At 50.2% G+C, this 461,373-nt stretch carries 438 protein-coding genes, 3 tRNA genes, 18 pseudogenes and 2 riboswitches (2 of these 461 running past the window's edge); of the genes and pseudogenes, 261 read left to right on the top strand and 198 right to left on the bottom strand.

The features are described 5' to 3' along the window. A protein-coding gene (locus tag HCR03_RS07645) for a DUF3160 domain-containing protein (protein WP_187037461.1) crosses the window boundary here: on the bottom strand, nucleotides 1–1,042 show its 5' portion. It extends 1,190 nt beyond the left edge of the window; the window shows 1,042 of its 2,232 coding nt (coding positions 1–1,042); the start codon lies at nucleotides 1,040–1,042; its stop codon lies beyond the left edge, outside the window. A 4-nt stretch (nucleotides 1,043–1,046) separates the two neighbouring features. Beyond that, the gene (locus HCR03_RS07650) at nucleotides 1,047–2,078 is read right to left on the bottom strand and encodes an FG-GAP repeat domain-containing protein (protein WP_187037463.1); all 1,032 of its coding nucleotides are present in this window, start codon (nucleotides 2,076–2,078) and stop codon (nucleotides 1,047–1,049) included. Nucleotides 2,079–2,447: 369 nt separating this feature from the next. Between HCR03_RS07650 and HCR03_RS07655 the strand changes: the two genes are divergently transcribed. From HCR03_RS07655 to HCR03_RS07670, 4 genes are all read left to right on the top strand, one after another. After that, nucleotides 2,448–3,146, top strand: coding sequence for a response regulator transcription factor (locus HCR03_RS07655; RefSeq protein WP_187037466.1), 699 nt, complete (start codon nucleotides 2,448–2,450; stop codon nucleotides 3,144–3,146). Further along, nucleotides 3,143–4,372 carry a sensor histidine kinase gene (locus HCR03_RS07660; protein ID WP_187037468.1) on the top strand — a complete coding sequence of 410 codons (1,230 nt, stop codon included), beginning with the start codon at nucleotides 3,143–3,145 and terminating at the stop codon, nucleotides 4,370–4,372. The genes HCR03_RS07655 and HCR03_RS07660 overlap by 4 nt, the downstream gene beginning before the upstream one ends. Before the next feature lie 62 nt (nucleotides 4,373–4,434). Then, nucleotides 4,435–5,118: an ABC transporter ATP-binding protein gene (locus HCR03_RS07665; protein WP_187037470.1), complete on the top strand. Its 684-nt coding sequence runs from the start codon at nucleotides 4,435–4,437 to the stop codon at nucleotides 5,116–5,118. Then, on the top strand, nucleotides 5,115–7,451 hold the full coding sequence (locus tag HCR03_RS07670) for an ABC transporter permease (RefSeq protein ID WP_187037472.1): 2,337 nt from the start codon (nucleotides 5,115–5,117) through the stop codon (nucleotides 7,449–7,451). The genes HCR03_RS07665 and HCR03_RS07670 overlap by 4 nt, the downstream gene beginning before the upstream one ends. Before the next feature lie 450 nt (nucleotides 7,452–7,901). Here the strand turns inward: HCR03_RS07670 and HCR03_RS07675 are convergent, their stop codons facing one another. From HCR03_RS07675 to HCR03_RS07685, 3 genes are all read right to left on the bottom strand, one after another. Further along, nucleotides 7,902–8,903, bottom strand: a complete 1,002-nt coding sequence (locus HCR03_RS07675) for an MBL fold metallo-hydrolase (RefSeq protein WP_407926843.1) — start codon at nucleotides 8,901–8,903, stop codon at nucleotides 7,902–7,904. A 255-nt stretch (nucleotides 8,904–9,158) separates the two neighbouring features. After that, nucleotides 9,159–9,560, bottom strand: coding sequence for a hypothetical protein (locus tag HCR03_RS07680; protein WP_066649376.1), 402 nt, complete (start codon nucleotides 9,558–9,560; stop codon nucleotides 9,159–9,161). A 147-nt stretch (nucleotides 9,561–9,707) separates the two neighbouring features. Further along, nucleotides 9,708–9,784 (bottom strand) — tRNA-Val (locus HCR03_RS07685). 148 nt (nucleotides 9,785–9,932) lie between these two features. On the opposite strand from HCR03_RS07685, the gene HCR03_RS07690 reads away from it, so the two are divergent. From HCR03_RS07690 to HCR03_RS07700, 3 genes are all read left to right on the top strand, one after another. Then, nucleotides 9,933–10,790 (top strand): patatin-like phospholipase family protein, encoded by an 858-nt coding sequence (locus HCR03_RS07690; RefSeq protein ID WP_066649378.1) that lies wholly within the window; start codon nucleotides 9,933–9,935, stop codon nucleotides 10,788–10,790. A gap of 67 nt (nucleotides 10,791–10,857) precedes the next feature. Next, complete coding sequence (locus tag HCR03_RS07695) at nucleotides 10,858–11,037, top strand: hypothetical protein (protein ID WP_066649381.1); 180 nt, start codon at nucleotides 10,858–10,860, stop codon at nucleotides 11,035–11,037. A 24-nt stretch (nucleotides 11,038–11,061) separates the two neighbouring features. After that, on the top strand, nucleotides 11,062–11,220 hold the full coding sequence (locus tag HCR03_RS07700; RefSeq protein WP_175391788.1) for a hypothetical protein: 159 nt from the start codon (nucleotides 11,062–11,064) through the stop codon (nucleotides 11,218–11,220). A gap of 46 nt (nucleotides 11,221–11,266) precedes the next feature. Here the strand turns inward: HCR03_RS07700 and HCR03_RS07705 are convergent, their stop codons facing one another. Both HCR03_RS07705 and HCR03_RS07710 read right to left on the bottom strand, forming a co-directional pair. Continuing rightward, a complete protein-coding gene (locus HCR03_RS07705) occupies nucleotides 11,267–11,524 on the bottom strand; it encodes a zinc ribbon domain-containing protein (protein ID WP_066649386.1) in 258 nt (85 codons plus the stop codon). A gap of 63 nt (nucleotides 11,525–11,587) precedes the next feature. Beyond that, on the bottom strand, nucleotides 11,588–12,493 hold the full coding sequence (locus tag HCR03_RS07710) for a helix-turn-helix transcriptional regulator (RefSeq protein ID WP_066649389.1): 906 nt from the start codon (nucleotides 12,491–12,493) through the stop codon (nucleotides 11,588–11,590). A gap of 45 nt (nucleotides 12,494–12,538) precedes the next feature. On the opposite strand from HCR03_RS07710, the gene HCR03_RS07715 reads away from it, so the two are divergent. Beyond that, nucleotides 12,539–13,474, top strand: coding sequence for a DUF1848 domain-containing protein (locus tag HCR03_RS07715; protein WP_066649392.1), 936 nt, complete (start codon nucleotides 12,539–12,541; stop codon nucleotides 13,472–13,474). Here the strand turns inward: HCR03_RS07715 and HCR03_RS07720 are convergent. Continuing rightward, nucleotides 13,461–13,877: a secondary thiamine-phosphate synthase enzyme YjbQ gene (locus tag HCR03_RS07720; RefSeq protein ID WP_156989756.1), complete on the bottom strand. Its 417-nt coding sequence runs from the start codon at nucleotides 13,875–13,877 to the stop codon at nucleotides 13,461–13,463. The two genes, HCR03_RS07715 and HCR03_RS07720, sit on opposite strands and share 14 nt — an antisense overlap. A 292-nt stretch (nucleotides 13,878–14,169) precedes the next feature. Between HCR03_RS07720 and plsY the strand changes: the two genes are divergently transcribed. Then, nucleotides 14,170–14,868, top strand: a complete 699-nt coding sequence (gene plsY / locus HCR03_RS07725) for a glycerol-3-phosphate 1-O-acyltransferase PlsY (RefSeq protein ID WP_066649396.1) — start codon at nucleotides 14,170–14,172, stop codon at nucleotides 14,866–14,868. Here the strand turns inward: plsY and HCR03_RS07730 are convergent. The 10 genes from HCR03_RS07730 to HCR03_RS07770 form a co-directional block, all read right to left on the bottom strand. Next, entirely contained in the window at nucleotides 14,852–15,673 is an 822-nt protein-coding gene (locus tag HCR03_RS07730) for a TIGR03915 family putative DNA repair protein (protein ID WP_187037474.1), read from the bottom strand. The two genes, plsY and HCR03_RS07730, sit on opposite strands and share 17 nt — an antisense overlap. Continuing rightward, entirely contained in the window at nucleotides 15,658–16,974 is a 1,317-nt protein-coding gene (locus tag HCR03_RS07735) for a putative DNA modification/repair radical SAM protein (RefSeq protein ID WP_187037476.1), read from the bottom strand. Before HCR03_RS07735 ends, HCR03_RS07730 begins: the two co-directional genes overlap by 16 nt. A 293-nt stretch (nucleotides 16,975–17,267) precedes the next feature. Next, entirely contained in the window at nucleotides 17,268–18,152 is an 885-nt protein-coding gene (metF, locus tag HCR03_RS07740; protein WP_066649405.1) for a methylenetetrahydrofolate reductase [NAD(P)H], read from the bottom strand. Between the two features lie 196 nt (nucleotides 18,153–18,348). Continuing rightward, a complete protein-coding gene (locus HCR03_RS07745) occupies nucleotides 18,349–19,179 on the bottom strand; it encodes an MBL fold metallo-hydrolase (protein ID WP_187037478.1) in 831 nt (276 codons plus the stop codon). Nucleotides 19,180–19,246: 67 nt separating this feature from the next. Beyond that, entirely contained in the window at nucleotides 19,247–20,671 is a 1,425-nt protein-coding gene (locus tag HCR03_RS07750; RefSeq protein ID WP_187037480.1) for a putative bifunctional diguanylate cyclase/phosphodiesterase, read from the bottom strand. A 301-nt stretch (nucleotides 20,672–20,972) separates the two neighbouring features. Continuing rightward, nucleotides 20,973–21,599, bottom strand: coding sequence for a glycerol-3-phosphate acyltransferase (locus HCR03_RS07755; protein WP_187037483.1), 627 nt, complete (start codon nucleotides 21,597–21,599; stop codon nucleotides 20,973–20,975). After that, nucleotides 21,596–22,267 carry a hypothetical protein gene (locus HCR03_RS19535; protein ID WP_207727270.1) on the bottom strand — a complete coding sequence of 224 codons (672 nt, stop codon included), beginning with the start codon at nucleotides 22,265–22,267 and terminating at the stop codon, nucleotides 21,596–21,598. The genes HCR03_RS07755 and HCR03_RS19535 overlap by 4 nt, the downstream gene beginning before the upstream one ends. Beyond that, nucleotides 22,224–22,691: a glycosyltransferase family 2 protein gene (locus tag HCR03_RS19540; RefSeq protein WP_207727271.1), complete on the bottom strand. Its 468-nt coding sequence runs from the start codon at nucleotides 22,689–22,691 to the stop codon at nucleotides 22,224–22,226. Before HCR03_RS19540 ends, HCR03_RS19535 begins: the two co-directional genes overlap by 44 nt. Before the next feature lie 152 nt (nucleotides 22,692–22,843). Next, nucleotides 22,844–23,629 carry a zinc dependent phospholipase C family protein gene (locus HCR03_RS07765; protein ID WP_066649420.1) on the bottom strand — a complete coding sequence of 262 codons (786 nt, stop codon included), beginning with the start codon at nucleotides 23,627–23,629 and terminating at the stop codon, nucleotides 22,844–22,846. 85 nt (nucleotides 23,630–23,714) lie between these two features. Next, entirely contained in the window at nucleotides 23,715–25,469 is a 1,755-nt protein-coding gene (locus HCR03_RS07770; RefSeq protein WP_228725148.1) for a GGDEF domain-containing protein, read from the bottom strand. A gap of 201 nt (nucleotides 25,470–25,670) precedes the next feature. Here HCR03_RS07770 and HCR03_RS07775 point away from each other — a divergent pair, with 201 nt between their 5' ends. The 5 genes from HCR03_RS07775 to HCR03_RS07795 all read left to right on the top strand — a co-directional run bounded on the left by HCR03_RS07775 (nucleotide 25,671) and on the right by HCR03_RS07795 (nucleotide 30,506). After that, nucleotides 25,671–27,386 carry a methyl-accepting chemotaxis protein gene (locus tag HCR03_RS07775; protein WP_187037485.1) on the top strand — a complete coding sequence of 572 codons (1,716 nt, stop codon included), beginning with the start codon at nucleotides 25,671–25,673 and terminating at the stop codon, nucleotides 27,384–27,386. 100 nt (nucleotides 27,387–27,486) lie between these two features. Further along, complete coding sequence (locus HCR03_RS07780; protein ID WP_066649653.1) at nucleotides 27,487–27,963, top strand: metal-dependent transcriptional regulator; 477 nt, start codon at nucleotides 27,487–27,489, stop codon at nucleotides 27,961–27,963. An 89-nt stretch (nucleotides 27,964–28,052) separates the two neighbouring features. Then, nucleotides 28,053–28,856, top strand: coding sequence for a MerR family transcriptional regulator (locus HCR03_RS07785; RefSeq protein ID WP_187037486.1), 804 nt, complete (start codon nucleotides 28,053–28,055; stop codon nucleotides 28,854–28,856). Further along, a complete protein-coding gene (locus HCR03_RS07790; RefSeq protein ID WP_228725149.1) occupies nucleotides 28,849–29,754 on the top strand; it encodes an ABC transporter ATP-binding protein in 906 nt (301 codons plus the stop codon). The genes HCR03_RS07785 and HCR03_RS07790 overlap by 8 nt, the downstream gene beginning before the upstream one ends. A 5-nt stretch (nucleotides 29,755–29,759) precedes the next feature. Then, nucleotides 29,760–30,506 (top strand): ABC transporter permease, encoded by a 747-nt coding sequence (locus tag HCR03_RS07795; RefSeq protein WP_187037488.1) that lies wholly within the window; start codon nucleotides 29,760–29,762, stop codon nucleotides 30,504–30,506. A gap of 49 nt (nucleotides 30,507–30,555) precedes the next feature. On the opposite strand, the gene HCR03_RS07800 is transcribed toward HCR03_RS07795, so the two are convergent. From HCR03_RS07800 to HCR03_RS19760, 16 genes are all read right to left on the bottom strand, one after another. Beyond that, nucleotides 30,556–30,930, bottom strand: coding sequence for a DUF134 domain-containing protein (locus HCR03_RS07800; protein WP_066649438.1), 375 nt, complete (start codon nucleotides 30,928–30,930; stop codon nucleotides 30,556–30,558). 91 nt (nucleotides 30,931–31,021) lie between these two features. Continuing rightward, complete coding sequence (locus HCR03_RS07805; protein WP_187037490.1) at nucleotides 31,022–31,744, bottom strand: glycosyltransferase; 723 nt, start codon at nucleotides 31,742–31,744, stop codon at nucleotides 31,022–31,024. Nucleotides 31,745–31,797: 53 nt separating this feature from the next. Beyond that, nucleotides 31,798–32,670 (bottom strand): glycosyltransferase, encoded by an 873-nt coding sequence (locus HCR03_RS07810; protein WP_187037492.1) that lies wholly within the window; start codon nucleotides 32,668–32,670, stop codon nucleotides 31,798–31,800. 4 nt (nucleotides 32,671–32,674) lie between these two features. After that, the gene (locus tag HCR03_RS07815) at nucleotides 32,675–33,811 is read right to left on the bottom strand and encodes an FAD-dependent oxidoreductase (protein ID WP_156989743.1); all 1,137 of its coding nucleotides are present in this window, start codon (nucleotides 33,809–33,811) and stop codon (nucleotides 32,675–32,677) included. A gap of 19 nt (nucleotides 33,812–33,830) precedes the next feature. Next, entirely contained in the window at nucleotides 33,831–34,619 is a 789-nt protein-coding gene (locus HCR03_RS07820; protein WP_187037494.1) for a sugar phosphate isomerase/epimerase family protein, read from the bottom strand. Continuing rightward, nucleotides 34,616–35,548 (bottom strand): Rossmann-fold NAD(P)-binding domain-containing protein, encoded by a 933-nt coding sequence (locus HCR03_RS07825; RefSeq protein WP_187037496.1) that lies wholly within the window; start codon nucleotides 35,546–35,548, stop codon nucleotides 34,616–34,618. Before HCR03_RS07825 ends, HCR03_RS07820 begins: the two co-directional genes overlap by 4 nt. After that, nucleotides 35,545–36,879 (bottom strand): sugar phosphate nucleotidyltransferase, encoded by a 1,335-nt coding sequence (locus tag HCR03_RS07830; RefSeq protein WP_187037499.1) that lies wholly within the window; start codon nucleotides 36,877–36,879, stop codon nucleotides 35,545–35,547. Before HCR03_RS07830 ends, HCR03_RS07825 begins: the two co-directional genes overlap by 4 nt. Nucleotides 36,880–36,920: 41 nt before the next feature. Then, a complete protein-coding gene (locus tag HCR03_RS07835) occupies nucleotides 36,921–39,386 on the bottom strand; it encodes a cellulose biosynthesis cyclic di-GMP-binding regulatory protein BcsB (RefSeq protein ID WP_187037501.1) in 2,466 nt (821 codons plus the stop codon). A 69-nt stretch (nucleotides 39,387–39,455) separates the two neighbouring features. Continuing rightward, a complete protein-coding gene (locus HCR03_RS07840) occupies nucleotides 39,456–41,696 on the bottom strand; it encodes a glycosyltransferase family 2 protein (protein ID WP_187037503.1) in 2,241 nt (746 codons plus the stop codon). A 15-nt stretch (nucleotides 41,697–41,711) separates the two neighbouring features. Further along, nucleotides 41,712–43,334, bottom strand: a complete 1,623-nt coding sequence (locus HCR03_RS07845; protein ID WP_187037505.1) for a hypothetical protein — start codon at nucleotides 43,332–43,334, stop codon at nucleotides 41,712–41,714. Nucleotides 43,335–43,781: 447 nt separating this feature from the next. After that, nucleotides 43,782–45,086: an MATE family efflux transporter gene (locus HCR03_RS07850; protein ID WP_228725150.1), complete on the bottom strand. Its 1,305-nt coding sequence runs from the start codon at nucleotides 45,084–45,086 to the stop codon at nucleotides 43,782–43,784. A gap of 179 nt (nucleotides 45,087–45,265) precedes the next feature. Then, a complete protein-coding gene (locus HCR03_RS07855) occupies nucleotides 45,266–46,402 on the bottom strand; it encodes a M20/M25/M40 family metallo-hydrolase (RefSeq protein ID WP_407926844.1) in 1,137 nt (378 codons plus the stop codon). 70 nt (nucleotides 46,403–46,472) lie between these two features. Beyond that, a complete protein-coding gene (locus HCR03_RS07860; protein WP_187037509.1) occupies nucleotides 46,473–47,657 on the bottom strand; it encodes an iron-containing alcohol dehydrogenase in 1,185 nt (394 codons plus the stop codon). 124 nt (nucleotides 47,658–47,781) lie between these two features. Next, the gene (locus HCR03_RS07865; RefSeq protein WP_207727272.1) at nucleotides 47,782–48,714 is read right to left on the bottom strand and encodes a pseudouridine-5'-phosphate glycosidase; all 933 of its coding nucleotides are present in this window, start codon (nucleotides 48,712–48,714) and stop codon (nucleotides 47,782–47,784) included. 32 nt (nucleotides 48,715–48,746) lie between these two features. Then, complete coding sequence (locus HCR03_RS07870; protein WP_228725151.1) at nucleotides 48,747–49,580, bottom strand: carbohydrate kinase family protein; 834 nt, start codon at nucleotides 49,578–49,580, stop codon at nucleotides 48,747–48,749. Further along, on the bottom strand, nucleotides 49,471–49,866 hold the full coding sequence (locus HCR03_RS19760; protein ID WP_228725152.1) for a winged helix-turn-helix transcriptional regulator: 396 nt from the start codon (nucleotides 49,864–49,866) through the stop codon (nucleotides 49,471–49,473). The genes HCR03_RS07870 and HCR03_RS19760 overlap by 110 nt, the downstream gene beginning before the upstream one ends. 188 nt (nucleotides 49,867–50,054) lie before the next feature. Here HCR03_RS19760 and HCR03_RS07875 point away from each other — a divergent pair, with 188 nt between their 5' ends. The 12 genes and pseudogenes from HCR03_RS07875 to HCR03_RS07935 all read left to right on the top strand — a co-directional run bounded on the left by HCR03_RS07875 (nucleotide 50,055) and on the right by HCR03_RS07935 (nucleotide 63,673). Then, nucleotides 50,055–50,756 (top strand): Crp/Fnr family transcriptional regulator, encoded by a 702-nt coding sequence (locus HCR03_RS07875; RefSeq protein ID WP_187037511.1) that lies wholly within the window; start codon nucleotides 50,055–50,057, stop codon nucleotides 50,754–50,756. Between the two features lie 50 nt (nucleotides 50,757–50,806). After that, on the top strand, nucleotides 50,807–53,146 hold the full coding sequence (locus tag HCR03_RS20525; protein ID WP_407926845.1) for a YjjI family glycine radical enzyme: 2,340 nt from the start codon (nucleotides 50,807–50,809) through the stop codon (nucleotides 53,144–53,146). Between the two features lie 107 nt (nucleotides 53,147–53,253). Further along, nucleotides 53,254–54,246 (top strand): LacI family DNA-binding transcriptional regulator, encoded by a 993-nt coding sequence (locus tag HCR03_RS07890; RefSeq protein WP_187037516.1) that lies wholly within the window; start codon nucleotides 53,254–53,256, stop codon nucleotides 54,244–54,246. Nucleotides 54,247–54,262: 16 nt separating this feature from the next. Next, nucleotides 54,263–55,432 carry a phosphopentomutase gene (locus tag HCR03_RS07895; RefSeq protein WP_187037518.1) on the top strand — a complete coding sequence of 390 codons (1,170 nt, stop codon included), beginning with the start codon at nucleotides 54,263–54,265 and terminating at the stop codon, nucleotides 55,430–55,432. Nucleotides 55,433–55,492: 60 nt separating this feature from the next. After that, nucleotides 55,493–56,203, top strand: coding sequence for a purine-nucleoside phosphorylase (gene deoD, locus HCR03_RS07900; RefSeq protein ID WP_066649499.1), 711 nt, complete (start codon nucleotides 55,493–55,495; stop codon nucleotides 56,201–56,203). Between the two features lie 140 nt (nucleotides 56,204–56,343). Next, nucleotides 56,344–57,438, top strand: a complete 1,095-nt coding sequence (locus HCR03_RS07905) for a BMP family ABC transporter substrate-binding protein (RefSeq protein WP_066649502.1) — start codon at nucleotides 56,344–56,346, stop codon at nucleotides 57,436–57,438. Between the two features lie 97 nt (nucleotides 57,439–57,535). After that, nucleotides 57,536–59,086 (top strand): ABC transporter ATP-binding protein, encoded by a 1,551-nt coding sequence (locus HCR03_RS07910; protein WP_156989731.1) that lies wholly within the window; start codon nucleotides 57,536–57,538, stop codon nucleotides 59,084–59,086. Continuing rightward, nucleotides 59,061–60,188: an ABC transporter permease gene (locus HCR03_RS07915; RefSeq protein ID WP_156989730.1), complete on the top strand. Its 1,128-nt coding sequence runs from the start codon at nucleotides 59,061–59,063 to the stop codon at nucleotides 60,186–60,188. Before HCR03_RS07910 ends, HCR03_RS07915 begins: the two co-directional genes overlap by 26 nt. Next, a pseudogene (locus HCR03_RS07920) lies at nucleotides 60,178–61,106 on the top strand (ABC transporter permease). Before HCR03_RS07915 ends, HCR03_RS07920 begins: the two are co-directional and overlap by 11 nt. Before the next feature lie 16 nt (nucleotides 61,107–61,122). Next, on the top strand, nucleotides 61,123–61,788 hold the full coding sequence (gene deoC / locus HCR03_RS07925) for a deoxyribose-phosphate aldolase (RefSeq protein ID WP_066649514.1): 666 nt from the start codon (nucleotides 61,123–61,125) through the stop codon (nucleotides 61,786–61,788). Between the two features lie 168 nt (nucleotides 61,789–61,956). Next, a pseudogene (locus HCR03_RS20280) lies at nucleotides 61,957–62,156 on the top strand (cytidine deaminase); the annotation flags it as partial. Between the two features lie 188 nt (nucleotides 62,157–62,344). Then, nucleotides 62,345–63,673: a pyrimidine-nucleoside phosphorylase gene (locus HCR03_RS07935; RefSeq protein ID WP_066649520.1), complete on the top strand. Its 1,329-nt coding sequence runs from the start codon at nucleotides 62,345–62,347 to the stop codon at nucleotides 63,671–63,673. Between the two features lie 73 nt (nucleotides 63,674–63,746). On the opposite strand, the gene HCR03_RS07940 is transcribed toward HCR03_RS07935, so the two are convergent. Further along, complete coding sequence (locus HCR03_RS07940; protein WP_066649523.1) at nucleotides 63,747–64,034, bottom strand: hypothetical protein; 288 nt, start codon at nucleotides 64,032–64,034, stop codon at nucleotides 63,747–63,749. Nucleotides 64,035–64,052: 18 nt separating this feature from the next. Continuing rightward, nucleotides 64,053–64,763, bottom strand: a complete 711-nt coding sequence (locus HCR03_RS07945) for a hypothetical protein (RefSeq protein ID WP_066649526.1) — start codon at nucleotides 64,761–64,763, stop codon at nucleotides 64,053–64,055. A gap of 654 nt (nucleotides 64,764–65,417) precedes the next feature. Between HCR03_RS07945 and HCR03_RS07950 the strand changes: the two genes are divergently transcribed. The 9 genes from HCR03_RS07950 (at nucleotide 65,418) to HCR03_RS07990 (ending at nucleotide 73,348) form a co-directional block, all read left to right on the top strand. Continuing rightward, complete coding sequence (locus tag HCR03_RS07950) at nucleotides 65,418–65,933, top strand: RNA polymerase sigma factor (protein ID WP_187037520.1); 516 nt, start codon at nucleotides 65,418–65,420, stop codon at nucleotides 65,931–65,933. Continuing rightward, nucleotides 65,930–66,382: an anti-sigma factor family protein gene (locus HCR03_RS07955; protein WP_066649533.1), complete on the top strand. Its 453-nt coding sequence runs from the start codon at nucleotides 65,930–65,932 to the stop codon at nucleotides 66,380–66,382. The genes HCR03_RS07950 and HCR03_RS07955 overlap by 4 nt, the downstream gene beginning before the upstream one ends. Next, entirely contained in the window at nucleotides 66,363–66,887 is a 525-nt protein-coding gene (locus HCR03_RS07960) for a hypothetical protein (protein WP_066649534.1), read from the top strand. The genes HCR03_RS07955 and HCR03_RS07960 overlap by 20 nt, the downstream gene beginning before the upstream one ends. Beyond that, complete coding sequence (locus tag HCR03_RS07965) at nucleotides 66,880–67,182, top strand: LiaF transmembrane domain-containing protein (protein ID WP_066649536.1); 303 nt, start codon at nucleotides 66,880–66,882, stop codon at nucleotides 67,180–67,182. The genes HCR03_RS07960 and HCR03_RS07965 overlap by 8 nt, the downstream gene beginning before the upstream one ends. 230 nt (nucleotides 67,183–67,412) lie before the next feature. After that, entirely contained in the window at nucleotides 67,413–67,910 is a 498-nt protein-coding gene (locus HCR03_RS07970) for a phosphatase PAP2 family protein (RefSeq protein ID WP_066649538.1), read from the top strand. Nucleotides 67,911–68,225: 315 nt separating this feature from the next. Further along, entirely contained in the window at nucleotides 68,226–69,791 is a 1,566-nt protein-coding gene (gene hcp, locus HCR03_RS07975; RefSeq protein ID WP_187037522.1) for a hydroxylamine reductase, read from the top strand. Between the two features lie 109 nt (nucleotides 69,792–69,900). Beyond that, the gene (locus tag HCR03_RS07980; RefSeq protein WP_066649542.1) at nucleotides 69,901–71,124 is read left to right on the top strand and encodes an anaerobic nitric oxide reductase flavorubredoxin; all 1,224 of its coding nucleotides are present in this window, start codon (nucleotides 69,901–69,903) and stop codon (nucleotides 71,122–71,124) included. Nucleotides 71,125–71,140: 16 nt separating this feature from the next. Next, entirely contained in the window at nucleotides 71,141–72,346 is a 1,206-nt protein-coding gene (locus HCR03_RS07985; RefSeq protein WP_187037524.1) for a DUF438 domain-containing protein, read from the top strand. Between the two features lie 81 nt (nucleotides 72,347–72,427). Further along, nucleotides 72,428–73,348: an N-acetylmuramoyl-L-alanine amidase gene (locus tag HCR03_RS07990; protein WP_066649554.1), complete on the top strand. Its 921-nt coding sequence runs from the start codon at nucleotides 72,428–72,430 to the stop codon at nucleotides 73,346–73,348. An 11-nt stretch (nucleotides 73,349–73,359) separates the two neighbouring features. Here the strand turns inward: HCR03_RS07990 and HCR03_RS20285 are convergent, their stop codons facing one another. The 7 genes from HCR03_RS20285 to HCR03_RS08015 form a co-directional block, all read right to left on the bottom strand. Continuing rightward, nucleotides 73,360–73,704 carry a hypothetical protein gene (locus tag HCR03_RS20285; protein WP_330601152.1) on the bottom strand — a complete coding sequence of 115 codons (345 nt, stop codon included), beginning with the start codon at nucleotides 73,702–73,704 and terminating at the stop codon, nucleotides 73,360–73,362. After that, complete coding sequence (locus HCR03_RS20290) at nucleotides 73,697–73,969, bottom strand: hypothetical protein (protein WP_330601153.1); 273 nt, start codon at nucleotides 73,967–73,969, stop codon at nucleotides 73,697–73,699. The genes HCR03_RS20285 and HCR03_RS20290 overlap by 8 nt, the downstream gene beginning before the upstream one ends. Further along, complete coding sequence (locus HCR03_RS20060; protein WP_267459224.1) at nucleotides 73,966–74,091, bottom strand: CPC_1213 family protein; 126 nt, start codon at nucleotides 74,089–74,091, stop codon at nucleotides 73,966–73,968. The genes HCR03_RS20290 and HCR03_RS20060 overlap by 4 nt, the downstream gene beginning before the upstream one ends. Nucleotides 74,092–74,368: 277 nt before the next feature. Further along, nucleotides 74,369–74,545: a FeoB-associated Cys-rich membrane protein gene (locus tag HCR03_RS08000; RefSeq protein WP_083210255.1), complete on the bottom strand. Its 177-nt coding sequence runs from the start codon at nucleotides 74,543–74,545 to the stop codon at nucleotides 74,369–74,371. 26 nt (nucleotides 74,546–74,571) lie between these two features. Beyond that, complete coding sequence (feoB, locus tag HCR03_RS08005; protein WP_187037525.1) at nucleotides 74,572–76,728, bottom strand: ferrous iron transport protein B; 2,157 nt, start codon at nucleotides 76,726–76,728, stop codon at nucleotides 74,572–74,574. A gap of 62 nt (nucleotides 76,729–76,790) precedes the next feature. Next, nucleotides 76,791–77,015 carry a FeoA family protein gene (locus tag HCR03_RS08010; RefSeq protein WP_066649558.1) on the bottom strand — a complete coding sequence of 75 codons (225 nt, stop codon included), beginning with the start codon at nucleotides 77,013–77,015 and terminating at the stop codon, nucleotides 76,791–76,793. 27 nt (nucleotides 77,016–77,042) lie between these two features. Then, nucleotides 77,043–77,321, bottom strand: coding sequence for a FeoA family protein (locus HCR03_RS08015; RefSeq protein WP_228725153.1), 279 nt, complete (start codon nucleotides 77,319–77,321; stop codon nucleotides 77,043–77,045). Between the two features lie 322 nt (nucleotides 77,322–77,643). Here HCR03_RS08015 and HCR03_RS08020 point away from each other — a divergent pair, with 322 nt between their 5' ends. Then, nucleotides 77,644–78,663, top strand: coding sequence for a hypothetical protein (locus HCR03_RS08020; RefSeq protein ID WP_187037527.1), 1,020 nt, complete (start codon nucleotides 77,644–77,646; stop codon nucleotides 78,661–78,663). A gap of 27 nt (nucleotides 78,664–78,690) precedes the next feature. Here HCR03_RS08020 and HCR03_RS08025 read toward each other — a convergent pair whose 3' ends face one another. Further along, on the bottom strand, nucleotides 78,691–79,230 hold the full coding sequence (locus HCR03_RS08025) for a GNAT family N-acetyltransferase (protein WP_228725154.1): 540 nt from the start codon (nucleotides 79,228–79,230) through the stop codon (nucleotides 78,691–78,693). A gap of 132 nt (nucleotides 79,231–79,362) precedes the next feature. Between HCR03_RS08025 and HCR03_RS08030 the strand changes: the two genes are divergently transcribed. Next, nucleotides 79,363–79,983 carry an HAD family hydrolase gene (locus HCR03_RS08030; protein ID WP_187037529.1) on the top strand — a complete coding sequence of 207 codons (621 nt, stop codon included), beginning with the start codon at nucleotides 79,363–79,365 and terminating at the stop codon, nucleotides 79,981–79,983. Between the two features lie 148 nt (nucleotides 79,984–80,131). Here the strand turns inward: HCR03_RS08030 and HCR03_RS08035 are convergent, their stop codons facing one another. From HCR03_RS08035 to HCR03_RS08045, 3 genes are all read right to left on the bottom strand, one after another. After that, nucleotides 80,132–80,473, bottom strand: a complete 342-nt coding sequence (locus HCR03_RS08035; protein WP_187037531.1) for a P-II family nitrogen regulator — start codon at nucleotides 80,471–80,473, stop codon at nucleotides 80,132–80,134. A 16-nt stretch (nucleotides 80,474–80,489) separates the two neighbouring features. Beyond that, on the bottom strand, nucleotides 80,490–81,722 hold the full coding sequence (locus tag HCR03_RS08040) for an ammonium transporter (protein WP_187037533.1): 1,233 nt from the start codon (nucleotides 81,720–81,722) through the stop codon (nucleotides 80,490–80,492). 282 nt (nucleotides 81,723–82,004) lie between these two features. Continuing rightward, on the bottom strand, nucleotides 82,005–84,179 hold the full coding sequence (locus HCR03_RS08045) for a glycoside hydrolase family 3 C-terminal domain-containing protein (RefSeq protein WP_187037535.1): 2,175 nt from the start codon (nucleotides 84,177–84,179) through the stop codon (nucleotides 82,005–82,007). A gap of 385 nt (nucleotides 84,180–84,564) precedes the next feature. Here HCR03_RS08045 and HCR03_RS08050 point away from each other — a divergent pair, with 385 nt between their 5' ends. The 3 genes from HCR03_RS08050 (at nucleotide 84,565) to HCR03_RS08060 (ending at nucleotide 87,770) form a co-directional block, all read left to right on the top strand. Then, nucleotides 84,565–85,890, top strand: coding sequence for an extracellular solute-binding protein (locus HCR03_RS08050; RefSeq protein WP_187037536.1), 1,326 nt, complete (start codon nucleotides 84,565–84,567; stop codon nucleotides 85,888–85,890). 113 nt (nucleotides 85,891–86,003) lie between these two features. Further along, nucleotides 86,004–86,891 (top strand): carbohydrate ABC transporter permease, encoded by an 888-nt coding sequence (locus tag HCR03_RS08055; protein WP_187037538.1) that lies wholly within the window; start codon nucleotides 86,004–86,006, stop codon nucleotides 86,889–86,891. 12 nt (nucleotides 86,892–86,903) lie between these two features. After that, the gene (locus tag HCR03_RS08060) at nucleotides 86,904–87,770 is read left to right on the top strand and encodes a carbohydrate ABC transporter permease (protein WP_187037540.1); all 867 of its coding nucleotides are present in this window, start codon (nucleotides 86,904–86,906) and stop codon (nucleotides 87,768–87,770) included. 68 nt (nucleotides 87,771–87,838) lie between these two features. On the opposite strand, the gene HCR03_RS08065 is transcribed toward HCR03_RS08060, so the two are convergent. The 3 genes and pseudogenes from HCR03_RS08065 to HCR03_RS20295 all read right to left on the bottom strand — a co-directional run. Continuing rightward, the gene (locus HCR03_RS08065) at nucleotides 87,839–88,696 is read right to left on the bottom strand and encodes a helix-turn-helix domain-containing protein (RefSeq protein ID WP_066649584.1); all 858 of its coding nucleotides are present in this window, start codon (nucleotides 88,694–88,696) and stop codon (nucleotides 87,839–87,841) included. A gap of 312 nt (nucleotides 88,697–89,008) precedes the next feature. After that, nucleotides 89,009–89,398, bottom strand: a pseudogene (locus HCR03_RS20065) (substrate-binding domain-containing protein); the annotation flags it as partial. A gap of 95 nt (nucleotides 89,399–89,493) precedes the next feature. Beyond that, a pseudogene (locus tag HCR03_RS20295) lies at nucleotides 89,494–90,075 on the bottom strand (LacI family DNA-binding transcriptional regulator); the annotation flags it as partial. Nucleotides 90,076–90,523: 448 nt separating this feature from the next. Between HCR03_RS20295 and HCR03_RS08080 the strand changes: the two are divergent. The 7 genes from HCR03_RS08080 to HCR03_RS08110 all read left to right on the top strand — a co-directional run bounded on the left by HCR03_RS08080 (nucleotide 90,524) and on the right by HCR03_RS08110 (nucleotide 99,185). Beyond that, complete coding sequence (locus HCR03_RS08080; RefSeq protein WP_166525050.1) at nucleotides 90,524–91,630, top strand: ABC transporter substrate-binding protein; 1,107 nt, start codon at nucleotides 90,524–90,526, stop codon at nucleotides 91,628–91,630. 72 nt (nucleotides 91,631–91,702) lie between these two features. After that, on the top strand, nucleotides 91,703–93,217 hold the full coding sequence (locus HCR03_RS08085) for a sugar ABC transporter ATP-binding protein (RefSeq protein ID WP_066649592.1): 1,515 nt from the start codon (nucleotides 91,703–91,705) through the stop codon (nucleotides 93,215–93,217). Next, on the top strand, nucleotides 93,214–94,302 hold the full coding sequence (locus HCR03_RS08090; RefSeq protein WP_066649595.1) for an ABC transporter permease: 1,089 nt from the start codon (nucleotides 93,214–93,216) through the stop codon (nucleotides 94,300–94,302). Before HCR03_RS08085 ends, HCR03_RS08090 begins: the two co-directional genes overlap by 4 nt. A 1-nt stretch (nucleotide 94,303) precedes the next feature. Further along, a complete protein-coding gene (locus HCR03_RS08095) occupies nucleotides 94,304–95,353 on the top strand; it encodes an ABC transporter permease subunit (protein ID WP_156989720.1) in 1,050 nt (349 codons plus the stop codon). 16 nt (nucleotides 95,354–95,369) lie between these two features. Next, a complete protein-coding gene (locus tag HCR03_RS08100) occupies nucleotides 95,370–96,965 on the top strand; it encodes a xylulokinase (protein ID WP_187037546.1) in 1,596 nt (531 codons plus the stop codon). Nucleotides 96,966–96,982: 17 nt separating this feature from the next. Further along, nucleotides 96,983–98,455 (top strand): L-arabinose isomerase, encoded by a 1,473-nt coding sequence (araA, locus tag HCR03_RS08105; protein WP_407926859.1) that lies wholly within the window; start codon nucleotides 96,983–96,985, stop codon nucleotides 98,453–98,455. A 10-nt stretch (nucleotides 98,456–98,465) separates the two neighbouring features. Next, nucleotides 98,466–99,185 carry an L-ribulose-5-phosphate 4-epimerase gene (locus HCR03_RS08110; RefSeq protein ID WP_066649612.1) on the top strand — a complete coding sequence of 240 codons (720 nt, stop codon included), beginning with the start codon at nucleotides 98,466–98,468 and terminating at the stop codon, nucleotides 99,183–99,185. 187 nt (nucleotides 99,186–99,372) lie between these two features. Here HCR03_RS08110 and HCR03_RS08115 read toward each other — a convergent pair whose 3' ends face one another. The 5 genes from HCR03_RS08115 to HCR03_RS08135 all read right to left on the bottom strand — a co-directional run bounded on the left by HCR03_RS08115 (nucleotide 99,373) and on the right by HCR03_RS08135 (nucleotide 104,628). After that, on the bottom strand, nucleotides 99,373–101,055 hold the full coding sequence (locus HCR03_RS08115) for an SWIM zinc finger family protein (RefSeq protein WP_187037550.1): 1,683 nt from the start codon (nucleotides 101,053–101,055) through the stop codon (nucleotides 99,373–99,375). A 94-nt stretch (nucleotides 101,056–101,149) separates the two neighbouring features. Beyond that, on the bottom strand, nucleotides 101,150–103,300 hold the full coding sequence (gene recQ / locus HCR03_RS08120; protein WP_187037552.1) for a DNA helicase RecQ: 2,151 nt from the start codon (nucleotides 103,298–103,300) through the stop codon (nucleotides 101,150–101,152). A gap of 587 nt (nucleotides 103,301–103,887) precedes the next feature. Further along, a tRNA-Ser gene (locus tag HCR03_RS08125) sits at nucleotides 103,888–103,977 on the bottom strand. A 30-nt stretch (nucleotides 103,978–104,007) separates the two neighbouring features. After that, nucleotides 104,008–104,096, bottom strand: a tRNA-Ser gene (locus HCR03_RS08130). Nucleotides 104,097–104,226: 130 nt separating this feature from the next. Continuing rightward, on the bottom strand, nucleotides 104,227–104,628 hold the full coding sequence (locus HCR03_RS08135) for a putative ABC transporter permease (protein ID WP_156989715.1): 402 nt from the start codon (nucleotides 104,626–104,628) through the stop codon (nucleotides 104,227–104,229). A gap of 199 nt (nucleotides 104,629–104,827) precedes the next feature. On the opposite strand from HCR03_RS08135, the gene HCR03_RS08140 reads away from it, so the two are divergent. From HCR03_RS08140 to HCR03_RS08150, 3 genes are all read left to right on the top strand, one after another. Further along, the gene (locus tag HCR03_RS08140; RefSeq protein WP_066649620.1) at nucleotides 104,828–106,432 is read left to right on the top strand and encodes a putative bifunctional diguanylate cyclase/phosphodiesterase; all 1,605 of its coding nucleotides are present in this window, start codon (nucleotides 104,828–104,830) and stop codon (nucleotides 106,430–106,432) included. 144 nt (nucleotides 106,433–106,576) lie between these two features. Continuing rightward, on the top strand, nucleotides 106,577–107,956 hold the full coding sequence (locus HCR03_RS08145; RefSeq protein WP_187037554.1) for a Sapep family Mn(2+)-dependent dipeptidase: 1,380 nt from the start codon (nucleotides 106,577–106,579) through the stop codon (nucleotides 107,954–107,956). Between the two features lie 8 nt (nucleotides 107,957–107,964). Continuing rightward, complete coding sequence (locus HCR03_RS08150; protein ID WP_407926846.1) at nucleotides 107,965–108,642, top strand: HD domain-containing protein; 678 nt, start codon at nucleotides 107,965–107,967, stop codon at nucleotides 108,640–108,642. Nucleotides 108,643–108,650: 8 nt separating this feature from the next. On the opposite strand, the gene HCR03_RS08155 is transcribed toward HCR03_RS08150, so the two are convergent. The 3 genes from HCR03_RS08155 to HCR03_RS08165 all read right to left on the bottom strand — a co-directional run bounded on the left by HCR03_RS08155 (nucleotide 108,651) and on the right by HCR03_RS08165 (nucleotide 113,849). Then, nucleotides 108,651–109,388: a C39 family peptidase gene (locus tag HCR03_RS08155; RefSeq protein ID WP_187037556.1), complete on the bottom strand. Its 738-nt coding sequence runs from the start codon at nucleotides 109,386–109,388 to the stop codon at nucleotides 108,651–108,653. Nucleotides 109,389–109,537: 149 nt separating this feature from the next. After that, complete coding sequence (locus HCR03_RS08160; protein WP_187037558.1) at nucleotides 109,538–111,946, bottom strand: GH36-type glycosyl hydrolase domain-containing protein; 2,409 nt, start codon at nucleotides 111,944–111,946, stop codon at nucleotides 109,538–109,540. Between the two features lie 103 nt (nucleotides 111,947–112,049). Continuing rightward, nucleotides 112,050–113,849, bottom strand: a complete 1,800-nt coding sequence (locus tag HCR03_RS08165) for an aminopeptidase P family protein (RefSeq protein ID WP_066649628.1) — start codon at nucleotides 113,847–113,849, stop codon at nucleotides 112,050–112,052. Nucleotides 113,850–113,996: 147 nt separating this feature from the next. Between HCR03_RS08165 and HCR03_RS08170 the strand changes: the two genes are divergently transcribed. Then, a complete protein-coding gene (locus HCR03_RS08170; RefSeq protein ID WP_066649631.1) occupies nucleotides 113,997–114,377 on the top strand; it encodes a metal-dependent transcriptional regulator in 381 nt (126 codons plus the stop codon). Nucleotides 114,378–114,534: 157 nt separating this feature from the next. Here HCR03_RS08170 and HCR03_RS08175 read toward each other — a convergent pair whose 3' ends face one another. Continuing rightward, nucleotides 114,535–115,767 (bottom strand): IS110 family RNA-guided transposase, encoded by a 1,233-nt coding sequence (locus tag HCR03_RS08175; RefSeq protein ID WP_187034258.1) that lies wholly within the window; start codon nucleotides 115,765–115,767, stop codon nucleotides 114,535–114,537. Between the two features lie 353 nt (nucleotides 115,768–116,120). Here HCR03_RS08175 and HCR03_RS08180 point away from each other — a divergent pair, with 353 nt between their 5' ends. Continuing rightward, on the top strand, nucleotides 116,121–117,005 hold the full coding sequence (locus tag HCR03_RS08180) for a CFI-box-CTERM domain-containing protein (RefSeq protein ID WP_187037559.1): 885 nt from the start codon (nucleotides 116,121–116,123) through the stop codon (nucleotides 117,003–117,005). Nucleotides 117,006–117,160: 155 nt separating this feature from the next. On the opposite strand, the gene HCR03_RS08185 is transcribed toward HCR03_RS08180, so the two are convergent. Further along, nucleotides 117,161–117,628, bottom strand: coding sequence for a hypothetical protein (locus HCR03_RS08185; protein WP_156989714.1), 468 nt, complete (start codon nucleotides 117,626–117,628; stop codon nucleotides 117,161–117,163). 173 nt (nucleotides 117,629–117,801) lie between these two features. Next, on the bottom strand, nucleotides 117,802–119,157 hold the full coding sequence (locus tag HCR03_RS08190) for an MATE family efflux transporter (RefSeq protein ID WP_156989713.1): 1,356 nt from the start codon (nucleotides 119,155–119,157) through the stop codon (nucleotides 117,802–117,804). Between the two features lie 216 nt (nucleotides 119,158–119,373). Between HCR03_RS08190 and sigK the strand changes: the two genes are divergently transcribed. After that, nucleotides 119,374–120,021, top strand: a complete 648-nt coding sequence (sigK, locus tag HCR03_RS08195; protein WP_156989712.1) for an RNA polymerase sporulation sigma factor SigK — start codon at nucleotides 119,374–119,376, stop codon at nucleotides 120,019–120,021. A gap of 249 nt (nucleotides 120,022–120,270) precedes the next feature. Here the strand turns inward: sigK and HCR03_RS08200 are convergent, their stop codons facing one another. Beyond that, complete coding sequence (locus HCR03_RS08200) at nucleotides 120,271–120,447, bottom strand: helix-turn-helix transcriptional regulator (protein ID WP_175391693.1); 177 nt, start codon at nucleotides 120,445–120,447, stop codon at nucleotides 120,271–120,273. Between the two features lie 81 nt (nucleotides 120,448–120,528). Further along, nucleotides 120,529–120,628, top strand: a riboswitch (TPP riboswitch). A gap of 230 nt (nucleotides 120,629–120,858) precedes the next feature. On the opposite strand from HCR03_RS08200, the gene HCR03_RS08205 reads away from it, so the two are divergent. From HCR03_RS08205 to HCR03_RS19765, 5 genes and pseudogenes are all read left to right on the top strand, one after another. Continuing rightward, the gene (locus HCR03_RS08205) at nucleotides 120,859–121,104 is read left to right on the top strand and encodes a phosphomethylpyrimidine synthase ThiC (RefSeq protein WP_228725155.1); all 246 of its coding nucleotides are present in this window, start codon (nucleotides 120,859–120,861) and stop codon (nucleotides 121,102–121,104) included. Nucleotides 121,105–121,282: 178 nt separating this feature from the next. After that, on the top strand, nucleotides 121,283–122,119 hold the full coding sequence (thiM, locus tag HCR03_RS08210; RefSeq protein WP_187037560.1) for a hydroxyethylthiazole kinase: 837 nt from the start codon (nucleotides 121,283–121,285) through the stop codon (nucleotides 122,117–122,119). A gap of 3 nt (nucleotides 122,120–122,122) precedes the next feature. Then, on the top strand, nucleotides 122,123–122,440 hold the full coding sequence (locus HCR03_RS08215) for a thiamine-binding protein (RefSeq protein WP_066644908.1): 318 nt from the start codon (nucleotides 122,123–122,125) through the stop codon (nucleotides 122,438–122,440). Further along, nucleotides 122,424–123,134: a thiamine phosphate synthase gene (locus HCR03_RS08220; RefSeq protein WP_066644910.1), complete on the top strand. Its 711-nt coding sequence runs from the start codon at nucleotides 122,424–122,426 to the stop codon at nucleotides 123,132–123,134. The genes HCR03_RS08215 and HCR03_RS08220 overlap by 17 nt, the downstream gene beginning before the upstream one ends. A gap of 16 nt (nucleotides 123,135–123,150) precedes the next feature. Beyond that, nucleotides 123,151–123,276 (top strand): annotated as a pseudogene (locus HCR03_RS19765) (hydroxyethylthiazole kinase); the annotation flags it as partial. Between the two features lie 296 nt (nucleotides 123,277–123,572). Here HCR03_RS19765 and HCR03_RS08230 read toward each other — a convergent pair. The 6 genes from HCR03_RS08230 to def all read right to left on the bottom strand — a co-directional run bounded on the left by HCR03_RS08230 (nucleotide 123,573) and on the right by def (nucleotide 127,591). Beyond that, the gene (locus HCR03_RS08230; protein ID WP_066644912.1) at nucleotides 123,573–124,064 is read right to left on the bottom strand and encodes a flavin reductase family protein; all 492 of its coding nucleotides are present in this window, start codon (nucleotides 124,062–124,064) and stop codon (nucleotides 123,573–123,575) included. Between the two features lie 503 nt (nucleotides 124,065–124,567). Continuing rightward, on the bottom strand, nucleotides 124,568–125,041 hold the full coding sequence (locus HCR03_RS08235; RefSeq protein ID WP_066644913.1) for a DUF134 domain-containing protein: 474 nt from the start codon (nucleotides 125,039–125,041) through the stop codon (nucleotides 124,568–124,570). Nucleotides 125,042–125,070: 29 nt separating this feature from the next. Further along, the gene (locus HCR03_RS08240; RefSeq protein WP_066644915.1) at nucleotides 125,071–125,922 is read right to left on the bottom strand and encodes a damage-control phosphatase ARMT1 family protein; all 852 of its coding nucleotides are present in this window, start codon (nucleotides 125,920–125,922) and stop codon (nucleotides 125,071–125,073) included. Nucleotides 125,923–125,936: 14 nt separating this feature from the next. Beyond that, nucleotides 125,937–126,554, bottom strand: a complete 618-nt coding sequence (locus tag HCR03_RS08245) for a DUF1847 domain-containing protein (RefSeq protein WP_187037561.1) — start codon at nucleotides 126,552–126,554, stop codon at nucleotides 125,937–125,939. Nucleotides 126,555–126,720: 166 nt separating this feature from the next. Beyond that, nucleotides 126,721–126,924, bottom strand: a complete 204-nt coding sequence (locus HCR03_RS08250; RefSeq protein WP_066644921.1) for a hypothetical protein — start codon at nucleotides 126,922–126,924, stop codon at nucleotides 126,721–126,723. 187 nt (nucleotides 126,925–127,111) lie between these two features. Then, the gene (def, locus tag HCR03_RS08255) at nucleotides 127,112–127,591 is read right to left on the bottom strand and encodes a peptide deformylase (RefSeq protein ID WP_187037562.1); all 480 of its coding nucleotides are present in this window, start codon (nucleotides 127,589–127,591) and stop codon (nucleotides 127,112–127,114) included. 248 nt (nucleotides 127,592–127,839) lie between these two features. On the opposite strand from def, the gene HCR03_RS08260 reads away from it, so the two are divergent. The 6 genes from HCR03_RS08260 to HCR03_RS08285 all read left to right on the top strand — a co-directional run bounded on the left by HCR03_RS08260 (nucleotide 127,840) and on the right by HCR03_RS08285 (nucleotide 132,198). Next, nucleotides 127,840–128,238, top strand: a complete 399-nt coding sequence (locus HCR03_RS08260) for a metal ABC transporter solute-binding protein, Zn/Mn family (RefSeq protein WP_228725189.1) — start codon at nucleotides 127,840–127,842, stop codon at nucleotides 128,236–128,238. A gap of 71 nt (nucleotides 128,239–128,309) precedes the next feature. Beyond that, nucleotides 128,310–128,558, top strand: coding sequence for a transcriptional repressor (locus tag HCR03_RS20530; protein ID WP_139104053.1), 249 nt, complete (start codon nucleotides 128,310–128,312; stop codon nucleotides 128,556–128,558). A 267-nt stretch (nucleotides 128,559–128,825) separates the two neighbouring features. Further along, nucleotides 128,826–128,990: a 4Fe-4S binding protein gene (locus HCR03_RS08270; RefSeq protein WP_066644927.1), complete on the top strand. Its 165-nt coding sequence runs from the start codon at nucleotides 128,826–128,828 to the stop codon at nucleotides 128,988–128,990. Between the two features lie 97 nt (nucleotides 128,991–129,087). Further along, nucleotides 129,088–129,417 carry a DUF5320 domain-containing protein gene (locus HCR03_RS08275; RefSeq protein ID WP_187037567.1) on the top strand — a complete coding sequence of 110 codons (330 nt, stop codon included), beginning with the start codon at nucleotides 129,088–129,090 and terminating at the stop codon, nucleotides 129,415–129,417. 687 nt (nucleotides 129,418–130,104) lie between these two features. Next, complete coding sequence (locus HCR03_RS08280; RefSeq protein ID WP_228725156.1) at nucleotides 130,105–131,172, top strand: AAA family ATPase; 1,068 nt, start codon at nucleotides 130,105–130,107, stop codon at nucleotides 131,170–131,172. 3 nt (nucleotides 131,173–131,175) lie between these two features. Next, nucleotides 131,176–132,198: a ParB N-terminal domain-containing protein gene (locus tag HCR03_RS08285; RefSeq protein WP_187037569.1), complete on the top strand. Its 1,023-nt coding sequence runs from the start codon at nucleotides 131,176–131,178 to the stop codon at nucleotides 132,196–132,198. On the opposite strand, the gene HCR03_RS08290 is transcribed toward HCR03_RS08285, so the two are convergent. Next, a complete protein-coding gene (locus HCR03_RS08290) occupies nucleotides 132,174–132,920 on the bottom strand; it encodes a hypothetical protein (RefSeq protein WP_187037572.1) in 747 nt (248 codons plus the stop codon). The two genes, HCR03_RS08285 and HCR03_RS08290, sit on opposite strands and share 25 nt — an antisense overlap. 40 nt (nucleotides 132,921–132,960) lie before the next feature. Here HCR03_RS08290 and HCR03_RS08295 point away from each other — a divergent pair, with 40 nt between their 5' ends. The 8 genes and pseudogenes from HCR03_RS08295 to HCR03_RS08330 form a co-directional block, all read left to right on the top strand. Next, on the top strand, nucleotides 132,961–133,338 hold the full coding sequence (locus tag HCR03_RS08295; RefSeq protein ID WP_187037574.1) for a TnpV protein: 378 nt from the start codon (nucleotides 132,961–132,963) through the stop codon (nucleotides 133,336–133,338). Nucleotides 133,339–133,463: 125 nt separating this feature from the next. Further along, nucleotides 133,464–140,138 (top strand): DUF6908 domain-containing protein, encoded by a 6,675-nt coding sequence (locus HCR03_RS08300; RefSeq protein ID WP_187037575.1) that lies wholly within the window; start codon nucleotides 133,464–133,466, stop codon nucleotides 140,136–140,138. Further along, complete coding sequence (locus HCR03_RS08305; protein ID WP_187037578.1) at nucleotides 140,135–140,572, top strand: hypothetical protein; 438 nt, start codon at nucleotides 140,135–140,137, stop codon at nucleotides 140,570–140,572. Before HCR03_RS08300 ends, HCR03_RS08305 begins: the two co-directional genes overlap by 4 nt. A gap of 11 nt (nucleotides 140,573–140,583) precedes the next feature. Continuing rightward, nucleotides 140,584–141,255, top strand: a complete 672-nt coding sequence (locus HCR03_RS08310; protein WP_187037579.1) for a hypothetical protein — start codon at nucleotides 140,584–140,586, stop codon at nucleotides 141,253–141,255. Beyond that, nucleotides 141,239–142,621 carry a hypothetical protein gene (locus HCR03_RS08315; RefSeq protein ID WP_187037582.1) on the top strand — a complete coding sequence of 461 codons (1,383 nt, stop codon included), beginning with the start codon at nucleotides 141,239–141,241 and terminating at the stop codon, nucleotides 142,619–142,621. The genes HCR03_RS08310 and HCR03_RS08315 overlap by 17 nt, the downstream gene beginning before the upstream one ends. Nucleotides 142,622–142,623: 2 nt before the next feature. Continuing rightward, on the top strand, nucleotides 142,624–143,604 hold the full coding sequence (locus HCR03_RS08320) for a hypothetical protein (protein ID WP_187037584.1): 981 nt from the start codon (nucleotides 142,624–142,626) through the stop codon (nucleotides 143,602–143,604). Then, a complete protein-coding gene (locus HCR03_RS08325) occupies nucleotides 143,561–144,787 on the top strand; it encodes a hypothetical protein (protein WP_187037586.1) in 1,227 nt (408 codons plus the stop codon). The genes HCR03_RS08320 and HCR03_RS08325 overlap by 44 nt, the downstream gene beginning before the upstream one ends. A gap of 371 nt (nucleotides 144,788–145,158) precedes the next feature. Further along, nucleotides 145,159–145,998, top strand: a pseudogene (locus HCR03_RS08330) (S-layer homology domain-containing protein); the annotation flags it as partial. A gap of 119 nt (nucleotides 145,999–146,117) precedes the next feature. Here HCR03_RS08330 and tnpA read toward each other — a convergent pair. After that, nucleotides 146,118–146,564 carry an IS200/IS605 family transposase gene (gene tnpA / locus HCR03_RS08335; protein ID WP_187037591.1) on the bottom strand — a complete coding sequence of 149 codons (447 nt, stop codon included), beginning with the start codon at nucleotides 146,562–146,564 and terminating at the stop codon, nucleotides 146,118–146,120. A gap of 311 nt (nucleotides 146,565–146,875) precedes the next feature. Between tnpA and HCR03_RS08340 the strand changes: the two genes are divergently transcribed. The 4 genes from HCR03_RS08340 (at nucleotide 146,876) to HCR03_RS08355 (ending at nucleotide 152,683) form a co-directional block, all read left to right on the top strand. Further along, nucleotides 146,876–147,373, top strand: a complete 498-nt coding sequence (locus HCR03_RS08340; protein ID WP_187037593.1) for a DUF3846 domain-containing protein — start codon at nucleotides 146,876–146,878, stop codon at nucleotides 147,371–147,373. A gap of 1 nt (nucleotide 147,374) precedes the next feature. Next, nucleotides 147,375–147,938, top strand: a complete 564-nt coding sequence (locus HCR03_RS08345; protein WP_187037595.1) for a hypothetical protein — start codon at nucleotides 147,375–147,377, stop codon at nucleotides 147,936–147,938. A 40-nt stretch (nucleotides 147,939–147,978) separates the two neighbouring features. Beyond that, nucleotides 147,979–149,034: a DUF3991 and TOPRIM domain-containing protein gene (locus HCR03_RS08350; RefSeq protein WP_187037597.1), complete on the top strand. Its 1,056-nt coding sequence runs from the start codon at nucleotides 147,979–147,981 to the stop codon at nucleotides 149,032–149,034. A 235-nt stretch (nucleotides 149,035–149,269) separates the two neighbouring features. Continuing rightward, nucleotides 149,270–152,683, top strand: a complete 3,414-nt coding sequence (locus HCR03_RS08355) for a C39 family peptidase (RefSeq protein ID WP_187037599.1) — start codon at nucleotides 149,270–149,272, stop codon at nucleotides 152,681–152,683. A gap of 28 nt (nucleotides 152,684–152,711) precedes the next feature. On the opposite strand, the gene HCR03_RS08360 is transcribed toward HCR03_RS08355, so the two are convergent. Then, nucleotides 152,712–153,413 (bottom strand): hypothetical protein, encoded by a 702-nt coding sequence (locus HCR03_RS08360; protein WP_187037601.1) that lies wholly within the window; start codon nucleotides 153,411–153,413, stop codon nucleotides 152,712–152,714. A gap of 345 nt (nucleotides 153,414–153,758) precedes the next feature. On the opposite strand from HCR03_RS08360, the gene HCR03_RS08365 reads away from it, so the two are divergent. The 3 genes from HCR03_RS08365 (at nucleotide 153,759) to HCR03_RS19770 (ending at nucleotide 155,355) form a co-directional block, all read left to right on the top strand. Further along, entirely contained in the window at nucleotides 153,759–153,965 is a 207-nt protein-coding gene (locus HCR03_RS08365; RefSeq protein WP_187037604.1) for a hypothetical protein, read from the top strand. A 126-nt stretch (nucleotides 153,966–154,091) separates the two neighbouring features. Beyond that, a complete protein-coding gene (locus tag HCR03_RS08370) occupies nucleotides 154,092–155,072 on the top strand; it encodes a HipA domain-containing protein (RefSeq protein WP_228725157.1) in 981 nt (326 codons plus the stop codon). 22 nt (nucleotides 155,073–155,094) lie between these two features. Continuing rightward, nucleotides 155,095–155,355, top strand: a complete 261-nt coding sequence (locus HCR03_RS19770) for a hypothetical protein (protein WP_228725158.1) — start codon at nucleotides 155,095–155,097, stop codon at nucleotides 155,353–155,355. Nucleotides 155,356–155,421: 66 nt separating this feature from the next. Here the strand turns inward: HCR03_RS19770 and HCR03_RS08375 are convergent, their stop codons facing one another. After that, complete coding sequence (locus HCR03_RS08375) at nucleotides 155,422–155,859, bottom strand: hypothetical protein (protein WP_407926847.1); 438 nt, start codon at nucleotides 155,857–155,859, stop codon at nucleotides 155,422–155,424. Further along, nucleotides 155,859–157,382, bottom strand: a complete 1,524-nt coding sequence (locus HCR03_RS08380) for a Y-family DNA polymerase (RefSeq protein WP_187037605.1) — start codon at nucleotides 157,380–157,382, stop codon at nucleotides 155,859–155,861. Before HCR03_RS08380 ends, HCR03_RS08375 begins: the two co-directional genes overlap by 1 nt. Nucleotides 157,383–157,669: 287 nt before the next feature. Between HCR03_RS08380 and HCR03_RS08385 the strand changes: the two genes are divergently transcribed. The 7 genes from HCR03_RS08385 (at nucleotide 157,670) to HCR03_RS08415 (ending at nucleotide 162,788) form a co-directional block, all read left to right on the top strand. Then, the gene (locus HCR03_RS08385; RefSeq protein ID WP_187037607.1) at nucleotides 157,670–158,140 is read left to right on the top strand and encodes a ribbon-helix-helix domain-containing protein; all 471 of its coding nucleotides are present in this window, start codon (nucleotides 157,670–157,672) and stop codon (nucleotides 158,138–158,140) included. Between the two features lie 31 nt (nucleotides 158,141–158,171). After that, complete coding sequence (locus HCR03_RS08390) at nucleotides 158,172–159,149, top strand: hypothetical protein (RefSeq protein WP_187037609.1); 978 nt, start codon at nucleotides 158,172–158,174, stop codon at nucleotides 159,147–159,149. Then, nucleotides 159,150–159,662, top strand: a complete 513-nt coding sequence (locus HCR03_RS08395) for a hypothetical protein (RefSeq protein WP_187037611.1) — start codon at nucleotides 159,150–159,152, stop codon at nucleotides 159,660–159,662. Beyond that, entirely contained in the window at nucleotides 159,659–160,162 is a 504-nt protein-coding gene (locus HCR03_RS08400) for a hypothetical protein (RefSeq protein WP_187037613.1), read from the top strand. The genes HCR03_RS08395 and HCR03_RS08400 overlap by 4 nt, the downstream gene beginning before the upstream one ends. 98 nt (nucleotides 160,163–160,260) lie before the next feature. Then, nucleotides 160,261–161,406: a MobP3 family relaxase gene (mobP3, locus tag HCR03_RS08405; RefSeq protein WP_228725159.1), complete on the top strand. Its 1,146-nt coding sequence runs from the start codon at nucleotides 160,261–160,263 to the stop codon at nucleotides 161,404–161,406. Nucleotides 161,407–161,421: 15 nt separating this feature from the next. Continuing rightward, on the top strand, nucleotides 161,422–162,108 hold the full coding sequence (locus HCR03_RS08410) for a hypothetical protein (RefSeq protein WP_187037615.1): 687 nt from the start codon (nucleotides 161,422–161,424) through the stop codon (nucleotides 162,106–162,108). Then, the gene (locus HCR03_RS08415; protein ID WP_187037617.1) at nucleotides 162,105–162,788 is read left to right on the top strand and encodes a hypothetical protein; all 684 of its coding nucleotides are present in this window, start codon (nucleotides 162,105–162,107) and stop codon (nucleotides 162,786–162,788) included. The genes HCR03_RS08410 and HCR03_RS08415 overlap by 4 nt, the downstream gene beginning before the upstream one ends. A gap of 29 nt (nucleotides 162,789–162,817) precedes the next feature. Here HCR03_RS08415 and HCR03_RS08420 read toward each other — a convergent pair whose 3' ends face one another. Beyond that, on the bottom strand, nucleotides 162,818–163,126 hold the full coding sequence (locus tag HCR03_RS08420) for a helix-turn-helix domain-containing protein (protein WP_187037619.1): 309 nt from the start codon (nucleotides 163,124–163,126) through the stop codon (nucleotides 162,818–162,820). Nucleotides 163,127–163,271: 145 nt separating this feature from the next. Here HCR03_RS08420 and HCR03_RS08425 point away from each other — a divergent pair, with 145 nt between their 5' ends. From HCR03_RS08425 to HCR03_RS08570, 30 genes and pseudogenes are all read left to right on the top strand, one after another. Next, complete coding sequence (locus HCR03_RS08425) at nucleotides 163,272–164,072, top strand: hypothetical protein (protein ID WP_187037621.1); 801 nt, start codon at nucleotides 163,272–163,274, stop codon at nucleotides 164,070–164,072. Nucleotides 164,073–164,229: 157 nt separating this feature from the next. Continuing rightward, a complete protein-coding gene (locus tag HCR03_RS08430; RefSeq protein WP_187037623.1) occupies nucleotides 164,230–164,913 on the top strand; it encodes a DUF7768 domain-containing protein in 684 nt (227 codons plus the stop codon). Further along, the gene (locus HCR03_RS08435) at nucleotides 164,910–167,204 is read left to right on the top strand and encodes a VirD4-like conjugal transfer protein, CD1115 family (RefSeq protein WP_187037625.1); all 2,295 of its coding nucleotides are present in this window, start codon (nucleotides 164,910–164,912) and stop codon (nucleotides 167,202–167,204) included. The genes HCR03_RS08430 and HCR03_RS08435 overlap by 4 nt, the downstream gene beginning before the upstream one ends. Before the next feature lie 43 nt (nucleotides 167,205–167,247). Next, nucleotides 167,248–167,553 carry an Mbov_0395 family pilin-like conjugal transfer protein gene (locus HCR03_RS08440; protein ID WP_407926860.1) on the top strand — a complete coding sequence of 102 codons (306 nt, stop codon included), beginning with the start codon at nucleotides 167,248–167,250 and terminating at the stop codon, nucleotides 167,551–167,553. Between the two features lie 84 nt (nucleotides 167,554–167,637). Next, nucleotides 167,638–167,901: a DUF6133 family protein gene (locus HCR03_RS08445; RefSeq protein ID WP_187037630.1), complete on the top strand. Its 264-nt coding sequence runs from the start codon at nucleotides 167,638–167,640 to the stop codon at nucleotides 167,899–167,901. A gap of 76 nt (nucleotides 167,902–167,977) precedes the next feature. Further along, nucleotides 167,978–168,253, top strand: a complete 276-nt coding sequence (locus HCR03_RS08450) for a SpoVG family protein (RefSeq protein ID WP_187037632.1) — start codon at nucleotides 167,978–167,980, stop codon at nucleotides 168,251–168,253. Between the two features lie 57 nt (nucleotides 168,254–168,310). Then, nucleotides 168,311–169,156 (top strand): conjugal transfer protein TrbL family protein, encoded by an 846-nt coding sequence (locus HCR03_RS08455; RefSeq protein WP_187037634.1) that lies wholly within the window; start codon nucleotides 168,311–168,313, stop codon nucleotides 169,154–169,156. 13 nt (nucleotides 169,157–169,169) lie between these two features. Next, nucleotides 169,170–169,382 (top strand): mercury transporter, encoded by a 213-nt coding sequence (locus HCR03_RS08460; RefSeq protein WP_187037636.1) that lies wholly within the window; start codon nucleotides 169,170–169,172, stop codon nucleotides 169,380–169,382. 12 nt (nucleotides 169,383–169,394) lie between these two features. Next, nucleotides 169,395–169,718 (top strand): hypothetical protein, encoded by a 324-nt coding sequence (locus HCR03_RS08465; protein WP_187037639.1) that lies wholly within the window; start codon nucleotides 169,395–169,397, stop codon nucleotides 169,716–169,718. After that, nucleotides 169,703–170,188: a DNA cytosine methyltransferase gene (locus HCR03_RS20535; RefSeq protein WP_187037641.1), complete on the top strand. Its 486-nt coding sequence runs from the start codon at nucleotides 169,703–169,705 to the stop codon at nucleotides 170,186–170,188. The genes HCR03_RS08465 and HCR03_RS20535 overlap by 16 nt, the downstream gene beginning before the upstream one ends. 40 nt (nucleotides 170,189–170,228) lie before the next feature. Then, on the top strand, nucleotides 170,229–170,438 hold the full coding sequence (locus tag HCR03_RS08475; RefSeq protein WP_187037643.1) for a hypothetical protein: 210 nt from the start codon (nucleotides 170,229–170,231) through the stop codon (nucleotides 170,436–170,438). A gap of 168 nt (nucleotides 170,439–170,606) precedes the next feature. Next, nucleotides 170,607–170,774, top strand: a complete 168-nt coding sequence (locus tag HCR03_RS08480) for a DNA cytosine methyltransferase (RefSeq protein WP_187038068.1) — start codon at nucleotides 170,607–170,609, stop codon at nucleotides 170,772–170,774. Further along, on the top strand, nucleotides 170,771–171,346 hold the full coding sequence (locus HCR03_RS08485; RefSeq protein ID WP_187037645.1) for an MT-A70 family methyltransferase: 576 nt from the start codon (nucleotides 170,771–170,773) through the stop codon (nucleotides 171,344–171,346). Before HCR03_RS08480 ends, HCR03_RS08485 begins: the two co-directional genes overlap by 4 nt. Before the next feature lies 1 nt (nucleotide 171,347). Beyond that, nucleotides 171,348–171,914: a prepilin peptidase gene (locus HCR03_RS08490; protein WP_187037647.1), complete on the top strand. Its 567-nt coding sequence runs from the start codon at nucleotides 171,348–171,350 to the stop codon at nucleotides 171,912–171,914. 26 nt (nucleotides 171,915–171,940) lie between these two features. Next, a complete protein-coding gene (gene cpaB / locus HCR03_RS08495) occupies nucleotides 171,941–172,801 on the top strand; it encodes a Flp pilus assembly protein CpaB (protein ID WP_187037649.1) in 861 nt (286 codons plus the stop codon). A 17-nt stretch (nucleotides 172,802–172,818) separates the two neighbouring features. Beyond that, nucleotides 172,819–173,712 (top strand): zeta toxin family protein, encoded by an 894-nt coding sequence (locus tag HCR03_RS08500; protein WP_187037651.1) that lies wholly within the window; start codon nucleotides 172,819–172,821, stop codon nucleotides 173,710–173,712. Beyond that, on the top strand, nucleotides 173,712–174,185 hold the full coding sequence (locus tag HCR03_RS08505) for an XF1762 family protein (RefSeq protein WP_187037653.1): 474 nt from the start codon (nucleotides 173,712–173,714) through the stop codon (nucleotides 174,183–174,185). The genes HCR03_RS08500 and HCR03_RS08505 overlap by 1 nt, the downstream gene beginning before the upstream one ends. Next, nucleotides 174,170–175,525 carry an ATPase, T2SS/T4P/T4SS family gene (locus HCR03_RS08510; RefSeq protein ID WP_187037655.1) on the top strand — a complete coding sequence of 452 codons (1,356 nt, stop codon included), beginning with the start codon at nucleotides 174,170–174,172 and terminating at the stop codon, nucleotides 175,523–175,525. The genes HCR03_RS08505 and HCR03_RS08510 overlap by 16 nt, the downstream gene beginning before the upstream one ends. 14 nt (nucleotides 175,526–175,539) lie before the next feature. Beyond that, nucleotides 175,540–176,409, top strand: a complete 870-nt coding sequence (locus tag HCR03_RS08515) for a hypothetical protein (RefSeq protein WP_187037657.1) — start codon at nucleotides 175,540–175,542, stop codon at nucleotides 176,407–176,409. A gap of 4 nt (nucleotides 176,410–176,413) precedes the next feature. Continuing rightward, nucleotides 176,414–177,346 carry a type II secretion system F family protein gene (locus HCR03_RS08520; protein WP_187037659.1) on the top strand — a complete coding sequence of 311 codons (933 nt, stop codon included), beginning with the start codon at nucleotides 176,414–176,416 and terminating at the stop codon, nucleotides 177,344–177,346. A 14-nt stretch (nucleotides 177,347–177,360) separates the two neighbouring features. Continuing rightward, nucleotides 177,361–178,236 (top strand): secretion protein F, encoded by an 876-nt coding sequence (locus HCR03_RS08525; protein WP_187037662.1) that lies wholly within the window; start codon nucleotides 177,361–177,363, stop codon nucleotides 178,234–178,236. Nucleotides 178,237–178,251: 15 nt separating this feature from the next. Continuing rightward, complete coding sequence (locus HCR03_RS08530) at nucleotides 178,252–178,650, top strand: DUF4320 family protein (RefSeq protein WP_407926861.1); 399 nt, start codon at nucleotides 178,252–178,254, stop codon at nucleotides 178,648–178,650. 9 nt (nucleotides 178,651–178,659) lie between these two features. After that, nucleotides 178,660–179,199: a hypothetical protein gene (locus HCR03_RS08535; protein WP_228725160.1), complete on the top strand. Its 540-nt coding sequence runs from the start codon at nucleotides 178,660–178,662 to the stop codon at nucleotides 179,197–179,199. Nucleotides 179,200–179,338: 139 nt separating this feature from the next. Continuing rightward, on the top strand, nucleotides 179,339–179,863 hold the full coding sequence (locus HCR03_RS08540; RefSeq protein ID WP_187037667.1) for a DUF6550 family protein: 525 nt from the start codon (nucleotides 179,339–179,341) through the stop codon (nucleotides 179,861–179,863). Nucleotides 179,864–179,930: 67 nt separating this feature from the next. Next, on the top strand, nucleotides 179,931–181,646 hold the full coding sequence (locus HCR03_RS08545; protein WP_187037669.1) for a hypothetical protein: 1,716 nt from the start codon (nucleotides 179,931–179,933) through the stop codon (nucleotides 181,644–181,646). Nucleotides 181,647–182,184: 538 nt separating this feature from the next. After that, complete coding sequence (locus HCR03_RS08550) at nucleotides 182,185–184,002, top strand: reverse transcriptase/maturase family protein (protein WP_187037670.1); 1,818 nt, start codon at nucleotides 182,185–182,187, stop codon at nucleotides 184,000–184,002. 143 nt (nucleotides 184,003–184,145) lie between these two features. Continuing rightward, nucleotides 184,146–184,928, top strand: a complete 783-nt coding sequence (locus HCR03_RS08555; protein ID WP_187037672.1) for a hypothetical protein — start codon at nucleotides 184,146–184,148, stop codon at nucleotides 184,926–184,928. A gap of 15 nt (nucleotides 184,929–184,943) precedes the next feature. Continuing rightward, a complete protein-coding gene (locus tag HCR03_RS08560) occupies nucleotides 184,944–185,579 on the top strand; it encodes a hypothetical protein (protein WP_187037674.1) in 636 nt (211 codons plus the stop codon). Continuing rightward, on the top strand, nucleotides 185,580–186,269 hold the full coding sequence (locus tag HCR03_RS08565; protein WP_187037676.1) for a hypothetical protein: 690 nt from the start codon (nucleotides 185,580–185,582) through the stop codon (nucleotides 186,267–186,269). A 45-nt stretch (nucleotides 186,270–186,314) separates the two neighbouring features. Beyond that, nucleotides 186,315–188,148 (top strand): annotated as a pseudogene (locus tag HCR03_RS08570) (VirB4 family type IV secretion system protein). A gap of 45 nt (nucleotides 188,149–188,193) precedes the next feature. Here HCR03_RS08570 and HCR03_RS08575 read toward each other — a convergent pair. After that, a complete protein-coding gene (locus HCR03_RS08575; RefSeq protein WP_187037678.1) occupies nucleotides 188,194–188,397 on the bottom strand; it encodes a helix-turn-helix domain-containing protein in 204 nt (67 codons plus the stop codon). 121 nt (nucleotides 188,398–188,518) lie between these two features. Here HCR03_RS08575 and HCR03_RS08580 point away from each other — a divergent pair, with 121 nt between their 5' ends. From HCR03_RS08580 to dltD, 8 genes are all read left to right on the top strand, one after another. Next, on the top strand, nucleotides 188,519–188,788 hold the full coding sequence (locus tag HCR03_RS08580; RefSeq protein ID WP_187037681.1) for an AbrB/MazE/SpoVT family DNA-binding domain-containing protein: 270 nt from the start codon (nucleotides 188,519–188,521) through the stop codon (nucleotides 188,786–188,788). 293 nt (nucleotides 188,789–189,081) lie between these two features. Then, on the top strand, nucleotides 189,082–189,879 hold the full coding sequence (locus tag HCR03_RS08585; protein ID WP_187037683.1) for a GGDEF domain-containing protein: 798 nt from the start codon (nucleotides 189,082–189,084) through the stop codon (nucleotides 189,877–189,879). A gap of 89 nt (nucleotides 189,880–189,968) precedes the next feature. Continuing rightward, complete coding sequence (locus HCR03_RS08590; RefSeq protein ID WP_187037685.1) at nucleotides 189,969–190,793, top strand: C39 family peptidase; 825 nt, start codon at nucleotides 189,969–189,971, stop codon at nucleotides 190,791–190,793. A gap of 12 nt (nucleotides 190,794–190,805) precedes the next feature. Further along, nucleotides 190,806–191,810 (top strand): hypothetical protein, encoded by a 1,005-nt coding sequence (locus tag HCR03_RS08595; RefSeq protein WP_187037687.1) that lies wholly within the window; start codon nucleotides 190,806–190,808, stop codon nucleotides 191,808–191,810. Nucleotides 191,811–192,069: 259 nt separating this feature from the next. Beyond that, nucleotides 192,070–193,575: a D-alanine--poly(phosphoribitol) ligase subunit DltA gene (gene dltA / locus HCR03_RS08600; protein ID WP_187037689.1), complete on the top strand. Its 1,506-nt coding sequence runs from the start codon at nucleotides 192,070–192,072 to the stop codon at nucleotides 193,573–193,575. Next, a complete protein-coding gene (gene dltB, locus HCR03_RS08605) occupies nucleotides 193,575–194,741 on the top strand; it encodes a D-alanyl-lipoteichoic acid biosynthesis protein DltB (protein WP_187037691.1) in 1,167 nt (388 codons plus the stop codon). The genes dltA and dltB overlap by 1 nt, the downstream gene beginning before the upstream one ends. Nucleotides 194,742–194,849: 108 nt before the next feature. Further along, on the top strand, nucleotides 194,850–195,107 hold the full coding sequence (locus HCR03_RS08610) for a phosphopantetheine-binding protein (protein ID WP_187037693.1): 258 nt from the start codon (nucleotides 194,850–194,852) through the stop codon (nucleotides 195,105–195,107). Next, the gene (gene dltD / locus HCR03_RS08615) at nucleotides 195,104–196,306 is read left to right on the top strand and encodes a D-alanyl-lipoteichoic acid biosynthesis protein DltD (protein ID WP_187037695.1); all 1,203 of its coding nucleotides are present in this window, start codon (nucleotides 195,104–195,106) and stop codon (nucleotides 196,304–196,306) included. The genes HCR03_RS08610 and dltD overlap by 4 nt, the downstream gene beginning before the upstream one ends. A gap of 504 nt (nucleotides 196,307–196,810) precedes the next feature. Here dltD and HCR03_RS08620 read toward each other — a convergent pair. The 10 genes and pseudogenes from HCR03_RS08620 to HCR03_RS08665 form a co-directional block, all read right to left on the bottom strand. After that, nucleotides 196,811–197,102 (bottom strand): annotated as a pseudogene (locus HCR03_RS08620) (transposase); the annotation flags it as partial. Between the two features lie 150 nt (nucleotides 197,103–197,252). Next, nucleotides 197,253–197,897 (bottom strand): ATP-binding cassette domain-containing protein, encoded by a 645-nt coding sequence (locus tag HCR03_RS08625; protein WP_187037696.1) that lies wholly within the window; start codon nucleotides 197,895–197,897, stop codon nucleotides 197,253–197,255. A 12-nt stretch (nucleotides 197,898–197,909) separates the two neighbouring features. Then, nucleotides 197,910–198,782, bottom strand: a complete 873-nt coding sequence (locus tag HCR03_RS08630) for a hypothetical protein (RefSeq protein WP_187037698.1) — start codon at nucleotides 198,780–198,782, stop codon at nucleotides 197,910–197,912. Next, nucleotides 198,775–199,563 carry a hypothetical protein gene (locus tag HCR03_RS08635; RefSeq protein WP_187037700.1) on the bottom strand — a complete coding sequence of 263 codons (789 nt, stop codon included), beginning with the start codon at nucleotides 199,561–199,563 and terminating at the stop codon, nucleotides 198,775–198,777. The genes HCR03_RS08630 and HCR03_RS08635 overlap by 8 nt, the downstream gene beginning before the upstream one ends. A gap of 13 nt (nucleotides 199,564–199,576) precedes the next feature. Further along, entirely contained in the window at nucleotides 199,577–200,719 is a 1,143-nt protein-coding gene (locus HCR03_RS08640) for a hypothetical protein (protein ID WP_187037702.1), read from the bottom strand. A gap of 62 nt (nucleotides 200,720–200,781) precedes the next feature. Then, complete coding sequence (locus HCR03_RS08645) at nucleotides 200,782–201,201, bottom strand: hypothetical protein (RefSeq protein WP_187037705.1); 420 nt, start codon at nucleotides 201,199–201,201, stop codon at nucleotides 200,782–200,784. Nucleotides 201,202–201,412: 211 nt separating this feature from the next. After that, entirely contained in the window at nucleotides 201,413–201,934 is a 522-nt protein-coding gene (locus tag HCR03_RS08650) for a hypothetical protein (protein WP_187037707.1), read from the bottom strand. Between the two features lie 22 nt (nucleotides 201,935–201,956). After that, nucleotides 201,957–202,703, bottom strand: a complete 747-nt coding sequence (locus HCR03_RS08655; protein WP_187037709.1) for a DUF4367 domain-containing protein — start codon at nucleotides 202,701–202,703, stop codon at nucleotides 201,957–201,959. Between the two features lie 255 nt (nucleotides 202,704–202,958). Then, nucleotides 202,959–203,522, bottom strand: coding sequence for an RNA polymerase sigma factor (locus tag HCR03_RS08660; RefSeq protein WP_187037711.1), 564 nt, complete (start codon nucleotides 203,520–203,522; stop codon nucleotides 202,959–202,961). A gap of 389 nt (nucleotides 203,523–203,911) precedes the next feature. After that, a complete protein-coding gene (locus tag HCR03_RS08665) occupies nucleotides 203,912–204,070 on the bottom strand; it encodes a hypothetical protein (protein WP_187037713.1) in 159 nt (52 codons plus the stop codon). 447 nt (nucleotides 204,071–204,517) lie between these two features. Here HCR03_RS08665 and HCR03_RS08670 point away from each other — a divergent pair, with 447 nt between their 5' ends. Together HCR03_RS08670 and HCR03_RS08675 are read left to right on the top strand one after the other, a co-directional pair. Next, nucleotides 204,518–204,868: a helix-turn-helix domain-containing protein gene (locus HCR03_RS08670; protein ID WP_187037714.1), complete on the top strand. Its 351-nt coding sequence runs from the start codon at nucleotides 204,518–204,520 to the stop codon at nucleotides 204,866–204,868. Nucleotides 204,869–204,896: 28 nt separating this feature from the next. Further along, a complete protein-coding gene (locus tag HCR03_RS08675) occupies nucleotides 204,897–205,469 on the top strand; it encodes an RNA polymerase sigma factor (protein WP_187037716.1) in 573 nt (190 codons plus the stop codon). A 76-nt stretch (nucleotides 205,470–205,545) separates the two neighbouring features. Here HCR03_RS08675 and HCR03_RS08680 read toward each other — a convergent pair whose 3' ends face one another. Then, nucleotides 205,546–206,532 (bottom strand): IS5 family transposase, encoded by a 987-nt coding sequence (locus HCR03_RS08680; protein ID WP_187035694.1) that lies wholly within the window; start codon nucleotides 206,530–206,532, stop codon nucleotides 205,546–205,548. 290 nt (nucleotides 206,533–206,822) lie between these two features. Beyond that, a complete protein-coding gene (locus HCR03_RS08685; RefSeq protein ID WP_187034258.1) occupies nucleotides 206,823–208,055 on the bottom strand; it encodes an IS110 family RNA-guided transposase in 1,233 nt (410 codons plus the stop codon). A gap of 353 nt (nucleotides 208,056–208,408) precedes the next feature. On the opposite strand from HCR03_RS08685, the gene HCR03_RS08690 reads away from it, so the two are divergent. The 19 genes from HCR03_RS08690 (at nucleotide 208,409) to HCR03_RS08780 (ending at nucleotide 226,914) form a co-directional block, all read left to right on the top strand. Next, nucleotides 208,409–209,314 (top strand): DUF4367 domain-containing protein, encoded by a 906-nt coding sequence (locus tag HCR03_RS08690; protein ID WP_187037718.1) that lies wholly within the window; start codon nucleotides 208,409–208,411, stop codon nucleotides 209,312–209,314. A 12-nt stretch (nucleotides 209,315–209,326) separates the two neighbouring features. After that, complete coding sequence (locus HCR03_RS08695; RefSeq protein ID WP_187037720.1) at nucleotides 209,327–209,749, top strand: hypothetical protein; 423 nt, start codon at nucleotides 209,327–209,329, stop codon at nucleotides 209,747–209,749. Between the two features lie 24 nt (nucleotides 209,750–209,773). Beyond that, a riboswitch (cyclic di-GMP riboswitch) is annotated at nucleotides 209,774–209,864 on the top strand. Between the two features lie 356 nt (nucleotides 209,865–210,220). Next, nucleotides 210,221–210,712 (top strand): RNA polymerase sigma factor sigma-70 region 4 domain-containing protein, encoded by a 492-nt coding sequence (locus HCR03_RS08700; protein ID WP_187037723.1) that lies wholly within the window; start codon nucleotides 210,221–210,223, stop codon nucleotides 210,710–210,712. Between the two features lie 517 nt (nucleotides 210,713–211,229). After that, nucleotides 211,230–213,494 carry an ATP-dependent DNA helicase gene (locus HCR03_RS08705; RefSeq protein ID WP_228725161.1) on the top strand — a complete coding sequence of 755 codons (2,265 nt, stop codon included), beginning with the start codon at nucleotides 211,230–211,232 and terminating at the stop codon, nucleotides 213,492–213,494. A gap of 59 nt (nucleotides 213,495–213,553) precedes the next feature. After that, on the top strand, nucleotides 213,554–213,817 hold the full coding sequence (locus HCR03_RS08710; protein ID WP_187037725.1) for a DUF6870 family protein: 264 nt from the start codon (nucleotides 213,554–213,556) through the stop codon (nucleotides 213,815–213,817). A gap of 151 nt (nucleotides 213,818–213,968) precedes the next feature. Then, on the top strand, nucleotides 213,969–214,181 hold the full coding sequence (locus HCR03_RS20075; RefSeq protein WP_187037727.1) for a recombinase family protein: 213 nt from the start codon (nucleotides 213,969–213,971) through the stop codon (nucleotides 214,179–214,181). Further along, a complete protein-coding gene (locus tag HCR03_RS08720) occupies nucleotides 214,181–214,645 on the top strand; it encodes a recombinase family protein (protein WP_267459237.1) in 465 nt (154 codons plus the stop codon). Before HCR03_RS20075 ends, HCR03_RS08720 begins: the two co-directional genes overlap by 1 nt. Beyond that, nucleotides 214,545–215,627: a recombinase zinc beta ribbon domain-containing protein gene (locus HCR03_RS08725; protein WP_187037731.1), complete on the top strand. Its 1,083-nt coding sequence runs from the start codon at nucleotides 214,545–214,547 to the stop codon at nucleotides 215,625–215,627. Before HCR03_RS08720 ends, HCR03_RS08725 begins: the two co-directional genes overlap by 101 nt. A gap of 1 nt (nucleotide 215,628) precedes the next feature. Continuing rightward, nucleotides 215,629–217,338 carry a recombinase family protein gene (locus HCR03_RS08730; protein ID WP_187037733.1) on the top strand — a complete coding sequence of 570 codons (1,710 nt, stop codon included), beginning with the start codon at nucleotides 215,629–215,631 and terminating at the stop codon, nucleotides 217,336–217,338. Further along, complete coding sequence (locus HCR03_RS08735; RefSeq protein ID WP_187037736.1) at nucleotides 217,331–219,022, top strand: recombinase family protein; 1,692 nt, start codon at nucleotides 217,331–217,333, stop codon at nucleotides 219,020–219,022. Before HCR03_RS08730 ends, HCR03_RS08735 begins: the two co-directional genes overlap by 8 nt. Next, the gene (locus tag HCR03_RS08740; RefSeq protein WP_187037738.1) at nucleotides 218,964–219,302 is read left to right on the top strand and encodes a recombinase family protein; all 339 of its coding nucleotides are present in this window, start codon (nucleotides 218,964–218,966) and stop codon (nucleotides 219,300–219,302) included. Before HCR03_RS08735 ends, HCR03_RS08740 begins: the two co-directional genes overlap by 59 nt. Nucleotides 219,303–219,486: 184 nt before the next feature. After that, on the top strand, nucleotides 219,487–220,848 hold the full coding sequence (locus HCR03_RS08745) for a recombinase family protein (RefSeq protein ID WP_267459226.1): 1,362 nt from the start codon (nucleotides 219,487–219,489) through the stop codon (nucleotides 220,846–220,848). A 536-nt stretch (nucleotides 220,849–221,384) separates the two neighbouring features. Further along, entirely contained in the window at nucleotides 221,385–222,317 is a 933-nt protein-coding gene (locus tag HCR03_RS08750) for a MalY/PatB family protein (RefSeq protein WP_407926862.1), read from the top strand. Nucleotides 222,318–222,412: 95 nt separating this feature from the next. Continuing rightward, nucleotides 222,413–223,633, top strand: a complete 1,221-nt coding sequence (dinB, locus tag HCR03_RS08755; RefSeq protein ID WP_187037740.1) for a DNA polymerase IV — start codon at nucleotides 222,413–222,415, stop codon at nucleotides 223,631–223,633. Nucleotides 223,634–223,645: 12 nt separating this feature from the next. Further along, nucleotides 223,646–224,065 carry a PPC domain-containing DNA-binding protein gene (locus HCR03_RS08760; RefSeq protein WP_066644936.1) on the top strand — a complete coding sequence of 140 codons (420 nt, stop codon included), beginning with the start codon at nucleotides 223,646–223,648 and terminating at the stop codon, nucleotides 224,063–224,065. A 12-nt stretch (nucleotides 224,066–224,077) separates the two neighbouring features. Beyond that, a complete protein-coding gene (locus HCR03_RS08765) occupies nucleotides 224,078–224,371 on the top strand; it encodes a Dabb family protein (RefSeq protein WP_066644940.1) in 294 nt (97 codons plus the stop codon). 187 nt (nucleotides 224,372–224,558) lie between these two features. Next, nucleotides 224,559–225,443: an amino acid ABC transporter substrate-binding protein gene (locus tag HCR03_RS08770; RefSeq protein WP_187037742.1), complete on the top strand. Its 885-nt coding sequence runs from the start codon at nucleotides 224,559–224,561 to the stop codon at nucleotides 225,441–225,443. A 53-nt stretch (nucleotides 225,444–225,496) separates the two neighbouring features. Continuing rightward, a complete protein-coding gene (locus tag HCR03_RS08775; RefSeq protein WP_156989701.1) occupies nucleotides 225,497–226,138 on the top strand; it encodes an amino acid ABC transporter permease in 642 nt (213 codons plus the stop codon). Between the two features lie 11 nt (nucleotides 226,139–226,149). Further along, complete coding sequence (locus HCR03_RS08780; protein WP_066644944.1) at nucleotides 226,150–226,914, top strand: amino acid ABC transporter ATP-binding protein; 765 nt, start codon at nucleotides 226,150–226,152, stop codon at nucleotides 226,912–226,914. A 9-nt stretch (nucleotides 226,915–226,923) separates the two neighbouring features. Here HCR03_RS08780 and HCR03_RS08785 read toward each other — a convergent pair whose 3' ends face one another. From HCR03_RS08785 to HCR03_RS08805, 5 genes are all read right to left on the bottom strand, one after another. Beyond that, a complete protein-coding gene (locus HCR03_RS08785) occupies nucleotides 226,924–227,532 on the bottom strand; it encodes an HAD family hydrolase (protein ID WP_187037744.1) in 609 nt (202 codons plus the stop codon). A 112-nt stretch (nucleotides 227,533–227,644) separates the two neighbouring features. Further along, on the bottom strand, nucleotides 227,645–227,797 hold the full coding sequence (locus tag HCR03_RS08790) for a FeoB-associated Cys-rich membrane protein (protein ID WP_083210045.1): 153 nt from the start codon (nucleotides 227,795–227,797) through the stop codon (nucleotides 227,645–227,647). A gap of 18 nt (nucleotides 227,798–227,815) precedes the next feature. Next, on the bottom strand, nucleotides 227,816–229,822 hold the full coding sequence (gene feoB, locus HCR03_RS08795) for a ferrous iron transport protein B (RefSeq protein ID WP_156989700.1): 2,007 nt from the start codon (nucleotides 229,820–229,822) through the stop codon (nucleotides 227,816–227,818). A gap of 4 nt (nucleotides 229,823–229,826) precedes the next feature. After that, entirely contained in the window at nucleotides 229,827–230,051 is a 225-nt protein-coding gene (locus HCR03_RS08800) for a FeoA family protein (RefSeq protein ID WP_066644948.1), read from the bottom strand. A gap of 208 nt (nucleotides 230,052–230,259) precedes the next feature. Beyond that, the gene (locus HCR03_RS08805; RefSeq protein WP_066644949.1) at nucleotides 230,260–231,207 is read right to left on the bottom strand and encodes an L-lactate dehydrogenase; all 948 of its coding nucleotides are present in this window, start codon (nucleotides 231,205–231,207) and stop codon (nucleotides 230,260–230,262) included. Between the two features lie 279 nt (nucleotides 231,208–231,486). Here HCR03_RS08805 and HCR03_RS08810 point away from each other — a divergent pair, with 279 nt between their 5' ends. Continuing rightward, complete coding sequence (locus tag HCR03_RS08810) at nucleotides 231,487–232,182, top strand: SGNH/GDSL hydrolase family protein (RefSeq protein WP_187037746.1); 696 nt, start codon at nucleotides 231,487–231,489, stop codon at nucleotides 232,180–232,182. 187 nt (nucleotides 232,183–232,369) lie between these two features. On the opposite strand, the gene ptsP (HCR03_RS08815) is transcribed toward HCR03_RS08810, so the two are convergent. The 6 genes from ptsP (HCR03_RS08815) to HCR03_RS08840 form a co-directional block, all read right to left on the bottom strand. Further along, nucleotides 232,370–234,109: a phosphoenolpyruvate--protein phosphotransferase gene (ptsP, locus tag HCR03_RS08815; RefSeq protein ID WP_187037748.1), complete on the bottom strand. Its 1,740-nt coding sequence runs from the start codon at nucleotides 234,107–234,109 to the stop codon at nucleotides 232,370–232,372. A gap of 62 nt (nucleotides 234,110–234,171) precedes the next feature. Next, the gene (locus tag HCR03_RS08820) at nucleotides 234,172–234,438 is read right to left on the bottom strand and encodes an HPr family phosphocarrier protein (RefSeq protein WP_066644955.1); all 267 of its coding nucleotides are present in this window, start codon (nucleotides 234,436–234,438) and stop codon (nucleotides 234,172–234,174) included. 40 nt (nucleotides 234,439–234,478) lie between these two features. Further along, nucleotides 234,479–234,937, bottom strand: a complete 459-nt coding sequence (locus tag HCR03_RS08825) for a PTS sugar transporter subunit IIA (protein ID WP_187037750.1) — start codon at nucleotides 234,935–234,937, stop codon at nucleotides 234,479–234,481. Nucleotides 234,938–235,010: 73 nt separating this feature from the next. Continuing rightward, nucleotides 235,011–236,417, bottom strand: a complete 1,407-nt coding sequence (locus HCR03_RS08830) for a PTS fructose transporter subunit IIC (RefSeq protein WP_156989698.1) — start codon at nucleotides 236,415–236,417, stop codon at nucleotides 235,011–235,013. 39 nt (nucleotides 236,418–236,456) lie between these two features. Beyond that, entirely contained in the window at nucleotides 236,457–237,395 is a 939-nt protein-coding gene (gene pfkB / locus HCR03_RS08835; protein ID WP_187037752.1) for a 1-phosphofructokinase, read from the bottom strand. Nucleotides 237,396–237,440: 45 nt separating this feature from the next. Next, complete coding sequence (locus tag HCR03_RS08840) at nucleotides 237,441–238,214, bottom strand: DeoR/GlpR family DNA-binding transcription regulator (RefSeq protein WP_066644966.1); 774 nt, start codon at nucleotides 238,212–238,214, stop codon at nucleotides 237,441–237,443. 623 nt (nucleotides 238,215–238,837) lie between these two features. On the opposite strand from HCR03_RS08840, the gene HCR03_RS08845 reads away from it, so the two are divergent. Next, complete coding sequence (locus HCR03_RS08845; protein ID WP_228725164.1) at nucleotides 238,838–240,424, top strand: PTS transporter subunit EIIC; 1,587 nt, start codon at nucleotides 238,838–238,840, stop codon at nucleotides 240,422–240,424. Nucleotides 240,425–240,451: 27 nt separating this feature from the next. After that, nucleotides 240,452–241,420, top strand: coding sequence for a Gfo/Idh/MocA family protein (locus HCR03_RS08850; protein WP_187037754.1), 969 nt, complete (start codon nucleotides 240,452–240,454; stop codon nucleotides 241,418–241,420). Here the strand turns inward: HCR03_RS08850 and HCR03_RS08855 are convergent. Further along, entirely contained in the window at nucleotides 241,417–242,238 is an 822-nt protein-coding gene (locus HCR03_RS08855; protein WP_066644975.1) for a MurR/RpiR family transcriptional regulator, read from the bottom strand. The genes HCR03_RS08850 and HCR03_RS08855 overlap by 4 nt on opposite strands. A 186-nt stretch (nucleotides 242,239–242,424) precedes the next feature. On the opposite strand from HCR03_RS08855, the gene HCR03_RS08860 reads away from it, so the two are divergent. The 6 genes from HCR03_RS08860 (at nucleotide 242,425) to ptsP (HCR03_RS08885) (ending at nucleotide 249,899) form a co-directional block, all read left to right on the top strand. Continuing rightward, nucleotides 242,425–243,756 carry a 6-phospho-alpha-glucosidase gene (locus HCR03_RS08860; protein ID WP_187037756.1) on the top strand — a complete coding sequence of 444 codons (1,332 nt, stop codon included), beginning with the start codon at nucleotides 242,425–242,427 and terminating at the stop codon, nucleotides 243,754–243,756. A 49-nt stretch (nucleotides 243,757–243,805) separates the two neighbouring features. Then, nucleotides 243,806–244,297 carry a PTS sugar transporter subunit IIA gene (locus HCR03_RS08865; RefSeq protein ID WP_187037758.1) on the top strand — a complete coding sequence of 164 codons (492 nt, stop codon included), beginning with the start codon at nucleotides 243,806–243,808 and terminating at the stop codon, nucleotides 244,295–244,297. 405 nt (nucleotides 244,298–244,702) lie between these two features. Next, nucleotides 244,703–245,581 (top strand): BglG family transcription antiterminator LicT, encoded by an 879-nt coding sequence (gene licT / locus HCR03_RS08870; protein ID WP_187037760.1) that lies wholly within the window; start codon nucleotides 244,703–244,705, stop codon nucleotides 245,579–245,581. Between the two features lie 162 nt (nucleotides 245,582–245,743). Next, nucleotides 245,744–247,888: a PTS transporter subunit IIABC gene (locus HCR03_RS08875; protein WP_066644982.1), complete on the top strand. Its 2,145-nt coding sequence runs from the start codon at nucleotides 245,744–245,746 to the stop codon at nucleotides 247,886–247,888. 103 nt (nucleotides 247,889–247,991) lie between these two features. Continuing rightward, nucleotides 247,992–248,249 (top strand): HPr family phosphocarrier protein, encoded by a 258-nt coding sequence (locus HCR03_RS08880; RefSeq protein WP_066644984.1) that lies wholly within the window; start codon nucleotides 247,992–247,994, stop codon nucleotides 248,247–248,249. A gap of 21 nt (nucleotides 248,250–248,270) precedes the next feature. Continuing rightward, the gene (ptsP, locus tag HCR03_RS08885) at nucleotides 248,271–249,899 is read left to right on the top strand and encodes a phosphoenolpyruvate--protein phosphotransferase (RefSeq protein ID WP_187037762.1); all 1,629 of its coding nucleotides are present in this window, start codon (nucleotides 248,271–248,273) and stop codon (nucleotides 249,897–249,899) included. A gap of 100 nt (nucleotides 249,900–249,999) precedes the next feature. Here ptsP (HCR03_RS08885) and HCR03_RS08890 read toward each other — a convergent pair whose 3' ends face one another. After that, complete coding sequence (locus HCR03_RS08890) at nucleotides 250,000–250,941, bottom strand: helix-turn-helix transcriptional regulator (RefSeq protein ID WP_187037764.1); 942 nt, start codon at nucleotides 250,939–250,941, stop codon at nucleotides 250,000–250,002. Nucleotides 250,942–251,057: 116 nt separating this feature from the next. Between HCR03_RS08890 and HCR03_RS08895 the strand changes: the two genes are divergently transcribed. Further along, entirely contained in the window at nucleotides 251,058–251,390 is a 333-nt protein-coding gene (locus HCR03_RS08895) for an LPS biosynthesis protein (RefSeq protein WP_187037765.1), read from the top strand. 55 nt (nucleotides 251,391–251,445) lie between these two features. Here HCR03_RS08895 and HCR03_RS08900 read toward each other — a convergent pair whose 3' ends face one another. From HCR03_RS08900 to HCR03_RS08915, 4 genes are all read right to left on the bottom strand, one after another. After that, on the bottom strand, nucleotides 251,446–251,778 hold the full coding sequence (locus HCR03_RS08900; RefSeq protein ID WP_066644992.1) for a DUF1048 domain-containing protein: 333 nt from the start codon (nucleotides 251,776–251,778) through the stop codon (nucleotides 251,446–251,448). A gap of 9 nt (nucleotides 251,779–251,787) precedes the next feature. After that, entirely contained in the window at nucleotides 251,788–252,135 is a 348-nt protein-coding gene (locus tag HCR03_RS08905) for a DUF1048 domain-containing protein (RefSeq protein WP_066644994.1), read from the bottom strand. Then, nucleotides 252,132–252,440, bottom strand: coding sequence for a PadR family transcriptional regulator (locus HCR03_RS08910; RefSeq protein WP_066645021.1), 309 nt, complete (start codon nucleotides 252,438–252,440; stop codon nucleotides 252,132–252,134). Before HCR03_RS08910 ends, HCR03_RS08905 begins: the two co-directional genes overlap by 4 nt. Before the next feature lie 465 nt (nucleotides 252,441–252,905). After that, on the bottom strand, nucleotides 252,906–253,883 hold the full coding sequence (locus HCR03_RS08915) for a LacI family DNA-binding transcriptional regulator (protein WP_187037767.1): 978 nt from the start codon (nucleotides 253,881–253,883) through the stop codon (nucleotides 252,906–252,908). 313 nt (nucleotides 253,884–254,196) lie between these two features. Between HCR03_RS08915 and HCR03_RS08920 the strand changes: the two genes are divergently transcribed. The 7 genes from HCR03_RS08920 to HCR03_RS08950 all read left to right on the top strand — a co-directional run bounded on the left by HCR03_RS08920 (nucleotide 254,197) and on the right by HCR03_RS08950 (nucleotide 261,719). Continuing rightward, entirely contained in the window at nucleotides 254,197–255,537 is a 1,341-nt protein-coding gene (locus HCR03_RS08920; protein WP_066645000.1) for an ABC transporter substrate-binding protein, read from the top strand. Nucleotides 255,538–255,621: 84 nt separating this feature from the next. Further along, nucleotides 255,622–256,500: a carbohydrate ABC transporter permease gene (locus tag HCR03_RS08925; RefSeq protein ID WP_187037769.1), complete on the top strand. Its 879-nt coding sequence runs from the start codon at nucleotides 255,622–255,624 to the stop codon at nucleotides 256,498–256,500. Continuing rightward, entirely contained in the window at nucleotides 256,501–257,325 is an 825-nt protein-coding gene (locus HCR03_RS08930) for a carbohydrate ABC transporter permease (RefSeq protein ID WP_066645004.1), read from the top strand. Nucleotides 257,326–257,365: 40 nt separating this feature from the next. Next, nucleotides 257,366–258,157 carry an alpha/beta hydrolase gene (locus HCR03_RS08935; RefSeq protein ID WP_066645006.1) on the top strand — a complete coding sequence of 264 codons (792 nt, stop codon included), beginning with the start codon at nucleotides 257,366–257,368 and terminating at the stop codon, nucleotides 258,155–258,157. 47 nt (nucleotides 258,158–258,204) lie between these two features. Next, on the top strand, nucleotides 258,205–259,155 hold the full coding sequence (locus HCR03_RS08940) for an alpha/beta hydrolase (RefSeq protein WP_066645010.1): 951 nt from the start codon (nucleotides 258,205–258,207) through the stop codon (nucleotides 259,153–259,155). A 49-nt stretch (nucleotides 259,156–259,204) separates the two neighbouring features. After that, entirely contained in the window at nucleotides 259,205–260,656 is a 1,452-nt protein-coding gene (gene gtfA / locus HCR03_RS08945; RefSeq protein WP_187037771.1) for a sucrose phosphorylase, read from the top strand. 88 nt (nucleotides 260,657–260,744) lie between these two features. Further along, the gene (locus HCR03_RS08950; RefSeq protein ID WP_187037773.1) at nucleotides 260,745–261,719 is read left to right on the top strand and encodes a PfkB family carbohydrate kinase; all 975 of its coding nucleotides are present in this window, start codon (nucleotides 260,745–260,747) and stop codon (nucleotides 261,717–261,719) included. Nucleotides 261,720–261,980: 261 nt separating this feature from the next. Here the strand turns inward: HCR03_RS08950 and HCR03_RS20080 are convergent, their stop codons facing one another. Next, nucleotides 261,981–262,112: a hypothetical protein gene (locus tag HCR03_RS20080; RefSeq protein WP_267459227.1), complete on the bottom strand. Its 132-nt coding sequence runs from the start codon at nucleotides 262,110–262,112 to the stop codon at nucleotides 261,981–261,983. Nucleotides 262,113–262,207: 95 nt separating this feature from the next. On the opposite strand from HCR03_RS20080, the gene HCR03_RS08955 reads away from it, so the two are divergent. The 6 genes from HCR03_RS08955 (at nucleotide 262,208) to HCR03_RS08980 (ending at nucleotide 267,348) form a co-directional block, all read left to right on the top strand. Beyond that, on the top strand, nucleotides 262,208–262,765 hold the full coding sequence (locus HCR03_RS08955; RefSeq protein WP_187037775.1) for an RNA polymerase sigma factor: 558 nt from the start codon (nucleotides 262,208–262,210) through the stop codon (nucleotides 262,763–262,765). A 525-nt stretch (nucleotides 262,766–263,290) separates the two neighbouring features. Next, nucleotides 263,291–263,443, top strand: coding sequence for a hypothetical protein (locus HCR03_RS20540; RefSeq protein WP_407926863.1), 153 nt, complete (start codon nucleotides 263,291–263,293; stop codon nucleotides 263,441–263,443). A 488-nt stretch (nucleotides 263,444–263,931) separates the two neighbouring features. Next, the gene (locus tag HCR03_RS08965; RefSeq protein WP_187037777.1) at nucleotides 263,932–264,393 is read left to right on the top strand and encodes a hypothetical protein; all 462 of its coding nucleotides are present in this window, start codon (nucleotides 263,932–263,934) and stop codon (nucleotides 264,391–264,393) included. Between the two features lie 82 nt (nucleotides 264,394–264,475). Next, nucleotides 264,476–265,489, top strand: coding sequence for an ABC transporter permease (locus tag HCR03_RS08970; RefSeq protein WP_187037779.1), 1,014 nt, complete (start codon nucleotides 264,476–264,478; stop codon nucleotides 265,487–265,489). 139 nt (nucleotides 265,490–265,628) lie between these two features. Then, nucleotides 265,629–266,729, top strand: coding sequence for an ABC transporter permease (locus HCR03_RS08975; RefSeq protein WP_187037781.1), 1,101 nt, complete (start codon nucleotides 265,629–265,631; stop codon nucleotides 266,727–266,729). Further along, complete coding sequence (locus HCR03_RS08980; protein ID WP_187037784.1) at nucleotides 266,722–267,348, top strand: ABC transporter ATP-binding protein; 627 nt, start codon at nucleotides 266,722–266,724, stop codon at nucleotides 267,346–267,348. Before HCR03_RS08975 ends, HCR03_RS08980 begins: the two co-directional genes overlap by 8 nt. A 419-nt stretch (nucleotides 267,349–267,767) precedes the next feature. Here the strand turns inward: HCR03_RS08980 and HCR03_RS08985 are convergent, their stop codons facing one another. Genes HCR03_RS08985 through HCR03_RS09025 form a run of 9 tightly spaced genes read right to left on the bottom strand, consistent with a single transcriptional unit; the run spans nucleotide 267,768 to nucleotide 276,402 of the window. Next, entirely contained in the window at nucleotides 267,768–268,445 is a 678-nt protein-coding gene (locus HCR03_RS08985; RefSeq protein ID WP_066642971.1) for a V-type ATP synthase subunit D, read from the bottom strand. Nucleotides 268,446–268,460: 15 nt separating this feature from the next. Further along, nucleotides 268,461–269,834: a V-type ATP synthase subunit B gene (locus tag HCR03_RS08990; protein ID WP_066642969.1), complete on the bottom strand. Its 1,374-nt coding sequence runs from the start codon at nucleotides 269,832–269,834 to the stop codon at nucleotides 268,461–268,463. Further along, nucleotides 269,834–271,606 (bottom strand): V-type ATP synthase subunit A, encoded by a 1,773-nt coding sequence (locus HCR03_RS08995; protein WP_156989686.1) that lies wholly within the window; start codon nucleotides 271,604–271,606, stop codon nucleotides 269,834–269,836. Before HCR03_RS08995 ends, HCR03_RS08990 begins: the two co-directional genes overlap by 1 nt. 8 nt (nucleotides 271,607–271,614) lie before the next feature. After that, nucleotides 271,615–271,950, bottom strand: coding sequence for a V-type ATP synthase subunit F (locus tag HCR03_RS09000; protein WP_066642965.1), 336 nt, complete (start codon nucleotides 271,948–271,950; stop codon nucleotides 271,615–271,617). Beyond that, nucleotides 271,943–272,917, bottom strand: a complete 975-nt coding sequence (locus HCR03_RS09005; protein WP_187037786.1) for a V-type ATPase subunit — start codon at nucleotides 272,915–272,917, stop codon at nucleotides 271,943–271,945. The genes HCR03_RS09000 and HCR03_RS09005 overlap by 8 nt, the downstream gene beginning before the upstream one ends. A gap of 2 nt (nucleotides 272,918–272,919) precedes the next feature. Next, on the bottom strand, nucleotides 272,920–273,519 hold the full coding sequence (locus tag HCR03_RS09010) for a V-type ATP synthase subunit E (protein ID WP_187037788.1): 600 nt from the start codon (nucleotides 273,517–273,519) through the stop codon (nucleotides 272,920–272,922). Nucleotides 273,520–273,537: 18 nt separating this feature from the next. Next, complete coding sequence (locus tag HCR03_RS09015; protein WP_066642959.1) at nucleotides 273,538–274,032, bottom strand: V-type ATP synthase subunit K; 495 nt, start codon at nucleotides 274,030–274,032, stop codon at nucleotides 273,538–273,540. Beyond that, nucleotides 274,029–276,050, bottom strand: coding sequence for a V-type ATP synthase subunit I (locus HCR03_RS09020; RefSeq protein ID WP_228725190.1), 2,022 nt, complete (start codon nucleotides 276,048–276,050; stop codon nucleotides 274,029–274,031). The genes HCR03_RS09015 and HCR03_RS09020 overlap by 4 nt, the downstream gene beginning before the upstream one ends. A gap of 43 nt (nucleotides 276,051–276,093) precedes the next feature. Beyond that, nucleotides 276,094–276,402 (bottom strand): hypothetical protein, encoded by a 309-nt coding sequence (locus HCR03_RS09025; RefSeq protein WP_187037790.1) that lies wholly within the window; start codon nucleotides 276,400–276,402, stop codon nucleotides 276,094–276,096. Nucleotides 276,403–276,651: 249 nt separating this feature from the next. Between HCR03_RS09025 and HCR03_RS09030 the strand changes: the two genes are divergently transcribed. The 4 genes from HCR03_RS09030 to HCR03_RS09035 are packed head-to-tail and all read left to right on the top strand — an operon-like array spanning nucleotide 276,652 to nucleotide 278,865. Further along, nucleotides 276,652–277,623 (top strand): class III extradiol dioxygenase subunit B-like domain-containing protein, encoded by a 972-nt coding sequence (locus tag HCR03_RS09030; RefSeq protein WP_330601173.1) that lies wholly within the window; start codon nucleotides 276,652–276,654, stop codon nucleotides 277,621–277,623. 17 nt (nucleotides 277,624–277,640) lie between these two features. Then, entirely contained in the window at nucleotides 277,641–278,036 is a 396-nt protein-coding gene (amrA, locus tag HCR03_RS20300; RefSeq protein ID WP_330601174.1) for an AmmeMemoRadiSam system protein A, read from the top strand. Further along, on the top strand, nucleotides 278,033–278,359 hold the full coding sequence (locus tag HCR03_RS20545) for a hypothetical protein (protein WP_407926888.1): 327 nt from the start codon (nucleotides 278,033–278,035) through the stop codon (nucleotides 278,357–278,359). Before amrA ends, HCR03_RS20545 begins: the two co-directional genes overlap by 4 nt. Beyond that, nucleotides 278,248–278,865, top strand: a complete 618-nt coding sequence (locus HCR03_RS09035; RefSeq protein ID WP_407926864.1) for a radical SAM protein — start codon at nucleotides 278,248–278,250, stop codon at nucleotides 278,863–278,865. The genes HCR03_RS20545 and HCR03_RS09035 overlap by 112 nt, the downstream gene beginning before the upstream one ends. A 52-nt stretch (nucleotides 278,866–278,917) precedes the next feature. Here the strand turns inward: HCR03_RS09035 and HCR03_RS09040 are convergent, their stop codons facing one another. After that, the gene (locus tag HCR03_RS09040) at nucleotides 278,918–279,586 is read right to left on the bottom strand and encodes a hypothetical protein (RefSeq protein ID WP_066642953.1); all 669 of its coding nucleotides are present in this window, start codon (nucleotides 279,584–279,586) and stop codon (nucleotides 278,918–278,920) included. A gap of 216 nt (nucleotides 279,587–279,802) precedes the next feature. On the opposite strand from HCR03_RS09040, the gene HCR03_RS09045 reads away from it, so the two are divergent. From HCR03_RS09045 to HCR03_RS09070, 6 genes are all read left to right on the top strand, one after another. Beyond that, nucleotides 279,803–280,027, top strand: coding sequence for a TMEM199/VMA12 family protein (locus tag HCR03_RS09045; RefSeq protein ID WP_066642951.1), 225 nt, complete (start codon nucleotides 279,803–279,805; stop codon nucleotides 280,025–280,027). Further along, nucleotides 280,008–280,319, top strand: coding sequence for a YbjQ family protein (locus tag HCR03_RS09050; protein WP_066642949.1), 312 nt, complete (start codon nucleotides 280,008–280,010; stop codon nucleotides 280,317–280,319). Before HCR03_RS09045 ends, HCR03_RS09050 begins: the two co-directional genes overlap by 20 nt. 75 nt (nucleotides 280,320–280,394) lie before the next feature. Further along, nucleotides 280,395–281,624 carry a class I SAM-dependent rRNA methyltransferase gene (locus tag HCR03_RS09055; protein ID WP_187037792.1) on the top strand — a complete coding sequence of 410 codons (1,230 nt, stop codon included), beginning with the start codon at nucleotides 280,395–280,397 and terminating at the stop codon, nucleotides 281,622–281,624. Between the two features lie 137 nt (nucleotides 281,625–281,761). Next, a complete protein-coding gene (gene mltG, locus HCR03_RS09060; protein ID WP_187037793.1) occupies nucleotides 281,762–282,724 on the top strand; it encodes an endolytic transglycosylase MltG in 963 nt (320 codons plus the stop codon). Between the two features lie 70 nt (nucleotides 282,725–282,794). Beyond that, nucleotides 282,795–284,234, top strand: a complete 1,440-nt coding sequence (locus HCR03_RS09065) for an MATE family efflux transporter (RefSeq protein ID WP_187037796.1) — start codon at nucleotides 282,795–282,797, stop codon at nucleotides 284,232–284,234. Between the two features lie 44 nt (nucleotides 284,235–284,278). Next, entirely contained in the window at nucleotides 284,279–284,977 is a 699-nt protein-coding gene (locus HCR03_RS09070) for a Crp/Fnr family transcriptional regulator (RefSeq protein ID WP_228725165.1), read from the top strand. Nucleotides 284,978–285,076: 99 nt separating this feature from the next. On the opposite strand, the gene HCR03_RS09075 is transcribed toward HCR03_RS09070, so the two are convergent. Continuing rightward, nucleotides 285,077–285,523, bottom strand: a complete 447-nt coding sequence (locus tag HCR03_RS09075) for an RrF2 family transcriptional regulator (RefSeq protein ID WP_066642938.1) — start codon at nucleotides 285,521–285,523, stop codon at nucleotides 285,077–285,079. A 240-nt stretch (nucleotides 285,524–285,763) separates the two neighbouring features. Between HCR03_RS09075 and cysK the strand changes: the two genes are divergently transcribed. Beyond that, entirely contained in the window at nucleotides 285,764–286,648 is an 885-nt protein-coding gene (gene cysK / locus HCR03_RS09080) for a cysteine synthase A (RefSeq protein ID WP_267459238.1), read from the top strand. Nucleotides 286,649–286,661: 13 nt separating this feature from the next. After that, nucleotides 286,662–287,429 (top strand): tRNA threonylcarbamoyladenosine dehydratase, encoded by a 768-nt coding sequence (locus HCR03_RS09085; protein WP_187037802.1) that lies wholly within the window; start codon nucleotides 286,662–286,664, stop codon nucleotides 287,427–287,429. Nucleotides 287,430–287,439: 10 nt separating this feature from the next. Here HCR03_RS09085 and HCR03_RS09090 read toward each other — a convergent pair whose 3' ends face one another. Both HCR03_RS09090 and HCR03_RS09095 read right to left on the bottom strand, forming a co-directional pair. Then, nucleotides 287,440–288,687 (bottom strand): M56 family metallopeptidase, encoded by a 1,248-nt coding sequence (locus HCR03_RS09090; protein ID WP_187037804.1) that lies wholly within the window; start codon nucleotides 288,685–288,687, stop codon nucleotides 287,440–287,442. A gap of 1 nt (nucleotide 288,688) precedes the next feature. After that, nucleotides 288,689–289,066 (bottom strand): BlaI/MecI/CopY family transcriptional regulator, encoded by a 378-nt coding sequence (locus HCR03_RS09095; protein ID WP_187037806.1) that lies wholly within the window; start codon nucleotides 289,064–289,066, stop codon nucleotides 288,689–288,691. Between the two features lie 167 nt (nucleotides 289,067–289,233). On the opposite strand from HCR03_RS09095, the gene HCR03_RS09100 reads away from it, so the two are divergent. The 3 genes from HCR03_RS09100 to HCR03_RS09110 are packed head-to-tail and all read left to right on the top strand — an operon-like array spanning nucleotide 289,234 to nucleotide 293,895. After that, entirely contained in the window at nucleotides 289,234–289,596 is a 363-nt protein-coding gene (locus HCR03_RS09100; protein WP_066642924.1) for a VOC family protein, read from the top strand. 4 nt (nucleotides 289,597–289,600) lie between these two features. Continuing rightward, on the top strand, nucleotides 289,601–290,752 hold the full coding sequence (locus tag HCR03_RS09105; protein ID WP_187037808.1) for an exonuclease SbcCD subunit D: 1,152 nt from the start codon (nucleotides 289,601–289,603) through the stop codon (nucleotides 290,750–290,752). Next, a complete protein-coding gene (locus HCR03_RS09110) occupies nucleotides 290,749–293,895 on the top strand; it encodes an AAA family ATPase (RefSeq protein ID WP_187037810.1) in 3,147 nt (1,048 codons plus the stop codon). The genes HCR03_RS09105 and HCR03_RS09110 overlap by 4 nt, the downstream gene beginning before the upstream one ends. 226 nt (nucleotides 293,896–294,121) lie before the next feature. Here HCR03_RS09110 and HCR03_RS09115 read toward each other — a convergent pair whose 3' ends face one another. Continuing rightward, nucleotides 294,122–295,045, bottom strand: coding sequence for an AEC family transporter (locus tag HCR03_RS09115; protein WP_187037812.1), 924 nt, complete (start codon nucleotides 295,043–295,045; stop codon nucleotides 294,122–294,124). A gap of 437 nt (nucleotides 295,046–295,482) precedes the next feature. Here HCR03_RS09115 and HCR03_RS09120 point away from each other — a divergent pair, with 437 nt between their 5' ends. Continuing rightward, complete coding sequence (locus HCR03_RS09120; RefSeq protein ID WP_330593846.1) at nucleotides 295,483–298,074, top strand: cation-translocating P-type ATPase; 2,592 nt, start codon at nucleotides 295,483–295,485, stop codon at nucleotides 298,072–298,074. 57 nt (nucleotides 298,075–298,131) lie between these two features. Beyond that, nucleotides 298,132–298,848, top strand: coding sequence for an MBL fold metallo-hydrolase (locus tag HCR03_RS09125; protein WP_083209922.1), 717 nt, complete (start codon nucleotides 298,132–298,134; stop codon nucleotides 298,846–298,848). Nucleotides 298,849–299,030: 182 nt separating this feature from the next. On the opposite strand, the gene HCR03_RS09130 is transcribed toward HCR03_RS09125, so the two are convergent. From HCR03_RS09130 to HCR03_RS09145, 4 genes are read right to left on the bottom strand one after another with little or no spacing between them, the layout of a single operon-like run. Further along, the gene (locus HCR03_RS09130) at nucleotides 299,031–301,094 is read right to left on the bottom strand and encodes a methyl-accepting chemotaxis protein (protein ID WP_228725191.1); all 2,064 of its coding nucleotides are present in this window, start codon (nucleotides 301,092–301,094) and stop codon (nucleotides 299,031–299,033) included. Nucleotides 301,095–301,120: 26 nt separating this feature from the next. Then, on the bottom strand, nucleotides 301,121–302,116 hold the full coding sequence (locus HCR03_RS09135; protein WP_066642903.1) for a chemotaxis protein CheB: 996 nt from the start codon (nucleotides 302,114–302,116) through the stop codon (nucleotides 301,121–301,123). A gap of 5 nt (nucleotides 302,117–302,121) precedes the next feature. Beyond that, nucleotides 302,122–302,922, bottom strand: a complete 801-nt coding sequence (locus HCR03_RS09140; RefSeq protein ID WP_066642900.1) for a CheR family methyltransferase — start codon at nucleotides 302,920–302,922, stop codon at nucleotides 302,122–302,124. Nucleotides 302,923–302,942: 20 nt separating this feature from the next. After that, nucleotides 302,943–304,997: a chemotaxis protein CheA gene (locus tag HCR03_RS09145; protein WP_066642897.1), complete on the bottom strand. Its 2,055-nt coding sequence runs from the start codon at nucleotides 304,995–304,997 to the stop codon at nucleotides 302,943–302,945. Between the two features lie 146 nt (nucleotides 304,998–305,143). Between HCR03_RS09145 and HCR03_RS09150 the strand changes: the two genes are divergently transcribed. The 9 genes from HCR03_RS09150 (at nucleotide 305,144) to HCR03_RS09190 (ending at nucleotide 314,481) form a co-directional block, all read left to right on the top strand. Then, nucleotides 305,144–306,310 carry a hypothetical protein gene (locus tag HCR03_RS09150; protein WP_187037814.1) on the top strand — a complete coding sequence of 389 codons (1,167 nt, stop codon included), beginning with the start codon at nucleotides 305,144–305,146 and terminating at the stop codon, nucleotides 306,308–306,310. Between the two features lie 243 nt (nucleotides 306,311–306,553). Then, entirely contained in the window at nucleotides 306,554–306,877 is a 324-nt protein-coding gene (locus HCR03_RS09155; RefSeq protein WP_187037816.1) for an EscU/YscU/HrcU family type III secretion system export apparatus switch protein, read from the top strand. A 109-nt stretch (nucleotides 306,878–306,986) separates the two neighbouring features. After that, entirely contained in the window at nucleotides 306,987–307,523 is a 537-nt protein-coding gene (locus HCR03_RS09160) for a chemotaxis protein CheW (protein ID WP_083209921.1), read from the top strand. Nucleotides 307,524–307,571: 48 nt separating this feature from the next. Then, nucleotides 307,572–308,219, top strand: coding sequence for a PilZ domain-containing protein (locus tag HCR03_RS09165; RefSeq protein ID WP_066642888.1), 648 nt, complete (start codon nucleotides 307,572–307,574; stop codon nucleotides 308,217–308,219). 71 nt (nucleotides 308,220–308,290) lie between these two features. Continuing rightward, a complete protein-coding gene (locus tag HCR03_RS09170) occupies nucleotides 308,291–308,887 on the top strand; it encodes a chemotaxis protein CheW (RefSeq protein WP_066642882.1) in 597 nt (198 codons plus the stop codon). A gap of 6 nt (nucleotides 308,888–308,893) precedes the next feature. Then, entirely contained in the window at nucleotides 308,894–310,354 is a 1,461-nt protein-coding gene (locus HCR03_RS09175; RefSeq protein ID WP_156989671.1) for a methyl-accepting chemotaxis protein, read from the top strand. A 180-nt stretch (nucleotides 310,355–310,534) separates the two neighbouring features. Further along, complete coding sequence (gene fliD, locus HCR03_RS09180) at nucleotides 310,535–313,555, top strand: flagellar filament capping protein FliD (protein WP_187037818.1); 3,021 nt, start codon at nucleotides 310,535–310,537, stop codon at nucleotides 313,553–313,555. Nucleotides 313,556–313,589: 34 nt separating this feature from the next. Continuing rightward, nucleotides 313,590–313,994: a flagellar export chaperone FliS gene (gene fliS / locus HCR03_RS09185; RefSeq protein WP_066642874.1), complete on the top strand. Its 405-nt coding sequence runs from the start codon at nucleotides 313,590–313,592 to the stop codon at nucleotides 313,992–313,994. Nucleotides 313,995–314,028: 34 nt separating this feature from the next. Continuing rightward, nucleotides 314,029–314,481, top strand: a complete 453-nt coding sequence (locus tag HCR03_RS09190) for a hypothetical protein (RefSeq protein ID WP_066642872.1) — start codon at nucleotides 314,029–314,031, stop codon at nucleotides 314,479–314,481. Here the strand turns inward: HCR03_RS09190 and HCR03_RS09195 are convergent. The 30 genes and pseudogenes from HCR03_RS09195 to flgB all read right to left on the bottom strand — a co-directional run bounded on the left by HCR03_RS09195 (nucleotide 314,478) and on the right by flgB (nucleotide 339,249). Then, a complete protein-coding gene (locus HCR03_RS09195; RefSeq protein WP_066642870.1) occupies nucleotides 314,478–314,963 on the bottom strand; it encodes a chemotaxis protein CheD in 486 nt (161 codons plus the stop codon). The genes HCR03_RS09190 and HCR03_RS09195 overlap by 4 nt on opposite strands. Continuing rightward, a complete protein-coding gene (locus HCR03_RS09200) occupies nucleotides 314,960–315,583 on the bottom strand; it encodes a chemotaxis protein CheC (RefSeq protein WP_066642868.1) in 624 nt (207 codons plus the stop codon). Before HCR03_RS09200 ends, HCR03_RS09195 begins: the two co-directional genes overlap by 4 nt. 21 nt (nucleotides 315,584–315,604) lie before the next feature. After that, on the bottom strand, nucleotides 315,605–317,080 hold the full coding sequence (locus tag HCR03_RS09205; protein ID WP_066642865.1) for a DUF342 domain-containing protein: 1,476 nt from the start codon (nucleotides 317,078–317,080) through the stop codon (nucleotides 315,605–315,607). Nucleotides 317,081–317,120: 40 nt separating this feature from the next. Next, nucleotides 317,121–317,825, bottom strand: a complete 705-nt coding sequence (locus tag HCR03_RS09210; RefSeq protein ID WP_156989668.1) for a flagellar hook-basal body protein — start codon at nucleotides 317,823–317,825, stop codon at nucleotides 317,121–317,123. Nucleotides 317,826–317,846: 21 nt separating this feature from the next. Then, on the bottom strand, nucleotides 317,847–318,578 hold the full coding sequence (locus HCR03_RS09215) for a flagellar hook-basal body protein (protein WP_066642856.1): 732 nt from the start codon (nucleotides 318,576–318,578) through the stop codon (nucleotides 317,847–317,849). A 15-nt stretch (nucleotides 318,579–318,593) separates the two neighbouring features. Then, nucleotides 318,594–319,367 (bottom strand): sigma-70 family RNA polymerase sigma factor, encoded by a 774-nt coding sequence (locus HCR03_RS09220; RefSeq protein ID WP_066642855.1) that lies wholly within the window; start codon nucleotides 319,365–319,367, stop codon nucleotides 318,594–318,596. A 29-nt stretch (nucleotides 319,368–319,396) separates the two neighbouring features. Further along, nucleotides 319,397–321,457, bottom strand: coding sequence for a flagellar biosynthesis protein FlhA (flhA, locus tag HCR03_RS09225; protein ID WP_187037820.1), 2,061 nt, complete (start codon nucleotides 321,455–321,457; stop codon nucleotides 319,397–319,399). Beyond that, a complete protein-coding gene (flhB, locus tag HCR03_RS09230) occupies nucleotides 321,454–322,530 on the bottom strand; it encodes a flagellar biosynthesis protein FlhB (protein WP_187037822.1) in 1,077 nt (358 codons plus the stop codon). The genes flhA and flhB overlap by 4 nt, the downstream gene beginning before the upstream one ends. A 19-nt stretch (nucleotides 322,531–322,549) precedes the next feature. After that, the gene (locus tag HCR03_RS09235) at nucleotides 322,550–323,317 is read right to left on the bottom strand and encodes a flagellar biosynthetic protein FliR (RefSeq protein ID WP_066642847.1); all 768 of its coding nucleotides are present in this window, start codon (nucleotides 323,315–323,317) and stop codon (nucleotides 322,550–322,552) included. Between the two features lie 16 nt (nucleotides 323,318–323,333). Then, nucleotides 323,334–323,600: a flagellar biosynthesis protein FliQ gene (gene fliQ, locus HCR03_RS09240; RefSeq protein WP_066642845.1), complete on the bottom strand. Its 267-nt coding sequence runs from the start codon at nucleotides 323,598–323,600 to the stop codon at nucleotides 323,334–323,336. 21 nt (nucleotides 323,601–323,621) lie between these two features. After that, on the bottom strand, nucleotides 323,622–324,407 hold the full coding sequence (gene fliP, locus HCR03_RS09245) for a flagellar type III secretion system pore protein FliP (RefSeq protein WP_407926866.1): 786 nt from the start codon (nucleotides 324,405–324,407) through the stop codon (nucleotides 323,622–323,624). Further along, nucleotides 324,373–324,768: a flagellar biosynthetic protein FliO gene (locus tag HCR03_RS09250; protein WP_187037824.1), complete on the bottom strand. Its 396-nt coding sequence runs from the start codon at nucleotides 324,766–324,768 to the stop codon at nucleotides 324,373–324,375. The genes fliP and HCR03_RS09250 overlap by 35 nt, the downstream gene beginning before the upstream one ends. A 21-nt stretch (nucleotides 324,769–324,789) precedes the next feature. Further along, on the bottom strand, nucleotides 324,790–325,152 hold the full coding sequence (locus HCR03_RS09255; protein WP_066642835.1) for a response regulator: 363 nt from the start codon (nucleotides 325,150–325,152) through the stop codon (nucleotides 324,790–324,792). 34 nt (nucleotides 325,153–325,186) lie between these two features. Continuing rightward, complete coding sequence (gene fliY, locus HCR03_RS09260) at nucleotides 325,187–326,311, bottom strand: flagellar motor switch phosphatase FliY (RefSeq protein ID WP_228725167.1); 1,125 nt, start codon at nucleotides 326,309–326,311, stop codon at nucleotides 325,187–325,189. Between the two features lie 27 nt (nucleotides 326,312–326,338). Further along, nucleotides 326,339–327,337, bottom strand: a complete 999-nt coding sequence (gene fliM / locus HCR03_RS09265) for a flagellar motor switch protein FliM (protein WP_066642833.1) — start codon at nucleotides 327,335–327,337, stop codon at nucleotides 326,339–326,341. A gap of 73 nt (nucleotides 327,338–327,410) precedes the next feature. Then, a complete protein-coding gene (locus HCR03_RS09270; RefSeq protein WP_066642830.1) occupies nucleotides 327,411–328,247 on the bottom strand; it encodes an OmpA/MotB family protein in 837 nt (278 codons plus the stop codon). A 37-nt stretch (nucleotides 328,248–328,284) separates the two neighbouring features. Beyond that, complete coding sequence (locus tag HCR03_RS09275; protein WP_066642828.1) at nucleotides 328,285–329,118, bottom strand: motility protein A; 834 nt, start codon at nucleotides 329,116–329,118, stop codon at nucleotides 328,285–328,287. A 27-nt stretch (nucleotides 329,119–329,145) separates the two neighbouring features. Next, nucleotides 329,146–329,364, bottom strand: a complete 219-nt coding sequence (locus HCR03_RS09280; RefSeq protein ID WP_187037826.1) for a flagellar FlbD family protein — start codon at nucleotides 329,362–329,364, stop codon at nucleotides 329,146–329,148. A gap of 73 nt (nucleotides 329,365–329,437) precedes the next feature. Beyond that, complete coding sequence (locus tag HCR03_RS09285) at nucleotides 329,438–330,382, bottom strand: flagellar hook-basal body complex protein (protein WP_187037828.1); 945 nt, start codon at nucleotides 330,380–330,382, stop codon at nucleotides 329,438–329,440. Between the two features lie 78 nt (nucleotides 330,383–330,460). Then, nucleotides 330,461–330,862: a TIGR02530 family flagellar biosynthesis protein gene (locus HCR03_RS09290; protein ID WP_066642825.1), complete on the bottom strand. Its 402-nt coding sequence runs from the start codon at nucleotides 330,860–330,862 to the stop codon at nucleotides 330,461–330,463. A 67-nt stretch (nucleotides 330,863–330,929) separates the two neighbouring features. Further along, the gene (locus HCR03_RS09295) at nucleotides 330,930–331,433 is read right to left on the bottom strand and encodes a flagellar hook assembly protein FlgD (protein ID WP_066642823.1); all 504 of its coding nucleotides are present in this window, start codon (nucleotides 331,431–331,433) and stop codon (nucleotides 330,930–330,932) included. Between the two features lie 18 nt (nucleotides 331,434–331,451). Continuing rightward, nucleotides 331,452–332,840 carry a flagellar hook-length control protein FliK gene (locus HCR03_RS09300; RefSeq protein ID WP_187037830.1) on the bottom strand — a complete coding sequence of 463 codons (1,389 nt, stop codon included), beginning with the start codon at nucleotides 332,838–332,840 and terminating at the stop codon, nucleotides 331,452–331,454. Nucleotides 332,841–332,902: 62 nt separating this feature from the next. After that, entirely contained in the window at nucleotides 332,903–333,358 is a 456-nt protein-coding gene (locus tag HCR03_RS09305; RefSeq protein WP_187037832.1) for a flagellar FliJ family protein, read from the bottom strand. Nucleotides 333,359–333,361: 3 nt separating this feature from the next. Continuing rightward, nucleotides 333,362–334,663, bottom strand: a complete 1,302-nt coding sequence (fliI, locus tag HCR03_RS09310) for a flagellar protein export ATPase FliI (RefSeq protein ID WP_187037834.1) — start codon at nucleotides 334,661–334,663, stop codon at nucleotides 333,362–333,364. Nucleotides 334,664–334,686: 23 nt separating this feature from the next. Next, a complete protein-coding gene (locus tag HCR03_RS09315; RefSeq protein ID WP_187037837.1) occupies nucleotides 334,687–335,460 on the bottom strand; it encodes a FliH/SctL family protein in 774 nt (257 codons plus the stop codon). After that, nucleotides 335,453–336,460: a flagellar motor switch protein FliG gene (gene fliG / locus HCR03_RS09320; protein WP_066642810.1), complete on the bottom strand. Its 1,008-nt coding sequence runs from the start codon at nucleotides 336,458–336,460 to the stop codon at nucleotides 335,453–335,455. The genes HCR03_RS09315 and fliG overlap by 8 nt, the downstream gene beginning before the upstream one ends. 440 nt (nucleotides 336,461–336,900) lie before the next feature. Then, a pseudogene (gene fliF / locus HCR03_RS09325) lies at nucleotides 336,901–338,052 on the bottom strand (flagellar basal-body MS-ring/collar protein FliF); the annotation flags it as partial. Nucleotides 338,053–338,083: 31 nt separating this feature from the next. Further along, nucleotides 338,084–338,389, bottom strand: coding sequence for a flagellar hook-basal body complex protein FliE (fliE, locus tag HCR03_RS09330; RefSeq protein WP_066642804.1), 306 nt, complete (start codon nucleotides 338,387–338,389; stop codon nucleotides 338,084–338,086). Nucleotides 338,390–338,396: 7 nt separating this feature from the next. After that, the gene (gene flgC, locus HCR03_RS09335; protein ID WP_066642800.1) at nucleotides 338,397–338,846 is read right to left on the bottom strand and encodes a flagellar basal body rod protein FlgC; all 450 of its coding nucleotides are present in this window, start codon (nucleotides 338,844–338,846) and stop codon (nucleotides 338,397–338,399) included. Nucleotides 338,847–338,868: 22 nt separating this feature from the next. Further along, on the bottom strand, nucleotides 338,869–339,249 hold the full coding sequence (gene flgB / locus HCR03_RS09340; protein WP_187037840.1) for a flagellar basal body rod protein FlgB: 381 nt from the start codon (nucleotides 339,247–339,249) through the stop codon (nucleotides 338,869–338,871). 442 nt (nucleotides 339,250–339,691) lie between these two features. Between flgB and HCR03_RS09345 the strand changes: the two genes are divergently transcribed. The 8 genes from HCR03_RS09345 (at nucleotide 339,692) to HCR03_RS09380 (ending at nucleotide 346,048) form a co-directional block, all read left to right on the top strand. Next, a complete protein-coding gene (locus HCR03_RS09345) occupies nucleotides 339,692–340,018 on the top strand; it encodes a flagellar biosynthesis anti-sigma factor FlgM (protein WP_066642793.1) in 327 nt (108 codons plus the stop codon). Nucleotides 340,019–340,052: 34 nt separating this feature from the next. Further along, the gene (gene flgN / locus HCR03_RS09350; RefSeq protein WP_187037842.1) at nucleotides 340,053–340,535 is read left to right on the top strand and encodes a flagellar export chaperone FlgN; all 483 of its coding nucleotides are present in this window, start codon (nucleotides 340,053–340,055) and stop codon (nucleotides 340,533–340,535) included. A gap of 17 nt (nucleotides 340,536–340,552) precedes the next feature. After that, nucleotides 340,553–342,196 (top strand): flagellar hook-associated protein FlgK, encoded by a 1,644-nt coding sequence (gene flgK, locus HCR03_RS09355; protein ID WP_187037843.1) that lies wholly within the window; start codon nucleotides 340,553–340,555, stop codon nucleotides 342,194–342,196. Nucleotides 342,197–342,202: 6 nt separating this feature from the next. Then, entirely contained in the window at nucleotides 342,203–343,606 is a 1,404-nt protein-coding gene (gene flgL / locus HCR03_RS09360) for a flagellar hook-associated protein FlgL (protein ID WP_066642765.1), read from the top strand. 53 nt (nucleotides 343,607–343,659) lie between these two features. Next, nucleotides 343,660–343,953, top strand: a complete 294-nt coding sequence (locus tag HCR03_RS09365; protein ID WP_066642763.1) for a hypothetical protein — start codon at nucleotides 343,660–343,662, stop codon at nucleotides 343,951–343,953. Nucleotides 343,954–344,002: 49 nt separating this feature from the next. Further along, on the top strand, nucleotides 344,003–344,437 hold the full coding sequence (gene fliW, locus HCR03_RS09370; protein ID WP_156989662.1) for a flagellar assembly protein FliW: 435 nt from the start codon (nucleotides 344,003–344,005) through the stop codon (nucleotides 344,435–344,437). Nucleotide 344,438: 1 nt separating this feature from the next. Next, nucleotides 344,439–344,708, top strand: a complete 270-nt coding sequence (locus HCR03_RS09375) for a carbon storage regulator (RefSeq protein WP_156989661.1) — start codon at nucleotides 344,439–344,441, stop codon at nucleotides 344,706–344,708. Nucleotides 344,709–344,914: 206 nt separating this feature from the next. Beyond that, nucleotides 344,915–346,048: a flagellin N-terminal helical domain-containing protein gene (locus HCR03_RS09380; RefSeq protein ID WP_156989660.1), complete on the top strand. Its 1,134-nt coding sequence runs from the start codon at nucleotides 344,915–344,917 to the stop codon at nucleotides 346,046–346,048. A 93-nt stretch (nucleotides 346,049–346,141) separates the two neighbouring features. Here the strand turns inward: HCR03_RS09380 and HCR03_RS09385 are convergent, their stop codons facing one another. Beyond that, nucleotides 346,142–348,271 carry a glycosyltransferase gene (locus HCR03_RS09385; RefSeq protein ID WP_187037845.1) on the bottom strand — a complete coding sequence of 710 codons (2,130 nt, stop codon included), beginning with the start codon at nucleotides 348,269–348,271 and terminating at the stop codon, nucleotides 346,142–346,144. A gap of 270 nt (nucleotides 348,272–348,541) precedes the next feature. Between HCR03_RS09385 and HCR03_RS09390 the strand changes: the two genes are divergently transcribed. Together HCR03_RS09390 and eno are read left to right on the top strand one after the other, a co-directional pair. Further along, a complete protein-coding gene (locus tag HCR03_RS09390) occupies nucleotides 348,542–349,585 on the top strand; it encodes a tetratricopeptide repeat-containing glycosyltransferase family 2 protein (RefSeq protein ID WP_187037847.1) in 1,044 nt (347 codons plus the stop codon). A gap of 97 nt (nucleotides 349,586–349,682) precedes the next feature. Further along, nucleotides 349,683–350,960, top strand: coding sequence for a phosphopyruvate hydratase (gene eno, locus HCR03_RS09395; RefSeq protein WP_187037849.1), 1,278 nt, complete (start codon nucleotides 349,683–349,685; stop codon nucleotides 350,958–350,960). Between the two features lie 65 nt (nucleotides 350,961–351,025). On the opposite strand, the gene HCR03_RS09400 is transcribed toward eno, so the two are convergent. The 4 genes and pseudogenes from HCR03_RS09400 to HCR03_RS20750 form a co-directional block, all read right to left on the bottom strand. Then, a complete protein-coding gene (locus HCR03_RS09400; RefSeq protein ID WP_066642731.1) occupies nucleotides 351,026–352,291 on the bottom strand; it encodes a methyl-accepting chemotaxis protein in 1,266 nt (421 codons plus the stop codon). 237 nt (nucleotides 352,292–352,528) lie between these two features. Beyond that, the gene (locus HCR03_RS20085; RefSeq protein WP_267459228.1) at nucleotides 352,529–352,651 is read right to left on the bottom strand and encodes a hypothetical protein; all 123 of its coding nucleotides are present in this window, start codon (nucleotides 352,649–352,651) and stop codon (nucleotides 352,529–352,531) included. Nucleotides 352,652–352,711: 60 nt separating this feature from the next. Beyond that, nucleotides 352,712–353,293: pseudogene (locus HCR03_RS20745) on the bottom strand (methyl-accepting chemotaxis protein); the annotation flags it as partial. A gap of 213 nt (nucleotides 353,294–353,506) precedes the next feature. Next, nucleotides 353,507–353,920: pseudogene (locus HCR03_RS20750) on the bottom strand (HAMP domain-containing protein); the annotation flags it as partial. Between the two features lie 309 nt (nucleotides 353,921–354,229). On the opposite strand from HCR03_RS20750, the gene HCR03_RS09410 reads away from it, so the two are divergent. After that, a complete protein-coding gene (locus HCR03_RS09410; RefSeq protein WP_066642721.1) occupies nucleotides 354,230–354,835 on the top strand; it encodes an XRE family transcriptional regulator in 606 nt (201 codons plus the stop codon). A gap of 47 nt (nucleotides 354,836–354,882) precedes the next feature. Here HCR03_RS09410 and ptsP (HCR03_RS09415) read toward each other — a convergent pair whose 3' ends face one another. Both ptsP (HCR03_RS09415) and HCR03_RS09420 read right to left on the bottom strand, forming a co-directional pair. Further along, entirely contained in the window at nucleotides 354,883–356,631 is a 1,749-nt protein-coding gene (gene ptsP, locus HCR03_RS09415; RefSeq protein ID WP_187037853.1) for a phosphoenolpyruvate--protein phosphotransferase, read from the bottom strand. Nucleotides 356,632–356,636: 5 nt separating this feature from the next. Continuing rightward, entirely contained in the window at nucleotides 356,637–356,897 is a 261-nt protein-coding gene (locus HCR03_RS09420; protein ID WP_066642697.1) for an HPr family phosphocarrier protein, read from the bottom strand. Nucleotides 356,898–357,344: 447 nt separating this feature from the next. Between HCR03_RS09420 and HCR03_RS09425 the strand changes: the two genes are divergently transcribed. The 5 genes and pseudogenes from HCR03_RS09425 to HCR03_RS09440 all read left to right on the top strand — a co-directional run bounded on the left by HCR03_RS09425 (nucleotide 357,345) and on the right by HCR03_RS09440 (nucleotide 361,895). Further along, nucleotides 357,345–357,812, top strand: a complete 468-nt coding sequence (locus HCR03_RS09425; RefSeq protein ID WP_066642973.1) for a PTS sugar transporter subunit IIA — start codon at nucleotides 357,345–357,347, stop codon at nucleotides 357,810–357,812. Between the two features lie 68 nt (nucleotides 357,813–357,880). Then, the gene (locus tag HCR03_RS09430) at nucleotides 357,881–358,180 is read left to right on the top strand and encodes a PTS sugar transporter subunit IIB (protein WP_156989656.1); all 300 of its coding nucleotides are present in this window, start codon (nucleotides 357,881–357,883) and stop codon (nucleotides 358,178–358,180) included. Between the two features lie 91 nt (nucleotides 358,181–358,271). After that, nucleotides 358,272–358,682 (top strand): annotated as a pseudogene (locus HCR03_RS20090) (PTS transporter subunit IIC); the annotation flags it as partial. A gap of 67 nt (nucleotides 358,683–358,749) precedes the next feature. Beyond that, nucleotides 358,750–359,574, top strand: coding sequence for a PTS ascorbate transporter subunit IIC (locus HCR03_RS20095; RefSeq protein ID WP_267459229.1), 825 nt, complete (start codon nucleotides 358,750–358,752; stop codon nucleotides 359,572–359,574). Between the two features lie 251 nt (nucleotides 359,575–359,825). Further along, on the top strand, nucleotides 359,826–361,895 hold the full coding sequence (locus tag HCR03_RS09440) for a BglG family transcription antiterminator (protein WP_187037856.1): 2,070 nt from the start codon (nucleotides 359,826–359,828) through the stop codon (nucleotides 361,893–361,895). A 116-nt stretch (nucleotides 361,896–362,011) separates the two neighbouring features. Here the strand turns inward: HCR03_RS09440 and HCR03_RS09445 are convergent, their stop codons facing one another. The 6 genes from HCR03_RS09445 to HCR03_RS09470 form a co-directional block, all read right to left on the bottom strand. Next, nucleotides 362,012–364,489 (bottom strand): M56 family metallopeptidase, encoded by a 2,478-nt coding sequence (locus HCR03_RS09445; RefSeq protein WP_187037858.1) that lies wholly within the window; start codon nucleotides 364,487–364,489, stop codon nucleotides 362,012–362,014. Further along, nucleotides 364,486–364,872: a BlaI/MecI/CopY family transcriptional regulator gene (locus tag HCR03_RS09450; protein WP_066642686.1), complete on the bottom strand. Its 387-nt coding sequence runs from the start codon at nucleotides 364,870–364,872 to the stop codon at nucleotides 364,486–364,488. Before HCR03_RS09450 ends, HCR03_RS09445 begins: the two co-directional genes overlap by 4 nt. 82 nt (nucleotides 364,873–364,954) lie before the next feature. Further along, entirely contained in the window at nucleotides 364,955–365,716 is a 762-nt protein-coding gene (locus HCR03_RS09455; RefSeq protein WP_066642684.1) for an SDR family NAD(P)-dependent oxidoreductase, read from the bottom strand. After that, nucleotides 365,713–366,198, bottom strand: coding sequence for an RNA 2',3'-cyclic phosphodiesterase (gene thpR / locus HCR03_RS09460; RefSeq protein ID WP_267459230.1), 486 nt, complete (start codon nucleotides 366,196–366,198; stop codon nucleotides 365,713–365,715). Before thpR ends, HCR03_RS09455 begins: the two co-directional genes overlap by 4 nt. 220 nt (nucleotides 366,199–366,418) lie before the next feature. Further along, a complete protein-coding gene (locus HCR03_RS09465; RefSeq protein WP_175391617.1) occupies nucleotides 366,419–366,592 on the bottom strand; it encodes a hypothetical protein in 174 nt (57 codons plus the stop codon). A 10-nt stretch (nucleotides 366,593–366,602) separates the two neighbouring features. Continuing rightward, nucleotides 366,603–368,018 carry an aspartate ammonia-lyase gene (locus tag HCR03_RS09470; protein ID WP_187037860.1) on the bottom strand — a complete coding sequence of 472 codons (1,416 nt, stop codon included), beginning with the start codon at nucleotides 368,016–368,018 and terminating at the stop codon, nucleotides 366,603–366,605. Nucleotides 368,019–368,700: 682 nt separating this feature from the next. Here HCR03_RS09470 and HCR03_RS09475 point away from each other — a divergent pair. Beyond that, nucleotides 368,701–369,150, top strand: coding sequence for an Lrp/AsnC family transcriptional regulator (locus HCR03_RS09475; RefSeq protein WP_066642669.1), 450 nt, complete (start codon nucleotides 368,701–368,703; stop codon nucleotides 369,148–369,150). Nucleotides 369,151–369,478: 328 nt separating this feature from the next. Here HCR03_RS09475 and spoIIID read toward each other — a convergent pair whose 3' ends face one another. After that, nucleotides 369,479–369,730 carry a sporulation transcriptional regulator SpoIIID gene (gene spoIIID, locus HCR03_RS09480; RefSeq protein ID WP_066642663.1) on the bottom strand — a complete coding sequence of 84 codons (252 nt, stop codon included), beginning with the start codon at nucleotides 369,728–369,730 and terminating at the stop codon, nucleotides 369,479–369,481. 622 nt (nucleotides 369,731–370,352) lie between these two features. Between spoIIID and HCR03_RS09485 the strand changes: the two genes are divergently transcribed. The 4 genes from HCR03_RS09485 to HCR03_RS09500 all read left to right on the top strand — a co-directional run bounded on the left by HCR03_RS09485 (nucleotide 370,353) and on the right by HCR03_RS09500 (nucleotide 374,763). Beyond that, nucleotides 370,353–371,873: an IS1182 family transposase gene (locus tag HCR03_RS09485; RefSeq protein WP_187037862.1), complete on the top strand. Its 1,521-nt coding sequence runs from the start codon at nucleotides 370,353–370,355 to the stop codon at nucleotides 371,871–371,873. A gap of 424 nt (nucleotides 371,874–372,297) precedes the next feature. Continuing rightward, on the top strand, nucleotides 372,298–373,335 hold the full coding sequence (locus tag HCR03_RS09490; protein ID WP_187037863.1) for a hypothetical protein: 1,038 nt from the start codon (nucleotides 372,298–372,300) through the stop codon (nucleotides 373,333–373,335). Nucleotides 373,336–373,428: 93 nt separating this feature from the next. Then, a complete protein-coding gene (locus HCR03_RS09495) occupies nucleotides 373,429–374,211 on the top strand; it encodes a Fic family protein (RefSeq protein ID WP_187037865.1) in 783 nt (260 codons plus the stop codon). A gap of 120 nt (nucleotides 374,212–374,331) precedes the next feature. Further along, entirely contained in the window at nucleotides 374,332–374,763 is a 432-nt protein-coding gene (locus tag HCR03_RS09500) for a hypothetical protein (RefSeq protein WP_066648578.1), read from the top strand. A gap of 457 nt (nucleotides 374,764–375,220) precedes the next feature. Here the strand turns inward: HCR03_RS09500 and HCR03_RS09505 are convergent, their stop codons facing one another. After that, nucleotides 375,221–376,429, bottom strand: coding sequence for a hypothetical protein (locus HCR03_RS09505; RefSeq protein ID WP_187037867.1), 1,209 nt, complete (start codon nucleotides 376,427–376,429; stop codon nucleotides 375,221–375,223). Nucleotides 376,430–376,945: 516 nt separating this feature from the next. Here HCR03_RS09505 and rfbA point away from each other — a divergent pair. The 20 genes and pseudogenes from rfbA (at nucleotide 376,946) to HCR03_RS09605 (ending at nucleotide 401,534) form a co-directional block, all read left to right on the top strand. Continuing rightward, nucleotides 376,946–377,825 (top strand): annotated as a pseudogene (gene rfbA, locus HCR03_RS09510) (glucose-1-phosphate thymidylyltransferase RfbA). Between the two features lie 10 nt (nucleotides 377,826–377,835). After that, nucleotides 377,836–378,399, top strand: a complete 564-nt coding sequence (gene rfbC, locus HCR03_RS09515) for a dTDP-4-dehydrorhamnose 3,5-epimerase (RefSeq protein WP_187037869.1) — start codon at nucleotides 377,836–377,838, stop codon at nucleotides 378,397–378,399. Next, complete coding sequence (gene rfbB, locus HCR03_RS09520; RefSeq protein ID WP_187037871.1) at nucleotides 378,396–379,415, top strand: dTDP-glucose 4,6-dehydratase; 1,020 nt, start codon at nucleotides 378,396–378,398, stop codon at nucleotides 379,413–379,415. The genes rfbC and rfbB overlap by 4 nt, the downstream gene beginning before the upstream one ends. Further along, nucleotides 379,390–380,364 (top strand): glycosyltransferase, encoded by a 975-nt coding sequence (locus tag HCR03_RS09525; RefSeq protein WP_187037873.1) that lies wholly within the window; start codon nucleotides 379,390–379,392, stop codon nucleotides 380,362–380,364. Before rfbB ends, HCR03_RS09525 begins: the two co-directional genes overlap by 26 nt. Nucleotides 380,365–380,460: 96 nt before the next feature. Further along, a pseudogene (locus HCR03_RS09530) lies at nucleotides 380,461–380,958 on the top strand (transposase); the annotation flags it as partial. 235 nt (nucleotides 380,959–381,193) lie between these two features. Next, nucleotides 381,194–382,039, top strand: a complete 846-nt coding sequence (rfbD, locus tag HCR03_RS09535; RefSeq protein WP_187038080.1) for a dTDP-4-dehydrorhamnose reductase — start codon at nucleotides 381,194–381,196, stop codon at nucleotides 382,037–382,039. Nucleotide 382,040: 1 nt separating this feature from the next. Next, nucleotides 382,041–382,844, top strand: coding sequence for an ABC transporter permease (locus tag HCR03_RS09540; protein ID WP_187037875.1), 804 nt, complete (start codon nucleotides 382,041–382,043; stop codon nucleotides 382,842–382,844). Between the two features lie 12 nt (nucleotides 382,845–382,856). Further along, entirely contained in the window at nucleotides 382,857–384,098 is a 1,242-nt protein-coding gene (locus HCR03_RS09545; protein ID WP_187037877.1) for an ABC transporter ATP-binding protein, read from the top strand. 122 nt (nucleotides 384,099–384,220) lie between these two features. Beyond that, nucleotides 384,221–388,165, top strand: a complete 3,945-nt coding sequence (locus tag HCR03_RS09550; protein ID WP_267459240.1) for a glycosyltransferase — start codon at nucleotides 384,221–384,223, stop codon at nucleotides 388,163–388,165. 34 nt (nucleotides 388,166–388,199) lie between these two features. Then, nucleotides 388,200–389,159, top strand: a complete 960-nt coding sequence (locus HCR03_RS09555; protein ID WP_187037881.1) for an NAD-dependent epimerase/dehydratase family protein — start codon at nucleotides 388,200–388,202, stop codon at nucleotides 389,157–389,159. Between the two features lie 17 nt (nucleotides 389,160–389,176). Beyond that, nucleotides 389,177–392,446 carry a hypothetical protein gene (locus HCR03_RS09560; protein ID WP_187037883.1) on the top strand — a complete coding sequence of 1,090 codons (3,270 nt, stop codon included), beginning with the start codon at nucleotides 389,177–389,179 and terminating at the stop codon, nucleotides 392,444–392,446. A 33-nt stretch (nucleotides 392,447–392,479) separates the two neighbouring features. Further along, nucleotides 392,480–393,283, top strand: coding sequence for a glycosyltransferase family 2 protein (locus HCR03_RS09565; RefSeq protein ID WP_187037885.1), 804 nt, complete (start codon nucleotides 392,480–392,482; stop codon nucleotides 393,281–393,283). Nucleotides 393,284–393,302: 19 nt separating this feature from the next. Then, a complete protein-coding gene (locus HCR03_RS09570) occupies nucleotides 393,303–394,187 on the top strand; it encodes an NAD-dependent epimerase/dehydratase family protein (RefSeq protein ID WP_187037887.1) in 885 nt (294 codons plus the stop codon). Nucleotides 394,188–394,201: 14 nt separating this feature from the next. Beyond that, nucleotides 394,202–395,470, top strand: a complete 1,269-nt coding sequence (locus HCR03_RS09575) for an HAD-IIIA family hydrolase (RefSeq protein ID WP_187037889.1) — start codon at nucleotides 394,202–394,204, stop codon at nucleotides 395,468–395,470. Nucleotides 395,471–395,540: 70 nt separating this feature from the next. Then, entirely contained in the window at nucleotides 395,541–396,542 is a 1,002-nt protein-coding gene (locus HCR03_RS09580) for a GHMP family kinase ATP-binding protein (RefSeq protein ID WP_407926848.1), read from the top strand. Nucleotides 396,543–396,565: 23 nt separating this feature from the next. Then, complete coding sequence (locus HCR03_RS09585; RefSeq protein ID WP_187037891.1) at nucleotides 396,566–397,576, top strand: GDP-mannose 4,6-dehydratase; 1,011 nt, start codon at nucleotides 396,566–396,568, stop codon at nucleotides 397,574–397,576. 17 nt (nucleotides 397,577–397,593) lie between these two features. Beyond that, complete coding sequence (locus tag HCR03_RS09590; RefSeq protein ID WP_187037893.1) at nucleotides 397,594–398,238, top strand: D-sedoheptulose-7-phosphate isomerase; 645 nt, start codon at nucleotides 397,594–397,596, stop codon at nucleotides 398,236–398,238. 56 nt (nucleotides 398,239–398,294) lie between these two features. Beyond that, on the top strand, nucleotides 398,295–398,651 hold the full coding sequence (locus HCR03_RS09595) for a cupin domain-containing protein (RefSeq protein ID WP_187037895.1): 357 nt from the start codon (nucleotides 398,295–398,297) through the stop codon (nucleotides 398,649–398,651). Between the two features lie 216 nt (nucleotides 398,652–398,867). Beyond that, entirely contained in the window at nucleotides 398,868–401,183 is a 2,316-nt protein-coding gene (locus HCR03_RS09600; RefSeq protein ID WP_187037896.1) for a hypothetical protein, read from the top strand. 93 nt (nucleotides 401,184–401,276) lie between these two features. Continuing rightward, the gene (locus tag HCR03_RS09605) at nucleotides 401,277–401,534 is read left to right on the top strand and encodes a cupin domain-containing protein (RefSeq protein WP_187037898.1); all 258 of its coding nucleotides are present in this window, start codon (nucleotides 401,277–401,279) and stop codon (nucleotides 401,532–401,534) included. Between the two features lie 312 nt (nucleotides 401,535–401,846). Here the strand turns inward: HCR03_RS09605 and HCR03_RS09610 are convergent, their stop codons facing one another. The 8 genes and pseudogenes from HCR03_RS09610 to HCR03_RS09645 form a co-directional block, all read right to left on the bottom strand. Next, nucleotides 401,847–402,077, bottom strand: a complete 231-nt coding sequence (locus tag HCR03_RS09610; protein WP_228725170.1) for a hypothetical protein — start codon at nucleotides 402,075–402,077, stop codon at nucleotides 401,847–401,849. Between the two features lie 54 nt (nucleotides 402,078–402,131). Then, nucleotides 402,132–402,560, bottom strand: a complete 429-nt coding sequence (locus HCR03_RS09615) for a DDE-type integrase/transposase/recombinase (RefSeq protein ID WP_187037902.1) — start codon at nucleotides 402,558–402,560, stop codon at nucleotides 402,132–402,134. Between the two features lie 597 nt (nucleotides 402,561–403,157). Then, a pseudogene (locus tag HCR03_RS09620) lies at nucleotides 403,158–404,115 on the bottom strand (transketolase family protein). After that, the gene (locus tag HCR03_RS09625) at nucleotides 404,108–404,959 is read right to left on the bottom strand and encodes a transketolase (RefSeq protein WP_187037904.1); all 852 of its coding nucleotides are present in this window, start codon (nucleotides 404,957–404,959) and stop codon (nucleotides 404,108–404,110) included. Before HCR03_RS09625 ends, HCR03_RS09620 begins: the two are co-directional and overlap by 8 nt. A gap of 50 nt (nucleotides 404,960–405,009) precedes the next feature. Beyond that, nucleotides 405,010–405,990: an ABC transporter permease gene (locus HCR03_RS09630; RefSeq protein WP_187037906.1), complete on the bottom strand. Its 981-nt coding sequence runs from the start codon at nucleotides 405,988–405,990 to the stop codon at nucleotides 405,010–405,012. Continuing rightward, the gene (locus HCR03_RS09635; protein WP_187037907.1) at nucleotides 405,987–407,483 is read right to left on the bottom strand and encodes a sugar ABC transporter ATP-binding protein; all 1,497 of its coding nucleotides are present in this window, start codon (nucleotides 407,481–407,483) and stop codon (nucleotides 405,987–405,989) included. Before HCR03_RS09635 ends, HCR03_RS09630 begins: the two co-directional genes overlap by 4 nt. A gap of 93 nt (nucleotides 407,484–407,576) precedes the next feature. After that, nucleotides 407,577–408,626, bottom strand: a complete 1,050-nt coding sequence (locus HCR03_RS09640; RefSeq protein ID WP_228725171.1) for a substrate-binding domain-containing protein — start codon at nucleotides 408,624–408,626, stop codon at nucleotides 407,577–407,579. A 90-nt stretch (nucleotides 408,627–408,716) separates the two neighbouring features. Beyond that, on the bottom strand, nucleotides 408,717–409,952 hold the full coding sequence (locus HCR03_RS09645) for an ROK family transcriptional regulator (RefSeq protein WP_187037911.1): 1,236 nt from the start codon (nucleotides 409,950–409,952) through the stop codon (nucleotides 408,717–408,719). A 605-nt stretch (nucleotides 409,953–410,557) separates the two neighbouring features. Here HCR03_RS09645 and HCR03_RS09650 point away from each other — a divergent pair. The 5 genes from HCR03_RS09650 (at nucleotide 410,558) to HCR03_RS09670 (ending at nucleotide 416,378) form a co-directional block, all read left to right on the top strand. After that, nucleotides 410,558–412,279: a sensor histidine kinase gene (locus HCR03_RS09650; protein ID WP_228725194.1), complete on the top strand. Its 1,722-nt coding sequence runs from the start codon at nucleotides 410,558–410,560 to the stop codon at nucleotides 412,277–412,279. Then, nucleotides 412,276–413,043: a response regulator transcription factor gene (locus HCR03_RS09655; protein ID WP_187037915.1), complete on the top strand. Its 768-nt coding sequence runs from the start codon at nucleotides 412,276–412,278 to the stop codon at nucleotides 413,041–413,043. Before HCR03_RS09650 ends, HCR03_RS09655 begins: the two co-directional genes overlap by 4 nt. Before the next feature lie 156 nt (nucleotides 413,044–413,199). Next, nucleotides 413,200–414,489, top strand: coding sequence for an ABC transporter substrate-binding protein (locus HCR03_RS09660; RefSeq protein ID WP_187037918.1), 1,290 nt, complete (start codon nucleotides 413,200–413,202; stop codon nucleotides 414,487–414,489). 142 nt (nucleotides 414,490–414,631) lie between these two features. Further along, nucleotides 414,632–415,540, top strand: coding sequence for a carbohydrate ABC transporter permease (locus tag HCR03_RS09665; RefSeq protein WP_187037920.1), 909 nt, complete (start codon nucleotides 414,632–414,634; stop codon nucleotides 415,538–415,540). Between the two features lies 1 nt (nucleotide 415,541). Next, on the top strand, nucleotides 415,542–416,378 hold the full coding sequence (locus tag HCR03_RS09670) for a carbohydrate ABC transporter permease (protein WP_187037922.1): 837 nt from the start codon (nucleotides 415,542–415,544) through the stop codon (nucleotides 416,376–416,378). Nucleotides 416,379–416,811: 433 nt separating this feature from the next. Here the strand turns inward: HCR03_RS09670 and HCR03_RS09675 are convergent, their stop codons facing one another. Beyond that, nucleotides 416,812–417,798: an IS5 family transposase gene (locus HCR03_RS09675; RefSeq protein WP_187037924.1), complete on the bottom strand. Its 987-nt coding sequence runs from the start codon at nucleotides 417,796–417,798 to the stop codon at nucleotides 416,812–416,814. A 155-nt stretch (nucleotides 417,799–417,953) separates the two neighbouring features. Between HCR03_RS09675 and HCR03_RS09680 the strand changes: the two genes are divergently transcribed. From HCR03_RS09680 to HCR03_RS09720, 9 genes are all read left to right on the top strand, one after another. Then, nucleotides 417,954–419,954, top strand: coding sequence for a glycoside hydrolase family 31 protein (locus tag HCR03_RS09680; protein ID WP_187037927.1), 2,001 nt, complete (start codon nucleotides 417,954–417,956; stop codon nucleotides 419,952–419,954). An 878-nt stretch (nucleotides 419,955–420,832) separates the two neighbouring features. Further along, the gene (locus HCR03_RS09685; RefSeq protein WP_187037929.1) at nucleotides 420,833–422,329 is read left to right on the top strand and encodes a hypothetical protein; all 1,497 of its coding nucleotides are present in this window, start codon (nucleotides 420,833–420,835) and stop codon (nucleotides 422,327–422,329) included. A gap of 290 nt (nucleotides 422,330–422,619) precedes the next feature. Next, a complete protein-coding gene (locus HCR03_RS20550) occupies nucleotides 422,620–422,748 on the top strand; it encodes a hypothetical protein (RefSeq protein ID WP_407926867.1) in 129 nt (42 codons plus the stop codon). A 51-nt stretch (nucleotides 422,749–422,799) separates the two neighbouring features. Next, complete coding sequence (locus tag HCR03_RS09695) at nucleotides 422,800–423,708, top strand: carbohydrate ABC transporter permease (RefSeq protein ID WP_228725172.1); 909 nt, start codon at nucleotides 422,800–422,802, stop codon at nucleotides 423,706–423,708. Further along, nucleotides 423,705–424,529, top strand: coding sequence for a carbohydrate ABC transporter permease (locus tag HCR03_RS09700; RefSeq protein ID WP_228725173.1), 825 nt, complete (start codon nucleotides 423,705–423,707; stop codon nucleotides 424,527–424,529). The genes HCR03_RS09695 and HCR03_RS09700 overlap by 4 nt, the downstream gene beginning before the upstream one ends. 247 nt (nucleotides 424,530–424,776) lie before the next feature. Then, complete coding sequence (locus tag HCR03_RS09705; RefSeq protein ID WP_187037932.1) at nucleotides 424,777–425,970, top strand: extracellular solute-binding protein; 1,194 nt, start codon at nucleotides 424,777–424,779, stop codon at nucleotides 425,968–425,970. Nucleotides 425,971–426,023: 53 nt separating this feature from the next. After that, nucleotides 426,024–426,212, top strand: a complete 189-nt coding sequence (locus tag HCR03_RS20100) for a hypothetical protein (RefSeq protein WP_267459242.1) — start codon at nucleotides 426,024–426,026, stop codon at nucleotides 426,210–426,212. A gap of 77 nt (nucleotides 426,213–426,289) precedes the next feature. Continuing rightward, complete coding sequence (locus HCR03_RS20105) at nucleotides 426,290–426,883, top strand: nucleoside hydrolase (protein WP_267459243.1); 594 nt, start codon at nucleotides 426,290–426,292, stop codon at nucleotides 426,881–426,883. Beyond that, complete coding sequence (locus HCR03_RS09720) at nucleotides 426,880–427,833, top strand: sugar phosphate isomerase/epimerase family protein (protein WP_187037934.1); 954 nt, start codon at nucleotides 426,880–426,882, stop codon at nucleotides 427,831–427,833. The genes HCR03_RS20105 and HCR03_RS09720 overlap by 4 nt, the downstream gene beginning before the upstream one ends. Here the strand turns inward: HCR03_RS09720 and HCR03_RS09725 are convergent. Both HCR03_RS09725 and HCR03_RS09730 read right to left on the bottom strand, forming a co-directional pair. After that, nucleotides 427,785–428,375 (bottom strand): hypothetical protein, encoded by a 591-nt coding sequence (locus HCR03_RS09725; RefSeq protein WP_187034114.1) that lies wholly within the window; start codon nucleotides 428,373–428,375, stop codon nucleotides 427,785–427,787. The two genes, HCR03_RS09720 and HCR03_RS09725, sit on opposite strands and share 49 nt — an antisense overlap. A gap of 130 nt (nucleotides 428,376–428,505) precedes the next feature. Continuing rightward, a complete protein-coding gene (locus HCR03_RS09730; RefSeq protein ID WP_187034115.1) occupies nucleotides 428,506–428,721 on the bottom strand; it encodes a hypothetical protein in 216 nt (71 codons plus the stop codon). A 7-nt stretch (nucleotides 428,722–428,728) separates the two neighbouring features. Here HCR03_RS09730 and HCR03_RS09735 point away from each other — a divergent pair. The 3 genes and pseudogenes from HCR03_RS09735 to HCR03_RS09745 all read left to right on the top strand — a co-directional run. After that, a pseudogene (locus HCR03_RS09735) lies at nucleotides 428,729–429,271 on the top strand (glycoside hydrolase family 130 protein); the annotation flags it as partial. Between the two features lie 36 nt (nucleotides 429,272–429,307). Next, complete coding sequence (locus HCR03_RS20305) at nucleotides 429,308–429,703, top strand: AGE family epimerase/isomerase (RefSeq protein WP_330600994.1); 396 nt, start codon at nucleotides 429,308–429,310, stop codon at nucleotides 429,701–429,703. A gap of 556 nt (nucleotides 429,704–430,259) precedes the next feature. Then, nucleotides 430,260–431,432: pseudogene (locus HCR03_RS09745) on the top strand (glycoside hydrolase family 130 protein). A gap of 103 nt (nucleotides 431,433–431,535) precedes the next feature. Here the strand turns inward: HCR03_RS09745 and HCR03_RS09750 are convergent. From HCR03_RS09750 to HCR03_RS09760, 3 genes are all read right to left on the bottom strand, one after another. After that, the gene (locus tag HCR03_RS09750) at nucleotides 431,536–432,663 is read right to left on the bottom strand and encodes an MFS transporter (protein ID WP_267459173.1); all 1,128 of its coding nucleotides are present in this window, start codon (nucleotides 432,661–432,663) and stop codon (nucleotides 431,536–431,538) included. Nucleotides 432,664–432,838: 175 nt separating this feature from the next. Continuing rightward, a complete protein-coding gene (locus HCR03_RS09755; RefSeq protein ID WP_187034116.1) occupies nucleotides 432,839–435,025 on the bottom strand; it encodes an alpha-galactosidase in 2,187 nt (728 codons plus the stop codon). Between the two features lie 52 nt (nucleotides 435,026–435,077). Continuing rightward, nucleotides 435,078–435,896, bottom strand: a complete 819-nt coding sequence (locus tag HCR03_RS09760; RefSeq protein WP_187034117.1) for an MBL fold metallo-hydrolase — start codon at nucleotides 435,894–435,896, stop codon at nucleotides 435,078–435,080. A gap of 310 nt (nucleotides 435,897–436,206) precedes the next feature. Between HCR03_RS09760 and HCR03_RS09765 the strand changes: the two genes are divergently transcribed. After that, a complete protein-coding gene (locus HCR03_RS09765; RefSeq protein ID WP_187034118.1) occupies nucleotides 436,207–437,454 on the top strand; it encodes an IS110 family RNA-guided transposase in 1,248 nt (415 codons plus the stop codon). A gap of 71 nt (nucleotides 437,455–437,525) precedes the next feature. Here the strand turns inward: HCR03_RS09765 and HCR03_RS09770 are convergent, their stop codons facing one another. The 6 genes from HCR03_RS09770 to HCR03_RS09795 all read right to left on the bottom strand — a co-directional run bounded on the left by HCR03_RS09770 (nucleotide 437,526) and on the right by HCR03_RS09795 (nucleotide 446,728). Beyond that, nucleotides 437,526–439,934: a glycoside hydrolase family 31 protein gene (locus HCR03_RS09770; protein WP_187034119.1), complete on the bottom strand. Its 2,409-nt coding sequence runs from the start codon at nucleotides 439,932–439,934 to the stop codon at nucleotides 437,526–437,528. Between the two features lie 19 nt (nucleotides 439,935–439,953). After that, a complete protein-coding gene (locus HCR03_RS09775) occupies nucleotides 439,954–441,546 on the bottom strand; it encodes a response regulator (protein ID WP_187034120.1) in 1,593 nt (530 codons plus the stop codon). Between the two features lie 35 nt (nucleotides 441,547–441,581). Beyond that, nucleotides 441,582–443,168 (bottom strand): sensor histidine kinase, encoded by a 1,587-nt coding sequence (locus tag HCR03_RS09780; protein WP_267459174.1) that lies wholly within the window; start codon nucleotides 443,166–443,168, stop codon nucleotides 441,582–441,584. 319 nt (nucleotides 443,169–443,487) lie between these two features. Further along, nucleotides 443,488–444,327, bottom strand: coding sequence for a carbohydrate ABC transporter permease (locus HCR03_RS09785; RefSeq protein ID WP_187034122.1), 840 nt, complete (start codon nucleotides 444,325–444,327; stop codon nucleotides 443,488–443,490). 13 nt (nucleotides 444,328–444,340) lie between these two features. After that, nucleotides 444,341–445,219, bottom strand: coding sequence for a carbohydrate ABC transporter permease (locus HCR03_RS09790; RefSeq protein ID WP_187034123.1), 879 nt, complete (start codon nucleotides 445,217–445,219; stop codon nucleotides 444,341–444,343). A gap of 210 nt (nucleotides 445,220–445,429) precedes the next feature. Continuing rightward, nucleotides 445,430–446,728 carry an ABC transporter substrate-binding protein gene (locus HCR03_RS09795; protein ID WP_187034124.1) on the bottom strand — a complete coding sequence of 433 codons (1,299 nt, stop codon included), beginning with the start codon at nucleotides 446,726–446,728 and terminating at the stop codon, nucleotides 445,430–445,432. Between the two features lie 688 nt (nucleotides 446,729–447,416). Between HCR03_RS09795 and HCR03_RS09800 the strand changes: the two genes are divergently transcribed. After that, nucleotides 447,417–448,709 carry an MFS transporter gene (locus HCR03_RS09800; protein WP_187034125.1) on the top strand — a complete coding sequence of 431 codons (1,293 nt, stop codon included), beginning with the start codon at nucleotides 447,417–447,419 and terminating at the stop codon, nucleotides 448,707–448,709. A 224-nt stretch (nucleotides 448,710–448,933) separates the two neighbouring features. Here the strand turns inward: HCR03_RS09800 and HCR03_RS09805 are convergent. After that, nucleotides 448,934–449,017, bottom strand: a pseudogene (locus tag HCR03_RS09805) (hypothetical protein); the annotation flags it as partial. A 222-nt stretch (nucleotides 449,018–449,239) separates the two neighbouring features. On the opposite strand from HCR03_RS09805, the gene HCR03_RS09810 reads away from it, so the two are divergent. After that, nucleotides 449,240–450,025, top strand: coding sequence for a glycoside hydrolase family 78 protein (locus tag HCR03_RS09810; protein WP_187034126.1), 786 nt, complete (start codon nucleotides 449,240–449,242; stop codon nucleotides 450,023–450,025). Between the two features lie 29 nt (nucleotides 450,026–450,054). Here HCR03_RS09810 and HCR03_RS09815 read toward each other — a convergent pair whose 3' ends face one another. From HCR03_RS09815 to HCR03_RS09855, 9 genes are all read right to left on the bottom strand, one after another. Next, nucleotides 450,055–450,489 carry a hypothetical protein gene (locus HCR03_RS09815; RefSeq protein ID WP_187034127.1) on the bottom strand — a complete coding sequence of 145 codons (435 nt, stop codon included), beginning with the start codon at nucleotides 450,487–450,489 and terminating at the stop codon, nucleotides 450,055–450,057. 16 nt (nucleotides 450,490–450,505) lie between these two features. Continuing rightward, the gene (locus HCR03_RS09820) at nucleotides 450,506–451,354 is read right to left on the bottom strand and encodes an HAD hydrolase family protein (RefSeq protein ID WP_187034128.1); all 849 of its coding nucleotides are present in this window, start codon (nucleotides 451,352–451,354) and stop codon (nucleotides 450,506–450,508) included. A gap of 1 nt (nucleotide 451,355) precedes the next feature. Then, complete coding sequence (locus HCR03_RS09825; protein ID WP_187034129.1) at nucleotides 451,356–451,763, bottom strand: PTS sugar transporter subunit IIA; 408 nt, start codon at nucleotides 451,761–451,763, stop codon at nucleotides 451,356–451,358. Then, a complete protein-coding gene (locus HCR03_RS09830; RefSeq protein ID WP_187034130.1) occupies nucleotides 451,760–453,025 on the bottom strand; it encodes a hypothetical protein in 1,266 nt (421 codons plus the stop codon). The genes HCR03_RS09825 and HCR03_RS09830 overlap by 4 nt, the downstream gene beginning before the upstream one ends. Before the next feature lie 83 nt (nucleotides 453,026–453,108). Continuing rightward, nucleotides 453,109–453,912 carry a PTS system mannose/fructose/sorbose family transporter subunit IID gene (locus tag HCR03_RS09835; protein WP_187034131.1) on the bottom strand — a complete coding sequence of 268 codons (804 nt, stop codon included), beginning with the start codon at nucleotides 453,910–453,912 and terminating at the stop codon, nucleotides 453,109–453,111. Next, on the bottom strand, nucleotides 453,905–454,702 hold the full coding sequence (locus tag HCR03_RS09840; protein ID WP_187034132.1) for a PTS mannose/fructose/sorbose/N-acetylgalactosamine transporter subunit IIC: 798 nt from the start codon (nucleotides 454,700–454,702) through the stop codon (nucleotides 453,905–453,907). Before HCR03_RS09840 ends, HCR03_RS09835 begins: the two co-directional genes overlap by 8 nt. 30 nt (nucleotides 454,703–454,732) lie before the next feature. Then, a complete protein-coding gene (locus HCR03_RS09845) occupies nucleotides 454,733–455,218 on the bottom strand; it encodes a PTS sugar transporter subunit IIB (RefSeq protein ID WP_187034133.1) in 486 nt (161 codons plus the stop codon). Nucleotides 455,219–455,265: 47 nt separating this feature from the next. Further along, on the bottom strand, nucleotides 455,266–455,757 hold the full coding sequence (locus HCR03_RS09850; RefSeq protein WP_330601182.1) for an MBL fold metallo-hydrolase: 492 nt from the start codon (nucleotides 455,755–455,757) through the stop codon (nucleotides 455,266–455,268). Continuing rightward, nucleotides 455,747–456,091 carry an MBL fold metallo-hydrolase gene (locus tag HCR03_RS09855; protein ID WP_187034135.1) on the bottom strand — a complete coding sequence of 115 codons (345 nt, stop codon included), beginning with the start codon at nucleotides 456,089–456,091 and terminating at the stop codon, nucleotides 455,747–455,749. The genes HCR03_RS09850 and HCR03_RS09855 overlap by 11 nt, the downstream gene beginning before the upstream one ends. Before the next feature lie 294 nt (nucleotides 456,092–456,385). Between HCR03_RS09855 and HCR03_RS09860 the strand changes: the two genes are divergently transcribed. The 6 genes from HCR03_RS09860 to HCR03_RS09885 all read left to right on the top strand — a co-directional run. Continuing rightward, on the top strand, nucleotides 456,386–457,165 hold the full coding sequence (locus HCR03_RS09860; RefSeq protein WP_187034136.1) for a MurR/RpiR family transcriptional regulator: 780 nt from the start codon (nucleotides 456,386–456,388) through the stop codon (nucleotides 457,163–457,165). Nucleotides 457,166–457,223: 58 nt separating this feature from the next. Further along, nucleotides 457,224–457,481 carry an HPr family phosphocarrier protein gene (locus tag HCR03_RS09865; protein WP_187034137.1) on the top strand — a complete coding sequence of 86 codons (258 nt, stop codon included), beginning with the start codon at nucleotides 457,224–457,226 and terminating at the stop codon, nucleotides 457,479–457,481. A gap of 346 nt (nucleotides 457,482–457,827) precedes the next feature. Continuing rightward, nucleotides 457,828–458,685, top strand: a complete 858-nt coding sequence (locus HCR03_RS09870; RefSeq protein ID WP_187034138.1) for an AraC family transcriptional regulator — start codon at nucleotides 457,828–457,830, stop codon at nucleotides 458,683–458,685. A 134-nt stretch (nucleotides 458,686–458,819) separates the two neighbouring features. Beyond that, nucleotides 458,820–460,136 (top strand): ABC transporter substrate-binding protein, encoded by a 1,317-nt coding sequence (locus HCR03_RS09875; RefSeq protein ID WP_187034139.1) that lies wholly within the window; start codon nucleotides 458,820–458,822, stop codon nucleotides 460,134–460,136. Between the two features lie 59 nt (nucleotides 460,137–460,195). Further along, on the top strand, nucleotides 460,196–461,116 hold the full coding sequence (locus tag HCR03_RS09880; RefSeq protein WP_187034140.1) for a carbohydrate ABC transporter permease: 921 nt from the start codon (nucleotides 460,196–460,198) through the stop codon (nucleotides 461,114–461,116). A 16-nt stretch (nucleotides 461,117–461,132) separates the two neighbouring features. Further along, on the top strand, nucleotides 461,133–461,373 hold the start of the coding sequence (locus HCR03_RS09885) for a carbohydrate ABC transporter permease (RefSeq protein WP_187038090.1). Its footprint extends 590 nt past the window's final position; the window shows 241 of its 831 coding nt (coding positions 1–241); the start codon lies at nucleotides 461,133–461,135; the stop codon falls past the right edge of the window.

Consider the following 461,373-nt stretch of genomic DNA (forward strand, 5'->3'; position numbering starts at 1 on the left):
GATCCCCGTAAACTTTCCGCAGCAAATTCCTGTAATCATAAATCGTGAGATCGTCGGACGCCCCCACGTAAAACGATGTGGGTTCATAGATTTTCTCCCAGTTCGTGATGTCCTGCGTGCCGTCCTTTTCCATAAAAAGCGCGTAGGTGACAAGAAGCGCCTGAAGCGTCTGTTCCACATCCCTCACCTTCTGGTCTTTATCCTTGTAGAGCGGGAAAGGCGCCTGACCGTACCACATCATGGCGGTAAAATACCGTTTGAAATCGTCGCTTCTGGTATAATGCCCTCTCGGCTCAAACTGGCTGTAATCCAGTTCAAACGGAAAAATTGCGGACTGAGAGTAGCCGGATTTTGCCTGAATCAGGGAATATTCCTTTTCCGCCAGATTCTTCGCTTCATCCGGCGTATTCTGCGGCAGAGCATTCCCCATGCTCAGCTCCGCCGCGGCAAAATAAGCGATATTCTTGAGCGCGGCGGCTTTTACTTCCGGGTTCTGAACACCCTTGCAAATTTGAATGGATTTTTTCAGCATGCTGCCCGTTAAGTCGTCAACCGCTTTGAACAGACTGTTCTTCTCCAGGTTTCGCAGGGAAAAATCGTAAAAGATGTGATAAAGCTGCAATACCGAATCCGCCGTGACAAAGCTCGGTATTTCAAGGTAACTGTTTTTTTCGTAAAGATAGAAGAGCTGCTCCTCGGCTGTCGGAGACACGACAAAAGCGTTCTGAGACAACAGCTTTTTCTCCCCGTCCGAAAAGCTTCCGAACTGCTTCAGGTTTTCTATGTTGGACAAATCGGAATTTACTTTATAAGGCTTCACTTTAGCCTTAAATCCGGATGGACTGTACGGCACGGCGACGTTTTTGTTCACCGCAGATTCCAGTGACACCAGTCGGTAAGCGGTGCTCTTTGCCGTTTTACTTTCCGTTCCGTCGACGGAATCCGCGGGTTCTGAGGTACCCGTGCCCTTCGCGCCGCATCCCGTCGCCGCCAGCAGAAAAGCGCAGCACAGTACCGACGCTATGGTTCGCCTGAATAACATAGGATCATCCCTCCGTTTCAATTTCACCCATGCTGTAACGAAATGCCGCCGGTGTTCCCGTATTTCTGTTCCCGCAGACGGCGGAAACCGCTTTCCCGTCCGATTTGAGTGCGGTCATTTGATCGAACGCGTCCGAAACACCGATAGATTCAAAGCCAAACCCCGTCCATTTGTATGCGTTCAATTCCTTTTTTCCGTCCCTTGTGGATTCCACGGAAATCAGCTCATCCAAGCCGTCTCCATCCAAATCGCAGAATACATAATCGTCAAAAGGCCTCGAAAGTCTTGAACCGAGCCATTTCGGGTAGAGCTTGTTATTGTGAAAATAATAAAGGAACGGCCTTTTTGCGTAGACAGGATGATATTTTGCCACGGTATACACCCCAAGCGAAACCTCGTTCTTTCCGTCGCCGTCCACATCGCAGACCTGGACCTTCCACGGGTTGAGCTTTTGAAACGACGCGTCATAAGTCTTTTCCGTTTTTACACCATTAAAATTTAAGATCATCAGCCGGTCCCCATACACGGCCCCCCTCTTTTTCAGCAGAAGGAAAACGTCATCGTTTCCGTCCCCGTCATAATCCGTGACAAAGCTGCTGATCGGCGCCGTTGAACCGTCAATTTTATATTCGGTTACTTCCATGCCGCCGTCGAATATTTTAATTCCTGTTCCAAAGACCAGAACCGCATAACTTTTTTCGCCCGCCGTCAGTTTCCCCATTTTAAAATAATCGTCATTTCCGGAATCAGCCCAATGAAATATGGGAGTTCCCCACACGTTCCCGTGAAAAAGCAGATAGAATCCCGAAAGGCCGACCAGTTGATACTCATCGCCGGAGGTAACCCCTAACCTTTCCGTTTTAACCATGGTATGCGCAAGAAAGGCCGCGCACAGTAAAAACGCAGCCAGCAAAGCCGCCGCAATCAGGAGTCTCTGCTTTCCAGAAATGGGCATGGTTCCGTCCGGTTCGGTCAAAATTCGCTTTTCGACGGTTTTTCTGAACCGGGTTTCCTCGTGCCCGCCTCTGCTCTCCATATGATTCTCTTCTTCCATTTTTCCGGAATAGTGGGAAAAAATGTATTTTGATTATTATAGCATAGAACCCATAAAAATCCAAGCCAGGAGGATTTCAGATGTTTGTAAAAGGCATAAAATCAAGGCTGTATTCCGGGATCGGGTTTGCAGCCTTGACATGAATTGAGCGCTTGACTCTATTCGGTTGCGTGTATATACTGAAAAAAAACTAAGTAAAACAAATTACGCTTGCTCACAGATCCGGATAACAGGGATGACGAGGATTTTTTTAACACAAAAACCAAAACCCTAAGTTCGCTCTGGTCATGCGCGGGCAAATCCTAAAGATGTAAAGAAGACCGTAAATCAATAAAGAGTAAGGAAATGAGCATGAAAAATAAAATTTTGCTTGTAGAGGACGATTCAAGTCTGATAGATGGTTTGCAGTATTCATTGACGAAAAATGGATTTGTGCTTGAAATCGCACGCACGGTCAGTGAAGCCATGACATTACTCGAAAAGAAACAGTATGACTTATTGCTGCTTGACGTCACTCTGCCTGATGGAACAGGTTTTTCAGTATGCGAACAGGTCAGGAAGAACGGAAATCAAGTCCCGATCATTTTTTTGACGGCGCTTGATGAGGAAGTCAATGTAATCCGCGGCTTAGATAGCGGCGGGGACGACTATATTACCAAACCTTTTAAGTTGGGAGAACTCTGTTCCCGCATCAGGGCATTGCTGCGGAGGGCGGGGATTTCTAAACCCGCTTCTTCATCCGCCATTGAGTGCGGAGATATATTCATTGACACGCTTCATGGTCGTGTCCTGCTAAATGGAAAGACTATGGAATTAACGAATACTGAATATCGGCTTCTTTGCTTATTAATTCGCAATGCCGGCCAGATCGTCACACGAAATGTAGTTCTGGATGAAATGTGGGACGGGAGCGGAACTTTCGTAGACGATAACACACTTTCCGTTTATGTCCGCCGTCTGCGCGAAAAAGTTGAAATAGATCCGTCGCATCCTGAACATCTTATTACAGTGCGCGGCTTCGGCTACCAATGGAACGAGGTGTCGAAATGAATTTTTTGAAAGAAAAGTTGTCACGCCACTTTTTTGTTGAAATCATCATTTTTTCGGCCCTCTTGCTTGGATTCGGTGTCCTGCTTTGTTTTCGGCAAACAGAAGCCGTAAAAGAGATGATGCTCGCCCATGATGGTGTTATGGTAAGTTCTCTTTTGAAGCAAAAGATATCCCCTGATGTAATTGCTTCCGCTGTTTCAAATACTCAGGATGGTGGACAAGGGAAAGAACTGCTGGCGCAGCTTGGCTATACAGAAAAGACCGCAATCCGCTTTCTTCCGGCCGTATCAGGTTTCGAGGCAACTTCTTTTCAATCCGTTCTTCTTGGCACACTGGCCTTTATTACCATTCTGCTCGTCTTATGCTGCATTTTTCTTACCAAAAGGGAACGGCTATATGGTCAGGCTTCAAAAAGGATTTCTGCATTTTCAGAAGGTGATTTTTCGGAACATTTGCCGCGTTCCGAAGAAGGAACTTTATATCAGTTATTTGCTTCCGTCGATAATCTGGCATCTGCATTACAGGCAAAGGGAGAGGCGGAATATAAGGCGAAAGAATTTTTGAAAAATACAATCTCCGACATTTCCCATCAGTTGAAAACGCCTCTGGCCGCGCTCAGCATGTATAACGAGATTATTTTGGAAGAACCGGATAACCCCGAAACAATTACTGAATTTTCAAAAAAAACGACGGCAGCTCTTGAACGAATGGAACAGTTGATTCAATCGCTTCTGAAAATCACGCGCCTCGATGCTGGAAGTATTATGTTTGAAAAAGTGCCTCATCAAGTATCAGAAGTCGTAGAGAAGGCGATTGAAAATCTGACTACTCGGGCCGTTCGTGAAGAAAAACAGATAATCGTTAACGGACAGCCAAGCGAACAGCTCACTTGCGATCTACAGTGGACCAGTGAAGCGGTAGGAAACATTGTCAAAAATGCTTTAGATCACACAAATTCCGGTGGCCATATCCGCATTTCGTGGGAAAGGTCCCCGATCATGATTCGGCTCAAAATTACAGATAACGGCACGGGAATCGCGCCGGAAGATATTCATCATATTTTCAAGCGGTTCTACCGCAGTAAAAATTCAAAGGATACACAAGGCGTCGGCTTGGGTCTATCCTTAGCGAAGTCCATTGTCGAAGGACAAGGAGGGACTTTATCCGTCCAAAGCGTTTTGAACCGAGGGACTACCTTTACTCTGTGTTTCCTTACGGAACTGTAAGCTGAAACTCATCTGAAAGTAAGCCTCGTCTGTTAGCCTTTGAGGAAAGGAGGCTTAGAGCCATGGAAATCTTAAAAGTTGAAAATCTTTGCAAGACATATGGAAAAGGGGAAACACAGGTCAACGCCTTGAATGATGTTTCCTTTACGATGGAAAAAGGTGAATTTGCGGCGGTAGTTGGCGAATCCGGTTCCGGTAAAACCACTTTGCTCAATTGTATCGGCGGTTTGGATGATCCGACGTCCGGCAAAGTACTTCTGGAAGGAAAAGACCTTTTCTCTATGCAGGAAGAAGAACGGACTGTTTTTCGGCGCAGGAATATCGGGTTCGTATTTCAGTTCTTTCAACTGATTCCGGAATTAACGGTGGAACAGAATATTATTTTTCCTATTCTTCTGGACTATCAAAAGCCTGATCCGGATTCGGTCAATGAAATTTTGCAAGTGTTGGGGCTTACGGAACGCCGCCATCATTTGCCCAGCCAGCTTTCCGGCGGGCAACAGCAGAGGGTCGCAATCGGCCGTGCATTGATAACCAGACCCATGCTGATTCTGGCTGATGAACCCACGGGCAATCTGGACAGCAAAAACAGTCAGGATGTAATAGACTTGCTAGTCAACGCATCCCGGCATTATCAACAGACCATCTTAATGATAACTCATAATGTGGGCCTGACTTCTTCGGCAGACCGTGTCCTGCGGGTATCAGACGGCGTTCTTACCGTCCGGGGAGGAATCCGGGAATGAAAAGCTATTTGGAACTGATCCCTATTTCCGCTAAGATTCATAAAAAGCAGAGCAGAATGACGCGAATCTGTATCATCCTCGCCGTGTTTCTGGTCACGGCCATCTTCGGTATGGCCGATATGGAAGTGCGCAGTCAACAACTGCAGGAAATCAAAAGCAATGGAAACTGGCATGTATTATTTTCCGATATTGACCAGAAAACCGCATCCATGATTGCCGCCCGTCCGGAAGTAACGGCTTCCGGATGGTATGCTTATTTGGGAACGGAGGCCCAATATACTGTTTCGGGAAAATCTGTCATTGCAGCAGGAATGGATAAAAAAGTATCGGATGATATTTTCCCAATAAAAGTGACTGAGGGCGATTCCCCAACGAAAAAGAATGAGGTTGCTTTAACCCAAAATGCAAAACTCGGCTTGGGGGTTCACGTGGGCGATACAATCACTTTGAAGCATCCAATTTCTGAACCGGTAGAGCTTTCCGTCGTTGGTTTTGTCGAGGGTACTTCAAAGTTACTGAAGCAGGATTCTTATGCTTTGCTTTTTACAAAAGAAGGCTTCCAGTCTTCGATTCCTGAAGGACAATATACAGATCAGTACGTTGTTCAGCTTTGCCGATACTGCAATATGCAAAAAGTGATTGCCGATATTACGGAACAATATAAACTTACTGATAAGCAGGTATTGCAAAACGGCAATCTGCTTGCAGTGCTCGGCCAAAGCGATAACAGTTATGTGCTTGGACTCTACGGGACCGCCGCTGTTTTATTCGCCATCGTAATGCTGGCGGGAGTACTGATGCTTGCAAGCAGCCTGAACAGCAATGTAATGCAAAGAACGGAATTTTTCGGTATGATGCGCTGCTTGGGAGCAACGAAAAAACAGATCATGCGCTTTGTACGGAAAGAAGGGCTGCAGTGGTGTAAAACGGCGATTCCCGTGGGGGTTGGCATTGGAACCGTGGTTATATGGGTGCTATGCGCGATTTTGAAGGCTTTAGCTCCCGGTTATTTCTCCGAAATGCCGACTTTTGCAATCAGTTGGATCGGTATCCTGTCCGGTATCGCTGTGGGAATATTCACGGTACTTTTGGCCACCAGATCCCCCGCCAAAAGAGCTGCGTGTGTTTCGCCACTGGCTGCGGTTTCGGGGAATGCAAACTCTATTCAACCAAGCCGCACAGCGGCAAACACCACTTTTTTCAAGATAGATACTGCTGTTGGTATTCATCATGCTACGTCAAGTAAAAAAAATTTTTTGCTGATGGTAGGTTCATTTTCTCTCAGTATTATTTTGTTTCTCTGCTTTTCAGCGACGGTCGATTTTATGCACCATGCTGTTGTGCCGTTGCGGCCATGGACGCCGGATATTTCCCTTGCAAGCGCAGATCAGACTTGTTCTCTGTCAAACAGTCTCTTAAAGCAGCTGAAGAACGATCCGAAAGTCGCACGCGCCTATGGACGGATGTTTGCTTATAACATCCCGGTCAAATCAGGCGGACAGAATCAGAAAATCGACCTTGTTTCTTATGAGAATTATCAATTTTCGTGGGCGGAGGACAGCCTGTTGAACGGTTCTATCGATGCTGTAAGGCAGAAAGAGAATCAGGTACTGATCGTTCACAATTCCGACAGTTCCCTATACGTTGGGGACAAGATTCAACTGAACTTCGGAAAAAAGCAGCAAGAAATCACTGTGGCAGGACTGCTTTCCTCCAGCCCCTTTGACAGCGTAAGGGGGGTAACGACAGTTATCTGCTCGGAGAAAACATTCCGGGAATTGACTGGTGAGACGAATTATACGATTATCGACGTTCAACTCACGGAAAAGGCAGTCGATCGTGATGCGGATTCCATACGCTCTCTGGCAGGTTCAAATATTCAGTTTTCCGATCGACGTGCAAGTAACCGAGAAGGAAAGGGAGCTTTTTATTCAATGGCGCTGTTCATTTATGGCTTCTTGGTGGTGATCGTACTAATCACCATATTTAATATAGCAAACAGCATCGCCATGAGTGTTTCGGCGCGTATCAAACAATACGGTGCTATGCGCGCCATCGGCATGAGCGGTCATCAGCTCATAAAGATGATTACTGCCGAAGCCGTCACATATTCCGTCGCCGGGAGCATTGTGGGATGCTTCATAGGCTTGCCGCTGCATAAAATCCTGTTTGAAAAAATGGTAACTGCGCACTGGGGAGATCCGTGGCAGCTTCCATTGGGAATGCTCGCACTTATAGTAGCAGCAGTCATGATCTCGTCTATTCTTGCGGTCCATGGTCCGGCCAAGCGAATCCATAAGATGTCCATCGTTGATACAATCAGTGCACAATAAACGAATTGTTTCAAAAACAGATTTATCCTGGCGAAGCATCTTTTCCTTCCTGGCGCGGGAACCATACGGTTTCTGCGCTATTTTTTTTCGGACGCTTTAGGTGATCCGCTCACGGATTTTATTCGACATAAATAAATTCACGGGGCAGTTTCGAGGCCAGCTCCGGTATCCCGTGTACCACTGACATTATGATCCAAAAGACGTAACGATCCATCCAAAGGAAAACATGGGAACTGCGCTATCATTCAGCACGAAAACGGCATCCAAACTTTGTACGGTCACAACAGCGGTCGCAGAAAATGAACCGTAATGCGGATCTTTGTATCTCATGGGACAGGCGGCAAAGACCGCTATATTTTGATTTCCCAACGAAATCTCAAGATTCTCCGGGAGTACAGAAAACAATACCGGCCTCACCATCCGGAAGGGTACCTGTCTCGGTTCTCTGTATTACTTTACGCGGTTAGCCCTTTTTAATCGAATCGTCCTTGTCTTCTCTTCCGTATCATCACTCTCGTCATACCCATCATATGGTGCATCCGGATCATGCGGCTTCTGTTTTTTCATACTGTTGCATACCTCATCACGATGGGCAAAAGAAAAATTGATATCATCCGAATATCCGGTATGTCCTGTGATGATGATCGGGTTCAAATGCCTTTCCCTCAACTTTTTCTCAAGTATCGCCAGAGATCTCTTTTCCAATGCGATATCCTCAGCAAGAGCATTAATAAAGCTATATCCTCCGTCTGCACCGAACCAGATGGTATCGCCGGTAAAAAGATATGTATCATCGATGAGATAGACCATGTGCCCCCATGTATGTCCCGGGACCAGAAAAGCTTCTACCTTAATGTTTCCGATGGTGAATCCCTGCCCGTCCTTAAGAAGAATTTTCTTGTTATTTATTGTTACCTGCGGAAGCTTAAACAAGTGGAAAATCACTTTGCGGCGCACTTCACCGGTCAAATATTTATTTTCGATTTCTCCGATATAAATTGTTGCATTCTTAAACAACTGATTACTGTCAGCTTCGATCGCGCCAACATGATCGGTGTCCTGGTGGGTCACCAGAATATCTTTAATATTCTCCGGATCCAGATCAAGCCATTCCATCTTCTCTTTCAGGCGTTCATAATTATATCCGGCATCAATCATGATCGTCTGTCCGTTCTTTGTATAGAAGAAGATGTTGGCGACAAACTCTCTGACACACTTCACGTGTTCATCAATCACACCGGTATTAAGGGGTTTGAAAATTTCCTTACCCCGATAAATCATAGCCATATATTTTTCCTGAAATTTTGAAGCCTTCTTAGACATTTCTTGATTCTCCCTTTCTTGGTTTTCAAGCAAAGCCAATGGCGGTTTTTGCGTCGCCGCTGTTTGAATATCCGTAAATCCCGCGCTTTTCAAAAGCTGCTCTGCGTTGTAAATGGTCATTCCTTCCATCTTACTCGTCCACTTCTCGCCGGCAGTGTTCTAGCCGTACTGATCGCCGCCGTATTGTTTTTACGCGACGCTTTCCACGCTGACGGGCGAATCACCCACTCCAGTCACATGTCCTTCCGGGCAAAGCGCCAGCAGCCGCGTAATATTCATTCCGCCGCTTAAAATCACAGAATAAACATCATTATGTGAAGCTCAAATTCTTTGCCGGACCGTTCAGTATGCTCATTAAGCAAAGTCAATTAAAACAAAGCTTTCTTACTGTTTTTTTAAGCAGTGAGATTTAATAAGGGAAGCAATTCCGGCTCCTCCGCCTATAAAAAGCACCTCAATTGCTCCCATCCAATGCAGGGTGGTATTGCCGCTAGTTGTCGCCAGTGCATAAATAAGGTGGTGTCCTCCCAATAAAATGCAAAGTACAACCGAAACAAGCGTGAGTATTTCTGCATATTCAAAGTTACGCTTAACCAGTGTAATTATAATGCCCGCGTCAATCCCAACATTCCATAAAGCAATTTCGGCTTGCCATCCCCGGCTCATCCTCCATACCGAAAATGTTTCTGCAACATTGGGAAAAAACATTTGCCATATAAATGCGCCTACTGTCATCAATAAAAAAAGGAGCAAATAGAAATACAAATATTTTTCTTTTCTCACCATTATCACAACCTCCATGATACTCGTAGAATATAAATAATCAGATTGTGCTCTCAAGAAAGGGTCAATTAAAGGGTCAAACCTAAACAATAGGCAAAGAGAAATCCCCTGAAATCCGCATTCCTGCTGGATTTTCCGGGGATTTCTTTATGGTGGACGTTATAGGACTCGAACCTATGACCTTTCGCACGTCAAGCGAACGCTCTAGCCAGCTGAGCTAAACATCCATATTAAATCGTTCTTAAAGCGCTTGATTATTATAACGTATATGCTGTCGAAAATCAAGTAAAAAATCAAAAATTTCTAAATTATTTGAAACTCTTGTTTTCGACTCTCATTTATCTTATAATAATGAAAACAGGAGGATGATCCATCATGTCGATTGGTCTTGTGCTGGAAGGCGGCGGCATGCGGGGCTGGTACACCGCCGGCGTTTTAACTGTTCTGACGGAAACCGGAATTGAATTTCCAAGCGTTTACGGAATTTCCGCCGGGGCTTCCAATGCGCTCAATTATATCAGCAAGCAAAACACCAGGGATTTCGCGCGAGAGATGATTCGGTACTCCACAGATGAACGCTATATCAGCGTCAGCAATCTGCAAAGAACCGGTTCCCTGTTCGGCTTTGATTTTATGTTCGGAGAACTGTTCCATTCTCTTCTGCCCTTTGACTATGAAACATTTTTCAATTCTCCGACCGACCTGAAAGTCGGTGCAACAGACCTGAAAACGGGTCAGACTGTCTTCTTTGACAAATCTCAGCTGGACGAAACTATGACGGCGGTCCGGGCGTCCTGCTCGCTGCCTTTTATCTCCAACATTGTGTCTTATCTCGGTCATGAGCTTTTGGATGGCGGCTGCAGTATGCCGATCCCGATTGAGCGCTCCATTTTTGACGGAAACGATCGCAATGTTATCGTACTGACACGCGACAGAACCTATCGAAAAGGCCCTCACCCCGAATTTCCGCGCTCGGTGCTTCGGGTTAAATACGGCGACTATCCCCTTTTTGTCGAAGCGATGATGAAGCGGCCTGAAACCTATAACAACGAACTCGACGTTTGCCGCAGACAGGAAAAAACCGAAAAGGCGTTTGTTATTCGCCCAAGCGTTCCGATTATCACAAGCAGGTATGAAAAGGACCCTGAAAAATTAATTCAGATTTATGAAATGGGAATTCACGACTGTGAAAGCTCTTTGAACAGCCTTCGTGAGTTTATGAAGAAAGATTAGTATCTGTAAAAAATTAACTTGAAAGAATCCGGTTAAGCAGCGAATAATAAGTTCGGGGTGAAAATATATGGCGGATCAACTCGGGCGCTTGCTGGATTCGGACCCAAAAGCAAAAGAATACTTTGAAACGCTTCCTCAATACGCGAGGGAAGCGGTCAGAAAGCACGCCGAACAGATTGACGGAGTGAAGTCTATGAGGCTGCTTGCTGAAAGCTATATGAAGGACGATTCCTATCGAGGCGCCTGAATCCGCATCAACACGGAGGCGCAAATGGGAACTTATTATGAAAACAATCCGGACCTCAGGGAATATTTCGAGTCCCTGCCGATTGAGATTAAGGACAGAATCATTGAATCCGGAGTCGAGATTTCGACGCTCGGAGAATTGAAAAAAGCTGCCGAGCATTTTGAATTAATGAATAAAATTTGAAAGTCGACTGCCCCGGGCTTTGTCCGGGGCAGTCGTCTTTTATTGGTTATTCTGCCGCCCAGCGTTTCAGCTTTGGAAACGACTGCCGCATTTCTTTCTTCGCCTGTTCCTTATCCTGAAACAATCCCGGAACAGACGCGCAGAAATCGATCATTTCCTCCATCGTGCAGTCCGCGGTAAACGCTCCGTTTTTAAAACAGTAGCAGCAGAACTCTTCATTTTTACTGCCGCCTGCATTCGTGCCAAACTCCTCGTCCCTCGTCATCGGCATCCCGCAGCTTTGGCAGATTTTTTGATTTTCCATTGTAAAAACATCCTCTCTTCTTTGATGTTTCAAGAATACCAGATATAATCTGACAGCAGTATGTCATGTTTTTTCCTTGAAATAATTTCCTTGGATCCCCTCAGCTTCTTTTTGTACCTGCTCACGGATTGCGTCCGGCGCAAGCACCGTGACGCCGCTCCCGAAGGACAGCAGATATCCGATAATCCAGTCGCCGGCGGGATAACTCGTCGTCACGGCAAAGGAACCGTCCGGCCGGGCGCTGATGCAGGATGGATGAAATTCATCATGGACGCGGTAAGCAAGCCGAGGAGAAAACAGCAGGCTGAGCTCCACCATCGCAATGCCTTTCTCGTCGAGGTCAGGGAGCGGCGCCTCGCGTTTTTCGAAACTTTGCTCCGTAAGCCGGACCTGTTCCATTCTGCTGATTTTAAACGTACGGTAATCCTGCCGGCTCAGGCAGAACGCCTGAAGATACCAGCTGTTTTTAAAAATAAGCTTGACGGGTTCGGCCAGACGTTCCCTGCTTTCGCCTTTTGCGTTATAATAAGTAAAGCCGATTACCCGGCGCTGCAAAACAGCGCTTTTCAGCAGGGCGAACCTGTCTTTCTCCTCTTTCCCACTTCCCCAGTCTGTAAAATCCGCTTCAATCCAGTCCGGGCTTTCCCTCTTAAAGACGCTGCTGAGCCGTGAAAGAAGCTCCCCATCGCGGCCGGTTCTCGCGGCCCGAACACTCTGCAGGGCGAAAAGAATCTCGTCCTGCTCCTGCTCCGAAAGAAGCGACCGGTCCAAAACGAAGCGGTCGATTAAAGAAATTCCGCCGTTTCTGCCCCTGCTGGCATAAACCGGTATGCCGGCCTCGCTGAGGGCCTCAATATCGCGATAGACGGTTCGCGTTGAAACCTCAAACCGCTCCGCAAGGTCGGCGGCGGTCACGCTGCCGTGCAGAAGCAGCTGATAGACAATATCAAACAGACGGCCCACCTGCATCGTTTCACCCTCTTTCAAAGCAAATTGATATCCCGGAGGTGCAAAATGATTCTTTCCGCAAGCAGAAGAACGGACCTTCCCGCGTTCTATTCCGAATGGTTCCTTCATCGCCTGAAACAGGGTTATGTTCTGGTTCGCAACCCGATGAGCCCGTCTCAGGTCTCCCGTGTCGTCCTTTCCCCGGAAACAATCGACTGCATCGTATTCTGGACCAAAAACCCGGCCCCCATGCTGGACATACTGGAAGAAATCCGGCAAATGGGGTATGAATTTTACTTTCAGTTCACGCTGAATCCCTACGGCAATGCGATCGAGCGGTATCTGCCCGGCAGAGACGCCCGTATCGAAGCCTTTCGCCGCCTCAGCCGGGCAGTCGGGCGCAGCCGCGTCGTCTGGCGCTACGACCCCGTGATTTTGAACGACAAGCTGACTCCCGACTGGCACATGCGGTCCTTTCGCGAGCTTTGCGAACGGATCGGCGGCCTGACGGAGGAATGTGTGTTCAGTTTTGTGGACCGTTACAGTAAAATGTCCCGCCGAACCGCGGGCCTCGTCCGTGAAATCCGGCCGGAGGAAATGCGCCGGATTGCGTCGGGTTTCGCCGAAACCGCGCAAAAGAACGGGATTGCGCTGAAAACCTGTTCAGAAGCGATCGACCTTTCAAGCTTTGGGATAGAACACGCGAGCTGCATCGACCGAAGCAGAATTGAGCGGCTGGCCGGCTGCCCGATCGACGGTGCAAAAGACCCGAACCAACGACCCGAGTGCGGCTGTTTGCAGAGCGTTGACATCGGCGCTTACGACACCTGCCGGCACGGCTGCGTCTACTGCTACGCCTGCGGCGGCGAGGAAACCCTCCGCAGAAAAACCCGGAGCCACGACCCGCATTCTCCGCTGCTCGCAGGGCATTTATCGGAATCCGATCGGGTGACCGAACGAAAAGCGGCTTCGCTGAAAAAGTCTCAGCTCACTCTCCTATGATTTTCACAAGCGCATGCTTGTCCCGTTTTCCGTCGAATTCGAAATAAAAAATCTGCTCCCAGGTGCCGAAATCCAGTTTTCCCTCCGTGACCGCCACAACGACCTCCCGCCCCATAACCGTGCGCTTCAAATGCGCGTCGGCGTTGTCCTCGTAGCCGTTGTGCCGGTAGCGGCTGTACGGCTTTTCCGGCGCGAGCTTTTCCAGCCAGTCCTCAAAATCCTGATGGAGCCCGCTTTCCTCGTCGTTGATAAACACACTCGCCGTGATATTCATGGCGTTAACCAATACAAGCCCTTCTTTTACGCCGCTTTCCTTCAGGGCGGCCTCCACCTGCCGAGTGATGTTGACAATTCCACGCCGGGTCGGCAGATGGAAGAAGAGTTCCTTTCGGTACGATTTCATTTGACTTACTCCTTTCAGACCGTTTACCATGGATTTTATTTCTCAGCTAAGTTTATCCCGATTCTATTTTAGCAGCCGTACGGTCGGACTGCAATCGTTTTAAATGAGCATCGGCCGCAGCCCTAACGGCCTCCGGGCGATGTAATTGAGCCATCGCAAAGTATCTCCTTGAAAAAACGGAATGTCGGTGTTATGATATTGCCATGGCGCCCCGGCCGCATGATTGTTCGGCGGCAATGCGGAGGATGGATCCGCCTGCGGGGAAGGCTTTTAAACGGGGGGAGAAACGATTATGCCGGACTTTTCGATTGCCGTGCCCGCGCTGATTGTCGCGGTCCTGTCCTATCTTCTGGGAAGTATCAGCTTTTCCATTATTTTTACGAAAAGGCTCTGTCACAACACGGATATCCGCACGCTCGGCAGCGGAAACGCGGGATTAACCAATGTGCTTCGTTCCGTCGGGGTAAAGGCAGGAATCCTGACATTGGTCTTTGACTTTTCAAAGGGCGCCGTTTCCGTCTACGCCGGAAGGGCCGTTTTTCAATATTTCGGCTCGCTTTCCGGAATCCCGCCTTACTTTGCCCAGTACGGTGCTTATTTAGCCGGGCTTTTCTGCATGATCGGCCATATTTACCCGGTCTATTTCGGTTTCCGCGGCGGCAAGGGCGTCCTTTCATCCGCGGCAATGCTATTACTGCTGGATTGGCGCCTTTTCAGCGTTGCTATTGTCATCTTCGCTCTTGTTTTTGCTTTTTCCAGAATCGTATCCCTCGGGTCGGTTCTGGCGGCCATTTCCTTTCCCATCTCGAATTTCCTGTTTTTATATTTTCAGGACTACCACGCGGGCGCAAATGGCGCCATACCGCTTTCATTCGTCTGGATTACCACGCTGTTCGCGCTCGTAATCTCTTCTCTGCTGATTTGGAAGCACCGGGAAAATATCCGAAGGCTGAAAAACGGCACGGAAAAAAAGCTCACGATCCACAAATAAAGGGCAGCTGATTCTGATCCCCGCTCCGGTTGGTTCGGGGCGGATTTTTTTGCCCTTCTTTTCGTTCGCAGAATTCCGTCATACAGCTCCAGTACCGCATCGGCATGTGGCTTCTGCGGCAGGCCGGGTTATGCCTTCCCTCCACCTCCACAGTCTTATAATAAAGCCGCCACAGGGCACGCGCCTCCCGTTCCCGTTCGTCCGGTTCCGGCAGCTCCACGCGGTCAGCCGGAATAATCGCCGTTTGATAGGGGCGGTAAACCAGCGCGGCGCCATGGTTTCTGTCATAGATCAGGAATCGTTCCTCCGGGTAGCGCGCGCAAAAGTGAGGCGCCAGCAGCGGAAGCACAAAATTTTTTGGCTCGATTTCCGCCGCGAGGGCCCCGTCAAATTCTGAAAATCTGAGGAACCCCTTCAAAAGATGCGTTTCACGATCCAGAAAATTGACCGCCTGAAACAGCACGTGGACCGTGTCATTCGCAAGCATCCCCATGACCTGCGGGCCTTGCCGGTACCCAAGGCGCAAAAACAGGAGAATATGACGTTCTTTCCCCGGCAGGCAGGTCAGAAACGCACGCTTGACAAAACCGGCTGCCTCCGGCCCGATTTTTTTCGGGATGGAGGCGGCGACCCGCGCCGCTTTTTCCGGGTCGGCGGCGATTTCCCGTTCCGGCGCCAGCATGGTCTGGCCGTCGTCCGGCGGGAGCACGGCAAAGGGAATTTCCTTTCGCTCGTAACTTTCGAACACGCAGCACAAAAGCCCTTCAAAGCTGCCGTCATACCGGTAAATTATATTGCCAGCCATCTTTGCACCTCCTCCCGTTCCGGCCCGGCGCCCCCGAAAAACGAAAGCTGCTGCGGAGCCTCTCCCCAGTCAAGGTCGCGGCTGTACAAATTCAGCTCTTTTGAAGACAAAAGAGCCCTGAGAATCGAATCCCGCGTCAGTTTCAGCCCGGGAACGGATTTCCCCCGGCAGGTAACAAAATACTGCGCCCGTTTGAGCACGACGCCCAGCTTTTTCAAATCTTCAAAATCAAGAGAGGCGGTCCGGCGCGCCGTCAGAATCCGCTTCACCCCGGTCACGCCGATTCCCGGAACGCGCAGCAGCAATTCTTTCGGCGCGCGGTTGACTTCCATCGGAAAAACCTCCATATGGTTCAGCGCCCAGTTGCATTTCGGATCCACATACGGATTAAAGTTCTGATGCTCGGGGTCGAGCAGTTCCTCCGCGGAAAAGCCGTAAAACCGAAGGAGCCAGTCCGCCTGATACAGCCGGTGCTCCCGCAGAAGCGGCGGGCGGGTACCCAAGGCCGGCAGCAGGCTGTTTTCCACAACCGGAAGGTACGCGGAGTAAAAGACACGCTTCAGGCCGTAATTCCGGTAAAGCCCCTGCGCCAGATTCAGAATGCGGTAATCGGTGTCTGGCGTCGCTCCGATCATCATCTGCGTGCTCTGCCCCGCCGGAACAAACCTCGGCGTATGCCGGTACCGCACCAGATCCGTTTTATTCTGCCGGATTCCGTCCCGAATCTCACCCATCGGCTTCAAAATGGAGGCTTTGCTTTTATCCGGCGCAAGCAGGGAAAGACTTTGGCGGGAGGGAAGCTCAATGTTGACGCTCATCCGGTCGGCAAGCACGCCAAGCCGCGCAATCAGCGAGCGGTCCGCCCCCGGTATCGCCTTTGCATGGATATATCCTCCGAAACGGTACTCCTCCCGTAAAATTCTCAGCGTCTCAATCATGCGCTCACAGGTATAATCCGGGTTTTTCAGAACGCCGGAGCTTAAGAACAGCCCTTCGATATAATTCCGCCGATAGAAGCCGATGGTCAGGTCCGCCAGCTCCCGGGGGGTGAATTCGGCGCGCGGCGTCTGGTGGGAACGCCGGTTGACACAATACCGGCAGTCGTAGGCGCATCGATTGGTCATCAGAACCTTTAAAAGTGACACGCAGCGCCCATCGGGGGCAAAGGTATGGCAGATTCCGCATGCCTCCGCGCTGCCGATCCCGCCGCGGGCGGCGCTCCGATCAACTCCGCTGGACGTGCAGGCGACGTCATATTTTGCCGCGTCGGTCAGGATTTTCAGTTTGTCAAACAAGTCCATTTCATTTTCCCTCCGCTGTTCTCTTTCCTAATGATACCACAGAACATACGTTCCTGTAAAGAGCAAAAATAAAAGAACCGTCAAAATACCGGTTTAAATAAATCCTCACCGCCTGCCCCTCCCCGCTCGCAAGAAGAGCAAAAATCGAAAGCAATCCAATACTTTCGGTAAAAAAATAAAGGCGATTTCAGAATAAATTTCTGAAACGCCTTTGTTTTATGTGGGTAAATTCCACTTCCATAGCGCTATGCATCAACCAAACTATAGTAAGGATTATAACATAATCTTCCAGATCAGTCAAGACCTTTTTGACCGTCGGATAAAATATCGGAAATATTCTCCATAATCTTCCGCGCCACATCCGGTTTGTTCATGGCGTAAACGTGAATCGCCTTTACGCCGTTCGCCACCAGATCGATGATCTGTTCCGTGGCATAGGCAATGCCGGCCTGCTTCATCGCTTTGGAGTTATCGGAAAATTTATCCACAATGGCAAGAAAACGCGGCGGAAGCGCCGTCCCCGACAAGGCGCAGATCCTGCGGATCTGTTTGCTGCTGGTCACAGGCATGATACCCGCCGCAACCGGAACCCGAATCCCCTTTGCAAGAACGCGGTAAAGAAAATTATAAAAAATGTTGTTGTCGAAAAACATCTGCGTCGTCAAAAAATCACACCCGCAGTCGACCTTTTCCTTCAGGTGATCGATGTCGTCCTCCTTATGCTCGCATTCCACATGCCCTTCCGGATAGCAGGCGGCGCCGATGCAGAAATCTCCCGACGACTTAATCTGGCGAACCAGCTCCTTCGCGTACCGGTACTGACGCGGGGAGGGAAATTCCATTCCGGGAGGAATATCCCCGCGCAGCGCGAGAACGTTTTGTATGCCGCGGGATTTCAGGTCCTCCAAAACGCCGGAAACCTCATCCCTGGTGGAAGAAACGCAGGTTAAGTGCGCAAGGGCCGGTACGCCGCACCGCTGAATCAATTCGGCAATCTGAGCGGTGGATTTGGAGGTGCCCCCTCCCGCGCCGAACGTCACGCTCAAAAACGAGGGTGACAGCGATGCGATTTCCGTCACGACCTGCCGCGCCTGCGAAAAATCCGAGTCCTTTTTGGGCGGGAAAACCTCAAAGGAAACGGAAACGCCCTGACGATTGAGAATATCGACAATTTTCATATAGCTCCTCCCTGCTCTGACCCTGAAAAAGAAAAACCGTCTTCCCCACCGGGAGGACGGAATTCGCGATGCCTCTTCCTCGTCCCGGCGCCTCGCGGCGCCGGGCCTTACCGGAAACGGGAAAAGGTTATTTTTTGATTAGTTTATTATACAATGCCGACGTTCCCCCGTCAAGAGTGAAACGCAGGCAACCGTTTCAGGACAGATCGATTTTATCCCCGGCCGCGCCCAGAACGCACCGGCTTCCCAGAGCCTCTTTCAGCTGTGCGGAGGCGGTGATACCGGTACAGTGAAGCGGAATCACCTTTTGGAGGTCGGACTGCGAAAAATACTCCAAAGCTTTTTGAATCCGTTCCGGCCCTTCTCCGTTCAGATGCATTCCCGCGACCAGCGAACGAATTTTCCTGCCCGGAAAACACGCCCGCACATGTTCCACGCAGTTGACGACACCCCGATGGCTGCATCCGGAAAAGACGGCAAGGCCGTCCCCGTCTTTCACCACGAGAATCTGCTCGTCCTCCATATGGTCCGGAACCCTTTTCGCGCCTTCTTCCGTGAAAAAGCAGTCCTGTACGGATTCGAAAGAATTATAGCTTCCGATATTCCCAAGCGTCCAGACTCCCGGCAGAATTTCCGTCTTGCCCTCCGTGCTTGCGACCCGGCCTTCGGACTCCGGCGAGTCGCCCAGCCTCCACGGCATTCCGATATCCCGATACGCGCCGTTCGCGTCCAGGGTCAGCTTTTTCTGAAAAGCCTGGGGGGTGACATAGACCATCGCGCCGCTCTCCCGAAACGGGAAATACTCAAGCCCCCCGCAGTGGTCGTAATGCCCGTGGCTTAAAACGACCGCGTTGGCGGATTCCGGTTTCAGTCCGAGCGTATGGGCGTTTCGCAGCCATACGTCCGTCTGCCCGGCGTCAAATAAAATGCTCGTCCCGTTCCGCTCAATCCAGAGAGAGAGACCGTGTTCCGCAAGCAGGCGGCCGCGGGAGACATAATTGTTGCAGAGGATTCGGAATTGCAGCATGCCGTATCTCCTTTCCCTTGTTTCGATAAATTTCCTACGTTTCTATTATACCGCGGAATTTTCACGGTTACCATAGAAATCGGCGTGGGCCGCCCGCTTTTCCGCGGCCGGCAGCAAAGCCGCGTACTGCTCCTCCGGCACGGGGGAGAGAAAAATAATAGCCCTGCGCCGCCGCACACCGGATTTTTTTTAAAAATTCAAGCTGCTCCTCCGTCTCCACGCCTTCGGCGACCACCGTCATATGCAGCTTTTTCGCAAGCCCCGTCACCGCGGAAACAACCGCTCTGCCGCGCTCGCCGGAATTCAGTCCGTTTAAAAATTCCCGGTCCAGTTTCAAGGTCTGTGCCGGAACGTCATAAAGCATTTTCAACGAAGAGTAGTCCGAACCGAAATCGTCGATCGACAGGGAAAAACCCGCGTCGGTCAGCTTTTTCATTGCCGCTTCCAAAGCAGGGCCGTCCTGCGCAAACGCGCTTTCCGTCACCTCGAGCTCCAGCAGACCGGCCGGCACGCCGAATTTTGCCGCCTGAGCGCGGTATTCCTCCGCAATAGAGAAATCAAGCAGATTCACGCGCGACAAGTTGACGGAAACCGGAGCAGGCTCCCTCCCCTCGTCCATCCACTTCCGGATGTCGCTGCAAACCTGCCGGAATACATAGCGGTCCAGCTCCGCGATTTTCCCGGTTCGTTCAAATTCAGGGATAAACTCACCCGGCGGAACAAGGGTCTGCGGGTTCGTCCGCCACCGCACCAAGGCCTCCGCGCCGAAGAGCGTTTCCTCCGCGACGGAATACTTCGGCTGATAATAAACAACAAATTCCCGGTTCTGCATCGCGGGCGACAGACGGTCCGCCATATTTTTCAGCGTAATCTGCCTTGTTCGTATCTGTTCGTCATAAAAGGCGCAGGGAAGTTTCTCGTAAGTTCGACCGGTTTTCAATGCAATTACGGCGCGGTTGACAAGCTCCCTGACATCCGCCGTGCCCGCCTCAGGGCACTCGCAGACTCCGAAAGCCGGAGAAAGCTCGTAATGAATCCCATAAAACTCAATGGTATTTTTGAGGTCGGCGCAAATATTTTTAATTCGCAAGCACAGTTCTTCTCTGTCTTGAAAAGACAACAGAAGCAGGAAACGGTCGGCGTAAACGTGAGCGCTCAGCTCGCCTTCTTCCGTATGTCTCATAAAAACCCAATGAATTCCGTGGAGCACCCTCGTGCCGTTGCGATAGCCGAACACTTCGTTGATTCCCCGGAATCCCCGCACATGAAAAGCGATTACCGCGTAATTTTTATTTTCGGCGGACCTGAGCAGACTGCCTGCCTCCGCCAGAAATTTCCGTTCGTTCGCACCGCCTGTGACGGGGTCTTCATTTGACGCTGCTTCCAACCTGTGGTTCAGGCCTTTTCTGCTCTTTTGCGCCGTAAACAAAGCAAAAATCCCCGCCGCCGTAAGCACCGGGCTCAAAACGTTCAGGCTTCGATTGAATTTCACCGCCCTGCACCATCCTTTCCCTGTTAATTTTTACCGGAGAAAGGATTTTATTCATTTTGAATTCGTGAAAAGCCCGCCCCGCGGGGTTCCTCCGTCATCGATTCAGCACAATTTTTTCCATGCAAATACTGTCGGGCTGGCCGATATAACGTCCGAACCCCGGAAAATCAAGACACCACCGTCTCCAGACCGTTCGATCGATGAAACGGTGCCTTTTTGCTCTGAATCTCCTCCGAATACCGTTCCAAGGGTTCTCTCCTGCCCCGGGCGAAGAGGCCGCGGGAGCCTCTTTTGGGGTAAGTCAGATTTGCTTTTCCCGCCATTCGTCCGAAAAGGTCTTATAAAGGCGAAACAGCTTCACGCGGTTCAGAACGAGGAAGAGCGCCAGATTTATCCCCCAAAGCTGAAAGTATAAAAGTGGAAACTCTTTCAGGTACAGGTATCCCCCCGTCAATAAAAGCCCGAACACCACCATAAAGCCGTCCGCTTCCGAAGACGGTGGACGGCCATGGGCAATCAGCCTCGCGAGAATCGCCAAAATGGCCAGAATGACCGCGTAGACAAAAGAAACCTCAAACCCGGTCGCCGCGCTCCAGACGCCGAACGTCACCGCGATGGACTTTCCGCCCCTGAATTTTAAAAACGGGGAAAACGCGTGACCCAGTATCGGAGCAAACAGAAGCAGCACAAAATACGGGTTTTCCCGGGCAGTCGAATGAATGAGAAAAAGGACAGGCAAATATCCCTTCATAAAATCCAGCAGAATCCCCAGCAACCCAAGCCGGTACCCGGCGGCGTTCCACAGATTAAACGCTCCCGGGTTCCCGTCGCCGGTTTTCTGAATGTTTTTTCCCGCCAGAAGCCCCAGCCAATAGGAAAACATCAGGGAACCGCAGCCGAAAGCGGCGGCGAAACAGAAAAACGTCATCCGTCCCGCCCCCTCCCGACCGGGATATCCCGTCCCTTCCAGGTAAAGCTGCCCTTTGCTTTCAGCCTGTATAGGGAATACAAAACCGAGACCAGGAAGAAAAGTGTGGAAATAAAATGCAGAAGCGGCATCAGCAAGCCATATCGGCCCGTATCTTTTCGAAAGTACAGAAACTGAACCGCGTAAAGCAGATAACCCGCGGCGAACGGAACCGCCAGCGGGTTTTTCAGAAGAATCAGAACGGGCGCCGCTCCGGAACAGATCAATCCGACCAGCCAGCACACAATCAGCGCAATCGTCTCAGGTTTCAGCGTCGCAGCCCCCGGCATCGCGCCCTTCGCAAAACCCTGCAGCTCACTGAAAATTCCGTTCGGATACATGCGAAACGAAACCAAACGGTTGGAGAGATAGGTGCACACTGGAACACCGGCTTCGCAGAATCGCTTTCCAAGATTGATATCCTCCAGCAGCTCGGCCTTTACGCCGCTGTGACCATGGATTTTTTGGTAATCCTTTCTTGCAGCCACAATGCAGGAGCCGTACAGTCCTTTTGTCTGGCTTTTTCGTTCAAACGGGGAAGTGAACGCAAAGATCCCAAGCAGACACAGAACAAGCGATAATTTTTCATAGAATTTTTCCGCAGTATGATAAGGAACGACGGAAATCACCCCCGCCCGACCTTTCCCGCTGTGCCAGAAGAGACTTTAGTGCGTCCGGCGCAAGGCGAACGTCGGCGTCCAGAAAGACAAGGATCTCGCCGGTGGATTTCAGGTACCCGTTCCAAACAGCCCAGTTTTTTCCCGTCCAATGCTCGGGCAGCGGGGCGCTGTGGACCACGGTCGCACCGAACCGCTCGGCGACATCAGCGGTCCGGTCGGAGGAAAAATCGTCAATGACAAGGACTTCGTCCGCCCGCCGGGTCTGCCGCTGTAGAGATTCCAGCAAAAGCGGTAGATTCCGTTCTTCGTTACGTGCCGGAATGATCACCGAGACCGTACGGTCAAAGGGACTGCTGCTGATCGGCAGCCGCATTCGCGCGTATAAAACAAATCCCGTAAAGCATTCCAGGAAAAGAAGCAAAAAAACCGGCATGTACCTCTTCCTTTCCAACCAAGTATCTTTCTATGTATAACCTTATTTCCATTATATGATTCTTTACCAAATATTACAACAGACAAAATCACAGATTTGTCCCTAAAAAAGTAAAATCCCCGGCATCTCCCGCCGGGGGTTCAAGCAGACTCCTATTCAAAATTCCTTTCGAACCGCTCGTTCAGCGGCACGTCTCCTTCAACAGCGCTGAGAAAATTTTCGATCTGCTCCAATGCCGTCGCCGGAGCGTCAGAAAAAACAAAAAGCAGATGGTCCACCGCCTGCGAGCATTCCGGGTCCGGAGCACTCCCCGCGACCAGCCCCTTTCCCTTTTTGGAAAATCCCGTGATAAAAATCAGAATTTTCAATGCCTTCTTCAGTGTTTTTCTGGGTGAATACAGAACGGAAAGGCAGCACCTCATAAAAAACAGGCTGCGGTCAAGCTGTTTATGTACCGCATCCGGATAAAACGGTACGGCGCAGGCTGTCGCGCCGCTGCCCTTTGGAATCAGCGGTTTCGGGGAAAACAGGTTGGGGTCCACGCGCTGCCGACGCATCAGCAGGCGGTCGAATTCCGTCTCGATCGCCGCATGCGACAGTCCGTCCTGCTTCATAAATTCCCGGATCACCGGATGACAGCCGCTGTCCAGTGTAAAATGACAGATAAAGCCGATGATATATGCCAGCCGGCCGGCATCACCGCTGTTTTCCCGCAGCACGCTGGCCGCATTTTCCATGAAACCGGAGGCCGGCTCCCAATGAATTTTCACACCCGTGACCGGCTTTCTGCGCAGCGGATGATAATAGAACAAAAGGTCGGGGCCCTGAAGTCCCAAAAGATATTCTTCCCGATGGTCCTCGACCACACGCAGTAAATCTTCCGGCAGCAAGTCCTTCACTTTCAATCCGAATAAAAAATGCGCGTAAAGTCCCGGCAAACAATTCCTCTCCTTTTCAAGGCGTTAATACAAATTATACATGAGCTTTATTAACAACTTGTTAATTTTTTGAAAAGGAATGGATTTACAGCCAGCAAATACTGTCTCCTTTTTGCTGTTTACTTTTCTTTTTCAGTCTTGCCAGCTCTTCCGTCAGCTCAAGCCGGTCGTGAAACCGGGCGTTCCGGTCCAGAATTCCCGCGGCGGAAATGGAAATCAGAGGAAATTTTTCCCTTCTGCCCTTTCTGTTCTCCGCTATGATGTACCCGTTCCGAACATCCTGCGGATTGTAAAATTTCAGGATTCTTTGCCGAAAATCCCCGATAACCCGCTCACAGTATTCCCGGCCCGCTTCGCACTGCATTACGGCGACAAAATCATCACCGCCCACATGGCCGACAAACTGGTCGTTCGGAAGGTGTTCCTGAAGAACATCCGCAAGCAGTTTGATCACGGAATCCCCGTTTTCAAACCCATACACATCGTTATATGCCTTGAAATTATCTATATCAAAATAAATCACACAGTAAGGCTTTTCACACGCCAGGCATTGGCTGATCTTATGCTCGATCAGCACGTTCCCCGGCAGCCCCGTCAAAGGATTCTGATATTTTGCGTTGACCACTTCGATTTCCGTAGTTTTCTGCAAAAGGTCTTTGATGGTGACGGTCCCCAGATATTTCCCGTCGCGCGTGACCACGATAAAGTCGTAGAGCTTTTCCGGCGGGCGCGACATGGCCGCGTTGGAAACCGCGTTGATCGGCGTGGTGGATTCCACGGATAAAAAATCGGTATCCATTAAAAAGGAAACCGGCTTATTCTGGTGCAGGCTGAAGCCGTACCGCCCGCTGAGCTGCAGAACAAAATGGGATTTTGTCACGACTCCCAGAACCGCCCCGTCCTTCACCACACAGCATCCGAAGGCGTCCGGGTCGTTTTTCAGCTTGTCAAATACCGTCTCCACTTTCATTTCCGGAGGGATCGTTTGGGTGGGCGTGCAGATATTCGAGATGTAAATATTGCTGGCCTGGGTCCCAAGCACATGCTTTTTTCTGCGGTTCAGCTCGAGAATCAGGTCTTTCACAGCCGGGTCTGCGTCCCGTATCTCCTCATCCGGCCTGCAAAGAAAATATCCCTGCGCGTACTGAACGCCAAGGTCCACCAGCGTAACCAGCTCCCGCCGGGTCTCGACCCCCTCCGCGATCAGGCAGATACCGGCCGTCTGGGAAAGTTCCACCATGCTTTTCACCAGAGCGTAGCGGATGTTGTCGCGGTCGATTCCGCGGATCAGGTTCATATCGAGTTTGATATAATGCGGACGGATGTCGCCGATCAGATTCAGCCCGGAATAACCCGCGCCGGCATCGTCCACCGCGATATGGTAATTCTGACCCTTGTAATGCTCCACCGTACCGACGAATCCCTGCATGTCGGCAACCGCGTTGCGTTCCGTAATCTCAAAAATAATATTTTCAGGCCGGATGCCGTATTGCTTTAAGTACTGGCACGTAAAGCCCTGGCGGAACTTATCGTCGTGCATAATGTTCGGATTCACGTTCAGGAACAGCTTTTTCTCATAAGCCGCGTGTTCCGAGTTCAAAAAAGCGGTTTTCAGGGCGGTCGTGCGGCAGAGCAGTTCCAGGTCCCACAGCCGGTCGCTTTCGCCCGCCGCCTGAAACAGCTGCTCTGGATTGCGAATGCTCGTGTCACAGGTCATTCGGCTGAGGGCCTCGTGCCCCAAAGAGGAACCGTCCCGCAGCGAAACGATCGGCTGAAAAACGGTTTTGATGCATTCCCCGTCAATAATCCTGTTAAGGTCTTCGGTGAGCTTTTCGTCCACTTTGATCCCTTTCTTTCCGCTTCTTTTCGATCCGATTCGTGCCTATTATAATTCATCGGGATATTTTTCCTGTTAACAGCACGTAAAAAGAAGGTTAAAACTTTTCTCATTTTCTAACAATTCCTGAACGCAATCTTAACTGACTCTTCCATTTATCACGGTATACTGATTGCAGAAAAGGGATAAGGAGAAATTGTAAATATGATAAAAAAAACAGTGCGGAAAAGACAAGAAAAGCGCCGCGGCATCACCTTAAAGCTGGTGTTCGCGTTCTGCGCGGTCTCGGCTGCCTCCGCGGTTGTGGCCGCCATGGGAATTTACGGAACGAGCGCGGCAAATTCGGCGGTCTCCGACTCCAACCGGATGGCGCAGCGCCTGCCGGTCGCCGCCCGCGCAATGACAAGCCTTTCAAGAATCGAGTCGGCGGCGCGGGACGCCGTAATCAATTTTCACAATTCCGAGCTGTTCGAAGCGGATCAAAAGTCCATTGAGAAGAATCTGGCCGCGTACCGCTCTTACGAAGCGAAGCTGCTGCAAGCGGAACAGGAGGAAAGCGCCGCAGCGGAACTGACGGCGGCTTCAAAGCTGTTTCAGCAGGAATTCGAGCCGGATATCACCGGTTCCCTGAAAGCGGCCGACAGCAACCAGTTGGCCCAGGCGGACAGCCTTTTGCAGAACTCCGTCGCTCCGGAAGATACCATTTTGCAGCATTACCAGAATTTCATGGAGATTCAAAACCGTGCCGCCGCCGGCGCGGAGGACGGCGCCCGGCGAAAGACCCGGGCTCTGTTTCTGATTCAGGGTGTCTTCTCACTGTGCGTGGTGGCCGCCTCCCTGTGCTTCGGCATTCGATTTTCCCGTTCCATCGGCCAGCCTCTCGCGGCTATTTCAAAAACCGCACGGCAGTTTTCAAACGGCGACCTGGGCCAGGTGATTTCCTACGCGGAACGGGACGAAATCGGCGATCTTGCCGATTCTCTGAACGCATCTTTCCGCCGGCTTCAGCTTTCTGTTTCGCAGATTGCCGCCGCCCTCAAAAGCCTTTCGGAAGGGGATTTTACCGCAGAGGATCTGCCGGACTTTCCGGGCGATTTCGCCCCGCTGACCCGTTCCGTCAACCTTCTGCGCAATACGATCGGCGGCTCCTTCTCACAGATCAGTTGCTCGGCAGGCCAAATTGAAATCGGCGCGGCGCAGGTTTCGGAAAGCGCGCAGGCGGTCGCCCGGGGCGCCGACGATCAAAGCAACGGCGTTGCGCGCCTGACGGACGCCGTCAGCGCGATTCACCAAGAGGCAAGAGAAAACGCGGATGATATTGCCAGAATTTCAAAAGACACAGGCGCCGCCCTGATGAGCGTTACGGAGAGCGACCGTCAAATGAAGCAGCTTCTTGAGATCATGGAGGGAATCCGAAGCTCCGCCGAACAGATGCGGCTGGTTCTGTCGCAGATCGATTCCATCGCGTTCCAAACCAATCTTCTCGCGCTGAATGCATCCGTAGAAGCGGCAAGGGTCGGCAGCGCGGGCCGCGGTTTCACGGTTGTCGCCGCGGAGGTGCGTTCGCTCGCGGAGCGAACGGCAGCCGCCGCAAAACAGACAAACCTTCTGATCGGAGACTCCGTGCAGAGAATCGGAGAGGGCTGCGAAAAAGCGAAAGCAACGGCCTTTGAACTGGAAAAAGCCACAGACAGATTCGTAAGAATCAACGGAAGCATCGGGAAAATAACCGCCGCTTTCAAAGATCAGGCGGAAGAATCCAAGCAGGCGGCGCTGGCCGCAAGACAGGTCGGCGCGGTGGTCAGGGCAAACGCGGATTTGTCGTCTCAAAGCGCCGCGGCCGGAGAAGAGCTTTCCGGGCAGTCGGAACTGCTCCGGCAGCTGCTGAGTCAGCTTCGCCTGAAAGCGGACGAGGTCTGAGGGAAAAAAGGCAAAATGTTTTCATTCGGCTAAATCATGTGTTCTGAATCCAAACGTGTTTGGAATATATTGTATTGACTACACGGAAGGATCTGATTTGATGAACCATGAACAGAAAGCCGAATTTCGCACCTTCCGGGGATACCAGTTGATCAGCCAGAAGGAGGGGCAGCTGACGCCCGCGATGGAGGATTATTTGGAAATGATTTTCCGTCTGTGCAGCAAAGACGGCTATACGCGGGTCGGCAGGCTGTCGGAGCTGCTGCATGTGAAGCCGTCTTCCGCCTCAAAAATGATGATGAAGCTCGCAGAAATGGGTTATTTAAAATACGACCGGTATGAAATTATACTTTTGACGGAAGCGGGGCTCAATGCGGGTGAATACCTGCTGGAACGCCATAATACCGTCGAACAGTTTCTGCTGCTGGCGGGGAGCAGCGATTCTCTGGAAGAAACCGAATTGATTGAGCATTCGCTCAGTGAAAAAACAGTTGCGTGCCTTAAAACCATGCTGGAGTTCTTTCAGTCCGACCCAGAATCGCGGAAAAGATTTACCGAATTTAAAAGCCGCCTTTAACGGCGCCCGAAAAGGGCGTCTTTTTTTAAGCTCTTGCACATGACGTTACGTAATGTAGTAAACTTGAATTTGTCAGGAGACGATGCAATATGAATGAACCAAAAAAGCAGTATTTTACAATTGGAGAACTTTCCGAACTTGTGGGAGTAACCGTGAGAACGCTCCAGTACTACGACAGAACGGGGCTGCTGAAAGCGATGTTAAGCGAGGGCGGGCGCAGAATGTATACCCGCGACGACGTCATCAAACTACAACAGATTCTGTTTTTAAAATCGTTCGGTTTTTCTCTGGAAGAGATCGAAAGGAAGCTCCTGCGGAACAAAGGCGCAGAAAATTTGAAGGCCATGTTTACCGAACAGCGCGAGATTCTCACCCGGCAGGTGGAGAATCTGCGGAAAATGATCGCCGCGCTTGACGCCGTGATCTGTGAAATCGGGGAACAGCAGGACGTCGGAATCGATCGGCTGATGATTTTAATGAAACTGATGAAACAGGGGAATCCCTACGCCTTTGTTCTGCGATATTTCAACGGAGAAGAGGTGAAAAAGATCCAGGACCGGTTCGGACAGTCGGAACAGAGTCAGGAATTTGTAGAAAAGGCTGAGGAACGTTTCAATGAGTTGAAAACGCTGCATCAAAAAGGGGCTGATCCAAGAGGCAGGGAAGGGCAGGCCCTTGCCGCGCGCTGGTGGGAAATGGTAACGGAGTTTACACAGGGAGACGCGGACCTGCTGAAATCGCTGATGTCCGCCGGCAGCGACACGAAAAACTGGCCTGCCGATACGGAAGATTTCCGTGACGCAATCCATCATTTCCTCGCGGACGCGCTCACCTTTTATTTTCAAAGCAATCATATTCATTTGCCTGAACAGGAGGAAAACCATCATGAGTGAATCCATAGTCAGTATTCAAAACCTTGTGAAAAGGTACGGCGCGTTCACCGCGGTAAACGGCGCCGACCTTGAAGTCCGCCGGGGCGAAGTATTCGGCCTTCTGGGACCAAACGGGGCCGGCAAGACGACCACTCTGGAATGTCTGGAGGGAATGCGCCGCGCGGACGCGGGACACATCCGGATTGCCGGCTGCGACCCGTTCCGGGAAGCCTCGGTTCTGCGAAAAAAACTGGGCGTGCAGCTTCAGTCCTCTTCCCTGCCGGAGTACATTCTGGTCGGCGAAGCACTGGAGCTGACCGAAGCCTGGTCGTCCGGTTCCGCGCCGGAGGGCCTGATTGAGGAGTTCGGCCTGCAGGATCTGATGAAAAAGCAATACCGGCAGCTTTCCACCGGACAGAAACGCCGGCTGAACCTAGCGCTTGCGCTGGTAAAAAATCCGGAAGTGGTGGTTCTGGATGAGCCGACCGCCGGATTGGATGTACAAAGCCGGGCATTGCTCCATGATAAAATCAGAAAGATTCGGGCACAGGGTGTTACAGTCCTGCTGGCCACGCACGATATGGCGGAAGCGGAAGACCTGTGTGACAGAATCGCGATTTTATTAAACGGGAAAATTGCCGTCTGCGGCACGCCCGAAGAAGTGACGGCAGCCGGTAATCAAGAAACCAGGATCCGGCTGAGAACTGCAAGGGGCTCCCTGCTGCCCGGTTCCGACCTGAGCGGCGCCGCGTTTGTCCGCGAAAAAGACGGTTACCTGGAATGGAAATGCCGCGACCTTGTTCTCACCATCACCGAGCTGTTCCGGCAAATCTCCGATCGGGAGGATTCCGTGGATGACCTTCGTGTGGAACGCCCCAGCCTTGAAGAACGATTTCTGGAGCTTGTGAAAGGAGCCTGACGGATATGAACGCTTTTTTTCGCTACCTGATGATTCAGTTTAAAATGGATCTGCGTGACAGAGGATTTCTTCTCAGTTTTTATATGATGCCCCTGATCTTTTTTGCCGTGATGGGTGCGGTGTTTTCCTCCATCAATCCGCAGATGAAAACAACCCTCGCCGCCACCATGACCATCTTTGCCGCGACAATGGGCGCAGTGATGGGTTCCCCGACGCCGCTTGTCCACCTGAGAGAATCCGGGACGCTGCGTGCCTTCCGAGTCAATGGAATTCCGACATCGGCAGTGCTGTCCGTTCACTCCGTCAGCACATTCTTGCACCTGTTTCTTGTTTCATGCGTCATTTATGTTCTTTCTCCGGTTCTGTTTCACTCACAGGTCCCTCAGTCTCCGCCGCTGTACTTTGCCGCGGCCGCGGCTTTCCTGTTTGCCAGCATCGGGGTCGGTATGCTGATCGGGTCCTGTGCACGCGGACAGTCGCAGGCCACCGTAATTTCCATGCTGGTCTTTATGCCCTCCATTCTGTTCAGCGGGATCATGTTTCCTTCCTCCATGCTTCCCGAACCGTTTTTATGGCTGGGGCGCATCTTCCCCGCAACCTATGCGCTGCAATCGTTTTACGGGCTGGCCTATCGGATGCAAACCGATTTGGACGGACTCCTGTCCCTGGCGGCGGTTTTGGGATTTGGCATTCTGACGTTCTTGCTCGCGACCTGGCGGTTCCGGCAAATAGGGGAAACCGAACAAATTTAAATTATGGTACGGAAAAAGGCCCCCGGTTGGCATCGGAGGCCTTTCAAAGTTATGTTTTGTGTTGCGCATCCGGCGAATGCTCCGGAAGAGACGGGCAGCAATGCCTGCGCCGGGCGCAAAGCTCGCCGCCGGAACACAGGCGGTAGCTTCCTCCGCCGATTTTCAGCGGCCTTCCGTTTACCAGGCAGTCCGCCAGCTTTTTGCGGGCTTCCCCGTAAATTCTCTGCACCGTGGAACGCGCGACTCCCATTTCTCCGGCAGCCTGTTCCTGGCTGAGGCCCTCCCAGTCGATCAGGCGGATAATTTCGTATTCCTCCACCGTCATCAGAAGCGGTTCCCCCGCTTGGGTTTCTGTTCCATCCGGACGAAACTCGCTGACCGGCGGCATACAGCAGACTCGTCTGCACTTTCTGGGTCTCGGCATCGTCTCACCTCCAAACCGGACAGCAAAATCATATTATGTATCATTATATCAGGTATTCGCCGTTTGTCAAAAAATCCGGCCGCCGCCGTGATCATCGGCGGTAAAAATGAAACTCCGCATACAGGCGGGCCATCTGAGCAAGGTACGTGCGAACGAGCCTGCCCACATGGACCGTCGTATCGTAATCATCCTGCCAAGTCACGGGAATCTCGCGGATGACGATTCCCGCGCGTTCCGCACGCAGCAAAAGCTCGGCGCAGTAGAACCACCCCGGGGTATCGCTGCAGTGCGGCATCAGGCTCTCAATCGTTTCTCTTCGAAAGAATTTAAAACCGCAGAGGGCATCGTCTATCTTCATGCCGAAAAGCAGCTTCATCATCAGCCGGAATCCATGAGAAGTCAGGTTTCTCAGTGGTTTGCGCCCCGTCACGACGGAGTCCCGGCTCAGACGCGAGCCGTTGACTATCTGAACCGCCGGATCGTGAAACGCGCGGTCCACCTCTTTCAGGTGGTCAAGGCTTGTGGAAAGGTCGATATCCATGTACCCTACAATGTCGCAGGTATTCTCCCGAACGCCCGCCCTGAGGGCCAGACCGACACCCTTTTCCGCCAGTCTCAGATAAGAAACACGGTCGTAAATTTGCGTCAGTTCCCCGGCGATTTCCGCGGTGCCATCCTCGGAACCGTTGTCGACAATCATCAACCGGTACCTTCCCGCAAAATTCTGTTCCATGTATTCGACCGTCTTCATAATTCCCTTTTTCAACCGCCGTTCTTCGTTCAGCACGGGAAACACAATCTGGATTGTCCTCATCGCAGTTCCCTCATTTCAGTTTCTCAATCGATGAAATCAGGTATTTCTGCTTTTTAAACACAAGGGAAAGGATCAGCTCCAGATACTTGATAATGATAGTCTGAATGCCGAATACGCCGAAAAACCCGGCGGAAATCATACCCATCAGGGGCGCCCACCCCCTCGACGGGACGTTTTTGCCCGAAATAAACGGCGACCGTATAAGCCCCGGTTCCCAACATGAACAGGGCCATTAAAATACAGAAAACAAAAGAAATTTTGTAGGCGAGATCCGTAAAAAGGACCAGAGAATCCATCGCCATGTTTCGCCTATTTTTTCGCTGTTTGGAATTAGATTTACGAGATGGGAGCATTCGATTTTCATAGAAAATATTTGCCATTTTCAAACCGCAGGAGGAATAAACAGCTTTCCGGTAGAATACGGTCTGACCTATGGCGTCAACGCGGTTAATCGTTCTTCTTGATAAAAGCCGAAAATATTCGGTTCCCAGTTTTTGGCCGCTGATGGAAAACAGGTTGAAAATCCGATAAAAAAGCATCGATTTTCTTCCTCGCATGTTGCGGGGCCGCGCATTGACAATATCGTAGCCGGACAGTGCCTTTTCAAAAATATCCGTCATCAAGGACAGGTCAAAGTCCACCGGGATCCTGTCGAATTCAAAGACAAAATCTCCGATGGAAAGGTCGACTCCCGCTTTCATCGCGGCCTCCATTCCGTGGTAATATCCCATATTGATCAAACTGACCGGGCAATCATTTACTTTTGCCGCGAAATCTCTGATCTGTTTCAGGCTTTCATCCGTCGAATCGTCGTTCACGCAGATCAATTCATATTTCACGAACTTTTCGCTCAGCAGTTCATGGATTCCTCCAAGCTCGTCCTGTATGATGTCCGCGTCATTGTAGATATAGATCACCACAGACACAAAATTATTCTCCCTCGCCGCCATGAAATAACACCTCGTCCAAATCGTATATTGTATTGACTTTACCGGAAAGAACGCTGATAAAAGTGGGATTGACGGAAAAAGTGCGGATTACAGTGGGTCGTGAATCGTCAATTTCGGAATCCATTAACACCGGCTTCATGGAGTAAAGGCTTTTCCGGTACTGAAAGCCGTATTCGCTTCGCAGATATTTATGTGCAAGGCCCGACATATAGCTCCAGGCGCTTGGCGGACTGGCCGGGCAGGTATTGCAGTTTCCAAGCTGCTGTGGGGAACATGTGCCGCGGCTGGCCTGCTGACAGGGAAACGTCGGCACGGAATCATAATTTGTCATATGTGGGGTAAACGTGACCGACGTCAGAGAATGATACCCGGTTCTGCCAAACGGCATAATGGAAAAGAACGGGCCGTCCATAACCGTTATTCCCACGTTTTTCAGTTTTTCATCCGCTCTGCACAAAATGATTTCGCACAATTCATATTTTGCCTTAAACGGCTCATAATTCAGCTTTGCCAGAATTTGATTGACCGAAGCATAGGTCGTATTCAGCACAAACGCGCTTTCCAGGTTGCTTCCATCGGCAAGAGTCATCCGGTAACAGTCGTTTTCCTTTCTGAGTTCCTGAATCCGGGCGTGATAAATCACGCTCACACTATCTGTTTGCCCGATTTCATGAAGAAAATAATCTCTCAGCATCGCGGCATCAAACGTATACTCTTTTGTCAGAAAGGCTCCCTCACAAAGGTTTGGTTTAAAAAATTTTTCAGGTTCCACCCGCTCGCAACGAATACCGGCACTGTGACAGAATTTTTGAAACTGCTCGGCGCTTGTCCACGAAAACGAGGCGGATATCGCATAAATTTGGTCAAAGGTTTTCAACAGACAAAACGAATAGTCGCGGCAGAACCGCTCAAAATAGGCTGCCGATTTGGCGGCTGTGGAAAACGAACGCGGATAATGATACCCCATATGCACCCGCGCCTGATTGATGAAAGTGGCTCTTTGAAATGCCGCATCCTCATATTCCAGCACAACCACCCGTTCGCCCCTGCTTCCGCATTGCAGGGCCGCGTAGAGTCCGTAGATTCCCCCTCCGATAATGATGCGGTCATAAACCATGCTCCCTCTCCCTCCCTATTTACCCGAAAACGTTTTGCAGCAGATTCATCGATTGAAACACGGTCTGCAGATCTCCGGGGTTTTTCATTTCCAGTGAAACATAACCGGCATACCCGTTCCGCCGAAGCAGGCGCATCAGTTCCGCGTGTTCCGGGCGTGAATGAACCGGCCCCAGCCCAGGCTCGCTGATGTGAACATGATGGACCAGCGGCAGAACGTACGCAACCGCTTCCGGTTCTTCGTGATTTTCCAGCATTGTTCCGAAATCCAGGTTAAGACGGAATCCCGGCGAGTTCACGCGTTCCACCAGCTCCGCCGCCTCAAGGGTCGTATTGATAAAATTGGTTCCGTAAACGGCGGGATTTGCTTCCAGCGAGATCACCGTACCGTTTTTCAGGGCATAGTCTGCCGTCTCTTGAAAAAAAGCCACTGCGAGCGGGTATTGACCGGCGCTTTGCATCACACGGTTGCGGGGGCAGCCGAATACCAGATTCATGCAGCCGCATGCCGAAGCAAAATCGATTGCGCCGCGCGTATAATCCATCAGGGTTTCCCGTTCCTGCCGCGGCCCAAACAGATTCTCCGTTCTGCCGAACCAGATGGACTGCATGGAAACAATCCGGAGTCCCCGGCGTGTTTGCAAATTTTGAGCAAACAGCGCCGCTTCGCCGGCTTTTTCATAAACAGGCATTGTCAGAATCCGTGTTGGAGCAATTTCCAAACCGGTAAATCCAAGCCGGCTCATTTCCGAATAAACCTCTTCATCCTGCTCCGCCTTCCAGGCGATGTTGGAAACAGACAATTTCATTGCGGCCGATACCTTTCAACAAAATTTTTAATATCGCGCATGACGTACTCGCGGTCAAAAAGATAGCCGTTTTTACCGCCCCATTGATTTGCGTAAATTGTTTTGAACCCATAATCCGGAACTGCCTTTGCAAGCTCGTTATGAAACTCCCTTCCCGTCACAAACCGATACAGGTCGGAAATGCGCACCGGTTCCGTTGCAAGATGAATCAGCGGCAGCCGCTCCTCAAGCGCGCGCATGAGATGTCCCCACAGACAGGAAAGCGGATAAAACTGAAACATTGCCCGGCTGTCCGTAAAATTGACCGCACTGAATTCCAGCCGCTCAAACATGGCTTTCAACATTTTCCGATCCTCCGCGTTCATTGCTCCGCACCGGTAAAAGCCGTTTCCCTGATCCTGATAAAAATCACGCAGCCGGGGTTCGCGGGCGGACAGCTCCGTGAATTTGCGGTCCGTCAGCAAAGACGGGATCACATGAATCAGGTCAAAAATAAAGTTCTTCTTCAAATGAACACCGTACAAGCCGGGCAGGCGTACAATCAGGCAATCCCTTCCGCTTCCCCTGACCAGCTGCTCCAGGTGGAATCGGTTTGATCCGTAAGGGGACAGCCCGGACAGGCTCACCGCGCTTTTTTCATCCACTCCCCTGGGTTCCGAAAAAACGTCGATTGTGGAAATCAGGACCAACCGTTTCGGGTCAATCCGTTCAATGTTGGAAAACGCTTCTTCAACGTCGGCGAGGTCGCGGTCCGGGAACCGGTCCGCAAGAAACTTTTCCGCACGTACGCCCGCGTAAACCAGCAGGTCCGGTTTCGTTCCGTATGCCTCCCCAATATTACCGGAGTGATAAAGCCCGCCGAAAAAGCCCCGTGACTCCGCAAGCAGGTTGGAGCCGACAAACCCCGTATCGCCCACCAGACTGTTCATTTCGGCGTTTCCCCCTTTCCCCTGCGATCTTCATTCGGCATGCCGGAACCTCTCTGAACTTCAAGAATCACCAATTCCTCCGCCGCGCTGACGGAATGCGTGGTACCCCGCGGCACCTGAACGCAGTCGCCGGTCTTCAGCGCCCGCTCCCGGTCCCCGATTGCGGCCCGGCCGCTGCCGGAAAGAACGGTCCACAGCTTGTCCTGGTTCTGCCTGCAGACCGGGCCGAACGCGCCCCCCGCCCGAACCCGTACTTTGCGGATCATGGTATAATCCCGGCTATCTCTTGAAAAATCAAGGACGGATGCCGTGCCCCAGCTTCTTTCCTCAAAAACGGGCCTCGGCTCCAGCCGGGTGACAAATTCTTTCAGGTGCTGACTTCTGTTTTTATCCGTCACCAGAATCCCGTCGCTGCTTGCGACAACCATCAGGTCTCTGATTCCCATGGCGACAACCGGGATATTGGTTTCGTTCAGGATATTGGACCCGATACACTCCGGATCCATCATACAGTTTCCCCAGCTTGTGCGATCCATAATCTCCGAAACCGCGCCCCAGGTTCCAAGATCCTTCCACATGCCGTCAAAAGGGACGACAACCAATGAACTTGATTTTTCCAGCACCGCGTAATCAAAACTGACGGCGGGCAGCTTTCCGTACCGGGCGCACAGGGCGTCATACTCCTTCGGCAGGCGCAGCTCGGACAACTTTTCCAGAACACTGCCCACCCTGAGGCAAAACACGCCGCAGTTCCACAGGGCTCCCTGCCCAAGCAGTCTTTTTGCCTCTTTTTCATCCGGTTTTTCATGAAACGAATCAATCGGCAGGAAATCTCCGGCCTTGCCCTTTGGAAGAATATAACCGTATTTTACGGACGGGCCGGTCGGTTTAACACCCATCAGAGCAATTTCGGCTCCGCTCTCGGAAAGCGCCGCGGGCAAACGGCGCACCGTATCAAAAAAGGACTGCTCGGTATACGGGTCCACCGGCATAACGCAGACAATGTCGTCGTTTTTTGCATGCAGTCTGCTTTTTAAATACGCGCACGAAAGGGCCACCGCCGCGAACGTGTCGCGGCCCTCCGGCTCCAGGGCAATCCGTACCTTTCCCAACTGGCCGGAAAGAAGCTCGGCCTGCGTTTCGTCGGTGCAAATAACACAGCAGCCGTCCAACTCCGCCCTGCGGATCTGCTTCCAAACGCGCTGCGCCATGGAACAGGGCAATCCGGTTTCTTCATCCGTCAGGATTTTCAGGTACTGTTTTGAACGCATCGGTCCGGAAAGCGGCCAAAGGCGTTTTCCGGAACCGCCGGAAAGAAGAACGGTATACACTTGTTTTTCATCCTTCCCCAGGAAAATTTCAGTAAAAGGAGTCAGCGGTGATCGTCTTTGAAATGAGCGGGTCCATTTTTCTTTATTGGGCTTTCCGGAGTTTCGGCAGCGGAGGGCAGTTCCGCGGCAGCGCCATCTTCGCGGCTGTCCTGGTCTGGTCCGCCGTATGACGCGCCAAAGTCGGATTCATCCGGTTCTTCGGCGGCACGGGAATTTCCTTCCATGCTGAGTCTGATTTTCTCGGCGTTCTGCTCGAACCGTTTTTTGTTCCGTTTTGCCTGAATCAGCAGATACAGGCAAAGAAGGATCAGAACGAGAATCAACCCCGCCGCCCACACCGGTATGCCCGTGTACTTTTCGATCAGATATTTGATCCGTTCCCAGGACAGAGGCACCTTTTTCTGGGATTCCCCGGCGCCTGCCCCTATCGTATACCCCGTGACATGATTCTGCGCGTCAACGACGCTGAGCTCATCAGACAATTTGTTAATTCTGGAGCTGTCGCTCAGAAAATCCTGCAGATTCTTTTCCATTCCCTTATCATAGGTAATCACATAGATTTTTTTATAAAAGTTCCATGGTGACCGGATGACCTGAAACACGATTTTATTCTGAAGCGTCTCGGCGGTCAGCGTCAGCCCATTCGCAATGTGAAACGCGCCGTCCTGTGCCGGCACGACGCCCAGCGCGGCGGAAACCTCCTCCGGCAGGCTGACTTTATCGTTGGAACCGATAAAAATCATGTTCTTTTTTTTGTCCTCCTCCGTAATCTTCGCCGCGGAGGAACAGAGGGAATAGTCAAACGTCTGTCCGGTTTTCTGGCCGACCCTGACGGACAAAAGGCTCATCACGGTGAGGTTATCCGGGCTGGAGTCGTCCGGCATGGAGACCATCACGTCTGCGGTATTGTCCGCGGAAAACGTGGGGAACGACGGAAAATTCAAAAGCGTCGGAGTCACGCCGGCGCTTCCGGGCTCAAAATAAAGTTCGGAATCCTTGTTGATCACGGTCCATGCGGTATCGTACCAGTCCTTGGAGCAATCGATTTTCCCAAGATAGTTGTATACGTCTATTTTTACGCTGATTGTTTCCTGTTTCAGCGCTTCGGCGGGAATTCCAACCTTGATGTTGCCCGAATCCGCGTTGGAGGAATTCAGTTTCACGCTGCCGCAGGCCGTGTCGTTAATATAAACGGAAAGGAGAGAGCTGTCGGGCATTAACGCTTTGGAATGCCGGAATTTTATATTGACGTAGGAAGCGGCGCCGCTGCTGACATCGCTCGGCTGCATGAAATTCATGGTTGTGGTCTGATGAAACGCCCCGGCCAGGTTGACATCGTCATAGCCAAAATCCTGAAATGTATAATAACCGGAGTCGTTCGGCTTTATCCCGGCGGAGATGTCCGAAACGGCGGATTTGACCGTCAGGCTTTTTCCCCCAATTTGATTCAGGTACGCGGGAGCCGAAAAAAAGTCCACCGCCTTTTTAAGCCCTGCTTCGTCCCTCCCGGTAATCAGGGCGTTTTCGCCCTTAACCGACAGAAAACCTTCGTTTTCCGCAAGGGCTCCCGGCAGGGTCAGATTCGCGTTCCCAGACCAGTTCTGCAAAATTCCCAGATAAATTTTATTTTTGATGTTCGGGTCGGCGGGTTCGGATTTTGAAACTTTAAAATCAAGAAGATTTTTCCATCGGCTGCTGCATCCGATGGCGGACGCCGCTTTCAGCATATATGTAATGTCAGTTGTTTTCGGATTCGACGGCAGGACGAATTCGTTTTTTAAGCTGAATCCGTCATCCAGGTTATCATAATAATAGGAATAAAGATTTCCAAGATTCGGTTCGGCATACCGAGAGATTGCAAGGTGCAAAAAAGAATCCGGGTCAAACCGCACCCAGTTGGAAGGGTTATCAATATCCGCGCAGTCGCCTTCAATAGACCGCTGCGCGGTGGTAATCGTCAAGGTGTTGTAGCTGCCGTCTGTTTTTAAAAGGGAAACAGGAACGGGAATTTTCCACCACGATGCCTGATTTTTGACGACACTGAGGATCCACTTCGTATCGAGGTTTGTTCCGTTGACCGCAATCGTGATGCTGGAACGGTTTTCAAGCAGGGTGCTGGAAATATGCAGATCAAGGTTCAGATAGCATCCATCCTGCAGCACGGTCCCGTTCGGTATCCGGAATGTGTAGGACGCGGTATTCCTCGGCATGCTCAGGTGGACCGTCTGGGAAAACAGCTGAATATCCGCCGAATCGCTGTTCAGGCGGTTCAGTTTCCCCTCCAGGACAAGTTCGTCCGCTTTCTGTTTTGCCGCGTCGGCCTCGGCGGTAAGGCGGTCGCCCTCTTCCTTCTGCTGCCTTTGCGTTTCATTGAGCGCCGCGGAGGAAGTTGTTTGTCCCGCCCCGGCCGCAAAGCAGGTCACCGGCAGCTCCGTATACAATAAAGACACCAGCAGGGATAAAATGACAAGCAGTTGAGCAGGATATGGTTTTTTGACCTTGTGCATTTTTCATTCCTCCAGACATTTTTGACTTTCGAACAAATAAGCTCCGCCTTTGCCTCATTACTACAGAGATCAACCTGTGTTTTCCCCTTCGTTTTCCGCTGCCGGTTCATCCAGACCATGAATCGTCTTTTCCCAGTAAAACGGCTTTCGAAGCAGTTGGAACAGGGCTTTATAGGCGGCCACACTCATTAAGGCCCAATAAGCCGGAGTCAGCAAGGCGTATTTGATTAAAGAATAAGAAAAGGACTGCTGCTTTTTTAAATTACAGTCTCGAATGACGGAATACATGCCGACCATATTGATGTAGGTAAACATAAAATTCCCGAAAATCAACTGGATCATGGAAATATAGTAAAGGAAACCCGGGAACAAATACTGGATCCACCAGGCCTTAGTTGCAAACCAGAGAATCATCATCAGCCAGAGGAACGGATTGATCAGCGGAAGCACGGGCGTGCCGAAAACCATCGCCTGATAGCCGATAAAGCCGCGCAGCCCCAGTTCACGAAACAGCTGCACCGGATGCCTCATGTGAACAAACCAGGTCTGCATGTAGCCCTTGATCCAGCGCGAACGCTGCCGCGTCCAGTTTTTCAGATTCGAATTTGCCTCTTCCCAGGTTCTGGAGTCCAGCACCGCGGTTTTATACCGGAACTTGAACAGCCTTACGCCCAGATCGGCGTCCTCCGTCACGTTAAAGGGGTCCCAGCCGCCGACTTCCCGCAGAAAGCTCATTTTAAAGTGATTGGAGGTACCCCCCAGCGGAACCGGGATATCCATCTGCATCACGCCGACCAGAAGATTTTCAAACCACATGCTGTATTCCTGCGTAAAGAGCTTCGTCAGAAAATTCTGATCGCTGTTGTAATAATTCAGCTTTGCCTGAATGCAAACAAATTCCTCCGGCAGCATCTGAAAAGAAAGATATGCTTTTTTCAGCTGGTCCGGTTCCGGCCGGTCCTCCGCGTCATAAATCACCACATATTCTCCGCGCGCCTGCAAAAGCCCGTAATTGCAGGCTTTCGGCTTTGTCTGCGGCTGTGATTTTGGAACGATGATCGGAGAAAACTCAAACGGAATGTCTCCCGATTTCTGAATCGCCCTTACCGCCTCAATCGTCTGCAGGTCGTCCTCTTCCAGCAAAACGCGCACGTCCAGCTTATAACTGGGGTAGTCCATTGAGGCGATGTGCCGCAGCAGCGTTCTGATCACCTCGGTTTCATGATAAACCGGGATCAGAACCGTATACACCGGAAGGTCTTTTTCGTCGATCTGTTCCAATTCTTCCCGTGTAAATCGCAGCTGGCTGTTTTCGTCCTCTCCCCGCAGAACCAAATAGAGTTTCAGAATCGTCATAAGCGCATAAACGATCTGTATCGCCATGTTAACCACAAAAAGAGTCGCGAACCAGTCCACAAGAATCCCGACCAGTATCGCTATCCCCAGCACGATCAGCGTAATCAGCTGCGGAGTACTGAATGTAACAATCGCGGAATTCTGCGGCTGGTTGTCGTACAGGTCGAAAACGCTTTTGTGCCGCTCAATCTTCTTATAACACCGATCCCATAAATCGCTCATTTCCTCCGGTGTGGCCAGAACCTGTTCGACCGGTTTTCTGAGGAAGGAGGCGATTTCGCCGACCGCCGCATCGTCCAGGCGATTCGGCACAGCCAGCAAAAAAGCATCCTTCCATTCGGATACAACGATCGCTTTGTGCTTATCCGCCAACCGATACGGCAGCTTACGCACTTTCGCAAGATCGACCTCGTCCCCGAGGCGCCCCAGCTCAAATTGGTTTGCAAGCTCCCGACAAAGGGTTTCCTGATCCACATACCGCAGGAAAAGCAAAATATCGCCCAGCCGGCCGCCGCTCCTCCGCTGCATATTAAGCGCGTTATTAAGCTGCTCCTGCGTCAGAATTCCGTCGCGAAGAAGAATGTCGCCCAATCTGCCCTTATCGCGGCTGTGCTTCTGAAGCGTCTGTTCCAGGGAATCCTGAGACAAAAAGCCGAGATGGACGCAGATGCTGCCGATTCGGCCGCCGTTCTGCTTTTGGTAGTCCAGCGCTTTTTCCAGCTGATCCCGTGTAATTTTCCGGTCCTGGATCAGCAGTTCGCCTAACCTGGAAAACTGATTCTGATAGATAAAATCGGAAAGCTGGTATGCTGTAAGGTACCCGTACCGGATCAGGCAGTCTCCCAGCAGGCCGCCGTCCCGCTTTTGGAGCTCAACGGCGGTATCCAGCTGCTCATCCGTAATATATCCGGCCTGTACCAGTCTGTCTCCCAATCTGATTTCCGGTTTGTTCATCCTTTAGCACCGCCTTTAACCGGTTACTTGAAACAGTTTATAATCCCCGAAATCGTATACTTCTCTGCACCAGTCGGCGCCTTGGGCATACAGATTCGGGTAGGCAACGTTAATCGCATCGTAGTTGCTGACTCCCTTCGGGTCCGGCACCAGTAAATACTCAATGCCGCTGCCCACCGGGTCCGCCACACATTTTTCAAAATCCGGGCTGCTGCTTACCACCAGATTCTGAAAATTGTTCACATTGAGAGCAACGTTATAGGTGGTGAATACATCCGTCAGGACTCTTTTGTCCGGCAGCTTGTCATTGATGTAATCGGCGATTTCCAGATTTTCCTGATAAACGTGCGTCCCTATTTCCTGATCGACGATACTGCTGTCTTTCAGCACGTTATTCAGCAGCAGAACGGACAGAACAAGGGAACAAGGGAGCAGTATTTTGAAAAGCAGTCTGCCCTTTTTCTTAACCTGTTCGGCCTGCCGTCCCCGCCGCGCGGGCAGTCCATAAGGCTCAGGCACGGTTTCATTTTGGAAAGTCGACATCTCGTAAGGCATCCAGGCGACGCAGGTCGGAAGGCTGTAGCAGAAATAGCGAAGCCATCCGTAAGAAGTTCCTTTCCAGTACATTAAAATATGAAAAGAAAGAAGAGACATGACAAGGAAAAAAAGGCACAAAAAATCGTAGCGAAAAAGAGTTCCCCGAAACACGCGGACAAAAACGATCGTAAGAAAGAAGACCAAAAACGGCATGGCTCTGAACAGCACATACTGCGTCAGGGCCGAAAATGTCGTAACCCCCGAAGCGAAGGCGCTCTGCCCCGCGTTGGAATAGCCGGAATTTAAAAAGTAGAGAGGATTTCCGGTAATAACAAGACATAACAGAATCCACACGATGCCGGCGTAAGCCGCAGGAGTATAAAGGGTTACCAGCGTACCTTCAATATAATGAAAACGCTCTCTTTTGGCGTTACCGACCAACCAGTACGGTTTTTCGCGGGGGTTATACAGAATGTTCAGAATGATGCAAACGCCGATTCCGACCGCAAACGGAATCGCTTCATACCGGATTAGAAAGCCGCCCACCAAGCCAAACGCCATTTTAATGATATAGCTGCCGGTCCCGTAGGTAAACCATAAAGTCAGATTACAGATACAGTAAACCAGAAAAAAAATAAACATGCCCTCGCTCATTCCGTTCGACCCATAATAAAAAATATAGGGGTGCAACGCGTAACAAAGTGTGATGAGCAGGGAATATCCAAATGAAATGCGGAATTTTTGAAATGTCTGAAGGAGGATCATGGCGGTAAGGGCCGCAAATGCCGCGGATACAATGTCCCCCGCCACCGCGCGGGAAGCCATCGGCTTCCAGACGGTTGAAAGGGCAACCAGCGGAATTTCCAAGAGACTGGGCAACGGATTCCAAATCAACCCCATAGAACTCAGGCGCGGGGGGGTTACAAACAGAACATAGTAAGCGTTCGCCACCCGGCTCATGGCATCGCCGGGCAGAATCTGCTCATAGATCCCGCGGTATGCCCCGTAAGCGGCCTCCGTAACAAAAATCATTACAGTGACCGCCGCGATCCACAGCCGTTCAGAAAGGATTTTTCTTTTTTTATTATCCGTCATCAACATTTTAAATCTCCCAGGGCGTTGGTAAAAATTGTTATCTTTTTTTATTTTACTCTATAATTACAAATATTTCCATATAAACAATCGCTTATTTTCCAGTATTTGAATTATAGCAAAAGAATCAATTTTTGTCACGAATTTTTTCTATCATCATCCATCAATCTTATCATGACAAAGGATTCCCTTTGTTTTGCTTCCCCGGTGACAAGCCATCTTGAACCACCAAAAGGCCCGCGCCAGATATTTTACTGTTTCCCGTCAAGAGGACAATAAAAAACTATTTTCTTTTATATTCTCTCTGGTAACTTTAACCTTTTCCTCAATCGTTGCTTTCGACTTGTTCGGCATAGAAATACTCCCTTCATGATGTACAGTGTTTTTCCTTTTCACTGTCTCTCATAAAGGGAGCATATCAATATCACGGGCGCGGGGCCTCGCAATTTTCCATTTTTATATGACCTTGAGCCGCTTCCATTTCCCTTTTGCAAAGCGAATGAGAAAGACGATCGAGCGGACGATCCAGTCGATAAACATGGCCAGCCACGTTCCTAAAAGCCCGAGGCCCAGATACAGGCTGAGCACATAGCTGAAGCCGATCCGGAAAACCCACATGGAAATCATCGAGGTCGCCATCGTAAACCTGGCGTCTCCCGCCGCGCGAAGCGCGTTGGGAAGCGTAAAGGAAACCGGCCAGATTACCGCGTTGAAAACCGCAAAATAGACAAGGATCTGAGCCGCGCTGCCCGTTGCATCGGCGCTTAGATTGAACACTCCGACAATCGGTCCCGCGAAGAAGAACAGGAGTACATTCAAAACGCCCATGGACAGGTACGCGGCCTTCATCAGCCGCTTGGTGTACGAAACGGCGTGGTCATAATCCTTCGCCCCGACGCACTGCCCGACCACCGTGATCAGCCCAAGCCCGATTGCCGCGCCCGGAATGTTGGAAAAACTCGAAACGCTGTTCGCGATCGCGTTGGCGGCGATCGCGGAGGTTCCGAATGAAGTGATCAGATTCTGAACAAACAGCTTGCCGACCTGAAACATCCCGTTTTCCAGCCCGTTCGGAACTCCGATCCCAAGAATCCGGCGGATCATATCCGGATGAAATTCAAATTGAAAGATTTTTTCAATGAAAATTAAATTGTCCCTGCCGCGAATCAGCACAAGCATGAGCACCGCCGCGGCAATTCTGGAAAGCAGGGTCGCCGTGCCGGCCCCCGCGACGCTCCAGTTGAATCCGTAAATCAGAATGGCGTTCCCAACAATATTGATCAGGTTCATTAAGATGGAAACCATCATGGAGATGCGGCTGTTGCCCATCGAACGGTATAACGCCGCCCCGGCGTTATAAATCGCCAGAAAGGGATAGGATAACGCGGTAAGGTAATAGTATACCTGCGCGTTTGACATGACATCCGCTTCAATTCCGCCGAACACAAACCGTAAAATCTGCTGGCAGAAGATGACGGAAACCACCGTGATGCCGATTGCCAGAACCGTGATGGTATATAAAAGCTGTTTTGCGGACCGGCAGGCGTCCTCCCGTTTCTGACTTCCAAGATACTGCGACGCCACCACGGCCCCCCCGGTTGCCAGAGCCGCGAAAATCTGAATCAGCAGCGTGTTGATCGCGTCGACAAGCGAAATTCCCGAAACCGCGGCCTCCCCCGCGGTCGCAACCATGACGGTGTCGGCCATGCCGATGGTTACCGCCAGAAACTGTTCAATGACCAGCGGCCAGATCAGCCGCACGAGTTCCTTCTTCGAAAAGGGTTCCCTTTCTATGTAATCGCTTTGCGTAATACCGTTCCCTTCGCTTCTTCATAATTATTTAACCTGTTCTTAACATTTGAATTATACCATAGATATCCGCGATTTCAAACAGGCAAAGACCCGAATCGGCCATGATGCGAAAGTTTTTCGGCAACGGCTCAATCAAATGTGCCAAGAATCAGGTCAAGCGCAAGGTTCAGACCGCTGTGCAAACTGGAAATCTCTACCCATTCCGAACGGGTATGCGCCCCGTCCCCCGCATAACAACCGACGCACACGCTCGGGATTCCCATTGATAACGGTATATTGCAGTCGGTGGAGCCGGAATGGAACAGCGGCTCGCTTTGATAATAGGTTCTGACCGCTTGGGCGGCTTTTTCGGACAGCGCCCTCTGCTTTTCCGCATCGACATCCCCCATGCAGGGCCGTTCGCCGATCCGTTCGACATTGACGGCAATCCCCTTCGCACGGTAGGCCTCGATCACCGCGCGGAAGTGCCGTTCCATCGCCTCCAGCCCCTCCTGCCGGTCGGAGCGGAATTCATAGAGCATCTCCGCCTGCTGGGCGATCGTGTTGACGGAGGTTCCGCCCCGGATTGTCCCCACATTGTAGGTGGTTTTTCCTCCCTTCGGAGGAACCATAGTGTACAGCGTTGAGATCATGGAAGAGAGGTATGCAATGGCATTGCGGTTCCCGAATTTCGCATAGGAATGCCCTCCTTCGGTCAGGACCTCCACACGGTAACGCCGCGACCCGACCGAACGGTTGACAACGGTGCTGTTTGAACCGTCAAAGGAATAAAACTCCTTAATTCTGCTTCCGTAGGTTTCCATGATTTTGCGCGAGCCCTTCAGGTTGCCAAGGCCCTCCTCCCCGGAATTCATCACCAGCAAAACCCCATGCTCTTTCGGCGAAAGGCCGTGCTGCGCAACATATTTCGCCGCCATCAGCAGAGCCGTCAGGTTCGCCGTGTCGTCCCCGATGCCCGGCGCCTTGATTTTACCATCCTCCACCACAACCGGCAGTTCATCCGTATCCGGAAAAACGACGTCGGTATGGGCCATAAAAACAACCAGCGGATTGTTTTCCTTGCAGCCGATGGGATAAACGACATTGAGGGCGTCGTCGATAAAAACTCCCTTCGCGCCCTGCTGTTCCAGCCAGCTTCTGCAAAACTCCGCGCGCTTTTCCTCGTGATTGGACGGGGCGGGGATTTTTGCGATGGTTTTCAGAAGTTCCAGCGCCTCTTCCCGGTTCCGCGACACTTCGTCCAGAATTTCCCGATTCAGTTTCAAACTCATCTCTCCTGACTTTTCTCTTATTCCAAAGGCCCGCGGGCAGTCTCGCCTGCGGGCCTTTGCCTTGTCAATGATTCGCCATCCTGTAAATCCGGTACACGTCCTCGCGGTCCAGTTCACGGAAATGTCCTATTTTCCTCTCGCCGCGGAACACACAGCGGTCGGCAAGCTCGCGCAGCGTCTCTTTGCTCTGCACCCCGATGCCGAGGCTGGAAAAATCGACGGGCATATCCAGGGATTTAAAATAGGCGACCGTTTTTTCAATTCCTTTCAGCGCCGCCTCTTCGGTCCCCTCTCCGCCGCTCACGCCCCAGACATTGCGGGCATACCGGGCAAAGCGCTCCGGCTTGGTTTCATAGCAGTATTTCGCCCACGACCCCCAGACGGTGGAAAGGCTTGCGCCGTGCGCCGCGTCAAACATCGCGCTGAGCTCGTGCCCCAGCTGGTGCGTCGCGAAATCCGTCAGGGCACCAAGGCCGGTCAGGCCGTTGTGGGAAACGCTGCCCGCCCACATCAGTTCGCTCATCGCCTGATACCCGTCGGGCTTTTCCAAAGCCTTCGGGCCGTTGCGGATCACCACGCGCAGCAGCGCCTCCGCAAGCTCATCCGTCAGCTCGTTCCCCTCCGTCGGGGTAAAATAGCGGTCCAGCGTGTGCATCATAATATCGACAACGCCGCAGGCAATCTGATATTTCGGAAGCGTAAACGTCAGCTCCGGATCAAGAAACGCAAAGCGGGGGCGGTTGTAAGCCGTACTCAGTCCGCGCTTCTCGCCGGTTTCCTGATTGGTCAGCACGGCGGAATCGCTTGTCTCGCTCCCCGCTGCGGAAATTGTCAGAATCACGCCGACGGGCAGGCTCCCTTTCGGTTCCGCCTTTCTCAGCCAGAAATCCCAGAGCCGGGTTTCGGGGTGAGCGGCGCCGAGGGCAATCGCCTTCGCCGTGTCAATCACGCTCCCTCCGCCAACTGCAAGAAGAAAATCCGCCCCGTATTCCAGCGCCAGCTTCACGCCCTGCTCCGCCAGATCCAGACGCGGATTCGGCTTCACGCCGCCAATGCTACGGTACTGCAGTCCGCCTTCTTCCAGCGTGCGGCAAACTCTGGAAAGCAGTCCGCTCTTTTCCGCACTGTGTCCCCCGTAAACCAGAAGCACCTTACTGCCGCCGAACGCGCGGATTTCAGCCGCCGCATCCCGCTCGCTGCCGCCCCCGAACACTACTTTGGTCGGTGAATAATAAGTAAAACCGTTCATGTCTGTCTCCTTTCCGTGATCCGGATTCCGGTTCATCTTAAGTTAGTATAACACCTTTTCCGCCGCCTGATAAGCCAGACAAAAAGAAAAGGCCCTCTGTCCGCAGACAGAGGGCCGCATGCCTTTATTCTGATTCGAGCTCGCACAGCTCGCAGGCAACCTTCGCGCCCAGCGCCGCGTTGTTGTAAACCAGTTTAATGTTGGCTTCCAGGCTTTTTCCGCCCGTGATTTTCTGGATTTTGTCCAGCAGGTACGGGGTGATCTCCTTCCCCTTGATTCCCAGCCGTTTGGCTTCTTCGCAGGCTTCGTCAATCGAACGGTTAATGTAGTCCGGATCCATGGCGTATTCCTCCGGAATCGGGTTAGTCACCAGCAGGCCGCCGCCCAGATTCAAATCCTGTTTTGCGCTGTAAATACGGGCCAGTTCGTTCGGCGTATCCACACGGTAATCCACATGAAAGCCGCTCGTGCGGGTGAAGAATGCCGGAAGCTCCTCCGTCTGATACCCTAAAACGGAAACGCCCTTGGTTTCCAGATACTCCAGCGTCAAGCCAAGGTCGAGAATCGATTTTGCTCCCGCGCAGACAACCATTACCGGGGTTTCGGCCAATTCTTCCAGATCGGCGGAAATATCCATCGTGACTTCCGCTCCGCGGTGAACCCCGCCGATTCCGCCGGTCGCGAAGACCGGGATACCGGCCAGAGCCGCAATAATCATGGTAGCGGCGACGGTCGTCGCCCCGTCCTCCCCGCGGGCCGCCAGGACCGGCAGGTCCCTGCGGCTCGCCTTGGTAACCGCAAGGCCCTTTTTGCCGAGGTAGGTGATTTCTTCCTCTGTCAGACCCGCGCGAAGCCTGCCGCCGATGACCGCAATCGTCGCGGGAACCGCGCCGTTGTCGCGGATGATTTTTTCCACGTTCATCGCCGTTTCCACGTTCTTCGGGTACGGCATTCCGTGGGAAATGATGGTGGATTCCAGCGCCACAACCGGTTTTCCGTTTGCAAGCGCCTCTTTGACTTCCGGCGATACAGTCAGATATTTTTCAAGTGATTTCATTTTACTAATCTCCTTTTCTTTCAGTCATACAGTCATAATTCGGAATGGTACTCACAGCCGGTATTCTTCGACGCGTTCAGCCGGTTCAGGAGGGATTCCCGATTCAGCTCCGGACTGACGGTCTGCGGGCTTTCAATGCAGACGGAGGCGGCGGCCAGACCGGCTTCAGCGCATTCGCGCAGTGAAAGTCCCTGAATCCAGCCCCATGCCACGGCGGCAAGGAAGCTGTCGCCGACGCCCGTCGCGTTGACCACAGACGACGGAAAGCACGGCAGCCGAAAGCGTTCGCTGTGGTCCGCACAGTAAACGCCCCGGGTTCCCAGCGAGAGGAACACCCGCTCGAGGCCCGTCTCCAGCAGGATCTCCGCGGCCTGTTCCAGGGATCGGTCGTCCGTGATTTTCACGCCGCTGAGCAGCTCTGCCTCCAGCAGGTTCGGCTTGAGCGTGTGCAGATGCCCGAGCAGCCCGGAAAGCTTGCCGGCCTTCGCGGCGGACACCGGGTCGCAGAACAGCGGGCAGTGAATATTTTCCGCCAGGTAGCGCACCGTTTCCGCCGTCAGGTTGGTGTCCAGAATACATAGTGCCGCGTTTTCAATCAGATCCGCCTTTGTCTTTAAATATTCAGGCGTGAGCTTCTCATAAATTTCCATGTCGTTAACGGCCAGCTCCATATCCCCCGCATCATCCGTGAGATAAAGGTAAGTGGAGGTCGCTCCGCCCGGAACAGTCAGGGATTCCGAAAGGTCAAGCCCTGACTTACGGCATCCGTCCGCAAGCTGCGCCGCGTACGCGTCGTCCCCCAGCGCAGTGATAAACTTTACTCCAACGCCCAGCTGCGACAGATTGACGGCGATATTCCTGCCCACCCCCGCCGGACGAAAGGGTCACGCGCCCCGGGTTGGAGTCTTTGGGGATCAGAGCCCGGAACGGCTTGCCGCCGATGTCGATATTTGCCCCGCCGACAACAACGGCGTAGGGGTCCCGCTGCAAAATGTAGCCCTTGCCGCGGATCAATCCCTTTTTCATCAGGTTGGAGATGTGAACCGCGACGGAGGAACGGGTAATTCCCGCTTTTTCCGCCAGCTCCTGCTGCGAAATCAGCGGATTGTTTTCAATCCAGTGCAGAATCTGCCGTTCCCGCTGTGTAATCATTCTTCTGCCCCCAACAAATGTTTATATATGTAATCTTATGCTTACACGTTCATCTTAACAGGAGGCAGAAGAAAAGTCAAGATCCCGATTGAATTTTTTAAAACAGGACAAATGTCCTTTTATTATGTTCCCGGTTTGATATAATAAAACCAGAAGAAAATTATATTTAAAGGAAAAGGGGCACCGGTATGAATCTTTCCGAAACCCTCGGATCGGAGGGCAAAGCGCTGCGGGAAAAACTGGAACCGATGATAAAATCCTTTCCTTCCGCCGCTTCCGTTCTTCCTGTTTCGCTGACCTCCGGAGAAGCGTTGATCCGCGAGGGGGATCCCTGCGAGCGGGTTTATCTGCTGCTGAGCGGCCGTGTTTCCGTCATCATCAGCCTGCCCCGGCTTTCCAGCTATACGGTGACGGAATTCAGGCCCTTTGAGTTTTTCGGGGAATACGAGCTTCTGGCGGGGAAAAACCAGTATCTGGCCGAAGTCAGGGCCGTCTCTCCCTGCCGCCTTCTCTCCTTTTCGGCGCGAACCTATTTGCAGTGGATGAAAAGCGACCCCGAATTCTATTCCGAACGGGTCCGCAGCATTGTGGGCGCACTGCTGGATCAGGCGGTCAACGAAAGAACCCGCCATTTTCTGGACGCGCCCGGGAGGGTCATGCAGGTGCTTCTGCGCGCTTATGAAGCGTGCCGGGACCCGCAGGAAAGCGTCAGGCTGACTGTGACCCGTGCGGAAATCGCGGAGCGGACCGGGTGCAGCGTCCGCACCGTCAACCGGGTGATCCGCAGCCTTGCGCAGGCAAAGCTGCTGGACGTGACGCACGGCAAGATCAGACTGGACGCCGCGCAGCGGCAGGCGCTTCTGCGTGAATTCGATCTTCGCCTTCAATAGGTTTGTGAAAAGTTTTATCAATAAAAATGTGACAGAATGGAGGAAACACAATGTTTGACCGGGAAGGCACCTACCAAACACTGACATCCCGCGAACTGACTCATGAGCAGAAGCTGATGGGTCTGGCAAAGTGCGCGGAAAACGCGCTGGAGGTTCTGAAGATTCCCCCGCGCACAAAGCACTATTTTGAATCCGGGGCAATCAACGACCTGTTTGAGGGAGGCGCGCCGTACCGCCCGCGTTATATTCTGCCCGACTACGACCGGTTTGTGCGGCAGGGAAGCAAATTTTTAAAGCTTGACCCGCCGAAGACGCTGGACGAGCTGCTGTTTTCGCTGATGATTCTTTACCGCCATGTTCCGTCCATTACCAATTTTCCGGTCTACCTCGGCAGCGTCGACAAGCTGATCGACCCGTTCCTGGACGGTCACACCGACGCTGAAATCTGTGAAAAACTGCGCCTGTTTCTGACCTATCTGGACCGGACGATTACCGATTCCTTCTGCCACGCGAATCTGGGGCCGGACGAAACGCGCGCCGGCCGCCTGATTTTAAAGGTGGAGCGGGAAATTCAGAACACGGTCCCCAACCTGACGATAAAATACGACCCTGCCGTAACGCCGGATTCCTTTATGGAAGAGGCCATCAACTGCTCTTTGGCCTGTTCCAATCCGGCCGTCTGCAACGATCCGGCGAACCGCGCGCCGTTCGGCGAACGCTACGGCGTGGCAAGCTGCTACAACATTCTGCCGGTCTGCGGCGGAGCGTACACGCTCACCCGCGTCACGCTGACCGAACTGGTCAAGGAAGCGGAAAGCGAGGGACATTTCCTGAACACACTGCTCCCGGAATGCCTCGGTCTGATCGCGGACTACATGAACGAGCGCATCCGGTTCATTGTGGAGCAGTCCGGGTTCTTTGAGTCGAATTTCCTTGTGAAAGAAGGACTGATTTCCAAAGACCGCTTTCTGCCGATGTTCGGCGTAACCGGGATGGCGGAATGTGTCAACACGCTGATGAAGGAAAAAGGCAAGATTTACGGACGCGACAAAGAAGCCGACGACCTCGGTCAAAGAATTATGGACCGAATTCAGGAGCTTGTAAACGGTTACGAAGCGGCTTACTCCCCGCTGACCGGCGGAAAATTTCTGCTTCACGCGCAGGTCGGGCTGGACAGCGACCTCGGTATCACCTCCGGCGTGCGCATCGCCATCGGCGACGAGCCGGACTCCTTCTCCGACCACCTGCGCCACTGCGCGCGGTTCCACCGCTATTTTCCGGCCGGCGTCGGCGACATCTTCCCGATCGCGGGCAATGTTGAACAGAACCCCGCCGCGCTTCTCGACGTTGTGAAAGGCGCGTTCTCCCTCGGCGTGCAGTATATGAGCTTCTATTCCGCCGACACCGATCTGGTGCGCATCACCGGGTACCTGGTCAAGCGCAGCGAAATGGAAAAAATACCGCAAACATCAGCCCGTGCTGCAAAACACCACCCAGCTTGGTTCGGCGAGCTACGCGACGAACCATCTGGAAAAGCGAAAGGTGCGCATGGGATGACGAAAGCCCCCGTTAACAAAATCATCCCATTCAGCACGGTGGACGGCCCCGGCAGCCGAACCTCCGTTTTTCTGCAGGGCTGCAATCTTGCGTGCGGCTACTGCCACAACCCCGAAACACAGCGGCTCTGCAATTCCTGCGGAGCCTGTGTTTCCAAGTGCCCGGCGGGAGCGCTTTCCCTGCGGGACAACCGTGTTTTCTGGGACGATGCAAAATGTGTTTCCTGCGACACCTGCATCGCCGTCTGCCCAAACCACGCTTCGCCGAAGGTCCGTGAAATGGACGCGCGGCAGGTCATGGCGGAAGTGGAAAAAAACATTCCGTTCATCCGCGGCGTCACGGTTTCCGGCGGGGAATGCTCCCTGTACCCGCAGTTCCTGACCGAGTTTTTCACCCTGGCAAAGCCGCGCGGCCTTTCCTGCCTTCTGGACAGCAACGGAACCGTTTCGTTCTCCGCTTTTCCTGAACTGATGAAGCTCTGCGACGGCGTGATGTTGGACGTGAAAGCCTGGTCGGCTCAGACTTTTCAAAGCCTGACGGGCGGCGACAACGCGGTCGTAAAGGAAAACCTCCGCTATCTTTCGTCGATTGGAAAACTGGAGGAGGTCCGCATCGTCTGCCTGGACGAAAAGGTTGACGCCGAAGCGGCGGTTCGCGGAACCGCGCAGACACTGGGTCCCGAAACGCCGCGCGCCCCCCTTGTTTTGATTTCTTTCCGGCCGTTCGGCGTAAAAGGGGATTTTTCCTCTCTCCTCTCCCCCTCCTCACAGCGAATGCGGGAATTGCGCGAACTGGCCGCCGCCGCGGGTTTTCGCCGAATCATTGTCAAATAAGGAACAAAAATCATTTTACAAAATTCATAAAAATATTGACAAGGTCTTTCCAATGCTGTACAATGTGATCATGAAACCGATTTCAAACAGCAAACAAGAAAGTCCTGGTGGTTTTTTTGGCCCATATCAGTGACGTCGCCAGATTGGCCGGAGTTTCCTCGGCCACCGTATCGCGCGTGATCAACGGGACGGCGAAGGTTTCCGAAGAAAAAGCGCGGCGAGTGCGGAAAGCTATTGCTGAAACGGGTTTCAATCCAAATGAGATTGCCCGTTCCCTCTATAAAAAGTCCTCCCGCATGATCGGGTATATCGTCCCGAGCATTCTCAACATCTTCCTCAGTGAAATCGGCCGCGCGATTGAAGATGAGGCCTTCCGCAACGGTTACAAGGTCATCCTCTGCAACACCGACCAGAATCCGGAAAAGGAAGCCGCTTATATTAAAATGCTTTCCTCTATGAACGCCGACGGAATCATCATCACGGCAAACAACGAGCATCTTGACGAGGAACTGGAATCCTGCCGTCTGCCGATCGTGGTTCTGGATAAGAGCGCCGGGGCGCGCTACAGCGCCTCCGTTCAATCGGACAGCTACGAAGGCGGAAAAATCGCCACCGAACACCTGATTCGCTGCGGATGCCGAAAAATCGTCCTGATGCGCGGCCCTCAGCAGTATTCCAGCAGCCAGCAGCGGTTTCTCGGGTATGTGGACGCCTGCAACGAACACGGCATCCAGCCGCTTTTCGTTGAAAGCGGATTCGACTACCGGGAGGGTCGGGACGGCGCGCGGGAGCTGTTCCGGCGTTTTCCGGACGCGGAGGGAATCCTCGCCGTCAGCGATATGGCCGCGCTGTCTCTTTACCGGCTTTTGCACGAACAGGGCCGCAGCGTGCCGGACGACGTCATGATCGTCGGCTACGACGGGGTGGAGCTCAGCGAACTGATGACGCCCGCGCTGACCACCGTGGCGCAGCCGATCGAGGCAATCGGGCGCCGGGCGGTCGGACTGATCCTGGAACAGGTGGAAAAGGGGAAAATCGAACAGCGGGAAATCATTTTCCCCGTTACGCTGAAACTACGTGAGACAACCAAACAAATCTGATAAAAGGAAGCGGATTATGGGAAAACGAATCTTTTTAATCGTACTGGACAGCGTCGGCATCGGGGCCGAGCCGGACGCGGCGGAATACGGCGACGAGGGCAGCAACACGCTTGCCGCCTGCGCCACCAGTGAAAACTTCTCCATGCCGAATATGCAAAAGCTGGGGCTTTTCAATCTCGACGGCGTAACCTGCCGCCCAGGCGAGCCGGAACCTCAGGCCGCGTTCGCGCGCCTGAGGGAAGTATCGAAGGGAAAGGATACGACCATCGGGCATTGGGAAATTGCGGGAATCAACTCCCCGAAGCCGCTGCCGACTTACCCGAATGGTTTCCCGCCGGAGGTGATTCGGGAATTTGAGGAAAAAACCGGCCGCCGCGTTCTTTGCAACAAACCATATTCCGGAACCGACGTTATCCGCGACTACGGAAAAGAGCATGTGGAAACCGGCGCACTGATCGTTTACACCTCGGCGGACAGCGTGTTCCAGATTGCGGCGCACGAATCGGTCGTTCCGCTTGAGGAGCTGTACCGCGACTGCCGCATCGCCCGTGAAATCCTCACGGGAAAGCACGGGGTCGGCCGCGTGATTGCACGGCCGTTTGTAGGAGAATCCCCCGATTTCACGCGAACCTCGAACCGGCACGATTTTTCGATTCAGCCACCGAAGGTCACCATGCTCGACCAGCTCTCGGAAAACGGGCTCAGCGTCATCGCGGTCGGCAAAATCAACGATATTTTTGCCGGGAAGGGTATCGGCGAGGCGATTCATACAAAAGATAACCCGGACGGCATTGAGCGGACCATCGAGCTGACCGGTCGTGATTTTGAGGGTCTGTGCTTTGTCAATCTGGTGGATTTCGACATGCTGTACGGTCACCGCAACGACGTGGAAGGCTATGCGAAGGCTCTGTCGTATTTCGACCGGAAGCTGCCTGAAATCATCCAAGGGCTTCGCCCGGACGATCTTCTGATGATTACCGCGGACCACGGCTGCGACCCGATTACCCCTAGCACCGACCACTCGCGGGAATACATTCCCTGGGTTATCTACGGGAATGCGGTTCGCCGGGGGACGAATCTGGGGACGCTGCCGACTTTTGCGGACATCGGCGCGACCATTCTCGACTATTTCGGAATTGCTCCTAAGATCACGGGCCGTTCCAGACTGGATCAAATCATAAAATAACCTGCTCTTCACCGCATTTACTTTTTGGGGCATATGCTCCGCGAAAACAGGAGGTAAACAATGCCAAACGTACCGACGCCGCACAACGGCGCAAAAGACGGGGAAATCGCAAAAACGGTTTTGATGCCCGGGGACCCTCTCCGCGCGAAGTACATCGCGGAAAAATACCTGAAAAACGCAGTCTGCTTTAACACCGTGCGCAACATGCTCGGGTTCACCGGAACTTATCAGGGCAGGCCGGTTTCCGTCATGGGCGGCGGAATGGGGATGCCGTCCGTCGGAATCTACACCTATGAGCTTTTCAACTTCTACGGGGTCGACAACATTATCCGCGTCGGTTCCGCCGGAGGAATCGCGGACGGGGTCCACGTTAAGGACGTCGTTGCTGCGGTCGGGGCCTGCACCGACTCCAATTATGCCGCCCAGTACCGTCTGCCGGGCACGTTCGCGCCCACCGCGGATTATGGTCTTTTGTCCCGCGCGGTTGAAAACGCGAAGAAACTCGGCATTTCCGCAAAGGTGGGGAACGTGCTTTCCAGCGACGCTTTTTACAGCGATCAGGAAGACGCTCTGAAATTATGGAGAAAAATGGGCGTTCTCGCGGTCGAAATGGAAGCCGCCGCCCTTTATATGAACGCGGCGAGAGCGGGAAAGCACGCGCTTTGCCTTCTTACCATCTCCGACTGCCCGTTTACCGGCGAATCCCTGTCCGCAGCGGAGCGCGAAACAGGGTTTACTCAGATGATGGAGCTGGCTCTTTCTCTGGCTTAATTTCTAATGTTTTTTACAGTTTTTTTTCTAAATAATTAAGGATTTTCCGATGGAATCAGTCAAAGTCTTGTTTTATGCAGATAAAAAGTGTAATATCACTAATTGTGGTATTTCATATCAAAACTTTAGGAGGAAATCAAATGAAAAAGTTGGCAGCGTTCCTGCTCGCAGCTCTCATGGCTGTCTCCGCTACGGCCTGCAGCTCGGGGGCGGCATCGTCCAGTGAAGCGTCCAGCGAAGCATCCGGTCAGGCGGCGTCCGCAGCGGGTAGCTCATCCGCGGCCGCGACAAACTACAAGGTTCTGATGGTAACGGACACCGGCGGGGTCAACGACCAGTCCTTCAACCAGCTTTCGTGGAAAGGCCTGCAGCAGCTTGAGAAGGATGTGCCCGGCGCAAAGGCCAATTATTCCGAATCCAAACAGGAATCCGACTACGCCACCAACCTTGACAAAGCGGCCGACGACGGCAACCAGCTGATCTGGGGCGTCGGCTATGCGATGGCGGGAGCGCTGCAGAACGCGGCGCAGCAGAATCCCGACATCGGCTACGCCATTATCGACAACGCCTATGAAACCGTGCCGAGCAATGTCACCTGCGTGGTATTCCGTGCTCAGGAGCCTTCCTTCCTGGTTGGCTACATCGCGGGCAAAACCACAAAGACCAACAAGGTCGGCTTTGTCGGCGGACAGAAAAGCGACGTCATCGATCAGTTTGAGTACGGTTACAAAGCCGGTGTTGCTTATGCAGCAAAGGAACTGAATAAAAATATCGATGTGGTTTCTCAGTACGCCGAAAGCTTCGTTGATTCCGCAAAGGGCAAGGCGATCGCGAAATCCATGTACTCCGGCGGGTGCGACATTGTCTTCCACGCGGCGGGCGGCGTAGGCGTAGGTGTCATCGAGGCGGCGAAGGAAGCAAACAAATACGCGATCGGCGTCGATATGGACCAAGCTTTTCTGGCGCCCGACAACGTTCTGACTTCCGCCCTGAAGCGTGTTGACAAGGCGGTCGAGCAGGTTTCCAAGGATGCGATCGACGGCAAGGAAATCGGCGGTAAAACCTACAGCCTGGGCCTGACGGAAGACGGCGTCGGCATTCCGGAAGAGCATAAACTGATGGGCGACGACACTTATAACGCGGCAATGGCTCTGGAGCAGAAGATCAAGGATAAAGAGATCGTTCCTCCGGCCAGCAAAGACGACTACGACGCGTTTGTTAAAACACTGAAATAATTTCACAAACCCGGTTATCCTTTCCTTTTGGGCGGGGCGTTCCTTTGGGCGCCCCGTTCCTTGTGGGAGGAAGAATGGAAGGCAAGGGGGATCTGCCATGGAAGTCAGCACGGAATACGCGGTGCAGATGCACGGTATCACCAAACTGTTCGGCTCCTTTTGTGCCCTTGATCATGTGGATTTGGACGTAAAAAAAGGTTCCATCCACGCTGTTTTGGGGGAAAACGGCGCCGGAAAAAGCACGCTGATGAACATCCTGTACGGCCTGTACCAGGCCGACTCGGGCGAAATCTATATCAATGGCAAAAAAGCAGAGATTAAAAATCCAAATACTGCAATCGGGCATGGAATCGGCATGGTACACCAGCACTTTATGCTGGTCGACAATTTCACCGTAACACAGAATATTATCCTCGGTAACGAGGTTACCGGCAAATTCGGAATCATAGATACGAAAAAGGCGCGCGAAGAGATCATCGGAATCGTAAAAAAATACGGTCTGGAGGTTGACCCGGACGCCAAAATCGAAGATATTTCCGTCGGAATGCAGCAGCGCGTCGAAATTCTGAAGGCACTCTACCGCGGGGCGGACCTTCTCATCCTGGACGAACCGACCGCGGTGCTGACGCCGCAGGAGATCGAGGAACTGATCGAAATTATGCGCAGTCTGATCAGCGGCGGGAAAACCATCATCATCATTACGCACAAGCTCAAGGAAATCAAGGCTTCCTCGGACGTATGCACCATCATCCGGCGCGGGCATTCTATCGACACGGTACCGGTCGCGGATGTGGATGAGGAACAGCTGGCTACCATGATGGTCGGGCACGCGGTGAAGCTGGTCGTCGAGAAAGCGCCGGCAAAACCGGGCGACGTGATCTTTGAAATCGAAAACCTGACCGTCAAAAACGAACGCGGGCTGGAAGCTGTTCGGAATCTTTCCCTGAAAATCCGGCGCGGCGAAATTCTGGGGATCGCAGGCATCGACGGCAACGGCCAGAAAGAACTGGTGGAGGCGATCACATGCCTGACGCGCGCGCAGAGCGGCACGATCAAGATCAACGGCGTTGAAATCCAGAACACCACGCCGCGCAACGTGATCGACCACAAGGTCTCCACCATCCACGAGGACCGGCAGAGACGCGGGCTGGTGCTCCCCTTTACGGTCGCGGAAAACGCGGTGATCGAAAAATACCGAACCCCCGAATTCACCCGCCGCGGAATGATCGACCGCTCCAGAATGACCGGTTTTGCCCGGAGGCTGATCGAGGATTACGACATTCGGCCCGCCGGCTGTGAAAGCCAGCCGGTGCGCGGGCTTTCCGGAGGCAACCAGCAAAAGGTCATCATCGCGCGCGAAATTTCGAACGAACCGGAGCTTCTCATCGCGGTGCAGCCGACGCGCGGACTTGACGTCGGCGCGGTCGAATACGTGCATAAGATGCTGGTTCGCGAACGCGACGCAGGCAGGGCCGTTCTGCTGATTTCGCTGGAACTGGACGAAATCATGAACGTCGCCGACACGATCGGCGTGATTTACGCGGGAAGCATCGTCGCTTCGTTCCCGCAGGGAAAAGTTGACGAAAATACCATCGGACTTTTAATGGCGGGAGGCAGGCTGAATGAAACTGGCAGCGAAAGTACTTAAAAAACCGATCGCCTCGACTCTGATTGCCGTTTTATTCGGGTTTATCGTTGCCGCGGTCGTGCTTGTCGCCGCAGGCTATAATCCCGGGCAATCCTTCGGCGCTCTGTTTCACGGAATCTTTGCAAAGCCCAAATACATTTCCAATGTCATCATCAAGGCGACGCCGATCATTCTGACCGGTCTGAGCGTTGCCTTCGCGTTCCAGACCGGCCTGTTCAACATCGGGGCGGAAGGTCAGTACATCGCGGGAGCCGTGGCGGCTGTTTTGGTCGGGGTCAAGCTGGACCTCCCCCCCGTTCTTCAGATCCCGGTGGTTGTCATGGCGGGCGTGCTGGGCGGCACGCTGTTCGGCTGGATCGTGGGGTACCTGAAGGCGAGATTCGGCATTCATGAGGTTATCACCAGCATCATGCTGAACTGGATCGGGCTGTATCTGTCCAATTTTGTCGTTGCTTCCGGCACTTACCACATGCCGAACTCCACCAGCACCTATCCGGTCAATCCCTCCAGCTACACCATGCTTCTGCCCAACTGGAAAACCTCCAAGGCGGGGATGGCGGCGTTAAAGCCGCACCAGTGGCTGTACGAGGTCATGCTGAAAACCGACGTGAATTTCGGGTTTCTCGTTGCGGTGCTGATGGCCGCGATTATCTGGTACCTGCTGTACCGCTCGGCAAAGGGCTATGAGCTGCGCGCCGTCGGATTTAACCGTGACGCCGCGGAATTCGCGGGCATCAATGTGAACAAAAACATCACCGACGCGATGGTCATCGCGGGCGCCCTGGCCGGCCTAGCGGGAGCCCTTGCCATCACCGGAACCGCGCCGCATAAAATCTCCACTCTGGCGGCATTTGAAAACAACGGCTTCAACGGCTTGTCCGTAGCGCTGATCGCGGGCTCATCCCCCATCGGCTGTATTTTCGCCGGGCTGCTGTTCGGCGGACTGCTCTACGGCGGGCAGAGCGTCCAGCAGGATGTCGGCGCCCCAACCGAAATCATCAATATCATGATCGGCACGATCGTATTTTTCGTCGCGCTGACAAAGATCGTTCCCGTGCTTGCGGAAAAGCTGGAAAAGAGAGGTGCCGGCCATGTTCAGTAAGCTTCTTTTACTCATCGGTATCACCATGATGTACTCCACCCCCGCTGGTTTTCGGCGCGCTGGGCGGCGTTGTATCGGAACGCTCGGGCGTCGTCAACATCGGGATTGAGGGCATGATGACCATGGGCGCGTTTACCGGCGCCTCCGTCAGCTACTTTACCGGCAACCCGTGGCTGGGCTTCCTTGCGGCGGGCGTCGCCGGGGGGCTTGTCGCCCTGCTGCACGCGATCGCCTCGGTGACCTTCAACGCGGACCAGACAATCTCCGGCATCGCGATCAATCTGATTGGCCCGGGCTTCGCGCTGTTCTTCTGCCGTCTTCTGTTCAAGGACGCCACCATGACCCCGCCGGTTGCCACGCTGCCCAGACTGTTCGGGGAAGACGCCTTCGCCGGAACCCCGGCGGCAAACCTGAACGTCGACGTGACGGTGGTGCTCGGCCTGATTGCCACGGTGTTTATCTGGTTTATCCTGTATAAAACCAAATGGGGCCTGCGCATCCGCTCCGTCGGTGAGCACCCCGCGGCCTCCGACACGCTCGGCATCAACGTCGGCCGCACGCGTTATTCCTGCGTTCTGGCCTCCGGCGTGCTTTCCGGATTCGGCGGTGCTTCGATGACGCTCGCGATCATCTCCCAGTTCAACCCCGACCGCGATCAGCGGCCAGGGATTCATCGCACTGGCCGCCGTTATTTTCGGCAAATGGACTCCTTACGGGGCCTACGGGGCCTGCCTGCTGTTCGGTCTGGCGCAGGCTTTGACCGTGGTTCTCGGCGGCAGCGACAGTGGGGTGTCGATTCCGAGTCAGATTCTTGCCATGCTGCCCTATTTTCTCACCATCGTGGTGCTGATTCTGTTCGTCGGCCGCTCCGTCGCGCCGAAAGCGGACGGCCTGCCCTATGAAAAGGGAGAGAGATAAAAACGGGAGGATAACAATGGATCTTCAGAAAATACTGAGCGCCGTGGACCACACCCTGCTGACCCAGACCGCGACGTGGGACGAAATCCGGGTCATCTGTGACGACGCCGTCAAATATCGGACCGCCTCCGTCTGCATCCCCGCGTCTTATGTCAAACGCGCAAAAGAATACCTTGGGGACAAAATGGCCGTCTGCACGGTCATTGGATTTCCGAACGGGTACTCGACCTCCGCCGTCAAAGCATTCGAGGCAAAGAACGCCATCCAAAACGGCGCGGATGAAATCGATATGGTCATCAACATCGGCTGGATCAAAGACGGATTGTATGAGCAAGAGCTCGATGAAATCCGGAAGCTCAAGGAGGTCTGCGGCGAGCGGATTCTCAAGGTGATCGTCGAGACCTGCCTGCTGACCCGGGAGGAAAAAATCCGCATGTGTGAAATCGTGACCGAGTCCGGCGCGGATTTCATCAAGACTTCCACTGGATTTTCCACGGCCGGCGCGACGTTTGAGGACGTCGCCCTGTTCCGCGGGCACGTCGGCCCGAACGTCAGGATCAAGGCGGCCGGCGGCATCAAAACGCTGGACGACGCGGAGCGTTTTCTTTCCCTAGGCGCTTCCCGCCTGGGAACCAGCCGCATCATCAAGCTTTTGAAAAACGAGGAAGCTCACGGTTATTGACCGTATAAAAAACCGCAAACCGCTCACAGGACATGTCTGCGGTTTCAACCGGGCGGGCGGGTCTTCCCGCCGCCCGGATTTTTTTGGCACGGGGCGCTTTCGCTCCGTGGGGAAGGAGTTTTTATGGACGAAAAAGAACTGGTCGCGGCAGCAATCGAAGCGCGTAAAATGGCTTATACGCCGTATTCCGGCTTTCAGGTCGGCGCGGCGCTTCTGACGAAAAGCGGAAGGGTCTATCAGGGGTGCAATATCGAAAACGCCGCGTACACCCCTCCAACTGCGCGGAACGGACCGCGTTTTTCAAAGCGGTGAGCGAGGGCGAGCGCGAGTTCGCAGCCATTGCGATTGTCGGCGGAAAAGCGGGACAGGGCCTTACCGATTTCTGCCCGCCCTGCGGCGTCTGCCGTCAGGTCATGATGGAATTCTGCGACCCGGACGAATTTAAAGTTATCCTCGCAAAATCGCCGGAAGAAAGAAAAACGCTTTCCCTGCGCGAGCTGCTTCCGCTTGGATTCAGCGGCAGGAATCTGGAAGAAGGGGGAAAATCCCAGTGAGAATGTACGATATTATCTCGAAAAAACGCGGCGGCGGAGAACTGTCGCAGGAGGAAATTCAGTTTTTCATCGACGGGTACGTCGGGGGTGATATTCCGGACTATCAGGCCTCCGCGCTGATGATGGCGATTTATTTTCAGGGCATGACGGAGCGGGAAACGGCGAACCTGACCATGAGCATGGCGCGTTCCGGCGAAATGGTAGACCTCTCCTCCATCGACGGGGTCAAGGTGGACAAGCACAGCACGGGCGGGGTCGGAGACAAAACGACCCTGATCATCGCTCCGATGGTGGCTTCGCTCGGGGTCCGCGTCGCAAAAATGAGCGGACGCGGCCTGGGGCACACCGGCGGCACGGTGGACAAAATGGAGTCCATCCCCGGCATGAAAACCGCCCTGGACCGCGAGACCTTCTTCGATATCGTGCGAAAAGTCGGCGTCAGCGTCATCGGGCAGTCGGGGAATCTGGTCCCGGCGGACAAAAAGCTGTACGCGCTGCGGGATGTGACCGCGACCATCGAGAGCATTCCGCTGATTGCATCGAGCATCATGAGCAAAAAAATCGCGGCGGGCTCCGACTGCATCCTGTTGGACGTAAAAACCGGCAGCGGCGCGTTCATGAAAACGGTTGACGACTCCGTGCGCCTCGCGGAAGCGATGGTTTCCATCGGCGAGCACGTCGGCCGCCGAACCGTCGCGCTGATTACGGATATGGACCGCCCGCTCGGCAACGCGATCGGCAACAGCCTGGAAATCTGCGAGGTTTGCGAGACGCTGAGGGGACGCGGCCCGAAGGACCTGACCGCCATCTGCGTCGAACTCGCGGCGAACATGCTGTATCTGGCCGGGCACGGCAGCGTCGAGGAGTGCCGCGGCCTTGCGAAGGGGCAAATCGAAAACGGCGGGGCGTTCCAAAAGCTGCGCGAAATGGTCGCGGCTCAGGGCGGGGACGTTTCCGTACTGGACGACAATTCAAAGTTTACACAGGCGGCTGTCCGGCGCGAAATTCCCGCGCGGAAGGACGGGTTTCTCCACGCGATGAACACGGAGGAATGCGGCATCGCTTCCGTCGAGCTCGGCGCGGGGCGGGAAAAGAAAGAGGACCCCATCGATTTCAGCGCCGGAATCGTGCTGCATAAAAAGGTCGGCGACCGGGTAGCCGCCGGCGAATCGCTCGCGACTTTTTTCACGTCTTCGCAGGAAAAATGCGACGAGGCCGAAAAACTGTTCCGGGCCACCGTGCAGATCAGCGCGGAGCCGCCCGCGGAAATTCCGCTGGTGCACGCCCGCGTGACAAAAGACGGAGTGGAGTATTCCGTACCCAAGGGTTAATCCGCTTTCAAAAATCAAAAAGCCGCCGCAAGTCAGACTTTGCGGCGGCTTTTCTTTGGAACAGCGGAAAAGTTCATTTCTGCTGTTCTTCCTGAAAGCTCTGGCAAACCGACAGCAGCCGGTAAAGAACGTCACAGCCATGCCAGACGAGGAAAAAGCCGATGATGGCCCAAACGACTACCCGTATTCTGTAATAAAGAGCGCGCGCGTACGCGATCAGCCGTGCAAAATCCTGGTTCCCCTGAACCATGCCGCTCCAATTCGCATTGACTGCGGCACCAAGCAAAAAGAATATCAGTCCCGCGCACAGCCAAACCATGATTCTGGTTGAAAGCGTTTTATTGGAAAGTTTTCCAAGCAACTTTGCATCCCCCTTTCTTTAAGCCTGATTGGACGGGCTTAGATCGTTCCAGCTCCAGCGAAAGCGCTCGTTTCTCACCAGATACCGATACTTCGTCCCCGCATCGGTACCGGCGGAAATCTGACTGTAATTTTCGCCGAACACAGGCACTGTATTATCCGCTTCAAAGCTCACAACACCGTTAAAATCCATTTCCGGCCCGTCCTTCCCGTTGGTCAGCTCTCCGGCACCGGTAAAACGGCTGCCGGCTGCGTTTCCACCCATGGAAAGATAGGGCGCCGCAATTTCCACAATCTTTTGTACCCTGCCGTCTTTGTCCGCAAGCGCATGGACATAAGCCTGAAAATCAAGCGCGAACTTGTAGTCCAGCAGAATTTTTTCCTCAACAAAATAGTATTTGCTGTTCCATGAATCATTTGACTCTGCATCCGATTCGGACAGGTCCTGTGTCTGCGGGAGATTTTTCCCGTCAATCCATAAATGGATCCGCTGTGTATTCGCTCCGTAGCTTCCGCCGCGATACGCGTCTTTCATCGCGGCATAATCTTCCCGCGTACATTCCTGAACCTTGTACGGGCGATTGCTCCCATATTCCGCTTCACCGGCCGAATAATCAATTTTACCCCAGCTTTTCATATTCGCGCAGGTAACGGAAAGATAGACGGCAAACCCAACCATCACAAGGAGAAAGACGCTCATGGATAAATCATGTGAAAAGTATTTTTTCATCTTCTCCCTCCTTCCCGATTATTTTTACTTATTATAAAATTAGCAGCCATTCTTGTCAAATAATTCCTATCAACAGACTTAGGAAAAAGTAAAGTCGAATCAATTATGTATTTTTATATTGCAATATAACTATTTGTATCAAAATTCTCCCTTGAAACTTGAATGCTAAGAATAATAAGGACCGCGGGAACGGAGAGGACGGTGGTGCATCCGGCCCGCTCGCGGCCCGCAGGGCACAAAAAAACGCCGTACACGGATTTTTCATCCATATACAACGTTACCGAACGCACGCGCAGTCCCCCATTTTCCCCCTGTACAAAAGGATAAAACAGAGTTATAATAATGGACGCAGTGTGCTGATGATTCAGTTGCGTATGGAGGTCTGTTCTCCGTATACAGGGGGTCGGTGCTGGTTACACCTTCCCCTGCACTGCACTTTTTGTGCCTTACAGGTAAATTATACCCCTTTTTGCCGTGAAGTCAAGAAAAAATCCCTGATTTTTCCTTTTTGCTGTAAAATTAACGGGCTTTGAGGACAGGGCCGGACGCATTTGCGTTCGGCTTTTTTTTCTTTAGGAAGAAATTAAAAAAGATTCTGCTTTTTGAAGTGTTTTCTGCCCAAGACTCGTTTATAATGGTGGCAGACAAAAAAGGATGGTGATGCGTATTAATGTGCGACAATTTGAATGCACCCTAGTACGGTATCAGTCTCTTATTTTCACCATCTGCCTGACCATGACCAAAAATTATTTCGACGCCGAAGATCTGGCGCAGGAAACCTTTTTATCCGCGTACCGGAACTGGAACCGATTCGACGGAGAGAATCCCAAAGCATGGCTGACCGCCATCGCCGTGAACAAATGCAGGGACTTTCTGAAAAGCCCGGCCAGAAAAAGCCTGCCGCTTCCCGAAGAGGACGCCGCCCTGCTCCGCGATCCGGGCGGCCTGCCGGAGGAACAGGCGGAAGACCGGATGTCGAAGGAACATATCCGCGGACTGTGCGGCCGACTGAAGGAACCGTACCGCAGTGTGGCGGAAAGTTATTTTTGTGACGAGAAGAAGCTTTCAGAGCTGGCACGGGAAAGCGGTCAAAACATAAGAACTTTGGAAACGCGGCTGTACCGCGCGAAAAAACTGCTGAAAGCCCTGTGGGAGGAGGAACAACAATGAACGGACTTTTTTTGCCCGACGGTCACGTGGAAAACCAGGTTCTTCTGGATTTTTCCGAAGGAAAGCTGGGGCCGGAAGAAATGCTTGGGGTCGCGGAGCACCTTGGCTCCTGCGAAATCTGCGCCGAACGCCTTGCGGAAGCGTTCGATTCCGGTAAGCCCTCGGCCCCGCCTGCCGGGTTTGCGGAAGAGGTCCGCCGCCGCCTTCCCCAAAGGGAAACGGGCGCGGAGCTGTTCTTGTACTCCGCCCGGGTAGTCCTCGCGGCCTGCGCGGCGCTGTTCCTCGTTTTTTCCGGCACGCTCAGAACGCTTGCCGGAACGCAGAATTCCTATCTGGATATTACGGCGCCGGGATTCAGCGCTGTGGAACAAATCAGCTCACGTCTGAACGGTTTTTCACAACAAATTCTTCACTGGGAGGTCTTTCAACATGCCGAAAAAAAGAAGTAAGGGACTGACCGTACTATTCGCGATTCTGCCCGGCGCGGGGCATATGTTTCTGGGTTTCATGAAACGGGGGCTTTCCCTGATGTCCATGTTTTTTCTCATTATTTTCCTGTCCTCCTGGCTCGGCATCGGGCCGCTGCTCTATCTTCTTCCCGTGCTGTGGTTCTACTCCTTTTTTGACTGCATCAACCTTGCCTGGGCGGATGATCAGGAATTCGGCGCGGCGCAAGACCGGTACCTTTTCCATTTGGACGGACTTTCGGAGCTGAACAAAAAGTTCTCCGGCAAAGGGGGACTTTACGCCGGGATCGCGCTCATCTTTTTCGGGATTTACCTGATCGGTTTAAAGCTGCTTTCGCAGTTCCGGTTCGGGCTTCTGCCGCTGGCGGCAAGATATTTTCAGGCGCTGCTTTCCGTATTCCCGCAGGTATTTCTGGGCGTTGTGATTATCCTGATCGGCATCCGGCTGATCAAGGGAAAAAAGGAGGAGCTGGATCACCGTGATTAAAAACAGAAGAGTCGGCACCCTGACCGCCGGCGTCTCAATGGTCGTTTTCGGGGTTCTGTTCCTGCTCAGGCTGGCGGTCCCCGCGGTGACAATCCGCCTGATCACTTCGCTCTGGCCCCTGATCCTCGTGTTTCTCGGCATCGAAACCCTGCTGGCCTACGCCACGAACCGGGAAGAAAAAATGCGGTATGACGCGGGCTCCGTCTTCATTATCATGGTTCTGGCTTTCTTTACCGTTTTTATGGCGGCGGCACAGCTCGCGGCGGAAAATTGCAATTACCTGCGCTGGCCGTAACTTCCATCGGGCCATGCGCCTTCGTCGGAACTCAACTGAAAAAGCCCCGCCTGCAAAATCTGCAAACAGGACTTTTACGAAGATTGCCGCTTTTTTCTCCCTGCCGCGGCGTGATATGCTAAACATGAGACTGATCATCGTAAGCCACTGCTTACCTGCAGCCGATATCAAGCTTCTTGACACCGCTGCCTTTAGACCTGATAGGATGAATGCGTTGACGGAGGACGAGAATGGACACAAAAGTAATTGAATACGTTCAGCTCCACTGCCACAACCGGATCACTGATTTCATTTTCCCCCTGATTTCCAGAATCGGCAACGCCGGGGCGGTCTGGCTGATTTACGCCGCAGTTTGGATGTTAGAGGGAAAAAGCAGAAGATTTGTCTACATTCTGATTTTTTCGCTCGCGCTCTCTCACCTGACCGGCCAGCTTCTGAAATTGCTGGTCGGGCGGCCCAGACCTTTCGCCGCCGATCATGATTCCTCCCTGCTGATCAAAGCCCCGGGCGGCTACTCGTTCCCCTCCGGGCACTCCTCCTCTTCTTTTGCGGCAGCCACCGTCTTTTTCCTGCTGAACAGCCCGCTCTGCGCGGCCGCGATCATTCTTGCCTTTTTGATTGCTTTTTCGCGCATTTTCCTAAACGTTCATTATCCGTCCGACACGCTGGCCGGCTCCCTGCTCGGCGTGCTCTGCGCAATCCTGGTCTCATCCGCATACGGTCTGTAAAAATGATCAACAGGAGGAATCCGAATTGTTGAAATACGATTCTACGATCAGCAAAGCCGGCGCCCTCACTCGGCGCCGGCTTTGTCTTTGTCTCCGCATTGGTTACGGCTGCATGATGCGGGAGAGATCTCCGCAGCCGTAACCCGCAAACGAGTATTATTTCGGCAAGCAAAATATGCCACAAGCCGCCCCATAATTTTTTCTCTATTCGTTGTAATTCCAACGGAAATTTATCGGAATCCGTTTTATAATACAAGCATAGAACTCGTACTAAATATTCCGATATTGAATAAAAGTTGGAAGGAGATAGAAAAAATGGGAAATATGTTTTGTTTTCAATGCGAGCAGACGGCGGGGTGCAGCGGCTGCACCGGCGCGCAGGGCGTCTGCGGCAAAAAAGAGGACACCGCGCTTTTGCAGGATGAGCTGACCGGCGCCCTGATCGGGCTCGCCAGGGACTTTTACGGACGCGATCACGGTGCGTCGGCAGACCGCGTGATCATTGAGGGACTCTTCACCACCATTACAAACGTCAATTTCGACAACGAAGATATCCGGCGCCGGATCGACGCGGTCCGCGCGGAGCGGAGCAGGCTTACTGCGGCGGTCGCCGGAGAATATGACATGAACCGCCTGTGGCGGGACGATGAAGACATCCGTTCGCTCAAATCCCTGATTCTGTTCGGTCTGCGCGGCATGGCCGCTTACGCGTACCACGCTCTGGTGCTCGGCTATACGGACGGGGAAGTAAACGACTTTTTCTACAAGGGCCTTGCCGTGGTCGGCGGAACGTTCGGCATGGATGAGCTTCTGCCGGTCGTCATGGAAACCGGCAAAGTAAATTTGAAGTGCATGGAGCTGCTTGACCGGGCCAACACGGAAACCTACGGCTCCCCCGTGCCCGTCACCGTGCCGCTGACGATTGAAAAAGGCCCGTTCATCGTCATTTCGGGTCATGATCTGCGCGACCTTCAGCTGTTGCTGGAACAAACCAAAGGCAGGGGAATCAACGTGTACACGCACGGAGAAATGCTGCCCGCCCATGCCTACCCCAAGCTGAAGGAGTACCCGCAGCTCAAGGGCAATTTCGGCACCGCCTGGCAGAATCAGCAGAAGGAATTCAAAGACATTCCCGCGCCGGTCCTGTTTACCACGAACTGCCTGATGCCCGTAAAGGACAGTTACCGCGACCGCGTTTTCACGACCGAAGTCGTGGCCTACCCCGATATGGTTCACATCGACGAGGAAAAGGATTTTACCCCGGTGATTGAAAAGGCTCTGGAGCTTGGCGGTTACGCGGAAGACCGCGTCATGACCGGCATCAACGGAGGCACTCAGGTGACGACCGGCTTTGCCCACGGCGCCGTGCTCGGCGCGGCGGATAAAGTTGTGGAAGCGGTAAAGTCCGGCGCAATCAGTCATTTCTTTCTGGTCGGCGGCTGCGACGGAGCAAAGCCGGGGCGCAACTACTACACGGAATTTGTCAAGCAGGCGCCGAAGGACAGCATGATTCTGACCCTGGCCTGCGGAAAATACCGCTTCAACGACCTGGACCTCGGTTCTATCGGCGGTCTGCCGCGCATCATGGATATGGGGCAGTGCAACGACGCTTACAGCGCGGTTCGCGTCGCTTCCGCCCTGGCGGAAGCGTTCGGGTGCGGCGTAAACGACCTGCCGCTCTCCATCGTTCTGTCGTGGTACGAGCAAAAGGCGGTCTGCGTCCTGCTTTCGCTTTTGTCCCTCGGAATCAAGAACATCTACATCGGGCCGACGCTGCCCGCGTTCCTCTCCCAAAATGTCCTGAATGTTCTGGTGGAACAGTTCGGCATTTCCCCGATCAGCACGCCGGAAGAAGACCTGAAAAAAATCCTGAACCGATGATCCCTTTCATTCCCCCGCATCCGCGGGGGAATTTCTATCTTCTGCCAATTTTAATGACTAAAACCCGCTCCCGTGAGGAAAGCTAAAACAAAAACACGGAGGCGCATCCATGGGGAAACAGATAACGGAGAAAGTCACTTGGGTTGGCAAAATTGACTGGGAGCTGACAAAATTCCACGGCAATGAATACTCGACACACCGGGGGTCTTCCTACAACTCCTATCTTATCCGGGACCAGAAGACGGCGCTGATCGACACGGTATGGCAGCCGTTCGGCAAAGAATTTGTCGCCGGGCTGAAAAGGGAAACCGATCTGAACCGGATCGATTACATCATTGCGAACCACAGCGAAATCGACCACAGCGGCGCTCTGCCGGAGCTGATGCGCGAAATTCCGGAAACGCCGATCTACTGCACGGCCAACGGAGCGAAAATCCTGAAAGCACATTACCACCGCGACTGGAATTTTAAAGTGGTCAAAACCGGCGATAGGCTGCAGCTTGGGGAAAACACGCTTATCTTTGTGGAAGCCCCCATGCTTCACTGGCCGGACTCCATGTTTACCTATCTGACGGGTGAGAACATCCTGTTCAGCAACGACGCGTTCGGCGAACACTTCGCGACGGAATCGCTTTACAATGATACGGTGGATCAGGCGGAGCTGTGGGCGGAAGCGCTGAAATACTACGCGAACATCCTCACGCCGTTCAGCCGGTTTGTAACCAGGAAGATCAACGAAGTTCTTACGCTGAAACTCCCCGTTTCAATGATCTGTCCCAGCCACGGCGTCATCTGGAAGGACAACCCCGTTCAGATTGTCGGCAAATATCTGGAATGGGCCGACCGGTACCGGGAGAACCAGATCACCCTGGTTTACGACACCATGTGGAATTCGACCCGGAGAATGGCCGAAGCGATCGCCCAAGGCATCCGGAAAGAGGACCCGACGGTCACCGTCAAGCTGATGAATTCCTCCAAAAAAGATAAAAACGACGTGATCACCGAGGTTTTCCGCTCCAAGGCAGTTCTTCTCGGTTCCCCTACCATCAACAACGGATACCTGTATTCCGTCGGCGGGATTCTGGAAATGATGAAAGGCCTGAAATTTCAGGCAAAAAGCGCCGCGGCTTTCGGCAGTTACGGCTGGAGCGGAGAAGCGGTGAAGCAGATGACGGGGGAGCTTGCCGCCTGCGGTTTTCAGATTCTGAACGACGGCTGCCGCAGCCTTTGGGTGCCGGACCGTGCCGAGCGTTCGGCGTGCGAGGAATACGGCAGGCAGTTTGCCGCCCTGCTGCAAAAACAGGCGCGGGAGTCGGAAGACAGACCGCAATAGACTAGGAGGAAATCGAATGAGCGAAGAAATCAACAACCGGGAATACCGTCAGAAAGTGATCAAAGACCTGATCGCACAGCTGCAGTCGGGTAAAAGCGTGGAAGAGGTCAAAGGACAGTTTGCAAAAACCTTTGAGGGAGTCTCCGCGGAGGAGATCGCTCAGGCGGAGCAGGCTCTGGTCGCGGACGGCCTGCCGATCTCCGAAGTCCAACGCCTCTGCGACGTTCACGCAGCCGTTTTCAAGGGATCGATCGAAGAGATCCACCGGCCGGCGGATCCCTCGAAAATACCGGGCCATCCTGCAAATGTTCTGAAAGCTGAAAACAGAGCGGTGGATCAGCTGCTCGGTGAAATCCGAAGTTATCTGCCCCGGCTTCCGGAGGAAGACGCGGAAAAGGCCATCAAGACCCGATTTACAAAGCTGGCGGAAATCGACCGGCATTATCTGAAAAAGGAAAATCTCCTGTTTCCCTATTTGGAGCATTACGGCATTACGGCCCCGCCGAAAGTCATGTGGGGCGTCGACGACGAGATCAGAGCGCAGATTAAGGAAATCAGCCGAAATCTAAATCTGCGGGAATCCGGGCAGCTGAAAGAAGCGATCGAAGCCCTTTTGAATCAAATAGCCGAAATGATTTTCAAAGAAGAAAACATCATGCTGCCCATGCTTCTGGAAAACCTGACGGAGGACGAGTGGGAAAAAGTCGCCGAGGAAAGCGGAGATTTCGGATTCTGCCTGATAGAAAAAGCGCCTGTCTGGAAGCCCAACCAGCAAAAAGGCGCAGCGGACCGGATCCAGGAAGAAAGCAGCCTGCCGGGAACCGTGGCGCTTCCCACGGGCACCCTGAAAATCGAGGAGCTGATCCGGATTCTTGACACCCTTCCGGTAGACCTGACCTTTGTGGATCGGGATGACACGGTCAAATACTTTTCACAGGGAGCGGAGCGGGTATTGCCCAGAACCAAGGCAATCATCGGCCGCAAGGTGGCAAACTGCCATCCACCGGCGAGCGTGCATATCGTGGAAAAAATCGTGGAGGATCTGAAAGCCGGCAGAAAAGAGCACGAGGATTTCTGGATCAAGATGGGCGGCAGATACATCTACATCCGGTATTTCGCCGTCAGAAACGAAAAAAAGGAATACCTCGGAGTTCTGGAGGTAACGCAGGATATTCAGCCGATTCAGCAAATTACGGGGGAAAAGCGACTGATGTCCGATTAAAAAAGCAGGCGCATCCTGTAGAATTTTCCGGAAAAATGTTCTATAATAAAGATATAAAAAACGGAAGGTTTGTGACTCGCGATGCGTCTGAAAAAACTGAAAATAACGCTTTGCCTTGCCCTGACGGCGGCCGCGGCACTGGGCTCCGCCGGCGAGCGGGCCTCGGCCGCCGGACGGAACGGAATCTTTACAACGCGCCCGACTTATTCCGTTCCTACATACCGTGTCTATTTAAGCCCCTCCTGCCAGACCTGGAATCCCTACTGCGACGGTTCCGGCAGCGAGGAGCTCCATATGCGGGAGGTCGCCTTTGCCATGATCCCTTATCTCCGGCAGTATGGAATCGGTTACGCCCTTGCAAGCGCCCAGACCGGCAGCCGTGAAAATCAGCGAAACACGATTGTCGGCCGGGTCAGGCAGGCGGAGGAAAACCGCTGCGACCTTTATCTGGCGATTCACTCCAACGCGCGGGACGACGGTCCCAAAACGAACGGCACCACGATTTTTTATCCGTCGGACAGCGCTCAAAGCCTGCGTTTTGCCAACCTGCTGAAGGAGAATTTTATTTATCCGGATAAAAGCGCCGTCAGCCTTGACACCAACGACGCGCTGTGGGAAATGTACATGCCGAAAATGACGCACTGTCTGATCGAAACGGCGTATCACGACAATCCGCAGGATGTCGCCTGGATCGAGAGCAACACCGACGCCATCGCAAAAAGTCTCGCCCGGTGCGTCGCTCTGAACGAATACATCCCTGTTTCCGTCAAAATGGACAAGACCGCCGTCAGTATCAAGGCGGGCAAAACCTGTGAACTGAATTCCGCGGTTACGCTGATCAACGGCAATGTGTATGACAACCGCACGTCCTGGAGCTCGTGCAATTCCAGGGTCGCGGTCGTTCAGAACGGGACGGTCCTGGGCGTTTCAAAGGGCTGCACGACGATTCAGGCAAGAACCGGCAACGGCCTGACGGCCCAATGCCTGGTTACGGTCACCTGAAAAGACGGTTCTCACCGCTGCCCGCACTGCTTATAAAACAGTCTCAGATTCTTCTTTTCCTTTTCACTGTCGGCATTCAGCCGGCCCAGCCGGTCGCAAAAGCCAAGCAAACCAACCTCATGAAAATCGGCCTCTCTCTTCATTCCCTCAAGATCCGCGAACGGAAGGCTCTTGACAACAAACAGAATCTGCATATGCCAGCGGACCAGTGCCGCCACCGCGCGGATAGAGTCTTCGTCATCCGTAAAACAACTGAGGAATTCAACGGCAAGCCTTTCTCCGATTATTTCATGGTTGTAAGAGGTTATTTTCCCTTTCCGGATTGTTGTAGCATCGGGTTTTCCAATATCATGCAAAAGCGCCGCCCACAGAAACACCGCGGGGCGGGCGCTTTTTTCTTTTTTGTCCTGCCGCCTCGTCCACCACCAGCATGGTATGGTTCCAGACGCTGCCTTCGGGATGATAGATCGGGGACTGCGCGGTTTGCCTGAGCCGGTCGAGCATATCAAACGGAACCTGCCGGAAAAGCGGGTCGCCGCAAATCCGGTTCAGATACCGGGACGGCTCCGCGTCCCGCAGCAAATGCCGGTTCAACTCAAGATACAGCTCCCTGCCGTTCATTTTTTATTTTTATCTTCCGCCGGAAATACCGCTTTCGCGCTTTCCGTACGCGGGTCGTGATTCACATGTTTGGACGGAAATTTTCCGTCATGCTTCTTCTCGTTTTTCGTGCGATTCCCCATTCCGTCTCCTCCTTCAGCGTTTTGTGTTGGGTCCCAGGGCGACCTTGCGCGTATTGTGGTTTGGATTAAATTCAGTTTGATTGCCGGCGTCGTTCAAAACGGCGTCCTTTATTTTTTTCTGGGGGTTTTGCGTTTTCTTTTTCTTTTGATCCGCCATAAGATTCACCTCGAAGGGTAGTGTGTCTCTCCCCGCCGCGTTTATTCCGGAGCCGGGCCTCGTGCAGGCATGAAAAAGGACCGCCGCTCAACTTGAACGGCAGCCCTTTCCAGAATGATTTTATCGCTTTGGACTCTGCGCCGCCTGGGAGCAGTGACTGCACATGCCGCCGCCGCAGCCCGCGCAGCCCCCGCTTTTCCGGGCTTTGCGCATATTCCTGACAGCCAGAACGAACAAAGACGCCAATGCGATACTAATTAAAATTGTAGCCGCGTTTGCGGCAAGCCACTGTAACATACTGTCAAACCTCTTTTCGCTTTGCCTTATAAAGCCGCGCTCGCCGCGGAACCTTGCCTGACCTTGTCCTGTGGGTTCGGCCGGAACAAAAAGTAAAGCAGGACGGCCAAAACAGTCAGCGCGGCGACGGTTCCTCCGCCAAAGGAAACGCCCCCGAAGATCAGGCCGCCGAACTGGTGGATCATCAGTGCGATAGAGTATGCAAACACCGTCTGATACCCAAGCGCGAACCAAGTCCACTTTGAGCTGGCCATTTCCCGCTTCATGGCGCCGATGGCAGCGAAGCACGGGGCGCACAGCAAGTTGAAAACCAGGAAGGCAAGCGCCGCCGAACCGTAGGGGAACATGACCGCAATCTGGCTCAGCAGACCTGGGTCGTCTTCCGCCACATCTCCGCCGATCCCGAACAGCACGCCGAAGGTTCCCACAACGTTTTCCTTTGCCACCAACCCGGAAACCGTCGCGACCGCGGCCTGCCAGTTGCCAAAACCCAGAGGGGCAAAAACAGGGGCGATCACGCGCCCGAGGGCGGCGAGGATACTCGCGTTTTCATCCACCATGCCGAAGCCGCCGTTAGCGAATCCAAAGCTGGAAAGGAACCAGATCGCCCCGCACGCGACAAAGATTACCGTACCGGCCTTCACGATAAACGCCTTGCCGCGCTCCCACATATGAATCAGAACGCCTTTCGGGGCCGGAATATGATACTGCGGCAGCTCCATGACAAACGGAGCTGGATCTCCCGCGAACAGCTTTGTCTTTTTCAGCATAATTCCCGAAATAACGATGGCAAGAACCCCCATAAAGTACATTGCCGGAGCCATCCATACAATATTCGGGAACATGGCTCCCCCGATTAACGCAATGATCGGAAGCTTCGCACCGCACGGAATGGAAGTCGTCGTCATAATGGTCATCCTGCGGTCTTTTTCGTTTTCAATCGTCTTGGTTGCCATAATCCCGGGCACGCCGCATCCGGAAGAGATCAGCATCGGGATAAAGCTTTTGCCCGAGAGGCCGAATTTTCGAAAAATGCGGTCCATAATGAAGGCAACGCGCGCCATATAGCCGCAGTCCTCCAGAATAGAAAGAAAAAAGAACAGAATGAACATCTGCGGAACAAATCCCAGCACGGCGCCGACCCCGCCGATGACACCGTCGACCACCAGCCCGCTGATCCAGTCGGCGGCGCCGACGCCGGTCATCCAGTCGGCAACCGCCGGTTGAATCCACCCGCCGAACAAAGTGTCGTTCGTCCAATCCGTTACGACGGTACCCAGAGAAGAAATGGAAACATAATAAACGACAAACATGACGACCGCGAAGATCGGAAGCGCAAGCCAACGGTTCGTCACCACCCGGTCTATTTGATCGGAAGTGCTCATACCGACGCGTTTTTTATGGACGCAGGTTTTCATCAGCTTTGCAATCGATTCATACCGTTCGTTTGTAATAACGCTTTCACTGTCATCGTCCATTTTTTCTTCGACTTCCGCAATGACGGAATCCAGTTTGCCTTCGATTCCCTGCGGCAAAGTCAGCGCTTCCATTACTTTGGAATCGCGCTCAAAAATTTTTATTTCATACCATCGCGCAAGCTCCGGCTTGATTGCTCCCGCGGCCAGCTCTCGGATGGCTTCCAAAGCGTGCTCCACTTCTTCGCCGAATTTACGCTGCGGAATCGAATCCTTTTTCTCCTTTGCAAGTTTAATTGCTTTTTCCGCGGCCTGCAGGGAACCTGTTCCTTTCAAGGCGGAGGTTTCGACCACTTCGCAGCCCAGGGCTTCCCCCAGCTTATCGGTATCGATCCTGTCCCCGCTCTTTCGCACCAGGTCAATCATATTCAGTGCCAGAACAACCGGAATCCCCAGTTCCACAATCTGTGTGGTCAGGTAGAGATTGCGCTCCAGATTGGTTCCGTCCACCAGATTAATGATCGCATTCGGCCGCTCGTTGATCAAATAGTTGCGGCTGACCACTTCTTCCAGCGTATAGGGCGACAAAGAATAAATTCCCGGCAAATCAGTAATTGTGACGTCCCGATGCCCTCTCAGCCTTCCCTCTTTCTTTTCCACCGTCACGCCGGGCCAGTTGCCCACATATTGGCTGGAACCCGTCAAGTCGTTAAACATCGTCGTTTTGCCGCAGTTTGGATTGCCTACAAGCGCGATCTTTATCTCCATCAATTTACCTCCTTAATTGGTTAGCATACACTAACTAGCGCATAGAAAAAAACACCTTTTCCTCATTCCGCCACAAGAATGTTTTCCGCTTCCGACTTGCGGATGGAAAGCTCGTAGCCCCGAACATTCACCTCAATCGGGTCGCCCAGCGGTGCCACCTTGCGAATCAGAATTTCCGCGCCTTTTGTAATTCCCATATCCATAATTCTGCGCTTTAGCGCTCCGGTCCCCGTCAATTTAGCAACCGTCACCGTTTGACCGCGCTTTGCGTCCTTCAAGGTTTTCATTCGATTTTCCCCCTTACCACTGATTCATCAGCCGACATAAACGCGGCCCGCCATCGCCCTGCTGATTGCAACGCGGGTTCCTTTGACATTCACAATAATGTTTCCTCCAAGCTCCGTAACGACGGTGACCGCCGCATCCGACACAAAGCCCAGGCTTGCAAGAAAGCGCCGGGTTTCATCCCTGCCGCGTATGGAATGAACCGATACCACTTGCCCCGGGCGAACCATGTTTAAAGGCATAACCCCCGAAAAACCCGCAGCCTTGTTTCCAATTCGTTCCCTTAAAACCGTCTGCTCCATATTCATGCCGTTACCTCCGTTAAATCCAACTGCCCGTTGTGCTTCTGTTTTTGGTAAGCATATGCTAACCTATGCGTATAGTTTACCTCTGCTAACTCAAAAAGTCAAGTGCATTCGGTTAAAAAGTTAGCTTTTCTCAGGCCGGCCTGATCTTTCTCCCGGAAAAACGGGCGAAAACACCGCTGCCGGGGTGCCGAGCCGTAATCAAATGCAGGCGCGAATATCCCGCGGGTTCTCGGAATATGAATGGATAGACAATCCCCATCAGATCAGGGTACTGCTCAGCGATCTTTGCCAAAATCCTGAACGGAGCAGAAAAGAGGATAATATGCTGTATATCAGAACCGACGCGGATCATGGAACCGCCCCGGAGCGCCTGACCGGATGTCTTGCAATTGCGGAAGAGCTCCGCCGGCGCGGGGAATGCTCTGTATTCCTGCTAACGGGTCCGGACATGGCGGAGCCGATCGGACGGAGCGGATTCCAAGCCATCGTTTTAGATCACCTCAGCAGCCCGGAATCCGAGGCGGAACGCCTGGTTCCTCTTTTAAAAAAGGAAAAAGCCGCGAAACTTCTGGTCGATCTTCCCCGTATCTCCGCCGGTTATTTTGAATCGCTGAACCATGCCGCCAAGCTGATTTATCTTGGAACGCAGGAGCAGGTTTTTCCGGGAATTCATTTGCTGATCAATTACAGCAACGCCTGCCGCATCGATTTTTATTCGGAAGCATATTGCGCATGCAGCACGAAACTGCTTTTAGGCGTCCGGTATCTGCCGCTGCGAAAAGAATTTCGCGAATTGCGCCCCATTGTCCGTGACCGGGTGAAAAATATATTGATGCCCGTAGGGGGAGCGGCCGAAACGAGTCCTGTCGGAAGGCTTGCCGAAGACCTTTCCTCCGCTTTTCCGAATTTAAACTTTATTCTCGCAGCGGAATTCCTAAACCGTGGAATTTCTTCTCTCGAAAAGCAGACGTCACGGCTGCGGAATGTGGAGCTTGTTGCAAATCCCGAAAATATGGCGGCCGTGATGAGAAACTGTGACGCCGCCGTATCGGCCTGCGGCATGCACTTGTATGAGCTGTGCGCCTGCGGGACGCCCACCGTGTGCTTTGCCCTGACGGCGGAACAGTCCGAATGCGGAAAGCAGTTCCATTTTGACCGCATCACCGCTTACGCCGGCGATCTCATCAGCAATTATGGCGCCTGTCTGTTTCGCATCACGGCTCGCCTGAAAAGCCTGACGGAAAACAATTCCCTGCGAAGGGAAACGGCCGTGCGGATGAATTCGTATCTCGACGGATTCGGCAGCCAAAGGATCGCGGAAGAAATTCTGAAGCTGAATTAACGGGTTTCTTCCGTCCTGCCTAAACTTTTAAGTGAGAAGAAATTCCATTTGGCAGTCGCAGGGTTCGGCATCCGCGAGCTTTTGATTGTATTCTTCCGCCTCCGTACAGCCCATCCGGCGATAAAACGCCTGTGATTCTTCGGATGAGTGCGCGGAGAGATAGAGCTTTTTTGCGCCAAGGCTCTTTGCGCTCTCACAGGCTTTCCGGAAGAGGCTTCTGCCGACTCCGCAGCCGCGTGACTCGCAGGATACATGCAGACTGGATAACTGCAAATATTGCAGCGATGACCCGAACGGTTCTCTTTCGACGGAGGAAAATCCAATCAGACGGCACCCGTCGAACGCGCCCGCTACTTTGCCGCCCATATGTACTGTGTTTCGCAGGCAGGACACCAAAAAAGCATAATCCTCATCGCTCCATTGCTCCGTAAAAGATATGTTCTTCAGAACCCATACGCCGTCTTCCTTCCTCCAGCAGCGTTTCACTTCCTGGTAACGGTTGAATTTCCGGAACAGCGAAGCGGTAATCTCCCTTTGGGAAAGCTGCTTGTAAGCAATCTGATTCAATGACTTCCTCCTGTAAAAAACCGGCGGTTTCCGGCAAATTCGGCGGACAAGCATCCGCCGGGTATTGACCAAACGGACATTCTATTTTATTATTATACTACTAACAATAAAAAAACAGGAATGGGTTTTAGCATGAATATTATTTTTGATATTGACGGAACTCTATGGGATTCCACAAAAGTAGTCGCAGCCGCATGGGCCAGGGCAGTCCGGGAAATCGGAGGAACCTTCGCGGAAATCACGCCGGCTGTTTTGAAAAAAGAATTCGGCAAATCCATGGACGTCATCGCGGACGATCTGTTCCGGGAAGCGGATTCGCACACAAAAAACCTGCTGATTCGTCAGTGCTGCAAAAACGAGCAGGAGGCTCTGGAGGAAAATACGGAAAACCTGCTTTATCCCGGCACCAAAGAAACGATTGAACGACTCTCCAAAGACCACCGTCTTTTCATCGTAAGCAACTGCCAGTGCGGATACATCGAACTGTTCCTTAAAAAGAGCGAAACGCAGCGCTATATTTCCGATTTTGAATCTTTTGGGAACACGGGCAAAAGCAAGGGTGAAAACATCCGGCTGCTGATGGAGCGAAACGGTCTGAAAGACGCGGTCTACATCGGCGACACACAGGGCGACTGCGACGCGGCGGCGGCAGCCGGAATCCCCTTTCTCTACGCAGCGTACGGCTTTGGGAACGTTCCGGAGGATACGAAGAAAATTGACAGCATCAAAGAAGTTTTAGAACTCATCCGTTAAAGGATAAAAGAACGAAAATCGAGGAACTCTGTTCTTTTCCCGATTACGAAAATCAGAGCGGCCCCCAGGCAAAGCGGGGGCCACCCTGTTTCTTTTGGAAACCGGCAGCAATTTGTTCTCTCTGATTGCGGATGTACCCTCTTGATTTTCAGCGGACCGTCAACTCGCCGCGTTCGCCGGTACGAATCCGGATCGCGTCCGATATTTCCGAGATGAATATTTTACCGTCGCCGATCTTTCCGGTTTTGGCCGTTTCGATAATTTTGCTCAGAATCTCTTCCAAGCGGGAATCCGGCACAACCAGCTCAATTTTAATCTTCTTAAGAAAATTATAATCGACTTCCGTTCCCCGAATGAACTCGCGGTAACCGCGCTGACAGCCGGAGCCCATGATTTGAGTCACGCTGATTCCGTTGACATTCATCGATTTTAAAGCTTCTTTCACATCCTCAAGCTGTTCCGGGCGAATATATGCTTCAATCTTCTTCATTCCAATTCTCCTCCGATCAATCCATTCCGTTGAAAGCCGGATAAGCCGGTTCCCCGTGTTCCGTAATGTCCAGGCCAATCGCCTCTTCCTTTTCCGAGACGCGGAGCCCCCTTGTCACCAACTTTGCAACCGCAGCAGCGAGGAGCGTCCCGACAACGGCAAATCCAATCGCCACGCCGATCGCCGCGATCTGCCGAAGAAACAGTTCCGTGCTGCCGAAAAACAAACCGTTCCACTTTGCGGAAGAATTAATGGAACTTTGCGTGAACAGGCCCGTCGCAATGCCGCCCCAAATTCCGCCGATTCCGTGGCATCCAAATACATCGAGCGCGTCGTCATACCCGAACCGTTTCTTAACGACGGAAATAAAGAAATAGGAAATCGGGCTTGCCAGCGCGCCGATGACAAGGGAAGCCCAAACCGGCACAAAGCCGGAACCCGGTGTGATCGCGACCAGCCCGACCACCAGACCCGTGGAGGCGCCCACCAGAGTAGGGGCTCCGTCTTTGTACTTCTCAATAAAAATCCAGGACAGCATCGCGGCGGCCGCGGAGGTATTCGTTGTCATAAATGCGTGAGCCGCCAGCGCGTTTGCCGCCCCGGCGCTTCCGGCGTTAAACCCGAACCATCCGAACCAGAGAAGCGCCGCGCCCAGAAAAACAAAAGGAACATTGTGCGGGTGGTAGGATATTTTTCCGTAATTTTTACGCTTACCTAAAACAATGGAAAGAATCAGTGCGCTCACGCCTGAGGTAATGTGAACCACGTTGCCTCCCGCAAAATCGACCGAGCCGATTTTCATCAGGAATCCCCCGACCCAAACCATATGCGCCATTGGGAAATAGACCAGAAACGACCAGACCGCGACAAAAACAAACAGCGAGGAAAAGCGCATCCGCTCCACAATAGCCCCCACAATCAGCGAGGGGGTAATCACCGCAAACATCATTTGAAAGATCGCGAATATCAGCGTGTTGGGGGAATAGGACGAATCGGAAAGCGTGTTGAAATCCATGCCGGCCCACCGAAGATTTCCGATCACTCCGCCGAGATCCCCGCTGAAAGACAGCGAAAATCCGACTAAAATCCAAAGCACCGCAGAAAGCCCCATCGTGAAAACGCAGCTCATAATGGTATTTACCGTGTTCTTTCGTTTGGTCATCCCGGAATAAAACAAAGCAAGAGCCGGCGTCATCAATAAAACCAGCGCCGAGCTTGTCAGCATCCATGCCGCGTCCCCGTGATTCATTCAAAACAACCTCCATCTTCCGTTTCCCGCGGCCGGGGATAAGCGTTATCCAGCCGGTCCGCATGAAAAAAGAAAGCCGACAATCCCCAAAAAGGAATTGCCGGCCTCATTGCCTAACAATATGATAGAGGCATGATAGCATATTTAATTAAGAAAATCAAGGCTTATAATTAATAAATGTTCGCGCAGACCGAAAAATATAACCTTTCTTCCCCGTTTTTCCTGATTTAGTTTTTTTATGGAAAACAAGGATTTTGACGGTCGTCCGTTGTTTGGCGGCAATTACCTTTGTATTTTCAAAGGGGAGCCCGTCACCGTAAAGACAGCCGAGGGAACGGCCGCCCCCAAAAGCTCCGCGCTCCGTTCGTCCGGCTGGCTTCCGCCCACGAAAACGCGGAATTCTCCCGGTTCCAGAATACAGGTTCCGCCGTTGTCGATCAGCGCCATCTGGCGCGCGGAAATGATAAACTTCACCTGTGCCGTCTCGCCCGGTTTTAAATGGATTCTTTGGAATCCGACCAGCTGATGCCTCGGGACCCGTACGCTTGCCTTCAGATCCCGCAGATACGCCTGGACGACCTCGTCCGATTCCCGTGTTCCGGTATTTCGAACCCACGAGGTAACTTCGGCGTCGGAACCGACTGAAATTTTTCTTTCCACAACCGGCCGCTCATAAGAAAATGTGGTATAGCTCAGTCCGTATCCGAACGGATACAGAGGCGTTCCATGAAAAAAGCGGTAAGTCCTGTTCTCCATGGAATAATCTTTGAAATCCGGCAGGTCGTCGTCGGAGCGATAAAAGGTCACGGGCAGCCTTCCCGCGGGAGAAAAGTCGCCGAACAGCAGGGACGCGACCGCCCTTCCGCCCTGAGAACCGGGGTACCAGGCCTGCAAAACCGCGTCGGCGTGTTCGTCCGCCCAACCGACCGCGAGAGCGCTGCCGGACAGCAGCACGACTACGACGGGCGTGCCCGTGGCCTGCACGGCTTCCAGGAGCGTCTCCTGATTGCCCGGCAGTTTCAGGTTTGGCCGGTCGCCGGAGGAAAACTCATTGGAAGTGTCGCCCTCCTCCCCTTCAAGGCTGGCGTCCAGTCCCAGGCAGACGACGGCCACGTCCGCCCGCTCCGCGGCGGAGACCGCCTCCGCCAGACGGTCGTTCTTCCACGAGAGGCGGCTCATGCTGTTTTGATAGAGATGGCAGCCCTCCGCATAATAGATCCTCGTTTCCGGGCCGACAGACCGCCGGATTCCTTCCAGCACCGTTACGGATTCGGACGGAGTCCCGAAATAGTTCCCGAGCAGAGCGGTCCGGCTGTCGGCATTGGGGCCGATTACGGCAATGGAACGGAGCCGCTCTCTGTCCAAAGGAAGGATTCCGTTCCGGTTGCGCAGCAGCACCAGCGACTTTTCCGCCGTTTGTTCGGAAAACTCCCGATGCTCTTCACAATCGTTTTTTTCATATGGAACGGAAGCGTAGGGCACGTGCTCCGCTTTGTCGAACATCCCCAGACGCATTCTGGTCAGCATGAGGCGATAAACCGCCCCGTCGATCTGCTGTTCCGTCACCAATCCGGCGCGGTGCGCTTTGACCAGGCTGGCAAACGCGCAGCCGCAGTTGAGGTCGCAGCCGTTTTTCAGCGCAAGGGCGGAGGACTCCTCAATATTCTGCGTCACCCGATGCGCCTCGTGAAAATCCTTGATCGCCCAGCAGTCCGACGTGGTGTAGCCCTTAAATCCCCATTCGTCCCGAAGGATTTCGGTCAGAAGGGTCCTGCTGCCGCAGCAGGGCTCGCCGTTCAGCCTGTTGTAAGCCCCCATCACGCCCTCCACTCCGGCTTCGCGGACCGCCGCCTCAAAAGCGGGCAGGTAGGTTTCCCACAGATCCTTTTGGGAAACCTCCGCGTTAAAGCTGTGGCGTTCGTCCTCCGGGCCGCTGTAAGCGGCAAAATGCTTGGCGCAGGCGGCCGCTTTCAGATATTTGGGATGATTGCCCTGAATGCCCCGGATAAAAGAGACGCAAAGCCGGGAGGTGAGGCAGGGATCTTCGCCGTAGGTCTCCTGCCCGCGCCCCCAGCGCGGATCGCGAAAAATATTAATGGTGGGCGACCAGAACGTCAGCCCCTTAAAAATATCATGGTCGCCCTTGCGCTGGTATTCATGGTATTTCGCCCTGCCCTCGGTGGAAATCAGGTCCGCCATTTTTTGAACCAGACCCTCGTCGAAGGTTGCCGCGATTCCGATCGCCTGCGGAAACACCGTGGCCACTCCCGCCCTCGCAACCCCGTGCAGCGCCTCCGACCACCAGTTGTAACTCGGTATTTCGAGACGTTCAATCGCCGGTGACTCATACTGCATCTGGGAGATCTTTTCTTCCAGCGTCAGGCGCGAGACAAGGTCCCCGGCCCTTTCTTCAAAACTCAGCTCCTCGTTCAGGTAGCGCGGTAAATTCGTCGTCATGGAATGCCTCCAAATTTGTAATTGCAGCGTTTGATATTATCTTATCGTTTTGAGAAGTAGTCGTCTTATCAGCCTTTGCCGTTTTTTGCTCATTTTTTGCTCTATTTGGCAAAGCGTATTGAACAAAAGATAGAACCTTTTTATAATGTTCACGAAAGGCATTAGAGCAATTAAATAATATTTCGTTAATTTTCGTTCTCTTTTAATTAAAAACTGATAAACCGATTTTAATGCCTTTGCCATATTTCGTTCAGGTCAAATAATTTGGCCGGAACAAATCTCTAAATGTGACCAATTTTACAACACGCCGCTTAATCAGAAAAAGGCCGAGAATCTTTCGTGACCCGCCTTTTTTGATTCGGACTTATTTTAAGGAGGAGAAATTATGAAGGCAAAGCATCTTTTCGCTGGCATACTGAGTTTGTCCGTCTTATTGACAACGGTTACCGCATGTGCCGGCTCCCCAAACGCCGGCAGCGCGCAAAGCGCGGAAAATCCGTCGCAGGCAGGGTCGGCTTCTTCGTCGGCCCCCGCTGAAAAAATCACGCTGACATTCTGGAACAACTACACGAACGACACCCAGCACACCATGGAGAATACCATTAAGCAGTGGAACTCGGATCACCCGAATATCCAGATTGAAGCGAGCTCCACCGAAAACAACGCCTACAAAACAAAGATCAAAACCGCGATCGCCGCGGACAGCGCCCCGGATATCATCTACACCTGGGCCGGCGGCTTCACCGAGCCCTTTGTCAAAGCGGGAAAGATTCTGCCCCTCGACGATTATCTGAACGACGGCACAAAGGACAAATTGCTGTCCGGCGCGCTGACCAACATCACTTTTGACGGAAAAGTATACGGGCTTACTTACAATCAGCAGGCCGGCGCGCTCTATGTAAACAACGATTTGTTCAAGCAGAACGGCGTCAAAGTGCCGACCACCTTTGACGAATTGCTGACCGCGGTCAAAACATTTAAATCAAAAGGAATTACGCCGATGACGGTCGGAGAAAAAGACGAATGGCCCGGCATGTGGTATTACGACATGATCGCGCTCCGCGAGGGCGGCGCTCAGCTCTGTCTGGACGCCCTGAACAAGAAGGAATCCTACGATCAGACGGCGTTTGCCGACGCGGCGCAAAAGCTGCAGGACCTGGTGGACGCGGGGGCGTTCCCTAAGGATGTCCTGGGAGTTACGCGAGACGAATCCGTCGCAATGTTTACCCAAGGCAAAATCCCGATGTATTTCGGCGGCAACTTTGACGCGCAGGTCATCGACGATTCCCTGAAGGGAAAGGTCAGCGCGGTGAAATTCCCGACGATCGCGGGCGCGAAAGGGACGGATACCGAATACCTCGGCGGCGGCGCAGACGCCCTGTGCGTCAGCGCGAACAGCAAGCATAAGGACGAAGCGGTTCAGGCTATCAAATACCTCGCCTCCGAATTTTCGAGTGGCATGTATCTGACGGGCGGCGGTCTGCCCGAATGGAAATACGATTCTCTCGACCAGTCAAAAATCGATCCGCTGTCCAAAGAGATCATGGATAATATCGTCAAGGGCTCGACCGGCAGCGTCCCCGCCTGGGATCTGTATCTGACCGGGGACGACGCGCAGACCCATCTGGACCTTGTGCAAAGCCTGTTCGGAAAACAAATTTCCCCGCAGGATTTTGCCAAGCAAATGCAGCAAAAAGTTAACAAGTCCTGAATCTGCCCGACGGAAAAGTCTGATTTTCCCTGTTATGCAAGTTTAACAGGGAAAATCCCTTTCCTACTAAAAAATGCCCGCTGTGAAAGATTCAGGAAAGAAGGCCAACCATCATGGAAAAAATGCTGCGCGATAAAAAAGCTATTTTTCTTTTCACTTTTCCAACATTCCTCCTTTTTACGATCATTGTCGTTTTACCCATTTTTTTCTCGATCCATTACAGCTCCCTGGACTGGGACGGCTTTTCTAAAGGAGTATTCGTCGGATTTACCAATTATAAAAATCTGTTTCTTAACAATACCGACGGCTTTTTGCAGTCGGTCGTAAACTCTCTGGTTCTGGCCCTGATCTCGGTCGGCATCCAGCTTCCGATTTCGCTGCTGTTGGCGCTGATCCTCGCAAGAGGAATCAAAGGGGAACGTTTTTTCAGGACGGTGTACTTCATCCCGGTCATCATCTCCACGGTCGTAATCGGGCAATTATGGATGAAAATCTACAATTCCGATTACGGAATGCTCAACGGGGTTCTAAGGGCCGTCGGCCTCGATTCCCTTACAAACGCCTGGCTGGCCGACTCAAAAACCGCCCTGGCCTGTGTTTTCGCCGCCATGCTGTGGCAATACGTCGGATACCACATGCTGCTGCTGTACGCCGGCGCAAAATCAATTTCGCCGGACATTTACGAAGCGGCGCGCATCGACGGGGCCAGCGAATTAAAAATCGCTTTTCATATTACAATTCCTCTGATGAAATCAATCCTTTGCGTTTGTATCATCTTTGCCGTCACCGGGTCGTTTAAGGCATTTGACCTGATCTACGTAATGACGGGCGGCGGTCCGCTGCATTCTACGGAAGTTCCCACTACATTAATGTACACGACCATTTTCTCCCGCTATCAATACGGCTACGGCAGCGCAATGGCCATTTTTATCATTGCGGAATGCCTTGTGTTCACACTGGTAATCAAAAAACTCTTCCGTAACGACCAAGACGAATCTTAAGTGGTGATACATATGAAAACACATTCCACCCATCCTGCTTTAAAAAAACAGAAGAAAGTCAAAGTCTCTTCGATTGTCCTGTACATTTTTCTGGGACTGTATACGCTGATACAGGTTTACCCCCTGATTTGGCTTTTTCTTTTCTCTTTTAAGAACAACAATGAAATTTACAGCGGAAACGCAATGGGGATCCCGAAAGTCTGGAGAATTTCCAATTACTTTACGGTGCTGACAAGCGGAAACGTTGCCGTTTACCTTCTGAACAGCGTCATCGTAACGGGGGCTACCATTATTGTTTCCACCATCCTGCTGACGACCTCCGCGTATGCCATCGTGCGGATGCGCTGGAGATGGAATCATCTTTTTCTGACATATATCCTTCTCGGCATGATGGTTCCCCTCCACGCCACACTCCTGCCGCTGTTCATTGTTTTAAAGAACATGAATCTGCTCAACAGTTATTTTTCCATTATCCTGCCCTATGTTGCGTTCGCTTTGCCGATGGGAATCTTTATTCTGGTCGGCTTTTTGCAGAATATCCCGAAGGAACTGGAAGAGTCCGCCTGTCTGGACGGCTGCGGCATCTACCGCATATTTTATTACATTTCTCTGCCCCTGGTCCGCCCTGCAATCGCGACCGTCGCCATTTTTACTTTTCTTTCCTCCTGGAACGAACTGATGTTTGCGAATACTTTTATCAGCGCCGACAAAATAAAGACCCTCACGGTCGGCATTATGTCGCTTTCCGGCCAGCAGGGCACCCAGTGGGGGCCGATCGGGGCCGGCCTTGTCATCGCCACGGTCCCCACGCTGATCATCTACCTGATGTTCAGCAACCAGATCCAAAAGAGCGTGATTGCAGGCGCGATAAAAGGTTAATCTTCCTTTTCACTTTCTTCCTATACAAACTTCCCCCGCCGCAGAGAACCTGCGGCGGGGGAAGTTCATTATATCCCGGTATGCAGCTTTCGAAAATCCCTTGGGGAACAGCCCTTCATCCCGCGGAACACCCGGTCGAATGTGGAAATGCTGCTGAAGCCCACGGCGTAGGCGGCCTCGGACACCGTGTAATTCGGGTCCATCATCAGCACCTCCGCCTTCTTGATCCTGTATTCGTTCAGATACTGATGAAAATTTTTCTCCGTGATTTCCTTGAACAGCCGCGAAAAATAATATTCGCTGAACCCGGCGGCATGGGCAATGTCTTTCAGTCTGATGTCCTCCGTGTAGTTTTTTTCAATATATGCCAATGATTTTCCGATTTTATCAAGACCGACATTTCTGTTGCCGTTTTTCATATTTCCGAGATTGACCGAAGCGGGGACGCACCGGCACAGAAGAACCAGAATATCCAGCATACGCGCCGTGTAATACAATTCGTCCGCGATTCCTCCAATCTGCTGCTCCTTCAAAATTTTCTGAATCTCCGTTTCTATTTGCGAATAGAGATCCCCGTCTTCCGGTGTGATCAGCCGCACGTCAAGCAGCTGCGTGTAAAGTCTTTCCAGATTGACGTAGGAATTCAAGTTGGAAAATTCAAAATTAATAAAGATCCTCGCCCCGGTCTCCGTTTCGCTGCAGAATTCATGAATATCGCCGCCAGGAATATAAAGAATATCTTTCTCTTTTAATTTATATTTTTTTGAATTCACCATAACGAAAAAGTCGTTTTTCAGCACATAAATTAATTCCAGCGCATTATGCCAGTGCGGCGGATAGGAAAAGTTGACATTCTGATTGACAAGCATTCGGAACGGATAACTATTATCAAAAATTTTCTTCTCATGGAACCCGTCAATAATCATAAAAGCCCTCCTCTGTCAAAGAGCCGCTCTGTTTGCTTTCCGCAGGAAACTTTCTCCTAGTTTATTCTACCACAAGATCCGTTGCAGTTCGAATGATTTTTCCGAATAGCGGAACAGCCGTCTTTCAGTGCTAACCAGAAAATGTTTCAGGCATATTGCTCTATCAAATAACATAAGCAGAGAGCCATCAGAAAAATCTGACGGCTCTCTGCTTTTTATTGCTTAATTATAGCAGCAACCAATACCTGCCCGATAGCAGACCCATGTGTCTAAAAAGGTTGTGTCCTTTCGGGGGAATGGATTTCTCCCGTATTACGTGCGGTAAGCCACAACGCTCTCCCGTTCCACAAGATGTGTCGAAATCGTGATGCGATAAACGCCGACCCTCCGGTCGGCCAACGTGTATTCTCCGTTCGTGATTCTTTGATGAAGAATTTCCATCGCGGTCATTCCAAGTTGTTCTTTCATCACGCGGATCGTGGTAAGCGTTGGGTCAATCATGGTGCAGACCGGCATGTCGTCAAAGCCGATGACCGAAACATCCTGCGGAATGCGGTACCCTCTGGATTTCAGCGCGCGGATGCAAGCGGCTGCGATAATATCGTTGTCCGCAAAAAAAGCCGAGAGCGGTTCCCTCCCGCATCCAGCCAGGCGCACATGTCGTAATAGGCCTGCTCGGAGGAAATGCCGACATCGATTGACTGAAGGGGGGCCAGACTGTCGATTTCCCGTTCTTTTCGCGCTTTCAAAACGCCGGCCTGCCGCTCGTTGAAATTGTCAATGCGGCTTTTTGACCGCAGATAGCCGACGTCGGGATGTCCTTTCTCAAACAGATACGTGACTGCCTGATAGGCACCGCGAAGATTATCGGAAACCACGCAGTCCACGTCCACCATGCTGGTTGCGTTATCCACCAGGACGATGGGGATCACCTGCTTTTCCAGACCGTGCGTGTACGCTTTGTTGATGTGCCTGTCCTCCACTTCGGTCGCCAGAATAATAATCCCCGCGGCGTCCTTGCAGATTGTTGAGATTTGGTCTTCCCAGTTGCCGCTCGAATAAAAATAGCTGATCAGGACATTGTATCCGTACTCTTTTGCCCTTGCCTCAATCCCCTGCAGAACTATGGAGTAAAATGATGTTTCCTTCACGGTGTCTCCACCTTCCAGAAAAATCACATAACGAATATTCTGCGATGCGGCCGGAAGAATCTTTTTGGGAACCGAATAGCCCATACGAACGGCTTCCGCCAGAATTTTCTCTCTGGTTGCAACGCTCACGCCGGGCTTGCCGTTCATGGCAAGGGAAACGGCGGAAGCGGAAACGCCGAGTCTTTCGGCGATATTTTTTGCGGTGACCTCCAATTTCTCTACCCCCATTAGAGTGTAATGAAAAGATTAAAGCTTGCAGAATTTGAAAAAAGTAGAGGAATCAATCACGGCGGACCTTGCGACAGTGCGCGAAGAAGCATGCCTGTAGACTGATTTTATTCTATTATAGGGGAAAACGCACCGAAAATCAAGCAATCCAACTAAATTAATTTATTAATTTATAAAAAAATTGATATAATAAATTAAGTTAAATTTAAATAATGCATAAGTTATAAAAGCGCTATATATACATAATAAATAAAATTATCCCTATCGCCCATTTTAATTATTGACAATTAGTTCATAAGTGCTTAAAATAAACTAAAGTAAAGAAAATATTTTTTCTAAATATTATATAAAATTTATATCCGTGCTTTCGTTCTCCCAAGTCTGCGTGCCTGCGTGCAAATGCGCGTCAAAATAAAGGAAAGACAATTATTACGAAAAAGGGGAGATCATGATGAAGAAGTTTTTGGCGTTCGCAATGTCCCTAGCGATGGTATTTTCTCTGGCAGCTTGCAACTCCGGCGGCTCTTCCGCAAGCAACGCATCCGAAGACAGTACTTCGGCGGCTGGTTCCTCCGAAGCCGGCGCGCCGGCCGGCAGTTCCGGCGGCGACCTGATTACCGTGGGCTTTGCGCAGGTCGGGCACGAATCGGACTGGCGCACAGCCTCCACCAATTCCGTTCAGGCCGCATTTTCCAAGGATAAAGGATTTGATCTGCAGTTCGTGGACTGCGATAACAACTCCGCCAAGCAGTTGGAAGCGGTCCGCAACTTCATCCAGCAGGGCGTGGATTACATCGTGATTGACCCAATCGTCTCCACAGGCTGGGACACCGTTCTGACCGAAGCGCAGAGCGCCGGGATTCCCGTAATCGTCATTGACCGCACGATCGACGATTCCGACAAGTACGTCTCCTGGGTAGGCTCCGAATTCACAAACGAAGGACTGGCCGCCGGAGCATGGCTGAAAGCCTATGCCGAAAAGAAGGGCATTAAGGAAATCAACGCCCTGGTAATCGAGGGCACCACCGGTTCTTCGGCTCAGATCGGCCGTACAAACGGCTTCAAGAAATACGCCGACGCGAACGGCTGGAAAATCCTTGATTCCCAAAGCGGCAACTTCACTCAGGACGGCGGGCAGTCCGTCATGGAATCCTACTGCAAATCTTATCAGGGCAAGTTCAATGTGGTCGTCTGCCAGAACGATAACGAAGCGTTCGGCGCCGAGGACGCCATGAACGCAGCCGGCGTGAAATACGGAATTGACGGAGACGTGGTCCTGATTTCCTTCGACGCCTGCAAGGCCGGGCTGAAAGAAGTGCTCTCCGGCAAGATCAACGCGGACTTTCAGTGCAATCCGCTGCAGGGACCTTTCTGCGCCGACATCATCTCGAAGCTGGCCGCCGGGCAGACGGTTGAAAAGAAAACTTACATGAAAGAACCGTGGTATGTGTCGGAAGATGTCCTGACTGATATTTCCTACACAAACAACGCGGGCAATGACGTCACCGAACCGCTGATTCACGTAACGCAGGACGTTGTTGACAAAGCCTATTAACCGCTGACCGGGAAAAGGGTGGCCCCTCACGTCGGAGCCACCCTTTTAAACTACAGAAAGAGGAGCATGGCCATGGAGGAACAAATTCTGATTACAATGCGGGACATTACAAAAACGTTTCCAGGCGTCGTGGCCCTCGACCATGCGCAGCTGACTTTGCGGAAGGGCGAGATTCATGCGCTGATGGGAGAAAACGGTGCGGGAAAGTCAACGATCATCAAATGCCTGACCGGCGTTTACGAGCGCGATGCGGGAGAAATCCACATGGCGGGCATCGAGGGCAACATTTTCAACCATTCCACACAGGAGGCACAAAAAATCGGAATCGCCACTGTGTACCAAGAGGTTAACCTGTGTCCAAACCTCAGCGTTGCGGAAAATCTGTTCATCGGCCGGGAACCCCGCACAAAGCTGGGAATGGTCGATTGGAAGGTCATGAACCGGAAGGCGCGGAAAATTATGGACGACTTAAAAATCCGCCTGGACGTGACCAATATCCTGGAAAATTATTCCCTTGCAATTCAACAGATGGTTGCCATCGCGCGCGCGGTGGATATGGACTGCAAGGTTCTGATTTTAGATGAGCCCACCTCTTCTCTGGACGACACGGAGGTTGCAAAACTGTTTCATCTGATGCGCGGTCTGAAGAAAAAGGGTGTCGGCATTCTTTTTGTGACGCACTTTCTGGAGCAGGTGTACGAGGTCTGCGACCGGATCACCGTCATGAGAAACGGGAAATTCGTGAACGAGTATGACGTTGCGGAGCTGCCGCGCATGCAGCTTGTCGCAGCAATGCTGGGCAAGGATTTCGACGATCTGGCAACCATCAAGCCGGAGGGAGCCTCGGCTGCCGGAGGAGAACTGGTGGTGGAAGCGCGGAATCTGAGCCACAAAGGAACCATCAAGCCTTTTGACTTCGAAATCCGCAAGGGCGAGGTCGTCGGCGTCACGGGGCTTCTTGGCAGCGGGCGCAGCGAAATGGTCCGCTGCATCTACGGAGTGGACCGGGCGCAGACCGGGACGGAAAAGATGCACGGAAAGGACCTGAAAATCAACGCGCCGATTGATTCCATCAAGGCCGGCATGGGCTTTTTGCCGGACGACCGAAAAGCGGACGGCTGCTTCGCGGAACTGTCCGTGAGAGAAAATATCATTTTGGCTCTGCAGGCCAGGCAGGGTTTGTTCCATACGCTGCCCATGGCAAAGCAGAACGAGCTGGCGGACCAATTTATCGATCTGCTGCAGATCAAGACGCCCTCCCGGGAAACGCCGCTCAGCCAGCTCTCCGGCGGAAACCAGCAAAAGGTGATTCTGGCGCGCTGGCTGTGCACTCATCCGGACTTTCTGATTCTGGATGAACCGACGCGCGGAATCGATATCGGCACCAAGACGGAATTCCAGAGGCTTGTGCTGAAATTTGCTTCCGAAGGCATGAGCATCGTCTTCATTTCCTCTGAAATCGACGAGATGCTGCGAACCTGTTCCCGCATGTGCGTTATGCGGGACGGGGCCAAAGTGGGAGAAATCGATGGTGAGATGACGCAGGAAAGCGTCATGGCCGCCATCGCCGGAGGTGAACAGCAATGAGCGTTTTGAGAAACAGTCTGCAGAGGGCGACGAGGCAAAAACTGTTTCTGCCCATTTTCTGCATGGTTCTGGTCCTGCTCATTAACCTGATGAAAAGCGCAAGCTTCTTTTCCATCGCCATCAACAACGGGGTGCTGTACGGGCGCCTGATCGACATTCTGAACCGGGGAAGCGAAATCGCCATTCTGGCTGTCGGCCAAACGCTGGTTGTGGCCGTTTCCGCGGGCACCGATATCTCGGTCGGCTCCGTCATGAGTCTTTCCGCCTGCGGATGCTGCACGCTTCTGGCCGGCTACGGCGTGAACAGCACCAGCACCCTGGTAATGCCGATGGCCCTCGGAATGCTGGGCGGAGTTCTGTTGGGCGGTCTGTGCGGCGCGTTCAACGGCGTCCTGGTCGCCAACCTGAAAATCCAGCCCATGGTGGCTACTCTGATCCTTTTCACAGCGGCCCGGGCGATTGGTCTGCTGCTGTGCGACAACCAGATCACTTACATCCGATACGACCCTTACAAGTATCTCGGCAACTTTATCCCGGGCATTCCGATTCCGACGGCGATTTTCGTCACCATCGCCGTGATCTCGGTGGCGGCGCTTTTTCTGAGAAAGACCTCGCTCGGCCTGTACATTCAATCCGTCGGCGTCAACAGCCGGGCGGCACATATTTCCGGCATTAACTCCGGCTGGATCTGCTTTCTCTGCTACCTGATCTGCGGCCTGTGCTCGGGAATCGCCGGTATCGTGGCATCTTCCCGCATCTATTCGGCGGATTCCAACAACATCGGCCTGAATTTTGAACTGGACGCGATTCTCGCCGTGGCGCTGGGAGGAAACAGCCTGGCCGGAGGCAAGTTTACCCTGGCCGGTTCCATCATCGGCGCCTACACGATCCAGGCAATCACCACGACGCTGTTGGCCATGGGCGTTTCCACCGACCAGGCCCCCGTCGTGAAGGCTATCATCGTTGTGATTATCGTTGTTGTGCAGGCTCCCGTTTTCAGAGACTGGATCGGAAACCGCTCCGCGCGAAAGCTGACAATCGCCAAAGTCGCCGCCGAGTCGGGATCCGGAGAGGGGGTTGCGTAACATGAGCGGGAAAGATCAACTCGACCGGGCGAAACGCGGCATAGACAGCAACACGCTGCTGCTCTTTATTACGATTGCGCTGTTTGTCGTGATGTATGCCGTCGGCTGCATTGTCTACTCCGGAAAAGGCTTTGCCCATGTGCAGACCTTTCTGAATCTGTTTATCACAAACGCCGGCCTGATCTGCGTGGCCTGCGGCATGACCTGCGTGATGCTGACCGGCGGGATCGATATTTCGGTCGGCTCCCTGATCGCGATGGACTGCATGATTCTTGCCTACGGGATGGGGGTAAAAGGATATCCCAGCATTCCGCTGCTCGTTTTCGTACTGACGGTCGGCATTGTGTTCGGCTTCGTTCAGGGCTTTCTGGTCGGCTATCTGCAGATCCAGCCATTCATTGTTACGATGGCCGGTCTTTTCTTCGCCCGAGGGATGACGGCGGTGATTTGTACGGACCAGATAAGCATCACGGAAAAGGCCAACCCCACTTTTTATGCGTGGGCAAACGCAAAGATTTACCTGCCGGCTTTCCTGGGCTATACCAACAACAGAGGGAAGGTCCAGATCCCGTTCATCCGCCCCACGGTCATAATTGCCCTTGTGACGGTGGTTGTTATCTTTCTTTTGTTAAAGTACACGAAATTCGGCCGCGCGCTGTATGCGGTGGGGGGAAATGAAACATCGGCGGCCATGATGGGCCTGAACGTGAAACGCACCAAGCTGATGGCTTATGTCCTGTCCTCCTTCCTGTGTTCCATCGGCGGCATCTGCTACTGCCTGAACACCATGTCCGGCTCGGTGCAGCAGGCGAAGGGCTTTGAAATGGATGCCATCGCGTCCGCCGTCATCGGCGGTACGCTGCTGACCGGCGGAGTCGGCAATGTGATCGGTTCGCTGTTCGGCGTCCAGATCACAGGTACCATTCACACGCTTGTAACCACGAACGGCAAGCTGCTGTCCAGCTGGGCTAATATCGCCACGGCCGCTCTGCTGTGCTTCTTCATCGTCCTGCAAAGCGTGTTCGCCTATGTGAAAAATCGCAGCAAATAGCGAAAGGGGCCTTTCGATGAGACAAGATGAAATCAAACGCGCAATCATTGCCGGAAATACTTCGCTCGGCATCGAGCTGGGTTCGACCAAAATCAAGGCGGCCCTTCTGACTGAGGATTTTATCCCGGCCGCTTCCGGCAGCCACGATTGGGAAAGCTCCTATGAAAACGGAGTCTGGACTTATTCTCTGGAAGATGTATGGGACGGGCTGCGGCACTGTTACCGGAATCTGGCCTGCGACGTGCTGGACCGGTACGGAGTGGAGCTGACAACGGTCGGCTGCATTGGGTTTTCCGGTATGATGCACGGTTATCTTCCCTTTGACCGGAACGGCCTGCTCCTGACGCCGTTTCGCACCTGGCAGAATACTGCGACCGGCCCGGCGGCGAAAGAGCTGTCGGAGCTGTTTCAATTCAATGTCCCTCAGCGATGGAGCGTCGCCCATCTGTATCAAGCCGTCCTGAACGAAGAGCCCCATGTGAAAAATCTTGCATTTCTAACAACGCTGGCGGGCTATGTCCACTGGCAGATGACCGGACGGAAAGTTCTGGGGATCGGCGACGCCTCCGGAATGTTTCCGATTGACAGCGGTACCTGTGATTATGACGCCGGCATGCTGACGAAGTTCCAGGAAAAGGTCTCCTCCCGATATTCCTGGAAGCTAAAGGACCTCCTTCCCCGGGTTCTCCTTGCCGGCGAGGACGCGGGGACATTGACGGAAGAGGGAGCGAAAAAGCTGGATCCGTCCGGCAGGCTGCGGGCGGGCATTCCCGTCTGTCCTCCGGAGGGAGACGCGGGTACCGGCATGGCGGCCACAAATTCGGTAACCGCGCGCACGGGAAACGTTTCCGCCGGAACCTCCATCTTTTCCATGGTGGTTTTGGAGCGCCCCCTTACGGACCATTATCCGGAAATCGACTTGGTCGCGACTCCCGCCGGAGTGCCGGTTGCCATGGTCCATTGCAACAACTGTACCGGCGACATGAACCTGTGGGCGGAGCTGCTGGGAGAGTTTGCGGAAATGATGGGGATTCCTGCGGGCCTGGACGAGATCTATCCCGCGTTTTACCGCAAAGCCCTGGAGGGCGATCCTGACTGCGGCGGTCTGCTGCTCTACAATTACCTGGCGGGAGAGCCGGTTGCCGGAGTCGCCGAGGGGCGGCCCATGCTGATCCGTTCTCCCAAAAGCCGCTTTTCGCTTGCAAATTTCTGCCGCGCAAATATTTACGCGGCGCTGGCGGCGCTCAAACTGGGAATGGACCTTCTGGCAAAGGAAAACGTTCAAATAGATCGTCTTACCGGACACGGCGGGCTGTTCCGCCACGCCGGTGCCGGCGCCCGATTCCTCGCGGCCGCGGTGAACGCTCCTGTTTCAACCATGGAGACCGCGGCGGCGGGCGGTCCGTACGGAATGGCTTTGCTTGCAGCCTATTCCATTCGGCGCAAGAAAGGAGAATCCCTGGAGGAGTTCCTTTCCACCCGGGTTTACGCCGGGATAAAAACAGTTACCACTTGGCCGGATCCTGCGGACGCAAAGGGCTTTGAACAGTTCCTGAAAAACTTCAAAGCCGGCCTTGCCGCTGAGAAAGCGGCGGCAGAGTGCATGAAATAAGAGAATCGAGGATGAACATGCTGAAAGATTATGAATTCTGGTTTGTGGTAGGCTCGCAGTCCCTGTATGGCCCGGAGGTACTTGAAACGGTGGCGCAGCGCGCCCGGGAAATGGCGGAAAAGCTCAGCGAATCCAAAGAAATTCCCTGCAGAATCGTTTACAAGGCTACGGTGGAAACAGAGGCGGAGGGCACACGGATCATGCTGGACGCCAATTACGACGAGCGGTGTGCCGGCGTCATCACCTGGTGCCATACGTTTTCTCCCTCCAAGATGTGGATTCACGGCCTGCAGCTTCTGCAAAAGCCCTGGTGCCATTTCGCGACTCAATACAACCGGCATATTCCGGATAAAGAAATCGACATGGATTACATGAACCTGAACCAGTCGGCCCACGGCGACCGGGAGCACGGCTTTATCGGGGCCAGAATGCGCCTTTCCAGAAAAGTCGTTGTCGGTTACTGGGAAGACGCCTCCGTTCGAAAGGAGCTGGGGAGCTGGATGCGCAGCGCGGTTGGCGCGGCTTTTTCCAGAAAGCTGCGGCTGATCCGCTTCGGCGACAACATGCGCGATGTGGCGGTCACGGAGGGCGACAAGGTCGAGGCCGAAATCAAGCTGGGGTGGCAGGTGGATTACTGGCCCGTGGGGCATCTGGCCGAGGTGATGAACGAGGTCTCCGAACAGGCAGTCGACTCCAAGATGGAAGAATACCGGTCCCGCTACCTCTTTGCGACCGACGACTTGGACTCCGTCCGCTGCCAGGCCAGGGAGGAAATCGCGATCAGAAGGATTCTGAAACGGGAGGGTGCGCTGGGCTTTGTCGATACCTTTCAGGACCTTTACGGCATGGAGCAGCTTCCCGGACTCGCTTCGCAGAACATTATGGCGGACGGAATGGGCTTCGGCGCGGAAGGAGACTGGAAAATTTCCGGCATGACCGCGATTGTAAAGGCGATGGGAGAAGGGCTTGAGGGCGGTTCCACGTTCATGGAGGACTATAATTACGACCTGGAACCGGGCGGAGAGCTTTCTTTGGGAGCCCACATGCTGGAGGTTTGTCCTTCCGTGGCGGCTGAAAAGCCCCGCATTGAGATTCACCCGCTGAGCATCGGCGACCGTAAGCCGCCGGCCCGTCTGGTGTTTGAAGGCGCGGCCGGAACCGGCGCCGTCATTTCTCTGATTGACATGGGCGGCCGGTTAAGACTGATTGTGCAGGACATCGAATGCATTCGGCCGACGATGAAAATGGAGAACCTGCCGGTGGCACGCGTCATGTGGAAATCCGCTCCCGACCTTTTGACCGGCCTGAAATGCTGGATTCTGGCCGGCGGCGCACACCACAGTGTTCTGACAACACAGATCAATGCCGGAATCATGGAGGACTGGGCTGAAATTATGGGGATTGAGTTTGTACATATTTCCAGTGAAAGCACCGCCGAAGGATTAAAACAGCAGCTGTTCCTGAATGATCTTGCTTGGAAGTTGAAATGAGAGGAAAAAAATGCTGGAGAAACTGAAAGAAATCGTGTGTGAGGCAAATCGGCAGCTGCCGAAATACGGATTGGTGACGTTTACCTGGGGCAATGTGTCCGGCATCGACCGGGAAAAGGGCCTGATGGTCATCAAGCCCTCCGGCGTGGAATACGATGAAATGAAGCCGGAAAACATGGCAGTTGTGGATTTGCTGGGCAACCGGGTGGAAGGAATTTACAAACCGTCCAGCGATATGGCTACTCATCTGGCGCTGTATCAAGCATGGCCGGAACTTGGTGGAATCGTTCATACGCATTCCCGCTGGGCGACCAGCTTTGCTCAGGCAGGGCGCGGGATTCCGGCGCTGGGGACCACACAGGCAGACTATTTTCACGGCGAAATCCCCTGCACCCGCCCTATGCGCCCGAAGGAGATCGGCAGTCCGGACGACGCTGCCGCGGAAAGCCCTTATGAAAGGGAAACAGGCAATGTCATCGTAGAGACGTTTCGCCGGCTGGGAACCCTCCCCGGGGAGGTTCCAGGCGTGCTTGTTTACAGTCATGGTCCCTTTGCGTGGGGGACGGATCCTTGGAGCGCCGTACACAACGCGGTAGTCATGGAGGAGGCGGCGTTCATGGATTTCCATTCCCTTATGCTGGAGCCACAGCTGCCCCCTATGCAGCGGGAGCTTCTGGATAAGCATTTTCTGCGCAAGCACGGTGCCCACGCCTATTACGGACAAAAATGAAAGCAAACGGATTCAGCCGGCAGACAGAACCCCGTGAGCTGTCCGGGGGAACCAGCTCTGCCGACATTTCAAACAAGGCGATGGCTCATAAAGGACCTGAAAGCGCGGGTGCCGCCCACCCGGCACAACCGATGTTCCTCCCGGCCGGGCTGCCGGAACCGCGACGCGATGGAATAAAAGTCCGCCCCTACTTTAATTTAGAAAGCTTCCCTTGCAGCTTCGACAGCTCGTCCAGAAAAGCGCTTCTGCGGGGATAAGTCTGAGCCAGCGAGGCAATCAAATGCGCTGCCGTTTCTTTTCCCCCGCTCTGATATAGTCCTCTGATTTGACTGCACACCCTTTTGTACTGGGGACGCGAGTTTGCCATTTCAGCGGATTTGCGGATTGCCCTATCATAAATGGGAAAAACCTCCGTGGGAAACAACGGCGCCAACAGGGAACCGTATTGAAACACGCTTTCCGGATATTTCCTGACGGTATCCATGAGCAGCCGATGCTCCCCCGTATGCTCCAAAAGCTGTTGATATTGCCAGAATGAGAGCTTTGTTTCGCAGTCGTTCATCAGATTCGGATATTCTTTTTCCCAAGTTCCATCAGCATTCAGCAGTTCTTTCAGTCGGTCAAAATAGTCCAGACTGCCTGTGAAAAGAAGAGCCTTTGCGGTATCAGCCTGCTTTCCAGATTCATGAAGAAATCCGTATATCCCATACAAATATTCCAGCCAGTCCGTCCGATTAAACCGCTCCTTTGACGACAGCTTTTCCAGACACAGCCGTTCCGCTTCCAGGTAATTCTTTTTCTCGATGGCCCGTTCCAATGCCATTTTGCGAAACCTGTCCCATTTTAGATTCGCATACAGATATTCTTCCCCCGCACCCGCACCGTTTAATTTTTCGATTGATTCCATCCGGAGCAGAGCGTTTTCTTCCAGTGCATAGTCGCTGTAATTTCTGCTTTCCTCCTTTTCCTTCATTGCATTGAGAACGGCATACCATTTCATGGAGTTTTTCTCTTTTAAAAAGCATACCGCGGTATGCAGCAAAGAATAGGCGTCATCGTCCCAGCCGTCGAAGCGTTTTTCCTGTGATACTTTCATCAGACGGTCCAGACACTGCTCTTTCTCTTTATCCGTCCCAACATCGGAGATCTCTTTGCAACAGGTTTGAAGCAATTCCTGCGACCGACAGAGAACATCCGTCAGGCTTCCGGAACTGCTGTCCGCGATGGAAGCAAGCCGGACTCCGGTTCTTATGATCTCCAGTATGATGCGGAACGCAAGCGTGAGCTTTTTCTCTTCCAGTCGATCCTGTGCCGTATTCAGGATTCGGTCCAGTTCCGCACAAATTTCGTCGCAGCCGCGCCAGTCGATAAAACCTCCGTGAGTGCCGAAGCGCACCGCTTCTTTCATCTGCTCTTTGATCTTGGAAAATACCTGATCGTCATTCAGGCACCCGGAAGTCAGTAAAACTTCATTTTCGAAGTCACGGTCCCTTTCTGCCTGGGCAACCACAAGCTTCCGGAGCTGCTCCAGCGACAGGGCTTCCACGCACTGTGAAAAGTCTACCGGGCGGATTTCCCCTGTCTTCTTGTAATTCCCGTCCCGGATTGCCAAAAACACGGCAACGAGATGCTTGCAGATATCTCCGAATTCATACGGACAACTGCATCCATACGACAGCACCTCTCCGCTCTTTGGGTCAATGGAGACCCGCACCTTGTAAGGCGTCAACTCACTGCCTTCCACTGAGGCAGTGAAATTTCCGTTGGAATCGCCGGAAAGATCCTGCACCATCCCGGATTCATAATACGCGCGGCCTCGCTCTAAAATCTTATCCTCCACGGCTTCCAAAAGAGTCTCAACGTCATTCAAAGATGTCACTTCCTTTGCGGCCGAAGCTTCCGCGAACTTCTCGGCTGCGGAGTTGTCCGGTCATAAAAATCGTGTCGGCGCCCGTTCCCTCCGCTCATTCCCGCGTGCTTTTGCAGAGGACGTATCGGATCGCCCCATAGCTGATTGTTTCGGGCAGCGCCTCTTTGATCGGTTTCAATCTGTCACGTCCGCAGCGTTTTACGGCTTCCGCGATCAGCCGTTCTTCCTCCTCGGTTACAAAAAGGCCTGCGTCGACCGGCATCCCGTTCCGAAGGCAGCCCAGCAAATGATTTTCCACCGTGTTCGGAGCAAGTCCGCGCTTCTTTGCGATCTCGTCAATTCCAAGACCGCTTTGATAAAGCCGGTAGCTTTCCTTCTTTGTGTCGCCGACGGCTTCCGGCGCTTTTCGATCCTTTTTCCCGGGTATGCCCACGGAAATATCCTGTGGGATTGGAATCTTGTTTTCTTCGGCATAATTTCTGATTGCCTCCGTAAAAAGGTCCCCGAATTTTTCCAGTTTCACTCTGCCCACACCGGGAATGCGGAGCAGGCTTTCCCGATCGATGGGATAAGCCGCGCACATTTCGCGCAAGGTTGCGTCCGAGAAAATGACAAAGGGAGGAACGCCTTCCTCCTGTGCCAGCCGGGAACGGATCCGGCGAAGAATTTCAAAAAGCTTCTCGTCCGCAGGAACCGCGCCGCTTTGGTTCGCTCCCTGCTTCCGGATCGCGCGTTTGATGGAAACAGTTTTCCCGCCGCGCAGCACATCCCGGGCGCAGGGAGTTAATTTCAGTACCGGGTACTGATCCCCGCGAAGCTCAAGATACCGGTCCGCGACCAGAAACGAAATGATTTCCCTGATGGTTTCCGCGGAATATTCCTTCATGATGCCGAAGGTGCTGAGCCGGTCAAAGGCCATCTCCCTTATTTTGCGCGTATTGCCGCCTCGCAGCACGCCGGCGACCATTCCGGTCCCGAACCGCTCGCCCATGCGGGCAATGCACGACATGATTTTCTGCGATTCCACCGTGATGTCCGTACTCTCCACCCGGCTGTTGCAATTTCCGCAGTTTTCGCACCGCTCTTTTGCATTCTGCTCTCCAAAATACTTCAGTATGTAAGAACGCAGGCATTTGTCCGTGTTGCAGTAATCGACCATATCGTTCAGCTTTTGAAAATTAACCGCCTTATCGCTGTCATTCGCGCCGTTTTCAATCAGGAATTTATTCGTCACGATATCCGACGCGGAATAATAAAGAATGCATTCGGCTTTTCCTCCGTCGCGCCCCGCCCTGCCCGCTTCCTGATAATAGCTTTCAATGCTTTGCGGCATATTGTAGTGAACGACAAAGGAAATGTTCGACTTGTCGATTCCCATGCCGAACGCATTGGTCGCAACCATCACATTGACGCGGTCGTAAATGAAATCGTCCTGATTTTTGGCCCGTTCCGCTTCCGGAATTCCTGCGTGATACCTTGCGGCCGGATGCCCGCTGCCGTTAAGCCTCTGGCACAGGGAATCCACCGTTTTCCTTGTGGAGGCGTAGACAATTCCGGACTTGCCTTGGTTTTTTTCCAGATATTCGAGAAGGGCATCGGTTTTATTCCGGGGCTTTTCCACTTCAAAATAAAGATTCTCCCTGTTGAACCCGGTGGTCAGCGCAAACGGCCGCCGCAGCTTTAAAAGCCGGGTGATGTCTTCCCGGACGTGCGGGGTAGCCGTCGCGGTAAAGGCCGCGACAACCGGGCGGGACGGCAATAAAGCCGTCATTTCCGCTATTTTCGTGTAGCTCGGCCTGAAATCATGTCCCCACTGCGAGACGCAGTGCGCTTCGTCGACGGCGACCATGGAAACGTCCAGCTTCCCGATCAGCGTGCGAAAAGCATCGGTCTCCAGTCTTTCAGGAGCGACATAGACGATTTTGTATTTTCCGTTTTCAGCGTTTTCAAGCACCGCGTCCTGCCGGTCGGGCGAAAGCGAGCTGTTAACATAGGCCGCGTGAATCCCAGCCTGAGATAAAGCGTCGACCTGATCTTTCATGAGAGAAATCAGCGGCGATATTACGATCGTAACGCCTCGGAAAAGGAGCGACGGAATCTGGTAGCACACCGACTTTCCTGCCCCTGTCGGCATGACGGCCAGCACGTCCTCTCCGTTTAGTATGTGATCAATCACTTCCCGCTGCCCGGGCCTGAACGCATCATAGCCGAAATAGCGCTTCAGCAGCGACTGAGGAGTATCCATTTTTAAAATCGCCCTCTTCAAAAACCAAAATGATATGCGCTAACGCCGCACGTACCGCTTTGTTTTATTGTAATCCGAATTTGGGACATGATCAAGTGCGGAAAAACAGTCTGGCAAAAGTGACATGGCTGGAAATTTTAGCTCTTTCAAGTACCGACGACCCCCAGGTTGTGCAGAATAAAAAATCAGTCGGGATTTCGCCGATGTCAACGCTCTTGCAGGACAAGCCCTTATTCGGTACAATACGGGATCGAGAATCCTGACTCATTTTGTGCAATCATGATTTGCATTTACGGATAGAACCCGCATCTTTCTTGTGAATCCGTGTCTCAGTTCCAGAGCACGGCGCTTTAACTGATTTAGATTCAGCCGGTCTGCTAAATGCTTTGTGTTCCTACTGCCTGGTTTTATCAAAGGATCCTGTCTGCCTGCCGCTGAATATAAGCCGCTGTAATCTTGTTTATTAATAGTTGGGAACGCTGTTAGGAATAAAATCGTTTAGCTGTCATTTTATCAAATCATTATCATACAGACGAAAAAAAAGAAACCCCCACGAACCTAGCATTCATGGGGGGTTTCTTTGATTTTGGCGGAGAAAGAGGGATTTGAACCCTCGCGCCGGTTACCCGACCTACTCCCTTAGCAGGGGAGCCCCTTCACCACTTGGGTATTTCTCCTTTTATGGTGAAAAAAATTATCATTAAATTTGGCGGAGAGGAAGAGATTCGAACTCTTGGTCCCTTGCGGGATCACTAGTTTTCAAGACTAGCTCCATAAACCACTCGGACACCTCTCCATGTAAGGAATTCATGCCCGCAGGTGCGAAAATAATAATACCATATCAATATGTACTCTGTCAAGAGCGAAATCTTGTTTTCAAATTGAAAGCCGCGTCTCCCGGAAACGGATTCCCGGACGCGGCTTTTTTACCCTTTGATTCCCTCGATTATTTTTTTACTGAACCGGTCATAGAGTCCGCATAACTGCATGGCCGGTATGGTAAGGGCACACCACAGAAGCGAAAACGGCAGACAGATCTGGCCCATAAAATTCATTGGGAGCTGTGAATAATCCCAGACATTCATTTTTAACACAAGATTGACCAACACCCCTGTCGCAAATTCCACCGTTGTTATGATCGCGGACCCAGCCGCACATCTTATCGCCAACGGCCTGAATTTCAGGCGGTAATTACATACCCTGTCAATCAGGCACAGACAGATGCCTCCCGCAACAGCCATGGAAAAATCGCTGTGGCCTCTGCAGATGATTTCAAGAGAAGGATACACGACCCCACCGGTCAAAAATAAAGAAAGTTTCTTTTTCATATCCACGCCTCCTGCAAAAATTGTTTACAGCAAGGTGTTTTTTATTCCAAAATAGTTTCAGAATTTATTTTCCAGATCAAGACAGAAATTTTTACAAAATATTATGTCAGATTTTGTTATGAACCTGAAATATTTTGATGAAATGTGCTGCGAAATAAGGTATAATTAGAAATAGCACAGAAGCGAGAGGAAGATGCAAATGATACGCAAAAATAAAGCTCTCATTTCCGTGACAGTTTTGGGGATGCTTCTTTTAGGCTTAGGTGTTTTCATAATCGTCAGTTTGAATCAGTTGATGATCCCGGATCAAAAAAACTCCTTTCGCAATGCTTTTGAGCAGACGGATAAAGTCCTTTTTATGAGCACGATTCTTTTTCTGATCCTGCTCGCGGCATTTCTTATCGCTTTTTTCTGCTTTTTTAAATTGAAGCGGTTTCGCTATGAGGCAAAAATCCGAAGCGATGAGCAAAAAAAATATTTTACCGCCTTTGACGCGCTGACTGGCTTGCCGAATCGAAAGGGGATCATCGAGCAATTTGACGGCTGGGTGAAAAAATGTGTCAGGGACTCAAAAAGCGGCGGGGCTCTGTTTCTTGATTTGGACAACCTGAAAACCGTTAACAATACCTTCGGCCACGATGCTGGAGATCAGCTGATTGCCGAATCGGCGGCGCGGCTGAAAAAATTTATCGGCTGCGAAGATATTGCCGGACGCACGGGCAGCGATGAATTCGCCGTTCTGATTCACGGGGCAAATACGGAGGATGAGCTTGAGTTTCTTGTTCGGAAACTTATTCGAATATTCCGGGAACCCTATCTGATCAACGGGATCGTGATTCAGCTTTCCTGCAGCATGGGCGCGCTTCTGGTCCGCTGCCGGGAAACGGAACGCAGCATTCAGTTTGAAGATATCCTTGGACGCGGAGAATTTGTTCTGAATGAAGCGAAACAGACGCACAGGGGCAGCTACGTTCTATTTAACGAAGACCACGGCAATCAGATCGACCGTCAGTTTCGTTTGGAGCGCGCACTGAAGCTTTCCATCGAAAGCGATGAGCTGCTGTGCTATTTTCAGCCTCAGTACGACTGTAACAGCGAAAGGATCGTCGGATTCGAAACTCTGGCACGGTGGAAAAATGCCGAGTTCGGAATGATCCCGCCCAGCCAGTTCATTCCGATGGCTGAAAAGTCGGGCTTCATCAAAGAGCTCGGCCGCCATGTGATGGAGTGCACGTTTGCTTTTGCCAAAAGCATGGAGGGCCGCGGGCTAACCGTGTCTTTCAACGCCTCTCCCATGGAGCTTTTAGAGGTAAATTACATCGATTACCTGATCAGCAGGTACCGTTTTTACGGCCTGTCCCCCAACAGCATCGCGATTGAAATCACGGAGTCAAGCCTGATGGAATCTTTGGAGAAAATCACGAGCAAGCTGCAGATTCTAAAAAAACAGGGAATTCAAATTTATCTGGACGATTTCGGAACGGGCTTTTCCTCTCTCACCTACCTGAAAACCCTGCCGATCGACGCGATAAAAATCGATAAAAGCTTTATTGACGAAATTGTTACGAAAGATGTGGAAAAAGATATTGTTCTCATGATTGTCGGACTTGCGCGCCGGCTGAACATGGAGGTTATTGCCGAAGGTGTGGAAACCGAGGAGCAGCTGAACTGTGTGACGCGGGCCGGATGTCATCTGATTCAGGGATACTTCATCAGCCGGCCCATCTGTCAGAGCGAGGTTCTGCCTCTTCTCGGCCAGCCGAAAAAACAAACCGGAGGCGTCTTTGCCTCCGAAACGGATTAGAATAAACCGTGGCCCGGCCGGGGGAATCCCCAGTCCGGGCTGCTTTTTCAATGACTGTTTTTTCACCCTTAACCAAAACAAGCTTTTTTTATCCGTGCCCTGTGATATAATAAACTGGATAATGATGTTAGGAGGATGATTCCAGTGTTATTTGGAACAGAGATCTTAAAATATCGGGACGAGATTCTGAAAGACCTTGCCGACTTGATTGCGGTGCCCTCCGTTCGCGGAGAAGCGCTGCCGGGCAAACCGTTCGGCGAAGAACCGGCAAGGGCGCTTGCCATGGTTCTCTACAAAGCGCAGAAAATGGGCCTAGCCGTAAAAAATGTGGACAACTACGCGGGTCACGCGGAGTACGGCTCCGGAAACGAAGCCGCCGCGGTGGCCGCCCATGTCGACGTTGTTCCCGCCGGAGAGGGATGGGACAGCGACCCGTTCACCCTGACCAGAAAAGGAAACCTGTACTTCGGGCGGGGCACCGCCGACGACAAAGGCGCGGCCGTGGTCGCTCTTTACTGCCTGAAGGCGCTGAAGGACGCCGGAGTCAAAGGGAACCGCCGTCTTCGCGTCATATTCGGTTCCGGGGAAGAGACCGGCATGGAGGACCTGCACTATTATTTTCAGAAGGAAGAAATGCCCGTCATGGGTTTTACGCCGGATTCGGACTACGGAATCTGCAACCGTGAAAAGGGCATTCTCCGGTTGAATCTTCTCTCCAAAGAGAAGCAGCCGTCGGTCATCAAAGAATTGGAAGCCGGCGTCGTTTACAATGCCGTTCCCGATCATGCCCGGACCATCCTTTCCTGCTCCGGTCAGTCTGCGGACGCTCTGAAAGAAGCCGCGAAAACAGCGCAGGGGGAATTTACATTCAAATCCGTTCCCGACGGACTTCAAATTGTGTCGAAGGGAAAAGCCGCGCACGCCATGCAGCCGCAGTCTGGTTTTAACGCCGCGGCGGCTCTGATCCGTCTGCTCTCGTCCGTGTTTTCACCCGAGGAGCTCGGCGCTTTCTGCTCCTTCCTCGATCAGAGTATCGGGTTTTGTTACGACGGCTCCGGCATCGGCGTGCAGCAAAGCGACGAGCAGTCCGGTCCGCTCACGCTGAATCTGGGGATCCTTCGGCTGGAGAACGGACAGGCAAAAGCCGGAATCGACATCCGCTATCCCGTCACATCCGACGGCGGCCCGATTTTCAGTGAAATCAGCCGCCGTGCGGAAGAAGCAGGCCTTTCCGCCGAACTGCTGGAAGACGGCAAGCCGCTGTACCTGCCGGGGGACAGCAAGCTGATTTCCATCCTTCAGGATTCGTACGCCTGCGTCACGGGAAAACCGGCGGAGCTTTACGCTACGGGCGGCGGCACCTACGCGCGCGCCATGAAAGGCAACGCGGTCGCGTTCGGCCCGTTCTTCCCGGATGAGCCGGACCGCCGGCTGCATAACACCAACGAGAGCATCGACATCGACCGGTTTATGATTCACGCCCAGATCTGTCTGGAAGCGATGTACCGGATGCTGACGGCCTGACGGAGGAAATGATGCCGAAATATACTCATATCACCTTTGAGCAAATTTTAAAAAACGATGAAATCAAGGCCTATATTGAAACCGGAAACAGAAACCTTGGGGAAATCGGATTTACGGAGCATGGGTTTCCCCACGCGAAGAGGTCCGCAAATTATGCCGGGAACATTCTGGAGCAGCTCGGCTTTGACGGCCGCACCTGCGAGCTGGCGCGCATCGCCGGATACATGCACGACATCGGGAACGTGGTAAACCGGTACAACCACGCCCACAGCGGCGCGCTGATGGCCTTTAACATCCTGAACCGGATGAATATGCCGCCGGAAGAAGTCGCCCTGATTTCGGCCGCGATCGGCAACCACGACGAGGGAACGGCCGCGGCGGTCAGCCCGATCGCGGCGGCGCTGATCCTGTCCGACAAGGGGGATGTCCGCCGGACCCGTGTGCGCGACCGCGAGACCGTCACGGCGGATATCCACGACCGCGTCAATTACGCCGTCGAACACGCCGCGACGGAAATCGACGCCGAGCGAAAGACCGTGACTCTGAACATTACCATCGACACCAGCATCTGCCCCGTCATGGAGTATTTTGAAATTTTCATGACCCGCATGGTGCTTTGCCGCCAGGCGGCGCAGTATCTGGGGCTGCAGTTTGAATTGATCATCAACGAAACGCGGCTGCTGTAAACTTTCTTTTACTCCAAAACCACCGCCTGGCAGAAAAGCTGCCGGTAACGCGCTTCAAACAGGGAAAAATCGTAGCGCACCGTGCCACGGGGATCAAGCGGGTCGCTGAACACCGCGTCGTTCCCCGAATGCCCGATCAGGACAAGACAGTGTTCGCGCGCGGGCCAGCGAAAGTACTCCTTCGTCCCCTCCAGATACCATCCGTCGCCCTCATACGGCTCTTTCATGGAAATGGTCGCCCAGACGATGACGGGGATTCCCCTATCGATGTAATCGAACAGGTCTCCGGCCTTTGTCCCGCTCAGATTCACCGCCCGGCGGCTGAGCCCTTCGGAGGAAAAATAGCGGTTCACCGCCTGTGTGACGACCGGAGCGAAACATCCGTATCCGTTTTCAGCCGGACTGCCCGCAAATTTTTTCCATGGGTCCGGTCCGACCACGACGCCGCCCGAACGGCGGGGCAGGCCGCCGATCTGAAAATAATCCGCAAGCTCCGTCTTGGTGATTTCGCAGCCGATGTAATTCAGGACGATTGTCGTCGAAGTGATCTCACACCCGGACGGCTGTTCCGGCATCTGCTGAATGTTTTCCACCGGCAGAATCATCTCCTCTTCCCATTCGGCACTCGTTTCCACGGCGTCCGCGGTGACATGCAGCGCGTTTTGACCGCACCCGGCTGCCGGAACCAGCGCAACGGCCGGAATCAGCAGACAGGCGGAAAAAAGCCCGATGCGGCGTCTGCGCATTTTGATCCCCCCTCACCGATCAATCAGACCGCCCTGTTCAACCATATTGAGCAGCCGCGCGGTTCATGATTTATTTTCGGGCTGACCGGCCAAATCTTTAACAAAAAACCTTCCGCTGAAACCGGCGGAAGGTTTTTTGTTGTCCCTGTTTATTGGGCGGGATCGGCGCCCGGCATTGTAACGACCAGCTCGTTTTCATTCTCCAGCTGGCCGAACGGCACCAGACTGTCGGGAAGCGTTTCACCGTTCAACACGATCCGAACCGGCCCCCCCTGCGCGCCGTTCGGATTTTTCACCGTGATATGCAGCCGTTTTCCTCGATAAAATTTATCAATGGTGAATTCTTTCCAGTCCGACGGAACGGCCGGCTGGATTTGAATGCCTTCCGCCGTGGGACGAAGCCCCAGAATTCCGCGGACGCAGGCGACCATGACGGTGGAAGCCGTGCCGGTCAGCCAATGCACATGCGCCCTGCCCTCGTGAGGGCTTTGGGGCCCCTCGACAAACTGGCCGTGAACATACGGCTCCAGGCGGCGGATTTCCGCCCGGTCGTTTTGTTCGGCGGGGCTGCATTCCCGATAGTACTCATATGCCCGGTTTCCGTGACCCATCAGGGACTCGGCAAGAATCAGCCAGCCCTGGGCCTGCGAAAACACCGAGCCGTTTTCCTTGACGGAGGGCAGAAACAGCCGCATCCGCGCACCGTCAAACGCGTGCTCGCGGTATGGCGGGTCCATGATCACGGCCCCATATTCCGTGTTCAGCCTTTGATGCACCGTTTCAAGAGCAGCCCGCGCCCGTTCTTCGTCCGCACAGCCGCTGATGACCGACCAGGACTGCGGGTTCAGCCACAGGTTGGCCTCGGGGTCATCCCGGGAACCGACCTTCTCCCCGCTTTCTCGGATCCCGCGCAGATAGCGGTCCCCCTGCCAGCACACATCGTTCAGGGTCTTCCGCAGCTTTCGGGACTGTTCCTCAAGCTCCGACACGGTATCGCCGTCTTTCCTGATTCGCGCAAAATCAAGAAGAATCCGCATCGCCTGGTAAAGCTGAAACGCGACAAACACAGACTCTCCCTGTTCGCCCATCCGCAGGCAGTCGTTCCAATCCGCGTACAGGCCGACCGGCAAACCGTGCGCCCCGCCGTGCTCCAGACTGAACCGCACCGCCCGCCGAAGGTGCTCGTAAACATCCGCTTCGCCGTGGTCCGCAAACGGAATCACTTCGTCAAGAAACCGGATGTTTCCGCTCTCGCCGATATACTGGGCAACCGTGGGAAACAGCCATAAAGCGTCGTCTGCGCGGTACGGGTCGTAATCATAGCCCGGTTCGCCCGGAAGCTTCACATGGCCGGGCTCATGATGAAACCCAATGAGAGGCAGACCCGCCCCGCAGGACGTCTGCCCTGAAAACATGAGACGGATACGCTCGAACGCCATCTCCGGCACCAGATGGAGAATTCCCTGAATGTCCTGGACGGTATCGCGGAAGCCAAGGCCGTTGCGAAGACCGCAGTAAGTAAAAGACGCGGCCCGCGACCAGATAAAGGTGATAAAACACTGATAGGCGTTCCAGGTGTTGACCATATGATTGAAATTCTCATCCGGAGTATGTACCGAAAAGCGGCAAAGCTTTTCCTCCCAAAAATCCTTCAGCTCTTCCCACTGTGTCTCGATGCAACGGGGATCCTCATACTCCGAGAGAATCTTATCGGCTTCGGCATCCGGGTGAGCCCCCAGAACAAAACAGAGCTGCCTTTCCTCCCCGGGTTCCAAATCCAGATCGGCCTGCAGCACGCCGGCGGAATTTCCTCCGTAATTCGGAACGTTTCCGCAGTCGCCGCGCTCCACCGCGATCGGATTGGCATAGCTTCTGTAAGGCCCGACAAACTCTTCCCGGTCGCCGCACCAGGAGGAAACCGGCGCGCCCGCGAGGCCGAAAAAGCGTTCCTCCCCATTTGACCCGTCCGCATTTCTGCGGCAGCATTCGTTGTGCAGCTGGAGAATGCGGTTCCGGTGAAAGCATGTGCGGGTAATAAACTGCGTGTACTGCAAATTGACGGCGTCCTGCTCATAATTGCCGTCGTTTGTGAATTCCGCGCAGCCGAACACGGAAACAGCTCTCTTCCGGCCGCCTTCATTCCGGATTTTCAGCCGCCATACCTCGTAAGTTTTGCCGAGCGGAACCAGATAAAGCGTTTCGGTCGAAATACCGGAGTAAGACGACGAAATCACGGTATAGGAAAGTCCGTGGCGGCACTCACTCCGGTATAAATCCAGAGGCTTGCCGACGGGCTGCCAGGAACCGGACCAGTAGTCCCCGCTCTCACGGTCGCGGACATAAATGTACCGCCCCGCCTGATCGGCCGGGACGGAGTTGAAACGGTACCGCAGCAGCCTGCCGTTCGCGCCTGAGCGAACAAAGCTGTAGCCGCCGGCCTGATTGGAAATGATCGCTCCGTATTCAGGCGATCCAAGATAGTTGGCCCACGGCTCCGGCGTATCCGGTTTGGTGATGACATACTCCCTGCAGGTATCGTCGAAGTAACCATATTTCACGGGAAGTCCCCCCTTTTCAATTCGACGGCCACCTTGCTTTTACAGCCGCCTCATCCATTATAAGGGAAGATCTTCCTTCCTACAATATGCCGAATACGAAAATTTACGAAACCTGACGGTTCAGCGGACGTGTTTTCCGTTTCAGCCATTCGAGCGTTTCTCCGGTCAGCAAAGGCGACAGAAGTTGACAGACGCGGCTGTGGTACTCGTCAAGCCACAATATTTCATCCTTGGTCAGCAGCTCCGGCAGAATGGGGGCCGTGTCGATCGGGAAACAGGTCAGAATTTCAAACCGCAGAAAGCGGCCGTACTCGTTTTGCATTGCGTCGGTGACCAGCATCAGGTTTTCCGTCCGGATCCCATGCTTTCCCTCTTCGTAAATGCCCGGCTCATTGGTAATATTCATGCCGCTTTTCAGAACGACGTCGTTCTTCGGCCGGATGCTCTGCGGTCCCTCGTGAACCCCGCCGAACATTCCGACTCCGTGCCCGGTGCCGCAGCGGTAGTCAATGCCGTGTTTTTGAATCTGGCCGCGGCAGACCATGTCGACGCCCCCGCCCGTCGTCCCTTCCAGGAATACGGCCGAAGCCAGAGCGATGTGGGCTTTCAGCACCCAGGTGTAGTGCCTCTTTTCTTCCTCTGTCACAGGTCCCAGGGCGAACGTGCGGGTAATATCGGTCGTCCCCTCCGGGTACTGCCCGCCGCTGTCGATCAGCAGCAATCCTCTTTTTTGCAGCGTTTTACAGGTTTCCGGCTTCGGTGAATAGTGCATCATGGCGGCGTTCTCTTCGTAAGCCGCGATGGTTGCAAAGCTTTCCCCTTTGTTATGCGTCTGGCGAGCTCTCGCTTCCCGCAGGAGGTCGCAAACCGTGCATTCGGTGACCGTCTCGCCCTGCTCCAGCCTTTTTTCCAGGTCGGCGCAGAACTCCGCCATGGCGCAGCCGTCGCGGACATGCGCGATTCTGAAATTCTCTATCTCCGTCCGGTTTTTTACCGCTTTCAAGCGTATGACAAGGTCGGAGCCCTTCTGAATCCGGCAGCTTGGATTTTCCTTCAGGATATGGAACAGTTCATAATTGATGCAGTCCGGATCGACCCGCACGGTTTTCTGTCCGCCGATCTTCTTTAAGTACGGCTCGATTTCGTCATAAGGCCGAACGGTTACCCCGTTCTGTTCCAAATATGCCGCAACCCCCGGCTGAAAGCGGGACGAGTCGATGAAAAGGACCGCGCTGTCCTGAAAGACGGCGGCGTACGACACCGCCATCGGATTATATTCGATATCGGACGCACGGAGATTGCAGAGCCACGCGACGCACTCCAGCTTTGAATAAATCTGGCCGTCCGCACCTTCCTGTTTCAACCCCGCGCGGACCTGCTCCAGCTTCTGCGCGCAGGAAAGGCCCGCGTACTTCTCTCCGTGCAGGTAAACTTCCGTTGCCGGAGGGAGCGGTCGGTTCTTCCAAAGCGGAGTAATCAGGTCCGCGGAACGGACCTGAATCCCCTTTGCGGCAAACTTCTCTTCCATGGATTCCACGTCCGAAGCAGGGAGCATCCGCCCGTCAAAGCCGACCGTGTCGCCCTTTTGAAGAATTCCCAAAAGAAATTCCGGATAGGTCTGCACGCCGCCGACGCCCATGCGGAACAATTCGATTCCGCTGCCGGTAAGCTGGCGCTCCGCCTGAATAAAATATCTGCCGTCCGTCCAAAGCCCGCAGCGTCCGCGCAGAACCGCCAGCGTTCCAGCAGAACCCGTGAAACCCGAAAAATATTTGCGCGCCTGCCAGAAATCCGGCACATATTCCCCCATATGCGGATCAGAGGATGGAATAATATATGCCGAAAGACCGTTTTGAGTCATCTGCTCCCGCAGCGCCGCTATTCTGTCCTGAATTTTCTGCATGTCACAATCGCTTCCCATTTATCAATAATAAAAAAAGTATAGGCTCCGCGGCGCGGTCTGTCAAGAATCCGTTTCCTGCCGCACTTGTTATTTAGTCTGTGGAATGATATAATGAGCCATATGATTCCATGAACGGGAGGGTCTGGATTGAGAATACAGGAATCGGGAGAAAATTACCTTGAAACCATTCTGATTTTAAAAAATCGAAACGGATTTGTCCGTTCCATCGACGTTGCCAACGAACTGGGCTTTACCAAAGCCAGTGTCAGCCGTGCCATGAGCATTTTAAAAGAAGCCGGTCTTCTTGTCATGGAGCAGAACGGAAACCTTGTATTGACCGATTCCGGCGCGAAAAGGGCTGCCGCGGTCTATGAGCGGCATACTCTGATCGCCAAATTTCTGGAGCTGACGCTGGGCGTCGACCATGAGACGGCGGTTCAGGATTCCTGTCGGATTGAACACATCATCAGTGAAAAAAGCTTTCAGCTGATTAAAAAACATGTGGAAGATCACCCGGAAACCGTATGAACCGCCACAGACAGTCTAATGGTATGAAGTCAAGAGGGTAAGTGCAAATGGAACGGATAAAAAAGCCACCATAAACGTACTGGCTGGATAAAAAAGGCAAACCTTTTCAAGCCCTGCCCTTGCAATTTAAAAAACAGGGTAACAATACCATCAGAGTTTAATACTCTTCCGGTGGAATGTACAGGCGGTTGTCTTTCAGCAGCCGAAAGACCAACCGAACCAGTTTTCTGGCAGTTAAAGCGAGTGCGCGTTTATGCTGGAACTTGTTGACCTCTTTGAACTTGAGGTCATAGTAGCGCCGGAACTCCGAGTCGCATCTTCTCATAGAGTTGGCAGCTTCCAGCAGATAGTACCGAAGGAATCGGTTTCCGGACTTGATTAGATGGGTATTCTCAGCCTCATAGTCTCCGGACTGGTGCTGAGACCAAACGAGGCCAGCAAACTTAGCCAGAGAGGCCTGAGACTGAAAGCGGTGAATGTCACCGATCTCAGCAATAATACCCGCTGAATACACCTTACCAATACCGGGGACAGAGGTCAGCGTATTGGGGATGATCTCGAACTGCTGCTCGATAGCCTTGTCCAGCGTCTTGATCTGGCTTTCCAATGCCCGCATGGCAGCGATCGAGACCGACATGGCCTGGTTGACAGAATCGTTCACGGTTTTGGGAAGCCGGTAGGAGCCTTTGGCGGCGGTTTGCACCGCCTTCGCGGTAGCTTCTGGATTGGCAAACCTCCCTCGTCCAGATTTCACGATGAAGTCGGTCAACTCTTTTATGTCGGCGTAAGCCAGTGCATCCACTGTCTCAAATCGTTCCATCAGGGCAATGGTGGTGGCGCTGGTATTTTGGGAAAGGACTTTTTCCTGAGCCAACCCAGAGCACTTGAGAAACAGGTAATTCGCAAAACGCTGCTTTTCCCGCGTTAGGTTCTGGACAGAGAAAAAGCGTGCTCTGGTTAGTGTTTGAAGGGCCTTGTAGCGATAATCGTCCATGTAAACCTCTGAGGCAATTCTGCCGAATCTGAGATGGTCGGCAATCACGAAGGCATCCACGAAATCGTTCTTGGGCAGATCGGAATAGGCTTCCTTGAACTTTCTGACCTGCTTGGGATTGAGAACATGGATCTTCCGTTGAAACCGTCCCAATCTGCCATCTTCCCGGAGCGCATAAACGAGGCAGTCCCCATAGATGGAGGTGGCCTCAAGGCCAATCATCACGTCGCTGAGCTGCATCGCGGTAAGTGCGGACACAATTCTCTCAGACATCAGTTTAGCACCACCACGGTTGTTCTGCACGGAAAAGCTGCTGTGTTTGGCTCCATCCGGCTTCATGAGGTAAGCGACGTTATTTTTGCTGCTCACATCAATGCCAACGTAAAGTGGATTCAAAAATATCACCTCCCCCACAGTGGGATTTTCAAGTCGGCAGGTTTTAAGATACCCATGATAACCGGAGCATCAGCAACCTCGCGTATTAGAATCATTCCGGAAAAGGCCAATGCGATATCCCTCACTGCTAAAAGGGCGGCCTTGCTTCCGGCAAACAGCTAATGAGTTTGCAGCTAACTTCCGGCTCAGGGGAACAGACTATCTGTGAAGCAGCCTTACGGCCCAACAGGAGGAATTAGAGCTTGTCCCTGCCGACTTGACAGCATTATATCACGGGCATCTCAAAGCCTGCCGGTATTCTATTTTTGGGGCGTTTTCGCCCTACAAAACTTATTATACGAGGAGGATTCCCCATGAGCTATCGCTCTTTGCGCTGCCCGCACTGCGGCAGGGAGCTGCAGGTTCCGGAAGACGCCGAAAAAATCGTCTGCATGTTCTGCGCGCAGCCGATCGAGCTGAACTTAGCGCCCGGCCCGTCCGTCCGTCTGGGCGAGGCGGTCCGGCTGCTTCCGCCTGAGACCTTTTCCACCGTCATCCGCTTTGACGGGCTGAACGCGAAAAACTATCCCGGCAAGTTTGAGTCTTATCGGGATGCGCTTGGTCCCGCCCTTCAGGCTTATCTGAAGGAAGAAGCGGCCTACGGCGAAGAAGCCGCCGAGTTTTTTTCCGACGCCCTGATCGACGGCTTCGAACAAAAAGGGAAAACCATCCGGCAAACCGCCGCAAACGCGTTCGATCTTCGCATCTCTATCACTTCGCTCACGATTCCCGCCATACTTGATTTAAACACGCCCGCCGCGGACCGGCTGGCGGATCTTTTCCTGAAAAAGTGGAACTCCGCCCATAAAAAGCCGCTCGGCAAAGCCACCTTCTCCACCATTCAGAGCGGATTCCGCAGCAAGCTCTGTTTTATCACGACGGCTGTCTGCACCGAACTCGGCAAAGGCGACGACTGCGAAGAATTGCAGATTTTGCGCCGTTTTCGAGACGAATACCTGTTAAAGTCCCCCGGGGGAACGGCAAAGATCAGCGAATATTACCTGCTCGCTCCCTTCATCGTCGGCGCGGTGGAAGCCTCCGGCAGATCGAAGCCGGAGTGGAACCGGGTTTACCGGAAGCATCTCCTGCCCTGCCTCTCCGCGCTGAAAAAGGACCGGCCCCGGCAATGCGAACAGCTTTATGAAAATATGATGTCCGAGCTTGAGACAAAATGGCTTAAAGGGACTGTTGCAAAATAGCCTCGACGAAAAATATTGCACAAAAAATGCGCCTTGATTGGGCTTCGGCAGCCGCTTCAAGACGCACTTTCTTGCTTTTGGAGCTATTCCTTTGTGCAATTTGCTATCGCAAATTCATTTTGCAACAGCCCCTTTTTAATGTTCATTTTGCTGTGTCAAGTGGTTTCTTCCCAGTCGACAACTTCCTTAACAGCCGGATGCCGCGCTTCATCCATGAGTTTCAGCATCTCAAGCGCACTGCGGAAATTCTTCGTTTTTTCTTTTTCGACCCAGGTAATGCTGCCCTGCCAGGATGCGTTCTGCCGGAATTTAATATGCACCAGAAAAGTAGCCCTGTCCTGCTGTAATGCCGTATCGATCTCCGATTCCATGAAGTTCTCCACCTTTCTGACAAACGTTTTCGAGTACTTGGATTCAAAACTCCGGCTTTTAAACGACGCCTGCGGAAACTGCATACTGTCGCACAGACGATCCATCGCAAGGAGGAGTTCGGTTTCGCTGTTAAAGTTATAGACCTTTCGGTAAAAGCCGCTGTAAAGGCGTCCGGTCAGTTTGCTGTCCTGAGCACTGTCCAGAGAAACTAAAATCTGCGCAGGTGAAAGTTTTTCTTTTCTGTTTGTCATTAACATTTCTTTCACTTTCCATATTTTCCGTTTTTTTCATTATATCTGATTTCGGTTCGCTCATGGGCGCTGATTTTCGCTTAAAATCTCTTCCTGGATGAAATCCGGAAAGAAGAGCCAGATTTTCCTACAGACTTCCACCATTCTTTCGGTCTCTCGCTTTCGGAACGCGATTATGAATCCAACGCACGAAGAGTCGTCCGTTTTAAAAGGTAAAAGAGCAGTATGCTCGCCATCAGAGAAATCCCCTCCGCAATGGGAAAAGCATACCATACCGCTTCCAGCCCGATCTTAGACAAAAGGTACGCGCAGGGCAACAGCACGCCAATCTGTCTCAGAAGCGAAATGGTCAGGCTTTTGATTCCGTCTCCAACCGCCTGAAAAGTCGTGGAAAAGACAATACCGAACGCAGCGGGCAAAAAGCAAAGCGATATGGTGCGCAGCGCAGGTACTCCGATTTCAAGCATTCTGTCGGACGCGTTGAAAATCAGCAGGAGCTTGTCTGTAAACAGCCAGAATCCGGCCACCCCGACCGCCATGATAGCCGCCGCAATGATGCAGCCGATTTTGACGGCGCTGAGCAGTCGGCCCTTGTTTTTTGCTCCGTAGTTATACCCCATCACGGGCATCAGCCCCTGATTCAAACCGAAAACCGGCATAAAAACAAACGACTGCAGCTTAAAATATGCACCAAAAACCGCAACCGCAGTCTCGGTAAATCCGATCAGGATTGCATTCATACCGACCACCATCGCAGAGCCGGTGGACTGCATCACAATAGCAGGCAGCCCGACCGCGTAAATATTCCGGATGACGTTCCAGCTGACATGAAACCCCCTGAATTCAATTCTGACTTCATGCTCCCGGAAAAAAAGCACCAGCAGTCCGACGCACATCGAAAGAATCTGCGCAATCACGGTCGCAATCGCCGCTCCCTTCACGCCGTATGCGGGCACGCCGAACAGTCCGAAAATAAAAACCGGATCCAGCAGCATATTGCCGACGGCGCCAACCAGCTGAAAAAGCATTGGAAACACCATATTGCCGGTCGCCTGCAGAATTTTTTCAATATTGATTTCAATACAGGCCCCAAAAGAATATACGCAGACAATATTCATGTATACGGACCCCATGCTGACAATTTCGGGGTCTGAAGTAAAAGCGCGGAGAAACGGTTCGGATAAAAACAGGCCGACAAACAGAAAAAGCAGACCGTTCGCGAATCCAAGCAGCAGGCCGTGCGTTGCAGCCCGGTCCGCCTCTTCTCTGCGGTTTTCCCCCAGCCGGCGCGCAATCAGCGAATTCAGTCCGACTCCGGTGCCCACCGCAAGCGCGATCAGGAGCGTCTGAACTGGAAAAACCAGCGATACGGCAGTCAGCGCATTTTCGCTGATCTGCGCGACAAAATAACTGTCGACTATGTTGTATAATGCTTGAACCATCATGGACAGGATTGCCGGAACGGACATTGAAATGATCAAGGGAAAAACGGGCATGGCGCCCATTTTATTCTGTCTAGTTTCTTCCAAGTGAATTGCCCTCCTTTAAGTATCTTTTATTGTATCTGATTCCGGCAAAACTTACAACTAGATAAAAAAATAAGGTTTCGGAAAATCGGCTCCGCCGTTAGTCCGGCAAATAAAGAACGGGCGGCAGCTGTTTCCTGAAAGATCAAAACGGACTTGCAACAATCCGGGGCCGTCCCGCATATACTGTCTGTACACGATTCCAAGGGGGCGAATACCATGTTTGGCGCATTTTTGGGGCTTGCACTATCCGGCTTCCTTTTTCTGGTGCTTCACGTTACCGGCTCCGGTTCTTTTCCCCGTCCGTTAACAGCGCAGGAAGAAAAGGATTGCCTGGAAAAAATGAAGAAAGGGGATCAAAAAGCAAAAGCGAAGCTGATCGAACACAACCTACGGCTGGTTGCCCACATCATCAAAAAGTATTACTCCAGTTCCAGCGAACAGGACGATCTGATTTCCATCGGCACGATCGGGCTGATCAAGGCAGTCAACACATTCGACAGTTCCAAGGGCATTCGTCTTTCCAGCTATGCCGCAAGATGTATTGAAAATGAAGTGCTGATGTATTTTCGTTCCTCCAAAAAAAGCGCGCAGGATATTTCCATCAACGAGCCGATCGACACGGACAAAGACGGCAACACCTTGACGCTGATCGATATTATGGCAACGGAGGACAATATCATTGACAACCTGGACTATAAGATGAAATCCGAACAGCTGAAAAAATACATAGACAATGTTCTCACTCCCCGTGAAAGAACCATTATCAGATTGCGGTACGGCCTGGACGGCATCGATCCGCTGACTCAGAGGGAGGTCGCGCAAAGGCTTGGCATTTCCCGTTCCTATGTATCGCAGCGCGCCTAATGTAAGCGCTCGATATTCTGGTCTGTTCTAGTCTCTTGCTTTAGATTAGCGCAAGACCCGCATTGGAAAGATAATGTAATAAGGCCCGATTGACTGGTGCGTAGTTGGAATGTGATATACAAAAGCAGTCCGTTTCCAAGAGAGACGGACTGCTTAAAATGGCATTGAATTTCAATTGGTCACCTTAATACTGAAAAAATCATGAAAGTCAGGTCCGTTGTGAACAGTTGAACCATGAGAAGGACTTTATTATGGAATACTTGCAATACTCTTGCCAAATTGAAAGTTGAACGCTATCGAAAGCGTGGGGCCATATTTATTATTTTCAATGGCGTTGATCGTTTGTCTTGAAACATTGCGCATCTTCGCCAGCTCTTCTTGTAATATGTCCTTTTCTTTTCTGTAATGCCTTATGTTGTTTTTCATTTACGAATCGGTTTATCTATATAGATTAATGTTTAGCGGAATTGACATGGCAGCCAATAAGTGATAGGATAAAGAAAACAAAATATGTTGCGGGGGAACTCTTATGAGTTGAGAAGGTTAAAACCTGACCCTTTGAACCTGTCAGTTAACACTGGCGTAGGGAAGCAATTCATTATACGGAACAATGAATAAGTGCTTTTCTTACAGAAGGAGGGCACTTTTTTATTCTATAAAACCGAATACGTTGCGGGGGGACTCAAACGGATGCTGTCCGCACGAGTTGAGAAGGTAAAATCTGACCCTTTGAACCTGTTAGTCAATACTGACGTAGGGAAGCAAATCGACGTGATATAAGGATGCTTGCTGAACTCAGCAGGCATCCTTGTTTATTCAGAAAGGTAAGTGAGAAGCATGCCGTTGAGAAGATCACGAAAATGGGTGCGATCGCGGCGTACGCCGGCCGACATCGCCAAAGGCTTGAAAGGTGCCCGCGAAGCCGGCTACCGCTTGAGTGAAGCCCGCCGAAAGCTTGGTTGGGAGGAAACATTCCGGCTTTTCCTCGATGGGGAAAAAACAAAGGCATATTACAAAAGCGTTCCGCCGGAGGATCAGCACAGCTGTTCCATAGCGGAAAAATGTGCGCACTGCTCACTATGAACCGGATGCTGGACGGGCTGGATGCGGAACTGAACTCCGCAGAGAAAAAGTAAAAGAAAAAAAAAGAATAAATGGGTGCCTGTCTGTGGGTAACAGACTGAATTGCGGGTTGACCGCAGGGCTGAGATTATACCATAAAACTTGATCTGGGTAATACCAGCGGAAGGAAGAATAGGAAATGATCAGTAAGGAGAACATTCAAAACCGGATGATTCAGGCGGTGGAAACCGTAAAGCGGACGAATCCTATGGCAGGATCAATCACCAATTCTGTGACGATCAATTTTGTAGCCAATGCTCAGCTTGCAGTCGGCGGCTCAGCCGCTATGGTCTACCTGCCCGATGAGGGTGAATCTCTGGCGAAAGCCGGCGCAGCTACCTACATAAACGTCGGTACCCTTTTGCCGGTTTATGAGCAGACTTTACCCCGCACAGCCAAAGTCCTGCACGATCTGAGTAAGCCATGGGTTCTGGACCCGGTCGCGGCCGGTTTCGGCTTGCTTAGGACGGAACTGCTCAGACAATATAAAGAGTATAAGCCCAGCGTGATCAGAGGGAACGCTTCGGAAATTATCGCATTGGCCGGTTTGTGGGGATTGGACGGCAGTTCGGAGGAATCCCATGTCCGCGGTGTCGATTCTACGGATTCGGTAATTGCCGCAAGGGCGGCGGCTGTCGCGCTGGCCGGGTGGACAGGCGGAGCTGTGGCCGTATCGGGCAAGACGGATTTGATCACCGACGGTTCCGTCATAGCCTTCTCTCAGGGAGGGTCGCACTTTATGGAAAAAATCACCGGGTCGGGCTGTTCCCTGGGTGGAGTCGTCGCGGTCTATGCAACGGCCGCCTCACCGTTTATTGCAGCGCTTACTGCTTCCTCCGTGTACAATTTAGCGGGGAGCCGTGCTGAAAATGAAGTGGACGGTCCCGGAAGTTTTCAGACTCGGTTCCTCGACGAACTGTATAAAGCAACCGCAGTGGAAATTGCCAACAACCCGTTTGAAATTGAGGAGGTTTAATCTATGAATGCACTGATTGCAGTCGCAATCGCGCCCTGCGGCATAGGTGACGAGCTCGCGCCCGAAGTAGCCGAAGTCGTGAAAGTAATTCGTGAGTCAGGCTTACCGAATCATACGACGTCCATGTTTACAGAGATCGAAGGCGAGTGGGATGAAGTGATGAAGGTTGTAAAAGACGCAACCTTCGTGCTTGCCGGCAAAGGTATCCGCACGGAAGTTGTTCTGAAAGCCGATATACGTCCCGGTTTTACAGACATGATGAATACCAAGGTCGATAAAGTCAACGGTATTTTGGGAGGACAAAATGAGCGTCAGAAATAAATTGGACATTTCAGCATACTTTGTCGTGGGGCCTGAGAATACGAAAGGCCGGCCCGTTGTGCCGATCATTCAGGATGCGGTTGAGGGCGGCTTCACATGCCTGCAGATCCGTTCAAAAACCGTCTCGGCACGCGAGCTGATTCAGCTAACCCATCGGGCTTCCGAGGTGATCGCGCAAGCCGGTAAGTCGGATACGGTAGCACTGCTGGTGGACGACCGTCTTGACGTTGTCCTGGCGGCGAGAAAACAAGGGATAAAAGTGGATGGAATCCACGTTGGGCAGTCCGATATCCCGGTGGAAGTCTGCCGGGAATACCTGGGCGACGATTCCATCGTTGGTTTATCAGCCCGAACGCATGAATTATTTGAGTACATCAAAACGGCGGATGTCAGTCAAATTGATTATTTTGGCGCCGGACCGCTGCATGAAACAAAGACAAAACCGGACTGCGGGCTCAATTTGGATGGGAAAGTGATCACCAGAAGTTTCGACGATATTGCAAAGCTTGCCAAACTCAGCCCGATTCCCGTCGTAGTCGGCGGAGGTGTTAAGCTTGCTGATATACCTCAGCTTGCTGAAACCGGAGTCGATGGTTTTTTCGTGGTATCCGCAGTGTCTGAAGCCGACAATCCAAAGTTAGAAGCCGCCAAGCTGGTTGATACCTGGAAGTCCCATACACCCCTAAAGAGGTGATACGCAGCAAAAGCCGCTGATCCATCCTATCACAAACTACGTTGCGGTCAGCTTCAACATCACGCCGGCCATCGGAGCATTCCCGGTCATGGCCGACGATATCGGAAACGTGGAGGCCATCGCTTCGATTTCCCAGGCTATATTTTTTAGAAACGAGATAACATTAATTTTTTCATTGCAAATGCGGAAGGCGTCGGACGCTGAATTTTAAAGCCGCGATTTTTGACCTGGACGGGACGCTGATCGATTCCATGGGCGCATGGAGAAATTGATATTGATTTTTTGGAGAAACGTAATCTGCCTATGCCTGGAACTCCTTTTTTGAATGTCTCGACACCATTCCTTTTAAAGGAGTCCCAATGACTTTCTATACTTTCGCGAATTTGCGAACTTTATTGTACTCTATCGGTACTGTTTCTAACAATACTGCAAAATAACCTATAGAAGATTGATTTTTGAAAAGTCGATATCACCGTTTTCTTTCAGCAGGGACTTTTCGCAGTGTACCGCTTCGACTTTCCCGATAAACATTTCGTGGGACCCGGTCATGATGGAATCGACAACCGAGCACTCGATGTTGACTGGGCAGTCCTCCAAAATCGGGGCGTTAACTTTTTCGCCTTCCGCGACGGCCGCGCCGCATTTCGCCAGTTTATCCTCGTCCCGCCCGCTGTGACTGCCGAGGTAATCAAACATTTCCTTCTGCTCCACGCCGACGAGATTGACAACAAAGCACTTCGTTTCCTTGACCATATGGTAGGAATACCTAGATGGGACGATCCCGACCATCACCATTGGTGGGGCATAACTGCAGTTTCCGCAGTAAGCCACGGCAAGCGCATTGTTTTTTCCGTCCGCTCCCCGGCATGACACAAGGATTTTCGGCGCGGGCTGAAGGCAGGATTTCATGTTTGCATTTGCTTTTTTCATTGTAAAAGACTCCTTTTTAATATTTTAAACAGCTGAGGTAAATATGCTTTCGCGCAGCTTGCTCATCGGGTTCTGCGTTGCTAAAGTAAGATATTATTGGCACGGCTAAATCCCCCCTATCGGCTTTCCAAGCATATATCATCAACGCACATTCGATCCTTTTTTCTGCAAGGTACAACTGAGGTCGTTTGGCTGATCAATACTTCCGTTTTTTTAATCGCGCAAATTTCAATTAACCCTATACCGTGCAAAGGTTTTTCTTTTGAATATTCAGGTTTTTAAAATAATGAATCGTACTTTGCAGACACTGAGGTTTCTCATTTTTTAAATGCTTGGACTTTTTCCGGACCCACGGAAGTTTGTGCTTATATAGCGCCCTGATACCCGTCCCTGCCAATATAATCATCGATTTTAAACGGATCAATTAAGCCCCTGTTACGCATAAATGACGCTCTTTCCAGTCGGACAGGAAGGCATAAACATTGATGGGATGGAAGCTGAATTTACTTTTCGGAGCCATGACGCCAGCAATTTCTTCTGCAAAATTTATTTTTGCAGTTTTGTCTGCATACGACCCTATTAGAACCGCATTCCGGGCAGGAGTATTTTCCGTTTTTGATGGATTCCAGATTCTCATAACTTTCCATCCATTCTTTACCGCAATCCAGACACTGAACCGGACAAATGTTTCTGGTGAAATTCCCGCCTTCTATATGAATCGTTTTTCCGTTTATCAGACTGTCAGCGATTTTTTCTCTCGCTGACAAAAGAATGCGCTGAAAGGTTGGACGGGAAACTTGCATTTTTTCAGCACACTCTGTCTGCTCAAGTCCTTCAAGATCTTTCAGGCGGATAGCCTCCAGTTCTTCAAGTTTTAATATGTTATCCGGGATATCATCCAGATTTTTATCCGAAGGAATAAAATAGGGTATAGTAGGTATATTTTCAATTTTTCTCCATTTTGTGGGCCTTGCCAAAATATCAGCTCCGTTTCATCTTTCTCACCTTAGATACTTTCAGTATGCTTAAAAACATATTCGTTTAAACAAACGCCAAGCTTTTGGGAAATCATCTCGCATTTTGCTTTTAAGAGAAAGAAAATCGGTTTACCACAACCCGAAAGGGCTTCAAAATTCCCCTGTCCCTTGCTTATTATAATATCTGCGCATTCAAAAGTATGTAAAAACTCCTCGCTGCAGTCTTCCAGAACAGCCCCTGGCGCGCTGCATCCGGTCGAAATAATCTTTGTATAATCAGCCAGACCGGAAGCATAAGCATCTTCGACTGTCGCATCGTTAATGACCGGCTCGCTTCTAACTGCATAGGTAGTGTCAAGAGGAAAAAGACGCTCGGCCAACACACGGTCAAAAACAGTCTCCCCCGCGTTATCGCCAATAATCAGCAGGCTTTTAGCGGTTTTCAGCTTGTCTTGAAAATGTCCGAGATCACATATTGAAAAATCTTTTCGCAGTTCTTCTTCGATACATTCCATCATTCTCCCATTATTGTTGATTGCCGAATCTATAATATTCCCGGTGGCTGCAATTTTAAGTGCCCAATAAAGACTATTCTGTTTGCTCTTTAAAAAGCCAAGAAGATCAGGCAATATTTTTTTTGCTGCATTGATGTCTCTTTTTTTAATTTCCGCATAAGGGTCTTTTACACAAGTGTGTTTTTTTACCGCCCGGTGGATTGCTTTACACAAGTCAGGCGAGGATTTATATTCTTTATAATGTAATAGAATCCGAATGGAATCTTCCATTATCTTTTCCTGTAAATCAGTCTGATCCGTTGCCAAGCGGGATGCTTCCAGCGCTTGCCGCAACATGCAGGGAAGGCAGTCAAGTAATATTTCCATTGAATCCCTCTTATTTATAATTTATTTTTATAGTAACTATCCGATAAATAAATCGCGCCTAAGGGATTATGCGCTAAAATCCTGTCCTTTACAGCGAATACGGTAATTGGAGCATCGGAGTATTTGATAAACAAGGAATCATGCCCGACACACAGGCCCAACATAATGTTTAATTCTGTTTTAGATTTATTTAGAAAAACCGCTTGCCCAATCGGATTGCACATTGGTTCATAAGTCCCCGGGCGATTCTTTTGGGAATCCTGAATGCCCAAAAACTCTTTTGGAACGCTTCCGTTTTTACAGATTACGGAGAATACTTCAAAGCCATGATTTTTTAGGATGGAGCAGAAAATCTGCGCTTCTTTGCTGAGCCCAATGCAAAAAGCGATTCCTAATCTGTGAAATTGACATCTTTGCGCAAAATCAATAATTTCTTCCAATCTTGTTTTTTTACAGTATCCTTCTGATTCTACCAAAGCGGAGTTATACGCAAGCTTCGCGATTTCCGGCTCTTGATACTTTTTCTTGATGTTCTCAATCTCATTTGTTTCCCGACAAGGGCAATTTTGAGGGGCGTTCTCTAAATCTCCGGTTCTGCAAGAATGTTTTTGACAAAATGCGCACGTATCCATATTTGTTCTTCCTTTTTATACAGTAAAAATGGGATAAACCATATTTACATTATGTTAGCCCAATGGTAAACATATGTCTATGAAGACTATCGTTTATCACTTATTTCGGATATTCTTTCTGTAAAACTTTTTCCCTCATAAGAAAATTCAAGCAGTTTGCCTTGTTTCACCATACCCAATCCGCTTTCATTAAATCGTTCTTTCCATCATCCATCCATAGAAGCGACGCATTTGTGATGACGGCTATTTTGACATGAATTTGTTTCAGCAGGTTAATCTCAGTTCCCAGATTAATGTCGAGAGTGGGCTCCCCATCGGGAACAAAAGAAAAATAATCGGCGTGCCTATTTTGGCTGTTAAGTTGTTTCATCTTTAGTTCTGCTTCGTGAAAATACACTTCGGTCTGTAAAATATCTGTCTAACAGCCCGCATTTTATCTGTTCTTCCGAGCTGACAGTAAATACAGGAATAGAGCAGATCTTCGGCGGGATATTATTGATGCCAATGCTCTGGCCCAGACGTCTTGACGGTACAGGTCCATATACGATCATTTACGATTAAACCCCCGGTAAATCACTTTGTTTTATAATTGTACCAGGTATCATCTTATCTATAAATAATATTCCGTCAAGATGATCAATCTCATGGCAAAGAGCACGCGCCAGCAGCCCTGAGCCCTCCAAATCATACGGCCTTCCGTTTTCGTCAAGCGCTTTAACAATAACTCTTTCAGGGCGTTTTACCTTGCCGTAAATGCCTGGAACACTCAGACAGCCTTCTATTTCCTGTTGTTCACCTAGCGCTTTAACTATTACGGGATTAATGAGTTTAATAAGTCCATTTCCATCGTCTATGACTATAACTCTGCGCAAAACACCTACCTGGGGAGCCGCTAATCCGGCACCATTAGAATGATACATGGTTTCAGCCATATCTTCAAGCAAGGTTCGTGTTCTGAAATCGACTTTTTCAACAATTCTTGCTTTTTTTCGTAAAATATCATCTTTCTGATCATTCATAATATTTCGCAGAGCCATAGATATCTACCCTTTTCATAAAATCGACTTACGCGAAAAAGGCAGGGAAAACCTGCCTTTTCTGATAAATAAAAAACTATTTGGTATCTTCAGTTCCAAGAAGGCGCTTTTTATGGACACATTTAAATACCCAAATACGAAAATCAACTTGAACAGGTACATACGATACTTATTAGTCTATACCCATGATTATATTAGTACTATTATAAGCATATGTCAATAACTATATGCAAGAAATGAGTTTGTATGTGGTCAAAATAAATTTTGGTAACGCGACAGCGTCATCCGAAAAACCGGACATCACAGTCAGCTCCTCATCTAAAGTTTCGACTGAAAAGCCAATCATCGCCGTGACAATCGTTCCGGAGCAGACTTTTGTTAAAGCGGTTTGCGGAGATTTGGCTGAAGTGATTACTATGGTTCCTCCCGGAAACAGTCCTGAATACTATGAACCCACCCCGGAAGAAATGAAAAAGTTGGAAAGCCTTGAAAATCGTCGGATTTCCGAGCTGTCCGGCGGTGAATTTCAACGGATGCTGATTGCGCGTGCGCTGGCTGTAAATCCAAAGCTTCTGCTTTTAGACGAACCAACCGCCAGTGTGGACGCTGCTTCACGAGATCAAATATATACTCTGCTGGCGGAATGAAATAAAAGTATGACCATTATACTTGTCACGCACGATCTGTTTGCCATTTCCTCTCATGTTCACAGGCTGGCCTGTCTTATGAGTTTAAACGTCTAAGTCACAAGCATTATTTATTTTGTCTCGGGTGCAATAAAGTTCTGGCAATAAACCGTTGCCCTTTGGGTAATTATGAAGAATCCCTTGCAAAAGAAACAAACTATATTATTTCAGGGCATAAACTGGACATCTACGGCTACTGTCCAAAATGCCGGGAAAAGTATGCGCATAAGGAGGAAACGTGCGTAAAAAAGCGACAACGGCATGGCTGGGATCAAAGCTGAAATCCGACGGCCTGATAACAGCGTGAAAGAACCCTTTTTATTCTAATTGCTATATTAGCCGGGCTTGGCCCCTGCTAATTGAGTTTATTACCCAAACCATATTTAGCACTTTGCGTGTCTTATCATGTGCTGTACGGGAGAAGGCGTATAGAACGCTTTCTTTTTTTATAGAATAGTTGTTGACATATGCCCATAATAGAGTTATTATAATTATGGGCATAGGCTTATAACTAATTATGACAGGTGAAAATTAAAGGAGATGGTTTTATGGCGGCAAAGGTAAATGAAAAATGCGTTGGTTGCGGAAGCTGTGAAAGCGCTTGTCCAGTGGAAGCGATAAAAGTTGAGAACGGCAAGGCGAAAGTAAGCGACGACTGCATTGAATGCGGAGCGTGCGTCAGCGAATGCCCGGTAGAAGCAATCAGCATATAATCGAGGTGCCAAGCGGCGCTTATCTGGCTTATCGCTGGTTTAATCGCAACAAAATAAGATAGGTTAAAATGTTGGAAATCAGGAAGGAGAATTTACTATGCCAAGAGGAGACGGAACGGGCCCGATGGGAATGGGGCCTATGACGGGACGTGGAACAGGCTATTGCAGAGGATTTGCAACGCCGGGTTACGCAAATCCGGTTCGATTCACGGGAGGATTTGGATGCGGTTTCGGACGCGGATTTCGCAGGATGTTCTATGCGACCGGAATGCCCGGATGGGCACGCTACGGATATTCCGCATACAAGGGAACAAACGCAGCCGCATTTGATGAGAAAACAAATCTAACCAATCAGGCTGAATTTTTGGAAAATCAACTTCAGCAGGTAAAGAAACGGCTTTCCAGCCTGAACGGAGAAGCCGAATAACTTTCGGTTAACATTGACGCAACGGTCTGGTATTATTACTATTGGAACTGTTGATGTTGATATGTTTTTGACATGTTCACCATCCGGTCAGATTTCTTAATGTAGAAAGAAACGCCTTTTATATCATTACAACAAACACCCCTTGCATCTCTGAATTACAGATTGCAAGGGGTGTTCTTAGATAATAAACCTTACCCGGATTGCGAGAAAAAACAGTCAATTCAAAACGGCAGGCAAAACAAACGAGCACGTTTCCACATACCAGATGCCTCAGATTTTGATTCATATTTGCGTAAGCCCGGCCCATGCACAACAGCACATTTTAAAAAGCGTTTACACGGTACCAGATTAAATAAGTGATATCAGCTGTTAAAAAGCACTGGATTCCGGTGCTTTTTCTTTTATGGACACGCAGAAAAATTTCCGCCTGCGCATATCTATAAAACATAGTTCTGAAGGAGGTGTTTGACATGAGCGCCCATAACATATCTGTGGATTGCCGTTATACGCAGGGTGGGGAGGACTTTCGGATTTTGCTGTTCCAATCGTTCCGCTTTTTTCTCGAAAGAGAGCTTAAAAATAACAATTTCAGACTTGCTTTCTCAAAAGCGGCCCGCCTATAATGTCCATGATGAATGGTTGCTTATTTGCGGAGGTATGACATGTACCTGGAAATAAGCAACCCCGGTGGATTATCATGCGGGACTGTACATCAGACTTTCAAAGGAGGATGAAAGAGAAGGACAATCCGAAAGCGTAACCAATCAGCTGTCCCTGCTTACCGCTTTCGCGAAAGAGCACAAACTGTGCGTGTTTGATACCTATATCGATGATGACGATATAATAGGGCTTAATCAGAAAACCTTGAAAAAAGAGGTTTTACCGATTAAGCCCTATTTTTTTATCCCCTATTTACTCTTTACCCAAGAAAGGAGAACGCCGATGGCGAAAATCATTGCAGTAGTCAACGAGAAGGGCGGCGTGGGCAAGACAGCCACGGCCACCACGCTTGCCTATCTCCTGTCCAAAAGAGGCCACCGTACCGCCTTGATCGACTTTGACGGTCAGGGCCATTCAAGCATTATCTCCGGAGTCCAGAACACCAACAAACTGGAGATCACCATCAACACCCTGCTCCGCAGGCTAATTGAGGACCAGCCGTTGCCTGCCCCTGAAAGCTACATCATTCAGACAGCAAGCGGCGTTGACTTGGTTCCTTCCAACACGCAGCTCTTTACCCTGGAACGCAATCTTTGCAACGTGGATTTCAGAGAGCGAATTCTAAGCCAGTACGTTGACACCATCAAGGACAATTACGATTATATCATCATCGACTGTATGCCGCAAATGGGTAAGCCGATGATCAATGTCATGATGTGTGCCGACAGCATCATCATTCCTACACAAGCGGAGCTTCTGTCCGCCCAAGGGCTTGCAGAACTGTTAAAGCACTATCAGGCCATTCAGAAAAACAGCAATCACCACTTGCGTATTGAGGGCATCCTGATTACCATGGATTCCCCCAACACCATTTTGTCCGCACAGGTCAATGAACTGATCCAGCGTGGTTTTGCGGACCGGGTCCCCATTTTCAAAACCCACATTCCACGGTCCATCAAGGTGGCGGAATCCGTGCTGTACCATCAGACTATCTGTGAGTTTATGCCGGAAAATCCGGCCGCCATCGCCTATGAACGGTTTACGGACGAGCTGCTTTCCGAATCTCACACCAAAACTGCGGAAAGGAGCGCGTAAATTATGACAACACCGAAGCCGAAAGCCCCGCTGATCAATTTTGATGATATGCTGGGGATCGAACCGAAACAGGATACCGCCCCTGCTCCTGTGCAGGGCGGTATCCTGGAAATGGACTTCAACCTGATGGAGCCTTTCCCTAAACACCTGTTCAAACTCTATGAAGGCCAGCAGCTTGCCGACATGGTGGACAGCGTTCGTCAGTTCGGCATTCTGCTTCCCATTATCCTCTGGCATACGGAGGACGGACGGTATATTATTCTAAGCGGGCATAACCGTAAAAACGCCGCCCAGCTTGCGGGACTGACCAAAGGACCCGTTATCATCCGTGAAAACCTGACCCTACAGGAAGCCGTACTGATCGTCACCGAAACCAATTTGCGGCAGCGTTCCTTCTCCGATATGAGCCATTCTGAACGCGCCTACTGCCTCGCCCAGCATTATGAGGCTATGAAATGTCAGGGTAAGCGGAACGACCTTTTACAAGAGATTGAAGCCCTCATGAACCCGCATGGTATAAGCGAAAATGGAACTTTGGCTGAACCTCAGCACAGGTTGAAAAGCAGAGAAAAACTTGGACAAAATTACGGGCTTTCACGGGACAAGGTAGCGAAATACATCCGTATTTCAAACTTAATTGAACCGCTCATTTCGCGGGTTGACAAGGAGGAAATTCCATTTCTCGCTGCCTATGACCTTTCCTTTGTGGAGGACAGCGCAAAACAACAGCAGATTGCCGACCTCATGGAATCCGACAGCTATAAGGTGGATATGAAAAAGGCGGAGCTGTTCCACAGCTACTATGAAACCGGAAAGTTGAACGACACCGCCATCGTGCAAATCCTGTCAGGTGAGAAAACCCGAAAGCCCAAAAGCAACAAGCCGCAGCCGGTCAAAATCAAGCCTGCCGTCATTTTCAAGTATTTTACCCCACAGCAGAGCCGACAGGAAATTGAGGAAACCATCGACAAGGCGCTGGCGCTGTACTTTGAAAATCTGAATCAGAACAAGGAGGCGGCATCTTGAGTAAGGCAACCCTTCTTGCCGACATATATAAAAAGTCGGTGCAGGAATATACGAAAAACCCTGCGGAATGGAAAGGTTTGCTGTCCTGCGTGGCAAGATTCTATAAGCGCTCTTTTGACAACGCTGTACTGATTTATGCACAACGCCCCGACGCAACTCAGCTTGCCACCTATGACGAATGGCACGATGAGCGGATCAAGCGGAATATCAACGGCGGAGCAAAGGGTGTCGCCGTCATTGATATGTCGAATCCCAAGGTCAGTCTGAAACACCTGTTTGACCTCATGGATACCAACGGCGACGAAAAGAGCTTTAAGAAGGTTCTGAGCTACCTGTGGGAGTTGGAGGATCAGTATAAGCCCAGTCTGCTGATTAAATTCCATGAGAAATACAACACTCCCACCTCCGGCATCGAGGTTTGCCTGTATAAGCTCATTCAGAGACGGGTAAGGGAATTCCTGCCGAAGTACATGGAAAACTTCAAGGTGCGGGATGAAAGCAGTATGCTGTACGATCTTCCCCTTGAAGCGGTAAAGGCGGAGTTTACGGAACTTGTCACCGACAGCGTAGCCTACACCGTATTTCAGAAATGCGGATTGTCTACGGAACTGTTTGAAGAAAATTCGTTTACGAACATCAGCCATTTTAACAGCCTGGAACTTTTTATGGCGCTGGGAGGCTTCACCGTCTTTTTCGCAAGGCCGACCCTGAAAGAAATCCATCGGGAGATTCAGAACATTAAAATCGAAAGGAGCCAAATTTATGAGAACCGATCCGTTAATGAACCTGACCTATCAGAAGGGCAAGGACGGACTGCTGTATCCCGAACTGCAAATTTCGGAGGACGAGAAAACCGACAGGACGCCAGTGGGCAAATTCGGCAGGCTGTGGAAGGAATATATGACGGAGAACCATCCGCACCGCCTGTCCGAGCTGGTGGCCCAGAGCAAAATCAACGAGACGATTTCCAAGGTGGACGGGGAAGCAGAGAGCCGGAAGGAACGGCTGATACAGGAGCTTCTCAAGGCCCAGCCGATGCCGGACACCGAGGACCCGCTGGAGAGAGCCGGACACATGAATATGATTACCGCGACAGCGGAGGAAATCGTGCTGAACGAGCTGGTCCTGAAAGTCAGATAACACAAATTGCCGAGCCGCCCGCAGATGGTCAAAAGCCGTCTGCGGGCGGCTTTTTTGTTGTCCCGCCGAAAGCGGAGCCGGAAACTCCCGCTTCTGATCAGGAATCACTCAATACGGCCTCTGTGATGGATGAAGAAGATATCTCCGATTTGATCGACACGGTGTTATGCGCAGACGATCTTACCCCGGACATGCGGGAATGGCAGTCGGAAATCTGCAAATTTTTTGAGGGCAGACATAAAAAGACCAGCAACGCAAAAATCCTGAAAGCCTTTTACGGCAAGCTGGATACCGACTACACCGCCAAAACAGGCGAAGGACTTCATATCACAGCCGATGAAAACGGCTTGAATTTTCTCTGCGGCGGGCAGGCTTTTTCCGCATCCTATGCTGAACTGACTGAACATGTTGACCGCCTGATTTTCATGGGCGCCTATCCGTTCAGCACCGGGGACAGTACGCTGGACGATTACGCGATCCCCGATGAACTGGACGAAATGCAGGGCGGCGCGGATGAGGACGAGACGGAACCGGAAGAACCGTTGGGCCCCCCTCCCTTGCCGAAAGAAACGGAAGAAGCCTCCGAGCCTGTTTCCCTGCCGGAAGCGGAGCGCCAGCGAATCATTGACGATTATCTTCGGTACGGAAGCGGAATGGCAGGCGGACGGCTGCGTATTTACAAGGCCATGCAGTATCTGCCAGCAAAGAAGGACCGGGTAGCCCTTATTAAAAAGGAGTATGGGTACTTTGGCGTTTCCTCCGGTCTGGATAACGGTCACAGGCGCATGGATGCTTCCCCGAAGGGTCTCCATATAGACTATCTCTCCGGTTCCGCCGTACTGGAGGAAACCCTGTCCTGGAACCGGGTGGAGAGTTATATCTCCGACCTGATTCGGCGGGGCGGCTATCTCAGTGAAGAAGAAACGGCGCAGATCGAAGCCACAGAGGATGAAGAACAGCTTCTTGATCGGTCCGGTGCCGAACCGGAACCTCCCACGGGCGGACCCGATTCGGGGACGCAACTGACCCTGTTTGACGCCTTCCCTGCCGCACAGGAGAGCTACGAGGATACGGGCGGCGAGGATAACGACAGCGTAATCAATGGGGACAGCTCCGAACCCGAGCCCTTGCCGTTTCAGGAAGGCAACCGCATCTATTACCATGACCGTGTGTTTGAGATCGTCAAATTCCTGCATGACGGGCGCACGGTCGAGATAGGCGACATCTCCCAGCTCAAAAACCTGAACGGTTTGAAAATAACAGAGCGCGTCCCTCTTTCCGAAATTGCGGACTGCAAGCCGCTGAAAGACCATTATACTGACGGCGAAATTGCCTCCATGGTGGTCGAGGCTGTTCAGAGCGGTGACAACAGCGAAGAAACCGAGGCAGCAATCAACGCCGCTGCCATGGTCAATCAATCCAATGACGAGTACAGCCGGGTCATTCTGAACGACTTCGATGCCCGTGCCATGGACGCCGGTTTCAACTACCGTTATTCGCCCGATCACCATTTGTACGACGGAGGCCCGAAAACCAAATTTCAGAATAACGTTATTGCCATCCGGCTGCTGAAAGAGCTTCAGGCGCAGGGACGTGCCGCGACCGCCGAAGAACAGATCACCCTTGCCCGGTTCGTGGGCTGGGGCGGCCTTGCGAATGCCCTGACGCCGGAGAAAAGCGGCTGGGAAAAAGAATACGCGGAAATCAAAGACCTGCTTACCGACGAAGAGTTTCAGGCGGCGCAGGAAAGCACCCTGACCTCCTACTACACCGAGCAAGGCGTGATCGGCCATATCTATCAGGCTCTGGAGCGCATGGGTTTCCGGGGAGGCAACATTTTAGACCCGGCTCTCGGAACCGGCAATTTTTTTTCGGTCCTGCCGGACAGTATGAAGGATTCCGAGCTCTACGGCTCCGAAATCGACCCCATTCCCGGCCACATTGCGCAGCAGCTTTATCCCGGCGCCCAAATTCAGGTCATGGGCTTTGAGCATACCAATTTCCCTGATCAGTTTTTCGATGTGATGGTAGGCAACGTGCCTTTCAATTCCATCAAGGTGGACGATCCCCGATACAACAAGTTCAATTTCCGCATCCATGACTATTTTATCGCCAAATCGCTGGATAAGGTCCGTCCGGGCGGCATCATGGCAGTGATCACCTCCAAATTCAGCATGGACAAAGCCAATTCCCGTATGCGTCGGTACATTGCGGAAAAAGCCGAGCTGCTGGGCGCGATGCCGAATAACGCCTTCAAGCAAGTGGCCGGCACCGAGGCGACCACGGATATTCTGTTTCTGAAAAAGCGGGAACGGGAAATTGTGGCCGACGCGGAAAACAGCCCGTGGCTGACGGTAGAGCAAAACGAGGACAGCATCCCCATTAACAGCTATTTCATTGACCATCCGGAAATGGTATTGGGCGAGATGGTATTTGACGAATCCATGTTTGGCAACGAGAAAACCACCGCCTGCCATCCCATCCCCGGCGACGACCTGGATGAACGCCTGGAACGTGCTGTCTCCTATCTGGACGGAACCTACACCGAGGCCACCTCCGAGTACGAGGGCGAAAAGGAAGTGCTGGCCGATTCCATCCCCGCCGATCCAAAGGTACGCAATTTCAGCTATACGCTGGTGGAGGATGAACTGTATTACCGCGAGAACTCCCGGATGTATCGGCAGAACATCACCGGACGGAAAGCCGAGCGTATCCGGGGCATGCTGGAAGTCACGGCGGCAGTCCGCAGCCTGATTGATTTCCAGAACAGCGATGATGCGGGTACACATGATCTGCCCACCACGGAATATGAAACCCAGCTTCAGGAGCATATTGACAAGCTGAACCGGGTCTATGACGCCTTTGTAAAAAAGCAGGGCTGCCTCAACTCTTACGCAAATGTGATCGCTTTTACGAGGGACGCCAACGCACCTCTGCTCCGTTCCATTGAACGGGAAAAGAAGGATCAAAAGCATGTTTGGGAAAAGACCCCCATGTTCTACAAGGCGACCATCAAACCGAAGATCATTCCGAAAGCGGTATTTTCAGCGGACGAAGCACTGATGGTGTCCCTTAACGTCAAGGGCCGGGTAGACCTGGATTACATGTCGTGGCTCTATCAGCTCCCCGAACACCGCAAAGCCACACAGGATGAGATCATAGCGGAGCTGGGCGATAAAATCTATCAGGACCCCGCGGATTACACCGGGAATCCCTACACCGGCTGGAAAACCGCCGACGAGTATCTCAGCGGCTATGTAAAGGATAAGCTCGCGGAGGCAATTTTGAAAACTGAGAATGAGCCAGAACGGTTCAGCCGCAACGTGGAAGCCCTCAAACTGGTGCAACCGACGCCCCTGACCCCGCAGGAGATCAGCTTTTCGCTTGGTACAACGTGGATTCCGACGGAAATCTACCAGCAATTCATGTATGACACCTTCAAGACTTCGGAGTACAATCACGAAGGCCGGAATGCCATTGCCATCGAATTTTCCGGGTACAACGCCTCTTACTATATCTCCAATAAGGGTATGGAACCTTCCTCTGTGACGGTCAACCAAACCTACGGAACCGAACGAAAAAACGCCTACGAAATATTGGAGCAGACAATGAATCTCCGCTCCGTGGAGGTCAAGGACCCGGTAGACTATGTTGACCCGGATACCGGCGAAGATAAAACGAAATATGTCCTGAATAAAAAAGAAACCATCCTTGCCCGCGAAAAACAGGCGGAAATCAAGCTGGCCTTTGAAAGCTGGCTGTTTGCCGATCCGGAACGCGGGGCGATGTTGACAAAGCTTTATAACGACCGCTTTAATAACATCCGTCCGCGCGAGTATAACGGCGACAATCTGCTCATGCCGGATATGGCCGAGGATATTAAGCTCCGCAAGCACCAGCGCGATGTGATCGCCCACGGCCTTTACGGAGATGGCAATCTGTTGGTTGCCCATGAGGTAGGCGCCGGAAAAACTTACGCCGGTGTCGGCCTCGGCTATGAGATGAAGCGCCTGGGGGCAATCCATAAACCTCTTTACGCGGTGCCGAATCATCTCGTGGGCGAATGGGCGACCCATTACATGGCGATGTACCCCAATGCGAATATCCTGGTGGCGGAGAAAAAGGACTTTGAAAAGAAAAACCGCCGCCGCTTTGTCAGCCGGATTGCCACAGGCGATTATGACGCCATCATCATGGGGCACAGCAGCTTTGAACTGATCGGATTGTCGCGGGAACGCCAGCTTGCCGCCATGAAAACAGATATTGACGCCATTACCGCGGCCATTGACGCGCAGAAATCCCGCGAGGGCAAGGACTGGACGCTCAAGCAAATGAAGATTTTTCAGTCCAATCTCCAATTTCGGTATGACCGGCTGTTCAAGGCGGAAAAAAAGGATGACGTTATCAATTTTGAGGAATTGGGCGTGGACGCCCTTTTTGTGGACGAAGCCCAAGCCTATAAAAATAATTTTTCCTATACCAAAATGCGAAACGTGGCTGGAATCAGCGGAGTCAGCAGCCAGCGCGCCATGGATATGCACCAGAAATGCCAGTATATCAATGATCTGAACGGCGGAAAAGGCGTTGTCTATCTCACCGGCACCCCGATCTCCAACTCCATGGCGGAGCTGTATGTCCTGCAAAAAACCTTGCAGCCGAAAGAATTGGAAAATCGCGGACTTCTGATGTTTGACGCCTGGGCAAGCACTTACGGTGTGATTGAATCCTCTCTGGAAATCAAGCCGGAGGGCAACGGTTATCAGATGAAGAACCGGTTTGCCAAGTTCCACAATTTGCCGGAATTGATGAACATGTTTCTGTTGGTTGCCGACATCAAAACCGGCGATATGCTCGATCTGCCCACGCCGAAGCTGAAAACCGGCGCGGTACAGGTCGTTAAGACGGCCATCACTCCGGAGCAGAAGCGTATCGTGATGGAGCTTGCGGAACGCGCGGAAAAAATCCGAAACGGCGAGGTTGACAGCTCCAAAGATAATTTTCTGAAGCTCACGCTGGAAGCGCGTCTGCTTTCCGTAGACCCAAGAGCCATAGACCCATCCCTGCCCGATGATCCGATTACCAAGCTGAACGCCTGTGCCCGGAACGCGGCGCAAATTTACCATGAAACCGCAGAAAAGCGGCTGACCCAGCTTATTTTCTGCGATCAGGGCACTCCCAAAGGAAACGGCAGCTTCAATTTCTACGAGGCAACCAAGGCCACCCTGATTGCGCAGGGCGTAAAACCGGAGGAAATTGCTTTTATCCATGACGCAAAAACGGATGTGCAACGGGAGCAAATCTTTGAGAAGGTCCGCACCGGAGAAATCCGCATCCTGATGGGCAGCACCGAGAAAATGGGCACCGGTATGAATGTGCAGAACAAGCTTGTGGCACTCCATCATCTTGATGTACCGTGGCGGCCCTCCGATCTGATTCAACGCAACGGCCGAATTCTCCGTCAGGGCAACGACAATGAGGAAGTTTCCATCTTTAATTACATAACAGAACAGACATTTGACGCCTATCTGTGGCAGATACTTGAACAGAAACAGCGCTATATCAGCCAGATCATGACGGGGCGCTCCGCCCTGCGGAGCTGTGAGGACGTGGACAGCACTACGCTCCAGTACGCCGAGTTTAAGGCCCTTGCTATTTCCGACCCAAGAATTAAGGAAAAGATGGAGACGGATAACGAAATCAGCCGTCTGACGGTTCTTAAATCGGCGTGGCAGAGCCAGCGGAACAGTCTGCAATATGATATTTCCAAACGGTATCCGAACAAGATCAAAATTTCAGAGAAGAATATCAAGCACATGACCGCCGATCTTGCCGCCTTCAGGCAGAACAAACCGCCTGAGTTTCAAATGGTGATCGACGGGAAAACGCATGATGAGCGAACCAAGGCTGCCGAGCATTTCATGGTCCGTTCCCGCAAGCTGGGCAAGGAAGTGGGTGATACGCTTGACATGGGCAGCTACGCGGGATTTCCCGTTTCCCTGCAACGCGGAATGATGGGCAGCGTAAGAATTGTCCTGGATGGGCAGAGTTGGTATTCCGCCGATATGGGAGAAGCCGCCCTTGGCAACATTACCCGAATTGAAAACCTCGCGGAGCGCATTGAGGCGGAATTAAAAGTGGAGCAGCGGACATTGGCGGATTTGAACCGACAACTTGCAGACGCAAAAACGGAAAGCGAAAAAACATTTCCAAATGAAGAAAGGCTGGCACAGTTACAGCGCAGAAAGGTAGAACTTGACCTTGCCCTTGAATTCAAAGACAGCCCTGATTCTGTTTTGGCACCGGACGAGGACGATGCCGAAGAAGAAGAATTGACAGGCGAGGAAAGTGTTGCGGCCAGTCCGCCTTCCCTGCCAGTGAGCCTCACGTTGGAACAACGCCTGTATCAGAAGCTGGCCGTATTCGCAAAGCCCATTCTGGAGGGCGAAGCACGGTATATGAAGCTGAAATCCGAAGGCTTTGAGGATTTGGTGCTGGAAGCTATCGGCGGCGGTGAGTACAGTATTGCCCACTACTACCGGCAGAACGGCGACGCCATGCGCGACCCGGAGATCACCTTTACGGTTGACCAGGAAGCCCATGCGATTAATCCCACATCGTTTTTACAAGACGATGCGGGGATTTTTTATGAAACGAAGGACGCTTCGTATAACACCGTGAAGGATTTGAAGCAGTTTATGTCGCAGTGGTTTACCAACATCAAAGACCAAGAATTTGTCCCATCCGATACTTTGACCTATGAGTCCGAGGACGAAAACGATTTGGAACAGGAGGGCGTATGAACCAAACCTATTTATTTGTCTACACACAGGGACTGCCGAAGAATATACAAGCGTGTATCAAAGCGGATGCTGAAAATATTGCGGCGTTTATCGCCAAGTATCCATCGGCTCCAGTGATCGCCTTTGAAACCCTAAATGGATATTTTCTGCTGAATACCCGGCTGGGCTTTATCGACCGATGCTACGACCAGAACTATTTAGCCACCCAGCTTATACCGGTCCTCACGCCGATGCAGATGGGTGAACGGAGCATACCGGAGATCGTGACCTTAGATTATTCGGAATTGACCCTGGAGGATATGCCCCCGCTTCCTGATTGGAATGCCTGGCGTGACTACGGTATTTTAGAGAAGGATTTCCCTGCTTTCCGGCAAAGCCTGTTGAAAATGTCAAATGACAATATGAAAACGGAATCAGAAGAAATGGAAAGATAGGAGGATTTGCTTTGAATCACGACATTACCCCTGAATTAATAAAGCTCTTTACAAAAAAAGCGGAAGGAATGGGCTTTTCCATCCGTAGGGAGAATGTAGAGGCTGATCCGAAAATTCTGCTTACCGCCCTGAAAGAGCAGGAAGAAATCTGCCGATTTGAAAAAGGCGGCGCCATGCGGTTCTGGCCGGATAGTCCCTACGTGGATGAGCGAAATGGATTGCACAATCTGCTGCTGGACCTGAAAGAGCGATATGACCTCTACCTTGATGCCAAACCTTTGGACTGCGCGGACGTGCGGGATTACCGGCTGATTTCGGAGTTTGGCAATTATCTTCTGGCGGCTAAACTTTCCAAAGACAACGAAATCCGCTTCACCACATGGCAGTACACCTATGACCGCACCGGCGTTACCCTCGGCCATTATTATGAAACCAACTATCAAGGTGCATTGAAGGATTTTACCCTGCGCTCCGGGCTGATTGACCAAAAACAGATTTTTACGGAAGACGAACTGCTCGTTCTTTATAAATCCTGCCTTTTTCGTGATGTTAATGATGATGAGCTTGACTTTGACAGTGAAAGAAAGCTGCAAGACGTAATTCAAAAAGTGGAAAGCAATCTTCCCCACATTCCCGAAGAAAAGGAAAATCAACAGGAACAGGAGGATGAACGTGGAATATAGCCAGTACGGTCAAATTAATACGATCACAAAATTCGGTCCGGACGATTATTCATTGTGGACGCTCACCATGCCCCGCGACCGGATTCATCAGATCCGGCAAGGGGTGCCCTCGATTGAGGGCGATGTGGGCAGAGTGTTTGATGAAATCCACACAGGCGAACCCGAATCCATCTGCAATTTTGTTTTCCCGCAAAGCAAAGGGTTGAAGCTGTTCTCTGTAGATATGGGTGGGAATTTTGCCGAGAGGAATCGGTATAACGGCGCTTCCATCCGTGGCAGCCGCGAGGAAATCATCGCGGAACTGCGGGATGTATTGAAGGGGCAGGGCTACAGCCTGCACGGGAACGCATCATTTCTCAATGTGGACGTATTGGAAACGCTGCGGAAAATCATGGAGCATAACACCGACTACTATCAGACGGATTTTCGGTATGATGTGGAAAAGCTGCGGGAAGCCGCCGGGGACCGGAACGCCGGACGGAATTTTTTCTGGATGAGCCGAAGTGGAGGGACTTGGTGCTTTGCGGAGCCGGATGTGTATATCCGTAATACCAGCCCGCACAACACATGGAACTATTACGGTACCGGAAATAAAAGCGAGCATGTCAAAACTTTTTGGATTGAACTGAATGGTATGCGGGACGACAAGGTTATGGGGAACATTGCAGAAATGGACTACCAAAAGCATCTGGATTACCTGTGTACGCACTCCTTTGACCCTGCCTCGGTGGAAGTGGTGTTCAAAAACCCCAATGGTTGCCGTACCTTTTCCTATTCGGAATACGACCAGAATTACCAGGGCATTGCCCAGCGGTATGGAACCGTAGAACGGGTCTCTTTCCGGGTGGCAGACCCCTATGCGCTGTCCCGTGCCGCTATCGAGGCACACGGCTTATTTTGGGACGCCGCCGAACCCATGGACATTGATACTTATGTAAAGCGGCTGGAGCAGGATCGGCTCCACGATTACGGTTATACCGCCGACGATCTGGTGCTGACTGGTCCACTGGATGCGGAAATTGCGGTCGAGCACGGGCTCGCGTGTTATGCCCTCTGTACGGACGGCTCCAAAGAGCTGCTTGCCGGTAAGTACGATTTTCAAAAGCATCACTTTGGCGGCTGTCTGTTTGGCATGGATACGGAAGAGCGCGCAATTTTGCAATATTTCAAGCAGAACTGTACACCGCTTTTCAGCACGGAGGAAATGCGGGAAATCTGTTCTCTTGCGCTGCGGGCCGGTATGGAAAACGATCTTGATCACTTTGGATTGCTGAACGGAATTATCCATAAGGCGGAATGTATGCTGCCGAAAACGTGCGAAGAAAACTTTCTTGAACCTGAAAACGAATATAATCGGGAGGAATAAAAATGAGAGGCAAACTCAATATGAACCCTCAAACGAAACGGGCGATTGTGGTGCTATCCATAATCGCCCTCCTTATTTTAATCATCGGAGTGGGAAGCTGCTCCAAACAGTCTCGGCAGCCAGACAAGAATCCTGCCGGAACCGAGCAGTCGGAATCTTCTTCGGAGCCATCGGACGGTGGAATCGTGATTGATCCTGTTCCTAAAAGTGGTGAAACACAAACGGGGCCTTCGACCGGCAGCAATGACGTAACCTCCACTGAGAATTATATTTCAACCGGACAAGAGGATGGCGGCGGAGAAAATATCGGTTCTGAACCTTCCGCATCTTCAACAAAACCATCCTCCGGCATTTCGTCCGGCAATTCAGGCAATGGCGGTCAGTCTCGGGGAGACAATGTCCCGCCAGCATCCGGCAAACCCGATCCCGGCAACAGCGCACCGGTGAGCAGTAATCCCGCAAGCTCATCGAGCAGCCCGGCAAGTGCTCCGAGTAGTTCGTCAAGTGTTCCGAGTAGCCCGTCAAGCACTCCGAGCGGCGGATCTTCCGGCGGCTCCCACAGCAAACCGAACGCTCAGGTTTCGTTCGGCTTGCCGGAAACAGCCTATACGGATACAAGCATAAGGATTGTACCAACACTCAAAAACGTCAGCACCCTTCGCTGGACCCTGACCCGCGCTAACGCGGACGGCGCGCAGGTGACGGTCGATCCTTCGAAGATTTTGAGCGAAACGCTGGATAAAAGCGGCGGAACCGTCACTTTTCAGGAAAGTGGAAATTATGTTCTGACCGCCACCGCTGCAAATTCCAGTGGCAGAGAAACGGTATGCAGTCATGAGATCACCGTCTATCCCGTTGCGGGAGTGGCATTCTCGCTGCCCGAATCCACTCACACGGACAAGGCTGTCTCTATCACAGTGAGCGGGGACCTTGTCGGGGTTGAATCTTTCCTGGTCAGTCCAGAAAGATGGAAGCCCGGCTGATTGGGACAGTGCCATAGACGGAGAGCCGACCAATGAAGGCGGTATTTTCACGTTTAAAGAAAAAGGAAACTACTCCATCACCGCCTTGGCAAAGGATTCGGCCGGCAGGGAATTCAGTCACACGGCAAAAATCACGGTCTATCCGGTCATAGGCATTGATTTCACCTTGCCGGACACCACGCATACCGATTCCGAATTTGACCTCCCCGTTTCCCTGACGGATGCGGGCGGGTTGGAGGTTGAATGGAGCCTTACCAAAAACGGTGATCCTGCCTCCATCAGCGATGCCATAGATGGGAAACTATCCGACGACGGCGGCACCATCCGGTTTACGGATAAGGGCGTCTACGCCTTGACCGCACAGATCACGGACGAAACCGGGCGCGTCTTTACGGCAACCGGTACGACAACTGTGTATCCAGTCGGCTCGGTCGGCTTTTATCTGCCGGAAATCTGTCATACGGACGATTCTGTTCAGGTCGAAACCAGCTTTAAAAACCTTGACGGCGATGCGGAATGGACCATCGCGAAGGACGGGGAACCGGTCGCCCTGGAGGACCGCGTGGAAGGTCCCCTTGACAACGGCGGCGGGACCATCCGGTTTAAGGCGAAAGGCAGTTATATTCTGACCGCATCTTATACCGATCCCGCGGGCAGGAGCTACACCTATTCTTCTCCTGTCAAGGTCTATCCGGTTCCCACGCTCAACTTTACCTTACCGGAAACGGCTCATACCGATGCCGATATTACCTTAGAAACCGAGTCCTCGGACCTGGACGGTCTGACCGTGGAATGGCTTCTCGACAACACCTACGGAATTCAGGACTGGAACACCTTTGTGGACGGGACGCTGGACAACGACGGCGGCACGATCCGGTTCAAACATGCCGGGGTTTACGAGCTCATTGCAAGGGTTACCGATGAGACGGGCCGGGTCTTCCTGTTCGAACCCGAAGATACGATCGACGTGCTTCCGTCCCTTTCGATCAGCTTCAATCTGCCGGAATCCGCCTATACCGACGACATGATCCGGCTCCGTACCCTCGGCAACATCGGCGGGCTTCCGGTCGAATGGAGCCTCGAAAAAGACGGACAACCCGTGGCACTGAACGAAGCCTTTGACGGGACGCTCAATGATCAGGGGGGAACATCCAGTTTAAACGGTCCGGCACCTATACGCTGACCGCTTCCATGACCGATGCTCTGGGTCAGGAGTTTACACATAGTGAAAGCATACTGGTAAGGCCGGTCGCGCAGTGCTCGTTCACCGCACCTGCTTCCGCGCGGGTTAACGCGGCTATCCCCATCACCATGCAGGAGGTATCCGGCCTCTGCGGGAGGCCCATCGTCTGGTCGCTGATCAGGGACGGGGCCGCCGCGGACTATTCCGGCAGCCTGACGGACGTGGGCGGCAACATCACCATCGGCACGCCCGGAAGCTATACCCTCACGGCGACCGTCACGGACGATGCGGGGCGGGTATTCTCGTATTCTCTGCCGATTGAGGTGACGAACACCGCACCGACTGCCCCGACCGCAGGCGTATCGGTTACGCGGACGGTGAAAGGCGGAAATTTCCTCGTCAACTTCACGGTTAATTCCACTGATCCCGATGGGGATACCATCACCTACGAATACGACGGGAGAAGCGAGGACGGGTACTATGCCGTGGGTTCCCACACTGTCAGGGTCCGCGCGAAGGACTCCTGCGGCGCATATTCCGACTGGACAGCCATCAATTTCACCGTTTCCAATTCCGCCCCGGCTACTCCGGTGATCTCCCGCAATCCTGACGGCAACAGCGTGGCGCCGGGCACCGCGATCACCATCACTGCGTCCAGTACCGATCCGGACGGTGACGCGATTCATTATGTTTGGGAAGGACGCCCGGCTGAAACCAGTGCGAGCTATCCGATCGGCAAAAATACGGTACGGGTCAAGGCAGTTGACGCGGCCGGTGCGGAATCTCCATGGACGGCCATCGTGTTCTTCGTCGCAGACCCGACACACGGAGGCGGGATGATGCTGACCGGACCCGAATCGACGATTGTGGAAGACGGCGTGGATGGTGCGACCATCACGTCATGGACCTTTAATGTCCCCGCTGTAAGCGGACACAGCGCAAATTATGACTACGGCGAGGTCAGCGGCTACAATATTCAGACCGGGAAGTGGGATCGCTTGACCAATGTGTCGTTCAATGCTTCAATAGGTTCCTCCTTCGCCGCTACAGATGGCAACACTGGCCGCGTTTACAGCCACAATGGAGTATATATGTACGGCACATTACAGCCGGGAATTTATACAAAGCTGCAATTTCGTTATTACACTCCGCATGACTGTATGTACAATAAATCCAACATCACGTACTCCGTGACCTTTACTTATAACTGAAAAGTCATGACCACCCGTAAAACGGGTGGCTTGCCCGAGCCCTAAAAGGGCATAAAACTGCCAGCGCCTAAACGACGCTGGCTTTCACTTTGTTCAAGCCGTAGTGGACTGAATACCGGCTAACCCTTAAAAGGGTCTTTGTATTCCTTCATCGTTAGCTTGTCCTCTATCTGATCCTGTTTTTCTTGTTCTCTAATGTACTTTGCGATTGTTGCCTCATTCAGCCCCACCGTACTCACGTAATACCCCGTTGACCAAAAATGTTTATTGCCAAACTTGTATTTTAAATTCCCGTGTTTTTCAAAAATCATGGTCGCCGTCTTCCCTTTGAGATATCCCATGAAACTTGAGATATTGTATTTGGGAGGGATTGAAAGGAGAAGATGAACATGGTCCGGCATCATATGCCCTTCTATGATTTCTACACCTTTCCATTTGCACAAATCTCTAATATCTTTTTGGATATCTGCCCTGAGCTGATTGTAAATGATTTTTCTGCGGTATTTCGGCGCGAAAACAATATGATACTTGCACACCCATTTCGTGTGTGCTAAACTGTTTGCCATAGAGCATCACCCTTTTTCTGTTTTTTGACGGCTTGAACACTCGTCATTATATCAGAGCGGTGGTGCTCTTTGCTTAAGCTTTTAATCTCACGCGCATAGCGCGCGGATTTTCGTTTCCCAAGCGGCAAGACGTTTGGGAAACCTGCTAAAGCAGATTAAAAATGGGGGGTTATGTAGATAAAATCTACATAACCCCCTGAAAACTTACTTTTGTATTCTGATTAGTTTTGTAGATTATCTGCAAACAGGCAAATTGAGGCACCGCCCAAGAGGGGTGATGCCTCAATTGCTTTTTGAACGGGAGGCCAGAAATGAAAGAATTTAAAAAGTCACATACTGAGGAACAGGCGCAGGATGACAAGAAAATCCGGGTACTGATCATAGAACCGGGCAAGGTTCCCTACGAAAAGCGGATTGAGAACGACTATCGGGCCATGCAGAAGGTCGTGGATGGCTGTATCGAATATGTTGATCTGCCTGAGCCTGACTGCCATCTCTACTGTAATGACGAGGGCAAACTGAACGGATTACTTGGGAACCGCCGCCTGGACCATGGCGACATTATCTGCGGCACATTTCTGATTTGCGCCCACAATGACGAGGGCGAGGATATTTCTCTCAGTGATGAACAGCTTCATCGTTACACCGAACGGTTCCGGGAACCGGAGCAGTACACCGACGAGGAAGCTCATCATGTTGAATATAAAATCGGGATCATACCGCCCGCAGGCAACGACACGGAAGATGTGCTGCGTATGCTGGGACTTCTGTCTGACGGCAGCGATGAAACTGATGAAATGGAGCGATAAAATGAAAGAAAACAAGAGCAACCTGGATCGGTATATTGATTTTCTCAATGCGCATATCCTGCCGTTTATTGACTACAGCGAATTGGAACGTTCCTATCACACACCGGAAAAGGCGTATGCGAAAGGCGTTCTTAATCTTCTGCACACGGCAATGGCGGAGCAGTACGGTAGTACACAGTTAAGCTGCGGCTACGGTAACGGGCAGGAGGACTATGCCGTGCTTCCCGGTGTTATCCGTGGGAAGAAAACCGGGGATCTCGCTGTGGCGCTGTTGGGTATCGACCTGCAATCCTCCGGCGAACACTGTGAGACGGAAGCGCTGTGCAGATACGGCGTGGTTACTCAGGGCGACAGCCGCCTATCAAAACAGGTTGCGGACGAATTCAGCGCAAAATTTATTCCTTATGATTACGGCTACACCGCCGACGTTCCCGGAGACATTCATGTTTCAAAAAACGAGTTACCGGATGAAATCAAAGAAATTCTGGATACCTTCCAGAACTACACCGCCAAACTTTTGTCTACCGACGAGGCGGAAAAAGAAGATTCGGAACTGGAACGCTGACTGTCCTGATCGCAGGACGGTTTTTGTTGGAGGTGATTGTATGCGAAGGACGCCAAGGCCGATGCCGTTTACCGAGGCACAGTTGAAGCAGGTCTTTGCCACCAGCATTATCGACTTCGCTCTCAGCAACGGTTTACAGCTTGAAAAAGGCGACCGGGCTACTATGCACGTCAAAGGGCTTCCCAATGGCTGTGGCGGGCTGTACATCTTCAATCACGGGCGGGGGTATTATTGGTTTTCCAAAGAGAGCAAGGGGAACATCATTGACTTCGCCAAAGATTATTTTGAGCTTCCTACCAAGACGCAGGCAATTGAAATGATTTTGGGCTGCCGTGCGTATGACCACTCAGAGGATTATGCGAGGCTGAGTTTTCATCCCTCAGAGAAAGAGCCAAAGGGAGAACTGATCCTGCCACCCAAAGACAAGAGCTTTGACCGCACCATCACCTATCTCACCGAAATACGCGGCATCGACAGGGAGATCGTCGATGCCATGATCCGCGATGGAAAAGTTTATGGGGCCAGAACACAAGTGGAAAAGGATGGCCGTGTCTATTCTTTTCACAATTGCACCTTTGTGGGATACGACGAAACCGGAAAACCCCGTTACTGCTCCCTGCGCGCTCCAAGTGCGAACAGTCACTTCCGGCAGGATGTAGAGAACTCAGATAAGACGTATGGCTTCTGCATGGAGGGGCGCTCCAATCGGGTTTACGACTTTGAGGCTCCTATTGACGCCATGAGCCATGGCACCCTTTGCAAGATTTACGGCATTGACTGGCGGCAGGATCACCGGGTGGCCGAGGGCTGCCTGTCGGATAAGGCGCTGTACCGATACCTTCAGCTTCATCCTGAAATCACAGAGATTGTTTTCTGTTATGATAACGACATGAACGGGGTTTTAAAAGACGGGACACCCCACAACCACGGGCAGATTCAGGCGGAGATTTCCGCTGAAACCTATGCGGGTTTGGGCTATAAAACTATGATACTGACGCCCAATACCAAGGACTTCAACAAGGATTTGACCGAACTTCGAAAGACTATGGCTCAAACCAATGCATTGCAGGTCTCCGAGGATGAAATAGAGCGATGAGATAAGCAGTAGCAGGAAGAACAGAAATGCCTCATCAGGATGTTGAGTTAAAAAACTGTCTATAATGCTTACGCGGATACATATCTCAAATAATTGTCGCATATTTTGAAGAAGTTGCCCTTTTCAGGGCAACTTCTTTTGACTTTTACGGGATAAGTGAAAGGGGGATCAATTTGTTTGGAAACCAAACAGCGGTCAATCGAATTTATGCCGACAATTTATAGGAGGTAACTAAATGGATCAAAAGCTCACAATCGCGTCAGAAGAAACATCTGATGTCCAGCTTTCCTACTTAAGCAACGGAACTTGGAAAACCTTTAATGACCAGGTACAAAGTTCTATGGATGGCATTAAAATCCAGACAAGCTCAAACAGTTCTTATTATTTACAATATCGGACATGGAACCAGGGGAGAACGGATTATTATCCCTATGTAAAAAGTAATGTAAACGATTATGCCGGATCATCCGGAAAGCCTATCCAACAGTTGCAGATACAGGCCTATAATAACGATGGCACAAAACTGACAACAGGTATCGTTGTGATGTATCGAGCCTGTGTGGATGGAGAATGGCTCCCTTGGGTAAGCAACGCTGACCCTGATTGGATGAGAAATGTACAAAACGAATATAATTTAGACGGTACCCTGGACACCAATGCTTCTTATGCAGGTGAATCAGGGAAAAACATCAGCGGTATTGAAATTCGTGTTTATGAAGAAGAAGGGGCAATCGGGGATTTTTCCGGAGGGGAGGCAACCGCATCCTTAAGTTATATGGTTGACAGCACCTCAGATTGGAATTCTTTTGAGCGAAGCACAGTGGCAGATCACATCGATGGAATCAAAATACAAACAAGCACAAACAAATCATACTATCTCTTATACAAAACATGGAATTCCGGGCAAACCTCTTATTATCCCGCAATCAAGAGCACCGACAATGATTACGCGGGTTCAGCCGGGAAAGCAATTCAAAGGCTAAACATTCAGGCATATAAAAATGACGGTACAAAATTGACTTCCGAAGTCATCGTTATGTATCGCGCCTATGTAAATGGAGAATGGCTGCCTTGGGTAAGCAATGCAGACCCCGAATGGATGCGAAGCGTACAAAGCAAATATAGTTTGGGGAGTACTCTGGATACAAGCGGTTCATTTGCGGGGATGTCAGATAAAGACCTCAGTGGTGTTGAAATTCGTATTTTTGAAGATGATTCCATGAATGCTGGGACAGATGATTTTTCAGGCGATGAGCTTAACCTGTCATTGAGTTACATGGCTGACAGTGATGATAATTGGAACGATTTCAGTAAAAGCATCACCGCATCACATATTGATGGAATCCGAATCCAAACGGATTCAAGCCTGCCTTTCTACCTGCTTTATAAAACATTGAATGCTGGCCGCGGTACATATTACCCTGAAGTTTTAAGTGCCGGAAATGATTATGCTGGTACAGCCGGAGAACCAATTCAACAGTTGAGTATTCACGCATATAACACAGATGGGACAAAACTAACTTCCGGCGTTGTTGTAATGTACAGGGCTTTGGTTGAGGGAAGTTGGCTTCCTTGGGTAAGCAATGCTGACCCAGAATGGATGCAAAGTGTTCAAATCCAGTATAACTTGGGGGGGACATTGGACTTAGATGCTTCCTTTGCAGGTGTATCGGGTAAAAATATTAGCGGTATCGAGATTCGGACCTTTGTAGGCGATACAGACTCCACGCCGATTGAGAACTTGCCGGGAACCGAAGCAGCACCGTCCCTAAGCTATATGTTCAATAGTACCTCGAACTGGCATTCCTTTGATAAAAGTGTGATGGCAGAACATATTGATGGAATCAAAATACAGACCGACCCCAATAAAGAATATTATATAAAGTATCAAACATGGAATTCCGGCCAGTCTTCCTATTATCCTGAAGTTAATAGTACAGGAAACGATTATGCAGGTTCAGCAGGGAAGCCTATTCAGAGGTTAGGGCTTCACGTCTATAGAAATGACGGTGTAAAACTTACAACTGGCGTAGTTGTAATGTTTAGAGCCTATGTGGACGGAAGCTGGCTGTCTTGGGTAAGTAATGCCGATCCCGAATGGATGCGGAGCGTACAAAGCAAATACAATTTGGGCGGAATACTGGACACGGGCAGTTATTATGCTGGTATTGCGGGCAAAAATATCAGTGGCATTGAGATCCGAGTCTTTGAAGAAAATAGTATAAATATAGCACCTACGGCGCCAACAGGAAATTACAAAATTATTCAGGCGCCGTTTATCTCACAATTAGGCAAATATCCTACTGGATGCGAAAGCGTTACTACTGTCATGGCACTTAATTATGCAGGAATCGATATCTCAGTGGATGAATTTATTGATACCTATCTGGACATGTCCGGCATACCGTTTGACCCTAATGTCACATTTGGCGGAAACCCTAGGTCGTCGAACTCATATGGATGTTATGCCCCTGTTATTAAAAAAGCATCGGATAGTGCTTTGTCTGGTAAGAATTATACGGCTAATGTATTGAGTGACATATCCTTGGAAGTGCTGTGTTCTCAGTATATAGACAAAGACATTCCGGTGATTATGTGGGCTACGATGTATATGAATCCGCCATATATCAGCTCCACGTGGACTTTCAACGGAAAAACAATTCAATGGGTAGCTCCGGAGCACTGTCTGTTGCTTGTGGGATATGATGATAACAATTATATTTTCAACGATCCCTTGCAAACACAGGCCCTGAAGTATTACAGTAAATCGTCCGTGGAAGTTGCTTATGAAGGGCTGTTCAGCCAAGCCATCGTGATTGTAGAAAAGGAACCCGCGGATCCGCTTTCTCCGCCGGCATATCAATACGGAGCAGTTGAAAACCCTGTTACAAAAGAGATTTATCCAATTAAAGTATACGAAAACGGAAAGCAATACTATGAACTTCCTTTTGAGGAAGAAATAAATGAGGCCGAAATGAAACCCACCTATTTACAAAAATTAAATTTTAACGTCGGAAAGTTTATTTCTGGATTAGAGTTCGATGATACTATAAGCAAAACAGAGAGTCATCCTCCAATCGGTAATCTAATGGCTATTATTATGGGTGGTATTACATCATTCGCGGACAGTTGGGAGTCTTTATATATAGATATTGATTATTATAAAGACCCCACTACGGGGCAGAAGAAAGCGGTAGTCCGGTGCGGCGAATCAAAATACAGCGAATTATTTGATAATTGGACTTTTTATGGAATTCGTGTATCCCTGAAATCCTTGCACAGTATCTGGTCAGGTACCGATGCGTGGGATGCAGCCATTTGGGAAAAGGCCGTCGATGATATGGCAAAGGAGCAATATGGGAGATACAAAGGCGTGACACCGGACGATGGTTATCAGTACGATTTGGAATATACAATCGATAAGCAAAGAAAGGGAGATAAGTACGTTTCATACATTTTCCTTGGTGATGGTGGGAAAATGTATGAGTATGCCAAAATGTATGATTCGGAGAAAATTGAAATAGTTGTAACGCAAGGGCTCTCGCATGAAGAAGTCGATCGAATAAATATTCTACCGCTGCTTAGTCCTGTAAGCCAGTGTCCGGAAGATAAAGCTGCCCTGTTTGATATTATGATTCCGAGACCGTAAAGATTCGCATACAAAAGGAGGGCTGTTCTCAGCCCTCCTTTTGTATTACATTATCTTTTACGGTGAAATGTTCTGTCACTTTTAAAGAATCGGCAACCCAGAGCGCAATTTTTCCAGAAGATAAACCAATAGAATCATCAAAAGCCCCAGTAATCAAATAAGGAATGTCTTCTCGATAACATTGTATTATGTTGGTCTTTTTACCGTTGTAAGTATAGGAATATTGAACCTCTGTTATTTTGCCATAAGTGCCGTTATAGTGTTGATACTTAAAATCAACTTTTGGTGTATTCACCTCATTCGATGATTCAGAGTTTAACATACTTGCTGCATTGGAAAATGACTGCTTCATATGCTCTTCGTAGGCGCTGGTCTTTCCAGCAAATAAGTCCTTATACATTTGCTTGTCTTCTTCAGATATCGCCAATGCTGGGTAATAGTAATTTGCAATACCTATGGTAAAAGGCAAAGAATCTTCTGTTGTTTCAAACTTTTTCTCAACTGCATCCTTAGGACACGCAATAACGGCTAAATTATCTTCCGGGCCGGAGGTCCACCCCTCCGGTACACGAAATTCGAAAGTTGCAAGATCTTCTTTACTGTTTTGTGTAACGGTTTTCATTGAGACTGGCGGATTCCCCACTGAACTTTTTGAGGATTGACATCCAGTCATAAGAAATAAAAGGGTGATTCCTACAAACGCAATGGATAATGACATTTTTTTATTCATTTTCTACCACTTTCTGTTATTGGCTTCGTCCACACTAAGAAAATTAAAAGGACCAACGGTTTAACATTATTGAGTTGCTTATTCGTTTTTTCCACTCGCTGCTAATGGCTATGTAGTCTTTTTTTTCTATTATATACATAAATTGTCGATCAATCAATTCTAAATTTTCCCTCTTTATCAATGCCTTTATAAGACAGCTCTGCGAGATTTCTCTTATAAACATAACTCATGTTAATATGTTGTCCTTTAACATATGAATTCTTAGAGCCAGATATGATTAATGCTTGCTTTTGTAGGTGAAAATAGGTATAGTATGAATATTAAATTATGGAAGGAATGACGTGTATGCCACGCGGGGTTCGTAAATCAATTGAAGATCAGATTTCGGAAATTGATCTGAAAATTCAGGAGCTTCAGGAAAAGAAAAAACAGCTTCTGGAAGAGAAGGAACAGGAAGATATTCGTCAGCTTTTGGAGGCGGCGAAAGAGTCAGGGCTTACTCCCGCCGATCTGGTAAAAAAGCTTACGGAGAAAAAGGAATCAGAGGAATAACCTCATTCTTAGGAGCATTGGTTCGTTCCAATGCCCCTGTAATTATAAGAGCCTGTGCAGAATGGCATTGAATTCGTGGCGTAAATTCGGTATAATAATATAATTAAAGAGAAGGAGTTGGTGAAGATGGCTGACAAACTGCATCATCAATATGTCCTGATGCACAAAAACGTGTCTGTTGCCGACCTGGAGCTTGATACTGCTTCCGGCTCCATCTCCGCCGTAGGTTCCGTTCATGATGATGCGCATGTACCCGTCGGTATCTCTGTTAAAAAGGGAAAAATCGACCGGGCGACCCTGAACGAGTGGTGGCAAGGCCGAGCGATTCCGGCAAGCCGTGACGGAATCCGCCATGCACTGATGGAATTAAATGTTGCCACAACACAACAACTCCTGGACAAGTGTCTGGGACTTAGCTTATCAGATCAATATTGGATTTGCCCCCACAACTCAGGAATTGAGTGGCGGAACGTGAACTTTTTTGACAACACCTTTTCCGATGATATTGGAAATATACTGCTCGGTAAGGGCTCGTCCAGTAATAAAATCAGCTTGATGTCTCCCGACAATACCTCGGACGGCTGGCTGAAAAAGAAATGGGCTATCCTTGATGGGAAACGATGCCTGATCAAAGGCGGCAGCGGCGCCACCCAGCAGGAGCCATACAATGAGGTCCTGGCGAGCCGCATTATGGACCGCCTTTCAATACCCCATGCTGCCTATACTCTGATGCTGCAGGAGGACTATCCGTACAGTGTATGCGAGGACTTTATTACCCCGCAGACCGAGTTGATTCCGGCATGGTACATCATGCATACACGGCAAAAGCCGAACCATGTTTCCGTATATCAACACTATATTGACTGCTGTAAGACGCTTGGAATCCCCGGCGTAAGGAATTCCCTCGACCGGATGATGGTTTTGGATTACATCATTGCCAACGAGGACCGGCACCAAACCAATTTCGGGGCAGTGAGAAACGCGGAAACGCTGGAATGGGTTGGAACCGCCCCGATCTTCGACAGCGGATCTTCCCTTTGGTTTTCTAAGCCACAGGCGTTTATTTCCCCCCTGTACAAAAGTGCCGTGCAAGCCCTTCAAAGCTGACCATAATGAGCAAATCAAGCTGGTGACGTCCTTTGATTGGCTTGATTTTTCGGCACTAAAGGACATTGACGAAGAATTTCATGAAATTCTGAACGGTTCCCTGTTCATTGACGAGACGCGCCGGGACGCTTTATGTTCCGCACTCCGCAGACGGGTGGAAATGCTGGCGGAGATCGTCAATTCCCGCGTCACGCTGTTCCCTGTGGACGATTTGAGCAAAGACGTGTCGGAAAATACGGCATACAGCGGAACAGACGAAGAGGACGAAGATTGGGAACGGTAACTAAATATTATAAGGACGGGAGGCACTGTAAACGGTGCCTCCCTTTTTTGTTCCAATTATCGCTATTCATTCATCCAACGAATGAAACGCCATAGATTCAAATATCTGTCCCTCTATGCTGATTATTTCGTCAAGAGGAATCACCGTGGCATCGGTCATAACGACAACCCGTTCATATTCGTCTATCTTTTTAACCGTACCGGCAGCAGTGATATAGGCGCCGCCCTTCTTCTTCGCATCCGGCTGAAAATAGGTGATTGCGATTTTGGGGTGCTCTTTCATTCGGTCTGCTATGATTTGCAGCCTATCGCTCAAAGCTCCCTGCGCATATTCGTCCAGTTCTATTCTCTCGTCCGTCAGCCTTGCGGTTTCTTTGACCGCACCCTCATAACCGGTCAGCGCCGCGAAGGGGGCAAACTGCGCCGCCCGGTCAATAGCGGCCATATGAGGGCGCGTTGCAGAGACATGGTGAGGCAGATTGATGATGTTGTCATATTTTCCCATTATGCTTTATGTCCTCCAATCTGCCTGTTCCGTTCTACTGTGGTAGCGCCTTCCTCCAGATTCATACCCTTGAGTATGGCGTTCTTGCCGTGTTTCTTTTTTATCTTGATCATTGCCTGCTGCATCCTTTTTTCTCGTGCAAGCTCGGCTTCTTCCTCTTCTTTTTTGGCCTGCGTAGCCGCGAAATCTGTAAAAAAATCAAGCTGTTCAAAGTTGTCCGTCTTTTGAACAGTTGCTTCATCGACAACATGATTTGCCGTGATGTTGAGTCTTCTGATCAGGAGGTTTTTGTCAACGATGCGTTCAAACAGCTCCGTGACGGCATCCAGGATTACCTTTGTTGAGGAAGTATGCCTTCCAAGATTTGCCGAGCCATGCGCGGATTTCGGAACGGCGCGCCCGTAGTGGTCCGTGGTGATTGCGCCGTGATAGGCGGCCCTTATCCGCGGGTTCGTCAGATTTTCAATATCATATCCGACCGTCAAGGTAAGCTGGTCGGTCACAAGTTTTTTATCTACCAAATCGAGTACCAGCAGATCGGTCATTTCCCGTGTGATCAACTTGGCTTTATCAAAGGTATAGGCAGATTGCAGTACCTGCCCCGATCCGATACTATTTGTACTCGGCCTATACGCTTTAATGTCAGCAATCGTACAGGGTTCCCACCCCCATGCGTGATCGATCAGCAGCTCAGCGTTGACGCCAAACAGCTTATACAGTAATTCCTCGTTGTAGGAATCGGTAGGTTTACCGAGAGAGCATCTTGCAATATCTCCCATCGTAAAGAGGCCGCATTCCTCCAGCTTCTTGGCATATCCTTTTCCTACGCGCCAAAAGTCTGTTAAAGGCCGGTGTGACCATAGCAAGCGACGGTAGCTCATTTCGTCCAGCTCGGCAATCCGCATACCGTTGTTATCAGCCGGTATGTGCTTCGCCTGAATATCCATAGCGATCTTGCTTAGGTACAGGTTTGTTCCAATTCCCGCCGTTGCTGTAATGCCGGTTGTTTTGAGTACATCCAGAATCATTTTTGTAGCAAGCTCACGGGCTGAAAGATTGTAGGTGTTCAGATAGGCGGTGGCATCAATAAACACCTCGTCAACGGAGTAAACATGAATATCTTCGGGTGCGATGTACTTCAAATAGATGTTGTAAATCCGCGTGCTGTACTCTATATAATAGGCCATCCTCGGCGTAGCGACAATGTAGTCCAGCGAGAGGCCCGGTGAGGATTTCAATTCGGTATCGTTGCAGGAAGCTCCAGAAAAGGCTCGTCCCGGTGCTTTGCGCAGTCGTGCCGCATTTACTTCCTTGACCTTCTGCACGACCTCAAACAGCCTCGCTCTGCCGGGGATGCCATATGCTTTGAGGGAGGGGGAAACGGCGAGACAGATGGTTTTTTCGGTGCGGCTTGCATCAGCGACAACAAGGTTGGTGGTCAGCGGGTCAAGCTGCCGCTCGACGCACTCAACAGACGCATAGAAGGATTTGAGGTCGATTGCGATATAGGTTCTGTCCTTCATGCTCTCCGCCCCTTCAAAAATCATCATTTCAGCAAAGATATTTTACCACATACGGACCTAAAAAAACCACAGAAATACTTCTGTTTTCGCTTTTCAGGGAGCGAAGCGACCAAGCCCCTGCCGCTCATCGGCAGGGGCAACTTAATGCCAAAATCTCAGATTTTGGAGTTAAGGCAGGAATAGGCGGGTTCCACCCGCCAGAAAAACAGCTTACAGGCAAAGCCTGTAACGGGGTTCCCAACCATATAGCGGGGTTCTTTACGGAACTCCATGGAAAGGAGGCTTTTATGCCTGAGAAAAGCCTGAAGCGCTCGATCAATTTTTCGCCGGAAACCTTAAAAACGCTGGATACCCTTGCAGCCAAGAACAACACAACCACTTCGGAGCTGGTGCGGCAGTTTGTGGAAAAAGGGCTTTCCGTAGAGGGCTACCGGCAGGACATAGATTTTATTGCCGGGATTATCCGGCAAGAGCTGATGGCGGTCTACCATATCGAGGACATCAAGGCTGTGGTGGAGCAGCAGGCAAACCGCATTGCCAAAATGCACATGAAGTCCGGCAAGATTGATGCCGCCGCATTTTTCCTCTTGATTAAGGTCCTGATGAACGTGGCCAATGAGGGAACGGAGGACCAGTTTGACCAGATGTTGAACGAAGCGATCACGCTGGGCGTGGACTACATGCAGAAAAAGGATTTTCAAATCAACAGCTTCCTGCAAGACACAGACAATCTGCGCCGTCTTGCGGGTAAGTTGTAGAGTCGGGTCATAAACGATACGGAGGTGTCCAATGGAGAATCAGGCCCTTTTTAACGGAGTGCTCTTTTGGAGCGGTTCCGTGAATCTTCATGACGGTGAAATCGAGGAAGTACACAGCTATCAGCAAGCACAGGCCGCGGATTTTCACCACTCCTTATATTTTTCGCAGGCACAGACCGAAAAAATGACAGACGGCAATTGCGCTTTTTTCTGGATCAGCGAGGACGGCACCATTGAGGGTGAATGGCGGGAAACACTTGGCGACGGCCTTATGCGACGGATCTCGGAACAAATTACCTTCCGGGAAAAAACAAATCAGAACAGGAGGAACGATATGGCAGCAAACATTTATATTCTGTCGGCCTGCGACGCATGGGCAGGCACAGACAGTATGCGCGTTTTAGGTGTCACCACCGATGAAACCATGCTTTACGCCATGCTTGCCGCGAAGATCAAAGCCGGAGACATGGAGTATGATGGCAGCGGCGAGGACGCATGGCGGAAATTTCAAAGGGATTTCAAAAATGAGGAAGTCAATTTCAATAAGCTCAAATACGGCTTTGTGCAAACCTACGAGGACATGCAGATCACAGAGCCGATTTCCCTCGCAGAGTTTCCCGAAGCCGGTGAAGCCTACGAGGAAATCACGGGAGCCAAGGCTAAGACCGAGATGGAAAAGCTGAGACTTGACCAACGCAGTCTGACCTATTCCGTGGTGGAGGTCCGAACCGACTTCGGCTATACCTGTTTTCATATGCCGGGAATCTGCGACCGCGACAGTCTGGAGGAAAACGATCACTATCGGGAATTTATGGAGGGCGCCGACGATACCGAAGTTAATGTCAGCGAGTATTCCTATTCCCTTGGAACCGGGGAAAGCGAATACCCCGACGAGGACGAACTCGCCATCATTGAGCAGTACACCGACGAGTTGGACGAGGAATACGGCATTGACCCCATTCAAAGCGACTTTTTCAGCTTTGAGCATGAGGCGGAACAGGAGTATTGAATGATGACACAAGCAAACAGATATACCAAACTGGCCGCATTAACAGGGAGAGCGGATAACCTCGATTCTTCCTATCATGCGGCTTTTTATTTGCTCTCCTATGATCCGGAAGTGTGCAAAATTGCGGCACGGTATATAGATCATGACGGCATCCGTTTCACCGGCCTGAAACGGGCTGCCCGTGGTTTTGACGAGCGCACCTGTCAGGTCATTGACGTTGCGCACAACCTGTTTTCCTGGACCAGCAAGTGCAGCGTCACTCCCTTTGACATTTCCCGGCTGGGCTACCCCTATATGGAGCAGGTCTGCAATGCTTTTTACATCGCCGTGGGCGAGGTTGAGGTCGTGATTCAGAAAGATCGGGATGGGCAGGCAAAAATGAAACTGGATACAAGCCAATATCAGCAAAGCAAGCGTGTTTACCAGCAGTTTGAGCAGTTCCAGAGCGCCATGATTGAGGATATGAAACAGGAGTCGGCCGATGAAACAATGGACAGCGAGGTGATGGAGTGATGATTACAGGAGTGATCCGCTATCAGAACGGTACGCTGGTGGTGGAGTTTCCGTGCAGCCTTTATGACCTGTCCGGACATCTGGGAAGCATCGGCATCCGCACCCCGGCGGCAGAGCTTCCGGCCCGAGGCACGGAGCGGATCGAAGTCAGGCTGGCATCCAGTAAGCCAATTGGCGAGCTGGTTTTGTCGAAGCTTCGGGACAGCGACACTCTCTCCGGTGTCAACCTCGCCTGTCAGGAGATCGACCGAGCCTGCCCGTATGGGTATGATGAATTTCTGGATATGCTGGAACCGAAAGCGGAACCGCAGACAGACAGGTATCGTTTCTACCAGCAGTATGAAACGCTGCCGCCAAGCAAGGCGACCGGTATGAAGTATATTCTGGAGGAAACAAGGCGCTACCGGACCACCATGGAAAACTACACGCTTGCGTGTCAGGCCGCCGAGGACGAGGAATACGAACAGCCGGAGAATGGAAATGAGGATTGGGAGCGGTAACGGATGGCTGGGGGTGACGGCCTATTTCTATCTTAGTCTATAAGCAGCGCTTCAAAAATCCCAATTACAAAAGCACGGCCAGCAGGAACTACGCGCATGTGAGGTATATAGCCACACGTCCACGGGTCGCCAAAAACGAAGGCATGAATCATGGACTGTTTGGGAAACTTACCCCCGGCCTGGTTACCGAATTTCAGGACTGGCGCGACGTGGCGAGGCTGGTGTATACGAATTCCAAGAAGCACATCACCATGTACCGCGGCGTGATTTCCTTCGACGAGCAGACCGCCGCTGAACTGAATCTGACGGATCAGAAGGCATGGCAGCGATACATTGAAAATCACATTATGACCATTGCCGAAAAGAACAACATCCGGCGTGAGAATTTACAATGGGCGTGTGCGTTGCATCAGGAAAAAAATCATCCCCATATCCATGTGGTGTTTTGGGATACCTCGTCGCGGGTCAGAAATCCCTTTATCCCTCCGGCTATTCCCAATGCCATCCGCAAGCAGTTGATCAAGGACACCTTTGCTGATAAAATCCGTGCTTTCGGAGAACAGAAGAACAAATCGGCCGCCGAACTTCGGAGCATCAGCAACGATCTGGTGGACGAATTTGAACAGCATCTGCGCAGATTGGATAAGAGTCGGTACAAGCGGTTTCGGGAGGATTACGACGAGGACAGAGAGCTTACAGGAAGCTTTGATTTTGACGATGAGGTGCTAAGCGAAACCGCCGACCGGGTATTTCGGATCAAAGCGGCGCTCCCAGCCACCGGCCGCATTGCCTACCAGCTCCTGCCGCCCAACGTCAAGGAACTGGTAGACGAGCTGGTTGCCTATCTGCTGAAAAGCACCCCCGCCCTACAAAAGCAAAAAGAGGACTATATCGAAAGCAAAATGAAAATGGCGCTGCTCTACGGCGGGAGTGACGAGTATCTTTCAGAGCTTCGGGACCGGTTTGCCGGGGAAGCCGATAAAATCATCGCCAATCGCGTTTTGGGCATGGTGAAAACTCTCGGTCGTCTGGATTCAGAACTTCATTCTGAGGAATACCACGCTGCGCGACGCTCCTATTATGCAGAGCAAATGCTGATGGAGGCGCTGGATATGCTCTCCTTGTTGAGCCGCGAGAACAACCGCCGTTTTGAGAATCTGACGGACGCCATCGGCGGCGATCTATCGAAGGAAGCCAAAAAGGAACTGTTTTTGAAACTACAGGATAAGGGCTATGAACATTGATGAGGAGGAAATCTCATGAAAACGAAACAGGAATTTTTCGAGGACTTTTTTGCACGCCTGAAACAGAACGGCTTCCGGGTTGAAAGCATCATGGAAAATGATATTGCCGCCGAGGTTTACGATGAAAACTCCCTGTTCTGTGTCATTACACAGGATGGGGAGCTTGTTTTTGAAACCTATGGGAGCGACAAGGCACGGACGCTGGAGCAGGCGGCCGAGGAAACCCGTGTGGTCCAGGGCTGCTGTACCCAGCCGCCGTTTGCCGACATGGAACGGACGGAAACGACTGTGCTGACAAACGGCTCCTATAGCAAGGTGTTTGAGAGCGCCGGAACGGTGCTGCTCTGCCGCCGCACCGGATTGTTCGGGTATGAGTTTGTCACCTGCCAGAAAACCATGCCCAAGCATAACAGCAGGAGGTATTACCGGGAACAGGTATTCTACGATCCGGTTCTGGCACAGGACAGCTTTATGGAGCGAAGTGGCTTGAAAATCCCGTCTCCGCTTGCCCTTTCCCATGAGGAACTCCGCGTGCTGGTGTCCTGCTGCGCCAGATGCGTCATGCTGGACAACGAACTCGACAGCGGCGAGGAAAGCCGCATCCGTGAACTGATGGCAAAGATAGAGGACAGCCTGCCGCCCCGGCCCGACCTAACCCCGCACCATTATTTTGAGAATGAAACGGAAAGGAGTCCGTCATGAAAAGTAAAACCGAATTTTACCAGAGCTATTTTGAAGCGCTGCAAAAAAAGGGCTTTACGGTACAGCCGTCTACCTCTCCCGATTATGTAGCGGACATCTACCACAAGGATAAGCTGATTGCCTTTTTTACCAAGAACGATCTGATCATGAAGAACCCGTTTGTGGAGGTACAAGATAAACTCATGGACAGAGTCCAGACTCTTGCCAAAACCACGGCGGTCGCCTGCGGGATCTGTTCGGATAAGCCGTTCGATGAGGAAACCGCAACCAAACTGCGCAATAACCTTTATAAAATCAACGAGCATAACGGGGTGGTGCTGGCCTGCAAGCAACATCCCCTGTTGGGGTATGTGCTGTCCACCTATCGCTGCGACGAAAACAAAAACCCCATCCAGCGGCAGTATTTTTACAACAAGGAAGCCGCCTTTGAAAGCTTTGCAACGCGAAGTGGCTTGATCGATGAAAAGCGATTATTCTCTGAAACCGACCTAAAAATGATCCACGCCGGTCTTGTAAAAATGCGCACGGTTGACAACGATATGACGCAGGACGACCTCAATTCGGTAGAACGCCTAGTGGACAAAATTGAGGATTTGCTTCCTGAATTACAGAAAAGAGAAAAGGCGCTGGACTTTTCCTGGATTTTAGGCAACATGGAGCGCGGCATCGAACGGGAATAAAAAGCTGCCGTGAAAACACGGCAGACTTCTTATTCAGCCAGCAACTTTGCCATGTGCAGGACTGCCGCCGCTTTTTCTCCATTCAAAACACGGAAGGTTTCCACAAGCTCCCGTTCCTTGGTGGTCGGATACAGTACATCCGGGCTTTCGTTGAAAAATTCCGAAACTGTTGTGCCGAGGCAGCCAAGCAACTTCTCCAATACCAATACGGACGGCTGGCTCTGCCCTTTTTCAATTTTATGGATGTAGTTTTCCGATATATCGGTTGCCTTTGACAGTTTATAGACACTAAAATTCTTGCGTGTCCGAAGTGTCTGAAACTTAACCGGTAAATCCATCTTAATCCCCCTTTCCGATACTTATTATTATGTCTGATAGTACAACAAAATATAAGATAACTATAATTGTTGATAATACGTATATATTGTTGTATTATTTCCTTTGTAGTCTCTATAATAATCAAAAAAGATAGGAGTGATCTATGTGAACCAGCCAACAGGCGAATCTATTTGGGGCAACATCAACACTGCATTTGAAATTGCCCTGAACATCTATGCGATTGTGGCAAAAGATGAAAACGGTCTGGAGCATGAGGGCATCATGGTTCCAAAATCCAAAGCGAAGGAAGTGCTGTCCCCAAAGGCCATGTCCATGGCGGAACAAGACGGTGACTGGCTCTGCTATGGCGAGGACACCAAAGACATCCCAATGTATGAAATGCTTCAACGTCGTGTTGCAGCCTGTAAACGTATGGAAACGAAAGCTATAGATATGATGGCGGAACTCCGGCGCGACGGGAAACTGAGTCTTACGGATTATTTCGGAGAATGTGCGCCGCCAAAGCAGACGGAAAACGGCGCGGATCAACTTCATCAGGTGCGAAACGGTATTTACCTGGTCCATTCGGGCGGAGAGGACTATTTTGCCGTCCATGAATCGGTTGCCGACAATTTCATGTCCGATGTTGCCGAGGCGTTTGGAAGGAGGGATGGTGAATATCTGTATTATGATCTGACGACCGCCGCAGTCCCCCTCTTTGAGTTGCGCCAAATCTATGGGGAAGTAAACGATCTGGTCGTATCGGAGGACAGCCTGCTTTCAACGCTGAACTCGAATTTCAAGCTTTACGTTTCCTACTATAATGAGCTGGTGCAGGAAGAAGCGAAAATCCCGCCTGTGGAGGCTCCCATCGGGCTGTTCCTGCAAAAGCAGCTCGACCGAGCGGCGCAGGAGCCGGAAAGCCGTTCTCGAGAGGAACCCGTAGCCGAGCGGAGCGTCCCCTGATTCCGGGGAAGAAGCCGAGGATTTTGGCTTTGAACCATAAGAAGCAAGGGCGCTTCGTTACTTTATGGAGAAATGAAAACAAGATACTTATACCAATACGCCCCATATCGGAGTTTTTCCGGTGTGGGGCGTATTTTTTTGTTTGCGAGGTGATCGCTTGAAACTGATCTATATCGCCAGCCCCCTGCGCGGGGACTACAACACCAATATAAAAAACGCTGTGGAATACTGCCGACTTGCCAGTGAACAAAACGTACTGCCTCTCGCGCCACAGATTATCTTCAGCCAGTGGTGCAACGACACTGTTCCGGAACTAAGAGAGCAGGGCCTGAAACTTGGCCTTGCCCTGCTGGAAAAATCCGACGAGCTGTGGTGCATGGGGAAGAAAATCAGTGAAGGGATGCGGGGTGAAATTGCATTTGCGGCCGAACACGGCATTCCGATTTATTTTGTCGAGTATCCGCATATCCCCACTCTCTATCCGATCAGCGCGGACGAAAACCATTTGCTTTCAAAAGCGGACTGTATTGGGGGGAATAGACAAAAAAACTACGAAAACCAACTGGTCGTACTCCGGCATGAAAACCTGAAACCGGAGTTTCGCACGCCCTACAACCAAATCTGGCTCGTCACTTTCGATCCTATTGACTTGCCGAGTGATATTCACGGCGATGAGATCCATCTGTGTCATCCCGTGGATCGCGACCGGATGGATGTAAGAAGACGTGATATTTGGGGTGTGGCAAGGCCGGAAGCCCTTACGTATGTTCGGAACACTTATCCGGAGTTCGAAGCCGCCCTGCTGCCGGAAGTGGAACAGGAAGGTGAATTCTGCCGATGAAGAAAAAAGAGAAACTCATTTTAGGTTCTGTGATCATCGGACTTGGTACGGTGTTTAACCTGTTTTTCACCGCCGCTCTGCATGGGCTGCTGTCACGCCACCATACTACTCTGACTCTGATTCCCTTGTGGGATTGCATTGCGGGGCTTTTCACTCAACGCGAACAGCTTCTGTTGTTTCTGTCCTTCGAGGGCTTTCTGTGCCTGTGCTGCGTCCTGTTTTGGGTGCAGAATAACCGCCCCTATCAAAGCGAGCTTGTGCGTGTAGCCGAGGACATTTACACCCCTGCTCCGGTCGGGCAGTATCAGCATGGGTCGGCCCGCTGGCTGCGGGAGCCGGAAAAAAGCAAGGTGTTCGGCACACAGGTTATTGATCCGGAAAACCCGGTTATCCGAAAACTGCTGGACACCGGCTATGACGATCTGCCGTTCATGAAAGAGAAGGAACAGGCCGCGGAACCGGGAGAACAAACGGAAACCGGACAGGATACGGAGGAAAAAGTTCAGGAGGAACCCGCAGCTCCGCCGCCCGTTTCTATAAAACAGGAAGAAAAAAAGGAGGCTGTCGAACAGAATGAAGATTTTGAAGCCGTGGATTATGACCTTGCGGCTGCGCAATTAACCCAAAAGCCGCCGCAAAAGGCGCCTGTCGTACCCCCTGCGGAGAAAGCAAAGGAAGGAGGAAAAGAGGAAAAGGCCGACCAAAATAAGCTGTTTGATGAGGGCGGCATTGTGGTGGGGATGGATAGAATCGGCGGCAGCGTCCCCGGTGAGGCGCGTGAAAAGCTCTATTACATTTCTGATGATACCCATACCCTCACTATCGGGGCCACGCGCTCGGGGAAAACCCGCTGCCTTGTCATTCAGTCCATCTGCTTGCTGGGGCTTGCCGCGGAAAGTATGGTGATCAGCGACCCCAAGGCGGAGCTGTTCCACTATACGGCGGAGTTCTTAAAAAAGCTCGGCTATGAAGTGATCTGCCTGGACTTCAAAAACCCCGAAAAAAGTACCCGCTACAATCTTTTGCAGCCGGTCATTGACGCCGTGAACAGCAACGACATGGAACGAGCGGAGATGTATGCCTGGGATATTACCAATATCCTTGTGGGTGACAATGTTTCCAATGAAAAGATTTGGGAAAACGGCGAGAAATCCACCATCGCGGCGGCGATTCTCTGCGTGGTGGTGGACAACAAAAAGCGCCCTGAGTATCAGAACCTGACCAATGTGTACTGGTTTATCGCAGAAATGTCAAAATCCGTGGGCGGCAAGACGCCTATGGCCGAATACATGAAAAAGCTGCCCAGCTCTCATCCGGCAAGGGCGCTGATGTCCATAGCTGCGGTTGCGCCAAGCCGCACCAAGGGCAGTTTTGATACTTCCGCCCTGACCACTCTGCGGCTGTTCACCAGCCGTTCAGTTTACTCTGTCACCCATAAAAGCGATTATAACATTTCAGAGATCGGGAGTAAAAAGCAGGTGCTGTTTATGATCCTTCCCGACGAGAAAACGACGTACTACCCCATTGCCAGCCTGATGGTATCCCAGCTTTATGAATTGCTGGTCCGGAAGTCTGATCAGCGCGGCGGCAGGCTGGAACGCCGGGTCAACTTTGTTTTGGATGAGTTCGGGAATTTTACGAAACTTACCGATTTTACAAATAAATTGACCGTGGCAGGCGGACGCGGGATGCGGTTCAATCTGTTTCTGCAATCCTTTGAGCAGCTCACCCAAAAATACGACAAAGAAACAGCGGCCATTGTTAAATCCAACTGCCAGACGTGGGTCTACCTGCAAGCGGACGATAAGGAAACCTTACAGGATGTCTGCGACAAGCTGGGCAAGTATACCACCAGTGCCTATCAGCTCTCCAGCCAGCACGGGCGGTACGTCAACCCCTCCAGCTCCCATAGCATCAGCCTGGTGGCGAGGGAATTGCTGACCACGGATGAAATCCGCAGGATTCAGCGCCCTGCACAAACCGTGATTGGCCGTTCCCATCCGGCCATGATGAACGCACCCGACCTTTCAAAGTGGCATTTTAACCGAATGTGCGGGCTGGGCGACAAGGAGCATAACCGCAAGGTGCGCGAGGTCAGAGAAGCGGCGAGGCCGGTACTGTCCAAAATAGCTGACGAGATTTCCCTTTGGAACATTTGGGTTTACTACGCAAAAGACTTACAGCTCAAAGAGGCTCAGCAGAAATCACGGGCGTTTGCTTCGCAGATGGGCGCAATATTTTCAGAAAAAGGGTTTCGGAAAGGAGGCTCTCAAAATGACGAAGAAGATTAAACGCTTTGTCAAAAATGTCAAAGCCAAATGGAAAGCGGTGAGTATGGGGTTGCTCACCGCTTTTTTGATGCTCCAGGACACAACGACCGCATATGCGGCCGGAAGCATTCAGAGCAGCAAGATTGCTACGGGAACACAAAAACTCATTCAGGATGCCACGACCTGGCTCATGGTTCTGGCCCCCGTGGTGGCCGGTCTGCTGATTATCTATTTCTGCATCCGCAGGAGCGCGGCCGATGAAATGGATCAGAAAAAATGGAACAACCGCATTGTGGTTGCTATCGTATCCTGTATCGGCGCGGTGCTGGGCAGCGCCACTCTCAACCTTATCATTGGCTACTATCAGTAAATTGTAAAACCCATTGGTAGCTGCGGGAATACCCCGCAGCTTTTTCTATATCAAAACTCAATCATGAAAAGGAGAACAAATACTATGAAAAATCTCATGGATAAAGTGTCTGCAAAAGTAACCGCTCGGGCAATCAGCGCGTCCACCCGGAGCAGAGAAGCAAGAAGGAGGTTTTATAGGACTATTGCACAAAATAGTGGTGAAGGATTTGTGGATGCTGCACTAAAAATACTAATTAGCGTTGTGATTGGCGCTTTGCTCCTGGCAGGTCTGTATGCGCTTTTTAACAACACCGTGCTGCCAACCCTGGTCCAGCGTGTCAAAGACCTTTTCAATTATGAAGGTTAATACATCTGATACAGCCCCGTACCAGCACAGCATGGCGCGGGGCTGCCTTTTTTGTTAACAGGAGGAATGAATCATCATGAAAGTAACAGCGAAAATTGTTGCCACTCTGACCGACAAAGGCAGGCTCAAAGCCATTGCGACGGTTTGTCTGGACGGGGAGTTCCTGATTACAGGAGTCCGCATTGTGGACTGTGAAAAAGGGCCCGGTGTGTTTATGCCCAGCCGGAAGGACAAAAAAGAGGAATACCGGGATATTTGCTTCCCGATCACCCCGGAGCTTCACCAAAAGATCAAGGATGCCGTGTTAGATGCCTTCGAAAAGCAGGCGGATAAAGCGGATGAGACGGAATAGAAAATGTGGAATTCAGCCCTGTGGGATCTCCCGCAGGGCAAGGAGGTGAAGCGAGCTTTGGAAGCTATTCTTGTACTGCTGATTGTCGCCGCGTTAAACGGCGCGGTGGCCTACATTGATCAAATGCTGACCGGCCTTGTGCCCATGACGCTCAATGCCGACCAGTACATGACGGCCGCCGCAGGCGGAAGCATGGTAGAAACGCTGTTTGACATCCTGCTGGGCTTTGGTGTATCCCTGATCATCCTGAAGTTTCTGAAAAAGGGGTTTGAATGCTACGTCATGTGGACGGACGGTGATCCGGATGCGGAACCGGCCGGTCTCGTTATTCGATTTATCGAGGCGATTGCCGTAGCGGTCTGTTTCCCGGTCATGTACGGCTGGCTGGCGGATATTACCCAAAGCCTGACCGATCAACTGATGGCTGCCATCGGCACTTCCACAAACTATGACTGGCAGGCATGGGTAAACGGCATCGGCTCCCTTGGGCTGGTAACCGCCATCTTCGGCCTTGTCTTTGTGGTCTGCTACTTTGTGCTGTACTTCCAGTTCCTGATGCGGGGACTCGAAATCATGATCCTGCGGATCGGTCTGCCGCTTGCCTGCGTGGGCTTGCTGGATAACGACAAGGGTGTTTTTAAGACCTATATCAATAAGTTTTTCCAGTCAACCCTTTCGGTTGTGGTACAAATCTGTTTGTGTAAATTGGGTGTTGGAATGATGATGAATGTAGGGATCAACATGAATATCTTTTGGGGCATTGCCTGTATCGTGCTTGCCATCAAAACGCCGCGCTTCCTCAGTGAATTTATGGTTCCGACAGGTGGCGGCGGGGCTGGCGTGATCAATAACATTTACCATTCCGTCCGGCTGGTGGGTATGGCAAAAGGCATGATCAAATAAAGGCGGTGATAAGATGATAGCCCTTGATGATATTTCCACGGCGGTTATTTCCATCATCCGCTTGGGCGCGGTGTTCCGTTTCGTCTATTGCATGATCCGGCTGCAAGGCGCGGAGGAAGAACAGGCGCAGTATAAAAAACGGGCGAAAAACACCGTGTTGTTCTACGTGATAGCCGAGTGTATCTGGCAGATTAAAGACATTGTATTTTACTACTACGGTTCATAGGGAGGTCCCAATGTGAATACGGAGATCGATCTTTATATTCCCACCGGAGTTAAAACCGAGAAAGAACTGTTTAACGGTTTTGGAAAGCGGGAGCTTTTTCAGAGCATCGTCGGTTCCCTGTTCGGCGGTGTGGTTGCGGCCCTTCTGTGGCTGATTTCGGGAAACGTGGCTCTGACTGTCGTTGCGGTTCTTTCCGGCATTTTCGGTTCCGTCATGATGTGTACCAAGGACCAGAACAACCAAAGCGTGATAGACCAAATCAGGGATATGATACGCTTTCAGCACAGCCAGCAAATTTACCCCTATCGGATGCTGGACGAATGGGGGACGAAATAAAGGAGGATCACTGCTTGACATTTCTTGACCTTTTTGCAGGAATCGGCGGATTCCGTAGGGGTCTCGAAAGAAGCGGACATACCTGTGTCGGGCATGTCGAAATTGATAAATACGCAAACAAGAGCTATATGGCAATGTATGAGCTTGCACCCTGCCCTTATGGGAATGGTGCAGGCTCTAATTCATTTATGATGTGTAAACCGGAGGTGAGAAAAGGCTGTGACGGGACAAACTGCAAAGGCGAATGGTTCGCCAAGGATATTAAGCAGCTCCGAGCAGGAGAGATAATCGCCCTGCAAAGACTATACCCGAAGGGACACTGGAGAGTCAATATGCGAAGCTACTCCTGCAATTGGAAAAATCCAAGCGCCGCGAAAGCGACCTTAAGCTTGCAAACATGCAATTGCGCGAAACTGTGCAGGAACTGCGTTCTGAATGCGAGTTGCTTCGAGGGGAGCTTCATTCCCTGATGCAGCGCGGAATGCAGCTTCAGGGAGGAGGTGAGCGAAAATGATATTGAACAAGAAAAAGCTGAGGGCTTGGGAAAAATCTACACACATTGTGTTTACCAAAGAGCAAGAGGCTATTATTCTTGAACGGTTTGGTACTGAACCGGGAGACGGGCATGAATGGTCTGAGCAGGATATCGCTGAACAGGTCAGAAAAATTGTGCGCGATAACCCGGCACCACCACCAAAGCTGCCTGGCTTTCTGAAATGACATTTCCATATCTCCGCAACATTGAATACAGCATATGGCCTCGGCCTGTGCTGTATTTTTGTCACCGCACATCACAAAACGGCGGTTTTTCAACCAATATTTTTTTGTATCGTGTATGCACACGATACAAAACCATGGTAATCATGAGGTTATTATATCGTGCACACCATGAAAACTAAACAAAACGAACGGCTGCAAGCCTTTGACGATTATTTGTTTGAACGCGCCCGGGCCGCCGGGGTCAGCGACGCCCAGCTTTACCGGCAGGCAGGGAACGCCGTCACCGTCAATATCGTTTATGAAATCGGGCTGCACCTGCCGGGAGGCGGCCTATGAGGTTTGGCGCACTCTATATAGATCCGCCCTGGGCTTACAAGGTCTACTCCAAAAAAGGACAGGGGCGCAGCGCCGAGAACCACTACCGCACCATGAGCGCAGAGGATATTTTCAGCCTGGATATAGCCGGAATTGCCGACACGGACTGCGCTTTGTTTCTGTGGGTCACTTTTCCCTGTCTGCTGGAAGGGCTGGAGGCAATCCGGCGCTGGGGTTTTACTTATAAAACCCTCGGCTTCTGCTGGGTAAAACGGTGCAAAAAACAAACAGAAAAATGGTTTTGGGGGCTTGGTTTTTGGACACGGGCCAACCCGGAGCTGTGCCTGATCGCCACCAAAGGCAGCCCGAAACGGGTATCCAAAGCGATCCATTGTATTGTGGATACGCCGGTGGAAGCCCACAGCAAAAAGCCGGATGAGGTACGGCGGCGCATTGAGCGGCTTATGGGGGACGTTCCCCGCGCGGAGCTGTTTGCAAGGCAGACGTATGACGGCTGGGTCTGCCTCGGCAATGAAATTGACGGGCTGGATATTCGGGAGGCAATCAAACGTGTAAAAGAAATGGAGGAATGATATGGATTGGAATGCCGCCGTTCCGGATGCCTATGCCGCCAGCCTGCTGCTTGCGTTTTTCGCGGGCTGCTTGTGTGATAATGCCATAGGCAGACTTATAAAACGGTCAGCTCCGAAAACCGCCGTTCTCAGCGTAGCTGGGACGGCGGCTTTTCTTTGTCTGTACGGGTTTACTCCCACGGCGCTCCGTTGTATCCTGCTCTGCCAACTGCTGATGATTGCCGGGGTGTTCGATCTGGCAACCCGAGAAATCCCGGACAGCCTGCATCTGCTGATCGCCATGGCGGGACTGATTGACTTTCAGGTTCTGCCTGCGCTTTTAGGGTTTCTGCTTGTGCCCCTGCCGTTTCTGATTGCCGCCCTGAAAACGGAAAAGATCGGCGGCGGGGATGTGAAGTTGATGGCGGCCAGCGGCTTTGCCCTCGGAGTGACCGGAGGCGTATGGATGATGATTTGGGGACTGTCAGCCGCCCTGCTCTGGAACCGTGTGTTTTGTAGGGGGCAAAAAAGTCTGCCCCTTGCGCCGTTCCTTGCGTTCGGGTGCTTTCTGGCGCTTTTATCAATTTAATACGAATAGGAAGGATGAAAACAAAAATGAAGAATTTACTGAAAAACCGCATTGTGATCGGGCTTCTGTGCATTATCACGGCCCTGATTATCTGCTTTGGGCTGACGCCCATGTTCAATAACGCGCTTACCTCCAAGGTGGAGCTGGTGCGCGTTGCCACGGAAATCAAGGCAGGCGATCAGATAACAGCGGGCATGATTACCACCGTCGAGACGGGCGGCTACAACCTGCCCCCCGATGTGGTGTACAAGAAGGATGACGTGATCGGCAAATATGCCAATGCGGACCTGTATAAAGGCGATTACATTCTGAAAAGCAAGCTTTCCGACACGCCCATGCTGAAAAACGAGTATCTGAGCGGACTGAACGGAAAAAACCGGGCGATTTCCATTACCATCAAGAGCTTTGCGGCGGGGCTTTCCGGCAAGCTGGAAAGCGGCGACATTATTTCCTTGATTGCCAGCGACGTGGGCGAAAGCCGGGAAACCAAGACACCGGATGAGCTTCAGTACGTGGAAGTGATTGCAACCACCGACAGCAAAGGTGTTGATCAGGACGTACAGGAGCAGACGGATACGGACAGCAAGGATTCAGAGGATTCGGAGCTTGCCAGCACGATTACGGTCCTTGCCACGCCGGAGCAGGCGCGGCTCCTTGTCGATCTGGAACAGAACGGCAAGCTCCATGCCGCTCTTGTATATCGCGGCAGCTCCGAAACAGCGCAGAAGTTTTTGGACGCACAGGAAAAGGTGCTGGAAAAACTCTATCCTTCGGAAAGTGAGGAAACCACCGATGAGAGCCAGAATAGCGGTAGCGCACAAGCATCGTCTCCCGCCGGTTCCTCCGGCACCGTATCCGAAAACACCGGGTCTGCCGGGCAGGGTTGAGAAACGGAGGGAGAACGATGGAGCCAGACAAGGTAATTGCCGTCATGGGCAGTCCGGGCAGCGGGAAAACAACCGCTGCCCTTAAACTTGCCCTTGCGCTGGCGGCTGAAAAGAAAAATGTGATCGTCGTGTTCTGCGACCCGTTTACACCGGTAATCCCCACGGTCCTGCCTGCCGGAACAACGCACGACACTTCGCTCGGGAGCCTGCTAACCGCCCCATCCCTGACGCAGACGACCATCCTGAACTCCTGCGTACCGGTGAAGGAAAGTGAATATATCAGCTTTTTGGGATACCGCGCCGGGGAATGCCTGATGATGTACCCGCAAATCACAAGGGATAAGGCGGTGGATTTTTTCGTTCTGCTCCGCCATCTGACGGATTACGTTATCATCGACTGCGCCTCCACTCTGGAAGCAGACCCCGCCTCCATTGTGGGGATTGAGCTTGCGGACAGGGTGCTGAAGCTGGGGACGGCCAATCTAAAGGGCGTTTCCTACTTTATGACCCACAACCCCATGCTGGCGGACAGCCGATTCCGCAAGGATACTCACAGCATGATCATCGGAAATTACAGAGCCGGACAGGATTGGGAGGCCGCCGCCCAGCAGTACGGCGGTGTGAACGGCATCCTGCCCTATGTGCCGGAGCTGGAGCGGCAGTACGATGAACTGGCGCTGCTCCTGCCACTGACCCAGCCGGAAAGCACAGCTTATACTTCCTCTATAGAAAAGCTGCTGGGGCTTCAGCCGGAAAAGCCGAAAGAGAAGGTGCCCCCGAAAAAGGCTGCCAAAAAGGGGAAAATACCGTCTCCGGTAAAACCGGAGCAGACAAGAGCGGAGCCGGACAGGAATCCCAAAGGCAGACCGGGATTCCGACTGCCCTTCGGCAGAAACCGGGGTGAGTTCTGATGCTTACGGTCGGCCATATTGAGTTGAAAGCAGCCAACGCCTATGTGACGGAACACCACAGGCATCACAGAGCGGTGCGGGGACACCGTTTTTCTCTTGCCTGCTATGAGGACGGCAGGCTGTGCGGGGTCGCTATTGTGGGTAGGCCGCGCTCCCGGCGCATCGATCAGCACATGACGGTGGAGGTCCTGCGCCTTTGCACAGACGGCACGAAAAACGCCTGTTCCAAACTGTACGGAGCCTGCCGCCGTGCGGCAAAAATTCTGGGCTACGAGCGGTTAATCACCTATATTTTAGCGGATGAAAGCGGTAAAAGCCTTTTGGCAAGCGGCTTTTCCTATTGCTACACGAATAAGGGCGGAAGCTGGAACCAGCCGGGCAGACCGAGAAGCGATAAGGCTCCGGTCTGCCCGAAGCGTTTATATGAGATCATCCTTGTCCGAAAGGGGGACAAAACTTGGACAACATCTTAAACATTCACAACAATGCAGGGCTAATCGGCGGAGAGTTTTCTCTGCGCCCCTTTGCCGAGGTCTTGAAGGAAGTGCAGGAGTACATCACCAAAAACTACTCCGCCGTGCTGAACGATCATCCCGACAAAAGCCGTGCACTGATCGGCAGTTATATTCGGGGATACCTGGAGGAAAAGAAAATCGGCGTTGCCGATCTGGAGCAGGATGAGCTTGCGGAACTGCTGTACGGTGAAATGACCGGTTTTTCATTCCTCTCCAAATACCTGTACCGCGATGATATTGAGGAAGTCAACATCAATGAGTGGGACGATGTAAAGGTCATTTATGCCAACGGCGAGGTGCTTCCCACCAAGGAGTCCTTTACCTCACCCCAGCACGCCCTTGACGTGATCAAACGTATGCTGCACAAATCCGGCATGATTCTGGATAACGCCAAGCCCTATGTCATCGGCCACCTGTCCAACAAAATCCGCATCACGGCCACCGCGCCGGAGATTGTGGATGAGGACAAGGGCCTTTCCGTGTCTATTCGTATCGTCAACCCCCGCAAGCTCAAAAAAGAGGAATTTGTGAGCTACGGCACGGCCACCGCAGAAATGCTGGATATGCTCTCCATCTTTTTCAACTATGGCGTTTCCATGTGCATGACCGGGGCGACTTCCTCCGGAAAAACCACCCTGATGAGCTGGATACTTGAGCAGATACCAAACGACAAGCGGCTGATCACGATTGAGAAGGGCTGCCGTGAATTTGACTGTGTAAAGCGCGACGGGTCCGGGCGGGTGCTGAATAACGTGATCCATTTTCTGACCAAGGACTCGGATGATCCGAAACAGGTGGTATCCATGGTAAAACTGCTGGAACTGGCGCTTACCATGCACCCGGATTTTCTTGTGGTGGCGGAGATGAAAAGCGAAGAAAGCTTTCAGGCCATTAAAGCCGCCAATACCGGCCATACCTCCATGACTACCATTCATGCCAATGGCTGCGAGGATACCTATTACCGCATGGCGGCGCTCTGTAAAGAGAGCAGCTCCATGGACGATACCACCTTGATGGGGCTTGCCACAAGGGGATTCCCCGTTGTGGCTTATTCTAAAAAACTGGAGGACAACAGCCGCCGCATCATGGAGATCGCGGAGTGTGTGGAGGTCATAAACTGCAGGCCCGTCATGCGTACCCTGTACCGCTTCAACATTACGGATACCCTCTTGGAAAACGGAAAGCCGAAGCTCGTCGGACACTATGAAAAGGTCAACGGTCCGTCCGAACGGCTGTGCAAGCAGCTCCGCGATAACGGGATGCCACTGAAATTACAGCAGCGTCTTTTGACCGCGTAAAGGAGGCGTGTCTTATGAGCATGATCGCCTATAAAGCGCCTTATCTTCTGCAAATCATGCAGGATGAGGACCCTCCCGATCCCCGCACGGACTATGACAATTTAGGACATATGATCTGCTGGCATAGCCGTTACCGTCTTGGGGATGAGCATCAATTTGAGGATACGAACGATTTGTTGAAGCGGCTGGTGCTGGGCAGCATTTCACCGGACACGGTGATCGAATATGTGAAATCCGGGAAAGCGCGCGACGTGAAACTGGAGTATGACCGCTCTGCCGGAAGCTGGGAAATCAGCAGCTATGATCAGCAATTCAAAAAGTGGTTTTCCGAAGCCTCCTTGGAAGGAAAGCTGGAGGCCAACCGGCAGGAGGTTTTTGAGAGTCTTGTGGATACCTTGCTGAATTCCGATCTTCATACGCTGGCGTCGGAGAAAAATGTCATTCTGCCCCTCAACCTATACGATCACTCCCTGCTCAGTATGTCGGTCAGTTCATTTCTTGGCCGGGCGCAGCACGCCGAATGGGATTCCGGTCAGGTGGGCTGGATTTACGCCACGCCGGAGGATATTCAAAAAGAGTACGGCAGCCTGACGCCGGAGAGTTATGGGAAAGCTGAATCTCTGCTGAAATCCGAGGTGGAGAGCTACGACCACTATCTGCGCGGAGAGTGCTACGGTTTCCGGCTGTTTGAGAACGGGGAAGAAACCGATAGCTGCTGGGGCTTCCTGGGGGACTTCTCCGATATGGCAAAAGAAATTGCGTCCGAAACCCTGCCGGAGAGCCACCGGGACATGATCGACCATCTGCATGAGGTGCCGGATACGGTAACGCGGAGTAAGGATTATGAGGATTTTATGGAAGATTTAGAAGAAATGGAGGAATGAAACCTTGGCGGTACTCGTAACGATTGCGTTTTTACTGGCGGTAACAGGCAGTTTTCTTCTGCTTTCGTTATCGCCCTTTTCTTTTCTGGAGGGGCTGGCGGCCTATGTAAAACCGCGAAAAACTTCCATGAAAAGCCGGATCGAAAAGAGCCGGAAGAACAAGAAGCCCAAGGGCCTGAAGCTGTTGTTTCTGGATACCAGGGAAATTCTGCGTGTCACCGGGAAAAGCGGCTCATTTACCGCGCTTTGCATCCTGTCCATGATTCTGTTTGTCGTAGGGGCTATGATTTCGCTTACCATGAACAACGGTTTTCTTGTGCCGGTGCTGGCGGCGGGACTGGCACTTCTACCCTTCTACTATGTGAAGCTCACGGCTGGGCGGCATAAAAAGCAGATCAATACGGAGTTGGAGACGGCGCTGTCGATCATTACCACCAGCTACCTTCGCGGCAAAAACACCATCATCCGGGCTATTGACGAAAACCAGCCTTACTTAAACCCTCCGGTCGCGGAGGTATTCCGCAACTTCCTTTTGCAGGCAAAGCTCATCAACTCCAACACAAAAGAGGCGTTGGAGGGGATGAAAGCCGGGATTGATAACAGTGTTTTTCACGAATGGGTGGATGCTGTGGTTGCGTGTCAGGATGATTACAACCTGAAAAGCACCCTGCCGCCGATTGTCGCAAAGCTGTCGGACATGCGGGTGGTGACAGCAGAGCTTGATCTGCTGCTCTTTGAGCCGGTGAAGGAATATATCACCATGGTATTGCTGCTGATTGGTAGCATTCCCCTGATGTACTTTTTGAATAAGGATTGGTATCACACTCTGATGTTCACAGAGGTCGGGAAAATCCTGCTGACAATTTGCGCCGCCGCAATTTTCTTCTCGGTGGCCGCCGTTGCCAAACATATGCGCCCAATCGAATACAAACGTTAGGAGGTGTGGTAACATTGCAAAACTTGATTCTGATTTTATTTGCCCTGTTTTTTGCGGCGGGGCTTTACCTGGTTTTAGCGGAGCTCCTTCGCATCCCGACCTATAAGGCGACAAAGGCCGTTTTAAACTTGGGCAGGAAACGGAGGAAGCAGGTCCGGGATTCCGACGCTTTCATTATGGAACTGGCTGAAAAGCTCGCAAAGATACTCCCGATGGATGAATACAAGCGGCGCAAGCTGACCGCCACGCTGAAATCCGCGGAAATCAATATGACCCCCGAGGTGTATGTGGCGCAGGCGATGGTCAAGGCGGGCCTGATCTTTCTCGGGATCATTCCCTGCCTGTTGATTGTCTCCATTCTGTCTCCGGCCTTCATCATCATCGGGATCGGTGTTTACTTTACGGAGAGCGGCAAGGCGGAGAAGCTGATAACCGCGAGGCGAAACGAAATCGAATATGAGTTGCCCCGCTTCGTGGCAACGCTGGTGCAGGAGCTGAAAGCTTCTCGCGATGTGCTGTCCATTCTGGAAAATTACCAGAAGAACGCCGGGCAAGCGCTGAAAAACGAGCTTGCCATTACGGTTGCCGACATGCGCACCGGCAACTTTGAAGGAGCGCTGACCCGTTTTGAGGCCAGAGTATCCAGCGCCATGTTATCGGACGTGGTGCGCGGTTTGATCGGCGTACTGCGCGGGGACGACGGCGTGGTATTCTTCCAAATGCTGTCCCACGATATGAAGCAACTGGAATTACAGCGCCTGAAACGGCTGGCGATGGAGCGCCCGCCGAAAATACGGAAGTTTTCCTTCCTGCTCCTGGGCTGTATGCTGCTGCTGTACATGGGGGTCATGGGGTATCAGATACTCGGCGCCATGTCGGGAATGTTTTAAGGAGGGCGCCGGATGATGAAAAAGATTCTAAAATCAAAACAGGGCGAGGGATACTTAGACATAGCAATCGGCGTTCTCTGCTTACTGCTGGTGGTATCTTTCGCGGTAAGCCTGTTCCCGGTTTTTACCGCCAAACAGCAGCTTGACACCTTTGCAACAGAAATCGTGCGGGAGGCGGAAATCAAGGGCAGAACCAGCGTGGATTCCCGGATTGCCGATATGCGGGAGCAGACGGGGCTTGACCCGAAAATCCGCTGGAACTGCGACTACTACAGCGGGAACAAGGTTCAGCTTGACGGCGATATGGAAGTGGTGCTGACGGATACGGTGGACATTGGATTTTTCATCTTCGGTCCCTTCCCTGTTGAAATTCAGGCCAAGGCAACCGGAAAATCCGAAGTCTATTACAAATAAGGGGGTAGTATGATGCGATTGCGAAAAATTATAAAAGACAAACGCGGCGCTTCCACGCCCCTGACGGTCGCCCTGATTTTAGGGCTGCTGCTCCTGATCTGCGCCGTCTCGGAGTTTTTCCGGCTCGGCATTATTGTGGTCGGCGTCCGCGACGGACTCCAGCAGGCGGCAGTCACAGTGGCGGCCACGAATTACGATGATACCTATAACGGATTGCGGGAGGGATACTCCGGAGGCTATACCCTGTCCGGCGCAGATTGGCAGGAAAAACTTGATTACGACGATGTGTATGCCCGCCTTGATAAGCTGCTGGGCACTACGGCGTCGGACGGGTATCATGTCAAAGCGGAGGGAAACGGCTATGAATACCGTCTGTCGGGACTTGCCGTGGACATTGCGAACGCCCCCCTGACGCCGGGGAACGCAGACAAAAATCTTGAAGTGGACGCCCGCGTCACCATTGAAATCCCGTTATCTTTCGGCTGGGATCGACTCCCGCCGCTTACGATGCAGATATGTACAAGGTCAGCCTATGCACCCAAATTCTGATATTTCACAGAAAGGCAATCAGATTCATAAAAATGTCTGGACTCACAGGAAAATTAAGGATATAATGAAATCGGGTAAAGAATAATACGGGTAAATAGGGCTGAACCATTCATTTCAAAATGAAAGTGAGGTCCATAGCATGAAGAAGGATTACAACACCAAGAAAAAAGTGCTAATCGGCGGACTGTCTTTTGTGGCAGTGTGCCTTATTGTCGGTTTGTTTTATTTCAGCAGCGCCGCAGGCAGCCAAGAGAAAACGCCAGCCACAACGAGTTCTACTCCCTCAGAGTCGGAAGTTGTGGTGCCGGAAACCCCGCAGCCAGAAGCGACACTTCCGGAGGAAAGCGGAACAACCAGCCAAAATACCGTTTCTTCCACGCGGCCGGAAACATCCTCTGCGCCTGCCAGCAGCGCGGCACAGAGCAAGCCTTCCGATGGGAAGCCAAAGACACGTTCTGAGGCGACCCCTCCTGCCACAGCGCCTGACAAATCCAGCGAAAAATCCTCGAAAGGCAGTACGAAGCAGAGCCAGCCGCAAGGCGGCGAAAAAAAGGACGGTAAAGTTTACGTGCCGGGGTTTGGTTGGATTGAGGACGAAGGTGGAGGGTCCAACGTGCATGAGGCCCCAAATGCAGGAACAGGAGATTCGGTTGGAGACATGTAAAAGAGAATAGCCTATCTTAAAGGATACAGTCATTATGGCTGTATCCTTTTTTTGTTGGAGGTGAACCTTGAAAAGACTGATTTGTGCATTGCTGTCATTGGCAATGCTTTTTTCTTTGACTTCCACCGCCTTTGCCGCCGATGGGAACATGGATGGTGGCGGCGGCGACATGGGACAGGGCACGGGCGAAAACTCCTGGACACCGGGACGTGACGGTGTGCGCGTGACCATTATCCGTGACAGTGACAATACCCCGGTATCTACCCCTATTGATTTCTCAAATAGTACCAATGGTGATATCGCGGTTCATTTTGGCAAGGTGAGTAAAATATCCTATCGAAGTACAGGATTGCATCCCAGCACCACTAAATACGATTGCTATAAACCAAGGCAGGCCATGCCAACTATCATCAGTGACAATGGGGGCAACAACATTGCGGCGATTCGAAGCTATTTCTGCCGTTCAGGGACAATTCATGACATAGCCGCTGCAACAGGATTTGACTACGACACTCTGATCAATGGTAATTACAAAATTTTAGTGGAGCCGATGGCCTATTTCAAATACAGTGGTGTCATGTTTGCCATGACTGCTACCGAGGCCGCCCTTTACAATAGGCAGACCGGAAACGGCCTGCGGAGCAAAATGGTATCGCTGAGTCACAAAAATCTGCCTCTATCCATATTCCTTCAGACACCCGATTTAGGGTTTCCAGCCTGGAACGGTTCCACCACGCAAGCGCAGAGCGACGATACCATTATCGCAGAGCTTGGCCTTGGAATCGTCCGCTTTTCCGAAGCTGATCCTGCACCGGCGCCGGAAAGCAGCGTGACCTATCGCTGCGACACCGACGTAATCACGGCGGTCACGCTTACAACCGGCTCTGAAAAAACGCCGGAAAACCCCGCTTATGCCCGATTCAGTATCAACGGGAAAACATATACCCACAGCGATATTTACATTCCCGAAGGAGATTCGCAGTTGGCCTGGGTCAAATGGCGGACGCCGGAGGAACCCGGAACTGTGGCGATCACAGTCACAAGCAACTGCTCCGTCAGCAGCAGTAAGATTGTGGTGCATATTGTTGACCTAAATCAGAACCAGCCACCCGATCCGCAGGCCAACGACCGCAATGATAAATTTACAATCCCCTCTGTACCGAATCAGGCGAGCACCACAACGCGAACCTGGGGCGAATGGGATTGCTGGTGGCATGAGGATTGGGTGTGGCACAGTAGCGGTGAGAATGAGGACGGGAATGAGGACGGCTGGTGGGAAGACAAAGGGTGGTATGAATACGCCTGGCTTTCCTATTCAGCCAGCCTCTCAGCCACGTTGCAGACTACGCCGGATGCAAAGTCCCCCACGGCTTCCGGGAAAACGATGAAAAGCGGATACGGTCTGGATGCTTATGTCTCTGCGCGGATTCAATCATCCGCACCCAGCAGCCAGATCACGGGAGCGCAGAATGTGGTTGCCTATTTTCCGGAGTTCAACTATTCGACGTACTGGCGGTTATTGCAGCGGCTGACGACCGGCTTTTCCAGCACCTTTGAGTTTCAAAAAAGCAAGTACAGCACCTACGGGCAGCCCTGCCATTTTTCACCTGTGTGGTTCCCTGACGGACAGTACAAAACCTATGCGGAGTGTATTGACGCATGGACACCTGCCGGGATGCTGCAAATCAATCTGACGGATAGCTTAACCATTCGCGGATCGTTATTTGACGACTGGGTGCGCCCATATAGCTTCACACATATGCGTGAAGCGTGGGATAGATAAAAATCTGTCTTTGGCAAGGCAGTGGGCAAGGTACTGATTGCCCATCGTTATCAACTAAGCTCGAGGGGAAACCCAAAAGGCAAAAACAGCATGTTGTAAAAGGCATAATTCCACAAGTCATTATGTGGCGAATGAATGCCGAAACGAAACGTTGCGTATAAGGATAAAAGCTGGATTGCTTGAACGATAGTCAAAGGTGCTGTATCGAAGGCCATAGCGGAAAATGGCTATAAACGCTATGCGGTTAAAGGTGGTTTCCTATGCCAGTCGGGAAATCACAAGTACCCTTAACCGGCTAACTGCAATAAGCAGAAAATGACGAAAGTCGTATCCGAGAACGCAATAAGCCATGTTTTATCTATCCTAAATGGGGATTGCCTAAGTTGGAATGCAGAATATTCTGCTATAAGATTCAGTCTTTGAATATCCAATATGGCAACGGAGCTCTGGTAGTAGTCCGAGCAAGGGAAAACCTTGTACATGGCGAAGCAGAGCAGATTACTTCAATACTAAAATATTAGAGAGGTGCGTGAGGCACTTGAGAAATCCGATTGAGGTATTGAAAACTCTACAAGAGAAAGCAAGCGACAAAGACTATCAGTTTGAACGCCTGTACCGAAATCTGTATAACGAAGATTTTTATCTTTTGGCATACGGAAACCTCTATAACAAAGAGGGCAATATGACGAGAGGAACGGATAACACCACAATTGATGGGATGGGACTGGAACGCATCCGCAGGTTAATTGATAAGCTGCGGAATGACAGTTATCAACCCTGTCCGGCAAAACGGGTATATATTCCGAAATCCAATGGGAAACAACGTCCGTTGGGCATTCCTTCCGTCGATGATAAATTGGTACAGGAAGTGGTAAGGTTAATCCTTGAAAGTGTGTATGAGAACAATTTTTCCGATAACTCTCATGGTTTTAGGCCCAATAGAAGCTGCCATACTGCGCTGACCCAAATCCAAAGGAATTTCACGGGGGTAAAGTGGTTCATTGAAGGTGACATCAAAGGATATTTTGATACCATCGACCACCATATTCTGGTGAATATATTGAGAAAACGGGTAAAGGACGAGCGTTTCATCTCCCTGATATGGAAATTTTTAAAGGCAGGATACATGGAGAATTGGAAGTACAATGCCACATACTCCGGTACCCCGCAAGGTTCTGTAATCAGTCCAGTACTCGCCAACATTTATCTCAACGAATTTGACTCTTACGTTGAAGAATATATCAATAAGTTCAACAACGGGAAAAAGCGCGAAAGAAACAAGGAGTACCGCTGGTACTCCGACGAAGCGTCGAAATTAAGAGTTAAATACCGAGCAAAATGGGAAAGCCTTACGACAGAAGAAAAAGGCAAGGCCAAGGCAGAGGTCGAGGAGCTCACCGCGAAGGCCAGGCAGGTCCCGGCGACAAATCCAATGGATTCAAGTTACCGTCGCCTGCTGTACTGCCGGTATGCGGATGATTTCCTTTGCGGTGTAATTGGAAGTAAAGCAGATGCCGAAACCATTAAAACCGATTTTGGGAATTTTCTAAAAGAGAAGCTCAACCTCGACATGTCGGAAGAAAAGACACTCGTCACACATGCACAGGAAAAAGCATCGTTCCTCGGGTATGAAATCTCTGTATCCAGAAGCAATGATTACAAAAAAATGAGCAATGGGCAGAAAGTCCGTGCATTTAACGGACGTGTTCGCCTATTCATGCCCCACGCCAAATGGGTAAAGAAATTAGTTGGGTGTGGTGCCATGGAAATTATCCAGAAAGACGGAAAAGAGATTTGGAAGCCCAAAGTGAGAAAAGACCTTATCAATCAAGAACCCATCGAAATTCTTAGCATCTACAATGCCGAAATACGTGGATTGTACAACTATTATTGTTTAGCGAACAACGTGGCAAAATTGCAAAAGTATTACTACATCATGGAATATAGCATGTACCAGACCTTTGCAATGAAATTCCGCGAAAACCTGCGCCAAACAATCAACAGGCACTCAGTTAACGGGGTGTTTGGAGTCAGCTACGTAACAAAAGGCGGAGATGTTAAGAGAGCCACATTCCTAAAAGGCAGTTTTCCGAAACGAACGGTGAGCCTAGACTTCAAAGACGAAATTCAGTCATACTCCGCAACGAAATATAATCGCCAAAGCGATTTGATCGGGCGGCTGTTGAGTGGTAAATGTGAGCTTTGCGGTCAGTGGACAAACCATGCAAAGGTTCACCACGTCAGGAAGCTGAAAGGATTGACTGGCAAAAACGAGTGGGAAGGAAAAATGATTCAAATGAACAGAAAAACCTTAGTCGTTTGTGATACCTGTTTTGAAAAAATTACAGGCAAGTAAAAGTAGAGTGTAATCGGAGAGCCGTATACGTCGAGAGGCGTAAGTACGGTTCGGGGGCGAGTATCTGGAAACCTGCCATGGCAACATGGTAAGGCGTCGGGTACTTAGCCTACACTATCCGTCCCGTGGAATGAGGTGATTTCATGCCGAAAATGGATAAATATCTTGTGATCCTGAAAAAAACCAACGACGGGAACGACCTTTCTCCCCAGCACCTGAAGCTTTTGGAGCTGGGTATCAACGGCTATCTGAATGAGGCCGGTTTAGCGGCTGTTGACAAGCTGTATGAAAGCGTTGTTGCCGGGACCTATACGAAGCCCTATCATCTTGGCGTGGAGTTTATGACATATGACCATGAGGGATATATCTACTTCAAGGATCAGCAGGTGGAGCATTATTCCCGTCCATGGGCGTATTCTCTGGACGCAAAGAAAGACCTGACGAAGCTACAGCATCAGTGCCTTTACTTGGAGAGCATTGGCGAGTTGAACAGCTTTCCGTATATGCTCTGCGAATACAGGATGAAAGGAAAATTCGGGGAGCAGTTTTGTGAAAACGAAAAGCAGGAGCTTGACCAGCTGCGCGGGGATCGCGGCATCTTATACTCTCAGGTCAGCTTTTCGCGTGACGGTGTACAGGAAGGCTTTCTGCTTCCGGGACATGTCAATCGGCTGGACATTCAAAGCTCTGAAAAATATCGGGACCTGATGGGATTCCGCAATGTGGAGCCATACGCTCCGGCTGCCGTGACTTCTTTTGCTTACGGCGCCGGTCCTTTTAGAAACGCCACAGAGCAGGAACTGGACTATCTGAACTGCTGCACGGATTATCTGAACGATAAGGATTTGCTGAATGTGCTGTCGAAAGAAGTCTGTGAGATGGCCGTGGAACAATCGCAGGAGGATAGCGAGGATTACGAGCGATGAAGGAAGGCGGGCGCGATGAGTAACCCTGCAATTTATATCATTCGGGAAAACGGAGAGAATCATTTCTTCTCCGTTTTCTACGGGGCGAACGCTCTTTCACCGCTTCTGCGGCTATCGCAGGCCAAGGCGGTTCAGGAAGCCTTACCGGAGCATCCGCCAATCAGCCAGGTCTATGAACATCTGGACTATGCCGGAAATTACCGGAATCCCCGGCTTGACGATGCGGATATGTTCTGTAAGCGAATTCCACCGGATGAAATGCCGCAGTACAACAAGGACTATGCAGAGCACGGCAACTTTCAAATGCGGATGATATTCGACCTGGACCAGAACAGCTTCATGATGGAATATAACCCAAACTGCCCATGGTATCGTACCATGGGCAGTTTTTCTATCGATCTTGACGTAGGACTTGAAAATGTCCGGAAGCTCTTAGAGTACGCGGAGAAAAAAGGCATTTCCGATTTTGACGCCCTGCTCAACGTTTACCAACGCAGCACCGGGCTTGAGGATAAGCTGGAATATGCCCGTGGGTATATGCGCTTTGAGGAATACCTGGATTCTCCGCAGGCCGAAGAAGATCGGCGGCGTTACCGGAAACTGCTTGACCGTCAGACGCAGCCGGACGAGGAAGAAAAGGAGGAACGATAAATGCAGGGACTGTTATTCCCGATTATCATGCTGACCGTCACCCTTGTGGGTGGCGGTCTTTTGCTTTTGGCCTTGAAGCACACCAATAAACGCCCTGCTTCAGATGAAACAACCATGGCCATTCAGACCGCGCAGCAGTTTATCAATGTGCGGGATGTGAAAGACCGGTATTTATTTACCAGAGACGGGCTGGTGCTTTGCTTTCTGCGGATACACGCCATCAGCATCGACCTGTACAGCAAGGGCGAAAAAAACAATCTGATCCGTCAGCTCACTGCTGAATTGTCGGATATTCAGTACCCCTTTAAGTTTATGGCGGTCAGCAGGCCCGTGGATATTACTCCCCTCATTTCCGACATGCAGGGGATGTTGAAAACTGCCGGCGACAGACGAAAAGAGCTTTTGAGGCAGGAGATTTTGCAGATGAGCAGTTATGCCCTGTCCGGCGATATTGTGGAGCGCCAGTTTTACATTTCGATTTGGGAGCGTTATGAGGATGGAGTAGAAAAGGATTTGTATAAACGGGCGTCACTGCTGGCAGAGAAGTTTACCACCAATGGGATCGGCTGTGACATGCTGACGGAAAAGGAGATCGTGCGGCTTTTGAATCTCGTAAACAATCCGTCCTATACCCATTTGGAGGATACGGAATATGAGACCAGTATCCCCACCATCGACATGGAAGAGTGACAGAAATCATACCCGACAATACCGAAATGGAGGTGTACAAGCAGAATGGCGAAAAAACAATTTGTACAAGAGCAGAGCGTGACCAATCACGCCCTGCTCAATGTTATTACCCCTGTAGGGCTGGAATTTACTAAGAACAGCCTTTCCGTAGGTGAAAATATCGGCAAAATATACGGCTTGATCCGGTATCCCCAAAAGGTGGAGAAGGAATGGCTGTCCAAAATCACCAATATCCCTTCCACCATCGTATCCATCGGCTTCAAGCCGGTGGACAACGCTGCGCTGATTAACGCGATCTCCCGCAGTATCGTTCAACAGCGAGGACTTGCGGAAGGAGCGAAAGATCCCTTGGCCCGCCAACGGGCGGAGAAGGCCGCCGAGGACGGCGAGAAAATCATGCTGCAGATTGACCGTGAAGGGGAAACGGTCGGCCTGATGAGTGTGTCGATTATGCCGTTTGCCAAAGATGAACGCACTTTTCGAAAGGTCTGCCGCCGCACGGAAAGCGTGATCAGCGTCTTGAAATGTAAAATGCGGGTAATCCCGAATCTTCAAAAGGAGTGCTTCCAGCATATCTCACCATCTTTCCCAACCAACGCGAAAATAGAAAGCATCCTGCAAAAAATCGTACCGCTTTCCACCTTCGTGGGCGGTTTCCCGTTCGCCAGCTCCGGCTTTAATGACGGAGAGGGCTATTATTTTGCACAGGATACCAGCGGCGGCCTTGTCATTGTGGATGTGTGGCGGCGGGGGTGGCGACCGCACCAACAGCAATTTTGTGATCATGGGCAATTCCGGTGTTGGGAAATCCACGGCAATCAAGCACATCATCATGTCGGAGTTTATGAAAGGCACAAAAATCATCGTGGCAGACCCTGAATCCGAATACAAGGACCTTTGCCACAACCTGGGTGGTGATTGGATCAACGCAGTAGGCGGTTCCTCCGGCATGATCAATCCCTTGCAGGTCCGCCCGTCCCCGCGCGATGATGAACAGGAAAAAGACGCCGACCGCCTGTACCGGGACGAGGGCTACGGCATGAATGATCTGGCGTTGCATATGAAGAACCTGGAAATCTTTTTCAGTCTGTACATTCCGTCTTTAACCGATATGCAGAGAGCCGTCCTAAAAAAATGCCTGATTGAACTGTACCGGGACTTTGGTATCACATGGGACACGGATGTTTCGGTTATAAAGCCGGAGGGCTTCCCCATCTTTTCCGATCTGTATAAGTTGGTAAAGGAAAAGGCGGACACCGAGCAGGACAGACAGGCTTACGCGGATCTCGCTCTGCTCCTTTACGATATTGCGGAAGGTGCGGACAGCTTTATCTGGAACGGCCACAGTACCATCACCAGCAATAGCCAGTTTATCTGTCTGGATACGAACGCCTTGCAGGAAACCAGCGACAGCATCAAGCGGACACAGTATTTTAACATTCTGACCTACTGTTGGGAGCAGATGAGCCGAAACCGAGAGGAACGGGTGCTGCTAATCTGCGACGAGGCATATTTGATGATTGACCCAAAGGTGCCGCAGTCTCTTGTCTATCTGCGTAATGTGATGAAGCGGGCAAGGAAGTACGAAAGTGCGTTGGCCATCATTTCCCATAGCATTATTGACTTCCTTTCCGAAAACGTCCGGCAATATGGGCAGGCGCTTCTTGATATTCCCTGCTACAAAATCCTGATGGGAACAGATGGCCCGAATCTCAAGGAAACCGCCAAGCTCTACGACCTGACGGATGCGGAACAGGAACTTCTTCTGGCAAGAAAACGCGGTCACGCTCTGTTTATGGTGGGAGCAAAGAGGCTGCATATCAATTTTGAAATCCCCGATTACAAGTTGCTGTACATGGGGACCGCAGGCGGACGATAAAAAACAGGAGTGGGCGGACATCTAAACGCAAATTCTCGCCTACTCCTATTCATCTGGTATATATTCTGCAATATCTTCCAAACGGCAATTCAGGATTTTGCAAAAATCCTCTACTGTACGCATATTTAGGTATTCGTTATTTTTCATTCTTGTTAGAATGCTTGGACTAATATGATATTTTTCTCTGAGTATGTATGTCGTAATTTTCTTTCTTTTGAGTGTTTTCCAAAACGGTGCGTAGCTTATCATAAAATCACCTCTTAATTGTTCTTGATTTTATGATAAGTATGTTTTATAATTTAGTACATGTACCAATTACAGTACATGTACTAAACCTAACATAACAAGGTGATGAAAAGAGGATATGATTGTGATCAGAAAAGTAGATGAATTGGGGCGCATCGTCCTTCCGATTGAGTACAGAGAAGCGCTCAAAATTAAAGGGAAGGTCGATGTAGACCTGAAACTGGAAGATGATAAGATCACCATTCGAAAGGCCGTCTTCGGCTGCCATCTTTGCGGAGCTGCAACAAACCTTGTGCGGATAGGAAATGAATGCTTTTGCAAATCGTGCATCCAAAGGTTGCATGAAGCGAAAGACGGAGATATTCTTTATCCGTTAAGTATAGAACATAGGTAACATTATTAAGGCAATATCATGAGTGATGCGACGCCATAGGCAGTATTAGGACAGGGTTTCCCTGTGAGGATAGCCGAAACCCAAAGGCGGTACGCCGTCCCTCCTGGATTGATTTGCATGGTACTCATGTATTGTGGGTATTGCCCGTTATTTTGGAATCGACGACGGGCAATACTCTATTCTATTTTATATAGCAATTAAAGAAGTAAATATAAAAACTGAAAAGGAGATTATAATCGGCCCAAAGGTCCTGCATCTCATGATTGCCTGACCTGACCCATGAGGTACGAAAAATGAATTTTGATAACTTATCACAGGCAGTAGAATCAGTACAACAGCTCCGCAACTTTTTCAAAAGTATTCGCATCTGGTGCCAGCAACCTGAAAAACTGATTTACGAAAGCCGGGACGAGGATACTTCGGAAATTTTGTCAGTAGATGCCCTGGCCTTTCAAAATGCGACACTTTCCATAAGCAGAGATACTCTTAAAGTAAATCTAGCTGTTACAATTGATGGGAGGCCCTGCGTCATTGAGCTGATCCAACGGAGCACAAAAGAAGAGAATGCCACCTCCATGCGATCCATACAGGAGCTTATCATTACAGACCCACTGACCAATCTCTATAACCGAAGATTTATTGACGAACAGCTTCCAAGAGAACTAAACCGTGCTTTTCAAAATGGCGAACCGGTTTCGTTTCTCTATGCGGACATTGATCTGTTTAAAAAAATCAATGACCGGCATGGACATGTTGCGGGAGATTGTGTTTTAAGGGATGTTGCAAGCATCTTTCAGAATCAAATTCGGCGCAAGGACGGCTGGGCAGCACGATATGGAGGGGACGAGTTCCTTCTTTGTTTGCCTGAAATCAGCCAAAAGGCGGCAGTCCAAATGGCGGACAGAATCCGAAATGCAATCGCACAAAAAGATTTCCAAGGTAAAAGTAAGACAATCAGGGTGACTTGCAGCTTTGGAGTGCAAACCCTGTATCAAGCGGATGATGTCAACACCTTGACACAGATTATCGGATTATTGGACAGGAAACTTTATAAGGCAAAAGCCACAGGCCGGAACAGAGTGATTGTATGATAGGTGTAGAAAAAAATCTAAGAAAAACATAAATCGTCTCAGGTAACTTTACGAAAGCCTGAGACGATTTTTTGTGGATCAGGAGGTGTATGGCATTGGACCCGATTATCTCTAAAATACTGGCGCACTTGGCGGCACAGGCCGCGACTGACGAGCAGACGCGAAAGCGTCTGCTCCTTCTTATATTGGGGCCAACAATCGCCGCAGTCTTACTTATCGCCTTAATTTTATATCTGATTACCAGCCCGTTTTCCGCATTGGCCGGGTGGCTGGTTGGCGACGAATTGACAACTGTGGATAATCTTCAAAAAGATTATGGTTACAACCAGTCCATCGGCATCTATGATCGGGATTATACTGAAGGCAGCGGACATAGTTATACAGATGTCGTTTTCAAAAATGGGTCCACGGAGGTCGTGTATTTTAACCAGTTAGATGAACGCTGGGCAGATAAACCCTATGGTTCGGATAAAATCGGCACGAGCGCTTGCGGCCCCACCGCAATGTCTATTGTGATATCCAGCCTCTCGGGGAAAACAGTGGACCCGCCCACGATGGCACAATGGTCAGTGGATCACGGTGATTACTGCGCAGGCAACGGTTCCTATCATCAACTGATACCGGACGCTGCGAAAGCGTGGGGGTTATCCTGTGCGGGGAATTTATCCGCACAGGATATTGTGGACGCGCTTTCCTCGGGGAAACTGGTGGTCGTCATTATGAGCAAGGGGCACTTTACTTCTGGCGGCCATTTTATTGTTTTAAGAGGTGTAACTAGCGAAGGGAAAATCCTGGTGGCAGACCCGGCCAGTTTTAAGCGCAGTCAGCAGGAGTGGGATCTGTCGCTGATTATGAACGAGGCCCGTAAGGGAGCCGGTGCAGGCGGCCCCTATTGGGCGATAGGAAAAGGATAAGGAGGTATCCCCGTGATATTGTATCTTTCTTCTGAACAGCATACCAATCTTTTAGACTTCACAGGATGGTATGACACCGACAGCGAAATGCCCATCAAGAAGCTGGTGGGGAATTTTGTCCTGAAACGGTTTATCATCTACGACATGCGCAATTTTTCCCATTTTACCGAGGTCGTTTTGGATCGGATCGCCTTTGAGGACAGCGACGCTGAGTTTGCTGAAGCGATAGAGGAATTTCTGACGATGTATAATCCCCGGATTACAGTGATCTATGAGGGATTGAAGCAGGATGATCCTTTATTTCAAGCCCTTCTGGACAGGGGCGTGGGAAATATCGTTTGTGATACCGAAATTGCAGCAATTCAGCGCGAGATTGCAGAATGTCTGAGCGGACAGGGTATGACGCGCTATAGTCCCAAGGAACGTGCAAAAAAGCAGGGTTATACTCGGAAGTATCGGTTCGACTGTAAGAATATCCATATCGCCGTGATTTCTTCCCAGCCGAGAATGGGCGCCACCACCACAGCAATCGGCCTATCAGCATGGCTTACCGCCGTGGGAGCGTCCGTGTGCTATGTGGAGGAAAACAGCAACAAAATTTTGAGTGCGATGGCGGCTGCCTATGAGATGAAACCGGACGGAGAGGGCTGGCTGCTGGACGGCGTACATTACGGCACCGCGCCCGCCGGTGTTGCCGGTAATTTTGTCATTCATGATCTCGGCCATATGCCGGATATGAATGAAATGGCGAAAGGTGCCGATCTGCTGCTGGCCGTGTGCGGTACAAAACCCTATGAACTTCCAAACTCCATGCGGTTGCTTCATCGGTTGGAAGCGGTAGATGCTTATGTGCTGTGCCCTTTTACCCACGAAAAAGTAAGGGAGGATTATGCCGCCATATTGCGGAGCGATTTTCACAAGGTGCTGTTTTTAGACTACCAACCTGAACCTACGGATGGCATGAACAACGCCAAGCAGTATCAAACCATGATGACAAAGTATATCGCCGGGATATAACACCCCTGCGAACTGCTTATTGATGGTTGAATTTCCTGTGTTAAAAAAAGAACCGATACCATGCAAGGCATTCCTGGATAATCTTCTGAGACATCAACGCAGTAACTGGGAATTCAAAAATTTTTTGACATACGATAGCGTCTGCAAAAAATATGTGATATAATTAAATAATATAATGCAAAGAATAATGCAAAGAAATGGCATTGTTCATTCTTTACCACCATGGCAAAAAAAATAGCTGGAAAAGGACATATTGAAAATGTGGTTGTTAAATCAATTAAAAGGGTATTCAACCTTTGATAATACGGCGATAATTTATAGAGACAACAATATTTCATATAGGGATTTATGGGAAAGGTCAGAACAACTGGCTTGCTTTATTAATAATGAAGCAAAAACCAATAATCCAATCGTGATATATGGAAATAAAGAAATAGATATTACGGTTGTTATGATTGCCTGTTTAAAAGCCGGGAAAGCCTATGTGCCGGTTGATACGATTTTTCCAAAAGAAAGGCTATTACGAATTACCGATATGACCGAAACAGAGTTAGTTTTTAACTTTTCTGATACGGATATTGTTAGCGACGATTTTAAGACTGTAAATGCCACTTGGCTTGCCACTATATGCTCAAAATATCGAAATCGGGTTATATCCAGCGATAATTGGGTGAAGCCGGAAGATAACTGTTATATTCTTTTTACCTCTGGCAGCACCGGACTCCCGAAAGGGGTTCAGATAAAACGTAAAAATATCGAAAATTTTGTTTCTTGGTTTCAAGAATATTGTAAAATAGACGGCGATGATCACGTAGTATTGAATCAGATTTCTTATTCTTTTGACGTTTCCGTGATAAGCCTTTATGTTTATTTGGCCATGGGAAAGACGCTCTTTAACATCGATAAAGCGATGCTGGAAGATATAAGGATTTTGTTTTCATATTTGAGAAAAAGTGAAATTTCCGTATGGATATCCACCCCAACATTTTTAGAGATTTGCAGTTTTGATGCGAGCTTTAACGCGGATATGCTGCCTAAACTTAAAAAAGTTATATTGGCGGGAGAAGTGCTCACAAAAAATCTCGTCAATACGCTGAACGGCAAATTTAATCGACTTGAGATCATCAATGGATATGGACCGACGGAAGGAACCGTTTTACTTACAGCATGCAGGATAACCCAAAGCATGCTGGATGATAAGAAAGACTTGCCTATTGGCTATTTACTGCCCAACTCTGTTTATCGCCTTGTTGACGACAACGGCGAGGAAGTAAAAGATGGGGGAACTGGCGAGCTGATAGTTGTAAGCGATAGCATCAGTGAAGGATATTACAAAAATCCTGAGCAAACCCATCAGTCATTTTTCAAGACAAAAAGTGGGCAAATGGGCTACAAAACTGGCGATATGGCTTTTGTGCAAGACAAACTGTTCTATTATGTTGGAAGATTTGATTTTCAAATTAAACTCAATGGATTCAGAATAGAGCTTGGGGATATATCGAACAATTTGAATAAGATCAATTTTGTTAGCAACAGTGTTGTGCTTCCTGTTATCAGAAACGGACGGATCAATTCCCTGACGGCTTTTGTTACGCTAAATGGTCGGACCGAAGCGTCAAATATTAAAATAGGAATAAAAATAAAGCAAGAACTTAAGAATTTAATACCTTCCTATATGATACCGAAAAAAATCGTTATTCTGGATCAATTTCCTTTAAATTCAAATGGAAAAATTGACAGAAAAAAATTAATGGAGAATATATAATGGTTTTTGCACAGTACGATAATTTATTCTCCCTTTTCTTGTTTAGCCTGTTTTTGGTTCCTGCTATTATCTTAGGAATTCATGGCAGAAATCTAAAACGTTATGGAATGATAATATCTATCCCTGCACTCTGCTGCATAATGGGCATATCCACAATCCATTTTCTGCAATTCGTATTGTTCCTTGTCTTAGAGATGCTCTTAATTCTAATATACTATCGCAGTTCTAAGAAAAATGGCAGCGGCAAGTTTTATAAATTGATTTTTGTCCTTTCCATAATCCCAGTTGTTTCGGTTAAAATCGGTGAACATTTCACCGCCCCAATCGGATATAACCTAATCGGTTTCGTAGGAATCTCATATATCAGCTTTCGGGTATGGCAATTACTCTTTGAAATACATGACGGTCACGTGCAAGAGTTATCAATCCTGAATATTCTCTACTTTATAACTTTTTTCCCCACGGTTAGTTCCGGTCCTATTGATCGGTATAAAAGATTTACTGATGACGCCGATAAAACCATCCAGAGAACAGAATATATAAGCGGATACCTCCTTGTTGGCCTGAAAAAAATATTTTTGGGAATCGCTTATAAGTTCGCGATAGCAGCCTGTATAAAAGTTTATATCATGGACAGAATTCCGTCAAATATCACTTTAATAAATGCAGTTATTTACATGTATGCTTATACTTTCTATTTGTTTTTTGATTTCGCCGGTTATTCAAATTTTGCAATTGGGACAAGCTATATTCTCGGCATTCAATCTCCTGAAAATTTCAATAAACCTTTTTTTGCCCGTAATATGAAGGAATTTTGGGATAGATGGCATATATCGCTTTCCAAATGGTTTGGGGATTATATCTTCAGCAGATTTGTTCTTAACACTTTGCGAAGTGGTAAAATCAAGAGTAAAAAGACAGCAGTAAGAATCGGTTACTTGTTGTCTATGACTATAATGGGATTATGGCATGGGTTTTACCTTTTTTATGTTCTTTACGGTCTGTATGAAGGACTTATGCTGGTTGCGTCTGACGTTTACGTTAAGTCGAAGGCTTACAGAAATTTCAAAAAAGCCAAATATTATGACAATGTCAGCCGTGCTATTTGCTTTCAGATAATTGCGTTCGGCATGCTTTTGTTTTCTGGCTATTTATTTAAATTTTAGGTAGAGCGAATCAAAGGCCCAAAAGAAGCATGTTTTAACTAATTTTGCATAACTGCATCAGATACAGTTCTCTTCAATATTTGTAGCAGTGGAAAGGAAGGACCAAATATGGATTTTGAAGAAATCGCGCTGGAAATTTTGAAAAATGTTTGTGACACTGATGAAATCAGTGAAGATCCTGATATGGATTTATTTGAAGCCGGTTTTATTGATTCCCTTGCTGTCATCAATATAATTTTGGAAATCGAAGAGAAGTTTAATTTGAGGTTGCAGCCAACCGATTTAACTAAGACTAATATCTCCACGATCAACCATTTCAAATCATTTCTGGAAAAGCTCGAAAAGTCAGGAAAAATTTCACAATGAGAAAAAAATTGTTTCAAGTCATCTCTTGTCTGTTAATTTCCATTATTCTTACTGGCAGTATCCTTTTTTGCTATGAAAAATATCTGGATTCTGCTCAACAGAAAACGACTTATAATAGCGCAGTTGGCAGGACCTATGGAAACAGCAAAAAGGATAAGGGCATTACTCTATTGCAGCGGGGTTCCAATGAAGATAATCTATTGATATTTGGTTCCTCCGAACTCGGATCAAATGTCCCACAAAATCCCAAAAACATGTTTCCGAATACAGAACTTAATTGCAATGTCAATATAATTGGTGATGCTTATGTTCAGGATTTATTAAATACAATTAAAGTGGGAGCACTTTCCGATTCCTTAAAAAACAAAAAAATTGTTGTCATTGTTTCAATACAGTGGTTTATGCAGTGGCTGCCGTTTTTAGGGAATGAAATAGATGTGAATGGATACAATTCTAATTTCTCCGAGCTGCAGTTCTACCGCATGATGCAGAATCCAAATCTCAGTAGCGATATCAAAAGATATATTTGTAAGAGGACATTTGAATTATCAAAAGGCGAATCTTCTCTTGAACGTTCTAATATATTCTCATCTCTTTATTCTAAAAATAATTTTTTATCTAATTCTTTGTTAACTGTGCTGAATCCATATTACTCTATAAGAGAAAATTTTTTATCTTTAAAAGATAAGCATCAAGGTCTTGAGGAAATGAATAAATTCCAGTATGCGCCAATACAGAAAACCAAACAAATAAACTGGTCTGAGGAAGAAATTGAAGCCCAGAAAATGGGGCAGGCGGCATGTACAAATAATAAGTTTTACATTGAAGATGATTATTACTCTGCGAATATAAAACCGCAACTTGATCACTTGAAAAACTCCAACTCAAATACAAATCTTTTGGATTCAAATGAATTGAAAGATTATGAAATTTTTCTTAAAGCTTGTAAAGAATTGAATATCCGGCCATATATCATTTTTATGCCGACAAATGGTTTTTACTATGATTATACGGGCTTGTCTGCGGAAAAGCGTCATGCTTTTTATAATCTTCTTGAAAGTAAGGCAGATGATTATGGTTTTGATTACCTTGATATGAGAGATAAAGAATATGAGCCGTATTTCTTAAAAGATATTATGCACTTGGGATGGAAGGGATGGTTATATGTGGACAAAAAAATTGTACAATATTATTCCTAAGGTATCGAATAGTTTTATCTTTAAGCTCATTTTAATGACGATTATACTTTTATTAATTGCTTTTTCTATGATTGAAAATAGTGGTAACGATATCTCATTCGTTTATAATAATTTCTAATTAATAAAGATTTTATTCGTCTTTATTTGCCCCCGAATTGCTTCAGTAGCCAGCCGATAGGATCTTTGTTCCATCATCTTCTCGGCTTTGACTTAGGTCCTGTGCTGTTTTCTCCCTTGCAAGACTCCCTTAAGCCTGTTCCACCACCGTGATCTGTTCAGGATCGTCGGTTTTCTTCTGCGGCATAAGCAACAAAAAGCCATCAGCTCTGCTGGTGGGAAAAATATTTAGACCCAAGTAAACCTCCTTTTGTTCTTTAATGCAGTCTGCCAACCGCATTAAAGAACAAAAGGAGGTTTTGTACGAATGACATAAAAAGTTTTATAAATTTGAAATGGAAATACCAGTATCATATTCTATTTGAAAGCTGATGGTAGTGTCAAGGATTATGCGCAAATTTGTTTGCAGGTTCTGAGTAAATGATGTTGCCCGGCAATATCTGCGTTGTCGGGAATTGCTTCGAGATGATTCATATTCATGTATTTCTTGTTTCCCCATTGCGTACCTGCCACATGCCGGAGCCTTGCACGGACCCGCATCAGGGCGGAGTTCCCATCGGGGAAAGAACCAACTACGCGAGTTCTCCTACGGATTTCTGTTCAGGTGTTCAATGGCATTGTTTGTCCGGATTCTGGTCCAGTGTTCAAAGGGGAAGGAGATATAGGTGATTACTTCCTCGTTTAACTGTACAATTTTTTCAGACATGGTTTGCTGTCTCCTTTCAGAATGGTGTATCGCAACTTCATTCTACCAGAGACCTGCAAACCTTGTCCTTTTTTTTGTACTTTTCAATTTGCGCAACTTATTGTACATTATCAAGTTGACTGCTTATCTTACTGTTTGAACCGATCCACCATCCATTTCATGTACAGTGTCACATAAAATATCAATATCTTCTGAACTATGGCTGGCTATAAGGATTGTTTTGCCTTCTTTTTTTAAATTTAACAACAGATTTCGGATATCTTCGACACCCTCGTTATCAAGGCCGTTCATAGGTTCATCTAAAATCAGAATATCAGGGTTTTCCATGATAGCTTGAGCAATACCCAATCTTTGACGCATGCCCAATGAATATTTACTGACCCATTTTTTGCTGTCCGGCTCCAACCCTACACGTATCATGGTCTCTTTTATCTGCTTATCTGAGATTTTACGGTTAATCATCGCAAGAAATTTCAAATTGCTATATCCACTATAGCCCGGCAAAAATCCAGGAGCTTCAATAATTGCTCCAATATTTTTAGGTATATCAATATCTTTTCCTATTATTTGACCGTTTACAATGATCTTACCGCTTGTCAGCAGAATAAAACCGCAAATACTTTTAAACAGAACAGTTTTTCCTGAACCATTTCGGCCTATGATTCCATGGATCTTTCCTTTCTCAAAGGAGATTGAAACATGATTTAGCACCATAGTATCTTTAAACTTTTTGACAACATCTTCAATAACGATTGAATTCTCAGCCATTTTTTTGCCTCCCTATATCTGCGGTAGAACTTCAATGGTTTTCCTCCGAAACATAATGAAAATAAAAAAAATCAAAATGGCAACCAGCAGGATGAGTACAGAGCAGGTGTAAGCAAAAGTCGGCAACACCTCGGCCGGGTCACTTTTTAAAACGGTCAGGTTTGCCCATGATACAGGTGAAAAGAAATATATCAGATTGCCGGAGTAACCATGCGTTTGTCGATAAAAATCTGCAAACATATCCAGAAACACTAACAGGGACGCGCAACCAACTCCAACCGCCCTCGGAAAATGCATGTTTAGTGCAAAAATTAGAAAACCTAAAAAGCAGCCGACGAGCCAAAGCAGCAGAAGTTCTTTCGCAATCGCGGTCAATGGAGATTCATGAACCATAAGGGACTCAGGAATATTTAAGAGAACATTATATTGCGAACTCGCATCCGTTACCGCCAAAGTCTTAAAAATTTTTCCCCATTTCAATGAAAATTCAACCCTTGGCAAACTACAGAATACGGTCATTATAAAAATAAAGATTGTATAAGTTAAACTGGAAACAAAAACATATAAGATCTGAGCGGCAGAGAATATTTCTCTCCCTACCCGAAGAATTAAATACGGCTGCTGTTCATCGAGAAAGGGCGCATCACAATAAAGAAAAACGAACCCCAGCATGACAATAATTAGGCTGTTAAATGTGGTCATTAGAAACGGAAGGCTCCATGGCGTAACCGATACATGTACGGCATTTGTGAAGGAGCGAACCCCTTGCAGATAGTTATAAATCATCAAGACAATGAGCAGCAATATAATCTTTATTCTGGAACTGGATATCCATTTGCGGAAATCCAGTCCGCACAGCGTGATTGTCGCTTTTACCTTATCCATTTTCCAACCGCCCTTTTACACTTTTTGCAAAAAAATGCCCGAATAACATGCTGAACAGTACAGCGTAGAACAGGGCATAAAACACCCCAAATAGTAAATTATCGGGAAAGATCCCATCATTTTCAAAAACAGCAGTCATTAATAAAAAGTTCGGGAAACCAATGAAATTTGCAATATTTAAGTACATATAATATGCAATGACCGGCATTGCAAGCGTGACAAATATATTAGTGATTTTTGTTGATAAAAAAAGAGAAAACGTTGCGTAAATACTACCCTGAAGGCCTCTTTCCAACGACTCGATCAAAATCCATGTAAAATAATGGCCATTGGCGAGGAACCATTGTGCTCCCTCTGGATGATTAAGCGCACTGGATACAAATGAATTTGTTGTTGGATTTACAGGATTCAAAAACGGGAAGGCCATGGCCGCAAAAAGCAAGCGCCCCAGTAGCCCCGCCAACAAAGCACCCATAAAGCAGGAAATCACCTTTGAAACGGCATATTTAATAGGAGATGATCGCATGATGATGGAACGAATATATCGGTTTTCCCAATCGTTGCAAAAAGCCGTACCATAGGGAAGCGTTTCCAAAATCAGAATTACAATGGAAAAGAAAGGCGCGTCTCCAGAAGCAAAAATCTGGATAATGTCCTCATTCGCGCCGGATATGAAATTTAATGAATTTAAAGTGCTAACAACCGCAATACCAATAACGGCAACAAAAAATTGCCAGGAAACCAGCATGCGGCAAAAATCCATTCTCAAAACTTTTATCATTTTATCTGACCCCTTATTGCACTTCTCTCCCCGTCAAAGCGTTAATGATAACCCTTGTTTGTACGTTACCCTTGATGTCTTTGGAATATTGCGATAATTGAAAAAGCCAAGCAGGAGTTAAAAGGTAATTTTCCTGATTTGCTGCCTTTAAGATCGGGACATAAGAGAATTCAATATCCGTTACTGTGATCGGGTTGTTCATGATCACATCTTCAAATTTACTATTAAGTATATTTAGTGCTTGGTCAAGGCTAAGTGGACTTGTTTTTCCTGTTATCTCCCCGGATGCTTCATAGACATTGCTGATTTGGGCATTCACAATCCCCTGTTCGCCATAATAAACAAGGATCATCGGACCCTGTGTCTGCGTTTGAGCCTTTGGGTCGCCAAATTGTTGCTGATCAGAAACCGATATGCCATTCAGTTCCAATTGAAACTGAAAAACGTAGCAGTCGTCCTCCTGTGTCCATTTTCGCACTGGCCGACGCTTGTTGGCTGGGAGTCCTTCTGAAGCTGTATCTTTCTGATGTTTTATCTGTTCCTGCTGCATGGTTCGATAATCTAGAGCATAAGCTTGTACACGTTTACCCGCTGTGACTCCCAGCAACGATAAAAAATCCCTTGCCTTTTTCTCAGCCTCTTTTTGGGTCATAAAAGGCAAATCCTTTGCTGGATACACCTTTTGAGACGATGTGCCTGGTGTAAAGGCTTCCTGAATATCAAAGATTAATGTTTTACCGCAGCTTAAACTTTTTCCATCCCAATTCAAAAAATCTCCATTTTTTGATTGGTAATTTTCTCGTATCCCCGTTTGGCCATCCCTGTATTTGAAATCTTCCTCATGCACTTTGCCCAAGGTTTGATTGGGGTAGAATACTGTTATGACTTTCTCTTTATTTTTCAGGTCCATGATTTCGGCCGGTATGATTCCAGTTTCTGTGGGAAGTATTGTAGGTGCTTCCACGGTCGCATCAACAGAAAGATTCGTTCCAAATTTCTTTTGGACCGTTTTAGGGATTTCTTCGGGGACCACCGTATGTTTTCCCTGATTGACATCATTACCCGAACTGGAACCGCCAGCATCCTTTCCGCATGCGGGTAATAAAGCAAACAGGATTAAAATATTCAAGATCAATAAGAGCTTTTTCCGTTTCATTATACGCTACTTCCTTAATAAAATTGAATTGCAGGGGGTGTGACCCCCCTGCAATTTTGTGATCACGGAGTCCAGAGCCCACCGACAGAAAATGTTTTTGGATTGTTGTAATTGTTATGCCAGCCTGCTAAACCCAAGTAGTTTCCCGCTGCCGTATAGGTAGTATAGGGAAGCAGGGCATTCGTCACATAGTCTGTAAAGTATCTATTGGAGCTGGTGCGTTCTTGATTGTTCGAAAATTGCGCCCAAAGGTATACCCGATCCACGCCCCTTGCCCAGTTGCTCGAGTTGTGGATACTTAGATATGCGTTTTGCTCATTATCTTCCTTTGAGTAATAACCATCGGGATAGCCCCAACTTTCTCCTGAGCCCGAGAAAGTGTAATCATAGCTATAACTGGCAGCGAACGCTGGAACGGCAAAGGTAACCATCAACGCTGCAGCGCAGAATAATGCGGCCAGTTTTTTCTTAAACTTCAACATTTTGAAAACCTCCTTTTGATTTTCAATCCATTCTGTTTACACCTACGCTTTCACCAGATCGGGGAATTTTTCACCCCATTATGTAAACAATTTGGTTCATTCCTTTCCCTAAAATATTTATTTCAACGCGCGCCATTGAAATCAAAAACTAAAAACACATATCAATTATCGCTTTGAATAAGGACATTGGAAAATCAAAAAAGCTGGAATGTCACCCGACATAAAGATAGCTTGTCTCGTTATAATGGGTTTCGATGGAAGGGATAAACAGCCAGTCGAGTTCCCCGTAATGGGTCGCCACAAACCGGTAATTATATCCCGGCGTGACTGTCGTACTGTATTCATAGCTGTAGCTGGAGCTGTTGTTCCTATATGTACTCCAGACTTTTACATTGGTCCACTGGCTGTTTTGCCATCTCTGGAGCGTGATGTCCTGAAACCCAATCTTATTCAAAACCTGGGTTCCGTTCGTAGTCCCATCGAGAATCAGCGTATTCCCGCTCCCCCGATAAAGATCAAGGCCAATGGTGGCTATTAAGCCGGTGGCGTTTGGGGACATTCCCCCTCCGTTTACCGTGTTGTATTGCCCCACGGCATGATTTGGATCGGCAGAGCGAACGCCGGAAGTGGGCGTCCCTTCACTGCCCTTACTTGCGGCATAAGCCGGACTCACCGAAAGCACAGAAAAAGCAAGCAGCAGGGACAGGCATAATGCGGACATTTTTTTCAACATCTTGACTTCCTCCTTCAGAATTTTAATCATCAAATGACTTCAATACTTTTACGGTTTCATCATAGGGAAGGTTCGAGTTGACGTTATAAACGTAATTCCCATCATTGAATACCAATACATAGGTGTCTGATTTTTTCATCAGATAGACATCAATTCCATTAACGTTCAGTTTATCGTAATCCGAAGTCTCCGGAGCTTTCACGATTGATATATTATTCCTGTCGTAATAGTAATCGACGTTTATTGTGATCAAATTGGCGTTGTTTCCCAAATCAATAGAAAGATTCTTTTTGATTTTGAAGTTTTGCTGCCCAAAGTTCAGAATTTTAAAATCCTGCGGCAATGATTTTGGAAGCAAAGGTGACAGGTCAAACTCCTTGCATTTTTTTACTAACTCCTGATATAATGCATCATTTTCACTTACCGTTTCTTGTCCAGAAGCTGTCCTGCCGTTACTCTGTGTGAAATCAAAGCTGATATAATTTCTTCCGAACTTCACAACGCTGTCGAGCAGGCTGTTTCCGGTCGCGTGGGCAACAATCGCATTGGCGGAAAACAAAAAGACGAGGGTAAGACACGCCGCCAAGACCGGTTTCATAAATCTATTTTGCATAACTCTCTTTAGCTTTGGCTGAGCTGCTTTTGCCCTTTCTTCAGCCATTTTTCGGGCCTTTTTTAATCCTGCCTCCGCATCGACATGATCATCATATTCTCCGCCTTCCAGCAAAAAGAGCGTCCTGATGTTTTCGTCGATCAGATCACAGTCCATCTCATCGTCCGGCTTGTGCAGTTCCGCGTATATTTGGGCGCGCAGTTCATTTATCTTTTCTTTGCCTGCCGGTTTTTCTTCACGACAGATTCTTTTTACGATCTCAATATCTTCCTTCGTACACTTCATTAAAAACCCTCCTACTTTGTAGTCCCGAAAAATGGAAAAGGATGCGCGAAAAATTTCATAAAAAGCGGAAGTTTGTATGGTTGACTAAATTAAAAGATAAAAATTGTGCAATAACACTATCAAAATTTACAGTTGCAACTTCTGAACGCCCTTCATGATATGTTGCTTTAACCGAAACAGTTTTGCTTTCATTGCCGTAGAGGAAACTTGATAGAGTTCCATCAATTCTTTTATGGACATATTCTCTTTATAATACTGGTGATATAAAGTCTGTTCGGCATGGCTTAATCCGGATAGGACTTGATTCACTTCTTTGTCAATGTCAACGCTTTCCTCCCAAAAGCGGTCAAAGTCCTGTTCATACGCAAATCTGATGTCCTCCATATCCTCAGCATCATCTTCCAGATTAGGTAAGGGAAAAATCGATTGCTTTTCCTGTTGAAATTTCTGATTGTACTTATGTAAATAATTGTCAGCCGTTCGAAACAGCCATGCTCTGGGATTGCGAATTTTAATCTGTGCGGCTTTTTCAAAATAAACTGAAAAGACATCTTGTGTACATTCTTCGGCAGATCCTGCGTCAATCAGATTCTTGCGACAGTAGCTTAAAATCTGATGATATAGTTTTTTCAATTCTTCACTTTCACTGTCTTTCCTGTTGGCTTTTCCTCTGATTGGAAATAGAAACATAATTCTCCTCCCCTTTCACATGATGCAGCGTAGTTCTGCTATCCATTTTGTTTGACCCTAATCTGATCTTTTTCCCTGTCACTAAACGAAAAAGCTAAAATGCAAAACACTATGTGCCGGTGTTTTGTCAATATTTATGACGTTGGGGTTAGAAAGCTGTCGGAAGCGGCTGATCTCTATATTCCGCTTTTTAAGAGTGTCCGAATTACCTCCCTATGAATTTTTGCTAACAATATAAAAAGTGTGGGGACCCCACAACGGCCCACACACTTAATGCGTCCTTATTCTGGAAGAGTTCAGTAAAATAATTTTCATGTATATATCAAAGAAGATGAATCGCTCCGGTAAGAAAATAGAAATTATAAATTCACCCTACCAAGTAGGCAGTTTTAAGTGTGAAAATTTTTGTAATTATTTTTCCGAAGGTGCTGATCTGTAATTAATGCCTCTTGATTTTTTTTAATTGTAATCAAAATATTCTCGAATATCTCCGGAGTTTCAGCCTCAACTGCTGATTTAATTCGATTTAACATCTCAATTTCATTCATATCAATTCTCCTTTGTCTAATTCTATGGGTTTATTGATCAATTTTGCTCTATCAATATAACGTTCTGAGAATGCAAATCGTTTGAATCAAAATTAAAATTTTTTAAAAATCAAATTTTAAACGACATTATTCCAGCAACACATATTAACCGCTAACTAGGAAGCCATTGGTTTCATGGCATATCATTAGCTTTTTTCATTTAGAAATAATTTAGAAATAGATGAAAAGAAAACCTTTCACTTCATCATTCAATATGTAATGTATTTCCAGACCCATTTGTTCACATAGGAATCAAAATATTTTGCTATTCCATGGTCGAAGTAAAAATATTGTTAGTTAGGAAAATATCTATAGGAATAATATGTCGAATTTTATATACAGAAGGCAATACATTACCAATACAATAAAATCTAAAATATAACTACAATAGATAAATGAGGAGATATTATGCCTAGAAGAAATGAGGCTCTTGCTAAACAAATTGGTCAGCGAATAGCGACCCGCCGTAAAGAATTAGGCTGGACGCAGGAAGAAGCTGCCGAAAAAGCAGGTCTTTCCCAACAGTTTTTTGCTTGCGCTGAACGTGGGATCAAAGGAGTAAGCGCTGAAAGTATTCTTAAAGTATGTACAGCTTTGAATGTAAGTGCAGATTACCTTTTAACTGGAATTCTGACCAAAGAAGAGTCTGACTCTTTTTTACATTTGCTAGATCTCATGAACGAAAAACAACGTCATGCGGCAAAAGAAATATTGAAAAATCTTCTTACTGCTTGTGGATATGAGATTCCCGAGCAGTAGTAACGGATGAGAAATGTGGGGGCGGCAGATGATTTACGAAAAGGGACAAATTGGTAGAGAGGATTATGAAATATTTACTGAACTCTATAAGGCAGAATATGAAGGCTTACTCCGCTATGCTTGTGCTATATTGAAAGGGCGGAGTAATGGGAACCCTGTTAAGGGTAGAGCGGAAGAAGCAGTTCAGGAGATGTTTGTATTTGCATGGGAAAAACGTAATGAACTGTTATCCAGCGAAAAACCAGTAGGATGGCTTTATAATGCCCTCCACTATAAAGTTCTGGAGTTAATTCGTGAAGAGAACAAATGGACCAAGCGCTTACTGTTATTTGAAAACCATCTGGAAGAACAAAATGGACCTCACGTTAGCCTAAATGTTGAATTAGAAGGAATTATCTCTAAAGAGGAATTTGATCTATTAAAGCGAATATATATGGATGGATACTCCTATAAGGAGTTATGTGAAGAATTACATATGAACAAATCGGCACTCGGGATGAAAATTAAAAGGATTAAAGAAAAAATACTTAAGGAACCTCTGAACAAATGGCGCAGGAAGAGGAATTCAGCGAAAAGGGATTCAAGAGGCGTTCCAAACTGAATGATTACGTCGAATTTCAACGCTATACTCCTGAATTTATTTCCACTTTTGCGGAAATGGGCGCACTTCTCCCTTGTCAGGTCTCACTGAAACTTCGACCTGCCACTGCCAGCATATAGAGATTTGCGCACGCGAACATGGCATACAGCCGGTTCTCGTTTTTCATTAAGCCTCTGTACCGGGTTTTCGTGTAGCCAAATTGGCATTTGATGATGCGAAAAACGTGCTCCACTTTGCATCGCACAGAGGATTTGCGATGTTCGATGAGACGCTCCCAATCAATGGAATTGTCGGAAACCCTGGGCAGACTGTGCGGACGGCGGTTGATACGGTAGTCGATCTTGGATAAATGCGCGTCATTCCGAACCTCCGGGCGCTTTTGAATACCAAGATAACCGGAATCACCATAGACCACCTCGTCATCCTTACGGATGAGTTTCGCCGCTGCGGTCACATCATGTTCGTTGGCGGCAGTTACCTCTATCGTGTGAACCAGCCCGCTGCCGGCGTCAACGCCGGCGTGACACTTCATGCCGAAACGCCATTCATTGCCCTTTTTTGTTTGATGCATCTCCGGGTCGCGTGCTTTCTCCGCATTTTTTGTAGAGCTGGGTGCGTTGATGATGGTAGCGTCTACAATTGTGCCGCCTTTCATCATGTGGCCGGTAGCTACCATGACGCGGTTAATGGCGTCAAAAAACAGTTTGTTTAGCCCGTCTTTTTCCAGCAGGTGCCGAAACTTGCAAAGCGTCGTCTCATCCGGAACATTCTCCGTCATGAAATCGATGCCGGTAAACTTACGCATGGCATAGCTGTCATAGATTGCGTCCTCGGTGGCCGGGTCGGAAAGGTTGAACCAGATCTGCAGCAGATACATCCGCAGCATCCGCTCAATGCCCATGGGCGGACGGCCCCGTTTGCCGCGGGGATAATACGGCGCAATGATACCGACCCACTCTTCCCACGGGATAATCTCGTCCATGGTTTCCAGAAACTCTTCCCGCCGTGTTTTCTTCTTTCTGCAGCTATATTCGATATCCGCAAAAGTTTGTTGCTTTTTCATTTTTCCGCACCGCCTGTGTCTTGATACTTCTATTTTACCAGAGTTCTCCTCTCTTCGGTAGAGGGGCAGATTAAATCAGAGGTTCCTTAAAAATGAATGACGATGTGAACAATTCGGCTTTAACTGTCATTACATATTGTATATTAGTCTAATGGTATGAAGTCAAGAGGGTAAGTGCAAATGGAACGGATAAAAAAGCCACCATAAACGTACTGGCTGGATAAAAAAGGCAAACCTTTTCAAGCCCTGCCCTTGCAATTTAAAAAACAGGGTAACAATACCATCAGAGTTTAATACTCTTCCGGTGGAATGTACAGGCGGTTGTCTTTCAGCAGCCGAAAGACCAACCGAACCAGTTTTCTGGCAGTTAAAGCGAGTGCGCGTTTATGCTGGAACTTGTTGACCTCTTTGAACTTGAGGTCATAGTAGCGCCGGAACTCCGAGTCGCATCTTCTCATAGAGTTGGCAGCTTCCAGCAGATAGTACCGAAGGAATCGGTTTCCGGACTTGATTAGATGGGTATTCTCAGCCTCATAGTCTCCGGACTGGTGCTGAGACCAAACGAGGCCAGCAAACTTAGCCAGAGAGGCCTGAGACTGAAAGCGGTGAATGTCACCGATCTCAGCAATAATACCCGCTGAATACACCTTACCAATACCGGGGACAGAGGTCAGCGTATTGGGGATGATCTCGAACTGCTGCTCGATAGCCTTGTCCAGCGTCTTGATCTGGCTTTCCAATGCCCGCATGGCAGCGATCGAGACCGACATGGCCTGGTTGACAGAATCGTTCACGGTTTTGGGAAGCCGGTAGGAGCCTTTGGCGGCGGTTTGCACCGCCTTCGCGGTAGCTTCTGGATTGGCAAACCTCCCTCGTCCAGATTTCACGATGAAGTCGGTCAACTCTTTTATGTCGGCGTAAGCCAGTGCATCCACTGTCTCAAATCGTTCCATCAGGGCAATGGTGGTGGCGCTGGTATTTTGGGAAAGGACTTTTTCCTGAGCCAACCCAGAGCACTTGAGAAACAGGTAATTCGCAAAACGCTGCTTTTCCCGCGTTAGGTTCTGGACAGAGAAAAAGCGTGCTCTGGTTAGTGTTTGAAGGGCCTTGTAGCGATAATCGTCCATGTAAACCTCTGAGGCAATTCTGCCGAATCTGAGATGGTCGGCAATCACGAAGGCATCCACGAAATCGTTCTTGGGCAGATCGGAATAGGCTTCCTTGAACTTTCTGACCTGCTTGGGATTGAGAACATGGATCTTCCGTTGAAACCGTCCCAATCTGCCATCTTCCCGGAGCGCATAAACGAGGCAGTCCCCATAGATGGAGGTGGCCTCAAGGCCAATCATCACGTCGCTGAGCTGCATCGCGGTAAGTGCGGACACAATTCTCTCAGACATCAGTTTAGCACCACCACGGTTGTTCTGCACGGAAAAGCTGCTGTGTTTGGCTCCATCCGGCTTCATGAGGTAAGCGACGTTATTTTTGCTGCTCACATCAATGCCAACGTAAAGTGGATTCAAAAATATCACCTCCCCCACAGTGGGATTTTCAAGTCGGCAGGTTTTAAGATACCCATGATAACCGGAGCATCAGCAACCTCGCGTATTAGAATCATTCCGGAAAAGGCCAATGCGATATCCCTCACTGCTAAAAGGGCGGCCTTGCTTCCGGCAAACAGCTAATGAGTTTGCAGCTAACTTCCGGCTCAGGGGAACAGACTATCTGTGAAGCAGCCTTACGGCCCAACAGGAGGAATTAGAGCTTGTCCCTGCCGACTTGACAGCATTATATCACGGGCATCTCAAAGCCTGCCGGTATTCTATTTTTGGGGCGTTTTCGCCCTACAAAACTTATTATACGAGGAGGTTATTGAATGTCAGATAGTACATGTGATAATTCTTACATTGAGCTGGAAAAGCTCAGCGTTCCAGAGTTGGAATCATTGCTTCAACAGAATTTTGTAGCGACAAATGAGGATAAACTGGACACTGACTATATCATGAAGATCACAGAATTAATTTGTAAGAAAGAGAAAGAATCGTCTAATTATGAAACGGTCAATGTAGATCAAGCATGGAATGAGTTTAAGACTTACTACAATACTCAGGTTGGAAAGACAAATTTATTATATAAAGAAGAGGCTTTGAAGGATAACAAAATTACGCCTGCCGTTGTCCCGTTAGAAAAAAAAAATGCAAAGAAAAAGCAATATACTTTACGCCGTACAGTAATTATGTCAGCAATAGTGTTAGCCTGCTTGATTGCGATGGTATCTATTCCAGTTCTCGGTTATGGTAGTGTTTTTCAGATGATTGGTCATTGGACAGCAGAACAATTTAAATTTGGCCAGACTTCGACATCTTCTGAGCAGGCAAGTTCCGATAAAATTAAAAGTAAATATGCTAGCCTTCAGGACGCATTGCGTCAATATGGAATTAATGCAGCAGTTATACCAAAGGATATTCCTTCAGAATTTAAGTTGCAAGAAGTATGGGTACAGGAATACCCCGAAACTGGTGATGTTGAATTTAGTGCACCATATGTGAATGGAGATGATGACATCGTCATAACAATTATTCAACATAAGGGAGGGATTAATAAGAATTTCGAAAAAGGTGAACAGGACGTCCAAAAATATTTGTCAGGAAATATTGAGCACTATATCTTTCATAATGATGATTTCATCACTGCTGCTTGGTACGTCGGCTCTCTAGAATGCTCTATTAATACGACATTATCCGTTCCTGAGTTAGAAAAAATGATTGATTCTATTTATTAAGGAGGAAAAAAAATGAAAAAGAATAAAATTTTGGCATTTGTTTTCTTACTCGTGTTTACTTTTTCTTTGAATGTTCCGGCTTATGCGGCAGTGCAAGAAAGTCATCAAATCAGTTCATATTCGATAAATGCTTTGCCAGCGTCGAATGGCCGAATAGCAGTCGAGTTTTCAGTTGTTGCAAATTATCAAATGGCACAGATCGGCGCAGAAAGTATAGTAATCTATGAAAATGAAGGTACATATTGGCAATATGTTAAGACCTTTACACAAAGCGACAGTGGAATGACGAGAAGCAATGCTTTCAATTATGGAAATACGATTTACTATAGCGGAACTCCCGGAAGGGAATATAGAGTTTCTGTAACAATATTTGCTAAAGATAGTTCTGGAAGCTCGGATTCTCGGTCAGAGTCTTTCTATGTCACTGTGGTCTAATGCTAAATCTAATAAAAAACGGTAAACGCATATGGGCAAACCTATCTAAAGATAGGGACGCAAAGCCGAGGGTCTAAAGCGCCTTTCAAAGCGTTATGATAGCCGGGCTGCCAAAAACCTCGCAGAGCCTGCCCTTTTTGGGCAGGCTCTTGCCATCTTTTACGGCTTTTGACGGATAATTAGGGCTCTAAATACAAGACTCTCGCCGTATGCAAATGGCGTAAGGAGTTTTGTATGACTATTTGCCCTGATCTTTCCGGGAGGCAGAAATAAAGACGGCGGGTTCCGTACATATCTTCCTCAAATAAATCAGTATGTCAAAGAATCAGCACTTTGCTTTTGGGGGCAAAGTGCTGATTCTTTATTTTCGACAAAATTCCTCCGTTATCGACCTGGATTCATAAAATATTGCCGTGGTCCACCCTCCGATCTGTTTTTGCATTTCAGCAAAACAGATCGGAGGAAAGGACTATGAAAAATTATAAGGAAAACGATTATGCTCTGAATAAGTTCAGTCAAGGCATTGTCTATAAATTTGCGGATCGGATTGTGGAAATCACACTATCGGATTACCTTGCGGAAAACCCCGATAAAACTGAACAGGATTTTTTGGAATTGAAAGCTTTGTCGGATGAAATCTACCACCAGCAAGACGTAACCGAAAATCGGACAAGCCGTCTGAATGTCAGCATCACCGGATTGGAAGAAACGGAACAACTTGCCACGGTATTCCTTGATACGGAGCTGATACATAGAAGCGATGTGAAAAAGGCCGTGAAAGCCGCACAGAAGCTCCTTGAAAGCGGCCTTTTGACAGAGGTGCAAAGGCGGCGGTTCCTATTGCATTTCTATCTAGGGCTGTCAATCCGCCAGATTGCAGACAGAGAGTCCGTACATCAAAGGGCCGTATGGGACAGCTTACAGTGGTCAGCAAAAAAATTAAAAAAATTTTTTAGTGAGTGACTCGTCACCCCCCTCGTTTTTTGACGTTGGGTGAAAGGACCTTTTAGAATTTCCTTTCGCTTGTACGTTGAAAAGTGAATACGGTTGTGATGGGTACTTTACCGGCAGAAACAAGCGACATACCGGGACACGCCAAGACGAGGGCTTTGCCCTCCGAGCGAGAATGTCTGCGGCTGTTACGCTCTGTGGTGGGGCGGATTGCGATAATCCCTGCCGGCGATCATGATACTTCTGCTTTGAACGCTTCACCGCATTGAGCAGCCCGGCAGGACGGCCGGGAAAACGCATCACCCTCATTTGAGAAAGAATGAGGGGCGGCTTTTATGGAGCTCGGCAATACCGGCCGGGACACCTACCACACCTTTGCTTTAGATGCAACCAATCTATCGTAATCTATGGGAGCGATAGAAACCATGCGGCGGAACAGGCTTACAAGTCAGCAGACTTCCAAACCCTTTTCCTGCTTCCGCCGCATTCTTGTGTCGCTCCTTTAGGTAGCAAAGGAGGCTTAAAAGCTATGAACAAACCCGTCTGCATGGCGGATATTCAAAACAAGATTTATGAAGCAGGGCTATTCCGGCCTGAGGAACGCATTGTACTGTCGGCCGGAAACTATGTGCTTTTAGAATACTATTCCGGAAAAACCTACAGTTACCGCATGATAGAATTAACGACCTTAAAGGCAAAACGCCTTTTTTCAAGGCAAAATCCTCTGAACGAAGGCGGCTATCAAAAGGCAATAGACAAAATGCTTTCACAGGCAGCGAACGCGGAAAGAAATGTGCCGCAGCCCAGCGCCGACCGTAGGGCAAGAAATCTTCTGCGTCATATTTTTGTAAGCATCCTGCCAAAACACGGGATGGAATACCGGGAGAATCAGGCCGCCCTCTCGCTGGAAATGCTTCAGGCTTTGCAGGAAAACAAGCTGGCTCTCTGCGAAGCCGAGGTAGGAACGGGAAAAACCCATGCCTACATATTGGCGGTTACAGTCCATAATCTGTTTAGTGAACGCAGGTTGCCAACCATTATATCCACCTCGACCATCGCGTTGCAAAAGGCTTTGACCGAAGAATACATTCCACAGGTTTCCAGAATTCTAATGGAATCGCGGATTATTGATAAGCCGTTATCCTTCGTGGTACGCAAGGGAAAATCCCATTATGCCTGTGACAGTAGGGTAAAAGGGTATCGAGCTTCCATTTCTCACAACAACCGTATGGAGGACAAGAGCCTGTTATCCACCCTGACCGGCCTTTTTACCGGCGTTCTACCGCTCGATTTGGATGGGTTGCCCCTGACTGACTATGTAAAATCCTGTATCTGTGTGGAACACTGTCATGTCAACTGCGCCCTGTTTCCGATCTGCCGTTACCGTGATTTCATCCGGAAGGCACAGACCCTTTCTTATGATTTTCAGATTGCTAACCATAACCTTGTGCTGGCGGATGTGCTAAGCCGGAAAAACGGAAGGAATCCGCTTTTCCCGCCTCATGGACTCATAATTTTCGATGAGGCGCACAAGCTCCTTGATACTGCCCGCCAAATGTACGGTATGACACTGGAAAATGTGGAACTGGAACGGCTGGTGGCAAGCATCTACCACGCCATAGGCGGAAATAACCCGGATAAGGCGGAAATCGTAAAGCTCTGCGATACGGTGCTCAGTCAAAATGCCCTGCTCTTTGAATCGCTGAAATACGCCGCAGGCACAGGATACGATAAGAACTGTTACGCTGTACAAATCGACCTCAACTGCATATTGGCTCTGAAAACACTGATGGCCGTCTTACGCAGGCTTTCTGTGCTTTTTTTTACTACCTCCCGTGAAAAGAGGGAGCGTTACGACCGGTTGGTAAGCCGGATGGAGATGCAAGAGGCGAAGCTTTCCATCCTGCTTCATCATTCGCAGTCCATTCTCTGGCTTGAAATCAACGGAGCGACGGCCTGCCGTGTCTGCGCCCTGCCAAAGCAACTTGATTATCTGCTGTTTGAAGATATTTGGAGTGAAAATCATCCTTTCATTCTCACTTCCGGTACGCTTTCAGTTAGGGGCGACTTTTCCCACTTTAAGCGAAACAACGGCATTGCTATGGTTGATAATCGTCGTGTTTTTGAAACCAGCAAGGCTTCGCCCTTTGATTATACCAATCATGCCCTACTGTATCTTCCCAGGGATCTGCCGTTCCCGACTGCTGCCGGGGACGGCAATTATTTTCAGGCCGTGACCAGCAGGCTGATGGAATTAATTAATGTCACCCACGGACATACCATGATCCTATTTACTTCCTACCGTATGATGGAGCAGGTATGCGATGAACTGAGCAGGCAAACCACAGCTTTTCCTCTGTTTCGGATGGGAAAAGGCCGACTGGATGCCCTCGACGCCTTTAGGAAAAGCGGCAATGGTATCCTCTGTGCCAGCGACACCGCAGGCGAGGGAATTGATCTGGCTGGGGATATTCTATCCTCCCTAATTGTAGTGCGTCTGCCCTTTCCGGCTCCCGACCCGGTTCTGGAATACGAGAAATCCCTGTACAGCGATTTTTACGGTTATCTGAATGAGATCATCGTTCCAGGAATGCTGATCAAGCTGCGCCAGTGGATCGGCCGGGGAATACGTCGAGAAAGCGATACCTGTGTCTTTTCCATTCTCGATAGCCGGGCGAGCCACCGATACCGGAATGACGTGCTGTCGGCTTTGCCAGATATGCCGGTCACGGAACAGCTTTCCGATGTGGAACGGTTCATTCTGTCAAAAAAGGACAGACGGTACTTTGAATAGGACAAACGACGGTTTTCATATATTCGTAGTAAATAAGAACATGGATGGGAGGTACGCCGATGGGGAATTCTGATTTCTCCCACATTGATTTTGATGCTTTAAAAAAAGTGGATGTTAGAACGGTTGACCCTGACACACTTGTAGATATAAGCAAATTGGACATTGACACAACTCTGCCCAAGGAAGAACGGATGAAGGAATTTGTTCGGCAGGTCAGAAACCCATACTGCTTCAAGGTCGGCAAAATATCTGTCGGCGTGAGCTTTTCGTCGGACGGGGTAAGCTTTGAGCAACGTATGGAGCATTACCTGCATACCCTGTGAGGTTTTATGAAAACAACTTTTATGACGCAGAATTTTAGAAAATCAATCTGGACACGCGCATGATTTTGTGGTAAGCTGAGTCACAAAATAGGGCTTGCGGTAAAACTTCTAATTGGCTTTCTGAAATTCAAAGCGATTAGGAGAGAACCGTATGGATACACAAAACAATATTTTATATGACGCTGATATGTACCTTCGCATTTCCCGTGAGGACGGAGATAAGGCGGAGAGCGACAGCATTGCCAATCAGCGTGAAATGATTCAGGCGTTCTTAAAGGAACACCCCGAAATTATCCTCCGAAACGTTCGCGTGGACGATGGATATTCCGGGGTGAACTTTGAACGCCCTTCTTTATCGCCATGATGGAGGCGGTAAAGAATAAAGAAATCAACTGCATTATTGTAAAGGATTTCTCCCGTTTGGGCAGAAACTTCATTGAAACCAGCCGGTACATACAAAGAATCTATCCGGGCATGGGCGTTCGGTTTATTTCCATCAACGACAACTACGACAGCATTAAGCCAAAGAATTCGTCGGATGATCTGGTGGTTCCGGTAAAAAATCTGATGAACGATGCCTACTGCCGGGACATTTCCATCAAAATTCGCAGCAATTTTATAGCGAAAAGAAAAAACGGGCAGTGTGTCGCTCCTTTTGCCGTATTCGGTTATCTGAAAGACCCGAGTGATAAACACAAGCTGATCGTAGACGAATTTGCCGCCTCCATTGTGCAGGACATTTTCAAACAGAAGCTGGAGGGGTTGGTCGGCACAGGCCATTGCGGATCGGCTCAACGAAGGAGATGTGCTTTCTCCACTGGAGTATAAGCGGTGGATTGGCAGCAACTATGTCAGCACCTTCAAAAGAAATGCCAAAGCACGGTGGACTGCGGTTTCCGTCCTGCGTGTTCTGAAGAACCCCGTCTATATCGGGACCTTGGAGCAGGGCAAACAGACCACCCCAAATTACAAGGTCAAAAAGCGGTTTGCGGTGCCAAAGGATAAGTGGGTCTGCATTCCGGACAATCATGAGGCGATTATCAGCAGGGATACCTTTGAAAATGTGGCGCGAATTCTGCTGTCCGATACCCGCACCGCCCCTTCGGCGGACACGGTATTCCCTCTATCGGGCCTGTTATTCTGCGGAGATTGCGGCCGAAGCATGGTGCGCAAGAACAATGCCAGTTCGAGCAAGCCGTATTACTATTACATCTGCTCCGGTTATAAGAACAAAGCTGGTTGCCAGAGCAGCCACAGTATCCGAGCCGCCTATCTTGAACAGGCGGTGTTAGTCGCCGTACAGGAGCATATCCGCAGTATTTTGGACATTGAACACACCCTGAAAACTATTGATAACCTACCCTATACCAGCAGGCAGACTCAAAAGGCTGACGAACGTTTGAAAGCCAAGCACAGAGAAATCGAAAAATATCAGGCTTACAAACTGAGACTGCATGAAGATTACGCAGACGGTATCCTCTCCCGCGAAGATTACGTGGCGTTTGGCGCACGCTATTCTAAAAAGATCGAGGAAGCGGAGCAGGCGGCTTCAAAACTGGTACAGGACATCGAACAACTTGCGGCTGGGTATTCCGGGGGACAGCAGTGGATCGCGTATTTCAAGCAGCACGCGAATATTTCCGAGCTGAACCGTAAATTGGCGGTGGAACTGATCGAAAAAATACTGGTGTTTGAGAACCAGAAAATCCAGATTGAGTTCAAATTCCAATATGAATATGAACAGGCTTTTGAGTTTATTAGCTCCCTCACTTCTACCCCGGAACAGCTTCTAAGCAAGGGGGTGTGCTGAAATGGCGAGAAAAAGTAGAATCTATGCGCAGCCTCTTAATGCGGCGTTGCCAATCCGTGTTTACAAAACCGGTCTGTATGTACGTCTTTCCGTTATAGATAGCGGCAAGGTGGACAGCGATACGGTGCAAAATCAGGAAAGCCTCCTGCGCGCTTATATGGCGGACAAAACAGAGTTTTCTCTTTACGAAGTCTATATTGACAACGGAGAAACCGGGGTGAACTTTAAACGCGACGCCTTTGAACGCTTAATCCAAGACGTAAGAAACGGCAAGGTGGACTGCATCATTGTAAAAGACCTTTCCCGCTTCGGTAGAAACTACATTGAAGCCGGGGAATATCTGGAGAAGATTTTCCCGTTCCTCGGTGTGCGCTTTATTGCGATAAACGACCGTTACGACAGCGCCGATCCCGCAACCTCAGATATTCTCACCATGCACTTGAAAAACCTTGTCAATGCTGTTTATGCCAGTGACATATCCCGCAAAATCTGCCCTGTGCTTAAAGCAAAACAGGAACGCGGGGAATTCATTGGCGCCTGGGCCTCTTACGGCTATCGGAAAGCGGAGGACGATAAGCATCAGCTCATGGTAGACGATAATGTGGCATATATCGTCCGGGATATTTTCCAGTGGCGGCTTCTGGGCATGAGTTATCAGATGATTGCACGAAAGCTGAATGAACTTGGTATTCCGTCCCCCAGCAAGTACCGTTACGAGCAGGGGTTCATCAAGGAGGAACGCCTAAAAGACCTGCCATGGCGCGTCGCCACAATTAAATCCATAATCAGGAATGAAATTTATTTGGGGCACATGGTACAGGGCAAAAAACGGGAAGCTTTGTGGAAGGGACAAAAACAGTCGCAAGTGCCGAAGGAACAATGGATAGTGGTCAAAAATACCCATGAAGCGATTATTGACGAGCGAACCTTTTATCAGGTGCAACGAGTCAATGAACAGGCAAATGCCGATTATTATGCCAAACTGGAGCGGTTTTCCGGCATACAAAATACGGAGAACATCCTGAAAGGGCTGGTGTATTGCGGTAACTGTGGGAAGAACCTGGTGCGTTATAAAAACGTCCGGGAGAATAGGCACACGGAACCGAAATACCATGTTTGGTACAATTACATATGCCCGATTCATTCCGGCGACCCAGCTTCCTGCCCCTTCACCAGCATACCGGAAAAGGACCTGCTGAATACAGTTTTTACGGTTATTCAGTCCCAGCTCGCCATAGCTGTGGATATGGAGAAGCTGATTCGGAGCGCTAAGAGGCAGTCATTTGTGACGGCGGAAAGGCAGCGGCTTCAATCGAAAATGCGACAGACCATTGATGAGGTTGAGGGCGTTATCCGACACCGGGAAACCCTGTATGAAGATTATTCTGAAAAACTGATGACAGAGCAAGACTATGTATATGTCAGGAACCGCTACAAAGAAAAGGAAGCAGAACTGAGACGGCAGCTTGAGCAGTTAAAGACCGAGGAAAACAGTTTGCGGGAATCGACGACGGAAGAAAATCCATGGCTTTCCGCATTTCTCCGATTTCGTGATGAGGCTTTTCTGACGAGAGAGATGGCCGAGGAACTGATTGAACGCATTATTGTTTACAGCAGGACCAACGTCAAGATCGAGCTGCGGTTCGGGGACGAGTATCAAAAATTACAGGAAGAACTATCTCCTATGCTGGAGGTTGCGGTGAATGGATAACAGCTATGTAATTGTTTTGTATATCCGTATTTCGGTTGAGGATGCGGATATAGGACAGGATGGAAAGGATGAAAGCAACAGCGTAACCAATCAACGGACTTTGCTTCACGATTTTCTCAGGCAAAAGAAGGAATTTGAAGGCTGCACCGTCACGGAGCTATGTGATGATGGCTATTCCGGCACAAATTTTGAACGTCCCAGCGTGAAGAAGATGCTTGAGTTGGTGAAGGAGCGAAAAGTAAACTGCATCGTCGTGAAGGATTTTTCCCGTTTTGGAAGGGATTTCATTACGGTTGGAGATTTTATTGACCAGATATTCCCTTACCTTGGTATCCGCTTCATCTCGGTCAATGACGGTTACGACAGCAATGAATATCTTGGAACCACCAGCGGATTGGACACATCCTTCCGCAATATTGTCTATGCCTACTACAGTCAGGATATATCGGATAAGGTAAGGAGCGGCAAACGCACGAAGGCAAAGAAGGGAGACTTTTTAAGCCCTTTCGCCCCTATCGGATACCGCAAAGACGAGAAGAACAAAAATAAGCTGGTGATCGAGGAAGAAGGGGCCGCCATTGTTCGGCGTATTTTCGAACTGGCTGCATCCGGTATGTCGGTGCTGAAGATAACCCGGCTGCTCAACGCCGAAAAAGTACCCACACCAAGCCAAATCCAGAACGAAAACGGCTTTTACCACAAATGGTGGATTGGTGTTACGAAAGAAAAAATGTGGGACGATGGTAAGGTCCTCTCCATTCTTCGTGATGGACGGTACTTGGGGAACAACATATATGGGAAACGTATGCGTCCAGAGGTGGGCCAAACTAAGACAAAGCCGGTTAAAAAGTCCAGGTGGATTGTAGTAACGGGGACGCATGAACCGATTATAACGGCAGAGTTGTTCCTTGCGGCGGAAAATAATTTGAGACGGTTTGAACATAAGGATGCCGCTCCTTTGGAAACTCACCTTTTTTCCGGCAGGATCAGATGCGGTAACTGCGGTTATGCGCTGGCAAGATGTAAAAGCCCCGTACCAAAGCTTTTCTGTGATACAAAAGCCCGAAAGGAAGGTTGCGGTTGCTTTACGGAATATATTGAGGAAAGGGAGATTGCCGAGGCAGTATTCCATATTCTGCGTCAATACGTCCGTGTCCTGCTGGATGATGGTATTTTAGTACGGCAGACAAAGGTAAACGACCGGATCGTCATTTTGCGAAAGCAAATAGCGGCCTATCAGGGAGTATGCGACAGATTTCAGGAGCAGAAAGCCGATCTCTATGATGAAAAGGCAGAGGGGAATATCACCAAAGCTCAGTATAAAAAAAAGTACGATGCCTTGGAAGCAGAACATGAGGACATGAAACTCCAGCTCAAAAAGCTGACCGATGAATTGTCTGATCTGGAACGTAGGCTATCCTATGAGGCATCAAAGGAACAGGATTTAAAAAACTGCTTAACCTCTGACATATTGACAAGAGAGATGGTGTTGGAATTTGTGGATTGCATTTATGTCTTTGATAAAAACACCATTCATATAAAGTGGCGGTTTGATGAAAAAGGAGTTCAAAATGAACAAACGAGTTTTGATTTATTGCAGAGTAGCCCATCCCGACAGGCTGGCATTGGAAAATCAGAAACAACGCCTGATAGATTATGCCAAGGAACAGGGACATACGATTGAAGGTTTGGTAGCTGAACAAGAAAGCGGCCTAAACAGCGACCGGGAAGGGCTGCGCGAGGTCCTGACCAGAATTTCTTCTGGTTGTATAGATGCGGTGCTTATAGAAAGCCTGGATCGTCTATCCCGTGACATGAGCCAACTTATGTACTTTGTAGATAAGCTCGACCGACTGGACGTTAAATTGATTGCCATCAAGGGTTTGCCGTGTGATGATTGGAAAGGAATATTGCGTCCGTATTATTCGCTGTTCACGCCCCGCACAATAGCGACTTCCGACTGATAAATCAGGTAGTGGTCTATGAGTGCTTCATAGGCCACTACCCCTTTCTTTTAACAGAAATCATACATTTCGACAGAAAAACATAGGGGATTCAAAGAATTTACAAATTTTTTTACGTCCCTACTTGACACCATCAGATGACGGATGGAGCGGAACAAACTTCGACCGACCGGCTTTCCAGCGCATGATTGCGGATATCGAAGCAAAAAAGGTCAATATGGTAATTACAAAGGACTTGTCCCGTCTCGGCCGCGATTATATCATGACCGGCCATTACATGGAGCGGTATTTTCCGGAAAACCGGGTCCGCTACATCTCCCTGCTTGATGGAATCGACACCGGAATTGAGAGTACGGCAAACGACATCACTCCTTTTCGCGCCATCATGAACGACATGTACGCCAAGGACATCTCCAAAAAAATCAAGAGCGTCAAGCATGACAAACAGCGTAAGGGGCTCTTTATCGGAGGGAAACCGCTTTACGGTTACAAAATGGCGGAGGAAAAGAATAAAATTGTTATTGATGAAGAGGCGGCCCCCATGGTGCGGCGCATCTTCGACATGGCGCTGGAGGGGCTGTCCTGCCGCCAAATTGCAGCCCGGCTCAATGAGGAAAAAGTGCCGACGCCGGCAATTTATGCCGGACTGAATCAAGGACGTACCGGACCATACGCCGGAATGTGGTACAGCGAGCGAATTTCCGACATGCTCCAAAATGAGACGTATATTGGTAACATGGTGCAGGGGCGATCCAAGAAGATCAACTACAAGTCGAAGAAATGCGTCCGTCAGCCGCGGGAGAACTGGATTGTGGTAGAAGGCACTCACGAGCCTTTGATCGGCCGGGATGCCTTTGATAAGGTGCAGCAGCTGTTGGGAAGCCGTAAGACCACCCGTTCACGGACCTACGATTTTTTGCTCAAGGGACTTATCTACTGCCACGAATGCGGTTATCCGCTGGCCGTCATCAACCGTCCAAACGCAAGAGGCGAAGACTGCCTTTACTTTGTTTGCCGCACCTACCAGCGCTTCACAAAGGCAGGTGTTTGCACCTGCCATTCCATCAAGGAACAGACCGTCACACAAGCCGTTATCGAAAAGGCACGGGAGGTCTGCGAGAACTATGTGCGGACTGAAGAGCTCCTTCCTGCGGCGGAAAAGGCAGTAGAAGAAGCCAATCAGGCGAGCAGTCAAGAGAAGGAGGCCGCGACGCTTAAGGCGAAAATCGAGAGCCTGACGGCGCACCTTGAACGTATGTATATGGATCGCCTGTCCGGAATTCTGGAGGAGCGGGACTTTGAACGAATTTATCAGAGAGGCAAACAGGAGCGGTCAGCGTTGGAACAGAAACTGTCCGGTCTGGAGGCGCCCACGTATGAGTCGGAAAAGCAGAAGAAACTGGCCCGCGAACTGGTGAACCGTTTTGTCGACGGCGCGTGGTCAAACCGGGAGGTGCTCGTCAGCCTGATCGAGCGGGTCGAACTGACCGAGGACAAACAAATTATCATTCATTTTCGCTTCCGTCAGCTGGAAGCCTTTTCCTAGATCCAATCGCTTACAATAGGCGATACGAACAGTGTCTCGCATTGAAAAAAAGTCGCTTGCGGCACTTTATAAAGGATTCAGCAAAAACTAGGCTGTTTTCCCGGCGCAGCGGGGCTCCGCCGGGGTGCTCCGGCTGACTGTGCAATCCATTGCAATCCGGCTAAAAAAAGGGTATAGTAGAGCTTGAAGAAAGCAGAGAGGCTTCCCGAAAAGGACGCCTCGTTTTTTATTCCAAGGAAATGAGGGAAATCTCAAAATGAAGTACGATTTTACTTCTATTATGGACCGCCGCGGAAAAGACGCGGTCGCGGTGGACGGTTTGGGCACGGAGCCCGGATTTGTTCCCGAACTCCCGAAAGAGGGTTTCGACGTCATCCCGATGTGGGTTGCGGATATGAACTTTCCTACTGTCCCCACCGTTGGACAGGCGATGATCGAACGAGTAAATCACCCCCGCCTTCGGGTACTTCAATCCCACCGGCGAGTACTACGATTCTATCATCAAGTGGCACGAAAGCCGCAACCGGGTAACCGGCCTGACCCGCGAGTGCATCGGGTACGAAAACGGCGTCCTCGGCGGAGTGATCTCCACTCTCTGCGCTTTTACCGCGCCAGGAGACGCCGTTCTTCTGCACTCCCCCACCTATATCGGTTTTACCAAAAGCGTGACGAACAGCGGCCGCAGGATCGTGCACAGTCCTCTTCGGAAGGATGAAAACGGAGTCTGGCGCATGGATTACGAAGACATGGACGCGAAAATCAAGGCCAGCAAAATCCACGCGGCGATTTTTTGCAGCCCCCACAATCCCTGCGGACGCGTGTGGGAGCAGTGGGAAATTGAAAAAGCTATGAAGGTCTATGCGGCGAACGACTGTATTGTAATCTCCGACGAAATCTGGTCCGACATTATTTTAAACGGAAACCGGCATATTCCCACCCAGTCGGTCAGTGAAGACGCCCGAAACCGCACCGTCGCGCTCTACGCGCCCAGCAAGACCTTCAATCTTGCCGGGCTGGTCGGGTCATACCATATCATTTATAATTCCTATCTGCGCGACCGCGTTCGGGCGCAAAGCAGCAAATCCCATTATAACGAAATGAATGTGCTGAGCATGCACGCGCTGATCGGCGCTTACCGGCCCGAAGGCTATGAATGGCTGGACGAGCTTCGCGAAGTGTTAAGCGGCAACGTGAACTATGCCTGCGATTATATTGCGCGCCGTTTCAGCGGCGTGAACGTGTCCAAGCCCCAGGGGACCTACATGCTTTTCCCGGACTGCGGGCAGTGGTGCGAAAACCGCGGCAAAACCCTTGACGAGCTGTTGAAAAGCGGCTGGGACGTCGGCGTCGCCTGGCAGGACGGCCGCATGTTTCATGGCGCCTCCTCCATCCGCATGAACCTGGCGCTTCCTCTGAGCAGAGTCGAAGAGGCAATGAACCGCTTGGACAAATACGTCTTCAACGCATAGCCAAGCATAAAGCACCCTCGTCTTCTCCCCGTTTTTTTATGCGGGTTCTGTTTTTCGGCCAAAGAATATGGTATGATGTCGGAGGGGTATGCCGCATGGAACGCACGATTTTACACTGTGACTGCAACGGATTTTTCGCATCCGTCGAATGTATGCTGCGCCCCGAGCTCAAAAACGTGCCGATGGCGGTCTGCGGCGACCCGGAGAGCCGGCACGGTATCATCCTTGCGAAAAACGAGCAGGCGAAAGCATACGGCATCCGCACCGCAGAAACCATCTGGCAGGCAAAGCGCAAATGCCCCCAGCTGGTTCTGGCAGCGCCCCGTTTTCGGGAATACCGGCGGATTTCCCAACAGATTAATGAAATTTACCGCAGATACACCGATCTGGTGGAGCCGTTCAGCATCGACGAAAGCTGGCTGGACGTTACGGGGAGCCGGGTACTGTTCGGCGATGGACGGCAGATTGCGGACCGGCTGCGCGAAACGGTCCGCCGCGAAATCGGCATCACCATCTCCGTCGGCGTTTCGTTTAACAAAATTTTCGCTAAACTTGGCAGCGACTATAAAAAGCCGGACGCGACGACGGTCATCAGCCCCGAGAATTATCAAAGAATCGTCTGGCCCCTTCCCGTCGACGCGTTGATGTTCTGCGGCGAAAAGGCCGCGCAGACGCTGGCCGGCCTTGGAATTCACACCATCGGCGACCTTGCTGCGTGCAGCCCGGAACTGTTGTCTTCCCGCCTTGGGAAAGCCGGAGCACAGCTGTATGAGTTTGCAAACGGCAGAGACTCGAGCCCCGTCGCGGACGGACGGAGCAGGCAGGAAATAAAAAGTGTCGGCAACAGCGTCACATTCCGCCGCGACCTGAGCGGCCCGGAGGACATCCGGAAAGCCGTTCAGGCCCTTGCGGACAGCGTAGCCTCCCGTCTGCGAAGGCAAAAGCTGAAGTGCTGGGTGGTACAGGTCGGAATCAAGGACCCGTCGTTTCGGTATATCACCCGGCAGAAAACACTTGCCGCCCCCACTCACCTCGCCCGTCTTCTGGCGGCGGCCGGAGAGGAGCTGATGGCGGCCTGCTGGAATGCGAGCGCGCCGATCCGAATGCTTTCGCTCTCCGGAACCGGACTGGTGCCCGAAGACGCGCCGGGGGAACAGCTCTGCTTTTTCGGCGGGGATGTTTTGCGGGGCAGCGAAAAGGAAGAGCGGCTTGAAACCGCGATGGACCGCATCCGCGGCCGTTTCGGCAGCGGCGCGGTGAAATTCGGCGGACTTTTGAAAGAAGATCTTGGGCTTGACGGCCTGCATCGGGAATAAGGAGGATTCATTATGAAATGCAAAAAATTCGGCGGCACGCTGGTTTTGCGGGTGGACCGCGGCGAAGAGCTGATTCAGGCGATTCAGAACGCGTGTGAACGGGAAAACGTCAAATTCGGGTCCATTACGGGCCTCGGCGCCGTCGACCACGCCGTGGTCGGCCTTTACCGTGTCGCGGAGCATCGGTACTATTCCAACACCTTTGACGGCGAAATGGAACTGACCTCGCTCGTCGGCAGTGTTACTGAAATGAGCGGACGGGCTTATCTGCATCTGCATGCCAATTTTGCAACGGCCGACGGGCAGGTGGTCGGCGGCCACCTGAACGAGGCTGTCGTCAGCGGAACCGGCGAAATTTTCATCCAAATCATAGGCGGCGGTCTGGGGCGGCGCGCCGACGCGGTGACAGGCTTAAATCTATTCGATCTGTAAAGGGGGAAAACCATGATCAGACATCTTGTATTCTGGACCTTAAAGCCGGAGGAAAAGGACCGTGTCAACGAAATTGCAGCGGACCTCAGACATAAATTTCAGGCTCTGCTCGGTACCGTGGACGGCCTGGAAGCCATCGAGCTGGGGCAAAACTACAACGGCGGCGACTTCGACCTTGTTTTAAACTGCACTTTTTCCACCAAGGAGGCGGAACGGGCCTACCAGACGCATCCGGCCCATCTCGCCATCAAAAGCGCGGTTCATACGCTCGTCTGCGCCAGAGCAAGCGCGGATTACGAAATTTGATTCCCGGCGCGGACGGCGCGAGGCCGAAAAAAGCCTCGCGCCGTTTTTGGGTCCGCCGCAGCGGCCCGGACTTTTCGCAAATGGTTTGCGGAAAAGTCCGGAAAAATCATTTTGCCCCTTTACTTTACTCTGCTAATTCGTTAATATAGTAAGGTACAAATGAATCAATTACATAAGGATGGTTTTTATGAAAAAACTGATCGTTTTCTTAATGACGGCAGCCCTGACGATTTCCTTTGCAGGCTGTTCTTCCGCCCCCGCCGCGACGCAGCAGACGCCTTCCGCCGCTGTCTCTTCAGGGGCGGCGTCCGGGTCCTCCGCGCCGGACGGCTCATGGGACAAAGTCAAATCAGCTGGAAAACTGGTTCTGGGGCTGGACAAGGCTTTTCCGCCGATGGGGTATGTCGACACGCAGACCGGCAAACTGGTCGGCTTTGACATTGACCTTGCCAAAGAGGCCTGCAAACGCCTTGGCATTGAACTGTCGCTGCAGCCGATCGACTGGGACAACAAAACGGCGGAGCTGAACAACGGCAACGTGGACTGTCTCTGGAACGGTTTTTCCAAAACTCCCGAGCGGGACCGGGAATTCGCTTTAAGTATTCCCTACATGAAAAACAATCAGATTATTCTGATAAAATCCGGCTCAAATTACAAAGGCCTTGGCAGCCTCGCGGGCAAAACCGTCGGCGTACAGGCGGATTCCAGCGCCGAAACCGCGTTAAACGACAATCCTGATTTCAAAAGCTCTTTGAAAAGCGTCGTGAAAATTGACGATTACAGCAAAGCGGTTCTCGAAATCCAGAACGGCACCATTGACGCAATCGCCATTGACGAAATCGTCGCCCGCTATTATCTGACGAAAAATCCCGGCGCCTACTCTGTTTTGCAGGATCAGGACGGCAAGGACGCATCGCTTGCAACGGAGGACTACGTTGTGGCGTTCCGGAAATCCGATATCGCCCTCAAGGAAAAAATCGAGGGCGCTCTGAAGGATATGGCCAAAGACGGAACCATGGCCGATCTTTCGAAAAAATGGTTCGGGAAGGACGTCACCACCGTCGGCAAATAAGCGGGCTGCTCCGCCCCGGCGAGTCTATCAATCGATGGAGGGCTTGATCCCCTATGAATTACACCGTGCTGCTTTCACAAATGCTGCAGGCCACGCTGATGTCTCTGCGTATCTTCTTTTCGACCCTGTTGTTTTCCGTTCCGCTGGGGCTTCTTGTCGCCGCGGGGCGCAGGTCAAAGGTAAAGGCGGTCAATCTGCCCGTGCGGTTTTACATCCTGCTGATGCGCGGCACCCCGCTGATGCTTCAGCTCCTGTTCATATTTTACGGTCTGAAGCCGCTGACCGGAATCCAGCTTGACCGTGTGGCTGCCGCGCAGGTCGCCTTTCTTTTGAATTACGCAGCCTATTTCGCGGAAATTTTCCGCGGAGGGATCGACGCGGTCCCAGCGGGGCAGTACGAAGCGGCCCGGGTTCTGGGCTTTACAAAGCGGCAGACGTTTTTCCGCATCGTCCTGCCGCAGGTCTGCAAAATGATTCTGCCGCCCATGAGCAATGAATTTATCAATCTGGTCAAGGACACCTCTCTGGCACAGGTCATCGGCGTAACAGAGCTTCTGCGCGTCACATCCGACTGGGTTTCCTCCGCCGTCAGCATGGCGCCGTTCGCGATCGCCGCCGTATTCTACCTATTGATGAACGCCGTTGTGACCCGCTGTTTCACCGTCGCGGAAGCCCGTATGAATTATTACCGTTAGGAGGAAGCCTTATGCCGTTACTGACCGCGCGCAACCTGTACAAAAGCTTTGACGGAACCGGTGTTCTGAAAGGGATTTCCCTCGACGTGGATAAAGGAGAGGTTCTGACTGTCATCGGCCCGTCCGGCTCGGGCAAAAGCACGCTTCTGCGCTGCATGACGCAGCTGGAAGCCGTCGACCGGGGCGAGATTTCCGTCTGCGGGGAGACGCTGGTGAAAACCGGTGAAAATCAGTCCGCCGTCTATTCCGACCGGGCGGCCTGCCGCCGGATTGCCCTTCACATCGGGCTGGTATTTCAGAATTTCAACCTTTTTCCTCACTTTTCCGTACTGCGGAACATTGCGGAAGCCCCGATGCACGTTCTTGGCAAAAAAAAGGCGGAGGCCGAGGCCTCCGCGATGGAACTGCTGAAAAAAATGGAACTGTCCGACAAGGCGGATTTTTACCCGTGCCAGCTTTCCGGCGGGCAGCAACAGCGCGTTTCCATTGCGAGAGCGCTGGCCATGAACCCGGACCTTCTGTTTTTTGACGAGCCGACCAGCGCGCTGGACCCGGAACTGACCGGGGAAATCTTAAAGGTCATCCGGGATCTGGCCGCCGAGCATATGACCATGGTGGTCGTCACCCATGAAATGGCTTTTGCGCGGGACGTGGCCGATCAGGTTGTCTTTATGGCCGACGGCGTCATTGTCGAACAGGGCACCCCGGAGCAGGTGTTCGCAAACACGCAGAGCGAACGCACAAAGGCCTTTTTGTCCCGTTTTAACGAATCCTGACCCCGGGGGCTAGACCCACACGCCCGCCTCCCGCAGCGCGGCGCAAAGCGCGGGAATATCCTGCTGAAAGCAGAACCCGCGCATGCCCAGCTTTTCCCCGGCCTCCACATTTTCCGGCCGGTCGTCGATAAAAAAGCATTCCGCCGGCAAAAGGCCGTATTTGCGAAAAAGAGCCTGATAAATTTCCGGTTCCGGCTTAACGCACCGCTCGTCAGCGGATACGATCATTCCGTCAAAGTGCTTCATGGCGGGGATATTCCGGTAAAAGCGGTAGAATCTGCCGCTCATGTTGGAGAGCAGGTAGATGGAATATCCGTTTGCCTTCAGCTGCCCGGCCACCGCTTCCATTTCATCGATCGGCACCAGAGCGTCGTGCCAGTGCTCATAAAGATAACGCGCCGTTTGGTGCAGGCGCGTGGGGATCCGTCCGGAGACCAGCGCGAAATATTCCTCGTCGCTCAGAGTACCGCGGTCGGTTTCCAGCCATTCCGGCGCGCAGAACAGTTCCCGGTGGATCAGCTCCGCGTCCGCGTCATCCGGGACATGTTCCCTGGTAAAGCTCATCGGTTCGTAGCGGAACAGCACCCATGCCATATCAAACACGATGTTTCGAATCATTTTTTCACCCCCGCAGAAGTTAATGCTTTCCATCGTAACATAAAAATCCCGTTTGTCAACCCCGCGGGATACGAAACGTCCCCGCAGCAACAGATTGCTCCGGGGACGTTTTTTATTTTTTCTCTTTCTTATCGCAGTTCTGATGATAGGGACACGCCGAGCAGTCCCCGCCGCAGGAGTGATTTCTGTGCCGCCAGGAATAGCGCGCTGCAAAAAAGAACAGCAGCGCCACAATCAGCAGAACAATCAAATCGACCGGACTCATCGCAGCGCCCCCTTTCTTTCAGCCTGCAACCAGGCGTCCCGCCTGATAAACCAGAAAAGCCGCAATCCATGCGACGCCGCACTGGTAAAAGACAACGCCGACCGCGCTGCGGACACTGCCCATCTCCTGGCGTACCGCGTTGACCGCCGCGATGCAGGGCGTGTACAGCAGTGTGAAGGTCAGGAATGTGAAAGCCGTCAGCGGGGTAAACAGAGTGGAAAGCGCCTGCGGCAGATTTGACACGTCCGTACCCGTAAGGACCGCCAACGTGCTGATGACCGCTTCCTTAGCGGTGAACCCGGTGATCAGCGCGGTGGAGGACATCCAGTCGCCGAACCCCAGCGGAGCGAAAATCGGCGCAATCCACCGGCCGATCATCGCCAGCATGCTGTCAGAGCCGGAGGAGACCGGATTAAACCTTGTGTCAAACGTCTGCAAGAACCAGATGATGATGGTCGCCACGAAAATTACGGTGAACGCCCGGACCAGAAAATCGCGAGCCTTGTCCCAGATGAGCAGCAGAACGCTCTTCGCGCTGGGCATCCGGTAATTCGGCAGCTCCATGACAAACGGGACCGGATTGCCGTGGAAAACGGTTCCCCGCATCAGCAGACCGCTTCCGACTCCCATCAGAATCCCCATCACATACAGCAGAATCATCACAAGGGCGGCATGTTTCGGGAAGAACGCCGCGGTAAAGACCGCGTAGATCGGCAGCTTGGCGCTGCAGCTCATGAACGGAGTCAGCAGAATCGTCATCTTGCGGTCGCGCTCGCTCGACAGAGTCCGCGTTGACATGATGGCGGGCACGGAGCAGCCGAAGCCGATCAGCATCGGGACGAAGCTCCGGCCCGACAGGCCGATCCGGCGAAGCAGTTTGTCCATGACAAACGCGACCCTCGCCATATAACCGCTGTCCTCCAGAATCGACAAAAAGAAAAACAAAACCACAATGATCGGCAGGAACTGAAGCACGCTGCCCACCCCGGCGAACACGCCGTCAATGACCAGCGATTTCACGATCGGGTTGATTCCGTACGCCGTCAGCCCTGCATCCGCAGCATCCGTCACGGCGGTGATTCCAAGGGAAAGCAAATCGCTTAAAGCGGTGCCGATCACGCCGAACGTCAGCCAGAAGATCAGCATCATAATCAGAAGAAAAATCGGAATCGCCAGATATTTACCGGTGAGCACCCTGTCGATGGCAACGCTCCTGCGGTGCTCTCTGGACTCCCCCATTTTCACAACGGTGGATGCGCAGAGGCTTTCGATAAAGGAATACCGCATATCGGCAAGCGCGGCTTCCCGGTCTGTGCCCAGCTCCCGCTCCATCTCCGTCACGTCGTGCATCACCATATCGATTTCGTTTTCAGAAAGGCGGAGCGCCTTCCTCATCGGCTCGTCCCCCTCCACCAGCTTTGTTGCGGCGAACCGGGGCGGAACCTTGATGCGCTGCGCGTGGTCTTCCACCATATGCGCAATGGAATGAATCGTCCGATGTACGGCGCCGGAGCAGAAATCCTGCCGTCTGGGGGCGCGCTTGGCCTCGGCGACCTCAAGGACGGTATCGATCAGCTCCTCCACGCCCTCGTTCTTACTCGCGGAAATCGGAATCACCGGAACGCCGAGCTGTTTTTGAAACTCCTTGATTTTTATGGTCCCGCCGTTTGCTCGAACCTCATCCATCATATTGAGAGCAATCACCATTGGAATATCCAGTTCGATGAGCTGCATACTCAAATAGAGATTTCGCTCAATATTGGTCGCGTCCACGATGTTAATGATGGCGTCCGGATTGTTGTTGAGCAGAAAATCGCGCGTTACGATCTCTTCGTTTGAATACGGGGACAAGGAATAAATCCCCGGCAAATCGACCACCGTAACGTCTTTATGCCCTCGGATCTGCCCGTCCTTTCTTGCAACGGTGACCCCCGGGAAGTTTCCCACATGTTGATTGGATCCGGTCAGCTGATTAAAAAGGGTTGTTTTACCGCAGTTCTGGTTTCCCGCAAGCCCCAGGATCATGTATTTATGCCTCCTCAATTACGATCTTTTTTGCGTCGTCCATCCGGAGAGTCAATTCGTAACCCCGCAGATGAATCTCAATCGGGTCGCCCATCGGCGCCATTTTTCTTACCATCACCTCCGTGTTCGGCGTCAGTCCCATATCCAGCAGACGGCGGCGCAGCGCGCCCTCTCCCCGCACTTCGACAATTTTGGAACTTTTTCCGATCTTCAGCCGATCAAGTGTCATTTTCCCTTTGCTCCTTTCGTAGTCAGGATCCTGTTCTTCAGTTAGTCACTGCTAACATTAATAGTTTATGCTTCCGTCCCCCTTTTGTCAATAGCCATTTGAATGTATTTGCCCGGGGGCCGTCATCCCATTTCCGGCAATTCGCCGGATTCGTTTCCGGAGCAAAAAAAGGAGGGCTTTTCAGCCCTCCGAAAGAATTCAACGCACCTTATGACAAATCAAGCGTATCCAGAACTTTTTTAAGAGACTCGGCGGATTTGAGAAGCTTCAGCTGTTCGTCGCCGCTCAGTCCGACGTCCACTACCTTTTCCACGCCCTCGCTGCCGACGATTGTCGGAATCCCCATACAGATTCCGTTCAGGCCGTAATAGCCTTCGATCAGGCTGGAAACCGGCAGAATCGAGCGTTCGTCCCTCATGATGCACTCCGCGATGCGGCGAACCGCCATGGCGATGCCGTAATAGGTCGCGCCCTTTTTCTGAATGATCTCATAGGCGCTGTCGCGCACATCCTCATACAGCTTCTGCATATTCTGCTCGTGTTCAAAGTGCCCGCACAGCTCGCAGAACCGGTACAGTTCCACGCCGGATACATTGGCGCTGCTCCAGACCGCCAGCTCGCTGTCTCCGTGTTCGCCGATGATGTAAGCGTGCACGCTGCGGCTGTCGACGCCCAGGCGCTGCCCGAGCAGATATTTCAGCCTCGCCGTGTCCAGCACCGTGCCGGAGCCGATGACGCGGCTCGGCGGGAACCCGGACAGCTTGAGGGCCGTATAGGTAAGGATGTCGACCGGATTTGACACAACCAGAAGGATCCCCTCACATTGTCTCTTTTTGATTTCCGGGATAATCTGCTTAAAAATCCCGACGTTCTTATTGACCAGATCCAGCCTCGTCTCGCCCGGCTTCTGATTGGCGCCGGCGGTTACCACAATCAGCCCGCAGTCGGCAATATCATCGTAGGCGCCCGCCGAAATCTCAATCGGGCGCGCAAACGGAGCGCCGTGGCTCAGGTCCATCGCTTCTCCTTCCGCCTTGTCACGGTTCGCGTCGATCAGGACCAGCTCGGAAAACAGGCCGCTCTGCATCAGGCTGAAAGCCGACGCCGCCCCCACGAATCCGCATCCGATGATCGCGCATTTTCTTACATTTACCATTCTTCTTTCACCGTCCCTTTTCTTTATATTTTAACTTCTGATTTATTTTACCCCATATGGCTTCAGATAAAAGTTGACTGATTTAATCCACTTATATTATAACGCCCTTTCTCCATTTTTCAATCGAGTTATTAGAATATTTTTCCATTTAAAAATATTTACAGGCCAGTATCTTTTTTACTTTTTCTGCATACGCTATTGACATATTTATAATTACACGATATAGTTTTAATAAGTAGATCACAGAATGTTAAACAGTAGAAAGAAGAGGAATGCGATATGGATTTATCTGTTTGCGTTTTTGGTGATTCCGTATCGAAAGGCGTGATTTTCGACAGTGTGCTGAAAAAATACACCCTTCTGCGCGACAGTTTCGCCAACCGGATTTCAGGCAGCTTTCCGGTCATGATTCGGAATTATTCGATATTCGGATGCACGGTTACCAAGGGGATGGATCTACTGCGGCGGCACTGGAACGAGCTTTCCAACTTCGATTATACGGTTCTGGAATTCGGCGGGAACGACTGTGACTTTGATTGGGCAGATATTTCAGAAAACCCCGAGCGGGAACATCTTCCGAAAACGCTGGTCGGCATTTTTGAGCAAAAGTACACGGAGCTGATCGAACAGGTGAAAAGAAGCGGAAGCCGGCCGGTTCTGCTGACCCTGCCGCCGATCGACGCCAAGCGATATTTCGCGTGGATTTCAAAGGGACTGAACGCCGGCGCAATTTTAAAATTTCTGGGCGATATTGAGCATATTTATCGTTGGCATGAACGATACAACCTGGCCGTATGCCGGGTTGCCAAAGAATGCAGCGTTCCGCTCATCGATATCAGCAGCGCGTTTCTGGAAAAGCACAATTATCAAACCCTCCTCTGCGAGGACGGAATCCACCCGAATGAAAACGGCCACCGTCTGATCTCCGGGGTCATCGGCGACACGATCAGAAATCTGCGGACCGCGACGGCATAGTGGTAAAAAGCAAGGGGCTGCCCAGAAAACCACTGACACAGCAGCCCCTTAAAGAAGAGGATCACCTGATTCCTATTGCGAATCAAGACGGCCGCAGTTTCGTTTGCGGATATTTTCTTCTGAAACCCGAAAGTCGATACGCTTCGGGAAAGCCCTGTCGAAACTGCGAAACGGGCGCGTCGCGTCTCTAAGATCGGATCACTCCGGAGCGGAAATCCAGAAGCAAATTGCGGACTTCCCGCGCGGATTTGCAGTTGACGGCTGTTTCGGCCAGGTTCCGGCAGGATTCGAACGCAAGCCTGCCGATTTCATATTTGACCTGGGCGATGGAATCCGAAGCCATGCTGAGCTCATCCAAGCCCAGGCCGATGAGCAGCGGAACGGCAAGCGGGTCCCCCGCCATGGAGCCGCACATGCCGATCGGGATATGATTCGCATGCGCCGCCTCCGACGTTTGCCGGATCAGCCTTGCAACGGCGGGATGGCAGTAGTCGTACAGATAGGACACCTGCTTGTTTCCCCGGTCGACCGCCAGAGAATACTGAACAAGGTCATTGGTTCCGACGCTGAAAAAATCGACTTCTTTTGCCAGAACATCCGCCATCAAGGCGGCGGAGGGAACCTCGATCATCATTCCGGTTTTGATCCGATCGTCAAAGGGAATTCCCTCTTTTGCAAGCTGTTCCTCCGCTTCTTCCAACATCGCTTTTGCGGCAGCCAGTTCCTCATAATCCGCAATCATCGGGAACATGATTGCCAGCTTCCCATAGCGGCTCGCCCTTAAAATCGCCCGAAGCTGGGTTTGGAAAAGTTCTTTCCGGTCAAGGCAGAGACGGATTGCCCGGTACCCCAAAAACGGGTTTGCCTCGCTGGCAATGCCAAGATATTTCACGTTCTTATCGCCGCCGATATCAAGCGTACGGACGATCACTTCACGCGGGGAGTAGCACTCCGCGATTTTTTTATACTCCTGAAACTGAATTTCTTCCCCGGGGGAGGACTGCCGGGAAAGATAAACCTGTTCCGTCCGAAACAGCCCAACCGCCTCCGCGCCCTCCCGGCTGGATCCCGCCGCGTCGGCATACGAGCCGATATTGGCGGCAACAACGATCCGTTTTCCGTCCGAAGTCCTCGCATCCTGTTGAGCGGACCGGAGATAAAGCTCCTCTTTCTTTCGCTCTTCCTCCCCTTTTCTTTCATACTCCGCAACCGTATCCGGCCGCGGGGCGGCAATACAGATTCCTTCGCTTCCGTCAAGAATCATCTCTTCGCCGTCCGAAACAGCTTCAAGGATGCCGGTGAGCCCAACGACAGCCGGAATCCGCAGCGACTTGGCGAAAATGGAGGTATGGGAAGTTTTTCCACCCCTCTCCGTGGCAAAGGCCAGGATAAAATCCCGGTTCATCTGAACGGTATCGGAGGGAGAAAGGTCGTCGGCGACCAGAATCACGGGATAATCGATAGCTGCAAGGCCCGACCGGTCCGCGCCGGTCAGGATCCCCAGCAGCCGGTTCCCCGCGTCGCGCACATCCGCTGCGCGCTCGCGCATATAGCTGTTTTGCATGTTTTCAAAGATAGCCGCGTATTTTTCCGTAACCTGACTGACCGCTTTTTCCGGTTTCAAAAGCTCTTCACGGATCAGCTTCCGGATTTCGGGACAGTATGCCGGATCGGAAAGGATGGTCTTTTGCCCCCTGATAACGGAAAGTTCTTCTTCCTTCAGTTTTCCGGCGGTTTTCGCGATCAGTTCCTCCACTTCGCGGACCGCCCTTTCGGCTGCCCGGTTAAAACGGTCTGTCTCTGCATCCGCTTCCCTCGGCTGAATTTTCCGTTCAGCGTCCGGCTTCGTCCCGTGTTGAAACAGACAGACTTTTCCCCGGCGGATTCCTCTGGATACGCCGATCCCCTGGAAGCTTCTTTCAGACATTCCATCACTCTCCGAAATATATGTTTGGATCAATTCCCGCGGCCGTCCGTGGGCCGCTGTCTTCATTCATCAAAATTTGTTGCAAACAGTTTTTCTACCATAGCCATCGCGGTATTTTCGTCCGGCCCGTCGACGAAAACCTCCACTTCTTCGCCCGTCTCCACCCCAAGGCTCATCATTCCCAGAATGCTTTTTGCGTCGGCCTTTTCACCGCCCGCTTTTTGAATCTCGATCCGCGACTGAAACGGCGTCGCCTGTTCCACCAGCACCTGAGCGGGCCTGAGATGAAACCCTTCTTTGCAGTTCATCACAAATTTTTTATTCAGCATAGTAAAATCCTTTCAAAAAGAATCGGCAGGTCTTTTCTGATTATTCATCGATCGATTTAATGACTTCCAGGATCTCTTCCGGCGTTGCCGCCTGTGCCAGCTTTTGGCGAAAATCCTCGTGCATCAGCCGTTTGGAAATCGCGATCAGGATTTTCAGGTGGTCGTTGCCCGCATTTTTCTCCGGGACTCCGATTAAAAAAACGCTCGTAACCGGCTTACCGTCAAAGGAATTCCAATCGACCGGAGCGGCAAGGCGGGCATAGGCAAGGCAGGGCGACTTTACGCCGTCCGATTTTCCGTGGGGGATCGCCACCCCGAAACCGATCCCCGTGGTCCCCTCGTTTTCCCGTTCCCGGACTGCGGCGAGATATTTTTCCTTGTCAGAAACATACCCGTATTGAACCATGCCGTCCGCCATGGTCCGGACCGCCTCTTCGCGGCTGGAAGCCGAAAGCCCCAGAAAAATAATGTTTTGATTCATAATGCTTGAAATGTTCATAACGATCCCCCAAAGGCCAGAACGGCCGAATCCAAGTTTTTCTGCGGCTCCGGTGCGGAGCCGCAGAAAGTGTTTACTTTATTTTTTCTTCGCTCACTTTATCTCTCTTCAACGCAAGAACCATCAGCGCCGTTACAGCGGAGCCGATCAAAATGGCAATTAGATACAGAAAAACATTGCTGACCGCGTTTGGAATCAGCATGACGAACAGCCCTCCGTGAGGCGCTCTCAGCAGGCACCCGAAGGCCTCCGAAAGTCCGCCGGCAATCGCCGAGCCCACCACGCAGGACGGAATTACGCGGAACGGGTCGGCTGCCGCGAACGGAATCGCGCCCTCCGTGATGAAGGAGAGCCCCAGAACCAGAGCGGCTTTTCCCGCTTCTTTTTCCTCGCGGTTAAATTTCTTTTTGGAAGCAAATGTCGCGATTGCCAGCCCGATGGGCGGAGTCATGCCAGCCGCCATTACAGCTGCCATCGGCGCGTAGACGCTGCTGGCGATCAGTGCGGTTCCCACCGTGTAGGCGGCTTTGTTGATCGGGCCGCCCATATCGGTCGCCATCATCGCGCCCATAATGACCCCAAGCAAAATCGCGTTGACGGTTCCCATATTCTTCAGCCATGCGACCAGTGCGTTCATCAGCATGGAGAACGGCGTGCCGATCACGAAAACCATCATAAGCCCCACCACGAGCGTGGACAGAAACGGAATAATCAAAATCGGTTTCAGACTTTCCAGACTCTTGGGCAAACGCATTTTGTCTTTCAGAAATTTCGCGAGATACCCCGCGAGAAAGCCTGAGAAGATTCCTCCCAGAAATCCGGCCCCCAGCGTGGACGAAAGCGCGCCGCCGATCAGACCGGGCGCTAGGCCGGGACGGTCTGCGATGGAAAACGCAATGTAGCCGGAAAGCACCGTCACCATCAGCCCCATCGCCGAATCGCCGATTGTTTTCAATCCCCAGGCGAGCGTTCCCGTCTGCTTGAACGCATAAATTCCAAACAGGAAGGAGCAGGCGATTGTCAGGCCTCCCGCAACAACAACCGGAATCATAAAGGACACGCCGGACATCAGGTGTTTGTAAGGACCCGTTCTGTCGGCGCTGCGCTCCGACTTGATTTTCTGTACGTTTTCCACATAGTCCGTCTTTGGCCGCTCCAGCGAGGCGTTTTCGGACGGCTTCATGGCAAGCGCCCGGTCGATCAGCCCGCCGGGGTCCTTGATCGCCGCGCCGGCCCCCACGCGAACAACCGGTTTTCCTTTGAAACGCCCCTCGTCCGCATCCATGTCGGCCGCAACGATAATTGCGTGCGCTTCGGCGATCTCTTCTTCGCTCAGCCGATTTTCCACTCCAACGGAGCCTCGCGTTTCCACCTTAATGGAAACGTTCTTTTCCTTGGCCGCTTTTTGCAATGCCTCAGCAGCCATATAGGTATGTGCGATTCCCGTGGGACATGCCGTTACCGCTAAAAGCTTTTTCATAGAAATCCTCCCTATCCTATATGTTTAATTAAAAAAGCCCTAAATTTTTCTCACCGTTACGTAATCCAGGGACCGGGCGACTTCCTCCTGAGAACAGATCAGGGTTCCCTCCTTGGACGCCGTAACGGTTCCCGCCGCAGTGGTGATTTTTGCGATTTCATATAGCGAGCTGTTGTTCAGAATCGAACCGGCGAGGGCCGCGACCATTGAATCCCCGGCCCCGGTGGCGCTTTTAACCGGAATGTTCCAGGAATCGACCGCATAGGCTTCCTCCCGGTTCGCCACCACCGCGCCGTCCGCGCCCATGGAGACGATGACGATTTCGATTCCCGTCCCGGTCAGACGCCGGGCCGCCTCGGCAATATCCTTTTTCCCCGAAAATTTGCATCCGCTCAGCGCCTCCAATTCCTGAAGGTTCGGCTTGACCGCATAAGGGATTGCCCGAATCCCCTCCTCCAGCGCGCCGCCATCCGCATCCAGCAGTACTTTTGCCCCCGCCGTCTTTGCGGCGGCAACACAGTCTGAGTAGAAATTCTGCGGGATGCCCGGCGGAAGGCTTCCGCTGAGGACGACAATTTCCGCCTTTTGGATCAAGTTTTGAAATTTTTTCCGAAAGCGGACGAGATCTTCGGGTGAGACACGGAATCCGGTCTCATTGACCTCCGTTGTCTTGTTGACGCTTTCATCGAATATTTTCAAGTTCGTACGGGTTTCTCCCTCGATTTCCAAGAAATCAGCGGGAATTCCGGCATTTTGCAAAGCCTCCAGCAGCAGCTTTCCCTGCTGACCCGCAATCAGTCCGGTCACCGTCACGTCGACTGCAAAATTTTTTAATACTCTGGCTACATTGATTCCTTTTCCACCGGGGTCGGTCCGCGAGCGAACCACCCTGTTCAGACCGTACGGAAGCAGTTTTTCAATCACGATCGTCTTGTCGATGGAAGGATTCAGCGTAACCGTTACCACCCTGTTTTTCATGTCTGAGCAAAGTCTCCCTCCTCTTGGAGCCGCGGACCTTCCGCGCTAGCCGTTCTCGTCAGCCAAATACAGTTTGACATTGTTTTTTTGAAATTCCTTCCTCTGTTCATCGGTGATAGCATTCCCCGTAATGCAGCCGTCTATATCCGCCGCTCCGCCAAACCGTGCAAAAGACACCCGGCCAATTTTTGTATGGTCCGCCATAAGGAAAACCTGATCGGCAATGCTCATCATTTTTTGCTTGGTCGACGCTTCCACAAGGTTCGGAGTCGTCAGGCCGACTTTAAAGTCGAACCCGTTCGTAGCAATAAACGCTTTGTCAACACGGATGCGGTCGAGCGATTCTTCCGCCGCCGGGCCGGCCAGAGCCATGGTGTTCGCGCGCAGTGTTCCGCCGGTCGACATCAAGGTGATCCCAGGTATGGATGAGAGTTTTTGAAGCAGAAGAATCGAATTCGTCACAACAGTAAGCTCCTTGAACCGGGTAAGTTCGCAGGACAAGTAAAGCGTCGTGGTTCCGGAGTCTATCAGGAGTGAATCCCCCTCGCAGATCAGCTCCGCCGCTTTTTTGGCAATCAGGGATTTTTCATCCCGATACTGGTCTTCTTTTTCACTGTAGGTCGGCTCAAATCCTACAGACTTCAAATAAACCGCGCCGCCGTGCGTTCGTTTCAAAAGATTGCGGTTTTCCAATTCCGTCAGGTCGCGCCGTACCGTCGACTCCGACACCTGAAGCAGAACACACAGTTCCTGAACCGACGCCCTCGACTTATTTTGCACATACTCGGCCATTTTCTGCAGCCTTTCTTCTTCAAACATGGAAAGCCCCCAAACCCGTTTATGATTGTTTGTGATTGATTTTGACGTGTTTATAATAGCACAGAAGCATTTAATTGTCAATAATATACTCAATATTATTTTATGTCCGTATTTTTTAAGTTATAACTAATAAATTAGAACTAAATTGCTTTTCTTGTTCCTCAATAGCCTTTCAATTCAGTCATAGCTGTTTCAATTCGGTCATTTTCAGTCATAAAACAATCTCTAATCCCCGGCTGAAGACCGGGCGGATCCATGAGAAGTTGAAAAGGGCATAAAAAGCGACAAGGTTCGCCGGTCTCCGGCAGAATAAAATCGCGGGACGCCATTCTAAAAGGAGACAGCAAACCATGTCTGAGATTGTACAGTCGGTCGAGGGGTACCGGAAAGCGGAAGAAACTTTTTGGAACTTTGTCACATGAGATGGAACCTAAATCCTTTCTGATGAAAGACGAACAAAAAGTGAACAAAATATTGAACTTAATCATGAAAAATTTATAATAAGATTAACACATGTGTTGAACCGATCGGTTGCAGGAGGAGGAAACTTCATTTGCCATTTCAAACAGGAATCCGGATAATTCTGTATTGCAATACGAACATAAAATTCTAATGGAGTGTTTATGATGAAGGACAAGGTTATGGAATTGTCACAGAAATTTTCACGATCAATCGTGAAGCCCGTAATGTTTATGGCCGTTATGGGAACTGTTTTGGCAATCGCCGTTCTTTTACAGCTCAGCTTTATGCCTGCGTTTGTGAAAGATCTGGGCGATTTGCTGAAAGCGATGATGAATGCGATGCTCAACAATCTTTCGGTTATCTTTTGCGTTGGGCTCGCGGGAACGCTGGCAAAGAAGAAAAAGGTTGACGCGGCAATTCTCGGTTTAATTGTATTTATTGTTTTTCTGGCGGCCAACAACGAGTGGCTTACCATGCACAAGATGCTGGCCAAGGCCGGCGCCGCCGGCTTATACGGAACCGGGCAGAATCTGGTGCTCGGATTTCAGGTTGTGGATATGAACGTTTTCCTCGGCCTGATACTTGGGTGCCTGACCGGGTATGTCTACAACAAATTTTCCGAAAAAGAATTTATCGACGTCTTCCGCGTATACGGAGGACCGCGGCTTGCGTTTATCATTATGATTCCGACGGCGCTGGTGTTCGCCGTTGCGGCCTGCTACGTCTGGCCTGTGGTGAACGGCTGGATCAGCGCTCTTTCGGGCCTGATTAAAAGTTCGGGACTGTTCGGCCTGTTTATCTATTCGTTCGGCAACAAGGTTCTGATTCCGCTTGGCCTTCATCACCTGTTGTGGATGCCGTTCTGCTTTACTCCGATCGGGGGAACCGCAACCATCGGCGGACAGGCTGTCTCCGGCGCGGCCAATATCTTCTATGCGGAGATGGGTCAGGCCGGCAGCATCGCCGCCTTGGATTCTTCCATTCGCTTCTGTACTTTCGGGTTTGTAAAGGTGTTCGGATCGCTCGGCGTTGTTCTCGCGATGATCAAAACGGCAAAGCCAAAAAACAAAGCGGCTGTAAAAGGCATGCTTCTGCCGGCTCTGTTTGTTTCGATGATTGCCGGTATTACGGAGCCGATTGATTTTACCTTCCTGTTTGTATCTCCGCTGCTCTGGGTCGTCCACAGCGTTTACGCGGGAATTTCGGAAGTGATTCTCTACGCGCTGGGGGCGAGAACCTATATGCTGTACGGTCTGCTCGACGACGTCATCAGCAATTCCGTATTCAGCCCCTCCGTCACCAAATTCTACCTTGTTATTATTGTCGGGCTTATCATGACGGGCGTGTGGTATGTTACCTTTGTATTCCTGATTCAAAAGCTGAAGATCATGACCCCGGGCCGCAGAGATGATTTCGGGAACGACGCGGAAGAAAACGCCGTTCTGGCGGTGCCCGACGGCGCAGAGGAAGCGGATACGCCTCAGGCGAAGGGCGGCGAGATCAGCTCTCCGAAAAACGCGGAGCTCATGATTCAGGGCCTTGGCGGCCAGGAAAACATCGTCAGCGTTACAAACTGCTTCACGCGTCTGCGATGCGAAGTCCGGGACGAATCGAAAATCGACGGCCAAGTCCTGAAAAGCGCCAACCAAAAAGGCGTTGTCGTCAAAGCGAAGACCGTCCAGATTATTATCGGCATGCAGGTCGAGGACCTGAAAGAAGAAATCTGTTCCAGACTGAATTTTGAATAACACACAATAGAGTTGGGAAGTGGAAACATGAAAATCGGGATTGTGGGCGCCGGACTGATCGTGGAAGTCTTTCTGGAAGCCGTAAAAAGAATCGGCGCCCTCCGTCCGGAGGCGATTTGTGTGAGAGAAGGGCGGATGGACCGCGCGCTGGAATTATCTGAAAAATACGGGATCCGCACGCAATACACGGATTACGCGCAAATGCTGAACGACCCGGAGATTGATTTTGTCTACATCGCGCTTCCCAACCGGCTGCATTACGGGTACGCCGCGCAGGCCTTGAAAAGCCATGTTAACGTCCTTGTGGAAAAGCCGGCGGTCCTGACCGCGGCGGAATTCAAGGAGCTTGCCCGCCTCGCGGAAGAAAACCGGCTGTTCCTTTTTGAGTGCATCACAACCGTCCATCTGCCGAATTTCCAGGACATAAAAAAAAGGATCGGTGAAATCGGACCGATCCGCACTGTTGAAGCGAATTATACGCAGTATTCAAGCCGTTACGACCAGTTCAGGCAGGGCGTGGTCACCAACATATTCAACCCCGCGATGGGCGGCGGCGCCCTGATGGATCTCAACCAGTATAACGTCCATTTCGCGGTTGGAATGTGGGGAGAACCGGAGGAGGTCTGTTATTACCCCAATCTCCGCAATGGAATCGATACCTCCGGGGTTCTGGTTTTACGGTACCGGAACTTTCTCTGCTCCTGCATCGGGGCGAAGGATTCTCACGGGGACAGCCATGTTGCGATTCACGGGGAAAACGGCTGTATCCGCGTGGGTTCCGCTCCGAACGAATGCAGGTTCTACGAGATAAAAACCGACGGCGGCGCCGAGACGGTGAACCGGCAGCAGGATAACCGTCTTTATTACGAGCTTTGCAATTTTTCAGATATTTATGACCGGCGGGATTATGAAAAGAGGAACCTTCTTCTGGAGCATTCCGGGCGGGTTGCAGGCGTGCTGGAAAAAGCCAGGCAATTTGCCCGCATGAGCTTTTAGCCGGGGCCGTCCTGGCCCGGTAGACGGGAGGGCATCTCTTTTCCGCCCGGCTCCGCGCCGTGTTTGTCTTTGTAAAGCTGGTACTGCAGGAAAATGATTTCGGCCACAGTATAAAAAACCGTCATGGAAACATAGGGATAGTCCTTTTTGTTCGCATAGGCGTGATAATGAGGCGCCGCGATGAAAATGTTTTCCGTTGAATAACGCGCGAGCGTGTTGTCTTCAAATTGAGTGATGGAAATGATGGGAATATCCCGCATCTTAATCTCTTCCAAGTGTTCCGCAACGTAGGAAGTTTCACCGCTCAGGGAGACAATGAACATTAAGTCCCCTTGTTTCAGGTTGTGCACCAGATATTCAAATTCCGCTTTGCCGTCGAGAGTATAGATAAACTCCCCGCTGCCGATAAAAAGCCTTTTTAATTCGCGGATCACATTGTTCTGGATGACGCCGGTCCCAAAGCCGATGATTCGGCTGGAGGCCGAGATGAGACGGCAGATCGGTTCAAAATCTCTTTTCTGCAAATCGTTGATCACGCTCTGGTATTGCTGGGAAATCCGGTTCATGACATCGGCTCCGTCGAAAGAAGGGCGCTGTTTTTCCTCCAGTCTGAGCAGGGCTTTCAGCTCGCTGAATCCGTCCAAAGTAATTTTCTGTGTGAACCGCATTACGGTCGTTCTGGAAACGTGGCACGCGTTGGCCAGCTCCTGAATCGTCATGTTCGCCACTTCTTTTTTATGGAGGAAGATGTATTTCCAGATAATCTGGTCGGTTTCACTCAGCTGTGCGGATTTTTTGTACACCATTTCGTCCAGCATGATAACAGCGCCTCTTTCCTCGGTTTCTCGGGCGGCGGTCAACAACTTCAGTATAGGATCTATTATATCCCAATCCAATCGGGTTGGACAAGCGTCTAATTGACTTGATTCAATTTTTGTTGAGCATGCGTATCCTCATTTTTGTTTTCGATACGTAAATTAAGTTCTCAGTAAGGAGATTAAAGAATGAAAAAGAATTCTGTTCTGATTGCCGGCGGCGGAAGCACTTACACAGCCGGAATAGTGATGATGCTGATTGAAAACAGGGACCAGTTCCCGCTTCGAAAGCTAAAATTTTACGATATCGACGAACAGAGACAGAAAATCGTGGCGGACGCCTGCGCGATTATCGTAAGGGAACGCGCGCCGGAGATAGAGTTTGCGGCGACCTGCGACCCGGAGGAAGCCTTTACGGACGTCGATTTCGTTATGGCGCATATTCGCGCGGGCGGGCTGCCCATGCGTGAAAAGGATGAAAAAATCCCGATGCGTTACGGCGTTCTCGGTCAGGAGACCTGCGGCCCCGGCGGAATGGCTTACGGAATGCGTTCCATTCCCGCGGTAATACAGCTGATCGACTACATGGAGCAATATTCCCCAAAAGCCTGGCTCCTGAACTATTCCAACCCCGCTTCCATTGTCGCCGAAGCGACCAGAGCGCTTCGCCCTGATTCAAAAATCATTAATATCTGCGACATGCCGGTTGCAATCAAAAAATCCTTCGCCGATATTCTGGGGATGAAAGACACCGACATTGTGGAGCGCTACTATGGGCTGAACCATTTCGGCTGGTGGACGGAGCTGTATGACAAAGACGGAAACGACCTGATGCCCCGCCTGAAAAATCATGTAAAAAAATGGGGCTACGGGCCCGCGGGCGATGCGTGCGGCAATCCGCTGCTTGCGGACCGGAGCTGGCTGGACACCTTCCGCAAGGTTAAGGATGTTTACGCGGTGGATCCCGACACGCTCCCCAACACCTACCTCAAGTATTACCTTTATTCCGATTATGTTGCGGCACATACAAATCCGGAGTATACACGCGCCAATGAGGTTATGGACGGCCGGGAAAAAACGGTCTTTTCGGAGTGCAGACGCATTGCCCGCAACGGCACGGCGAAAGACACCAGCCTGGAGTCGGGGGAACACGCGGAATTTATCGTTCGTCTGGCACGCGCGCTGGCGTACAACACCTATGAGAGGATGCTTCTGATTGTGCCGAACAACGGCGCGATTTCAAATGTGGACCCAACCGCGATGGTTGAAATCCCCTGCATTGTCAGCAAGCGGGGGTATGAGCCGCTGTGCATCGGCACGATCCCGAATTTTCAGAAGGGCATGATCGAACAGCAGGTGGCATGTGAAAAGCTGGTTGTGGAAGCCTATCGCGAAAAATCCTACCAGAAACTCTGGCAGGCCCTGACGCTTTCCAAAACGGTGCCGAGCGCCGGTGTCGCGAAGCAAATTCTGGATGATTTAATCGAAGCAAACCGGGAATACTGGCCCGAGCTGAAGTAAGCGGAACCGGCGGATTCTTCCGCCGGACCGAGGAAAAAGAGGGAATGGAATGTTTTTTAAGAAGCGGGAGAAAGAACGGGCGACAACGGGCAAAGTTTGGTCTGTGCAGGATGGGAAAGTGATTCCGGTGACGGAAGTCCATGACGAAGCGTTTTCCTCAAAAGTTTTAGGGGACGGCGTAGCGGTTCAGCCGGAGGGCGGCACGGTTTTATCGCCTGTGAACGGAAAAATCATCAGTATTGCGAGCACCTTTCACGCTTACGGCATACAGGCCGACGACGGAACGGAAATTCTGGTTCACATCGGCATCGATACGGTTAAGCTCGGCGGAAAAGGGTTTGAAAATCTGGTTGCGGCTGGCGAAGAAGTCAGAGCGGGCACGCCGCTGTGCAATGTTGATTTGCCGTATCTCAGACAAAACGGGTGCGACACGGATATCATCGTTTTGCTGACGGATCCCGCCGGATGCGGCAATCCGGTGTATTATACGGGGATTACGGCGGCCGCCGGCAAGACCTGTGTGATTGAATATTCCAAGTAAAATCACGAGAGATGTTAAAACGAAACCGCGCGGACAAACTTCGTGCGGTTTCGCACTTTTGCCGTAAACCGGGTTGGCGGCACAGGCGCAGCGCTTTTCGCCGCAATTCGGTTTTACCAAATAACGGAAAAACCGGTTGCCACAACAGACAATCCGCTGGGTGTTTGCCAAATAACGCGCGCAGTTCTTTGTGAATGTTGCATAAATTAACTCTTTGGTATTGATTAATTAAAGATATTGTGATATTATGTAACCGTAATTTAAGATGGCTGTGACTGGTTAGACCAGGCAGGACCTTCATTGTAGTGAATCCGTTTCTGGAAATGGGTTTGCAATGTTGGTCTTTTTTTTTAGCAGAATCGTCCCGGTTGAGTCCCTTAGCGATCCGCTCAATCCGGAGACCGAGTGCCTGCGAGAAAGAAAGGAACCGCGATGTACAGAATCGCCCGTGTGATAAGCAATAATTTTGTAATTTCCAAAGATGAGGATAATCAGGAAATTATTATCAGAGGGCTCGGGATAGGCTTTCATAAATCCAAAGGCGACCTGATCCCGGAAGAAAAGACAGAAAAAATTTATCGTATGGATACGCCGAAACAAGTCGATCATCTGATCGAGCTTGTAAAAAGCATGCCCATGGATTATATCTCTGTCTGTACCGAAATCATTGAAAACGTGCAGCTGCATCTGGGAAAAAAGCTGAGTCAGAATATTTATGTCACTTTAACGGATCACGTTTGTTTTGCGCTGGAAAGGAAAAAGAACGGATTAGAATACAAAAATGAAATGCTGTGGGAAATTCGGAGCTTTTACCACGCCGAATTTGTCGAAGGAAAATATGCCGTCGCCACCATCAAAGAAAAACTCGGCGTGGAGCTTTCTGAAGACGAGGCCGCGTTTATCGCATTGCATCTCGTCAACGCAGAGCTGGAGACCGGGATCACCGACGCGTTGAGCATTACGAAAATGATCGAGGGAATTCTTAAAATCGTTGAAAACAATTACGGTATTTCTCTCAATCAGGATTCCTTGGACTACGGACGTTTTATTACCCATTTAAAATTTTTGGGCCAGCGCATTTTCAAAGGGCAGACGATGAGCAAAGACGAGAGCGATTTTTCGCTGATGATTCATAAATTTACACAGGATAAATATCAAAACGAATTTTTGTGCGCAAAGCGGATTCAAAGCTATATTAAAAGCAATTTCGGGCATTTATTGTCCAACGAAGAGATATTTTTCCTGATGGTACATCTGAGGAAATTGGTGAGCGACAAAGAGTAGCCGGCAAAGAAAAACATAATATTGGCTTGTGACCTTTTGTTAGGGCAAGACCGCAAACGGATTTGTGTTTCGCGCGCAAATTCTTTTGGCGGTCTTTTTTTGTCAATGTCTACAACAAATGGTTTCTATACACTTTATAAACATTTTTGGGGAGGAATATTGATGAAAGACAAAGCGTTTGGCGTATTACAAAGAATCGGACATTCCTTTATGCTGCCGATTTCAATTCTGCCGGTTGCCGGTTTGCTTCTCGGCATCGGAAGCTCTTTTACCAATCAAACGACGCTGGAAACTTACCACCTGCTGGGATTTATGGGCCCCGGTACGGTTATTTACAGTATTTTAACTGTCATGGCGCAATGCGGCGACGTGATCTTTACGAACCTGCCGCTGATTTTCGCCGTCGGCGTTGGCATAGGGATGGCAAAAAAAGAAAAATCGGTTGCCGCTCTTGCCTCTATGGTTGCGTTTTTTATCATGAATTCCGCAATCAGCGGCATGATTTCGATTCACGGGGGCGCCAAAGCCTTTCTGAACGGTGCCACCTGCTCGCTGCTGGGGATGACGACATTTCAAATGGGGGCTCTCGGCGGAATCATCGTCGGGCTTGGCGTCGCCGCCCTGCATAACCGTTTTTACAAAATCGAACTTCCCGCGGCGTTCTCGTTTTTCCAGGGGACCCGGTTCGTGCCCATTATCAGCACCGTGGTTTTTGCCTTTGTCGGCATTTTAATGTTTTATATCTGGCAGCCGATCCAGGTAGGCATCAATGATCTGGGCGGACTGGTGTCGAAGTCCGGAGTCATCGGGACATTCTTCTTCGGTTTAATCAAGCGGCTGCTAATCCCGTTCGGCCTGCACCATGTGTTCTACCTGCCGTTCTGGCAAACAGCGATCGGCGGAACTATGCAGGTCGCAGGGAAGGAAATCGTCGGCGCGCAGAATATTTTCTTCGCACAGCTGGCGGATCCGTCGACGATGCATTTCTCTACCCTGGCGACAAGGTTTTTTACAGGCGAATTTATCCTTTACATCTTCGGGTTTCCGGGCGCGGCTCTGGCAATGTATCGCTGCGCGCGCCCCGAAAAGAAAAAAGAAGTCTACGGGCTGCTGCTTTCCGCGTCGCTCACTGCGATTTTAACCGGCATCACGGAGCCGATCGAATTCTCTTTCATTTTCGTCGCGCCCGCTTTGTATGCCATCAACACGGTTCTGGCGGGCCTGGCTTATGCCGTCGCACAGCTGCTCAACATCGCGGTCGGCCTGACTTTCTCCGGAGGATTTATCGATCTGTTCCTGTTCGGCATTCTGCAGGGAAACAGCAAAACCTCCTGGCTTTTAATTCTCCCTGTTGGAATCGTTTATTTTGCGGTATACTATTTTACATTCAGCTTTTTTATTAAAAAATGGAACCTGAAAACCCCGGGCAGAGAAACGGACGACGAAGAAACCAAACTGTATACCCGCGCCGACTATGAAAAGAAGAGAAGCGCCTCCAAAACAGGAAAGAAGGAAGAAAGCGAACGTCTGTCGGCCAGCATTGTGAAAGGGCTGGGAGGAAAAGCCAACATCAGCGATGTGGACTGCTGCGCGACCAGGCTGAGAATCACCGTGGCAGACTCAGATCTTGTAAACGACAGTATTCTGAAGTCGACCGGGGCGGCCGGCGTGGTTCACAGGGGAACCGGCGTTCAGGTCGTTTACGGGCCGAAGGTCACGGTTATTAAATCGAATTTGGACGACTATCTGGCAAAGCCGGCCGAGGAGGCGGAAGTTCCAGAGGCCCCGGAGCCGGCGGCTTCGGAGGCTGAAACCGCTGAAAAACAAAACAAAGACGAGCCGAAAGCTTCTTCTCCCCAAAAGAGCGTCGTCTATGCTCCGCTGAACGGCAGAGTGATGGAATTATCGGAAATTGGCGACGGTGTTTTTTCGGAGGAAATGCTGGGCAAAGGATTCGCAGTCGATCCGTCGGAAGGAAAAGTAGTGGCGCCGTTCGACTGTACCGTTGAAACGGTTTTTGACACGAAACATGCGATCAATTTAAAAAGCGGAAATGTGGAGCTGATGATCCATATCGGGCTCGACACCGTCCGATTGGACGGAAACGGGTTTGACATCAGGGTTCAGGAGGGCGACAAACTGAAAAAGGGCGACCTGATCGGCTACTTTGATATGGAAGCAATTCAGAAGGAGGGATACCGTCTTGTGACTCCGGTAATTATTGCCAACACGGACGAATGGAAGAAGATTGAGCTGTTGAAAAAAGGCTCCGTAACAGCGGGCGAAAAAATATTACGTCTGGAATAACCCTTCCGCCGCGAAGTACGTACGGATCCAAAAGAATATGGTATAATATTATTTAGAAGCAGAGATCATTGAGCTGTTAAGAGAAAGAAAGGGGATCTTATTGATGCAGGAATTTCAATACACAATCCAGGATGAAAACGGGATTCATGCCCGTCCGGCGGGACTGTTGGTCCGAAAGGCGCAATCGTATCAGTCCTCCGCCACTATGATTCACGAGGGAAAAAGCGCGGACATGAAGCGTCTGTTTGCGTTATTGGGCCTGAATATCAAGCAGGGAAACACGGTCACCGTGCAGCTCAGCGGAGAGGACGAAGAGGCGGCCGCTCAGGGGCTGAAAGAGTTTTTCGGAGAGAATTTATAAACGAATGAAGGGATCGGCGCCATGACAACGACAAAGGGAATTGGGGTAAGCCGCGGCGTTGCGGTGGGGGAACTGTGGTTTCGCGCCGCTAAAATAACCGCGATTGATCCGCGAGCCGTGGCGGACCCGGAGGCGGAGGTCAAACGCTTTCAAGACGCAAAGGCAAAAGCAATCGCCCAGCTCGCAATTTTATACACTCAAACGGAAGAAAAACTCGGAAAAGAAAATTCCATTTTATTTCAAATCCACCAGATGATGCTGGAGGATCTGGATTATAACGATTCCATTGTCGGCATAATCCGGGAAGATCGGGTTTGCGCGGAATACGCCGTGCAGGAAACGGCCAAAAAGTTCGCGGACCTGTTCGAAACAATGGATGACGAGTATATGCGCGGACGCGCCGCGGACGTAAAGGACGTTTCCGAACGGGTCGTCGGTATTCTGACCGGGAACGGATCGGGGTTTAACACCGGAGAAAAGCCGTGTGTTCTGGCTTCGGATGATCTTACCCCGAGCGAAACGGCGCAGATTGACCCCAAAACCGTTTTGGCAATCGTGACCTCAGGCGGCTCCCCCACATCCCACACGGCAATTTTCGCCCGCACGATGGGCATTCCCGCCGTAGTGGCCGTAGATGGGGTTTCACTTCAGGAGTATGTCGGAAAAACGGTTGCCGTAGACGGTTCAACCGGCGAAATCTTCATCGAGCCGGACGCCGCCGTTACAAAAGAGCTGGCGCGGAAAGAAAGGGAGCAGCGGGAGCTTGCGGAACGTTTGGAGCGGTTCCGCGGCAAAAAAACCGTTACCGCCGACGGGCGCGCCGTAGATCTGTACGCCAACATCGGCGGCCCGCAGGACATGGAAGCCGTTCTGAAGAGCGACGCCGAGGGAATCGGTCTGTTCCGCAGCGAATTTCTGTTTCTGAAGCGCAGTACGCTGCCGACGGAGGAAGAGCAGTTCCAGGCATACAGCTCCGTCGTTTCAAAAATGAATGGAAAAAGAGTCGTGATACGCACGCTGGACATCGGCGCCGACAAGCAGGCGGAATCGTTCAACCTCCCGAAAGAGGATAATCCCGCAATGGGCATGCGTGCGATTCGCATCTGTTTGACCCGTCCCGAAATTTTTAAGACGCAGCTTCGCGCGCTGTACCGCGCTTCCAGCTTTGGAAATGTCGCGATTTTACTGCCGATGATTACCTCCGCGGAGGAAATCGTGCAGGTGAAGAATATCTGCGCTGAAGTCAAAGAGGAATTAAAGCGTCAGGAGATATCCTTTCATCCCGATGTTGAGATCGGGATTATGATTGAGACGCCCGCCGCCGCGGTTATCAGCGATGATCTCGCGCCCCTGGTGGATTTCTTCAGTGTCGGCACCAACGACCTGACGCAGTATACGCTGGCGGTGGACCGTCAGAACAAAACGATTGCCCGGTTTAACAACACGCATCACAAAGCGGTGCTTCGGCTGCTCCAAACGGCCGCGGACAACGCGCACCGGGCAGGCATCTGGATTGGCATCTGCGGAGAACTGGCCGCGGATGAAAGTCTTACTGAAACGTTTGTCAAAATGGGAATTGACGAGCTGTCGGTCGCGCCGTCCTCCGTGCTTTCGCTGCGTGCAAAGATCAGTGAGGTCTGTTCAGTTTAAAAAAGTCACTGAAAGCATCATTCAGGGACTATGAAAGAATAAAAACAGTCGTCTGCTTTTTGCAGGCGACTTTTTTTATGGGGCTGCAGCGGAAACGGCTCTATGATCTATCAAAATTCAATGCAGTAATCTTACTTGGACTGCATTTTTTTGCCGAAGCGGGCGACGGCCCGCATCTGTATTGATTGGGGGTCATTTTGTAAAAGAGCCTAAAATATTTGATGTAGGAACTTGTGGAATGAAAGCCTACTTTGAAAGCAATATCCGTTACCGACATTTCCGTCGTTGCCAGTAATGAGGTGCTCATATGCAGGCGGTATTTCATCAGATATTGATAAGGACTATCCTGTATATATTTTTGAAAACAGCGTAAGCATTCTGTTTTGCTGATATGGGCGGTATCGGCAATATCTTGTATGGAAATTGACTGATTATAATTGGTGTGTATTGTAGAAATTAAGGTTCGTATTCGTTCGTAGCTTTTTGAGGGTGCACTTTCTTTCATCTCGGGAAGAAGAGATAGAAACTCCAGCCACACCTTGGATAACTGAATGGAAATCCGATATTCATGATGCTCGTATTTATCATCCTGGAAATATAACTGATCGAGTATGCTGATCTGATGAAGCACCTGATGGTTGGCCGGCACATTGGCGTACAGGTAATAATGCGTAAAGACTGGATGATTGGTAATAGGTTCCACATCATTTTGTTCCATGATGCTGCCCGAAAAGAAAGCCAGCATTTTTGCCGGAATAATATAGCTGTGGTAATGACAGCCTTCTCTCCCTGTTATTTGATGAAGTGCGGTGCGGTTGATAAAGATACAATCCTGTTCTTGTAAATCAAATTCTTCATCATATATTTTAACATGGACGCTTCCTTTTAGAACAGAAACAAATTGCACCTCATCATGCCAGTGAAAGACTTGAAATCCCTCATTTTCAGGAATACAGTGCTGATTTCGCACATCTAAAACCAGGAGCGGGAATTTCGTCGTATGATAAGGGTTATGAGAATAGACAGGTGCTTTTTCAGACATTCCACGATTCTCCTTAGAATGGTTCTATTTTTATATATTGTAGGTCAAATAATCGTATTTATCAACCCGATTGGGAGCTATAATGATATCAGAAATCGACAAAGGAGATCGTTAAAATGATAATTGACGGAAATGAAACTGAAAAAAGAGCAATGGAAGAGTTTCACAAAGGAAACAGAAAAGAAGGTTTGCGTATTCAGGAAAAATTTGCTTCTGCGTTTCGCGAAGAGTATGAAAACAAAGATCATTGTCCGTGCAGGAAAGCATGCCGCTATCACGGAAACTGTAAAGAATGTGTGGCGATTCACAGAGCTCACCAGGAGCATGTCCCGAATTGCATGAGACCGATGATCAATCGTAAAATCAAGCTGCTGTCGGAGCTGACCGAGCATACGATTTCCTATAAGATTGAGCCGCCTGAAGAAAGAATGGGGAATGCGGATGCTTGAAAAGCAGGCGGAACTTCCGTTCTTGTAAAAGACTTTCGCAGACCTCTCACTTAAATTACTTTTTCATGGCCTTGTTAACTTCCCTGTCAACAGATTCCTGACCGATGTCAGCATAAGTTCTGGAATCTTTGATTAAACCGTCGCAGAAAGCAGCTACGTCACTGCCCGTCACTTCGAGCACACCTTTTCCCAACGCCGCGCCCTCTTCAAAAAGATCGACAATTCCTGAGAGGAGACCCGTACCTTCGGTCAGCTCAACCGGGCCGACCTTAAATAGATATTTCTGGATTTCTTTATAAACAATCTGATAATCCTGTGGGAGCGATTTGACACGCGCCATGTGTGCCCGCCACTCTTTTTTGCCTTCGATGATATCCTGTATGCTCATGGTGTCCTCCTATTTCCCTAATTTCTTAGCAATATTTTTATTGAGCTGCTCGCGCCACTTGTCGCGAAAAGACTTTGCCCCTTCTTCACCGGCCAGAGCCGAACAGAAACCTTTGATATCGTCGCCTAAAGCCTCCCCGACACTCTGGCCGTCCGCCGCCGCTTCTTCGAGCAGGCCGAGCACTCCGTCAAGAACGGGCATAAGGTTGCGGCCGCTGAAATCCGAGCGCGGCCAAAAATAGCTCTTCATTTTTTCCCATGCCGCCTGATAATCTGCGGGCAATTTTTGGGCCCGTGCTTCAAAAGCTTTCAATTCTTTTGTCATATCGCTGCCTGTGATCGTTTCCCAAAGATTCATTGTTTCCTCTCCTCTAACTCATTGATTCTTGACGCAATGAATTCCCATTTTTCCCAGAATTTTCGCAGTTCTTCACGCCCCGCGTCGTTGAGCGCGAAGAATTTTCGCGGCGGCCCCATGTCGGAGGGCTTTTTTTCTATGTCTACGAGTTTATTTTTCTCAAGTCTCACCAGAATGGTATACACCGTTCCATCCACAACATCCGCGAAACCGAGGTCGTTCAGCCGCCGCGTGATTTCGTAGCCATAGGTTTCCCCCCTGCTTATCATTTCAAGTACGCAGCCCTCAAGCACGCCTTTAAGCATCTCCGTTAGGTTTTCCAGCACAATCACTCCTTGCTATTTTGTATGACTGATATTCTTCATAACTTATTACCGATATATAGTAACACATAATAGTAGATCCGTCAACAGAATCGGTTATGAATGCGGGCAAGCATTTGACTGGTTGCGGAATTCGGAAACCGATGGGATGTATCGCTTTCACAACCCACACAACAGCCTGACCACACATTGCGCCAAAGATGATCCAAGCTTCATCTTTGCAATAGATTAGTTTGCGCTAATCGTTCATGGCCGGTAAGCCGCATAACGCCGACGGGCCGAAATAAGGCAGAAAATAAAAATCCGAATCACCGCTTTGGAGTACAACTGCTGCATCTGCGAAAGCGGAGGACTCACACCAAAGCATCGGCAAAAAAACCACCCGGCAAACCTTACGAGAAGGGAAAGGCCGGGTGGCTTTTCATTTAGCATAGAATACGTATGCGGTCAGGTGCTTTCACGCTCCACAAGGGTGACCGGGTAAGTAACGCTAATCGGGATGCCCTTTTTATCCTGCCCCAGAACGATGCTTTCCACCGCGCGCTGACAGATGTCCCGTACGGGCTGGTGAATTGTGGTAATGGACGGGGTGCAGAATTTGCACAGGTCGATGTCGTCGTAGCCGACGACCTTCATCTGCTGCGGGATGCGGATGCCGCGCCTGCTGCAAATTTTAATGACCTGCGCCGCGATGATGTCGTTGGAAGTAAAGATGCCGTCGATGTCCGGGTTGCTGTCGATGAGCGAATGGATGATGTTTTCATATTGCATGGAAAGGAACTGCTCTTCTGTTGCATCGATTGCAATGTAGGGAACTCCCTCTTTTTCGCAGACTTCCTTAAAACCGAAGAAGCGCTTGTTTGCCTCCATGTTGAGGTAGGAGCTGCCGCTGATATGCGCAAGCTTTCTGCAGCCTTTCGCAATGAGGTGCTCCGCCGCGAGAATGCCGCCCTGGTAATTGTCGGAGCAGACTGACGGGATGCGCGGTGAGATGATGCGGTCAATAGAAATAATCGGCGCGTCAATGGCAACGCTAAGGTCAATGTTCTGCGTATGGCTGGCAAGGATGACGCCGGCAACCTTGCTCGCGCTAAGCATGTTGAAATACTCCAGCTCTTTTTTTGTCTCATCGTTGGAGGTGCACAGCAGCAGCTTGTACCCGCTGCCCGTCACGAGGCGCTCCACGCAATCGATAACTTTGCAGAAATACATGTTGCTGGCCGACGGGACGATAAGCCCGATGAAATTGCTCCGCTTTTTCGAGAGTGCCCTTGCGAGCTCATTTGGTTTGTAATTCAGTTCACGCATGGCCGCGTTAATTTTTTCCCGGGTCTTTTCACTGATGTATCCCCGGCCGTTCAGCATCCTTGACACTGTGGTGACGGTAACACCGCTTTTTTCGGCAACATCCTTTAGCGTACTCATATTAAAAGCTCCTGTTTCTGAATTTTATAGCAGAACCCCGACGGCCGGGGCATGAATCATCAAAAATCGATTCCCGTAAATTTAAGTTTGCATAAAATCCTATACTAATTATAGATGAAGCAGAATAATATGTCAACCGTATATCATTGTTTTTTTCGTATAAACATTAATTTCATTAAAATATAATGTGCATAATGCTTAATTTTTACGGTTATTCCGCGATAAAATGTAAAAATTATATGTCAAGCACTTGACATCTATATGTCAAACGGTTAATATATAAGCACCAACCAATAACAGAGGAGGAGTTTGTGTGAAAAAGTTGAGAATTTTAGCACTGGCAACATGCGTGGCAGTTATTCTTTCATCTCTGGCAGGGTGCGGAAAGGGCAGCAATTCGCAGAACGCTTCTGCGGCAAGCGGAAGCGACGGCGGCAATGTCGCCCTTACGTTCTTTAATACCTCCGCAGAGGTGAACACACAGTTTACTGATTTATTTAACGCTTACCATCAGTCTCACCCCAACGTGACCATTACACTGATCCCGACACCGATCGGCGGTCAGCAGATCCAGCAGTTTCAGTCACTGCTCGCTTCGAAGAAGCCGGCAACCATGGCAAACCTGGATATCGGAACAGTCTACACCTACAAAGACAAGTTCCTCGACCTCACGAGTGAGAAGAACTACTATGAGGGCATTGCACAAGCCGGCGCCATCGACTCCGCGATGCTTGACAACAAGCTCATCGGCATTCCCTACACGGTTCAGGGCTACGGACTGCTTTACAACACCCGCGTGGTAAACAAAGCTCTCGGCACGACGTTTGACCCTTCCACCATTAAGACCCGCGACGACCTTGCATCATTGTTTAAGAAGATTCAGGCCGCTGGCGTACCGCCGGTGATGATCCACGGCGCAAACTGGTCGGTTGGCGCCCACTATCTGGCTCTCTCTTATGCACTGCAGTCCAAGAATGTGGACGACACCCGCAAATTCGTTGGAGACCTTGAAAAAGGCACGGCGGATCTGAGCAAAAACCAGATTTACAACAACGTAATGGACACCTTCGACATCATGAAGCAGTACAACTACCGCAAAAACGACCCGCTCGTGGGAGACTATGCAAAAGACGCTTCCGATTTTGCAACCGGCAAGTGCGCGTTCTTCTTCATGGGCGACTGGATCTGGTCTCAGGTCGGCACACTGAAGGGCATCGACAAAGACTTCGGCGTTATGCCGATTCCGTTCAGCAACAACGCGAGCGATTACGGCAACTCCCAGATCCCGGTCAGCGAACCGAAGCTGTGGGCCATCGACAACTCCGGCTCTACTCCTGCACAGCAGGCTGCGGCCAAGGATTTCATCAAGTGGTGCCTCACGAGCAAGGAAGGCCAGACAGCCCTTGTTGAGAAAATGGGCTTCAATCTGCCCTACAAGAATGTTACCGCCAAAAACACAAATCCTGTCGCAGCCAGTACATCTAAGTATATTGATGCCGGCAAGACCATCAACATCGGCATCATCACCTACCTGCCGTCCGACTATTACACGAAGACCGGCGACTCCATGCTCAAGTACCTTGCGGGCAAAATTGACCGTGCAGGGCTCAATGATGAACTCACGTCCTACTGGAAATCACAGACTGCTCACTGAGTATTACAAAAACTATTGCAAGCAACGGGGAGGGCCTTCGCCCTCCTTTGCTTTCAATATTACCATTAAGAGGATTTGATTAAGATGAGGCAGAAAAAGTTAAAAAACGTCGGTACTTTCCTAATCTTCGGCGGACCGTCTCTGTTTGCTTTCACTGCCGTTGTTCTGATTCCCCTGGCGTTCGGTCTTTACCTGACCTTTACGAACTGGAACATGGCGACGGGCACTCATGCATTCATCGGTCTTGGAAATTATAAATCGATTCTGACGGACAAGACATACCTGGAACAGCTGTGGTTCACCATAAAATATGCGCTCCTGACCGTTGTAATTTCCAATGTGGGAGCGTTCTCTTTAGGCCTTATCCTAAGCAAAGGACTTAAGGGTCAAACATTTTTCAGGACGGGATTCTTCACGCCGAACCTGATCGGTGGGCTGATTCTGGGCTACCTTTGGCAATTCCTGTTTACCCAGGTGCTCCCTTTCATGGGGCAGAAATACGGCTGGGCCATATTCCAGACATCGTGGCTGTCCGACACCACAAAGGCATTCTGGGCACTCGTCATCGTAAACGCATGGCAGCTGATGGGCTACCTGATGATCGTTTATATTGCGGGGTTTGTAAGCGTTCCGTCAGATATTCTTGAAGCGGCGGCCATTGACGGCGCCGGTAGATTCCGCAAGACTATTTCGGTGATTCTTCCTCTTTCCGTATCGAGTATTGTGGTTTGCCTGTTCCTTTCCATTTCGCGTTCCTTCCTGACCTATGACCTGAACCTTGCCCTCACAAACGGAGGCCCTTACGGATCGACCGAACTTGCATCGTTCCACATCGTGCAGAAAGCGTTCCTTTCCAATGAATACGGCATGGGCCAGGCTGAAGCGGTAATCCTGTTCATTGTCGTCGCAGTCATTGCCCTGACTCAGTCTGCGTTTATGAAGAGACTGGAGGTAGAAGCGTAAATGAGGTCTTCAAAAGTTACTCACGCAATAGGAATGTTTGCACTTTCGCTTCTCCTGCTTGTCTTTCTGTCACCGTTTCTCATCACCATCCTGAACACGTTCAAGTCGACTCAGGAATTTGTGGAAAACCCGTTTTCCCTTCCAACCCAGTTTAACTTTGACAATTACTTTAAAGCCATCGATGAAATGAGTTTTGCCACAGGCTTTGTGAATTCCCTGATTATCACGCTTGTCGGCGTCGTAATCGTCGTGATTTTTTCCGCTATGACGGCATATCTGTTTGCCCGCTTTACGTGGAAAATCAACAAGGTGCTGTTTTTCGTCATGACTGCTTCCATGGCGATTCCGTTTCAGGTGGTTATGATCCCGCTGGTCACCATATATGGTACCGTCGGCTTCATCGATTCGAGAGAATCGCTGCTTTTCATGTACTTCGGCTTCGGCTGTTCCCTTGCCGTCTTCACGTTCCACGGGTTCATCAAGGGAATTCCGTTTGCACTCGAAGAAGCGGCCTCCATCGACGGAAGCGGCCGCGTGAGAACGTTCTTCCAGATTATCCTTCCGCTGCTGAAACCGGTTGTTTCCACCATCACCGTTCTCGACGTGCTGTGGATGTGGAACGATTACCTGCTGCCGAGTTTGATCCTCCAGTCGCCCGAGCTGCGCACTCTCCCGCTTTCCACCTACAACTTCTTTTCTTCCTACAGCGTTGATTTCACTCCGCTGATGGCAGGATTGATCCTGACGATGCTTCCGGTTCTGGTTTTGTATCTCTTCCTGCAGAAGTATATCATCAAGGGATTAGCGGCGGGAGCGGTAAAATAAGCTTTCCCGCCGGACGGAAACAGAACAGGGGGAAAAAGTTATGGCACTGGTAGAAGTAAATTTTCACTCAAAGGCTCTGGACCGGCTGGCTGTGTTTAACGCGCTGATTCCGACGGATGCGCCGGAGGAAGTCAGAGATCAGAAGTCGTTTGAGCGCCCGATGAAGTCTTTTTATCTGCTTCACGGATATACGGGCAATTACTCGGATTGGCTTTGCGGGAGCAGAATTCAGGAGCTTTCGGAGAAATACAACTTTGCGGTTTTCATGCCTTCGGGCAATAACAGCTTTTATCTGGATGACACCGACAAAGGCGAGCTGTTCGGCGAATATGTTGGAAATGAGCTTGTGGACTACACCCGCGCAATGTTTCCTATTTCCCGCGAAAAAGAGGATACGGTCATCGGCGGGTTTTCAATGGGCGGCTACGGCGCGCTCCGCACAGGGCTGAAATACGGCCGTTTCGGCCGTATCATTGCGCTTTCCTCCGCCCTGATCCTCCATCAGATTGCAGGCGCGGCCCACAGCTACAAGGACTTTATGGCCGACTACCGGTATTACACGCGGGTGTTCGGTGACCTCGGCCGGCTGCTGGGGAGCGACAAAGACCCAGAGGCACTCATCCGCATGAAAAAAGAGACGAATGCGGAAATTCCTGGCATCTATATGGCCTGCGGCACAGAGGATTTTCTGATTGAGGAAAACCGACGCTACCACGAATTCCTCTTAGCGGAGAATGTAGCACATGTGTATGATGAGACTCCGGGACTCCATAACTGGGATTTCTGGAACGAACAGATACGCAGGGCGGCACTTTGGGCAATTGGCATCTGACGTACTGCCACCGTTTTTGAAAGAATACTGATAAGGAAGCATCCTCAATGAAAGATACTGTATTGAAAGAACTGCAGCCGATTCTGAACGCCGCTCCCGTCATAGACATGGCGCTGGAGGGAGTCGAGGCGGCCCGTTCCGCTCCGCCCGCTCCGGTGGAGCACTCCGCGGAAGTCCGTATTTTTACACGCACGATCCGCGGCCCCGAGTGCCCGCTGACCATGAGAATCTATGAGCCGGTCAGCCGAACGGAGGAAACTCTCCCGGCTTTGCTGTGGAGCCACGGCGGCGGCTATGCTCTGGGGAAACCGGAGTATGAAGACGGCATCTGCGAACGTTTTGTACTGGAAGCGCGCTGTGTCGTTTTACAGGCAGATTACCGCCTTGCTCCGGAGCATGTCTATCCGGCAGCAATCGAGGACTCCTATGCGGGTCTGAAATGGATAGCGGACAACGCCGTCGAACTGAAAATCGACCGTTCAAGAATCGCCATTGCCGGCCCGAGCGCCGGGGGAGGCCTGACGGCAGCGCTTGCCCTGATGGCGCGCGACCGCGGCGAAGTGCCGGTTTTGTTCCAGATGCCGCTTTACCCCATGGTAGACGACCGGAACGACACGCCTTCCTGCTATGAAATCAACATGAAATCCATGCCGAAAGCATGGAACCGGGAAAACAACATTACCGCGTGGAAGATGTACCTCGGCAGCGATTTTTCAGGCGAGGTTCCGCCCTATGCAGCTCCCGCGCGCGCAGAAGACCTGACCGGTCTGCCCCCTGCCTATCTCTGCGTCGGGCAGCAGGACCCGTTCCGTGACGAAACCATTGACTACGCCGCGAGACTTGCCCGCGCCGGCGTTTCGGTGGAGCTTCACCTGTACCCCGGGTGCTTCCACGGGTTCGACTTTATTGCGAACCGCACGGAGGTTTGCGAGCGGTGCCGGGTGGAATATATTGCAGCCCTGAATCGGGCGTTTGAACGAGCAGCCGGCCGGGGTTGACCGGCTGCTGCGGAAATCAACACAGGAAACGAGAGGGACGAGAAGGGTAATGGCTATCAGAAATCAAATCATGCTTATTACGTATCCGGACAGCATGGGAAAAAACCTGAAGGAATTGTCCGAGGTTCTGGATGAGCATTTCGGAGGTATCATCGGCGGACTGCATATCCTCCCGTTTTTTCCGTCTTCGGCGGACCGCGGCTTTGCTCCGACGACCTATGAGGCCGTCGACCCCGCTTTCGGCGACTGGAACGACATTCGAGCACTTGCAAACCGGTATTACCTGATGTTTGACTTTATGATTAATCACATTTCCAGAAGCTCCGCCTATTTTCAGGATTTTCTCGAAAAAAAGGATCAGTCGGCCTACAAGGACATGTTTATCCGTTACCGGGATTTCTGGCCCGGCGGCGAGCCGACTCGGAAGGATGTCGACCTGATCTATAAGCGCAAACCGCGTGCACCGTATATCGACGTTACGTTCCGCGACGGGACGTCGGAAAAAATATGGTGCACCTTTGATGAAGAACAGGTCGACCTTGCGGTAAACACAAAGACAACCCGAGATTTCATGCGGAAGACTATGCGAAATATGGTGGAAAAGGGCGCGTCGATCATCCGGCTGGACGCTTTCGCGTATGCGGTGAAAAAACGTGGAACGAACTGCTTCTTTGTGGAGCCGGAGACATTCGACCTGCTTGGCTTCTGCCGGGACGCCGTGAAGGAGCGGGATGTTGAGATTCTGCCGGAAATCCACGAACACTTCTCCATTCAGATGAAGCTGGCCGAGAAAGACTACTGGGTTTATGACTTTGCACTGCCGATGCTGCTGCTTCATGCCATCTATACCTGCAAAAATAAAAATTTGCTGAGCTGGCTCAGGAACTGCCCGAGAAAGCAGTTTACGACACTTGACACGCACGACGGCATCGGCGTTGTGGATGTCAAAGGCCTTATGACCCAGGAAGAAATTGACCAGACCATCAACTTTTTATTCTCAAAAGGCGCGAACGTCAAAAAAATTTATAATACGGTGGCGTATAATAACCTTGATGTCTACCAGCTGAACTGCACTTATTACTCTGCCCTCGGCGACAACGACGACGCCTATCTGCTTGCGCGGGCGGTTCAGTTTTTCGCGCCGGGCATCCCTCAGGTCTACTATGTAGGGCTCCTTGCCGGCAAAAACGATATTGAATTTCTTGAAAAAACAAAGGTTGGCCGGAACATCAACCGACATTATTATACGAAGGAAGAGATTGGTCGGGAGGTCAAGCGGCCCATACTCAAAAAGATGTACGCCATCATGCGCTTTCGGAACAGTTACCCGGCGTTTGGCGGCGAAGTTTCCGTAGAAGATTCGGGCTTGGAAAGCAGGCTGACAATCCGCTGGACAAAAGAGAAATACTCCGCGCAGCTTCACGCGGACCTGAAAACCCGTCAGTTTGAGATTACCTATACCGGTGAAAACGGAACACAGGAAAAACTTTCTCTGGCGTGATCGCCGCAGCCCCGCGCTCTGCGGGAAGACCTTTTTGTGAAAAGCCGTAAATCGTGCTGAAATCAAATTTTTTCGAGGTGGATACAAAGTGTTTGATGTGGTTGCACTTGGCGAACTTCTGATCGATTTTACTCCCGCAGGGACTTCGGAAACCGGGAACATCCTCTTTGAGAGGAACCCGGGCGGCGCTCCGGCCAATGTGCTTGCCGCTGTGACAAAGCTCGGCGGGACAGGCGCGCTGATCGGCAAAGTCGGCTGCGATCCATTCGGTTTTTTTCTCCGGGATGTACTCGACAAGCACGGCATCGACGGGCACGGACTCCGCTTTTCTCATAACGTTCCTACGACGCTTGCGTTTGTACAGCTTAACGAGCACGGTGACCGAAGCTTCAGCTTTTATCGCAAGCCCGGCGCCGACACGACTCTGGCCCCGGAAGACCTCGACTTCGGCCTGATCGACAGCGCAAAGGTCTTTCACTTTGGTTCCCTTTCGATGACGGACGAACCGGCAAGGAGCGCCACAAGAACGGCACTGGAATACGCCCGCGAAAAAGGGAAGATCATCACCTACGATCCGAACTGGCGCCCAGCTCTCTGGATGAATGATGAACAGGCGAAAGAAAACATGCTGTTTGGACTGCAGTACGCGGATGTGCTCAAAGTATCGGAAGAGGAATTGGCGTTCCTCACAGGCAAAGATGATGTTGACGCAGGGAGCAGACAATTTCTCGAATGCGGAGTTAAGATCGTAGTGGTCACGCTTGGTCCGAAAGGATGCTATTATCGCTGTGCGAAGGGTTCCGGCTCCCTCAGCACATACGACACAAAAGTCACCGACACCACGGGGGCCGGTGACTGCTTCTTCGGCGCGATGATCTGTCAGCTCAGCCGGTACGAAGGCGCTCTCGCCGCAATTCTCCCTGAGGAATTGGCGAAAATGGCCGACTTTGCGAACGCAGCCGGCGCGCTTTGCGCCACAAAGAAAGGTACGCTTTCCGCCATGCCGACCGAAGAAGATATACGGCGCTGCATGAGCGACACGCCGCTGCTGAAACCGGTATAATCCGTCCGGCCCAGTTCATCTTTTCGGCGGATGAATCCGCGCTGATCGTAGAAATGCCGCGTCGTAAGCGGTAAATCCCCCTTGTAAATTTAAGTTTACAGGGGGATTTTTTTGATATGTACCAAATTTACCGAATACAGCGGCAAGGCCCCCGACTGATCCAATAATCGGCTCAGTTTGGTGGCCTTTTGATTTGAAGAGCGGAATCAATTCGCTTTTTATGTTTCCTTACAGCAATTCCAGTTGAATTGTAGAATTACATTAGAGAAACAGATACGCCATCAGGGCATCGACTCCGGCCTGTATGATGCGCTCTTCCGAGATATCGTTTTCCCGAAACGCTATTTCCTCCGATGGTTTCCCGGCCTCTCCTTTTTGGTTGGATAAAATCACCTGACATTTTTATTTTTAGCAATTTTAAAATAATGTTAATAATTATATATCTTGAAATGTTATAATCGAAGCAAGAATGAAACGAGGGAAAATATATGCTGCTCTGCATAATGGCAATACAAAACGACAATGACCGACGTACCGTGGAAGAACTGTATCTTCAAAATTACAGAATTATGATGTACATAGCAATGAAAATATTAAAGGACAAAAGTAAAGCAGAAGATGCTGTTTCTCAAGCTTTTATAAAAATTATCGATAAACTCCAAAAATTTAACTTTGAGGATTGTAACAAAACGAGGGGATTAATCGGTATATTAGTGAAGGACATTTGCTATGACATGCTAAAAGCGGAAAAGCGCCAGAATTATATTTCTATAGATGAATGTGATATACCTGCTCCCTCGGAAGATCTTCCTTATGACAATCTTGCATCTGAAGAAAATTACCAAACAATTTTGAACGCTTTGACTGGTCTAAGCGAAAAGTCAAGAAATATTCTAAAGCTAAGATATGTCTATGGCTATTCTGATCTGGAGATGTCCGAACTTCTTAACATTTCACAGGGAAATATAAGGGTACGTCTTCACCGGGCCAAAGTAGCTTTATTGCAGGCATTGAAGGAAAAGCAAAATGAACAATCAGATTTTTAAACTGATGCTCAAGACGGCAGTAGAAGAAAATTTTATGAACTGCCGATTGAAAAGGACTTAGAGAATGATTATGAATTATCTCAGACTACCAAAACGAAGATTGAGAAGATGCTTATAAGGGCCTATTACCAATAATCCTGTTGCGTATCAGAAAAATTTCTAAGAGAATTGTTATAATTCTGGCCGTTATTATACCAATTTCTGTAGAGAGTCTACTTAGTGTGGAAGCATTTCGGAATGCTATTTTTAATACGCTTTTAAATTGGAAATCAGACCATGTAGACATCCATTATCAGGATAAGAATGCTTCTTCAAATATAGCTTCATCCACATCCAGCAACTCCGTCATAAAACCCACATATCTTCCGAAAGGGTTTTTCGAGATACAAACGATTACAGCTGGCTCAAAAAACGAGACGGAATACCAGAATAATTATGGAATAAAGTTTTTTGAATCAGATTCCTTTAGCGTAGGAAGGAACCATTGCGGTAGATGCGGAACACACTATTCGCAAAGAGGTTGAAATTCAGAGAGAAAAAGCATCCCTTTTTGTTGCAAATACTTCGGTAGACAAATCTTATTTGATTTCAGAAAACCTTTCCAGTAGCTTTTTGCTAAGCTCCGAAATTTCTTCCGACCAGTTCGTAAAGATAGCGGAAAGCATGAAGAAAAAATGAAAATTTCGAAAAAAAATTGTAACAAAACGGGGGTCTCAATCGGTATATAAGTAGAAGGAAAAATTTAGAAAACAAAGGGGTTAAGTTAAAACGGCACTTCTAAAATCACCGCGACTGCCCTTTTAAAGCAGGTCAACAGTAGAATATATCAGCGTCTCTGATAGGGACTATTGCGGTTAGGGGATTTACATAGAATTAATAAAATACCACTTGGAAAACGGACAGGCCTCAACACGACCTGTGAATCATTTTTTTGACCGGTTAGTATATGCTATTACTGGCGGGTACACTTATGAGTTCCAAATACATAATTATTCGGATAAGAACTGCACAGGCTTCAAATATGCAGCGTATAGCGTGTTTGAAATAAAAAATTGAGAGGAGTGAGACCCATGGGCTGTTAATGGGGTGAAAATCCCTCGGTCGAGTTACCCTACATTTTGCTTACAAGCATCCGCATAAATTATTAAGGAAAGAGGTAGATTAATTTGAAAAAAATTATCGCATTGTTTACTGCTGTCATAGCATTTACGGCGATGACCACCCCGGCATTCGCATTGGACAAGAATTCAGTAAAAGATGCGCAACCCCAGGGAATTGCATCTGATGTACAAAACAAGGTATCTACATCCGGCCAAAAATATGTTCTTGTACAAGAAGGTAACCCGAAGCTCAGAGCCTCAGGAGATTACTGCGCAGCTTCAGATGTCACAGATAGTTTTGATTACGGTAATGAGACTGTTACTGCAGATGGGTATACTGACGTTAGAAATTCATCGGGAACCCAGATTCGTCACTATACAACTACCAGGTGGGAAAACGGTGGCGTAGTTTTAGCATCAAGCAAACGAGTTTGGGGGACAGGAGAAATTCATGCTTATGCTACAGTCAGCCTGGAAACCTGGAATGATAATCCCTTAATTTATCCTGCAGTTTATTGGGGAACCTAATTTTTAAATAAAGGAACAAGGAATGGAGAATTTTTCTCCATTCCTTGTTCCATAAAATCAAGTCCATTATCAGAGGGATAAAATGAGAGTAAAAACCGTTCATTTTGCAGTCACTTTTTTTATCTTTGTATTGTCGTGCTTCCTTTTCATTTATTTATCTTATACTTCCGAGGTGAATATTCTTAGCGCTGATTTCAAAACAGCAAATGCAGTCAAATTCCAAGTGAAGGGCATGACAGAAAAAAGTTTTATTGAAGCAGTAGAAAAAAGCGGCGATCTTGACCATGTGGCGCTTTACGACGTTTCTTTAGAAAATAATTCCATAAGATCATTACTCACTTATTCCGATTCTTTGGTTCCTCATATCATAGAGGGACGTTTTTTTACAGAGCAGGATTTTATCTCTTCCGTTCCGAAAGCCGTCGTCGGAAAAAACTGTTTGTCCCAAGTCTACATGAAAAACGGAGAGAAAAAGATCAAGCTCTTCGGTACGGAATACACCGTAATCGGTGTTATGGGTTATAAAGATAATTACTCATTAAACGGATACATCTTTAAAAACAAGGAAAACATCCGTAATCATAAAGGAAATACGCTGTTCTTATTGGATTCGGTTTCCGGACAAGCCGTAACTTCGGCAATAAAAGAATTAAGGGCACATTATAAAATCAATATTATTTCAGAAAAGATCAACAATATTAACAGGGCTTATAAATATAACGATTTTAATTCTGTCTTAACAATGGTAATCGCGTTATTCATTGCGGCGATGGCTGCTTATACCGCATATTTGCAATATGTTTATTTTTATTCCACAATTCAAACTTTTTATATTTTAGGCTTTCTCAGAAAAGAAATCCAAAGTTTTAATCAGAAACTATTCCTTTATCACGGAGGATTTTGCTTTTTTATTTTCTTAGCAGGAACAGGACTATTGTTTCTTGCATCGGAAAGAATTTGCCAGTTATTAAAATTTGTGCCACTGGTTATTTTTTTGATTATTTTATTGATCGGTTATCTGGTGCTTTGCGGGCTTGCGCTTGGAATCATTTTTGTTCGTTGGAGGAAAAAGAATGAGAGAATGCGTCAAAAATGACTTTCAAAGGAATAAAAGTAATTTTTTAATTCTCATTGTAATCAATACACTTTTGTTTGCCAGCATATATTTCATGTCTGTTTATGAACATAATTTTTATGGATTCTATCATGCAAATCTGCCGAATAAGCAAAAGCAAATGATGTTAATTGATTATTCAGGGAAGTTTACAGCCGATCAGGCCGTTCCGCTGATCCACACTTATCGGCAAATGAAAGAATCGAAATTGTTTTCCATGTATGAAATGTACGATCAGTTTATCGAATGGGTTCATTACAGCGGACCGGATAAATTTGGTGACGGTTATGAAGAGGGTCATTTTCAGGGAGAAAAAAGCGTTTATCAATACAATGGGAAAACCTATGCAAGCACCTCAATCAAAAGCACACAGCTAAGCCTGAATTGTTTTAGCAAGTTCTCTTTGCAGACAGATAGAGGAAGAGGATTTCAGGAAAGCGACTACAATCTTCATTTCGGAGATACGGTGCCGGTACTCCTTGGGCATGAGTTTGCCGAAACCTACAAAGTAGGGGATCAATTTAAAGCACTCTATCTATTCAGCCTGTTCAACTTTGAAGTGGTGGGCTTTTTAAAGGAGGATTCCTATATAAAACAAAATGGATATGGACCTGCTTCCTATTTGGATCGGGATGTGATTCTCCCGATGTTCAATATCACGGATTCTCCGAAAAATCAAGACGATGCTTTTTTCCGGACGCTGCACTATTCAAACAAAACAAGCTGCTTACTGGAATATGACTCCTCCGTTACGGCTAAAGAGATTGCGGAGGAACTGAACCGCATCAGCAGTTCCAACGGTTTACCCGAATACCAAAAATATAAGGTGACCAAAGATGGACTGGCCCAAATATCAACAAATCAAATGTACCGCGCGCTGAGCGTTGGAAAATGGCTGGTATTCTTTGTCTGCATGGGAACATTCATTTTGCTGATTAACCGGCAGATAAAAGCTCATTTAGTGGATTACACCATTTATTCTCTGTTTATGTCCTATCAAAAAATCAGCTTTTCGCTGATGCTGGAAATGACTGCCTGTATTTTGGCTTCGACCTTTTTTACCATTCTGATCATTCTGGCTCTTTCAAAAAGTTTGATGTCTGCCGGCGGGATTCTGCTGTCTTCAGGCTTGTTAATCGTCTTGTTGTCCGTCTATATTTATTTTAAAATGCAACATGTCGACTTAAAAAAATACCTGGTGGAGGGCGAGCAGAATGATTGAAATGAAAAACCTGGTGAAAAAGTACGGGGGAAAAGTTGTTTTTTCAAATTTCTCCTTATCCATACAACAGAGCAGCATTGTCGGCTTGTACGGCCGCAGCGGAAGCGGAAAAACAACCTTGTTGAATTTAATTGGTGGATTAGATCTTCCGGACAGCGGTGATATCCTTGTGAATCATAAGAAATTGACGAAATCCTTGTCGGAATTAGCGAATTACCGCCGCACCTACTTAGGGATCGTTCCCCAGTCATTCGCATTGCTCAATTTTAAAAGTGCTTTTTATAATATTGCTTTGCCGCTGATCGGGAAAGCTGGAAAAGAAGAAATTGAAAAGGAAATCGAAATCTTGTCTGAAAAGCTGGGAATAAAATCCTTACTGACAAACAGACCCACTGAGTTATCTGCGGGAGAGCGCCAGAGAGTTGCCATTGCAAGAGCGGTTATTACCAAACCGGCTGTCATCTTGGCGGATGAGCCAACAAGCGCGCTGGATGAGACAACACAAAGCATAATAAAAGACTTATTTTTGCAGGAACAAAATAGGGGCTGTACTATTATTTTTTCCTCCCATAATAAAACCTTTGGAGAGTTTGCAGATAAAATTATACAATTGCCTTAAATCACGTCTTGCCCATGTGGAGGTATTGCTGAAATTCCATCTGACCTTAAAGCGTCTTGAATAGCGCGGCTAGAAATACATTCCCTACCGGCGCGATTGAGAGAGATACCCTTCGGTGGTTTGGCCTCTATGCTTTCCAATATTCCCGCAAAACTGTAAAGCAGCTTTGAGAGAGTACGGCAAACCGATCTTTTTACCTTTGCTCTGACGAATGGACAGCCGCATTTGATCACTATCCACATCGGAGACCCTGCGGTGACGGACTTCCCTGAGCCGTAAACCTGACCCTCTCCATTTACACTGCGCTCAGCAAATAAGGCGGTACTTCCCGGATGTTCCCGGTCAGTACCGCCCTGTTCTATTTCGTGCTAAGCTCTTCTTGGTAAAAAGCAGGTCAAAACCGCTCGTTTTGTTAAACCCTAACCGGCGAAAGCCTCTTCGGCCCTCTCTTTGTAGTGGTGGGCCTGCTCCAGCATCATGTCCTTGACCTTCATCAGGCGAATCTGCGTGGAACGCTCGTTTTCGTCGAGTTTCATTGTGATATACTTGATGTTCTCCTGCAAATCGGGAATCATGATGTGTTCCAGCGCGTTGACGCGGCGGCGGGTCTTTTCGATCTCGGCGGCCATCAGGCGGCAGGACTTCTCCACTTCCGCAAGTCTGAGCATATCCGGCATCAGGTCGGCGAGGGATTTCACCGCGTCGTCCAGATCGCCGGAGGTGAAAGCAAAGCCGTAGGAGTAGATGTCGTTCGGGTCGGAGGTTCTGGTCTGATACTCAAAGACCGGGACCTCCACGCTCATGACATTTCGGTCGGAAACCTGCAGCGTAACCTCCTGCTTCGGGGCCATCAGGGCAACGTTGACCTCCTCGTCCGGCATGCCCGCGCGGGCCAGGACAAAATTCCGGTTGGCAAAGCGGATTCCCTCCTCGACCTTTTCACGCAGGGAACGGTTCAGGCGAACCAGGTCCAGATACTGCCGCATCAGTTCGTCGCGCTTATCCTTGAGGAGCTTATGCCCGCGCATCGCCGTGACCAGCTTTTTCTTTAAACGGGTCAGCTCCATACGGGTCGGATTCACATGTGTGGCGGCCATACCGTCGCCCCCTTCCTAAAACTTGCCGTAATATTCATCCAGATACTGATCCTTAATTCGTTTGAGTTCGCCGCGCGGCAGGATGGAAAGCAGCTTCCAGCCAAGGTCCAGCGTTTCTTCAATGCCGCGGTTGCTGTCGTAGCCCTGCGAAACGTACTGCTTTTCAAACTCGTCGGAAAACTTTGCGTAAAGCTTGTCGATCTCCGTCAGAGCCGCTTCGCCGAGAACGACCATCAGCTCTTTCGCGTCCTTGCCGCGGGCATAGGCGGCAAACAGCTGGTTCATTGTGTCCGCGTGGTCGGCGCGGGTTTTGCCCTTGCCGATGCCCTTATCCTTCAGACGGGACAGAGACGGCAAAACGTCGATCGGCGGCGCGATTCCCTTGCGGTAAAGCTCGCGGCTCAGAATGATCTGGCCTTCCGTAATATATCCGGTCAGGTCGGGGATCGGGTGGGTCTTATCGTCTTCGGGCATGGAGAGAATCGGAATCAGCGTAATGCTGCCGCTCTTCCCCTTCTGCCTGCCGGCGCGTTCGTACAGGGACGCGAGGTCCGTGTACATATAGCCCGGATATCCGCGGCGGCCCGGAACTTCCTTTCGCGCGGCGGAGATTTCACGCAGCGCGTCGGCGTAATTCGTGATGTCCGTCAGGATGACAAGCACGTGCATGTTCTTGTCGAACGCGAGATACTCCGCGGCGGTCAGGGCCATGCGCGGCGTAGCGATACGCTCGACAGCCGGGTCGTTCGCCAGGTTGACGAACACGACGGTGCGGTCGATGGCGCCGGTCTCGCGGAAGCTCTGGATAAAGTAGTTCGATTCCTCATAGGTGATGCCGATGGCGGCGAACACCACGGCAAACGGCTCTTCCGTCCCGATAACCTTCGCCTGCTTGGCAATCTGCGCCGCCAGATTCGCGTGCGGCAGGCCGCTGGCGGAAAAGATCGGCAGCTTCTGCCCGCGCACCAGCGTGTTCAGCCCGTCGATTGCGGAAACGCCGGTCTGAATGAATTCCTGCGGGTAGTTGCGCGCCGCCGGATTCATCGGCAGGCCGTTGATATCGAGGCGTTTTTCCGGCAAAATCTCCGGCCCGCCGTCAATCGGATGCCCAAGGCCGTCGAAAATGCGGCTGAGCATATCCTCCGAAACACCGAGCTCCATGCTGCGGCCCAGAAAGCGCACCTTGCTGTTGTCCAGGTTGATTCCGGTGGAGCTTTCAAACAGCTGTACCAGCGCGTTGCCGCCGTCGATTTCCAGCACCTTGCAGCGGCGTTTCTCGCCGTTCGCAAGCTCGATTTCGCCAAGCTCGTTGTAGGCGACGTCTTCCACGCCGCGCACCAGCATCAGAGGACCCGCGACCTCCTGAATGGTTTTATATTCCTTCGGCATCAGAAGTCCTCCTTTCGGCTGAGCAGCTCTTCAATTTCTTTTGCGAGCTCCGTTGTGATCGCATCAAATTCCTTGGCGACCTGATCCGCCGGAATATACTTAAATCGTCCGATCCGTTCACGGACCGCCAGCTTCACAAGTTCGTCCGCGGGCGCCCCCTGTTTCAGGGCTTCGACCGTATCGTCGTAAAAACGCAGGACCAGCTTCATCGTCAGGTACTGCTTTTCCAGCGGCGTGAACATATCCACTTCATTGAAAGCGTTCTGCTGCAAAAAGTCCTCGCGGACGCTCCGCGCGGCCTCCAGCTTCAGGCGGTCCGGCGCGGAGAGCGCGTCCATGCCGACCAGCTTGACAATTTCATCCAGTTCGGATTCATCGTGAAGCAGAAGCATAACCCTCGCCCGCAGATCCATCCAGTCCTCATGAACATTTTCATTAAACCATTTTCCCAGCGAATCGGTGTAGAGCGAATAGCTTGTCAGCCAGTTAATGGCCGGGAAATGCCGTGCGTAAGCCAGCGCGGAGTCAAGGCTCCAGAACACTTTCACGATGCGCAGCGTCGCCTGCGAAACAGGCTCCGAAATGTCGCCGCCCGGGGGAGAAACCGCTCCGATGACGGAAAGCGACCCCTCGCGGTCTTCTTTGCCGAGAGTCACGACGCGCCCCGCGCGTTCGTAGAACTGCGCCAGACGGCTGCCGAGGTACGCCGGGTAGCCCTCTTCACCTGGCATTTCCTCCAGACGTCCGGACATCTCGCGGAGGGCTTCCGCCCAGCGGGAGGTGGAGTCCGCCATCAGAGCGACGGAATAGCCCATGTCGCGAAAATACTCCGCGATGGTGATCCCCGTGTAAATCGAAGCTTCACGCGCGGCAACCGGCATATCGGAGGTGTTGGCGATCAGCACGGTGCGCTTCATCAGTGAGTAGCCTGTTTTCGGGTCTTTCAGTTCCGGAAATTCGTTCAGAACGTCCGTCATTTCGTTGCCGCGCTCGCCGCAGCCGATATAGACGACGATATCCGCGTCGGCCCACTTTGCCAGCTGGTGCTGCACGACGGTCTTGCCGCTTCCGAACGGTCCGGGAACCGCCGCGGTGCCTCCGCGCGCGATCGGGAACATGGTGTCGATGATGCGCTGGCCGGTAATGAGCGGCATATCGGGCGACAGCTTGGTTTTATAGGGACGGCCGACGCGCACGGGCCATTTCTGCATCAGCGTGACATCCTGCTGCGCGCCGTCCGCCGTTTTGATTTTCGCCACGGGCTGTTCCACGGTGAAATCGCCCTCCGTGACCGACACGACGGTGCCGGTCATCCCGTTCGGAACCAGAACGCGGTGTTCCACGATTTCCGTTTCCTGCACGGTGCCGAGTACGTCCCCGCCGGTTACTTCCGCGCCGGCGGAAACCTTCGGGACAAAATGCCATTTCACGTCGCGTTTCAGCGCCGGAATTTCCACGCCGCGGTGGAGGCTGTTTCCGGTCATTTTCATGATTTCCTCCAGCGGGCGCTGGATTCCGTCGTAGATACTGCTGATCAGGCCCGGGCCGAGCTCCACGCTCAGCGGAGCGCCGGTGGATTCCACCGGTTCGCCCGGTTTCAGGCCGGAGGTTTCTTCATAGACCTGAACGGACGCCTGTTCCCCGTGCATTTCTATAATCTCACCGATCAGACGCTGTTCGCTGACGCGCACCACGTCGAACATGTTCGCGTCGCGCATCCCGTCCGCGATGACCAGAGGCCCGGCAACCTTTTTGATCGTGCCTTTGCTCATTTTCCTTCTCACCTGCTTCTTTCGTTTTCGCTGTTGAAGATAATATCGGAGCCGACCGCCTGCTCCACCGTCTTTTTCACATTGCGCATTCCGATTCCGGTATTTCCGGAAACGCCCGGAATCGGGATTACGGCCGGTAACTGCTGTGACTCATACCGTTCGATTTCCGAGGGAATCCCCTCAAACACGGCTTCCGTCACATAAATGACGGCGTAATCCTGTTCCGCCAGGCGCCTGAGCTCCGCAGCGGCTTCGGAAAGGTCGCGGACCGGCCGGACCTCCAATCCCAGCGAGGCGAATCCGTAGATACTGTCGCGGTCGCCGAGTACGGCGATTTTATACATACGTCTCCCTCAGCCTTTCCCGGACGGACTCATCCGAAAGCCGGTTCAGCTTGCCGGACAAAATGATCCTGACCGTTTTGATCTCATTTTCACGCGCCAGAAGATAAGCGGCGACCGGCGCGATGGTAAACGGATTGTGTTTTTGCGGGCGAATCTGCTCCATCAGCAGATTGTCGCACCAGCGTTCAAACGCCGAAACCGATTCCCTTACGGCGGAAACGGCGCCGGCGTAGGGGGTCAGCGCCAAATATTCCAGGGCGGCGTCCAGACCGGACGCCGCCGCGCGCGCCAGCTTTTTCACATCCAGAGTGGAGCACGGCGCAAGGGCGCGTTCCAAAAACTCGAGTGTTTTGCCTGTGCGAACCGAACGGACCGCGATCCGGATATCGGCGGACGCAACGGTCAGCTCGGCGTATTGCCGCAGCACCTCGTTGTCGGAAACGCGCCCCGCTTCCAACACCGCCTCTAACGCGGCGCGGTCGATGATCACGTCGCATAGCTGGCCGTCGTGATTCTGAAGAAGCGCTTTACAGGCTTCCTCGGCGGCGCCGCGCATCCGCTCGGGCAGCAGCGTAAAGTCCTGATCCTTGATCGCTTTCAAAATCAGTTCGGAATTCAGGGTGCCGTTCTCAAAATAAATTTTCGGCGTTTTCGCATCCATGCAGACTTCCTTGACCGCCGCTTTCAGGTTGTGGTAGTCGTTTGCGTAAAGGAACACGTCAAAGACGGAAAGGTCGCCGACCAGCTCGCGCATCAGACTCCACGTCTTTTCCCGCTCCGCCGCAAGAATTTCCTCGGCGCTGCCGGAAGAAACGTCCCAGCCCTTGTCGGAAAGGACACGCAGGCAGTCTTCATAGGTTTTGCAGGCCATCAGCTGTTCCAGCGTCTGCTGGCTGAAAAGGGAAAGCTCCCTGGAACGGATGCGTGCGACCGCGTATACATAATCCTGATCCTGTTTTTCGGCCATTTTCAACCTCCCGCAAACACGAGCCGGTTCACTTTGTCCTGCAGCTCGTCGCGGCGGGCGTCAAACAGGGCGGAAAACGAGCAGTTTTCCTCGATTCCGCCGTAGGACAGCACAAACCCGCCGTCGATGCTTCTCGTCTGCCCGGAGACCCTGAGCGACGCGCCTTTTTCCCCGACCGCCTCGTTCAGGGCCTTTTCAAAGTCCGCGGGAAGTCTTTTCCGGTCCGCGGGGGAAAAGAGAATTTCCCCCGCGCGCGGGGGCGCGTATTTCACCGCCATTTTCAGGATGAGCTTAAAATATTCGTCTTCGGGCAGGGCATACAGAGACTGCTTCGCCTTGTCGATAATTTCCGCAATCAGCTGCTGCTTTGCGCCCAGAACCGCCTTGCGAGTCCGCAGGGCGGCCGCGGACTCGGCCCGCTCCCGGATCATGGCTGCTTCCTGTTCGGCGCGCCTGCCGGCGGCGGCGCACTGTTCGGCCGCTTCCCGTTCGACTTTTAAGCGGATTTCCTCCGCCTGCGCGCGCGCCTTTTCCAGCTGCGCGTTCACCGCCGAATCGGATTCGGACACGATATCCTGTATGATTTTATCTAACCCTGTCATTGACAAGTTCTCCTAACGTTAAACATTCAGTCCGCCGACGCCGGAAATGGCCAGAATGGAGACCAGAAGCGCCAGAATCGCATAGGTTTCCACCATCGCCGGGAAAATCATGGCCTTGCCGAACTGGTCCGGGCGTTTTGCCTCCAGCCCGATGCTTGCGACGGCCGCGTTGCCCTGATTGATGGCGGAGTAGTAACCCACAAGCGCCATCGGCAGGCAGGCCGCAAGGTACAAGAGTCCCTTCGCGCCGGAGATGGCCGCGGCGCCGCCGCCGAGAATGCCCATCTGGGAAAGAGCGATGAACGCGATCAGCAAGCCGTAAATTCCCTGCGTGCCGGGCAGAAGCTGAAGGACCAGAACCTTACCGAACTGGGACGGGTCCTCCGCCACCACGCCCGCCGCCGCCTGACCTGTTTTGCCAACGCCGATTGCCGAGCCGATACCGGGGAGAAGCGCCGCGAGCGCGGCGCCCAGAAGCGCGAGGGGAAGCCCAAGACTGTTAAAGAAGTTCATGATTCATTTTCCTCCTTGAATTGATAATATTGAGTATGAGCGCTTGCGGAAAATGGATTGAACTTCCGCCCGCCGCCCGAATAAAACTTGCCGAAGAATTCCACATACTGAAGACGGTTGGTGTGCACATAGGCGCCCAGCATGTTGATGGCGATATTGAGCGTATGCCCGACGATGAAAATCAGGATAAAGACAATCGCGCCGACCGCGCCGCCGCCCGCCATGGCCGCCATCTTGTTGACCACGCTGGCGATGACTCCCGTCGCAAGGCCTAGGGCAAGCAGGCGGGAATAAGAGAGCATATCGCTCAAATACCCCGTGACGTTATACAGGGCGTAAAGCCCCTTCATAATCCTTTTGACGGGATTTTTCGACTCCCGTCCGCCCGTCAGGATGATTCCGGCCGCGGCAAGCGCGGCAACAATCCCGGCACCTGTCGCCACGGGCGACGGGATGACAAACGAAAGGCCGAACATACTGCGGATCATGCTGCTGGAAAGCAGCATGATAATCAGTCCGCCGACCAGAAGGTACCAGAAGACGACGTCGTACAGGGCGTCCCGGTAGCGCCCCGCATGAACGGCCTCGTACAATCCGGCGCCAAGCCCCGTGAACAGGTGGATCACGCCGACCAGAAGGCAGAAAACCAGAAGGCGCATCGGCTGGTTCAGCGGCGCAAACCACAGCGCCGGTAACGAAACGCTTGTATGAAAGAACGTGCTGCCGACGACGTCGACCACGTCCCCGAAATAGCTGCCGAACATCACGCCCCAGAAGGTCGTGGAAATTCCGCAGTAAAAGAACATATTCAGCATCTTATGCATGGTGGGACTCATGCGCGGGAATTTCTTCATCAGGAGAAAGGTGACCAGCGTCATGATGATTCCATATGCCGCGTCGCCCAGCATCATGCCGTAAAGAAAATAGTAAAACGGCGCCATGATTGCGGTCGGGTCGATTTCTCCCTTTCCCGGAAGGCTGAACGACTCCACAACGTCCTCAACCGGAGTTGTAAACGCGTTGTTCTTCAGAAGAACAGGTACGTCCTCTTTTTCATCCGGATCGGAAAAATCGATCGCGAGGTCATATTTGCCGGTCAGAGCCGCTTCCAAACCCGCGGCCTTTTTCGCCGGGACAAAGCCGGTCAGCAGAAACGTGCGTTTTGACTGGGCGAGACGCCCGATCACCTCGTACTTGTCGGAGCGAATGGTATCATAATCCGCCAGCAGCTCCAGATCGCTTCTTCGGTCGGCCAGACTTTTAATTTCCGCTTCGCCGCGTTCAATGGCTTTCCTGTGCTCCTCCGCCGCGGCCTGTAACGCCCCGGCCTGCTGTTTGGGCGGCCTGTCCGACTGGACCGCGGGGCGCGCAAACCCCAGCGCGTTCAGCGCGGCGGCGTACGCTTCCCTGTCCTTCTTTTCGCAGAGAAGAAAAAAGCAGGTCTGATCCTGCGCAGCGCCCACAACCTCCGCGGTAAAAGGCCCGGCCTGCGGGGCGGCCTGCGCCACCCGGACGGAAAGCTCCTCCCGCGTCATGGCGCCCGGCAAAGACCCGATGAAAGCGGCGGTCGTCTTTGTCCCCGCGAAATCCAGCGGAACGTCCGTCTCCATCCAGGGGGACAGCGCCTCGCGCTCCAGTTCCGTGCGGACTATTTCCGACCGGCTTTCCGCGATCGACCTGTCCAGCGCCTCAAGGCGTTCCGCGGCGCGGACCGTCTCGTCGTGCCGCTGCGCGAATTCCTCGTACTGCCGCGCGGAAAGCTGCTTTTTCCCTTCCAGCGCCGACAGCATGGACCGGTTCTGCGGAACGACGCGGTTCAAAATTTCAAGCGCGCGCCGCGCCGCAGAGACGTTCTTTGCGAACACGGCTCGGGAATCCGAGAGGTCGGATTTCTGAAATACTCCGTCTTTGATGTCGGTGTCGCTGATTTCAACAACGCCGCGGCGCTGAAGGTCTTCCAGAACCTGCTTGCGGTTCTTTCTGAGCGCGCAGAGCGTCACGCGTTTCATTTGTATCACTGCCAATTGGATATTCCCTCCTTGCGGCCGGTATCGGCAGGCGTCAGACCAGTTCGGACAGGATCAGCCGAATCGCGTCGTCCTGCCGGGTCAGCGCCGTCCGGCGCATTGATTCTATCTGGGAAGCAATTCCGGACTGCGCTCCGTTTTCAGTCTCTTCGCCCGCGCGCTTCGCATCGTCAAGAAGCGCCTGCGCCTCCTGTTTTGCTTTCGCCAGCTGCGCTTCGGCGTTCCGCGCGGCTTGTTCGCCCGCGGCCTTCAAAATCCTGTCGCATTCGGCAGCAGCCTGCTCTTCCGCGCTCTGCGCGTCGGATTCCGCCTTTTTAATCGCATGAATGATTTCCGTTGCCATTTTTTCACCTCGAACCGGCCGGCAATTTTTGCCGTTCATATTTTCTTTATTTTACCTCTAAGTGAAAAAATAATCAATCTTTTTCCGCTGTTTTTTATGCAGAGCGACAGAAATTGTGAACGAAATGAAATTTCACGCAGAGAAACAGATATAATATATATATATCGATGGCGTCTGAACGGTTTCACTTTTCCGCCCTACATTACAATCATAGTCCGAATTAGGTCTAAAAGAAAGGACGTGTATCTCATGGCTGTTGCGGGAGCTTTCATCCTGCCTCATCCCCCGGTCATCATTCCTTCCGTCGGAAAAGGGGAAGAGCGCAGAATCCGGAAGACCGCCGAATCCTGCGCCCGCGCTGCAGAAGAAATCGCGCGTCTCAGGCCCGAAACGCTTGTGGTTCTTTCGCCGCATGCCGTCGCCTACGCCGACCACCTGCACATCGCTCCGGGAACAAAGGCGAAGGGCGACTTTTCCGAATTCGGCTCCGCGGACGCGCCGCTGGAATTTTCCTGCGACACCGAATTTGTGTCCGTTTTGTCCGACGAGGCTGCCCGAAGCAGCCTGCCCGCGGGAACCTTTGGGGAAAAACGGCGTTCGGTCGACCACGGGGCGCTGGTTCCCCTCACCTTCATCACGCGCGCTTACCGCGATTTTGAACTGGTCCGGTGCTCCGTTTCCGGCCTGGGCGCGCTCGCCCATTACCGGTTCGGCCAATGCATCGCGCGCGCGGCGGAAACGCTGGGGCGCAGGGTCGTACTGGTCGCGAGCGGCGACCTTTCCCACCGCCTCAGGGAAGACGGGCCCTACGGCTTCGCTCCGGAGGGTCCCCGGTTTGACCGCGAACTGACTCAGGCGATGAAAGAAGGGGACTTCATGCGCTTTCTGGCGTTTGACCCGGAATTCTGCGAAGCTGCCGCGCAGTGCGGTCTGCCCTCGTTTCAGGTTCTGGCCGGAGCGTTCGACGGGCTGGCCGTGGCGCCGGAGTTTCTCTCTTATGAAGGGCCGTTCGGCGTCGGCTACGCGGTCTGCGGTTACACTCCCCTCGGACCGGACGACCTACGCCGGTTCGGGGATCAGTTCGAACAGCGGGAGAAAGAAACCCTTTCCCAAAGAAAAGAACGAGAGGACGAATACGTCCGGCTCGCGCGGCTTTCGCTGGAAACCCGCGTGATCGAGGGCCGCCGCGTCCCGCTGCCGGAGGGGCTCCCCCTGAGCTGAAGCAGAGGCGGGCTGGCGTGTTTGTTTCCCTGAAAAAGGGCGGACGGCTGCGCGGCTGCATCGGCACGATTCAGGGCACGGAAAGCTGCGTTGCGGAGGAAATCATTCAAAACGCGATCAGCGCCGGCCTGCGGGACCCGAGGTTTGACCCGGTCGACAAGGAGGAACTGCCGGCGCTGGTTTACAGCGTCGATGTTCTGGGCGAACCGGAGCCCGCCGGCTCCTTCGGCGATCTCGACGCCGAGCGGTACGGGGTCATCGTCCGAAGCGACGAACGGTGCGGCCTGCTGCTGCCGAACCTGCCCGGCGTAACAACGCCGCGGGAACAGGTGAAAATCGCGCTCGGCAAGGCCGGGATCCGGGAAGACGAGCCCTATTCCATGGAGCGGTTCGAGGTGGTGCGGCACACATGAGCCGAATTGTCTGCGACGTGTGTCCCCATCTCTGCGCTCTGGAAGAGGAGCAGACCGGATTCTGCGGCGCGCGTTCCAATCAGGGCGGCAAAATATCCGCCGACAGCTACGGCCGCGTCACGGCCATCGCTCTGGATCCGGTGGAAAAAAGCCGCTTCGCCGTTTTTTTCCGGGCAGCCGTATTCTTTCCGTCGGCAGCTACGGGTGCAACCTGCGGTGCCCCGGGTGCCAGAACCACGCCATTTCCATGGTCAGGCCGGGGGAGGACTCCGGGGCGGAGTACCTTTCCCCGAAGGTTCTTTCCGACCAGTCGCTGGAACTGAAAGCAGCCGGAAATATCGGCATTGCATTTACCTATAACGAACCGCTCATCTGCCCGGAATACGTTCTGGACTGCTCGCGGCTCAACCGGGAAAACGGCCTGAAAAACGTAGCGGTCACCAACGGGTACGTCAACCCCCGGACCCTCCGTCGCCTGCTGCCCATGCTGGACGCAATGAACATCGATTTAAAGAGTTTCTCCCCGGAATTTTACCGAAGGATTTCCGGGGGTCTGGACGAAGTCAAGCAAGCCATCTCCATCGCGTCGGAGGTCTGCCACGTGGAGGTAACCACGCTGATTATTCCCGGCGAAAACGATACCGCGGAAGAAATGGACCGCCTGTCGGGATGGCTTTCGGAAGTGAACCCGGAAATCCCGCTGCACGTCACGCGGTTTTTCCCGCGGTACAAGCAGGCCGACAAATCCCCGACGCCGGTCGGCACCGTCGGCTCCCTCGCGGAAGCCGCCCGCCGAAATCTGAAATATGTCTACGAAGGAAACGTGTAAAGCACGCGCCCGGAACGGCAATGCCGTTCCGGGCGCGCGGCCTTTCGGCCGGTTACTGAATTCCTTCAATTTTCTTGACAAACATTCGCTGGGAGTCATTCCCCTTGTAAACGCCGGTATAGGTCACTTTCACATTCTGGCCGACCTTGAAGCCATCGTCCAGATTGACCAGATCCACGCCGAGCCTGCGGATCGTCAGGTCGCTGCCGTCCGTCGTGTGAATCTGCACGCTCATCATGGCGCCGTCCTTTACAACGCCCGTAACGGTATGCTCCGTCTTGTCGAACGCCGGGTCCTCCGCGGCAAGAACCGGCGCCGTGTCTTTATAGGTATAAGTGTACAGCTTTCCGTCCTTCGGGCTGTATAGAATCAAAGGGCCTTCTGTGTAATCCTCGTCCCAGGCGGCATAGGTGCGGTAGGTTACGCCGCCGGCCGAAACCGGGTTGTCCGTCTGCTCCTTGAGCGTGTATTTCTTCCAGTCCAGCGGAATCTCCGATTTGATTTTTTCCGTAATCTTGTCGTCCGTCAGGCTCGAAACGCTCTCCGGTCCCGACGCGGAGGAAGGAGCTTTCGAAGAAACGGAGGACGACGGAGCGGATGCCGAACCGGCGCCCGATGACACCGACGGGCTCTGCGCCGGATGATACCCGTTAAACAGAAGGACGCCTCCGCAAATGGCTACGACTAAAACGATTAATAGAATCCAGCCTGTCTTTTTCATTGATGTTGCCTCCTGTTAAATATTTCCGAAATGTTTTGCCTTTTCACTATAACTTATTTTCCGACTGAATTCAACAGATAAGACAAAACTGTAAAGAATCGCTTCGAAAGGCAAAACAGAATCGTTGCAAAGTTTTTAATCCGTGTTATAATAAAAATGAAAGTGGAATACAATAGATTCGGAAACTTAAAAGTCGCCGAAAAAGAGGGAGCTTTCATGCACTGGAAAAAAATGATCGCGCCGATTGTGATTACCGTGGCTGCGGTAGCCGTTTTTCTTTTATGGCTTCTTGGGTTTGCGATGGCGCCCGGCCTTCCGTTGCCGTATAAAATCATCGCGGGACTGATTCCGGCCGCGCTGATCGGCGTTGCCGTATTTGTGCTGGCGGAGAGAATTAAGGAAATAAGGAGCGGTGAAGAAGATGATCTTGGTAAATACTGACTACATTACGGGCAAAGAGTTTGAAATGCTCGGCCTCGTCAGGGGGAGCACCATTCAGTCCAAAAATATTGGGCGGGACCTTACGCAGAGCTTCAAGTCCATCGTCGGCGGGGAGCTGAAATCCTACACCGATATGATGAACAACGCCCGCGCTCTGGCCACCAAACGCATGGCCGAGGAAGCGGAATCCATGGGTGCGGACGCCGTTGTCAACATCCGCTACGCGTCTTCTTCCGTCATGCAGGGCGCGGCGGAGGTCATGGCTTACGGAACCGCTGTGAAATTCAAATAAAATATTTAGCAATTTAAAAAAGACGGGCGCGGCGGGGTGCTGCGCCCGTCTTTCCAATGCGGGGGTTATTTCTTCATGAATCAGGAACGAAGCTATCCGAAACTGACTGTTACACAGAAAGCGGAGCGCGGCATCCTTTCGGGGCATCCGTGGGTCTATGACACCGAAATCACCGGCGGGGATCCCTGCGGGGACGGCGAACTTGCAGACGTGGTCGGCAGGCGCGGCGCCTACCTGGGCACCGGCTTTTTTAATTCCCATTCCAAAATCCGCGTGCGGCTGATTTCCCGCAACGCGAACGACCGGTTCGACGAGGCGTTTTACGAGCGCAGGCTGCGCTATGCGTGGGAATACCGCAAAGCCGTGTTGAGAAAAGAGGACCTGGCCTGCTGCCGTATTATTTTCGGAGAGGCGGATTTCTTTCCGGGACTGACCGTGGACCGGTTTGAAAATATTCTGGTGACCCAGACCCTGTCGCGCGGAATCGAGCAGATCAAACCGATGCTGTTTCGGCTGCTGCACAGGATTCTGACGGAGGACGGCCAGAAAATCGACGGAATCTACGAGCGCAACGACTCCGGCCTGCGCAACCTCGAGGGAATGGAGCAGGGGCGCGGATTTTTTTCGCTGAACGGACTGCCCGCGCCGGATTCCGGGACAACCGTCATCCGCGAAAACGGGATTGAATATGCTGTCGATTTCGCAAACGGACAGAAAACGGGATTTTTTCTCGACCAAAAATACAACCGCAGGGCGGCCGCCTCAATCAGCCGCGGAAAGCGGGTGCTGGACTGCTTTACCGACACCGGTTCGTTCGCGCTGAACGCCGCCCGCGCCGGAGCGGAGCAGGTACACGCGGTGGATATTTCGGAAAGCGCGATCGCCATGGCAAAGGAAAACGCGCAGCGCAACGGCCTTTCGGACCGGATGTCCTTTGAAGCCGTCAATGTGTTCGATCTGCTGCCCTCACTGGCCGAGAACGGAAAAGGAAGCTATGATTTCGTCATACTTGACCCTCCCGCATTTACCAAATCCAGAAAAACGGTCGCAAACGCCTCCCGCGGATACCGGGAAATCAATTACCGCGCGATGAAGCTCCTGCCGCGCGGGGGATACCTTGCGACCTGCTCCTGTTCCCACTTCATGACGGACGAGCTGTTCCGCGACGTGATCCGCCGCGCCGCGGCGGACGCGCAGGTTTCGCTGCGCCAGATCGAAGCCCGCCAGCAGGCGCCGGACCACCCGATTCTCTGGAATGTTCCGGAAACATCTTATTTAAAATTTTATCTCTTCCAGGTTGTATAACCGGCTCAGGCGGGGTTCCTTGCATTTCGCTACCGTTGTAAAATTCGACACGGTGCTTTATAATAATGAAATCAACTTGTTCGCAAACCGCCGATCCGGCCCGCGACAGTCCGGGCTCCTCTGGGAGAAACCATTCTATGAAAAAAATCTTCGCATTTCTTTTTGTCCTCGTTTTCAGTCTGACGACCGCCTGTTCCTCCGGTACCGGCGCGGTGTCCTCTTCCCCGTCGTCCGCCGGCGCCGAGGAGTCTTCTTCCGATTCCTCCCCGGCCTCCGGCAGCGCGGATTCGTCGGCCTCCTCCGCGGCGGCATCATCGCGAGCCGTGTCTTCCCCCGCTTTTTCGAATACGTCTTCTCCGGCTTCCGGGTCAAAAGCGCCCTCTTCGGAGGAAAAGCCGAAGATCGTCAAGGTCACGATTCCGGAAGGATTTACCCTTCCCCAGGTCGCGGCACGGCTGGAAGCAAACGGGGTCTGCGGCAGCAAGGACTTTATCAGCACGGCACAGGCCTATGACTTCAGCTATTATTCCCTCGTTGAAAAGATCGGGAGCAGTCCGAACCGCTGCTATCGGCTGGAGGGCTATCTGTACCCGGACACCTACGAGTTTTACGTCGGAATGAAGCCGCAGGACGCCGTCGGAAAATTCCTGCGCAACGCGGAGCAGCAGATCGGCGACAAATACTCCTATTCCGGCATGACGACCGACCAGCTCGTCACGCTTGCCTCCATCATCGAACGGGAAGCCGACGACCCGGACAATATGAGAAAGGTGTCGTCCGTGTTCCATAACCGGCTGAAAACCGGCATGATCCTCCAGGCGGATTCCACACGGGATTACTGCAACCTGTATCTGGTTCCGCAGTTTGGAGACAAATATAACAAATACTATAATACATACCCCAACCGCAGCCCGGGCCTTCCGGCCGGGCCGATCTCCAATCCGGGCGCGGACGCCCTTTACGCCGCGGCTCACCCTGCGGACACGGATTACCTGTATTTCGCGACCGGGACCGACCATAACTATTATTACGGCGCAACCCAGCAGGACCGTGACACGCTCATGGCAAATGCGGGAGTGACTCCCCTTTATGCGGACTGACCCGAACACAGGCCGTCCTCTCCACTTTGAATTCAAATCATCTTTTCACAGGACGGAGTGAAGTTATCTCATGCCTTTCACAACAGACGCACACAAACAATTCGAGAAAATGACACAAACACCGGTTCCCCGTCTGATTTGCTCCCTCGCGGGTCCGACGATGGTCAGCATGCTGATTTCGGCCGCTTACAACCTTGCGGACACGTACTTTGTCAGTAAGCTCGGCACCAGCGCGACCGGAGCCGTCGGCGTCGTCTTTTCGCTGATGGCGATTATTCAGGCGGTCGGGTTTATGCTGGGCATGGGCTCCGGCGGGGTAATCTCCCGCTATCTGGGAGAAAAGCGGAACCCCGAGGCGACCCAGGCCGCTTCCACCGCTTTTTTTACCTCCATCATGGTCGGCTTTGTCATCACGGTCTCCGGGCTGATTTTCAGCGACCAGCTGATGCGCTTTCTCGGCGCTACGGATACCATCCTCCCCTACGCTCAAAGCTACGCCCAGTATATTCTTTACGGCGCCCCGATTATGGGCGCGACCTTCGTCATGAACAACGACCTGCGCGCGGAGGGCAAGGCGTTTTTCTCCATGGTCGGGATTTCCATCGGATGCATTCTGAACGTGATTCTGGACCCGCTGATGATATTTACGTTCCATCTCGGGATAGCGGGCGCCGCGATTGCAACCGTGATCGGTCAATGCGTCAGCTTTGTCATCCTGATTTTCAACTACATCCGCCGCAAAACAATTGTCGGAATCAGCTTCAAGCATTTTTCATACAAATGGAGTATGCATTCCGAAATTCTGAAAACCGGCATGCCCTCCTTTTTCCGTCAGGGGCTCGCCAGCATCGCGACCATCGCGCTGAATGTTTCCGCCAGGGTATACGGCGACGCCGCCGTCGCGGCCATGTCGATTGTCGGGCGCGCCTTCTTCTTTCTGCTTGCCGCTCTGCTCGGCTTCGGTCAGGGCTTTCAGCCTGTGGCGGGGTATAACTACGGCGCCAAATGCTACTCCCGCCTGAAACAGGCGTTCTGGTTCTGTGTGAAGGTCGGATTCTTCGGCCTTCTGATTCTGTGCTCGCTCTCCTTTGTCTTCGCCCCGCAGATCATGATGCTCTTCCGCCGGGACGACCCGCAGGTCATTGCGATCGGCACGCTCGCGTTCCGGGCACAGTGCGCCATTATGCCGCTGCAGACCTTTGTGGTGATTTCAAATATGCTGTTTCAGTCCATTGGGAAACCGAAACAGGCGACCTGGCTGGCCGTTCTGCGGCAGGGGCTCTGTTTTCTGCCGGCAATTCTGATTTTGCCCCGGTTCCTCGGGCTTCTGGGCGTTCAGATCAGCCAGCCCGTCGCGGACTGCTTCACCTTCCTCATCGCGCTGTTCATCACGCTTCCGTTCCTGCGCAGGCTGAACGGATTCATCCGAAGCGGTGAAAGCCGCGAAGCGGACGCGGGTTTCGTCGCGGAACCCTTGGAATCGACAAATACAGACCGGGAAGAACCATAAGGCTCCGTCAGCCGGGTATGACGGAAAATGAAGGAGGGATCGCCGTGTCTCTGAATCAATCCGATTTGCTGTTTCTCCGCCGCTCGCTTCCGTTCTGGGGCCGTCTGTCGGAACGGGAAAGAAAGCTGGTCGAGTCCTCCGCGGCGCTGCGCGTCCACCCGGCCGGCAGCAGCCTGCACAACGGCGCGGCCGACTGTACCGGCCTGTTCGTCGTAAAAAGCGGTCAGGTGCGGACTTTCATTCTCTCGGACACGGGACGGGAAATTACTTTATTCCGCCTGTTCGAGCGCGACATCTGCATTTTTTCCGCATCCTGCATGCTCAAAAACATCCGGTTCGACGTCTTCATCGAAGCCGTCGAGAACAGCGAAACCATCCTGGTCCCCACCGCCGTTTACAACGACCTGAACCAGAGCTCCCTTGCCGTGTCGGATTATACAAACCAGCTGCTTTCCTCGCGTTTTTCAGACGTGGTCTGGCTGCTGGAGCAGATTCTGTTCATGAGCTTCGACCGGCGGCTGGCCCTGTTTCTTCTGGAGGAATCCGCGATCAACGGCGGGGACCGCCTGCCGACGACGCATGAGGAGATCGCCAAAAACATGGGAACCGCGCGCGAAGTCGTCACACGGATGCTCCGCTATTTCCATTCCGAGGGGCTGGTGGCGCTCTCCCGGGGAGAAATCCGGATTCTGGACAGAAAAAAGCTGGAAGCGCTTTCCGCGCAGGCTCACGGTTCGCCGTAAAACGGCCCGGATATTTTTGTAAGAAAATAAAAATCCCCCGCCGCGCGGCTCAAAAATCCACGCGGCGGGGAATTCTTCTTTCCGGATGAGAACGGGCGCTCAAATATAAAACATGTAGCTGGAATCCTGCTTCTGCCTTTCCGCTTCGGTCTGAAGATCGAGCAGCGTTATTTTGCCGATGGCCTTTTCAACGGCGCTGTCCAGCACGGAAAAGACGGACGCCTGCATTGCCTTTTCGATGTTTTCCGCTTTCTGCGTCACGGACTCCGCCGTTTTTTCAAACAGAGACTGTTCCAGCGCCAGGAGTATTTCATAAACGGGAATTTCCTGCGGCGGCCTCGACAGCTTGTACCCGCCCTGCGCGCCTTTGATTGCGAGCACCAGGCCCCCGCGTTTCAGAAGTGAAAAAACCTGTTCCAGGTATATTTTGGAAATCCCCAGCCGTTCCGACAGGCTGATAATTGTAATACAGGCGTCGCTCCCGTAGCCCTCCGCCATGCAGACCATTGCGGCCAGGCCGTACCTTCCCTTTGACGAGATTCTCATTCGAGCGCGCTCCTTCTGCAAACTTTCATTATAATTCAAATCAATCATATCGAAACTTTTCTTTTAAGTCAAGTATTCCCCGCTGAAAACATAGTATTTTTCTATTTTTTAATTGCACGGCATTGACAGGGAACGGAAAAGAAATCTATAATAAGTGAAATAAAGTCTGATAATATGAGAATAACAGGGGTGGTACATTTGATCGCGAAAAGCGTTACAGACCTGATCGGGAATACCCCGATGATGGAGCTTTCAAATTATGAGTGCCGGCACGGGCTGAAAGCGGCCGTCCTCGCAAAGCTGGACTACCTGAATCCGGCGGGCAGCGTAAAGGACCGCATTGCGAAATACATGATCGAGGACGCGGAGCGGGCCGGCCTGTTAAAGCCCGGTTCGGTCATCATCGAACCGACCAGCGGCAACGCCGGAATCGGGCTTGCGTCGGTCGCGGCCTCCAAAGGATACCGCGTCATTCTGACCATGCCGGAAACCATGAGCATCGAGCGCAGGAAGCTGCTGGGAGCCTACGGCGCCGAAGTGGTCCTGACGGATGGAAGCCTAGGGATGCAGGGCGCCATCGACAAAGCTGCCGAACTCCGGGAAAAAACGCCGGATTCGTACCTTCCCGGCCAGTTCTCCAATCCCTCCAACCCGCGCGCGCACCGTGAAACAACGGGGCCGGAAATCTGGAAGGACACGGAGGGCGGCGTAGACATCTTCATTGCCGGAGTCGGAACGGGCGGAACGATTACCGGAGTCGCGCAGTACCTGAAGGAAAAAAAGCCGGAGGTACGGATTGTGGCGGTGGAGCCCGCCGAGTCCGCGGTTCTCTCCGGCAAAAAACCGGGGCCGCACAAGCTGCAGGGCCTTGGCGCCGGGTTCGTTCCGGAAACGCTCGACAAAAACCTTCTGGATGAAATCATCCCGGTGGAGGACGAGGACGCCTACCGCACCGGACGGGAACTCGCCCGTTGGGAAGGAATTCTGACCGGCATTTCGTCCGGAGCCGCTGTCTGGGCGGCAAACCTGCTCGCCCGGCGCCCTGAAAACCAGGGAAAGCGGATTGTCGCTCTTCTGCCGGACACCGGGGAACGCTATCTCTCCACGCCGTTTTATCTTGACTGAACCGGAGGAACCCATGCTGGATCAATTCTCACGCTCTCAGCTTCTTCTGGGGAGCGAAGCCATGAAAAAAATTAAAGGCTCGGCGGTTGCCGTATTCGGCATCGGCGGGGTCGGGTCCTATGCCGTCGAGGCCCTTGCCCGGGCCGGAATCGGAAGCCTCGCGCTGTTCGACGACGACCGCGTCTGCCTGACAAACCTGAACCGGCAGATTCACGCCACCCGCAAAACCATCGGGACCTCAAAAGTGGAAGCCATGCGCGACCGCATTCTGGAAATTAACCCTGCCTGCGGGGTGGAGCTTCACCAGTGCTTTTACACCCCGGAAAACGCCGGGGAATTCGACCTTTCCGCATACGACTATATCATCGACGCGGTGGACACCGTCACCGCTAAGCTGGAACTGATTCAGCGCGCGAAACAGGCCGGCGTTCCGGTCATCAGCTGCATGGGCGCCGGCAACAAGCTGGACCCGACCCGCTTCGAGGTCGCTGACATTTATGAAACCAGCGTCTGCCCGCTCGCGCGGGTGATGCGCCGGGAGCTGAAAGCGCTCGGGGTAAAATCCCTGAAAGTCGTCTACTCGAAGGAGCCGCCGCTTCAGCCGATCGACGACAGCGAAATCAGCTGCCGGGATCACTGTGTCTGCCCGCCGGGCACGCAGAGAAAATGCACCGCGCGCCGGGCGATTCCGGGCAGCGTTCCGTTTGTCCCCCCGGTCGCCGGGATGATCCTCGCCGGGGAAGTCCTCAAGGACATCGCAGGGATTGGAAAACCCGAATAGCCGTCGTCGTTTATGAGCCGTCCGCCGTCGGCTTGACCGCAAGAAAAATCTCACCGGCCGCGCCTTCTTTTGCTAATACTGCACACCTCTCGTCGGCCGCATCCTTTTTGGGGTCGACTAGCTCTACCACCTCGCCGTCCGCACACGTTTTTTTAATGGCTACCCACATCTCGATCCCGCCGACCGTGCCCTCCCGGGTGGAATCCGACGTGATCTTGCCGATATACTCCGACGTCTCCTGAGTCTTGCCGACTGTGCCCGCCCGTGCGGAATCCGACCCGCCTCCTCTGTTTTGATCGACAGAGAACGCCATCCCCGCACATAAGGTTCCGACGAGGGCCATGCAGAGAATCCCGATTCCGGCTTTCTTCTTTTCCGCATCCATAATGGAGCGTATTCTTTTTTTCATACTTCTTTTCCCTCCATAAAATTGAGTTGAAAACGCCGTTTGCAGTTTTACAGGGCACCGGATTGCTTGCAGAATAACTGTGCTGTAACACCGCCTGACTTCAAGACCGCTTCCTTTCACCACCTCCGCGTCGCACGACAGCTCGCACTGCGCCGCAACGGCCCCCGCCATCAAATAGATCACAGGATTATACCAGTGAATCGCTGTTGCAAGAATCACCAGACTCTTGTACCATAGATCTTTCCGGCTAAAGTGAACAAGCTCGTGCCTGAAAATGTACGGCAGTTCCTGGGATGAGAAGTCGGGCCGCGGCAGTAAAACGACAGGATTTATGAAACCGATGATCATCGGACTGGAAACGCAGGAACAGATTCGCAGTCCCACCGGCCGCTTGATCCCCATCTCCCTCGCAATGCGGTTCAGCGTTTCATTCTCCTGCTGTCGATCCGCCCGTTCGGACCATCGTTTTACCAGCCTGATGAAGCGGGCGTGCCTCAGCCCGTGATAAAGCAGGAACACAAGGATGCCCGTAATCCACAGGGCCCCGATCAGCTGAGCCAGCGGGATCGCCGAACCCACCTGACTTGCCGACGCGGCTTTTGGGCCGATTCCGCTGTTCTCTGGAAAAATCTGTTGAACGGCCGAAGGAATCGGAGTCAGCCGAACCAGCGCGGTGCGAAAACGGAACCGGAATGGTATAATCAGGCCCGCAACAGGCACCAGCCATGTGTAATAAATCCACTTGGCAGCATACCTTTTCGACAGCAGAGGGGCCAGAGCGAGTAAGGCCAGAACAAGCGCCGACATGGTGACGGAACATTCAAACCATATGATAAACAGATTCCACATCTCATGTTCTCCGTTCCTTCACCCACTTCATCAGCTGATCAATGTCGCCGTCACTAAGCTGTTTTCCATCGTACAGGGTATTGACAAAACTGAGGAAAGAGTTTCCGTGATACTGCTTCATGAAATTTCCCGTTTCAAATTCCAGGTATTTTTCTTTGGCGATCAGAGGAAAATAGGTACGCTCCTTGCCGTTCTTTTCAGTCCTCAAAAAACCCTTTGCCACCAGACGGCTCATCAGGGAAATCACGGTGGGAGCTTTCCATTTTCGCCTGTTGCCCAGTTCTTCCATGACCGTCACGGTCATGATGGGCGGCTCGTTTGCCCAAACCACTTTCATGATTTCAAATTCCGCGTCGGGCAGCTTTTTCAGCTGATCCATTGAAAGCATCTCCTTTTAGGCATTTGTCTATAACCAATATTATACAATTGTAAAAAATAAAAGTCAATCACAATTTTTCGATATGTGAAATGAAATTGCCGGGCCTTTCATTTTTACGAAATTCCGTGCTATAATGATTCTAAACATCGACAGGGAGGATTGAATTTATGAATGCAAGATTTTTGCACACCAATTTCACCGTACTGAATCTGGAGAAAAGCCTTGATTTTTACAGCCGCGCGCTCGGCCTGAAAGAAGTGAGCCGGAAAAACGCCTCGGACGGTTCGTTTATCATCGTCTTTCTGGGCGACGGTCAGACCGACTACAATCTGGAGCTGACCTGGTACCGCGACCGCAGGGAGCCCTACAACCTCGGCGACAATGAAATCCACCTTGCCGTCAGGGTTCCGGACAAAAAAGCCGCTTACGCCCTTCATCAGGAAATGGGCTGCATCTGCTACGAAAACCACGACATGGACCTTTATTTTATCGCCGACCCGGACGGATACTGGATCGAGATTCTGGACTGATCCGATGAAACTGCTTCATCTTTCCGACCTTCACATCGGCAAACGCGTCTGCGAGTTCAGCATGCTGGACGACCAGCGTTTTATTCTGGAACAGATTGTGGGAATTGCGGGGGACGTAAAGCCGGACGCCGTCCTCATTGCGGGCGACCTCTACGACCGGAGCATTCCGGTCGGGGAGGCCGTCACGCTGCTGGACGACTTCCTGACCGAGCTGGCCGGGCGCGGAATCCCGGTCTTCGCCATCAGCGGAAACCACGATTCGCCGGAGCGGCTCGATTTCGGCAGCCGCATTATGCGAGAACACCGCGTTACCATCGCGGGCACGTTTCAGGGGACCGTCCCCCGTGCCGTTCTTTCCGATTCCTTCGGCGACGTACATATCTATCTTCTGCCGTTTTTGCGCCCGGCCGCCGCGCAGCCTTTCTTCGGCGCGGAAAAAACGGGCAGCTACGACGGCGCGGTTCGCGCGGCGATTGAAACGGCGGCTCTTTGTCCCGACAAACGGAACATTCTCGTCGCCCATCAGTTTGTCATCAGCGGTTCCAGCGAGCCGCTCCGCTGCGACAGCGAGACAGTTTCCGTCGGAGGCCTCGACAGCGTGGACGTTTCCGCCTTTGACGGATTCGATTACGTCGCGCTCGGCCACCTGCACGGTCCCCAGAAGATCGGACGGGATTCCGTGCGCTACGCGGGTTCGCCGCTGAAATATTCGTTTTCGGAGGCACGGCAGAAAAAGAGCGTGACCGTGATCGAGCTGGGGGAAAAAGGAAAGCTGGAGCTGACCCAAATCCCCTTAAAGCCGCTGCGCGACATGCGGGAAATCCGGGGCCCGATCGCCGAGCTGACCGCCCCGGAGACCGTCGCGGGCGCAAACCCGGAGGATTATATCCGCGCGGTTCTGACCGATGAAGACGAAATCGCGGACCCGGCCGGAAAGCTGCGCGCCGTCTACCCCAACCTGATGCGAATTGATTTTGAAAACAGGAGGATGAACGCCGAAAACTCCGGAACAGCTGCGGCGGGGGACCCTTCCCGCAGAACGCCGATGCAGCTGTTCGAGGAATTTTACCGGGACCGCAGCGGATCGCCGATGAACGAACGGGAGCGTGAAATGATCGGCAAAATCATAGAAGAAGCCGGGGAGGAAACCGTATGAAGCCGCTGGACCTTGTCGTCAGCGCGTTCGGCCCCTATGCCGGGCGTGTGGAAGTTCCGCTGCGGGAGTTTGGCTCCGGCGGATTATTTCTGATCTGCGGGGATACCGGCGCGGGCAAGACCACGATTTTCGACGCGATTTCGTTCGCCCTGTTCGGCGACGTCAGCGGTTCCACCCGCACCGTGGACACGCTTCGCAGCAATTTTGCCTCGCCGGAAACCAAGACCTTTGTGGAGCTGACCTTTTCCCATGCGGGGAAGGAATACAAAATTCTCAGAAATCCCCGTTACCTCCGCCCCAAAAAGAACGGCGCCGGGGAAACGGCGGAAAACGCGGACGCCGTTCTCACCTTGCCGGACGGCTCCGTCCGGACGGGCAGTTCCCATGTCACGCGGGAAGTGATCCGCCTGCTCGGCATCGACCACCGGCAGTTCAAGCAGTTGGCCATGATCGCGCAGGGGGAATTTCTGGACCTGCTCCTCGCCGAAAGCAGCGAGCGGGCGGAAATCTTCCGCCGCGTGTTTTCCACCGATCTGTTCCGCCGCATGGAAGAACTGTTGAAACAGCGGGAGCTGGAGCTGAGACACGGCTGGGAGGACGGAGCGCGCGGCATTCTGCAGGACGCCGCGCTAATCCGCCCCGAAGAAGACGGCCCGCTTCGCGAGGCCCTCTCCTCCTGCCTTGGCGACAAAGACGTCAACCTGATTCCCCGGGTTCTGGAGCTTCTCCGCGCAGAAAACCGGGAGAACAGCCTGAAGCGAAAAGCCGCCGAAAGCGACCTCGCGGCGGCAAGAGAGAAAACCTCCGGCCTGATTGCCGCCCTCGCCGCCGCGCGGCAGACCGCGCAGACGTTCACCGCGCTGGAATCGGCGCAAAAGCACCGGGCGGAATTACTGGAGCAGCGTGAGGAAACGGAGCGGCAGGCAAAGCTTCTCCGCGCCGCGGAGCTGGCCGAATCCCGCGTCACCCCCGCGCGGCTGTCTTTTCTTCGGGAAAAGAACGCCGTGCACACTCTGGAAGAGGAAATTGCGTCGCTTGCAAAAAAGGTCGCCGAGGCGGACGGCGCTCTTGCCGGACTGAGCGCGGCTGCGGAAGCAACACGGGCAAAAGAGCCCGAACGCGAACGGCTCGCGGGCAGAATCGCAACCCTCACCGCCGCGCTGCCGGGCTACCAAAAAGCGAAAACTCTGGAACGGCAGGCCGCGGATCTGGAACGTTCCCGTGAAGAGCAGGACAAACTGCTGGAGCATCTGGAGCAAAAGAAGAAAGCCCTCGCGTCGCAGCGCGACCGGCTGCGGGCGGAGCTCGAAACGCTCGCGGACGCCGAAACAGAACGCCTCGCCGCCAAAACGGAGGAAGAAGCATCCCGCAAAACCTGCGAAGTTCTTTCCGGCATTCTGGACTCCGTCGGAAAAATCCGGACGCTGATCGACGGGTACCGGTCGATGCGTTCCGGGTATCTGAAAGAGGAATCCGGCTATCGGGAGGCAAACGCCGCCTACGATCTGGCGGAACAGGCTTTCCTGCGGCAGCAGGCCGGAATTCTTGCGTCCGCCTTGAAAGACGGCGATCCCTGCCCTGTCTGCGGCTCGCTCAGCCACCCGCGCCCCGCGGCGGCTGACGCGTCGGCCGTGTCGGAAGACGAGCTGCGAAGACTGAAAGCGGAGCGCGACCGTCTGCACGGCGCGCTGGAAAGTTCCGGTCTCAGGCTGAAAGCCGCGGAAACACGGATTCTGTCCGACCGGGAAAACCTTCGGAAGGCCGTCGACGATCTTCTTGGCGGCGTCACGGGGGACGAAAACGTGCAGGCTCTGGAACGCCGGGCGCGCGAGGCCGGTTCGCAGGCCGAACAGACTCGGAGGCGCGCGCTGGAAAACCTGAAAGCCCAGGAACAGCGGTGCGGAAGAAAAGCGGAATGCTCCGCGCAGCTGCGCCGGGCTGAGGAAAGTCTGGAAGCTGCCGGCCTCGAACTGGAAACACGGCGCGAAGCAAAAAACACCCTGACGGCGTCGCTGGAAGCAAAACGGGCCGAAGCCTTTTCCGCACAAGCCTCTCTCCCTTTCCCGACGGAGGAGGAGGCACGGCGAAGCCTGAAGGAACTGAGCGGCAGGCTCGACGAAATGAAGCAGGCGCTTCAAAAATCGGAAAGCGCCTACCGTTCCTGCCTCAGTGACCGGGACGGAGCGGCAGCGGTCCTTTCCGACAACCGCAGAAAGCTGGAAACCGCCCGCAGGCAGGCGGAGGAGCTGGAACAGGAATACCGGCTCCGTCTGACCGAATCCGGATTCCACACGGAAGAAGAATACCTTGGCTGCGTTCTTCCCGCCGAGCGGATGGAGGCGCTGCGCCGGCATCAGTCGGACTATCGGGACGACTGGATCCGGACGGAGGACGCCGTCCGCCGTCTCACGGAAGAAACCGCCGGAAAAACGCCCGCCGACTTGACCGCGCTGGAGCGGGAACTCGCCGAGGAGCAGGACAGTCAGCTGTCAAGGGAAAATACTTTCCACACGTTTTCCGCCCGGCTGCAGCAGAACCGCGGGGTTGAAGAGCGAATTGCGGAAGCGCTGAAAAGCCGAATGGAGCTGGAAGAGCAGTACGCCTGCGTGCGAGGCCTTTCCAGAACCGCCAACGGAGAGCAGAGCGGAAAACAGAAGCTCGACTTTGAGCAGTATGTTCAGGCGGCGTATTTTACCCGTGTTCTGGAGCAGGCAAACCAGCGGCTTTCCGGAATGACAAACGGCAGGTATGTTCTGCTCCGCCGCCAAAATTCCTCCGATCTGCGCTCCCGCTCCGGGCTGGAGATCGATGTGCTGGACAACTACAACGGCAAAACGAGGGACGTCCGCTCTTTGTCCGGCGGGGAATCCTTCAAGGCGTCGCTTTCGCTCGCGCTCGGACTGTCCGACGTCGTCCAAAGCTTCGCGGGAGGCGTCCGAATTGAAACCATGTTTATTGACGAAGGGTTCGGTTCTCTGGACGAGGAATCCCGCCAACAGGCAATTGCAACCCTGGCCGGTCTCGCGGAAGGAAACCGGCTGGTCGGCATTATCTCTCATGTCGCGGAACTCCGGGAACAAATCGACCGTCAAATTGTTATACAAAAAGGAGTAAACGGAAGTAAAATACGGATCGTTAAATAATCCTGCCGATTGCAAAAGAATTCCGGGGAAGGGCAGCACATTCCATGCAATTCTGACGTTTCGTCCTGATTCCCAACATAACCGGTCGAATTCTAATACAAAATGTAGTTTTTTATAATATATACAGCAAGTTAGCTGTTGCAAAGCTCACGCAAAACACCGCGAAAAAGAAAAAAGGCCCTGGTCCCGAGCAGATCGGAACCGGACCTCTTTTTTCAGGAAAGAATCAGTAAAAGCAATCCACAAGGATCGGAAAAAGCGGCATCGTCAGCGCGGAAAAGAGCGTTGTCAGCGCCACCGCTTTGGAGCCCAGCCTCGTGTCGCCGCCGAACTGCGCCGCGAACATCACCGAATTGGCGGCGGACGGCGCGGAGGAAAGAATCAGCAGCGTGGTAAAAATCGTCCGGTCAACATGCAGAGGCAGCAGAATGAGAAAGCAGAGAACGGGAACCACCAGCAGCCGGATCAGCGAAAGATGGTACAGATCGGTATCGGCGAAAAGCTCTTTCAGAGGAATCTCCGAAATATAGACCCCGACCACCAGCATGGCAAGCGGCGTATTCAGGTCTGAAAAATATTCCATCGGGGACAGAATCACTTCCGGCAGGCGGACCGACAGCACAAAAAGGACAAGGCCGATTGCAAGTCCGATGATTCCCGGATTCAGAATCGCCTTTTTATAATCGATGCCCGGCTCTTTCTTCATGCACGATACGCCGTGCGTCCAGACGAACAGATTGAACGCGGCGATAAACATGGAGGCGTACGCGACCCCCTGTCCGCCGAGAACCGCGTTTACCAGCGGGAGCCCCATAAAGCCGCAGTTGGAATAGGAGGCCGCGAAACGAAGAATTCTTCGGCGTTCCGACGGATGCTTTCGGTACAGCAGAAAACTGACTCCGATACTGACCGCAATACAGATGACGGACAGCGCGCCGGAAAGAAAGATGCTGCCCACGCTGACTTTTCCGATCATGCTCTGCAGGGAAGCAACCACCAGGCACGGGGTAACAATCCAAAAAAGGACGGCGGTCATCTCCTTTGCTCCGCCGTCAGAAATCAGATTCAGTTTTCCACAGAAATAACCTGCGGCCACCATGAAAAAAAGAACGGCCACTTTCAGCAAAACACTGAGAAATAACGATAACATTTTCCATCTCCCTGCTGTTTTCAGGCTGTGTTCCAGCAAGGGTCGAAAGTAGCCGGATTACCTGTTTTGATAAGGTTCTAAGTAAGTATAAAGCGCCTTTTCGTGCATGTCAAGAGACCGGCTGCTGCAAATTTCTTATCAATATTTCATATTAGAATTAATTCGAGATACGGATCTGTTATGATATGGTAAATCGTAAAAATTATCCACCCATGATAAAGGGGAGTAGCTGAATTTCGGAAGGTCAACAACCGTTGCGAATGCTTCTGGCCTCCGATCCAAATTATTTTGGAAAGCAAGACCTTTACCGGAAAGTTCGATTTCCGGCAGAGGTCTTTTTCTATGCCGGATCTTGAAAATTTGAAAGGAGACAGCGGAAATTGTTACAGAAACGGGACACGATAAGAACAGAATCCGCGCGAAAGGGGGAATCGCCCATAAACGATTATCTGAAAGATTCCGGCGCCGTGATGAACGAGCTTGGCAGCCGCCGCGACGGCCTTACGCCGGAAGAGGCGGAACGCCGTCTGGAAGAGCGAGGGCCAAACCGTCTGAAAGACGCTGAAAAAAAATCCATGCTGGTCCGTCTGAAGGAGCAGCTTCTGAACCCGATGATTCTGATTCTGCTTGCCGCCGCGCTCATCTCAGGCCTGCTGGGGGAAGCCGCGGACGCCTCCGTCATTTTATTCGTGGTTGTGCTCAACTCGATTCTCGGGATTGTGCAGGAAAGCAAATCGGAAAAGGCGATTGAGGCACTTCAAAGCATGACCGCTTCCCGCGCCAGGGTCAGGCGCGGCGGAGAGGTTCTATCGGTCCCCTCCGCCGAACTGGTAACGGGAGATATCGTACTGCTGGAAGCGGGCGACGCCGTGCCGGCGGACCTGCGTATCCTGGAATCGGCCTCCCTGAAAATCGAGGAAGCCGCGCTGACCGGGGAATCCGTCCCCGTGGACAAAAGCCCGGACGCGCTTGACGCGCCGGAGGGCGGCGTCCCGCTCGGCGACCGCAAAAACATGGCTTATCTGGGCGGCAGCGCCGTGTACGGACGCGGGACCGGCGTCGTCACCGCGACCGGCATGGAAACGGAAATGGGAAAGATCGCGGATACCCTCGCGAAAGCAAAGGATGAGGAAACCCCGCTTCAGCAGAGGCTGAATCAGCTGAGCCGCCTGCTGAGCCTGGGCGTGCTGGGCATCTGCGCGTTCATCTTCGCTTTCAGCCTGTTCACCAGCCACAATTACAGCACACAATCCGTTCTGAACTCTTTCCTTCTTGCGGTAAGCCTTGCCGTCGCCGCCGTTCCGGAGGGCCTGGCCGCCGTGGTGACCATCGTGCTCTCCATCGGCGTTTCCAAAATGTCGGCCCGCAGCGCTATTATCCGAAAATTAACCGCTGTGGAAACCCTTGGCTGCACACAGGTGATCTGCACGGACAAAACCGGCACGCTGACGCAGAACCGGATGACGGTTGTGGACTCGTTCGGCGACCTTCCGCTTCTTGTCAGGGCTTTCGCCCTTTGCAGCGATTCCCGGCTGAATTCGCAGACCGGAGAAATCGTAGGCGAGCCGACGGAAAACGCGCTGGTTGCATTTGCGCGGAAGGAAGGGCTCGACAAGAACACTCTGGACTCCGAATTTCCACGCCTCGGCGAGGCCCCGTTCGACTCAATGCGGAAGATGATGACCACCCTGCACGGCCTGCCTGACGGCAGCGTGGTTCAATATACCAAGGGCGCTCCGGATGAAATTCTGAAACGCTGCGACAGCGTATTGTCGGACGGCGCCGTCGTTCCGATGTCGGAAGAGTTGCGGCGGAAGATCATCGGCTCCAATCGGGAAATGGCAAACCGGGCGCTTCGCGTCCTCGCCGCCGCCCAAAAAAAGCTCCCCGCCCTGCCGGATGATCTTTCCCCCGAAAAGCTGGAATCCGGCCTGACGTTCCTGGGTCTTGCCGGCATGATCGACCCCGTGCGGGAGGAGGCGGCCGAAGCCGTGCGCGAGTGCCGGCGGGCCGGAATCCGCCCGGTCATGATCACGGGGGACCATCGCGACACCGCCGCGGCGATCGCTGCCCAGATCGGCATTGCGGAACCCGGCGATCCCGTGATGACCGGAAGCGAGCTGGACCGTTTGACAGACGAGGAATTAAAGGAAGCCGTCCTCCGCTGCGGAGCCTACGCAAGAGTTCAGCCGGAGCATAAAGTACGAATTGTACGCGCCCTGAAAGACCTTGGGCTGGTCACCGCCATGACCGGGGACGGCGTAAACGATGCGCCCGCCCTGAAAACCGCGGACATCGGCGTCGGAATGGGAATTACGGGAACGGATGTGACCAAGAACGCGGCGGATATGGTGCTGGCGGACGACAACTTCGCCACGATCGTTTACGCCGTGCGGGAAGGCCGCAGAATCTACGACAACATATTGAAAACCGTCCAGTTTCTGCTGTCTTCGAACCTCAGCGAGGTTATCTCCATCTTTGCCGCAACGCTGCTCGGCTTCTCGCTGTTCCGGCCCATTCACATTCTGTGGATCAACCTGATCACAGACAGCCTGCCCGCCGTCGCACTGGGGACGGAACGCGCGGAGCACGGGATTATGAACCGTCCGCCGCGCGGAAAAAGTGAAAGCCTGTTCGCGAACGGACTTGGAGCCGACGTGCTCTATCAGGGCGCCACGGTCGCCGTTTTGACCCTTGCATCTTACTGGGCCGGCAGCGGAAGCGGGCCGGACACAGGAACCACCATGGCTTTTGTGACGCTGTCGATGTGCGAAATTTTCCATTCCTTTAATCTGCGTTCCCGCAGGGGCTCCGTTTTCCTCCTGCACGGACAGAATCTGATTCTGCTTGGAACCATGCTCCTGTCGCTGCTGCTGACCTTTGCGATGGTGGAGCTGCCGTTCCTTTCCCTGGCCTTTTCGCTCATATCCCTGACTCCGCGCCAATACCTGATTTCCATCGGAATCGCCCTGCTGATTCTGCCGGTTGTGGAAGCGGTCAAAGCAGTCCAGCGCCGCATGAGCCGCTGAAAGCTATTCTCTGCTTTCGGGTTGTGGTATAATAGGGGAAAAACGGAGGAACGATCGATGAGCATAGAAATCCGATATTTGTACCACAGCGGCTTCTCCCTGGAAACCGCCCGCCATTTTTTGATCTTTGACTATTATCTCGATACTCCCAAAGGCTGCGGGCTGTCAAAAGGTGTGATTGACCCGGAGGAAATCCGTGAGAAAAACGTCGTCGTGTTTTCCTCCCACAGTCACCCGGACCATTACAGCCCCAGGGTTTTCAGCTGGCGCAAAACCGTCAAACAAATTCGCTACGTCGTCGCTGATGAGATCCGCCCGCCCGAGGACGCCGTGAAAATCGCCCCCGGCCAAACCGTAGACCTTGGCGACCTGACCGTACATGCGCTGGAATCGACGGATCTGGGCGTCGCGTTTCTGGTTCGGGTTGACGGGCTGAATCTCTACCACGCGGGCGACCTGAACTGGTGGCACTGGGATGGGGAGCCCGAGGAAGACAACGAAGAAATGGGACGTCGCTTTCGGGAACAGATCGACACGCTGCGCGGTGAGAAAATCGACGTTGCGTTTCTTCCCGTCGACCCGCGGCAAAAAGAAAACGCCCTGCTCGGCCTGAGCTATTTTATGAAAACCGTTGGCGCCCGGGCCGTTGTTCCCATGCACTCGTTCGGCGACACGGAATTTTACGACTCCCTGAAAACCGATCCGGCGCTGAAGCCCTGGCTGAACAACATCCTGTTCTACCGCAGCCGCGGCGAAATTCTGACGATCGATTAATATAGAAGCCTTCCCTCGGAAAAATGGGACACGCCGCTGAAAAATCGCGCGAAAACTCCCGGCCGCAAAGCCGAAAAAGTCTTTGGCCGAAATTTACAGGTGCGGCCAGCCGGTTGATTTTATGCAATAGCAGGTTAAGGCCCCGCCGAACGGCGGGGCCTTTTTTCAGGTATTAGAACGGTTCAATCTTTCAGCTTCAGCTGATTCAGCGCGGCTTTCAGCTGCTGCGCAAGACGGTTAAGCTCCTGACTGGTGGCGGCGCTCTGCTCGGCGGTCGCGGAATTCGACTGTACCACGGTGGAGATCTGTTCCGCGCCCAGATTCATCTGGCTGATGGCCTTTGCCTGCTCCTGCGAGGATTGGGAAATGGACCCAAACAGGGTCGCCATCGATTCGACGCCGCCGACAATCTCGTTCAGGGAAGCAGCCGTCTCGTCGGCGATCTTTCTTCCTTCCTCCACTGCGCCGATGGAATCCTGAATCAGCGCGGAAGTATTTTTCGCGGCCTGCGAGCTCTTTCCGGCCAGATTGCGGACTTCATCCGCCACAACCGAAAAGCCCTTGCCCGCTTCGCCGGCTCTCGCGGCCTCAACCGCCGCATTCAGGGCCAGAATATTGGTCTGGAACGCAATATCTTCAATCGTTTTTATAATTTTTTCAATTTTTGAAGAAGATTCCTCTATTTTTGTCATTGCGGCAATCATATTTTTCATCTGCTCGCTGCCACGCGTAACCTGTTCCATCGCATTTTCGGCAATCGTATCGGCCTTTTTCACATACTGCGAGCTCTCGTCCACCTTCCGGGTAATTTCTCTCATGGAAGCCGCAAGCTGTTCGACGGTCCCCGCCTGCTCGGTCGCGCCCTGGGCAAGCGCCTGCGAGCCTTCCGCCACCTGCTGCGAGCCTCCCGCTACCTGATCGGCCATTTCGCTGATGTCGCCGAACATGGCATTCATCGAATTGAGAATGGAATTCAGCGCGTCCCTGATGGCTATGAAATCACCGCGGTACTCCCGCTTTGTGGTCATCGTGAAATCGCCCTCCGCAATGCTCCCAAGCACGGCGGAAATCTCTTCAATATACCCGTTGAGCGACTCCACGGTCGTCCCGAAGGTTTTGGAGAGCGACTCGATTTCATCCTTCGTCCGGACAACCGGAACCTCGGAGTGCAGATCCCCGTCAGCCAGCGTTTCAATTCTCCCGGCGAGCGAAATCACCGGCCTCACGATCGGCAGGGCAATCCTGCTGGAAATCAGGACGGATAAAAGGATAAACACGGCAATCAGGGCGAGCGCGATGTAAATCGCCGTGTACATACCGCCCATCATTTCGGATTTGACGGCAACGACGCCGATGGACCACCCGCTTGTGCCGGAAATCGGCAGATACGACACATAGACCTGCTTTCCTTCAAAGGTTGTCATCTCGCCCCCCGTCTTCCCGGCGGCCATATGCTTGTCGACCTCCGCCATTCCGGAATAGGACGAATCCTTTTTGGCAAGCTCGATATAGTTGACGGATTCGAGTATGTTGTTCAGATTCTTGTCCGCCACGATCTTTCCGTCTCCGTCGACAATAAAGCCGTAGCCGGTCTTTCCGACGGTCACATCGTTGATCAGGCTGTTGAGCGTTCCGACGGAGAGGGAGCACGCAAGGATTTTGATGGAGTTGTCCTCCGGATCGTTGATCGGCATGGCCATCGTCACCATCATACCGTTGTTTTTCTTCGATATGTAGGTGCTGGAAACCGCGGAATGCCCCATCATGGCCTCTTTAAAATAGACCGTCCCGCTGATATCGTCGCCGCCGAGCGTTTTGCCGGTGCTGTCGGCAAGGTCGACCGCAAAAAAGCCGTGTGCCCGGCTCTGCACCTGCAGCTCGCGCTCGATATCCTCGTTCGACAGGCTCTTGTTAAACAGCGCGCTGTCCTGTGAAATATCGGTGATCGACGTCTGAAATTTATCCAGTGAATTTTTGACAACCTGGCTGTAGGCCCGCGCGTTCGAATCGACTTCGCTCTTCATAAAACTCATGGAATTTTCGTAAATCAGGTACAGCGTGGTTCCGCCGAAAATCACGCAGATGGAAACCGTGATCAGCATAAACCGGAGCAACAGCTTTCGTTTCAGCCCTTCCTGTTTGTGTTTTGTCTGCTTCGCAGCCGATGCTGCCGGATGGGATTTTGCTCGAACTGATTTTCTGCTCTGAAAGAGCGACTGAATGGACGATTTCAAATTCACACTCATCAATTTCTACAACTCCCGGTAAAGATTTATTTCAGGTGCTGAACAATAAGATCCGCGATTTGCTGCAAAGGCGCCTGCTTTACCACGGCGCCGATCTCATAAGCCGCCATCGGCATTCCGTAAACCACACAGGTAGTCTCATCCTGCCCGATGGTGTACGCGCCCGCCTGCCTCATATGCAGGAGGCCCTCGGCTCCGTCCTTCCCCATTCCGGTCAGGAGCACCCCAATCGCTTCACGCCCGGCTGTTTTGGCGGCTGAGTCGAACAGAACTCCCACCGACGGGCAGTGCCCGTTGACGCGCTCCCCCTGAACGCATTTGACATAGTACCCGCCGGCGTCCCTTTTCAGCTGAAGATGGAAGCCGCCCGGCGCAATCAGCGCGCTCCCGGGCTCCACGCGGTCGCCGTCCCTTGCCTCGGCAACGCTGATGCCCGACAGCCCGTTAAGCCTTTGGGCATACATTTTCGTAAAGCCTGAGGGCATGTGCTGAACAATCACGATTCCGGGAAGATCGCCGGGCAGGCGCTTGATGATTTCGGCCGTCGCGTCGGTCCCCCCGGTGGAAGCGCCGATCACGATGACGCGGGACGCCGCTGTTTTCGGGGGCGCCGCCGCCTTTTTGAGAACGCGGCTTTTCCCCGGCGCAGCGGCAATCTTCGCTTTTACGCAGGCCTCGCTGCAAAATGCCTCCCAGCTTTTTTTGTCCGGATTCTTCGAAAGCAGAATCACATCCGCGGCCCCAAGCCTGTGATATTCCGCCGGATCGGTTTCCGGCGGAAAAACGGCGACCACGGGAATTTTCATCTCTTTGATCAGGGCCCCGGCGCCGCCTCCCCGAAGTCCGGCACCGGCTATCATCACATCGGGTTCGTATGCTTTCAGCAGTGAGGCGGCTTCTGAAAAGCTGCTCACCGTTCTGATTTCGTCAAACGCAGGGTCTTGAGACATCGCGTCACTCAGAACGGACCTGAAAATCAGCGAATCATGGGCTATCAGAACTTTGATCGGTCGAAAGGGCATAGCGCTTATCCTTTCTGATAAATGGAGGGTTCAATATATCGAAACGGCACGGTATCCCGCTGAACGGTCTCGGAATGACCGATCAGCAGATACCCGCCGGGCTTTAAGCTGTCATAAAATTTTTGAATCAATTTGTTCTTGGTTTCCTGCTCAAAGTAGATCATTACATTTCTGCAGAAAATCAGGTCAAACGGCTGCCGGAACGGAAACGCGTCCATGAGGTTCAGGCTGCGGAAAATGACCTCTTTTTTGACTTCCTCGCTCAGAAGATAGACCTGGTCTTCCTGTTTGCGGAAATACCGCTTCTCCCAGCCCGGGGGAAGATTCCGCAGGGAATCCGCGGAATAGATTCCCGTCCGTGCCGCGTCAAGAACCTTGGTGGAGATATCCGTCGCAAGAATCCGGTAATCCCATCCGGAACACGGCCCGAACCATTCCTTCATCACCATGATCGCCGTGTAGGCCTCTTCCCCCGTGGAACAGCCCGCGCTCCAGATCCGCAGGCATTTGTCCGCCCGGTTCTCCGTCAGCTTTGGAAGAATCACTTCTTTCATGAATTCAAAGTGACGCGGCTCCCGCATGAAATAGGTATGATTCGTGGTCAGCCGATTCATCATTGTGTGCAGCTCTTCCGGGTTGCTGCGGATCAGACTGAAATACTCCGTAAAGCTTGAAATGTTTTTCTCCGCCAGCACGGAAAAAAGCCGGGCCTCGATCAATAAACGCTTTTTACTGAGGTTAATGCCGAAATTTCCGCGGATAAAATCGACAAGCTCCTGAAACTCCCGGTCGGTTAAATGAATCATGCTGCCTCCTGTCCGGTGCCTCAGCTGGCATTGTAAAGATTCTGAACATTCAGAATCAGGCTGATGCTGCCGTCCCCGAGGATCGCGCAGCCGTCGATTCCGCTTTTCTTCACTTTGAACTGCGTCAGATAAGCGGGCAGCGGCTTAACCACCACCTGCTGCTCCCCGAGCAGCGCGTCCGCAAACAGGCAGAAAGAATTGTCGTGAGTCCCGACCAGAATCATGATTCCGTCGCCGATACTCTGCACCTTTGTGTCAAGATGGTACGATTTGTGCAGGCGGACGACCGGATAATAACGGTCGCGCACCATAATAATCTCGTGCATATCCGTATCGTACATGATGTTTTCGTCCTTCGCCTTGAAGGACTGAAGAATATTTTTGATGGGGATGGTAAACATCGTGTCTCCCACGGAAATTTTCATGCCGTTGACGATGGCGAGGGTCAAAGGAATCTTAAAGATTACTTTCGTACCCTGGCCCGGTTTGCTCTCGACCGTGACGTCGCCGCCGATTTTTTCCACGTTTTCCTTTACCACGTCCATTCCGACTCCGCGGCCGGAAAACTCCGTGACCACTTCGTTTGTGGAAAATCCGGGCATCAGGATAAACTGATTCACTTCATGATCCGTATATTCGTCTGCAGGTTTATTCAGCAGGCCCTTTTTCTGTGCCTTGCTGAGAACGGCCTGCCGGTCGATGCCTGTGCCGTCGTCGGAAACGGTGATCAGAATTTCACCGCCGGTATTCTGCGCGGAAAGCGTAATCGTGCCGACCTTCGGCTTGGATGTTTTCGCCCTGGCTTCTTTTGATTCGATTCCGTGATCCATCCCGTTGCGGACAAGGTGCATAATAGGGTCGGAGATGCTGTCCACAATCGTCTTGTCCACTTCGGTTTCTTCCCCGACCAGCACCAGCTGAGCCTCTTTGTCGAGCTTTTTGCTCATATCCCTGACAATCCGGTTCATCTTTTGGAACACGGTGGAAACGGGGACCATGCGGATGGACATGACGATCTCCTGAAGCTCGTCGGTCAGCTTGCGAAGCTGGCGCGACGCTTTTGTAAAGTTGTTGTCCAATCCGGCCTGCTGAAGAGCGGGGGTCGAGGTCACCATCGATTCCGTAATGACGATTTCGCCCATCAGGTCCATCAGATTGTCCAGTTTGGAAAGGTTGACGTTGATCAGGCTCTGTTTAACGGGGACATGAGGCTGCTGGGCGGCATTCTGCGGCCGCGAACCGGCGGCGCCGGCTTTCCCGGCGGCGGCCGGACCGGAAACGGAGGATCTCTGCTCCGACGGGGCCTCCCCCAGAACGGAGTAGGTCTTTGTGTATGTAAACGCCTCTACCGCTGAGACCGCGCGGTCGCGCGCCTGCTCCTTGCCGAAGAAAAGGTAAAAACCGTTTTTCTGAATTTCGGAAGCGGTCGATTTGTCGGTTTCAATGTCGTGCGGGCGGTATTCGAACTCCAGGCCGGAATCCTGCAGGCTGTTGACCAGCATAAACGCGCGCAGATTTTCCATCTGGGCTTCCTCGTCGAAAGAAACGCGGATCGCAAAAGGAAACCCGCGCCCCGATTCCTCTTTTATGATTTTCTCTTCATCGCCGGAAACGGCCGGAGCTTCTTTCGGGGCTTCGTTCTGTACCGATGTCTCGGGAACCGCCGCGGCATTGTCGGAAATCTTTTTGAGAAAATCGTTAATTTCCTGCTCCAATGTGCCGATATTGGTTGTAAGGGGCTGTCCTTCCTGAACCTTTTTTACTTCCCCCTTCAGGAAGTCTCCCGAACGGAACATCAGGTCAAACAGGTCTTCCAGATCCTTCTGGCCGATTCCTTTTTCCCTGACGAAAGCGAAGAGGTCTTCCATCTTGTGGGAGATGACCGCCAGACTGTTAAACTGCATCATTGCGGAAGAGCCCTTGATGGTGTGCATGATTCTGAAAATCTCGTTGATATCTTCCTGGTCCAGTTCCTTGTTTTTTTCACTTTCAATCAAAATATCGTCCAGATGCTCCAGCAGATCATTGGTTTCAAACAAATAGACGTCCAGCATGGATTCGTTTCCGCTTTCCATATTGTGTTTCTCTCCCATCCTGTTAGGCAAAACCTGGAAAATACCGGTAATCGGTTACAGATTTCCCCTATTTCTTATTATCTATATCGACCGGTTTCAAATAAAATTAACAGATTTTTCCCCTATTTTATGAAAGAGGTGCTTTTATGCCGGAAAACCTGCGAATTACCGCCCCTGTTCCAAACAGCGACGGAATTCTGAAGCCGAATCCTTCCGCTCAGTCCTCTCAGATTGAGCCCATGGACCCGGCCAGGGTAAACAGGCCCAACACGCAGGATCAGAATACGGATTCGGCATCCCTGAATCTTCTGCTGAGCAGGGATTCCGTATTCGGAAAATTCATTCAGCAGCTCAGGCAGACGCCCGCGCTCTCCGAAACGCTGGGAAAGCTGCTCCTTAATACGGTCCGCCGGCTGGAGACGAGCCCCGATTTCCTGCCTGAAAACTCCGCGCTGAGGGAGCTGGCGTCGTCTCTTGCGGCGGAGCAGGGCGGCCTAATCAACGACCTGATGTTTCAGCAAAAAAACAGCACCCTTTTTTCCGGCCCGCTGTTTCAGCTGCTGAGCCGCATTTCACAGCAGGCCGAGGACCCCCGGCTGGACCTGAGAATCGCCGGGTTTCTGAAAGCGTTTGACGGATTTTCCTCCGCGAAGGAAACAACGGAAGCCATTCTCTCAAACCTGAACGCCATCGGGCGCCGGATTCCGACGAATTACGCAAAGCAGCTGGCTCTGCTTTCCGAAAAGCTGAACACCTCCGACCCCGAAGGCGCTGTGAACGAAAATCTGAATCTGCTGAAAAAGGAGATTCTTCCGTTTCTCTCCGACTATGTTTCAAAAAGCAGCGATTACGGAAAAATGCGGGAAATCCTCTCCCTTCTGCTGCAGAATCTGTCCATTTTGAACGTAAGCTCGCGTGAAAACCTGCAGTCGCAGTTTCAGCAGCTCGCCGCCTACTGCGGCCGCCACACCGCGGAGCCGACCCTCCGCCTGATGCGTTCCTCCTTTTTGCGGACGCGGTTGGGACCGGGGCCGGAAAAGAAAAACCGGAAAACCGATTTTTCCATTCGCTCATTACCCTGCTGTCCCATAGCGGCGAGGGTTCCTCCGGGGCGGACCAGGCGGCGGTCGGCGACATCGGCAGGGCCCTTCTTCTGGACAACAGCGTCTACATGCCGTTTACGCATCTGTTCCTTCCCGCGGTCCTTCAGGGAAGATTCCTTTTTTCGCAGATCTGGATTGAGAAAAGGGACAGAAGCGAAGAGGGGCACGCCGGCCCCGGCGCGGCGGCGCCGCCGACGCGGCTGTACCTGACCTTTGAGATTCAGGACCTGGGAGCCTTCGAAGCGAAGGTTGAGCTGACGGGCAAAAAAATCGACCTCTCCCTTGCCTGCCCCGAAAAGCTGCTTGGGCAAACCGGGACGATCACCTCCTCTCTCGCCCGGATTCTGGACGGAAACGGCTTTTCGTTCGGCGATATCCGGCTGTCGCGCTTTGAAAATCCGCAGATACCGGAGCTGATTCTTCAAAAAACAATGGAAAGGAAGCGGATGGTCGATGTCACAATTTGAAAAACTTCAGAAAGCGGCCGCGCTCAAGTACGACGATTCCTCCGGCGGCGCGCCCGTCGTCGTGGCCTCCGGAATGGGCGGCGCAGCGCGGGAGATCGTCGGAATCGCCGAAAAAAACGGCGTGCCGGTTTTCCGGGACGACTCCCTCGCGACCCTTCTTTCCAGAATGGACGCGGGCGTGCAGATTCCGCCGGAGCTGTACCGGGCGATCGTAGACATCTATGTGTATTTTCTCGGCTTTCACGTTGATTCTTCCGGAAACGTGACGCGGGAGCCCCTAAAAAAGCAGAAGGAGGACGGCGCGGAATAAAATCACAAGAAGTTTTTTATTTTTTCTAATTTTTCGCTCCAAAGTGACGATATAGATATAGGGAAATTTTAAGCGCGTCTGAATAGAAACGAATCTAAAGGTGAGTAGAATGAAAAGAACAAAAAAGAGCGCAAAGAACACAATTTCCGTAATGGAAAACGTCCCCTCGGAAAAATATCTGACTTTCTTTATCGACCGGCAGACTTACGCCCTTCCGACTTCTCAGGTTGTTGAAATCATCCGTCTGCAGCCGATTACCCTGATGCCGAATCTTCCCGATTATGTAAAGGGCGTCATCAACCTGAGGGGAAAAATCGTACCGCTGATCGATATGAGACTGAAATTTTTGAAGGATCCGATTCCGTATGACAACCTGACAAGCATTATTATCGTTGAAAACGGCGATATGACCGCGGGACTGATCGTAGACTCGGTCAAAGACGTCAGGGATATTGCAAAGAGCCAGATTTTCGACGCGCCCAAATACAAAAGAAGCGTCGGAGACCGCTACGTGTGCGCCATCGCATCGCTTGAAAAAGTGTCCGCAATGGTTCTGGATATCAACCGTATTTTGTCGGACCGCGGCGCCGAATCGCAGCCCGGCCGCACGGCAGCGGACCAGCTTTTAAAAACCGCCGCGGAATAAAAGCGGAAAATTCAATCCCGAAAGGAAAACGCTGAGGGGGCTTACCAGATGCTGCCACTTCCTGAAAATTACCTCCGGTCGCCCTGCGAAGTCAAGGCGATGGACAACAAGCCGATTCTAACCGGATATCTTGACGGAACGTCGGACAACGAAATCCAGATTGTGAACAAATCGGATCCGCTGCCTGTCGTACACTGCAACACCACCGTGCGAATCAGCATCTTCAACAGCACGTTGGGGTTCCGCGTGCTGGTCGGAAAAGTATACCTTTCCACGCCGGTATTTATTCGGATCTCCGACGTACAGAGCGAAGCCGATTATGAGAAGCGGAATTTTTTCCGCGTCAGGGTCGATCTCGCGGCGGAAGTGCTGCCCGAGGACGATCGCGGCAATGTCCGCAGGGAAGAACCGCCCGTTCCGGTTAAAATCAGGGATTTGAGTCTGAGCGGCCTTTATTTTAAAAGCGCGATCAAACTGGAGACGGGCGACCGGCTGTCGGTTCGGCTGAAGCTGTATGATTCGGTTGTTTCCATCAGCTGCAAAATTGTCCGGAAGCTTGTGGTGGAACGGGCGCAGGAAGACGGCTACGGATGTGAGTTTCTGCAAAATTCCGGGCCGACTTTTGATCTTTTGTGCAAATATCTGTTTGAATGCCAGAGGGAGCAAATCCGAATGATGAAGGAAAGCCAGCTGTAGCGAGGCTGCGTTTTCTCGTTCGGTTTGCCGGCGTTTGGGAAAGCAATAATTTACTCTACGAGGTGAATCACATGCAAAACAATTTGGCGGAAGACGGGACTGTGCGGGACGGCGAACAGTCCGCTTCGGAAAACAAGTATTTAACTTTTTGGACGGACGGCGAGCTTTTCGGCGTTCCGATTTCGGATGTGGTACAAATTATCAGCATGCAGGGAATTACACCGCTCCCGGATTTTCCCGCCTATGCCAAAGGCGTCATCAACCTGCGCGGGAACATCATCCCGGTCATCGATATCCGCGTCCGTTTCGGCAAGCCGGAAGCGGAATACAACGAAAACACCTGCATCATCGTAACAAGCATCGAGGACTCCTTCATGGGATTTATCGTGGACGCCGTCGATGAGGTCACGGATCTTGACGAAGACAACATCTCTCCCGCGCCGAAAGTTTCCAAGGATATTACCAACCGTTATCTCACCGGAATCGGCCAGATCGGTGAAAAGGTGGTCCTTCTTCTGGACGCGGCAAAGATTCTTTCAGAAAACGAGCTTTCAGAAATACATGAGACCTCAGGTCAGGCCAAGGACCCCGATCAGACGGACAAGCCGCCGGAAAATCCCGTCATCAGTCTGCACTCTGCGTCAGCTGAAAAAAAAGAAGGAGAGTAATCGGACATGCATCCATACTTAAATATGAAAATCCGCGGCAAACTGATTTTAAACATCTCTGTGATTTCCCTGCTGTTCGTCATTCCTTACGCGGTCTTTCTAATTGTCGTTTCCGCAAGCAAGGGAAACGCGGACGCTCTGCAGAACGCCGTTCGCACCATGGCCCCGCTGATGGTCGCGGCCTTGATCGCCATCTGGCTGGCCGGTGTTTTCATCATCGCCAGATTAGCAAAACAGCTGGTTTCCCGAATCGATAAAATCATCGACGCCGTCAAGGCGATGGGCGAAGGCAAACTCGACGTGAAAATCGATTACGAGTCGGACGCGGAGCTCGGCCTGCTTGCCAAATCCACCAATCAATTTTCACAGAATCTTACAATAGCCATTAAAGAGATTATTTTTCTTCTGAACGCTCTGTCGAAAGGCGACTTTACGGTGGAACCCCGCGTCAACTGGACCGGCGACTGGGTGCAGATCAATGCGGCCATGAAGGATATTCTTGATTCCCTGAACCATACTTTTACGAAGGTTTCAAACGCTTCGGATCAAACCGCCAGCGGTTCCGAGCAGGTTGCGAGCGGTTCGCAGGCCCTGGCCCAGGGGGCAACGGAACAGGCGAGCGCCATTGAAGAGCTTTCCGCGACCATTCTTGAGGTTTCCGACCACGTGAAGAAGAACGCGTCAAACGCCTCGGAAGCGAACCGTTCTTCCAGCGAGGAGGAGCAGAAGCTGCAGGACGCGAGCGCCAAGATGGATGAAATGCTGAAAGCCATGACGGAAATCAGCGATACTTCCAAGCAGATCGGAAATATTATTAAAACCATAGACGACATTGCGTTCCAGACCAATATTCTCGCGTTGAACGCCGCTGTTGAAGCGGCGCGTGCCGGCACCGCCGGCAAGGGCTTCGCCGTCGTCGCGGATGAAGTCCGCAACCTTGCCAGCAAGAGCGCGGAAGCGGCGAAAGACACAACCACCCTGATTGAAAATTCCATCAAAGCGGTCAGCAACGGCGCCAAGGTAGCGGATACCACGGAAAAAACGCTTCAGGAAGTGATCGACTCCGCAAACCGGACCAACGGTCTGGTTAACGAGATTGCCACCGCCTCCAACCAGCAGGCGACTTCCATTACCCAGATTACCCAAGGCATCCAGCAGATTTCCGCCGTCGTTCAGACGAATTCCGCAACCGCGGAAGAAAGCGCCGCGGCAAGCGAAGAGCTTGCCGCCCAGGCCAAAGAGCTCAAGCGCTCCATCTCCGGTTTGAAACTGCGCGCCGCCGCGCAGCCGTCACCGAAGAAAAGCGCGGAAAAGAAACCGGAGATCGCCCCCGTCGGGGACAAGTTCCGCCCCGACGCGAAAAAGCCCGAAGAAAAACAGGCGGAAGAAAAGAAACCGAATCACCCCCGGCATCCGGCTGCCGTTCCGGCCTATGCCCCCGTCGGCGCCGACGACAAGTATCTGTAACTCAAAAAACCGTGAACTTTCGGGGACGTCCTTTCAAAAGGACGTCCTTCCTTTTTTCCGAAAAAATCGAAAAATCGAGAAAATTGAAGCATATTTTCATAAACATTTTGATTGGCGTGCCGATATATGCTACAGATCGGATTTTTATGACAAATCAGTCCGACAAAGGGAGGAATCCTTATGAGTTCATCCAGTTCTACGTCTTCTTCGGCAAACCTTGACACCTCTTCGATTTACCGCCTTTCCGGTACCAATCTGTACTCCGGATTGGACACGGACAAGATTATCAAAGCTCTGGTTTCAAACACACAGAGCAAAATCGACAAACAGCAGCAGTTGGAGCAGATCGCGGAGTGGAAGCGGGAACTATACCGCGATGTAACTTCCGATATGCAGGATTTTGAAAACACCTATTTTTCGTATACAAGCGATACCAATCTGTTGAGTTCGACTTTTTTCAAGACGGCGAATATTATCAGCTCGTCCAGTGCCGTGAGCGCGGCAGGTAATGTGGACAATGCAAAAAACCTGATCATTAACAGCATTTCGCAAATGGCATCCCAGGCTTCCTACAATTCCACCCAGCAGGTTTCCGACCAGGAGATTACCTCCGGCAAGCTCTACGACAGCTGGACCTCGTCAACCGTCGGCGGGAAATCGCTCTTGGTCAGCTACAACGGGACCGATTATACGTTGACGCTGAGCAATTCGGTCAAGCTGGACTCTGAAAACATGTCCGCAACGAACGCCGACGGGAACAATGTGGAACTGCAGAAAATTGTCGACGGCCTGAACGACCAGATCGAGAATAACAGCACGCTGAACGGTAAAGTGGAATTTACCCTGAACGCCGACAACAGCATCTCTCTCTCCTCAAAAACTTCCTACGACGTCGGCGTCAAAGCCTATACCACCAGCAAGGACACCACCACCGGCCAGAAATTTCTGGCCGCGCTCGGCCTCACGGAGTCAACAGGCCAAACGGTAAACGGTACGGCGATCGATACCAACGTGAGCACAAGCGGGCTTTTCAACCAGACGATTTCGTCGTCTTCCAATTTAAAGTTTAACGTGGGCGGCGAGGATTACACCGTAACGCTTGGCGGTGATCTGACCGTATCCGGCGCTTCGGATAATGGTTATGCCATCGCAATCGCAACCCAGCTTCAAAAACAAATCAGCGCGAATGCCGATTTAAAGGATAAAATCAGCGTATCCTCCGACGCGGCCACGGGAAAGATTACATTTACTTCTCTGGACGGCAGCAATCTTTCCATCAGCGGCGGTTCACAAAATCTTCTGCAGGGACTCGGAATCACGACCTCCGACACGCCGAGCGGAACCAGCGTGGAAAGCTCCGGCGTGACGAAAGACGCCCTGTTCAAGTCTTATCTCGGAGACACGCTCGCCGGCAGCACCTTGACTTTCAGCCTCGACGGCATCTCGAAAACCGTCGCCTTCGACGCCCTCGACGAGGCGGATTACTCTTCCGCGGACGGCATCTCAACTTATTTGCAGAAAAAACTGGACAGTTCGTTCGGGACCGGGAAGGTTCTGGTTTCAACAGACGCCGCAAACGGCACTCTTCAGTTCCAAGCGGGCGATTCAACTTCCGTGCTGACCCTGTCGTCTTCCAGCAGCTCCAACGTATTAGGCAAGTACGGCGCGCTGCGTGTCGGCTCCGGGGAAACCAACCGTGTGGAAACCGGTAAAACGCTCGACGACCTTGCCGGTGAATTTAAGCAGACGCTGACGGCGGGAGCCGACGGGAAATACACCATCTCCATTAACGGAAAAGAGCTCTCCTTTGACGGGGACACCACACTTTCCACCGTGATTTCACAGATTAACAGCGACCCGGATATGGGCGTGACGATCGCATACTCCCAGACGACCGATTCCTTCCGCATCACGGCTGACGACAGCGGTTCCCAGGGAAAGATCTATTACAGCGATGTGAGCGGAAATCTTGCCGATACGCTGTTCGGTTCCATGACGGACGGTACCTTCGGCAGCATTCAATCCGGTAAATTAACAGCGGATGACGGAACTGTCTCAGTCAGCGGCGACGCCGTTTACTCCCTGACGCTGGGAAATACCCAGAAGACGATTACGCTCGCCTCCGGTTCCTATGCATCTCTTTCGGACTTTCAGTCCGCCGTTCAGGCACAGATTGATTCGGCGTTTGGGACGGGTTCGGTTACCGTGTCCGCCGATACCGCAAACGGGACGCTTTCCTTGAACGCGGCCGACGGAAAAACCCAGCTTTCCATTACTTCCCAGTCTACGGAGAATCCGCTGCAGATTTCGTCCGCATCCAATCTTGCGGGATATACGGCCGGGCAGGACCTGAAAATGAACGTCGCCATTAACGGAACCACGACCGACGTCGTCCGTTCCTCCAACACCACCGCGCTGGACGGCGTAACGCTGACCGTTGCCGGAACAACCGATAAAGCCGTATCCTTCTCGTCGGAAAACAACGTCGATGATCTCGTTTCCAAAATCGTCGATTATGTGAACGCATATAATAAAATTATCGATAAAGTCAACACCCTGACCACCGAGGCCCAGGAAAGAAACAGTTCTCATAAAGTGAAGTATGAGCCTCTGACGGACGCCCAAAAAGAGGACATGTCGGATGATGAAATCGACAAATGGAATACGGAAGCCAAAAAAGGGCTGCTGCAGAACGATTCTGCTCTCAATGGGATTTTAAATGACCTTCGCTCGGCAATGACCGACGCCGTCGAGTCGGCCGGGCTGTCGCTGAGCGACCTCGGAATTTCCACCAAGGCGTACGACGTTACCTCCGGCGGGCAGCTCGTCGTGGATACCTCGAGCACCTCAAAACTTAGGGAAAAGCTCCAGAGCGACCCGGACGCTGTGACGAGCCTGTTTACGGATGAAGACGGCATATCTTCCCGTGTGAAGGACGCATTGGATAAATACGTCGGCACATTCGGCGGGGACGGCGTTCTCCTCCTGCGTGCCGGAAAAGAATCGGATGCAAACGACACCAGCCAGCTGACGACACAGATTAACCAGTATGAAGATACGATCTCCAAGCTGAAAGACCAGTTACAGACGGAAGAGGATCGGTACTGGAGCAAATTTACCGCGATGGAGCAGTCGCTCAGCACGCTGACCGCGCAAAGCGATTACCTGACCTCCATGTTCAGCAACAGCAGCAGTTCCTGATCCCTGTGATCTTTGAAAATACGGGAGGCAAAAAATGGCGGACAACAATAACCTGATTATGCAGTATCAGGAACAGTCGATTCTCACCATGTCACGCGGGGAGCTTTTAATTAAGCTCTATGACGAACTGCTTAAAAATTTGAAATACGCTTCCGTCCTGCTCGGACAAAAGCAGTCCGAATCCGCTCAGAAATACACCTCCAAGGCAAAGGATATCGTAAATTATCTTTATGCGATTCTGGATGACAAATACAGTATTTCGGCGAATTTGAAACAGATTTACTCGCATCTGCTCGGACAGATCATTAAAGCGAATGTTTCGGGGGATCCGTCTTTTCTGGACGGGGTCGTCCCGACCGTGCAGGAGCTTCGGGATGCCTGGGCACAGGCGGAAAAGGCAACGCGGATGCAAAACGGATCAAAAAGGGCTGCCCTGTAAAAGGGCGGCCCATTTTAAAAGGAGCGGATTGTTTATGACAGGAATGGAAGAGCTTCTGGCCTGTGTCGACCAGAAAGAGGTGCTGCTGACGCGGATTTTTAACCTGGCGCGGCAAATCGAAGTCGTTTGCTGCGAGCCGGAGCATCCTGCGCCCACGGCACTGATTCAGCAAAGGCAGGTATTTCTGGAGCGGCTGAAAAAATGCGCGGACCGTGTTTCTTTTTTAATCGGCAGGATGCCGGCCCCGGACCAGGAGCGTGTGTCCGGTGTTCTTTCCGGGCGGGTTTCCAAGCAGGAGTGCTCCGAGCAGGAGCAGCTGCTTCGAGACCGCGAGACGCGGTGCCGTTCCCTTCTTCGGGGAGCCCTGGCCAGCGACGCGGAAAGCGCAAGGCAAATGAAAAAGGAGCGCGACCGGCTTCAAAAGCTGGTCAACGACTCCCGCGGCAAAGGAAGAGAAACCTCTCCGTTTTCCAATGTTACAGTTTAAAAGCTCTTTTCCCCCTTGGCGAAAGATTTTACCAGCATAGTTCCGGTTTCCGTGTAAAAATAGACGGTTCTTCCATAGTTCAGCCCCGTGTCCTCCGCGTAAATCCGGATTCTGAGATTTCCCAGCGTCTCTTTCACAGCGGCGACATTCCGGGCCCCGATATTGCCGAACGCGCTGTCGTCCACGACCTCGAACATCTTCGCGCCGCCGGCAATTTTCGCCTGCATTCTCGCGCGCTGGCAACCCATCGCCTCCATTTCCCGCACCATAACCGGCAGACACGAATCGGCGTACCGGCTGATCTGTTCCCCGCTATTGTTTTCGGGCCGGTAGGGAAGCATGATATGGGCAAGGCCGCCGATCTTTAACGCGGAATCATAAAGACAGATCCCGATACAGGACCCCAGCGCGTAGGTCACCAGCGCGCCGGGGTTTTTTGTAATCTTCACATCTGAAATGCCAACCGTGATCAAATCATTCATAACTGAATCCCCAGACTATTCATTAGCTTATTCAGTGACGCAATGTCCGGGATCAGCATCATATTGGCTGAAATCGTCTTGCTGGCGCTGAGAAAGTCGTCCTCGATAAAAATGATTTTATCGGAAACGGCGCCCATCTCCGCCGCGGGAACCGTCAGCAGAGCCCCGGCCATATCGACCGTAACAGCCGGAACTGATATTTTAATCTCAAGATTGGAAAGCGCCGCGATGGAGGCCGCATAAGAACCGATCATGATGTTTCCGATCTCCGAAAGCGCGGAATACTCCATTTCGGTCAGTTCCGTACAGTTCGCTTTGCTCTCCCCCAGCAGCGCTTCAAGCAGAGACTGCGTGAATTCCTGCTCAATGACAAACATCATAATGCCGCCGATGTCGCCGCCAAGCTCCACCAGAATCGCCACGACGGGAGTCTCCGGGCCGCCCAGCGCCCTGTCCGCCTCGCTGATATCCAGAATCCTTACAATCGGCGTTACCATGTCCACTTCACGATTGAGCATCTGGGAAAGAGACGTAGCCGCATTTCCCGCGCCGATGTTTCCGATTTCCTTTAATACGTCAATATGCATTTCATTGAGCTGACTTAAGTTTTCAATCGCCATAGGCGCACCTCGCAATCAATTTTAGACACGGTCGACAGGCTGTATTGGGGAACTGACAATATGCTCGTGATCCGCATAGAATTTGGTCGCGTTATAGTCGGACGATAAATTTTCCACAAAGCTGCCGATTGTCATTTTCGTTCCCGTATAAATCACTTTCAGCGCCGTAATTTTAAAGTCCAAAGCAGACAGGCCGTTCTGATCCGCCTTTCCCATTGCGGCGATTTTTGTCTTCAGATATTCGATTCTTGTCTCGGCCAGCTCCTTTTGGGAGTTGGCGCTTTTCTGAAGCTTTCTGGCCTTCAGGGAACGCGGGTCTTTCGTTAAAAACAGGCATATTGTTCCAATCTGTGCGTTCAGCGTTTGCAGATTTTTCTCTTCCTGCTCCAGCTCCGCTTTTACCGACTCCAAGCTCTCTCCTTCCTTGCCGGAAAGGAGACCGTCCAGCACGCCCGACACAATCGAGACTTCCGTGCGGGCTCCGCCGCTGCCGATCGTATTGGCCGTGATCGAACGCCCCGCCTGACATCTGCCCCCCGCCAGCAGTCCCTTCCTGCCGCGGACCAGCACGGAGTTCCCCACTTTGACAATACTGTTAAAGATAACGTCCGACCTTAGATCCCCGGCGCATTCCACCGTTGTGTTTTCTATGTACTGCGCGGAAATGCTTCCCTTTGCAATCAGTTTTCCGCGGCTCATGCCGTTCATGCCGCAGGCGATGGCAATGCTGCCACCGGCTTCAAGCAGAGCGCCTTCCACCATGCCGCGTACATTGATATCGCCGCCGGCTTTCACGGAAAAGCCCTCCAGAACATCACCCTGCACAATGACCGTCCCGATGAAATCGATATTGCCCGACGAACCGTCGACATCCCCGCGCACAATGAATACTTCGCTGACGCTGAGGCTTGCGTTTTTATACTCGACGCACCCGTCCGCATCCGCGGTCAGGGTCAGCCCGTCCTCCGAGACAGCCGTGTTCTTTCCCTGGGGAAAGCTCGGCAGCTTGCCGCGGCGGTAAGCCACGGCGTTGCCGTAAACGTCAATGCCGTCCTTGCCGGGCTGCGGCGGAATAATTCTGCAAAGCAAATCGCCCTTTTTTACATTCTGCACAATGCCAAGATTCTTGTAATCCACCGTGCCGTCTTCCCGCTCCGTCGGCATGGTATTCTGTTCCCTCTGAAACAGGTATTCCAGTTTTCCGTTCTCCTCGTCCACCGGGTGCAGCCCTCTCGCGCAGACCAGGTCGAGGAAAAATTTCCGGTTCTCGCAGAAGTCGCGGATCAAACTCTCCATGACTCCGTAGACGACCCCGTTTTCCTTCAGGAAAGCCATGATCTCTTCATAAGAAACCGTCTGCCCCTGAAACGCGGTCTTGACCTCAATCGTAGCCTCAAGCCCGTCTGAGGAAACGCTCAGCCGTATTTCAGGCTTTTTCTGCTCTTCTCCCTTTTTCTCTTCCTGCCCCTGGTTCAATTCGCCATTCTGTTCATTCATACTCTTCACTCCCTCAAGCTGACGGCTTCAAAATGGTCAATCAGCGTAAATTATTGACTGTCTGCATGGTATTGTCTGAGATGCTGAGAATTTTTGCGTTAAATGCGAACGCCTTCTGCGCGCTGATCATCGCCGTCATTTCGTCCGCTAAATCCACCGTAGATTCCTCTATACTGCCCTGAATAGGCTTCACCTTCGAAACCGACGCCAGTCCGGAGGCTGCGGTCTCTTCCAGGTAATTCCCGCCCGTCTTTTTCAGCCCGTCACAGTTTTTGAAAGAATAGACCCCCACGTTCTGCGGATCGTTTTCATTTTTCACCGAAATCGCGTTTCCATCGCTGTCCAGAACAACTCCTCCCTGGGAATCCGCCAGAAAAAAACCGCCGTCGGCATTTTCCGAAAGCTGAAAACCGCCGTTCCGTGTGAAGCGCACCGTGCCGTCCGTACATCTGACCGCAAAAAAAGCGTTTTCCGAGGGGAGCGCGTAGTCAAGCGAACGATTGGTTTTCTGGACGCTTCCCTGTGTAAAAACCGTGTCCGTCTTGTCCAGACGGTCCCCGTGGCCAACCTTCAGGCTGTTTGCCGTTTCCCTGCCGTGCACGCCCGTGTAAAGCAGATCCGCAAACGAAACCTTGTCCGGTTTATACCCCTGGGTCGAGGCGTTTGCGATATTGTTTGAAGTCACGTCCATTTTCTGCTCCTGTGCAATCGCGCCGGCCGTCGCCGTATAAAAAGAAGTCATCATAGCGTTTTCCCCTCCCCGATATTAAAGCTTTGCAATATCCACAGCCTGATCCAGAACGGTATCATACATCTTCAGCGCCTGAGAGCAGGACTGAAGCTCGCGCTGGGACGACAGGGCGTTGGTCATCTCCTCCGTCATATCGACATTGGAGCCCTCCAGCGACTTCCACAGGACGGCCGGCGTTGTGACCAGCCCGGCGTTCGTGCCCTGGAACAGCCCTTCCCCCACCGTTTTGAGTTCGGCATTGTCCGGAAACCGGTATACGGCAAGCTGACCGACAGACGCGCCGTTCGCGGTCAGGTAACCCTGCCCGTCCGACGAAATTTCGTCCGTTCCTGGCCGGATGGGATTCCCGTCGCTGCCCAGCACCCTGCCCTGTCCTTTCAAAACCAGATACCCGTCGCCGTCAATATTGAAGCTGCCGTTTCTGGTGTAGACGGTTCCGTTGTCCCCTTGTACGGCGAAAAAACCGTCGCCTTTAATGGCGAAATCCAGTTTTCTGCCCGTCTGGTTTACCGTACCCTGCGAGTAGTCGGTCACGGCTTCATCCGCGGTGTTCATCAGCGACGCCGAGCCGACCGGCGTTCTGTTCCGGTCAACCCTCTCAACGACCATGCTACCGAAGGTTTTTTCCATCACGCGGGACTTTTTGAACCCGTTGGTATCGGCATTTGCGACATTGTTGCTGATTGTGTTCAATACCCGGCTCTGCGTCAGAATCCCGGAGCCCAGCATATAAAAACCCCTGACCATTGCGACCCGTCCTTCCTATTGTTTGAGGTAATTTTCCAAGCTTCTTCTCAGCTTTCGCAGCGCGCTGGAATGGATTTGTGAGACCCTTGATTCGCTGATTCCCATTACGCCCGAAATCTCCTTGATTTTCAGCTGCTCCTTATAATACAGCGAAATGACGATCTTCTCTTTTTCTTCTAAATTCTCAATATCCAGTTGAAGCATACTGCTCAGTTCCTTTTCGGCCATTACCTGTTCCGGGCCGCCGGTGGAACTGGCGCTGTGCAGTGCAATGCTTTCGACTCCTTTTTCATAAACCAGCTCTTCAAAGGACAGGATGTTCATCGAACTGGTCTCCGCCAGCATTTTTTCATATTCCGGCAGGCTTATTTTCATGTAATCCGCAATTTCCTGTTCCGTCGGGCTGCGTCCCAGCCGCTGATTCAGCGTTTCGTCCGCCTCGTTGATCGCCCTCGCCATTTTCTTCAGCCTGCGGGGAAAACAATCCTGCCGTCTGATGTAATCGATCATCGCGCCCCTTACCTTAATGGATGCAAAGGTCTCGAACTTTACATTCTTCATCATGTCGAACTTTGCAATCGCATCCATCAAAGCAATTAAGCCTTCATTTATTATATCGTCCAGATAATTAAAATACTGATAGCGTCCGACAATTTTTATCGCAATACAGCGGACCAGATAGCTGTACTGGCGAATCAGCTCGTTGCGCGTTTCAATATCCCCGGTTTTGCTGTACCGGGTCCAAAGCTCCTGCACCGGTATTTCCCGTACCTCATAGTTTTTCGTCATACAGCCCTCCCCTTTCCGCGTTGAGTTCATTACTCCAGCGTTACGTTGGCGACCGCCTGAATCTGTATGTTATTATCGAGCTCGTTAAAGGAAAGCACCACGGCCCGAGGATAAAACTGCTGCAGCAGTTTGCTGAAATAGATCCGCACCACCGGGGAAGTCAGAATAACCGGGGTATTTACCACGTCGTGCACCTTTGCGATGCAGTCCGTCAGTTTTGTGATGATCTTCTGGGTTGTTTGCGGGTCTAGCGACAGATAGGTTCCGTGCTCGTTTTTGCTGATGGAGCCGACAATGGATTTTTCCACCTCGCTGTCGAGTGTGATCACCCGAATCTGGCCGCCGTCCGCCCATTTTCGGGTAATGGTGCGGTGCAGCGCCTGCCGCACATATTCCGTCATCATATCCGGGTCCCGCGCCGCGGCGGCGTTGTTGGAAACCGTTTCCAGAATCGTTTCCATGTCTCGGATGGGGATGCCCTCCTTCAGCAGTGCGCACAAAACCTTCTGCAGGTTGCTGTGCGTGATCACGTTCGGCACAACGTCGGAAACAAGGGATGCGTCGTAGGTTTTGACGCTTTCCAGAAGCTGACCTACCTCCTGTCTGGAGAGCAGCTCGTCCGCGTGGCGGCGCACGGTTTCGGAAAGATGCGTCACAACGACGGAAAGAGGGTCGATGACCGTATATCCGTATATCTCCGCCATGTCCTTCTTGTCGGGGGTAATCCACTTGCTCGGAATCCCATAAGCGGGCTCAATCGTATCGATTCCGTCGATTTCTCCGGTCCGGTTGCCCGGATCAAGCGCAAGGTAGTAGTCCATCAGAATTTCACCGCGGGCGACTTCCTCGCCTTTGATCTTGATGACATACTGGTTCGGGTTGAGCAGGCCGTTGTCGCGCAGACGGACGGTGGGAACCACCATTCCCATCTCGACCGCGAACTGTTTGCGGAACGTCACCAGACGCTCGATAAAGCTGCTTCCGCTCGCTTCATCCACCAGGGGAATCAGGCTGTAACCGAAATCCATTTCAATCGCGTCCAGCGGAAGAAGGCCGTAAATATGATCGATATTCTTATAATAGGAGGTTTCGTCGCTCTGCTCCGGGACGGCGGACGAACCGGACGCCTGCTGCGCCGGCGCGGCGGCGGACTGTTCCAGTTTTCTGCGGAGCATCAGACCGGAACCGATCAGGAATGCGGAAAGCAGAAGAAGCTGCACATGGGGCATGCCGGGAATCAGATTCAGCGCGAGCACGCCGCACCCAGCCAACAGAAGCACCATCGGCTGAGAAGAAAACTGGCGGGAAACATCCTCGCCCAGCGTCGAGTTGGAAGCCGCGCGCGTCACGATCATGCCCGTCGCGGTGGAGATCAGAAGCGCCGGCACCTGAGAAACCAAACCGTCGCCGACCGTCGCGATGGAATAAATGTTCAGCACGTCTCCGAACGTCTGACCGCCCTGCACCATGCCGACGATCAGTCCGCCGATAAAATTGATGAACGTGATGACGATCGACATGATCGCGTCGCCCTTGACGAACTTGCTCGCGCCGTCCATAGAGCCGTAGAATTCCGCTTCGCGCTGGATGTCTTCGCGGCGCCTGCGGGCCGTCTGCTCGTCGATCAGGCCGGAATTCAGGTCGGCGTCAATGGCCATCTGTTTGCCGGGCATCGCGTCCAGACGGAACCTGGCCGCCACCTCTGAAACACGCTCCGCGCCCTTTGTGATGACCAGAAACTGAACCAGCACAATAATCAGGAACACAACAAAACCCACGACGATGTTGCCCTGAAGGACGAACGTACCAAACGTCTTGATGACCTGCCCGGCCGAGCCGGAGTGGGAAAGAATCAGCCTTGTGGAGGAGATGTTCAGCGCAAGCCGGAACAGGGTCGTAATCAATAGAATGGACGGAAAGACCGAAAATTCAAGCGCCGTTTTGATGTACATGGTCAGCATCAAAATGATCAGAGACAGGGAAATATTGATGATGAACATCATATCCAGCAGAAACGCCGGAAGAGGAATGATGATCAGCGCGATAATCAGGATGACAAACAGCGACACGACGTGATTGAGTAGTTTCATCTTTCCTCTCCTTCCTGTTTCAGGCGGTAGACCCACGCCATAACCTCGGCCAGCGCCTGGTAAAATTCCTGCGGAATCTGGCTGTTCACCTCAACCGACGCATAGAGCGCGCGGGCCAGGGGCCTGTCCTCCTTCATCGGGATCTGATGCTGCTCGGCGATTTCTATAATTTTCAGGGCCAGATAATCCTGCCCTTTCGCAACCACGACCGGCGCCGTGTCCTCCTGCGCGTGGTAGCGCAGCGCGACGGCAAAATGGGTCGGGTTGCGGATGACCACGTCGGCCTGCGGCACCTGCTGCATCATCCGGCGCCCGGAAATGCTTCGCTGTACCTGCCGGATTCGTCCCTTGATTTCAGGATTGCCTTCCAGCTGTTTATACTCCTCCTTCATCTCCTGCTTTGTCATCCGGATGTTTCGTTCATAATCCCACCACTGGTAGAAATAGTCCGCCGCCGCAATCGCGAGGAAGACCAGCGTCATCTGAATCACCATATCCATTACGGCGTTCAGCATTTGGACGGCGGACTGCATCACATCCCCGCTCATCATCTCGATGCAGTCCGCGCAGATCTTTTTCATCTGCAGGTACATCACATACCCGATCGCAATGGTTTTAATGATCGATTTGATCAGCTCCGCGACCGACCGGAGGGAGAACAGCTTTTTGAACCCCTGCAGCGGGCTGACGTTTGTGAGTTTAAATTTAATTTTTTCACCGGAAAATTTAAATCGTGTCTGGGCCCCGGTCGCCAGAATCGCCGCAAGCAGAGCCGCAAGCAGCACCGGGGAACAAAGAAGAAGGATAGCGATCCATGCGTCGCGCAGAATATCAACGGCGGCCGTCTGTGTGATGACGCTCTTGGTTGCGGTATAGGAAATATACCTTTGAATAAAATTGGACAAATAGCGGTAGAGATACGGAAACGCAATACGGAGCATGACGAAAACCGATAGAATGGAAAGGGAGCTGACAACGTCGGCGCTTTGAAAGACATTCCCTTTTTTTCGTTCGTCCTCCCTCTTTTTCGGGGTTGCTTTTTCCGTTTTGTTTTCCGACGAACCGTCCGGCACTGCAATCCCCCCCTCGGCGTTAGGCCAGTATGGCGTACACGGCGCTGATCCGGTCGAACATCAGGGTCATCATCCGCTCCAGAAACGAAGCGTACGACGGAACAAGGATGAGCATCACCAGAAAGCCGATCAGAATCTTCAGCTGAATTTCCACCGTGAAGATATCGATCTGCGGCACCGCGCGCATCATCAGGCCGGTGCCGATTTCGCCGATCATCTGCACCGCCACCATCGGCAGGGAAAGCTTAACCGCATAGATCAGCATCTGCCCCAAAAGGGCGGCGAGGCCGCCGAACAGCCCCGCGCCGAGCTCAAGTCCGTCACCGTAGGGAACGACTGCGCCCAGCTTGACAAAAACCTCGATCAGGGTCAGGTGCGCATTGGTGCAGAAAAACATCAAAAAGTACATCGCGTTCAGCATAGACGCGGAAAGCGGCATGGAAACGTCGCTCTGCGGATCGTATACCTTCGACATGGAGATGCCGACCTGCAGGTCGGACATTTCACCGCCCATCACAATGACGGAAAGAAACAGCTGGATGATATAGCCGATGATGAAGCCGACCAGCAGTTCTTTCAGTCCGGAGAAAAAGAGGACGAGGAACGAATTGATTTCAATCGAACGGTCCGTCGTCAGGCGATAAGCAAACAGAGTCAGCATCATCGTCAGACCGACTTTGACAACATTCGGCAGATTTCGCCGGCCGATGATCGGGTTAAAAAAGATGCAGCCCGACATCCGCAGAAAAATCAGCATGAGCAGCGTGTAATTGTAATCCAGTTTCATGTTTTCCGCCCCGTCTTCAATTCAGGGAAACCATCAGCCGGAAGATGTACTGCATAAAGTCATTCATGACCTGCATGATCCACGGCCCCAGCAGCACCATAACGGCGGCAATGGTAAACAGCTTCGGCACGAACGCCACGGTCTGCTCGTGAATCTGGGTGGCCGCCTGCAGAATGGAGATGACAAGCCCCACCAGCATGCTTGAGATCAGAATAGGCCCCGCAATTTTCAGCGTGACAAGCATGGCGGCCTGAATCACTTCCATTACTTTTGAAACGGTCATCTCCGAACCTCCTTAAGCCGCCTACAGGTGAAAGCCCGAGGCCAGTGTTTTAAACAGCAGATCCCATCCGTCCACCAGAACAAAGAGCAGCAGCTTAAACGGCAGGGACACCGTTGCAGGCGGCAGCATGATCATTCCCATCGACATCAGCGTGCTGGATACGATCATGTCGATGATGAGAAACGGGATGTAGAGAAGGAATCCAATGATAAAAGCGCGTTTCAGCTCGCTTGTCATAAACGCGGGAATCACAAGGGTAATCGGCATTTTCTCCACCGGGGTGGAGCTGTCCTGCTTCGAAAGGTTGACAAACAGGTTCAAATCTTCCTTTTTGGTGTTTTTCAGCATGAATTCCTTGAGCGGCTCGCTCGCCTTCTGCAGAAATTCTTCCTGCGTGATTTTTTCTTCCTTGAAGGGCTGGTAGGCGTCCGTGTTGATTTTCGACACGACAGGAGACATGATGAACAGGGTCAGGAAAAGGGATATGCCGATGAGCACCTGATTCGGCGGGGTCTGCTGCAGCCCCATCGCGTTTCGCAGGAAAGACAGAACGATGACGATGCGCGTAAAGCAGGTCGTCATAATCAGAATGGACGGAAGCAGAGCGAGAAGGGTGAGCATCTCGATAATCTGGAGCGAGCTCGTGCCGTTCCCGTTGATGTTCACATCCACCGCGGCCGCGGAGGCCCTCATGGGCAGAAACAGGGCGATCATGAAAAAAACGCCTGAAAATAGCAGCGCTTTTTTTGCGATCCTGCGTTTTGTCCCATTTTTATTTTTCGTGTCCGTCGTTTTTGTGTTTTCCATCATTTCCTGTCAAATCCAATCTGCCCTTGAGCGCGGCGTTCAGGGCGTCCACAAAATTCCGCCCGGCCCCCGGTTCGGGGGAGCGAATTTCCGCTTCGTCGATTTCCTTCAATAGCTCAATCCGGTCGGATGAAAATCCGATCAGATAACAGTGCCCGCAGATCTTCGCGATCGCAAGCCCCTTGTCCTGCGCAAGCGCCACACGCTCCAGAATTTGGATGTTGGCGGTGTTCGCGATGCTGTTGGCCTTTTTCGCAAGGTATCGGCTGAGAAGATAGCAAAGGTACAGAACGGCCGCGATTGCAAGAATGGAAAAAATCAGCGGCAGGACGTCCGATGCAAAGCCCGTGCTCAGCTTCATATGTATTCCTCCGTGATCTTTTTACCCCAGAATGCTGTTGACCGTTTTCATAATGCGGTCCGCCTTAAAGGGTTTTACAATAAAGTCCTTCGCGCCCTGCTTGAGGGCGTCGACCACCATCGCCTCCTGCCCCATGGCGGAGCACATGATGATGTTGGCGTCCGGGTCCTGCGCTTTGATTTCCTTCAGCGCCTGCAGGCCGTCCATGACGGGCATGGTAATGTCCATGATGACAAGGTCCGGTTTTTCCGCGGCGTAATTCGTAACCGCCACCTGACCGTTGTTCGCCTCAATAATGTTGGTAAAACCGTTCTTTGACAGCGTGTCCTTAATCATCATGCGCATAAAAGCGGCATCATCCACTAGCATGATTTTCTTTTCCATCGTGTATCCTCCTTGGAATGAATGAATTGTTATTTTATACCAGTTTCATGATTTCGTCGCTGTTAATTACTTCCGTAATCCGAACGCCATAGAAATCATCAACAACCACAACGTTGCCTTTCGCGATCGCCTGCCCGTTGACATAAACGTCAACCTGGGACCCGGCCTGTTTGTCCAGTTCTACAATGGTTCCCGTGGAAAAATCAAGAATATCCTTGATCTTTTTGGAAGTTCGTCCGATTTCGACCGTGACCTGGAGCGGAACGGACATGATCATATTAAGGTTGTTGGTCTCACCCTTTGTCAGGGTGGGTTCCTGCTCGTCAAAGCTGGGGTAGACCGCGCTTTTGATATTGAGATCGACCGGCAGCGGAGGCGTCTGCTGCGCAGGCTGCTGCGGCTGTTGAAACTGCGACTCAGCCGGAGCGGGCTGCGCGGCCTGAGCAACCGGAGCCGGAGCGGGTGCCTGAGCGGCCTGCGGAGCGGGCTCCGGCGCTTCCACTGCGGCCGGAGTTTCGGTCTGCGCCGTTTGAGCGGCAGCCGCATCCTCCGGGGCGGAACTCAGTCCGAAATTTGAAACCAGCTCTTTCGCGAGCGGAATCGGCATGACGTTGATAAACTCGCTGTTGACAATATCGCCGATCATCAAATTGAAATAGACCGCGCAGATATTCTCGCTGTCCTCAAAATACTTCGCTTTGAACTGTTCCGAATTGTCAATCTGGAACGAATTCGGCGGAGAAATATTGATGCTTCTATTCAAAAACTGAGAGAGCGCCGTGGCCGCCGCGCCCATCATCTGGTTCATCACTTCGCAGATCGCGCCGACATTCATCTCGTCCATGACGAATTCCTGTTTCGAAAAATCCGTCTGAAGCAAAAGGCCGACAATGACCTTTACATCCGATTCTTTTAAAATCAGTAAGTTTTTTCCGGAAAGTCCCTGAACATAATTAATTTCAACAGCGATGGCGGGCTCGTAGGTTTTAATGTCGAATTCGCTGGTCTTCATCAGCCTGACTTCCGGCGTCGTAATGTTGACCGGCTGCCCAAGCAATTCCGAAACGGAGGTGGCGGAAGAACCCAAACTGATATTCAGGATTTCGCCGATGGCGTCGATCTCCATATCGGACAGAAGCTTTTCTTGCTTTGGCTCCAAAACAATCACCTTTTTTCAAATAAAATATTAATAGAGGACTTTCCCAATTTTCACGGCGTACTTTTTCTTTTTTACTCCGATCTGACCGGTAAACCATTTCAGCTTCTCAACCTGAAGAATAACGGACTCGTCCCCCGCCGGTGCATCCAGCGGAATGACGTCGCCCCTGTGCAGATCGATCAGATCCTTCAGGGTGATTTCCGTCTTCCCTAACACGGCGGAAACCGTCAGAGGCGTGTCCTTCAGGCTTTCGAGGATGTGCTCTTTTCGGCGTTGCTCCTGCTGCGGGTCCAGTTTTCTGTTGATCTTTACATACTTTGAATCAAAGATCTTAAAAATCTCTTCCAAAGAACTGGCGGGAAGACAGATATTCAAATTTCCCTTCAGCTCATTGAGTGTGACCTCAACCACGACAATGGCGGCGGACTCGTCCGGCTGAATAAACTGAATCAGCTGCGAATTGGTCTCGATCCCGTCCATCGTATGCTCCACATCGAGATAGTTGGCCCACGCATCCTTTAGAATGGGCGCGATCTCCCGGAACAGATAATCCAGAATAGAGAGTTCAATCTCCGTGTATTCGCGGTCGATTTTATAGCCGTTCCCGCTTCCGCCGAGCATTCGGTCCAGAATGCTGAAGGAAATGGGCCTGGACATTTCGATCAGGATCTGCTTGTCCTCAATGCCGTATTCTGCGCTGTGGAGACCCATGACCCCAATCAGAACGGAATCGCTCAGGGCGTTTCCGAATTCCTTATACTCCTCTTCCTCAACCTGCAGCACCTCCGCCTGGCAGTTCATGCGCAGAACCCCCGACAAATGAAGGCTGAAAAGGCGTGAAAAGCTTTCAAATATATTCTGCAGGAGCCTGATCTGCTCTCTTGTAAACTTTTTAGGTGACAGAAAATCATAATCCTTGACTTTCGGTCCGGAGGTCTGCTCTTCGATCTCCTGAAAATCCATGCTGCCGCTTTGCAGACTCCCAAGCAGATCGTCTATCTGCTGCTGCGACAATACTTCCGCCATATGTACCACCATTCTTTAGCTAGGATTCTGAAACTGTCTGTACGGCCCGGCGCCGCGGCGCCGGGAAGAATTCTTAACCGCCTGCCGACGAAGCCCGGCTCGCGGCATTGATTTCCTCGTAAACCTTGTCCAGAACGTCGACCGTCTTGCCGGTTTTGGAAAGATAAATTTCCACCCTCCGGTTTTTTGCTCTGGTCGCCTCGGTCCCGTCGTCCGGTATAATCGGGCGGTATTCGCCGTAACCCTCGCTGACCATCTTTGCTCCGCTGATAATCCCCTTTGCCTGCACATACAGCAGCACGTTTTTCGCCCTGTCGTCGGAAAGGCCGCGGTCAAACGCCTGCCGTTCCGGCGTATTCGTCGCCGAAACCTTGGCCGTATGCCCATAGAAACGGATTTCGCCGATCTGGTCCGGAATGTTGGACATCGCGTCGCAGAGGTAATCGAGGATCACCTTTCCCTGCGGGCGCAGATTGGAACTGTCACCGTCGAAAAAGATGCTGTTTCGAAAGGAAAGAAACGTGTACCCGTCCCCTTTGTAAATCTTCACGCTGCTGTCTAGATGGTTGTCTTCGATGTATTTTTTCAGGTAAGCGTAAAGCTGGTCAAAATCCGTTACCTTGTCGACCGGCTTGGATTCCTCGCCCAGTCCTTCATCCGGAGCGGCCGCGCTCGGCGCTTTGGACACGACGTTGGACGACGGGTCGATGACCACCTGCTGTTCGCTGTTGACCTGGGTTTTTGCGATGTTTGCCGACAGCGCGACAACCAGCTTCTGCCATTTGCTGGAATTTAAAGTCGACATGGAAAACAGAAGAACAAAAAAGGTAAGCAGCAGCGTCACCATATCGGCATAGGTATCCAGCCAGCTGGGGCCGCCGGAAGAATCATCCTGTTTCTTTTTTCTCATTTTACCACCTCAATCCCCCGTTATATATTCATGAGCGCTATTTTTTGCTCTTTTTTTCCTTTTTACCCTTCTTGCCGGACTCCGTTTCCTCTCCCCTCTCCCGTTCGCAGAGGAAAGCTTTCAGCCGCTGTTCAATATGCTTCGGGTTGTCGCCCGCCTGAATGGCGATGACCCCCTCCACAACGATTTCTTTGCAAAGCCGTTCCTCGTTGTGCCGCATATGCAGCTTGTGACCGACCGGAACCAGAATCAGGTTCGCAAGCAGGGACCCGTAGAAGGTGGTGATCAGCGCGACGGACATTCCCTGCCCCAAAGCGTTCGCGCCGCTTGTGGAATCCATATTCAGGTTCCCCAGCATGTTGATCAGACCGATCAGCGTGCCGATCATGCCGAACGCCGGCGCAAACGTCGAGGCCTTTTCAAAAAACTGCCAGCCTTGGGAATGCCGTTCGTCCAGGGAATCCAGTTCATTGTCCAGCATCTCTTTCACTTTTTCCGGGTCGATCGCGTCCACAATCAGCAGGATGCTGTTCTTTAAAAAGGAATCGGAGTCGTTCAGCCCGTTTGCCTTTTCCTCCAGAGAAAGCAGTCCCTTTTTCCGCGCTTCCTGTGCAAAGTCCACGATCATGTCGATGTATTTTTTGGGGTCGTAGCGGTTCCTCTGAACGGCTATTTTCAGCTGGGCGGGGATTTTCTTGAAGTAGGAAATCGGGAAAGCAATCAGGGTGGAGGCAATGGTTCCACCGATGGTAATCGCCATGCTCTGATACTCAATGAAGCTTTTCATCGCGCCCATGTCGGTCAGGCCCGTAATTCCGTAGAAAATCAGGCCCAAGCCGGCAATAAGACCGATAATTCCTGTAAAATCCATGAACAAACACTTCCCTGAACCTTAGATTTAATCCTGAGGCCTGAGCCCTTCAATACAGATCATATTTTTGTAAATCATGCGCTGATAGGAGATAATTTTTCGAATGATTTCCTTTCGCTCTTCCTGAACCAGAAAATATTTTCCCGTCGTGAGCGAAATTTTGGTTTCCGGTATGTTCTCGATCGTCTCGATCAGATTGCAGTTGAGCAGAAACGGCGCTCCGTTGAGCTGCGTGAGTTCGATCATTTTCCTTCCTCCCAGTCGGATGACCACCGCGGTTCCCTTCCCGGTTTTACCCGGGAAGGGGCGGTGCGTTTCCTTAACGGACCATATTTACAAGGGTTTCGAGCATCGTGTCCGAAACCGTGATGATCTTGGAGTTCGCCTGGTAGCCGCGTTCGGTGGAGATCATGTTGGAAAATTCATTCGCGAGGTCCACGTTGGAGGATTCCAGCGCGCCGGTCACCAGCTTGCCGGTCGAACCGCTGCCCGGAGTGGCACAGAGGGCGTCGCCGGAGTTGCCGGTGTCTTTATAATAGTTTCCGCCCTCCTGCTCGAGACCGCCCGGATTAGAGAAATGGGCCAGATATATCTGTCCGATCGTCACGACTTTTCCCGCCGCGTTGGTAGCTGTAATTGTACCATCCTCTCCAATTGCGACGCTATCAAAAACATTGTTTTTCGCGTCGTCGGTCCCGGTTCCGTCCGGAAGCGTGTAGTGGATATATTCAGGCTTGTTGCCCGTCACAGTATCCAAAGCGCCGGCCAGCGTGGCCGGTGCAGAATTACTGACGCCGCAGACACGATTTCCGTGTCCGTCCACCAGATAACCCGCGGAATCGAATGAAAGAGCACCGACCCGTGTATATTGATAGCTTGCGGGGACGTCGTCTGTCGGTTTACCGGTGCCGACAACAAAATATCCCTCGCCGTTGATATAGCAGTCGCCGCCGAACCCAGTGGTCGCCATGCCGGCGCGTCCGGTATCGACCGTAACCGAGGAAGCGGTGGAACCGTAGCCGACCTGGCTCGGGTTGATGCCGCCCGTACCATTATCAGCAGTAACTTTGCCATCGCCATCTTTTGTAAACCCCGGCGCCGTCGCGCTGGTCAAGGTCTGGTACAGCACATCGCTGAACAGGGTGCGCGAGGCCTTGAACCCGTAGGTGTTGACGTTCGCGATATTGTTGCCGATCACGTCCAGCCCCGTCTGGTGGGCCTTGAGTCCGGCCACGCCGGAGGACATTGCTCTCATCATAGCCATTGTATTTTCTCTCCTTTTTTCGGAACCGCCGGGCTTCTCCGTCATTCAAAGCCCGATAACCCCCTTACAAAGGTCCGGTTATAAAATCACGGCTCCATCGATGTTTGTAAAAATGTTTTCTTTCATTTCCCCGCCGTTCATCATCGTGACAACCGTCGAGCTGGGAATATTGACGATAAATGCGGTGTCTCCGCTCATCATCAGCGCGTCGCGCACGCCCTTGGCTTTTGCTTTTTCCGCCGCGCCGCTCATCCGCGCCATCAGTTCTGGGGAAACTTCAATCTGCCGTTCATCCATACGCTGCAGAGCATGTTTGGAAAAAGTCAGGCCGCCCTGCCGTACGGTTTGCAGGATTTCTGAAAAACTGCCTTTTCCTGCGGAGTCGGTTTGCCGGGTTTTGGGATTACGGCTTTCCGGCTGAACCGGATACGCTGGGCCGATCCAGGCGGAATAATTTTTCCGAAACTGGATGTCGTTCATGATTTCGCCGCCTTTGGATTGATTGAATTACGACGGTGCAGGGAGTTTCAGGCGTGCTCGGCGAGTCTTACTTCTCCGCAGAACCGCCGTCCGAAGAACCGCTTCCCGAAGAATCGCCGCTCGATCCCGAATCGTTCAAAACCATGACCACGTCGGTCAGCTTGTAGGCCGTATTATCGCCTTCCAGAAGAATGCCGCAGCCGTCGGAACCAAAGGCCGTGCTTTCGACAACACCCTTCTTCATTGCGTACTTCCCGGCCGTGTCGTATGTTCCCACCTCCACGGTCTTGCCGACCAGGGTTGAAGCGTACTGCCGCTCGGAGTAGGTGGTCAGCTCGCTCATCGCCTGCAGGGACGAAAACTGCGCGAGTTCGGAAATGAATTCGGTATTATCCGTTGGATTCATCACATCCTGATTTTGGAACTGCGCCGCCAGAAGCTGCAGGAAATCGTTCATATCCAGCGAAGAGTCCGACGGATTCCTTGTTTTTGAGTTGTTTGCCGACGATTCCAGCCCGGACGCGTAGGTTCGCCCCAGAGTCCCATATCCTGTAATTCCAAGGTTATCCAAGTTTTTTTCCTCCTTTTGTTACCGCGAAAACGCGCCGATCTGCTGAATCATGGTAAGAAAATCGCCTGTGCTCAGCTCCGAGGAAACGGAGCCGATTCCCTCCAGGGTGCTTTTACGGGGTTTCTCGCGTTCGCGGCCCTGATTCCCGGAATTTCCTCCGCCGCCGTCCTGGGGCTGCCCGTACCACTGCGCCGCCTGCTGGTTCGGAATCACCGTCTGTACGTTCTGTCCGGTGGAAGCCTGTAAAATTGTACGGATTTCGGCGGAACCTGAGAGGAGCAGGCTCTGGGTCTTTGGATCGGCCGCCGCGATTTCAACGGTAAGCAGGCCGTTCTGCGAGGTCATCTTCAGCGAAACCTTTCCGAGCGACTGCGGGTAAAGATCCATTTGGAACTCGTTTTTCCCGCTTTGCAGCTGATAGGCCGCCGCGTTCGCCACCTGATGAACCGGGGATGGAGCCTGGGCCGCTTCGCCGGAAACCTTGATGACAATGTTGCCGTTGCCGTAAAGGTTGGAAAGGCTGTCGGTCGCCGCCGCGGCGTTTCCTACGGTTTTGCCGTCAACCCCGGGTTGGCCGGTTTTGCCGTCTCCGCCGGATTGGCTCAAACCCGCGCCGCGCACCTGCGTTTTGACTTCCTGAACCGCCCGGTCTCCCGTCGAGGCGGGATTCAAAACGGCCGAAGATTGATCGGCTGAGTCCGCGGTGTGCGCGGCCTGCGCCGTTCCGTCCGGAACCGTTCCGGCTGAAATTCCCTTGCCTTCGGTCTTCGGCGCTTGGCCGGTGGACGACGCCTTTTGGGGTGCTCCGCCCGATCGGCCGGATTCCGCCGGGGTTTTCGCCCGTGCGTCCGCCGTGCCGTTTGGTTTCGTTCCCTGTTGGGAAGCGGCCTTTTCATTTACGGGGACCGCCGCCTGAGTGCCGGAAGTCCGCACGGATTTCGCAGGGGGTTGTTTTTCATCGAGTGCGGATGGCAAAATTTGCTGTGCGGCCGTTTCCGCCGTCTGCTCCGCACCGGAAACAAGGGTTCCGGCCGCCGTTTGAGAGGTTTCCTGAGCAGCCGCCTGAATTCCGGCGATCTGCGCCGTTTGCGTGCCGCCGTCTTTCCCATCCGCCGGAGAATCAACTGCCTGAATTTTTCCCGGAGCAATAAAAAGAGCGGATTCCTGCGGCGAGGGGGATGCAGTCTGCTGAGTTGTGTCCTGCTTCGACTGCCCTCGGTCCGATTCGTCCGTTTTTTGAACCTGTTTCTTTGTTTTACCGTCTTCCGCCTTATTCGGCGCTTTGGAATCCGACTTCTGAACGGCGGATTTCAGCATGGAACGAAATTCGTCCGTTTCAGCCGGCCGGTTTTCGCCCGCCGGCTTCGCCTGAGGCACGTTCATGCTCTGCGCGCTGATCTGTATCATGTTCACTCACCTCCTTTCAATGGAATCAATCTATCTAAAATTAAATTAGACAGCGAAACTGTTCAGGCCGTCCGGCAATCCGAGGCATCCTTTTTCCGAGAGACAAATTCTTCCACAAGCAGCTCCTGCTCCTTGCGTCCCTGAGCCTCATAGTCCTTCAGCTGTGAATCCTTAAGCTTTTCCAGGCCGGAAATATCGCTTTTCATATGGATGATCTCCTCCTGCTTCGCGGCGGCGGCCCTTTGCGCTGCCGTCCTCTGCGATTCCAGCATTCTGGTGCGGCGGTCCAGCTCGACAAAATAGCGCTTGTACACCGCAATGCCGCAGGGTTCCACCCCGGTCTTCATTTGAAGGGTCAGGGTCCGGTTCAAATCGGAATACTCCCGTTTTACTCTGGTGATTTCCTCTTCCAGCTCCCGGATTTTCATTTGAAGCTGCGCCATTTCATTCTTCAGCATATCCAGCAATTCCTTCTTATACCGAAGGACGTTTTCAAGGGAAAAGACAAACTTCTTCATGTTTTAAATCCCTTTCATCTGGTTTTCGGTTTCTTCATAGGAAAACGACTCGTCAACCCTCTGCATCAGGAACCGGTTGATCCCGTCGATTTTACCGACCGCTTCGTCGAGCCTTTTGTTCATGCCGGGTTTATAAGCTCCGATGGAAATCAGGTCGTAATTCTGATTGTACACGGAGAGAAGATTTCTCAGCCGCGAGGCGGACGCCTGATGCTCCTCTGAGGTAATATCCGTCATCAGGCGGGAAATGCTGGCTCCCACGTCGATGGCGGGGTAATGGTTTTTCGCGGCAAGCGTTCTCGAAAGCACGATATGCCCGTCCAGAATGCCGCGCACGGTGTCCGATATCGGCTCGTTGGTGTCGTCGCCCTCCACCAGAACCGTGTAAATTCCGGTGATGGAACCCGTCATAAAGTTTCCGCTCCGTTCCAAAAGCCTGGGCAGCTGCGAATAAATGGACGGCGTGTAGCCCCTTGCGATAGGAGGCTCGCCCGTCGCGAGCCCGATCTCTCTTTGGGCCATGGCAAAACGCGTCAGGGAATCCATCATCAGCAGAACATCCTCTCCCCGATCGCGGAAATACTCCGCGATTGCCGTCGCGACAAAGGCGCATTTCGCCCGCAGCATGGCCGGCTGGTCGGAGGTCGCCACGACCAGCACGGAGCGGGCCAAACCTTCCTCTCCCAGGTCCTTTTCAATAAATTCCTTTACCTCTCTGCCGCGCTCGCCGACCAGCGCGATGACGTTGATGTCCGATTTGACATTTTTCGCGATCATCCCCATCAAGGTGCTTTTCCCGACGCCGCTGCCGGCGAAAATGCCGACCCTCTGCCCTTTGCCGATGGTCAGAGTCCCGTCGATCGCCTTGATGCCGAACGTCATGGTTTCGCTGATGCGGGGCCGGTCCAGAGGATTGACGCAGGAGGATTCCACATCGTAGTACGTTTCCGGTTCAAAGTCCCCCAGGCTGTCGATCGGGTTGCCCGCGGCATCGACGGTCCTGCCCTTCAGGCATTCGCCGACCGGAACCCGCAGCTTGTGGCCGGTCGATTCCACGATGCTTCCCGGGCCCACCCCGCGGATATCCCCGTACGACATGAGCAGCACGTTTCCGTCGCGGAAACCGACCGCCTCCGCTTCGACCACGGGCCCGCCCGTCTGGCCGCCGATGGTGCAGATATCCCCGATTTTGGCGTCAAGGCCGGTGGTCTCTATCATCATCCCGACGATGTTTTTCACTTTTCCCTTGTAGCAGAGCGGATCAATCTTCGTGACGATCTCGCAGGCAGCCCGCAAATCAACCATACGGCCTTTCCTTTCAAACGTTTTTACTGTTCCGAACGTTCGGAGTCATGCATCGCCGACTGTATTTTGTTCAGCTGCGTATCGACTCCCGCGTCGATCACCTGATCCGGCATTTCGATCACGCAGGCTTCGTCCCCGATCCCCGGCGTTACGGCCACCTTGACATGATCCGAGACGGACTCCAGCTCTTTTGCGATGGAAACGTCGGCTTTGGTCAGCAGCTTTGCCGTGTTCCCGGAGACATAAATGCGAACCCACGCCTGATTCCGGTAGGAATCGACTGCGTTTTGAACAATGGCGTGCAGAACGCCTGGGTCGGCTTCCAGCTCCCTTTTGATAATTGTCTTCGCGATGGTGACCGCAAGATCCGTCAGATCCGATTCGAATTTTGCAAGAATCTCCGTCTTGGATTTTTCAACGGACCGGATCATTTCGGAAAGCTCGTTCAGGCGGGTCTGGTTCTCCTCGTCGGCCCTTTTCTCTCCTTCGGAAATCCCCTGCCGCATTCCGGACTGCAGCCCCGCCTTTTCTCCCTCTTCGCGGCCGCGGGAAAAGCCGTCCTGATACCCCTGCTTTTTTGCTTCCTGCAGTTCTTCTTCCACGCGCTGGGCGCAGTCGCGCAGCTGAGCCGAGCTGTAGCTTTGTGCCGATTCGATAATCTGTTTGGCTTTCTGGAACGCTTCCTCCAGAATCAGCTTTCTTTGTTCTTCCACCGACGCATGGCCGACGCCCGCTGACTGAAATACCGGTTCTTCCATAAACGGACCGTACTGGGAGGCTTTAATGACCTTACTCAATAATTTCATCCTTCCCGCCCTTAGAAATTACCAGTTCGCCCTCGCTTTCCAGACGGCGGATTACGCCGACAATACGCTGCTGCGCTTCTTCCACATCCCTCAAGCGGACATTATGCGTATATTCCAGGTCGGATTTGACCGTTTCGGCAGAGCGAGAGGACATATTGCTGAAGATGGTATCGGCAACCTCTTTATTGGCTCCTTTCAGCGCATAAACAATATCCTTCGGGTCCACTTCCCGCAAAAAACGCTGAATGGACATACTGTCCAGAATAACGATATCCTCGAAAACAAACATCTTCTGCCTGATTTCTTCGGACAGCTCCGCGTTCTTGCGGTTGAGGTCGTCGAAAATGGATTTTTCATTGGTGCGGTCCATATTGTTCATGATGTCGGCCACATAGTCGACCCCGCCGAACTGAGTCATATCGACGCTCATGACATTGGAGAATTTATCGGAAAGGTTGTTTTCTATGATTTTTACAACGTCCGGAATAATCCGGTCCATTGTCGCGATCCGCTGGACGACGTCCGACTGCTTGTCCGGGGGCAGGTCCGCGATGACCGTCGCGGCCTGGTCCGCGCGCGCGTACGAAAGAATCAGGGCAATCGTCTGCGGATGTTCGTTCTGGATGGCGGTCAGCAGGTTTTTGTAATCCGCCTTGCGCAGAAATTCAAACGCCTTTGACCGAAGCGACTTGGTGACGCGGTCCAGCAGCGAGCTCGCCATCTGCGCGCCGTAGGCTTTTTCCAGCACGTTGCGGGCATATTCCACCCCGCCGTCCGTGATGACCTTTTGCGTCAGGCAAAGGTTGTAGAAGTCGCCCAGAATGCTTTCCATCGCATCAGGCGGAAGATTGGTCGTCCTCGCGATTTCGAGCGTAAGCTGCTCCACTTCTTCTTCACGGAGATATTTATAGATTTTGGAAGCGGCGTCGGACCCCAGAGCGATGATGACGGAGGCGGCTTTCTGTGCTCCTGAAATTTTATGTTCAGGCATTGTCGTCCTCCCCCCTCAGCCAGCTGCGAATCAGCTGGGCAGCAATTTCCGGATTCTGGGGTTGAAAACTCCTGAAGGTCTTTCCGAACCTTCTCCTCTTTTCCGCCGGTCGACTGGCGAATCTGCTCGATGGATTCCGTGGGAACGTCCGAAATTCCAGCGCGCGAAAGGCCGTCCAAATTGACTTCCTCTCCCTGCATCAGCTTCTCTTCCAGCTCTTTCGCCCGCTTTTTCCTGCGTTTGGCAAGAAGAACGACCGTAAGAATCACAATCAGCAGAAATCCGCCGGCCCCCGCGGCCAGAAGACGCCAGTCAAACGGCAGGGCATAGCCGGCCGGCTGCGCGTTGGCGGGCTGCGCGGAGCTATAAAAGCTCTTGCTCATAACGTCCACTTTATCGGCGCTGACGCCGGAGGCAAAAGCCACCGCGTTTTTCAGACTTGTCACTTCCGCGTCCGTCATCCCGGGGTCGTTGACAATGATGGAAACCGTTACGTCCTGCAGCGCCGCGGCGTCGCTCTGAATCTGCTCCTGAACCTGACTGACCAGGTATTTATAGGATTTGTTGTCTTTTGTCGTTATGATATTTCCGTTGACCGTCACGCCTGGATACGTTGTTGTCTCCGTATTGGATTCTGTTCCGGCGGCGCCGCCGCCCGAGGAGCCGTCTCTTGTCTCCTCATGTTGTTCCGTACTTTCGCTGACAACTCCCTTTCCGTCGCTGGTGGTCGGCTGATAAGTGACGATGTTCTGAATTTTTTTATCAAGATCCATCTGGCTTTTTACGCTTACGCTGATATTGTTCTGCCCGTAGATCTCCGTCAGGTGATTCAGAATCTTTTTTTGCAGGCTGTCTTCATACTGCTGTTCAATCTTCAGCTTGAATTCCGTCATGTCCATCTGGACACTGCCGGAAGTGTCGGAATCCGAGGAATTCAGTTCCTCTCCGGTTGAATTGTCAATGACGGAGACGTTTTCCGTTTTCAGACTCGGAACGCTTTTTGCAACCAGCTGCTTGATGCCGTTGACCTGTTTCGCGTTCAGCGTCTGCCCGGACTTCATTTTGACCGTAACGGAGGCGGCGGGCGCGTTCTTCTGGTCGTCCCACGCATAGTCCCCCTCATCCGGAATGCTGATGGTAACATAGGCGTTTTCAATCGGTTCCAGCGTTTTGATTACGGCTTCCAGCCTCTGGTTCATCTGATATTTTTCAATGACCTTTTTTTCGTAATCCGTCGTCATGACCCCGACATTACTGGTAAAGAAGTCGTAATTCGGCGCCGATTTTGGGTATCCTTCATTGGCGAGCTGCATCCGCATCGAATCTTCTTTGTCCGACGGAACGTAGATTGTGTCGTCGGATTCCTTGTAGTCTACGCCGCTGTCCTTCAGCTGCGCCATGACCGCCACGGCCTCGTCATGATCCAGCCCCGAGTAGAGAACCACATACTGCGTGCGGTTCAGAAGCAGTCCCAGAACGACGGAAAGCAGGACGACCCCTCCCAGGGAAATGAAAATGATTTTTTTCGTTTTAGCGGACAGTTTTACCCAAAAATTTTTAATTGGCTGTATGTATTTCTTTAATTCATTCATCCGGATTTGAACCGCCCTTTACGAAAATTCATCAAACGCTCATTCTCATGATTTCGTTATAGGAATCAAGCACCTTATTGCGCATCTGCACCAGCAGGTCGACGGAAAGGCTGGCTTTCTGGGACGCAATGTAAATATCGTGCAGGTTATCCGACTGGCCCGTCGTCATTTTATAGACTTCGGTATTGAGGGAGGCGTCCGTTTGCTTCACATTGTTGACGGCGTCTTCGAACAGGGACTGGAACGGCAGACCGGAAGGAGACTGTGCGGCGTTTGAGCCGGCAGAGCTTAACGTATTGAGTGAATTTAGATCCTGAATTGGCACAATTTGATTCATTTTATCGTCACTTCCAGATTTCCAGCGCTTTGCCGGCCATGCTCTTGACCGCGTTCAGCGCGTTAATATTTGCGGAATATGCCCTTGTCACCGACATCATGTCCAGCGTTTCCTTCGTCACGTCTACATTCGGCTTCTGTACATAGCCCTGAGCGTCCGCGTCCGGGCTGGAGGGGTCGTAGACCGTGGTAAACGGGGTCTGGTCCTCGACGATTCCGTCGACCTTGACACCTCCCGGCGCCTTTGTGGAATCGCCCAGTTCATTGTTCAGAAGGGAGCCGAAGCTGTCCTCCTCGGAATCCGCGGCGCGGTAAACCACCATCTTCCTGCGGTAGGGTCCGCCCGCGTCGGTGCGCGTGGTGGAAGCGTTCGCGATATTTTCGGAAATAACGTCCATTCTGAGCCGGCTTGCCGTCAATGCCGAACCGCTGATATCCAGCGAGCTGAGAAATGCCATGAAAAGACCTCCTGTCTATTTTTTATGTGCCCCCGCCAATCGCAGTTTTCAGCCTTGAAAACACGTCTCCGATCGTCTGAAGGGAATAGTAATAATTCATCTGCGTTCTGAGGGACTCCACATTCTGCTGCTCCAGGTCTACTCCGTTTCCGTCCGCGCGGAACATTTCGTCCTGCGCAACGGTCGTTTCCGGCTGAACCTGATCGATTCCGCTGACCATATCATCGGAGGTTCCGCCGGCCGCGATTTCATTCTGCAGCTGATCCTCAAACGATACGCTCTTTGTTTTATAACCGGGCGTTTCAAAATTAGCGATGTTGTCCGAAACCGCCTGCTGTCTGGCCCAAAGTCCGTCCAGATCTTTCTTGAGCAGGGATGTTGTTACACTGTCGCTCCAGTTCAAGCTCGTCACCTTCCTTCCAAAAAGAATAAAAACACATTAAAAGTGAATATTTATTTACATTTCTTTTTTATACCTGTTGTAGCAGATTTTCTTGTTTCTCTGGAAAAAACTCCAAATATTGAAAATATTGAGGAAAATATGTTGTTATTAATTAGGATATATTATCATACATAATACGACAAAAGTCAACAGATTTCGGTGGAAAAAAAATTATTTCTCTGTAAAATTTAGATAAAAAACCAAGTAAACGTTTAGTAATGTATTGTTGCTTTTTGAGGCTTTTGTTTCTGTCTTCGACAAAAAACGCATTTGTTTTCTAGTGACTATGAATTGATTCGGCCCGTAAACAGTTCATGTGATGAATATTCCATCTATTTCTGCGGCGGAAAGCTAAATTTTTGAAACAACCGTCCGATAAAGGCTATAAGAGGTGAACGTTTGGATGCTGATCAAAGATTCTGGGTTTTCCATTACCCCATTTGCACCAATCAACAGAAAAAGAAACACAGGCAAAACAGGGACGGTCAAGCCGTCGTCCTCATCGTTTGCCGGCTCTCTGGGGCAGGTTTCGAAAACCGACAAGATTGAACTATCCTCCCGCGCGGAGCGGCAGGATTCTTTTCTCGGCGGCCTGAAAGACAGCATCCGGGAAGATATCGTCAGGGACTCCTGCGCTGCAAAGCTCGATTATCTGAAAGAATCTGTCGGGAACGGAAGCTACAAAGTCGATTCCGGCCTGCTGGCCGGACTGCTTCTGTCCGACGAATAAGTATGTTTATGCGAAAAGGGGGGAAATCCGGGCCATGATGGATAAAAAAACGTCCGGCAGCCTGATTTCTTATTTTGAAAAGCTGCTGGATTTTTACCGGAACTTTCTGGGGCTGGAAAAGGAAAAGCTGGATGATCTGCAAAACGGCAGGCTCGACCTGCTGGACGAATGCCTGAAACGGGAGCAGGCCTTTGTGCTGGAGGCCCGCGGGCTGGAGCAGGAGCGCGCAAAGCTGATGAACCTGACGCCTCAGCCCGACGCCAAGTTTCACGCGCTCATCCCGCAGTTTCCCGGCGAATGCCGGGAGCAGGCCCAGGCTTTGTTCCGTCAGCTCTCCTCCGTATTGACGGAGATGAAGGAAACAAACCGGCAGAATACCGTTCTGCTTGAGCAAAAGATCCATACGGCGTCCGCTGTGATCGGCAAACTCAAAAACCGGCCGGAGCTGCGGAAAATTTACGACGAGAAGATCAGGGGCGGCAATCAGCCCCCCGCATTTCTTTCCACAAAAATATAGAATGGGCGGTGTGTGTCTTGAGTTCAACATTTGACGGATTATATATTGCCAAAAGCGGCGTGCAGGCGGCGCGGACCAATTTGAACACCACGGGTCAGAATATTACAAATGCCCGCACGGACGGTTACACGCGCCAGCGCGTGGATCAAAGCAGCGTCGCCCCGACCAGCATCAATATGCTTTACGCCGGAGTCGGCGCCATCGTCGGCGAAGGTGTTTCGACAACCGGAATCAGCCAGTTGAGAAATCCGTTTCTGGACGGACAGTACCGGACCCAGAACGCGCAGTGCGGGCTGACTTCCACACAGCTCAGCGCCCTTCAGGACATTCAGGATGCCCTGAATGAAACCTCAACGGACGGAATCAGCGCGGCATACAGCGACCTGATCGAACAGCTGGAAGGCCTGACTTCAACCGGCAGTTCCACCGCGACGGAAAGCACGGTGAAAGAGGCGGCCTCTCTGCTCGCCACAAAGCTCAACACGGCGGCCAGCCAGCTCGACACCATCCGGAACCAGCAGTACGGTTATCTGAGCAAATACGGAGTGGACAAAGTCAACACCCTTCTGAAAAACATTTCAAGTCTCAGCGACCAGATCAAAAACGCCGATCTTGCCGGATCGCCCGCTCTGGAGCTGATGGACAAGCGGAACTCGCTGATCGACGAGCTTTCGGAATATGTCAACGTCAAGGTTGTGGAAACGCCGACCGACGTCGGCTCCGGCAAAACCGTCGACACGATGTCGATTTACCTGGCGGACAGCAACGGCGACGCGATTCACGGCAGTTCCTTCGGCAGCGACGGGACCCAGACCTCCAGCTCTAAAGAGGTCTGCCTGGTAGACGGAAACAAGGCGGGGAGCCTCAGCCTTTCCGGCACCAGCTCCAAGGATCACGCAACCGTGGTCGTCACGGATACGGACGGCGAAACCTGCGGCAGCGCGGCCGACGACAGCAACGATCTGCTCAAGGGCGGCAGCCTGAGCGGATACCTTAGCCTGCTCAACGAAAACGGGGAGTACGACACCCCCTCAGGGGGGGTCACAGACACCGACCGCGGCATCGGGTACTATGAAAATATGCTGGACACCCTGGCCCAGAAGCTGGCTTCGGTGATGAACGCCGACAACAGCACCAACGACGCGAAAGACAACAAGCCGCTGTTTACCGATTCAAACGGCAAAACCGTCGACTTGTCGGGCAATTCTACGATCACCGCTGCAAACATCCGCGTTTCTCCCGACTGGACCAGCGATTACCTGACTCTTTCCAAAGACACGGCAAACGCGGGCGACGATTCCAGCGGCTCGAACAGCAACATTACACAGATGATTTCCGACCTGACGACAAGCAAGTATACGATTTCCACCCCGAACGGCATCGACCTTTTCACCGGGACGATGCAGGAGGCCGTGGATAATATCTCCCTGACGCTCGGCCAGGACATCAACGCCGTCAATTCCCAGGATACCGCGAACTCCAGCATGCTGAGCAATATCAACACGCGCCGTCAGGAAAACTCCTCCGTGGATATCAACGAAGAGGCGATCAATCTAATCGTTTACAATCAGGCGCTGTCGGCTTCCGCCCGGTTTATGACGACCGTGGACGAATGCCTGAACACGCTGATCAACAATATGGGGATTGTAGGAAGGGGATAATGGTCCATGAGAATCACATCCGGAATGATTTCAAACCAGTATACTAAAAATCTGAATCTCGCTTTTGACCGGCTGAACAAGGCCGGTGTTACGTCCTCGGATTTCCGGCAGTTTGAGACGCCCTCCGACAACCCGTTTCTTGCGGGCCAGGCTTTTCAGGTTCGCCGCCAGCTGTCCCTGAACGAGAATTACTCCTCCAATATTGAAAATCTGAACGGCTTGATTTCATCGGCGGACACGGCGGTTCAAAAAATCGTGAACGTCTTTTCCAACGCCAACGACCAAAGCGCCCTGAAAGGAATCAACGGGGCCACGCCGCAATCCGCAAGAAACTCGCTCGCGGACGATATCCTCAGTCTGCGGGATTCCCTGGTTTCCACCATGAACGCCCAGTACAGCAACCGCTATCTCTTTTCCGGGGCCGGCGGAGAAGGCGAGGCTCCGTTCACGCTCGACGGCAGCGGCAATCTTTTATACCGCGGAATCAATGTGGACACCGGCGAAAACACCAACGGAGCTTCCTCTACCGTAAGTTACAATTATACCGACGGGGACGGAAAAACGACCCAGAAATCCATGCAGATCAACTTCGGCGCTTCCCTCAAGGACAAGCTGAACGGATACACCGTTCAGATCTCCAACGGGGCAAAGTCCGTTTCCGTTGATCCCGCCGGCAAAACAATTACCATCAGCGGAACAACCAAGCAGGATTTGCAGGACGAGCTGCAGAGCGGCGATTTCGTGTCCGCATTGAGCGCCGCCAGCACATCGGATTCAAATCTCTCCGGAATCACGGCGGACGACGTCAAACAGATTAACATCAGCAACCTTGACGAAAACGGCGGCGACGCCGTACAGGCCAGCACGTCCTCCACCAAAATCACCAATATGGTGGACCTCGACGAGCTTGCGGGCGAAACCTCCTATGTGGATATCGGCCTGGGCCTCAAGACGGACGCGAACGGAAACGTCGTCGACCAGAGCGCCTTCAACGCCGCGCTGCCGGGAATCAACTACCTCGGCTACGGCATGGTTACGAAAGACGGAACGAGCGTCCCGAAGAACGCTTATTCCCTGATGACCAAAATGGCCGCAACCCTCAAGGATGAAAGCTTAACGGGTGAACAGCTGATGGACGCGATGCAGCCTTATATGGACAGCTTCAGCGACACGCAGGACAACGTGTACAAGGCCAATTCGGAGCTTGGCAATAAAGAGACTCTCCTGAAAAGCACAAGCAATTATATCTCCAACGTCAACCTGAACCTGCAGGCCAGGGACGAGAGCGTGGAAAACGTCGATCCCGCGACCGCCTTTTCCAATCTGGCCTGGGAAAAATTCAGCTATCAGGCGGCTCTGCAGGTATGCAGCAGCATTCTTCAGCCTACACTGCTTGATTTCATGAAATAGCAGAAGCGCCTGCGGCCTGCTTACCATAGACGGTTCAACGGAAGGAAATCCATATGCTGATTGCCATTGAACGCCGGGATCTTCCAGTCTGCGACACAATCAGCCGGAATCATCCCGGCGTCGGCGTTGCGTTTATGCCCGCCGTACCGCTGCGCTTCAATCTGGAACCGCGCGAGCTTCGGCTGCAGGTGGAAACCGGACGTCTGCGTTATGAACTGAGCCGTGAAAATTACAGCGATTCGCTACCTGCGCCGACAGATGCAATCCGGTCTTACCGCGAAGCCGCGCGGCTGTACGAATCCGTCCCGGATCAGCGGGAAGACAGGCGTTTCAACAAACTTGCCTGACCGGAACTCGGCCGGGACGCGGCGTCACGCCGCCGGGAAAGGAGCCTCCATGAAACAGGAATACCCCGGGACCCGGACAGGCTCCCGGAATATCATTCGGTTTGAAAACGGGATTTACGGATTCGAATCGGTGAAGGAATTCATCCTGCTGCAGCGGGATGAATCGCAGATCATCTGGTCACTGCAGGCGGCTCATGACGCGTATCCTTCCCTGATCGTCGTCAATCCTTTTTTTGTTTTTAAAGACTATGAGCCCTCTCTTTCGCCGGAGGACTTGAAACGGCTGGGGAACCCGAAGCCGGAGGACCTCTGTTTTCTGGCGGTTGCCGTGATCAAGCGGGAACTCAAAAACTCCGTGGTAAACCTGAAAAGCCCCATCGTCATCAACGTGCCGCAAAAAACCGGGGCGCAGGTCATTCTGGAAGAAAGCAGCTACCCGGTTCGCTGCAAGCTGTTTCACGGCGCCGCCGCGGGGAGGGAATGACATGCTGGTGATCACAAGGAAAACCTCCGAATCCATCCTGATCGGCGACGATATCGAAATCGTGATTACGGAAATCGGCGCGGAACGGGTCAAAATCGGAATCAGCGCCCCAAAGGGCGTTCCGATTATGCGCAGGGAATTGCTGGAAACCCGCGAGCTGAACCGCGAGGCGAGCGCCTCCTCCGGAGATTTGCAGATGGAAACGCTTCTGCGGCTGCTGCACCCCGACAAGCTGACGGCGCCAGGCGGCGAAAAAAACGAAAAAAAATAGAAAACGGCCTAAAATTATCGGCCTTTCGGTCGATATATGGGATAGAATCCAAAGGAAGGATTTTCCGGTTGGTGCTCGCCTTCACAGGGCCCGTGAGGCGAAAGCCGCGGGATGCTCCCCAAGGATAAAACGGAAGGAGAAAGGATTCTCTTTCCCCGCGAACGGCGGCTGCGCCGCGCGGAAACAAATTCAGGAGGAATAAAATTATGCGTATTAATCACAACATTGCCGCTTTAAACGCGTCCAACCGCTTGAAGACGAACGATAACGCCATCAGCAAAAACCTGCAGAAGCTGTCTTCCGGCTACCGCATCAACAGCGCCGCCGACGACGCCGCAGGCCTTGCGGTTTCCGAAAAAATGCGCGCCCAGATCAACGGCCTGAACCAGGCGGAAGACAACGCGCAGAACGGCATTTCGCTGGTACAGACTGCCGAAGGCGGCCTGAACGAAACCGAATCCATCCTGCAGAGGATGAACACTTTGGCCGTTCAATCCGCGAACGGCACTTATCAGAATGAGACGGACCGCGCCAACCTGAACAAAGAAGTGGAAGCCCTGAAGAAGGAAGTCGACCGCATTTCCACCTCCACGAACTTCAACGGAATCAACCTGCTGGACGGCTCGCTGGGTTACGACACGACCAATACTCTTGCTTCTACGGCAATTACCTTGTCCGGTGGTAATCTTGAAGCTAGCGACGAATTGACGGTAGCTACCACTGATGCCGGCGTGCTTTCCGTCACGAGCTCTGAAAGCGATGTAACCTTTGACACTGTCACGGTGGCTTCCGACGGGTCATATACATTAACCGCAAAGGTTGCTGATTCCGCAAGCGATGAAGTCAAGGCAAAATACAGCGGCTTATCGATAACTGTAAACACTTCCGGTTATGATACTTCCACCGCGGGGTCAGGTACAGTTACAGTTAATTCTAACAATAGTCTTTCATTGCAAATCGGCTCTGAAAACAAAGCTGATCAGCGCGTTTCCCTTGCTGTTGCGGATATGAGTTCCAAAGGCCTTGGCATCGACCAGATTTCCGTGGCAACACCGGATGACGCAAAAGCAGCCATCGATACGATTAAAGCTGCAATAGCGACTGTTTCCGGCACCCGCGCCGACCTCGGCGCCCTGCAGAACCGTCTGGAGCATACCACCAACAACCTCTCCACCATGAGTGAGAACCTGACCAGCGCGGAAAGCACGATCCGCGACGTGGACATGTCCTCCGAGATGGTCGACCTGACCAAGAACCAGATTCTGGAGCAGGCCGCTACCTCCATGCTGGCGCAGGCCAACAGCCAGCCGCAGAGCGTTCTGTCCCTGCTGAAAGGCTAAGAGCAAGTTTAATCTGTCCCAAAAGCCGAGGGCGCTTCCGGAATTCCGGAAGCGCCCTCGTTTGTTTCATATAACGGTACTCTACGGTTAAATTTACTGAGGAAGCTGTGCCGCCAGTTCTTTCATGTCCGGCTCCGTATGTGTCAGTGTTCTGAATTTCACCACATCCGGGTCGTTCGGCATCAAAGCCGCAAGCTGCGCGGTCACTTGCCCCGCCTCCTTCAGTTTCCCCTGTGATATCAATATTTTGATGCGCTCTTTCACTTGTTTTGCCAATTTGTTGAACTCCTCCGCTTTTTCCCTGCGAAGCTTTTCTTCTTGTTCAAAGTAATCCAGTAACACAGATATTGGGCGGTTCATTCCCTCATAAGATTTCAAAGCAAAACGAAGATTCCTCAAATAACTTTCGCTGTCTGATTTCTCTTGTGCCGCAAGTGCCTGGCCCATGTAAAACCCGAACCGGTACGCCCGCGGCAGAATTGTTACCCGGTCCGGTGATAACAGTTCAGACCGGAAAATACTTCTTACATATTTTGCACTTTGCCTCGCATACTCAATAAAAAACTTCATTTCATCTTCATTTGCTGCGAAATTCTTTGTTTCCATCATCAACAAATTTTCCCGCAAACAAATCGACCAGTACAGTCCTTTCAGATTTTCAAAGGAATACGATTTAAGATATTCTTTTATAACTTCAGGAAAATTATTATGATGCTTCTGCATATTGTCAATGATCGGTCTGAACTCGTCCACCTCAATTTTTAATATAAACTTCAAAATATTCATTTTCTCTTGCATCGCAAAAAAAAGCACGTCCGAGTATACTGTACTCCATTTCCCCTCCCAACGCAAAAACCAATCCAATTCACACTCCACGGCATCTTTATCCCCGTTTGATTCCTCATTCCGAAGACAATTCATGCGAACGTATGCATCATCCTTATCAGGTAAAGCGGCGAAAGCGATTGCTGCATCAGCTCGCATCTTTTCTTCCAGCGGTAAAACCGCTTCTATTTCTTTCATTATATCAATCTTATATGAAGCTTCCACCGAACGTTTATTTTGATAAAATGACGCGAGTTGCTCCCATTTTTCCGTCTCGGCGCACATTCGACTGATAAGCAGTAAGCCATGACCTAAAACTGCCGGGTCTAAAGAATCTAATTGATCGATAATTTTTTCGACTTCTTTGTAATTATGAAGAAAAAGAAAGCTTACACCTAGCAGATAAAGTACCTGCTCTTTATCAGTTTCTTTTATATGATCAAAATTTGCAAAAAGCAGCATATTATTATCCAGCCGTCCAGCTTGGTACTGTTCGTAAACTTTTAAATAGGCAAGCCCATGCGAATTTGAGCGTTCATAATCCCTAATTTGAAATGCAGCGTTTTGTGCGTAATAATGATAATCCATCCAGATAATTTCCATTTGGGGATCCTCGCGCACCATTTTTTCCACCAGCTCTAGCACTTTCTGATATGCTTTCCCTTTATAAAGTGCTTTCACATAACTTTGAAAAATGGACAGCTTCCAAATATGATCTGGATGCTCCTCTTCAATCTTCAGCCCACGCGTGCAGTAATATTCTACAGTGTCCAAATCGTAAAAGCCAAAGTACTCTCTGCTGAGTTCATAGTATGCTTTTAGATTCAGAGGATTTTCCTCTAATTCCATTTCAAGCAAACGTATATTTCGTTGACTCTTTTTCATTCTTTCCCGTCTGCTGTAACAAACATATCCATAATGATGTGCATAGTCTTTAAAAAATTTCGTCGGTGTTATTCGGGGCATCGCTTCATGAACTTGATTTATAAAAAGGCAATTCTCAATAACCCGATTTAGGCGGAGGGCATGAAAATCAATATAATTCTTTCCACTTGAATCGGTATAATTCCTTACAACATACGACGCCGACCCGTATCTGTCACATTCCCCGCTTGTAAAAAATTCAATCAGCTCATCCGTGTTTTCAAACCACTCGTCGCCGTCGAGGAACAGAAACCATTCCCCGCGCGCCTCTTTCAGGCCGGTGTTGCGCGCGGCGGAAAAGTCGTCGCACCACTCGAAATGGATGATGTGGTCGGTGTATTTCTTTGCGATTTCCACGGTTGAGTCCGTACTGCCGGTGTCGGTGATGATCAGTTCGCTTTCGACCGCCTCCATCAGCGGCTTTAAAGAGCTCAGGCAGCGGTCCAGCGTCTTTTCCTCATTTTTAACGATCATCCCGATGCTCAGCCGGATCGGGTGCCCGTGGTAAGGGCCGTCACTGGAAAGATGGATTTCCCGTGTGTCGGAAGCAGACTTTTGTATATGTGCTTTCATAAATGGATTTCCTCCGATCAGACAAAAATGCTATTCTTTTATATATCGGCACCATCCGGCAAAGTCTTATCATATTTTCATGAAATCGGCCGCAGAAAGTGCTATGATAAAGAAAAAAACAGCGGACCGGATTTTTTTCGTGTCCGCGCCGGAAAGAGGCACCTTGGTTTTATGATAACCGTCAGCGTCTGCATGATTGTAAAAAACGAGGAGGCGGTTCTGTCCCGATGCCTGGATTGCCTGAACGGTATCGCGGATGAGATCATCATTGTCGATACCGGTTCAACCGATTCCACCTGTGAGATCGCAAAAAATTATACCTCTCATCTCTATCACTTCCCCTGGCGGGGGGATTTTTCCTCCGCCCGAAACTTTGCTTTTTCAAAGGCGACCAAGGATTATATTTATTCCGCCGACGCGGATGAGGTGATCGACGAGGAAAACCGTAAAAAATTTCTCACGCTAAAACGGGACCTGTCCCCTGAAGTCGAGCTGGTTCAGATGCGGTACGCCAACCAGCTCCAGTTCAACACGAATTACAATTTCGATGTGGAATACCGCCCCAAGCTGTTCCGGCGCGTCCGCAGCTTCCGCTGGATTGAACCCGTGCATGAAACCGTCGATCTGACGCTCCGCATGCTTGACAGCGAGATTGAAGTGGTTCACCGCCCGACCGCGCTGCACGCGCGGAGAGATTTTATCATTTTTCAGGAAGCGGTCCAAAAAAGCCCCCTCGACCCGCGCCTGCACCGGATGTATGCGAAGGAACTTTTCATGGCGGGAAAACCCGACGACTTCCTCGCGGCCTATCCGTATTTTGAACAGACGCTTCACGAAGAATCGCGAAGTCTTGACGATATCCGCGTTTCCCAGTGCGTGGTGGTAAGGTGCGCGCGGCAGCAGGGGGACCCCGCGGCCATGTTCAAGGCAGCGTTGAAAAATGTGATCGGAGGCACCCCGTGCGCGGAGGTCTGCTGCGACCTTGGCGAATATTTTCAGAGCCTCGGCGACTTTGAGGAGGCCGCCACCTGGTATTACACCGCCGCATTCGGCGCGGAAAGCGAACTCGATATCCGCGCCGCGGGGATGATTCCGCTCCAAAAGCTGGCCGGCTGTTACAGCGCGCTCGGCCTGCCCGAGAAAGCGGAGGCTTGCCGTGCCAAAGCTTTGCAGCGGGCCGCTCCCGCGCCGGAAGGAACAATTTATTCAAAATAATTTCATAGAACTATGCTTGACTTCACATACTAGGTATGCTATGTTATGAATAGAGTAAGTTTCTGCTAACTTTTGGCAATGGAAAGAAGGTTCAAGCATGTCTGATGATAGAATTAAATCTGTTCAGGGTCTGGAGATAATTGATTCACGGGGCAACCCGACCGTGGAAGCCACGGTTGAACTGGAAAACGGCATTACCGGACGGGGCGCCGTGCCCAGCGGCGCTTCCACCGGGACCTACGAGGCGCTGGAGCTTCGGGACGGAGATAAATCCCGTTTTGGCGGAAAAGGCGTTTTAAAGGCTGTGCACAACATCGACACAGTGATCCAGGATGCGATCAATGGGCTCGACGCGACCGATACGGCAGCCGTAGACAGCGCGCTGCTGCGCGCGGACGGAACACCGGATAAATCCAAGCTGGGCGCAAACGCCATACTGGCGGTTTCCTTGGCGGCCGCAAGAGCGGGCGCAAACGCGCTCGGGCTGCCTCTGTACCGCTTTCTGGGCGGAATCAGCGCGGATACCCTGCCCGTGCCGATGATGAACATTTTAAACGGCGGAGCGCACGCCGCCAACAACGTGGACATTCAGGAATTTCTGATCATGCCGGCCGGCGCGCCGTCCTTTCGCGAAGGCCTCCGCTGGTGCGCGGAGGTATTCCACACGCTCGCGGGAATTTTGAAATCCAAGGGGCTGTCCACCTCGGTCGGCGACGAAGGAGGCTACGCGCCGAACCTGGAAACCGACGAGGAAGCGATCGAACTGATTCTGCAGGCGGTTGAAAAGGCCGGATACAAGCCCGGAAAGGATTTTGTTCTAGCTGTGGACGCCGCCGCCAGCGAGTGGGCTTCCACAGAAGGCTACAAACTTCCGAAACAGGGAACGCGGTACACAACGGATCAGCTGATCTCTTACTGGAAAGACCTCGCCGGAAAATACCCGATCCGTTCCATTGAGGACCCACTGGGCGAAGAGGACTGGCAGGGCTGGGCAAAAATTACGGAGGCGCTTGGCTCCGGCACCCAGCTGATTGGCGACGATCTGTTCGTAACCAACACAAAGCGCCTGGAAAAAGGAATTACCATGAACTGCGGCAATTCGATTCTGATTAAACTCAATCAGATCGGTTCCCTGACCGAGACGATCCGGGCGATCAAAATGGCTCACCGCGCAGGCTACACCGCGGTTGTCTCACACCGCTCCGGCGAAACGGAGGATACGACCATCGCCGACCTGGCCGTTGCGATGAACGCGGGTCAGATCAAGACGGGAGCCCCGAGCCGCAGCGAACGCGTGGCGAAGTACAACCGGCTTTTAAGAATTGAGTCCCATCTGGGCGGCGGAGCCGTCTACCCCGGCATGAACTGTTTTTAAAACCAACATCCGGATAGAAATGAAAGGAGCCCGCGAGGGCTCCTTATTCCTGTTTGTTTTCATTTTTATTTTGCTCTGAGCTTGATCCAGTCGACCTCACCCATCAGCGATTTGGACTGCGCGGAAAGCTCTTCGCTGGCGGCCGCGCTTTCCTCCGCCGTCGCGGAATTTGTCTGAATCACGGCGGAAACCTGTGAAACGCCCTGCGTAATCTGGCCGATCGAGGTTGCCTGAGCGTTGGAGGCCTGTTCGATGTTTTGTATCATCCCATTGATTTCCTGGACTTTTTCGGCAATACTGGAAAGCGCATGCGCGGTGCCGTCGGCCAGCGAACGGCCCTCCTTTACCTTTTCTATGGAATCGCCGATCAGTTCGCTGGTCTGTTTTGCAGCGTCCGCGGATTTTCCGGCCAGCGAACGCACCTCGTCCGCCACAACGGCGAAGCCCTTCCCCGCTTCGCCCGCCCTTGCTGCCTCGACCGCCGCGTTCAGCGCGAGGATATTGGTCTGGAACGCAATATTGTCGATCACATTGATGATTTTTCCGATCTCATTGGAAGAATTGCTGATTTCGTTCATCGCCGACAGCATCTGCTTCATTCTGCCGTTGCTTTCCTTCACTTCCTGTGCGGTTTGGTTCATCGAGCCCGCCATACTGCTGATCTGGGAAGTATTCTGACGGATTTTGTCGGAAACGTCCGAAATTGACGCCGAGAGCTCCTCAATGGAGCTGGCCTGTTCGGTCGCACCCTGCGCAAGCGACTGAGAACCGTCCGCAATCTGTTTCGCCCCGTTGTTGACCTGCTCCGCGGAGACCTTGACATTTCCGAAAATCCGGTTCAAGTTGTCCAGGATCGTATTCATCGAATCTGAAATCGGCTTAAAATCCCCGCGGAAATGCCTGACCCGCTCAAAATCGCATTTCCCATCGGCCACCCCGAGCAGGACGGTGGATATTTCCGATACAACATGGTCCAGTCGGCTGAACGCGAGTTTCAGTGACGACGCCAACCCGCCGATTTCATTGTTCGCGTCATAATCGACAGCAACTTTCAGGTCACCCTCCGCAAACTGCCTTGCACAGTTCTCCAGCTCGCCAATCGGCTTAGCAAGACCGCCCGAAAGCTTATAACACAGATATGCGGAAAGGCACAATCCAACTATTTCCAGAATAAGGACGATAACGAAACAGGTCTTCGCGTCTTTGATATGGTCCAGTCCATAGAGTGCGCAGAATGAAATGATCGCCATGATAAGATTCACAATGGAAAAGCCGCCTATTAATTTGTGAGAGATTTTCATGTTCTTGATTCTCAGGCTGATTTTTTTCATATTCCCTTCTCCATTCTTTTTTCTTAAAATAAAATAGATTTTTAAGTAATTAGTTATTAAATTCTATTTTAAATTACTTTTCTAACCGGATAAATCAAGTATAGGATGCAGCGGTGGACTTGTCAAGGATTTTTCCGCTGATCGTTGGATATTTGGTCGAATTCTGTCACAGATCATATAAAAGCCTGATGCTCCATCAGGCTTTTTATCATCCCTTCATGATGCGGTGAAACCTGCTCAGGAACGGCGTTCCAGCAATTCGGCCTGACCGGAAAGCTCTTCGCTTGCGGCCGCGCTTTGCTGTGTGGCGGCGAAATTTGTCCGCACTACCGCGGAAACCTGTCTCAGCTCCCGAGTCAAAAAAGCGACCGCCCCAAAGAACGGGGCGGTCGCTTTGCCGGATCATTCTAATCTGAGCCGTCAGGAGACGGCTGATTTTTTCTTCAAGTGAAACCGTTTCAATTCCTCTTTCAGCAAGCTTGCCTGCTCGGAGAGTTCTTCACTTGCCGCAGCGCTTTCTTCCGCCGATGCGGAATTCGTCTGAATCACGCTTGAAATCTGCTCAATTCCCTGCGTAATCTGTTCCGCGGCGCTTGCCTGTGTGGTTGACGCGCTGTTTATTTTTTCAACCGCTTCGTTCACTCTGCCGATTCTGACGGATACTTCCTCCAGTGCCTTCGCCGTACTGTCCGCGATTTCGGTTCCATCCTTCACCTTGGCGATGGTGCCCTCGATCAGAGCGGTCGTCTGGCTTGCGGCATCGGCGGACCTGCTGGCAAGCGACCGGACTTCATCCGCGACAACGGCAAATCCTTTGCCCGCTTCCCCGGCCCGTGCCGCTTCCACGGCGGCATTGAGCGCAAGGATATTCGTCTGAAACGCGATGTCGTCTATCACCTTGATGATTTTGCGGATTTCATCGGAAGAGGCGTTAATTCCGTTCATGGCGTCAAGCATCTGCTGCATCTGATCGTTGCTCATCTGAATATCCTGCGTCGTTTCCTCCAGATAAGATGTGACTTGCCCGATATGCTCCGACGTCTCCTGAATGCTCGATGAAATCTCCTGTGTGGAAGACGCCAGCTCCTCCACGGACGCGGCCTGTTCGGTCGCTCCCTGGGCAAGCTGCTGCGCCGCCGCGGAAACTTGCTGGGCTCCGCCGTCAACCTGGCCCGACGTTTCCTGAATGATTTCAAACGTATGGTTCAGCTTTTGCAGAATTTCCCGGAAAGCCCTGGTAATCGGAGCAAAATCCCCCACATAGTCGCGTGGAACCTCCACTGTTAAGTCACCCTCCGCGATCCGGTCAAGAGTCCCCGAAATCTCTTCCACGTCCTGTTTTAAAAGGGTAAAAGCGGTGTTAAGGGATGCGGATATGGTTCCGACCTCATTTTTTAGCTCACAGTTGAGCTTCAAGCCCAGCTCTCCCCCTGCGAATCTCTTTGTCGCAACCGCGATTTCTTCAATCGGTTTTGAAATCGATCTTGAAATCCAGACAACGGAGAACACGGCTGAAACGAGAAAGACCAGGCAGGACAGCGCCAAAAGCACAATGATTCCCACCGCAAGGTGTTTCAGCCGGCTCAGATCCTCCCCCGACAGCACCTGTGCAAGCGAATAGATTCCCACCGCAGAGGAAAAAATACCGAATGCGGAAAACGTAAACTGAAGTATGGTCAGTATTTTTGAAATCCTGACATTCTGAAAAATCCGTTTCAATGATAACGCCTTCTTTTTACAGGCTTAAAAATTCAGCCGTATTTATTTCAGTCATAGATTTCTAAACAAACGACAAAAAACTCTTTTATATCTGTTTTTCAAACTTTTTTCATTATATATTTATAAAATCAATATGTCAACAGCATGTATGAAGTTAATTGATTTTTCATTTACTTTTCTAATATAATTTGTAGAATTGAATTGAAAGGGCTGATATGAATGAACAGAATCCGTTTTTTGCGTATGCAGAAAGCGATGAAGCAGGAGGATCTTGCAAAGGTTATTCATGTCAGCCAGTCCTCTCTGTCCGGCTATGAAAACGAAAAATATGAGCCGGATAAAAAGACTTTGCTGCGCCTTGCCTCCTATTTCGGCGTTTCAATCGACTACCTTCTTGGAATCGACAACGCCCGATTTTACGAAAAAAAAATGTCTGAACAAATTCCCGTTTATTCTGTACTGCAAACGAACCCGCTGACCGGCCCCTGCGGTTCGGTACTCTATTTTCTTGATTTCGATCCGTACTGGAAAGAGGAAGGAGAATATTTCGGGATTCAGATTTGCGGCGATCGCATGGAGCCCCGTATGTTTGAAGGAGACGTCGCCATCGTGCGCCGCCAGGACACCGCGAAAGACAGCAGCGTCGCCGTAGTGCAGGTTGGGCGTGAAAACGCCTTGGTCATTCGCGTAATCAACCGCGAGGACGGAATGACGCTGCTGCCCTATAACCCCAAATACAAAGCCTTCTTCTACACAAATAAGGAAATCGCCGAGCTGCCCGTGAAAATACTCGGTAAAGTAGTGGAATTTCGCGGCAAATGCTAAAAACCGGAGCCGATTGCGGCTCCGGTTTTTAGCTTTGTCACAGTTTTTCAACCGATTAAATCATCTCCGTCTTGCAGCCAATTCCGGTATTCCTTACTCAGAGTCCCGTTCACCAGATCGGCTACGCCCTTTGAAGAACTTTGTTTCAAGGCCTGGTCGGCAACCGTTTGGGCTCTCTTGAAATCGATTAGGGAAAGCAGATTCCGAATCAGCGGAATCCTACCCGGGTTCACGCTGAATTTTTCCAGTCCAAACCCGATCAAAAGTGAGAGCGCCAAAGGATCCCCCGCCATTTCGCCGCAAAGGGAGCAGGGTATTCCAGCTTCCCTTGAATTCCGGATCGTCAGCTCAATCAGTCTTAAGACGCCTGGATCAAGATGATTATAAATGGACGCCACCTTTTGATTTGTCCGGTCTGCTGCAAGAACATACTGGGTCAGGTCGTTGCTCCCGATGCTGAAAAAGTCGACAAGGGCGGCAAATTTATCCGACAGAATGGCCGCGGAGGGAATTTCGACCATCATTCCGATCGGTATTTTTTCATTGAAAGGCTGATTTTCGGCACGAAGCTGTTTCTTTGCCTCTTCCAGAATGCTTTTGGCTTGCTGCAATTCAGAGATGTTGGAAATCATAGGAAACATGATTTGGACATTACCGAAAGCGCTCGCCCTTAAAATAGCCCTCAGCTGAATGAGGAAAATTTCCGGCCTGTCAAGGCAGATGCGAATGGCACGGTACCCCAAAAAGGCGTTTTTCTCCGCTTCCAAATGCAGGCTTTCAACCGGTTTGTCACCGCCGATGTCGATGGTTCGGATGGTGACGGGCCTCCCCTTCCAGTTTACGGCCAAGCTGCGGTAAACGGCAACCTGCTCCGCTTCCGAGGGAAGCCGGGGTTTGTCCATATACAGAAATTCCGTGCGGAACAGCCCTATTCCGTCCGCTGAATATTTGAGCGACTTTTCCGCCATAGACGTATCCATGATATTGCAGAGAACCCGAATTCTCTTTCGATCCGCCGTGAAAGCTTCACAGGCTTGGTATTTCTTCAGATCGGCTCTTTGCTGTTCGTAGAGCGCGATAATCTCGTTTGCCCGTTCCTTTTCCTGCTCGGAAAGTGAGAAAGAGGCGGTTCCTTTCTCGGCGTCCAGAAAGACAAGCTCGCCGTCTCGGATTTTTTCAATTCCAGCGCACCCGACGACAGTGGGAATTCCCAGCCCCGAGGCGAGGATTGCGACATGAGAGGTCCTGGAACCACGACGGGTCAGGATTCCCTTGATACGGCCGCAGTCGGCGACGGAAAGCAGGGCGGGAGAGAGGCTTTCCGCCACAAGGATTACATTCTTCTCAAGATGGGATAAATCCGGCTCGGAAAAGCCCTCCATCGAGTATGCCAGACGCTTGCCGACCTCACGAATATCTTGCGCCCGCTCGCTTAAAAAGGGATCTCCCAGGTTTTCCAGCGTGGCTGCCTGGTCCTCCGCAGCGCGCATTACGGAGGAAGAGGCGCAATATCCCTGTTCAATATAGCCGTCGATTCCTTTTCGAAACACATAATCGTTCAGTATGGTCCGATGCATTTCAAGCATTTCCAGCTTGGCTGAATTTCCCTCAATTTTTTTTTTGCTTTCGTCCAACTCAAGGCTCAGATTTTTAATTCCGTCCTGCACAGCCGTCATGAGACGTTCTTTCTCGCTTCTTGGGCCTTTGCGGTCCGCGTCTATCTCCGGGGGTGCGGAAAGGACCATTGCTTCGGCGGCGGCTTTCCCGAATGAAGCCGCAATTCCGACCAATTTCATTTCACTTAATCCTCCAGATTATTAATATACTCGCAGATCCTTTTTGCAGCGAGCTCTTCGTCTTCTCCATCCACACGAAGAGTAATCACCGTCCCCGCTTTCAACGCGGAGGAAAGAAGACTGATAATACTCTTTGGGTCCGCTTCCTTACCGTCGTGCGACATCGTGATGGTGCTTTTGAATTTTGTCGCAAGTTTGACCAGCTCGGTTGCCGGTCTCGCGTGAATTCCCGTCGGATTTTTTACCGTAATTACACAATTAACCATTGTAGACACTTCCCAAACTCAATTTGTTCGAACCAATGAAGCCGGTGCTTCAGCCATGGATTCATTCTAGGAGAAACCAAAATTGATGTCAATACGACCAATTAAATCATGATATTTAACAATAATGTTAAATTAATTTGTCATTTTATATAATTCAATGGCAAAATAATATAAAAATGATTTCACTAATTTATAAATTTAGTTGAAAGACATCCTCCGTTCTTTGCTTGTTTGCCTTTTAGATATGTTTTTTGCAACAGTAAGCCGGAAACAAATTGAGCTTTATATCAGCGAAAAATCAGATTATGATGAAACCATCCAAAAGGGAGGCGCGGACCGTTTGAAATCTGGTGAACTTTCCGGGGCCCCGGGCCGCAGGCAAAGACACATCCGATCCGGGGCGCCCAATAATCCGCAGGCAAATCATAGAGAAAAAGGATGAAGCAAATGATCAAAGAGTTAATCAACGAAGACAGCGTGGAAATCAATGCTGAGGTCAAAAACTGGAGGGAAGCAGTTCAAAAAAGCGGTTTAATTTTGGAGAAATGCGGAAAAGTGGAACACCGGTATACCGAGGCCATGGTGGAAAATGTGGAACATGCCGGACCATATATTGTGATCGCTCCGGGAATCGCTATGCCGCACGCACGGTCCGAGCAGGGAGTTAAGGAAATCGGCATTTCCCTGCTTCTTCTAAAGACGCCGGTCAATTTCGGCAATCCGGAAAACGACCCGGTGAAAATCGTGGTGGCTCTCAGCGCAAAGGACAGCAGCTCGCATCTGGATACTCTGGCGGAACTGATGGAGCTTCTGGGGGACAAAACTTTTGTTTCAATGGCCGACAAACCGCTTGCGAAACAGGACCTTATCAATTATATCCATCACAAAAAATTTAGTAGAAGCTTTGAAATTTAACTGTTTGCTGAAATAAAATTGCCGAACCCACCGAAAAAATCAATCACGGAAGAAAGAAGAATAACAAAATGAAACTTGCATGTGTATGCCAGTCAGGGCTTGGAACCAGCTTTATGGTTCAAATGAATCTGCAGGCAATTCTGCAGGAAGAAAATCTGGATATGAATGAATTTCAGCTGGATCATATCGACGTGGGATCCGCTACGCCGGACGCCGCGGATTATTTCTTCATCGAAAAAACCCTGGTGACGGCTTTGCCCAATATTCCGGCGGAAAAAATCGTCTCGCTGGATTCGATTATTGACAAGGAAGTGGCGCGTGCCGCATTGAACACCGTGCTTGATCGCAATGGCATTCGTCATAATTAAGGGGAAGAGAGAGTGATCAGTCATGAATGGAGTTCTTAATTTTATCATTTCCATCGCAACTACGCCCGCGCTGTTGGTGGGATTAATTGCGATGCTCGGCCTTATTCTGCAGAAAAAGCCGGCATCGGCCGTAATTCAAGGAACGGTTAAAACCTTTGCAGGCTTTCTGGTGCTTGTAGGCGGCGCGGGAATCCTGTCGAACTCTCTGACGCCGTTTGCAAGTATGTTCCAATATGCTTTTCATGTAAACGGAATTGTTCCAACAAACGAGGGCGTCGTAGCACTCGCTTTGGTAAAATACGGCACGCCGACGGCTCTCATTATGCTGGTTGGCATGGTGGTCAATATTCTTTTGGCCCGCTTCACACGCTTTAAATACATTTTTTTAACGGGTCAGGCGATGCTTTACGTATCCTGCATGGCGGCAGTAATTCTTGCGTCCGCCGGTATGGGACAGTCCTGGCAGACGGTCCTTCTGGGCGGATTGTTTGAAGGAACTTTGCTTTCAGTAACACCTACGCTCTGTCAGCCGTTTATGCGTAAAATCACAGGCACTGACAATGTAGGCCATGGGGCATACGGGCAATATTGGTTATGCGCTTTCCGGCTGGATTGGAAAAGTTTTCGGCAATTCCGATCCGGAAAAATCAACAGAAAAGCTGAATATTCCAAAGAGTCTTGGATTTTTGCGCGATTCAACGGTCTCCATCTCGCTTTTGATGTCGGTGGTTTACCTATTACTGGCGATTGCCGCGGGCCCCCAATTTGTGGAGGCAAAGCTTTCCAACGGCACAAACTACATTATCTTCGCTATTGTTCAGGCGGGAACCTTTGCCGCCGGGTTTGTGGTGGTGCTTCAGGGGGTACGGATGATTTTGGCTGAAATCGTGCCGGCCTTTCAGGGGATTGCTCAAAAACTGGTGCCAAATTCAAAGCCTGCTCTTGATGTCCCGATCGTCTTCCCGTATGCGCCGAACGCTGTGCTGATTGGTTTCTTCGTTTCTTTCTTAACAGGAGCTTTGTCGATGTTCGCAATGCTTGCTTTGGGAACAACGGTAATTATTCCTGGTGTAGTCGGGCATTTCTTCTGTGGGGCGGCCGCGGGGATTTACGGGAACTCGACCGGCGGCCGCCGGGGCGCAGTGCTCGGATCTTTCGTTAACGGCCTGCTGATTTCTTGGCTGCCTCTCTTTATTATTCCGGCTTTGGGTTCGTTTGGCGCGGGGGCTTCGGCTACTTTCGCCGATACGGATTATTTGATTCCAGGCATTATTATGGGAAACATCAGCCATATGGGCGCCGCTGCTCTAATCACGCTTATTGTCGGCTTTACGGCTTTGGTCATCATAGCCAGTGCTGTGCTCAATGCCAGAGACAAGGCAAAATCCAAATAAACGAAAATAAGGGAAAGGGGGCCGGATTTTCATGAATCCGGCCCCCTTTTGTAAAGGCTGAAAGAATTTCAATTTGTCAAGTTAACGTTTTCAACTTGCACTATAATGAAATGAGGATAAAAGCGCGGGAAGATCTTATCCCTAAACTGCACCGATCAAACTGCTGTAAACGCGCTTTGTGCTTTATACCTCTACGACGGATACCCGCGCACAAAGGGAAAAAACTATTGAATGGGTAAGGGGGAATTCTATTGATCAATCGCCGGTGCGCCGAAATTCTGAGTGACCTGACCGCAGCCAACCGACCGGTCAGGGTCGCCGATCTTTCGGAAAAATACGGCGTAAGCCAAAGAACAATTCATAACGACATTGCAAAGATTGATTCCTACCTTCATGAGAATGGCCTTGAATCGGTGAAAAGGAAACCGGGGTCCGGCCTTTGGTGCAGCTTCACCAAGACCGATCTGACCAAGCTTCGGCAAAAGCTGGACAGCATCGGCTTTTACCAGTATGTGATGACGATTGAGGAACGTGTTCGGTTTATCATTATGACAATGCTGAAAAACAGTAATTATGAAACAGTGGCGGATCTGAGTGAAGAGCTTAAAGTAAGCAAAGGAACCGTTCATAAGGATCTGAAACAGGTCCGGCTTTGGCTGAAAGAACACAATCTCGAGCTGGACATTCATAAAGCCCACGGGGTCAAAGTGCTCGGGGATGAAGAGGGTATTCGGCGCGCCTATATGAAGCTGGTGGACACCCCCCAGGAAAGGATCGATTACTTTTGCGCCAATGGGATTTTTTCCCGACAGGATATTATCTATATCAAACAATGCCTTAAAAAGGCGGAAGAACATTTGGAGCTGGTGTTTACGGACGAAACCTTTCAATCCTTGTCCGCCTACTTAGGAATCGCGGTATTCAGAAACAGACAGGGAAAAAAATTGGATCTGCATCAGAAAAACATCGATATGCTGAAAGATAAAGAAGAATTTTCGGTTGCAGAACTGATTGCGTACATGATAAAAGGAAGGTTCTCCATCCAATTAGCCGAAGACGAGATCGCCTATCTGGCCATGTTCCTGCTCACCGGCAATGTAATCATAAACCGGCGGCCCGATAAAGAAAACTGGGTACAGTGGAGAATCGATGTCTCAGAGCTGATCAACCATTTTCAGGAGGAAGTCTCAGTCAACTTATCTAATGATGAACAATTGTTTGAAGGGCTGCTGCAGCATTATAGGCCTATGATATACCGGGCGAAGTATCAAATTAAAATTACGAACCCTTATCTTGCGGAAATCAAAAATTCCATCGCGGGCACGTTTCAGAAAACCCGCAGTTGTCTCAGACCCATTGAGTATCAATACGGCATTCAGCTGTCGGACGATGAAATTGGTTATCTGGCTTTATATTTTCAAACTGCTTTGGAAAAGGTCAGGCGGGAAGCCCCTAGAAAAAGCGCACTGATTGTCTGCGAATCAGGAATCGGGACAGCAAAAATCGTGCAGCTGCGCCTTCAGGAACTGTACGACGTAAATATCATAGATACCATTCCCGCCAGAGCATTGAAAAAGACCCTAAAGAGCGTTGCTGTCGATTGTGTCGTTTCAACCATTCAGATTCAGGCGAAAGGAATCCGGTGCATTGTGGTAGACCCGTTCATCAGCGATGCCGACATGGTCGAACTGGATCGTTATTTACCGAAAAAGAGAGCGTTTTCGCTTCAAGCCAAAGGAGACATCGACCTCGGTTCCCTGATACGCACGATTGAAAAATCGGCGGTGATTTTTGACCGCAACAAGCTTGAAATGCACCTTCATCAGTTACTGACCCGATCAGGGCCATCGGGTGACGCGCTGAATCTAACCGATGTTTTTCAGACGGATGACATCTCGCTGAACGTTGAGGCGGAAACTTGGGAAGATGCGGTTCGGCAGGGCGGGGAGCTGCTGCTGCGAAAAGGAAAGATCGAACCGGGATATATCGATGACACGATTCGGAATGTCAAAAAATTCGGACCGTATATTGTCATTCTTCCGGGTATTGCACTCCCCCATGTGAATTCCTTTAAGCTGGTTCATGCCACCGGCTTCAGCTTAATTACGCTAAAAAAAGCGATCCCTTTTGGTAATGGAGAAAACGACCCCGTTCATTTGGTGATCTCTTTTTGTTCGGTCGATCAGTTTCAGCATATGAAAGCACTGTCCCAGCTGATGCAAATTATTAAAAGAAAAGATTTTCTGGAATTTGCCCGCTCGGTGAAAACCAGAAGCGAACTCATGAACTATTTTATTACATCTATTTTTGGCACACCGTGATTTTAAATTCGTTCACCCGGGTATCGCCGCAAGCCGGATCGAATCTGTCGGATGAGCAGCGCCGCTATTTCGGATATCCCGCCGTAGCAGAGCCGATCAGCATCGCCGTGTCCTGCTCAGACGATTAAATAGTCTTTCCCGCCGGAATGAAAGCTTTTCGCACCGATTCCGGTCTGAGAGACGTATTCCTGAATATTTTTCTTCATTCCGGACAGAAAGTTACCGGATTTGCCGTAATCCGCAAGCATCTTTTTCGCAACGTCGCCGTGCGGCGCGCAGAAGTCCTGGATGGAGTCCCCAAAATAGGAGCCGTCTTTCGCCGTCGTGCGGCCGATCAGCTTCCACGGATTTCCGTCCTTCGAAAAGCGGAGCTCCATCGGAATCCTGCTTCCGCCGACCGAATTCAGGACTTCCCCGTCCAGCTCGTATTCCGCTTCGTCTACCGTCGCAAAGACCCGCAGCACGCCGTCTTCTTCAAAGCTGCCGTAAATTACCGGAGCGTTGATCACCACGTTGCCGTCGGTATAAGGCTCCGAGTAAAACTGCCCCAGCGCCTCATAAACGGCGCTTTCCACCGCGTCGTCCGTACGGTGCTCATAGGGCGGCAGCGCCGTATGACGGTTTTGAAACTCCTCTTTCGCCTTCGCCAGAGCTTCTTCGGCTTCACGGACTTTTTGCTGCTGTTCGGAATAATCCGCGGTTCCGCTTTTCCGCCGGTTCTCGAGCTCCGCCTGCGCCTGCTTTAAAGTTTCCTGCGCCTGTGTGATTTGCTCCCGAAGCGCCGTCAGGCTCGCTTCCGAGCCGCCGCTTTTTACGGCTGTTTCCGTCGATTCCAGATTCCGCACCACAGGGCAGGAATCCGAAATCACAAAAAAGGCGCTCCCGTCTCTGGAAATCGCGTACCACTGCTCCGGCTGCGGGCTTTTCCCTTCCAGTACTGAGGTAAAGCCGTAGCAATCCGCGCCGGCGAGAACCAGTCTTCCCCGGGAAACGAGCTTTTCGGGGAGAATGATCGGCGCATGCTGTTCCACCGCTGTTTCTGCCTGACCGACGGTCAGCAGATCTTCCCTCTCTTTCGCTTCGGTAGAATGGGTCATCTGGTAATCCTCCGCGGTGCGGCTGTTTAAATCTGCCAGAAATTTTTCCATTTCGCTCGCGCCCTGTGATAGCGTTCTCACATCGGTCTGTTCCTGCTTCATCGACTGCTCCCGCGTGTAAACGAAAGTCATGGCGCAGTCCGGCGCATCGACGTAAAACACGACGCGGCCGGCATTCTGGATCAGACTGAGTATCAGCGTCGCGTTCCGGTACGCCCAGGAAAGATCCGTTTGAGTGAGAAGTTCATCGCTTTGCGCGGTATAGCGGACCGTCAGCGAATATGGTTCGCTGTTTGTCTGAAGCGCCATTCCCCCCTGTACCATGCCGTCGGGCAGCGACAGAGCTCCCAGCACTCTTCCGACCGCGCTGTTGTCCCCGATAGATTCCGTGCGGACTGAAAGCAGCCTTTGCGCCAGAACATCTTGTTTTTCCCGGTTTTTCCGCCCATCCGGGGAAGTTCCGCCATAGGTGACAAACGCCCCGCAGGAAATCGTCAGAACCAGGGCGACGCACAGCGCCGCCGCGCCGCGGCGTCTTTTCTTTGTATTCAAAATTGTCTCGAGGCGGCGCTTCAGTTCCTTTTTTCCGCCGCCGAACCCTGTGGAGAGAGGGGCGCGTCGCTGAGTCGCCTTCTGCGCGACCGAAAGGATCGCGCGTCCGTATTCCGCCCGGAACGCCGGGTCGGCGTTTTTAAGCGCCGCCTCGTCGCAGGAAAGCTCCAGGTCTCGGTTCGCCGCCCGCGCCATCAGCCAGACAAGCGGGTTGAACCAGTGGACGGCGCAGGCGGCGGCCAAAAGCAGGCGATACCATAAATCGCGCCGCCGGAAATGCGTCAGCTCGTGCCGAAAAATCACCCGCAGCTCCCCGTCCTCAAACAAACCGGGCGGCAAAAGCAATACCGGGCAAAGCAATCCGATTAGCATCGGTCCCGCATCCTTTTTGCCGCGCATCAGGCGAACCCGGCCGCCTCCCCCGGCCGCCGCGCGTTCTTCCCGGAACAAACGGAGAACCCCGTCATCCGTTTCCTCCGAGCTCCAGCGCAGAAGCCGCCGCCGAAACAGCAGGCTGGAACCCAATGTCCACAGCAGGCATCCCGCCGCCCCGGCCGCCCACGTCACCGCCAGAAGCGTGTTCAAGGGAACCGTGCGCTTTTCCGCATCCTCTCGGATCAGTTCCGCTTTCTTTTCATACGCGTTCCGCTCCTGTCCGGAAACCGTATCCGGGATGGAAAAAGAGCCGGTGCCCCGGGTTCCGGGAACAACAACCGTGACGCCCTGTTCCGGCGAAGGCGCCGGAAGCGCGACGGCCGTCCGCGGCAGTTCGAAATGGATCGGAATCAGCAGGCGCACCGCAAGCGCCAGCCAGACCCAACTCCTCCATTGCGCGGCGTAAACCTTTCGGGTCAGTTTTCCCGCGGAAAACAGGAGCAATATCAACGCGGAAGCCCCCGCGGAAATTTCTGCGGTATTCTCCGCGAAACGAATCAGCAGATTCATGTTCTCCCCGTCCTTTCGTCCAAAAAGGCGCGCAGCTCCTCAAGGTCTTCGGGCGTGATGGAATGGCTGTCATACAGCGACGCGACCAGCCGGGTGACGGAATTGCCGTTCAGCTTTTCAAGTATGCTCCTGTTCTCATCCGCAAGATATTCTTTCTCGCCGATCAGGGGCGTGTAGCATCGGTTCCTGCCCTGCCTTCCGCTGCTGAGAAAGCCGCGCGCAATCAGCCGGTTCAGAAGCGTCTGAAGCGCCGAAACGCTCCAGGGTTTTTCACGCCCAAGAATTTCGCGGACACGCGCGGTGGTGACCGGGTATTCTGCGCAGCTCCAGACAGCCTGCATCACTTTCAGCTCTGCCCCGGGCAGCTTTGCAATTTTACGCATAATAAAAGCAACTCCTACAACTGTAAGATATATCTTATACTACAGTTGTAGGAATTGTTTGTCAAGTTTTATTTTGCCGCGGTTACGGCCCCGGCCTTGTCTTTCGTTTCTGCATATGGTAGGCAATGCGCACCACGGCCGATTCCGGCAGAAAGCGCTCCCCGAACAGGGCTGCTTTCATGGAAAAACCGGGAACGATCAAGGTTTTGCGCGCGAACATTTTTTGGACCGCATAACGCGCGACGTATTCGCTGGAGAGCCCCTTGACGCTGAAACGGACGTCCGCGACGGAATCGAATTCCGTATGCACGGGTCCGGGGCAGAGCGCGCCAATGTAAACCCGGCTGCCGTCGCGCCGCAGTTCCTCCGCAAGGGCCTGCGTCAGACGCAGGACATAGGCCTTGGAGGCATAATAGCTGGAAAGCAGCGGACCCGGCTGAAACGCGGCGGAGGACGACACATTCAGAATATGGCCCGAATCACGCTGCTTAAAATCGCGGTAGAAGAGCTTTGTCAGGATATGGACGGCCCGGATATTGACGTTGATCAGATTCAGTTCGCGTTCAAGATCGGTCTCATCAAACGGGCCGAACACACCGAAGCCCGCGCAGTTGATCAGAACATCGATTTCTTCCCCGCGCACCTGACGGTAAAGGTCGTAACACTGGTCTTTGAGGGAGAGGTCCGCCCCCACCACGCTGACATGCGTCTGCAGCTGCCGCGCGAGCTCTTCCATCCGGGGGACCCGCCGGGCCGCGAGGACGAGGTCGTATCCCCGTTTGCTGAGCTCGCGCGCAAAATCCCTGCCGATGCCGGAGCTTGCGCCGGTAATCAGCGCTTTCATATCATCGCCTCCTCTCGCAGTGTTTTTTCATAGACCGGAGTATATTTCAGTATTCCCCCCGGGCGTTCCGACTGATACAGCGTTATTTTTTCCACCCGCATTTTTTTCGCTGGTACCACAAAGGCCCCGTGGTCGTAATCCTTTTTTAAAACAGCCTGGCGCGCAAGCGTCAGATGCGGGCGAAAAGCACGTTTTTCCAGACGAAACCCACGGTTCTGCAGCTGTTCGTATAACTGACGGTAAAGGCCCGTCAGATGCTCCGACCGTTCCACGCCGGCCCAGAAAATATTTCCGTCCTCTCTGCGAAAGTAGCCGAATCCGCCCACATGCAGAAAAAACGGCGCCGCGCCGACGGAATCCATCGCCCCCCTGACCTCGCCGAGCTTTTCAGGAGGAATCTCCCCCAGAAAGGCAATGGTCAGATGCAGGTTTTCGGCCTGCACAAATCTTCCGCTTTCACAGCAGAGCCTCAGCCTCCGCATTACTTTCTCCAGCGTATCCCTGATTTCAGGGGACAGCGAAACGGCAATAAACAGACGCGTAAAACCACCCCCATCCGCAGACGCGTCTTTTCTTTTTTTCTTATTATATCACAATTCCGGGCCGATTCTATCACCCCCGATCATTTTTAATTTAATGAAAAAAAACGGCGCGGAAAATTCCGCGCCGTCAGCTTGTTAATAGACAAATAAGCCGCAGTAATCAAAGGTTTCCCCTGCCGTCAAATTCGTCAGCGTGCTCCGGAACAAACCGATCCGGCCTGCAGACCTTTTCATCCGGGTTTCTCGGGCGTCTTACCGCGCGGTCCCGGCGGTCCGGCCAGTGGTTGACCCGGTCCTCTTCCAAATAAACAAGTTCGTTTCCAAGATAGTTCATAGCTGCCTCCTTAAACGGAAATCCGTCCGACGTTCCTCCTGTGAGGGTCCCCCGTCATCGCAGCGGGGTCGAAAATCGCTTTCAGTCTGTCGCCGCTCAGGATCTTGCGGCTTTCCACCAGTTCCAGAATCGGGACGCCCGTTTTCAGCGACTCTTTTGCAAGCTCCGCCGACTTGGCATACCCGATATAAGGGCAAAGCGCGGTAATGACGCCGACGCTTTCCTCAAGGTGTCTGCGGCAGACCTCGCGGTTTGCCGTAATCCCGGTCACACAGTTGTCAACCAAAGTCCTGACCGCTCCGGTAAGACCTCTGGCGGACTCAATCAGGTGATAGAACAGAACCGGCTCAAACGCGTTCAGCTCCAGCTGGCCGGCTTCCGCCGCAAGAGTCACGGTGCAGTCGTTGCCGATGATATGAAACGCCACCTGCGATACCACCTCCGGAATCACAGGATTGATCTTTCCCGGCATAATGGAGGACCCGTTCTGTTTCGCGGGCAGAGCAATCTCCATGATGCCGGTCCTCGGCCCGCTGGAAAGCAGTCTGAAATCGTTCGCCATTTTGGAAAGATTGACCGCGCAGGTCTTCATTGCTCCGGATACCGCCACGAATCCGTCCAGATTCTGCGTCCCGTCGATCAGGTCTTCCGCCTGAACCAGCTTGCATCCGCAGACTTTTTGAAGATTCGCCGTGATGTTGTACAGATAAGCGGGCACCGCGTTGACCGAAGTCCCGATTGCGGTAGCGCCCATATTGACGACGCGCATCTCATCCTGCACCCTTTGCAGCCGGACGATATCCCGTCTGGCCGCAGCGGCCCACGCGCCGAATTCCTGCCCCAGGCGGATTGGAACGGCGTCCTGAAGCTGGGTGCGCCCCATCTTAATCACATCGTCGAATTCCACGGCCTTTTTCTCAAGCGCGCCGGCAAGGCGCTCCAGCTGGCGCACGGCCTCCGGAATCAGTTTCAGCATGGTCAGCTTTCCGGCCGTGGGAAAAACATCGTTTGTGGACTGCGACATATTGACATGGTCGTTGGGGTGAACAACGGAATAGTCCCCTTTTTCTCCCCCAAGAAGCTCGATCGCCCGGTTGGCAATCACTTCGTTCGCATTCATATTGGCGCTTGTTCCGGCGCCGCCCTGAATCGGGTCTACAATAAACTGGTTGTGCAGACGGCCCGATATGATCTCGTCACAGGCCGCAATCACCGCATTTGCGACCGATGCTTTCAGGTCCCCCGCGTTGCGGTTTGTAATCGCCGCGGCCTTTTTGATCTGCGCCAGCGACACAATAAAATCGGCGTCCATGCGTCTGCCCGTGATGTGGAAATTACTTCTGGCCCGCAGCGACTGAACACCGTAATATGCTCCCGCGGGGACATGCAGGCTCCCGATGGAATCCGTTTCCGTTCTCGTTTTCATGTGAATGCCGCCCCATTTCCGGAATAAACAGCCATATCTCTTTTCTCTGAACGGAAGTACTTTAACACGTTCCCGGAGTCCCGTAAACAGTTTTTTCGCCATTCCGTGATATTTTTATTTTTATGTGTTTTAGCTTTAAGTAAGTAAGTCAGCCGTTTTTTAACTTTACTTTTTTAGGCTTCGGATCATTTTCATTCTGCTCCCGTCCTTCTTTATGAACGGAGGGCGGCTCTTCTCCTGAGGAAAAGTCATAACTTCTGAATCAAGTAAGTAGAATACTTTTAAGGATAGACCGTATCTATTAAATTTTTGCCCCTTGTTCTCCAATCTCGAAGTGCCGCCTCTTAAAATTTTTCCTCTGATTATTTCTTTTTCGTATTGAAAAATAATTGAAAGTGTTTATAATAAAATTAAATGCAAAGGGGCAAACCGTCGGTATAGGCGGCTTATCACCTTTGCATTCTTTATTTTTGCAAACCGAGGCAAAAGAAAGATAACGAATTGAAAGCACAACAAAAAGTGAATCTTTTTACATTTTTATCTTGCAAAGATGTGAAAACGATTTATAATAAAATAAAATGCAAAGGGGCATGTCAGGCTTAATTTCTGGCTGGCTCCTTTTTTATTTAAATATTACCGCCATAAGCCATTAAAAAAGTAAATCTTTATGAGGTGATGAATTATGGATAAAATAGACGCCACATTGATTTCCGCACTGCAGGAAAACGCGCGGATTCCAATTAAAACGCTGACGAAAAAAGTTTTTTTATCATCCCCCGCAATCTCGGCCCGTATTGAAAAGCTTGAGAAACAGGGTCTGATCAGCGGCTATCATGCGTCGGTAAACCAGTATAAACTCGGATATCATATCAAAGCGTTTATCAACCTGCAGATGTCGCCGAACCAAAAACCGGAATTTTATCCGTTTATCCGTTCCTGCCCCAACGTGGTGGAGTGCAACTGTGTCACCGGCAATTACTCCATGCTGATCAAAGTGATTTATCACAGCACCATGGAGCTGGATGAGTTCATCGGCCAGCTGCAAAAATACGGGCCGACGGAAACGCAGATCGTTTTTTCCACCCCGGTGGAGGCCCGGGGCGTCACGGTACTGGAGAGCGATTCCCTTTAAAAGCGGAGACAGCAGCAAGGCCGGCCCGGAATTCGGGCCGGCCTTATTTTCACTGTCTCGGTCACCGTTGGCATCGGCGGTTGCCGGAAACGGTCAAAAACCGCTTCACCGTAACCTCGCTTTCGCATGGATGCCGTTCTGCCAAGCAGGCCGGATGTTTAACGAAAACAGTCCGGTTTAGCGAGGCATGTTCGAACGAAACCCATAAAAAAAGCTCCCCCACCGCATCTAAGATCGCCGCGGACAGGCCGCCGCAAAACGTTTCTGGCAGAAAAGGAGCTTTATTGACCAAAATTCCCATAAGTTGAATTCTTCGGCTTTCCACCGGTCAAATGGATTTTTTATATTTCAGACGCGTGGCAATTCCTCCGCGGATATGGCGCTGAGATTTGTTGAACTCCAGAATGATCTTCACTTTTTTATACAGCTGCGGATCGATTGTTTTCAGGCGCTGCGCCACATCTTTATGTACAGTGCTTTTGCTTACGCCGAATTTTTTCGCTGTACTGCGCACAGTGGCCCTGTTCCGGATGATATATTCGCCGAGCTCCACGGCACGTTCCTCCACAATACCTTTCACTGCTCCACCCTCCAAACGAATCCGATTGCTAATAGGTATGCGGGAGAATGGTATTTTAGTACCCAGCAAATTGCAGAGCGACAGGAACAAGTCAATGACAGGCGCATTTCATAAGCTTTTTGTTTTGTTTTCGCAACTAAATTCAAAAGCAATAGTCACCCCCGGCACAGCCGGGGGTTCTTCCTATGCGGGCAAAGCCCTGTTTTACTGGCAGCGCCTCAAGGCGCTCGGAGTTTTCTTACGCTTGCAACGAAACTTCTCACCCCCTCCCGCAAACAAGACAAAACGAAAATCGAAAGCACATTTGGTGCGGAAGGGGACCGATACGGTAGGGGGCTGCGCCCCTCCCTGCCAAAGCCCTTCTCGTTTCATGGAAGCTGCCTATTTTGCTTTGACACCGAAACGGAAGGATTGTGGGTAAAGTTTAGCTTGCATTTTTACTCACCGCTAAAGCTTTTTTGAAGGGGCCGTTGCAAAACGGCACGAAAAAAAAGTCGGAGCAACCATACGAAAAGGTATTGGCAGCTCCGGCTTTTTGCTTTAAAATTTAGTTGTGAAAGAAAATAAAAAGCTCTTAGAGCATAACAGATTTGAGCGAAAAAATCAACAGTTGACGCTCCCAATGGATATGGAAATAACAATACCGCAGGATGATCCGGTACGGCTTGCCAGCGCGCAGCTTGAGGAACTGGATTACAGGGAACTGTATCGCGCCTATTCTTCACAGGGAAGGAAATCGGCGGCTGAACCCCGGATCATCTTTGAGGTATTGGTGTACGGTTACATGTGCGGCATCTACTCGACGCGAAAGCTGGAGGAGGCCTGCCGGAAACGCGTGGGCTTCATGTGGCTGCTCAATGGAGAACCGGTGCCGGACTACAGCACGTTTGCGAGGTTTCGCACCGGACGCACCAAAGAAGCGGTGGAAGATTTGTTTTACCAATTTGTCCGGCGCCTGGAACAGATGGGCGAGACGGAGCACGACGAGGTATTCATCGACGGCACCAAGCTGGAGAGCCGGGCGAACCGCTACACGTTTGTCTGGCGCAAGACGACGGAGAAATATTTGGCCAAAGTGAAGGATGCCGTGCGTGAGGAATTTGAAAGCCGTGGAATTTCCGGCAATGTGACCCTGAAAAAGTTCCGTGAATTGGTAAAATCGGAAAAGGCGGCCTGTGAGAAAAACGGAATTCATTTTGTACATGGAGCCGGTCGCCGCAAGCCGCCCCGGCAGCGGGCGTATGAGAAGATTTTTACATTGCTGGAAAAGTGGGAGGGCTATGAGAAGAAGCTGTTTTTAATGGGAAACAGTCGTAACAGTTATGCCAAAACAGATCCGGATGCCACCTTTATGCATATGAAGGAAGACCATATGCGCAACGGGCAGCTCAAACCGGGCTACAATGTGCAGATTGCCGTGAACAGCGAGTACATCACAGGCGCCGCGGCTTTTTCGAACCGGACGGACAGCGGGACGCTGCGACCCTTTTTGCGCAGACTCGAACAGCAGCATGGGGAACGCTACCGGGATATTGTGGCGGACGCGGGCTATGAAAGTCTGGACAACTACCTGTATCTGGAGGGAAACGGGCAGACCAGCTTCATCAAACCCATCAACTACGAAGCACAAAAAAACAAAAAGTTCAGGCAGCAGATCGGCCGCCGGGAGAATATGCAATATGACGAACAGCAAGACTGCTATGTCTGCGCGGCCGGCAGAAAGCTTCTTTTCCATCACGAAAGTACGCAGCGGAATCGGCAGGGATATTTCCCAACGACGGCGTATTACCGGTGCGATAGCTGCGTCGGCTGCCCGTGCCGTGAAGCTTGCTGCAAGGCAAAAAGCGGCACGCCGAAAGAACTGAGAGTGAAAACGGATTTGGTTCGCCTGAGTGACGATTCCCGGAAAAACATTAAAACCGAACGTGGAATTACGCTTCGGATGAACCGCTCTATCCAGGTGGAAGGGGCCTTCGGCGTTCTGAAAAGCAACCGCAAATTCAAGCGCTTTCTTACCCGGGGCCGGGCAAACATTTCAACGGAGCTTTACCTTTTGTGCATGGGCTACAACTTGAACAAGCTCTGTGCGAAATGCAACACAGGAAGGCTAAAAACACATTTGTTTTGCCTTCAAAAAGAGTAGATTCCAGAAAAACAGAAAATGATTGATTTTTCAGCTTTGCTTTACGGCGGAGCTTAGCATTGCTATTCCTATTTCGACGATTTGTCTCGCAAAGTTTTCAACAAAAGCCTCGTATTTAGATCACTTTTCAACATAAAGGGGGTGTTGCAAAATTTTCATTTTGCAACACCCCTTCTTGTTGCCTTGCGGCAGACGGCGGATCCATTGTTACTATGTCCCCCGCCATCTGCCTTATTTAGCTTGTGAAAAGATATTAATAGAGTAAGGACAACTCCGACTTATGGATTGGGAGAGGAAAATTCCGAAATTGGATGCAATCCCCTTCCAATGGGAGCTGTCCGCTGAAATGTATATCTTTTTCACCAAAGGCTCATAAATCAGTCGGAGTGAAATATGCACAATATAAAGCGAAAGGAAAACAAGCATGAAAAGGATCATAAAAATTTTCAGTTCTCTTTTAGCTGTTGCTATTGTTTCTTGCGCCGTTTTTGCAAGTTCGGCATCCGCCGCTGCGGCATATCCGGATATCACTACTGTCTCAGGATATAAAGGAATACTTGGGATAACGGGCGGTGGATCCTGCTTCCATAAAGGAGATTATGCTCGCTTTACCATTGAAACTTCAGAAGGGGACTCCCAAAATATCTCTAACCTTAATGTAACATGGAGCGTTGCCGATCCTACTCAGGCCAATATATTAGATGATGGCTATATAGGATGTTACAATCATTTCCAGGCAAGAATCGTGATTTTAAAGGGTGGAGTCACGATCCCAGTATACGCCACTGTTAACGGTAAAAAAATTGAAGAAGATTTGAATGTCCTTGATGACGCTGATCCAGTAGCATATTCAGATTACATGACGGTTTCAGGACAAACCGGCCAAATTTGGCTCACATGTAGACCGAATTTGGGGGACGACGGGTTCTATCGTGGAAACACGTATCGAATTTCCGTTGACGGGACTTTCTTTGACGGGGACATATCAAAATACAGCATAGCATGGAGCACCGATGACTCGTCAAAGGCAGCCATAATTAAAAATGATGGATATTCCAGTTCAGATAAAAAATTATATGCAGAAATGACTGTTCTTAAACCAAACACAACCTTTCATGTTTTCGCCAAGGTAAATGGCACCATGCTTGAACGGCAATGTAATGTAAGTCCAGACTACAACGGTATTGATCCCGATCAGATGACTGTTTTTGGAAGATTTTATGCTATTCCGGATACAACAGGGAATTTCACTGTAAAACAAAACGAAATTTATACCATTATGGTAAGATGTAACAATCTTCCGATCGTAGCGGAAGGATCCAACTGCTTTAAAAGTATTTCCGAAACAAACAACGGAGATAAGCACTATTATAAATTCAGGGCAATCGGCAAGCATGGAAGCGTTTGCGGTTTTTATTTAGATAACGGGAACATTCCATTTGCAGTCGCAACGATCAATTAATTACGAAGATGCCAAAAGAGCTCGCGGTAAATTCACAGCGAGCTCTTGTCGCAACTTATGGGTCAAATAATTAGCAATGGAAGATGAATCTCAATGGATCCATACGATCAGGCTGTACTTTTCTGGAAAGCATTTAAAATTACTACCGAGGAACAGTTGGAGCAGCGGCTGGAAGACTTTCATGTCCTTTTTGCCTACAACTCCGGGAAAATTGAAGATACGGAAATCACATGGTATGATACCGAAGAGATTTTTGACGGCAGAAAAAGGGTTGCCAATTTTACTGGGGACCCGAAAGCATTGCTGGAACAGCAGAATCAGAAACTATGTTATGAGCTGTTAAAAAGCAAGATTATAAAAAGGGAACCGCTGAGCATTGATCTAATCTTGGACGTCCATCAAACTTTGATGGATGGGATCTATGATGAACATACCTTCATTGAAAAGGGGGAAAGGCCCGGCAGCTTTAAAAAACACGACTATGTTACTGGAATCCATGATGTCGGCTCAGCCACCGATAATGTGGAGCGCGACGTAAAAGAGCTGTTGGAGGAAGTCAACGCCTATGAAGGAGAGGAAGAAGTATTAAAAGCGGCTGCTTATTTCCACGCAAGGTTCGAATTTATCCATCCATTTGCGGACGGCAATGGACGCGCCGGAAGATCGCTTCTCAACTATTTTCTGTTGCTGCATCACCATCCCCCGCTGATTATTTACTTTCAGGACAAACAATTGTATTATGAGAGCTTACAGAGATATGACGAAATGGAGGATTTAAATCCCTTCTATGAATTTCTCAAGTATGAGACCGGTAAGACCTGGGAAAAAGCGACCAATCCCAAGGAAGGCCGGGAAACGGAACATGGATCGAAATAAAAATCATGGTTCGCTTTTCACTTGGATGTCCAACTGGACATTTATCAAGCTTCTCTGTTCCGGGTGGATTTTTATCATTGCTGGCCGGAGATTTTTTGAAAAAGGAAAGCAGGGTTAAAAATGGATCTCGAAGCAATGAACAAACAAATCAAAGGATATTGCAAACCGCACGTGGACGAAAGAGGAGCACGGCTAATCAATAAAATGAAGCTAATAAAGTTTGATAAAAACCTCAAGAAGGCTACATTTGTTTCGAATTCGGTTGATCCTTGTGAGTTGTATTATATCCAGATACATTATTCCCACGAACTTGTCGAAGCGTTGGAGGCCATTACCGGCCTGCCATCTTACGTTGAGTACCAGATTGAAAGGGAGCCACTGAAACCGGTCCATAAGCGGTTCACCATCGGCGAAACAAAGCCCGGCAGCAGTTGTGACGATTCTGGGCCTTCCCTCGCCCAGAGAATAGCTGTCTTGGAGCAGCAGGTCGCGTCACTGCAAGCAAAAGTGGGGGCATTGACAACCGGCGCATCCGATTCTTTCAGTTTCTAAAATACGATAGCTCATAATACGAATTTTTTCATTATTGGGGTATCAATGACTGTTGAATAAACAGGTTTTTATTAACAGGGAACGGGAAAGTCACCATTCCCTGTTTTATTTATAGGTGCCATCGAAAAAATTATTATTTTTAGGCACCGACGTTGTTGGACTGGAGGAAAATTGTATTTCGTCTTTTCCCTTCGTCCATTGAATTTTTACCTCTCACCCTGTTTTTTAATTTATATAGCATCGCGGCCAGAGTATTTTCACATCGCTTGAGTAACAGAATCTGGTCGCAATTGATACCTCGCCAGTCCAATAATATGTGAGGGATGGAAACATCCCGAACGTCATTAGTATTCAGGTAATTTGTGTATCGCAGCAAAACTCAATATTAAAATATATTTGTATTTCTTTTTCTAATTTTTATAGATATTTTATAGATATTAAGTATCAAAAATAATCTTTATATATTACTATATATATAATTAAAAGAATGGCTCCCAGTCGACGCACTGCCTCTCGTCAGCCTGCGCCAAAGCTGAAATATTGCCTGCGATTGCAGAAATAACAAGATGCGATTTTGCGGACAGTAATTTACAGATATTAACATTTTTCTTCTTAAACGCATTGCTACATACCAGAATCTGGTCGCACCATAAACAAGGTATTCACGCTCGAGAAATCTTTCGCACGCGTCCCTGAATAGTTCCGACAAGTAATTAACCCTTAAACAATTTTTCTTTTCAACATCATTTTTCATAATTGCCGCCAAACGATTGATATCTTTGTTTAAGGAACGGACGATTGGATCAGGATCGCGTCCAAGCACGTCAACTTCGACATTATCGTCCGTCAAGGTGCTTTGCGCTTTTCCCAGTACCCATTCTGCGTAATGATTTAGCCCAATGACTAAACATTTGCCGTATTTATGACAGAGTGTGATAAAACCATCGTCCTGCAAACGATGCAGGACTGTATTAACCCGCGATTTTGAGCAATGCCAGACACCCGAAAGACGCCGGCTGCTTAGTTGCACTGTAAAATAGGAACCCCATTGGGGTAACACAACAACAGCCGATTTCTTGCTCACTTTATAAGTTGGATCGTTATAAATCGCATTCAGCCAAAGGTACATTAGTATATCGCACTCTGAGTAGTGATCGGCAGGAGAAAACGCTTCTGCTATTTCATTTTTATCGACTATAACATATCCTTTCGAGCATTTAATCGCAGATCGCTCCATTTTCATTTCTCTGCTATTGGCAGAATCTGTCTCTCGGTTAATCAGAGATATAGTCACCCGTTTTGGCATAGCATCCAGTTGATAGTCAATTAGATGCAGTTGCTTTAGCTGCTGCAAATGTGACAAACAGGATTTTACCCCGCTTGCGCAAAATGCATCAATCAACTCAGACATAGAAACCGTAATGTAAGCGTGCATGGGAACAATCTTCCCGCCGGCCTCATAATAAGTCTGTGCATGGCACAAACACCATATATAGTCGTATAGGCCGCAGCCATGATTGTTCTTCAGACCACTTCTTATAATGTCTTTAATTAAATAACGAGGGATTCTTTTATCTGAGAATCGCGCAAGTGCGGTATTTCTATTATTAAAATTATATCCTGGCTTATGAAATAGCCTACTCGAACTTTTTTCTGCTGACGTCATGTTTCTCACCGCCTTCCAGACTCTATATATCTGCATTCCTGCTTATTTTGTACTATATATAGTATAGTCCACGGTTTTCGTGTTGTCAAATTATATTTGTCGGAAATTTAAATTACTCTATCTTTTAGTATCAGCCGAGTGGCACAGATGAAACCTTTAAACACCGGAATAAAAAAAATCTCATGCTTAATTGCCATTTGAAGAAATATGGTCGAAAGACCGAGAGTTAATAGGAAAAAAGTGACAGAAGGTCAACGCAGCAGTGTTCGATTGAAAAATTCATGAATTAATCCGAGTAAGAGCAGCGTCGTACAGTAAAGATAAATTCACAATACAAAGCGGACTGAAAACCTGTGTAAATTTGGAATACATACTTTGGGCTATATACTTGCTATTTTTCAGATAATAAGGTAAAATTATGTCAATGAAAATAATAATATATGTATAAATCAACTCTTCCCAAAAGGAAAATCAGCATAGTTTACGATAGAATTTTAGATCATAAGGGTGAAAAATATGAAAGGCATCATTTTAGCCGGAGGAAGCGGCACCAGACTTTATCCCCTAACTCTTGTAACATCAAAGCAACTTTTGCCCGTCTACGATAAGCCGATGATCTATTATCCCTTGTCAACGCTGATGCTTGCGGGAATCCGGGATATTTTAATTATTTCAACCCCCTCAGGATCTGCCAAATTTTGAACGACTGTTAGGCGACGGTTCTGATTTTGGAATCTGCCTTTCCTACATAGAACAGCTTTCCCCTGACGGCCTCGCTCAGGCTTTTATTTTGGGTGAAGAGTTCATTGCCGGCGACAGTTGCGCCATGGTGCTTGGTGATAATATCTTTTATGGCAACGGATTTGTAAAGCATCTTCGCGGCGCGGCACTCCAAACAGAAGGTGCAACAGTCTTCGGCTATTTTGTGGACGATCCGGAACGGTTTGGAATTGTGGAATTCGATTCAGACGGCAGGGCGGTTTCCATTGAGGAAAAGCCAGACCATCCGAAATCGAATTACGCGGTCACAGGCCTTTATTTTTATGACAGCCGCGTTTGCGAATACGCAAAGGCTTTGAAGCCTTCCGCGCGCGGCGAGCTGGAAATTACTGATTTAAATCGTATTTATCTGGAGCAAGGGAACCTAAATGTTACCACGCTGGGACGCGGCTTTGCCTGGCTGGACACCGGTACAGTGGAATCGCTGAACGATGCTTCTGAATTTGTTAAGGTCATCGAAAAGCGCGAGGGCATTGTGATCTCCGCTCCGGAGGAAATTGCGTATCGTAATACATGGATTTCTAAAGAAATGCTTATGGATTGTGCGAAACGGTACGGCAAATCTGCATACGGTGCGCATCTAAAGCAGGTTGCAAACGGAAGAATTCTGTATTAGGAGATTCAAAATGGACTTTATTAAAACGAATGTTTTGGACGTTTATATTCTGGAGCCTAAGGTTTTCGGAGACAGCCGCGGCTGGTTTATGGAAACTTGGTCAAAACGAACGATGGAAGATGCCGGCCTGTTTTACGATTTCATTCAGGATAACCAATCCCTTTCTGCGAAGAAAGGAACCCTGCGCGGCCTCCATTTTCAAAAAGGGAAAGACTCACAGGCGAAGCTGGTGCGCTGTACACGCGGCGCGGTTCTGGATGTTGCGGTTGATCTGAGAAAAGGCTCTCCCACCTATAAAAAATGGGCAAGCGTAGAACTTTCTGCAGAAAACAAGCGGCAGTTCTTGATTCCACGCGGCTTTGCCCACGCTTTTCTGACCCTGACCGACGACGTAGAATTCCAGTATAAGGCGGATAATTTCTACGCTCCCTCTTCCGACCGGAATATTCGCTGGAACGACCCGGAAATTGGAGTGAAGTGGGGCATCGAAAATCCTGTCCTTTCTGAAAAAGATCAAAAGGCCCCCCTGCTGTCAGAGAGTGACGTAGACTTTGTTTATGAGGTGAAAAAATGAAACTGCTTGTAACAGGCGGCGCTGGATTTATCGGCGGCAATTTTATGCATTATATTTTAAACAAATATCCGAAAGACAAAGTCATCTGTCTGGACGCTTTGACCTATGCCGGAAACATGGAAACGCTTGCCGATGTGATGGATAACCCAAACTTTACGTTTGTAAAAGGCGATATTTCCGATAGAGACACCGTGTTTCAACTGTTTGAAAAGGAAAAGCCGGATGTTGTCGTCAATTTTGCCGCAGAAAGCCATGTGGATCGTTCCATTGAGGATCCTGGGCTTTTTTTGCACACCAATATTCTGGGAACCGGCGTTTTAATGGATGCATGCCGAAAATATGGAATTCAAAGATATCATCAGGTTTCGACGGACGAGGTATACGGCGACTTGCCTTTAGACAGGCCCGATTTGTTTTTTACGGAGGAAACGCCGCTGCACACCTCCAGTCCCTATTCCGCTTCAAAGGCGTCGGCCGACCTGCTGGTACTGGCATACCACCGAACATTTCATCTGCCCATCAGCATTTCGCACTGCTCCAACAATTACGGGCCGTATCATTTTCCTGAAAAGCTGATTCCGCTGATGATTGCGAACGCGTTGAACGACAAGCCGCTGCCCGTTTACGGCAAGGGTGAAAACATTCGGGATTGGCTGTATGTCGAAGACCACTGCTCTGCTATCGACCTGATTGTGCGTAAGGGCCGCGAGGGCGAAATTTATAATATTGGCGGCCATAACGAGCGCACGAATCTGCAGGTTGTCAAAGCAATCCTGAAAGAGCTCGGCAAACCGGAAAGTCTTATCCGTTTTGTCACCGACCGGCCGGGGCATGATCGGCGGTACGCGATCGACCCGACCAAGATTCATAACGAACTGGGCTGGGAGCCAACTACCCGTTTTGAGGATGGCATTAAGCTAACCGTAAAGTGGTATTTGGAAAACCGTACGTGGTGGGAACACATCATAAATGGAGAATACCAGAACTATTATGAAAGAATGTATGGACACCGGTAAACCGTTAATATCCATCCTAATGGCTGTCTATAACCCTGATTTGGAATGGTTTTCACAGCAGCTGGAGTCCCTTGAGGCACAGGATTACCCAAATTTGGAACTACGGATTTTGGATGACTGTTCACCGGATGTCTCTTTTCAAGAAATTCAGCAAAGTATAAAAAGCAATGTTAGAAAAATACCTTATTTTCTTGATCGAAACAGTCAAAATTTGGGATCTAATCGGGTTTTTGAAAAACTAACGTTGGCAGCAAAGGGACAATATATTGCATATTGCGATCAGGATGATATTTGGTTTCCGAAAAAATTGTCTTATTTGGAAAAGCAGTTAGTGAAAGATCGCGCGGTATTGATTTGTTCCGATGTCTTTGTAATTGATGGTGCAGGAAAAAAAATAGCGTCTTCCATTACAAAGCTACGTAAACGCCATAAATTTTTAGAGGGTTACAATCTGACCGATTCCCTTCTATTCCGGAATTTTGTAATTGGATGCACCATGTTAATCTGTGCGGAAACGGCAAAGGCAGCTACGCCTTTCGTCAAAGATATGGTCCATGATCATTGGCTTGCCATGTATGCGTCCACACAAGGCAAGATTTCCGTCAGTCCTTACCGATTGGTAAATTATCGCATCCATGCGAATAATCAGACCAGTGTTCTGGCCTACGTGAAATCAAAGGAAGATTATATCGAGGAAAGGATCCTTCCCTATGTGCGTAGATTGCAAGAGATATCCAAAAGAATTCCAGATTCAGAAGCCTTGAAAAAAGTTATGCAATGGGCACAGGCGCGGGAAAGTTACGCACGGGGCGACAGTGCTTCCGCTAAGGTGATTTGGAAGAACCGCAATTTAGACAGAAAGACTTCCGCTTTTGAATTGGTGGCATGGCATACGCCGTCGCCATTGTTCCGAATCGCAATTCGGATGATTCAGCGCGGTTGGCTTTAGGGAGGTATAAAGTTTGAAACAAGGTAATTTGAGCACTAACCTTGAACGGGCACAGCAAAGCAGACCGCCCGGAGGCAGTCAAAAAATCGGATAATTTTGCCGCAAATCAACCTTGTTCTAACGGTGCCGGGTATCCAATCCTTTTCCGCAATCGGAATCCTTTCGGAAATCGGAGTGGATATGTCCGTGTTTCCCACCTCGAAGCATCTGTGCTCTTGGGCTGGGCTCACGCCGCAGAACAACGAGAGCGCCGGGAAAAAGAAAACCACCAGAATCAGCCGTGCCGGAGCTTACATCAAGCCTCTGCTTGTACAATGCGCCCTGTGTGCCATCCGTGCCAAGCAAAATCCAGAAATCCGAAACCGTTACCTTTCTTTGAAAAAGCGCCGCGGCCACAAGAAAGCGATTATTGCCATTGCCAGAATGCTGCTGACCGCAATTTACAACATTCTTAAAAAGAACGAACCGTACAACCCGGATTTATACCATCAATCTGACAAACCTCCGGTACACCGTGAGGTTTCTGCGGACGAGGCAATTTTTATCTTGCAACGACAGGGTTATCTGGTCTCTAAGCCTGCGAGTACACCGTAGCTCCAAAGATAAGTTTACGGGGTACAATGCCCCATTCATTTGTGCTTGAAAGAGCATCCGGCACACATAATAATGCGGTCAGCCGACAAGGCTGTGCCCACTCACCTCCACATGCTCTGTAGTGTGCCTGTTTCCTCAAGTACATTTTAACAAATATTTGAATGCTGCGTTAGGAAATATAGGTTTCATTATCCTTTTATGCCTTGCAGCGCAGCGGAAAGGAATGGTCATAATGATGAAAATACTTGTTACCGGTGTCGGTGGGCAATTAGGGTACGACATCATAAACATTCTGCAAAATAGAAACATCAAATGCGTGAGCACGGGTCGCCAAGAATTCGATATCACTGATTTTGAGCAGACACAGGTCTTTATGAAAAAAGAAATGCCGGACACAGTGATCCACTGTTCCGCCTATACGTCTGTTGACAAAGCAGAAGATAATGTCGAACTTTGCAAAGCGGTCAATGTGGGAGGTACGCGCAATATCGCGAAAGTTTGCAATGAGATTGGCGCAAAAATGATGTATATTAGCACGGATTATGTTTTCCCGGGTACGGGAGAAGAAGCCTATGAGGTTGATGATCCAAAAGGACCAATCAGCGTATACGGAAGCACAAAACTAGGCGGCGAGACTGCAGTCAAGGAACTACTTAAAAAGTACTTTATTATCCGCACTTCCTGGGTGTTTGGTAAAAATGGAAATAACTTTATAAAAACGATGCTCCGACTTGGGAAAGAACGCAGCGAAGTGAATGTGGTATGTGATCAGATTGGCTCCCCAACTTATACGGCCGACCTTGCGCCATTGCTTTGTGATATGGTTATGACGGAAAAATATGGAACTTATCATGCAACCAACGAAGGATACTGCAGTTGGGCTGATTTTGCCGCTGAAATTTTTCGGCAGGCTGGATATCCGACAAGAGTTCAATTCATCCCGACATCGGAATATCCCACGAAGGCGAAGCGGCCGCTAAATTCTAGATTAAGCAAAAAAAGTTTGGATCAAGCCGGATTTCAACGGCTTCCCACATGGCAAAGCGCAGTGAAAAGGTTTGTTAAAGAGGAGAATCTATAGTATGGCGAAAGGATTATATACCTTTTTTGCCGATATCTTAAAAAGCAGAAAAATCTTATTTGGATTGGCAAAAAATGATTTCAAAGCAAAATTTGCTGCCTCATTTCTGGGAATTACTTGGGCGTTTATTCAGCCTCTCGTCACACTTCTGGTATTCTGGTTTGTATTCCAGGTGGGTTTCAAAAATCCTCCCGTAAGTAACGTTCCATTCATCGTATGGTTTACACCGGCCTATTTGGCTTGGGCGTTCTTTTCGGAAGCTCTAGTTTCCGGAACAAACTGCTTGCTGGAGTACAGCTACCTAGTTAAAAAGGTTAATTTTCGCGTAAGTATGATCCCGCTGGTCAAAATTCTTTCCTCCGCCTTTGTTCACGTTGCATTCATCGGGTTTATCTTTTTGATGCTTCTGTTGTGCGGGCTCCCCTTTTCTGTCTATAACATACAGGTAATTTACTATTTTTCTTGCACCTGTATTCTATTGATTGGCCTTTGCTGGCTCTTATCGGCGCTTGCGCCATTTTTGAAGGATACAGTGAACATCGTGAGCGTTTTTATTCAGATTGGTTTCTGGATTACGCCAATTTTCTGGTCTCCCGACAAGATGAGTCCGTGGGTGCAGAATGTTCTGAAGCTAAATCCCATGTTTTATATCTGCCGCGGCTACAGAGACAGTTTTGTCAATCACATGTGGTTCTGGCAGAGGGGGTACACAAACCTGTTCTTTTGGGGTATAACCATCATCCTGTTTTTTGCGGGAGCCTATCTGTTTCGGAAACTGCGCCCGCATTTTGCAGATATCCTGTAAGGGAGGACTCTTATGGATTGTCAGCCGATCATCTGTGTTGAGCACTTAAGTAAGGCATATAAACTCTACGATAATAAAGGCGATCGCCTCAGGGAAGCCGTAAGCGTATCCAGAAAGCAGTATCACAAGTTGTTTTTCGCGCTAAATGACGTTTCCTTTTCAGTCAATCGCGGAGAAACCCTTGGCATTATTGGAACCAACGGCAGCGGCAAATCAACGCTTCTAAAAATACTTTCAGGGGTGGTCAGCCCCACTTCCGGGCATATTAAAGTGCTCGGTCGGGTTTCGGCCCTGCTGGAACTTGGGGCAGGATTCAACCCGGAATATACAGGACTAGAGAACATCATGCTGCATGGCACGATGATGGGTTATTCGAAAGAGGAACTGGGGAGTAGGGAGAAGGAGATTATCCGCTTTGCCGACATCGGGGAGTTTATCAATCAGCCCGTCAAAAATTATTCCAGCGGAATGTTTGCTAGACTCGCTTTTGCGGTAGCTATTAACGTCGAGCCAGAAGTCTTGATTGTCGACGAGATTCTCAGCGTGGGAGACATTCGTTTTCAGATCAAATGCATGAACAAAATGAAGGAAATGATGAAAAGCGGTACAACGATTCTGTTTGTATCGCATGATATTAGTTCAGTCCGGCGTTTTTGCCCAAAATCCATTTGGATTGACCGAGGAATTCTGCGTGAAGCCGGGGAAACCAATCTGGTGGCTGATGAATATGAGGATTTCCTGCGTTGCGCTGAAGCGCGTGAAAAGAAAATGATCCAGCAGGAAGAAAAAAACGAAAAATCTCCGCCTACGCAAACAAAGGACGGTAGCATTGCCAAGATTCTGGATGTTGCGGTTCTGACTTTCCTAGACCAACCGGTAGAATCAGTCGCTTATGATGAGCCAGTCACGGTAAGTGTTACTTACGATGTTTATGACAAGGATGTGACCGCTCCGGTTTTGGGCGTGGCCTTATTTAGTATCGATGATGATTATATCTGCGGCCTCAACACGCTTTTGGACAGCGTTGTAATTCCTTGGAAACTGGGGAGAAATCGTCTCTTCCTGCAATATCCACAGGGTTTACGGGTTTTGGGTGGAAAATATTATTTTGATGTTACCTTGAGAGACCAGACGGCAACCGTAAATATCGATTACCAGAAAAAAGTGAAAAACATTCAGGTGAACAGCGGCTATGTAGCTGAGGGAAGGCTGGTATTGCCACATCGGTGGGAGCAACCGACGCATTCCTTTTAAGGAGTTATGACATGAACAAATACGATATGCCTATGGTACTGGGAGATACGGTCCCCGGCAAACTAATGCATCAAATAAAACCCGGAAGTACAGTATTGGAATTCGGCTGTGCGGAAGGGCGGATGACCCGTTATATGAAGACGCAACTCTCCTGTCATGTATTTATAATCGAAATTGATCCAGAGGCGTTTCACAGTGCGATTCAGTATGCGGAGGATGGTTTCTGTGGTGATGCGGAACAGTTGAAATGGATGGATCAGTTTCGGAATATCCGGTTTGATGCTATCCTTTTTGCGGATGTTTTGGAACATCTCCGCCAACCGGAAACTATTCTGAAAAGCGCGGGACAGTTGCTAAGGGACGACGGGAAAGTTTTAATTTCTATCCCCAATATTGCTCATGCGGATATTCTCTGCAATCTGTATCAAAACCGATTTTCCTATACCAAACTTGGCCTCCTAGATGACACCCATGTTCATTTCTGGGGGGAAAAGGATCTGGACGGTTTTGCAGAAAGCTCAGGATTCCAGATCGTGGAAAAGGATGCCTCTTACGCGGATATGTTCACTACGGAGCAGAATCCCGACACGAATGGGTTGCCAATGGATCTTGCCAAGCTTCTGGAAAAGAAGCCGTTTGCCAATGTTTATGAGTTCGTACTTGTCTTGCAAAAAATCCAGTGGGCAAACGAACATGGTATTTCCTGTATTTCTAATATTGATCCTCAGGGGCAGAGGGTTCCTTCTATCATATATTTTGATACCGGGAAGGGCTACAGCCTCTTAGAGATGGCTTATGTTCAACCGGATTCTTCGGATGACGCCGCGAACAACTGCGTGTTTTCCATCGATTCTCTTCCCCCCAGCTGCAGAGCGATTCGTTTCGACCCGGTAGAGGGAGTTGCTGTACTGCTGCAGAGACTAAACATTGAGAGCAATAAAGGCCCATTGCTAGGTGTCCCTCTGAACGGCTTCTCTTTTGAAGAGGATCTGTTATTTCTAAATACGGATCCGCAAATCGAAATTTTAATTCCCTCGGGATGCAGCCAGATAAAAATAGAAGCCTCTATTTATCCCCTTTCAGATAAACTCGAGTTGCATCTTTTGAAGGAATCGCAAAGGGAACTTTTGACAACTAAGGTTACACTGCAAGAACAGGTCCGGCAGGCGGAAAAAACTGAAAACAGCCTAAATAGTCGGATAATTAATATTCAAAGCCGGTTGACAGAGACACAAAACGAAAAGGCCAGTCTGAACGACCAACTGGCGGAGGCCCAAAGCGAAAAGGCCAATCTGAACAGTCAACTTGTGGTCCAACTGGAAGAATGTCAAGTACGCGAGAAAATGATCCTCAAACTATCCGAAAAAAACAGCCTGCTAAAGGCACAGAAAATGCAGATGAGTTCACAACTCGCTTCATTCCAGGCAAGTTATGAGTCTGTCGTGAATTCCCAATGTTGGCGCATGACAGCGCCGCTACGCAGCCTGCTGGACCGTCTGAAGACAATCTATTTGATTAGACAAATCCACAAGGGACTTCGGATATGGCGTGCGGCTGGCTTCCGTACGGCTTGGTTTAAAGCAAGGGAATATCTGGCTGCGGGGGGGAAACTCACGGCTGCAGGTGCGGTGCCGAAAGACCCGGAACTTGTCGGCTTAGCTGGACTGATGCTGGAGGCGTCCCAACCCGGCGGCATGACTTTTATGCGGGAAAAGCTAGAAGAATTCCGGAACCCTTCCGGCAAGGGACGGAGAATTCTTCTGATAAGCCATGAGCTCACGCTGACGGGAGCGCCGATGGCGCTTTACTATTATGCAAAAAGCGTAAAAAAGAATGGGGATCGACCCGCTATCGTTTCCCCCCGCGACGGGCGCCTGAGACAGACGCTATGCGAGGATGGAATCCCGGTTGTCATCGCACCGTTTCTTTATCAGCACAATATCAAGAACTGGGTTCTACCGCTTTTTGACTTCGTCGTCGTCAACACGATCGCCGGCCATCCGGTGATCTCCATGCTGGCGGAAGCCTCCGTTCCAGTGCTTTGGTGGATTCATGAGGCAAATGCTTCTTATCCGCCGGCGATACAAGCGGCTCTGCCCAAGAAGCTGCCAGGAAACGTCAGGGTTTATTGCGGCGGCGCTTACGCGGCATCCGTCCTTCATCAGTACCGTCCGGCATATCAGACGGAAATTCTGCTTTACAATGTGCCGGAGGTCAGCGTTTCTAAAGCCACTCCGCCTATCCTGACATCCAAGGAAACGACTGGCAGGACGGTATTCGCGATGGTCGGTATGCAGGAGGAGCGCAAAGGTCAGGACATTCTTGCAGACGCAATTCTGAAAATGCCACCTGACCATGTGGCAGAGTGCCTTTTTGTCTTTGTAGGAAAAAGATATTTTTTTCCTATAGCAGAGCAAATCAGGAAGCTTTGCAAGCAATATCCTAAAAGCACAAAATACATTGAGGAACTGGATCGGGACAACCTTCAGCAACTCTATCAGCAGATGGATTGTCTTATCTGTGCCTCCCGCGATGACCCTATGCCGGTTGTGGTCACGGATGCTCTGATGCTGTCGAAGATCGTGATCTGTTCGGAGAACACCGGCTCCGCCTCCCTGATCGGGCAGACCGGGGGGGGCCTGATCTACCGCAACAATGACCCAGCAGAACTGGCATCGTGTATCGAATCCGTCCGGGTAGATGGACGTCATATGGATTCGATGCGTCAGAAAGCCCGTGAAACTTACGAGTGCTTTTTTTCGGAATCTGTGTTTGAAACAAACGTGCGTAAAGCGATGGACCAGGTTTCCGCTAACGTGTTGAAGAATAGGGCGAAGGGTTTCGTTTCCGTCGTGATCCCGACTTACAACGCCGGGGAAGACCTGCTGCCGCTGATCACGGCGCTCCGCGCGCAGACAGGAATCGACGGGCTGGAAATCCTGCTTGTGGACTCCGGCAGCAGGGATGGGACGCCGGAGCTCGCGGAGCGGCTCGGCGCAAAGGTCATACGGATTCCCCACGCCGAGTTTTCCCACTCCCATGCGCGGAATCTCGGTGCCGAACGGGCCAAAGGCGAATATCTGCTCTTTATGACGCAGGATGCGGCGCCCGGCGGACCGGACTGGGTCTATGACATGCTGCGGCCCATCCTGCGGGAGAATGTGACGGCGGTGTCCTGCCGGGAACTGCCCAGACCGAACTGCGACCTGTTGGGACGCATAACCGGCTGGCTCCACGCCCAGTTCATGGGAATCCTGAACGGGGACCGGATCCTGTCCCTTCCAGAGCAACAGAATTTCGACAGCCTACGGAAGAACGGCCAGTTGGACGACGTTGCCTGCCTGATCCGCCGCAGCGTTTTTCTGCAGTTCAGCTACAGGGGCGACTATGCGGAGGATCTTGACCTTGGGATCCGCTTGATCCGAGCGGGATACCGGCTGGCGCTTCTGTCGTCTACGCATGTTGTGCATTCTCACACGCGCCCAGCCATTTACCATCTGAAACGCGCCGTAGTGGACATCCTGTCGCTAAAAAGAATCCTGCCGGATTACCCGATCACCAGGGTGACGGAGGCACAAGCCCGCAATCGGATCCTTACTGCATACTGTATGACAGTCCAGTATGTCAAATACTTTTTGTCAACCTGTGAAGAGCAAGAAACCCTTACGGAATTCTGTAAACGTGCGGATGGAAAATGCCCGGAAATTTTAAACTGTACCCAAAACATGACTTTGCAGGAAATTCAAGCGCTGGTCGAAGAGAAGATTCCCTATGTTGACGACGATCTGAGGACCTTTCTCAGGAAACTGATGAGTATTGGATCCGATGTGGCTTTCGACCCTACCGCCTTTACGGAAGCAATTTATTTCATTACACATTCTATAGCGGACTATCTGAAAATGACTGGTAAACCCTTCACTCCGGGGACAAAAAAGGAAATCTGCGACGCCATGGTCAAGCGGTACGGGCAGATCGCGGGAAATGTCTTGGCGGATTATTCGTTCTGGAACTCAAAAGAAAATAGTAAATTGGGTGCCCTGATTAAAGAATACAGTTGCGGGATTTGAGACTGCTAAAACTCAAGGGAGAGGAGGGATTGGCGTGAAAAATGTACTTGTGCTTGGAGCTAATGGTTTCATTGGTCAACATTTGGTTTCGCAACTGCTCGGTAAAGTAAATGTAATTGGATATGGAAAGACAGTGCCTCCCATTTGCAAGTGTTCGGAATTTATTCAAGGAGACTTTACAACAGATACAAGGTTTGAGAATCTCTTACGTAAGTACCACATTGAAGTGGTTTATCACCTAATCTCTACGACAATTCCGGTCGAGGGGACCCGAAACGCCTTTCAGGAACTGGAGGAAAACGTCATTCCTACAGTCAGGTTTTTAGAAGCCATGAAAAACGCCGGGACAGCACAAATTATTTTTGCATCTTCCGGCGGGACAGTTTATGGTGAGTCGAACGGTTATGCCCACCGTTGTACTGATGCGCTGCATCCAATTTGCAGCTATGGAATTCAAAAGACCACGATTGAGCAGTATATGCAGCTTTATGAGGTTTCCTTTGGGATGGATTGTGTGATTGCGCGTATTTCCAATCCTTATGGGGTTTTTCCACAACACGATCGGACACAAGGGATCATACCAATTTTTCTGCAGCGTCTGCTCCGTCGCCAGCCGATCACCCTCTATGGAGAAACGATACGGGACTACATCTTCATCTCGGATGCAGTAGATGCGTTGTTAAAGCTGATGGCATACCGCGGCGACCAGCGTATTTTCAACATCGGCTCCGGTATTCCCACGGGACTGCATCATCTTGCGGAAATGCTGGAGGAGGCCACCCAAAGGAAATTTGTAGAGATACGGGAATTTCCTATCCGTAGCTGTGATGTCCGGGAAAGTGTGTTGGATATTACGGAAACTAAGAAGGAACTAGATTGGGAACCGAAAGTGTCCTTATCGGACGGGATCCGGAAAACCTTAAAGCAAATCTCCCTGCTGGAACAGAGTGATCAGGAAAGATTGATCTATAGCGGTAGTAAAGAATGCCGGTGAAATAAAGAGGAAAATGGATGATACGAAACAAAATAAAACTTTGGATAAGCAATACGCCAAGACAGCTTCTTCTGCCTTCCTTCTACTTGGCAGTCAGCATCGGCATGATTTGGACCCCTTTGCACTCTCTAAACATCACTTTTTTCAAGCGGGAAATCGGACAGGCTTTGGTAAATGGGATTGATGTTTCTCAGCGAATTCAGAAGATGTCACTGTGGGGATTTTTCTATTTTCCACTACTCCTGGCTGTTATTTTTTTCCTTTTTTCTTTTCTTTTCAGGCGAAAACGGGTATCTGGAAAAGAACTTACTTTCCTGTACCACATTTCTTTGGTCGCTTCTACAATCCTACTGGTTTCACTATTAAACCGCTATCGTGGCCTTTCCGGATTTGATATTCTGGCAGCTGCAATGGTTTGGACCGTTGCCATTCTCCTAGCATTTCGGCGTGGTGAAGCGGATCCTGAAAGCCTGAAATGGAGCACCTTTACAGCTCTTTCCCTGTCTGTCTTCAATGTAATATTGCTGCGTTCCTTTGGCATGGAAATCGCACAACGGCGAAGAGACTATGTAATACTGGCCACAGGATATGTTCTGTTGACTATTTTTCTCTACGAAATTCTTTCGCGTCAAAAAGGCGAAGCGGATCGGGCACGGTTACGCAGCACGGCAACTCCAATCTATGCGGCACCATGTTTTCTAAGTCTCTTTCTGGAAATCTGTAATATTCTTAATCAGTGGAATATATTCGTGTTTCACAAAGCTCTGTGGGGCTCCGCGATTTTTCTTTTCTGCATTTTAATTTGGTTGACTTGGTATCATCGTGCAACAGGAAAATCCATAGACAACGATCAGTCAAAAAAATGGCAGTATCCGTTACTTGTTTTGGGTCTGGCAATGTTGGCCTGCCAGCCTTCCATGCAGATAACAGCTTCACCGGAACTGTTTGAAATGTCCAATCACGGTGACGCCGTCTATGGCCTTCTTAAATATGGAGAGATCCCGATCGTACAGAACTTGGATGCCCATATGCTGGCATATGAACTGGGTAGAATCTTGTTCGGCACTTTGAACCAGAACGCTTTTGGAGCCATTTATTTTGAATACAGCCTTGTTCCTCTTGTTTACATTCTTTTTTACTTACTACTAAGAAGATTCTTAGAAGACGATACTCTGGCACTTTTGCTGATCCTCCTGTTTCCCTTTTCGCAGGAATACTGCTTTTCCTATTTCGGAATGGGAGTTCTAGTTTATCTGACGGCAACCTATGCGTATCGGAAAAGGACAATTGGAGCTTTTCTCACCTTTTTCAGTTCTTGCGTTTTTGCATGCCTTTACAGGATGGATGTCGGATTTTCGATGGCCATCGCAGCAGCGATAATCCTCCTGTTGTTCTGCCTTACAGATAAAAACAAAAAACTTCTGTTGCGCCGTTACTTTTCCATGGGAATTGCCGTTTTATTTCTGTTTGTAGGAATTTGGACAGTTTTATGCCTCTCGAAAGGAGTCTCTCCCCTAGCACGAACGTTGGAGTTCCTTGACATCATGCAGTCGAATGTCCGCTGGGCATATTCCGGTCTGGGGGACTCATCAAAGGCAATCTTTGTTATTGCATATCTGGTGGTTCCCACAATAGTCACTGTGATAGCCGGTCTGATATTCTTTCGGAAATCGGACAGAAGGACTCCGCAGCATTTCATCTTTGCAATGCTTGCGCTGTCCTATCTTCTGAATTTTCCAAGATCGTTGGTGCGCCACGGCGTTGGTGAATCCATGTGGGTTGCTGTTTTTTCGATGTCAGTTTTGGCGGTAGCCTGTGGTGTCTATCTTCTAAAGGAAAAAAACAAATTTATTTTTGTCGCCAGTTTAGCGGGAATGCTTTTTTCTCTTCAGTTACTTTGTGGAATTCCCAATATTTCTGGTACATCCTTGTTAAAAGCACAGACGGATGGAATTCTTAACGCAAACCAGTACCGCGAATATTCCCAAAAGGTTGACCGGGTAGTTGAATCGGATCAGCTAAAAAAGGAATATGAACCGCTGAAAACTTTTTTCGATGCTACACTGAAAGATAACGAAACATTTTGGGACTATTCTCATCAGACGTTACTATATGCTCTTACTGGACGCAAAAAGCCGATGTATACGGATCAATCCCCAAGCTTTTTAAACGGCGAGTATTCTCAACTGATGTATTTGAAGGAAATTGAAAAATGCAACTGTCCATACGCGGTGATCCGGTCCTATAATGACGGATTCGATGGGGTACCATCTTCCGTGGCAGAGTATTTAACTTCTGAATATCTCTATTCGCATTATAAGCCATTATGTATTGTCGGCGGCTACCAGATCTGGGCGCAGAATAATTGCTATGAATCAAAAAATGTCGCACTTCAGAAAAGTATAAATATGCACTATCAGACGTTATCTCTGACGCAGGACTATGCTTCTGTCCTGACCGGGCGCCAAACGAAGGTGGCCCTTCAAAGCAGCGAAATTCATATATCTTCCGTTGCGGCTGATCCGGGCGTCGTCGGCTTCGAAAAAAATTCAAAACTTCAGACAGCCATGGCAGCAGAGCCATACCTTTGTATGAAAATAGATTATTCTTCTACAGCTTCCGGTTTGTTTCAATGCTTTTATACGACGAAAAAAGGCGAGAATTTTTCAGAAGAGAAATCCGTGCGTATTCAGGTAGACAAATCTGGAACCCTGCGATTTTCCATTCCATGTTCCGCTTATACTACGTTGCGGTTTGACATTCCAGACGGAGCGGATTTTACATTAAAAAATATCCAGTACTGCTGTCAGACTGCATCAGCTGCCACACTGTCGAACGTGACGTTTATAGATTATAACTATGATGGATTGACGCATTCTTATTCCGTAGGAGAATTGCCTTATCTCTGGGGCACCTGCGATACAGCAAAGAGGCAGGACGTACTTGAGAAAATTGGTATGGATGGAACAGTAGGTTCCGCTGGACTGGATACCTTGACAGGAAATTACATTGAAGTCAATACAACGGCTACTCAGGCTGGGATAGGCACCGTTCATGTTTTGCGGGCGGACGGCTCCCCCGCCATTCTAGTTTCCTTTCACTTGCATGCCGGGAAGAATCGATATTTAATTCGTATTAGTTGGGATTCTATGTGGTACAGCGGCATGGTGAACTCTGTTAACTTTGACAGTAATGTTCAATTAAATGGAACGTCTATAAATATCTTAAAGGGAGATACCAATTTGAATGGACTGAAGACTTACGCTTTACAACACTTTAGTCAATAGACTATTAAGATTTTCTTTGTGGGGTATGACAACATGAATTTTCAAAATAAAGATATTGTGGCATCTCTTGAAATACCTGTCTTCGACGTTTTTGAGTTTGCTCCAAAAAAGAAGAAATATTGTCTAATGATTCCACTGTTTAACGAGGGAAATCGTTTTTTAGCCCAGCTTAAAAAAATGCTTCAACTAAAAATTCCGGAGCAGGTGGATATAATAATCTGTGACGCAAATTCAACGGACGGTTCCACAGATCATGATCTGTTAAAAAAATCTGGTATTTCGGCATTGCTGGTACGGAAAGGAAAAGGAAGGTACAGTACGGATCTCCGAATGGGATATTACTGGACCTTGCAAAGGGGATACAGCGGCTTTATTACCGTGGATGGAAACAACAAAGACGATACCAGTGCCCTGCCACTCTTTATCAATAAACTGAGCGAAGGGTATGATTACATACAGGGTTCGCGTTTCGTACCGGGTGGAAAAGAGATTCGGACGCCATTTATACGAAAAGCCGCTTTAAAACTGATTAACCAGCCGATTATGTCTCACTGTGCCGGCATGGTGTTGACGGATACAACAAACGGCTTTCGGGCTTATTCTCGAGAATTTCTACTGGATGAACGAGTCCAGCCCTTTCGGAACGATTTTTATGGATATGAATTGATTTATTATTTACCGGTTCGTGCATCAGAATTAGGGTTTCGGTGCATCGAGATCCCTGTGACCCGTACTTATCCCAAAGGAGAAGTGCCCTCCAAGATCGGAGGAATTAAGGGAAACCTTTATCAGCTTTCAATTCTATGGCACATTTTGAAGAATGATTATAATCCATAAATGAAATCGGAGAGTTTTTATGTACGTAATAATTGGTGCTAACGGTTTTTTAGGCTCTTATCTAATCAAAAACATTTTACAAATATCGAAAGATTGTATTCTGGCAACAACAAGAAATATGCAAAATGTCAAGCAATATCCCAGGGTTCAATGGATAACATGTGATGTGACTGATTCAAATTCTGTTTCAAATTTAAAGCGGGAAATAGAAAAACATGAGCCTTGCAAGATAATATATCTTGCTGCATATCACCATCCTGATATGGTGGAAAAGAACCCGAAAATTGCTTGGAATTGCAATATAACAGCGTTATCATCTTTTTTAAATACAATAGAAAATGTAAAGTGCTTTTTTTATCCATCTACTGATTCTGTCTGCGGAAATAGCGAGGGAAAAAAGCACTTCCGTGAATGCGATGCATTAAAACCAGTCAATTTATATGGAAAACAAAAAGCAGCCGCAGAATGTCTTGTTACCACATACGGTTACAATGTGATTCGATATCCCTTTTTAATAGGTCCCAGCCTGTCCCCGAATAAAAAACATTTTTATGATACGATCGTGGAGGCACTTCAAGAGAATCGGCCCTTTGAAATGTTTCAGGATTCCTACCGATCTTCCCTGGATTTCGATACTGCAGCGGAGCTGCTGATTCAGCTAGTGGAAAATTATAACGATTCCATGCCGAAAATTTTAAACCTGTCCGGGGATGACGACTTGTCAAAGTACGATATCGGCTTGATGATTGCAAAAAGACTGGGAGTCAGCACCAATTTGATTGTTCCAATTTCCATTCAAAAGCAAAATGGTATTTTTAAAGCCGAAAGAGCCCAGTCCACCCTTTTGGACAATACTCTTATAAAAAAGGCCTTAGGCATGTCCTCTATTAAAATAAATCTATAATGGGAGAATTACAGATGACAGCAGTAATTATGGCTGGTGGAAAGGGAACAAGAATCTCTTCTGTCGCCAGCGATATTCCCAAACCGATGATCCAAATCTGCGGGAAGCCGGTTCTGGAACATCAAATTGATTGCTTGCGCCAGCAGGGCCTTACCGATATAATTTTGGTCGTGGGTTATTTGGGCCGGGTAATTGAAGATTATTTTAAAGATGGAAAACAGTTTGGAGTAACCATCCGCTATTATCGTGAAACCGAACCACTTGGGACCGCGGGGGCCTTATATTATCTAAAGGATTCTTTAACTGATGACTTTCTTCTCTTAAACGGAGATATTATTTTTGATGTTGATTTTCAGAGATTAATACGTTATCATAAGGAAAAGGATGGGATTGCGACTATTTTCACCCACCCCAATAATCACCCCTACGACAGTGCCATCATTGTTACGGATTCTGAGTCGCGGATCGTAAAATGGCTTCATAAGGAAGAGCCTCGTACAAATTATAAAAACCGGGTCAATTCCGGCATCCATCTTTTTTCCCCGAAGATTTTTGACTGCTTCTCTAAACCCGGAAAGATGGATTTAGATCGGGAAATTTTAAAACCCCTAATTGCAACCCGACAGCTATTTGCCTATGACTCTCCGGAATATGTAAGGGATATGGGGACCCCCGAGCGTTATGTCTCTGTCTGTTCGGACTTTAAGCGTGGTTTAATTCAGGCAAAAAATTTACATAACAAGCAGAAAGCATTTTTTTTAGATCGAGACGGCACTCTCAACGTAGAGGACGGATTTGTCACATCTCCAGAGCAAATTCGTCTGATTGACGGCGTAGGACAAGCTGTTAAAAGAATCAATGAAAGTGGGTATTTGGCTATTGTCATCACCAATCAGCCGGTTATCGCCCGCGGTGAATGCAGCCACCAGGATTTGCGACGCATTCACAACAAGCTTGAAACCCTTCTTGGCCGGGAAGGGGCTTATCTGGACGATATTTATTACTGCCCGCATCATCCGGATAAGGGATTTCCCGGTGAACGGGTGGAATACAAAATCAACTGCGACTGCAGGAAACCAAAACCGGGCCTGATACTAAAGGCGGGTCGGGATTACAACATTGATTTGACTGCCTCCTATATGGTCGGAAATGGAATTGCGGACATCCAGGCAGGGCAATCTGCTGGTTGCCAAGTGGCAAAAATTGGTCTGCCGGAGCAATCTTTGCCAAATGTAATGGCCTTTTCTGGATTGCAGGAATGCGTCAAAGCTATTTTAGGGTAAAGGGGATCGGAAAAATTGGTTATTACAAAAACTCCGTTTCGTATGTCGTTTTTCGGAGGAGGAACCGACTATGAGCCTTTTTTTTCGTGAGCATGGCGGCAGCGTAATTTCCACGACATTTGATAAATTCTGTTATGTTACGGTGCGTCATCAACCGCAGTTTTTTGATTATCAGAATTCTGTCATTTATTCACGAATCGAAAACACAAGGGAAGTTGGCGAAATCGAACATCCGCTCGTGCGTAATGCCATGCAGTTTTTGGATATGCATGAACTCCACATTGCATATGATGCGGATCTCCCGGCAAGATCCGGACTCGGGAGCAGTTCGGCTTTTGCGGTTGGCCTTTTAAATGGGTTTTATGCTTTGAAAGGGAAATATAAAAGCAAGCGAAAACTTGCCAAGGACGCGATTTATGTGGAACGGACGCTCTGCAAGGAAGACGGCGGTTGGCAGGATCAAATTGCGGCCTCTTTCGGCGGATTCAATCGAATCAACTTCCGGGATGATACATTTGAAGTGCGGCCGGTCATTATGTCTTTGGAACGAAAAAATCTCCTGAATGCGCATCTGATGCTGTTTTTTACTGGCTTTTCCCGCTTTTCCGGCGAAATCGCTGTTACCCAGAAAAAGGCGATTAAGGATAAGGAAAGAGAGTTGCTTGAAATGCTCTCATTGGTTGACGAGAGCGAAAATATTTTGGCAAGCAAGTGTGATATCTTGGATTTTGGAAGGTTGCTGGATCATACTTGGCGGTTAAAACGAGGTTTAACTAATAAAATCTCCACTGAAAGCATTGATGACATCTATCAGAAAACTCTGGACGCGGGAGCTGTCGGGGGAAAATTGCTTGGAGCCGGCGGCGGTGGCTTTCTTCTCCTATTTGTTGAACCATGTAGACAACAGGCGGTTCGAGAAGCTCTCGAAAATTTTATGTATGTTCCATTTCGGTTTGAAGAAAATGGGACACAGATACTCTATTATGCTCCTGAACAGTGGGAGTGTACGAATGAGGAAGAGCCACAGCTGCTTTTACAGCCATCTATAGAGCAGAAAACATATTCAGCATAAAGTTTGGCAGGAGGTATATCATTTTGAAAACAAGAGCTTTGATTACCGGAATGACCGGTATGGTAGGTTCCCATTTGGCGGATTTTTTGCTTGAAAATACAAATTGGGATATTCATGGACTGCAACGCTGGAGAAGCCCACTGGATAATATTATGCATTTAATGGATCGTATTAACAAAAAGGACAGAGTATTTGTACACTACGGGGATTTGAATGATCAATCGTCACTCATTCATGTGTTAGAAGAAGTGAAGCCGGATTATATTTTTCATCTGGCCGCCCAAAGTTATCCACTCACTAGTTTTACGGCTCCAATTGATACGTTGAACACGAACATTCTTGGAACTTGCAGACTACTGGAAAGTGTACATCTCCTCAACCAAAACCCAATTATTCATGTCTGTGCGTCGTCGGAAGTCTTTGGAAGAGTTCCCAAAGAGAAAGTGCCAATTAATGAAGAATGTTCGTTCCAGCCAGCTTCCCCCTATGCAATTTCCAAAGTTGGCACAGATTTAGTCGGACGTTATTATGCGGAAGCTTATGACATGACCGTTATGACAACACGTATGTTTACTCACACTGGCCCCCGGCGCGGTGATGTATTTCACGAATCTACTTTTGCCAAACAGATTGCTATGATTGAAGCTGGTCTTCGTGAACCGGTCGTTAAGGTCGGGAATCTGAATTCTCTCCGCACCTATGCAGATGTAAGAGATGCGGTGCGCGCTTATTATATGCTTGTTACGTTTAACCCTATCAAGGGTGAGTATTACAACATCGGTGGAACTTATACCTGCACGGTTGGGGATACATTAAAGACCCTTCTGTCATTTTCAACTGAAAAAAATATTAAGTATGTGGTCGATCCGGAGCGGCTGCGACCCATCGACGCAGATCTTCAAATACCTGACTGTACTAAGTTTACGCAGCATACTGGATGGAAACCTGAAATCCCCTATGAAAAAACGATGCTTGATCTCTTGAACTACTGGCGGGATAAAATTAAAACAAGCGGATCCTATATCGACAGATAAGGCGGGTTTAAACTGAAATGAAAGAAAAAACGCAGGCGTTATTTCAGGACTTTTTACAGAAGCAATCTTTTCTTTCAACAATAGAGCAACCTGTACTCCAAGCCTTTGATATGCTTCTCCACTCATATCAAAATCAAGGGAAATTATTAATATGCGGAAATGGAGGGAGTGCTGCTGATGCTGATCATATAGCCGGCGAACTGGTAAAAGCTTTTCGTCTGAAAAGACCTTTATTGAAACATCAAATACAGGCTTATGAAGTATTTGGAAATGAAGCGGTTACAATGGCAGAAAAATTGCAGGGCTCCCTCCCAGCAATCAGTCTTTGTGCGCATAACGCCTTACTTACAGCGATAATAAACGATTTAGGTTCTGATGTTATGTACGCACAACAGGTTTTAGGTTTTGGAAATTCTGGGGATATTCTTTTAGGCATTAGTACTTCCGGCAATGCTTCTAATGTATTAAATGCCGCGATTGTTGCAAAAACATTGGGTATGAAGTCAATTTTATTATCGGGGAAAACAGGTGGAAAGGGAAAAGGACTGTTTGATCTATCCATTATTGTCCCATCCGATGAAACCAGTGATATACAGGATATGCATTCGGTTGTGTATCATGCGTTATGTGCCATGCTGGAAAGTGAGTTCTGGGATGACTGAGCAATGTTTTTCCCCATTCTTGACATAACAGTAAAAAATTATTAAAGGTGTGAAGTATGCTAATTAAAATAATAAAACCTGATTTTACATTCAATGATGACCGTGGCAGTTTGGTACAGTTGGTACATTCCGGTTTTAAACAGTTTAATATTATAACATCTAAAGCCGGCGCATTCCGTGGAAATCATTATCACCAGCAAAATGAAGAGGCATTTTATATTATTCATGGAAAAATTTTATTGACTGTCATTCAAAATGATACAGAAGAAAAATACAATTTTCAAACCGGCGATATGTTCCAAATTCCTCGTAATATCTGTCACAGTTTTTTATTTGAAACAGATACTCTACTCGCTAGCATGTATTCAAATGGTGTGGAATTGACGGATGGAAGAAAAGATATTTTACGATAATTTAACAGGTCTCTGAAAAATAGAATTTTAAGTTATAGGTGGTTATTAAAAATAGAAATTATCATTCTGCGTTCCCATATGGTCGGGGGGCGGTCCTGCGCGAAACGGGCAGAGAACCGCTTACGGAGAATCGCCTTTGCTGTTCCCGAACCTGCTCATCTGCGTCCGCTCCATTTTGAAGGAGGGGGAAAAACTGCGGGAGAGGAGAAAAAGGCGATGGGGAAGAAAAGGAAGGGAACATCCGCGCCTCCGAAGATGAAATGTGCTAAAACATTTTTGCGTTTACCAAATAAGCCATATCTATATGTGGGTATGTATCTGTGCGTTGTGTTAGGACTTTCCATCGCAATTAGTCTTCAATCGTCGGTATATTGTGATTTTGGCGTAGTGGATGGGACTTTTCAAAATTATAATGCCTGGAGGCGTATCCTTGGTGGGCAGATTGTTTTCAAGGATTTCACGCCCTATTTGGGAATTGGTCACGCAATATACGGTGCAATCGCGACTGGAATTTTGGGAGGGACTTTTCACGATTCAATCTTTGCAGGTATTTTCTTGACTTGTATCATGAGCTTTGTCAGCATCTTCGTGATTTCAAAATGCATCGTTCGCTCAAACTATGTCTCTTCTTTTGTTAGTTTGATTATTTTCTATGGCTATTATTATTTGGCACCCATAATCGACCCTCTCCTTAAACTGCTCGGTTGGAGTTTGCCGTTGTATACAGTTGGCAATTCGGCGCGAATCATCAGGAGCTTTGGACTCACGCAGTCAATTATTCTGTTTGCGATTATCTGTGCAATTATCCGAAGAAAAACCGTCAAAAGAGAATTATGGTGTTTTATTGCTGCGGCAATAATTTCAGGTTCTACAATCGCTTTTTCAAACGATATGGGAGTTGCCGCATATATTGTTTCCTGTATTTGTGCGCTAATTTACACGCTTACTCCGAAGCCGAAGATGAAATATATTTTTGTGCGTGCCGGCATTTGGATCGCAGTATCGCTTGGTTCCTTTTTTGTGCTGATTACACTGATAACATCCTTTCACCCGATAAACTATTTTAATGTTACACTCGGCATTTCAAGTTACCAGAGCTGGTATAATTTTGAGCAGCAGATCTATTATTTGCATGATGTTTGGCGCCACTTTACATTTGCGGATTTGTTATCGATCACGATAGCAGTTATCAACATTGTCTTATATTGCAAGGCTAAAGATAAACGCATTGAATCATTGCTAATCGCGTATGTGCTGTTGGCGAATTTTATACGGCAAGAAATGTATGACATCATAACCGGTGGAAGCGTGAGGGAAACGGAGTATATAACGCTCGTCACGTGTGTTTGTTCATTTATCGCGCTTCTTTTTGTAAAACGAACAACGCAGGCTACAAAAACCAACGTTGCATTCCTTTCAACCCTTGTTGCTGTTTGCGTTTTAATTCCGACATTAATGAGCAGTTCTGCAGCTTTCGCTGCGGTTAATACGAAAGGCGCCGCAAAATACGAGCAAGGCAGAGTCAAAGAGATGGGCGGAGTTCTGACAAACTACTCGAGCGAACTTTACGCATTGTCAGAGCAGATTGGGGACGATACTTTTTGGTCGACTTACGCAACGGCATTCGAAGTCGTTAAGGGTAAATATCAGCCGAGCGGCGTAGATTACATTATCCATGTCTTAGGCGACAAAGCACGACAAGACTATATGGCGAAATTCAAAACAGGGAACTATGCTCACGTTTTAAATCCGTCGCTTATGGACAGTTGGGAGCCATGGATTATACACTCAAATTGGTTTTTCTTTCGCGAAGTGTTGAAAGACTATAATTTGGTTGCTAAAGTCGGGTATCTTGAAAATTGGGAACGTTCAAAATCTAATAACATAATGAATAATAAAGTTTCAATTAAAACTGAAAACCAGCCTGACGGAAGTGTTTTGCTGAAGGCAAGCAGCGACAGCCGTGTGAATGCCTTTGCTGACGTAGAAATTTCATACACCGTTGAAAAAAATAAAAATTTTCCAATTATTATTTATAATGAATTGCAAGTCGTTTACAAAACCTTTTCAGAGATGTATCCAAGTTATAGAGACCGATTCGGATTGCCGAATAAGGGACAGAATATTTCAATACCGATATACATCCATAACGGATACGGCGAAGTCGTTTTGGAACCATGTCCGAAAAATGACACGAAAGTAAACTTCATCGCGGCCAAAGTTTCCTGCCTTCTTAAAGACCCGTTCAACTTTAATCAGGCACACAACACAACCGATGTCAACTGGACGAATGGGGTACGAAATGGTGGCTCTCAAATAGTCATTCAAAATACCCCGCAAAATTACAAAAAGTATATTGAAAATAAACCGGCTTATCTGGAACTTGATGGTGTGAAATATTCTGTAACCGAAGTGGCTGACGACCATAACGGGTACTTTCGCGTGGGACTTCCATCACACGATGCGGCAGCTAAATTTGCCTATCCTGCAAAATTCGATATTCTATATAGCCGGAAAAAAAATGATAAATAATCTAATCATGCGTTATCCGCAACTCGGCGTTTGGCGAGAAGCTTCTGCTCACAACCTGTTGGTCTGCATCTGTTGTGAAAGTTTAATATCATTATGTCCAACGCAGGAGCCTCTAGGGGAAATCATTATCATGAGCAAAATGAAGAGGCGTTTTATATAATTAATGGAGAAGTAATTTTGTTTGTACAAAAAGGAAAAATTCAGGGAAAATACTCCTCCCATACCGGTGATATGTATAAAATCCCAAGAGATGTTTTACACAGTTTCAAATTTGAAACTTACACCCTCCTAGCCAGCATGTATTCACACGGTGTGGAAATGTCTGATGGCACAAAAGATATTTTTAAATAAACCGACCATGGGCATGAGCTTACAAGATGGACAGGCCAGGAACTTTCTTTTCCTACCAACCTTTAAATCCCAATATTCAATTGGGATGATAGAATTTAATAAAGCAATTGACTAATCGAGGCAAATCTGGACAGCAGAATAGTTTTGGATAGAACTGCAAATATGCGGAAAGCGCAAAATGACCGCATGACTCAAAAATTATGTGTGCATCTCCGCATAAACCAGCGCTTCCCACGCAACAAGGAAAAACTCGTTGCGTGGGAAGCTATTTGGGTTATGAGAGTATTCCTGAGAATTCTCTTGCAGGACTTTTTAAGCGGCTAATTTTTTTATTCCCGTTTTTGCAGCCACCCGAATTGTGAAACATTCGTCAGTTCCTGCAACCTCTGCCAGTTCCCGCAGCGGGATTTTTCCGGTGGTGTGATGGATTTTCCCGTCGACCTGCCGGCACCAGCTCAGCGCCTGCCTGTTCAGGTCCTCCAGATCCTCGAACTGCCTGCCAGGCAGAAAGTTGTCTTTCACATACCGTACCATCCGTTCCACCTTGCCCTTCGTCTGCGGAGAACGGATGCGCACACCTTCGGCACGAACCCCAACTCAGTGGCGAAATCCGCGAAACGCGTGTTCCAAATGGGCTTCCCGCCCCGTCACGACGGTTTTCATGTTGTCGGTAAGCACATTCTCCGGCATGCCGCCGAAGTATGAGAATGCGTTGACGATGCACCTCTCCAGACTGCTCAGGTCGCACCGGCTGGTGAATTCCGCGTATTTCACGCGGGATTTCCCCAGAATCATCACGAACACCGGCACCTTGTGAAGTATTCCGCTGCTGTCCGTGTAATGACAAATACCCCAATCCATCTGTGCCTGCTTTCCCGCCGGCGTTTCATAGCGCCGTACGGCAGGCAGTGCTTTTGCTGGACGGTACGGATGCACATACTCTTTGAGAATGGTAATCCCGCCATCGTAACCGGCTGCCTGCAACCGTTCCAGCAGAACCACGCAGTTAAAGATGCCCTGATCCATGAACTCGTGAAGCTGCGGTTTGTACGCATCCAACTTGGAAAAACGGTTTGTCTCCGGCGGTGAGCTTTCCTTACGCTCTATGTACTTGCGGGCGGTGTCCTTGGATATCCCGAGCTCCTTACCGATGGCGTAGCGCTTTTCCCGTCCTGTGCTTTTTCCCGTATCATGAGAATCGTTCCACTCCTTAGCATCCGGCCTTCCCCCATGGCGTTTCTTTACACCATGGTAGCCGTTATTCTGGAGTGGGTCACGATCTCGGTCAATTATACTCCGGCGATTAAAGAAACTGTGTCACGATTTTTTGTGCATCCATTCAATTCACTCCAACTTGGTCCAAAGCACTCCATAGAACGCTTTACACCCTTTTGAAGTAAATTGTACTCTTTCTGACATCCTCCCTACAATGTGACGGTGGATTTGACGGTTACCATTAAAAAAGACAAAGTACCATTTCATTGATACTTTGTCTTCAGGCTCGGGAAAGAGTGCTAAACTCACTCACTCCTTTTCGCCTGTTTCAAACTTCTTTCACAAAAGTACTTATTTACCGAAGCAAGATTTCGGGCGGTATAATTCCTGAATTTTCTCCAATCTGTTTCATCCCATTTGACTGTTTTTTCGCTTGATTGCCTTTTTGGCACAATCCGCAATATGTTCCGGAGTTAGACCATACTTTTTCAGCAGCTGTGCGGGGCTGCCGGAGTGGCCGAAGGTATCCTCAACGCCAACGCGTTCAACAGGAACCAGAACAGAGCCGGTCACCACTTCCGAAACTGCGCTGCCTAATCCGCCGATTACACTGTGCTCTTCGGCCGTCACAATAGCGCCGGTTTCTTTAGCGGCCTTTATGATCAAGTCGCGGTCTATGGGCTTAATAGTATGCATATCAATCACTCGCGCGGAAATACCCTCCGTGGTCAGCAGCTTCGCCGCTTTTAATGATTCCTGAACCATCAGTCCACATGCGATAACCGTCACATCCTTGCCATTAACCAGCTGTACTCCCTTACCAAGCTCAAATTTATATTTTTCAAAATTGTCGGTTACGCATTCCAAGGCGCATCGGCCGGTTCTAAAATAGCACGGGCCATTATAAAGCAGAATTGCTTTGGTTGCTAAACGCGTCTCATTGGCATCGCATGGAACAACTACGGTCATTCCCGGTATCGTGCGCATCAGGCTAATATCTTCAATGCTCTGGTGGGGTTGCACCGTCTTCACCCACCGTTAACCCAGCGTGACTGCCGATTACTTTTACGTTCAGATGCGGATAAGCCACACTGTTACGAACCTGATCATATACACGGCCAGAAGCGAATATTGCAAAAGTATGTACAAGAGCTGTCGCGCCGCAAGCGGCAAAACCGGCAGCAATACCGACCATGTTAGCCTCGGCAATACCGATATTATAAAAACGTTCGGGATATTTTTCAGCAAAATATTGCGTCATCGTGCAGCTTTTCAAATCGGCGTCAAACACATTAATGTTTTCCGAACAGCCGAACTCTTCCAGTGCTCGGCCATATGCCACTCTTGTAGATATGTTTTCACACATTTTTATTCCCCCCCAATTCCGCGATTTTCGCATTCAGCTCTGCGTAAGCGATTTTAAACTCATCAGCATTCGGATGTCCGCCATGAAATCTTACCTGATTTTCAAATACGGAAACGCCTTTTCCTTTGATTGTATCCAGCACAATCATTGTCGGCTTTCCCTTGCAGACGGAAGCCAATTCAACAGCATTGTAAATTTGTTCTACATCGCTGCCATCTACTTCAAGTACATTCCATCCGAATTCTTTGAATTTATTTCCAATGGGATTAGGGGACATTACTTCTTCCAAAGGACCGTCAAGCTGTAATTTGTTATGATCAACAAAAGCAATCAGGTTATCGGCTTTAAAATAACCTGCGGCCATCGCAGCTTCCCAAACTTGACCTTCCTGAATTTCACCATCGCCCATGATGCAAAATGTACGGTAAGCGAAACCTTTACTCTTCCCGTAAAGCGCCATTCCCAAAGCCACAGACAACCCCTGCCCCAAAGAGCCTGTGGACATGTCAACACCGGGAACATGACATTCCACATGCCCGGACAAATCACTATCGATTTTACGGAATGTGGACAGATGTTCAACCGGGAAAAAGCCTTTCATAGCCAACGTCGTATATAAGGCAGGAGAACAGTGCCCCTTGGAAAGCACAAGATGGTCGCGGTCAGGCTTTTTGGGATTAGCAGGATCGACGTTCATCTGACTGAAATAAAGAACAGATAGAGTTTCAGCAATTGAGAACGACCCGCCAATATGACCAGAACCGGCGGTTTGGATGGTCTGAAGTGCAATCTTACGGATTTTATATGCGTTTAACTGCAGCTCCTGTTTTACTTTAATATTCATAGAGTGCATACCTCAAATTATATAAATTAATTTGCAACAATGTCAGGTTGTTATTTTGCTTGATTTTGCCTTCTTTGTTTAATCATGTCAAAGTTGACAGCAGCAATAATTATAATTCCTTTTAGGACATACTGCCAATATGAATTTACATGCATCAAATTCAATCCGTTGGAAATAACTCCAATAATCAAAACGCCGATAACCAATCCGCCTACTGTACCGGTGCCGCCAAAAAATGATGTGCCGCCCAGAACCGATGCCGCGATGGCGTCGGTTTCGTATCCTTCTCCGGTGGACGGCTGCCCTGAAGATAGGCGGGCTGCTAAAACGACTCCACAGAAACCGGCCAGTGCGCCGCTGATTGTCCAGGCCAGAATCTTTATTTTTCTAATATTAACACCAGAGAAACGAGCGGCGATTTCATTTCCGCCCACAGCGAAAGTATGACGTCCGGTTTTTGATTTGTTTAAAAGGAAGAAGTCTATTACCAAAAAAATCAACATGTAAACAACGGGGAGAGGAATTGGCCCCAAGTACCCAGTGCCAAATGAGCCGAAACTTCTGTTCATGGTAGTAACAGGGGATCCGTTTGCAATTAAGTAAGCAACTCCTCTGCAGATAGACTGCATAGCCAGAGTTACAACGAAAGGATGGATACCTGTATAAGTGATAACTACGCCGTTGATAACGCCCACAAGAATTCCAATGGCGATTCCAAAGAAAATACCCATATAAACCGGCAAACCAAATGTTTCAAACGTCATGACGCAAATAACGCCGCTTAACGCGGCCAGTGCACCACCGGTCAAATCGATTCCGGCGAGGATAATCGTTAATTGCACTCCGATGGCTAAAAAGCAATTGGTCGCACAAGTACGCAACAAATTAACAATATTAGTACGGGAAAGGAAATTATTTCCCAAAAGAGAAAAAAGAACGCACATGGCAAATAATGCTGCTAAAGTCCCTGCGTTCTGACGAAAATATGTCTGTATCGGTCTAAGAATAGGATTGCTGGTCGTCTTTTTCATTGTTGCTCACTTCCCATAGCGTGTTTCAAAATCAATTCCTGCGAATATTCACCGCGTTCAAAGATCGCTGCAATGCGGCTTTCCTTCATTATAACTACACGGTCGCTCATATTCATAATCTCTGGCATTTCGGAAGAAATCATAATAATCGCAAGGCCTGCTTTTGCCAATTCATTGATAATTGTGTAAATTTCCGCCTTAGCTCCAACGTCTATGCCCCGGGTTGGCTCATCAAGAATCAGTACCTTCGGTTTTGTAGCCAGCCATTTAGCAAGAAGTATTTTCTGCTGATTTCCGCCAGACATAGTTGAACAGTTCACATTGGCCGAAGGCGTTTTAATCTGTAAGGTTTGAATACTTTCTTCAACTATTTCACGTTCTTTAGCCGTATTTACATGCAGATGTCTTATAATCTGTTCGATGATAGGCAGTGAAATGTTAAATGTAATTGTATTATTTAGCAGTAATCCTTCTGTTTTTCGGTTTTCCGGGACAAGAGCAACACCCATGTGCTGCATAAAAATGGGATCCGGCTTTTTAACCTGTTTTCCATTGAGATAAATTTCCCCGGAGTCCATCGGGTCAAGTCCCGTTATAGCTTTCATCAATTCGGAACGGCCCGCGCCAACCAGGCCGTAAAAACCAAGAATTTCACCGCTGTTAACGAAAAAGCTGCAATGCTGTACCTTTTTTCCAGCGCAAATATCTTTTGCTTCCAACACCACGGGTCCGGGCTCGTTAAAGGTTCGCACATAGTAATTGCCCAAATCACGCCCAACCATCAGTGAAATCAATTCGGCTTCGGTACAGCTATCAGACTGCCGGGTGCCCATATATGTTCCGTCGCGCATAATCGTTATCGCGTCGCAAAGCTGAAAAACCTCTGCCATTTTATGCGTAATAAAAACGATACCCAAACCTTGATTTTTTAGATCCTGAATCGTACTAAAAAGGACCTCAACTTCTTTTTCAGAAAGCGATGAAGTTGGCTCGTCTAAAATTAAAATTTTTGCGTTCAGGGAAAATGATTTTGCAATTTCTACCATCTGTTGCTGACCAATGGAAAGGCTGCCGACAAACTCATTTGGATCAACATCCAAACCTACGCGCTTAAGAAAAGGTTTTGCTGCTTCAGCCATACGTTCCTTGCTGACCATTCCGATGGAATTGCATATCTCACGTCCCAAAAATATATTTTCTGCAATGGTAAGATAAGGCTCCAGCGCAAGTTCCTGATGAATAAAAGCGATGCCAAGCGTCTGGGAATCGTGCACCGAATTAATGGACACTTTTTGACCTTCAATGTAGATTTCACCTGAATCCGCAGGGAAAATACCGCCCAGCACATTCATCAGAGTAGATTTACCGGCTCCATTTTCACCCATAAGCCCCATGATTTCGCCTTCATGTATTGTGATTCCGGCTTTATCTAACGCCAAAACACCTGGGAATTCCTTAACGATATTTTCCATTCGTAATAGTTCTCTTGCCATTGTTTCACCGCCTTTCATAATAAAACATTTGGGAAGGGAAAGCTTTAATGCTTCCCCGCTCCCAAAAGACATATCAATCAAACAACAGGAATATCACTGCCATTTGGTTATATCAAATTTAGCAAGGTTGCTCTTTGAAATCAACTCAACCGGAACAACAATGTTTTTGTTTACATTAGCGCCTGACAAATGGGAAATTACCGTATCAATTGCGTCCGCACCAACGACGGAAGGCTGCTGAGCGGCGGTTGCAGTTGCAGCGCCTTTCGAGATATAGCTCATGAATCCGGGATTTCCATCGACGCCGTAAATCAGGACATTGCTCTTTTTTGCAGCGGCACATGCTTGGACACAGCCAAGAGCCCCCATATCGTTGATGCAGAAGAAAGCGGAAAGATCTTTGTCAGCGGTAATTGCGTCCTCGGCAGCGGAAAGGGATTTTGCCGTATCGCCTTCCGTATCGGAAGTACCATCTATTTTAAAGTAACTTCCAATGGTATCCTTAAAGCCTTTTTCGCGCTGTTTGCAAGCGGTGCCGGAAGGCTGATCCATTATGTAGATTTTGGAACCTTTACTCAGCTTGCCCATCATATCCTTTGCACACTGAACGCCTGCGTTGTAATTATCGGAAGCAATAACGGAAACAACCAGGTCGGTACGGTCAACCGGAGTATCCACGTTGATTACAGGGATCTTTGCATCGGCACAGGCCTGAAGAGCCTCGGTGCAAGCGGTGCAGTCCATAGGCGCCATAATGATTGCACTTACTTTCTGGTTGATCAAATCGTAAATGTCATTGTTCATCTTGGTCTGATCACTTTCAGCATCAACTGTGACCAATTGCTTACTGGGATCCATACCCTTAGCGGTCATTTCCTTTTTAATGCCGCTCATCATAGCGGACCAGAAAGGGTTATTCATGGTAGTTGGAACGTAAGCAATGGTCAGTTTGCTCACGTCTACCGTTTTGCCGGAATTTGATGCTTGAGCACCGCTTGCAGCGACTGCGGAACTTACAGCGGCTGCGGAAGAAGCACTTTCTGAAGCAGCAGCGGACGATGCTGCGTTGGAACTTCCAGAACTGCATGCAGCCATGGAAAGTAGCATGGATAGTGCGGTTAGAGCAACGATTATTTTTTTCATTTTTTCTCCTCCGATTAATATATTTACCATCTTGCATCGAGGCAAGAAGAGTAAGCGGCAATTCGTGCCATGGTAGTGTCAATTACACCATCAAGTTCCCTGTGCGGATTGCTGAATTTTATCCAGCAGTGTGTTGTCTGTAAGTAAGTGTTCAATTGCAAAATAATAGCCGCCCAATAAGGCTGAATCTTCCTGAAGAGAAGAACAGCGAATCGACACACTATCCAAAATATAGGGATGAACGAATTGGCTGACAGTTTCCTTGACTTTTTTCAGAAACGGTGGCCAATCCGGATAATCCTGGCCCAAAATAATACAGTCCGGATTGAGAATATAAATTGCATTGGAAATTCCAAATCCCAACATCCACGCCATTTTCTCCATAGCATAAGTTGCTAATGGATCTGAATTCTTGTATGCGTTCAAAATGTCCTGATAAATGCTGTGTTCATTCAAGGGACTGTCCGGAAACTCATAAAGCCGTTCTGACACATATCGTACTGTACTTTCCGTGCCGGCACAATATTCATAAGTACCTAATGGCTCTTCGGAATTGCGTGATTCGTTAAAATTAATACCCATGTGTCCGATTTCACCGGCGATGCCCAACTGTCCTTTTACAATGTGGCCGTTGATGACAATACCTGCGCCAATACCGAAGCCCCTCGAACCCATTGCAATCAAACTGAAATTCTGACTTTTTTTAACCTCTTCCGAGTTCTTCCATTCCGCATAGGCTGATAATTTTGCATCGTGTTCCGACAATATCTGGATACCTAACGCACGTTCCAATTCTTTGTGAACGTTAACGGTGCTTAGCTGCTCAAAGCGGGATACTAAAGTAATTTCCCGGTTTTGCTGAACATTCTGCCTAATATAAGGACCCGGCAGTCCTAAACTGATGCCAATAATATTACTTCTGCCGAATTTGTCCAGTATTTTCGAAACGTCATTTTCCAACCGATTTAATATGCCGTGGATATCTTCATTCAGCGAAATCTGTGACTGTGAACGGTCTACGGCCTTCCCATCCATCGTGTAAAGGCACATACGATAATCTTTACGGTTGATTCCGATCGACAAAATGTAGATTTTCCCTAATTTAAGATGAAGATATTCGCTGCGGCGTCCAGATGCCGCGTCACCTTCAACTGCAATGATACCCATACCAAAAAACTCATTGATAATATTGGTGATAGTTGCTTTTTGTAAACCGGTCTTTGTGGAAAGTTCTGTCCGCGTCACGCTTCCGTGCTCCAACAGAAGTTTTATAACAAGGCAGCGATTTGCTTTCTGCATATCATTATGATTCATTCCACGTTTCACTTCGCATCACCTCTGCATCATAACCAAATTTATATATTTCTAATGTTCATTAAATAAACTAAATATTGCTTAGTACATATAAGATGTTACATCAAAATACATGGTTTGTCAATAAATTTATAACATAATCACCATTATTATCTTTAAATTGTGTTCATCTAATTGTAACAATTAGATGAGATAGAAAGTTATACCATCGGAAAATAATATGAAGTCAAGTAGAGCACAGAATTGCCAAAGCAAAAACTCCATGCACAGGTTCAACACCGACGCATGGAGTTTTTTGTTTGGTTCCGCTGACAGTCCGCAGCCCGAAAGCGGTGGTTGTGCTGAACACCGGCGGTGCGGCGTAAAACAGAAGGCGAGGAAAAATACCCCAAGTCGCCGAAATCAAAAAATATCGGTATACTCCCGATCCGGAACAATTAAAAATGATTTTGATGTAAAGATTAATAAAATAGTTGTTATACTTTCGCCAATTTTAGACGTTAAATCTAAGGAAGAGAGAAAACCATGAAAAAAATATGCTTCAGAAAAACCATTAGGGCTTCTGAGAACTTGCATTCGTTGATGACGCGCCTGACCGCGATTTTTTTGTGCTTGTCATGGTTCCGATTCTGATCATCGGCCTGGTCACTTCGCTGCTGTATCGAAACAGTATGACAAATAAGATAAACGAGGTTGTGGACAGCAACACGCTGCAGTCGACGCAGATGATCAGCGAGCGCTTAGTTACTTATCGGAACAGTCTGTACCAGGTCGTTACAGATCAAAACATTGTTAATCTCGCGGATCGTCTGGAGGACGCCTCCACAGAATTGGACCGTGCGTATGGACAGCAGAACCTGCGTTTTGCTCTTTCAGAGTATATAAACATTAAAAGCTATTGTACCGCTCTTACTTTCCTTTACAATTCGGACTATGTTACCTATGACCGTACCGCCGACGACTTCGTCACCATCTGGCATAACGATCATTACAGAAAGCTCTTTCTTGGTCTTTGCAATCCGGGAATCAACACCGTCGTTTACGTGAGCGGTGTTGACATCAGCCTCTCGGCAAATGATGTGGCCAGCAAATCGGTCTACCTCATTTATCCGCTTCGTGACAAGGCTACAAACCGGTATCTCGGGGTCATTGTTCTCAGTCTGCAAAACGAAATTTTTGACACATCCATGCAAAACAGCCAGATAAAGTCGAATGACATTCAGGGCATTCGCTCCGCTGTTATCAGTTCCCAAAAAAAGGTCGTATTCCCTACATTGCAAAGTAAATCGGACACCGAAGAACTGAGCGATACCATCTGGAACAGCCCCAACATTCTGACCCACGAAATTTCTGACTCCAAGTGGTATTTCGTGACCGCCCTTGACACTAAGATCCTTTTCAGCGAAGTCGATAATATGCAGCGATGGTTTATTCTCATCACCGTCGCCGCGTGCCTGCTGTTTCTTCTGCTTCTGCTCTATACGGCGAACCGCATGGAACGTTCCATCGTCAGGATCGCAGAGGGCATCGAAAATTATGTGCCCGGTCGGAAGGGAATCAGCATCGGGGGAAAACAAAAGGACGAATTTTCCATATTGATTCGGCGTTTCAATGAAATGACTCAGCGGAACAACCGCCTGATCGACGAACTGAAGAAGCGGAACGTTCAAATTGCCGAAGAGACGGACAAACACCGCAAGGCTGAATTGAAAGCACTGGAAGCGCAAATTAATCCGCATTTTCTTTATAACGTTTTAGATTCCATCAACTGGATTGCCATCGGCAACGGAGAAATGGAGATCAGCCGAATGCTGACTTCTCTTGGAAGCATCATGCGTTACAGCGCGACAAACATTGACCTTGTTGTCGCTTTTCAGGCGGAAATAGAATGGATGAAAGAATACGTCTTTTTGCAGCAGGAACGGTATGGGAACGCATTTACCTTTGAGTGTGAAGCGGACGAAAACACGATGGCGTTTCCCATTTACAAAATGCTTCTTCAGCCCCTCGCGGAAAATGCTATTCAACACGGCTTTGAGGGCATTCATAGCGGCGGTGTCCTTCATCTTACCGCACAACTTTTAAACGGCGAACGTTTGAAAATATGCGTAGCCGATAACGGCTGCGGCATCGAAGCGGAAACGCTCCGGAAAATACGCGGACAGATTGATGGCAGTATCTCGATTGACGGAAACGCCATTGGGGTAAGTAACGTACTGAACCGCACGCGCATGTATTACGGTACCGAGGCATCAATCAAAATTGAAAGCGAAATCGGAAAAGGAACGAAAGTTACGCTTATTTTGCCCCGCTGTGGGGAAGGAGAAGAGATTCAATGAAAATTCTGATTGCAGAGGACGAGTTTCACATCCGCAACGGACTGTCACATCTGATTCCGACGATCAGCCCCGCATACCGGATTGCAGGCCTTGCTTCGGACGGAAGAGAAGGCTTCGAGCTTGCGCGCAGGTTGGAACCGGACATCGTCATCACGGATATCAAAATGCCGAAAATCGACGGTCTGGAAATGATCGAAAAGATTCAGAACCTTGGACTACAGCCTGTCTGCCTCGTGCTGAGTGGATATGCCGAATTTGAATATGCACGCACGGCAATCCGTCTGGGCGTAAATGATTATCTGCTGAAGCCGATTTCAATCGAGGCTCTGACAAAAGCGCTCAAACGGATTGAATCCGAGCTTTCCGCCGCTCCCTCCGAAGCGGAAAACGTCGGTCCCGAGAAAAAGTATTCGCCGGTCGTAAGTGACATGGTAAAGACGATTCATCTCGATTACGGCAAGCATCTTTGCCTTGAATTTTTTGCGGAGAAATATAAAATGACGCCGGAATATCTCAGCACTCTGTTTGCGAAAGAAACTTCGGAGACATTCTCGAATTATCTGAAAAATGTCCGGCTTGAAAAGGCAAAAGAGCTGTTGAATAAGACCGACCTGAAAATTTACGAAATCGCTTGCCGGGTCGGTTACACGGAACCGAAGTATTTTTCAAAAGTGTTCCGGGAATATGTCGGTGTTTCCGCCAAACAGTATATTCAGCAAAAAGGACTTCAGAAGAGGAGCAACGGCGAAAGTCATAAAAGTTAAGCGATTGTATGCCTTATAACAGATAAGTGCACATAAAGTATTACATTATTACATTAAAATTATATACTTTTCTTATAATCTTGGGATTTTAGCTAGAAAATAAGTATGTTATTCTGATGTTAGAAAGCGGTAAAAAACAAAGGAGGAAATGTACGAATGAAGAAAAGAGTTTCTAGAATTGTTTCAGCAGCTCTGGCAATTGCACTTACCGCGGGTATGACGGCCTGCTCTACCGGAACAGGAAGCGAAAGTGGCACAGGTTCGGCGGCTTCCGCAAAGGCTAACGTCAATGCGGCATCGGGTACTACGCAAATTAAATTTTGGCACTATATGGCCGACAACGAAGGGTCTCAGCTTCAGAAAATTGTCGATACATATAACAATTCGCAGAGTAAAGTAAAGGTTGCCGCGCAATATGTTCCGCGTACAGAACTGATGAAGCAATATACGATTGGTGCAGTGTCGGGAGACCTTCCCGACGTTGGAATCGTTGATAACCCGGATAATGCTTCATATGTCTCCATGGGTGTCTGCGAAGATATCACGGACCTGTTCAACGCTTGGGGCGAAGCAAAATTTCTTGACGGACCTCTGGCATCATGCAAATCAGACAGCAAAATTTATGGGTTGCCGCTGACCAGCAATTGCTTAGGTCTGTTCTACGACACGGACGTCCTGCAGAAAGCGGGAGTCAATGTTCCTACGACGTGGAGCGAGTTGACGGCAGCGTGCAAAAAGCTGACGCAAGGAAAGCAGAAAGGTCTTGCGTTCAGCGCGGTAGCCACCGAAGAAGGGACTTTTCAGTTTATGCCGTTTCTTCTGTCAGCCGGCGGCGGTATTGATGACCTTGCTTCAGCCAACAGTGTGAAATCGCTCGATTATTTTTCTGGTCTTGTAAAATCAGGCTATGTGAGCAAAGAATGCATCAACTGGACCCAGGCCGATGTTGAGAAACAGTTTTCTGCCGGTTCTGCCGCCATGATGATCAACGGCCCTTGGAATATAGCCGCAGTAAAAAAGGATGCTGCAAACAAGCACTGGAAAGTTGCTAAAATCCCGAAAGCCGATGACGGCAACTACACTTCCATTCTCGGCGGTGAAAATGTTATCGTATGCAAGGGAGCCAAAAAGGACGCCGCATGGGATTTTCTAAAGTACATTGACAACAAAGAAAACTCTCAAAAATTATGTGCAAATGCCGGATATCTTTCCCCACGCTCTGATGTAAAAGGGGAAGAAATGTTTAAGGACAATGCGGTAATGGCTTTGTTTGTAGACCTGATGCCAACGGCAAAATCGCGTGGTCCTCACGTCAAATGGCCTGAAGTTTCTTCCGCCATACAAACTGCAATGCAGGAATCAATTACTGGTAAAGCAACTGCGCAGCAGGCAATGGGAGAAGCAAAAGCCAAAGTGGATAAAATCAACGCCAGCCTTAAGAAATGATTTTAATTATGTAAACACTCGCTGCAAAGATTTTTAGTTTGCAACTATTTTACAAAAGGAGCTCCTTGGCCAGTGCGGACTTTCCCACATTTGGAAAGGAGCTTCCTTTCTATCGTTTACTGTTTTCGGAAAGGATCATTCCATGAAAAGTAAATTCCGTCTAAGCGAACAGCAAAGGGGTATTTTAAATGGATATGCGTTTATACTCCCTGCGCTGATTTTCATGATCGCACTTATCGGTTACCCTACTATTTATAATTTTATCATCAGCTTTCAAGATGCGACTGCACAGGCAATTGCATCCAATTCACATCAGTTTATCGGTTTTGATAATTATCGGAGCATTTTTTCAGATTCGCTTCTGAAGCAATCGTTTATAAACACGTTCCTTTACACGATTGGATGCCTGGCATTCCAGTTTTCCATCGGCTTTATCCTTGCTCTGTTTTTTTGCAAGAAATTTCCTCTCTGCAAAATTATTCGCGGGCTTGTCGTCATCAGCTGGATGCTGCCCGTAACGGTAACCGCTCTTATTTTCAAGTTCATGTTCTCGGAAGGGAACGGCATCATCAATCAGATCCTGATGAACATGCATTTCATTCAGCAACCGGTAAGCTGGCTGACAAATGGGGGCACCGCCATGTGGAGCCTCATCATTGCAAACAGCTGGATCGGTATTCCGTTCAATATGCTCCTGCTGACGACCGGCCTGAACAACATTCCGGTTGATGTCATGGAAGCGGCAAGCATTGACGGCGCTAACGGAATCCAGAAATTCTTCCGCATTACTATTCCCCTGCTGAAACCTACCATGATGTCTGTGCTCGTACTCGGTTTTGTTTATACCTTTAAGGTCTTTGACCTTGTGTTTGTCATGACGAGCGGTGGGCCGGTCGATTCCACGCAAGTTCTTTCCACTTATTCCTACAAGCTTTCTTTCAGCTATTTCCGTTTTGGCGAAGGTGCCGCAGCAGCTAATATTCTGTTCCTGTGCCTTTTTGTCGTAGCGCTGATCTATCTGAAGCTGGTATCGGACGACGAGGTAATGTAAGATGAAAAAAATACATTTGAATGAAAAACGAAAGAGCATTCTTTTCGCCGTCATTGCCGTGCTGATTGCCTGCGTTTTCCTGTTCCCGCTGTACTGGATCGTAATCAGCTCTTTTAAAGTGGACGGCGAGATATTTGCGAGTCCGGCCACCTTATGGCCCAAACAGTTTACTCTGGCAGCTTATCAGGAAGAACTGCCGTCAATCGCACTGCCGTTCCGCAATTCGGTGATTATTTCATGCAGCTCCATGGTACTTTGCGCACTTCTCTCCATCCCGGCCGCCTATGGCCTTGCAAGGTACAAAGTACCGGGAAAAAAAGGATTTCTCATGACGTTTCTGGTGACGCAGATGCTGCCTGCTTCGCTTGTGCTTACCCCGCTATACCTCACTTTCTCCAAAATTCATCTAATTAACAACCTGCTTTCCCCTATTCTCGCCACTGCAACAGTAACAATTCCTTTTAACATTCTTCTGCTCCGCCCTGCTTTTCTCAATTGCCCGGTAGAACTTGAAGATTCCGCCAAAATCGACGGATGCAATATTGTTACCTGCTTTCTGCGCATTATTGTGCCTATCTCCAAGCCTGCTATTATCACGGCTGGAGCATTCGGGTTCATTATGACTTGGAACGACCTGATTTATTCCATGACATTCAACACAAAAGAGGAACTTCGGCCGATGACCGCAAATATTTACACCTATATGAACCAATACGGCACACAGTGGAACAACATCATGGCTTACGGTGTTCTCCTGATCCTGCCTATTGCAATTATTTTCATACTGCTTCAAAAATATATTGTAAGCGGCCTTACATCCGGCGCGGTAAAAGGCTGATGATTGAAAAGCAGACCAGACTGTCACCGTAGATGGAAGTGACTTCAAGATGCCCATGAAAACCGGATCATCAGCAACCTCGCGTATTAGAATTATTCCGAAGAAGGCCAATGCGATATCCATAACTGCTAAAAGGGCGGTTTGTATCCGGCAAACAGCTAATGAGTTTGCAGCTAGAACAGGCTTGTGGTGAAGCAGCCTGATGGCTCAACAAGGAAGATTGAGAGTTTGTCTCTGCCGACCTGACAGTATTATATCACGGGTATCTCAAAGCTTGCTGATTCTAAGGAACCTCTGAACAAATGGCGCAGGAAGAGGAATTCAGCGAAAAGGGATTCAAGAGGCGTTCCAAACTGAATGATTACGTCGAATTTCAACGCTATACTCCTGAATTTATTTCCACTTTTGCGGAATTGGGCGCACTTCTCCCTTGTCAGGTCTCACTGAAACTTCGACCTGCCATTGCCAGCATATAGAGATTTGCGCACGCGAACATGGCATACAGCCGGTTCTCGTTTTTCATTAAGCCTCTGTACCGGGTTTTCGTGTAGCCAAATTGGCATTTGATGATGCGAAAAACGTGCTCCACTTTGCATCGCACAGAGGATTTGCGATGTTCGATGAGACGCTCCCAATCAATGGAATTGTCGGAAACCCTAGGCAAGCTGTGCGGACGGCGGTTGATACGGTAGTCGATCTTGGATAAATGCGCGTCATTCCGAACCTCCGGGCGCTTTTGAATACCAAGATAACCGGAATCACCATAGACCACCTCGTCATCCTTACGGATGAGTTTCGCCGCTGCGGTCACATCATGTTCGTTGGCGGCAGTTACCTCTATCGTGTGAACCAGCCCGTTGCCGGCGTCAACGCCGGCGTGACACTTCATGCCGAAACGCCATTCATTCCCCTTTTTTGTTTGATGCATCTCCGGGTCGCGTGCTTTCTCCGCATTTTTTGTAGAGCTGGGTGCGTTGATGATGGTAGCGTCTACAATTGTGCCGCCTTTCATCATGTGGCCGGTAGCTACCATGACGCGGTTAATGGCGTCAAAAAACAGCTTGTTTAGCCCGTCTTTTTCCAGCAGGTGCCGAAACTTGCAAAGCGTCGTCTCATCCGGAACATTCTCCGTCATGAAATCGATGCCGGTAAACTTACGCATGGCATAGCTGTCATAGATTGCGTCCTCGGTGGCCGGGTCGGAAAGGTTGAACCAGATCTGCAGCAGATACATCCGCAGCATCCGCTCAATGCCCATGGGCGGACGGCCCCGTTTGCCGCGGGGATAATACGGCGCAATGATACCGACCCACTCTTCCCACGGGATAATCTCGTCCATGGTTTCCAGAAACTCTTCCCGCCGTGTTTTCTTCTTTCTGCAGCTATATTCGATATCCGTAAAAGTTTGTTGCTTTTTCATTTTTCCGCACCGCCTGTGTCTTGATAGTTCTATTTTACCAGAGTTCTCCTCTCTTCGGTAGAGGGGCGGATTAAATCAGAGGTTCCCTAATCAAGTGAACTAAGCAGACACACTCAAAATCGTCTGCAAATCTTATTATACGAGGAAGACAAAACATGACACAACTATTTCGGATTCACAAAAACAGATTGATTTATCATTACGATGCGGAAGAGGTCTGGATTGAGCCATGGGGCAAAAACAGCCTGCGCGTTCGGGCATGCAAGATGCCGGAGATGCCTCCGGAGGACTGGGCTTTGCTGACACCGGAAGCATGCGACCCGAAGATTTCCATCGGTGAAGAATCGGCGGAAATCGCAAACGGGCAGATCTGTGCCAAGATGTCGAAAGCTGGCAAGCTGACTTTTTACAATCAGAATGGAAAAGTCCTGCTCAAGGAATTCCTCCGCAATCGGCGCGACATCAAGTCGGATTATTGCAGTGCTTTGGAGATCGAGGCGCGGGAGTTCAAGCCGATCATCGGCGGCGACTATGAATTAAAAGTCCGCTTTGAGTCGGACCCGGAAGAAAAGATCTTCGGCATGGGCCAATATCAACAGCCATATCTCAATTTGAAGGGAACCGACCTTGAACTGGCGCAGCGCAATTCGCAGGCTTCGGTGCCTTTCGCACTTTCATCGCTCGGGTACGGTTTTCTGTGGAACAACCCTGCCATTGGGCGCGTTACATTCGGGAAGAATCTTACAACCTGGCAAGCATGCTCCACAAAGAAAATGGATTACTGGATTACGGCGGGCAACACCCCTGCGGAAATTGAAGACACTTATTCCTCCGTTACCGGACGTGTGCCAATGATGCCTGACTACGCGATGGGATTCTGGCAATGCAAACTGCGCTATCAGACGCAGGAAGAACTGCTCCACGTAGCGCGCGAATACAAGAAACGCAGCCTGCCGATTTCCGTGATCGTGATCGACTATTTTCACTGGCCGCTGCAGGGTGACTGGCGCTTTGATACGAAATACTGGCCCGACCCGGACGCAATGATCCGTGAATTAAAAGAAATGGGTATCGAACTCATGGTGTCCATCTGGCCGACGGTCGACTACCGCAGCGAGAATTTTCAGGAAATGCTCGAAAAGGGCTACCTTGTCCGCACGGAGCGCGGGATGCGCATCACGATGGGATGTTTGGGCAATACCATTCATTACGATTCGACGAATCCCAACGCACGCGACTATGTCTGGCAAAAAGTAAAGGCAAACTATTACGACAAGGGAATCCGGCTTTTCTGGCTGGATGAAGCCGAACCGGAATACGGTGTCTACGATTTTGAAAATTACCGCTATCACCTTGGGCCGGACACGCAAGTCGGAAATATTTACCCCATGATGTACGCAAAAACGTTTTTCGACGGAATGAAAGCCGAAGGACAGAAGAATATTATCAATCTTCTGCGGTGTGCATGGGCCGGGTCGCAGCGTTACGGCGCTCTCGTCTGGTCAGGCGACATTCACTCGAGCTTTCGCAGCTTCCGAAATCAGTTCGCCGCCGGACTGAACATGGGCATTGCCGGCATCCCGTGGTGGACAACGGACATTGGTGGGTTCCACGGTGGGGATCCAAAGGATCCCGCGTTTCAGGAGCTTCTCGTTCGCTGGTTCGAGTATGGCGCCTTTTGCCCGGTGATGCGCCTGCATGGCGAACGCCAGCCGCTGAAAGCTCCGATCGGTACGGAAGGTGGAGGACTCTGCGTTTCCGGGGCAGATAATGAAGTCTGGAGTTTTGGCGAAGAGAACTATAAGATTCTGCGTAAATTTTTATTCCTGCGCGAAAACATGAAGCCGTACATCACAAAGCTGATGAAAGACGCCCACGAGACCGGCGCGCCCGTTATGCGTCCGCTGTTCTTTGATTTTCCGGAGGATGAGCTTTCCTGGGACTACACTGACGAGTATATGTTCGGCTCTGAGATTCTTGTCGCGCCGGTGCTTTACGAAAAGATGAAGGAACGCAAAGTCTATCTTCCTGCAGGCGAATGGCACGACCTCTGGAGCGGCAAATGCTATGACGGAGGCAAGACCATAACGGTACCGACTCCGATGGATCAGATTCCGGTATTCACGCGCGGCGGGTTAAACTTAAAAACTTGCTGACGGAAGTTCCTTTATAACCTTGGCCGACAAAATTTTGCTTTGGAACGTGGAAAGGAATTTACTGATCATTCTTGTTGCAGGTGAAGAAAAATTATGATCGAAGACTTTTGACGGACCACAGGCAGACTTTGCGAGCGATAAGTGACTATGCATTGTTTGTAAAACTGAGAAAATTGTCTATTTAGCCAAATAGCAATAAAAAGGCATAGTACCTTTTCCTTGATACTTTGCCTTTAGACTGAGGCACCCTTAATGGGTATCGTTTCGATCCCTCGGATTTCCGACTATTGCAGGGGGCATGTATTATGCGCTAGTGTCCTAGGGCAACGCGGAATCAGGTTGTCGGTATGTGAAAGTAGTACACGCCAACGGTTTCCTGCCTCTACAACCAAACAAAGCCCAGTAGCCATGCGGCTGCTGGGTTTTTCATGTCTTGGTCTCATGCGAAAATGAAAGTAACCGTCAACTCAGCCAGCGTATCGAAAAAGGTTGAAAAATGTGAGATACTGAATCTAATCACTAAAAGAGTCTTTTGGACAAGATTGGAGCAGTTGATACAATGGAAAAAGGCCAGCAGTCACTTGGCAAAACCCAGCGCATGAAAGAATGGGGCGTGTGTTCTTACTCCCTTATGACGTTCCACCTTTCGCTGGACTTTTTTGACAGGCTGATATTATCTTTAATAATAATGAGATTCAAAGCGTTGGCTCAAAAGATGACAAAGCGTCGGATAAAAGGCGTTTTGTCCATCTTTGTTTAATTTCTATTTTACATATGCATTACTCAAGTTTAACTCAAATCATCTTGCTGGTAAAATTATCCTATAATAAAATATTAAACAGGATAAATGCGAATTTTTCAGAAAAGAGGAAAGTAGAATGAAAAAAATAATATCCTGGCTCAGTATGGCCTGTATTATCTCGACGATATTCGTATGTAATGCGTCGGCGTCTACTATTCAGTCGAGTGTATCGTTGAATATTACGATACCTTCGTCCGGTCAGACGACAATCGCTTCCGGCCGTGATTTTTATGTGATTGGCGATATTAATGGCACGCTCCCGGATAATGCGGTGGTGACCGTATCGCTTTATCAGAACGGCAGTAATAACCCGATTCGAAAAGTTCACACCAATATCAAAGACAATGAAAATGGAATAAACATCAATTATTCGAAGCTAAGCTATTATGGCGGAAGCAACCGCACGCCGCTGAAAAAATCATGCATGCCTGATTTGGTTTATGATCCGTCAAATCCCGATTCTTTCAAAGACGCATGGCGGAAATGCTATTATAACGACACAAATTTCACGGCGCTAATTTCCGGCGGTGAATACTCTTCTGATTTTAATTTGGTTGGCGAAGATGGGGTACCGTACCAGCCTTTGAAAGACGGCAACTATACGATCCTTGCAACGGCTCAGAACAGCAACGGCTCAACCATCGCCACCACAAAAAAGGCGATTGAAATCGGCAACAATAAGGACGTCGCAATTTTTCGTTTCTCCCCTGCGGATCACTACCAGAAAGTAATTGATGAAGTCAACAAAAATAATTATTTTGCTTTGCTGGATCCTTTAGCCGGATATTGGTCGCCCCAAAACTATATCCATTCGCTGTCGGGTTCCAGCCTCTTCTGCGAGATACTGCCCAAGTGGAGATTCAACGACAGTAAAGAATATCAGATAAACCGCTCCCACTTTTATATTTACAATGTTTCAAATACCGCCGCGACCTATACCGTTGAACTCGGCACGCTTCAGCATCAGCAGGCGATTGATGATCCAACCAGGCTGGTGTGTTACTACTACGATATCGGTGAACCTTCATTGCCGAACGTCAATATCAGCAGTAAATTTGTGCAGTTTCAGCCCGGCAGCCATTTGGCGTTTACCAGAGCGGATTACCCGACGGGTACTTCAGAAGACAATCAGCTTGTCTCCAATGATCTCAAAAATATGAAAAGCGACCTGAACCTGACCGACGGCGTGAACGGAGACGCCGGGAAAACCATTTCTTTCTATGGCGTGGTTACCCCTATTCAGAACGCCTCGACCGAAATCACCGCAAACGATGATAATACTTACACTTACGCAAACAGAATCAAGACGCTCAGATATACGGTTACAGGAGATGGGGTCAACACGACTTTGACCAAAAACGTTGGTTTGACTCGAGTGATAAATGGCAAAAACTATTATTCAGTGTTTGAATTCAAAAATGATATAATTCTGGACGCAAGCTGGGCCGGGAAAGACCTAAAAATCGCCGTTCAGGGCTATGATGCCCACGGTCAGTCCGTAAACGGAACGTCTCAATGCCTTGAAGTTCATGTTGCTCAGCAAAACAGTTCTGCACTTCGCCCAGCGGCATAACTCAATAATAGGAAGTAACGTTGATGCACGACAAAGAGTATTCATCCCCCAGCCAAAAGCAGGGATAAACTGAATTTATTTAAGGAGTAGCGCTCTTGCATAGGAACAAACTTATTATTTGTGACGTTGATGGAACTTTAATTGATGATTGCGTTTGAAAAGCTGGCAAAAATAATAATCATTATGCCGGAAGGGACATCCAAGAAAGCGGGAATTTTAAATCTCACAAAAATGTTACAGATCGGACCGGATTGCGTTGTGGCCTTGGCAATGATAAAAACGACTTGGAAATGATATCCACCGTCAGCGTGGGAATTGCCGTGGCAAATGCAGAAGATCTGTTGAAGCAGAAAGTAAACTATGATGTAAAAACGAGTATGCACTTGGAGTATTGGAAGCAGTTGAACACTTTTATTTGAATAGCAAATAAGGTGAAATATGTACTTTAATTGAGAGGTATTAACTACTTAATGCTAAAATCAGTACGTACAAAATCGGAAAGAACGGGAAGTACCGGATCAGGAGCACTGAAACGGGCAGAACCTTATCTTTGGCTACTGCCAATGCTTTTAGTCTTTTGTATTTTTACTTTTTACCCCTTCTTTGAGACTATTTTCAAGAGCTTTTTCATCGTCGATTCGTTTGGGAACATCAATAAATTTGTCGGGTTTGAAAATTATCTGTATATATTCGCAGATGAACAATTTTTACGATCGATATTAAATACGTTATTTTTTACTGTTTTGACGGTACCCATCTCGAAGATACTCGGGTTTTTGTTGGCACTCCTTGCCAACAATCGCCGTAAAGCTTCAGCTTTTTATGAAGCGGGATTCGCATTGCCTATTGCGGTTTCTTCTTCAGTTGCGGCAATGATATTCCAACTGCTCTATACTCCTTCGCTTGGAATTATTAACGGAACTTTCGGGCTGAATGTGCAGTGGCTTGACGACCCGCAAATCGCGATGGTTTCCATAGCCATAATACAAATATGGCTGTCCACAAGCTATTGCTTTTTGTTTTTGCTTCCTTCCGTCCGCAGCATTCCTCAGGAATTGTTGGAAAGCGCTAAACTGGACGGAGCATCTCTGCACAAACAGATTATCCATATTTATCTTCCTTTAACATCGCCAATCATGTTTTACCTTATCTGCACGGATGTGATCTATAGTTTTATGATGATGAGCTTTGTTAACATATTAACGGACGGCGGCCCCCAGGATTCCACTATAACGATGCTGCAGTATGTATACAAGCAATTTGCGGCAACCGGGAATTATACAAATGCGAATCCCGTCGCCATTATAGTATTTTTTCTAACATTTATCATGACATTGATCAATTTCATCGGGGAAAAGAAGGGAGTCCACTATGCGTGAAGACCAGTAAACTATCAGGTATTTTCATTCAGATTGTTTGTATTTTTCTGTGCTTAATTATCTTGTTTCCAATTCTCTATGCTCTGTCTATTTCACTCATGAGGCCGGAAGATGTTTTAACATTGCCACCGAATTTGCTGCCTCCCTCAGTTACGTTTGGAAGTTATATCCAGCTGATTACTAAAACAATTTTTGGACGTTACATGCTGAATTCATTTCTTATGTCTCTGGTTTGCAGTACAGTGCGAGTCTTATTGGCCGGAATGGCCGCATTTGCTTTTTCTTTTTACGAATTCAAAGGGAAGAAAATCCTCTTTGCGCTCACTATGGCAACAATGATGATTCCTCCCGACGTTTTGATTGTTTCCAATTACACGACCATATCAAAGGCGGGGCTGATTAATACATATTTGGGCATGTGTTCGATTTTTCTCGTATCCGCAAGCAATATTTTTCTGTTCCGCCAGCAGTTCAAGGTTTTTACGTCAAGTTTGCGGGAAGCAGCTTATATCGACGGATGCGGAAATTTCAAGTTTCTTATCCACATATTAGCTCCAATCAGCAGACCGATTATTATTACAGTCTTTGTTTCGTCATTTATTGATATATGGAACCAATATCTGTGGCCGCTGCTTGTGACAAACCAAGATGAAATGCGGACGATACAGGTTGGCATTACCATGCTGAAAGACAGGGACTCGACCGACTTTGGCCCAGTCATGGCCAGCACGATTGTCGCACTGCTTCCGATTATCCTGTTATTCCTGATTTTCCAGCCCAAAATCATTTCTGGAATGATGTCAGGTGCCGTAAAAGAATAATTAGCCGTGAAAACAATTTTTGAATAAAGGAAGGGAAACAATGAATTTCAAAAGATTAATATCCACTCTGCTAATCGGCTGTGTGGCATACTCTGTCACAGCTTGCAGTCAGGCATCCGGGAAAAGTATGGTTTCATCTAGTGCCTCGGAAAACTCCTCAACAGTAAACAGCACAAAGTCGGAACCGATAAAACTTACTTTCTGGCATTCGATGGACGGCGTTTATGCCGACCTCTTAAAAAAGCAGGTGGAGCAGTTCAACAGCACCATTGGAACGCAGAAAGGCATTGTTGTAACTCCGGTTTTTCAGAATTATCCAGGAACGAATGCTCTAACTGCTGCGATGTCTACAGATGATGTGAAAAACATGCCGGATGTGATTCAGCTTTACAGCGAAAGTGTGAATCTGATACGCAATTATAAGCGTACCGTCAAATTGGAAGATTATATCAGCCGTTCCGATTCCGGCGTTAAAAAATCCGATTTGATTCCCAACGCGGTTTCATCCTATTCGATTCAGGGTAAGATGATTGGCGTACCATACAATGTATCCACCCTGATGCTGTACTATAACAAAACCCTTTTCAAGAAGGCCGGTTATGAGAGTCCCCCAAAAACAATCGATGAAATGGCGAAAATGCTGCCGAATCTGGTTTCAAAAGCAAACGTAAAATATGGCTTAGATGCTCAAATCAGCGAATATGAATTAGAAAACTGGATTTCCACTCAGGGCGCCGGTGGTTCTTACTTTGGAGACAATGAAAGCGGACACGATAAGAGCATGACAGGCCTTCAATGCGACAAGGACGGAACATTAATGAAATTCCTGACGGAATGGAAAAAGCTTGTTGACACCAAGGCGTATCAACCGATTCAGGACAGCAGCGTCGCCCAGGAATTTGCTAAAGAAATGTACGCGATGGTGGTTATGACGAGCTCCCGCATCCCGAAAGTCGACAAGTTGATCGGGAGCAACTTCGACTGGGATGTCGCACCGATTCCGACTGTCAGCAGTTCAGATATTGGCGGAGCTTATCCGAGCGGCGGCGGGCTGTTCATGCTTGACCGTAACGATGAAGCAAGAAAAGATGCCTCCTGGCAGTTTATTCAGTATATGATTTCTCCTGAAGCGCAGACCATATGGTTGCAAGGCACTGGTTATATTCCTGTCAACATCCATGCACAGAATCTGGGCACTTATAAAGAAGCCATTAAGAAACAACCGAAACTACAGGTTCCTTATAATACGCTGATAAAAGCAAACGATAAAGTGGTCGGGTCTTTTTGTCCGAATTCCGACAAGGTGAACACGGTGATTAAAAATGCAATGAAAACTTTTGGAAAAGGATCCGCCGATGCCAATACGACTTACAGCGCGATCACGCAGGGATGCGCCATGGCAATTCAGGATTATTACCGTGCTAATCCAAACCAAAAGTGAAAAAGAAAATCATACTTGACTGCGACCCAGGGCTGGATGATGCCGTTGGCATCATGCTGGTGGCTGGGTCGCCTGAATTGGATCTGCTTGGGGTTACGGTTACTGCCGGAAATGCGCCGGGCTGTTATCTATGCGAAGAATGCCCTGCGTGTTTTGGACTTTTGCGGACACCGGGATGTGCCGGTTTACCTCGGCCTGGAGAATTCTTTATCCGGCACGCTGAATTTCAACTGCTGTTTTAACGGCCGGGACGGTCTCTAATACCGATCTACCTGCGTCTGAGCGGATTTCGGAGAAACAGGGCGCAATCGATTTTATCATAAATACGACGAGATTGAACAGCGGCGTTACCGTTGTGTCTACCGCCCCGATGGGTAACCTTGCGGAAGCGATTCGCATAGCACCCGATATTAAGGCCAAGATATCAGCCATTCTTACGTCTTCCGGCTATTACGGAGTGCGGAAATTGGAGATACCCCCAAGATGCACGTGGAATATACGTACGGACCCGATGGCAACCAAGATCGTGCTGGAATCTGGCATTGAAATTCGGGCGATCGGGTTGGAAATTACATCCCGGCTGTCCGACAATATGGTGGATGAAATTCTGAAAGAGCGGTCATGCTCCGTTCGTCTTGCTTTTTTTATAAAAGCTGTTGAATTCAGCCGTCAATATCAGATTGAGCCGTCCAGTTTGCTGGTGGACGCGGTGGCTGCCGCCTATGCGGTCGATTCGAGTCTGGCCCATTTTGTTCATGGAAAGATAAAGATGGATAGTCCGGAAAATCCTGATGAGAATTTTACAAGACTTTACGGATTGTCGAATGTGGGTAACAATTCCAATGTTTTTGCAGCGGATTCTTTTCAATTCCGAAAGTATATCAAAATGCTTGAGAATCGGGTGTTTCGATGAACTTAGCAACTTCTACCAATATTATTTGCGAACGGCCCGGCGGAAAAGTGTTTCCGATCGAACAGACATTACAAATTGCAAGCGAAGCCGGTTTTCGCCTTTTTGATATGAACTTTTATGATTGGGCGCTTCCCTTTTCGCCATTTCTAACAGATCAATGGGAAATTTGGATTAACCGGATTGCGGAAAAAGCAGCCCAATTAGGTGTCAAATTTGGCCAATGTCACGCGTATACATTCAATTTTTTAGATAGATCCATGACAAAAGAGGAATGGCATAGAAACCAGGAGTTGGTGGAGCGGTCCCTCTATTGTTGCTCCATATTAGGATCTCGATTGTGTGTGACACACCCCGAAACTGATCGGGCAGTTCAAAATCTATATTCGGTTTCAAAGAAGGAAAACATCGAATATTATAACCGTTTATTGGAAGTTTCGGAAAAATACAACATGGAACTTGCCATTGAAAACATGTGTGACCTTTCGATTGCGCCCCGTCGAAAGTACTGCGCGTTTCCGGAAGAATTGGTTGATTTAATTGATTCTTTTCATAATGAGGAAATCGGTATCTGCTGGGATTTTGAACATGCAGATATTATGAAAATCGACCAACGCCAAGCTTTACTTTATATCGGAAAACGTCTGAAAGCGACCCATGTATCAGATTCCCTCAGCTCAACAGATACAGATTTAATGCACATTCTCCCAATGTTTGGTACAATAAACTGGGCTGAAATCATGCAAACTCTTCAACAGATTCATTATAACGGAGACTTTTGCTTCGAAGCGCATAATTTTGCAAATCGACTGCCTGATACATTGCTTCCCACGGCAATGAAGCTTAGCTATGAAATCGGTCAATACTTATTGAATCTACCACGAGAAGCCTCGTCCGTCCTCGTTCAGACATCAGGCTCCACCAAAACAACAGCCATCTCTTTCTTAGCATGAAATTCCTGCTTTTGCTGATACCATACGTTCCACTCGTCAAATGAGAATTTTATGTCCTTTGTGCCGCGTTTCAACACCTTCACATAATCCGCCGTACCGGCGAGCGTTTTGATAAAAGCATCCATATCCACAAAAGAGGCCAGAAAATCCAAGTCGTTTCCCTCATTTTCGTAATAGCGGTGCAGGGACAAGTATTCCATATTGTCATAGGTGTATTCCATGACCTTTCGATCCCACTCTGGGTAGGTCCTCTGGAGCATGCTGGCGCTCCCGCAGGCTACCAGTTCGACGGACGGATCGATCCTCTTCATGATCTTCGCGGCTTCCCTTGCCTTTTTACCGTAGTCGTCGGCATTCAAATGACAAATCTGCCAATCGCCGTCCATCTCGTATCCGATGCACCAGAGCTTGATGTTCATCGGGTCCTTATGGCCGTTTTTCACACGCAGGTTGCTCCAATAGGTTCCGCCGGGATAATTGCAGTACTCCAGAAGCTGCCCAGCATCCTTAGGCGTACCGGTACCCATGTTGACGGCACCCATGATTTTCGTGCCCGCTTTTTCGCTCCAATCGTAAAACTCATCGATGCCGAACCGGTTGCTTTCGATTGTTCTCCACGCAAGATCCAGTCTGCGGGGCCGTTCGCTTTTCGGACCGATGCCGTCCTTCCAGTCATAGCCGGAAAGGGAATCCCCCCGGAGAGCGGACGTGGTCGATTTTCAGTTCCCGCACCAGTTTCAGGACATCCGTGCGAAACCCGTTTTCGTCTGCTTCCGGATGCCCGGGTTCATAAATGCCGCTGTAGATTGCGCGGCCCAAATGTTCCAGAAAAGAGCTGAATAATCTGTCGTCCGTCCGTGAAATTTCAAAATCCCTTTCAATATGCATCTTTGCTTTCCCTCGGAAAATTCGTGGAAAATACATGATGCTTTCCTGCCCGAGCGACAGCGGACATACCCCGTTCGGCGATATCTTTCTCAGCGAAAGCCCCGACCTTGAATATTGGGGGAATCACCGCCATGTAATGTCCCGCAGCCATAATTGGTGGGAATCATTGAAAATCGGTATCGGTGCTTCTCCGATCGAAACAAGCGAGGGATGGCTTCTGTTCTATCATGGGGTTATGGGAGCCTGCAATGGATATGTATACAGCATCGGCGGCGCGAGCTTGGATATTGACAATCCTTCCATTGTAAAATATCGCTGCCAGAACTTTTTGCTTACGCCGGAAGAGTGGTATGAGGAACGCGGTTTCGTACCGAACGTCGTCTTCCCATGCGCCGCATTGCCAGATGCGGCAACCGGGCGGATTGCCGTTTATTACGGAGCGGCGGACAGTTACGTCAGTCTCGCTTTTACTACGGTGGATAAAGTCATTTCCTATATCAAATCAAACAGCTCGATTACAGATACCGACCGGGAAATCGGGCGTAGGTAATCGCAAAATCAGATTGTTTATAGAGAAGGAGAGAATATGACACTGCTTGACGAAGCAAGGCAAATGCTGGACGGTACCATAATTCCGTTCTGGAGGAACCTTCGTGACAACGAATACGGCGGTTATTTCGGCTGGATGAATTTTGATCTAACAGTTGATCAGAAAGCGGTAAAGGGATGTATCCTCAACAGCCGCGTCCTATGGTTTTTTTCAACCGCAGCCCTGGTTTTAAAATCCGAGGCGGATCACGCGTATACCTTTCTGAGAAACGCCTTTCTGGATCAGGAATATGGTGGCGTTTACTGGTCTGTGAATTACGACGGATCCGTTTGTGACGAAACAAAGCATACTACAATCAGGCATTTGCTATTTACGCTCTCTCCGCTTACTATCGGCTGCTTCCGATCCGGAAGCACTCCGGGCTGCCTATGAAATTTATCATATTATCGAGGAAAAGTGTACCGATGAATTCGGCTATCTGGAAGCATTCGACCGAACCTTTTCCGGCTGCCAATGAAAAGCTCAACGAGAACTGGTTCTGCATTCCTACGGCCATGATATAGAGGCTTCCTGGCTGATGGATTGTGGATGTAATCTTCTGCAGGTTGACCGGCTGTCTCAGGAAATATCATTACTTCCGAACTGGCAGACCAGATTTACAAAACGGCTTATCACAGTTATTCCGTCTGGAACGAATGTGACCGGGGCGAAGAAAACAAAATGAGCGTTTGGTGGGTACAGTCTGAATTGATGCTCGGATTTATCAACGTCAATCAGAAAAGCCCAAAGCAACCGAAATATCTGAGGGCGGCTGTGGACATCTGGAATTATATTCAAACAAAAATGAAAGATCCCCGGCCGAACTCCGAATGGTTTTAGCAGGTGGATGACAGCGGCAACCCCGACCGTCAAAAGCCTATGGTGGAACCATGGAAATGTCCCTACCACAACGGACGTCTTTGCTTTGAAATTATAAGGAGGAACGTCGATGCTGAATGCCGAATATGATCGTCAGCTCACGAAACAGGAAGCGCTGATTACAAAAAAGAGCACGCCGGAGGATTTTTACAACGACATCTATACCCGCTGGTGCAATCCTGTTCTGACGCGGAACCACATTCCGTTGATTTGGAAGTATGATCTTGACGAAGAAACAAATCCCTTTTTCATGGAGCGGCTTGAAATTAATTCAACGATTAATCCCGGAGCAATCCAATTAAACGGGAAGTTCTATTTGGTCGCAAGGATTGAAGGATGCGACCGCAAGTCGTTTTTCGCGTGGCGGAAAGCAATTCGCCTGTGGACGGTTTTCGGTTTTGGGATTATCCAGTTCAACTGCCCGATACTTGTCCGGGTGAGGTGGACGTATATGACATGCGTCTGACAAAGCATGAGGATGGCTGGATTTACGGAGTCTTCTGCTCAGAGAGCAAGGATTCCTCCTCCAGTGATTTATCCGCCGCGACCGCCGCCGCCGGAATTGTGCGCACCAAGGATCTGAAAACATGGGAACGCCTTGATACCCTCGTGACAAAACAATCTCCCCAGTAGAGCAACGTCGTGCTTCTTCCCAAATTCGTGAAAGTATGCTTTTTTTACCCTCCCGATGGACGGCTTCCTTTCGGCCGGTTCCAGTGGAGGAATCGGCTTCGGAACGTGTGATGATATCCGCCACGCTGTAATCGATGAGGAAACAATCACAAGCACCCGCCGCTTCCACACCGTCGCGGAAGAGAAAAACGGTGTGGAAGCAACACCGATTTATATGGATCAGGGTTGGATTCATATCGCGCACGGCGTCAGAAATACGGCTGCAGGCCTGCGGTACGTGATTTATGTATTTGTAACGGACTGCGAGGAACTCTGGAAAGTAATTTCGGAACCGGGCGGTTACCTGATTGCGCCTCTTGGAACCGAACGTATCGGCGATGTTTCCAATGTCGTGTTCACTAACGGTGCAATTGCACTCGATAACGGTGATATTTACATCTATTACGCGTCGTCGGATACGCGCCTGCATATGGCCTCCACTACAATCAGCCGCCTTCTGGATTATGCTTTCCATACCCCCGAAGACGCTCTGCGATCACCTGACTGTGTAAAGCAGCGCTGTGCGCTGATCCGGCATAATCTGAATATTCTGAGGCTGACACGTGAATAAAGGCAGGACTATCTCATATTGTCTCACACCTTGAGTTCCCATAATCTTATTCAATGTGCAACATTCATTTTTCAAACAAGGCCTAGCGAAGGACCATTTCCTTTCAGATATTTTCAGCTCTCCTTTTTGACAGGATGAGACTGACAATGCCGATTGCAGAAAGTATGCTCCACGATGCGACAACGGATTTCCACCCCAGCATATCGGCGGCGAAGCCTGTTAAAACTCCGGAGCTTGCCGCGCCTATGTATGAGCAAAAATCAAGGCAGCCCGCAACCGCCGATACTTTGTTAAAAGCTCGGAATTTGAGCGGTATAATCGTAAGAAGCAGCGTATTTGCCCCATACATGCACGCATCAATAATGCTTAACAGCACCACCGTGATTCCGATTCCGGAGCCAAGGCTTATAAGAAGAATTATGCCCGCTATCACCGAACATGAAAAAAGAACCAGCACGGACCTTCGCTCATTGCCGTGAAATCTTTTATTCAACCAGCCTGAGCATAAGATACCGGCCATACTCATAATCGGTATTACCAGTGAAATCAGGGAAATATCCGAGGAATTGATATTTTGCGTCGCCTTTAAAAAGGTCGGAGCCCACAGGGACAGACCGTCTTTAATAAACCCTTGCACAAAACATGCGACCGCTATCAGAAATAATCTGTATTTAATAAAAACTTCTCTCATATTTAAGCCTGAATTTTCCTGAGTTCCGCCGGTTTTCTTCACGGAATAAGCTGCAGGCGATTTGATTCCCACATCATTCGGGTGATCGCGCACCTTTGCGACCCAAACGAACGAGTACGCCATTAAAAGGGCAGCCGGGATAAAAAAGGCAAATCTCCATGACAGCGCGGTGATCGCCTGCCCCATTGCACCCCATGAGAACAGGTAGCCGGCTATCATTGACAGAGAAAGGATAACCGAAATACGCGTGCCTTTATTCTCCGGAAACCAGGCCGAGACTGTTTTTACAATTGGCCCCCAGAGCATGGATAGGAAAAAGCCGTTGAAGGCCCATAAAACCAAAGTTAACGAAAAATTTGAAGACAGGCCCACAGCAAAGTTCGCGGCGGCCGACATGAACAGACCGATAAAAATAAAATACCTGCTTTTAAATCCGTCGCCTATGTACCCGTTGACAAGCTGCCCAATCGCATATGCCCAGAAAAACGCGCTTCCAATGATGCCCGATGCCGCGTTATTCCAGTGAAACGACGAGGACATTCCCGGGAGGGCAATTGCAAGATTTGCTCTTCCAATATAAGCCGCCGCATAGGCGAGCCAGCATAACAGAAGGATTTTTTTTCTGCCACTTTTCCATACTTTTACCAGTCACAATGAACCCCACTTTAATTTCTTTCAGTATTCGCAGCCTTTTTAGCAGCCCTGACAGATAAGTTCATCCGATCTTTTCAAGACGCCACATACGGCTGGTAAAGTCTCCCGATTCCGGCGCGATTGCAATTCCGATATTCATCAGTTCGTCACCGCCAAAAATTTCACCCGTCTCCGACTCTTTGTATCGGAAGCCCGGGTTAAGGCCTTTTAGCTTTAACAAAGTTATCGGCGCGAACGGTTTTGCCAACGTCCGGAAATCATACGCAACCGCCTTTTCTTGATTTTTAGAAACGAAAATCCACGCTGTTTCCTCCCCCTCGAACGGGCTGAGTAGTCTGTAAAAATCCCCAAACTGCACCGTGTTCCGTATTTCCTTATAGATCTTGATCTGATTTTTAATTTCTTCGGTATCTTTGCCGGACAATTTTGTTATGTCAAGCTCATACCCCATATTCCCAGACATCGCCACATATCCTCTTGTGGCGAGGGGAGTTTCGCGGCCTGTTTGCCAATTGGGGCAGTCGGATACATGGCAGCACATTGAAACAGGCGGATACACAACGCTTGTGCCGTATTGTATGCTCAATCTGCATGCCGCGTCGGTATTATCGCTCGTCCAGGTCTGCGGCATATAATAAAGCATCCCGGGGTCGAATCTCCCGCCTCCTCCCGAACACGACTCAAAGAGCACATGCGGAAAACGGGACGTCAGTTCTTCAAGCACGGAATAAAGGCCCAAAACATATCGGTGAGCCGTTTCCCTTTGCCTTTCGGCAGGAAGTAACGGCGAGCCGATTTCCGTAAGGTGCCGGTTCATGTCCCATTTTACGTAACCTATGCCGGAAGCGGACAGCACCGAAGACACCGAACCAACGATATACCGGCATACATCCGTCCGCGACAGGTCCAGCACAAGCTGATTTCTTCCTTCGGTATACGGCCGCTGACCGACGTGCAGGCACCAGTCCGGGTGCGCCCTGTACAATTTACTGTCCTCCGATATGGCTTCCGGCTCAAACCACAGTCCGAATTTCAATCCTTTTTGTTTTATAGTTTGGGAAAGAGCGGAAAGCCCGTTCGGAATTTTTTCACTGTTGCATTCCCAGTCGCCGAGCGAACATGTATCGTTCGTGCGTTTTCCGAACCAGCCGTCGTCAAGCACCAGCATCTCAAACCCGATTTCCGAAGCTTTTTCGGCATAGGTCAATATCTTATTTTCGTCGAAATTAAATCCGAAGGCTTCCCAGCCGTTGAGAAGCAACGGCCTTTCCTTATCTCTATATTCGCCCCTGCAAAGGTTTGAGCGATAAACATCGTGATAGGTACGAGACATGCCCCCTAACCCATTTGAAGAAAAGACCATGACAGCTTCCGGAGCCGTAAACTCTCCGCCTGGCTCGAGAAGCCAGCAAAAATCAAAAGGATTGACCCCTATCGCCGCACGCGCCGTATGAAACTGATCCGCTTGTACAGACGCAGTAAAATTGCCGCTGTAGACCAGATTGAAACCGTATACCTCGCCGTAATCCTCGGTTGCGTCCCGCCTCATAAGGGCAAAGAAGGGATTTTCCTGCGGGGAGCTGACGCCTCGGCAGCTTTCCACAAGCTGCGTGCCCTGTAAAACCGGTCTTTTAACCACGTTGCGTTCATTGATATATCCGCCTGAAAGCGTAAGCATATCAAACGCGTCGTCACGGAAATCCACGTTTGCGCTGAGAATGCGCAGCAGTTTTAACCGTTCGGTGCCTCTGTTTTTCAGCACGGCCCAACGGGTGATGACATCACAGTTGTTAAAGATCGTATAATAGAGCTCCAGCTGGAGGCAAGTAACCCGGTCATACAGCACCAGCTCAAGCGTCTGCGCCTCATCGTCGGCGGCATATGTAGCGGGCAGTCCCAACAAACGCGGCTTTCCGTTCGTTATTTGATAGGACCGGTAATAAAGCTCGGACAGAACGGAACCGTCCTCACGCTGAACCGTCACGGCGGGGGATCTGAAATCACCGTTGCCGTACGACGGGTACTCCTGCGGAAGCCAGTCAAGAGAAAAATTACGATCATAAGGGTATGGATTTGGTGAAAAACCTCTTTCCAAAAACAGAAGACTTCCGCACCCGTTGTAGGTGCCGACTCTTTTGCCCCAATAGATGTGGGCCGGATACTTGTCCTTAACAATTTGCAGAATATAGCTTTGATGCCTGTTATAAAGATGAAAAACCTTATTTTGAGGTTCAAACAGAATCGGCATAGATTTGCCTCCAATTTTTTATACAAGGAGCTAAAAGTAGTCGACTCACCCTTTATATTTGAATTTCCATACCATCGTACGCGGTAATAAATCCATGCGGTAACGACATTGCCTTGAGTTCATCGTGCAGAAATCCGCCGTTATGCGAAAAATGACTGATGATAAGTACGGTGCCTCCGCCGATGCACCGCTCCTTGAGCAACCTGTCCTTTACCTTGAGACATGCCGGAAAACCCATATGGTAACGCATGCACGGGCCGGGCCCGTCCGTACAGTCGAGTATTGCCGCATCGATCCTGCGTCCCTTCAGAAACTCCCATGTTTTTTCCGGGAATATTCCCGTATCATGCCCATATAAAAGGACCTTGCCGCCGATATCGATGAGGTATAAAAAGCATTTCTCATCCGGGATATGGTCGGCAAGTAAAGGCGTTACCTTCGCTTCGCCCGCACAGAAGGTATGAAACGCCTCTACCTCTTTAAAAACGATCCTGTTTTTTTTATCTTCCTCGACATTTACACGCATAAACTTTGCCTTCACGGAATCGCTGCCATACACATAAAGCGGCTGATCTCGATTTATATGCGCGTAAGGTTCTTTTCTCATCATGATGTCTTCCGGATAAAAGTGATCGTCATGGGAGTGCGTAACGATGATATGTTCAACGCGGCTCAGTTCAAAGTCTTCGTTCAGCTCGTGCCAATACGTGTCGGGCGGAAAATCCACCATATATTTTTCGTCAATCAGGCAGGAGGATCGCGTCCGGATGTTCTTCCCGCGTTTTTCCCTTGCGCGCCTGCAGTTTTCGCATTCACAGAACAGTGCGGGCCAGCCTTCCGCAGCGGCTGTGCCCAGAAATTTAATTTTCATTATTATGACCATTCCTTTCCGCTGCGCTGCAAGGCATAAAAGGATAATGAAACCTATATTTCCTAACGCAGCATTCAAATATTTGTTAAAATGTACTTGAGGAAACAGGCACACTACAGAGCACGTGGAGGTGAGTGGGCACAGCCTTGTCGGCTGACCGCATTATTATGTGTGCCGGATGCTCTTTCAAGCACAAATGAATGGGGCATTGTACCCCGTAAACTTATCTTTGGAGAGACAAACTACTCGTTTTTCAGTGAGCGTTCAGTCCCTGCCTGCGCCCTCAAATATTTTTTTGAGGGGATGTGTTATGCTCAGAATTGTGTATCCCACCTGTTGTGGGATGGATGTTCATAAATCCTTCGTCATAGCCTGTATTGCTTCGACCAATCCGCAAGGTGTCACCACCTACAAAAGCAAGCGGTTTTCCACTTTCACCGGGGATTTGCGGAGACTCGCCGTATGGCTTGCAGAAAATGATTGCCGGGATGTGTGTATGGAATCAACGGGAAAGTATTGGATTCCAATCTACAACATTCTGGAGCCGACATGCAAGAACGTTCTCGCTCACCCGAAGTATGTCAAGGCTATACACGGGAAGAAAACCGATAAAAAGGATGCAAAATGGATTGCCGACATATTTAAGCACGATCTTGTGTCCGGCAGCTTTATTCCACCCGCCGACATCCGCCAGCTTCGGGATTTGGTACGCTATCACTGGAAGCTTACCAATTTCACCACAGGTGAGAAAAACCGCGCTCAAAATTGCCTGACTGTTTCCAACATTAAGCTCGATGATGTTTTCTCGGATGTATTCGGAAAAGCCTCGTCCGCGATCATCGAGCACATCTTGCAAGACCCAAGCAAAAAGATCAAAGATGTTTCTGCTTTCAGAACCAAAGGAATGAAGGCGTCCAATGAAGAAGTCCTTGCCGCTGTGGACGGTGAAATGTGTGCCGAACAGGCTGAAAAGCTCCGCATCATCCGTTCCCACATGGACGGCCTAGAACTCTGCAAGCTGAATCTGGAATCCTTAATTCTTTTCACGGCGGAAAAGTATCTGCCGCAAATCAACCTTGTTCTAACGGTGCCGGGTATCCAATCCTTTTCCGCAATCGGAATCCTTTCGGAAATCGGAGTGGATATGTCCGTGTTTCCCACCTCGAAGCATCTGTGCTCTTGGGCTGGGCTCACGCCGCAGAACAACGAGAGCGCCGGGAAAAAGAAAACCACCAGAATCAGCCGTGCCGGAGCTTACATCAAGCCTCTGCTTGTACAATGCGCCCTGTGTGCCATCCGTGCCAAGCAAAATCCAGAAATCCGAAACCGTTACCTTTCTTTGAAAAAGCGCCGCGGCCACAAGAAAGCGATTATTGCCATTGCCAGAATGCTGCTGACCGCAATTTACAACATTCTTAAAAAGAACGAACCGTACAACCCGGATTTATACCATCAATCTGACAAACCTCCGGTACACCGTGAGGTTTCTGCGGACGAGGCAATTTTTATCTTGCAACGACAGGGTTATCTGGTCTCTAAGCCTGCGAGTACACCGTAGAAAATTATCCGATTTTTTGACTGCCTCCGGGCGGTCTGCTTTGCTGTGCCCGTTCAAGGTTAGTGCTCAAATTACCTTGTTTCAAACTTTTTCACCTCACAAGGAGTTTCATTTCCGCTTACGATAATCTCGTGTGCTCCCTTCGGAACGGTAAAGCACACAAGTCCTTCTTTCCTTTCAAATCGCACTCGGCAGCCGTTTACTGCAACCCGTCCGGGCCGTATCCCCGCTATCATAAGCTCATCATATCGGCTTCCGTTCTCAAAATTGCTCTTTTCCGGATGCACCTCAATTTTCAGCGTGTTGGCGTCGGCGTTAGGATATGTTACCGTGATCTTTTTTATATTATAAATGCCTTTTTCATAATCAAAGCTTTCACCGTCGTCTTCATAATGTTCATAGCGGGCGTTGCCGGGATAAATGAGAAATCCGCACTGTACTGCGGGTTTTTCCCCCGTGTACTGCATGACCGGCCAAACGGGTATTACGCTCCCCGCGCGGATATAAAGCGGGCATATGTCAATCGGAGCTTCCTTTATTACGTGTTTTCCTCCCGAAATTTTTTCATTTGTCCAGAAATCGTACCACTGCCCGTGAGGAAGATAGACGCAGCGCGCCCTTTTCCCCTGTTCGACTACCGGTGCGGCAAGCACGCTGTCCCCCGCCATAAATTCGTCGTTTATGTCATAGACGTTTTCATCGTTCTGAAATTCCATAAACAGCGGTCTTATAACCGGTTTCCCCGACTCAAGCTGCGCGTGGAATAAATCGTAAAGGAACGGAATGAACCTGTAACGTAATTCGATATATTTTCTGCAAATTGTTTCGGTCTCCGCCCCGAAAGCCCACGGCTCCTGACTCCGCGTCCCGCTGCAGGAATGATTTCTGAAAAGCGGCGATAAGAAAGCCGCCTGCATCCATCTTGCCAGCAGCTCGGGCGTGCAGTCGTATTGAAAACCGCCCACGTCGGCGCCGCAGAATGCGATACCGCTGACACCGAGATTCATGAGCATCGGCAGCGACATTCTCAGGTGCTCCCACATGCTTTGATTATCCCCGGTCCAGACAGCCGAATATTTCTGCACACCGGCATAGCACGCCCTTGTAATGACAAAAGGTCTTTTGCCGGAGCTCTGTTTCATTCCCTTGTAAGAAGCCTCGGCCATCAGGCTGCCGTATATGTTATGCGCTTCCTTATGGATAAGCCCGGGCGAACCCCCGAACCGTATTCCGTCCGGGATTATCCCTTCGAAAACGGCCGGCTCATCCATGTCGTTCCAAATTCCGTCAACGCCCATTTCTGTCAGACGGCTTTGCTGTGCGCCCCACCAGCGGCGTACCTCCCCGCGGGAAAAATCCGGAAAAACAGCTGCGCCCGGCCATACCTTATTAACATAGGGATTGCCGCTTCCGTCTTTCAGAAAATACCCCTTTTTCATACCCTCCCGAAAGACTTCGTAGCTTTCATCCTTCTTTACGCCCGGGTCTACAATTGTAACTACCCTGAAGCCCATCGACTTGATTTCGGCCAGCGTTTTCTCCGGATTTGGAAAACGGCATTGATCCCATGTGAAATCACGATAGCCTTCCATGTAATCAATATCAAGGTACAAAACGTCGCACGGTATCCGCCTTTTTCTGAACTCTCCGGCGATTTCCAAAAGTTTTTCCTGCGGTGCGTAGCTCCACCGGCTCTGCTGATAGCCAAGCGACCACAGCGGTGGCAGCGGCGTTCTGCCCGTCAGAAAAGTGTAACGTTTTAAGACATCCGAAGCGCGGGGTCCGCTGATAAAATAGTAATTCAAGTCGCCCCCGTCCGCCGCGAAATAAAAATATCGGTCGTTTTCTTTACCCATGTCAAAATATGATTTATGCGTATTGTCAAAAAAAATGCCATAGGCGTTATTATGCCGGACAGACAGAACAAAGGGTACGGATTCATAAAGCGATTTCATTTTCTCAACATGGGGCGACGGTTCATCCGTATTCCACATTTCATAGCGGCAGCCTCTCTTGTCAAGCCAGCCGGCGGTCAGGCCCAGGCCGTAGAAATGCTCGTCGGGAAAAAGCTTTTTCAAGCAGACAACGGGGTAAAAAGGTTTGTTTTCTTCCACGCCGATTCCCTCGGCGCCCGCGCTGCCGTCAAGGCTGTATCTTTCGAAGGGCTTCCTTTCTCCTCTGTAATCCAGGCAAAGAGCGTTGAAAGCCGTATCATAGAAATCCACTTTAAAACCATTGCTGATTTTTATGGTAAGCGCATCCGTCCGGATCAACAAAGCGCCTTCTTTTAATTCAGTTTCAAAACCGCATGAGTTTTTTAACTTTTGTGTTACCGCCCATGATTCCCTTGCCACGTCTCTCTCGGGCACGCATACCCTCACAATTTCCGGCGTTAAAACTTCCACAAAACCGCAGGTTTTGTTCATGCGCAGTTCCACCCTGCCGCCTGTTCTTTTATACTCAATACGATCAGAATCCATATTGCCCCTCCCGACTTCGTCAGATTCTAAGATTCAAGCTTTTTTCATACTCGCTCGGATTAATTTTGTAATACTTTTTAAAGCATTTGCTGAAGTACGTGGCGTCGGCATAACCTACCAGCGATGCGGCTTCGGTGTTGCTTTTTCCCTTTTGCAGCAGCTCCTTTGCCTTTTCCATTCTTACTCTTGTGATATATTCGTTTACCGTCATGCCCATTTCCTTTTTAAACAGAAAGCGCAGATAGCTCGGATGGAAAAAAACTTTTGCGGCAATATCCTTGATCGTAAGATTGCCTGCATAATTCTGATCGATATACTCTTTTGCCTTTTTTACCATGCCTAACGAATTTATCTTCTTTCTGCTTTTTAAAAAGGAAATAACCCGTCCGTAGACCGACTGGACGAATGCATTGACCTCGCTTATGGTCCGGCTTTTCACGATTTCTTCAAACGGGCTGAAACCCGCTCCGAAAACCTCGCTTCTCAAATAGCCGTATTCCGCAAGAAACGAAAAGCAGTCGGATAAAAGCTCGGTATACAGGATTAGTACAAAGTCGATGGAAATTGCCTTCTCAAGCAGGGAGCAATAGATGTCATTGATTGTTTTCGAAACTTTATCCTCGTCAAGCAGTCTCGCATACATCAGCAAATCGTTTTTTAAACCGAACGGGTACATTTCTTCGCCCACCCCGCTCATTTTAAGGGTACCGTAAGATATGACCCGGTTGCCCCCCAGCAGAAACTTGTTTTTCAGCGCTATGCGCGCTTTTTCGTAAGACTCCGGAATCTGTTCCGTTTTCCGGCAGACTGTGCCGATGCCTATCGATACGGAGCCCCCGTACATTTTTCGGATTTCCGAAATAATCCGGCCGCAGGAGCTTTTGAAATAGCCTTTCATTCCATCCTTCTCAAGATGGACAATGCCAACCAGACAATTCTCCTGTACAACTGAAAGACATTCGGATTCCGTTATTGAATACAGCCTTTTTTCAATAAACTTTTGGGTTTCAGCGTTCCCCGCAGCGAGCAGATCGGATTCCAGAATGACTACAGCCGACGGAAAAGGCGGCAGCTTCAAATCAAGACGGTTCAGTTCCTTTTCGGCTTTTCCGATATCCCCTCCAAAGCTGCCGGCCAGCAGCTTATGCAGGACGGCTTCCCGGACAACAGGGATATTGTCGTCGCATTGCTTTTTTAATGAAAGGATCAGATCCTTTCTGCTTTCAACGTCGCGCAACGTTTCCTTAACCTTTAAAATACTGTTAATCAGCTCGCTTTTCTCGAAAGGCTTGGAAATATAGTTGGATACGCCTATCTCTACCGCCTGTTTGGCATATTCAAACTCATTGAAGCCCGTGATGAGGATGATACAAATGAAGGGATATTCTTTCTTCACCTTCCGTGAAAATTCAATACCGTCCATCCCCGTCATATGGATATCCGCCAAAATCACGTCCGGCCTAATATCGGGAAGGATCCTCAAGGCCTCCTCCGCGTTTGAGGCCTCCGCACATATTTTAAAATCGTACTCTTCCCAATCAATGCAGGAATTTAAATACCTTCTGAAGTAAGCTTCATCATCCACAATCAAGATTCCGTACGTAGCGTCCACCCCTCAGCGAAAAACAGATTTTTTCAGTCTCCTGATTATGAGTTTTCGTCGTTCCAGTTTTCGATTGCCGGAATATAGATATCCACGGAGGTTCCTTTCCCTTCACGGCTGCTTATTCTCAGTCCGTAGCTGTACCCATAATACAGCTTGATGCGCTCGTCTATATTTTTAAGGCCAAACGAGCCGCTGCGGCTTGCGCAATCGCCGTTTATAATCTCGGATATTTTTTCCTGAGACATTCCGGCTCCGTTGTCATTAACCTCAACGTCTATTTTGTCTCCGTATTTTTTTACGATTATGCGAATGACTCCGTTTGCTTCTCTGCCTGCCAGACCATGGGACACAGCATTCTCAACGATCGGCTGTAAAGTCAGCTTTGGGATTTTGTATTTCTTTAGTCCTGCGTCACATTCCAGACTGTATTCGAACGAATCGGAATACCGGATCTTTTGTATGGAGAGATAATCCTCGGTATTGGAGAGCTCTTTTCCCATCGTTATGATTTCATTGCCGTTGTTCAAAGCGGTGCGGTAAAAATCAGCCAATGATTTCACAGCCTTCCGCGCCTTATCCTCTTCTCCCATTTCAATCATCGCGTAAATCAGTTGAAGCGTATTGTATAGGAAATGGGGTTTTATCTGCGCCTGGAGCAGGTTCAGCTCATACTTTCTCTGTTTTTCCTCATGCCGCCGATTGTTGTCAAGCAACTCAACGATACGGCTTTTCATGAGGTTAAAGCTTTTCGCAAGCAAACCCACGTCGCCGCCCTGCTCCACTTTGGTAACTGCGTCAAGATTCTCAAGGTTCAGGTTCTGCACATCCCGGATAAGCCGGTAAAGAGGCTTTGTAATTGAAAGAGATATTACATCTGAGAACAAAGCTGAAACGATCAGGAACAGGAAACCGAGCAGGATAACCGTCAGAGATATTCTGCGGCTTTCCGCCGTAACGCTCTCCATCGGCGCCTCGCAGATAAGCCGCCATCCCATGGGAGAAAAAGTAGTTTTTGTTATAAGCGTTCTTTTTCCTTTTACAGAGGTTATGATATGGCCGTTTTTATTGTCCACAACCCATTTCCTTATCGTGGAATCGGCGACCGGCTTCAATACGGCCGATTTATCCTCCGATGAAACAACAATGCCATTTCTGTCACAAAAGAAATACTGTGCCGAGCCTGCGCCGTCGTTTATATTTGAAAAAACGCCCGAAAAAGTGTCCTCATCTATCATCACGGCCATATATCCGATAGAGTCGCCCGTGTTGATGTTTACAATTTTCTTGCAATACGGCAGCACGGTATGACGGCCGCTCGTAAAATTGTAGCTGCCCATATCAAGCCACATGCAGTCGTTTTCTTTGCGGCTCAGAAAGCTATCGGTTATCTTTTCGTAATTGTCCCCCGAAAGGAGATTATCTGACGTTATAATATTATTGCCCTGCGAGGTGATAAACATAATCCCATACATCTTGTGATAGACATAAAGGGTATTTCGGAAAGTCTTTTTTACAAGCATATCATTGTCAGGGCTCCAGCTCTCTTCCCGCTTTTGATCCGTATTGTTGATGAAATAGTTGTTAAGCCGTACCGTCAAGTCATTGGAATAACTTTCGGTATTGTCCATGATATTGCCTATCGTGTTTAACACAAGATGTGATTCATTGTCCAACTGGTTTATGGTGTTGTTAATCAGAGATCTCGAAATGTAGATGTTTGCAAAAATGGTCAGCAGGATTGTTTGAGCTGTGATAAGCAGTACATACACCATGTTAATTCTATTACGTATGTTAAGATTCTTGAACCAGTTTTTGAAGCCCAATGCAATCAAGCGAAAAAAACAGATCATTGCAAACCAATATCCCCTACCGTAAAATCAGCCTTATATTGATAACTTCTACTTCACATCATTTCGCCGCTTCAATCAATACGGCGTCAATTCAGCTTTAACCCTTAACCGCCGCGCCGACGGTCAGCGCGCTTTCAAGCTGTCTGTTGAAAAGCAAATAGATAATGATGGTGGGAACGCTGGCAATCACCATGGCCGCACCCATGCCGCCCCAATCCGTTTGAAACTGACCCTGAAATGTAACAAGGCCAAGCGGAAGGGTCTTTAAAACGTCGTTGCTGATAAGAACCAGCGCCATTGTGAACTCGTTCCACGAATACAGAAAAACAAAAATAATCATTGTGGCAATCGCGGGCTTAACAAGAGGCAGTATAATTCTGAAAAATGTAGTGTATATATTGGCGCCGTCAATGGTAGCCGCTTCCTCAAGCTCATATGGAATCTGCTTCATATATCCGTAAAACACAATTGTTGAAAAGCCAAGTTCGAAAGCGGTGTAAGGGATGATCAGCGAAAGAAGCGAATTCGACAGGTTAAAGTTCCTGACGATAATGACAAGCGGGACAAGAATAATCTGCACCGGTATATACATGCCTGCCATAACATAAATTCTTGACGCGGTTGACAATTTCCATTTCATGCGCGCAGTCGCGTATGAGAACATCAGGGACAATAAAATCGTCAAGCCAATCGTCGCCGCCGCAACCGCCACACTGTTGAGAAAATACATGGGAATATTATATTGTCTCCACGCATGAACATAATTTTCTATTCGGAAGACGGTAGGAATTCCGAAAGGATTTTTGAGAAATATCTCATTGTTATCTTTAAAGGAATAAAACGCCATCCATAGGATGGGATACAAGGAAACAGCCGTATAGCCGATTAGAAAGATATGCGTAAAAAGTCTTACGATCTTTGTGCCGATTCTTTTCATATCTGTCCCTCCCTCAGTAAAGCGTTTCGCTTTTCATGAGCTTATTGATAATGACGGTAATGATCAGGCACTCAATGACAAGAACCGTAGCGGAGGTACAGGCATAGCCGAACTGGTTAATCCTGAAGGCGGAACGGTACATCATATAGGTAAGCGTATAAGTTGACGTGCCGGGGCCGCCTCCCGTCATAATATACATATTCTGAAACGCCTTCAGGCCGCCCGTAACAGTCAGAGTAAAGCACAGCTTGTATGTATCCTTGAGAAGCGGGAACGTAATTTTAAAATACTGCTTGGAGGTGTTCGCCCCGTCCATTTGCGCTGCCTCATAAAGATGTTTCGGAATAGACTGCATCGCGGTATAAATTATGACAAGATAATAGCCCATGTACTGCCATGAATCGACAAAAGCAATAATGTAAATGGCGGTTGTGCTGTCGCTCAGCCAAGCCTGTCGGAAGGACATGCCGAAAAGCTCAAAAATCTGATTCAGCAAACCGTACTGGCCGTTGAACACCGAACTCCAAAGCTGACAGACAACCGTAACGGAAAGAACCACGGGGAAAAAAAGCGTCGTTCGCATAAAGGTTCTACCCTTAACCCATTTTAGTGACAGCAGCACTGCGAACAGCGAGCTGAAACACACCTGATACACTACGAGCACGACGGTGTAAAGGACGACGTTTTGCATAGAAGTGTAAAACAGAGGATCCGCGAACAACTTAAAATAATTGTGAAGACCGTTGAAAATGGGAGCCGACAGCCCGTCCCAATTAAAAAAGCTATGGTACACCGTGCTCATGATGGGTATAAAAACCACGGCGGTAAACAGGCACAGAGTCGGCAAAATAAAGACCAGCAGATTGACCCTGTCAAGCAAGGTTTTTCGCATTTGAATTCACCCTTTTAATGAACTACCCCGCCGCAGGCGCCGGGGTTCGAATCCGCGCTCCTCGGCGCGTATCGATCTAATTAATACCGTTTTCTCAAAAGAAACGGGCTTCCTGACTTTTTTCAATGAGCAAACGAACCGCAATTTTGCCTGTTTCATCTGCCCGTTCCATGTTCAGGAAGCCGTCTCTCATCTAAAAAGCAGCAATAATTATTGATTTATTGAACCTTGCACACTTTGAGTAAACTGACTTACCGGATACTTACCCGTAAGAAGCTTGCTTGTCTCGTCTTCAATGCCTGCTTTAAACGTTGAATTCGTAAGACCCCAGTCAAAGCATGTCATGGTTTTAAATTTTGAGGAATCCTCGACATATTGTTTTTGAATCGCCGTATACGGTTTTTCCGGATTTACCGTCTCCTTCAGGATGGGATTCGGATCCCCGCGCTTTATAACTCTTCCCTTTGCAAACGCCAATGCGAATTTACAGCAATACTCCGCCGCGATATCCACATTTTTCGAACGGGGATTGACACCGAGGCCGGAATTATAACCGCCTCCGCTCAAATTCCACTGCACGGTGTCCGCATTCTCTTTGGAAGCCAACGGGCAGTACATATAGCCCACTTTGTCGCCCATGGAAGATCCTAAATCGGAAAGTGCCCACGCACCGCTGATATACATCGCGGCTTTGCCTGACTTGAACATGGCCTCGGCATCATCCGAGCTGACATTAAACACATCGGCTGGGAGCAGCCCGTTATGAATCAGTTCAGTCATTTTGTTAGCGGCATCGACATAGGCCTTATCCGAAGCCTTTGCTTTGCCGTCGTTAAGGTCTTTAATCCCGTTCGGATTTTCCCTTGAAGCAAGCATATCAAAGAGCTGCACGCCCGGCCATTTTTCTTTTCCGAACAGCGCGAGGGGGACAAAGCCCTTGGCCTTAATTTTTTTGACGGCGCTTAGGAACCCTTCATAATCTGTGGGAACTTCAACCCCGCATTTTTTTAAAACCTCTTTGTTATAGTAAATCAGCGCCGCAAACTGACCCGCGTCAGGGACGGCATACGTGTGCTCGGAACTATCCTTTAGCAGCGATTGTGCCGATGGGAGCAGTTTGTCGCTAATACCAAATTTTTTCACATAGGAATCAAGCTTGAGGATATTGTTGGATTTTTTGAACGATTCAATAATATCGGTTGTCGCGTTAAAAATATCCGGGAGATTATTTGTCGCCGCATATGTTTTGAGCTTCTGATTATCGTCCTGAGCCATAATTTCCAGCTTAAGGTCAACATTCGGCATTTCCTTTTTCATTTCAGCCACAGCATAATCATACGGCTGCTTCTCATCGTCCGCCGAATACTGCGTATAGATTGTCAATGTTACTTTCTGGTTTGGAGCCTTTGAACTTGAGTTTTGGGCACTGTTTGACGCGCATCCTGAAAACAGCGGAGCCAAGCAGCATACCGCGAGTACCGCGCTTGTGATCTTGAACGACCTTTTCATTCCATTCTCATCCCTTCTTGTTTTTCTATATGCAGTATAGCATCAGGAGAAAAGTAATAGAATGTAAAATGTGATGTTTGCTTGTGCAATATGACTATAGTCTTCAGCTTTACAGAGCAATTATTATTTTATATAACTTATAAGTCCCATGTATCTGGAATGGAATAAACCGTGTAATCGCAATTGAGAAGCTGCCTTCCGACTCGTTGCCGCATACCTGATGGAATACGCTGAAGACTGATCTGATGCAAGGGCGTATTTTAGCGCCGTAGCCATTCGCAACGCTTTTTCGACCGCTGCATGATTCATTTTTTCGGAGTGAAACTGCAAACTTCTATTGACACTACCATATAATCGTCTATTTGTAAGTCAAAACCTTTAATTTTCAGGCGTTGGTTTTGAGAAAAATGCCAGTTACAGTCTTTGCTGCAAATAAGGGCGCTGTATTTGTATACGGCGGCCTATTTTTTAGCTTAAAGATACGATATTATTAAAATGTAATACAATAGAAAGCAGTTCGTGCACAACTGTTCTTCAATTTAGACAAAAGCCATAATAGTAAACGGCGCTCAGGTAGAATGAACCGTGCGAGCAATCGGCCCAGGAGGAGAGAATCTATGCAAATATGAGCCGGAATATTTATACCAGTTATAAGAATATCGATCATAATTTACAAGGAGAGAGAAAAATGAGCGAATCAATTCAACAACACAGACCAAATCCAATATGGACTGCAATTGTATGCGGCATGGCATCTTATATCGACGCAGCATCAATCGTTAGTTGGGGCTTAATTGCCGTCATTTACCAGGCAATTTATCACCTTAGTGCAGGGCAGATCGGTATCCTTTCTGGCATGCTCACATTTTGTATCGCAATTGGCGCGCTGTGTGGAGGTTATCTTGGCGACCGTTTCGGGCGAAGAACAGTCTTCCTTTTTACAATGATTGGCATATTGATTGGTGCCATCGGTATGATCTTAACTTCCTCATTTAGCTTAATGCTCGTGTGTTCTGCTTTGGTAGGACTTTCAACAGGCGCCGATTTGCCTGTCTCACTCGCTACTATTGCTGAAACATCAACCGATGAAAAGCAGCGTGGCACTCTTTTGGGCCTAAGCCAAATATTATGGACTTTAGGTATGGTTGCTGCAATGGTAATAGGGATGACTGTGGGTAATCTCGGAAAAACAGGTGCTCAAATTATTCTTGGACAAATTGCCGTTGTTTCAGTATTAGTTCTGTTAGGGCGCATCTCAATTCCGGAATCTGCAATATGGAAGGCGACAAACGCAGCGAGAAAAGCGGGAGTGCAAACAAAGAAAGAGGAAAAAGTATCAGTCGGCCATCTTTTCCGCGCCCCCTACGCTGTTCCTTTTGTTTCTTTGATCCTTTTTTATGGTCTATGCAACGCCGCTTTTAATGTTTTGGGGCAGTACGGAACTTATCTTCTTGTCAATGTGGCAAAAGTAGATGTTTCGAAAGCCTCGTCGACAGGGCTAATACAAATCCCACTCCTGTTGATTGGTTCTCTCCTCTTCATGAAGACTGTGCGCACTAAACGGCGTATCTTCTATTTTTTACTTGGTACCATTGGATATTTGGTTGGATTTTTACTTCCCGCAATATTAGGCGTCACATTAAATAGTTATATTTTTACACTGGTATTTTCGGGAATTTCTTTCTGCTTCGCCGGCGAAGCAATCATGAAATTCTGGTGCCAGACCTCGTTCCCAACAATGTATCGTGCTACGGCGCAAGGTACAATTATTGCTGTTGGACGGTTTACCGCCGCCGGTTTTGCAGTTGTCGTTCCGTTTATAATTGCAGCTAATCCGCGTCTTTTGTTCGTTGCTATGGCTGCCGTGTGCTTTGTGGGTGGCTTAATCGCCTGGGCAGCTTTCCGCAAGAGTAATTCTACGAACGAGGGTATTGAAAACGAAGCTGTCGACAGCGAAAGAGAGTCTACAGCAGCTAAATAATCTGGCGATACGAGGTTAGCGGAAATCATAGACATACCCGCGCATAGTAGATGCATAGGAACTTGTTTTGGGCGGCGGTCATGTAGACAAAGTAGGGTTTGCATTCTGACAGAAACCGGTACGCCGGCTTGTCTGCCAAAGACTTCTTCAGGTAGGTGCAAACGAATCTGAATTAGTGTTTTGCGCAGATGCGGTGAGTAACGCTTTGTTGTTGGAATGCTTTTGACCTCCTGCTTACTGGACTGGTTCACAGCCGGTTCGACTTCCGCAAAGTCAACCAGCGAACTACGATGTGGGAAACGGCGCACATCGCCAATCTCACGAACGCACCGATATCTCGACGTGACAATCTGCGTAAATCAAAAATTTTGAATGAGAGAGGCGGCTGACGGACTCCAGTACGGGCGTGTTAGCCCTTGGGAAACAGTGTCAGACCATTACTCTCCTATTCTAACAGTTCAGTTTTGAGATGGAAAAAGACACGGCTGGCTGACGTGCCTTTAACCATAACTATATTGCAGGAGGAAAATATGAAAGTTAAAAACTTAAAAACACTGCACATGACAAACCCGCTCGGAATAGGTTTAAACCCCTATTTTTCGTGGATGATGGAGAGCTCGAAGAAAAATGTCATGCAGACAGCATATCAGATTGTTCTTAAGCATGAAGACGGGACTGCTGTTTGGGATACAGGAAAGATTCAGAGCGAGGCATCATCGTTTATAGAATATAAGGGCGATCCGTTGGTCAGCCGCAGCCGCTATGAATGGACTGTTAAGGTATGGGATAACAAGGGGAATGCAGAAACCGCTTCTGCTAAATTTGAAACCGCGCTTCTTGTGAAAACCGATTGGAAGGCAAAATGGGCGGAGTCTGCTTTGCCGAGTGCGGAAAGAAAAATCGGCTTTGGCAATCAGCCGCCGGCAACCATGTTCCGAAAAGGCTTTTCACTGAAAGGTAAAGTATCGAAAGCCCGGTTGTATGCTACCTGCCACGGCATATACCGTCTTACAATCAACGGTTCGCGCCCGGATGACCGGGAATTTGCGCCTGAAAACACGGTTTATGAAAAATACTTATGCTATCAGACCTATGATGTGACAGCAATGCTCCGGCAGGGTGCGAATGCGATTGGCATGTATGTCGGTGATGGATGGTACTGCGGCATCAACACACAACCACCCACAGTAGGCTTGAAGCCTATTCACGCCATACTGTTCCAGCTTGAAGTAGAATATGCGGATGGCAGCGCGGAGACGATAACGTCTGACCATGATGTAAAAACCGCATGTAAAACCGGTCCACCCGATCCTTAAAGCAACTCATTTTTCTCATCCCGCTTCTTTCATTCCTGATCCGTGTAATAATAGGCTTGCTTTATTTTCTCCAGCTCATCCTTATGCTGTTCCGAAACCCTGCCGCGGTAATTTTCCGTAAACAGGTACTTCCGGCCCGCATCGGACAACGCAAGATGCACGCCTGAGATTTTTCCGGCCGAAGTATCAAAACTTGAAAGCTTCCGCCATGGTTTCCGTAAGGAAATCTCGTTTTTCCAGACTTTGCCGTAAATCAGAATTCCCAGATCCGTAATGCACACAGCCGCGTTAATCTGCTCCGGGACTGGAACCGCACCGTAATAAACATTCAGTTGCCCCACTAAAACGAGCTTGACGGATTCGTTTTCAGCCAACATCCCGCAAAGGGCTTCCATCCGATTCCGGTCGGCCTGCCACAGGTGCACGCCATCCTGCTTTAACAGCTTCTCCACATCCCCGCGCACAGTAAGCTCCCCTCTCTCATACCAGAAAATGCGTTTCCAAAAACTCTGCTACGCCTTCTTCATCGTTGCTTTTGATCACCGCGTCCGCAGCCTGCTTTGCCTCTTCGATCGCATTTCCTACGGCGATGCCGAGCCCGGCGATGCGCAGCATTTCAACGTCGTTTCCATTGTCGCCGACGGCGCATACCTGTTTAAGCGGAATGCGCAGATAACCACACAGGCTGCGCAGGGCATCCGCCTTGCTGGCCTTCGAAGATGTGAATTCCATCGCGCAGTCGCCTACGCGAAAGGAATGAATCTCCGGATAGTTTGCACCCGTCAGGCTCTCAAAAACCGTAAATCCGTCGAACCCATGAAAATAAATTCCCAGTTTGATTACGTCCCGACCGTCGCGCAGAATAAATTCTCCCAGACGTTCTGTCAGAATTTCAGTCGAGCTCGGCCATTCCGGGCGGGCAAACCAAGCGTCATATTCGCCGCGGTCGCGGCAGGCCATCACATGCGTACTGCACGCGTCGTTCCGGTGAAGATAGACACATGTGCCCCGGCGCAGAAGCTCCTCCGCAAGAGAAGCCGCGATCCGACAGGGAATCAGGCTTACTTCAAGCCGTCGGCCCGTGGCTCCGTCCGTTATTACTGCCCCATTAGCCGAAATCACATAGCGGATCCCGTTTACGCCGATGACATTTTCCCGCAGATGGTAAAAGCCGCGGCCGGTAGCCGGCACGACCTCATATCCCCTCCGGACCAGTTGGCCAATCGCCCTCCGGGTGCGCCCTGAGACAACGCCTTTTGAATTCATACTGCTTCCGTCCAGGTCCAGCGCAATTAGACGGATCTGTTTCACAGCCTGTTCCGGTTCCATTTTATTCGTCGTCTTCACCCTTTTGGGTGAAATCCATATCGTTTACCAAAACAATTTCCGTTTTCGCGTCTTTAATCATTTCCCGCAGCGCATCCGCGGTGATATCCCCGTCTTCCAGATGAAGTTGCATGACAAGCGGCAGATTCATACCCGCTACCAGAAACGTGTTCGGACGGCTCAGGAACGGATAGACCGTCTGATTGGCGCTGCCTCCCATCATATCCGAACAGATGATCACCTGTTCCCCTTCCCACTGCGCAAGGTAATTTTCTACGGTCTCGCGCAGTTTCGCACTGCCGTCCTTCTCTGTTACGGCGGCACAGAAGATATTGTCCGCGCCAAAGAAACGGTGCATCGTATTGCAGAGTCCTTCGGCGAATTTTCCGTGACTGACTAAAAGGATCTTCACGGCGCTGTTCCCTCCTCCTGATTGCAGCATTGAACAAATCCGATGATTTTCTCCACAACCTTTTCCGTTGTTCCCGGTGGAATATCGGAGGCCGAAGTCTCAAAGTTGTCTCCGTAATCCGAGATATTACCAAGGTAGCCGACGCTGTAATTGCTGTAGCACCAGCAGATCGGACATTTTCCGCCCATCGCTTCTTTGATTCGGATACCGAAGCGCGAAAACAGTTCCGCCGGAATAATGAACAGGCGCAGGTCGCCCAAATCGAGATAGCGGCCCTCAAGGTCAAAAGGAAAGGCACGGTTTTTGTTCAGATTGATTTCCGCCATTCGCAGAGCGGACGTATACACTTTTTTCTCATCAAAGGTCCGTGCGTTTGCTATTTTCTCCTTTATTGTATCATATTGCAGCTGCTTTTTTGCATGGTCCGGGCAAAAGGTTTCCTCATACCGAAATGTTCTGATTTTGGGACGGCTCAGCGTCAGCTTCTGTTCTTTCACATCCTCGGAAAAAACCTGCTCCAAAATCTCGCCGCCCACGCGTTCCAACTCGGCTGCATCGTTGCCCTGACGATACAGGCGGTTGCTCATATCACCGGCGGCACCAATCATCACGATTGGATACACGCCCCATTTTTCCTGCAAGTGACGCGCGAGATGTCCGGCCAGATCACTGCTGACCAGAAGATTCTGCGGACCAAGCACCGTCGAGTGGCAGGCAAAGCTGCAAGCGCCTGCCACGACGCGGTCCGCGGCGCGGAACTCAAGCGTGACAAAAGACTTGTCGCATGGTTTTTCCCTGCCATTCCGGTTGCCGTAGCATCCGCTTATCTCCAGCTTTTTCATAATCAGCTCCGTTTCAATGAATCCAGCCGAAAAACAGCCGTCGACCGCGGCAAGGATCTGCCGTTCCACCCAATCCGTATAGCCGGGGACAGCGCCCTCCCCGAACCCCTTGAATTCAGGGTCGTCATATTCCGGAGCAGAATGCGTGTGAACATAGGAAAGATTGACCGCATCCGCCGGGACTCCATATTTTTTCGATATTCGGCAGCAGAGCCGGTCGGTAAGCTCCCTTGGGAGGCCGATCAGTTCGACCGTCACCCAAACCAGTTGTACACCGTCCACATTCAGGACAAGCGCGGTTGCCCACAAATCATGCAGAATTCCGGCCGCCTTTTCCGTACGGATCGCATGGCCCATCAGATAACACGGAAAAAATGCTCCCTGTGGAGTGATTTTCGTCCGACAGGTACTGACTTTCATGATGAACACCCCTATTTCTAAAAAAGGCCGTCGTATCATCACTTACGGCGGCCTTTCCACATCTTTTCACAAAATAGCGGAGATTAAGAGCAAATGCCGAACGCGCCCAGAAGGATGGAAACCGCCAGAACAATCCAAACCATTTTTCCGGAAGTCATCTTCTTGCGTCCAAGTCCCCAATAAATCAGCACAGTGAACAGGACATTTCCAAAGCACGGAATAATCGTATTCAGAAGGTCGCCGAGCTTTTGCGTCAGTTTGCCCACTGTCCAGGAAAGCGTGAAATTGACATTGACGGTGGAGGCCACCATCGCGCCGATTACGATCAGTCCGAGGATGGAACAGACATCGGTAAGATTCTTTAAAGAACTGCTTTTGGACGTGATAAAAGTAATCCCGTGATTATAAACCACGTAAGACATCTTCCAGAACAGAAACCACATCCCGAGGCCCACCGCTTCAGCCAGAACCCAGCCGAACGCGCTTCCCTGCATGGCCTGATATCCTGCGATGGCGCCCATGACGGTTGGCAGCAAAACCCACACAATCGCGTCTCCCAAGCCGGCGAGAGGCCCCATCAGGCCCGTGCGGATATCTACAGCGGTTTCCGTGGCATGTTCGTCCTTTGTAGATTCAACCGCCAGACATGCCATAAGAATCAGGTTGCCGAACCACGGGTTCGTATTGAAGAACTTGAAGTATGATTTGTATTTTTCACTCAGGACCTTATCATCGCCGTAAATTTTCTTCATTGCCGGATGAATGGACCATACCCAGCCGCCGGACTGCATGGTTTCGTAGTTAAAACAGATCTGGCGGGCCATTACGTAACGGGAGAGAGTCCGTGTCAGGTCTTTTTTGGTAAGTACAGAAGTTGTCTCACTCATCTTCGTTGTCACCTCCGGAAGTAGCGACTGCCGCAGCCCGCTTTGAATTTTCTTCCATCGTCTGGAATATGAAAGCGCAGAACACGCCGCCCAGCAGCGCGATGGCCAGAATGCCGAGTTTCAGATAGGCTGCGAGGACAAAACCAAACAGCATGAAGTATCCGTATTTCTTAACCGGCAGATATTTCAGCAGAATCGCAAAGCCCAGCGCCGGCAGCATACCGCTCGCGACACTCAGTCCGTGAGAAAGCCATGCGGGGAAATTCGTAACGGCTCCTTTCACATAGGTTGAACCAACCGTCATCAGCAGCAGGACCGGCAGTGCGCACAGGAGGCAAAAAGGGATCTGCGACAGCCAGACCCATTTGCCCATCCCCTTCCAGTCCTGATTATCCGAGCAGGCCATTGCCTTATGAATAAAAAATGAGCCGGTCATTTTGCCCACGACATCCAGCTGTACGCCCAGCGCGGCAACCGGGACACCGATCGCCAGAGCGGTTGTCAGAGCCGCGGAGCCGTGCTGTCCCATACCGATCGCGAAGACAGTGCCGGCAATCGCACCCAGCATATAATCGGGCACAGATGATCCGCCGTAGCCTCCGATTCCCAGACTCATCAGGCACATTTCCCCGCCGATCAAAAGGCCAGTCTGAACGTCGCCCATGACAAGGCCGGAAATAAGCCCCACAAATACGACCACCGCATACATAAACATCTGAAGGTTGTATTTTTGCCATGTTAAAACCGCGACCAGTAATGTTATAACAACGATTTGCAGTGGATTAAACATACTTTCCTCCCCTTTCGATTTTGAAGCCCGTCAATCCAGTTGACGGCTGACATCTATTTCCGCATTGTCAGGGCGGAGGCGCACGGTGATTTTGATCCCCGTGTCCCGCATTTTGCGCAACATCTCCTTTTCTTCGGGAGATACGCGCACCGTCTTATCCAGCACGGTGACGTCTCCCTTGTTCTGTGTCACATTTCCCAGGTTAATCTGCTCCATCGGTACTCCCGCCTTAAACAGCGAATAAGCCCATTGGATGTATCGGCAAATAACAAACACACGCTGTGCGCTGTATTTTCCGCTGAGTATGTTGTCCGCCGCCTTCCTCGGATCCAATACCGAAAGGGCAATACCCGTGGGGCACGCCATTTTTAAGGAGGACCGCACAATGTCGTTCGTCGATGCCGCCGGGTCAATTACCATTGCCCGGGTTGCCCCTGATTTCGGGATCCAGTCCGTTGCCACAATTCCGTGAAGCATGCGATCATCCACACGAACATGAATAATTCCATTGCTCATAATAAAACCTCAATCTTTCTCTTCATCACACGGCAGAAACCGGCCGATCAGAATATTTTATCCGGGGAGTAAATGATATTTCCTTCTTTCCCATCCAGGCGCATTCCGCTTTTCGGGTCACAGGCAAAGGCACGCAGATAAGTTTTTCCCATAAATTCCGAAGGAACCGCATCATCCGTTCCATTCATGACCCGTTCGCAGGCTTCGATGCAGTCTTCCAGCACACGGCAGGTCGATTCACAGGTTCCGTGTTCTCTCAGTACCCGGTCATACTGCGGTTCATAGCGCTGCAATTCTAAAAGGCTTTGATGGTACTCCGCCACGCCTGACGACTCCGGGGTAAACAGCAGCACCCCAATCCCACAGGCATCGCCGAACATAATGACGCGCTCTTCCCTGATCAGGATTACCATAATTCCCTGCGTATGCCCGGGAACGTGGATTGCCTCCAGGGTGATTCCTCCCAGATCAAACGTCTGGCCATGTTCCAGAGGTAAAAGGCCGGATTCCCGAAACGGGATATAATCGTCATCCGACAGGGGCTTTACAAAATCCTGAGAGAATCTTTTTCAGGGATTTCCTGCGTGTTTCCATCTGACAGTGTCTTTGATACAGCGGAATATCCGCATGATTCATATATACCTTTTCAAATTGGCCAACACCGCCTGCATGGTCCACATGTCCGTGAGTAATCAGGACATCATATGGTTTGTCCGTCAGGCTCTCAATATAACCTTTTAAATCGCCCAGACCATAGCCGGTATCGATCAGCGCGGCACGGCGGCGGCCCTCCACCAAATGCATGCACACATCTCCGGCACCCCGGATCCGGCGAATGGCCGGGGTAACCTGTTCCTGTTTGAAAACAATCAACGCTTTCGCCTCATCCCTAATTTTTATAAACAAATTTCATGGAAATTATTAACTTTTCCAAACTGTGCTTTTATAGTATCATGGATAGATGATGCATTCAATATATTTTGGATGAAATATTCAATAAGATTTTCAATCGTACTTTGTGTATTTTCCCTTAATTATTTTATTTTACTTGTAAATTTTCGTATTTTATAGTATAATTCATTTGTAAAGCCACTTTGATTCCAAATTATAAAAACCAAATACGGCTTTGCAATTTGGATGGATTATCCATCCAAAGAGGTGAAACATATGGACATTTTTCAGCAAATGGAACGCTGCAAGAAAGATTTCACTCCCCGTGAAAAAGAAATCTACGAAATATTTACATCTGAGCCGGATGTAATTGCGCAGAACACTACTGTGGCGATTGCGGCCCGCTACGGAGTGGCACAAAGCGCCATCAGCCGTTTTTGCCAGAAAATCGGATTTAACAGCTTCGGTGATTTTCGTATGGCTCTTGCGCTTTCCATGTCATCCCACGCTTTTTCCGCTCCGCAGGAACAGGCGGATTGGGGAAGGGTTGAGTATATGTGCGATTTGGTGCGTGCTACGCGCGAGATGCTTCCCGACAGCCTACTGCATTCTTTTTCAGCAAAAATTATTCAGGCAGACCGCATTTATATCGCCGGGACCGGACGAAGCGGCATTCCCGCGCGCTTGCTGGCTATCCAGCTGGTTCAGCTCTGCCGTCCGTGTTTCTATATTGAACCCGGGCTTGAGGTGGAAACTCTTCACATTATGCGCAGCGGCGATTTTGTTGTTCTCTTTTCCGCTCAAAATCCCACTCACAAGGATTTTTTGACGATGGCATCTGACGTTTCTCCCTCCCGCCGCCCGCAGACTCTTCTTGTGACGCAGTCGTTAAAGCATCCCCTCTATAAAATGGTGGATGAAGTCGTATGCCTGCCGACCTGGAATACACAGCATTATCCGTACTCTATTGAGAACACCACTTCCAGCTTTGTTTTCTGTGATCTGCTTACCGCAGAAATTACAAAGGACCTTACCGTTTCCGAAGAAAACCCATGAATTTGCCAACCATGGAAAAAAGCAGTTATTGCATCAGATAGAACAGGAGAAATTAAATATGGAGCAGTTCCGCTATACCATAAAAGACGAAAATGGCATTCACGCCCGTCCGGCGGGTCTTTTAGTTAAATGTGCCAAGGGATTCCAATCCGTGGTCACCATTGAATGCGGCTCCAATAAGGCGCCCCTGAGCAAACTGTTCGCGCTGATGGGAATGAACATAAAGCAAGGAGACACGGTTTCCGTAACGGCGGAAGGTCCCGATGAGGCCGCCGCGATCCAGGCAGTCCAGGATACGATTGAAAAGAACGCTTAAAAAGGTCTTTCTTTGGTGGGGCGAAGTGCGGGATGAGCTGAAGGTCAGGCTTCCCGTATGACTCCGCGGTTCAAATAGGCATATGTTGGTAACACCGGCCGCCGCCTTAATCATACATTGATGTCAGCCTAAAAAGTATTGCCGATCAGTACAGCAAGAGCCGCAAAGACCGATGAGACAATTTTCTGCAAGTAGTCCTACTGACGATAATGCGAAAATGCAGAAAATTAGCCGTGGGTGTTTGCGGCTTATATTTTACGGATAGGCATTTCATTCAAATGGCTTTCGCTATGAAAGGATGTTATAATTAAAAAATAAGCGCTTGGTAATGTCAGGGGGAAAAACATTGGATAATAAACATTACGATGTTTGTCATTTTTTAAATTATAATACATACAACGATTTGAATCTTTACGAAGTTGGTACGCAAAAATGCCCCCCATCCTACTCGTACGGTCCTGTTGTACGGGAACATTATATTCTGCATTATGTCTATAACGGAAAAGGGATATTAAACCTGAATAAACAGATTTTCCCGATTCAGCAAGACGAAGTCTTTGTTTTATCCCCTAATATCACAACCTTTTATCAGGCAGATGAGCAAAATCCGTGGAACTATATCTGGCTGCATTTTGATGGAGCCAAGGCAGTTGAATACTTAAGGGCGGCCGGTGTTACGCGTACACAGCCCTTGCTGCGTTTATCTGACAGCACCGCACTGCGGATGTATATGGAAGAAATATTGAATCACAGCGAAGATGAATTGTATTGTATCGGTACGCTTTACCGATTTTTCCAGCAGTTAATCGCAAATTCCACCAACAGGCCTGAGATGAAAACGAAGGATGCCCGGCTTAGCTATATTAAGGCAATTATTGATTTTATTTCGGTTAAATACAACGAACCGATTCACGTACAGGATCTGGTTAATCTGTGTGGGTTGGAACGCAGCTATTTAACTCGCATTTTTAAAGAAGCGACTGGTCACAGTCCGCAGGAATATCTGTTGAGCTATCGTGTGAAAATGACGAAAAATTTACTAAAGAATACGGAGCTTTCAATTGAGTATGTAGCGAATTCGGTTGGCTATATTGACCCGTTTACTTTTTCCAAAAGCTTTAAAAAGCACACCGGAATTTCGCCGACACATTATCGAAAGCTTTCGGAAGAAGGAATTGAGATCCCGGCAATCAAAGGTCCTTAACTAAATCTGTTTATAATAAATAAAAGTTATTCACAAGCACATTTTTCCATGTGACAGTCACATGGAAGCATGTGCTCTTTTATTCATATCCCTTATACTATTAACAGTTTAATATAAAGGGAGGAACGTATACTATGAAAAAGAAGCTTTTGCCGCTGGCATTGGCTGCCGCTGTGCTGGCGGGTACAATGGCGGGTTGCGGAAGCAGTTCCGCAGCTTCAAGTGCAGCACATAACACCGCCGCCCCGGCTGCGTCTTCTTCGTCTTCCGCGGCATCTTCCACACCATCTGCTGAAAATGTTACGCTCAATTTTGCCATCTGGGACAGCAATCAGGAAAAGGGATTACGCAAAATTGCAGATAACTTTGAAGCTGCCAATCCAGGTATCAAAATTAAAATCAATGTTACCGGTTGGAGTGATTACTGGACCATGCTGGAGGCGGGGGCGACAGGCGGTTCTTTACCGGATGTGTTCTGGATGCATTCCAACGAAATTTATCGCTACGGTTCCAACGGCATGCTGCTTGATTTGACTGACCGGATTTCCAAGTCCGACAAGTTCAAACTTTCCGATTATCCGGATCAGCTTTCAAAGATTTATAACATCAGCGGCAAACAATATGCAGTTCCGAAGGACTACGATACTATCGGCCTATGGTACAACAAGACTCTGTTCGATAAGGCCGGCCTGAAGTACCCCGATGAGACATGGACTTGGGATACCCTTTATAACGCCGCAAAAAAACTCACCAAAAACGGCGTATATGGAATTCTGACTCCGTTACATAATCAGGAAGGTTTTTATAACTTCATCTATCAGAATAATGGTAAAGTGATTTCGGACGATAAGAAAAAGTCCGGTTACGATGATCCGGCTACCATCCAGGCAATGGAATATTATACGAAGTTTATCAGAGAGAAACTTTCCCCGCAGATTTTCGGCGACAAAGAACGCGCGGAGGCGATGGAGAACGGACTTTGCGCAATGGGATTCTTCGGTTCCTGGAACCTGTCCGGTTTTGCGGAGAATCAGTACATGGCGAAGAATTTTGACGTAACCGTTCTTCCGCAGGGCAAAACCCGAGCAACTATCTTCAACGGCCTTGGCAATGCTATTTCCGCCAATACAAAACACCCCGAAGAAGCTTGGAGGTTTGTTGAATATCTCAGTACGAAAGAAGCTCAGGAAGAGCAGGCAAAGCTCGGCGTAGCTATTTCCGCCTATAACGGTGCGGCTGATCTTTGGGTAAGCTCAAACAAAACATTCCATGTGAAATCTTTTATCGACATGGTGAAGTACGCAGTTATCCGTCCGTATTCTAATAAGACAACAGCTTGGGAAGATAGAGCTTATGAAACCTTGAAGCCTTGCTTTACAGGGAAACAGACTGTGAAACAGGCTTGTCAGAACACCGCGAAACAAATGAACGAGGCGCTTGCCGCCGAGTAGCGCTACAAAATCGCGGCAACCGTAAGGCTGCCGCGATTTTATTGGGAGGGACACACAGAATGACATCCGTATCCGCAGTAAAGAGAAAAAGTTGTTCAAAAAAAGCTGTTAATGAATGGTGCTGGGGTTGGTTTTTCATAGCTCCGACTATTATCGGCCTTATAGCACTTAATATCATCCCTATCATACAAACCTTTGTCCTAAGCTTTTATAAAAGCGGAGATTTTGGAAAAGGAAACATCTTTGTAGGTTTCGCAAACTATACAAAGATGTTTGCGGATACGCAGGTGTGGGGTGCTGTGGCTAATACGCTTCTGTATACGCTTTCCGTCGTACCGGTTACCATTATCATTTCACTGATACTGGCTGTATGGCTGGATGGAAAGGTACATGGACAATCGGTATTCCGTACCATTTATTTCATTCCTATGGTTGCTGCACCCGCGGCAGTCACAATGGTATGGAAATGGCTTTACAATAAGCAGTTCGGCCTGATCAACCATGTGCTGACCTCCGTTGGCCTGCCCTCGCAAGACTGGATCAATGATCCGAATATAGCGCTTGTCTCTATTGCTGTTATTGGAATTTGGAGTTCAATTGGCTACGACATGGTGCTTCTATTGGCTGGTTTGCAGGAAATTCCAAAGGATTACTACGAAGCCAGTGACATTGACGGTGCAGGGCCGGTCCGCAAATTTTTGACAATTACCATCCCGCTTATTTCACCAACGATGTTTTTTGTCACCGTTACCGCCATTATTCAAGCCATGCAGGTCTTTGATTTTATTTATATGATGATCGATGTTACCAGCCCGGCTTATAATTCAACGGTATCCCTTGTTTACCTGTTCTATAACCATTCCTTTAAATATTCGGATAAGGGCTATGGCTCGACAATTGTTGTCCTTCTGCTTATCATTATTATGATTATTACAGCGATTCAATTAAAAATTGAGAAAAAGTGGGTCAACTACAACTAAAAGGAGGCAACAGGCAATGAAATCAAGAAGCAAAAAAGCTACCGTGCTGATTTATGTCGTACTTTGTCTTGGCGCGGCTATGATGATACTCCCGTTTCTTTGGATGCTGCTTACCTCTTTTAAAACCGTAGCGGAATCCACCCAAATAAATCCGTTTGTTATTTTCCCCAAACAATGGCAGTATCAAAATTATCAGGAAGTTATAGGGGAAAACAATTTTATTCAACTGTATTTTAACACATTTATGATGATGGCGC

Source organism: Caproicibacter fermentans (genome assembly GCF_014303955.1).
Lineage (GTDB): Bacteria > Bacillota > Clostridia > Oscillospirales > Acutalibacteraceae > Caproicibacter > Caproicibacter fermentans.

Bases quoted from the DNA above. Each gene is read 5' to 3' on its own strand.
- HCR03_RS07845 (WP_187037505.1), bottom strand. From the start codon at position 43,334: ATGTTGATGACGGATAATAAAAAAAGAAAAATCCTTTCTGAACGGCTG.
- HCR03_RS07655 (WP_187037466.1), top strand. From the start codon at position 2,448: ATGAAAAATAAAATTTTGCTTGTAGAGGACGATTCAAGTCTGATAGAT.
- HCR03_RS08270 (WP_066644927.1), top strand. From the start codon at position 128,826: ATGGCGGCAAAGGTAAATGAAAAATGCGTTGGTTGCGGAAGCTGTGAA.
- HCR03_RS07875 (WP_187037511.1), top strand. From the start codon at position 50,055: ATGAATCTTTCCGAAACCCTCGGATCGGAGGGCAAAGCGCTGCGGGAA.
- HCR03_RS09685 (WP_187037929.1), top strand. From the start codon at position 420,833: ATGAAAAAAATAATATCCTGGCTCAGTATGGCCTGTATTATCTCGACG.
- HCR03_RS09275 (WP_066642828.1), bottom strand. From the start codon at position 329,118: ATGGATTTTACAGGAATTATCGGTCTTATTGCCGGCTTGGGCCTGATT.
- HCR03_RS07695 (WP_066649381.1), top strand. From the start codon at position 10,858: ATGGCGGATCAACTCGGGCGCTTGCTGGATTCGGACCCAAAAGCAAAA.
- HCR03_RS08395 (WP_187037611.1), top strand. From the start codon at position 159,150: ATGATGACACAAGCAAACAGATATACCAAACTGGCCGCATTAACAGGG.
- HCR03_RS09040 (WP_066642953.1), bottom strand. From the start codon at position 279,586: ATGAAAAAGACAGGCTGGATTCTATTAATCGTTTTAGTCGTAGCCATT.
- HCR03_RS07745 (WP_187037478.1), bottom strand. From the start codon at position 19,179: ATGCTGCAATTCCGAATCCTCTGCAACAATTATGTCTCCCGCGGCCGC.
- dinB (WP_187037740.1), top strand. From the start codon at position 222,413: ATGGAACGCACGATTTTACACTGTGACTGCAACGGATTTTTCGCATCC.
- HCR03_RS08445 (WP_187037630.1), top strand. From the start codon at position 167,638: ATGAAAAATCTCATGGATAAAGTGTCTGCAAAAGTAACCGCTCGGGCA.
- HCR03_RS08185 (WP_156989714.1), bottom strand. From the start codon at position 117,628: ATGACAAACAGAAAAGAAAAACTTTCACCTGCGCAGATTTTAGTTTCT.
- HCR03_RS07990 (WP_066649554.1), top strand. From the start codon at position 72,428: ATGCGTCTGAAAAAACTGAAAATAACGCTTTGCCTTGCCCTGACGGCG.
- dltD (WP_187037695.1), top strand. From the start codon at position 195,104: ATGAGAAAAAAATTGTTTCAAGTCATCTCTTGTCTGTTAATTTCCATT.
- HCR03_RS09730 (WP_187034115.1), bottom strand. From the start codon at position 428,721: ATGCATATTGAAAGGGATTTTGAAATTTCACGGACGGACGACAGATTA.
- HCR03_RS08910 (WP_066645021.1), bottom strand. From the start codon at position 252,440: ATGCTTAAAGGCGTGCTTGAGGGCTGCGTACTTGAAATGATAAGCAGG.
- HCR03_RS09800 (WP_187034125.1), top strand. From the start codon at position 447,417: ATGAGCGAATCAATTCAACAACACAGACCAAATCCAATATGGACTGCA.
- HCR03_RS09820 (WP_187034128.1), bottom strand. From the start codon at position 451,354: ATGGAACCGGAACAGGCTGTGAAACAGATCCGTCTAATTGCGCTGGAC.
- HCR03_RS07955 (WP_066649533.1), top strand. From the start codon at position 65,930: ATGAACGGACTTTTTTTGCCCGACGGTCACGTGGAAAACCAGGTTCTT.
- HCR03_RS07945 (WP_066649526.1), bottom strand. From the start codon at position 64,763: ATGAAAAAATACTTTTCACATGATTTATCCATGAGCGTCTTTCTCCTT.
- HCR03_RS07665 (WP_187037470.1), top strand. From the start codon at position 4,435: ATGGAAATCTTAAAAGTTGAAAATCTTTGCAAGACATATGGAAAAGGG.
- HCR03_RS08560 (WP_187037674.1), top strand. From the start codon at position 184,944: ATGAGTAACCCTGCAATTTATATCATTCGGGAAAACGGAGAGAATCAT.
- HCR03_RS09880 (WP_187034140.1), top strand. From the start codon at position 460,196: ATGACATCCGTATCCGCAGTAAAGAGAAAAAGTTGTTCAAAAAAAGCT.
- HCR03_RS07840 (WP_187037503.1), bottom strand. From the start codon at position 41,696: ATGAACAAACCGGAAATCAGATTGGGAGACAGACTGGTACAGGCCGGA.
- HCR03_RS09565 (WP_187037885.1), top strand. From the start codon at position 392,480: ATGAATTTTCAAAATAAAGATATTGTGGCATCTCTTGAAATACCTGTC.
- HCR03_RS07775 (WP_187037485.1), top strand. From the start codon at position 25,671: ATGATAAAAAAAACAGTGCGGAAAAGACAAGAAAAGCGCCGCGGCATC.
- HCR03_RS09110 (WP_187037810.1), top strand. From the start codon at position 290,749: ATGAAGCCGCTGGACCTTGTCGTCAGCGCGTTCGGCCCCTATGCCGGG.
- HCR03_RS08735 (WP_187037736.1), top strand. From the start codon at position 217,331: ATGGATAACAGCTATGTAATTGTTTTGTATATCCGTATTTCGGTTGAG.
- HCR03_RS09375 (WP_156989661.1), top strand. From the start codon at position 344,439: ATGCTGGTGATCACAAGGAAAACCTCCGAATCCATCCTGATCGGCGAC.
- HCR03_RS08375 (WP_407926847.1), bottom strand. From the start codon at position 155,859: ATGGGAAAATATGACAACATCATCAATCTGCCTCACCATGTCTCTGCA.
- HCR03_RS20305 (WP_330600994.1), top strand. From the start codon at position 429,308: ATGACACTGCTTGACGAAGCAAGGCAAATGCTGGACGGTACCATAATT.
- HCR03_RS08565 (WP_187037676.1), top strand. From the start codon at position 185,580: ATGCAGGGACTGTTATTCCCGATTATCATGCTGACCGTCACCCTTGTG.
- HCR03_RS08000 (WP_083210255.1), bottom strand. From the start codon at position 74,545: ATGTTACAGTGGCTTGCCGCAAACGCGGCTACAATTTTAATTAGTATC.
- HCR03_RS08045 (WP_187037535.1), bottom strand. From the start codon at position 84,179: ATGACGACGAATTTACCGCGCTACCTGAACGAGGAGCTGAGTTTTGAA.
- HCR03_RS08460 (WP_187037636.1), top strand. From the start codon at position 169,170: ATGATAGCCCTTGATGATATTTCCACGGCGGTTATTTCCATCATCCGC.
- HCR03_RS20075 (WP_187037727.1), top strand. From the start codon at position 213,969: ATGGATACACAAAACAATATTTTATATGACGCTGATATGTACCTTCGC.
- HCR03_RS07835 (WP_187037501.1), bottom strand. From the start codon at position 39,386: ATGCACAAGGTCAAAAAACCATATCCTGCTCAACTGCTTGTCATTTTA.
- HCR03_RS09075 (WP_066642938.1), bottom strand. From the start codon at position 285,523: ATGAGAATCTCGTCAAAGGGAAGGTACGGCCTGGCCGCAATGGTCTGC.
- rfbD (WP_187038080.1), top strand. From the start codon at position 381,194: ATGAAAATACTTGTTACCGGTGTCGGTGGGCAATTAGGGTACGACATC.
- HCR03_RS09720 (WP_187037934.1), top strand. From the start codon at position 426,880: ATGAACTTAGCAACTTCTACCAATATTATTTGCGAACGGCCCGGCGGA.
- HCR03_RS09365 (WP_066642763.1), top strand. From the start codon at position 343,660: ATGCTGATTGCCATTGAACGCCGGGATCTTCCAGTCTGCGACACAATC.
- HCR03_RS08810 (WP_187037746.1), top strand. From the start codon at position 231,487: ATGGATTTATCTGTTTGCGTTTTTGGTGATTCCGTATCGAAAGGCGTG.
- HCR03_RS09200 (WP_066642868.1), bottom strand. From the start codon at position 315,583: ATGGCGATTGAAAACTTAAGTCAGCTCAATGAAATGCATATTGACGTA.
- HCR03_RS09485 (WP_187037862.1), top strand. From the start codon at position 370,353: ATGGATATGGAAATAACAATACCGCAGGATGATCCGGTACGGCTTGCC.
- HCR03_RS08975 (WP_187037781.1), top strand. From the start codon at position 265,629: ATGATGTTAATTGATTATTCAGGGAAGTTTACAGCCGATCAGGCCGTT.
- HCR03_RS08895 (WP_187037765.1), top strand. From the start codon at position 251,058: ATGATAATTGACGGAAATGAAACTGAAAAAAGAGCAATGGAAGAGTTT.
- HCR03_RS08420 (WP_187037619.1), bottom strand. From the start codon at position 163,126: ATGGATTTACCGGTTAAGTTTCAGACACTTCGGACACGCAAGAATTTT.
- HCR03_RS09545 (WP_187037877.1), top strand. From the start codon at position 382,857: ATGGATTGTCAGCCGATCATCTGTGTTGAGCACTTAAGTAAGGCATAT.
- HCR03_RS08205 (WP_228725155.1), top strand. From the start codon at position 120,859: ATGCCGTTGAGAAGATCACGAAAATGGGTGCGATCGCGGCGTACGCCG.
- HCR03_RS08015 (WP_228725153.1), bottom strand. From the start codon at position 77,321: ATGAATATGGAGCAGACGGTTTTAAGGGAACGAATTGGAAACAAGGCT.
- HCR03_RS08995 (WP_156989686.1), bottom strand. From the start codon at position 271,606: ATGAGCAAAGGCACGATCAAAAAGGTTGCCGGGCCTCTGGTCATCGCG.
- HCR03_RS07865 (WP_207727272.1), bottom strand. From the start codon at position 48,714: ATGAAATCACTTGAAAAATATCTGACTGTATCGCCGGAAGTCAAAGAG.
- HCR03_RS08900 (WP_066644992.1), bottom strand. From the start codon at position 251,778: ATGAGCATACAGGATATCATCGAAGGCAAAAAAGAGTGGCGGGCACAC.
- HCR03_RS09380 (WP_156989660.1), top strand. From the start codon at position 344,915: ATGCGTATTAATCACAACATTGCCGCTTTAAACGCGTCCAACCGCTTG.
- HCR03_RS09760 (WP_187034117.1), bottom strand. From the start codon at position 435,896: ATGAAAATTAAATTTCTGGGCACAGCCGCTGCGGAAGGCTGGCCCGCA.
- HCR03_RS09865 (WP_187034137.1), top strand. From the start codon at position 457,224: ATGGAGCAGTTCCGCTATACCATAAAAGACGAAAATGGCATTCACGCC.
- HCR03_RS08940 (WP_066645010.1), top strand. From the start codon at position 258,205: ATGAAAGATACTGTATTGAAAGAACTGCAGCCGATTCTGAACGCCGCT.
- HCR03_RS09640 (WP_228725171.1), bottom strand. From the start codon at position 408,626: ATGAAAAAAATAATCGTTGCTCTAACCGCACTATCCATGCTACTTTCC.
- HCR03_RS08790 (WP_083210045.1), bottom strand. From the start codon at position 227,797: ATGAGTCCGGTCGATTTGATTGTTCTGCTGATTGTGGCGCTGCTGTTC.
- HCR03_RS08660 (WP_187037711.1), bottom strand. From the start codon at position 203,522: ATGTTTCTATTTCCAATCAGAGGAAAAGCCAACAGGAAAGACAGTGAA.
- HCR03_RS09000 (WP_066642965.1), bottom strand. From the start codon at position 271,950: ATGTATAAAATCGCCGTACTCGGCGACCGCGACAGTATCTACGGATTC.
- HCR03_RS09045 (WP_066642951.1), top strand. From the start codon at position 279,803: ATGCACTGGAAAAAAATGATCGCGCCGATTGTGATTACCGTGGCTGCG.
- HCR03_RS08350 (WP_187037597.1), top strand. From the start codon at position 147,979: ATGCGAAGGACGCCAAGGCCGATGCCGTTTACCGAGGCACAGTTGAAG.
- HCR03_RS09450 (WP_066642686.1), bottom strand. From the start codon at position 364,872: ATGCGTAAAATTGCAAAGCTGCCCGGGGCAGAGCTGAAAGTGATGCAG.
- HCR03_RS09015 (WP_066642959.1), bottom strand. From the start codon at position 274,032: ATGAACTTCTTTAACAGTCTTGGGCTTCCCCTCGCGCTTCTGGGCGCC.
- HCR03_RS08080 (WP_166525050.1), top strand. From the start codon at position 90,524: ATGATGAAGAAGTTTTTGGCGTTCGCAATGTCCCTAGCGATGGTATTT.
- HCR03_RS09550 (WP_267459240.1), top strand. From the start codon at position 384,221: ATGACCCGTTATATGAAGACGCAACTCTCCTGTCATGTATTTATAATC.
- HCR03_RS08970 (WP_187037779.1), top strand. From the start codon at position 264,476: ATGAGAGTAAAAACCGTTCATTTTGCAGTCACTTTTTTTATCTTTGTA.
- fliI (WP_187037834.1), bottom strand. From the start codon at position 334,663: ATGGTTGATTTGCGGGCTGCCTGCGAGATCGTCACGAAGATTGATCCG.
- HCR03_RS09475 (WP_066642669.1), top strand. From the start codon at position 368,701: ATGGATAAAATAGACGCCACATTGATTTCCGCACTGCAGGAAAACGCG.
- HCR03_RS09795 (WP_187034124.1), bottom strand. From the start codon at position 446,728: ATGAAAAGGTCGTTCAAGATCACAAGCGCGGTACTCGCGGTATGCTGC.
- HCR03_RS20535 (WP_187037641.1), top strand. From the start codon at position 169,703: ATGGGGGACGAAATAAAGGAGGATCACTGCTTGACATTTCTTGACCTT.
- HCR03_RS09675 (WP_187037924.1), bottom strand. From the start codon at position 417,798: ATGAAAAAGCAACAAACTTTTACGGATATCGAATATAGCTGCAGAAAG.
- fliW (WP_156989662.1), top strand. From the start codon at position 344,003: ATGAAACAGGAATACCCCGGGACCCGGACAGGCTCCCGGAATATCATT.
- HCR03_RS08200 (WP_175391693.1), bottom strand. From the start codon at position 120,447: ATGAAAAACAACATAAGGCATTACAGAAAAGAAAAGGACATATTACAA.
- HCR03_RS08150 (WP_407926846.1), top strand. From the start codon at position 107,965: ATGATGCCGAAATATACTCATATCACCTTTGAGCAAATTTTAAAAAAC.
- HCR03_RS09345 (WP_066642793.1), top strand. From the start codon at position 339,692: ATGCTGATCAAAGATTCTGGGTTTTCCATTACCCCATTTGCACCAATC.
- sigK (WP_156989712.1), top strand. From the start codon at position 119,374: ATGTTTGGCGCATTTTTGGGGCTTGCACTATCCGGCTTCCTTTTTCTG.
- HCR03_RS20290 (WP_330601153.1), bottom strand. From the start codon at position 73,969: ATGAACGGCAGGGAGCTGTATCTTGAGTTGAACCGGCATTTGCTGCGG.
- HCR03_RS09525 (WP_187037873.1), top strand. From the start codon at position 379,390: ATGAAAGAATGTATGGACACCGGTAAACCGTTAATATCCATCCTAATG.
- HCR03_RS08785 (WP_187037744.1), bottom strand. From the start codon at position 227,532: ATGATTCGAAACATCGTGTTTGATATGGCATGGGTGCTGTTCCGCTAC.
- HCR03_RS08340 (WP_187037593.1), top strand. From the start codon at position 146,876: ATGAAAGAATTTAAAAAGTCACATACTGAGGAACAGGCGCAGGATGAC.
- HCR03_RS08240 (WP_066644915.1), bottom strand. From the start codon at position 125,922: ATGGAAATATTACTTGACTGCCTTCCCTGCATGTTGCGGCAAGCGCTG.
- HCR03_RS08215 (WP_066644908.1), top strand. From the start codon at position 122,123: ATGAATGCACTGATTGCAGTCGCAATCGCGCCCTGCGGCATAGGTGAC.
- HCR03_RS09055 (WP_187037792.1), top strand. From the start codon at position 280,395: ATGAATCAGGAACGAAGCTATCCGAAACTGACTGTTACACAGAAAGCG.
- HCR03_RS09145 (WP_066642897.1), bottom strand. From the start codon at position 304,997: ATGGAAAGCGGAAACGAATCCATGCTGGACGTCTATTTGTTTGAAACC.
- fliG (WP_066642810.1), bottom strand. From the start codon at position 336,460: ATGCCTGAACATAAAATTTCAGGAGCACAGAAAGCCGCCTCCGTCATC.
- HCR03_RS09765 (WP_187034118.1), top strand. From the start codon at position 436,207: ATGCTCAGAATTGTGTATCCCACCTGTTGTGGGATGGATGTTCATAAA.
- HCR03_RS09270 (WP_066642830.1), bottom strand. From the start codon at position 328,247: ATGAGAAAAAAGAAACAGGATGATTCTTCCGGCGGCCCCAGCTGGCTG.
- HCR03_RS08360 (WP_187037601.1), bottom strand. From the start codon at position 153,413: ATGAATAAAAAAATGTCATTATCCATTGCGTTTGTAGGAATCACCCTT.
- HCR03_RS07910 (WP_156989731.1), top strand. From the start codon at position 57,536: ATGGAAGTCAGCACGGAATACGCGGTGCAGATGCACGGTATCACCAAA.
- flhA (WP_187037820.1), bottom strand. From the start codon at position 321,457: ATGAAACTACTCAATCACGTCGTGTCGCTGTTTGTCATCCTGATTATC.
- HCR03_RS08990 (WP_066642969.1), bottom strand. From the start codon at position 269,834: ATGCCGAAGGAATATAAAACCATTCAGGAGGTCGCGGGTCCTCTGATG.
- HCR03_RS08770 (WP_187037742.1), top strand. From the start codon at position 224,559: ATGAAAAAACTGATCGTTTTCTTAATGACGGCAGCCCTGACGATTTCC.
- def (WP_187037562.1), bottom strand. From the start codon at position 127,591: ATGGCTCTGCGAAATATTATGAATGATCAGAAAGATGATATTTTACGA.
- HCR03_RS08705 (WP_228725161.1), top strand. From the start codon at position 211,230: ATGAACAAACCCGTCTGCATGGCGGATATTCAAAACAAGATTTATGAA.
- HCR03_RS09030 (WP_330601173.1), top strand. From the start codon at position 276,652: ATGGCTGTTGCGGGAGCTTTCATCCTGCCTCATCCCCCGGTCATCATT.
- HCR03_RS08575 (WP_187037678.1), bottom strand. From the start codon at position 188,397: ATGATAAGCTACGCACCGTTTTGGAAAACACTCAAAAGAAAGAAAATT.
- HCR03_RS08780 (WP_066644944.1), top strand. From the start codon at position 226,150: ATGCCGTTACTGACCGCGCGCAACCTGTACAAAAGCTTTGACGGAACC.
- HCR03_RS08355 (WP_187037599.1), top strand. From the start codon at position 149,270: ATGGATCAAAAGCTCACAATCGCGTCAGAAGAAACATCTGATGTCCAG.
- HCR03_RS08760 (WP_066644936.1), top strand. From the start codon at position 223,646: ATGAAATGCAAAAAATTCGGCGGCACGCTGGTTTTGCGGGTGGACCGC.
- HCR03_RS09830 (WP_187034130.1), bottom strand. From the start codon at position 453,025: ATGAAAGTCAGTACCTGTCGGACGAAAATCACTCCACAGGGAGCATTT.
- metF (WP_066649405.1), bottom strand. From the start codon at position 18,152: ATGAAAATTGTCGATATTCTCAATCGTCAGGGCGTTTCCGTTTCCTTT.
- HCR03_RS07915 (WP_156989730.1), top strand. From the start codon at position 59,061: ATGAAACTGGCAGCGAAAGTACTTAAAAAACCGATCGCCTCGACTCTG.
- HCR03_RS08440 (WP_407926860.1), top strand. From the start codon at position 167,248: ATGGGGTTGCTCACCGCTTTTTTGATGCTCCAGGACACAACGACCGCA.
- HCR03_RS09170 (WP_066642882.1), top strand. From the start codon at position 308,291: ATGCAAAACAATTTGGCGGAAGACGGGACTGTGCGGGACGGCGAACAG.
- HCR03_RS08765 (WP_066644940.1), top strand. From the start codon at position 224,078: ATGATCAGACATCTTGTATTCTGGACCTTAAAGCCGGAGGAAAAGGAC.
- HCR03_RS07980 (WP_066649542.1), top strand. From the start codon at position 69,901: ATGGGGAAACAGATAACGGAGAAAGTCACTTGGGTTGGCAAAATTGAC.
- HCR03_RS09220 (WP_066642855.1), bottom strand. From the start codon at position 319,367: ATGACGAAAAACTATGAGGTACGGGAAATACCGGTGCAGGAGCTTTGG.
- HCR03_RS09500 (WP_066648578.1), top strand. From the start codon at position 374,332: ATGGATCTCGAAGCAATGAACAAACAAATCAAAGGATATTGCAAACCG.
- HCR03_RS08390 (WP_187037609.1), top strand. From the start codon at position 158,172: ATGGAGAATCAGGCCCTTTTTAACGGAGTGCTCTTTTGGAGCGGTTCC.
- HCR03_RS07795 (WP_187037488.1), top strand. From the start codon at position 29,760: ATGAACGCTTTTTTTCGCTACCTGATGATTCAGTTTAAAATGGATCTG.
- HCR03_RS08535 (WP_228725160.1), top strand. From the start codon at position 178,660: ATGATGCGATTGCGAAAAATTATAAAAGACAAACGCGGCGCTTCCACG.
- HCR03_RS09680 (WP_187037927.1), top strand. From the start codon at position 417,954: ATGACACAACTATTTCGGATTCACAAAAACAGATTGATTTATCATTAC.
- HCR03_RS09590 (WP_187037893.1), top strand. From the start codon at position 397,594: ATGAAAGAAAAAACGCAGGCGTTATTTCAGGACTTTTTACAGAAGCAA.
- HCR03_RS09490 (WP_187037863.1), top strand. From the start codon at position 372,298: ATGAAAAGGATCATAAAAATTTTCAGTTCTCTTTTAGCTGTTGCTATT.
- HCR03_RS20525 (WP_407926845.1), top strand. From the start codon at position 50,807: ATGTTTGACCGGGAAGGCACCTACCAAACACTGACATCCCGCGAACTG.
- HCR03_RS09650 (WP_228725194.1), top strand. From the start codon at position 410,558: ATGGTTCCGATTCTGATCATCGGCCTGGTCACTTCGCTGCTGTATCGA.
- HCR03_RS09115 (WP_187037812.1), bottom strand. From the start codon at position 295,045: ATGTTATCGTTATTTCTCAGTGTTTTGCTGAAAGTGGCCGTTCTTTTT.
- tnpA (WP_187037591.1), bottom strand. From the start codon at position 146,564: ATGGCAAACAGTTTAGCACACACGAAATGGGTGTGCAAGTATCATATT.
- HCR03_RS09430 (WP_156989656.1), top strand. From the start codon at position 357,881: ATGAAACTTGCATGTGTATGCCAGTCAGGGCTTGGAACCAGCTTTATG.
- HCR03_RS08065 (WP_066649584.1), bottom strand. From the start codon at position 88,696: ATGATTATTGACGGGTTCCATGAGAAGAAAATTTTTGATAATAGTTAT.
- HCR03_RS09090 (WP_187037804.1), bottom strand. From the start codon at position 288,687: ATGTGGAATCTGTTTATCATATGGTTTGAATGTTCCGTCACCATGTCG.
- HCR03_RS08505 (WP_187037653.1), top strand. From the start codon at position 173,712: ATGCTTACGGTCGGCCATATTGAGTTGAAAGCAGCCAACGCCTATGTG.
- HCR03_RS07800 (WP_066649438.1), bottom strand. From the start codon at position 30,930: ATGCCGAGACCCAGAAAGTGCAGACGAGTCTGCTGTATGCCGCCGGTC.
- HCR03_RS08690 (WP_187037718.1), top strand. From the start codon at position 208,409: ATGTCAGATAGTACATGTGATAATTCTTACATTGAGCTGGAAAAGCTC.
- HCR03_RS20550 (WP_407926867.1), top strand. From the start codon at position 422,620: ATGATATCCACCGTCAGCGTGGGAATTGCCGTGGCAAATGCAGAAGAT.
- pfkB (WP_187037752.1), bottom strand. From the start codon at position 237,395: ATGAAAAACAGGGTGGTAACGGTTACGCTGAATCCTTCCATCGACAAG.
- HCR03_RS08365 (WP_187037604.1), top strand. From the start codon at position 153,759: ATGCCACGCGGGGTTCGTAAATCAATTGAAGATCAGATTTCGGAAATT.
- HCR03_RS09390 (WP_187037847.1), top strand. From the start codon at position 348,542: ATGATAACCGTCAGCGTCTGCATGATTGTAAAAAACGAGGAGGCGGTT.
- HCR03_RS08315 (WP_187037582.1), top strand. From the start codon at position 141,239: ATGAACGTGGAATATAGCCAGTACGGTCAAATTAATACGATCACAAAA.
- rfbC (WP_187037869.1), top strand. From the start codon at position 377,836: ATGGACTTTATTAAAACGAATGTTTTGGACGTTTATATTCTGGAGCCT.
- HCR03_RS08865 (WP_187037758.1), top strand. From the start codon at position 243,806: ATGTTTTTTAAGAAGCGGGAGAAAGAACGGGCGACAACGGGCAAAGTT.
- HCR03_RS09605 (WP_187037898.1), top strand. From the start codon at position 401,277: ATGTCCAACGCAGGAGCCTCTAGGGGAAATCATTATCATGAGCAAAAT.
- HCR03_RS09505 (WP_187037867.1), bottom strand. From the start codon at position 376,429: ATGACGTCAGCAGAAAAAAGTTCGAGTAGGCTATTTCATAAGCCAGGA.
- HCR03_RS08320 (WP_187037584.1), top strand. From the start codon at position 142,624: ATGAGAGGCAAACTCAATATGAACCCTCAAACGAAACGGGCGATTGTG.
- HCR03_RS08645 (WP_187037705.1), bottom strand. From the start codon at position 201,201: ATGTTGAAGTTTAAGAAAAAACTGGCCGCATTATTCTGCGCTGCAGCG.
- HCR03_RS08925 (WP_187037769.1), top strand. From the start codon at position 255,622: ATGAGGCAGAAAAAGTTAAAAAACGTCGGTACTTTCCTAATCTTCGGC.
- HCR03_RS07805 (WP_187037490.1), bottom strand. From the start codon at position 31,744: ATGAGGACAATCCAGATTGTGTTTCCCGTGCTGAACGAAGAACGGCGG.
- HCR03_RS09280 (WP_187037826.1), bottom strand. From the start codon at position 329,364: ATGATCGAACTCACGCAGCTCAACGGAGCGCCGTTTCTGCTCAACTGC.
- HCR03_RS09255 (WP_066642835.1), bottom strand. From the start codon at position 325,152: ATGGAAAAGAAAATCATGCTAGTGGATGATGCCGCTTTTATGCGCATG.
- HCR03_RS07815 (WP_156989743.1), bottom strand. From the start codon at position 33,811: ATGGTTTATGACCGCATCATTATCGGAGGGGGAATCTACGGACTCTAC.
- HCR03_RS09400 (WP_066642731.1), bottom strand. From the start codon at position 352,291: ATGAAAAAAATCAGCCTGAGAATCAAGAACATGAAAATCTCTCACAAA.
- HCR03_RS08825 (WP_187037750.1), bottom strand. From the start codon at position 234,937: ATGAACATTTCAAGCATTATGAATCAAAACATTATTTTTCTGGGGCTT.
- HCR03_RS09100 (WP_066642924.1), top strand. From the start codon at position 289,234: ATGAATGCAAGATTTTTGCACACCAATTTCACCGTACTGAATCTGGAG.
- HCR03_RS09660 (WP_187037918.1), top strand. From the start codon at position 413,200: ATGAAGAAAAGAGTTTCTAGAATTGTTTCAGCAGCTCTGGCAATTGCA.
- HCR03_RS08710 (WP_187037725.1), top strand. From the start codon at position 213,554: ATGGGGAATTCTGATTTCTCCCACATTGATTTTGATGCTTTAAAAAAA.
- HCR03_RS09630 (WP_187037906.1), bottom strand. From the start codon at position 405,990: ATGAAAAAGACGACCAGCAATCCTATTCTTAGACCGATACAGACATAT.
- HCR03_RS09175 (WP_156989671.1), top strand. From the start codon at position 308,894: ATGCATCCATACTTAAATATGAAAATCCGCGGCAAACTGATTTTAAAC.
- HCR03_RS09150 (WP_187037814.1), top strand. From the start codon at position 305,144: ATGCCGGAAAACCTGCGAATTACCGCCCCTGTTCCAAACAGCGACGGA.
- HCR03_RS09790 (WP_187034123.1), bottom strand. From the start codon at position 445,219: ATGCGAAAAACCTTGCTTGACAGGGTCAATCTGCTGGTCTTTATTTTG.
- HCR03_RS20100 (WP_267459242.1), top strand. From the start codon at position 426,024: ATGCTGGTGGCTGGGTCGCCTGAATTGGATCTGCTTGGGGTTACGGTT.
- HCR03_RS07715 (WP_066649392.1), top strand. From the start codon at position 12,539: ATGATTCTTTCCGCAAGCAGAAGAACGGACCTTCCCGCGTTCTATTCC.
- cpaB (WP_187037649.1), top strand. From the start codon at position 171,941: ATGAAGAATTTACTGAAAAACCGCATTGTGATCGGGCTTCTGTGCATT.
- HCR03_RS07790 (WP_228725149.1), top strand. From the start codon at position 28,849: ATGAGTGAATCCATAGTCAGTATTCAAAACCTTGTGAAAAGGTACGGC.
- HCR03_RS08880 (WP_066644984.1), top strand. From the start codon at position 247,992: ATGCAGGAATTTCAATACACAATCCAGGATGAAAACGGGATTCATGCC.
- HCR03_RS08030 (WP_187037529.1), top strand. From the start codon at position 79,363: ATGAATATTATTTTTGATATTGACGGAACTCTATGGGATTCCACAAAA.
- plsY (WP_066649396.1), top strand. From the start codon at position 14,170: ATGCCGGACTTTTCGATTGCCGTGCCCGCGCTGATTGTCGCGGTCCTG.
- HCR03_RS09835 (WP_187034131.1), bottom strand. From the start codon at position 453,912: ATGAGTGAGACAACTTCTGTACTTACCAAAAAAGACCTGACACGGACT.
- HCR03_RS09770 (WP_187034119.1), bottom strand. From the start codon at position 439,934: ATGGATTCTGATCGTATTGAGTATAAAAGAACAGGCGGCAGGGTGGAA.
- HCR03_RS07670 (WP_187037472.1), top strand. From the start codon at position 5,115: ATGAAAAGCTATTTGGAACTGATCCCTATTTCCGCTAAGATTCATAAA.
- HCR03_RS07720 (WP_156989756.1), bottom strand. From the start codon at position 13,877: ATGAAATCGTACCGAAAGGAACTCTTCTTCCATCTGCCGACCCGGCGT.
- HCR03_RS08180 (WP_187037559.1), top strand. From the start codon at position 116,121: ATGAGCTATCGCTCTTTGCGCTGCCCGCACTGCGGCAGGGAGCTGCAG.
- HCR03_RS19540 (WP_207727271.1), bottom strand. From the start codon at position 22,691: ATGCCGGTTTTTTTGCTTCTTTTCCTGGAATGCTTTACGGGATTTGTT.
- HCR03_RS08630 (WP_187037698.1), bottom strand. From the start codon at position 198,782: ATGGATAAGGTAAAAGCGACAATCACGCTGTGCGGACTGGATTTCCGC.
- HCR03_RS07970 (WP_066649538.1), top strand. From the start codon at position 67,413: ATGGACACAAAAGTAATTGAATACGTTCAGCTCCACTGCCACAACCGG.
- thpR (WP_267459230.1), bottom strand. From the start codon at position 366,198: ATGCGGAGGCTGAGGCTCTGCTGTGAAAGCGGAAGATTTGTGCAGGCC.
- HCR03_RS08020 (WP_187037527.1), top strand. From the start codon at position 77,644: ATGCTGTATATCAGAACCGACGCGGATCATGGAACCGCCCCGGAGCGC.
- HCR03_RS08090 (WP_066649595.1), top strand. From the start codon at position 93,214: ATGAGCGTTTTGAGAAACAGTCTGCAGAGGGCGACGAGGCAAAAACTG.
- HCR03_RS08890 (WP_187037764.1), bottom strand. From the start codon at position 250,941: ATGTCTGAAAAAGCACCTGTCTATTCTCATAACCCTTATCATACGACG.
- HCR03_RS09235 (WP_066642847.1), bottom strand. From the start codon at position 323,317: ATGAAACTGGATTACAATTACACGCTGCTCATGCTGATTTTTCTGCGG.
- HCR03_RS08625 (WP_187037696.1), bottom strand. From the start codon at position 197,897: ATGGCTGAGAATTCAATCGTTATTGAAGATGTTGTCAAAAAGTTTAAA.
- HCR03_RS07705 (WP_066649386.1), bottom strand. From the start codon at position 11,524: ATGGAAAATCAAAAAATCTGCCAAAGCTGCGGGATGCCGATGACGAGG.
- HCR03_RS08295 (WP_187037574.1), top strand. From the start codon at position 132,961: ATGAGAACCGATCCGTTAATGAACCTGACCTATCAGAAGGGCAAGGAC.
- HCR03_RS09215 (WP_066642856.1), bottom strand. From the start codon at position 318,578: ATGGTCAGGGGTTTTTATATGCTGGGCTCCGGGATTCTGACGCAGAGC.
- HCR03_RS09005 (WP_187037786.1), bottom strand. From the start codon at position 272,917: ATGGCCGAAAAACAGGATCAGGATTATGTATACGCGGTCGCACGCATC.
- HCR03_RS09845 (WP_187034133.1), bottom strand. From the start codon at position 455,218: ATGAGCAATGGAATTATTCATGTTCGTGTGGATGATCGCATGCTTCAC.
- HCR03_RS09250 (WP_187037824.1), bottom strand. From the start codon at position 324,768: ATGAAGCTGAGCACGGGCTTTGCATCGGACGTCCTGCCGCTGATTTTT.
- HCR03_RS09750 (WP_267459173.1), bottom strand. From the start codon at position 432,663: ATGTCCTCGTCGTTTCACTGGAATAACGCGGCATCGGGCATCATTGGA.
- HCR03_RS07730 (WP_187037474.1), bottom strand. From the start codon at position 15,673: ATGGCTGGCAATATAATTTACCGGTATGACGGCAGCTTTGAAGGGCTT.
- feoB (WP_187037525.1), bottom strand. From the start codon at position 76,728: ATGGAGATAAAGATCGCGCTTGTAGGCAATCCAAACTGCGGCAAAACG.
- HCR03_RS08035 (WP_187037531.1), bottom strand. From the start codon at position 80,473: ATGAAGAAGATTGAAGCATATATTCGCCCGGAACAGCTTGAGGATGTG.
- HCR03_RS08555 (WP_187037672.1), top strand. From the start codon at position 184,146: ATGCCGAAAATGGATAAATATCTTGTGATCCTGAAAAAAACCAACGAC.
- fliE (WP_066642804.1), bottom strand. From the start codon at position 338,389: ATGAATCAAATTGTGCCAATTCAGGATCTAAATTCACTCAATACGTTA.
- HCR03_RS08370 (WP_228725157.1), top strand. From the start codon at position 154,092: ATGGCTGACAAACTGCATCATCAATATGTCCTGATGCACAAAAACGTG.
- HCR03_RS09190 (WP_066642872.1), top strand. From the start codon at position 314,029: ATGACAGGAATGGAAGAGCTTCTGGCCTGTGTCGACCAGAAAGAGGTG.
- dltB (WP_187037691.1), top strand. From the start codon at position 193,575: ATGGTTTTTGCACAGTACGATAATTTATTCTCCCTTTTCTTGTTTAGC.
- fliQ (WP_066642845.1), bottom strand. From the start codon at position 323,600: ATGACCGTTTCAAAAGTAATGGAAGTGATTCAGGCCGCCATGCTTGTC.
- HCR03_RS08720 (WP_267459237.1), top strand. From the start codon at position 214,181: ATGGAGGCGGTAAAGAATAAAGAAATCAACTGCATTATTGTAAAGGAT.
- HCR03_RS07735 (WP_187037476.1), bottom strand. From the start codon at position 16,974: ATGGACTTGTTTGACAAACTGAAAATCCTGACCGACGCGGCAAAATAT.
- HCR03_RS08640 (WP_187037702.1), bottom strand. From the start codon at position 200,719: ATGAAACGGAAAAAGCTCTTATTGATCTTGAATATTTTAATCCTGTTT.
- HCR03_RS09095 (WP_187037806.1), bottom strand. From the start codon at position 289,066: ATGGATCAGCTGAAAAAGCTGCCCGACGCGGAATTTGAAATCATGAAA.
- HCR03_RS20060 (WP_267459224.1), bottom strand. From the start codon at position 74,091: ATGGGGAATCGCACGAAAAACGAGAAGAAGCATGACGGAAAATTTCCG.
- HCR03_RS09625 (WP_187037904.1), bottom strand. From the start codon at position 404,959: ATGAATATTAAAGTAAAACAGGAGCTGCAGTTAAACGCATATAAAATC.
- HCR03_RS09420 (WP_066642697.1), bottom strand. From the start codon at position 356,897: ATGGTTAATTGTGTAATTACGGTAAAAAATCCGACGGGAATTCACGCG.
- HCR03_RS09385 (WP_187037845.1), bottom strand. From the start codon at position 348,271: ATGATCGTTAAAAATGAGGAAAAGACGCTGGACCGCTGCCTGAGCTCT.
- HCR03_RS08040 (WP_187037533.1), bottom strand. From the start codon at position 81,722: ATGAATCACGGGGACGCGGCATGGATGCTGACAAGCTCGGCGCTGGTT.
- HCR03_RS09065 (WP_187037796.1), top strand. From the start codon at position 282,795: ATGCCTTTCACAACAGACGCACACAAACAATTCGAGAAAATGACACAA.
- flgN (WP_187037842.1), top strand. From the start codon at position 340,053: ATGATGGATAAAAAAACGTCCGGCAGCCTGATTTCTTATTTTGAAAAG.
- HCR03_RS07820 (WP_187037494.1), bottom strand. From the start codon at position 34,619: ATGAAATTGTCTGTTTCCAACATCGCCTGGAAGGCGGAGCAGGATGAA.
- HCR03_RS08135 (WP_156989715.1), bottom strand. From the start codon at position 104,628: ATGAAAAAGAAACTTTCTTTATTTTTGACCGGTGGGGTCGTGTATCCT.
- HCR03_RS08775 (WP_156989701.1), top strand. From the start codon at position 225,497: ATGAATTACACCGTGCTGCTTTCACAAATGCTGCAGGCCACGCTGATG.
- HCR03_RS08060 (WP_187037540.1), top strand. From the start codon at position 86,904: ATGAAAACACATTCCACCCATCCTGCTTTAAAAAAACAGAAGAAAGTC.
- hcp (WP_187037522.1), top strand. From the start codon at position 68,226: ATGGGAAATATGTTTTGTTTTCAATGCGAGCAGACGGCGGGGTGCAGC.
- flgL (WP_066642765.1), top strand. From the start codon at position 342,203: ATGAGAATCACATCCGGAATGATTTCAAACCAGTATACTAAAAATCTG.
- HCR03_RS08585 (WP_187037683.1), top strand. From the start codon at position 189,082: ATGAATTTTGATAACTTATCACAGGCAGTAGAATCAGTACAACAGCTC.
- recQ (WP_187037552.1), bottom strand. From the start codon at position 103,300: ATGGATACTCCTCAGTCGCTGCTGAAGCGCTATTTCGGCTATGATGCG.
- HCR03_RS08695 (WP_187037720.1), top strand. From the start codon at position 209,327: ATGAAAAAGAATAAAATTTTGGCATTTGTTTTCTTACTCGTGTTTACT.
- HCR03_RS09155 (WP_187037816.1), top strand. From the start codon at position 306,554: ATGTCACAATTTGAAAAACTTCAGAAAGCGGCCGCGCTCAAGTACGAC.
- HCR03_RS08155 (WP_187037556.1), bottom strand. From the start codon at position 109,388: ATGCGCAGACGCCGCATCGGGCTTTTTTCCGCCTGTCTGCTGATTCCG.
- HCR03_RS08845 (WP_228725164.1), top strand. From the start codon at position 238,838: ATGATGAAGGACAAGGTTATGGAATTGTCACAGAAATTTTCACGATCA.
- HCR03_RS09285 (WP_187037828.1), bottom strand. From the start codon at position 330,382: ATGGCTATGATGAGAGCAATGTCCTCCGGCGTGGCCGGACTCAAGGCC.
- HCR03_RS09810 (WP_187034126.1), top strand. From the start codon at position 449,240: ATGAAAGTTAAAAACTTAAAAACACTGCACATGACAAACCCGCTCGGA.
- HCR03_RS09195 (WP_066642870.1), bottom strand. From the start codon at position 314,963: ATGAATGATTTGATCACGGTTGGCATTTCAGATGTGAAGATTACAAAA.
- HCR03_RS07905 (WP_066649502.1), top strand. From the start codon at position 56,344: ATGAAAAAGTTGGCAGCGTTCCTGCTCGCAGCTCTCATGGCTGTCTCC.
- HCR03_RS08485 (WP_187037645.1), top strand. From the start codon at position 170,771: ATGAGGTTTGGCGCACTCTATATAGATCCGCCCTGGGCTTACAAGGTC.
- HCR03_RS09290 (WP_066642825.1), bottom strand. From the start codon at position 330,862: ATGAACGACATCCAGTTTCGGAAAAATTATTCCGCCTGGATCGGCCCA.
- HCR03_RS08275 (WP_187037567.1), top strand. From the start codon at position 129,088: ATGCCAAGAGGAGACGGAACGGGCCCGATGGGAATGGGGCCTATGACG.
- HCR03_RS08530 (WP_407926861.1), top strand. From the start codon at position 178,252: ATGAAAAAGATTCTAAAATCAAAACAGGGCGAGGGATACTTAGACATA.
- feoB (WP_156989700.1), bottom strand. From the start codon at position 229,822: ATGATCCTGGGGCTTGCGGGAAACCAGAACTGCGGTAAAACAACCCTT.
- HCR03_RS08875 (WP_066644982.1), top strand. From the start codon at position 245,744: ATGAAAGACAAAGCGTTTGGCGTATTACAAAGAATCGGACATTCCTTT.
- HCR03_RS08800 (WP_066644948.1), bottom strand. From the start codon at position 230,051: ATGACACTTGATCGGCTGAAGATCGGAAAAAGTTCCAAAATTGTCGAA.
- HCR03_RS08930 (WP_066645004.1), top strand. From the start codon at position 256,501: ATGAGGTCTTCAAAAGTTACTCACGCAATAGGAATGTTTGCACTTTCG.
- HCR03_RS08700 (WP_187037723.1), top strand. From the start codon at position 210,221: ATGAAAAATTATAAGGAAAACGATTATGCTCTGAATAAGTTCAGTCAA.
- HCR03_RS08590 (WP_187037685.1), top strand. From the start codon at position 189,969: ATGGCATTGGACCCGATTATCTCTAAAATACTGGCGCACTTGGCGGCA.
- HCR03_RS09300 (WP_187037830.1), bottom strand. From the start codon at position 332,840: ATGATACAGATCAGCGCGCAGAGCATGAACGTGCCTCAGGCGAAGCCG.
- HCR03_RS09050 (WP_066642949.1), top strand. From the start codon at position 280,008: ATGATCTTGGTAAATACTGACTACATTACGGGCAAAGAGTTTGAAATG.
- HCR03_RS09560 (WP_187037883.1), top strand. From the start codon at position 389,177: ATGATACGAAACAAAATAAAACTTTGGATAAGCAATACGCCAAGACAG.
- deoD (WP_066649499.1), top strand. From the start codon at position 55,493: ATGCCAAACGTACCGACGCCGCACAACGGCGCAAAAGACGGGGAAATC.
- HCR03_RS09580 (WP_407926848.1), top strand. From the start codon at position 395,541: ATGAGCCTTTTTTTTCGTGAGCATGGCGGCAGCGTAATTTCCACGACA.
- HCR03_RS09160 (WP_083209921.1), top strand. From the start codon at position 306,987: ATGAAAAGAACAAAAAAGAGCGCAAAGAACACAATTTCCGTAATGGAA.
- mltG (WP_187037793.1), top strand. From the start codon at position 281,762: ATGAAAAAAATCTTCGCATTTCTTTTTGTCCTCGTTTTCAGTCTGACG.
- HCR03_RS08475 (WP_187037643.1), top strand. From the start codon at position 170,229: ATGATATTGAACAAGAAAAAGCTGAGGGCTTGGGAAAAATCTACACAC.
- HCR03_RS09655 (WP_187037915.1), top strand. From the start codon at position 412,276: ATGAAAATTCTGATTGCAGAGGACGAGTTTCACATCCGCAACGGACTG.
- HCR03_RS08435 (WP_187037625.1), top strand. From the start codon at position 164,910: ATGAAGAAAAAAGAGAAACTCATTTTAGGTTCTGTGATCATCGGACTT.
- HCR03_RS08290 (WP_187037572.1), bottom strand. From the start codon at position 132,920: ATGGATTTCTTTCAGGGTCGGCCTTGCGAAAAAGACGGTGAAGCCTCC.
- HCR03_RS09130 (WP_228725191.1), bottom strand. From the start codon at position 301,094: ATGAGTGTGAATTTGAAATCGTCCATTCAGTCGCTCTTTCAGAGCAGA.
- HCR03_RS09165 (WP_066642888.1), top strand. From the start codon at position 307,572: ATGCTGCCACTTCCTGAAAATTACCTCCGGTCGCCCTGCGAAGTCAAG.
- HCR03_RS09025 (WP_187037790.1), bottom strand. From the start codon at position 276,402: ATGGCAACGGAAATCATTCATGCGATTAAAAAGGCGGAATCCGACGCG.
- HCR03_RS08285 (WP_187037569.1), top strand. From the start codon at position 131,176: ATGACAACACCGAAGCCGAAAGCCCCGCTGATCAATTTTGATGATATG.
- HCR03_RS08385 (WP_187037607.1), top strand. From the start codon at position 157,670: ATGCCTGAGAAAAGCCTGAAGCGCTCGATCAATTTTTCGCCGGAAACC.
- HCR03_RS08670 (WP_187037714.1), top strand. From the start codon at position 204,518: ATGCCTAGAAGAAATGAGGCTCTTGCTAAACAAATTGGTCAGCGAATA.
- fliS (WP_066642874.1), top strand. From the start codon at position 313,590: ATGGCGGACAACAATAACCTGATTATGCAGTATCAGGAACAGTCGATT.
- fliP (WP_407926866.1), bottom strand. From the start codon at position 324,407: ATGGAAAACACAAAAACGACGGACACGAAAAATAAAAATGGGACAAAA.
- HCR03_RS09135 (WP_066642903.1), bottom strand. From the start codon at position 302,116: ATGCCCTTTCGACCGATCAAAGTTCTGATAGCCCATGATTCGCTGATT.
- HCR03_RS09780 (WP_267459174.1), bottom strand. From the start codon at position 443,168: ATGGACAATACCGAAAGTTATTCCAATGACTTGACGGTACGGCTTAAC.
- HCR03_RS08380 (WP_187037605.1), bottom strand. From the start codon at position 157,382: ATGAAGGACAGAACCTATATCGCAATCGACCTCAAATCCTTCTATGCG.
- HCR03_RS07690 (WP_066649378.1), top strand. From the start codon at position 9,933: ATGTCGATTGGTCTTGTGCTGGAAGGCGGCGGCATGCGGGGCTGGTAC.
- HCR03_RS08220 (WP_066644910.1), top strand. From the start codon at position 122,424: ATGAGCGTCAGAAATAAATTGGACATTTCAGCATACTTTGTCGTGGGG.
- HCR03_RS08245 (WP_187037561.1), bottom strand. From the start codon at position 126,554: ATGGATACGTGCGCATTTTGTCAAAAACATTCTTGCAGAACCGGAGAT.
- HCR03_RS08860 (WP_187037756.1), top strand. From the start codon at position 242,425: ATGAAAAAGAATTCTGTTCTGATTGCCGGCGGCGGAAGCACTTACACA.
- HCR03_RS09455 (WP_066642684.1), bottom strand. From the start codon at position 365,716: ATGAAAGCGCTGATTACCGGCGCAAGCTCCGGCATCGGCAGGGATTTT.
- HCR03_RS08515 (WP_187037657.1), top strand. From the start codon at position 175,540: ATGAGCATGATCGCCTATAAAGCGCCTTATCTTCTGCAAATCATGCAG.
- gtfA (WP_187037771.1), top strand. From the start codon at position 259,205: ATGGCTATCAGAAATCAAATCATGCTTATTACGTATCCGGACAGCATG.
- HCR03_RS09010 (WP_187037788.1), bottom strand. From the start codon at position 273,519: ATGACAGGGTTAGATAAAATCATACAGGATATCGTGTCCGAATCCGAT.
- HCR03_RS09210 (WP_156989668.1), bottom strand. From the start codon at position 317,825: ATGATGACTTCTTTTTATACGGCGACGGCCGGCGCGATTGCACAGGAG.
- HCR03_RS08450 (WP_187037632.1), top strand. From the start codon at position 167,978: ATGAAAGTAACAGCGAAAATTGTTGCCACTCTGACCGACAAAGGCAGG.
- HCR03_RS08055 (WP_187037538.1), top strand. From the start codon at position 86,004: ATGGAAAAAATGCTGCGCGATAAAAAAGCTATTTTTCTTTTCACTTTT.
- HCR03_RS07785 (WP_187037486.1), top strand. From the start codon at position 28,053: ATGAATGAACCAAAAAAGCAGTATTTTACAATTGGAGAACTTTCCGAA.
- HCR03_RS09540 (WP_187037875.1), top strand. From the start codon at position 382,041: ATGGCGAAAGGATTATATACCTTTTTTGCCGATATCTTAAAAAGCAGA.
- eno (WP_187037849.1), top strand. From the start codon at position 349,683: ATGTCTGATGATAGAATTAAATCTGTTCAGGGTCTGGAGATAATTGAT.
- HCR03_RS09305 (WP_187037832.1), bottom strand. From the start codon at position 333,358: ATGAAGAAGTTTGTCTTTTCCCTTGAAAACGTCCTTCGGTATAAGAAG.
- thiM (WP_187037560.1), top strand. From the start codon at position 121,283: ATGATCAGTAAGGAGAACATTCAAAACCGGATGATTCAGGCGGTGGAA.
- HCR03_RS09085 (WP_187037802.1), top strand. From the start codon at position 286,662: ATGCTGGATCAATTCTCACGCTCTCAGCTTCTTCTGGGGAGCGAAGCC.
- HCR03_RS08840 (WP_066644966.1), bottom strand. From the start codon at position 238,214: ATGTTTGAAGAAGAAAGGCTGCAGAAAATGGCCGAGTATGTGCAAAAT.
- HCR03_RS09600 (WP_187037896.1), top strand. From the start codon at position 398,868: ATGGGGAAGAAAAGGAAGGGAACATCCGCGCCTCCGAAGATGAAATGT.
- HCR03_RS09125 (WP_083209922.1), top strand. From the start codon at position 298,132: ATGAGCATAGAAATCCGATATTTGTACCACAGCGGCTTCTCCCTGGAA.
- HCR03_RS08305 (WP_187037578.1), top strand. From the start codon at position 140,135: ATGAACCAAACCTATTTATTTGTCTACACACAGGGACTGCCGAAGAAT.
- rfbB (WP_187037871.1), top strand. From the start codon at position 378,396: ATGAAACTGCTTGTAACAGGCGGCGCTGGATTTATCGGCGGCAATTTT.
- HCR03_RS20095 (WP_267459229.1), top strand. From the start codon at position 358,750: ATGGGGCATACGGGCAATATTGGTTATGCGCTTTCCGGCTGGATTGGA.
- HCR03_RS08805 (WP_066644949.1), bottom strand. From the start codon at position 231,207: ATGGTAAATGTAAGAAAATGCGCGATCATCGGATGCGGATTCGTGGGG.
- HCR03_RS08855 (WP_066644975.1), bottom strand. From the start codon at position 242,238: ATGCTGGACGAAATGGTGTACAAAAAATCCGCACAGCTGAGTGAAACC.
- HCR03_RS09105 (WP_187037808.1), top strand. From the start codon at position 289,601: ATGAAACTGCTTCATCTTTCCGACCTTCACATCGGCAAACGCGTCTGC.
- flgC (WP_066642800.1), bottom strand. From the start codon at position 338,846: ATGGCATTTCTCAGCTCGCTGGATATCAGCGGTTCGGCATTGACGGCA.
- cysK (WP_267459238.1), top strand. From the start codon at position 285,764: ATGATGGAGCTTTCAAATTATGAGTGCCGGCACGGGCTGAAAGCGGCC.
- HCR03_RS08730 (WP_187037733.1), top strand. From the start codon at position 215,629: ATGGCGAGAAAAAGTAGAATCTATGCGCAGCCTCTTAATGCGGCGTTG.
- HCR03_RS08345 (WP_187037595.1), top strand. From the start codon at position 147,375: ATGAAAGAAAACAAGAGCAACCTGGATCGGTATATTGATTTTCTCAAT.
- HCR03_RS08935 (WP_066645006.1), top strand. From the start codon at position 257,366: ATGGCACTGGTAGAAGTAAATTTTCACTCAAAGGCTCTGGACCGGCTG.
- HCR03_RS08410 (WP_187037615.1), top strand. From the start codon at position 161,422: ATGAAAACGAAACAGGAATTTTTCGAGGACTTTTTTGCACGCCTGAAA.
- HCR03_RS08820 (WP_066644955.1), bottom strand. From the start codon at position 234,438: ATGCTGAATAAAAAATTTGTGATGAACTGCAAAGAAGGGTTTCATCTC.
- HCR03_RS08300 (WP_187037575.1), top strand. From the start codon at position 133,464: ATGGATGAAGAAGATATCTCCGATTTGATCGACACGGTGTTATGCGCA.
- HCR03_RS08480 (WP_187038068.1), top strand. From the start codon at position 170,607: ATGAAAACTAAACAAAACGAACGGCTGCAAGCCTTTGACGATTATTTG.
- ptsP (WP_187037762.1), top strand. From the start codon at position 248,271: ATGACAACGACAAAGGGAATTGGGGTAAGCCGCGGCGTTGCGGTGGGG.
- HCR03_RS07660 (WP_187037468.1), top strand. From the start codon at position 3,143: ATGAATTTTTTGAAAGAAAAGTTGTCACGCCACTTTTTTGTTGAAATC.
- HCR03_RS08050 (WP_187037536.1), top strand. From the start codon at position 84,565: ATGAAGGCAAAGCATCTTTTCGCTGGCATACTGAGTTTGTCCGTCTTA.
- HCR03_RS08665 (WP_187037713.1), bottom strand. From the start codon at position 204,070: ATGAATGAAATTGAGATGTTAAATCGAATTAAATCAGCAGTTGAGGCT.
- HCR03_RS07985 (WP_187037524.1), top strand. From the start codon at position 71,141: ATGAGCGAAGAAATCAACAACCGGGAATACCGTCAGAAAGTGATCAAA.
- HCR03_RS09595 (WP_187037895.1), top strand. From the start codon at position 398,295: ATGCTAATTAAAATAATAAAACCTGATTTTACATTCAATGATGACCGT.
- HCR03_RS08085 (WP_066649592.1), top strand. From the start codon at position 91,703: ATGGAGGAACAAATTCTGATTACAATGCGGGACATTACAAAAACGTTT.
- HCR03_RS08010 (WP_066649558.1), bottom strand. From the start codon at position 77,015: ATGAAAACCTTGAAGGACGCAAAGCGCGGTCAAACGGTGACGGTTGCT.
- HCR03_RS07950 (WP_187037520.1), top strand. From the start codon at position 65,418: ATGGTGATGCGTATTAATGTGCGACAATTTGAATGCACCCTAGTACGG.
- fliD (WP_187037818.1), top strand. From the start codon at position 310,535: ATGAGTTCATCCAGTTCTACGTCTTCTTCGGCAAACCTTGACACCTCT.
- dltA (WP_187037689.1), top strand. From the start codon at position 192,070: ATGTGGTTGTTAAATCAATTAAAAGGGTATTCAACCTTTGATAATACG.
- HCR03_RS09465 (WP_175391617.1), bottom strand. From the start codon at position 366,592: ATGAACTATCTTGGAAACGAACTTGTTTATTTGGAAGAGGACCGGGTC.
- HCR03_RS08980 (WP_187037784.1), top strand. From the start codon at position 266,722: ATGATTGAAATGAAAAACCTGGTGAAAAAGTACGGGGGAAAAGTTGTT.
- HCR03_RS09725 (WP_187034114.1), bottom strand. From the start codon at position 428,375: ATGGGTGCCGTCAACATGGGTACCGGTACGCCTAAGGATGCTGGGCAG.
- HCR03_RS09695 (WP_228725172.1), top strand. From the start codon at position 422,800: ATGCTAAAATCAGTACGTACAAAATCGGAAAGAACGGGAAGTACCGGA.
- deoC (WP_066649514.1), top strand. From the start codon at position 61,123: ATGGATCTTCAGAAAATACTGAGCGCCGTGGACCACACCCTGCTGACC.
- HCR03_RS20545 (WP_407926888.1), top strand. From the start codon at position 278,033: ATGAGCCGAATTGTCTGCGACGTGTGTCCCCATCTCTGCGCTCTGGAA.
- HCR03_RS07650 (WP_187037463.1), bottom strand. From the start codon at position 2,078: ATGGAGAGCAGAGGCGGGCACGAGGAAACCCGGTTCAGAAAAACCGTC.
- ptsP (WP_187037853.1), bottom strand. From the start codon at position 356,631: ATGAAATTGGTCGGAATTGCGGCTTCATTCGGGAAAGCCGCCGCCGAA.
- HCR03_RS07895 (WP_187037518.1), top strand. From the start codon at position 54,263: ATGGGAAAACGAATCTTTTTAATCGTACTGGACAGCGTCGGCATCGGG.
- HCR03_RS08635 (WP_187037700.1), bottom strand. From the start codon at position 199,563: ATGATAAAAGTTTTGAGAATGGATTTTTGCCGCATGCTGGTTTCCTGG.
- HCR03_RS08745 (WP_267459226.1), top strand. From the start codon at position 219,487: ATGATTGCGGATATCGAAGCAAAAAAGGTCAATATGGTAATTACAAAG.
- HCR03_RS08230 (WP_066644912.1), bottom strand. From the start codon at position 124,064: ATGAAAAAAGCAAATGCAAACATGAAATCCTGCCTTCAGCCCGCGCCG.
- HCR03_RS08955 (WP_187037775.1), top strand. From the start codon at position 262,208: ATGCTGCTCTGCATAATGGCAATACAAAACGACAATGACCGACGTACC.
- HCR03_RS08140 (WP_066649620.1), top strand. From the start codon at position 104,828: ATGATACGCAAAAATAAAGCTCTCATTTCCGTGACAGTTTTGGGGATG.
- HCR03_RS08850 (WP_187037754.1), top strand. From the start codon at position 240,452: ATGAAAATCGGGATTGTGGGCGCCGGACTGATCGTGGAAGTCTTTCTG.
- HCR03_RS09410 (WP_066642721.1), top strand. From the start codon at position 354,230: ATGAACAGAATCCGTTTTTTGCGTATGCAGAAAGCGATGAAGCAGGAG.
- HCR03_RS07710 (WP_066649389.1), bottom strand. From the start codon at position 12,493: ATGCAGGTGGGCCGTCTGTTTGATATTGTCTATCAGCTGCTTCTGCAC.
- HCR03_RS08985 (WP_066642971.1), bottom strand. From the start codon at position 268,445: ATGGCCGCCACACATGTGAATCCGACCCGTATGGAGCTGACCCGTTTA.
- HCR03_RS09670 (WP_187037922.1), top strand. From the start codon at position 415,542: ATGAAAAAAATACATTTGAATGAAAAACGAAAGAGCATTCTTTTCGCC.
- HCR03_RS09470 (WP_187037860.1), bottom strand. From the start codon at position 368,018: ATGAAAACGAGAACGGAAACGGATTCCATCGGGAGCCTGCATGTCCCC.
- HCR03_RS07675 (WP_407926843.1), bottom strand. From the start codon at position 8,903: ATGGAAGGAATGACCATTTACAACGCAGAGCAGCTTTTGAAAAGCGCG.
- HCR03_RS08500 (WP_187037651.1), top strand. From the start codon at position 172,819: ATGGAGCCAGACAAGGTAATTGCCGTCATGGGCAGTCCGGGCAGCGGG.
- HCR03_RS09140 (WP_066642900.1), bottom strand. From the start codon at position 302,922: ATGATTCATTTAACCGACCGGGAGTTTCAGGAGCTTGTCGATTTTATC.
- HCR03_RS07860 (WP_187037509.1), bottom strand. From the start codon at position 47,657: ATGAACGGTTTTACTTATTATTCACCGACCAAAGTAGTGTTCGGGGGC.
- HCR03_RS07825 (WP_187037496.1), bottom strand. From the start codon at position 35,548: ATGAACAGTCTGGTGGGCGATACGGGGTTTGTCGGCTCCAACCTGCTT.
- HCR03_RS07680 (WP_066649376.1), bottom strand. From the start codon at position 9,560: ATGGTGAGAAAAGAAAAATATTTGTATTTCTATTTGCTCCTTTTTTTA.
- HCR03_RS09785 (WP_187034122.1), bottom strand. From the start codon at position 444,327: ATGAAAAGAATCGGCACAAAGATCGTAAGACTTTTTACGCATATCTTT.
- HCR03_RS08540 (WP_187037667.1), top strand. From the start codon at position 179,339: ATGAAGAAGGATTACAACACCAAGAAAAAAGTGCTAATCGGCGGACTG.
- HCR03_RS08095 (WP_156989720.1), top strand. From the start codon at position 94,304: ATGAGCGGGAAAGATCAACTCGACCGGGCGAAACGCGGCATAGACAGC.
- HCR03_RS07935 (WP_066649520.1), top strand. From the start codon at position 62,345: ATGTACGATATTATCTCGAAAAAACGCGGCGGCGGAGAACTGTCGCAG.
- HCR03_RS08165 (WP_066649628.1), bottom strand. From the start codon at position 113,849: ATGCAGAAAATTCAGGACAGAATAGCGGCGCTGCGGGAGCAGATGACT.
- HCR03_RS07780 (WP_066649653.1), top strand. From the start codon at position 27,487: ATGAACCATGAACAGAAAGCCGAATTTCGCACCTTCCGGGGATACCAG.
- HCR03_RS09860 (WP_187034136.1), top strand. From the start codon at position 456,386: ATGGACATTTTTCAGCAAATGGAACGCTGCAAGAAAGATTTCACTCCC.
- HCR03_RS09840 (WP_187034132.1), bottom strand. From the start codon at position 454,702: ATGTTTAATCCACTGCAAATCGTTGTTATAACATTACTGGTCGCGGTT.
- HCR03_RS08110 (WP_066649612.1), top strand. From the start codon at position 98,466: ATGCTGGAGAAACTGAAAGAAATCGTGTGTGAGGCAAATCGGCAGCTG.
- HCR03_RS09875 (WP_187034139.1), top strand. From the start codon at position 458,820: ATGAAAAAGAAGCTTTTGCCGCTGGCATTGGCTGCCGCTGTGCTGGCG.
- HCR03_RS09205 (WP_066642865.1), bottom strand. From the start codon at position 317,080: ATGAATGAACAGAATGGCGAATTGAACCAGGGGCAGGAAGAGAAAAAG.
- HCR03_RS08655 (WP_187037709.1), bottom strand. From the start codon at position 202,703: ATGGACTGTGATCTGATCGACGAAAACATCAGGACGCTCTTTTTGCTG.
- HCR03_RS19760 (WP_228725152.1), bottom strand. From the start codon at position 49,866: ATGATTACACAGCGGGAACGGCAGATTCTGCACTGGATTGAAAACAAT.
- HCR03_RS09570 (WP_187037887.1), top strand. From the start codon at position 393,303: ATGTACGTAATAATTGGTGCTAACGGTTTTTTAGGCTCTTATCTAATC.
- HCR03_RS08680 (WP_187035694.1), bottom strand. From the start codon at position 206,532: ATGAAAAAGCAACAAACTTTTGCGGATATCGAATATAGCTGCAGAAAG.
- HCR03_RS08675 (WP_187037716.1), top strand. From the start codon at position 204,897: ATGATTTACGAAAAGGGACAAATTGGTAGAGAGGATTATGAAATATTT.
- ptsP (WP_187037748.1), bottom strand. From the start codon at position 234,109: ATGTCTGAAAGAAGCTTCCAGGGGATCGGCGTATCCAGAGGAATCCGC.
- HCR03_RS08610 (WP_187037693.1), top strand. From the start codon at position 194,850: ATGGATTTTGAAGAAATCGCGCTGGAAATTTTGAAAAATGTTTGTGAC.
- HCR03_RS08650 (WP_187037707.1), bottom strand. From the start codon at position 201,934: ATGTTGAAAAAAATGTCCGCATTATGCCTGTCCCTGCTGCTTGCTTTT.
- HCR03_RS08100 (WP_187037546.1), top strand. From the start codon at position 95,370: ATGAGACAAGATGAAATCAAACGCGCAATCATTGCCGGAAATACTTCG.
- HCR03_RS09665 (WP_187037920.1), top strand. From the start codon at position 414,632: ATGAAAAGTAAATTCCGTCTAAGCGAACAGCAAAGGGGTATTTTAAAT.
- HCR03_RS09425 (WP_066642973.1), top strand. From the start codon at position 357,345: ATGATCAAAGAGTTAATCAACGAAGACAGCGTGGAAATCAATGCTGAG.
- HCR03_RS07755 (WP_187037483.1), bottom strand. From the start codon at position 21,599: ATGACGTTTTTCTGTTTCGCCGCCGCTTTCGGCTGCGGTTCCCTGATG.
- HCR03_RS08915 (WP_187037767.1), bottom strand. From the start codon at position 253,883: ATGAGTACGCTAAAGGATGTTGCCGAAAAAAGCGGTGTTACCGTCACC.
- HCR03_RS09755 (WP_187034116.1), bottom strand. From the start codon at position 435,025: ATGCCGATTCTGTTTGAACCTCAAAATAAGGTTTTTCATCTTTATAAC.
- HCR03_RS07700 (WP_175391788.1), top strand. From the start codon at position 11,062: ATGGGAACTTATTATGAAAACAATCCGGACCTCAGGGAATATTTCGAG.
- HCR03_RS09445 (WP_187037858.1), bottom strand. From the start codon at position 364,489: ATGAATCTGCTGATTCGTTTCGCGGAGAATACCGCAGAAATTTCCGCG.
- HCR03_RS08490 (WP_187037647.1), top strand. From the start codon at position 171,348: ATGGATTGGAATGCCGCCGTTCCGGATGCCTATGCCGCCAGCCTGCTG.
- fliM (WP_066642833.1), bottom strand. From the start codon at position 327,337: ATGGCGGAAGTATTGTCGCAGCAGCAGATAGACGATCTGCTTGGGAGT.
- HCR03_RS09635 (WP_187037907.1), bottom strand. From the start codon at position 407,483: ATGGCAAGAGAACTATTACGAATGGAAAATATCGTTAAGGAATTCCCA.
- HCR03_RS08905 (WP_066644994.1), bottom strand. From the start codon at position 252,135: ATGAATCTTTGGGAAACGATCACAGGCAGCGATATGACAAAAGAATTG.
- araA (WP_407926859.1), top strand. From the start codon at position 96,983: ATGCTGAAAGATTATGAATTCTGGTTTGTGGTAGGCTCGCAGTCCCTG.
- HCR03_RS08415 (WP_187037617.1), top strand. From the start codon at position 162,105: ATGAAAAGTAAAACCGAATTTTACCAGAGCTATTTTGAAGCGCTGCAA.
- HCR03_RS09615 (WP_187037902.1), bottom strand. From the start codon at position 402,560: ATGGATCAGGGCATCTTTAACTGCGTGGTTCTGCTGGAACGGTTGCAG.
- HCR03_RS08250 (WP_066644921.1), bottom strand. From the start codon at position 126,924: ATGAAACAACTTAACAGCCAAAATAGGCACGCCGATTATTTTTCTTTT.
- HCR03_RS09495 (WP_187037865.1), top strand. From the start codon at position 373,429: ATGGATCCATACGATCAGGCTGTACTTTTCTGGAAAGCATTTAAAATT.
- HCR03_RS08830 (WP_156989698.1), bottom strand. From the start codon at position 236,417: ATGAAAAAGCTTTTAGCGGTAACGGCATGTCCCACGGGAATCGCACAT.
- HCR03_RS09575 (WP_187037889.1), top strand. From the start codon at position 394,202: ATGACAGCAGTAATTATGGCTGGTGGAAAGGGAACAAGAATCTCTTCT.
- HCR03_RS07960 (WP_066649534.1), top strand. From the start codon at position 66,363: ATGCCGAAAAAAAGAAGTAAGGGACTGACCGTACTATTCGCGATTCTG.